Source organism: Bradyrhizobium pachyrhizi, assembly GCF_029714545.1.
Classification (GTDB): Bacteria; Pseudomonadota; Alphaproteobacteria; order Rhizobiales; family Xanthobacteraceae; genus Bradyrhizobium; species Bradyrhizobium pachyrhizi.
Map to the genome: position 1 here is coordinate 2156077 of NZ_CP121667.1, position 461373 is coordinate 2617449.

A 461373-nucleotide genomic window follows, 5' to 3' on the forward strand; every position below is an offset into this window, starting at 1 on the left:
GTCGGGACGATCCATCGCCTCGGCGTCAGCGTGTTTTCTCCGCCGTCGCCGTCGCGGTCTTCCACCGTCGCCTCGTCGCCGACGCTGAGCGTGCCCAATGCGATGGAGCCCCTGCAATGACGACTGAACGCACCGGACGGACCGACGGCGGCGCGCTGCTCGAGGTCGCAGCCATCTCCAAGCGTTTCGGCGGGCTGCATGTCTTCGACAATATCAGCTTCGCCATCCCGCCAGGCGACGTCCTTGGCGTCATCGGGCCGAACGGCGCCGGCAAGACCACGCTCATCAACGTCATTTGCGGCATGCTGCCGCCGACCACCGGCCGGGTGCGGCTCTACGGCAAGGATATGACCGGCAAGCCGCTGCATGCCGTCAGTCGCATGGGAATTATCCGCAGCTTTCAACAGACCAACACCTTTCGTACGGCGTCGGTCCGCGAGAACATTTCGCGGGCCCTTCGCTTCAGCGGCAGCGGGCCCGGATGGGACAGCGTCGCGCCGCTGATCGACGAGTTCGAGCTCGAACCGCAACTCGACGAGCAGAGCGACAAGCTGCCATACGGGCTCCAGAAGATGCTGGGCCTCATTCTGGCTTGCGCCGCCCGGCCGAAAGTCCTGCTGCTCGACGAGCCGGCGGCCGGTCTCGAGCGGCGGGAGCGCCTGCGGGTCGATGCTTTCGTGCGCCACGTGAGGACGGTGCTCGGTTGCGGGGTCCTGATCGTCGAGCATGACATGGATCTCGTGCGCCGCCTCTGTCCGAGAATACTGGTGCTCGATTCCGGCCGTGTCCTGGCCGAGGGCGCTCCGGCCGACGTCCTGGCACGCAAGGATGTCATCGACGCCTATCTCGGGACAGTGGACGAGGAGGCGGCCTGATGCTGGTGGTGAAAGACCTCGAAGTCCGCTACGGCGGCATCACGGCAATCAGCGGCGTCTCGATCGACGTCGCCGAGGGCGAGACGGTCCTGCTGATCGGCGCCAATGGCGCCGGCAAGTCGAGCCTGATCAACGCCATCATCGGTCTGGTCCAGGCCTCGCATGGCAGCGTGCGCTTCGCGGGCCGTGATCTCAGTGCCGTATCCTGCGACGGGCGCGCGCGGGCCGGAATTGGGTATTCGCCCGAAGGGCGCCGCGTGTTCCCGACCATGTCGGTCGCTGACAATGTCCTGAGCGGCGCCTGCTGGCACGGCGGAGCGAGCCAACGCCAAGCCTGGGCCTGGCTTTGTGGCATCTTTCCGATCCTGAAGGAGCGCGCCAGCCAGCCGGCCGGACAATTGTCGGGGGGACAACAGCAGATCGTCGCCCTGGCGCGCGCCATGAGTTCGTTTCCCAAGCTGCTGCTGCTGGATGAGCCGTTTCTCGGACTTGCGCCGGTGTGGATCGCGCAGATCAGCGAGGCGATCCGCCATATGCAACAGCGCGGCGCGACCATTCTCATGACCGAGCAGATGGCGCGTCCGGCGCTCAAGCTTGCCACACGCGGCTACGTGATGCGCGGTGGTGAGGTCAGGCGGAGCGGCACCGTCGCCGAAATTCGCGACGTTGCGCTTGCCGAGGAGTATTTGTGATGTCCGCTACTCTGAACGCCACTGCGCTGCTCGGGACCTTCGCCGCAACGACGTCGGCGAGCGAACTGTCCCCGGATGTCGCCACGAAGGCAGCCATTTGCCTGCTCGACTCGCTGGGGCTCGCGCTCGCGGCGCGGCACGAGCCGACGGCCTCGGCCGCGCGCGCGATGGCGGCGGAGGTGCTGCCTGGACCGCGCACCGCGCGCATCTGGGCGAGCGGCAAACATGCCGCGCTGTCCGAGGCGGTTCTCGCCAATGGCATTGCCGTTCACGCCCATTTTCAGGACGATACCGACCACGATTCATGGACGCACCCGGGATCCCTGATTGCGCCGGTCGCGGTGTCGCTTGGCGAAACGCTGGATGCGCCGCTGCGCACCGTGTTGACCGCTCTCACGGTCGGCTATTCCACGCTCAAATGGCTTGGTGCGGGTGAAGTCGTTGCCCGCGGCCTGATCCGCAGGGGCGTGCGGACCAGCCCGACCTTCGGCACGATCGGCGCCGCGGCGACGGCCGCAGCCGCACTCGGGCTCGATCCACCGAGGTCTACCAGCGCGGTTGCGATCGCGTCCTGCACGACCGGCGGCACGCTGGAGCCGGTGCGCTGCGGCTCCGACGAATGGCGCGTGCAGAACGGGCGCGCCGCCCAGGGTGGGCTGGTGGCCGCGGAGCTTGCGGCGCGCGGCGTCCAGGGCGCGCCTGATGCGCTGGAAGGACCGAAGGGGTTGTTGCGCTCGCTTGCCGGCCTCGATCGCACGCCAGAACAATGGCAGCGAGGCCCCGATGTCGCGACGATGATCGGCATCATGGCAAAGCCGTTCGCAACCCTGGGCGACAATATGTCGGCGGTGCTGGCGGCGCATGTGCTTCACCGCGACGGCATCGATCTGTCGCAGGTAAAGCTGATCACCGTGACGATCTGGGAGCCCTATACGCAGTATCCGGGAACGTCCTTCAAGGGACCGTTCACGCGGACGGTGCAGACCCAGGCGAGCACCGCCTTTGCGGTCGCCGCCATGCTGCGCTACGGCCGCCTCGACTACGAGATGGGCGTCGAGCACCGCCAGGACCGGGAGATCATGGCACTCGTCGAAAAGACGATCGTCGAGCCGGACGCGATCGGTACCCATCTCGACGCGACCGTCGAGCTGGAGATGGAAAATGGTGCGCGTCTTCGCCGGACCGCGCGCGAGGCGCCCAAGGTTCTGGTGTTCCAGGACGAAGCCCGTGCCACCGAGGTTTTTGAGAGCCGCCTGGTCGGCACCGGAATTCCGGCCGGCGAAGGCGCCAGCCTTGCGGCCGAGGTTTTCGCTTCGGCACGTAGCGGCGGATCGATGCCTGTGCGCAGGCTGCTCGACCGCCTGACCCGATCTCGGAGGGATGCGATCAAATGAAACTTGGACTTGAAGGCAAGACTGCGATCGTCACCGGCGGCAGCAAGGGCATTGGTCTTGAGACCGTACGCTTGCTGGCGGAGGAGGGTGTCAAGGTTCTGGTCTGCGCGCGCCGCGAGGACGCGCTGGCCGAATGTCGTTCTGACGTCGAGCGGAGCACCGGCGTCAAGGTCGAAACGCTGTCGCTTGATGTGACGGATCTGAAGCAGATCGAGCGGCTGCCGGCGGTCGCCCGCGACCGTCTCGGCCGTATCGACATCCTGGTCAACAATGCCGGCACCGGCACCTACAAGCCGTTCCTCGAAGTCACCGACGAGGAATTGCAATACGGCATGGCGATCAATTTCTTCGCTCAGTTCCGTATCTGTCAGCGCATCATCCCGATCATGATCGAGCAGAACGGCGGCAGCATCATCAACGTGTCGGGCGAAACCGGGATCATGGTGACGATGCCGCCGTTCCTGTCGTCCTGCACCGGTCCGGCCAAGTCGGCCGAAATCCGCTTCTCCAAGATTCTCGCCAACGAATTCGGGCCGCACAACATTCGCGTCAACTGCGTCGTTCCTGGGTTCGTCAATACTCCGGAACGTTTTGCAAAATGGGAGCGCGAACTCGCCAAGCGCAATCTGGGCGAAGAGGAGGCGGAAGCCGAACGCAAGCGCTGGTCGGAAAATAATTCGATGCGCAACACGCGCTGGGGCACGCCGGAGGAACTCGCCAATTTGATTGTCTTCGCGCTGTCCGACCGCGCGAGCTTCGTCAACGGCGCGGTGCTGGTTGCCGACAATGCGCAGGACAAGTCGTGAAAGCGACGCCGCTCGACGTGATGAACCGATTGATGACAACAGGAACGGCGGCGGCCCTTGCGGCGGCCGGGAGGATTTGATGGACGTTGACAAGCCGCTCGCTGGTATCACCGTGGTTGAACTCGGACACAGCGTGGCCGCCCCCTATGCCGGACTGATTCTGGCCGATCTCGGCGCTCGCGTGGTCAAGGTCGAAAATCCCAAGAGTGGCGATTATGCGCGTGGCTGGGGGCCGCCGTTCTGGAACGGGACGGCAAGTGTGTTCCATAGTCTCAATCGCGGCAAGGAAGGCATCACCGTCGATTTCGGTGCAGCGGAGGATTGCGAGAGGCTGAAGTCGCTGATCCTGAACGAGGCGGATGCCGTCATCCAGAATCTGCGGCCCGGCATTCTGGACAAGTTTGGTCTCACCGCGGATGCGCTTAGCGCCGCGAAGCCATCGCTGATCTGGTGCGACATCGGCGCGTTCGGCGCCAAGGGGCCGCTCGCCAGCAAGCCCGGCTACGATCCGCTCGCCCAGGCCAGCACCGGCATCATGAGCGTCACCGGCGAGGGCGGACGGCCGCCGGTGCGTGTCGGCGTCTCGCTGGTCGACATGGGGTCCGGCATGTGGGCAGTGATCGGCATGCTCGCTGCGTTGGTGGCGCGCAACAAGGGCGGTCAGGGTCGCAGCATTGCGACCTCGCTTTACGAGACCGGGCTCGCGTGGATGACCGTTCCGCTGGCCGGCTATGCGGCGTCAGGTGAGGTGCGCAAGCCCTATGGATCGGGCACCGCGGAAATCGCGCCCTATCAGGCATTTGAGGCGTCCGACGGATGGCTGATGATTGCCGCCGGCAACGACAATCTGTTCCGCAAGCTGTGCGTGGCGTTGAATCTCGAAGCGCTTGCGCATGATCCTGACTTCGCGACCAACGCGGCAAGGGTCGTCAACCGCGAACGACTGATCCCGCAAATCGCGGCCGCGGTGCGTAAGTATACGGCCGATGCGCTTGGCGGCATTCTCGACGGGGCCGGGGTTCCCAATGCACCGCTGCTGACCACCGATCAGGTTGCGGAGCATCCGCAAACCCGCGCGCTCGACATGATGGTGCGATGTGCCGGCGACGATATCGATCTTGTCGGCGTTCCGCTTGCCTTCGACGGTACGCGACCGCGCGCACGCACCGCTGCGCCGGCGCTCGGCCAGCACAATGCCATTCTTCGAAAGCCTGCGAGCAAGGGAGCCATCAATGCGAACTGATTTCCAGACCATCAAGGTCGAACGGCGTGATGGCGATATCCTGCTGGTCACGTTGCACCGGCCGGAAGCGTCGAATGCGATGAACACCCAGATGGGCCTCGATCTGGTGGAACTGTTCGAGGGCTTCTCGACCGACATCGAGGGGTTGCGCGCGGTGATCCTGACCGGACACGGCGACAAGGCGTTCTGCGCCGGGGGCGATCTGAAGCAGCGCAACGGCATGACGGACGAGGCCTGGCAGGCGCAGCATCTGGTCTTCGAGCGCATGCTGCGCGCTCTGCTGGGCTGTCCGATTCCCGTGATCGGCGCGATCAATGGTGCGGCCTATGGCGGCGGCTGCGAGATCGCGGCGGCGCTCGACTTCGTCTACGCCTCGACCAATGCACGCTTCGCGCTGACCGAAGTGACGCTCGGCATCATGCCAGGTGGCGGCGGCACGCAGAATCTGCCGCGCGCCGTCGGCGAGCGCCGCGCCAAGGAATTGATCCTGTCCGGGCAGCCGTTCTCGGCCGCCGAGGCCGAGCAGTGGGGGCTGGTCAATCGGGTGCTGCGGCCAGGGGAATTGCTGGAGGCGACCTTCGCCATCGCCCATCGCATCGCTGCCAATGGCCCGATCTCGGTGCGCCAGGCCAAGCAGGCGATCCATCGCGGTTTGCAGATGTCGCTCGCCGATGGCCTCGCCTTCGAGATCGAAGCCTACAACCGTCTGGTCCCGACGGCGGACCGACGCGAAGGCGTGCTGGCGTTCAACGAGCGCCGCAAACCCAACTTTCAAGGCAAGTAGGAGAAGGCGCGAAGTGCGTGAGAAAGCTCATGTTCGCGAGGTCGGACCCCGCGACGGCATTCAGATGGTCAAGACCATCTTGCCGAGCGCGCGCAAGCTGGCCTGGTGCCGTGGCGCGGTGGAGGCCGGAATCCGCGAGATCGAGGTGACCTCATTCGTGCCGGCCAAGGTGATCCCGCAATTTGCCGACGCGGAGGAGGTGGCCCGCGGGGCACTGACAATGCCGGGCTTGCGGCCGTCGGTTCTGGTTCCGAATCTGAAGGGGGCCGAGCGCGCCTTCGCGCTCGGTGTGCCAATCGTCAACTACGTGCTGTCGGCGAGCGAGGAGCACAATCAGGCCAATGTTCGCCGCAGCACCGAGGAGTCGTTGCAGGACTTCGCGCGCATCGCTGCGGCGCGCGATCAGCGCCCCGGAGCACGAATCGGACTTGGTGCGGGCATCGCGACCGCGTTCGGCTGCACGATCTCGGGGGCGGTATCGGAGGCACGAGTGGTCGAGATCGCGGTGCGGCTCGCCGGGATGGGCGCCGACGAGATCATCGTCGCCGACACGGTCGGCTATGGCGATCCGGGTCAGGTCCGCCGCCTGATGGGCGCAGTGATCGCAGCGGTGCGTCCACTGCCGGTCGCCTGCCACTTCCACGACACGCGCGGTCTCGGTCTCGCCAATGTGACGGCGGCACTGGATGCGGGTGTACGCGCGTTCGATGCATCCCTCGCCGGACTCGGCGGCTGTCCGTTCGCACCCGGCGCCACCGGCAACATCGACACCGAGGATACCGTTTTCCTGCTCGAACAACTTGGTTTCGATACCGGCGCCGATGTCGAGCGGCTGGTCGCCTTGCGACGCGAGGTCGAGAGCTGGCTGCCCGGCGAACGGTTCTCCGGCGCGATCGCCCGCGCCGGCCTGCCCAAAACGTTCCGCGTGTCGGCCAGCGCCGCCGCCTGAAAGGATATGACATGAACTATCACGACGCCGCCCAAACCGCCGACATGGAGGTCACCGTCGCGTTGGGCGAGGATTTCTCCGACCTGCGCAACACGGTGCGGCAGATCTGCAAGGGCTTTCCGGGCGAATACTGGCGCAAGCTCGACGATCAAAGCGCCTATCCGACCGAATTCGTCGCGGCGTTGACGGAAGCGGGATTCCTCGGCGCGCTGATTCCGGAGGAATATGGCGGTTCGGGCCTGCCGCTTCGTGCGGCCGCGGTGATCCTCGAAGAGATCAATGCGAACGGCTGCAGCGCCAGTCCCGCGCACGCCCAGATGTACATCATGGGTACATTGCTCCGTCACGGCAACGAAACCCAGAAGCGGACCTACCTGCCGGAGATCGCGGCGGGCCGGCTGCGGCTGCAGGCCTTTGGCGTGACCGAGCCCAATACCGGCTCCGATACCACCCAGCTCAAGACTCGCGCCGAGCGTCAGGGGGATGTCTATGTCGTCAACGGCCAGAAGGTCTGGACGTCGCGGGCGCTGCACTCCGACCTGATGCTGCTGCTGGCGCGCACCAGTCCGGTCGGTCAGGTGAAGCGGCGCACCGACGGACTTTCGGTGTTCCTCGTCGACTTGCGTGAGGCCAAGGGCAACGGCGTCGAAATCCGTCCGATCAAGGCGATGGTCAATCACAACACGACAGAGGTGTTCATCGAGAACCTGAAAGTGCCCGCCGCCAATCTCATCGGGGAGGAAGGCAAGGGCTTTCGCTACATCCTCGACGGCATGAACGCCGAGCGGATCCTGGTCGCCTCCGAATGTGTGGGCGACGGGCGCTGGCTTCTCGGCAAGGGTGTCGCCTATGCCAATGAGCGGCGCGTCTTCGGACGATCGATCGGCCAGAATCAGGGCATCCAGTTTCCACTGGCGCGTGCCTACGCCGAACTCGAAGCCGCCGACATGATGTGCCGCCGTGCCGCCGCGCTGTTCCAGGCTGGGCAGCCCTGCGGAGCAGACGCCAACATCGCCAAGCTGCTGGCGTCGGAGGCCACCTGGAAGGCGGCCGATACGACATTCCAGACCCATGGCGGCTTCGCCTTTGCGCAGGAATACGACGTCGAGCGCAAATGGCGTGAGGTCCGTCTTTACCAGACAGCCCCAATCTCGACCAACATGGTGCTGGCCTTTGTGGCGCAGCACGTGCTCGGTCTTCCGCGTTCCTACTGAGGAGACGACCCATGCTGGATATCACGCGTCAGACGGCGAATTTTGTAGCCGGCCTCAAGCTGTCCGATCTGTCCGACCGCTGCCGCGAGGCGGCGCGGACCGGCATCATCGACTGCGTCGGCGTCATGATCGCTGGCGCCGCCGAGCAGCCGGTGCGGATCGTGTCGGCGATGGTGGCCGCGTCCACCCAGAACGACGGCGCGCCCGAGGTTCCGTCGGGTCGCAATCTCGCGGCGCCGGATGCCGCGCTCGTCAACGGTGTCGCGGCGCATGTGCTCGACTATGACGACGTGGCGCTGGCCGGACATCCGAGCACCGTTCTGGTGCCGGCCATCCTGGCCGAAGGCTGGTCGCTCGACTCCGGCGGCGCCGACGCACTTGCCGCCTATGCCGCGGGCTACGAAGTTTGGGCGCAGGTCATTGCGCTGGAGCCCGGTCACCTCCATGAGCGCGGCTTTCATCCGACGGCCGTGATGGGTGCGCTTGCCACCGCGGCCGCCTGTGCGCGGCTGCGCAATCTCGACTCCACGAAGACCGCGCATGCCATCGCGATCGCCGCTTCGCTCGCCTCCGGACTGGTCGCCAATTTCGGCACCATGACCAAATCGCTGCATGCCGGTCGCACCGCCCAATCTGGCGTGCTTGCCGCGCGTCTCGCCGATCAGGGATTTACCGCATCGCTGGACGTGCTCGAGCACCAAACCGGCTTCCTGCGCGCCCATTCGCCCTCGGGCACGCCGGATATCGAAAACGGCACGATCGATATCGGCCGCAACTGGCGGCTTGCCGATCTCGGCATCAATGTAAAGCGCTATCCGACCTGCTATGCGACCCATCGTTCGATCGACGCGATGATTGGCCTGGTGAATGCGCACAAGCTCAAACCCGACGACGTGAAGGAAATTCGGGTCCACACCGGCGTCACCCAAAGGCTGATGTTGCGCAACACCAATCCGCAGACCGGTCTCGAGGCCAAGTTCAGCATGGAATTCGCGATGACCGCCGCGCTGATCGCCGGCCGCGTCGGGCTGTCCGAGCTCACCGACGAGTTCGTCTCGCGGCCCGACGTCGGCGCTACCTTCGCCAAGGTCCACTGTACGACAACCGATGAAATCATGCCGGGAGATCAGCCGTTCGCGCCGGCCGACTGCGTCAGCGTCGTGTTGACATCGGGCGAAGTGCTTGAGCACGCGCCGGTGGTTCATGCCAAGGGCAGCTGGCAGCGCCCGCTTTCGCGCGACGAACTGCAGGATAAGTTCATGGACTGCGCGACCCGGGTGTTCAAGCAAGGCGAGGCCGACGCCCTGTTCGAGCAGCTCTGGAATATCGAGGACCTCAGGTCGATCCGTTCGCTGCGCCTGACCAACGACCGGAGCGACGCATGAGCGCGGCAATGGCTGGGAAGGGATCGACGCCGCGCATCTGGCACCAGTCGGTCAACGAGCTCGATCATCTCGAAGTCTACAAGCGCGCGCTCGAGGCCCATGCGGCGGAAATTCTTGGCGACGACGCCGAGGTCGTCGTCCACGGGCTTCCGTCCGGATCATACGCCGGCGCTTCGGCCACTGCGGTGCTCGGCAATGCATTCGCCTATCACCGCATTCTCAGCCGGGTGATCGACAATGCGATCGCGGCCGAGCGGCAGGGTTATGATGCCTTCGTGATCGGTTCGTTCAGCGAACCGTTTCTGCGCGAGATCCGCTCCGCGGTGGATATTCCCGTCGCCTCGCTGACCGAGAGCGGCCTGCTGGTCGGCTGCTCGCTCGGCAGCTATGTGGCATTGATCTCCAATGCGCCGGCGGTGCAGTGGATGACCAAGGTTGCGGTCGATAAGCACAAGCTCGCCGCGCGTGTGCTGGAGGTCGCGGCGATGGATCCGCCGCTCGACGAGCCGCAGCTGGCGCGTGCTTACGCCGACCCGGCTCCGGTCATCGCAAATTTCACGGCCGCGGCCGAGCGCCTGGTGGCGCGCGGCGCTGACGTCATCATTCCGGCGGAAGGTGTGCTGGCGGAACTCCTTGTTCGTCACGGCGTCCATCGCATCGCCGGCGCTCCCGTGATGGACGTGTTTGCCGTCACCTGGGCCTACGCGCTGATGCAGATCAGGCTCTGGTCGAAGGCACAACTTGGCGTGGGCCGGAGCTGGCACCACAGGCGCGACGATGCAGCGATCGTTGCAAGATTTTGGCAAGGGGACGCACAATGAGCACTTCACCCTCAACGCAAGTCGCAGGAGTCTATCACCGCAAGCTTGGCGATGCGCTGGTCACAGGCCTCAGCGATGGTTACGTCGACATGGGATACACGATCTTTCGCAATATCCCCGAGGAGGAAACCAAAGCCATTCTGGCGCGCGATCATCGCACCTCGCCGCCGCGCATCTCGGTCAACGCCTTTGCCGTGCGCATGGACAACCGGACCTACCTGATCGACTGCGGATCAGCGGATCTGATGGGGCCGACCTGCGGCCGCCTGCCGGCAAATCTCGCTGCCGCCGGCATCGATCCGGCCTCGGTCGACGCGGTGCTGCTGACCCATGTTCATCCCGACCATTCCAACGGGCTGACAGATGCCGCAACCGGAACGCGGCTGTTTCCCAATGCGGAAGTCATCGTCCATGAGAACGAGATCAATCACTGGTTCAACGATGAGGCGATGGCCAAGGCGGCCGAGCGGCCCCGGCGCCGCTATTTCGAGGCCGGCCGCACCCAGCTGAAGCCCTATATGGCTGCCGATCGCGTCAAGACTTTCCGGAAGGGCGAGGTGCTCCCGGGCGTCACGGCGATCCCGATCCACGGTCATACCCCCGGCCACGCCGCCTATGTCGTATCGTGCGGCGGCGAATCAATGGTGGTTTGGGGGGACACGGTCCATGTGCCGGAGATCCAGGTTGCACGTCCGGAAGTGACGATGGAATTCGACACCGACCCCGAGGCCGCCGCGGCCGCTCGTCAGATGATGTTCGACATGGTGGTCACTGACGACATGCTGGTCGGCGGCATGCATCTGCATTTCCCCGGGTTCGGACATATGCGGCGCGAGGCAGGCCGATACAGCCTGGTGGCGGAGCAGTGGGCGTTCGAAGTATGAGCCGCAATATCGTCGAAGCCGACGCCATCTGATCGTTCCGGAACAAGGACGGGAGGCCAGGCCGTTTGGATCACGGTGGAGAAATGCACAAATCATTTGCCTTCGGCCGGCTGATAGCACCTGCGGCCGAATTGGCTTCCGCGTATTGTGCAGGGGATTGAGGTCTCAGCCCCGGTGATGGTGATGGCAGAACAGCAAACGGCAGGTCGCGGAAGCAAATTGACGATCCGCGACGTGGCGACCGCAGCGGGCGTTTCGACCGGCACGGTGTCGCGGGTGCTCAATGCCAATGCCACCGTCCATCCCGACATCCGCCGGAAGGTCCAGCGCGCAATCGACGATCTGGGCTATACGCCGAACGCGGTGGCGCAGAGCATGCGCATCCGGTCGACCCACACGATCGGCTGCATCTTGCGTGAGATCAACATTCCGCAACTCGCGGGTTTCGTCAAAGCCGCGCACGACGTGCTGGACGAGGTCGGCTTCTCGCTGCTCATCTCCAACTCGGAAGGCCGCAAGGAGCGTGAGCGGGAGCTGCTCAGCCGGCTGTCGCGGCGGCAGGCCGACGGCGTGATGATGGGGCCGTACACGCCGGTCGCCGGTGAGTTCGAGGCCTTCCTGCGCGATCTCGATATTCCGATCGTGCTGATCGATCGTGATCAGCCGGATTGGACTGATGCCGTTATGGCCGATCACGCTGAAGGGATGCGCGTCGCGGTCAGTCATTTGCTGGATCTCGGTCATCGGCGCGTGGCGCTGATCACCGGCGACGCCGGGCTCTATCCGGCGCGCGAACGCGTTCGCGGCTATCAGGAGGCTTTTGCCGCGCGAAATCTCGAGCCTGATCCTTCGCTCGTTCACGCGGGGAGCTTCCTGCCCGGCGCGGGATTTCGTATCACCTCGGCATTGCTCGGCCAGCGCAACCCTCCGACCGCGATCATTTCCGGCGGCATCGACATGCTGTCTGGCGTGCTGCGCGCGGTGCGCGGGCGAGGCCTGCGGATACCGGAGGACGTGTCGCTGATCGCGTCGGGCCATTCCGAGCTCGCCGAGCTCGTCTCGCCGGCGGTCGCCATCATCGGCTGGGATCAGGCGGAGGTCGGCCGGATTGCGGCCGGCATGCTGCTCGATCGCATCCGAAACGACGGTCCGCGCGAGCCGCGGCGCGTGCTCGTGCCCAACGAGTTCATCCCGCGCGCGTCGCTGGGGCCCCCAAGACGTACCTGAAGACTTGCCGTCCATGGCACGACCGGACGGCCATAGCATGCAAGGAGACAGTTCCATGAGTGGTGAAATGATCAACGGCAAAGAAGACGAGCGGCCGATGCTGTTCCAGCCACTCACGATTCGAGGCCTTACGCTGAAGAACCGTCTCGTCGTGCCGCCGATGGTCCATTACAGCTGCGAACCGGGAAATACCTGCGGAGCGTTTCATCTCGTTCATCTTGGTCGCTATGCGCTCGGTGGATTCGGGCTCGTCTTCGTCGAAGTGACGGCGGTGGAGGAAGTCGGGCTCACCAACGAAAACGATCTCGGCATCTGGAATGACGAGCAGGCCGAGAGCTTCAAGCCGCTGGTCGCCTTCATGAAGCGTCAGGGGACGGCGATCGGCATCCAGATCGGCCATGGCGGCCGCAAGTCGTCGGCACAGTCCGCCATGCAGGGCATGGGGCCGCTGACCGAGGAGAATCTGAAAGCCGGCGCCAGGATCTGGCAGCCGGTCGGCCCGACCGCCGAGCCGGTCGCCAAGGGCTGGCTGACGCCACGGCAATTGACCACTGCCGAGTGCAAGGCCATGGTCGGTACCTGGGCAGCCGCTGCAAGGCGAGCGGTTGCCGCCGGGTTCGACACCATCGAGATCCACACCGCGCACGGCTATCTGCTGGCCTCGTTCCTGTCGCCGGTCTCCAACACACGCAATGACGAGTACGGCGGCGACCGCGCTGGCCGCATGCGTCTGCCGCTCGAGATCGTCGAGGCGGTGCGCCGCGAAATGCCGGCGGACATGCCGCTGTTCGTGCGCGTCTCGTCCGTCGACGGCACTGTCGAGGGCTGGAACATGGATGATACGGTCGCCTTCGCGCACGAGCTGAAGGCGCGCGGCGTCGACGTCGTCGACTGTTCCTCCGGCGGAATCTCCGGCGCGGCTACGGCAGCGCAAGTGCCGCGCAGCCTCGGCTTCCAGGTTCCCTTCGCCGAGCGCGTGCGCAAGGAGGCGGATGTCACCACCATGGCCATCGGCATCATTCTCGAGGCGCAGCAGGCCGAGGCCATCCTTCAAAAAGGCCAGGCCGACCTCATTGCCGTCGGGCGGCAGTCGCAGTTCAATCCTAACATCGCCCACCACTGGGCGCACGATCTCGGCATCAACAGCCGTTTCGAAGATTGGTCGCCGGAGTTCGGCTGGTGGCTCGAGAAGCGGATCAAGACACTCCAGGGCTTTGCCACGCCGACGGGTGTCGTTACGCGCCACTCCTGACTGGCGTCACGCACATCGCTCGCGGCCGGTGAACGGAACGCCGCCCGCAGCATCGCTGCTATCTTCGAGGATCCGCAGTACCGCGCGACGGGCATCATGTCGCGGGTCGCAGGAGCCTGTTTCAGATTCGCTGCTGAACTTCCGCCGAGGAGATATCGGCGAAGCGGTCGCACAACAGGTTCTTCTGCACCTTCCCCGTCGCGTTGCGTGGAAGTGACTCGGCAACGACGATCGAACTGACGTCTTCGCTTTGCCGGATCTCGACAAACGGCGGCGAAATCATTTCGTGGAGGGTCCGGGTTTTTACGGGCTGAGCGTTAACGCTACCGCACGAGCACAAAGGCGGGGGTCTTGTCAGGAAGCGATTTGGCCAGTTTATTCGAGAGATTGCAGTACGTTATTCTTATTGTAGAGCGCATTTCCGATGAAAGCCATCGAGCAGATCGTTGCCGGCTACGTTTCATTGAAGGATCGCCAAGCCTTGGAAAAGCTGAGGCACCATCGTCAGCAATTGCTGGATGATGTTCAGATGCACACCATTCCAGGGTTCAAGCCGTCGATTGTGAGCGATATCCTTCGCGAGGAGATCGAGGTCATCGAAGGCGCGCTAGCGCGCGTGAATGAGGATCGACCATAGTCATGAGCAAAAACTTCGACGAGATCGAGACACTGAAACCAATGGCCTGCGGCGCCATCACCGATCCCAGTCTGAGGATGATATATGAAGCTATCCGCGGCGCGCTCGAGGCCGACGATGAATTCGAGGCAAGCGGCAAAGATCCCAAATTCCGAGTCCGGTCGACGGCCGAATGGAAGCGGCATGCCACCGATCTTGAGGCGGAGATGCTGAAGCGAGGGCTCGAGTTCGACGTTATCGATTGGACGAATGGTCAGAGCGAACGGCGGGAAAGCCGGTGAAGGCACTCGCTGATCATGCGTAAACGCCGTTGCGATGGCACCAACGGACAAACGTGTAGATGGACCAGACCCGCGACCAGTACATGCCGGGCGCTCCGTCGAGAAAGGCTCGCCAAAGTCGCTCGACCGCGGCGGGATTCAGGCCCGTAGGCGCGATCGCCTGCGGATCGCGCATGGTCCGATCCATGGCGTCCTTCAATCCGCGGCGAATCCACCGGTCAAAGGGCATGACGAAGCCGGTCTTTGGGCGCTCGAAGAGCGCAGGATCGAGACCGCGCAATCCGATCCGCCGAAGCATATCTTTGCGCCCCAAGGGCTGATATCGCGCTTGGTCCGACAGGGCGTCGACGCTTTCAAACAATACGTGGTCGACCAGCGGAACGCGCTGCTCGAGCGAACTGGCCATGCTTGCTGCATCATTATCGCGCAGGAGGCGTTCACCCAAAAAGAGACGTTGTTCCATCACGCTAATAGCGGAAACAGGGGTACGGCCTGCCGTTTCGGCCATCAGCCGCCGGCGCATCGCGTCGGGAAGGCCGTCCACGAGCGCGCTCGCGAAATCCGGTGCAAGCAATTCACCCTGAAATCCAGGCAGGAAGAGTGCGTAGGCCATCTGGTATAACGCCAGCAGATCCTCGCTACGATCGACCATATCCGGAAGCTTCGCCCAGCGCGTTTGAGGCGCTACGGGATGCGAGGATCGTCGCAAGGGCCATGTCAGCAAGGCTGCAGCCTTGGCTTGCCATTTTCTGGGAAAGGCGCGGCCCCGATGACACCACTGCTGCAAGATCGGAAGATCGCGATACGTCGGATACCCGCCGAACAGCTCGTCGCCCCCGGTTCCCGACAGCGCGACGGTAAAGCCTGCTTCGCGAATAGCCCGGGAGATGAAATAGGCGTTCAGTCCATCGAAGGTTGGCTGGTCGAGACTATCGAGGGCGTCGTCCAGACTGTCGACGAACCGCTGCTCGGACAACACTACCTCATGATGCTGAGTGCCGATTGCCGCAGCGGTCTGCCTTGCGAACGGCGCTTCGTTGAACTGCTGGTCCTCGAACGCGAGCGTGAAAGTATGAACCGGGGCGTCAGCGGTCAGTTGCGCGAGATTTGCCATCGCGGAGGAATCGATGCCGCCCGACAGGAAAACCGCGAGCGGCACATCACTGGCGAGGTGAAGCTTCATCCCTTCGTCGAGGATCGAGGCAAGCGTCGCTTCGTCCATTGTCGGCTTTGGCGACTCTCCGGGAATGCGCCAGAAATCGTGCTCGCTTATTTTACGGCCTGCCCCGTCAAACTCGGCGTAGTGACCCGGCGCAAGAAGTTCAACACCCTGGACCGAGGTGCAAGGGCCGACCACAAACCCGTTCCATACGTTGCTCGCAACCGCCTGCGGATCAAGGCGCGGCGTTCCGAGCAAGCCTGAGGCCAGCAATGCACGTAGTTCGGATGCAAATATCAGCGACCACGTCGTGTTCGGATTGCTGGACTGTGCGATATAGAGCGGCTTGATGCCGAGCTGGTCGCGCGCAAGCAGAAGTCGTCGCTGTTGGGGATCCCAGCTTGCGAATGCGAACATGCCGCGCAGCCATCCGACTGCCTCCAGGCCATGCAGGCCGAGTGCCCGCAGCATGACGGCGGTGTCGCCGCTGGACCGAAAAGACTGCCCTTCGCTCTCGAGGCGTTTGCGCAGGGCGACATAGTTGTAGATTTCGCCGTTGAACGAAATCACGTGCCCGGTTGTATCGTCCACCATCGGTTGAGCGCCGGCGGACGACAGATCAAGGATCGAGAGACGGCGGTGATCAAGCATGACACCCCAGCCGCGGGCATCCGGCGTTGAAGCCCACGAGCCATGGCCGTCCGGTCCGCGATGGATCATGGCCTTGCTCATCCGAGCGAGCGCGGCCCGGTTGTTTTCGTCAAGCCGGCCGATGATACCGGAGATACCGCACATTCAATCGTCGCCTTCGCGGCTTGAGCTTGAGCTGGCCCGCACGAGGTAACGTTGCGGAGAACCTACCAAGACTGCTTCGGCAATGCTTCTACGTCGAAAATCCAAGCGGATAAATGGATACGCCGCCTTTCTATCATTGTTTCGTTAAGAGGAACGCGGCAACTATTAACGCAAGGCTCAAGCTTAAGCATTGAGTAAGCCGAGCTGTGTGAATGTGGGCCCCAGCGAGCATCTCAGTACCTGCCGATGTGGCAGGCAGGTTTGGATCGATGCACTCAGACCGCCTAAATGTTCTCTTCGTCTCACAGATGCCTGCGAGCCCGCCGCGGATCGGCGCGCAGGCACGCATGCACGGTTTGATGACGGAATTGGCTCAACGTCATGACCTGACGGCAGTCATGCTCGTGGATGACGAGCACGACATCGAGGAATGCCGAACTGCCATGCAGGCCTACTGCCGCAGGGTGGTGCTCGTGCGTAACCCGTTCGGTCGCGATGGGATGCCGAAGCGCCTGCTTCAACTGCGCTCCCTGGTATCGCCCCTCAGCTTCGAGCGTTTGCGAATCACGGCAGACGTAGTGCGTCAGACGCTGGACGACTTGCTGGGGTCGACGCGCTTCGACGTGGTTAATCTCGAGTTCACGTTCCTTGGTCACTACGAGCTGCGCAAGGCGCCGGCAGGAGAGAAGCTTCCAGTATTGGTCGTGGATTCTCACAACATCGACTACGACCTTGCCCGCCAGTACGCCCAAAGCGGCGACAGTCTGTTTCGTCGCCTTTATTCCGAGGTCAATTGGCGCAAGCTTCGGAAGGAGGAGCTCGGGACCTATCGTGACGCGGATGGCGTCTATCTGTGCAGCGCGACTGACGAACGTCGGCTGCTTGAAGAAGTGCCGGAAGCCAGGACTACTGTCATTCCCAATGCCGCGGATATCGAGTTCTATCGCCCGCGTGCCGACGATCCGAAGCCCGACGGACGCACTGTCGTGTTCTTTGGCCTCTTGTCGTATGCACCGAATGTCGACGGTGTCATCCACTTCATCAACGATATATGGCCGCGCATCGCGGCCAGCCATCCGGATGCGCGTTGCAAGATCATTGGCGGTTCGCCGCCCTCCGCCCTGTTAGCGCTGGCAGGTCCCCGAATCGAGTTCACCGGCTTCGTGCCGGATCTGAGACCGCATCTTGCCGAGGCGGCAGTCGTCGTCGTCCCTCTGCGATTGGGAGGCGGGACACGGCTCAAGATTGTCGAGGCTATGGCGATGGGCAAGGCAATCGTCTCGACAACCTTGGGCGCCGAGGGGATCGAGGCCGTGCCGGATCGTGACATCATGATCGCGGACGATGTCGAGAGCTTTGCCGCCCGCGTCAGCGGCCTGCTGGGCGATGCCGATCGTGCCGCGGATCTCGGACGTTCCGCAAGGCATTTGGCCGAAAGCAAGTATGCCTGGAGTTCAGCAGCTCGCGCTCTCGAGGGTTTTTACCGTACGAGGCTCGCCATCAGCAGTTGCGGTACGGATGGGCAGGCGCCAACGCGTCGCCAGCAGCAACGGGGCGTCGAGCGCTGAAGAACCGCTTCAGTTCCAGGAAACGCTTTTCGACGAATTCATAGCTCAGATAAGCGATTAGCAGCGAGACGAGCGCGCCCGCTGTCGCCTGTATTGCCACGGCTGCGCTGTGAGAGCCAAGCCATTCGCCGAGTGTCAGTTCGGTTCGATGAGTCACAAGGTAGTATGATATGAAGTGATGGTAGACGTACAGGCCGTAGCTATAGGTCCCGAGAAGCATCAAGGGGCGGCTGCAGAAAAGGCGCGATACCAAGGAATGCTTTGGCGCGACAAGCACCCAGATGAGGAGACAGGCCAACAGCACGGTGATGATGGAAGACCGAACCGGAAGGACGAAAGCGTTACCTTGGTCGGTCACCAGGCGCGTCCAGATGAAGGTCAGGGACAGCAAGCCAAATGCAGTGGTCGCAACGTATGGAAGGGCACCCACAAGTCGCTGAAGTCCGCCCTGTTGTCGGACCACCACGGCGAGAAAGGCGCCGAGTGCCAGACCGTCCAGGCGAAACGGTGTCAACACATAGGTTGTCCACCAGCTAAGCCCGGCCAAGGAGCCGCCCAAGCGAGCGAGCATCGCAGCAGCCGACAGGCCAAGGCTGACCACAATCAACTTTCTCGGTTGCTTCGTGACCAGATATACGACGAGCGGCCAGAAGAAATAGAAATGCTCCTCGATGCAAAGCGACCAGAGATGCTCCAGATACGAGAATGACCAGTCACCGTTCCATGCGATGTAGACGTTGACGCCGTATAGCCAGGCCCAGGCCTGACGATCTATCAGATAGTCGAGGGTCGGACCACGCAGCGGGCTCAAAAGTGGAGCGACGAAGAAGACGAGCGCGAGCACGCCATAATAGAGCGGAAAAATACGCAGCACTCGCCGTATATAGAAATTGCGAAAGAAGTTCGGCTCCTCCCGTGAATCATAGAGGATTCCGGTGATGAGAAAGCCGGACAGGACGAAGAACAACTCGACGCCATAGGAGCCGTAGTTGGTGATTCCGACGACGATCTTCTCGACAGCGTTGGTCGGCAACGTATTGCCGACGAAGTGCAGTAGCATCACCATCACGATGGCAAGTCCCCGCACTCCGTCGAGCGCAGGAATGTGTCCGTGAAGGCGGGGCCACCGGTCGCGGACAGTTGCCTCGGCGGATTCGGTTGCCGGCAGCATACCTGCCGCGGGAGTCGATCCCGCCAGGCCAATTGTCGTCATCGGGACGACGTAACGATGGTTGTCGCGCCGGAGATGCTGCCGTTGGCGAGTCCCTTCAGCGTGTAGGCATCGATCCCGGCGACGATTGGATCGCTCACGGTGCCGATGATCATCCGAAGGTAAGTCATGAACTTTGTCGCTTCGACAGATGTTGCGTTGGACGCGAAGATGACATCCTTATTCCGCATCTCGAATTCTGTCGCGATGAAGTAGCCGCCGGGATCTCTCAAATCGAGAATATAGATAACGGGGACAAGGGGCCCGCTATAGCGAGTGCAGTCGACGCCGAGCTGCTTGGCAACTTCGCGTGGTTCTCCTCGGTAGATAAACACCGACCCAGGGTCAGCGTGATCATCCTTAAGGCCACCCGCCTTCGCCATGGCCTCGGCCAGTGACAGGCGCCAGGCTCCGAACGAGAACTGCCCCTGTTGCCCGGCGGCGCCCATCGCGAGGAAGGTTTGCGGCTGCGTGTACACGTAGACCGTATCCTGGGGACGAACAAAGATGTTGTTTGCCGGTTGGCTGAGCAGCGATCCGAACGGTGCAGTACCGTGCCGTCCATCGCGTTCGAGGGTCACCCAGGTATCGAAGCCGGGATTTTTGGGCCCGCCCGCCCGCGTGATGATGTCGAGCAGCCGCTCGCCGCTGGCGCTTGCAGGCAAGCGCGCAGGCTGTCCGACCTCGCCCAATACGCTGATCGAGGTTGCCTTCTGATCCACCAGCGCAACCACCGCCTGTGGTTCGATCGCACGATCCTGCAGGGACTTCACGATTGCATTCTGGACTTCGTCCGGTGTCCGGCCCGCGGCGCGGATGGAGCCACCGTACGGAACCGTGATGTTGCCTTTGTAATTCACGGCCTGATTGGGCAAGTTGACGTAATTACCCTGACGCGTACCGGCTTCGGTCGGAGTAAACAGGCCACCGGCCATCGATTCAAACAACGTCACGCTCACCGTGTCGCCGATGCCAAAGCGAATCTCGGGCGGGCCGCGGCGATCCGTGAAAACGCGGTCGATCCGCGTAGAGTTGCGCACCAGCACCCTCTCGGTGTCGGTCGTCAGACGTACCAGAGCATAGTGCACGCTTTCAGGGTCGGTCTGCCCCGCGCGGACATAGGAGCTTGCCGGTCCCGAGGTCGGCATGGTCGAGCAGCCAGCGAGCGCGATTGTCGCTGTGACGGCCAAAGCGCCCAATAGGCGGCCACCACTGAGACGCGAGGAATTGCCAGCCGAATGCGCCGGCGCCACTTTGCGAGTGGTCAGGCACCGCGTTCGTTGACTATTCTTGCCTGCACTTCTCGGCACGACATTGGACCCTGGTTAACGAAGATTAACGAACGGAGTCTTGGTAAACGCCGGTCTCTTCTTCGCGCTTGCTTGCGCGCCGCTTGCGGTCGTCGCCGTCCGGCATCGACCGCCGTACTGCAGGGCAGAGGCTCGGAAGAAATTTGCGCGAGTAAACATGTACTTACGCGGCATCTACAATTTCCCGAAATATCAATCGACCAAGCGAAACAGCCCGCCCTGTGCGCCACGCTAGGGGACAAGCGTTAACGAAGCGTTCACTATAAAAATTCAGGAAAGATTGACTTATCGTTGGTGTTCGGAGCCGTGTCTGAGTACGTGTTGGCGTCAGCGCCATTGAGAGGCTGATCGTTTCGCTGCGCGGCCCCACGATCGGGCAAGGCAGGCGATTAACGATCAGCGTGCTGCCTTGGCGACTGGAGTTGGCGGGCACCGAGCATGCACGAAGCCGTATTGCGTTCTCAGCGACCAGGCTTGGCGGCTCCGTCCGGTCGGGTAATCGATGGATACGCGGTCATCCCGCTGCTGGCCTGTGTCTACGCCACGATTGCTTTTCCCCTGATCCTCGTGACCTGCAGTCCGACGGACTCGGCTTGTCTTTTGGAAGCTCGACCAGAGAGCAAAATCTTTTGGCCAATCCTGTCCGCAGTCGCGCTCGTCGTTGCGCTGCGCAATCGGTCGCGACTCCGCTTTCCGCCGATCCTGATCATACTGTTTGCCTATCTTGCGCTGGCGGGGGCGAGCGTTGCCTGGGCATTCAAGCCGGAGGCTTCGGGGATCAGATTTGCGCAGCAGGCCATGATCATTGCCTCGATCGCGCTCCCGGCGATCGTTGCAACTCGATCGACCGACCTGCTGCGCGGCTTGTTCTGGTGCTTTTTTGTCGCCGCCGTGCTGAACATGCTGTTCGTCATGGGCAGGCCGCCGATCGATGTGAAGTACGCCACATGGGGCTACCCGGGCTATTTCTCGGGCAAGAACTATCTAGGCGAATGCGCTGCCGTTGCATTCCTGCTTGCGCTCCATGAACTGCTTCATCCAGGACGGCGACGAGTTCTCGGCATCGTTACCGCGCTCATGTCTGTCGCGCTGCTGCTGCTGAGCAATTCAAAGACGGCGCTTGCACTTGCGGTGCTTGTCCCGGCGTTCGCCTGGACCTTGCTGAAGCTTTCCAGGGCTACCCGTGTTCCGGTGTGGATGATTGTCGTATCGATACCGATTTGCTGGATGGTCTTTTCGTTCGTCACCGGCATCAGCATGAATCGCGTGTCGTACATGCTGTACGGCGATTCGACTTTCACGGGCCGTACCATCATTTGGGATTTTGCAAATATGCAAATCGCAAAGAAGCCGCTGCTGGGCTGGGGTTATCAGTCGTTCTGGCTGGTCGGACCCGACGCGCCGAGCATCGTGGATGCGCCGGGCTGGGTCAAGGAGATGCCCAACGCCCACAATGGGTATGAAGACACATTGCTTGAACTAGGCTATGCGGGATTTTTCCTGCTTGTCGCGTTCATCCTTGCGACGATACACGGCATTGGTCGCCTGGCGCGTTTTGATCTTTCGCGGGCATGGATCCTGCTGTCGATCGTTCTCTACGTTGCCATTACCAACGGTCTCGAGAGCACATGGATGCGCGGCTTCGAAATGCTGTGGGTCGTGTTCGTTATAGCCGCGGTTGAAGTTGCCCGATATTGGGGGCAGGCGCGTCCCGCGGCCAGCTTGCGGATAGCCAGGCGCCCAGCAATGCGGCGCATCCACGGACCGCGGTTCAGGCCGCCGTCTACTCCCATCAACGTCGTGAGGTCACGCTAGCAGGCGCGAAGCCAGTCGGTTTGGCGCTGCAAGTCAGAGGATGCATGTTCAACCGGAAGGTCATCGCGACGCGGCGCAACCCTGGTCACGAGACGATGCGGGCGGCCCTGCGGCGGCATTGGCGGTGTTTGGCTGCAACGATGATCTTCGTTGCATGCTCAAGCCATTCGTCCGCATTTGCTCTCGACTCGATGGAAATACTGCCCTCAGATCGCGGGACGACCTGGCAACCCGGCCTGATGGCTGAGGGTGGGATACCCTCTCGAAAAACCATCTGCGCGACGCTGTCGCCTCGTGGCGGCACACTCGACGACGCTGCGGCAATCCAGGGCGCAATCAACGCATGCCCGGTAGGGCAGGTCGTGCAACTGGCGGCGGGACGGTTTCTGATCAATGGCGGCAGTTTCCTGCTGCTCAACAAGGCAATTACCCTGCGCGGCTCCGGTCCGGGCCGGACGATGCTCGAAAAGCAAGATGGCGCGAAGCCTTTCAATGACGCAGTCGGTGCCAGGCCGTCTCCGCTGGTCGTGGTGGGACCGTCGCTTTTCTCCAGCACGAGCGATACGGTCAATGCCGTGCGATCGGCGAACCTTCGGAATGATGCAGTAAAAGGCGAAAAAACGGTCGAGGTCGACGACGCTGCGGGCTTTATGCCTGGACAGATCGTGCTGCTCGACGAGGCGTCGGCCGCCGATTGGCGTGTCGACCCGCAGGGGCGAGGGCAGATCTGGGCGTCGGAAGATTTCAGGGTTGTCTGGCAAAAGCACAAACCTGCGATTCAGTTTGTCGATGACTTTGCACCCGATGCGTTTCCATCGACGCCGCAAAGCGCTGGATCGTGGTTCGGGAGACCTGATCGGCCTGTTGCCGAGGTCAAGGAGATCAGCACCGTCTCCGGTTCCAGGATCACCTTCACGACCCCAATTCACATCAGCTATCGGAAGGCAAACGCCGCTCAACTGTCACGGTTCGCGCAGCCGCATGTGAAGCACGCGGGCGTCGAAGATCTGGCGCTCAAGGGGGGCGACGCGGGCAATCTTCGCTTCAATTGGGCTGCTTCTTCGTGGGCGAAGAACGTCGACAATTCGGTTTGGCACGGCGAAGGCTTTGCAATTCACAGCTCCTTCCGGGTCGAACTACGCGAGTTCTACGTGCACGACGCGGCCTGGGCTCAACCCGGCGGAGGCGGATATGCCATTAGTCTTTCCGCCGGATCGTCGGAAGTTCTGATCGAGAATGGAATTGCCGTGAGGGCCAACAAGCTGGTGGTGGCGCGTTCCGCCGGGGCGGGCTCCGTGGTCGGCTATAACTACATGGACATGGGTTACATCAATACGAATGGAGCCTGGATCGAGACCGGGCTCAACGCCAGCCACATGGTGGGCGCCCATCACGTCTTGTTCGAGGGCAACTACGCTCAGAACGCCGACAGCGACGACACTCACGGCAACAGCATCTATCACACGTTTTTCCGCAACTATCTACGCGGCGTCCGGGCAGCGTTCGACAATCAGGCTGGCGGGACCATCGATGATATGTCGCAGCCCCGCAATGGGCCGCGGCGCGCCGCCGGTCTGATGGCGTATTCCTACTGGATGTCTTTCATAGGAAACGTGCTCGGGGTTCCCGGTCAGATGGACGGCTGGTCGTATGAAACCCGCTTTACCGATGCAAAGCCCGGCGTCTGGATGCTCGGCTGGGACGCCGTGAAGCCATATCCGACGGACGCAAAGGTTGCGACGTCCACGATTCGATATGGCAACTTTGATTACCTCACCAATAAAACGCACTGGGATTCCGGAAGCGAGGATCGCGCCCTGCCTGCTTCCATGTACCTCACAAGCCGCCCTCCGTTCTTCGACGCCGGGCGCGGATACCAGTGGCCTTGGGTCGACCCGGTCGGAGAGACGAAGCTTCATGTGCTTCCGGCCAAAGCGCGCTATGACGCCGGCACGCCGTTCGTGCAGCCGAATTTGGATGGATCGGCACGCAAAAGTTCGCAGTGAGCACATACCTGGCGGGCAATGATTAAATATGTTTTGAACAGGCGCAGTATTGCGTCAATGCGTCACCTGACCGACGACGAGCTCAGAGGCTAACTAGGCGAGCGCCCCGATTTAAATGCTGCAGACGTCGTTAACTACAATAGAAGCTAAGGCCTTCTGATCCGCGCGGACCTTGGGCATTTCTGCACGTTTTGGTTTAATCAGATTGCCGATTCGCTATCCGGTTAGTCTCCGGAAGAGGAATTTGATGCGCAAATCGGTCTTTCACGAGGATTGGTGGCTGGATGCGCTGGCTCCCGGTGGCTGGCGCGAAGTCACTTGTTCGCGTGGCGGGCGCGTCGTGGGTTCTCTCCGGTTCGTGACGCGTACTGAAGGCGGGATGAACATATGCGAGATGCCTCAAATCACGCGCTTTCTCGGGCCGACAGTCACGCTGCAGTCCGGCAAGACGGAAGCGCGCATGCGGTTGGCGCATGCGGTCATCACTGACCTGCTCAAACAGGTCGCGGATTTCGACCACGTCGAGATGACGCTCGATACCGGGTTCAGCGATGTGGCCGCGTTCCTCGCGTGCGGCTACGAGGTGCGGGCGCATCCGACTTTCATGCTGAAATGCACGATCCCCCGAGACGAGCTCTGGTCGGGATTGCGCGACAAGACGAAGAACGTGATACGACGCGCGCGGGAACGGCTCGCCATTCGCGAAGTCACGTCCCCAAAATACTTCGTGAAGTATTACCAGGCCAACCTGGAGGGCGCGAAGTCGTATTTCGACCTCTCGCGATTGGAAGCTGTCTATGCCGCCGCGAGCGAGCGACAGCAATGCAGGATCCTCGCGGCGGTGGACTCGAACAACAACGTCCACGCCCAGGTCTTCTTCGTCTGGGACCACAAGTTCGTGCACTATTTCCTGTCATCGCGGGACAGGAGCATTGCGCATCCGGGCGCAGTAAGTCTGCTCCTCTGGAGTGGCATCGAGTTGGCGCACGAGCGGGGCCTTCATTTCGATTTCGATGGCGGAATTGAGAACGAGGCGCGATACAAATTCGTTGTGGCGTTCGGCGGAGAATTGGCCAATCGTTTCGACGTCAGCCGTTCCACCACTCGTTACCGGCTTCACCGGCAACTACGCAGAGTTCCCCAAGCGCTGCTGCGGCGTCTCTCGGCTGGCGCCGCAACCGGCGACGTCAACGATCATGGCGGACGGCTCAACCATTTCCCGTCGTCTTGAGCGGATCGTTCCCGCTATTTCAAGCGTGCCATTAACTAAGGTTTTACAAACACGTGCATCAGTGAGCGATTTTGAAATAAGCAGGGGGGATAGAAACAGAATAAATTTGGAGGCGTTAAGATGCGCGTTCTCGTGAGCGGACATCTCGGCTACATCGGTACAGTGCTCACCCCGATGCTATGGCGTGCCGGGCATGAAGTCGTGGGCCTCGACAGCGATCTGTACTCTCGCTGCACATTTGCAGAGGGCGGGTCGATCGTGGATGTGCCGGCCATTTGCAAGGACACGCGAGACGTCGAACTTGCGGACCTGAAGGCTTTTGACGCGATCCTGCATCTTGCCGCGCTGTCGAACGATCCGCTCGGCAATCTGAGACCTGGCCTTACCGACCAGATCAATCACGTAGCCAGCGTGCGCCTCGCGCAACTGGCCAAGCAAGCCGGTGTGCGACGGTTCGTGTTTGCATCCTCCTGCAGCAACTACGGCAAGGCGGGCGACGGGATGATCGACGAAACCGGAGCGCTCAACCCGGTGACTGCCTATGGCGAATCCAAGGTGCAGTCGGAGCGCGATATTGCCGGCCTCGCCGGTGACGGATTTTGTCCGGTCTACCTGCGACCGGCAACGGCTTACGGCGTATCTCCCCGGCTCCGATTCGATGTCGTGCTGAACAATCTCGTCGCCTGGGCGGTGACAACGCGAAAGATCCTCTTGAAGTCGGACGGCACGCCCTGGCGGCCCATCGTTCACATTGAGGACATCTCCCGCGCCTTTGTCGCGGCGATGGAAGCTCCCGAGGCGGCGGTGTTCAATGAAGCCTTCAACGTCGGCCAGACGGCGCACAACTACCAGATCCGCGATCTCGCGAAGATCGTCGCCGATGTTGTCCCTGGCTGTCAGATCGAATTCGCCGATGGCGCTGGCCCCGACACGCGGTCCTATCGGGTGAGCTTCGAAAAGATCCGAACCCGGCTGCCGGAGTTCAAGCCGCGATGGGATGCGAAGATGGGCGCGGAGCAGCTTTATAAGGCCTACCGGGCCTCGGGCATCACGCTCGAAGAGTTCGAAGGTCCCCGGTATCAGCGCATCAGCCACGTCAACAAGCTGCTGGCGGACGGCGTGCTCGATGCGGATCTCCGCCATGTAAAGTCGAGGCAGGGCGTCGGGCAATCGGCACTCGTCGCGAACTAATACACGCGCCGATCGATTTGACACACCAGGAGGACGGCGTGTCGGCGGCAGACGACGTCACAAGTGCAGGCGCGAGGATGTTTGCGCTTGCGGAAAGGATCTACCCGATCTGCCGCAGTATTACCGGTGACGGTGTGCGGCAGACCCTTCGGGAGATCGGTGCGCACATCTCCCTTGATGTCCACGAGGTGCCGACCGGTACACCCGTTCTCGACTGGGTCGTGCCGCGTGAGTGGAACATCCGGGACGCGTACATCAAGGACCCGCGGGGCCGGAAGGTCGTGGATTTCAACGAATCCAACCTGCACGTCATGAGCTACAGCGTGCCGGTGTGCCGCACCATGTCGCTGGACGACCTTAAGTCCCACGTCTTCACATTGCCCGATCAGCCGGACCTGGTCCCATACCGAACGTCTTACTACCAGGAAAACTGGGCTTTCTGCATGGCCCACCGACAGCTGGAGCAACTGCGGGACGATAGCTACGAGGTCGTGATCGACTCGACCCTCGCCGACGGGCATTTGACCTATGGTGAGTATCTTCACCAGGGAGAGTCAGACGACGAGGTGCTTCTGTCGGCGCATGTTTGCCATCCCTCGCTTGCCAATGACAACTGTTCGGGCCTGGCCCTGCTCGCGGAGATCGCAAGCCGCATCTCTCAAATGCGAACGCGATACAGCTATCGGTTTCTCTTTGCGCCGGGAACGATTGGCGCGATCACCTGGCTCGCCCGCAACGAGCATCGTGTGTCTCGTATCAAACATGGCCTCGTGGTATCAATGGTCGGAGACGGCGCCGGTCCGACATACAAGAAGAGCAGGCAGGGCGATGCCGAAATCGACCGTGCAATGATACACACGCTGCAGCATTCCAAACTGGCGCCGACGATATTGGAGTTTTCGCCCTACGGTTATGATGAGCGGCAATACTGCTCGCCGGGGTTCAACCTGCCGGTGGGATTGTTTCAGCGCAGCCGCTTCGGCGCCATCCCGCAGTATCACACCTCGGCCGACGACCTGAGCTTCATTCGGCCGGAGCACCTCGGGGAATCTTTCCGCATCATTTCCGAAGTCATCGACCTGCTCGAAGGCAACCGCAGCTACTATAACACGTCACCGAAAGGCGAACCGCAACTGGGCAGACGCGGACTCTATGGTGCGATCGGCGGTGACAAGGACGCCGCTGCAGCCAACATGGCGATGCTGTGGATCCTAAATCTGTCCGATGGGCATCATTCTCTGCTTGATATCGCCAGGCGTGCCGACCTGCCGTTCCCGGTCATTCTGAAGACAGCAAAAGTGCTCGAGCGCCACGGACTCCTCGCGCCTGTGCGGTAAGCGCTCACGCACCCCGGCGCGGCCAGTTCAGGTCCTTATCGGAGATCGTGCTTATGGCCAGAGGCCAGCTGATGCCGAACATCGGGTCGTCGTATCGGACGCCGTTAGCAGCCGAAGGCTCGTAGAACTCCGAAATCAGATAATTGACCTGAACGTTGTCGCTCAAGGTTTGAAAGCCGTGCGCGAACCCCTTGGGGATGTAGAGCTGCGAACCGTTCTCCGCTGAAAGCTCGAAGCCGCGCCATTGACGAAAGGTCGGCGAGTTCGCACGCAGATCGATGATGACGTCCCAAATCGATCCGTTCAAGCAGCGCACGAGCTTAACCTCGCCGTGCGGCTCATTCTGAAAGTGCATTCCGCGCAATGTCGCCTTGCGCGAGGAGCTCGAGATGCTGTGCTGGGGAAATCTGGTCACGAGCCCGTATGCGCGAAACTCGTCTTCGCAGAATGTGCGCGCGAAAAAGCCGCGCTCATCGTGTGCAGGCTCGAGTTTGACGAGCCACGCTCCGTCAAGTCCTGTTGCTTCAAAGCGCATGGGACGCATCCACTCCCGACCGAGAGGCCAATTGTCGACGACCAGTTCTATACAATTTTACTAAAATTTTCAGCAACTGCGTGGTTTACCTTGTTGTTCGATATCGCTTCATATTGTTCGCTTTCATACGATAAAATTCAATCTAACGAGCCCGATTTAAGCGCCGGCAATCTCATATTCGGCAATCCTATATTCATGGTACGGCCCAATGAACGCTCACTCGAGATTCGAATCGATTCGGTCGAAATCCTCTCACGGTAACTGCCGTCTGTGCGGCGCGACGTTGAAATCGACATTTGTCGACCTGGGAATGTCGCCTCTCTGCGAAAGTTTCCTCACAGCCGACCAGACCGACGCCATGGAGCCGTACTACCCGCTGCACACCGTGGTTTGCGGGTCCTGCTTCCTGGTGCAACTCCAGGAATACGTCAAACCGGAGCATATCTTCACCGAGTATGCTTACTTCTCGTCTTACTCGACGTCGTGGGTGGAACATGCGCGGCGCTACTGTGAGATGATCAAGGCCAGGCTGAACCTTGGTGCCGAGAGCCGCGTCTACGAGATCGCGAGCAACGACGGCTACCTGTTGCAGCACTTCCTGCCGCTCGGGGTGCCGGTCACGGGAATCGAGCCGGCGGCCAACGTGGCCGAAGTTGCAAGGCAGAAAAACGTCCCGACAATGGTCGAGTTCTTCGGCCTGGAGCTCGCGCGGAAGCTGGTGTCGGATGGCAAGCGGGCCGATCTGATTATCGGCAATAACGTGCTGGCACAGGTTCCGGATCTAAACGATTTCACCGCCGGAATGGCGTGCCTGCTCGCGCCGCAAGGAGTGATTACGCTCGAATTCCCGCATCTTGAGCGGCTCATCGACGAAAATCAGTTCGATACCATCTACCACGAGCATTTCTCGTATTTCTCGTTGGTAACGATCGATCGTCTCGCGCGGCGGCATGATCTGAAAGTTTTCGACGTCGAGCAGATCCCAACGCACGGCGGCTCACTTCGCGTCTACCTCTGCCGCGCCGATGCGGCTCACGCCGTCTCCGCCGCGGTGACCGCACTGCTGACCCATGAGCGTCGGATCGGCCTGGAAGACATAGGGCAGTACGAGCAGTTTACATCGCGGGTTCATCGCACCAAGCGCGAACTGCTGTCGTTCTTGATTGAGAGCAAGAACAAGGGGGCGCGGATCTGCGGCTACGGCGCTCCCGGCAAGGGTAACACGCTGCTCAACTACTGCGGCATCGGAACCGACTTCCTCGACTTCACCGTGGACCGCAACCCCTACAAGCACGGCCGCTATACGCCGGGCATGCACATTCCGATCCTGCCGGTCGAAGCCATCGACGAGGCGCGTCCCGACTACCTGTTCATCCTTCCCTGGAATTTGAAGAGGGAAATCGTTGCGCAAATGCGGCATGTCGCGGACTGGGGCTGCAAGTTCATCGTTCCGATTCCTAACGTCGAAATCATTGATCCGCGTGAGGTTGCGCCATGAAGGTTGTCCTTTTTTGCGGCGGTCTCGGTACGCGGATCCGCGAGTATTCGGAAAGTATACCGAAGCCGATGGTCCCGATCGGCCATCAGCCGATCCTCTGGCATGTGATGCAGTACTACAGCCAGTACAATCACAATGATTTCATCTTGTGCCTTGGCTACAAGGCGAACGTGATCAAGGATTACTTCCTGAATTATCGCGCGACTGCGAACAGCGACTGCGTGATTTCGGAGTACGGCAAAAAGGTCGAGCTGATCGGCGAACATCAACCGGACTGGCGGGTTTCGCTGGTGGATACGGGGACATGGCGCAACATCGGGCAGCGCTTGCTGGCCGTCCGCCATCTCGTCAAGGACGAAGAGATGTTCCTTGCGAACTACAGCGACGGGCTGACCGACGCGCCGCTACCTGACATGATCCAGAAGTTCAAGGAAAGCGGAAAGATCGGTTGCTTCGTGGCGATCCATCCACCGATCAGCTTCCACCTTGCCGAGTTTGATGCTCACGGGTCGGTGCAGCGGATTCGCTCCAGTCAGGAGTCCGAGATCTGGATCAACGGCGGCTACTTCATCTTCCGTAACGAAATCTTCGATTACATCAAGGAGGGAGAAGAGCTCGTCCAGGAACCGTTCAACCGTTTGATCGAGGGCGGTCACCTCATGGCCTATCGCTATGAGGGCTTTTGGCGCGCCATGGATACCTTGCGCGATAGACAAGTGTTGGAGGACATGGTGGAGCGCGGCGACACGCCGTGGCGGCTGAATCACTCGTCGGTAGCCAGCGCGGCTTAACCGGAATGAGAGCATTGCAGCTTGCCAGGCCCGGAGACCATCTGTCGATCCTGTGCTTTGGCGCCCATTCGGATGACATCGAAATCGGCGCGGGAGCGACGCTGCTGGAGCTGATCGAGCGCGGTATCAAGCTGGATGTGCATTGGTGCGTTCTAAGCGGTGGCGCCATACGGGAGGCTGAGGCCAGAGCGTCGGCGGCTGACTTCTTGTCCGGGGCTGCATCCGCGAATGTCGAGGTGCTGTCGTTTCCCGATGGATTTTTCCCGGAGAGGGGAGAAGCCATCAAGGAATGGTTTGAATCGCTGAAGCGGCGGGTCGAGCCTGACGTCATTCTGACGCATCGCAGGGATGATGCCCATCAGGACCATCGCCAGGTCTGCCGCCTGACCTGGAACACGTTTCGCGATCATCAGATCCTGGAATATGAGATTCCGAAGTGGGATGGCGACTTCGGTCAACCCAACGTTTACATGCCGGTATCGGCGGCGGCGCTCGATCGTAAGATTGAACTCCTGCTCAAGCATTTCGGGACGCAGCGATCCAAGCAGTGGTTCGATGCAGACACCTTTCGCGGCCTCGCACGGATTCGGGGCATGGAGTGCAGGGCTGCGGAACGCTTCGCCGAGGCATTTTTCGGGCGAAAATTGACACTGATCTGACGATGGTTGCGCGGACGTCGCGCAGCCGGCGAATTTCTGATTGCAGGGTATATCTCAAGGCGCACGATATGAGCACGCTATTTTCAAGTATCTTTCGCGCTGGTGACCTGGTGGAGGTCAGAAGCAAGGAGGAGATTCTCGCGACGCTGGATGCTAACGGCCGCCTGGAGGAAATGCCCTTCATGCCCGAAATGCTGAAGTATTGCGGCAAGACGCTCCGCGTCGGCAAGCGAGCTCACAAGACCTGCGATCCCGCGCTCGGTATCGGCGGCCGCAAGATGCTGAACACGGTCCATCTCGAGAACATCCGCTGCAACGGCGCGGCTCATGACGGCTGCGAGGCGGCCTGTCTGATATTCTGGAAGGACGCCTGGTTGAAGCCGGCGGGCGAGAAAGGGCCGTCGCCGAATGGCGCGGGCAAGCCGTTCGGGTCTGGCGGCTGCAGCGAGGAAACGCTGTGGAGCACGATCAAGCATCCGCCGAAGGTGGGCGAAACCGAGCCGACCTACGTTTGCCAGAACACGCAGGTAAAATTCGCCACGCAGCCCCTGAAGTGGTGGGATCCGCGACAGTATGTCGAGGACTACGCTTCCGGTAACGTTCGGCTGCAGGACCTCGTCGCCGGATTGACGTTCTCGGTCTGGCGTACGGTCACCGAAGCAGGGCTGGGCATCGGCACCGCGATGCGCTGGATCTACGACACATTCCAACGCTTCAGAAGTGGCGTACCTTATCCGATCAGGCCCTTCGGCGTGCCGGAAGGGAGCAAGGTCCCGCAGTCCCGGCTTGATCTGCAGGCGGGCGACGTCGTGCGCGTCAAGCCGTACAAGGACATCCTCGAAACACTGGACTGCAACTACCGCAACCGCGGCCTGTATTTCGATCCGGAGATGGTACCGTTCACCGAACGCGAGTACGAGGTCGAGAGGCGTCAAAAGCAGATCATCGACGAAGGTTCGTGCAAGATGGTCCGTTTCAAGACGGACGCGATCATCCTGAAGGATGTCGTGTGTGAGGCGCGCTATGCGATCTGCCGCCGCTTCTGCCCGCGCGCCATCTATCCCTATTGGCGGGAAATCTGGCTTGAGCGGGTACCTCAAAGCCAGAATCCAGCGAATTGAACGGGAACGACGCGTGCAGCGGAACGAACGTACCGATCAGTATTTTGCGGACAACAAGCCATACTCAGGCCTTGGCCGCAGGTCGCTGCACAGCGGCGTGGCGTTCATTGCTGCGCGCGGACTGAATATCTTCGTTCAGTTGGCCTCGACGATCGTACTGGCGCGGCTGCTCGGACCGCATGATTTCGGGTTGGTGGCCATGATGCTGGCCCTGATCGGCTTCGCGCCCCTTTTCGTCGATCTCGGGATGAGCGAGGCCTCCGCCCAGCGGAGCAGCATCTCACGAGCCGAGGTCAGCACGTTGTTCTGGCTGAATGTGCTGATCGGCGTCGTGCTGGCTGTCGTGCTGGCTGCGTCCGGTCGGTGGATAGCGCGTGCCTTCGGCGAGCCATCGCTCGCGGGCATGGCGTTGGCATTGTCGGTGACCTTCCTGATGATGGCTTTGTCGACGCAGCACTATGCGCTGATGCGTCGGGCAATGCAGTTTCGCCGCATCGCGATGATCGACATATCGGCGAACATCATTGGAAGCACTGCAAGCGTCGGACTGGCGCTTTCGGGCTGGGGCTACTGGGCGCTGATCGCCAAGCCGATCATAACGTCGGCTTTGACCGTCGTGGGAGCCTGGACCGCCTGTCGATGGATACCGGGCAGGCCCAGGCTCACGCCAATGGTCAAGGAACTGCTGCGGTTCGGGCTGGGAGTGACCGGCTTCACCATGACGGATTACTTCGCTCGTTCGGCGGACAGAATCGCGATGGGGTATTTCCTCGGTGCAGGGCCGCTTGGCTATTTTCAGAACGCCTTCACGATCTACAACAACCTGCTGTCGATTCTCAGTGAGCCGCTGCATAACATCGCGGTGTCGGGACTGAGCAAGCTCCAGCACAGTGCAGCCGAACTGAAGCGCTCCTGGGAAGGCGCGCTGTCACTGCTTTGCTACTTTTCGGGGCCTGCCTTCGCCGCTCTGGCCGTGAGCGCTCATGACATCGTGATCGTGCTTCTCGGAGAGAAATGGTCTCCCGCGGGCCCCTTGCTCTGTATCCTTGCAATTCGAGGCATTGCCGACTGCATCGAGCGAACTCTCGGTTGGGTTCATGTTGCGGTCGGACGTCCCGATCGATGGATGCGATGGGGCATCTTCAGTGCGATCTGCCAATTGGTTGCGCTTGCAGCCGGACTGCCGTTCGGCGTGGTCGGGGTGACGATCGCCTACACGGTCACCATGTTCGTGCTGTTCGTTCCTGCGCTCGTCTACGCCGGCAGGCCGGTCGGGATCAGCATCGGGGACGTCCTGCGCGCGACTGCGCCGCAGACCATTGCTGCGCTGGTCGCCGTCGCGGTTGCTTTCTCGATACAGGAGGCATTTCTGCTGGAATTGCCGCGGTTGCTGCGAATCCCGGTCGCGAGCGTGATCTGCGTGACGGCCTACCTGACCGTCGTGGTTGGTGTCTTCAGGATCACGCGGCCACTGCAACTCGCGTGGTCCTTGCTACGCGATTTCGGCATCGTACGACTGCAAGTCAACTCCTAATCCTGGATTACGCCCATGACGTCCTTTGAGCGCTTCCTGATTAACTTGGACACCTGGTCCGCCGGGGCATTGCTAAGGATCGGCCTCGGCCTTTGCATTTTGCCGGTGTTCCGACTGCTGTCCGGCGGCGACGATCGTATCGTGGTCGTGTTGGCGATGTTCCTTGCTCTGCTGCTCGCGCTTCGCCTCGTGCCGGCCGTGTGCCGACGTGTTCTTCCGTTTTCGCGCGAAGCGAAAGATCTATGGTTCAAGCGGCGCAACCTTGGCAAGAGGTACGACTCCTACCAGTGGCAAAAGCTCTTCTGGATGGGTCTGGGCATGCTGCCCTACGCGCTGATCTCTCCTGGATTGGGGCGCGGGGAAATTATGTTGCTTGCGATCTGTACGATCGGCGGCGGAGCAGGGCTGCTGCTTTGGCGTAGGACCGGCCAGCTCAGCGTCGGTGCCGCCACTGCGAAAGCGACGAAGTTGCCGCCGGCCGCGGTCGCGTCGACGCCGCCCTAGGACCGGCCGCCCTATATTACGGGAGCCTGCGGCACTCGGTGAACCTGTCGCCGTCCGGCGTTTCCGCCCTCTCGAGGCAATGGGCCTTATCGGTAACCTTGCCGGCTACGACAAAGTCGTAGGCCTGGTTTTTGAAAACCAGCACGTAACGGCCGGGTGAGAGGACGAGATCGGGGTTCACTGGCTGCAGCTCGACCATCTCGCGGCTTTCAGGGACCGGCGCTACGGTCAGGTCGACGGAAACGGACCGGATTGCCCAGGCATCGTTGGCCATAGCGACTGCCGGTGACGACGGTGTTCGTGCGACCTGGGCGAGAATGCGCAATTGTGCGTTGTCGGGCGCGCTTGTCATAAGCTCGCGCTGATACACGACAAACGAAAGCGGGCCGTGCGGCACCACAACGGTGCCTGGCTTCGTGGTCAATACCGACACGGCGATCCGGCTGTCGGGAAGGCGGATGTTCATCGGCTCGAGCCGGATCATCCGCCCGTTGCTTGACGCAAAAATCCCGTATGTCGTCGGCAGTGAACGTGCGGGTGGTGCCGTTGCGGCTGCTTCGATCGGAGCACGATGTACGAAGGTGGCAATTGCAGGTTTCAGCTTGCGTCTGCCTTGCGGTGGCGGCTGAACGGGCGTCGCGTTCGAATGGCTGACAACCTGGGATGCTGTGCTGAACAGGGATGCAACATTGCCCCGCATGAGCATTCCGGTCCCAATCGCCAGCAGAACCGTTGTTGGAGCGAGGAACCATACAAAGTTGCGCACTTTCCATTCGCTGCCGACCGAACGTCGGTCCCGCGGCGAGCTCTGAGGTTCTTCCGCGATGAGCTTGTCGATCAGTATGATCTGCTGTTCCTGCACCGCGACGCTCGCCTCGGCAGTGCTTGTGTGCACGGGCGGTTGCACTGCTGGACGGATTGACGCCGGCGGCACCGAGTTCGGACCTGGGTCCGCGGCCGGACGGAATCCCTCTCCTTCATCTGCCTCAGGCGTGTACGTGGCTACCGCTGAGCCGGCATGCGAGTCCGATGGCGCTGGCTGCGTGGGGTTGTCGGATTCCTCCGCTGAAACATCGTTTGGATCGGCCGCAGGGGGGGCGGACTCGTCGTCTGGTCCGGCATCAGGCGGAGCCACATTTGTCCGACGGCCGATGTTCTCCGCGGCCTCATTCAGCCGCCGACTGACCTCATCCTGCGGGAGCGCAATCGGCTGCAGGTGTTCCAAGTCGGCGAGCTGGTGGGCTTCATTCGTCGGCCCACCGCTTGGCGAGCTCGGATCGTCGCCGAGGATCGTCGGTTGCTTGTCGGTCGGACTGTCTGGCGGCGGCTCGGCGGGATTTCGTTCCGGATTTACGGGCTCGCGCAGGCGGGCTTCGACGAATTGTGTCCAGGCGCCACGCCGTCGCAGAGGTGCAGCAAGCCTGTCTGCCTGACGTGGCAAAGGCGGCGCATTGAGGATGGCCGCCTGAGCCGAGGGGAGCTGACTGGAGCGTTTCATGCCTGGATACGCAGCTTGACGTTTGTCCGCCGTTGCGGACGTTCGCGACACCTTGGCGATCATATGAAAAGGATCGCCTACCTGCTGGGATGTAGCAGCCGCCGCTTAACAGGGCGTTAACCATAAACCGGCGGAAATGTCGCATTGCTCCGTATCACTCGAGGTGACGATTTCAGGCGGCTGCCGGCAGCTCAAAGGATCCGGCGATCTGGCGCAGACGGTTGGCTCGTGCGCTCATCTGGTCGGTGTGAGCAATACCGAGGATGTCGAATACCGTCTGTATGCGGTAGAGCCAATCGTGCCGCAGCGCGGCTTCCCGGACGTTTGCGTTCTGAACCGCTCGCAGTCGCGCCGGGTCTGCGTCCAGCGCTTCGAGGACCTGGCAAATGTCCGGCGACTCGAAGGGCACGTGAATGACAGCATCGGGCCAGTCGAACTGCCGTGCAAACTCTTCGGTGCGCGGCGCTTCTCCGACCATCACTGCCCCGGCTGCAGCACCTTCATAATAGCGAGCGGAAATCTCGTCTCGGCCAGCCGTGAACTCCGGGTTGTTGACGTGGCTGCGATTGGCAATGAAATAGCGGCTGCGCTGCAAGATATTCGCAATCATGATGCGGTGTTCTTCCGGATTGTCGACCCGGAACGTCCTTTCCTTTCGGTTCGAACCGCTCGCCGCCACAGTGTCGTAGTAGTAGAAGAACCGCTCTCTCTCGGCGCCGGCCAGCAACGCGGCGTGGGTCGTCGCCGAACGACGCCCGATGTTGCACACGGCGATCGATCGCTGCTGCTCGGGTTTCGGCGCGAACCGCTCAACGTCGACCGCCAACGGCAGATAGCTGCACGGTCGACCTGCTATTCGCGCGATCTGCGATGCGCAGTGATGCAGGCCGACAAATATATGATCAAATCCGGACAGGAGCTCGATCAGATACTCCGGGATTTCGTCTGCCCAGACTTCAGTGATGAAGCACGCCGCCTTGCGACACCGCTTGCGCCAGTCGGGAATCGCCGCGAGCGCGTGGAGTTGATACGCATTGCTGAAGATCGGAAAGAACAGTTCGTAATCGCGTTGCAGCCGCAGCTGCGGCGGGGAGGGTGCCAGCACACCTGCCAGTTTGGTCGATCCTGATGCAAGGCGCGTCCACTTGTAGACCCGCCGCGAGAACTCCAATGCAGCGCGATCTTGAACATCGAACCGATCGGCGCGCGTCATCGCCGCCAAATTGTCCTCGAACTCATAGCTGAGACAAAATGCGACAAGATCGGAAATCCGACGCTGCGAGAGGAGTAAAACCTTGCCTTCCACGAGGCGCTGCCTCCGATCTATCAAATGCCGGAAAGTGCCGGCCACACGACTTCCGGAATCCCCCGACCAGGAGCGAGTTGCGCAGTGATCGTCGCCACGAACGGTGCCAATCTACGCAAGTCCACATACGCTATTTAATCTTGTTTTGTCCAAGTTTTCCCGAAATTGGATAATGCGAGTCTGTCATCGGAATTCATTGCACGCGCGATTGCACTCTCGCCGAGCTGTTGCGAATGCAAGCACGAGGATGCACCGACGACGATTGCGAACGGTACAGCGAATGCGCGTTAACCTGGAGAAGTTAAATCTGGAACTCGCCGGCAGTAGGGAAGAACGTCAGCGGACAATCACTGGATGCGCGTTAACCCGAAAAGGTTAAATCTGGAACCGCCTGACAACAGCCGGCATCGATGATGCGCAACGCGCTCCGCGGCAACTCCGAGAATTAGCTATAAATTTCATTTAACATGCGCCGAGCCAACGTTGGCGATGAACGCGTCGGGAAAATCCGGTAGCGTGCCGCATCATTTCGACACGGCAAGAATATTCAACACGACAAAATTTTTGAACACAGGCGGCGTCGGGCTTCATGCGTATTCTTAGCGTATTTGGTACTCGTCCAGAGGCGATCAAAATGGCACCGCTTGTGCTGGCGCTGGGCGAAGCAGAAGGAATTGACACGCGCGTCTGCGTAACGGGCCAGCATCGTCAGATGCTCGACGACGTGATGTCGGCCTTCTCGTTGAAGGCTGACTACGACCTGAACATCATGCGACCCAACCAGTCGTTGAGCGAGGTGTTCAGCGCGGTCATGACTGGAATCGATCCGATCATCGCCGACTACAATCCGGACTACGTTCTTGTACAGGGCGACACCGCAACCAGTACGGCGGCTGCACTTGCCGCGTTCTTCCGGTCGGTCAGTGTCGGGCATGTCGAAGCGGGATTGCGAACCGGCAATCTCATGAGTCCATGGCCGGAGGAGGCCAATCGGCGGGTCACTGCCGTCGTAACGACGAGGCATTATGCGCCGACGTTGCGTGCGCGTTCTGCCCTGCTGAAGGAAGGGTATCCGCCAGACGCCGTCATTGTCACCGGCAATACCGTGATCGACGGGCTGCTTCGTATGGCTTCAAATATCTCTCAACCGGGCGAGCTTCGCCGGTCGCTTGAAGCGAAATACTCATGGCTCGATACCTCGAAGCGGCTCGTCCTCGTGACCGGACATCGGCGCGAGAGCTTTGGATCCGGGTTCCGGCAGATCTGCGAGGCATTGAAGACGATCAGTCGGCGGGACGATATTCAAATCGTGTATCCCGTTCATCTGAATCCGAATGTGCGCGGGCCGGTATTCGACCATCTGCGCGATGCGTCGAATATCTTCCTGATCGAGCCCCTCAACTATCCCGAGTTCGTCTACCTCATGACGCGCTCGTATCTCATCCTCACCGATTCCGGTGGGATTCAGGAGGAAGCACCGGCGCTTCGTAAGCCGGTACTCGTCATGCGAGATACCAGCGAGCGGATGGAGGCCGTTGACGCCGGCGTCGCTCGCCTGGTCACCACCGACCCGGTTCGTATCGTCGCAGGCGTCGAACGCCTGCTTGATGTGCCAACGGAGCACGAAGCCATGTCTCTCGGTGCCAATCCATTCGGTGACGGGCGAGCCAGCAAACTCATCGTGCGTGATCTTCTGAACGTCCGTCGGCCGCAACGTCCAACTGATCACATCACGAGCGTCAATGGCTTTCCGACTGCCGAGATGCAGTCGCGGCCGACACCACCACTCTCCCAACCGGCGCACTGATCAAACGAAGCCATGGACACCAGAACCAATCAATTGGTTATTCAGGAATACGGCCAGCAGCTCGCTGAGGATTACGCTGTGCCAGCGGTGGCCCGGCCGACTTTCGGCCTGTGGGACGTCGTTGACGTTCTACGCCGCGAATGGCGGTTGCCCGTTATCGGACTGTTGATTGGGCTGGCGGTCGCCGTGGCTTCCGTTGTTGTCATGAAGGCGCCCTACAAGAGCAGTGCACGCATCCTCATCGATCGAAGTCTCAATCGTTATCTGCAGACCAACAAGATCGTGGATCAGCCGACGATGGACGAAGTGGAGGTCGGCAGCCAGCTCTACGTACTGTCATCAGACAGGGTCCTGCTTCCGGTTATTCGCTCGCTGGGTCTGGCCAGTGATAGCGAGTTTGCCGGGCGATCTGCGCTTGGCAGCGCCGCAGACGGGAACTCCAGCACGGCGGAAGCCAATGCGGCCGCTGAACGAGCTGCTCTCGAAGCCCTGTTGAAGCGCGTGACAATTGCGCGAGAGGATGTCGCCAACGTCATCAATGTGACGGTCGAGTCGCAGAGTGCGGAGAAGGCCGCGAAGATCGCCAACGGCATCGTGGATAGCTATCTCGCATCCCTTCAGGACGCAAAATTGAGGTCAACGCAGAAGGTGAGCAAGTGGCTGCAGGAGCGGCTGATCGAGCTGAAGAAGCAGGTGGCCGATGCGGACAAGGCGCTGCAGGACTTCAAGACGGCTAACAATCTCAGCAGCACTGGCGCTCAGGATACCGAGCTCTTGGCAAGTCTGAATACCCAGCTGATGAATGCCAAGTTCGCGGCAGTCGAGGCAAAGGAACGCCTCGACCGGATCAAGCGGACAGAGGCAAACGGGATTCCGTCGGCCGTGTCGACGGACGCACTATTCAACGACAAGCGAGCGGCAGTCATCAACTTCGCGCTCAACAACAGCGAACTTGCACGTCTCCGCACGCAAAAGCGCGACCTTGCGTCTCGGCTTGCGGAGATGGAAGCTCGCGTCGGTCGCAAGCACGTGGCTGTCGTCAAGCTTCGTGCCCAGCTCAACAGCGTTGACGCCGCCATTCGGTCCGACGAGGGGCGCATTACCGATTCCTACGCCAGCGAATACGAAGTCGCCAAGGCGCGACAGACCGAACTCGAAGACACCGCCGCAAAGCTTTCCGCGGAAACCGGAAGCCAGCTGCGCGAACTCGAGAGCGCCGCCGAGGCGCTGCGCAATCTCTATAGCGGATTCCTGCAAAAGCATAAGGAGATCGAGGCGGCGCAGGCGGAGACGCTTCCGGCCCAAAGTGCGCAGATCATCACGAGAGCAGTTCCGCCGCTGACCAAGAGTTCCAAGAAAACCCTCATCGTGGCGGCAGGCAGCATTTTTCTCGGTCTGTTTCTCGGCATAGGCTCTGCCTTCGGACGCGAATGGATGGCGGATGTGTTCCGTACGCCCAAGGCCGTCGAACAGGTAACCGAGACGCGGTGCATCGGACTGCCCTTCGTCTATGCTGGTCAATTGCCAATCGAGGAGCATGTCCTTGCTGCCCCCTTCTCGCGCTTCGCGGAAGGTCTTCGCAATGTGAAGGCGATGCTCGACCATTCGTCGGCCTCGACCGGGGGAAAAGTCATCGGCGTCGTGTCGGCGGTTTCGAAAGAGGGAAAGACTGTCGTTGCCGCCAATCTTGCCGCGCTCATATTGTCGTCCTCTGGATCGCGCACGCTGCTGATCGATGCCGACCTTCATCTCCGGAATCTCACGACTGCACTTTCCCCGGATGCGAAGGTCGGGCTTTTCGAAGCGCTGGAAGATCCGTCCCGTCTTGGCGAGTTTGTTTGCAAGCGGCCGCATTCGGGGCTGGATGTCCTGCCGAATGCTTGCACCCTTCGGATTCCCAACGCTGCTGAACTCCTGGGCTCGCGGGAGATGGAAAACCTGCTTGCGGTCGCACGGAAGTCGTATGACTACATTGTGGTTGAGGTGGCGCCGATCATGTCGGTCGTCGATGCAAGGCTGATCGAACGCTTCATCGACGAGTTCGTCTTCGTTGTGGAATGCGGTCAGACCAAGCGCACAAGCGTGCTTGAAGCCTTGTCGATAACGCAGCTCATCCGTGAGCGTGTGTCGACCATTGTGCTCAACCAGATCGATCCCGTCGAGCTTAGAACCATCGAGGCAAGAAATGGCGTCAGGTCCGAAGGATATTACCGGGAGTAGACCTGTGGACGAGCTTGACAGCGCTTCAGGGTCCCCGCACGGCGCCGCGCCGCGCAGGTATGTGCTGATTTCGCCCTGCCGCGATGAGGGGCCCTATCTCCGCCGCACGCTGGACAGCGTGGCTGCACAGTCGGTGCCGCCTGCGCTGTGGATCGTCGTTGACGACGGATCTACCGACGAGACGCCACGGATCCTGGAAGAGTATGCGGCGCGATTGCCTTATCTGCGCGTCGTGCGCCGTCAGGACCGCGGCCACCGGCGGGTAGGGCCCGGCGTGATTGAGGCGTTCTACGATGGTCTTGATCAAGTGCCGCTCGGCGACTTTGACTATTTGTGCAAGCTAGATATGGATCTCATCCTGCCGCCTCGCTACTTCGAACTGCTGATGCAGCGGATGGAAGGCAATCCGCGCGTCGGGACGACCTCAGGCAAACCCTGGTTCGTTCATCCCCAAACCGGCGATCTCGTGCCCGAGATCTGCGGCGACGAAATGTCGGTTGGGATGACGAAATTCTATCGGGTTGAGTGCTTCGAGCAGATCGGGGGTTTCGTGCGACAGGTCATGTGGGATGGCATCGATTGCCACCGCGCCAGAATGCTGGGCTGGATCGCGGAGAGCGTCGATTCAGAGCCAATTCGATTCGTCCACCTTCGTCCGCAAGGGGCCAGCCAGAAGAGCATCTGGGCCGGCAGAATTCGTGCTGGCTTCGGTCAGTATTTCATGGGCACTTCGCCTTTTTACTATCTGGCGGTGGCGGCTTCCCGCCTTCGCGCGCACCCAATGTTCATCGGAAGCGTCGCGATGCTCTGGGGTTACTTCAGCAGCTGGGCAAAGGGGTTGCCGCGCTATAATGACCCCGAGTTCAGACGGTTTCTTCGTACGTATCAGCATGCGTGCCTGAGACTGGGCAAACGAGCTGCGACGGCTCGCCTGGACGCCGAGCAAGTGGCTCGGTGGCAAGCAAGCCGGCAATCGCCGCAGGGGAGTTGAGCAGATGAAGCAACACGCGAGCCTATTGGGCGTCGAATTTGATGCGGTTACGCTCGATCAGGCGGCGCGGCGCTGTGTCGATATCTGTCTCCGCTCGAACAATTCTCATGTCGTGATGACGATCAATGCGTCGCATCTCTGCATGATGCGGCGAGACGTGGAGTTGGCGCACGCATGTTCCGCGGCAGATATGACGGTGGCGGACGGTATGCCGGTGGTTTGGGCAATACGAGCGTCAGGTCAACACATGCCGGAACGCGTGGCCGGCATCGATCTGATGGAAGGACTTTTAAGGGGTGCCGCGTCCAACGGACTTCGTGTCTATTTTCTGGGGGCGCACCAGGAAGTCGTCGAAAAGCTCGTGCGCGTCTGCGAGGCGCGCTTTCCGCAGCTGAAGATCGCTGGTTTTCGGAACGGCTACTTCGGTCCGGACGAGCACGACATTATCGTCGATGAGATACGAGCCAGCGGCGCCCACATTCTTTTTATCGGCTTGCCGTCCCCGTTCAAGGAGGTGTGGAGCGAACGCTATCGGGATCGGCTGCAAGTTCCCGTCATCCTGGGGGTAGGCGGCAGCTTCGACGTCTTGGCCGGCTTTATCAGGCGCGCTCCTCGGCTATTCCAATCGCTCGGTCTCGAGTGGTTCTGGCGCCTGATGATGGAGCCGCGCAAATTATGGCGGCGATATCTTTCCACCAACAGCGAGTTCATCTGGCTGGCGCTCCGCGACGTGGTGGCGCGCAGGGCTTACGCCGCCCGTCCGGAGAGAGCGATCGCCGGATCGACAAGCGTGGTGCGGAGAGACGACCGAAAAGTGGGTACGGAACGCAGGGTAGCTGATCGGCGAATTCTTGTCCGGCGAAGGAGCAACGTGCGGGATTCGCAGGTTCCGATGCCCGATCGCCGGCGCGGCATAGAGCGACGTATCTCAGAGCGTCGGGCACGGTCGGCTAATGCTCTCAAGGGTATCGAGGTGAGCGCCTGACGTATCGGCTGACCCACCAGGATCACTGATCCCAAGCAGGCAGCTCAGCGATTCGCTTCATGGCGCAAGCGCGGGAAGCATCAAAGTGATTAAACCGCCAAGTAGCACCGATTCCTTCGGGTACGATAACGCAGACCAACCCATAGTCGTTAAGCTAAAGCCCGATGTGTACGTATTCGGGTATGAGTTTTGCCACGTTCTGCAAACGCTGATCAAACACGGCTGCGTGCCCGCCGAGTTCATCTATGAGGACGGAGGGGCGCTCATCCTTATTTTTGATCCCAATGAGAAGAAAGCGGAACTATGGTCAGGATGGTGGAGGTGCGACAAACCCGACATTTACTCCATCATTGAACCAGAGCATCGCGGGCTCGTGGATCAAATATTCGAAACCGCAGACGCCTTCATGGAGTTTTCCCATGCTCGATCTCCTTAGATTGAGCTGATCCCAGGCCAGATCCAAAAGATTCAAAGATCAGAGGCTGCGGTTTTCCGCGGGCACGCTCCCCTTCGTCCTCGACCTCTATAACGAGCTGCTTCCGCACCGCGCGCATTGGAAGCGTTTTTCTGAGTGTTGGGGAATGGCGGCAGCGCTCCCCGGCTACCACGGGCTACGAATTCCGCCACGCCAAGCGTCGATCCTCCACCATTGCACAATCCGGACAGCAGCGGCGGCTCAGAAATTTGAGGTCGAAGCAAGTCGAGGCGGAGCACCGTTGTCGGTCAATTTCGAACAGCCTGTTGCGACCCTCGTTACGGCTCAGCCGGATAGGCCGGCCTTGCGCAAGCCGTCGAGGAAGTGCTCGCGTTCGGCTGAAATTCTGTACCTTTCGGCCCGCGCTCGAACGAGATCGAGGGTGTTCGCCGGCGGCGTTGCGCCGTTCGCGCTCATTTCACGACAACGTTCCGTGACGAACGCTTCGGCTTCGGATCGCGCTTCGTTGTGCCGCTCCATCTGCGCATAACAGGCGGCACGCAGACTGTGTGACCAACGGTCGGGGGATCGCGCCTCCATCAGCGTCTTGACTGCTTCATCGTATTGGCGCCCCGAATAGAGCGCGAGCGCGTGGTACCAGTGGTACAGATTGGGCGGGAACGGATTCAGTCGTTTGGCCGCACCGATCCAGGTGAGGGCCTCTCGCCACCGTCCCCAGTAGACCAGAATGTTCGCGAAAACGGCGGCGACGTCGGCGTCGTTTGGATTGAGCGCGAGCGCCCGGCTGAAATGGATTTCGGCCTTGGCGTCCTCGCGACGCAGGAACAGCAATTGCGCGAAGACACCATGGGCCCAGGCGTCGCCGCCGTCGATGTCGAGCGCGGTCTCGATCTCGCTCAGCGCGTCGTCGAGCTTCGCCGTACCGGGCGATTCGAGAAACGCGTCGCAGACGATCGTCCAGGCAATGTTGACGTGAGCGCGGGCATATTGCGGATCGAGCGCAACGGCGTCCCGGAAAAACTGCCTGGCTTCCGCCATGCCCTTCACAGTCAATTGACGCCACCGCTCGTTGCCCAGCAGAACCAGGTCATAGGCGGTAATGCTCGGGGTCGGCTTGCGTCTGGCGATCTCGCGGCCGGCGTCCTCGAGCCGGCCCGGAAGGGCTGCGACGATAGCGCGGACGATCTCGTCCTGCAGGGCAAAGACGTCCTCGAGTTCGCGGTCGTAGCGCTCGGTCCAGAGATTGTAACCGCTGGCGCCATCGAGAAGCTGGACGATCACCCGCATCCGGCTGCCGATCCTGCGTACGCTTCCTTCGGCCACGTACCTGACGCCGAGCTCGCGGCCGACCTGCTTGATCTCAGGCGTCTTGCCCTTGTAAGCGAAGCTGGAGTGGCGGGCGACAACGAACAGCGAGCGGAAGCGCGACAGTTCGGCGATGATGTCTGCCGTGATTCCATCGGAAAAATATTCCTGCGCGGGATCGCCGCTGAGATTCGAGAACGGCAGCACCGCAAGTGACGGCCCATCCGGCACCGTCGCTGCCGGCGAGGCGGGCAGGCCGGCGCCGGATTCGGCGGCGACCAGTGGCCCGACATAGCGGTAGCCGCGGCGCGGCAGGGTCTCGATCCAGGTCGCGCCGCCCTCGACGTCGGCAAATACCCGCCGCAGAGCGGCGATCTGCACCGTCAGGTTGCTCTCCTCGATCGCAAGCCCCGGCCACGCTGCCTGCATCAATGCGTCCTTGGAAACCGGCGTTCCGGCCTGCTCGACAAGCAGCCGAAGCAGCGTCACCGCGCGCCGCCCGAGCGCGACCGGTTCGGACGCTCGAAACAACATCACGGCTTCCGCGTCGAGGCGGTAGGGGCCGAATTCGTGGATCGTCGCCATGGTTCAGGAGACTACATTTTTTGCTTCTTTTTCGGAACAGATTCGGGACCTCCGGGAATCCGGCGACCCGCCCCGCTGCCGCGCAGCTTTGCGCGGCCGATTTTCCGCTTTCGCCTCGATCCACCACGCGCGGCACTTCCGCCAGCCGTTCGCGCCGCCACGGCGAGGCGACGGCCGCTTGACAATGTAAGTAAGAATATTATTACAAACTGCTGCTTTCGGAGAACGCGCTCATGCTGCAGACCAAGCGAAGCTATAGCGGAATGGTGACCGCGCCGCATCATCTTGCGGCGCAGGCCGGGCTCGCCGTCCTCTCCGAAGGTGGCAATGCGGTCGAGGCGATGATTGCGTCCGCCGCCACGATCGCGGTGGTCTATCCCCACATGAACGGCCTCGGCGGCGACAGCTTCTGGCTGGTCGGCCGGGCGGGCTCCGCACCGGTCGGAATCCAGGCGTGCGGACGGTCGGCGAAGGCCGCCAGCCGCGCCTGGTATCGCGAGCATGGCTGCAGCACCATCCCAAGCCGCGGACCGCTCGCGGCACTCACCGCCGCGGGGACCGTCGATGGCTGGCAGAAGGCCTATGAGCTCAGCCGCGATCGCCATGGGGGGCGCATGCCGCTGTCGCGGTTGCTCGAACCTGCGATCGGCTACGCCGCCGATGGCGTCGCCGTGACCCAGACCCTGCACGACAACACCTCGAAGAAGCGCGCTGAACTGCAGGATGTGCCGGGCTTTGCCGATGTCTATCTGCCGCAGGGCGTTCCGCTTGCAGTCGGCGCACGGTTGCGGCAGCCGCGCGTCGCGGCCACGTTGCGGCAGCTGGCGCAAGCCGGCCTTTCCGATTTCTATCGCGGCGACCTGGCGCGTTCGATGGCCGCTGATCTCGAACGGCTCGGCAGCCCGCTCCGCCTATCCGATCTGGAGCAGCATCGAGCCGCACTGGTGACACCGCTGTCGGTCGATGTGGCCGGGCACAAGGTGTTCAACATGCCGCCGCCGACGCAGGGCCTGGCCTCGCTGTTGATTCTTGCGCTCTATGCCCGGCGCATGGCGAAGGGGGCGGACGGGGTCGATCATCTGCATCGGCTGGTCGAGAGCACGAAGGCGTCGTTCCGCATCCGCAATCGCTACGTGACCGATCCCGACTACATGGCGCAGTCGGCGGCCGAGTTTCTCACCGACGAGTCCATTTCGGCGCTCGAAAAGACCGTTGCCGTTGATCATGCAGCGCGCTGGCCTGACCCGACGGCCCAGGGCGATACGGTCTGGCTTGCTGCGACCGACCGGAACGGCCTCAGCGTCAGCTTCATTCAGAGCATCTATTGGGAGTTTGGGTCGGGCGTCATCCTGCCCCAAAGCGGGGTCACCTGGCAGAACCGTGGGACAAGCTTCGGTCTCGCCGAGACCGATATCAACCGCCTGGAACCTGGGCGGCTGCCGTTCCACACCATTCAGCCCGCAATGGCTGAACTCAGCGACGGCCGGCTGTTGTCCTACGGCACGATGGGCGGCGAAGGGCAGCCGCAAACCCAGGCGGCGATCTTCACACGCTACGCGTTGCACGGTCAGGACCTTCAGTCGACAGTGACCGCGCCGCGCTGGCTGCTCGGTCGCACATGGGGCGAGGAGAACAACAATCTCAAGGTCGAATCGCGTTTCGATCCTGCCGTCATCGACGCGCTGCGGGCGCTCGGCCACGACATCCAGGTGGTCGGTGCGTTCGAGGAATTCATGGGCCACGCCGGCGCAATCGTCTGGCACCCGGATGGACTGCTCGAGGGCGCCAGCGATCCCCGCAGCGACGGCGTCGTCGCTGCCCGGTGAAGCCAGCACCCTGGCCGCTCATCCGCAGGCTGCTCGGAATTTTGCCGCGCGTGAGCTACCGTGCGGCGCCGGCCGGTGTTCTGGCTGCGGACGGTTTCCGTTTTCCCTCGCTTGCGGCCGTCGTCGCCGTCAACCAGGTCATGATCACGTCCAGCGCGTGATGGCGACGCTTCTCCAGCCAGTCCGGCTCTCCCAGATCCTTGTCGAACATCGCCGACAGCGTGTAGCGGTTGGAGACATGAAAATAGCTCATGGCCGTGATCGTGACGTAGAGCTGAACCGGATCGACGTCGCTGCGGAACAGCCCGACCGCAAGGCCCCGGCGAAGGATATTTTCGATGCTCGCGACCAAGGGCAGTGTGAGGTCGGCGATCTTGCGCGATTTGCGCAGGTTGCGGCCGCGCTGCAGGTTCTCATTGTTGATCAGGGCAATATAGTTCTGGTGCGCCCCGAAAAACGTGAACGTGAAGTTGATCAGCTCGCGCATGGCCGCGACCGGATCGAGGTCGTCGAGCTTGAGTTGCTGTTCGGCTGCGCGGATCTCGGTGTAGACGTGTTCGAGCACGGCGAGATAAAGGCCGTTCTTGTCGCCGAAATAGGCGTAGAGCAACCGCATGTTGGCTTTGGCGCGCTTCGCGATGGCTTCAACCCGAGCTCCGCCAATGCCGTTGCGGCAGAATTCGAACGTCGCCGCGTGCAGGATCGCTTCCTTCGTCAACGCGGAATCGCGTGCCCGTCTGCCGCGTGTGGCGCTGCGGGCCGGGTTGGTCGATGCTGTCGTTTCAGTCACGGGACAAGCTTTTCTCAGGTTGTACGAGCCCAGCGCGGACAATATGTCCCCGCCCATCATGTTCAACGGGATGCGGGGCCCTGCCGTGCAGGCTCGCGGGATTGAGATCGCTATTGCGGTGGCTCGTCAAGGGGTAACCTTCCGGATGTTTCGGTCTCCACATCCAGATCAACGCGCCGCCGTCACGACCGTGCCGCCATGCGCGACGAGGCGCCCATTCTTGTAGACATCGCGCGGCCTGGGCCGGGCCACCACGGCCTCTTGCACGTGCTGGGCGTCGATCACGACGAAGTCCGCCGCCGCGCCCTCGGCCACCCCATAGTCCGGGAGGCCGAGTGCCTGCGCGGCGTTGGTGGTCACCATGTTGAACGCCGCCGCCAGGTCGGCATCGGTGCTGAAGCCGGAGCGGTAGCCGACGATCATGGCGCGCTCCAGGAGGTCGCCGTCGCCGTAGGGCCACCAGGAATCGCGGATGTTGTCATTGCCGGCGAATACATTGACGCCGGCATCGCGCAGCAGCAACACCGGCGGAAACGCATGCGCTCCGGGCGCGTTGGTCAAAATGGCGACTCCAGCCTCGGCGAGCAGCTGCGCGGTGCGCTGAACCACGTCTCGCGGCACCTCGCCGAGAGCATAGGCATGGCTGATCGTGACCTTGCCGCCGAGCCCGAGGGCCTTCGTCCGGCGTGCAATGTTCTCGATCTCGAAGATACCGAGCAAGCCGCCGTCATGCAGGTGAATGTCAATGCCGACCCCACGCCGGTCGGCAACGCCGAAGATGACGTCGAGATGCCCGTCGATGTCGGCATCGTAACCCGCCGGATCGAGGCCGCCGACTAGGTCCGCGCCGGCGCAAACCGCCTCGTCGAGCAGTCCGGCCACGCCCGGCGATGTCACGATGCCGCTTTGCGGAAAGGCGACGATCTGGACCGACACCCTGTCGCGGTGCGCGTCGCGCGCGGCCATGACCTGCTCGAGATTGCGCAACCCGACCTGAAGGTCGATATCGACGTGGCTGCGCATCCGGGTCGTGCCGTGCGCGACGCAGAGGTCGATCAGCGCCGCCGCCCGGACCGCGATCGGCCTGGCGCCGGCAAGCGCCTCCTTTTCGAACTTGACGCGCTCGCGCACGCTGAAACCGGCGGTGCAGGGGCGGTGGGACCTCCAATCGTCGCCGACGAAGCCCTTGTCGAGGTGGATATGACCATCGACCAGCCCCGGCAGCACCAGGCGTCCGGCTAGATCAAGGGTTTCGCCGGCCGCGACCGGCGATTGCGAGTGCGACGCGATCGAGGTGATGCGGCCGTCGCGCACGGCGATATCGACGGTGCGTCCATCGCCCAATCGGGCGTTTCGAAACAGCGTGTCGGCAGTGCTCACTGGTCGTCTCCGGTTCGTTGCAACGGCGAGGCGATCGGGGCCCGATTTGTTTCCATCATGTTGGGACGATGCCATCGGGCAGCGCGCGCGAGAACGCGGCTATTCCTCCAGCGGTGGTGATCCAGATCTCGTCACGACGCGCCAGGATCGTTTGCAGGGCGCGGCGCAGCGGACGCAGGCGGTGCGGCTGCCCGACCAGATAGGGGTGCAGTGCAATTCCCATGACGAGCGATTGCCCTTTCGACTGTGCCAGCATCTCCTCGAACGTGTCGGTGATCATGGCGGCGAACTGCTCGCCGGAGTCCTTGCGACCGACGATTGAGGGGATATCGTTCAACTCCTGCGGATAGGGCACTGAAAGGATGCGGCCGCCGTTCCGCGTCGAGAACCACACCGGCTGATCGTCCATGCACCAGTCGAGCAGGTACTCGTAGCCTGCTTCGGCCAGTAGATCGGGCGTGACCTGTGATTGCGAAATCCAGGGCCCCAGCCAGCCGCGCGGCGGCCGCCCTTCGGCTCGTGCGATGACATCGGTCGCTTCCGCGATCAATTGACGCTCCTCGTCAGGCGCAAGCACACCCTGGCGCTCGGAATTGGTGCGGCCGTGACCGACGATTTCGTCGCCGCGGGCGCGAAATGCCTCCATGATTTCAGGGCAGTAGTGATAGATGCTGCTGTTTGCAAGCACCGATAGCGGTAGCTCCAGCTCGTCGAACAGCTCGATCAGGCGCCATACGCCGACGCGGTTGCCATAGTCGCGCCAGGCGTAGTTGAGGACGTCCGGATGCGGACCGCCGGGGCAGAGCTCGGCACCGAGCCCGTCGCCGAACGCGAAATGCTCGAGGTTGAGACCGACGTAGACGGCAAGCCGCCGTCCTTGCGGCCAATTGAAATCCGGGCGTTGCGCGATCGCGCTGTAGCGATAGCGTCCGTGAGCGGCGAGGGCCGGTCCGACAGAATCCGAGCGCAGCACGGCTTCCCCGCGCGACAGGCGGTCGCCATCTTCCGCGATCGAGATCAACACGTCGCGGGCCTCGACAATCCTTGGGTCCATCGGAATTTTCCCCGCGCGGTTGATCGCTCGCTTGACATCGGAATATTTTTGAAGAAAGTTTTTACTTCCGTCAAGTCCGCGCATAAGCGGCAGCGGAGGAACTGGCGGCTTCGATGCCGAGGCCGCCATCAGCGGAGGAACACCGAAGATGAACTTCAGGAGCATAGTTTCGTCCGGACCTGCGCGTCGTTGGCCGGCTTGGCACGCCGCAGCGACGATCCTGCTGGCCGCGTTGCCGTTCGCGTCCGGCGCGCGCGCGGCCGAACCGATCAAGATCGGCCTGGTGACCGCCCTGTCGGGACAGTCGGCGCGCGCCGGCGAGGCGCTCACCCGCGGAGCGACGATCGCCATCGAGGAAATCAATGCGAAGGGCGGCGTGCTCGGACGTCCGCTCGAGCTCGTCCGCCGCGACGATGAGAGCAATCCGGCCAAAGGGTTGATCGCCGCGCGCGAGCTGATTCAGCGCGAAAAGGTCGCCGTCCTGGTCGGCGGCCTCGACACGCCGGTCGAGCTTGCCATCGTGCCGTTCGTCAACAACGTCAAGGTGCCGTTCGTCGTGCCGTGGGCCGCCGGAACCAACATCACGCGGAACGGCGCCCCGTCCAACTACGTGTTCCGCGTGTCGGCCATGGACGATGAGGTCGACAAGGCGATCGTCCAGTTCTCGCGCAAGACCTACAATGCGAAGAAGCCCGGGCTCATCCTGGTCAACAATCCCTGGGGCGAGTCGAACGAGCATGGGCTGAAGGCGGCATTGAAGGCCGCAGGAATCGAGCCTGCCGGCGTCGAGAAGTTTGAAGGCAACGACGTCGACGTCGTTTCCCAGCTGTCGCGCTTGAAGCAGGCAGGCGCCGACACGCTCTACCTGGTCGGCAACGTCGGACCGTCCTCCCAGGTGGTGAAATCGCTCGACCGCATGGGCTGGGCGCCGCCGATCGTCTCGCATTGGGGACCGGCCGGCGGCCGTTTCACCGAGCTCGCCGGGCCGAGCGCGGAGAACGTGATCTTCGTCCAGACCTACAGCTTCTTCGGGAACCTGTCGCCCGTCGGCAAGCGAGTGATGTCGGCGCTGCAGGCGAAGTATTCGGATATCAAGGGGCCTGCGGACGTGACGCCGGCGGTTGGCGTCGCCAACGCCTACGACTCCATCCTGGTCATTGCGCGAGCAATCGAAAAGGCGGGCGGCACCGAACCGACCGCCGTCCGTGACGGTTTCTACGCCATCGACCGCGTGGACGGCTTGATCAAGACCTATGAGAAGCCGTTCGCGCAGGACAAGCACGATGCGCTAACGGCGGGCGACTACATCTGGGCGCGGTTCGAGGACAATCACATCATGCCGTTCGCGCGGAACTGACCGCGCGCGATCGTCCGTCAAACAAGCAGGGTGGTCATCGATGTCATTTCTTCCCGCGGTGATAACAGGACTGGCGCTCGGGAGCATGTATGGGCTGCTTGCGCTTGGCTTCCACGTCACCTACGCCGTCTCCGGCACGGTCAATTTCTCCCAGGGCAGCTCGATGACCCTGGGAGCCGTTGCCGGCTACTTCTTCCTCGTGCTGTGGGGATGGCCGGCCGCGGCCGGCATTCCCGCCGTTCTGCTCGTCTGCGCGGTCTACGGCCTGCTGATTGAGCGCCTTGCCGTTCGGCCGTTCGTGCAGCGCGGCTCCGACAACTGGCTGATGGCGACCGTTGCGGTCGGCATCATCGTCGACAACGTGATGATGTTCGTCTTCGGCAAGGAGCCGCGCAGCTTTCCGTCGGTCTTGGCGGCCAAGCCGATCCAGATCGTCGAGGGCGCCGGGGTCTATCCGTTGCAGCTCCTGATTCCCGTGGTCGGATTGCTGCTGGCGCTGGCACTTCATCTGCTCAGTCGCCGGACGCGTCACGGTGTCGCCATGCTCGCGGTGGTCCAGAACCCGAACGCCGCGCGGCTGATGGGCATCAACGTCAGCGGCGCCATCGCGGCAAGCTACGCGGTCTCGGCGATGCTAGCCGGCGTTGCTGCGCTGCTGATCGCGCCCCTGTTCAACGTGTCCTCCGAAATGGGCACGCTGTTCGGCATCAAGGCCTTCGCGGCGGCGATCATCGGCGGCCTCGGCAGCGCCTGGGGCGTGATGCTGGCCGGGCTCTGTCTCGGCCTGATCGAGGTGTTCGCGACCAACTATCTGGGATCGGTCTACACCCAGATCATCACGTTCGCCTCGGTGATCGCGATACTTGTCGTCCTCCCCCACGGGCTGCTCGGCCGAGCCGGAGTGAAAAAGGTATGACCTCCCGCGTCTCCGTTCTCGCCGCCGTCGCGGCACTCGCGGCCGCCATCCTCTATGCCGCCGCTGCCGACAGCTACGGCGTGTTCCTGGTCGCGACCATCTCGCTGACGGCGATCGCCTGCATCGGCCTCAACGTGCTGCTCGGTCTCGCCGGGCAGATCTCGCTCGGCCACATCGGTTTCATGGCGATCGGGGCCTATACGACCGTGCTCCTGATGGAGAAGGCAGGGTGGCCCTATCTCGCGGCGACGGCTGCAGCGATTGCTCTTGTCAGCGTCGTCGGTGGTCTGCTCGCGATGCCGGCCTTGCGCGTGCGAGGTCCATATCTCGCGATGGTGACGATCGCCTTCGGCTTCATCGTCGAGCACGGCACGATCGAGTGGCGTGACCTCACGGGCGGCGGCAACGGCCTGATCCTGACAGCACCGCCGCAGGTGTTCGGCTTTCCGCTGTCGGAGCGGCATTTGGCGATCGCGGGCATCGTGCTGGTGTTCGCCGGCCTCATCCTGTTCGAGCGCCTGAAGCGCAGCGGCTGGGGCTACGCCATGCGTGCCGCCCGCGACACCGAGGTTGCGACGCGATCGATCGGCATTGATCTCGTGCGGGTCCGCACCGTGGCGTTCATCATCTCGGCGGCAGCGATGGCGCTGGCGGGGGCGCTGTTTGCACCCCTCCAGGGCTATATCAGTCCGAGTTCGTTTCCCTTTCTGCAATCGATCCTGCTACTGTTCGGCGTCATGGTCGGCGGCGCCGGCTCGGCGCTGGGGCCGGTGATCGGGGCGGCGCTGGTCGTGCTGCTGCCGGAAATGCTGTCCGATCTCGCGGAGTATCGTCTGCTTGCTTTTGGCGTGTTGCTCTTCGCCGTGCTGCGGGTCGCGCCCTCTGGCATCATGGGGTTGATCGAGCAATTCGCGGCAAGGTTCCTGCCGACGGGAAAGGCCGATACGGGTGCGGGGGACGTCGAGCCGGTCGCCGACCTCGGCATCGGGACCAGCAGCGCGTCGCGTCTTGACGTCACAAACCTCTCGATCTCGTTCGGCGGTGTCCGCGCCGTGCAGGACGTCTCGTTTACCGCCGAAACCGGCACGGTGACCAGCGTCATCGGCCCCAATGGTGCGGGGAAAACCAGCGCGCTGAATCTGCTTTGTGGCTTCTATCGTCCGAAATCCGGCACCGTGAAGCTTGGCGACCGCGACGTCACCGGTTTGCCGTCGCACCAGCTTGCACGTGTCGGAGTGGCGCGAACGTTCCAGACGACGCAGCTATTCGGTTCGCTCTCGATCATCGAGAACGTCCTTCTGGCGGCGGCGGCCGGCAAGCTCGGTAGCATCGTGTCGGCGCTGCACAATGACGCGCAGGAGCGCCTTGCGCGGTCGCTGTTGCGCTTTGCCGGTGTCGACGGCGATTTGAGCAGACGCGCGGACGCGCTGCCCCATGGCGAGAAGCGACTGGTTGAGATCGCGAGGGCGCTCGCCTTGCGTCCGAAGGTCCTGCTGCTCGACGAGCCAGCCGCCGGTCTTTCGAAGGGTGACAAGCAGCGGCTGACGGTTCTGCTCCGTCGCATCGCGGAGACCGGGATCGCGGTGATCATCGTCGAGCACGACATGCCGATGATCATGTCGCTGAGCGACCTCATCGTCGTTCTCGATGGCGGCAAGCGCATTGCGATCGGCGATGCGGCGGCGATCCGCAACGATCCACTGGTCCGCAAGGCCTATCTCGGCGACGCGCCGTCCGGTGAGCGGCGCCGCGCGCCGCGCCCTGCGAAACAAGGCACGGCACTCGAAGTCCGCACACTCGATGCCTTCTATGGCCTGTCACGAGCGCTCGGCGGGATCGACCTTGCCGTCGCGCCCGGCGAGGCTATCGCCGTACTCGGCGCCAATGGAGCGGGCAAAACCACCCTGATGCGCTCGATTGCCGGTCTCGAACCGCCGCGGTCGGTCGGCGAGATCAGGCTGTCCGGCGGCCGCGTCGACAAGATGCCGGCGCATACGCGCGCCAGGGCCGGCATCGTGCTGGTACCCGAAGGACGGCAGGTGTTTCCCGAGCTGACGGTGCGGCAGAACTTGCAGCTCGGCGCTTTCGCACGCAAGGGTCTTGATCTCGATGCGGAGATCGACGCGATGTTTGCCCGCTTTCCGCGCCTGAAGGAGCGCATCAACCATCGCGCGGGCCTTTTGTCGGGCGGCGAGCAGCAGATGCTCGCAGTCGCGCGTGGGCTCCTGACCGCGCCCAAGGTCTTCATGCTTGACGAGCCATCGCTTGGACTGGCGCCCCTCGTCGTCGACGAGCTGTTCGCCTCGTTCGAGCAGCTTCGCGTCGAGGGGATGACCTTGATCGTGGTCGACCAGATGGCCGGGCAAGCCCTTGCGCTTGCCGACAGGGCCTATCTGCTCGAGACCGGCGCCATCCTGAAGAGCGGTGCGGCCGAAATCATCGCGGAGGATCCCTCGCTTGAAGCCGCCTATCTCGGCGGAGAGGCTCACGGCAGTAGCGTGCCGCGAACCGCCGTGCTCGCGTCCTGACGCCATGGTTGCGCAACGGGAGATCGGTGTGATGCGGCCAGGCAATACGTTTCGCGACCTGCCCGGCGCGCCCGTGTCAGAACGATTCGACGGCGGTGCCGTGATCGAGGTCGGCGTGCTTGCGCGCCGCGCGCTGCGCAGCGGACGGCGCGGCCGTATTGCGGCGGTGTTCGAGCGCAGCCTTTATGCGGTGCTCGACGATCGCTGGATCTGCATCGGTGTCAAAGACCTCGGCTCCGGCCCGCTGCATCTTCTGTGCACCGGGATCGAGCCGCGGCTGCTCGTTCCCGGACAAGAGGTTGCGATCCTCGACACGATGCTGCTCGTCGACGGTATGCGGTTTGCCGGTTTCGAGACGGCCTCCGTATGGGCGCCGCCGCCTTCGCCGGAATGGACGATCGACAGTTTGCGGGCAGGGCTTGCGATGGTCGATCAGGTCTGGCGTCGCTTGCCGGTCGAGCAGGGACTGGCGTCGTCGGGTGGCGCGGAGCCGGCCGCAAGGCCGTCGCGGGTGCTCGCTGCCGCGGCGCCGGGGCTCGCCGCGCTCAAGCGATTGATCGAGGCCGGGCTTCGTGGAGAGCGATGTGCACCGCGTGACTACCCGGAGATCGTCGAATTGATCGGACTTGGTCCCGGGCTCACGCCATCCGGCGACGACCTGATCGGCGGCGCGCTGGTCGCGCTCGCGGGCCTCGGCCGTCTCGCGACGCGCGACGCGCTGTGGAAGACCTGTCGCGCGCATCTCGGCCGCACCAATGAGATCAGTGCCGCCCACCTGCAAAGTGCCGGGCTCGGCTTCGCGGCGGCGGCGCTGCATGAAGCCATCGACGCGACGATTGGCGGACGGGTCAATCGTATCAAGTCCGCGGTCGCGGCGCTGTCGAGGATCGGGCAAAGCTCCGGACTGGATGCGTTTGCAGGTGCGTTGATGGTGGTGCGCGCGATCGAGTGCCGCCTGCTCAACGACAGCGCGCTGCATCATGCCGGTCTCGCCGGCAACGGACCGCCGACGCGATCAATCGCAGGGGCCTAATCGATCATGCGACGCGACGGGAATTCGGACCAAAGGCTGCGCGTGTTTGACAAAGTAAAAACCTTCTTACTAAGATCGACGCATCGGATATAGGGAGGCCGCGAGTGGTGACCAAGCAGGAAGGAACGCCGAGCGGGCGTCTGTTGATGAGCAAGCCGAGCGTGGTGAACGTCGGGCTAGCAGGCTTTGTGAAAGACTTGCGGGACTGCGATATCGAGGTCGTGCAGGTCGACTGGACGCCTCCTGCCGACGGCGATCCCAAAATGGCGGCGCTGCTCGCCAAGCTCGGTACGTGAGAGCGCGGCCATGAAGCTGATCGAAGACGCCAACAAGCAGGCGCTGGCCCGCATCCTCGAGGGTGAGCCCAGGCTGATCGATATCGTTACGGCACGCGATGTGCTGGAAGGGTTGAAGGAACGCATGATCCTTCATGCCGGGCCGCCGATCACGTGGGATAGAATGTGCGGCCCGATGCGAGGCGCAGTGGCAGGCGCGATCGTGTTCGAAGGCTGGGCTCCGGATCTTGAAGCCGCCTTCGAACTCGCGGCCGGCGGCGGCGTCGCCTTCCACCCCAACCATCATTTCGGCGCGGTCGGTCCGATGACCGGGATGACCACGGTCTCCATGCCGGTGTTCGTCGTCGAGAACGTCAAATACGGCAACCGCGCCTACTGCGCCATCAACGAGGGCCTCGGCAAGGTCATGCGCTTCGGCGGCAATGACGATAGCGTGCTGGCGCGCCTCGCCTGGCTGCGTGACGTCTTCGGGCCGGTGCTGGCCAGGTCGATCCGCGCGCATGGCGGGATCGACCTGAAGGCGATCATCGCCCGCGGGCTCTCGATGGGCGATGAAATGCACCAGCGCAACCTGGCCTGCTCCAGCGTGTTCCTGCGCGAGATCGGGTCGGCGCTGGCGCGCACCTCGAACGACAACGAGGTTCTCGCAAGCTGCATTGGCTTCATCGCGCAGAACGATCAGTTCTTTCTCAACATCGCGATGGCGATGGGCAAGGCGCTGACCGATCCCGCCAACGGCATTCGCGGTTCGACGGTGGTGACCGCGATGTGCCGCAATGGAACCGACTTCGGGGTCCGCGTCAGCGGATTGGGCGATCGCTGGTTCACGGCGCCGGTGGAAATGCCGGAAGGGCTCTATTTCCCGGGCTATTCGCGCAAGGATGCCAATCCCGACATGGGCGACTCCGCGATCGTCGAGACGGTCGGGCTTGGTGGCTTCGCGATGGCGGCAGCTCCGGCGGTTGCCGGATTCATCGGCGCCGGGGCGCCGTCGTCGGCGGGCAATTTCACGCGGGCAATGAGTGAAATCACCGTCGGGCAGAATCCGGAATGGACGATCCCCGCGCTCGACTTTGCCGGAGTGCCGACCGGCATCGACGTTCGCCTGGTGGTGGAGACCGGCCTTGCACCGGTCATCAACACCGGCATCGCGCATCGCGAGCCCGGCATCGGCCAGGTCGGCGCCGGCGTGGTGCGGGCGCCGATGGCCTGCTTCCGGCAGGCCGTCCTCGCCATTGCGGAAGATCTGGGGGTGTCATGAGCGCGTTTGTCCTGAACGAAATTCGTAAAGGCTTCTATCTCGACTCGGTGGCGTTGATGCGGTTGTCGCGCGAGATCGCGTCGGCGGCGGGCGTCGTCGAAGCCGCGCTGATGATGGGCACGCCGTCCAACCAGGCGATCCTGCGCAACGCCGGGTTGCTCGACGGCGAGGTGATCGCCCAGGGCAATGATCTGATTCTCGCGATCAAGGCCGAGAGCGAAGCGGCGGCGAGCGCCGCGCTTGCCGAAGCGCAAAAGGCGCTCGACCGTCCCAAGACGAGCAGCACCGGCGAAGCGGCGTGGCGGCCGCGCAGCATTGCCGCAGCCGTCAAGGCCGCGCCCGCCGCCAACCTCGCCCTGATCTCCGTTCCCGGCGAGTTCGCCGCGGCAGAAGCGCGCAAGGCGCTGAACCGCGGACTTCATGTCCTGATGTTCAGCGACAATGTCTCGATTGCGGATGAATTGTCGCTGAAGCAGCAGGCGCGCGAAGCGGGCCTCTTGATGATGGGACCGGACTGCGGCACCGCGATCATCGGCGGCGCGCCGCTCGCCTTCGCCAACCGGCTGAAGCGCGGGAGGATCGGGATCATCGGCGCATCGGGGACCGGTACGCAGGAGGTGTCGTGCCTGCTGTCCGAGGCGGGCGAAGGCATTTCCCACGCCATCGGCGTCGGCGGACGGGATTTGAAGAAGGAGATTGGCGGCATCACGACATTGATGGCGATCGACGCCCTTGATGCCGATCCCGAGACCGATCGCGTCGTGCTCATCTCCAAGCCGCCGCATCCGGACGTGGCCAAGGCCGTGCTCGGCCGGATCGGCCGGAGCTCGAAGCCCTACACAGTGTGCTTCATCGGCGCCGCCGCGGCGGACCTGCCGCCAAATGCACGCTTTGCCGCTACATTGAGGGAAGCGGCCGAGAAAACCCTGGGCAACGGCCGGAGCATTGGAAGCAAGTTCGACGCTGCCGCCGTGGCTGCGCGTTTACCGCAGCGACGCAAGGCGGCGCAGCGCATCGAAGGGTTGTTCGCCGGCGGCACGCTCTGTGCCGAGGCGCAGGTGATCCTTGCCGCAGGCGGCCGCAAGGTGGCGTCCAACGCCGCCATTCCCGGCGTCCCGCATTTCGGCGAGCCGGAGGCGCAGGGGAGGGACCGCATCGTCGACCTCGGGGCCGACGAACATACCCAGGGCCGGCCGCATCCGATGATCGATCCCTCGGTGCGCGACGATGCGTTGCGGGCGGCGCTGGCCGATCCCGCGGTCGCCGTCATCCTGCTCGATCTCGTGATCGGATACGGCGCACATGACAATCCGGCAGCGCATCTGGCGGCCGTCGTGGCGGGCCGCGCCGATGACGCGCCGGTCCTGGTTGCGTCGGTGACGGGGACCGAGCTCGATCGCCAGGTGCGTTCGGCGCAGATCAGGCTGCTCGAGGACGCCGGCATCGTGGTGGCGCCGTCGAATGCCCATGCCTGCGACCTCGCTCTCGCTCTTTCCGTCAACGACGTCAGGATGCCGCGCTATGCGAACACTCAATGAGGTCCCGCGCCGTCTCGTGATCGCGATCGGCGGCAATGCCGTCCACCCCGAAGACATCAGCGGCACCTCGGACGAGCAGAAGGCCGTCGCCCGGCATACGGCCGAGGCGCTGCTGCCGCTCGCCGAGCTCGACAACGAGCTGGTGATCACCCACGGCAACGGGCCGGTGGTGGGCAAGATCATGATGCGCCAGATGCTGACGATGAGCCGGATCCCGCCGATGTCGATGGACATCTGCGTCGCGCACAGCCAGGGTGGTATCGGCTATCTTCTGATGCAGGCGATCGAGAACGTCTTGCGCGCGCATGGCAACGGGCGGCACGTCGCCAGCCTGCTGACCCAGGTCGAGGTCGACGCCAACGATCCCGCCTTCGCCAATCCGACCAAGTTCGTCGGACCGTTTTTCACCGAGCAGGAAGCCCAGCGCATCAGCGCCGAGTTGAACTGGAAAATGCGCGAGGACTCCGGGCGTGGCTGGCGCCATGTCGTGCCGTCTCCGAAACCGAAACATGTCTGCGACATTTCGCTGGTCGACGCGCTGGTCAAGCGCGGCACGATCGTCATCGCAGGCGGCGGCGGCGGTATGCCCGTGATCCGCGACGAACGGGGCGTGCGCACCGGCGTGCCGGCAGTGATCGACAAGGACCTGACCTCGGCCCATATCGCCAACGTGCTTGGCATCGAGGAACTGCTGATCCTGACCGCGGTGCCCCGCGTCGCGATCAATTTCGGCAAGCCCGACAAGAGGGAGCTGGATCAGGTCAGCCTGGCGGAGATCAAGGCCTATCATCGCGCGGGCCATTTTCCGCCGGGAAGCATGGGGCCCAAGGTCGATGCCGCCATCCGTTTTCTCGAGGGTGGTGGAAAGCGAGCGATCATCAGCCACCTCAATTGCGCAATGGCCGCGCTGACCGGCGAGACCGGGACTCACGTTGTTCCCTAGCGCTCGTCAGATGCGATGGCGACGCCATACGCGCGAATGGCGCCGAACTCCTTGCCGATGACCTTCAACTCCGGCACTGCTAGCCCGGCGTCGTGAGGGGTTACCATGGCTGGCTTTGCTCAAGCATGCTGGCCACCTCCGCTCAGAAGTGCACCAGCGTGCGCAGACCGAGAATCCAGGCGTTGTCGGTCTTCATGCCGGCGGCATTGTACCCGCGCCCGCCAGGATGCATCACATACTGGGCGTCGAACTTCAGGTTCATCCAGCCCGTCGCCTGCCACCCGTACCAGGCTTCGATCGGAACTTCGTTTCCTCCGGCGTTGGGCGTGAGCGCAGCCGTATTCACATGGGTCGTACCGACCGCAAAGCCGACTTCGTCCTCCGGGCGGGAGGCGAACGTTCCGGTGTGCCTGAAGCCGAATGCGATCTGGTAATCCTGGTACGACGTGCGGTGGTCGGCGACAGTCGTATTGAGGAAGGTGTACCAGCCCTGTGCCTTGGGACCTTCAACCGTCAGCCGCTGCAGGATCGATTCGTAGACGCCATAACGACCGCGCGAATCTCCGAGATTCTGGTCCGAGACGCCGCCGGTACCCGGAGAGATCGCAATGATCCCAGGCAGGCCGCCATCAATTGTCGATGCGCTGTCATACCAGCCGCCAAATCTCCAAGTCCCGTTCAACGGACCGCTCGGCGCCCAGACCACCTCGACCGGCACCAGCACGCCCGAGGCGGGGCTAGAGCCGGGGACACCCGGCAGGAAGTAAGTCGCGGAGTCCGACGTTGTCAGGTAGTTCGGGTTGGCATCGTAGAAGCCGACCGAAAGCTGCCATTCCTTGGCGAAGTTGTAGTGCACCACACCGGCCCATTGGCTCACCGGCCAATTGTAGATGTAGCCACCCTGGATGTTGCCGGGCTGGCCGCCGCAGAAGGTCAGGTTGATGAACTCGCAGAGACCAAAGAAGAAGTCGGAGCCGACCGGAAGACGGCCGCCCTTGAGTTCAAGGCGATCATCGAACAGCTTCTGCGAGTAGTAGAGTTCGGTCAGGCGAAGAATGCTGCCGCGGCCGAACACTTCGTTGGTCAGCTGCAGCGCCGGAATTCCCGCCTCGTCATTCAGGTTGCGGCCGAAGCGGTCGACCAGCGTGAGGCCAACCGTGCCGCCCTGGATGCCGGCAAGTTTTGCCATGTCGAACTTGGCCTGAAAGAAAAGCTGTCCGGCTTGGGTCGCGGTGTTCCTGTTGCCGCCCGACAAATTGCCGACGGCTTCGTCGCCCAGCGTCAGGGCCAGCGAAATCCCTCGCTCCTTTAGTTGCGTCCTGCCGAGATCGCCGAACAGATATGGTCTTGTCCAGAAATCATCGGTCTCCGTGTAAGGCACCGGCGGAGCCTTCGTCATGAGATCGGCCGCATGCGCGCCGCCGCCGCTGAACTGAGATAACAACGCCATCCCCACGCCGCACGCCCGCGCGGTGTTTACAGACCTAAGTGACATTTTCTGCGCTCTCAGCGTCCCCGGCTTTGTCTATTTTTGTGCCACGTTCCCGCCCAAAGCCCTTCAGCGGGTAACGTGGTCGTTTCAGTGCATCGATCATTCAACCAGAGATAGAATTCGTGCGCGCGCAAAGCCCTTCAAGACGGCGGCGAGGGGTCTGCCTGCGGCTCAGCTGGGCCAGGCCTGCTGCGCCAATCTGGATACGAGCGCCGCGAGCTTGATTGATCTCGCGCCTCGAACTCCTTCCCCTCGTTCCTCTACTCAAGCTGCCGCGACCATATTCCCGGTCCGGGTCCTTCCTTTTCGAGTTGTCATGCCTGATCGCCCGTCGTCGTCGGCAACGCAGCCGCGCTATGCGGAGCCGCGCCTTGCAGAATTGTGCTTTCCTTCGATCTTGGCGCGGTGCGGGCGAGGCCTGCGAGCGCGGCCTTGCGCCGTCGACGGGCCTGCAATTGCTGATCCGCCAGCACACCGATCAGGATCACGGTCCCCATCACCGCGAAGTTCAGCGAATTGGGAATGCCGAGGATGTTCACGAGGTTCTGCAGCACCTGCAGCAACGCCGTCCCGAGCACGATGCCCAGAATGGAGCCCTCGCCGCCGCGCAGGCTGCAGCCGCCGAGGACGGCTGCTGCGATCGCATAGAGTTCGTAGAAGTTGCCAAACGAGCTCGGAGAGACCGAGTTGGTGTAGAACACGAACATCACGGTCGAGACGCCGGCGAGCCCGCCGCTGATGACATAGGCGGTCGCGATCACGAGATTGGTGTTGATGCCGGAGAAGCGCGCCGCTTCCTCGTTCTTGCCCACGGCATAAAGCCAGCGCCCGTAGACCGAGCGGTGCAACAGGACGCCGAGGATCAGCGCAAGGATGATCAGGAAGATGAAGGTGTTCGGGATGCCCGCAATATTACCGGAGGCGATGTTGCTCAGCGTGCTCGCCTCGTCGCCGTAGCCGAAGCCGCGCGTCGAATCGCTGGTGTAATAGCGCGCGGCGCCGCGATAGATCAGCAAGCCGCACAGCGTTACGATGAAGGGTTGCATTTTCAGCCGCGTGATCAGGAAGCCCTGGATGCCGCCCAGCGCAAGCCCGCCCATCAGGACCAGCAGCAGCGCGAACGGCCAGGGCACCTGATAGGTCGTCAGCAGGTCGATGAAGATGACGCCGAGCAGCGCGAACATCGAGCCGAGCGAAAGATCGATTCCGCCGGTGATGATGACGAGACCTTCACCCAGCGCGAACACACCGAACAGGCCGATCAGATTGGCCATGTTCAGCAGATTCACGAACGACAGGAAGGCCGGATTGATCGCGCCGGTGATGGCGGAGATCACCGCCAGCAGCAAGAACAGGCCGAGTTCCTTCTTCATCATGGCGCAGCGGCCTCCATGGTTTCGAGTGCTTGGCCGACCGCCAGTCTCAACACGTTGTATTCGCTGAACTGGTCGCGCTCGATCACGCCGCTGACACTGCCTTCATGCATCACCGCCACCCGGTCGGAGACGCCGATGACTTCCTCCATGTCCGAGGAGATCATCACGATCGCGACGCCCTGGTCGGCGAGGCTGCGCATCAGCGCGTAGATCTCGCTCTTGGCGCCGACATCGATGCCGCGGGTCGGCTCGTCGAAGAACATCACGCGCGGCTGCATGGAGAGCCACTTGCCCAGCACCACTTTTTGCTGGTTGCCGCCGGAGAGTGTGACGGCTTCGATGTCGATGCTCGGCGCCTTGATGGACAGCCGCCTGGTCTGGTCTTCGGCGATTCTGCGCTCGGCCGCGCCGTTGACCAGCCACATCCGCGCATGATCCAGCAGGCTCGCGAGCGTCACGTTCTCCCGGATCGGCAGTTCCAGCACCAGGCCGGATTTCTTGCGATCCTCGGGCACCAGGTAGATTCCTTGCCTGATCGCGTCACGCGGCGAGGCGACGCGGACCGGGGCGTTGTCGATCCGGATCTCGCCGCCCAGCAGCGGATCGACGCCGAACACCGCGCGGGCAAGCGAGGTGCGGCCAGCGCCGACGAGCCCGGCGAGGCCGAGGATCTCGCCGCGCAGCACGGACAGATTGATCTGCCGGTCAGGAAAGGCAGTGGTCACGACGCCGGCGACATCGCAGCCGCCGGGCTGCGGCGTGCAGGACGGCGGTGTATACAGCGCCTTCAGGTCGCGGCCGATCATCAGCCGGATCATGGCGGCGTGGCTGAGCTCGTCGCGCGCCAATTCCCCCACCGTGCGCCCGTCGCGCAGTACCACGACGCGATCGGCGCAGCTCATGATCTCGCCGAGCCGGTGAGAGATATAAATCACCGAGATGCCGTGCGTCTTCAGGTCGGCAATCACCTCGAGCAGCCGTTCCGTCTCCGAAATCGTCAGGCTGGAGGTCGGTTCGTCCATGATGATGACGCGGGCGTCGATCGAGAGCGCCTTGGCGATCTCCACCATCTGGCGCTCCGCGATCGACAAATTCTCGACCAGCGTGCCCGGCATGAAATCGGCGCCCAGCCGTTCCAGCAGCGGCATCACGCGGGCGTGCATCTGCACATTGTCCACCAGCTTCAGCGGGCCGCCGGCCAGCTTCTCGCGTCCGATGAAGACATTGGCCGCGACGTCGAGATTCTCGAACAGGTTCAGTTCCTGGTGCACGAAGGCGATGCCAGATCGCGTCGCCTCGGTCACCGTCATCCGGGCGTGCTCGGTGCCGCCAATGCGGATCACGCCAGCGCTCGGCGCGATCACGCCGGCGAGCACGCGCATCAGTGTCGATTTGCCGGCACCGTTCTCGCCGATCAGGCCCAGCACCTCGCCGCGATTGACGCGCAAATTGACGTCGTCGAGCGCCTTGACGCCGGGATAGGTCTTGCTGATTCCGCTGAGTTCCAGCAGCGTTTCCGCCATTCGGCATGTCCTCCTGCACAACGCCCGGCGGCCTGTGGCGGTCGGGCGTTGAAGCCGTCTGAAGTTACTTCTTGAGCAGTTCCTTCAGATGTGCGGCGAACTCCGCGACGTTGGTCTTGCTGATCACCTCGGTCGGCACGATCAGCTTGCTGTCCTTCGGAATCCAGGACTTGTCGCCGTTCAGCGTCTTGATGATGTTGGTGGCGGAAAGATAGCCGAACTCGTAGGGCTGCTGCACGACCGTGGATTCGATTGTGCCGTCGGAAATGCCGCGCAGCGTCCGCTGATCCTCGTCGAAGCCGACGATCTTCACCTTGCCGGCCTTGCCTGCGGCCTTCACCGCGTCATAAATCAGCGGCGTCTCGTAGCTCCACAGGCCGGACAGCAGCGCGATGTCGGGATATTTGACGAGCACGTTCTCCATGTTCGCCTTGGCCTTGGCGAAGTCCACCTGGTCGGTGAACACGTCGACCAGTTCGACCTTGGTGCCGGCGATCGCTTCCTTGATGCCCTGCACCCGCTCGCGGGCGTTGTCGGCGTCCATCGTTCCGACGAACAGCGCGATCTTGCCGCCGTTCGGCAGCGCCTTCTTGATCTCCTCGCCGGCCTGCCGCCCTGCCGCGACGTTGTCGGTGCCGATATAGGCGAGGCGATTGCTCTGCGGCGCGTCACTGTCCGTGGTGATCAGCACGGTCTTGGCCGCAACCTTGTTGAGTTCTTCGGTTGCATGCGGTGCATCGTCGACCGAGATCGAGATACCGGCGACGCCGCGCACCAGCAGATCGTCCAGTTCGCGCCGCTGGCCGGCCGCCGTCCCTTCATTGGTGACGATCAATTCGATATTGTAGTCCGGGTGCTCCTTCTGCGCCTTCTCAAGCCCGCGGCCCGCGATGGTCCAGAAGTCGGCCGCGACATTGGTCACCAGCGCGATGGTCTTTTTCTGCTGTGCCTGTGCTACCCCCGTCGCCATGGCGAACGCGGCTGCGCCCGCCAAGAGCGGCACGATCAATTTTCTGGTTGAGACATTCATATGCACCTCCCTGTCGACACCCCCGGTGAGGGGATTTCACGCTCGGCGCTTTTCACGCCTTATTTTATTCATGTAACGAATAAATTAGCGCGACAAAATGTCCAGTCAAGAATGTTAATGATCACATCTTCAGCCAAAAATAGTATAGGGATGACGTATTTCAGTCGCTATCCGCGCTTTTTGACCCGCAAACGAGTAGCCTGCGTTGAATAATTTCATCAAGAGAATTAAAAAACGCAATATGAACGAACAGCCCGAGCCGTTGAGACGTGCTTCGAGCCTGGCCCGCGGATCGAACCCCGGCCGTCTCGTCGAGGTCCTGCGACGCCAGGGGCCGTTGCCGCGGGTCGAGCTCGCACGCAGCACGGGCCTGAGCTTCCCCGCCATTTCGGCCATCACGTCGAAGCTGATGGCGGAAGACCTGCTGTGCGAAGCCGAGACAGATGCGGCGACGCTGTGGCCCGACGACGCCGACGAAGAGGACGCGGATGGCGGCCGTCGCCGCGGCCGGCCGGCAGTCCTGCTGACCCTGAATCCCGAATTTGGCCGCATCATCGCGGTCTCGCTGCGCATGAATCTGGTCGAGACACTGATCGCCGATTTCAGCGGCTCCGCCCTAGCGCAATCGCGACTTGAACTCGCGACGCGCGCGCTCAATGCAAGCGCATTATGCGAGCTCGTGATCGCACAGATCGACGCCATGCTTGAGGCGACCGCCACGCCGCGACATCGCTTGCTCGGAATCGGAATAGCGCTGCAAGGCATCGTCGACGGCGATACCGGCCGGCATCTGTGGAGCCCGGCGCTGTCGATCACCGACGTCGATCTTGCCAAGCCGATCCGCCAGGCGTTCGGTGCCGAGGTCGTGATGGCGAACGACGCGGTCGCGGTCGCGCTGTCCCTCGCTGCCGCCGAACCGGCACTGGCGCAGGGCCTCACGGCCACGATCATGGTGGGCCACGGCGTCGGCATGGGCATCATTGTCGACGGTGAAGCGCGCTGGGGTGCCGGCGCGGGCAGTGAGATCGGTCATGTCAAGTTGGCGCTGAACGGCCCGCAATGCCGCTGCGGTCAGCGCGGCTGCATCGAGGCCCATCTTGCCGATTATGCGCTTTACCGCGATGCCCGCACCTTTCTCGACCTGCCGCCGGCGGCGTCGCAGCAGCCGTCCGAGGCGCAGATGGCTCTGCTACGCGATCGGGCACGGAGCGGCGATTCCCGTCTCGAGCACTTGTTCCAGCAGGCGGGCCACGCGCTTGCCGAAGCGGTCGCCACGACGATATCGGTGCTGCGCCCGCATCATGTCATCCTCGCAGGTCCTGGCCTGCAGGCATTCGACATGATGCGCAGTGCCTATGAGGAGAGGCTCGACCAGGCGGTGCTGCCGTGGCTGCTCAAGTCCACGGCGATATATGTGCGTCCAAGCGAGTCGGCGACCATCGTCGACGGCATGGTGCGGCGGACGCTGCGGGTCGTGGACCGCAGCCTCATGGAGACAACCGAGTGAACTTCGGAATCTGTGGCCCTCTTGCCTGAGCCGCAGCAACGCAACCGACGCCCTTCAGGCGCCAAAATCGAGAGGATGCCAATGCAGGGCGCCATCTATCCAAGTATCAAGGACCGGACCGTACTGGTCACCGGCGGCGGTTCCGGCATCGGCGAGGCGATCGTCCGCCGGTTCATCGGCCAGGGCGCGCGGGTCGGATTCATCGATATCGATCTGGCGTCGTCGGAGCAGCTGCTGTCCGATCTCGGGGCACAAGCCCGCGTGCACTTCGAACATGCCGATCTGCGCGACATCGGCGCGCTGCGGCGCGCAGTCGCCGGCATCCGCGAGGCGCTCGGGCCGGTCACCATCCTGGTCAACAATGCGGCCCGCGACGACCGTCACGCGATCGAGGATGTCACACCGGAATTCTGGGACGAGCGGATCGCCGTCAACCTGAAACACCAGTTCTTCAGCGCCCAGGCGGTCGCGCCGGACATGAAGCAGGCAGGGGGCGGTTCGATCGTCAACATCGGCTCGGTGAGCTGGGTGATCGGCCAGGGCAACATGCCCTGCTACACAACGGCCAAATCAGCCGTTCAGGGCCTCACCCGGGCGCTGGCCCGCGATCTCGGGCCGCACAACATACGGGTCAATTCCATCCTGCCCGGATGGATCATGACCCAGCGGCAGCAGGATCTGTGGTTGACGTCTGAAGGCGTGGCCGAGCTGATGCAGCGCCAATGCCTCAAGCGCAAACTCGTGCCTGATGACATCGCCCGTGTCGTGCTGTTCTTTGCCGCCGATGACAGCGGTGCCTGCACCAACCAGAGCCATATCGTGGATGGTGGCTGGGTCTAGCGCTTCAGGTAATCCGGTAAGGTAAACCCGTCATAGAAGCGGTCGGAGAGGATCGTGGTCTTGAACGTCTGTGATTTGTAGCCGGCGACGATGTCCTGCGCCCACGGCGAGCCTGCATTGGCCTGCTTCACCGCGACCACATTGATATAGGGCGTCGTCATCTTCTCCAGGGCAAATGCATTGGTCAGCTTCAAGCCGCTGTAGATCGCGAAGTTGCCCTGGATGGCGGCGAAATCAACGTCATCGAGCGCGCGCGGCGCCTGTGCCGCTTCCAGCGGCACGATCTTGATGCCGCCGGGGTTCTTGATCACGTCGAGTTCGCTGACATCGACCGGCTTGGAGTCGCGAATCTCGACGAGGCCGAGATCGCGCAGGATCCAGAGCGCGCGCTGCAGATTGACGGGATCGTTGGGCACGGCCACGGTCGAGCCGGGCTTGATCGGCGAGCCGACCGGGTGCTTCTTCGAGTAAAGCCCCATCGGGGGCGTCGGGACGTGGACGATGCCGACGAGGTCGGTTTGCTGCCGCTCGTTGTACGAGTTCAGGAAGATCGTGTGCTGCATGACGTTGGCGTCGATCTCGCCCTTGAACACTGCATTATTGGCTTCCAGCCCGGTCGAAAACTCGACATAGCGGACACGGTAGCCCTTCTTCTCGAGTTCCGGCGCGACGCCAACCTTGAATTCGTCGATGTAGGGGCCCGGCACGAAGCCGACTTTCAGATCGGATTTGGCTGATGTCTCCGCGTGCAGGGCGGCGCCGGTAAGAGCACCGAGAATGAGCAGGGTCGAAAGGAACAGGACGCGCGCAGTGGTCATTGAATTCTCAAATCCTTAGGCTGTGGGCAAATAGCGATCCGGCTGACGCGGGGTCGGCGGTTTCGATCACGTCAGGCGATCGCCTTGATCGATCCGGAAAACACGCTTTGCGGCCGGCTCAGTTGGTAATGGTCGCGCAGCGTCGTGCCGCTGTACTCGTCGCGGAACAGGCCGCGCTTGCGCAGGATCGGCACGACTTGCTCGGCGAAGATATCGAACCCGCCGGGTAGCCAGGGCGGCATCACGTTGAAGCCGTCGGCCGCGCCATTCTCGAACCAGGTCTGGATGTTGTCGGCGATCTTCTCCGGCGGGCCCACGATCACCCAGTGGCCGCGCGCCCCGGCGAGACGCTGCACGAGCTGGCGGATCGTCGGCTGCTCGCGATCGACGATGTCGACCACGAGCTTGAAACGGCTGGCGACCCCGCGGGCGCTGCCGGTGTCGATCAGGTGGCGCGGAAAGGGACCGTCGAGGTCGAAGCCGGAGAGGTCGAGCCCGATCATCTGGCGAAGTTGGGTCAACGAGTATTCCGGCTGGATCAGCTCGTTGAACTCGTCCTGCAACAGGTCGGCTTCGGCCTGCGTGCTAGCGATGAACGGACTGATGCCCGGCAGGATCCTGACCTGATCGGGGCTGCGGTCGAAGGCGCGCGCCTGCCGCTTGATGTCCGCATAGAACTCCTGGGCGCTCGCCAGCGTCTGATGCGCGGTGAAGATCGCTTCGGCATAGCGCGCGGCAAAGGCGCGTCCGTCATCAGACGAACCCGCCTGGACATAGACCGGCCGTCCCTGCGGCGTCCGCGAGATGTTGAGCGGGCCGCGCACCCGGAAGTGCTTTCCGACGTGATCGATCGGATGGATCTTTCCCATATCAGCGAAAATGCCGGATGCGGGATCGTTCACCACGGCGTCGTCTTCCCAGCTGTCCCACAGCCGCGTGATGACATCGATATATTCCCGCGCCCGCTCGTAGCGTTCGTGGTGAGGTGGATGCTCGGACAAGCCAAAGTTCTGCGCCGCCTGTGCCGTGCTGGTCGTGACGATGTTCCAGCCGGCCCGGCCGCCGCTGAGGTGATCGAGTGACGCGAACAGGCGCGCCAGATTGTAGGGCTCGGTATAGGTCGTCGACGCGGTCGCGATCAGGCCGATCCGTTTCGTGGCGACGGCGATCGCGGCCAGCCAGGTGATCGGCTCGAACCGGAAGCGTTGTGCGTAGCGAACATTGTCGGCGAGCGCGGGGCCGTCGGCGAAGAAGATCGCGTCGAATTTCTGCGCTTCGGCGCGCTGCGCCAGCTCTTGGTAATAGCTGACGTCAAGGATGCGATCCGCCGCAGACCCCTTGTAGCGCCATGCCGCCTCGTGATGGCCGCCGGGATAAATAAAGAGATTAAGGGAAAGCTGTCGTTTGCTCATCTCGGATCTCGTGAGTTCTGCTGATCGTTATTGGTGGAACGGCGCCTTGTGCGCAAATGCGAAGCGCAGGTAGCGCTCCAGCTTCAAACCTTCGGGCGTGCGCTTTTCTTCGACAAGGCGCGCGAAGTTGCGACGCACCAGTTCGCGCTCGTGAGGGGTGAACGCTTCGAGGAAATTTCCGAATGCGCTCGCGTCCGACCACTGCAGCAGCGATGCCGCATCGTCGTGGATATCGATCAGCGCGCGCAGCTCGCTGCGGTAGCCGGCGAAGCCACGTGCCGCGAACTGCGATTTGAGCTCCTCGTCGGTCGATCCGAGCACCGGGTTCGAGTCCTGGCGATCGCCGGCAAGACCCGCCTCGATGATGGCGCGACGAAGCAGCTGGCGCGACTGGTGCGGCCTGGACGGATCCTGCACATTCAATCCGAGGCGGCCGCCGGGCCTGAGCACGCGCCGGATCTCCCGCAGCGCGCGATCCTTGTCGGAGATCCAATGGAAGACGCTATTGAGATAGACCGCGTCGAACTGCGCGTCGTCGAAGCGCGACAGTTCTTCGGCGCGCCCGGTGGCGAACTGGAGGTTATCCCCCTGCCGAAGGCGCGCAATTTCGATGCGGCCGGCAAGTGGGTCGATACCGATCACGCGTCCGTCCGGACCGACCAGTCCGGCGACGAATTCCGCAAGCCGGCCGGTTCCCGTCCCGATGTCGAGCACGTGCTCGCCGGTCTTGATGGCGAGCGGCCCGATCAGGAACTTGCCGTGGCGAAATTGAACGAGTCCAGCTTCATCATAGGAGCGGGCGAGCTCCGGAGTATCGTGTTCAAGGCTGATGTCGCCAGCAGTTCGCGGCATTTCCAGAGATCCATCGTTGCTCGCCGCGCGTCGACGTTAGGCGCGTGCGTTGCGTCCAGACTCTATGTCGGCGGCGGTGAAATGAATTTGCGTTGTTGCACGGCAAGCGAGCATGAACGTGACGAGTTCGTCGTTCACCGGAGATGAGTGCGATCGCGCCGATCCCGGCGACGTATGATTTGGGAAGTTCTCCCGATCGATCGCGCCGATCCCGCACGTCGCAACGCACATGAGGTGATCGGTCAAGCGGCGATCATCGCAAATATTTCAATGCCCGCGGTGTCCACGACGCGAACATTGCCTGCTATCAAAAACAAAGCTGGTTTCGTTTCATTGACTGAATGTCGATCGCTTTTACGATTTGCAACGTCAAAGCGAGGTGGTCATTCATGCCGCAATCCGATCCCGACAGCGTCGCCCGCGAGGCCCTCCGGCTGATCGGGGCCGACCCGCAGAACTGGGTGCCTGATCGCGACGGAATCGATCACAACGTCGTCGTGGTCGGCGGTGGCCAGTCCGGCGCGGCCTTCGCGTTCGCGTTTCGGCGCGCCGGGATCGGCAAGGTTTCGGTGATCGATGCCGCCGCCGACGCCGGCAAGGCCGGCGTGTGGCTGACGAGCGCGCGAATGCACAAGCTTCGCACTCCGAAGACGCTTCCAGGTCCGGAGCTCGGTCTGCCCGGTCTCGGTTTCCAGGTATGGTATGAAACGCGCCATGGCGCGGCGGCCTTCGACGCGCTCGATCGGATTCCGCGGCTCGACTGGGCGGCCTATCTCGACTGGTATCGCCGCGTGACCGGCGCCGGCATTCGTTACGGTACGCGGCTGCTCCGCATCGAGCCCGCAGCCGATCATTTGCGGTTACATCTGGAGCGGAGCGGGGTCACGACCATCGAGACCACGCGCAAGCTGGTGCTCGCAACCGGCTTTGCGGGTAGCGGGGGCGCTTTTGTCCCTGACGCGCTGCGGGTCCTGCCGAAACGATTCCGTGCGCACACATCGGAGAAGATCGATTTCAGGACGCTGCGAGGTCTTTCCGTTGCGGTGGTCGGGAGTGCTGCGTCGGCCTTCGATGCGGCGGCCGCAGCCCTTGAGGCCGGAGCGCGTGATGTTCATCTGTTTGCACGCCGGGAAACCTTGGCCGCGTTGCCCGTCATTCGGATCCGCGGCTACCCGGGAGCCTATGACAATTATTGCAGCCTGCCCGACGGGGTGCGCTGGCATCAGGCGATCCGGTTCAGGCAGGCTGGGTCGACCCCGCCGCCGGATGCGATCTCGCGCGCGGTAGCCTTCCCCAATTTTCATCTGCACCTGGGCGCACCGTGGACCTGGGCGCAATTGAAGGGGGTGCGGCCGGTCGCGATCACTCCGCAGGGCGATTTCGCCTTCGATTTCGCGATTGCGGGGACCGGCTATTCCGTCGATCTGGGCGCGCAGTCGGAGCTCGGCGACTTCGCCGACGAAATCCTGCTGTGGCGAGATCGCTTCGTGCCGCCTGACGACGAAAAGGACGATCGCCTGGCGGCCTATCCTTATCTCGGGTCCGGGCACGAGTATCTGGAGAAAGTTCCGGGCCGCGCGCCGTATCTGAAGGACATTCACGTCTTCAACCCGGCAGCATTTGTCAGCTTCGGCCTGCCGATCGGCGACGTTCCAAGCCTCAAGCGCGACATTCCGGGGATCACGGCCAAGATCAGCCGCGATCTGTTCCTGGCCGACCTCGCATCTCACGAGGCGCGCATCAACGGAGAGATCGCGGAGGATTTCACCGCCGAGCTCTATGCACCGGCTGTCTGGCGGCCGCCGCAGCCCTTCGCGGCGGAATAGCGAGGATCACGACTACATCATTCATCTCCGCCGTCGTTTCCGCGACCGGCGCATGGCGGAGCTTGTCCAGGGGATCGCGGCGACGAGACCAAGATCATGAGCAACACGACCACCATCGACAACGTCATTCCGCGCGCCGACATCGTCAAGCGTGCCGCCCGGCTTGGTGCCGAGATCAGGAATGTGAAGCTGTCGGGTGACCTGCCCGACGCGGTCATCCGCGCCGTCAACCAGGTGCTGCTCGAGCACAAGGTGATCTTCTTTCGCGACCAGGGGCACCTCGACGACGCCGAGCAGGAGCGCTTCGCGGTCAGGCTCGGCAAACTGGCGCCGCATCCGACCATCGGCCCGAGCAAGGGCACGTCGTCGATCCTCGAGCTGGATTCGGGGCGTGGTGGCGGCCGCGCGGACCAATGGCATACCGACGTCACGTTCGTCGATGCCTATCCGAAGATCTCGGTGCTGCGCGGCGTGGTAATCCCGCCCTATGGCGGTGACACCGTCTGGTCGAACACGGCGGCCGCCTATCTCGATCTGCCTGCGCCGTTGCGCAAGCTCGCCGACGAGCTCTGGGCGGTTCACAGCAATGCCTATGATTACGCAGTGAAGTCTCGCGCCACCGACGCCGACAGAAAGCATTTCGACGAGGTATTCACCGGAACGATCTATGAGACCGAGCATCCGGTCGTGCGCGTCCATCCCGAAACGGGCGAGCACACGTTGGTGCTTGGCAATTTCGTCCAGCGCTTTCTCGGCCTGCCGAAATATGACGGCCGAAAGCTGTTCGATCTGTTCCAGTCCCACATCACGGCTCCGGAGAACACCGTGCGCTGGAGCTGGCGGGCGGGGGACGTCGTGATCTGGGACAATCGCGCGACCCAGCATTACGCCGTCAATGACTACGGCGATCAGCATCGTGTGGTGCGCCGCGCCACCATCGATGGCGAGGTTCCGGTCAGCGTCGACGGCCGCCACAGCGTGACGCGCATCAAATCGCCGAAGCCGCAGTCGGCGAAGGCAGCCTGAGCATGTCTCCTATTGGAGCAACACAATGAAAGCCATCATTCGAATTCTGCGTGCGCGGCGAGCCGCCGCGCGCCGCGCGGCGCGATTGCTGCTGGCCGGCGCCTTTGCGTTGGGTCTGATCGCTCCGGCCTTCGCTGAGCCACCGCTCGAGAAGACCGAGATCCGCTATCAAGGCTGGGCCGGGCAGGTGACGTTCACCGAGCTCGCCGAGGACCTCAGCTACCTTGCGCCCCTCAAGCTCAAATGGATCGGCAATACCATCAGCGGACCGCAGGACATCCAGACCGTCGTCACGGGCGACATCGACGTCGGCGGCGCTTTCTATGGCGCGATTATCAAGCTGATCGCGGCCAAGGCGCCGATCAAGGCGGTGGTCGGCTACTACGGCTCCGACGCGAACACCTATTACGGCTACTATGTGAAGGACGACAGTCCGATCAAGACGGCCCGCGACCTGATCGGCAAGAAGGTCGCTGTCAATACGCTTGGTGCCCATCTGGAGTTCGTGCTGCGTGAGTATCTGGCGCGGAACGGCCTTAGCGCCGTCGAGGTCAAGCAGGTGACATTGGTGGCGGTCCCACCCGTCACCGCCGAGCAGGCGCTGCGGCAAGGGCAGGTCGAGGTGAGCGCGCTCAGCGGCGTGTTGCGCGACAAGGCGCTGGAGCGTGGCGGGATCCGTTCGCTCTTCAACGATACCGATCTGTTCGGACAGTTCACCGGCGGTGCCTATGTGCTGCGGGAGAAGTTCATCAAGGACAATCCGAACACCGCCCGCAAGCTGGTCGAGGGGATCTCGCGCGCGATCCAGTGGGCGCAGACGGCGCCGCCCGATGAAGTGCGGGCTCGCTTCAACCGGATCATCGCGGAGCGCAAGCGCAACGAGGATGCCTCCTCGATCAAGTACTGGAAGAGCACCGGCGTCGCGTCCAAGGGCGGCGTGATCTCGGATGCCGAGCTGCAGGTCTGGGTCGACTGGCTGGTCAGGGACGGCCTGCTCAAGCCGGGCCAGATCAAGGCCTCGGACACCTACACCAACGAGTTCAACTATTTCCGTCCCGGAAAGACGGCGGAGGCGCGATGACGTCGGTCAAGATCAGCTTTGACAAGGTCCGCAAGGAGTTCGTCACACGAGGCGAAGGGGGCCGGCCGGCGGGCCATTTCACCGCGCTCGAGGACATCACGTTCGACGTCCGCGCCGGCGAATTCCTGGCCCTGGTCGGTCCCAGCGGTTGCGGCAAGTCGACATTGCTCGATCTGCTCGGCGGGCTCGCAACGCCGACCGGCGGCCGCATCCTGCTCGATGGCCGGCCGATCGTCGGGCCTGGACGCGACCGTGGCATCGTCTTCCAGCAGTATTCGCTGTTTCCATGGCGCACCGCTGCGCAGAACGTCGAGTTCGGGCTCGACATTGCCGGCCTCAAGCCGAAGCAGCGCGGAGAGATCGCGCGGCACTTCCTCGACTTGGTCGGGCTGTCCGGCTTTGCCGACCGCTACCCGCACGAGCTTTCCGGCGGCATGAAGCAGCGTGTCGCGATCGCGCGGAGCCTGGCCTACGATCCGGAAGTGCTGCTGATGGACGAGCCGTTCGCTGCGCTCGATGCCCAGACGCGCGAAACACTGCAGGGCGAGCTGCTGCGGATCTGGCGTGCCACCGGCAAGACCATCATCTTCATCACCCATGGCATCGACGAGGCCATCGTGCTCGGTCAGCGCGTGGCGGTCATGACGTCGCGTCCGGGGCGGATCAAAGAGATTGTCGATATCCCCGCGGCCTTGCGCAGCGAAGCCGAGGACGTGCGCTCGCTGCCGGAATTCGGCCGCGTGCGCCATGAGATCTGGAGCCTGCTCCGCGAGGAAGTGCAGAAGGCGCAGCAGGGGCAATCGGCGGGCAGGGTCAGCGCAGGCCGTGTCGACCGTGAGGTAAAGGAAGTCGCTCATGTCTAGCCTGGAGATGCTGACACTGCTGGAGCTCGCGCATGGGCGGCGAGACGAGCACCCGGCGGCCGCGCGGTCACCGCTGGTGAGCGCGGCCCGCGCCGCGACCCGCGGTCTGGCAGCTTTCGGGCGCCGCTCCCTGCTGCTGATCGCCCTTCTGGCGATCTGGGAGGCCGCGCCCAGGCTCGGCTTGATCGACGCGGTGTTTCTGCCGCCCTTCTCGGATGTCATCGCCGCAGGCTGGCAGCTCGCGCAAACCGGCGAGCTCTATGACGACGCCTCCGCGAGCCTGCTCCGCGCCCTGAGCGGGTTTCTGGTGTCGGTCGTGTTGTTCGTCCCGCTCGGGCTGGCCGTCGGCTGGTACACAAGGCTCGGCGATCTGCTGAACCAGTTCATCGAAATTTGCCGCAATACCGCGCCGCTCGCGCTGTTGCCGGTGTTCATCCTGCTGCTTGGCATCGGCGAGCTCTCGAAGGTCACGATGGTGGTCTATAGCTGCGCCTGGCCGCTCCTGCTCAACACTATCGCCGCGGTGAAGCAGGTCGATCCGCTCTTGATCAAGTCGGCGCGGACCATGGGCGCGACCCCGCAGCAGCTGTTCCGCAAGGTTATCCTTCCGGCGGCGCTTCCGACGATCTTTGTCGGCATTCGCCTCGCCAGTGCGTCAGCCATGCTGGTGCTGGTCGCATCCGAGATGGTCGGCGCCAAGGCCGGTCTCGGCTATCTCATCATCAACAGCCAGTACAGCTTCCTGATCCCGCAGATGTATTTCGGCATAATCGGGATCACCGTGATTGGGTTGGCATTCAATGCCGCCCTGGAGGCGGTGGAACGGCGCTTGATGCGATGGAAGGCGCAGGTCTCGGCGTGAGATCGTGGTTCAGGCGCCGCTCGGAGTGTTTCGTGCGGTGGCCTGCGTCACAATGCTGTTCGGCGGCACGTCCTTGGTCAGCCAGACGTTGCCGCCGATGGTCGAGCCGCGGCCGATCGTGATCCGGCCGAGTATGGTTGCGCCGGCGTAGATCACGACCTCATCCTCGACGATCGGATGGCGGGCGTCGCCCTTGATCACATGGCCCTCGTCGTCGGTCGGGAAATGCCGCGCGCCGAGCGTGACCGCCTGATAGATCCGGACGTTGTTGCCGATGATGGCGGTTTCGCCGATCACGACGCCGGTTCCGTGATCGATGAAGAAGCCGGAGCCGATCCGGGCGCCGGGATGGATATCGATGCCGGTCCTTGTGTGGGCGATCTCCGACATCAGGCGAGCCACCAGCCGCGCGCCGATCTGGTAGATTAGATGGGCAAGGCGATGGTGGATGATGGCGGTCATCCCGGGATAGCCGATCAGGATCTCGGGAAAATTCCGCGCCGCCGGGTCTCCAACGAATGCTGCCCGCAGATCGTTGATCAGCAGCCCGCGAACCGGCGGCAGTTGGGTGGCGAATGCGCGTGTCAGCTCGATCGCCTCCTCGTGCACAAAGCCCGGCTCCAGCTCGTCGCCGACGAACAGCGCGCCGCGATGGATCTGCGCGCTGAGCGAATCCAATGCCGCGCTCAGCGTATTGCCGACGAAATAGTCGATGTTCTCGCCGTCGAGGTCCGATTGGCCGTAGTGGCGCGGAAACAGCGCCTCGGTGAGGCCGTCGAGGATCGCCTCCAGCGCGTCCCGCGAGGGCGCGCGGCGTGCCTCGCCGTCGCGCCGGATGCTGTGGGTCTCCTCGCGGGAGGTGCGCAGCTCGGCCACGATCCGGTCGAGCTGCCAGCGGCCCGGTTGTCGGCTGACTGAGCCGGCTGACGACCGAGGAGATGGTGGCGGCGTTTCGCGTTTCATAGTTATGCCTTTCCCTGTCCTAGAGATCCGTTCCGACTGCATCGGAACGGGGCTCTCTATTCTTGTTTTGACGCGTTTTCCTCATGCGAACCGGTACCCACTTCGCTTGAAAACGCTCTAACGGACATGCGCCAGAGGAATGCTGACTTCGGCCAATAGGTCGAGATCGGCCCCGTGATCGATCTGGACATACTGTCCATTCCAGTAGGTGAGGCCGGACAGCCGGTGCGACAATTCCATGCTGGCGAGACGGCCCACGATGATGCCACAGGAATGCCGCTCGATGATCTCCTCGACCTGGCATTCGATCATCGCAAGCGAACGCTGCAGCAACGGCACACCCGAGGCTCCATGGGTCCAGTCGGTGCCCTCGAAGCGCTCCCTGCCTTTCAGCCGGCCATTGCTGAAGCGCTCGGCCAGGGCCTGCTGGTCGGAGCCGAGGATGTTGACGCCGAACAGCCGATGGCGGACGATCGGTGCGAAGGACGATGCCTGCCGGTTGATGCTGACCAGCAACCGGGGTGGGCTCGCGCTGAGCGACGTCAGCGAGGTCACCGTCATGCCGGTGATGTCCTCACCCTGTCCTGCGGTGATGATGCAAACGCCGCCCGGGAGGCGGCGCATGACCAGGCGAAATTGACGCTCGATCTCGTGGTCGGCGTCCACAAGATGAATATCCGGCCTGCTCATCGGGTTCTCCCCTGCATTGCCTCGCCGGATTGGACCTCGCCAGAGCGTTTTCGAGCGAAGTGGATACCGGTTCGCGTGAAGAAACGCATCAAAACAAGAATCCAGAGCTCCGTTCCGATTCGATCGGAACGGAGCTCTAGAAGAAGCCCTTGGCGGGTAGCGGCGTGCCGCTGATCTCGTATTGTCCGATCGAGCGCGCCTTGAAGGTGTTTGGATTGTGCGACGCCAGGGTGCGCGCGTTGCGCCAGTGGCGGTCGAAATTAGTCGCCTTCTTGGTGGCCGATGCGCCGCCGACGTCGAACAGCAGGCTGCCGCTCCGGATCGCGAACTCGTCCGCAACGATCTTGGCCTTGGCCGACAGCAGCGCGGCCCTGTGCGCGGCATCGACGGCCTTTTCGTCGCCTGCATCGAAAGCATTGGTGGCGATATCGAGCGCCTCCGCGGCCGCAAGCACCACGGTCTCCGCCGCGAATGCGCCGCTGGCGATCTGGCCGACGGTCTGTTGCAGCAGCGGGTCGTCCGCCGGAAGCTCGCTGGGCGCGTAGTAGAACGTCCGCTTGCGGGTCCGCACCAGGGCGCTGGCGTCGCGCAGCACGGCGCGCGCGATGCCGGCATTGATCGCAGTCAGGAACAGCTGGGCAAATGTGTTGGAATAGGGAATGCCGTAGCCGGTATCCGGTGCGTCGAACACGGCTTCCTGGCGCTTGACGCGCACGTTGCGGAAGTGGGTGGTGCCGGTCGCCGTCAGCCGCTGCCCGAGGCCGTCCCAGTCGTCGATGAGCTCAATGCCCTCGCGGTTGACCGGAATCAGCACGGCAGCATTGGTGGCGGATGCGTCGGCGGTGCGAACGAGGACGTAGTCCGAATACAGTGTGCCGGTGCTGTAGTATTTCGTGCCGTTGAGCAGGTAGTCGTCGCCGTCGGCAGTGAGTGTCGTGTTCGGCGTGACATTGCCGATCTTCGGCGTGTCGAGCTCGGTCGCCGCGAGCCCGATGATCGCGCCGTCGGCAACTGCCTTCTGCCACTGCCTGTGCTGATCGTCCTTCGGCCGGCGCACCAGGCGTTCGACGACGCTGAAATGGTTGCGCAGGATATGCGCGACATTGGCGTCGGCCTCGCCGAGACCGATGACGATCTCGAACAATGCGCGAATCGACAGGCCGGCGCCGCCGGCATCGATCGGAAGCCGCAACGCGCCGAGGCGGGCCTTGCGAATGAGATCGACTTGCGCGAACGGCAGGACGCGCTCGCGTTCGCGGTCGGCGGCGCCTTCCGCGATGCGGCCGAGCAGCGCGTCGATATCGGGTGCGCGGCTGGGCAGGCGGTCGGAAGGCTCCAGCGAGGTGGCGGACAGAGGCTTGTTCATTGGTATCACCCGAATGGCGTTGATTGATATGACGGCTGTTGATCAGAGCTGGGCCAGGTGGTCGGTGACTTTGATCGGCTCCGGGAGCACCTTGCGCGCGACCAGCCAGTCGGCGGCCCTTTGCAGCTCGGCGAGGAAGTTTTCGTCGTTGGCGGCGAAGTAGCGATACTGCCGGTTCAGCGCGATGAACTGGTCGCGGACCTGGTCGCTGTACTTGCCGGCCTTCTGCGCGATGTATTCGGCATCCTTGCTGTTCGCGGAGATCCACTTGCCTTCGGCGCGGAAGGCATCGTTGACGGCCCGGACCAGCGCAGGATTGTCGGTCGCGAATTTTCGGGTGGTCAGGTAGGACGTGTAATCGATCCGGAACTCGAGATCGCGACCTTCCAGGAAGATGTCGTGCGCCTTGTATTCGAGCCGCGCGATATCGACGCCCGGGCTCCACATCGACCAGGCGTCGACCTTCCCGGAGGCCAGCGCCGGCGCTGCGTCCGGCGGGTTGAGATAGACGAACGTCACCTTGGAGCGGTCGACCTTGTGCTTCTCGAGCGCCGCAACCAGCAGGAATTCGCCGAGACCCGAGCGGTTCACCGCCACCGACTTGCCGACGAGATCCTCGACCTTGTTTATGCCAGAGTCATCCCGCGCGATGATCGCCGTGGTGCGCGGCTCGTAGACCACGAATTGGGTGAACACCAGCGGCGAGCCGGCGATAATCGCGGCGAGTGCCGGCGTCGTGCTGCCGCCGAAGCTGAAATCGGCACTGCCGCCGGTCACAGCCTGCAGCGTCGGTGCATGATTGGGGAACGGCCCGAGCCACTCGACCTTGATGCCGTCCCTGGCCAGCAGCTTCTCGAACTCGCCGCGCTCCTTGGCGATCAGATTGAGGCCGCTCAAACCCCAGGTCAGACGCACCGTGTCGGTGACGCGGCCGGTCGCCGCATGCGCCGGCTCGGACAGGTCAAAGCCGGCAAGCGCGCCGATGCCGAAGGCGGCGCCGCCAAGGAAGCTGCGACGGGTGGGGTTGGTGAACCGGGGGATAGACATTGAGTGGTCCTCAGGCAGGAATGGGGTGAGAGGTGCCGACGCCGAGCTCCGCCAGCAGGTCGGTGCGGGCGATAGGCGCTGCGCCGTTACGTTTCATGCGATGCTCGAACGCGATCCGGCCCTCGCGCATCACCAGGATGCGGTCGGCGAGCGCGATCGCCTCTTCGACGTCGTGAGTGACCAGGAGGACGCCGGGTCGATGGACGGCGACCAGCTCGCGCACCAGATCGTGCATCCGAATGCGGGTCAGCGCATCGAGCGCTGCGAACGGCTCGTCGAGCAAGAGCAGCTCGGGCTCCTGCACCAGCGCGCGCGCCAGCGCCACGCGCTGCGCCTGTCCGCCCGAGAGGTTGCGCGGCCAGTCATCGAGACGGCCGCCGAGTCCGACCTCGGTGAGCGCGGTGGCGGCGCGCTGGCGGGCGTCGGTCGCATTGAGGCCGAGCGAGACGTTGCGCCACAGACTGTCCCACGGCAGCAGCCGGTGCTCCTGGAAAACGACGGCGGGGCGCCGTGGTGCCGTGATGCGCCCGCCGTCGATCGCATCGAGGCCGGCCAGCGCCCGCAGCAGCGTGGTCTTGCCGCAGCCGCTTTCGCCGAGCAGGACGACGAACTCGCCGCGCTCGATGCGCAGGTTGAGGTTCTCGATCACCACGCGACTGCCATAGGCGCGATGCAGTCCCGTCACCGCGACGGCCGGCGCAATCGCGGCCGGTGAGGGCACGGCGTGCAGTGTCATCGCGCGCTTCCATAATTCGGATGCCAGGCCAATAGCCGTCGCTCCAGGGTGCGCGCGATGCCGTCGGCGGCGACGCCGATCAGCGCATAGATCGCGATCGTCAGCACGATCACGTCGGTGCGCAGGAACTCGCGCGCATCCATGGCGAGAAAGCCGATGCCGGACTGGGCGCCGATGGTCTCCGCGACCACCAGCGCCAGCCACGCGGTCGCCAGCGCATAGCGCACACCGGTCAGGATCGAGGGCAGGGCGCCGGGCAGGATGACGCGCCGGATCAGCTCGAGTGTCCCGAGGCCCTGGACGCGTCCGAGCTCGAGCAGCTTCGGGTCGACCTGCCGGATGCCCAGCGTGGTGTTGATGTAGATCGGGAAGGCGACGCCGAGCGCGACCAGGAAGATCTTCTGGGCTTCGCCGACGCCGAGCCAGACGATCACCAGCGGCAGCGCGGCGAGAAACGGGATCGCGCGGATCATCTGGATGCTGCGGTCGATCGCAGCCTCCGCGATTCGCGAGAAGCCCACGAGGATGCCGAGCGCGAATCCGACGCTGCCGCCGATCGCAAAACCGGCCGTTGCGCGCAGCAGGCTGACGCCGAGATCGTTCAGCAGGCTTCCGGACGTCGCCAGCTTGAATGCCGTCCGGACGACCTTGCTCGGTGCCGGCAGCACCTGCGGCGAGAGCCAGCCGGCTTGCGCCAGCAACTCCCAGACGATCAGAAGCACGACCGGGGCGAGCCACGACAGCAGCAGCATGCCGCGCCGGTCGATCTCTACTCGTGCCTTCCGGGACGGCGATGCCGTTTGATCGCTGCGCGGCGTTGACTCAAACGCGATCGATGACGCAGCCTGTTCGAGGTTGCTCAAGTCTGTTCTGTCCTCGTCTAACATTGCGCGCGAGCATCATTGATCGCGCGCGGCATGGTCCGCCATTCTCTCGATCGACGGTTCGTCCGTTCGAAAGCGCGCGCGGCTCATGCGACGCAAACTGTCCCACGAATTTTCTCGAACAGAAATAGAGCCGTATTCCAATTGTCGCTACGTCCGGAGTTTTCTGATTTATCGGCGCGCGCGGCGCGGCAAGGAAAATCTTTTGATGCGCCGCTGCTTGATCTGTCGCCGTGCTTCTTTGAAAACACACCGACGTAACGTCAGGGAAATCGGAGAGACGGCATGTCGACACGACCGCTTCGCTTTGGCATCTGGGCGCTGGTCCATGGTTCGCGCGCGGCCTATCAGGATCCGGAGGAGCCGTATGACGCATCGTGGGAGCGCAATCGCGACCTCGTGCTTGCCGCCGAGGCATTGGGCTACGATTCCACGCTGATCGCGCAGCACACCATCAATCCGCATCAGGAGGATTTCGATCAGCTCGAGGCCTGGAGCGCGGCGGCGGCCGTTGCGGCATTGACCAGCCGGATCGAGATCATCGCGGCCATCAAGCCCTATCTCTATCATCCGGTGGTTCTCGCCAAGCTCGCGCTCGGGATCGAGAACATCAGCCGCGGACGCTTCGCGATCAACCTGGTCAATGCCTGGAACCGGCCCGAACTCGACAAGGCCGGTATCGGCTTTGCCGAGCACGATGCCCGTTACGCCTATGGCCGCGAGTGGATCACGATTGTCTCGCGCCTGATGCAGGGCGAGCGGTTGACCTACAAGGGCGAGCATTTCGATGTCCGCGATTATCTGTTGCGGCCGTCGAGCCTCTACCGACCGCGACCATTGATCTATGTCGGCGGCGAGTCCGAGCCGGCGCGCGCTTTGGTCGCCGACCGCGGCGACGTCTGGTTCATCAACGGTCAGCCGCTCGAGGATGTCGCGGGCCTCATTGCCGACGTGGCGGCGCGGCCGCGGACGTCGGCGCCGCTTCGCTTCGGGCTGTCCGCCTTCGTCATCGCGCGCCAGACGCAGGCCGAGGCCCAGGCCGCCTATGAGCGGCTGCTTGAGCTGTCGCGGAAGGACGCCTCGATGAAGGCGATCCAGCGACAGAACACCGACCCGAAGGTCGTGATGATGCAGACCATGCAGAAGTCGGAGCGGGTCGGCAGCAACGGCGGCACCGCTGCCGGGCTGGTCGGCAGCTATGATGACGTGGCCGCCCGGATCGGGGCGTTCCATGCCGCAGGCATCGAGTTATTCATGCTGCAGTTCCAGCCTTTCGAGGCCGAGATGGAGCGCTTTGCGAAGGAGATCATCCCGCGCGTCCGCGAAGCGTCATCTGTTGCGAATGACACCCCAGCACTGCTGACGAGCTCGCGGTAACTGCGTCACGCGGTTGCGGCGGCTTCCGTCCGACGTGCAAAGCGGCTGATCGGCCGAGGCAAGCCAAAATGCTCACGCAAGGTGGTGCCGGCGTAATCGGTTCGGAATAGACCGCGGCGCTGCAGGATCGGCACCACGCTGTCGACGAAGACCTCGAGTCCCGTCGGCAGCACGTCCGGCATCAGATTGAATCCGTCGGCCGCCCCGACCTTGAACCAGGCCTCGATGTCGTTGGCGATCTGCTCGGGCGTGCCGATGATGATGCGGTGTCCGACTCCGCCGCCGAGCGCGCGCAACAACTGCCGGACGGTGAGGTTGCCGCGGCGCGCAAGGTTCACCGTGCCCTGGAACATGGTGTGGTTGGCGTTGGCCGGCAGCGGCAGCGGATCGGGTAGCGGCTTGTCGAGCTCAAGGATCGCAGGATCGACCTGCAATGTGCCCGCGAGACGCGCCAGGCTGTACTCGATCGGAACCAGTTCCCACAGCTCATCCTGCCGCCGTTTCGCCTCGGCTTCGGTGCTGCCGATCACTGTGGCAAGGCCCGGCAGGATGACGATGGAGTCGCCGGCGCGGCCGTAGGTCGCGGCGCGGGCGCGCAGGTCGCGCGCATAGGCGACGCCTTCCTCGATCGTCTGCGCCAGCGTGAACACGGCTTCGGCCTGCGCGGCAGCGAGATCACGGCCGTCGCTCGAGCCGCCGGCCTGCACGGTCACCGGGCGGCCCTGCGGCGAACGTGGCACGTTGAGTGGACCGGCCACGGCGTAATGGGCTCCGCGATGCGCGATCGGATGAACCTTCGACGTATCGACAAATCGCGCCGAGGACTTGTCGCCGACAAAGGCGTCGTCCTCCCAACTGTCCCACAGTGCATGGACGACCTCGGCGAACTCCTTGGCGCGCTCGTAGCGGGCCTTGTGCTCCAGCACGTTGCTGAGGCCGAAATTTCGGCTGGCCGACGTGTCGGCAGTGGTCACCGCATTCCAGCCGGCGCGGCCGCCGCTCGCGAGATCCAGGGTCGCGAAGCGGCGCGCGATGTTGTAGGGCTCGTTGTAGGTGGTCGAGGCGGTCGCGATCAGCCCGACATGGCTGGTCGCCGCGGCCACCGACGCCAGCACGATCGTCGGTTCCATCGACATGAAGGAGCGGTAGTCGATGCGGTCGGTGATCGCCGGTGTGTCGGCAAGGAAGATCGCATCGAGCTTGCCGCGTTCGGCGATCTCAGCCACGCGCACATAATGGCCGACGTCGAAGCAGGCGCGAGGATCGCTTTCGGGCAGCCGCCACGCCGACGCATAGACGCCGGAGTGCAGCAGGTTGACATTGAGGTGAAGCTGACGATCGGACATGGCTGCCACGCAGTGAGGTGAAACGACTCACGAAGTACCGCCTGTCAGGCCACATGAAAACGAACGGCCGGCGCGTGCATGCAAAAAAGAAATATCCGTCTCCGCTGCGTGATCTGCGGACAAATCCGGTGTCGATCTTCTGCGATGAACGGAACGTCCTCTCCGCCGCCGCATGAATATTCTGCCACGTGCCGCGGCAGGGGAAGCTTCGTCCAAGTCTGCGCAAATATCTGAAATTGCCAGAGCAGCCTGCGCGCGCAACGATGCTGTTGCGGCGCGTTGCAAGCAATCGGTGCCGCCCGGAGCACTGAACCATGACAGTCCACGAGCGACGCGCCGAACAGCGAACCGCGCCAGGCGGCTCGGTCGAATTCGACGTTGACGTGCTGGTGATCGGCGGCGGACCGGCGGGCACGTGGGCCGCGGTGAGCGCCGCGGAGCGCGGCGCGCGCGTCGTGCTCGCCGACAAGGGATTTTGCGGCACGTCGGGTGCCACCGCGGCTGCCGGCACCGGCGTCTGGTATGTCGATCCCAAGCCGGCGCTGCGCGAGGCCGCGATGGCCAATCGCGAAAAGATGGGCGGGCACCTGCAGGATCGCCGCTGGATGGCGCGCGTGCTCGACCAGACCTACGAGGACAGCAATCGTCTGGCCGCCTGGGGTTACCCTTACCCGGTCGACGACACCGGCACGTCGCAGCGCAACTCGCTGCAGGGGCCGGAATACATGCGCTTGATGCGCAAGCGCACCAAGCAGGCCGGCGTCACCATTCTTGATCACAGTCCGGCGCTCGAACTGCTGGTGGATGACGACGGCTCGGTTGCGGGAGCCAGCGGCGTGCGCCGCCAGAAGCACGATCGCTGGATCGTGCGCGCCAAGGCCGTCGTCATCGCGACCGGTGGCTGCGCGTTCCTGAGCAAGACGCTGGGATCGAATGTGCTGACCGGAGACGGCTATCTGATGGCCGCGGAGGTCGGGGCCGAGTTCAGCAGCATGGAATTCTCGAATCCTTATGCGATCTCGCCGGCGTTCGGCTCCGTGACCAAGACGCTGTTTTATGGCTGGGCGACCTTCAGCTACGAGGACGGCAGCGTCGTTCCCGGTGCGGCATCCAAGGGCGGGCGATCGGCGATTGCGCGCGCGTTGCTTCAGGGGCCGGTCTATGCGCGGCTCGACAAGGCCGACGACGACGTGCAGCGTCACATGCGCGCGTCGCAGCCGAATTTCTTCCTGCCGTTCGATCGCACCGGCATCGACCCCTTCAGGGAGCGTTTTTCCGTCACCTTGCGGCTCGAAGGCACCGTGCGCGGCACCGGCGGCCTTCGCATTGTCGACGACAGCTGCGCGACCAGCGTGCCGGGACTCTATGCCGCCGGTGACGCAGCGACGCGCGAATTGATCTGCGGCGGCTTCACCGGCGGCGGCAGCCACAACGCCGCCTGGGCGATGTCATCGGGGACCTGGGCCGGATGGGGCGCTGCCGGCTATGCAAGGCAGCTGGGCCCAGCACGTCAGCGACGACTGGCGTCCGCCGGCACCGTCGCGTTCCGAAGCAAGGCGGGTCGCGCGTTTGAGCCCGCCACGCTGACAAAAGCGGTCCAGGACGAGGTCTACCCGTATGAGCTGAACTACTTCCGGCACGCCTCGCGTCTCGAAAGCGCCCTCGAGCGGCTGGATGCGGCGTGGGTCGATGCATCATCGGCCGATGCGGCGAGCAAGGACGATCTGCTGCGTGCCCGCGAGAGCGCGGCCATGCTGGCGACGTCGCGCTGGATGTACCGCAGCGCGCTGGCGCGGAACGAAAGCCGCGGCATGCATCGCCGCGACGACTATCCCTATCAAGACGACCGCCAACGCCATTACGTGACGAGCGGCGGCTTGGACGAGGTCTGGACCACGGTGCGGCCGCATGCCGATGCCAGCTACTCAGAGGCCGCGGAATGATCGAGGTGATCGACGCCGAGCGCTGCACGTCCTGCGACATTTGCGTGAACGTCTGCCCCACCAATGTCTTCGACAAGACGGAGGGGATCCCGGTGATCGCCCGTCAGGGCGATTGCCAGACCTGTTTCCTCTGCGAATTGTATTGTCCCGAGGACGCGCTTTACGTGTCGCCTTATGCGGAGGAGCCTCGCCCGACCGACGTGGTCGCGTTGCGGCAGACTGCCGCGTTGGGCAGCTACCGCCGCGCGGTCGGCTGGACCGACGAGACGCGCTGTCTCCGCGGCATCGACCGCAGCTATCTGCTCTTTGGTCATTGAGCCCGGGCTGCGCCCGGCGACCGAAGCCGTTTCCCTAATTGGACCGACTGAATGAATGTACATCAATCCCTGACGACGGCGCAGGCTGTTGCGCCGCTGCCGCCCATCCCGCTCGCATCAAGCGCGAGCGATGCCATGATCCGCTTCGAGGCCGTCTCGAAGGTCTACCCGGCCTATCGCGACAAGCCGAGCGTGCATGCCTTGCAGGCGATCGACTTCGCGATCCCGCGCGGCTCGATCACCGGCGTGATCGGCCGCTCCGGCGCCGGCAAATCGAGCCTCGTCCGCCTCATCAACGGGCTTGAGAAGCCGTCGAGCGGCCGCGTCGTCGTCGATGACAGCGAGATCTCGGCGCTTGCCGGCCGCGAGCTGCGCCTGGCGCAGCGCTCGATCGGCATGATCTTCCAGCACTTCAACCTGCTGTCGTCGCGGACGGCGGCGGACAATATCGCCTTGCCGCTCGAGATCGCGGGCTGGTCCAGGGCCGACATCGCCGTCCGTGTGGCCGAACTGCTCGAGCTCGTCGGCATTGCCGACAAGTACGATCGCTATCCCTCGGAATTGTCCGGCGGCCAGAAGCAGCGCATCGGCATCGCGCGCGCCCTTGCGACGCGGCCGAATGTGCTGTTGTCCGACGAGGCGACGTCGGCGCTCGATCCGCAGACCACGCGCGCGATTCTGGACCTGCTGGCCAACATCAATCGCGAGCTCGGGGTCACGATCGTGCTGATCACCCACGAAATGTCGGTGGTCCGCCAGCTCGCCAAGGAGGTTGCTGTGATCGACGGCGGCCATGTCGTCGAGCGAGGTCATGTCGCGGAAATCTTCACGCATCCCCGGCATCCGGTCACGCAGGCGTTCCTTTCCGAGGTGATCGGGGACAGTGCTCCAGTCTCGCTGGCGAGCCGCCTTTCGCCGCAACCGGTTGCCGGCGGGCAGGCGGTCCTTCGCGTGCAGGTGCGCGGCACCGAAGCCGGCGACACCGTGGTCGCGCGGCTTTCGCGCGAACTGTCCCATGACGTGGCGCTGCTGTCGGCCCGCATCGACGAGATCGGCAGCCGGCACGTGGGCTCGCTGATCCTCGGCATTCCCGGCGGTGAAGCCGCGGCCAGGCAGGCCCTCGCCTATCTTTCTCAGCATGACATTCTGGCGGAGCGTCTCGGCTATGTCGCGTGAACTCATCAACCTGATCGTTCAGGCCACGGGCGAGAGCCTTTTCATGGTCTCGGTGGCCGCGCTGGTTGCGACCGCGCTGGGCCTTCCGCTTGGTGTCTTCCTGGCGACCAGCCGGAAAGGGGAGCTGTTCGCCGCGCCGTCAGCCAATGGCCTGCTCGGCGTGATCGTCAATGCGGCCCGCTCGACGCCGTTCATCATCCTGGTGGTTGCGATCATTCCCTTCACGCGGCTGATTGCCGGCACCTCGATCGGATCGGGCGCGGCAATCGTGCCGCTCACCATCGCGGCGACGCCGTTCATTGCCCGTCTGGTCGAGGCGGCGATCCGCGAGGTCGATGCTGGTCTGATCGAGACAGCATCTTCGTTTGGAGCGAGCCCGCTGCAGATCGTGTTCAAGGTCCTGATCCCGGAGGCGTTGCCGGGCCTGGTGCTGGCCTTGACACTCGCGGTGGTCAGCCTGCTCGGCTACTCCGCAATGGTCGGGGCCGTCGGAGGCGGCGGCCTCGGCGACCTCGGCATTCGCTATGGCTATCAGCGCTTCATGCCTGAAATGATGCTGGCGGTCGTCGTCGTTTTGATCGCGCTGGTTCAGACCGTGCAGACCGCCGGCGACTATCTGGCGCGCCGCGTTAACCGCCGCCTGCGCCATCGCTAAAGGTGCGGCGGCGTCACGATCCCTTCGGTGCCCAGATCTTGACGTCGCCGGTATCGACCTTGCGCGGCAGCAGACCTTCCGCTGTGAAGGTATCGGCGATCTTCTGCTGCTCGGAAAGGCCGGCCGCGGTGACCACGCCGACCTTGTAGGAGCGGTGGCTGTTGGCCTCCTCCACCGTGGCGGCGTCGATGCCCCACAGGCCGGCGAGCAGCGCCGCGGCCACGTTCGGATTGGCTTTGACCCAGGTGCCGGTTTCGACCAGCCTGGCAAAGATCACATTCAGTGCATCGGTCCGCTTTTCGGCGAACGCGGCCGACGCGAGATAGTAGCGCTTGTAGCTTGCGAGCCCGCCGCTGCCGTCGGTCAGGATGCGCGCGCCGGACTGGCGTTGCGCGCTGCTGAGGAACGGATCCCAGGCGACCCAAACGTCGACATTGCCGCTGACGAATGCCGCGCGGCCATCGGCCGGCGTCAGATAGGCCGGCGTGATGTCCTTGAAGGACAGTCCGGCCTTGGCGAGCACCGCCAGCAGCAGGAAGTGGCTGCCCGCGCCCTTTGTCACCGCGACCTTCTTGCCCTTGAGATCGGCCGGCGCTTTGATCGCGGAATCCTTCGGCACCAGAATCGCCTGCGCCGATGGAGAAGCGGCTTCCTCGGCGACGTAAGCGAGCTTGGCGCCGGCGGCCTGGGCGAAGATCGGCACGGTGTCGGCGACGTCGGCTCCGAAATCGATGCTGCCGACATTGATGGCCTCGAGCAGCGGCAGGCCGCTGGTGAACTCGTGCCACGACACGGTGATACCGAGCGGCGCCAACGCCTTCTCCAGCGCGCCGTTGGTCTTCAGGATCGCGGTCAGCGTCGACGATTTCTGGTAGCCGATCCGGATTTCCTCGGCGGCCGCAGGCCGAACCAGCGAGGTCATCGCAAGCAGCCCGATGGCGCCGACAGCAAGACGGCGCGACATCGCAGTCGCCGATGATGCGGCCTGCGCTTGCGGGATGGGGCGGGCAAAGATGGGCATGGCAGGTTGTCCTGAGCCGGTTCGATCTTTTGCCATTTGTGTGCAATCGGTGCGCCGGAGGCAATCGCGGAGAAGTCGTCCGGACGAGTGCAATTTTCTCGGCAAGCGAAGTCCGCGAGAAAAGTATTTTTGGCCTGCGCGTTGCGGCCGGCATCAGCAGATCAGCCGCTCGCTGCGCCAAGATGCCCGGCCGGCTTCATTCTCTTTTCATCGCGGCCACAGCAGCGGCGACTCGTCGTGGGGAAAAATTTGGATTCTCATTTCATTGATTTCGTCCCCGGCGCGGGCGATGAGCTTGATAGCGAGTTCAGTTCCATGGAGACCAAGATGTTGCTTCGATCGATTTTCGCTCTTGCAGGCGCTGTTGCGATCTGGTCGACCGCCGCCGCGGCAGAAACGATCAAGATCGGCGTGACGCCCGGACCGCATGCCCAAATCCTCGAGGCCGTGAAGCCGATCGCGGCCAAGAGCGGGCTCGAACTTCAGCTCATCGAATTCTCCGACTATGTCGTTCCGAACGCGGCGCTCGACGCCGGCGACATCCAGGCCAACTCCTTTCAGAACCAGCCTTATCTGGACAACCAGAAAGCCGATCGCGGCTACAAGATCGAGCAGGTGGGACTGACGGTCAATTTTCCGATCGGTGTCTATTCACGCAAGCACAAGAGCTGGGCCGATCTTCCTGAGGGCGCCAAGGTCTCAATTCCCAATGATCCGACCAATGGCGGCCGGGCCCTGCTGCTGCTGCGCGACAAGGGCGCGATCAAGCTGAAGAGCGACGTCGGTTTCAAGCCGACCGTCATCGACATCACCGATAATCCCAGGAAGCTGAAATTCGTCGAGGTCGACGCAGCCCAGGCGCCCCGCGCGCTCGACGATGTCGATGCGGCAGTCATCAACACGAACTATGCGACGCAGGCCGGTCTCGATCCGGTCAAGGATCCGATCCTGCGCGAGGATCCGAAGGGGCCATACGTCAATCTGATCGCGGTTCGCGCTGCCGACAAGGACAAGCCGTGGGTCAAGATCCTGGTCGATAGCTACCACACGCCCGAGATCAAGGAATTCGTCCAGACCAAGTTCAAGGGCGCGGTGCTACCGAGCTGGTAGTTACCGATCCAATTGTCGAGGGAAGATGATGCGTATCCTGATGATGGCGGTTGCCGCGGTAGCACTCTTGGTCGGCACCGCGAGGGCCGAGACGATCCGGGTCGGCGTCACGGCCGGACCACATGCCGAGATCCTGGAGATCGTCAGGAAGGTGGCTGCGGGCCATGGGTTCGACATCAAGGTGGTCGAATTCACGGACTACGTGATCCCGAACCAGGCGCTCGCGCTCGGGGATCTCGAGGCCAATTCATTCCAGCACGAGCCCTATTTGAAGAACCAGATATCGAAGACCGGTTGGAAAATCGTCAAGGTCGCCAACACGATTGCGTCACCACAGGGTGTCTACTCGCTGAAATACAAGAAGCTGGCCGATCTTCCGGATGGCGGGCGGGTGGCGATCGCCAACGATCCTTCCAATGGCGCGCGCGGCCTGATGATCCTTGCGCTGCACGGCGTGATCAAGCTCAAGGATCCCAACAACGTCGCGTCGACTGTTGCCGACATCACCGACAATCCGAAGCATCTGCGCTTCGTCGAGCTTGATGCCGCACAACTGCCGCGTTCACTGCAAGATGTCGACCTGGTCTCGATCAACAACAATTATGCGGTTCAGGCCGGGCTCAATCCCGCCACCGATGCCATTGCTCGCGAGGCGGCCGATGGCCCGTGGGTCAACATCGTTGCCGTGCGCGAAGCGGACAAGGGCAAGCCCTGGGTCAAGCAGTTGATCGACGCCTACCATTCCGAAGAGGTCAAGGCGTTCCTCGAGAAGCGCTTCAAGGGCACCTACATCGCAACCTGGTGACGGGCGTTCATCGCCCATCGCCAGGAGGTTTCCAGGCTGATCTATTCAGCGGCCTCGGTGCGCGCTGCCGGCGAGGCGCGGCGGAAGCCGGCGCCGGGATGCGTGGCGTCAAGATAGGGTCCGCGTCCGGGGAACAGCTTCTCGCGAAGCGTGCCTTCGCGATAGGCTGTCTTGTAGACCCCGCGTGACTGCAATTCCGGCACGACGAGATCGACGAATGACGTCAGCGATTCCGGCGTGACGAGGCGGAACAGGTTGAAGCCGTCGACGTCGGTTTCGTTGACCCAGGCGATCAGCTCGTCCGCCACGTCCTGGGGTGAGCCGACCACGAATGGCGAGCGTGCGCCGACCCGGCTCAGCGTCGCGAGATCGCCGACCTTGACCGGCCGGTCGCTCCGCAACGTGAAATTCTCGACCATCGACTGGATCGCGTTGCTCTCGACATATTGCACCGCCTGGTCGGGGCGATAGTTCGAGAAATCGATGCCGGTCCAGCCCGAGAGCAGAGCCAGCTGGCCGGCTTGATCGACATACCCTGCGTACTCCTCGAGCAGATCGTTGGCCTCCGCGCGCGTCGGGGCAACGATCACGGTCGCGCCGGCGAACAGGCGGATATCATAGGGATCGCGTCCGAACGCCTTGGCCGCCTCCCTGATCTCGCGTACGGCGCGGGCTAGAATGGGCTTGGTCTGGCCGTTGAGGAAGATCGCCTCCGCGTGCCTCGCCGCGAAGGCGCGGCCGCGCTTCGAGGTGCCCGCCTGATAGAGCAGGGGCGTGCGCTGTGGCGAGGGTTCGGCGAGGTGGATGCCGTCGACCCGGTAATGAAGTCCCTGGTGCCGCACATTGTGGATCCTTGCCGGATCAGTGAACACGCGCGCTGTCCGGTCACGGCGGACCGCGCTGTCCTCCCAGCTGCCTTCCCACAACTTGTAGGCCGCGGTGAGGAATTCCTCGGCCGCCTCGTAGCGTTCATCATGCGCGCGGTTGGCCTCAAGACCCATTCCGCGGGCGCCGCTGTCGAGATAGCCGGTGACGATGTTCCAGCCGATCCGCCCGCCGGTGAGGTGGTCGAGCGTCGAGAAGCGGCGGGCGAACTGGTAGGGATGCTCGTAGGTGAGGTTGGACGTGATGCCAAAGCCGAGATGCTTCGTTGCATAAGCCATGGCGGAGACGAGCAGGGTCGGCTCGGCGTTCGGCAATTGAACGGCGTGACGCAGCGCCGTCTCAGGACTGCCGCCGTAGACGTCATAGATGCCAAAGACGTCGGCGAGGAAGATGCCGTCGAGCAGGCCGCGTTCGGCTGTTCTGGCGTAGTCAACCCAATAGTCCAGCGAGTTGTAGTTAAGTGAAGTGTCGCGCGGATGCGACCAGAGGCCGGCCCAGTTGTGGCTCGGCGCCATCATGTTGAACGCGTTGAAACGAAGTTCCTTCGGTCTGGTCATCGCGCGATTCCGCCAATTGAGGACTGAGAGGTGATTTATCACGACCGCTGCGCGGCTTTATTTTATATTCGCAAAGACAGGATCAAAATCGTGCTCCATCTTCGATCCGGCGCAGCAGAGATTCGTTTGTTCAACGTCGTGGTGCTGTTCGAAATGACGGCCTGCGCGACATGGCGCATTGATTTGCAGGCTCGATCAGCTGATGGCTCATCAACTCCGCTGATCCGTTCAACACGGCGGCGCAGTGAAACAAATGTTACGCGATCGGCGCAGCGGCTGAAAAATTAGCGACGCCATCAGACGTGCGGTCAGCACGCTCATCGCTATTTTCGCCGACGTCTCGACAGTCGCGGACGCGGCTGCGCATCATTCTTCGCCTTTTGATGCTGGGTCCACGGATTTCGGGAGATTTTCGAGATGCCGATCGAAACCAAGAATGTCGAGACGCTCGCCTTGCATGGCGGATCGTACCGATCCGACCCGGCGACCGGCGCCGTGGCTGTTCCGATCTACCAAACGACGTCCTTTCAATTCGAGAATACCGATCACGCATCGCGGCTGTTCGCCCTGGAGGCGATCGGACAGATCTACACCAGGATCAAGAACCCGACGGCTGACGTGTTCGAGGAGCGCCTGGCCGCGCTGGAAGGCGGCGTTGGCGCTCTGGCCGTAGCGTCGGGCCAGTCGGCGACGGCTTACGCGATCTTCAACATCGCGCAAGCCGGCGACAATATCGTCTCAGCGACTGATCTGTACGGCGGCACGTTGACGCTGCTGTCGCAGACGCTGAAGCAGTTCGGCATCGAGGTTCGCTTCGTCGATCCGGCCGATCCGGAAAACTTCCGCCGCGCAACCGACGCGAAGACCCGGGCCTACTTCGCCGAGACGCTGCCAAACCCCAAGCTCAACGTGTTCCCGATCAGGGAAGTCGCGGATATCGGCCGTTCGCTCGGCGTGCCGCTGATTCTCGACAACACCGCCGTCCCGCTCATTGCGCGCCCGTTCGAGCATGGCGCGGCGATCGTCGTCTATTCCGCGACAAAGTATATCGGCGGCCACGGCACGTCGATTGGCGGAGCGATCATCGATGGCGGCAATTTCGACTGGGCGGCGCACGCCGAGCGCTTCCCGCTGCTGACGCAGCCGGACGATGCCTATCACGGCGCAATCTGGACCGAGGCAGCCAAGCCGCTCGGTCCGATCGCCTACATCCTGCGCGCACGCGTGAAGCTGCTGCGCGATCTCGGTGCCGCGGTCGCTCCCCAGAACGCATTTCAGTTCATTCAGGGACTCGAGACCTTGCCGCTGCGGTTGCGTCAGCACAACGAGAACGCGATCAAGGTCGCGAACTTCCTGGCACGGCATCCCGCCGTTTCGCATGTGATCTTTCCCGGACTGCAGAGCGGGGAGGACCGGCGCCGCGCCGATCTCTATCTGAAGGGTGGCTATGGCGGGCTGGTCGGCTTCGAGCTGAAAGGGGGCGTCGAGGCCGGCCGTCGTTTCATCGATGCGCTGAAACTATTCTATCACGTCGCCAATATCGGCGATACGCGCTCGCTGGCGATCCATCCGGCGTCGACCACCCATCAGCAGTTGAGCGCCGCGGAGCAACTCGCGGCAGGCGTGACGCCCGGCTACATCAGGCTTTCGGTCGGCATCGAGCATCCCGACGACATCCTCGCCGACCTCACCCAGGCGTTGGCCGAGGCTGAGGCGGGAAGCAGCGGCCGCAAGGCGGCCTGATCGATCCCTGAAGACGGAGTTGAAACCGAGACCATGAAGACATTGTTGCGCCTGGCGCAGGCAGCTGGCGTGCTGCTTGCCATGACTGCGGCCGCCGTTGCGGACGAACCTCTCAAGATCGCGACCAGCGCCGGCCCGGTCGGTCAGCTGGCTGCCTTTGCCGCCAAGCTCGCCAAGGACAAGGGGCAGGACGTCAAGATCGTCGAGTTGTCGGACTGGGTCGCGTTGAACGAGGTGGTGAACAGCGGCGATGTCGACGCTAACCTGTTCCAGCACGCCACCTATCTCGCGATCCAGAACAAGCAGCGCGGTTTCAACCTGATCCAGGTCGACAAGGTCGGCGTGATCGCGCCCGTCGGGCTGTTCTCGAAGAAGATCAAGTCGCTCGACGAGATCAAGTCCGGCGACAGCGTTGCGATCCCGAACGAGCCGCTCAACGGCGCGCGTGGCTTGATCCTGCTCGAACGCGCCGGACTGATCAAGCTGGCGCCGGGCAAGGGTTTTTCGGTGAGCCGGTTTGATATCATCGAAAATCCCAAGAACCTGAAGATCGTCGAGCTCGATCCGGCGCAGACCTACCGGTCGCTCGACGACGTCTCGCTTGCGCTCGTTAATATCACCTATCTGATACCGGCCGGCGGTGATCCGAAATCGGCGCTGGTGATCGACCGCACGGTCGATGATGGTCTCGTGCTGCGCTTTACCGCGCGGCCGGACAAGAAGGACGATCCGCGCCTGAAGGCCTTCATCCAGGTCTTCAACTCGCCCGAGGTCAAGCACTTCATCGAGGAGAAGCTGCCGGCGTTCATTCCGGCCGGCTTCGGCAGCTAGGGCGTTGAAGTCGACACCGGTTCGCGTGAAGAAAGCGCGTCAAAACAAGAGGCTGCAGTTTCGGTTCTGATTGATCAGAGCCGAAGCTCTAGACGCGCGCGAGGGGTGCGAGTCGCCGCTCCTCGTCTGAGCGAACCAGCAGAGCGGCAAGCTCGGTGCACTGGTTGCGGATATCGGGAATTGCACTGATTTCCCAGAATGCGGCACGCGTGAGCGGGCCGACGGCATAGAGGCGGCGCGATGGGACGCTCGTGACCGATGATCGCGCAGTTGCGATCGGTTTCGATGCCGATGCGGAGCGGATCGACGCGCGCCAGGCCAAGCTCGAGCAGGCTGCGCACCGCGGGATTGGCGGTTGCGCGTGGATCCTTGACGATGCCGGTGCAGTCGACGATGGCGCCGACGTGCATGCGACGGAGCCTGCTCTCGCCGCGCCGCCGGTAATTGACGATCGCGCCTGTCCGGTCGGGCTCGGCCGAGATCAGCTTTGCGACTATCGGGGTGAGCCGGCCTCCATAGATTGCTTCAGTGATCCGGACCTCCACTTGCGGCGCCATCCGGTGCCGGTACGTCCCACCAGGCACGTGCGTGTTCGAGGAACCGGCGCTTGGACGAAAGCGGGAGCTCACGCCACAGCCGCTGGGTGTGGGGGGCGAAGCCCTCGATCACGCAGCGCCAGTCGCCGCCCGCTGCGATGTGCCGGTCGATGCGGCCGCGAAGCCAGCGAAGCAGGCTGCCGATTCCGGAGCCGAAGGGGACCTCCGCCTCCTCGATGCGCACGGCGTCGACCCGGCGGTGCGGTTTCGCGAGAAGGCCCCGGCGCGACATCGCAACGATCGGCCCGCGATGCCCGTCGCGGAGCAACGACAGCACGTAATCGACCATCGTCAGCCCCGTGCCGAGGATCAGGACGGTCGCGTCGTCGGCGATCGCAGCGACAGACGGTACCGCCCAGGGACCGGCATGTCCCGGACTGTTCGCGCGTGGATCGTGCCCGGTTGCGAGAACGACGATGTCGCCGATCAGCTGCCGGCCGTCGTCGAGGCTGGCGGTGACGTCGCCTCGCCGTTCGCGGATCGCGATGCATCTGCCGTGCACGATCGACAGGCGTTGGATGTCGGCCTGATCGGACGCCTGTTGCTCGAGCAGACTGGCAATGTAGTCGCCAAAGATGCGCCGCGGCACGAAGCAATAGGGATCAGGGCAGAGCGTCGCGTCCGCCCCGCGCGAGATCAGCCAGTGCCAGAAATGATCCGGCTGATCGGGCAGCGCGCTCATATTGGCGACCGTACATTGAGCAGATGATCCGGATTGCCGGTATGATAGGCGATGCCGCGCCCGATATCGGGGCCCTGCTCGATCAGGCTGACCCGGACATCGTCCGCCGATTGACGCAGCAACTGATGTGCCAGCAGGACGCCGCTCGCGCCGCCGCCGACGATGATGATGACGTGACGCGCTCGAGGAGCTGTCATGCTATCGCTCTGTGCGTGATCCTGCCGCTCGACATGTGCGGCGTAGGCAGACTGACGTCAGCGTGGCGATGGATCACATCTGCCGCGGTCTCGATTGGGCAAGCGTCGCGGCAACGAGCGATCAGCCGTGAGGACCAAACAGAAAGAGTTCGTGCATGTCCTTGCCGTCGGGGTTGGCAGCGCGCGCTAATCGCCGCTGCCATCTCTTCAGCCGACGGGCCGCGCGACGAAGGACGTGGAGCCAAGAGGATGTCCGCACCCAGAGCCTCCTTCGCATTCCGAGCCGTTCGATGAACGATAACACGCTCCTGTTCGGGACGCGCGCGAAACTCGGCGGCGCCGCGAACTTTGCAATCAGACGCGCATGACGAGGCGATTTGGAGCAGAGAGATGCTCTCGCGACGCTGCGCCAGGAAAATTCATTCCGGGCAATGTTGCCCGATCGCCGGGCTTATGGAATTGTCCGACCGGATGGTCAATAAATAGCAGTTCGGAGGCGCCGGGGCTGTGGTCCCGGAACCTTGCGACTATTGACTGACATCTCTGGACGATGGCCGAACGGCCGCCTGGTGGAACGGACAAGACATGGCCCGATCGCGCGCCAAGGACTATGACGACAAGCGCCTCTCGATGCTGCATCGCTCGGCCGAGCTGTTTGCCGCATCGGGATATGTCGGCACGTCGATGAACACCATCGCCGATGCCTGCGGTGTTTCGAAGGCTCTGCTCTATCATTATTATCCCGACAAGGAAGCGATCCTGTTCGATATCCTGTCGTCGCATCTCGCGAAACTGCTGGCGGCACTCCGCAAGGCGAGCGCACAGGCCGGCGATCCGGCCGCACGCTTCAGGACGATCGTTGCGACCCTACTCGAGCTCTACCGGCATGCCGACGCCGAACATCAGGTCCAGATCTCAAGTCTCAAGCTGTTGCCGAAGGATAAGCAGCAGCCGCTGCTCGCAAGCGAGCGGATCCTGGTCGGGATCATGTCGGATGCACTCGCTGCCGCCGTGCCGGCGGCGAAGCAGAAGCGCGTGCTCAAGCCGCTGACGATGAGCGTCTTCGGCATGCTGAACTGGCATTACATGTGGTTCCGCGAGGGCGGGCCGATGACCCGCGCCGAATATGCCGGTTTCGTCGCGCAGCTCGTGCTGGCCGGCGCCGACGATGCCGCGGCCGCCGCCACCCGGCCGCGCGGCAAGGCGAAATCGGCCGGCCGCAGCCGGCAGGCCGAGTTGCTTTGACGCGCCTCTTAACCCCGCATCGCGTTCATGGTCAGCAGCTCGTAGGTCGCCGCGGTTTCGCCGGTGCCGGTCGTGATCTCGACGTCCCAGCGTACCTCGCCATATTGCTTGTTGCGCGGCATCTTCTCCTTCGCGGTCAGCCGCACCTGGATCTGTTCGCCGGGCTGGACGGGTTTGACGAAGCGCAGCGAGTCGAGGCCGTAATTCGCCAGCACCGGCCCATAGTCGGGATCGACGAACAGGCCGGCCGCAAACGACAGCAGCAGGTAGCCATGCGCGACGCGGCCCGGGAAGAACGGATGCCCCTTGGTCGCTTCCTCGTCCATATGGGCGTAGAAGGTGTCGCCCGTGAAATGCGCGAAGTGCTCGATGTCGTCGAGCGTGATCTGCCGTGCCTTCGAGACCAGCGTGCGGCCGATCTCGAGATCGTCATAGTGATAGCGGAACGGGTGCAGGTCGCCTTCGAGCATCGGGCTGCCCTTGAACCAGCGGCCGGTGACGCCGCTCAGCATCGTCGGCGAGCCCTGCAACGCGGTGCGCTGCATGTAGTGCTGGAGGCTGCGGACGCCGCCCAGTTCCTCGCCGCCGCCGGCCCGGCCGGGGCCGCCGTGAACCATCTGCGGCATCGGCGAACCGTGTCCGGTGTGCTCGCTCGCGCAGTCGCGGTCGATGATCGCGACACGGCCGTGAAAACTGCCGATGCCAAATGCCAGTTCGGTCGCGGCCGGGATGTCGCGCGTGTAGATGGATGCGACGAGGCTGCCGCCGCCGCGATTGGTCAGCGCGATCGCCTGCTCCAGGTCGTCGTAACCCATCACGGTGCTGACAGGCCCGAACGCCTCGATCTCGTGGACCGCGGATGCGGCGAGCGGCTTGGCGCAATGCAGCAGCAGCGGCGGAATGAAAGCGCCGCGCGTCGCGTCGGCATCGAGCAGCGCGAAGTCGCCGGGATCGCCGGCCACCAGTTCGGCTTCGGTGCGAAGCTTCGCGACATGGGCAAGCACATCGCTCCGCTGGCCGAGCCCGACCAGCGGCCCCATCCTGACCTTGTCGTTTTCGGGATTGCCGATCGTGACCTTGGCCAGGCGGTCGCGCAGCGCCGTGATCACGGCGTCGAGCTGCGCTGACGGCACCAGCGCGCGGCGAATCGCGGTGCATTTCTGCCCCGCCTTGACCGTCATCTCCTTCGCCACTTCCTTGACGAAGAGGTCGAACTCCGGACTGCCCGGTACGGCGTCCGGAGCGAGGATTGCGGCGTTCAGCGAATCCCGTTCGGCGATGAACCTGACCGCTTCGCGCGCGATGACCGGATGCCGCTGCAGATTTTGCGACGTGTCGGCCGAGCCTGTGAAGGACACCACGTCCTGGCAGGTCAGATGGTCGAACAAGTCGCCGGTCGATCCGATGATGAATTGCAGCACGCCTTCGGGCAGCGCGCCGGATTCGGTGATGATCCGGACCAGCTCGTGGGCGACATAGGAGGTGACCGTCGCGGGCTTGGTCACGACGGGCACGCCGGCCAGCAGCGCCGGCGCCAGCTTCTCCAGCATGCCCCAGCACGGGAAGTTGAATGCGTTGATGTGCACGGCGACGCCGTGCAGCGGCGTCACGATATGCTGACCGGCGAATGCGCCACCCTTGGAGAGCCCCTCGACATTGCCGTCGAGCAGGAATTTGCTGTTCGGAAGCTCACGGCGGCCCTTGCCGGCATAGGCGAACAACGTGCCGATGCCGCCGTCGACGTCGATCATTGCATCGGTGCGGGTTGCGCCTGCATGGAATGACAGTTTGTAGAGCCGGTCCTTGTGCTGGGTCAGATAGTCGGCCAGCGCCTTCAGTAGGCCCGCGCGCTGGTGGAACGTCAGTTTTCTGAGATGTTTGCCGCCGATCGCGCGGCCATAGGCGAGGATCTCGCGCATGTCGAGATCGCTCCTGGTCGTGACCGCCACCACGTCGCCGGTGACGGCACTGTGAATCTCGGCTGCCGGTTCGCCCGGGCCGGACCATTTTCCGCGCACGAAGTTGTCGAGCTTCATGACGTTGTCTGCCGTCCGTGCACCACTGGATTGAGGCTGTGTCATCGCAATTGGACCTTCTGACTTGTGATCAATGATGCGTCTCGCCTTGACGGCGGAATGTTCAATTCGAACGTTCGAGCTTTGGCTCGTCCGACAAAGCGCGTCGCGCGCTTTTCGAGAAAGGCGTTGAGCGTCACGACGCGATATCCGGCGCGGATATCGGTCAACACCAAATCGCTGACCATGATGACCTCCCGTTGCGGCTTCTGGCGGCCGAAGGTTACGTGACTTGCGCTTGGATTACTATTGACCGTCCGGTCGGTCAATTATAATCCGTGTAAGTGCCGACGCGTAAGCGCGGTCCCGTGCACTCGAGCGGTGTCATGCTGCCACAAATCGGCCGCATATCAGCGGCGACCTCCCGCCGCGATGAGGATCAGCCGATGACGATGCAGTCGCCGGATATCGCCGGGTTTCGGTTCTCGACCGCGGAATTCGGCGAGCGCGACCGCTTGCCGATCTTTCGCGAGCAGATCGGGCCGATGATCGTGAAGCTCGATCCGGAGCCGCCGAGCGTAGGCGCGTTCCATGCCGAAGCCAATGTGCGCGAGTTGCCTGGGCTCGGGATCGGATCCTGGGCGTGCAGCAACCTCAAGATCGCGCGGCCGCGACGTTGAGCTCGGCCCGGGGCAGGCCGTGCTGCGGTCGAGCGCGGAGGCCGGGAACATGGTGGTCCCGGTCTCGCCGAGCCGTTTCGTCGGTCTCAGGTTGCCGCGCAAGGCGCTGGCATCGCTGGTCCGCGATCCCGAGGACATGCTGATCCGGCCGTCGCCCGCGAACACCGAGGCGATGCGTCTGCTGGCGCTCTACATCAGGGAGCTTGACCACAGCTACCAGCTCGCGACGCCCGAGCTGCGCGGCGCCGTCGTCCGGCATCTGGTCGATCTCGGGGCGACGTCGCAAAACAGCGCTCTCCGCCAGCCTGTGTGCTGTCGCGCACACAACATCGCCGCCCAATCACGTCCGCTGCGGGCGATTCCAGACGCCAATGCACGACAACGTGTTTCACATTGTTGCCCGATGTCGCATATGTCCAATCCCCGTCGCCCGAGTCCGAGCCTGCCAATCGTCTCGCGCTTAAAAGGCAGTCCCCCGGTGATCGTTGCAATCGGCGGATTCGTCGACTGCGATGCATTGAGGCGACTTGAGACCATCGAGGAGAATGTGATGAAGTTTGCACTTCGAGGATATTTTCTTGCGCTCGGCGCGAGCCTGGCCTTGTCCGGCGCCGCCATGGCACAGGATATCAGTGTTGCCGTGGTCGGGCCGATGACGGGCTCCGAGGCGAGCTTTGGCCAGCAGTTCAAGAACGGTGCTGATCTCGCGATTGCCGACATCAATGCGGCGGGCGGCGTGCTTGGCAAGAAGCTGAAGCTGGAGGTCGGCGACGATGCCTGCGATCCGAAGCAGGCGGTGTCGGTTGCCGAGAAGATGGCAGGCGCGAGGATTCCGTTCGTCGTTGGGCATTTCTGCTCATCGACCTCGATCCCCGCGTCGGACGCCTATGCCGAGGGCAATGTGCTGCAGATCACGCCGGGCTCGACCAATCCGCAATTCACCGAGCGCGGGCTGTGGAACACGTTCCGTGTCTGCGGCCGGGATGACCAGCAGGGTACGGTTGCGGCCGCCTACATTATCAAGAACTACAAGACCAAGAACGTCGCGATCATCCACGACAAGACGACCTACGGCAAAGGCCTTGCCGACGAAACGAAGAAGGCCATCAACGCCGCGGGGGTGAAGGAAAAGCTTTATGAGGCCTATACCAAGGGCGACAAGGATTTTGCCGCTCTGGTATCCCGCTTCAAGAAGGAGTCGATCGATTTCGTCTATGTCGGCGGCTATTATGCCGAGGCTGCGTTGATCCTGCGCCAGATGCGCGAGCAGGGCGTCAATGCTGTACTGATGGGCGGCGACGCCCTGGTCGACAAGCAGTTCGCCGCGATCGCAGGTCCGCTTGCCGAAGGCTCGCTGTTCACCTTCTCGCCCGACCCGCGCAAGAAGGCGACCGCGGCCGCGACCTTGAAGAAGTTCAAGGACAAGGGCATCGATCCCGACGGCTACACGCTCTACAGCTATGCCGCGTTCCAGATCTGGAGCCAGGCCGCGGCCCGTGCCCAGACCACCGACGCCAAGAAGGTCGCGGCGGCCATCAAGGCCGGAAGCTGGGATACCGTGCTCGGCAAGATCAGCTACACGCCGAAGGGTGACATCACCCTGATCGACTACGTCGTGTACCGCCGTGACAAGGACGGCAACTACGCCGAATTGCCGGCCGGTCAATGATCGCCGGAGCGTTTTCGAGCGAAGTACCGGTTCGCGTGAAGAAAACGCGTCAAAGCAAAGTCGAGAGCTCCGTTCCGATGCAATCGGAACGGAGGCAACCCTGGCCAGGCTGAATCGTTTCCCGCTGCGTCCGTGACCGGCGCATCCGGTCACACGTTCCGGGCAAAGCGCGCAGCGCCGGGGATCGGCGCGAGCCATGCGACGGCGCGATCGGTATAGATCTCGGCTTGCGGCTGCAATCCCTCCATGTTGTCGAGCGTGCCGGCCTTCACCACGACCTTGCCGGGCATCAATGCAGTCTTCGCAAGCAGAGGGGACCCGCAGCGCCCGCAGAAATGACGATGGACCGGATGGCCGCTGTCGCCCTTGTCGACGAACACCACCGTCTCGCCCGACTGCTGGTAGTCGGCTTCGCGGATCACGAGGTTGAACGAAAACAGGCTGCCGCTTTGCCGCTGGCAATGTGTGCAATGACATATCGCGATGCTCCGCGGTTCGCTCTTGAGCGTGTAACGCACCGCGCCGCACAGGCAGCCGCCGTTCCGTTCCTGCATGCTGGTTTCTCCCTTACGATGACGCCGTCGCCGGGACAGGGACGCCGCCTCAGGCGTCGCCAATCACGGCATCGATGAATGTGGTGGCGGATTCCCTCAACTGCTTGCGGCTGTATCCGGCGCGCTCCATCACGGCGAGCCCGCGCGTGAACGTCACGATGACGCGCGCCAGCCGGTTTGCATCGGCCGTGCTGCGCCTGTTCGGCGTCGCGCTGATGGCCTTGCCGACCAGCTGCTCGAGCCGGGTGAGCACGTCCTGCACGCGCTGGCGTACATCCGGGCTCGAAATGGCCGCGTCGAGCGCGGTGCGCGTGGTCAGGCAGCCCCGCTGCGGCGTGCCGTCGGTCATGTTGACGATGATCATGTCAAAGAAGTCCCTCAGTCTCGCTGAGGTATCGCCCTGCGCCAGCGCGCTGCTGGCCGCGTCCAGGAATTGCGCGGCATACTGATCGAAGGCGCGCAGGAAGATCGCTTCCTTGTCGCCATAGGCGTTGTAGAGGCTGCCGCGCTGGACGCCGGTTGCGGCCGCGAGGTCCTGCATGGTCGCATCGTGCAGGCCCTTGCGCCAGAACACGTCGAGCGCGGTTGCGATCATCTCGTCTTCGTCAAACTGACGCACGCCCACCATGCGGCTCGCTCCATCGATTCATTCTTGACATTAATGTCAATATTGACAATCATGTCAAGAATGATGCTGCAGGAGATCCGGATGATTACCGCTGTCACGACGTTCAAGCTGCCGAAGCCGATCACGCGCGAGGAAGCTCGCAGCACCTTCCTGAGTACCGCGCCGATCTATCGCGGCATTCTGGGGCTGTTCCGAAAGACCTATGTGCTGTCGGAGGACGGGATGACGGCCGGCGGCATCTATTTCTGGAACTCGAGAGTGGAGGCGGAGGCGCTGTACACCGATGCGTGGCGCGCTCGCGCACGGGAGAAATATGGCGCCGATCCGATCGTCACCTATTTCGAGAGTCCTGTGGTGGTCGACAACCTTGCCCAGCAGATTGTTGCCGACGATTAGCAACGACACGGCGGTGGCGGATGCGCATCACAGCGCATTGAGTGCCTTGCGCGACGGAGCGAGCGGCAGCCATCCCGGAATCTGCCGCCTGGCGAGCCAGTACGGCCGCCAGATCGCGCGCCAGGTCGGGCGGTCGAGAGGCGCGGTGCCCCATCTGCGTTGCTCGACCTCCATCCGCAACAGGCCGTGGCTATGCAGCCATTGGCGCGCCGCCCACCAGACCTCGCGCGGCATCTCGGCGTTCCGGATACCGGTGAGCTCGGCGATGCCTGGCAACGGGCCCTCAAAACGCGCCGCGACTCTCAGGGTGGCGACGCGTTGCCCATTCCGCCTGATGCTCCACAGCCGCGAGCGATTGTGGGCGAGGTTGGGACCGTAGGTGCGCAGGCAATTCTGCATCGCTTCCGCCTCCTCCGAGATATCCGTGGTCGAGTTCAGCGGGATGAAGTCGTAACCGTCAACGCGGCCCGGCTGCAGCCACATATCCGCGATCTTCTCCGAGCCGAGGCTGACATGCAGCGCGATCATCGTGCTCCATGCATCGGCGGCCGCGAGCGCCGAGCCGATCTGCATGCTCGGCGTCCACCTCCGGTCGATCAGCGTATGTCCCAGCGTCGCCGGCTGCGTGGAGAACCACGCCCACAGGCCGACGAGCCGCAATCGCACAGGATCGGTGCGCGGCGGCGCTCGGACCAGCTCGCGCGCGATCCAGACCGCCGCCGGTCCATGTGCGAGCTCGGCAACCGCCGCGACGGATCTCAGCCAGATCGGCGCGAGCTTCGGTGATAACGGCAGGTGGTTCGCGATCTGTCGGCGAAACAGCTCGTCATCGGGCAGTCCCGTGATCGGAGCGGTGAATGCCTCCGGCGGCAATCTGCGCAGCCACAGCGGAATGCCCGCCGCGGCCGCGGCGTCCGCGAGGGAGCGGCCGTCGACGACGCATGCGCGTGCGCGCGCCGAAGCGATCCCGGCTCGCGGGACCGCCAGCGCGAACAGCAGCGCAGGAAAGCTCGCGGCAAGGTCCGCAAGACGCGTGTGCCGCATGGCCAGCGCGCGGACCTTTCCCTGAACGTTCGGATGATACCTCTGCAGCTGACGTTCGAGCAGCGCGGAGCGTGTGGCCTCGCGACGAGAGGCCACCGGAAGCGTCGAGGTCATGACAAAAGTTCCGCAAGCGCGGAGCCGAAGGCTCGCAGCAGATTCGATTGCGTGTGGGTGTTGCGATTTCACCCGGGATACGATCCCGGGACGCGCGTCAAATATCGCGCGGCGAACCCGGGAGGCGCGCAGACCTGAACATCGTCGCCTCCTGCGTTGAAGTTGCGGAGCGCTCCCATAGCCTATTTCCCGCCGATAGGCAACGTGAAGCTGTGCATTGCATTTTAGCGATGTGGTGCGTGCGCGATGAGAGACCTCACCGCGGCGTCGGCCGCCAAGGTCTCTTCACGATCCCGGTCAACGACGCTAGTCTGATGAGGGGCTAACAAGAAACGCAGGCGGGAGGCCATAATGACCCAACAACAATCCTCCGATCCAGGCTCCCCGGCACTGCCACGCCGCAGGCTCGGCCGCACCGGGCTCGATGTCTCCATTCTCGGCTTCGGCACGGCGCCGCTCGGCGACCTGTTCGCACGGCTCGACGACACTGCTGCGATCGCGACGGTGGAGCGGGCATTCGCGCTGGGGGTCAACCTGCTGGATTCCTCGCCGCTCTACGGCCATGGCCTCGCCGAACACCGCAGCGGCACCGCGCTGCGCCGCGTGGCGCGCGACGACGTCGTCGTCTGCACCAAGGTCGGGCGCTGGATGGACCCGTTCCATGGCCGCGGCGACGGCTCCAACTTCGCCGGCGGCGCGCCGCATCGCGCGGTGTTCGACTATTCCTATGACGGCACCATGCGCTCGGTGGAGCAGTCGCTGCTGCGGCTCGGCACCGATCGCATCGACCTGCTACTGATCCACGACGTCGACGTCTGGACCCACGGAGCTGACGCGATCGAGGCGCGGTTTCGCGAGGCGATGGAGGGCGCCTATGTTGCGCTCGACAAGCTGCGTTCCGAGCGCGTGGTCAAGGGGATCGGGATCGGCGTCAACGAGGCCGAGATGTGCGGGCGCTTCGCCAAGGCCGGAACGTTCGACACCATGCTGCTCGCCGGCCGCTACTCGCTGCTCGAGCAACCCGCGCTCGCCGAATTCCTGCCGCTGGCGCAAGCAAAGGACATCGGCATGATGCTCGGTGGCGTCTTCAACTCCGGCATCCTGGCGACCGGCGCGGTTGCCGGTGCCAAGTACAATTACAAGGACGCGCCGCCGGACGTGATGCGGAAGGTGGCGGCGATCGATCGGGTCTGCCGCGCCCACAACGTGGCGCTGCCGACCGCGGCGCTGCATTTCGCGCTCGGCCATCCGGCGGTGGCAAGCCTCGTGCTCGGCGCGCAGACGCCGCAGGAGGTCGAGCGCAACGTCGCCGCGGTGTCGTCGCCCGTGCCTGCCGCGCTGTGGCGCGACCTGAAGAATGAGGGGCTGCTCGACCAGCATGCGCCGGTGCCGGCATGATGCGGATCGACGCCCATCACCATGTCTGGACCCTGGCGCGCGCGGATTACGGCTGGCTGACGCCCGAGCGCGGGCCGATCTACCGCGACTTCGGCCTGGCCGATCTCGCGCCGCATCTCGCCGCGGCCGGAATCGAAGGCACCATCCTGGTGCAGGCCGCGCCGACCGAAGCGGAGACCGCATTTTTGCTTGATATCGCAAGAGGCGCCGAGCAGGTGCGCGGCGTGGTCGGCTGGGTCGACTTCGACGCCGCCGATGCCGCGGCGCGGATCGATGCGATCGCCGGGCGCGAGCTCCTCGTCGGGCTGCGGCCGATGATGCAGGACATCGCCGATGACGACTGGCTGCTGCGCGCCGAACTGGCGGCGCCGTTCGAGGCCATGGCGCGGCGTGACCTCGTCTTCGACGCGCTGGTGCTGCCGCGCCATTTGCCGCGGCTCATTCAGGTGGTCGATCGCCATCCGGACCTGCAATTCGTGCTCGACCATTTCGGCAAGCCGCACCTTGCGACCGGCGACATCGCGGCCTGGAAGGACGACATCGCAAGCCTCGCCACACGATCCAACGTCGTCTGCAAACTCTCGGGCCTTGCGACTGAGGCGGCACCGAACTGGCAGGTCGCCGATCTCAGCGAGGCTGTGGATCATGCACTGGCATGTTTCGGGCCGCAGCGGATGCTGTGGGGCAGCGACTGGCCCGTCGTCAATCTCGCGGGCGGCTATGGGCACTGGCTCGCGGCGGCGGAGACCTTGCTGGCTGATTTGTCAAGTGACGCGAGGGCCGCGATTTTCGGCGGCAATGCGGCGCGCATCTATTTGTCAAGCCGCGGACGGTCAACATCCCGGAAATAGATTGCAGCCCGCGCCCAATTTGATCCACAGCGCGCCTTGATGAATCAATCCGGGATGGTTCATAAGCGGCCTCCGCGCCATCAGTGATCCGGCGGCGCAACGGAATTTCAGAGAGACAGGCGTGGCAAAGATTCATCATCAGATTGCGCAGGAGCTGGGGGTTCGCGACGAACAGGTCGAGGCGGCGGTGACGCTGCTCGACGGTGGCGCCACGGTGCCGTTCATCGCGCGATACCGCAAGGAGCTCACCGGCGCGCTTGATGACGCCCAGCTGCGCACGCTGGAGGAGCGGCTGACGTATTTGCGCGAGCTCGAGGAGCGCCGCACCGCGGTGCTCAATTCGATCCGTGAGCAGGGCAAGCTCGACGCCGCGCTCGAGGCCCAGATCATGGCCGCCGACAGCAAGGGCCGGCTCGAGGACATCTATCTGCCCTACAAGCCGAAGCGTCGCACCAAGGCCGAGATCGCCAAGGAGGCCGGCCTCGAGCCGCTCGCCGATCAACTTCTGACGCAGCCCGAGAGCGATCCGAACGAGGCCGCGACGCCCTTCGTCAATGCCGAGAAGCAGGTCGCCGACGTCGCCGCGGCGCTCGACGGCGCGCGCGCGGTCCTGGTCGAGCGCTTCGCCGAAGATGCCGACCTGATCGGCGCGCTGCGCGAGGAGATGTGGTCGAACGGCATCATGGCCTCGACCGTCCGCACCGGGAAGAAGACCGAAGGCGAGAAATTCAAGGACTATTTCGATTTCTCCGAGCCGCTGCCGAAGCTGCCGTCGCACCGCATCCTGGCGCTGTTCCGCGGCGAGAAGGAGGAGATCCTCGACCTCGCGATCAAGCCGGAGGCGCAGGAGCCGGTCGTAGGCCAGCCCGGCCTCTACGAGCTTAAGATCATGAACCGCTTTGCGATCTCCAACCAGGGCCGCAAGGGCGACAAATGGCTGACCGAGACGGTGCGCTGGGCCTGGCGCACCAAGATCCAGATCCATCTCAACATCGATTTGCGGCTGCGGCTGTGGACCGCGGCCGAGACCGAGGCGGTGCGCGTGTTCGCCTCGAATCTGCGCGATCTCTTGCTCGCGGCGCCGGCCGGCGCGCGCGCCACCATGGGGCTCGATCCCGGGTATCGCACCGGCGTCAAGGTCGCGGTAATCGATGCGACCGGCAAGGTGGTGGCGCACACGGCGATCTTCCCGCACGAGCCGCAGCGGCGCTGGGATGAGGCGCTCGCCATTCTCGGCAAGCTCGCGATCGAGCATGGCGTCGAGCTGATTGCGATCGGCAACGGCACCGCCTCGCGCGAGACCGACAAGCTCGCCGCCGAGCTCGTGAAGCGGCTGCCCGAGCGCAAGATGACCAAGATCGTGGTCTCTGAAGCCGGCGCATCGGTCTATTCGGCCTCGGCCTTCGCCTCGAACGAACTGCCCGACCTCGATGTCACCATTCGCGGCGCGGTCTCGATCGCGCGGCGCCTGCAGGATCCTCTGGCCGAGCTGGTCAAAATCGATCCGAAGGCGATCGGCGTCGGCCAATACCAGCACGATCTCGGCGAGGCCAAGCTCGCCCGCTCGCTCGATGCCGTGGTGGAAGACTGCGTGAACGCGGTCGGCGTCGATGCCAATACCGCCTCGGTGCCGCTGCTCGCGCGGGTGTCGGGCATCGGCCAGGGACTGGCGCAGAGCATCGTGCAGCACCGCGATGCCAACGGCCCGTTCAAGTCGCGCAAGGCGCTGAAGGAGGTGCCGCGGCTCGGCCCGAAGGCCTTCGAGCAGTGCGCCGGCTTCCTGCGCATCAGCAATGGCGAGGATCCGCTCGATTCATCCGGCGTGCATCCGGAAGCCTATCCGGTGGTGCGCCGCATCCTCGAGGCGACCAAGAGCGACATCAAGGCGCTGATCGGCAATGCCGACGTGGTGCGGGGTCTCAAGCCGCAATCCTTTGTCGACGATACGTTCGGATTGCCGACCGTCACCGACATTCTGCGCGAACTGGAAAAGCCCGGCCGCGACCCGCGTCCGGCGTTCAAGGCGGCGGTGTTCAAGGAGGGCGTCGAGGAGGTCAAGGACCTCAAGAAGGGCATGATCCTCGAGGGCACCGTGACCAACGTCGCCGCGTTCGGCGCGTTCGTCGATATCGGCGTGCACCAGGATGGGCTGGTGCACATCTCGGCGATGTCGCGGAATTTCATCAAGGACCCGCGCGAGGTGGTGAAGCCCGGCGACATCGTCAAGGTCAAGGTGCTGGACGTCGAGGTCGCGCGCAAGCGCATCGCGCTGACGCTGCGGCTTGACGATGAGATCGGGCCGAAGAAGGACAATGCGGCGCTGTCGCGCGATTTCTCGCGCGGCTCCGGCAAGATGACGTCGTCGGCTCCGCGCCGGCCGCAGGAGCAGTCCGGCGGCGGCGCGCTCGCCGACGCACTGCGCCGCGCGGCCGAGAAGAACGGACGCGGCAAGCCGACCTAGTCCGCGCGGGCACAATTCCGTTCCCGTCATGCTGAGGAGGCCGCGGAGCGGCCGTCCCGAAGCACGACGGTCCGGCTGTGGCCGTTCATCCTTCGAGGCGCGCTGCGCGCGCACCTCCAGCGACAATGGCTGCGCCATTGCGCGGGGATGACGGGATGCGGTACTTAATTCGCTCCGGCGTTCGCTACAAATTGCCCGCCGCAAACCTCGCCAGCGCATCCGCGACGCCCTTGCCGTAGGCCGGGTCGGCCTTGCTGCAATTCGCGACGTGCCGTTCCTGGATGTGCTTCGACGCATTGCCGACCTGACGGGCGGTGTTGTCGAACAGAGCCTGCTTTTGCGCGGCATTCATCTTGCGGAACAGGTCGCCCGGCTGCTGCCAGTGGTCGTCATCCACGCGATGATCCCAATGCGCGGCCGCGCCTGACAATTCGAGTGGCGGCTCGTTCAGCTGCGGCTGATCCGTCCACTCGCCATGGCTGTTCGGCCAGTATGTCAGCGTGGCGCCCAGATTGCCGTCGGTGCGCATCGCGCCGTCGCGGTGATAGCTGTGGAATGGGCATTTCGGCGCGTTGACCGGGATCTGGTGGTGGTTGACACCGAGCCGGTAGCGCTGCGCGTCGCCATAGGAGAACAGGCGGGCCTGCAGCATCTTGTCAGGTGAATAGCCGATGCCGGGCACGACATTCGCCGGCGTGAACGCCGCCTGTTCGACCTCGGCGAAGAAGTTCTCCGGATTGCGGTTGAGCTCGAAATACCCGACCTCGATCAAGGGATTATCCGCCTTCGGCCACACCTTGGTCAGATCGAACGGATTGAACGGGAATGCCTTGGCCTGTGCATCCGTCATCACCTGGATGAACAGCGTCCAGCGCGGGAAGTCGCCGCGCTCGATGCTCTGGAACAGGTCACGCTGGTGGCTCTCGCGGTCCTTGCCGACCAGCGCCTCGGCATCGGCATCGGTCAGGTTCTGGACGCCCTGCCGGGTGCGGAAATGAAATTTCACCCAGACGCGCTCATTGTCGGCATTGATCATGCTGTAGGTGTGGCTGCCGAAACCGTGCTGGTGACGGAAGCTTCTCGGGATGCCGCGCTCGCTCATGACGATGGTGACCTGGTGCAGCGCTTCCGGCAGCAGCGTCCAGAAATCCCAGTTCATGTCGGGGTCGCGCACCCCCGTGCGCGGATGCCGCTTGATGGCGTGGTTGAGGTCGATGAAGCGCAAGGGGTCGCGGAAGAAGAACACCGGCGTGTTATTGCCGACCACGTCCCAATTGCCTTCATCGGTGTAGAATTTCAGCGCGAAACCGCGGATGTCGCGCTCGGCGTCGGCTGCGCCGCGCTCGCCGGCGACCGTCGAGAACCGCGCGAACATCGGCGTCTGCTTACCGATCTCCGAGAAGATGCTGGCCTTGGTGTAGCGCGTGATGTCGTGGGTGACGGTGAAGGTGCCGTGCGCGCCGGCGCCCTTGGCATGCATGCGCCGCTCCGGGATCACCTCGCGGTGAAAATGCGCCAGCTTCTCGATCAGCCAGACATCCTGCAGCAATGCGGGTCCGCGCGGCCCCGCCGTCAGGATGTTCACATTATCGGCAACGGGGGCGCCGGAGGCGTGGGTCAGAAACGGTCTTTTGGTCTCGTCGCTCATCGAAAGCTCCTTGCTGAAGGTCAGCACCTCGCCGTCCCAGCGCCCCGCAGGGAGGCCAGGCGAAAGGCGATTGCATCGCGGGTTGGATGACGGCCGGCGGGGAGGGGGAAAAGTCCGGTGATCGACAAATTGTGAAGCGGGTCTGCGATCCCTCGACGCCGTCGTTGTTCTCCGACAGCTGCAGGATTAAGAGCCGCGGCCGATCGATTCAACGAGCGCTATCCGCTGATTCCAGCCAAATGTCCGTCGATCCCGGCCAACGCAATCGTGGCGGCGGATTCAGGCATCCGCCGCTCGGCATGCCGGCACGCCAATTCTAAATCGGGTGTCAGAATCTGGCGCATTTGTCAGTTGAAGTCGGGCATCGGCTTGCGTCTTCTGATCATGCTCGCGTGCGGCGATACGAATTTGCCGCGGTCCCAATCAGGGAGGCTTTCATGAAGAACAGGCTTCTTAAGTGTCTCACGGCAGCGACGCTCGCCGTCAGCGTTGCGCTTGCACCCGCTGCCCTCGCCAGAGGCGGCGGTGGTGGCGGCGGACATGGCGGCGGCGGTGGCTTCGGTGGCGGCCACGGCGGTGGCGTTGGTGGTGCCATAGGTGCCATGGGTGGCGGCATGCATGGTGGCGGCTTTGGCGGCGGCATGCATGGCGGTGGTTTCGGCGGCGGGATGCGTGGTGGTGGAGCGGCGTTCGCCGCCATGGGCGGTGGCGGACATTTCGCCGGCGGGCACGTTGGTGGTCCCCGCTTCGTCGGTGCACCGGCGATCGGCCCGCGGTTTGCCGGCGCCGGATTCCGCGGTTCGCGCTTCTTCCATCATGGCGGCTTCCGCCACCACCGCTTCCATCGCTTCGCGTTCTTCGGCGCGCCCTATCTCTACGCCGGCTATGACTATGGCTGCTATCGCAGGGTATGGACGGCCTACGGTCTGCAATGGGTCAATGTGTGCGGGGACTATTGGTGATCGCCCAACCAACCGCACCGTTGTCGCGGTCGTCGCCAGACGTTCCATCCAGCCCCGGAATGGGATAGTCTGGCGGCGATTGTCGCGGGGCGGCCGCTCGGAGAGTTTGCGAACTCGGAGAGTTCAACATAGCTCGGAGAGTTCATGAATATGACCGGTGCCCACCGCCGCATTCTCGTCGTCGAGGACGATCCGGAAACCGCGGATCAGCTCGTCGAGGAGCTCACCACCAGCGGTTATGATGTGGATTTGGCGGCGAACGGCCGCGAGGCGCTGAGCCAGGGTGCGGCGCGCGACTATGCCGTGATCACCATCGATCGTATGCTGCCCGACATCGACGGCATCACGGTGATGCGTCAGATGCGCGACGGCGGCATCGCAGTGCCGGTCCTGATCATCAGCGCGCTTGGCGAAATCGACGACCGGGTGCGTGGCTTGCGCGCCGGCGGCGACGACTATCTTGTCAAGCCGTTCTCCTTTGTCGAACTGCTGGCGCGGCTGGAGGCGCTTGGCCGCCGCAGCGAGACCGTTGCAAAGGAGACCATCCTGCGGGTCGGCGATCTTGCGATTGATCTGATTTCGCGGACGGCGAGCCGCCGTGGCCGCAGAATTCCGCTGCTACCGAAAGAATTCCAGCTGCTCGAATATCTGGCGCGCAACGAAGGCCGCGTGGTGTCGCGCGCCATGCTGCTGCGGCATGTGTGGGATCTGCACTTCGATCCCTCGACGAACATCATCGACGTCTATGTCGGGCGTTTGCGCCGCAAGGTCGACGACCAGCAAGCCTATCCGCTGATCCACACGATCCGCGGCATCGGGTACTGCCTCCGTGCTCCTGGCTAAGACCCTCAAGTCGTCGACGTTCCGCCTGGCGTTGATCGCCATAGGTGTCTTTGGCCTGATCGTCTCCGCGATCTTCGCCTATGTTTACTGGTCGACGTTGTCCTATGTGCGCGACAGATCCGACCGCGCGATCATGACCGAGCAGGCGAGCCTCGATGATGCCTACGCGCGGTCCGGCCGCGATGGACTGACCGCGTTGATCGCGCAACGCGTCGCGGACAAGGGCTTTGCCGATCATGTGTATTTGTTGGTCGGTCCCGGATCGACCGTGCTGGCGGGAAATCTCAGGCAGTGGCCGGCGGGCGCTGCCGAGAAGGGATGGGCTGAATTTCGTGCCTCCCTGCCACAGCTTTCCTCGGGCTCCTCCCTGCTGCGAGGCGTGACGGAAACCCTGTCAAACGGCGATCGGCTGCTGGTCGGCCATGACATCAGCGATCTTGACGGCTTCATGGCGCAGATCAGGGCCGCCGGCATTGCCGTCGTCGTGCTGATCATCGGGCTTGCGGCTGCTGCCAGCATCGGCGTCACGCGGCGAACCGTCGGCCGGATCGAGTCGATCAATGCGACCAGTCGCGCCATCATGCTCTCCGGCCTCGACCAGCGCATCCCGCTCCGCGGCAGCCATGACGAATGGGATCGCGTCGCCGAGAATCTCAATCTGATGCTGGACCGGATCCAGACCCTGATGGGGGACGTCAAGCAGGTCAGCGAAAATATCGCCCACGACCTGCGCACGCCGCTGACCCGGATGCGCGGCCGGCTCGAGAAGGCCTATCACGCCCCGCGGAGCGGCGAGGGGGATGCTGCGCTGATCGGCGACACCATCGCAGATCTCGACGCGGTGCTCGGGATGTTCGCGTCGATCACGCGGATTTCCGAGATCGAGACGCGAGCCCGCAAGGGTGCGTTTCGCACCGTCAATCTCGTCGAGATCGCCGCCGAGGTGGTCGAGCTCTACGATGCCGCGGCTGAGGAGGTTACCACCCGCCTCGATCTTGCCGGCGATCAGGCGGTGCTGGTCACCGGCGACCGCGACCTGCTGTTCGATGCGATTGCCAATCTCGTCGACAACGCTATCAAGCATGGTCGCCCGGGTGGGCGGGTGACGGTGACCTGCGACAACGATGAGCGAGGCGCGGTGATTTCGATCGCCGATGACGGCCCCGGCATACCCGCCGAGCAGCACGACCACGTCTTCAAGCGCTTCTACCGGCTGGAACAGAGCCGCTACACGCCCGGCAACGGCCTCGGCCTCAGCCTGGTTGCGGCCGTGGCGAGTCTGCACGGCGCGCGGATCGAGTTGCGCGACAATGCGCCGGGATTGTTGTGCAGGTTGGTCTTTCCCGCCGCGGAAACGTAGGGCTAGCGCGGAGTGGCCCACAAAATCGTTTCGCGAGAATGAAAGCGAATGGCCCGCCGGCCAAGCCATACATTCGATGTCGTCTCTGCGAAAGCAGGGACCCATAGCCACCGCTACTGATTGGCTTCGGCCGCTGGGGCCACAGTTCACTTTAACAACGCAATCCTATGGTTATGGGTCCCTGCTTTCGCAGGGACGACGACGGAGTGGAGTCTCTTTCAAAACCGTCTTGCCATCTCCGCCAGCCGCCGGTGCGCCGCCTCGCGGGCGGCGCGGATCGGCTCGGCGGGCCCGGTGGTCGGGCCGATCGGCACGAAGCTCACGTCGCTGATGCCGATGAAGCGCAGCGCCTCGCGCAGATAGGGCGTTGCCATGTCGATGCGGCCGCGGTTCATGCCGGTGACGAAGTCGCTGCCGCTTGCGAGGATCACGATCGTCGGGCGGTCCTTGAGCAGCGGCAGATAGCCCTGCGCTGGATCGAAGCGGAAGGCCAGCCCGGGCTGGATGATGACGTCGAGCCATTGCTTGAGCTTGTAGGGAATGCCGAAATTCCACATCGGCGTCGAGATCAGCACGCGATCGGCCAGCGACAGCCGCAGCGCGAGGCGCTCAGCGATTGCGAAGGCGTCGTGCTGCGAATTGGTGAAGCTCTTGCCGTCGATCCGGGCGTATTTGGCCTCGAGCAGATGTCCCTCGAATTCCGGCAGCGGCTCGCGCCAGAGGTTCATCGCGTCGATCTCCCAGTCCGGCCGCGCCTGACGGAAGCGATCGAGAAAAGCGCGCGCGCCGGCCGCCGATTCCGAATCGGGGCGCGGTGAGCAGTTAAGGTGCAGCAGCTTCGGCACCGCGCCTCCCTAGCCGAGTGCCTTGATCACGGTGTCAGCGTTGGTCACGACGGAGACGTTCTGGAGCGCGAAATTGATCGCGGCGTTGTGCCAGTCGGCATTCATGGTCGAGCAGCAATCCTCCGGCACGATCATGAAATAGCCCTTGTCGGCGCCGGTGCGCGCGGTGTGCTCGACCGACATGTTGGTCCAGGCTCCGGTATTGATGATCATGTCGCGGCAGGTTGCCTTCAGGATGGTCTCGAGCCGGGTGCCCTCCCAGGCGCTCATCCGCATCTTCTCGACCACGAAGTCGCCCGGGCGCGGCTCAAGTCCCGAGACTGGTGCTGCGCCCCAGCTGCCGCGCACCATCGCCTTGCTGTCGACCAATCCCTCGAACAGCGGCGCGTTCAAGGTGACGCCGGGCGCGCCCGGCTCGACGACGAACCAGACATGGATGATGGCGACGCCGCGCGCCCGCGCAGCCTCCGCGACGCGGCGAACGTTCTCGACGACATGCTGCTGGCGGGCGTGTGCGGGCGCACCGGACTCAGCGAACGCGCCGCCGTCCATGATGACGTCGTTCTGCATGTCCTGGATGATCATCGCGCAGCGTTGCGGATCGAGCTGCATCTCACCGGCGGCGAGATTCGGCGCAGGCGTGGACGGAGCGGCACCCGCGCCGCCGCGCTTGCCGCTCATATAGGGCTCGTGGCGCGGGCCGACCTTGGTCGGGATCGCATAGACCGAATGGGTCGCGGTCAGATAGAGTGTGCGGAAGTCGGCGCCGCCCCATGCGAGGTTGGCGACGAGCTCGGGCAGGCGGACCTTGCCGAGCAGGCCGCCGGCGGACGAATAGACCCAGACGCCGCCAGGCGCGGTGACCCAGACATTGCCGCGCTGGTCGCACTTCATGCCGTCGGGCACGCCGGGCTCGAGCTCGGAGCGGATGCCGGAGGCGAACACGCGCGGATTACCGACCGAGCCGTCCGCCGTGACGTCGAAGGCGCGGATCAGCGCTTGCACGGTGTCGTTGACATAGAGGATGCGCTCGTCGGGCGAGAAGCACAGCCCGTTCGGCTGCTCGAACAGATAGCAGTCGACCAGCAATTTCGGCGCGCCGCCGCCGGGCGGCACGCGATAGATGCCCTGGAAGCCGAGCTGACGCGGCCGTTCGACGCCATAGACCGGCATGCGGCCGTACCAGGGATCGGAGAAATAGATCGCGCCGGAGGAATGCACACAGACGTCGTTCGGACTGTTGAGCTCCTGGTTCTCGTAATGCGAAGCCAGCACCTCGCGCCGCCCGTCGGGCCGCTCGCGGATCAGCGAGGATGTTGCGTGCTCGCAGACGATCAGGTTGAGGTCCGCGTCATAGGTCATGCCGTTGCATTTGTTCGACGGCCGCTTGACCTCGACGACGCCGCGCCGCGCATCCCAGCGCCGGCGCACATCGCCCGGCATGTCGGAGAACAGCAGGAAGTGATCGACCGGATGCCAGATCGGTCCCTCCGTGAAATCGAAGCCGGTCCCGACCTGGCCGACCGGCGCGTAGGGATCGATCAGGTCTTCGAACTCGCTGCGCAGCGTGACATGCGTCATCGCCTCGATCCTCTACGCCGGGAACCAGTTGCGCTGCGGCAGGCTCTGCACGACCGGCCCGGGTACCTGGTCATGCAGGCGGCCGACCACCATGCCGCCCTCGATCTTGGCCGGGCGATCATGCACCGGAAGCAGATAGCGGGAGCTCGAGAGCAGCTTCTTGATCGCGGCCTTCTCGGCGCGCTTGCTGGTGCCGTGGTTGCCCGTGGTGCGCGGCTCGGCGTCGTGGATCTCGTTAAAGGGATTCACGATCTGGTCGTTGAAATCGTAGATCACATCGCCGCAGATCGTCGCAATCCCGTCGGCGGTGTGGACATGGATGTTCATCGAGCCTTCGGTGTGGGCGTTGGCGGCGTCGCAATACACGCCCGGCATCAGCTCGACCGGGCCGGTGATTTCGAGGTCGAGAAAGCGCAGCGCGCTCTTGGTGTGCAGGCGATCGATCAGGTGCTTGATGTCAGGCGCCGGATACTGCGGATGCATCAGGCCGGAGACGGAGTATTCCAGCTCCTTGCGGTTCAGCACGACGGTCGTGTTCATCGGGAACAGATCGTCCTTGCCGGCATGGTCGATGTGCAGATGGGTGTGGCAGACGAAGCGGACGTCGCCCATCCGCACGCCGTGGCGAGCGAGCTGGTTCTCGATCATGTTCTCGTGGAACTGGAGCCCGCGCATGCCGAGCGTCTCCATGATCTGGTTGGAGCGATAGCCGGTGTCGACCAGCACGGGGTAGGGGCCGCCGAGGATCAGGAAGCCGAGCGTCAGCACGCGGCGGGTGCGGCCGCAATTGTGCCCGAGCACGAGGAAGCTCGATTCCAGCTCGATATCGCCATAGTCCAGAATCTTGATCTCTAGCGGCATCTGTCTCCCTCCCAATTCGTGTTCGTTGTTATGTTCGAGCCCGCGGTGCGCCTACGGCCCCAGCCGATAGACCCGCGCCGCCGTTGTGCTGAAGATCGCTTCGCGCTGCTCGGGGCTGAGCCGTTCGGCGGCCGTCTTGAACGCGGCGATGAGTTCGCTGTAGCTGGTCCACAGCTTCTCGATCGGAAAGTTGGAGCCGAACAGGCAGCGGTCGGCGCCGAAGATCGCAACGCTGTCGGTCACGATGCCGGCGATATGCGCGGCATCGTTGCGATGGATGAAGGTGCCGAGCCCCGACAGTTTCGATACCACGTTGGGATATTGCGCGAGTCGCGTCATCCCGCTGCGCCAGGCGGCGCGGCCCCGCGGCGACAGATCCTCCAGCATGCCGGCATGCTGCAGGATGAACGTCACGTCAGGCCAGGCCTCCGCAAGGCCGGCCGCATCGGCCATCTGCGGCGCGAACACCTGCAGGTCAAAACTCCAGTGGTAGTCGGCGAGGTGGCCGACATTGCGCCGGATCACGGGATCGGTGCAGAGATCGGCACGGGCGGCGAAGCGGTACAGCGGGTTCTCGTGCCAGTGCAGCTGCATGCGCACGCCGCGCACCAGCGGATAGCGCCTCAATCGATCGAGTTGCGGGCGGACGTCGGCGACGGAAAAATCGGCATAGGCGACCAGGGCGTGCGGCCAGCCGTGCTGGTCCGCGGTCTGCTGCACCCAGGCCGCCTCGTCTTCGAACTGGCCGTTTGGCCAGTTGGTCTGGACATAGACCGAGCGGGTAACGCCGGTGCCCTTGAGGTCGTCGAGATATTCCTCGATCGGATAGTCGCGGCGGATCGGCTCGTAGGGGCCGAAGATGCGCGGCTGCATCGGGCCGGACAGCCAGGCGAGATCGGCCTGCCGCCAGATGTGATGATGTCCGTCGACAATGCCAGTCACGCAGCTCTCCTTGTTCCAAGCGACAGCAGATGCGCGACCACAGCCGCGCTGGATCCGCCGTCCACGAGATCGTCGACGAAGCGCCGGATCGCGATCAGCGCCTCGGTTTGCGGCGCGAAGCCGGGCGAGGTTGCGAGCGGCGTCAGCCAGCTGACGCGCCAGGCCCGCCGCGACAGCTTTGCCACCGCATCACGCAATGCCGCCGGGTCGCCGCGCTCGAGGCCGTCGGAGACGATCACGACGGCGGCGCCGCGGGCATATCCGCCGAACCGCGGCACGGCGAGGAACGCCTGCAGCGCATCGCCGATCCTTGTGCCACCGTCCCAGTCGCTGACCAGGAAGGACGCCGCGCTCAGCGCCTGCTCGCGGCGCTTCAGCCGCAGCGCCGTCGTGACGCGGGTCAGTCTTGTGCCGAAGGTGAAGACCTCGACATTGCCCGCCGCCTGCACCAGCACATGCGCGAGCTTCATGTTCTCCTCGGTGCGCGCCTTCATCGAGCCGGAGACGTCGATCAGGAACAGGATCTTGCGCGGGCGCTGGCGGCGGCGCATCCGCCCGAGCCGCAGCACCTCGCCATCGTTGCGGACGCTGTCGCGCAGCGTGCGGCGCAGATCGGCGAACGGGCCGCTGCGCGCGCGGCGTCGCCGGTGGCCGCGCCGTCGCGGCAGTCGCCTTGCCGCCTCGCGCGACAGTTTTCGCAGCGGATCGCTGGTCGCGGCCTGTGCAAAGCGGCGCTCGACCAGTGCCTCGGCCCGCGCCGCGGCGAGGCCGGACTCATTGGCCTCGTCGGCGAGCGGTGGCTCGTCCTCGCCGCGGCCTTCCTCCTGCAGGCGAACGGTCTCCTCATCCTCGCCATCGGCCTGCTCGATGGCATCAGCGCCGCGGAAGTGGATGTCGAACAGCCGGTCATAGGTCGCGCGGCGCTCGGGCGGCGGCGCCAGCGTCGCGAGCCCGGCCTGGCGGATGTGCTCGAGGCTGCGCGGACCGAGCAGCTCGATTGCGGCGAGGAAGCTTGTCGTCTGCTCCGGCGCAACCGAAAAGCCGTTGGCGCGCAGCAGCGCGACGAACGAGACAAATATTCGCGCGGCGCGCGGCAGCTGCAGGTCGTCGTTCACGCGGCCGCCTCCGCGATGATCGCATCGAGCCGCGGTGAAATGAAATGCAGATCCTCCTCGTTCTTCAGCGCGACGCCGATCGAGCGCTTGAACGCGTCCGGCCAGCGCGCGCCACCCTTGTTGAGCAGGGTCGCGGCCTCCGCCCAGTCGACCGCCTCGGCGATCCCGGGCGCCTTGCTCAGCGGCTCGCGGCGCAGCCGGCCGACGGCGGCAACCACGGCGCGGGCGGTGGCCTCGGCGACGCTGGACGCCCGCATCATCACGATACGCGCCTCGCGCTCGGCATTCGGATAATCGATCCAGTGGTAGACGCACCGCCGCCGCAGCGCCTCGTGCAGATCGCGCGTCCGGTTCGACGTCAGCACCACGACGGGATGCTCGGCAGCGCGCACCGTGCCGCGCTCGGGGATCGAGATCTGGAAGTCGGAGAGGAATTCGAGCAGGAAGGCCTCGAACTCCTGATCGGCGCGGTCGATTTCGTCGATCAGCAGCACCGTCGCGTCGGGCGCGCGCAGCGCTGCCAGCATCGGCCGCTCGATCAGGAAGGCGTCGCCATAGATGTCGATGCTCTCCTCACCGGCCTGCCGGATCGCCAGCATCTGGCGCGGGTAGTTCCATTCGTAGAGAGCCGCGGCGGCGTCGATGCCTTCATAGCATTGCAGGCGGATCAGCCTGCGGCCGAGCACGGCGGCGATCGCTTTGGCGGCCTCGGTCTTGCCGACACCCGGCGCGCCCTCGAGCAGCAGCGGCTTACCCAGCGCAAGCGAGAGATAGGAGGCGGTCGCGATGCTGTCGTCGGCAAGGTAATAGGCCGCGCGCAGCGCCTTCTCCAGCGCCTCGGGGCTGTCGATGCCGACGATGTTGCTGCGGACCGGCATAGAGAAACCTCAGCGCCGTGGCTGCGGCCGCGCGCCGCCTTGCGCCTTGATGGCGCGCAACACCTTTTCCGGCGTGATCGGCAGATCGTCGATCCGCACCCCGACCGCGTTGAAGATTGCGTTGGCGACCGCAGGCAACACCGGATTGGCGCACATTTCTCCTGGTCCCTTGGCGCCGAACGGACCGTCGGGCGCCGGGCGTTCCAGCACCGCGATGTCGTGCGGGCAGATGTCGCCCGGACCCGGCATCAGATATTCGACGAAATCGCGCGGACCGTGCACAGGCTCCGGATAATAGGGCTCCGGCGTCTCATAGAGCGCGTGGCTGACGCCCATCCAGGCGCCACCGACCAGCTGCTGCTCGACCAGCCGCGGATTGAGCGCGCGGCCGAGCTCATAGGCGGAGTCCATCCGGACCATGTCGACCTCGCCGGTCTCGTCGTCGACCTCGACCTCGGCGACGAGGCAGGCATGCGCGTAGCATGTCGCAGGCGACATCTCGCCGGTCTCGGGGTCGACGTCGGACAGCGGCACCAGGAAGATGCCGCGGCCGGAGATGGTCTTGCCCTGCTTGAACTGCGCGGCAATCGCGACGTCCTTGGTGGAGATCGAGCGATGCGGCGCGCCCTTGACGTGGATGTTGCCGCGGCCGTCGGTCTCGAGGTCGGCGGCATTCACCTCTAGTTCCTCGGCGGCCGCCTCCATCATCACACCGCGCGCTTCGCGCGCCGCCGCCATCACGGCGTTGCCGACGCGATGCGTGCCGCGCGAGGCGAACGAGCCCATGCAGTGCGGGCCGGTGTCGGAATCCGCGGTATCGACATAGACGTCCTCGACCGGCACGCCGAGCGTCTCGGCGCAGATCTGCCGTGTCACCGACTTCATGCCCTGGCCGAGATCGATCGACGACAGCGCAACGGTGAACTTGCCGCTGGGGTTGGAATGCACCAGCGCCTGGCTCGGATCGCCGCCGAGATTCATGCCGATGGGATAATTGACCGACGCGATGCCGCGTCCGCGATGCCGGGTCATGGTCAGCGCCTCCTGGTGCCGAAGACGGAAGAGAAGCGGGTCGCGCCATGCGACGGCGCGCTCGGCCGCGGCGGCGGAGATGACGGCGGCGGTGAAGAGGGCGGCGGTGGCGGCGGCTCGCGGGTCGCGGCCGGCGCGCGGTCATACGTCGTGCGCTGCTGGGACGGCGCGGCCGACGGCGCATGTCTCTCGCGCGGGGTCGGCGTCACCGCGGCGCGCGCGCCGCCGCCATCCTTGCGCGACGACATCCGCTTGAAGTCCTCGCGGAGCGGCCACTTGGCCTTCTCCGCGGCGACCTGCACGCATTCGATCAGCGCGGTGTTCTTTGCCTCGCGGCGGTGCGCCTTCATGTCGCCGTCGCGATACGCATTGAGGATCCGGAACTCCATCGGGTCCATGCCGACGAGATGGGCGAGCTTGTCCATCTGGCATTCAATGGCGAAATCCATCGCCGTGACGCCGAAGCCGCGCATCGCGGTCGCCGGCGTCCGGTTGGTGAAGACGCAGTAGACGTCGCCATGGACGTTCGGGATCGTGTAGGGGCCAGGCAGATGGGCGGCGCATTTCACCGCCGCATAGCTCGACAGCCGCGTATAGGCGCCGCTGTCGAAGTAGGCGCGCACCTTGCGGGCGATGATGCGGCCGTCGCGCATCACGCCGTCCTTGATGTAGATGCGCTCGGCGCCGCGCGGCGGGCCGTACTGCATCTCCTCCTCGCGCCCGAACACATAGCGCACCGGGCGACCGGTCAGCATCGCGCCGAGGATGCAGAGCGGCTCTGTCAGCGTATCGACCTTGCCGCCGAACCCGCCGCCCACGGTGCCGCCGATGAAGTGGAAGGTGTTGGAAGGCACGTCGAGGATCTTCGCGCAGGTGTCCACCGAGAAGAACAGCGCTTGCGTCGAGGTGTAGACGATGTAACGGCCGTTGGTGTCGGGAGCTGCGATCGAGCCGTTGGTTTCGGTCGGCGCGTGCTCGATCGGCGACATTTGGTAGCGCTGTTCCAGCACATGGTCGGCCGTGGCGAGCGCGCGGTCGGCATCGCCGAAGCGAAGCTGCTGGTGATCATAGGTCTCGTGATAGGTGAAGGTGTTCCCGGGATAGACCTCGTTGACCACGGGGGCGCCCGGCTTGAGCGCGTCCTCGACGTCGAACACCGCCGGCAGCGGCTCATAGTCGATCTTGACCTTTGCGATGGCCTCATAGGCCTCGCGCGGGCTGTCGGCGACGATCGCGACGACGGGCTCGCCCTTGTAGCGCACCTTGTCGACCGCGAGCGAGGGCTCGTCATCCTTGCCGAAATTGATCAGGCTGAGCAGCGTGTTCAGGTTGCGCGGCACGTCGGAGGCGCGGATCACGCGCCGCACGCCCTGCGACCGCTCGGCCTCCGAGGTGTCGATGCGGCGGAGTCTTGCGTGGTGATGCGCGCTGCGGACCACCTTCAGATGCAGCATGCCCTGCAGCTTGTGGTCATCGAAATAGGGCGAGGTGCCGGTGACATGGCCGAGCATGTCCTGGCGCTGCGTGCCTTTGCCGATCTCGTTCAGATTGTCGTCGCGCTCGTCGGCGAAGATGTCCTTGCGCAGTTCCAGCATGGCACTGTTCCCTTACGCACGCGCCCGGCCGTCGAACGCGGCTGATAGCACGGCGTTGATGATCGGCTCGTAGCCGGTGCAGCGGCAGATATTGCCGGAGATCGCCTCGACCACTTCGGCGCGGCTTGGCTGCGGATTGCGGTCGAGCAGCGCTTTCGCGGCCATCAGCATGCCCGGCGTGCAGTAGCCGCACTGCGCGGCGAAATTGTCGGCGAAGGCGCGCTGCAGCGGGTGCAAATTGGGGCCGTCCTTGATGCCGTCGAGCGTCTCGACCGAGCGGCCGGCAACCGTCTCGGCGAGCGTCAGGCAGGAGAGATGCAGCTCGCCGTCGATCAGCACGCTGCAGGTGCCGCAGCCGCCCTGGCCGCAGCCGAATTTCGGCGTCATGTCGCCGATCAGCTCGCGCAGCGCGACCAGGAGGTTGGTGCCGCCGTCGACGAAGATCGCGACGTCGCGGCCGTTATGCTGGAATTGAAGGGCAGTCTTGGCCATGATGATTATTCCTGACCGGACAACAGGCGGCGGAGATGCACGCCGACGATCTCGCGGCGATACCAGGCGCTGGCAAGCGCATTGTCGCCGGGTGACGTTCCCTCGACCGCTGCCGCAGCAGCGGCGCTGATGGTGGAGGCGTCGAGCGCGCGGCCTTCCAGCGCACGCTCGGCGGCGCGGGCGCGGATCGGCGTCGGCGCCATGGAGCCGAGCGCGACGCGGGCGCCGACGATCCGGCTGCCGTTGACCGGCAGATGTGCTGCGAGGGTGATCACCGCGCCGCCCTTGGGTTTGATCCGCGCGATCTTGCGGTAGCGGAAGGCCTCAGTGCTGCCGGGCCTGGCAAAGGAGATCGCCAGCACCAGCGATCCGGCCTGCCGATCGCGCGATTGCAGGAACTCCTCGATCGGGATCTCGCGGCCGCCGAGGCCGCCCTGGACGGACACGGTGGCATCAAGCGCGAGCAGCGCGACCGTGAAGTCGCCATACGGCACCGGCGCGAACAGATTGCCGCCGACGGTGCCCATGTTGCGCACCGCCGGTCCGCCGATCGAGCGCGCCGGGGCATGCAGGAAGGTGAGGTCGCGTTCGGCCAGGATGCGCGCGAAGGTGACGCCGGCGCCCAGCGTGATGCGCGAGCCTGACGCGTCGATCCGTGTCATCGCATGGTCGCTGGCGCGCACGATGGTCGAGATCGAGATGTCGCCCTCGTTCAGCGCCCGCATCACCAGCGTGCCGCCGCCGAGATAGCGGGCGCTGCGATCCGACGACAGCGCCGCCGCGGCGTCATGGGTGCTGGTGAAGGTCTTCACCGTGACTGGCATGATGGTGCTCTCCGCTTACGCGGCCTCCTTCAGATGCCGGCGGATGGCGTCGAAGCCGGCCTGGTAGATGTCTTCCGAAACCATCTTCGTGATGCGCTCGCTGTCTTCGGTCCGCGTCATGAAGCGCGCCTCCCAGTGCCAGAAGGTGCGGTCGCCGTCGGTGACCGGCAGCAGGCGGACATGCGCCACGTAATTGAACATCGGGATCGGCGTATCGAGCAGGCAGTAGCTGAACGATTGCTCAAGATCGGACAACGCCAGCAATTGCTCGCGCAGCTCGGCGCCGTCCTTCAGCTTGAAGCGCCTGACGCAGCCGATCTTGTCGGACGGCTGCGCGCGCTCGATGCCGCTGGTTGCGACCGCCGGATGCCAGCGGTCATGACCGTTGAAATCACGCAGCACGGCCCACACCGCATCGGTCGGCGCATCCAGGATCGTACTCTTGACGATATGCGGCACGGTCAAAATCCAATATCTGCGGTTTTGATGTCTCGAGCCGCGTGCCTCACCTCTCCCCAGCGGGGAGAGGTCGGCGCGTTGCGCCCGGTGAGGGAGCGCAGGTCCCACGAGGGTCCGCAACCCCTCACCCGGATCGCATCTTGCGATGCGATCCGACCTCTCCCACAAGGGGAGAGGTGGACCGTTCGCTCGGAGAGATCTGATCTATGCATTCCGCTATCCCCCGAACGCCCGTTTCAGCGCGTCGAAGCCACCCTGGAACACGCCGCCGCCGATATTGTTGACGAGCTCCGCCTCGCGTTCCGGCGCGCAGTCGAATTCGGCGGTCCATTCCAGGAAGGTCTGGTCGCCGTCGGTGACCGGCGTGAGCCGCAAGGTCGCGACGTAGTTCTCGACACCCATCGGCGATTCCAGGATCGAATAGGTGCAGAACATGTCGTAGTCGGACAGCCCGAGCAGTTTCTCGCGGATGCGATCGCCGTTGCGCAGCCGGAAATCCCTGACGCAGCCGATCTTGTCGGAGGGCTCGCCGCCCTCGATTCGGCTTTCGGCGATCGCGGGATGCCAGTTCGGCAGCCCGTTGAAATCGCGGACGCGGGCCCAGACCCGGTCGTTGCGGGCGTTGACGACGGTGGAGACGTAAACCCGTGCCATGGCGTCAGCTCAGTCCTTCTTGCGCGGCGTGCGCTCAGGGCGCGCCGGCTCGCCGCCGCCCTCGGGCGCCGCCGGCTTGGCATCGCCGCCGCTCTTGCGCGCGGAATCCTTGATGCCCTGCATGTCTCGGGCTTCGCGGATCAGGCCGGGCATCTTGGCGAGGCTGCCGCCCTCGACGCCGATATCCGACAGGATCGAGTCGATCAGCGGCGCCTGCACGCGGTAGCGCAGCGCCGAGTCGATCACCTCGTCGGTGGCGCTGCGGCCGGTGCCGTTGCCGTGGCCATTGCCGTTGAGGCCGTCGACCTGGAGGATGCGGATGCCTTCGATCTTCTCCATCGGCTTGACGCTCTCGCGGACGATGCCCTCGATCCGGTCGAGCAGCTTGCGGCGGAACAGCGAGTAGCGCGCCTGGTCGGTCAACACGTTCTCGGCTTCGTTGAGCAGGCGCTGCGCCTCGGCCTCGACCGCGGCGCGGACGCGTTCGGCTTCCGCGGCGATCCTGGTCTCCTCGGCCTGCTTCTCGGCCAGCAGCACCTCGACGGTCTTGCGCCGCTTGGCGATCTCGCTTTCGCGCGCGGTGACGACGCGCTCGGCCGCTTCGGTCGCACGGATCCGGGCGTCCTCGGCCGCGGCGCGCGCCGCGGACTCCTCCAGCGACTTCTGATGCAGCGCGATAGCCTTCTCCATCAGTGCTGTCTCGACGTCCTTCTCTCTGTTGACCTCGAGCTTGCGCAGCTCGCGCTCGCGGCCGATGCGGGCCTCGTCGAGGCCACGGTCGGAGGCGATGCGGGCGCGCTCGACCTCCTCGCGGGCGACGATCTCGGCCTCCTGCAGCGACTGGTTGCGGGCGACCTCGAGCTGCTCGATCGCACGGCGCCGCTCGATCCGGGCCGCCTCCAGCGCCTGCTCGCGCGAGACGTCGGTGGTGTCGATGTCCTTGCGCGCCACAATTTCGGCCTGCCGGACTTGCCGGTCGGCATCGATCCGCTCGGAGCGCTTGGCGGCGAGCGCGATCACGCGCTCCTCGTCGGCGAGCTCGATCGCCTTCTTCTGGTCGATGTTGAGCACTTCGCGGGTCCTGGAGGAGGTGATCCGCTCGCTCTCCAGCGTCAGTTCGACATCGATGCGCTGCCGTTCGATGGCGTCGCGGCGCTTCAGCTCGGCGGCCTCGATCGCCTCGGTGCGCGCGATCTCGAGCCCGCGGGTTTCGCGCTCGGCGCGGATGCGCTGCGCGGCGACCGACTTCTCCTGCGAGATCCGCGCCGCCTCGATCGCCTCGCGGGAGGCGATATCGGCTTCCTCGATCGCGCGGGTGCGCGCGATCTCAAGCGCCCGGACGTGCTCCTCCTGGGCGATCCGCGACGCTTCGGTGGCTTCGCGGGCACTGATCCCGGCGATCTCGACCGCCTGGTTGCGCTCGATTTCGAGCTTGCGCGTGGTGTGGTCGGCGGCGATGCGCTCGGCGGCCAGCATCTTCTCGCGCGCGATGCGGGCGGCCTCGACCGCCTTCTGCGCCTCGATCTCGGCTTCCTGGATGGTGCGGACCTGCTGGATCTCCAGCGCGCGGGTGCGCTCGTCGGACGAGATGCGCTCGACATTGACCGTCATGGTCTGGGCGATACGCGCCTTCTCGGTGGCCTCGCGCGCGGCGATCTCGGCTTCGTCGACCGCGCGGGTGCGCTCGATCTCGCGGCGCCGGGTCTCTTCCTCATTGGCGATGCGGGCGTCGGTGACGACGCGGTCCTGCTGGATGCGGGCCTTCTCGATCGCTTCGCGGGCGGCGATCTCGGCTTCCTCGACCGTGCGCATTCGCTCGATCTCGCGCTGGCGCACCTCGCGCTCGGAGGCGATGCGGGTGGTGTCGACCGAGCGTTGGTTGGCGATCCGGACCTTCTCGATCTCCTCGCGGGCCAGCAGCTCCTTCTCTTCGACCGCCCGCGTCCGCTCGATCTCCTTGTGCCGGGTCTCGCGTTCCGAGGCGATCCGGGCTTCGGTGATCGCTTGCTCGTTGGCGATGCGCGCCTTCTCGATGGCTTCGCGCGCGGTGATCTGGGCCTGCTCGGCCTCGGTCTCGCGTAGTGCGCGCTCGCGGGCCACTTCGGTGCGCTGCAAGGCGCGGCGCATCTCAATGTCGCGTTCCTGTTCGAGGCGGGCGGTCTCGCTTTCGCGCTCGATCTCCAGCGCCTGCCGCTCGGCCTCGAGATTACGGGAGCGGATCTTGATCATCGAGTCCTGCTCGATGTCGTTGCGCAGCTTGCGCTTGGCCTCGATGTCTTCCATCAGGCGGGTCAAGCCTTCGGCGTCGAAGCGGTTCGAGGGATTGAAATATTCGAGGTCGGTCTGATCGAGATCGGTGATCGCGACCGACTCCAACTCGAGGCCATTCTGCGCCAGTGCTTCGGCGGCATTGGCCTTGACGCGCGCCACATAGTCGCCGCGCTGCTCGTGCATCTGCTCCATCGTCATCTCGGAGGCGACCGAGCGGATCGCGGAGATGAATTTGCCGGAGAGCAGGGTGTGGAGTTGCTCGGGCTCCATGGTGCGGCGGCCGAGCGTGGCGGCAGCGATCGAGACCGCTTCGCGGGCCGGCTGAACCCGGACGTAGAAATCGGCCTCGATGTCGACGCGCATCCGGTCGCGGGTGATCACCGCGTCCTGCCTGGAGCGCACTATACCCATCGGCAGCACGTTCATGTTGACCGGCGTGTAGTCGTGGATGAAGGGCAGCACGAAGGCGCCGCCATTGATCACCACGCGCTCGCCGAGGAAACCGGTGCGGACGAAGGAGACCTCCTTCGACGAGCGGTGATACAGCCAGTTCACGACATAGACGATGATGACGATCGCGACGATTGCTACGATGAGCCAGAGGATCAATTCACCGACTAGCATCCCCGACATCTCTTCCTCCCTTGGTCCACGGCGGCTAGCGCGCGCCGATCGCCTTGAATTTGCGAACCTGATCCGTCAGCGCCCGCTCGACCGGCAGGCGCTCCATCGAGGAGGCGCCGTAGAAGCCGTGACAGTTGCGGGTCTTCTTCATGATGAAGTCGGCATCCGCGGGGTCCGCGATCGGACCGCCGTGCGCGAGCACGATGATGTTCGAATTGACGCTGAGCGCAGCCTCGGCCCAGGCCTCGATGCGGGCAGGGCAGTCGGCGAGTTTTGGCGCGGTCTGCGCGCCGATCGTGCCGCCGGTGGTCAGGCCCATATGGCAGACGATGATGTCGGCGCCGGCGATCGCCATGGCGGCAGCCTCCTGCTCACTGAACACATAGGGCGTGGTCAGCATGTTCTTCTCATGAGCCTTCGCGATCATGTCGATCTCCAGCGCGTAGGACATTCCGGTTTCTTCGAGGTTGGCGCGGAAGATGCCGTCGATCAGGCCGACGGTCGGGAAGTTCTGCACACCGGCAAAGCCGAGCGCCTTGAGCTGGTCGAGGAAGACGTCCATGTCACGGAACGGATCGGTGCCGTTGACGCCGGCGAGCACCGGCGTCCTGGTCACGACCGGCAGCACCTCGCCAGCCATCTCCACGACGATCGCGTTGGCATCGCCATAGGGCATCAGTCCGGCCAGCGAGCCGCGGCCGGCCATGCGGTAGCGGCCGGAATTGTAGATCACAATCAGGTCGACGCCTCCAGCCTCCTCGCATTTCGCCGACAGTCCCGTGCCGGCGCCGCCGCCGACGATCGGATCGCCCCGTGCGATCATGGCGTGAAACTTCTTCAACAGCGCACTGCGTTCAAACCTGGCCATGGGTCACCTCGCCACTCTCCGCCGACCACCGGCGCGTCCGAGCAAAGGGCGGAACGCGTTGACGATAGCGGCGGTGAACTCTGGATCGTTGATGTTGCGCTTGATGCGGATGATCTGCCGGTTGCCGTTCTGGCGCACGGTGCGCTCCAGCGCGCGGAAGAGCGCCGCATCGGCCTCCGGGTCCCAGAACGGCTGGCCGGGTGAATCGAGCGCGGAGACACCGCCCTCGGCCAGGAAGAAGCGGACCGGCCCGTCCATCTGGTTGAGCCGCTCGCCGATCCAGCGGCCCATGCGCTCGTTCTCTTCCGGCGTGGTCCGCATCAACGTGACCTGCGGATTGTGGATGTGGAATTTGCGCTGCCGATAGCGCTCCGGGATCGTGTCGGGTGCGCCGAAGTTCACCATGTCAAGCGCGCCGACCGAGCCGACATAGGGTACGCGGCTGCGGATGATGGCGCCGAAGCGATCCTCGGTCGCCGGGAACACGCCGCCCATCAGCAAGTCGCAGACCTCGGTCGTGGTGAGGTCGATCACGCCGGCGAGTTGCCCGGACTCGACCAGCTTCTCCATCGAGCGGCCGCCGACGCCGGTGGCGTGGAAGACGAGGCACTCGAAATCCTCGCGCAGGTCGGCCGCGATCTTCTGCACGGCCGGGGTGGTGACGCCGAACATGGTGATGCCGATCGCCGGAAGATTCGCGCCTGCATCGCGCTGCTTGCCGGCCTGCTCATCGAGCCGCGCCTTGACCATGCCGACCAGCGCATGAGCGCCGTTGCCGAGCACCGTGCGCGAAATCGAGTTGAGACCCTGCACGTCGGTCACCGAATACATCATGGTGATGTCGGCGGGACCGACATAGGGACCGACGTCGCCGGACGCGACCGAGGAGATGATCAGCTTCGGCACGCCGACTGGCAGCGCGCGCATGCCCGGAGCGACCAGGGACGCGCCGCCGGAGCCGCCCGCGGAAATGATCCCGGCGATATTGCCCTGGCGGCGCAGCCATCGCTCGAACGCCTCCGCCATCGCCGTCACCGAGGCGCCGCGATCGGCGCCGAACACGCCGGAGCCGCCCCGGCCGTGGTTCAGTGCGATCTCCTGCGCGGTGACATCGCAGCTCGCCGCTTTGCCGCTGGTCGAGACGTCGACCAGTCGCGTGCGCAGGCCGCTGCCGGCGATGATATCGCGGATGAAGCGCAGCTCGGCACCCTTGGTGTCGAGCGTGCCGACGATGAGGACGACCGGCGGCCCGGACGTTCGGGAGGTCGTCGGTTCGCGTCGCTGCCGGGTTGCCTCCTCGAGCCGCGTGACTCCGGCGGACTGCGTCCGCGCGGCGGCCTCGATGCGGGCGATCGGCACCGGCTGCGACCAGCGGGTCGGCAGCACGGGATTGGAGACGTAGACGCGGGTCGGTCCCCTGCGCTGCGGCTGCGGCGCGCCGGCCGTTTCGATCTTTACCGGCGCAGTCTCGGCGTCGGTCTCGTCAGCGCCATGAGTGCCGACGCCGAGCAACCGCTGCTGCAGCTCGCGGTCGGTTGCAAGGCGGGCGGAATCGATGATCCGGTTGATCCGGCCATTGACCATGATGGCGACGTTGCGCGACACCGCCGTCGCCACACCGATGTTCTGCTCGATGACCAGCACGGAGATGTCGCCCTCATCGCCGAGGCGCAGCAGCATGTCCTCGACCTGGGCAACGATCACGGGCGCAAGGCCTTCGGTCGGCTCGTCCATGATCAGCAGATGCGGATTGGTCAGCAATGCGCGCGAGATCGCGAGCATCTGCTGCTCGCCGCCGGAGAGCTGGTTGCCGCCGTTGTTCTTGCGCTCGGCGAGGCGCGGGAAGGTGTCGTAGATTCGCTCGATGGTCCAGGCGCCGCGCCGCAGGCCACCGGCAAGCGCGAGGTGTTCGTCGACGGTCAGCGAGCGCCACAGGCGGCGGCCCTGCGGCACATAGCCGACGCCGAGCCGGGCGATCCGCGCCGGATTGAGCCGCGTGACCTCCTCGCCGCGGATCCGGATCGAGCCGCCGCTGGCGCGCACGAGGCCCATGATGGCCTTGCACAGCGTGGTCTTGCCCATGCCGTTGCGGCCGACCACCGAGAACACGCCGGACTCGAGCGTGAGATCGACGCCCTGCAACGCGTGCGAATGGCCGTAGTAGACGTCGAGGCCTTTCACCTCGAGAGCGGGCACTGCCCGGCGGTCATTCATGGCCGCCTCCGAGATAAAGCTCCTGCACCTCGGGATCGGATTCGATCTCGCGCGGCAGGCCTTCCTTGAAGATGCGGCCGTTGTGCATCATCGTGACGCTCTCGACGACGCGGAGCGCGACGTCCATGTCGTGCTCGATGATGATGTAGCCGATATGCGCCGGCAGCGAGGTCAAGATCTCGATCAGCTCGCGCCGCTCGGTCGGCGACAGACCCGCCGCCGGCTCGTCGAACAGGATGAAGCGCGGCGCGCCGGCTAGCGCCAGCGCGATCTCGAGCTGCCGCTGCTGACCATGTGCGAGCTCGGCGACGCGCTGGTCCTTCACGCCGCTGAGGTGCACGGCCTGGACCAGCGTTTCGGTCGCGTGCATCAGCGCATCGTTCTGCCCCGGGCGCAGGAACGAGAAGCGGCCGCGCGAGACGCCGCGGCAGGCGAGGTAGACGTTGTCCTGCACCGTGAGGCCGGGGAACAGCGCCGAGATCTGGTAGGTGCGGCGTAGGCCCCGGCGGATGCGCTCATAGGGCGGGAACTGGGTGATGTCCTCGCCGAAGAAGCGGATCGTGCCGGAGGAGGGCGGAAAGTCGCCGGTGATGCAGTTGAACAGCGTGGTCTTGCCGGCGCCGTTCGAGCCGAGCACCGCGCGCCTTTCGCCCGGCCGCACAGTGATGGTGACGTCGGTCAGCGCGGCCAGCGCGCCGAACAGCCGCGTCACGCCGCGCAACTCGAGCGCCGCGCCGGCGCCGACCACGGACAGCCGCTGCGCGACGCTATCCATGGCGGCCTCCGCCTGAGCGTTGGGTCGAGGATGCATTGCGCCGCCGCCAGCGTTCCCAGAGGCCGATCACGCCGTCGGACGACCAGAACACGATGGCGAGGAAGCCGAGCCCGATCAGCAGCCGGAAGCGATTGCCGTCGAGCCCGAACTTGATCAGCACGTCGAGCGCGAAGGTCCGCAGCAGCACGAAGATCAGCGCGCCGATGAAAGGTCCGATCGGCCGCGTGATGCCGCCGACCACGGCGATGATCAGCACGTCGATGCAGGCGCCGACGCTGACCGAGCCGGGCGAGATCTGCCGATAGTTCCAGACCTGCAGCACGCCGCCGAGCGCGGCGATGAAGGCCGCGAAGGCGTAGGCCGCGATGCGGTGCGCATTGGGGTTGAAGCCGAGCGCCGCCATGCGGCGGGAATTGTCGCGGACCCCCTGCAGTGCGAGGCCGAACGGCGCGCGCGAGACATACTGGACGGCGAAGTAGCAGATCGCGGCGACGCCGAGCGCGACATAATAGAAGGCGATATCGGCGCGCCAGTCGACGCCCCAGAAATGCGGCGTCGCGACGGTGTTGATGCCGGTGTGGCCGTTGAAGATCGCCCAGTTCTGGTTGGTGAAGTAGTAGAACGCAGCGCCGATCGCCAGCGTAATCATGATGGTGTAGATGCCCTCGGTGCGCACTGCGAGCGCGCCGCCGAGCGTGCCGAACAGCGTCGCCAGCGCCAGCGCCATCGGGGTTGCCAGCCACCACGGCCAGCCGAGGCTGATATTGGCGTTGCCGCTGATGCCGAACACCGCGACCATGTAGCCGGCGAAGCCCGCGATGGTGAGCTGCATCAGGCTGACCATGCCGCCATAGCCGGCGAGGAACATCAGGCTGAGCGCGATGATGCCGAGGATCAGGGTGGTGGCGAAGATCTCGATCAGGAAGAAGCCGTTGGCGATCAGCGGCATGATCACGAGGACCAGCGCGACCAGCCAGGCCGCGGGGTTCTGGAATTCCGGCCAGGCACGGACCCAGGCGCGGCGGGGCGCGTCGGCGGATGGATCGGGGCGGAACTGGGTGCTCTGGAGCAGCGACATCGGTCATCGCCTCGCGAGCAGGCCCTGCGGCCGCAGCGCCAGCACCAGCACCATGATCAGGAAGGTGACGACGATGGCGTAGGTCGGGATGTAGACCGAGCCGAGCTGCTCGGCGAGGCCGATGATGACGGCGCCGAGCGCCGCTCCCGGGATCGAGCCCATGCCGCCGACGATCACGACGACGAGCGAGGCGAGCAGGAACCGCGTATCCTCGCCCGGCGACAGCGACTGGAAGGTGCCGCCGACCACGCCGGCAATGCCGGCAAGGCCCGCGCCGAGCGCGAACACCAGTACGAACACCAGCTGGATCCGCACCCCGGTCGCGGCCAGGATGTCGCGGTCGTCGACGCCGGCACGCACGATCATGCCGATCCGCGTGCGGTTGAGCGCCAGCCACATCGCGATCCCGATCACGACGGCGGCCGCGAAGATCACCAGCCGCACCAGCGGATATTGCAGATAGACCGGTTCGCCCGATGATTTGATCGCGGTCAGCAGCGGCAGCTGGATCGGGCCGATCAGCCAGCTCGGGGTCTGGATCTGGTAGAAGTCGCCGCCGAACACCCAGAGCATCAGATCGGCGAACACGATTGACAGCCCGATCGTCACCATGGTCTGCCTGAGGTCCTGACCCTCCATGCGTCGGAACACGACGAGCTGCAGGATCACGCCGACCAGCGCCACCGCGATGAAGGCGATGATGAAGCTGAGGAGCCACGACCCGGTCCAGCTGCTGATCGCGTAGCCGACATAGCCGCCGAACAGATAGAGCGAGCCGTGCGCAAGGTTGACGTTGCGCATCAGGCCGAAGATCAGCGTGAAGCCGCTGGCCACCAGGAAGTAGAGCCCGCCGAGCGTGATGCCGTTCAGCACCGCGTTGAGGAACACGCGCTTGCGGCCGATCGCGGCCTCCAGCCCCGGCGGCCAGATCGCGAACACCAGCCACGCGAGCACCGCGACCGCGATGATTACGATCAGCGCCCAGGCCGGATGGCGTTCGATGAACCTGGCCATCTCCGTCGCGTTCCCTCACTGGTCGCGGCCGTCTGCCGGGCCGCGTGTCCAGTATCCTACCGAGGGCGAGAGCTCAGGATTTGATCGACAGTATCTTTTATCGTGTGCTCCGGAACTCCTTCACGGCCGCAACACCTTGGCGGCGCGGCGATAGTCGGTCGGCGCCATGCCGACATTGGCGGCGAAGAAGCGGGTGAAGCCGCTCTGCGAGGAGAAACCGAGGTCGAAGCCGATATCGGCGATCGGCGTCTCGGTCGCGACCAGCGCATCGAGCGCCTGCTCCATGATCAGCGTGTTCATGTAGAGGTGAGGGGTGACGCCGGTCTGGGTGCGGAACAGCCGGTAGAAATGCGGCCGGGACAGCCCGGCCTCGCGCGCGATCGCATCGAGCTCGATCTCGGCGCCGGGGCTTTCCGACATCAGCTTGATCGATTTGCGGACCCTGAAATCGGTTACCGCGGCCGCGGCGCGCGCGTCCTGCGCGGCCCGCCAACTCTCCTCGTAGCAGGAGTCGATCAGCTGCCGGAGTTCGCAATCGAGGCTGCGCAGCGACGGCGCGCCGCACACCAGTGCTGCGGTGCGGCGGATCAGCCGGTCGAGTGCTTCGGTGCGCGGAAAGAAGGTGCGGCCGAACCGCAGGCCCTGTGCCGTCGCGGGCTGCGGCGCGAACCATTCGGCGTTGACATAGAGCACGAAGAAGATCGCGCCGTGGTCCATGTCGGTCGGCAGAAAGTTGTGCGGTTCCCACGGGTTGACCGCGACCACGGTATCGTCCTTGAGCAGCAGCCGCTGCTCCGAGACGTCGATCTGCGCCGGCGTTCCGCCGACATGAAAGATCAGATGCCCCTCGCGGTGCGCATGCACGTTGAAGGGACGGTTCAACTGATAGACCGTCGCGCGACCGAACCGGCCGTGGAAGACGGCAAGCGCCCTGCTCATGCCTCCCCTCCCGCGGGATGTTCTTGTCTTTTCGACAAGCGTTCATCATCCGCCCGCGGAAAGCAAGGGCGAGCAGGGCTCTTGATGCAACCGCGCACCATGCCGCGGCCGTTCAGCCTGCACTGCAACAAATACGTCAGTACTTCTTGCACTCCGGGACCGTGCGGCTCGGCAGGCCGATCTTGGCGAACACCGCCGGATCGTAGCCCAGCGTCTGGTTGACGTTCGGGATCACCTTGACGACCTTGCTGAACAGCGCGCCCTTGCCGTCATCGACCACCTCGGTGACGAAATTGGTACCGATCGCCTGGCGGTTGGAGTCGAGCTTGATCTTGCCGTTCGGCGCGTCGATCTCGATCTTCGCCAGCGCGTCCTTGAGCTTGGCCTGGTTGTTGGAGAGATCGCCATTGACCTGGCGCAGCGCCAGGATCAGCGCCATCGTCGAGCCGTAATAGTTGGTCGCGAGCAGCGACGGGCTCGGGAAGCGTTTGGCCGGCGGGAAGGCATCCTGATAGGCCTTGACGAATTTCTGCCAGCCCGGATCCTCCCAGGTATCGGCCTGGCCGCTGGCGGCGATGGTGCCGATCAGCGCGTTCTTGGCATTGCCCTTCGACGACAGGATGGTCTGGTCGATCATGATCGAGCCGCCCATCAGATGCGCCTTGCCGCCGGCCTGCTGATACTGGTTGAGGAAGTTGACGGCATCGGCGCCGCCGAGGCCGAGATAGATCGCATCGACATCGTCAGGCAGCGCGGCGATCACGGAGGCAAAGTCCTTGGTGCCGAGCGGCACCCATTGCCGGTTGGTGACCTGGCCGCCAGCGCCGCAGAACTCGAGCACCAGGCCAAACACCTGGGTGTAGATGAAGGAGTAGTCCTCGCCGACGGTCGCGATCTTGCGATAGCCCTTGGTCTCGTAGGCGTATTTGCCGAGGCCGACCTGCCACTGCGCGCCGTCCATGTTGTAGCGGAAGAAGTTCGGCGCCGGATCGACATAGGTCGTCTCCTGCGCGCCGGATGCGGCGTTAACGAAGGTCAGCTCCGGATGGGTCTTGGCGAAATTCTTGACCGCGATGCCTTCGTCGCCGGACAGCGGCGATAGCAGGATCTGCACCTTGTCCTGCTCGATCAGCTTGCGCACCGCGCGCACTGCGGAGTCGGGCGTCGCGTCTGTCGAGGCGACGACGAATTCGAGCTCCTTGTCGCCGATCTTCTTGCCGAGCACGTTGAGCGCGGTCTGGAAGCCGCGCATGCCGTCCTCGCCGAGCACCGTGTAGGTGCCCTCGAGCGTCGCGGTGACGCCGACCTTGATCTTCTCCTGAGCGAACGCCGTGCCCGAAAGCAACAGGCTGCTCAACGCAATCAGTCCCAAACTGCCTTTCAACATCGCGCTCCTCCCTCTGTGTTGTCGCCGGCGTCCGCTTGGCGTGCGAAGGCTGGTGGACGTCCGGTTGTTGCCGGCAAAGCTAGCCGAAGGCGGGCGCGGCGCGGATGTCGTCGGCGCCGGGTGGCTTAACGGGCAGTCTCATTTTGATTGTTGCGCCGCAGCGCGGCTCGCGGCGCAATGCCGCGGAGCTTGTTCTGTGTCATCACCGCGCATGCGGGTGATCCGGTCCAGAGACGCCGAGAGGCTGCGGCGTACTGGATCGCCCGCCTTCGCGGGCATAATACCGGGGAGAATGAAAGCGCACGACTCCCTCCCCACGTCGTCCCTGCTTTCGCCGGGACGACACCGAATGTATTGCGCGCCGGTGAGTCATACTTCCGCGCTCTTGCGACATGATCTGTCCGAGCTTTGCATTTCGTTTCGCCACTTTGGAAACAAAGGGCGCAGGGAAAGCCGGGTGCCGATCGCACCCATAGGTCCCGCGTAATAAAGAACGCGGGAGGTAAGATCACAGCTGCGGCGGCTTGCGCCGTCGGGCAAATCAGTGGCAGGGCCCGGATTGGTTAATGCGCCTGCGCAACGCACCACCCGACGGGCTCTGCGTTGAGCGGCCGCGGCAGCAGCCTGCCGGCTCGGCCTGAACTTGTTCCCCTGCATTTGCGGATTGGATCGGCCGAGCTTGCACTCTGCCTTTAACTGTCGACGATTCCAGCATCAGCGCCACGTAATGATCACGCGCGTGGCGGATTGCTCGCAAGATGCGGTTGCCGGAACCGATGGAGGCGCGCATTGGAGGTCGGATAACTGCGACGAACATCGAGGTTCCCTTACGTTTGCCCAACATTGTCCATCATGAGTCTATCAACTTCGCGTGTGGTGCCTGTTGAATGCGGAGACAGGGGATCGCCGGAACCCGAGGTGCGGAGACTCGGGTCGTGTCAACAGGCAGGCGGAGCGGAACAATCAAGCAAATCGTGGTGCGACGATGCCTGCCGCCTTTGCCGGCGCGGGCAAGGCGAAGGTATTTCATCGCTGCGGCGCGACGCGTTCTGCGTTCGGCGTGCGTCGCTGTCGTCGGTTGCTCGCTGTGCGAGCAGGCTCACGCGCTCGACTTCTTTGGTCTGTTCGGTTCCGACGATCCGCCGCCGGTCAGCGCCACGACGTTGTCCTATCGGTTGGAGATCGAAGCCAAGACGCCGGAGGGCAAGAACGATAGCGACGCCGAACAGGCATTGCGCGATGCCGCCGGCACCTATCGCCTTCGACAGGAACCGCCGCCGGACGGGGATGGTCTCGCGCGCCGGCTGCAGGCGGATATCAATCCGCTGCTCGATGCACTTTGGGGGCTTGGCCGCTACAACGCCCAGATCGATGTGACGATAGATGGAGTTCCAATCTCCCTCGACGAGACTGGGCTTGCCGCGGCCGCGCACCGGGCCGACAGCTTTCGCAATCGGACGGTTGTGCCCGTCAAGGTCATCGCGCGACTTGGTCCGTTGTTCAAGCTGCGCGCCGTTGATGTAGATTATCCGCGCGACCAGGCGCCGCAAGGATTGCCGCGCCGCGCGTTTGCGCTGAAGTCCGGGGATCCTGCGATTTCTGCCGACCTGCGCGCCGCGCAAGTGAAGCTCGTCGACTGGTTCCGCAGCAACGGACATCCGCTCGCGAAGGTCGCCGACGTCAAGGCCACCGTCGATCATGGCGCCGCTGCGATGGACTTTCGGTTGCGGGTCGAAGCGGGCCCCAAGGCCGGCATTGGCGCCGTGACGATCTCGGGCGGAGATGTCGATCCGAGAGTGGTGGCCACGCATGTCTACCTGAGGGAAGGCGAGCCCTATTCGCCAGAGCGGCTTGCCCTGGCGAAAACCTCGATCGCAAAGATCCCGGCCATCGGGGGAATTCGCGTCCGCGAGGCCGAGAAGCTCGATTCCAATGGCAATCTGCCGGTCTTCATCGATTTGACGGAAAGGCCCAGGCACGCGGTGGGCCTCTCGGCGAAATATTCCACTGTCGATGGTCCCGGCATTGCTGGCTACTACGAGGATCGGAACATATTCGGCGGCGGCGAGCGCCTGAGGCTCGAAGCGTCTGCCTCGCTCCTGCAACGGATCGACGGCACGTCCTTCACCGGCTTCAATAATCTGAGCGGCTCGGATTTTGGCGCACGGTTTACCGGCACCTTCATCAAGCCAGGCTTATTCGGTACGGCCAACGATCTGCTGATCGAGGCCACTGCGTTCCGCGAGCGTGTCGGCAACAACAACCTCGGCGGTTACACTGACGACACGGTGCGCGGCACGTTCGGCGTGATCCATCGCTTTTCGGAGGCGGCTTCGCTGCAGGCCGGTCTTCAGGTCGAGCAATCAAAATCGCAGGACGTGCTGGGGCGGGTCGATGCGACATTGATCGGCTTCACGGCGACCGGCCGCTACGACACGACAGACAATCCGCTCGACCCCACGCGCGGTGTGCGCCTCTCGGCGACCGTCAATACCTATCCGAAGCTGATGGGTTCCACGATCGATCTGTTCGAAGCGCGGGTTGCGGGCTCGGCCTACTATGCGCTCGACGAGCAGGCCGACTACGTTCTGGCGGGTCGGTTGGCCGCAGGCTCGCTTGCGGGCGCGCCGCTCGACCAGATTCCGGATGCACATCGCTTCTTCGCCGGCGGCGGCGGATCCGTGCGCGGTTACGGCTTCAACACCATTTCGCCGATGATGTTCGGCCAAATCACCGGTGGTCGCGGCTTGATCGAGGGCTCCGCCGAGGTGCGGGTCAGGATCACGCCCACCATCGGTCTCGTGCCATTCTTCGACTTTGGCACCGCCTCCCGATCATCCCTGCCAGGCTTCGACGACTATGTGGGCTACGGCGCGGGACTTGGCTTGCGTTATCTCACGCCAGTCGGCCCGATCCGCCTTGACGTTGCGACACCGCTGAACCCTCGCCCCGGCGACAGCCGGTACGCGATCTATGTCAGCATTGGGCAAGCCTTCTGATGCGCATCCGACGGCTGTTCATCGTCGTTTCCGCCGTCGTGGCCTTGGGCCTCATTGCCGCTGCGGTGCTCGTGCTCTACGGCATGGCGGTTCGGGGCGGCGAGAACCAGCAGGATGTGCTAGCCACTCTCGTCTCGCGGACGCTCTCGACGCCGGCGACCCAGGTCCATGTCGGCGCCGTCGATGGTGTGCTGTCCTCGGATGCAACGGTCCGCGACGTTAGCATCACCGACAAGGACGGTGTCTGGCTGACGCTGGACAAGGCGCGCCTCGTCTGGCGACGCAGCGCATTGTTGCTGGGACGGCTGGAAATCGACCGTCTCGAGATCGGCACGCTTGAGATCAAGCGAAAACCGCTTCCGTCCGACCAGCCTGCCGCCGAGTCCGATCAGCCGATCCTGCCTGACCTTCCGGTGAAGGTGCAGGTGAAGGCTTTCGACCTGCGGGCCCTGACGCTGGGACAGTCGATTCTGGGTGAAGCTTTGAGTGTCGCAGCGACCGGCAATACCGAGCTCGGCTCGCCTTCGGAAGGGCTCGTCTTCAACCTCGATGCCACCCGCAAGGATTTTCCGGGCCACTTCAAGGCCGCTCTCGCCTACGTTCCGCAGGGAAATGCGCTTACCCTCGACGTCACGCTCGACGAGCCGGCCCACGGACTCATGTCGAAGCTCGGCCATCTGCCGGGCGAGCCGCCCGTCACATTCGCACTGGGCGGCAAGGGCACGCTCGACAGCTTTCGCGGTGCCCTGAAGTTGCAGGCCGGCCCCTCGATCGATGCGACCGGCGCGATTACGCTCGACCGAAACGGCACGGCCCGAGTGCTCGCAACGCGCCTTGCCAGCCACCTCGAACCGTTGTTGCCGGCGATCGCCGCGCCGGTCTTCGCCGGTGAAACCAGTCTCGACAGCACGACGCATTTTGGTGACGACGGCAGCGTCACCCTGGATGGGCTGACGCTTACGAGCCGTCTCGCGCGGCTCGACGCGAAAGGTCAGCTCGCAGCCGACAAGGTCGTGGATTTCGCGGCTTCGATCCGCGCCTTGCCAAGCAACGGCGACGTGACCGAGACTGACCAAGGCTCGATCCGCAGCCTCGTCTTCGACAGCCGCGTCAACGGCCCAATCAAGGCTCCGACAGCATCGGTCAAGCTCGCGCTATCGGGTGCTCATCTGCCGGACGGAGGCGTCGAGACGCTTGATGCGTCCATCACGGCCGTTCCTCGTGCCGAGGCCAGCGATCCGGCAACGCGTATCGTCCTTGACGGGAAACTGCGCGCTTCCGGCATTGTGCCACGCGACGCGAGTTTGGCGGCCGCGATCGGCAACACCGCGTCGATCGTGCTCCACGGCGATACGGACCTGGGCGGCCGCGCCAGGATCGAGCGTCTCGAGATCGGCACATCAACGGTTCAGGCAACTTATGCAGGCGATGTCAGCGCCGATCGCCTGAATGGCCGGGCAACCGGAACCGTGCCCGACCTCGGCGCCTTTGCCGACCTTGCCGGGCTGAAGCTCAAGGGCTCGGTGGCGTTCGGCCTCGATCTCGATACGGATCTCCAGCGTGGCAGCTTTGATATCAGAATGTCAGGTGCCGGCGAGAAGCTTGCGACCGGACTTGCGGCGCTCGATGGGCTCGCGGGCGCGCGGCTCGCACTTGCAGCCGATATCTCTGCTGATGGCCGCGACACTTACACGGTCCGCGACGCGTCGATCGATGGTGCTCATGTTGCGGTTCGCGCCAAAGGAACACTGACGCGCGACTCGAGTGACCTGTCGGCGCGTGTCGACCTGCCGGATCTCTCGGCGGCCGATGCGCGCCTTACCGGCGCGGGAGCTCTCGACGTCGGCCTGACCGGCGGGCTCGCGCATCCCGGGGTTTCGTTCGTGGCCTCGGTGGATCGCGCCACCGCGATGCGGCGTCCGATTCCGCATCTGGCGCTCGCCGCGACGGTCGACGACATTAACGGAGTCTGTGCCGTCGAGGCCAAGCTCGACGGCTCCGTCGACGGCAAGCCTGCGCGCGGGATCGTTCAGGTGAGCCGTCGGTCGTCGGAGCCCGACGATCGCGCAGCTGCCGCCTCTGCGGGATGGCACGCAAAGACCATCGACATCGCGATCGGGTCGGTATCCCTGAAGGGGGCGGCAACGATTGACGCACAGAGATTCGCCAGCGGGCAGATTCGCTTCGCAGCCGGGGCGCTCACCGACCTCTCGCCGCTTGCCCTTACAGAGCTCGCCGGTTCGGCCTCACTCGACCTTGCCGCTTCGGCCGATGGCGGCCAGCAGTCGGTCCGGCTTGCCGGCAAGGGCGCGGGAATCCGTGCCGCGGGTGCGACCGTCCGCAGTTTCGATCTGCGCGCCGATGGCGCCGATCTCTACAGCCATCCGGTGCTCAATGCTGATGCGCAGGTCAATGGCGCCGAGTTCGGCGGTCAGACAGTCTCAAACGTCACGCTGGCGGCCACGGGCAATGCGGATGCGAGCACGGTCGGCCTGTCCGCCAGGGCTGCCGGGTTCGATCTCGATGCCGCGGGTGCATTGACCACCAGGGAGCGGGTGCGGTTCGATCTCAACCGCTTCACCGCGCGCCGTGGCGCCAAAGCGATTGCGCTGCAGGGCCCCGCGGGCTTCACGCTCGACGATCGCACGGTGCTGATCGAGCATCTGGCGCTCGCAATTGGACGCGGCCGCTTCACGGTGGACGGCAAAGCCGGCCAGGTGCTCGACCTCAAGGTCATGGCGAGCGCGATCCCGCTCGGCGAGGCCGATGTCGCGATACCCGGTCTGGGCCTGAGCGGGACCCTCGACGCGTCAGCGGCGATTGCGGGCTCCATCAGCGCGCCGATCGGCCAGTACAAGGTCGCGGTCAGGCAGCTCACGGCGCCACAGACCAGAAACGCCGGCCTGCCGCCGATCGACGTTGCCGCGGACGGACGACTTGATGGCGGCCGCGCGAGCCTGAACACCACAATTGCCGCGGGAAGAGCCGGCGCGATCACGGCGTCGGGCACGGTGCCGCTCGACGCCACGGGTCTCATCGCGCTGACCGCGAAGGGCCGCCTCGATGCCGCCGTCGCCAATGCTGCGCTTGCCGCCTCCGGCCGTACCGTGTCCGGCAGCGTTACGCTCGATGCCCGTGTCGGCGGCACGCGTACCAAGCCACAGATCGGCGGTGTCGCCACCATGAGCGGGGGTACCTTCCGCGACAGCATGCTCGGCACGCGCCTCGATGCCGTCGAGGCGAAAATCACCGCCGGAGGAGAGCGCATCGTCGTGGAGCGCCTGGCCGCGGTAACGCCCAACGGCGGTACGTTGTCCGGCTCCGGTCAGGTACGGGTCGCCCCGGATGCAGGTTTTCCAGGCACGATCTCGATTCGCGGTCAGCAGGCGACGCTTGCTTCCAGCGCGCTGGCGACCGCGCAGGCCAATCTCGCTATCGACGTCACAGGCGCCCTGGCGCGCGATCCGCGGATCGTCGGTCACGTCGACTTGACTCGCGTCAACGTCGATATTCCGGATCGCCTGCCGTCGACGCTGAAGCCGATCGACGGCATCAACCATGTGAACGCCTCGGGACAGGCCGCTGCACGGCTCGCAGCTGCGCGCAAGGCCGAGACGCCGAAAGGCAACAAGAAGCGTCCGGCGCTTTTCAATGCTGCGCTCGACGTGACAGTTTCGGCGCCCAACCACGTCTTCATCCATGGCCGCGGGGTAACCGCGGAACTCGGCGGCTCCGTTCATGTCGGCGGCACGAGCAACGCGCCGGTCCCGAAGGGGGCCTTCTCGCTCTATCAGGGCAAGCTGGTGGTGCTCGGAAAGACGCTGACCTTCACCAAGGGCAATCTCTCCTTCAATGGTGATCTCGCGCCCGAGCTCGATTTCGCGGCAGAGATACAGGCCTCTGACATCACCGCGCAGGTCGGAATCTCGGGCCCGGCGGCCGCGCCGGTCTTCGCCTTCCATTCGCAGCCCGAGTTGCCGCAGGACGAGATCCTGTCGCGCATTCTCTTTCAGAAAGCTTCGGGCAGCCTGACGACCTCGCAGGCCGTGCAACTCGCAGGGGCCGCCGCTCAGTTCGCGAGCGGTGGCGAGGGAACGGTGGACCGCATGCGCCGCTCGCTCGGGGTCGACAATCTGGATGTGGGCGCCGGAGCGGGCGGTCCGATGGTCGGTGCCTCGCGCGCGATCGGCGACAGGCTGAGCGTGGGCGTGCGGACGGGCGCGAGCGCCAGCCAGTCAGGAGTGTCGGCCAATGTCGACGTGACGCGCCATATCCGCGTCGAGTCGGATGTCGATGCGAAGGGCTCGACATCCGTCGGAGTCGGCACGCGATTCGAATGGTAAAGGCGACTGAGATCGCGCCTCACTTCGTGGTGTAGCCGCCGTTGACGAGGATGGTCTGGCCGGTCATCCACCAGCCGTCCGACACCAGCAGGCGGATCCAGGGCACGATGTCCTTGATGTCGGTGAGCCCGGTCCTGGAGAAGCCGGACAATGCTGCCGCCGATTTGTGATAGGCGACCGCGTCCGCGCCTTCGGCCGGATAGAAGAACGGCGTGTCCATCGGTCCGGGTCCGATCGCGGTGACCGAGATACCGCGCGCGCCGAACTCCTTCGATGCCGCGCGGGTGAAATGCTCGACCGGCGCCTTGGTGCCGGCATAGGCTGCATAGAACGGCGTGTAGGCGCCGAGCAGCGACGTCACCAGCGTGCAGATCTTGCCGTTGTCGTTGACGCGGCGGCCGGCCTCCTTGAGGAAGAAGAACGCGGACTTGGCGTTGACCGCGCTCATCGCGTCATATTCGGCCTCCGAGATCTCGACCATCGGTTTCTTCAGCACCTTGCCGACGGTGTTGATCGCGATGTCGGGACGGCCGATCGCGGCGACCGCGTCGGTGAACAGTTTTTCCATCGCGCCCGATGTCGTGAGGTTGGCCTGGAAGGCGACCGCCTTGCTGCCTGCGGCCTGCACCGCCGCCACTGTTGCGTCGGCATCGGCCTTGGTGGCCGCGCTGTTGTAGTGGATCGCGATCGCCTTCGCGCCGTGAGCCGCGAGATCGCGCGCGATCAGGCCGCCGAGATTCTTGGCGCCGCCGGCGATGATGACGGTCTTGCCCTTGATGCTGTGGTCGGTCATGGCGTTCGCCTCTCCAGGTCTCGCAGCCGCGCCCTGCAGCCGCTTTCTGGAGACGACGATATCGTCTAGAATTCGCCGATAAAGTCATGCATTGTGATCTCACTTGTCAGAGATGGCGAACAATCGAGGACGATTTTGGACCGCATCGACCTGTTCCGCATCTTCGCTCGCGTCGTCGAGTGCGCGAGTTTTACGCGGGCAGCCGATACGCTGCGCCTGCCGCGCTCGTCGGTCTCGTCAGCGGTCGCGGAACTGGAGCAGCGCGTCGGCGCGCGGCTGCTCCATCGCACGACGCGAAAGGCGTCGCCCACGCATGACGGCGCGGCCTTCTACGAACGAGCCTTGCGCGTCGTTGCCGATGTCGAGGAAGCCGAGACCCTGTTCCGCCACGCCGCCGCCGAACCGTCCGGCAGGCTCAGGGTCGACGTGCCCGGGCGGATCGGCCGCCTGATCATCGCGCCGGCGTTGCCGGCTTTCCTTGATCGCTATCCGCAGATCGACATCGATCTCGGCGTCACCGATCGCGCCATCAACCTGATCGAGGATTCCGCCGATTGCGTCGTGCGCGTCGGCCTGCTCAGCGAACCCGGTCTGATCGCGCGGCCGCTCGGCGATCTGACGCTGATCAATGTCGCAAGCCCCGGATATCTCGCGCGCCACGGCGCGCCGCGAACGCCCGACGATCTCGGCACGCATTGGGCGGTCAACTACGCGTCGCCCTCCACCGGCCGCATCGAGGAATGGGAGTGGTGCGAGCAGGGCGCAACGCGCACGGTCGCGATGCGCGGCCGCGTCACCGTCAACAGCGCCGAGGCCTATATCGCCTGCTGCCTCGCCGGCCTCGGCCTGATCCAGATTCCCGCCTACGACGTGAAGCGGCATATCGATGCCGGAGAGCTCGTTGAGCTGATGCCGCGGCACCGCGCCGCGCCGATGCCGATGACCTTGCTCTATCCGCACCGTCAGCATCTATCGCGGCGGCTGCAGGTGTTTGCCGACTGGCTGACGGATTTGCTGAAACAGAAGCTGCTCGCGGCGGAGTAAGGGTGCAGGCTGGCGTTCCCGGTCGGTGGGCCGTATAATCCCAGCGCTCGTGACGGTAACCTGATGACCACTTTGGTAAGTAAACTCGGCCTCGCAATAGCAGTGTTGGCGCTGTGCCTGAGCGGCCGGCAGGCCAATGCCCAGGCCGGCCCGGTGCGCTACTGGACGCCGGGCTCCCTGTTCGGCTTCGGCGGCAGCCTTGCCGACGGCCAGAAGGCGGATACCTACGGAAACTTTCCGAGCTTTGACGCCGCCGGCGCGCAAGGTGGCGACTTCTCATATCTGAACGGCCGGCCCGACGGCTGGTTCGCCGGCAGCGAAGGTGGCCGCGTCGGCTGGAACGCGCTCGGCCAATCGGCGGCGTTCGGCTCGCTGGAATATCAGGGCGCGCAGTTCGGCTACAATTTCAGGGGTGTCGGTAATACGCCCGTGACCTTCTTCGCCGGCTTCGACACGCTGAAATACAATCCGCCCGGTGCCGGCGGACCGCTGGCGCCGTTCAGCGGAAATCCCGGTGTCAACGCGGGCTATTCCGCGCGCGCGGGCCTCGAGTTCCGGCCGACTTCGAATCTCAGCCTGTCTTTCGGCGCGAGCTTTACCCAGCAAGGGGCGGAGCGGATGGACAGCGACATTCATTCGCAGCTGCTGCCCGGCCAGTCTCCGGTCCTGTTCGGCGGGCGCTAAAGCGCGACGAGATCAGGTTGAAGCGCCATCGCGCTTTAGCTCCTTGTTTGAGCACGATCTTTTCGGAAAACCGCTTCGCACTTTTCCGGATCATGCTTTAGCGCGTCAGCGCAAGACGGCAGCGCTGCGGTCCTGATTCAACCAGAACGTCAAACCAAGAAGGCTCGAAGTCACGGGCACAGTCAGGATCGAAACATGGACATGCAGGGCAAGATCGCACTCGTCACCGCCGCGGCATCGGGCGCCGGCCGCGCCGGGGCACGCATCCTCGCGCGCGAGGGCGCGGCGGTCGCGGTGGTCGACCAGAACGAGGCCGGCGCGAAGGCGGTGGTCGACGAGATCAAAAAGGGCGGCGGGCGCGCGCTGGCGCTGGCCGGCGATCTGCGCGACGACGGCTTTGCGCGCGATATCGTCACTGCGACGGTGAAGGAATTCGGCGCGCTCGACTGCGTGTGGAATCATCTCGGCATTCCCGGTCCGTCCGTGATCGACGATCTCGAGGGCTGGGATCTCAGCGTCGATCTCAATCTGCGCTCGCAGCTGATCACCACCAACGCGGCGCTCGGCCAGATGACCGCGCGGCGCCAGGGCAGCATCCTGTTCACCGCATCGACCTCGGGCCTGGTCGGCTCGCCGTGGAGTCCGACCTATTCGGCGGCCAAGGCCGGCGTGATCGGGCTGGCGCGCGCGCTCGCCAAGCGCCACGCCAAGGACGGCGTCCGCGTCAACGCGATCTGCCCCGGTGCGATCGACACGCCGATGCTGCGGGTGTTCGTCAACCGGCCGGACCAGCCGGGCCACAACGAGGCCGATCCGGAGGAGCTGATCAAGGCCGCGGTCACCCGCAATCCGATGGGCCGCGCGGCGCGCCCCGAGGAGATTGCGGAAGTCGCGGTGTTCCTGCTGTCGGACAAGGCGTCGTTCGTCACCGGCATCGCGATGCCGGTCGACGGCGGGACGGTGGCGTAGCGTCTTCAGGAATTGCCCTAGAACTTCGCCCTGATGCCGGCATAGGCCGCGAGCGGCATGCCGGGGACGAATGTGCGCGGATCGGTCAGCTGGGCCATCAGGTTGGGCGCAGCTCCGGCGCTGGCAAAGCCGCCGGTCTCGTAGAACGCGCCGCCGAGATAATAATGCTGGTTGAAGACGTTGTTGATCAGGCCGAATACCTCGATATTTGGTGTGATCCTGTAGGAGGTGTGCAGGTTCACGACCGCGTAGGCCGGGACCTTCTGGCTCTGGTTGGTGTCGTCGCCGACCAGCCATTGGCTGCCCACCACATTGATGTCGGCGCCGACCTTCCATGCGTCGGTGGCGAGGTACTCGACACCTGCCTTGAAGCGGTGCGCCGGAATGCCCGGGATATGGTCGCCCGGCTTGACGTTGATGAACCGGACGTCATCGTTGTTCGGGTCGGTCAGGGCGTTCGGGTTGTCGGGAGCCGGCAACGTATTTGCGCTTCGATAGGTCGCATCGATGAAGGTGTAGTTGGCATAGGCGTTCCAGCGATTGACGCGGTAGTCGAGCTTGGCTTCGATGCCCTGCCGCAGGGTCTGCCCCGCATTCTGGAAATAGCCGAAATTGCCTGTGCCGATGGGGCTCTGCACCCGGATGATGTCGTCGTCGGACAGAGTGTGGAACGCGCCGACGCCCCAGCTCAGCATGCCGGTCCTGGCGTCGTTGCCCCAGATGCCGCGGAAGCCGGCCTCGACGGTGTGCGACACCACCTGCTTGAGCGGCGGATCGGACACCAGGAAGGAATCGATGACGCAGGGGCGGGCCGGATCGGAGCAGCCGAGCTCGAGCGGCGTCGGCGCGCGGTTGGCCTCCGAATAGCCGGCATAAAAGGTGAGGTTCGGCGTGATCTTGTAGGTGCCGCCGATCACCGGGTTGAGGCGCTGGAAGCGGTTGTTGCTGTTGAGCGCATCGTTAGTCCCGGTCTGGTCCTGCAGATCGATCTGGGCATAGTTGAATCGTCCACCGGCAGTGACCGAGAACCTGTTCGTCACGTCGAAGGTATCGGTGAGGTAGACGCCGGTGTAGGTGTTGGTGGCGCGCAGGTCGACCGGGGCGAGACCGGCGTCGGGCTGGTTGATGAAGATGCCGGTGCCGGTCACGAACAGGTTGTTCGGATCGATCGTTCCGAGCTCGCTGGTCGCCGTGAATTTCGTGTTGCCGTGGTCGACGCTGACGCCCATCACGACGTGGTTGTCGTGCCCGAACAGCTTGTCCGAGTTGGTCAGCTGGGCCGTGCCGCCGAAGCTGTTGGTCGCGGCCCGGTTGCGGTCGACTTCGCCAAGGAAAGCGTTGCCCAGCGTGTTCGGAACCGAGGGACCGCCCGCCGGACCGAAAATCGGCAGGTCGTCGCCGATGCACAAACTGTCTCCACCGTCGCAGGCATGCACGTCGGTGCCGTTGCCGTCGACATGGGTCTGCCGGAAGCCGCGGAAATAGGCATTGCCCTGGAAGGACCAGGTGTCGGAGAAATTGTGGTTCAGCGTCGCGTTGACGAAGGCGAGCTGAAGCAGCGTCGTCTGCGGCCAGGTATAGACGCTCGACCAGCGCTGATTGAGCATTTGGACCGGCGTTGCCGCAACGTTGCCGAGCAGGTTGCTGGCGCCGGTGAAATTGACGTGAAATTCGGTGTCGTCGTTGCGTGCGCCAACATCCACATACATGCGGTTGATGTGCGATGAATTGGCGTAGTCGCGCCAGCCGCGATCATACGCGGATTCGAACGCAGCGTAGGCAGAGATGTTGTCCCTCTGGCCGCCGGCCTGCACGCTGCCCTGCACGCGCCCGTAAGAGCCGCCGAACAGTTCAGCCTCGGAGCCTTGATAGGTGAAGCCGTTCTTCATCTGGATGCTCAGCGCGCCGCCGATCGCGTTGAGGCCGAACACCGGATTGTTGGGAAACAATGCAACGCTGTCGATGGCCTTTTCCGGGATGAAATCCCAGTTGACCACGTCGCCCCAGGATTCGTTGATGCGCACGCCGTTCTGGTAGACCGCGATGCCCTGCGGCGTGCCCTGGACCGGCGAGGCGGTAAAGCCGCGGTAGTCGAGATTGCGCTGGAACGGATTGCCGGTCTGGTCGCCGAGCGTGACGCCGGGCAGCTTGCGGTTCACAGCATCGAGGAAGTTGGTCGAGTAGTTGTGGCTGAAATCCTGCGTCGTCATCACCGCGGTGTTGGACGGGACCTTGTCGCGATCAATCAGGGTGGAGTCGCGGTCGGAGGGGCCAGGTGCAGCGGTGCCGGCATCGGGTCCCGCGGCCGGAGCAACAGGTCCGGTTCGGGTTCGCGCAGTTCGCGTGGTCCGAACCGCCGGCCGTGCCGCCGGCCTTGCGCTGCGGGTGCCGGCCAGCGGTGTGGGCGCAATCACGTTGACGGGCGGCAGTTCAGTGGGGACCGGATCGGCCGTCTGAGCGTGCAGGACAGTCGATGGCAGTGCAGAGCCAATAACAGCCAGCACGGCCGCAGCGCCGCGCGTGTAGACCGAAGAAGACAAAAAACGTGTTGCCGTACGCAACAACGCACCAGCCATGACGCCCACCCCCAAGCCGCGGTTCGGCTTGATCCCCGACGAACCTTGGCTCGGAGACTGCGGGAGCGGCGTGGCTTTGGCAAACAACATCAGTCCCGGAAGGCCGGGATTCTTTTCCAATTATAATCGGGAAAAATTCCCGATTTTGATGGACGGGCACGTGAGCCCGATAGGGGCGGGATGATTCCGGCCGACTTGGCGCAAATTGGTGCCCAAAAGGCGGGCATCTCCGCCTTTTGGGACCGCCGATCGTCTAGTCCTTGAACTCGCAGCCGAGGCGCTGCAGGGCCTCGTCGACCCAGCGGCGGTCGCCGGTGCCGGCGAGGATCTGCTGGATGGCCTTTTCCTCGGTGGCCTTCTTGGCCTCGGTGAGCTTGCAGATGGCCTCGGCGTCGTCATAGGGCACGCAGAGCACGCCGTCGTCGTCGGCCACGATGAGGTCGCCGGGCTCGACGATCATGCCGTCGATCGAGATGGCGCAGTTGATCTCGCCCGGGCCGTCCTTGTAGGGGCCGCGATGGGCGACGCCGGCGGCTAACACCGGAAATGATCCGGCGCGGATCGCACCGGCATCGCGGATCGAGCCGTCGATCACGAAGCCCGCGACGCCCTTCTTCTCGGCCAAGGTCGACATGATCTCGCCGACGATGGCGTTGACCAGCACGCCGCCGGCGTCGACCACGATGACGTCACCCGGCTGGGCCAGGTCGATCGCCTTGTGCACCATCAGATTGTCGCCGGGCCGGGTCTTGACCGTCAGCGCCGGGCCGCCGAGCCAGCCGCCCGCATGCATCGGACGCAGCCGGTTGGTGCCCGCGATCCGCGACATCGAATCGCTGATATTGGCGACCGGCAGCGTGCGGTAGCGCGCGACGAGATCGGGCGACACTTTCCGCTTCGCCTTGTGAATAGCAAATCCTATGGCCATCGGTTTTCTCCGGTGTGTTGGCGGCGCGGTCGCTCAATGCGCGCGGCGGTCGAGATGGGCGTTGAGGCGAGGATAGACGCGGCGGGCATTGCCTTCAAAGATCTTGGCCTTGTCCGCAGCACTCAGCGGCAGCGCGTCGATATAGCGGCGGGTGTCGTCGAAGTGATGACCCGTTTCAGGATCGATGCCGCGCACGGCGCCGACCATCTCCGACGCAAACAGGATGTTCTCGACCGGAATCACCCTGGTCAACAGCTCGATGCCGGGCAGATGATACACGCAGGTGTCGAAGAACACGTTCTTCAAGAGATGCTCCGACAGCGGCGGCAGCTTCATGTCCTGCGCCAGGCCGCGGTAGCGGCCCCAGTGATAGGGCACCGCGCCGCCGCCATGCGGGATGATGAACCGCAGGGTCGGGAAGCGCTTGAACAGATCCGAGGTCAGGAACTGCATGAAGGCGGTGGTGTCGCCGTTGAGGTAATGCGCGCCGGTGCCATGGAAGCAGGGATTGCAGGACGAGGAGACGTGAACCATCGCCGGCACGTCGAGCTCGACCATCTTCTCGTACAGCGGATACCACCATTCGTCGGTCAGCGGCGGATCGCACCAATAGCCGCCGGCCGGATCGGGATTGAGGTTGCAGCCGACGAAGCCGAGCTGGGTCACGCAGCGTTCCAGCTCCTCGATGCAGTTGGCAGGCTTGACGCCCGGGCTCTGCGGCAGCTGGCACACGGGGACGAAGTTCTGCGGGAACAGCGTGCAGACGCGGTGCACCAGGTCGTTGCAGATCGTGGTCCATTCGCGGCTGGTCGCTTCCTTGCCGACGTGGTGCGCCATGCCGGCGGCGCGCGGCGAGAAGATGGTGACGTCGGTGCCGCGCTCCTTCTGCAGGCGGAGCTGTGCGCCCTCGACGCTAGAGCGGATCTCCTCGTCGGTGATGCCGAGATTGGTGGTGAGCGGCCGTCGCGACTTGTCGGCGAGGCCGGCGAGCTGTTTGTCACGAAATATCTGCAGCTTGGCCGGCTCGGTGGTGTAATGGCCGTGACAATCGATGATCATGGTTGCTTCCTTGGTAGGTTGTCAGTGAGCGACGGATGACGGGATCGCGCCCATCAATTCCGTCTCGCGCGGCTTGACGCGCATGGTGGCGGCGATGGCGGAGGCGACGAACAGGAAGCCGGCGATGCCGACCAATGCCCAGGAGAAGCTTCCGGTGGAGTCCTTGATCAGGCCGATGCACCAGGGTCCGATCAGGCCGCCGAACTGCGCCAGCGTGTTGACCAGCGCGATCGAGGCGGCACCGGCCGCACCGGTCAGCAGCGAGGCGTTGATGCTCCAGAACAGCGGATTGCCGGCGTTGAGGCTGAAGCCGACGATGCACAGGAACACGAAGGCCAGCACCGGGCTCGCAACATAGGCGCTGCCGAGCATCGCGACCGCGGCGAGTAAGTAAACTGCTGCGAGATGAAACTTGCGATCTCCGGTCTTGTCCGAGCTGCGGCTGACCACGATGGTGCCGATGACGCCGAGCAGCGGCGGGATCGCCGAGAGGAAGCCGACCTGGATGTTGCTGAGATTGCCCATTCCCTTGATGATCTGCGGCAGCCACAGCAAGAGCCCGTAGATCCCGACCAGTGCGCAGCCGAACAGCGCCGCCAGCAGCCAGACCCGGATATCGAGCACGCATTCGATCAACCTGTGCTGCCCCTGTTGCTCGATCTCGGCCCGCTCGGCGGCGAGTTCGCCCTCCAGCCAGGCCGCCTGCTCCTTGGTGAGCCAGCTCGCTTTAGCCGGGCGGTCGGTGAGATAATAGAGCGTGAACAGGCCGAGCAGAATGGTCGGCACGCCCTCGGCGAGGAACATCCATTGCCAGCCGTGAAGACCGGCAATGCCATCGAACCAGGTCATGATGCTGGTCGAGATCGGCCCGCCCAAAACCGCCGAGAACGAGCCGGCGATGATGTATCCCGCCACCGCGCGGGCACGATAGCGCGCCGGGAACCAGTAGGTGAGGTAAAGCACCACGCCGGGCATGAAGCCGGCTTCCGCGACGCCGAGGCCGAACCGCATCACATAGAGGCTGAGCGGATTCCAGACGAAGGCGGTCAGCGCGGCGACGAGGCCCCAGGTGATCAGGATCCGCGCCAGCCAGATCCGCGCCCCGAGCCAGTGCAGCATCAGGTTGCTCGGCACCTCGAGCACCATGTAGCCGAGGAAGAAGATGCTGGCCGCGAAGCCGAAGATCGCGAGGCTGAGGCCGAGGTCCTTGTTCATCGTCAGCCCGGCATAGCCGAGATTGATGCGGTCGAGATAGTTGAAGAACATCATCACGAACAGGATCGGGATCAGCCGCCGATAGACGCGGCGGATGGTCTGTTGCTCGAGCTCAGTGACGGACGCGCCAGTCATTGCAATCCTCCCGTTCATAGTGATGGCGTTCATTGGGTCGCGACGCCATTTCGGATGTTGTTTGGGTGTCCGGCCTCTCGTTCGTGCGGCAGGCGATCGGCTTCGTCCGGCGCGCCGCCCGCTGCCATTGTTCTGAGGTCGATGCCCTGCTGCTCGGGCAGCAGCAATGCCGCGCAGAAGGCGGCGGTGTAGCCGCAGATGGCGCAGATCGCCATTGCGTCGCCGAGATGCATCCGCGTCGAGAGAATGCCGACGGTCGCCGGCACGATCGAGCCGAGGCCGCGCCCTGCGCTCAGCGCGAATCCGGCGCCGTTGGCGCGGATGCTGGTCGGAAACAGCTCGGCAAAAGTCGGCATCAGGCCGGAGGCGAGGCCGGCCTGCAGCGCGCCGAGGAAGAATCCGAGGATGACGGTGATGCCCTGGCCGATCGGCGCCTGGGTGTAGACCGCGACGTTGAGCGCCTGGCAGATCAGGAACAGCATGAAACCCTTGCGGCGGCCGATGCGGTCGGCGATCAGGCCGAAGGCGATCGGCCCGACGAACGATCCGAAGATGTTGACGGCGAGATAGCCGGCGGTGTGCGTGACCGGCAGATGCAGCCCGGTTTGCAGATAGGTCGGCAGCCAGGTGATCATCACATAGGCCGCGCCGAGCGTGCCTGTGGTGAAGAAGGTCGCGACCAGCGTCTTGAACAGATGCTCGCCGGTGAAGATGGTCCAGATGCTGTGCGTCGGCGAGGCGGCGCGCTGGGCCTTTTCCTCGACGAAGATCGCGGATTCCGGCACGAAGCGGCGGACGAAGAAGACCAGCAACGCGGGCAGGATTCCGATCGCGAAGAACACGCGCCAGGCCATGTCCTGCGACAGCCAGCCGAAGATGACGGGAAACAGCGCCACCGACAGCGCATTGCCGACGGCATATCCGCTCTGGATCGCGGCGGCGACGCGGCCGCGCATGCCGGCCGAAACCACTTCGGCGACCAGCACGGCACCGACCGCGGCCTCGCCGCCATAGCCCATGCCCTGCATGGCGCGCGCGACCAGCAGATACCAGAAGCCGTCGGCAAAGGCGGCGGCAAAGGTCGAGACCGCGACCAGGAGTATGGTGAATTGCAGCACGCGCACACGGCCGAACCGGTCCGCGGCAATTCCGGCGATCCAGCCGCCGACAGCCGTGCCGACCAACGAGCTTGAGGCAAGGATGCCGGCGTCGGGTCGCGACAGGCTCAGCGTCGCGATCAGCGCAGGCGTGACCAGCGCGTAGATCGTGGTGTCCATCGAATCGAGCGCAAGGCCGCCAAAGGCGGCGAAGAAGGTCTTGCGTTCGACGGCGGACAGCTTGGACAGCCACCCCAGATTCATGTTCGTTTCCTCTTGATATCGCGGCCTCTTGGTGGGCCGTTTCTGCGAGATTTAAGGCGCGTCGAGTGCCGCCGGGTTCACCACATTGGCGCGATCGATGTCGCGTTGCGTGAGGACCGCGACGATGTTGCGCGCGGCCTCGACGCCGGTCCGCGTGATCGATGCGCCGGTTTGGGCTGCGATATGCGGCGTCAAGATCAGGTTCGGCGCCTGCAGGATCGGCCGGTCCTTCGCCGGAGGCTCCTCTGCCAGCGTGTCGAGGCCGGCACCGGCGAGATGGCCGCTTCGCAGCGCCGCGCAAAGCGCGTCCTCGTCGACCAGCGCGCCGCGCGCGGTGTTGATCAGGAGGGAGCCGGGCTTCATGGCGTTGAGCCGCCCCGCATCGATCATGCCGCGCGTCGCATCGGTCAGCGGCGCGTGCAGGCTGACGATGTCGGAGACCGCGAGCAGCTCGGCGAGGTCGGCGGCTTCGCGCGCCAGCGCCGGATCGACGCGGCCTTTGCTCCGGCCGAGCGCGACGACGCTCATGCCGAGCGCGCCCGCCGCGCGGGCGACGTGGCGGGCGATGCGACCGAAGCCGACCAGGCCGATCGTGCGGCCGCGGATTTCGCGGCCGCGATAGGTGGCGCGGTCCCAGGCGCCGGAATGGGTTCGTGCGTTCAGGCTAACGACGTCGCGCCCGAGCGCGAGGATCAGCGCGATGGTGTGCTCGGCGACCGCGGGCGCATTCGCGTCGCCCGCGACCATCACCAGCACGCGCCTGGCTGTTGCGGCGTCGATATCGACGCTGTCGACGCCGGCGCCGTGCTTTGCGATCACGCGCAGGTGCGGATTTCCGGCGATGGTGGCGGCGGAGAACACCGGATTGCCGCGCATCAGGATCGCCTGCGTCGGCGCCCGCGCCATCTCGTGCGCGAGACGTTCGGGCGTGACGGCATCGCGCATCAGCACGACATCTGCGCCGATCTCGCTGAGGACATTGACGGCGGCCGGCGCGAGGCTGTCGCCGGTGACGAGAACGCGAAACGGAACGGTCATCTTCTATCGTCCGCTGCGATATTGCATGGCTGACCCGCTGCGAGCGCCGCGCCGTCGTGCCTGAACCTGACGCATTTCGCGCGCTTCTCCCTTGGAGGACTGGTGATTTCGCGCGAAGATCGGGAAACGGCCCCGTGAGGTCAAATACCTTGTTGACCCCCGACTTATAGGGAATCGGAATAAGCGATGGATTACAGGCAGCTTCGTTACTTCATCGCGGTGGCCGAAGAGCTCAGCTTCAGCCGCGCAGCGAAACGCTTGCATGTCAGCCAGCCGCCGCTGAGCACGCAGATCAAGGCGATGGAGGAAGAGCTCGGCACGCGCCTGTTGGCGCGAACGCGGCGCGCGGTGGAACTGACGCAGGCCGGGCAGTTGCTGCTGGAACATGCGCGGCGCGCGGTCAGCGAGCTTGATCTGGCGTCGGAGACGGTGCGCCGTGCGGCGCGCGGCGAGGCCGGCATGATCCGGGTCGGCTTCACCGGCTCGGTCCCGATGCTCGACATGTTCGCCGAACTGTTCCGCAGCTTTCGCGCCAGCTATCCGCGGGTGAAGATCGAGCTCCGGCACATGTCGACGGCAACGCAGCTGCGCGCGCTTGCCGACGCCGAGCTCGATGTCGCGATCATGCGCCCGCCGCTCGATTTCAGGCCAGCGGCCGATCTGCAGGTGCATGTGGTGTGGCGCGACCGGCTGATGGTGTTTCTGCCGCTGGATCACCCGCTGGCCGGCGCGAAGGGGGCGCTCGAGATGGCCGACCTTGCCGAGCATGAATTCGTCGGCATGGCCGAGAGCGGTTGCGGCGTCGGCGATCAGGCCGCGATGCTGTGCCGGCGGGCGGGCTTCGCCCCGCGCGTGGTGCAGGAGGCGCATGAGCTGCGCACCGTGCTCAGCCTGGTTGCGGCGGGGATCGGGCTTTCGATCCTGCCGTCCTGCTACCAGCAGGCCGGCGTGATGAATGTGGTGGCGAAGCCGCTGGACACGCCGGATGCGGAGAGCCGTATGCTGGTGGCGATGCGCTCCAACGCTTCGCTGCTGCCGCGCCGGTTCGTCGAATGCACGCTGCAGGCGGCGTCGCGCAGCGCACCGCCGCTCGTTCCGGAGGTTGCGGCAGTGAGACGTTGATCGCGCCGCACGCCCTATACTTTCGTCGGCTGTAGTCTTCCGGCATCCCGTCTGGCCTTGCTCTTGCATCGTTCAATGTCAGGTGCTGGGGCGCGGATGTGTCGCGTGCTCGCCCGCGGCGACAGCGTCGCAGGCGAGCAGTCTGCGACGTGCCCGCAGCTGGATAGACGCTTGCGGAGACGACGATATGCACGCCATCACGCGTGCGGCACTGCTGCTCGGGACGATGTGGCTGACATCGCCGACCCTGGCGCGAGACGACGGCCGCTATGCCAATTCACCGCTAAAGCCCTGGTTCGAAAGCCTGCACAGCGGCTATGGACAATGCTGCTCGGATGCCGATGGCTATGTGGTCGCTGATCCCGACTGGGAGTCGGATCACGGCCACTTTCGCGTGCTCATCGACAATGAATGGGTTGTCGTGCCGAACGAGGCCGTGATCACCGAGCCGAACAAGATCGGGCGCACCATGGTGTGGAAGCACTATATCGACGGCCACCCGCGCGTGCGCTGCTTCATGCCGGGTAGCATGACCTGAGGCGCATCGTCCGGGCTGCAACTCAGGCCGGCGGAACGAACACCCGGTTCGGGAATGCCTGCTCGACGACGTCGAGAAACGCGCGAACCTTTGCGCCGACCAGCCGTCGCGAGCTCTGCAGTGCCCAGATCTCGACCGGAGGTCTGGCATCCGTTCCCCAATAGGCGAGGCGCCCCGCGGCAATGTCGTCATCGACCAGCAGCTTGGGCAGCAGGGCCGCGCCGGCGCCTGCGAGCACCGCATCGCGCATCATCAGCATCGATGAGAGACGCAACACTGCCCGTGGCCTGAACGTGATCTCTTCGCGTTCATTCTGGATGCGCCAGAGCGTGTCCGGCGGCGTCTGCGACATCAGAACGGCATCGACGGAGACGCCATCCGGATCGCTCGCGGCGGTCGTCGGTCGTTGCCGATCGGGATGCGCCACGACCAGCAGTTCGTCATTCAGGAAGCGGCGGCCGACGAGACGTTCATCCGGTGACGGGTTGATGCGGATGACGAGGTCATAGCCGTCCTCGACCGGATCGACCAGGCGATCCTCGGCGACGATCTCGAGCTGGACGTCGGGATAGGCGTGCGCAAAGCGCGCACCGATCCGGCCGAACGCGACATGGGCGAGCAAGACCGGCGCACTGATCCGCAAGCGGCCGCGCGGCGTCGACGCACCGAGCACCACGGCTTCGCCGGCCTCGGCGATGTCGGACAGCGGACCGCTGGTGCGCTCGTGCAGCGCGCGGCCCTCATCGGTCAATCGCAGACTCTGCGAACCCCGCTCGATCAAGCGGACGCCGAGACTCTGTTCCAGTTCGGCGACGCGGCGGGACAGCGTGGCCTTGGCCCGTCCGGAAGCGCGGCTGGCGCGGCCGAGCCCGCCATGCGCGGCCACCAGATTGAAATCGGCGAGTGCCTGAAGGTCCATCGAACTGTTCCATATTCGAAACGGCCTGTTCAGATAATGCCACCTCCAAAGGAAAATTGGAACGGATAGCTTCTCCGCAACGGCAGACGGTCTGCCCCAAAGAGGAGTATTCGACATGACCATTCTGGTGACAGGCAGCACGGGCACCATCGGCACCCAGGTTCTCAATCATCTCGCCGGTCAGGGCGTCGAGGTTCGGGCCCTGACGCGTTCGCCCGGCAAGGCGCAATTTCCGCAGTACGTGACGGCGGTTCGCGGCGATCTTGCCGACGTGGATTCGGTCCGCGCTGCGCTTGACGGCGTCAGCACGCTGTTCCTGCTGGTGCCGAACGCCGCCGACGAACTGACGCAGGCGATGCTGACGCTGACCGCCGCGCGTGAGGCCGGCGTCAAGGGCATCGTCTATCTCTCGGTGTTCAAGGGCGAGGCCTATGCGGACGTGCCGCATTTCGCCGGCAAGCACACGGTCGAGCGGATGATCGAGGCGCTCGATCTTCCCGCGACCATCCTGCGTCCGGCCTATTTCATCCAGAACGATCTTCGGCTGAAGGAGCCGCTGCTGAACTTCGGCGCCTACGGCATGCCGATCGGCGCGAAGGGCATCTCGATGGTCGACATCCGCGATATCGGCGAGGTGGCCGCGATCGAGCTGCTGCGCCGCGAGCGCGCGTCCGCCCCGCTGGGCCGCGAGACTTACGCGCTGGTCGGCCCCGACGTCGTGACCGGCGAGGGCGCGGCTGCGATCTGGCGCGATGAGCTTGGCCGCGCGGTCCACTATGGCGGCGACGATCTCGCGGCGATGGAGCAGCGTTTCAAGGCAGCGATGCCGGCATGGCTCGCGCTCGACATGCGCCTCATGTTCGGCCGGTACCAGAGCGACGGCGCGGTCGCGACGGCCGACGAGCTGGCACGCCTGACGAAGCTGCTCGGCCGCGCGCCGCGGGCCTATCGCGATTTCGCCCGCGACGCCGCCGCGCAGTGGCGCAAGGGCTAGCTGCCCCCGTGCACGAGGAAGCGCGTGACCACGCCGCCCAGCGTGGCGTGGTCGAGCGGCTCAGTGAGCGAGGTCTTGGCGGCTTCGATCAGGGCATCCGGCGCGCGGCCGCGATGTAGATCGCACAGCGCGTCGGCATAGTCGGCGGTGAATTCCGGATGCGGTTGCACCGACAGCGTCGTGCCGTTGGCGTAGAGCAGGGCGGCGTGCGGCGTGAACTCGGACGACAGGATGGTGCGCGCGGAGGCGGGCGGGGTGATTACCTGATCCTGATGCGAGCAGGCGACGGCGATCGTCTCGCCGTCGATCAGCCCGTTGTCCGGCGCGATCCGATAGACGTGGCGCCCGATGCCCCAGCCTTTCTCGGATTTGTGCACCGTGCCGCCGAGCGCCTGCGCGATCAGCTGATGGCCGAAGCAGACGCCGACCGTCGGAATGCGCTTGTCATGGGTCGTGCGCACGAAGGCTTCGAGCGGCGCGATCCACGCGACATCGTCGTAGGCGCCGGCCGATGATCCCGTGATCAGGATCGCATCCAATGTGGTGGGATCCGGAAGCGCCTCGCCCAAGGCGACGCTGACGACGTCGCAGTTCACAGATGGATCGGCGGTGGCCACCATCCGCTGAAACATCTGCGGATAGCTGCCGTGGCGCTCGCGGGCTTGCGGGTTGACGAGCCCGGTTTCGATGATGGTGATGCGGGGCATGGAGCGCGCTGACGGATGAGCGGGGACGCCTCAGCCTTTAACTCCGAAAGCACCGGCGGCGACAAGCCGTGCGTGGCGGTCGCCGATCAATTCCGCGACGGTGCCGCCGCGTCGATCGTGGCGGTGTGCTGCGCTGTCGGCGTCATGCTTGCGGTCGCCGGCGTCGTTCTCTCGCTCGCCGGTGTCACCGTCACGATCGCAGGTTCGGTGCGGTAGCGCGGCAGCTGATCCACGAGCGAGTAGCCGACGCAGAGCGCGAGGCTCGACCAAACCGCCATGCTGAAATACAGCGACATCCAGGCGATCTCCTCGCGCCACTCGGCGATGTCGTGGGTCACGACCCAGCGCCGGCTGACGTCGCGCAGGCCTTCCAGCGGATGCAGCAGCGTGCCGCCGGCGGCGAGGTTGGCGCGCCAGCGGTTCAGATACATCGGGACGTCGACGGTCATCAGGAAGGCGAGGAAGCCGGCGATGCCGAGGATCGCGACGATGAAGGCCCAGCGCACCAGGCCATGAAACTCCGGCAGCAGCCGGCACAGCGCAATCCCGACCAGGAAGAACACCACGGCCCAGATCGAGTTCTCGATCGCGTTGCAGAGATAATGGGTGGTCAGCACCGCATACCAGGAGAAGCATTCCGCGATCACGATCAGCGGCACGATGATCCAGGCGATGTTCACGGTGGTCTCGGCGCCAGTCATGGTGCCGAGCTGATGCAGGATGATCGCCCATTGCGCGGCGAAGCAGACCTCGGCGACGGTGGCAACGGTGCGGCCGACCACGACGCTCGACAGCCAGGTGTCGAACAGGCAGATGCGCTGCACGTCGGCGCGCGGCAGGACCGAGCGGAAGGCGCAGCCGAACACATAGGCCGCGCACAGCAGCATCATCAGGCCGATGCCCGAGGTGTTGCTGAAGCTGCCATTGGCCTGTTCATTGAACTGGCGGTAAAGCGCGAACCAGATCGCGATGTTGGTGGCGCTGACGAGGCTCAAGAAGCCCCACCACCGGACCACTGGATTTGACCAAGCCAGCGAAACCGGCCGTGCCCGCCACTCCATGCTCATTCACCGCTCCGCGCGTAACCGAACTGATATCGAACTGTAGTAATTTTGTCATAGAAGGCGGCGAATCACGACTAAAAAATGCGTGTGGGAGCAAACCGGGCAGGTCCGATTATGACAGTGTCCTAATATGACAGTGCTCGATTGTGACAGCGCCCGATTGTGACAGTGTGCGGTGGTGCGTGACCGTCAGCCGCGCAGCGCGGTTTCGGGGATGGTACGGCGGACCACTTCGCGCATCGCGAAGCTGGAATGGATGCGGGCGACGCCCGGCATCCGCGACAGATGCTGTTTGTGGATGCGCTCGAAGTCGGCGATGTCGCGGGCGATCACCTGCAGATGATAGTCGTCGCTGCCCGACATCAGATGGCAGGACACGACGTCGGGGCAGCGCGCGATCGCGGCCTCGAAGGCTGCGAGATAATCCTCGCTCTGCTTTTCCAGCGTGATGGTGACGACGACGGTCGTCACGAGGCCAAGCGCTGATGGTTCGAGGTCGACGCGGTAGCCGCGGATCACGCCGATCTCCTCGAGATGGCGGATGCGCCGCGCGCAGGCGGTCGGCGACAGCCCGACCTTCTCGGCAAGCTCGATCTGGCTCGCGCGGGCATCACTGACCAGCTCGGCGAGGATTCTGAGGTCGATACGATCGAGACCGTCCACGCAGATTTCCTTCAAGAGCTGAGCTGAATGCGAAGGATATGAGCGTATCTGGCTGTGAGCAAGCCGGAAATCGCTGAGAAACGCCATGTGACGGGGAATAGCCTTGAGGGCGGCGGAAACGAATCCTTCAAGGAGCGGACCATGCGCATCGGCGTGCCCAAGGAAATCAAGGTCGAGGAATATCGGGTCGGGCTGACGCCTGCCTCGGTGCGGGAATATGTGGCGCACGGCCACGAGGTCGTGGTCCAGCGCGGCGCCGGTGATGGCATCGGTGCCGGCGACGAGGTCTACACCCAGGCCGGCGCGCGGATCGCCGACACCGCCGAAGAGGTGTTCTCCGTCGCCGAGATGATCGTGAAGGTGAAGGAGCCGCAGCCGTCCGAATGGATCAGGCTGCGCGAGGGACAGATCCTCTTCACCTATCTGCATCTCGCGCCCGACGTGCCGCAGACCGCGGGTCTGATCGCCTCCGGCTGCACCGCGGTCGCCTATGAGACCGTCACGGATGCGCATGGCGGGTTGCCGCTGCTCGCGCCGATGAGCGAAGTCGCGGGCCGGCTCGCGATCGAGGCCGCGGGCGCCGCGCTGCGCAAATCCGCCGACGGCATGGGCAAGCTGCTCGGTGGCGTGCCCGGCGTTCCGCCGGCGCGGGTTGCGATCATCGGTGGCGGCGTGGTCGGTACCCATGCGGCACGGATGGCGGCAGGGCTCGGCAGCGACGTCACCATCCTCGACCGCTCGTTGCCGCGGCTGCGCCTGCTCGACGATCTCTTCCTCGGCCGGGTCCGCACCCGTTACGCCACGCTGGAAGCGATCGAGCAGGAGGTCTTCGCGGCTGACGTTGTGATCGGCGCGGTGCTGGTGCCCGGCGCCAGCGCGCCCAAGCTGGTGTCGCGCGCGCAGCTTGCGGGCATGAAGCGCCGCGCGGTGCTGGTCGACGTCGCGATCGACCAGGGCGGTTGCTTCGAGACCTCGAAGCCGACCACGCATCAGGCGCCGACTTACCTCGTTGACGACATCGTGCATTATTGCGTGGCCAACATGCCGGGCGCGGTGCCGGTCACCTCGAGCCACGCGCTCAATCATGCCACCTTGCCGTTCGGCCTGGCGCTGGCCTCGAAGGGACTGCGCGCGCTGGTCGAGGATCCGCATCTGCGCACCGGCCTCAACGTGCATCGCGGCCGCATCACCAACCGCGCCGTGGCCGAAAGCCAGCATCTGTCGGCCGTGATGCCGGAAGAAGCGCTGGCGTCGTAACATTTGCGAGCAGCCTTTCCCATTGTCGTCCCGGCGAAAGCCGGGAGGTGGATTCACATTCGAAGTGCAACACTTGAGCAAAAGCCTCGGCAGGCGTGCGGTAGTCAAGGCATTTGCGCGGGGTGTTGTTGTAGGCGGCGATGAACTGGCGGAATCTGGCGGTCGAGAGGGTTACGAGATCGGTCTTGCGGGGAATAAAGCGGCGCATCCTGCCGATGGCGTTCTCGATGCCGCCCTTCTGCCAGGGGGCGTGGGGATCGCAGAAGAAGGTCTCGATCGAGAGGCGGTGCAGCGCCAGGTGACCGGCGAACTCGGTGCCGTTGTCGAAGGTCACGGTCTGGCGCAGCTCTTGTGGCAGGGTCGCGAAGAAGCCCACGAGATGGCGGGCGACACCGCGCGCGACCTTGCTGGCAAGGCGGATGCCGAGCAGCAGACGCGAGGTGCGCTCGTGCACGGTCAGCACGGCCTGACCGTATTTCGAGAACATCATCAGGTCGGCCTCCCAGTGTCCGGGCACGCTGCGGTCGGCCACTTCGATCGGCCGATTTGCCAAGGAAACACGGCCTTCGATGAAGCTTGCGGGGCTGCCGCCCCTCTTGCCGCGGCGGCCGCGCTTGCTCTTGGCGCGCGGCAGATAGCGCCGCCAGTTGAAATCCGTGGTGCGCCTGAGTTGGGCATAGATGAAGCGGTAGATGGTCTCGTGCGAGATCACCTTGCGCCCGGACTCGCGGGCCAGCCGGCCGGCGACCTGCTCGGGCGACCAGCCCCGGCGAAGGCGTTGCAACACCGCGCGGCGCAGGCCGGGCTCCCGTTCGAGGCGTCCGCCCGTCCAGCGCCGCGCTCGCATCTGGTGCTGGGCATAGTTTGGCTTGTAGCCGACCTGGCTCCCCCGATTGCGCCTTAATTCCCGAGAGACCGTTGATGGCGAGCGATCCAGAGCTGCCGCGATTTGCCGGACCGAGCTGCCATTGGCCGATAGGCAGGCAATCTCGCATCGGTCGTCCAGAGAGAGCTGCTTGTAACTCCGCCCCATGGCAACACCTCCTCAAGGAAGTGTTGCACTTCGTTTGTGAACTCAGGGGACCCATACTCCGCGGCGGACGTTATGGGGGGATTCGTCGACACAGCTGAGCAAGGCAACAGGCGTTCGTGGTTATGGGTCCCGGCTTTCGCCGGGACGACATCGAGTGTGTTGTGCCGTCGCGTAATCCGGATTGCGCGAAGCCTGTCATCGGGCGCGCGTTCGAGCGACCCATTGGCTCCATCCGGGCTGCGGCTTTGCCATCCGCACGACGCGTCATGCGTCCCGAGAGGTCATTTCTCAACGAATCTTGGCCCGGCTTCCTCCGTCAATTCCTTCAGCCGGCTCTGCATGACTTCAATGATGTGCGAGCGCTTTGCCGCGATACGTTCGATGGGGCCGCCGATGCCGATGGCCAGCGGAGCGCGTCGCTTTGGCAGGGGAACGAGCATGCCTATTGTGTTTGCGCCCGGCGTCGTGCGGCCGCCTGACTCGGAAAAGCCGCGGCGGCGAATGCGCTCGACCTCCTCGAGAAAGGCGGATTCGCGAACGCGCGCCGACTGACTGGGCTCCTCGGCGTTGTTGCGACGGATAATGCCGCGAATTTTGGTGTTCGGCATTTGGCTCAGCAGCACATGTCCGAGCGCGGTCCGAACCATCGGCCGTATTTGACCGGCCTGTGCAGTGTACTGAAGCTGAGAGCCGCCAGGGACCACGTGCAGATATTGCATCCCGGCCGCGCCGGCCTGTTGCCCAAGCATGACGGTTTCGCCGCCCGTCGCGGTCCAGAGTTCCTCCATCAGATCGGTGAGCTTGGTATCACGGAACGGAGAACGACGGATCCAATCACCGAGCAGATTGACCCGGTAGCTCGGGATGAAACGTCGGGTCTTTCGCTCGTATTCCAGGTAGTTCAATTCAACGAGACAGCGAAGCAACACGGACGTGCTCGATTGGGGCATCTCCAGCGCGGACGATATTTCAGTCACGGAAGCAGCCCGCTTTGTTTTCCGAAAGAACTCCAGAACTGCAAACGTCCGCATGGCCGACTTGACGATGGCCGTCTTATTCAGATTCGGCATGGCTGGCTCCTCGGTGGGGCAAGTACCGCACTTCCATCACATATGTGATGTTAAGGCAAAACTGCTTCACTTGACGACAACTTTGGCCCAGATTGGCGCCAATTAGATCAAGGCGCATGGAAACGCAGAGAGCAGGGGAAGGCGGATGCCCGGCCGAAGTTTGCTCGAGAAGATCTGGGGCCAGCATGTCATTGCTCGCCTCAGCGAAGACACAGACCTCCTTCATATCGACCGCCATCTGCTGCACGATCTCGGTGGTTCGCGCGGCCTGCTCGATCTGAAGAGCCGGGGCCTCAAGGTCCACAATCCCGAACTGACCTTTGCAACGCCGGATCACGCGCTGTCCACGGCGCCCGGCCGCGCCGGAACCAGCAAGATCGGACTGGAATTGCTGGCGGCGCTGCGGGTCGAGACCTCGGCGAGCGGCATCACGCTGTTCGACGTCGACCAGCCCGGCCAGGGCATCGTCCACGTCATCGGTCCGGAACTCGGCTTGAGCCTGCCGGGCGCGACCATCGTCTGCGGCGACAGCCACACCTGCACCCATGGCGGCTTAGGGGCGCTCGCCTTCGGCATCGGATCGAGCGAGCTCACCCATGTGCTGGCGACGCAGGCGCTGATCCAGCGCCGCCCGAAGACGATGCGCGCGCGCTTCGAGGGCAAGCTGCCGCTCGGCGTCACCGCCAAGGACATGATCCTGGCGCTGATCGGCCATATCGGCGCCGCCGGCGGCACCGGCTATGCAGTCGAATATGCCGGCAGTGCGATCCGCGCGCTGCCGATCGAGGGCCGGCTCACTATCTGCAACCTCTCGATCGAGCTCGGCGCCAAGATGGGCATGGTGGCACCGGACGAGAAGACGTTCGAATTTCTCCGCGGCCGTCCCTATGCGCCGCAAGGCGAGATGTGGGATCTCGCGGTGAAAGCGTGGCGCGAACTGCCGAGCGATCCCGACGCGGTGTTCGACCGCGAGGTCGTGATCGATGTCGAGAAGATCATCCCGCAGGTGACCTGGGGCATCAGCCCCGAGCACGTCGTCGGCGTCGATGGCGTGATTCCCGATCCGAATGCGGTCGACGATCCCTTGCGGCGCGCCGCGATCGAGACCGCGCTGGAGTATATGGGCCTGCAAGGCGGGGCGCCGATCGCCGGCACGCCGGTCGATTGGGTGTTCATCGGCTCCTGCACCAACAGCCGGCTCAGCGATCTGCGCGCCGCGGCCGAGGTTGCCCGCGGCCGCAAGGTCGCGGCCGGGGTCCGCGCCTGGGTGGTGCCGGGTTCGGAGAATGTCAAGCGCGAGGCGGTCGCCGAAGGGCTCGACAAGATCTTCATCGACGCCGGCTTCGAGTGGCGGGAGCCGGGTTGCTCGATGTGCCTTGCCGCCAATGGCGAGGTGGTGGCGCCCGGGCAGCGCTCGGTCTCGACCTCGAACCGCAATTTCGTCGGCCGGCAGGGGCCGCGCGCGCGGACGCATCTGGCGAGCCCCGCGAGCGCCGCAGCGTCCGCCATTGCCGGCGCGATCGCCGATGTCAGGATGATGGGACGCTAGAGCATGCCAAAATCGTTCGACAAGCTCACCGCAACCGCCGCGCCGATCATGCGCGGCAATATCGATACCGACGTCATCATCCGCATCGAGCGGCTGGTGGGCAACTCGATCCGCGGCACGCTCGGCAAATGGGCGTTCGGCTCGCTGCGCTATCTGCCCGACGGCTCGGAGAATCCGGAGTTCATCCTGAACCGCGAGCCGTACCGGGAGGCGGAGATCTTGGTGACCGGACCGAATTTCGGCTGCGGCTCCTCGCGCGAGGGCGCGGTGTGGTCGCTGCAGGAGCGCGGCATCCGCGCCATCATCGGCTCCGGCTTTGGCGACATCTTCTTCGCCAACTGCTTCCAGAACGGCATCCTGCCCGTCATCGTAGACAAGGCGGTGGTCGATCAGCTTGCCGCCGACATCGAGGCGACGCAGGGCGCGGGTAAGGTCTCGATCGACCTCGAGGCCCAGACCATCGTCTCGCCGTCGGGCGCGCGGCATTCGTTCGAGATCGATCCGCGGCGGCGCGAGGGGCTGTTGAAGGGGCTCGACGAGGTGGCGCTGACGCTGCAGCGCGACGACGAGATCCACGCTTTCCAGGCCTCCGACCGCGCGGCGCGGCCATGGATTCATTCGACAAGGACACCCGCTTCAAGGACACCGGTATGAGCACGCAATCCAACATGGTCAAGGTCGCCGTCGTCGGCGGCGAGGGTATCGGCCCCGAGGTCACCGCGCAGTCGCGTCGCGTGCTCGACTGGTTCGCGGCGAAACGTAACGTGCCGATGACCTTGCGCGAGGCGCAATACGGCCTGATCCCGTATCTGGCGACCGGCAAGGTGCTGCCCGAGGATACCGCGGAGGCGATGGACGAGGCCGACGCCATCCTGTGGGGCGCGACCGGCGGGCCGGAGACGACCGAAGTGCCGGCCGCGGCACGCAAGGCCGGCAGTCTGCTGGGCCTGCGCAGCAAATACGATCTCTATGCCAATCTGCGGCCGATCGTGGCGAGCCCGGCACTGTCGGCCTCCGCGCCGCTCAAGGCCGAGGTGCTCGACGGCGTCGATTTCGTCATCATCCGCGAACTGACGAGCGGCATCTATTTCGGCGAGCCGCGCGGCATCGAGACACTGCCCGACGGCCAGCGCCGCGGCTTCAACACCGAGCAATACACCACGAACCAGATCCGCCGCGTCGCGCGCTCGGCCTTCGAGCTGGCGCGGACCCGGCGCAACAAGGTCTGCTCGGTCGACAAGGCCAATGTGCTGGAGACCAGCGTGGTCTGGCGCGAGGAGGTGATCAAGCTGCACAAGGAGGAGTTCTCCGACGTCGAGCTGGCCCATCTCTATGTCGACAACGCCGCAATGCAGATCGTGCGCGAGCCGCGGCAGTTCGACGTCATGGTGACCGGCAACATCTTCGGCGACATCCTGTCCGACTGCGCGGCGATGGCTTCGGGCTCGCTCGGCATGCTGCCGTCGGCCTCGCTCGGCCCGGTCGATCGCTTCGGCCGCCGCAAGGCGCTGTATGAACCGGTGCATGGCAGCGCGCCCGATATCGCGGGCAAGGGCATCGCCAATCCGCTCGGCTCGATCCTCAGCGTCGCGATGCTGCTGCGCCTGACGCTGAACCGGCCCGAGGACGCCGACCTGCTCGAGAAGGCGGTGCAGACCGCGCTGGCCTCCGGCGCGCGCACGGCCGATATCGCCGAGGCCGGGGCGAAAAAGCTGTCGACTGTCCAGATGGGCGATGCGGTGCTCGGCGCGCTCGACAAGATCTCGGCCAAGGAGCACGCGTGATGGCGCGCCTCACCATGCCCCACATTTCAAGGCGATCGGCGCTGACGGTGATCGCCGCCGGCGGCGCCGCGCTAGCGACCGGGCGTGCGTGGGCGCAGGCGGCCGCGGGCCGCGCAATCTATCCGGTCGCGGTGCCGGTCTATCAGACGCAGTTCGTCGCCGATCGTATCGGCTACTTCAAGGAGGCCGGGCTCGACTGCAAGCTGGTGCAGGGCGGCAGCGGCGTGAAGACCCGCGAGATCATCGCCTCGTCGCAGGGCGATATCGGTATCGGCGACGTCACCCATCCGATGCAACTGACCAATCACGGCCGCGCCGCGCGCGTGCTGTTGCCGGTCGACACGCGATCGAACTCGGTGATGTTCATTATCCGCAAGGACCTGAAGGACCAGGGCATCAACTCGCTGGAGGCCTTCACGCAATGGAAGCGGCCCGACGGCCGCAAGCCGATCGTCTCGGTGTCCTCGCTCGGCGGCACCAACCATGTCTGGTCGTCCTACTACATGGAAACCATGGGGCTCGACGACAAGGTGACCTGGATCGGCACCGGCAATGTCGACACCATGCTGGGATCGCTGAAGTCGAAGCAGGTCGACATCCTCGTCAGCTCGCTGTCGCTGTTGAACGAGGCACAGCAGCAGGGCTGGGGCGAATTGCTGTTCGACGGCACCGATGAGGCGATCTGGAACAAGCATATCGGCGGCAAGGTGCCGGTGACCGCACATTTCACGCTGCAGGCCACCATCGACAAGGACCCGGCCAAGATGCAGGCCTACGTCACCGCGCTGTGGCGCGCGTCGCAATGGATCAAGACCCACAAGCCGACCGAGGTCTATGACGCCATCGAGCCCTATGTCGGCAGCACCTCGCGCGAGGCCAATCTGCTGGAGATCACGTCGATCCAGAAGGTCGCGGACTATGAGGGCTCGATCGACGCCGCAAGCTTCGCGCGCGGCGAGAAGGTCTGGTTCCGCGAGATGACCGGCATCAAGCCGCTCAAGATCGCCGACGTGGTCAACTCGAACCTCATCGAAGCGGCGCGAAAGGCCTATCCGGGTTGAGCGCGCTCGAGACAAGCGCAACCGTATCGCCGCGCGCCTCGGCCGATCGCCGCGTCGAGGTCAAGGGCCTGAGCAAGTCGTTCCAGCTCGCCAAAACCACGATCGAGGCCGTGCGCGACGTGACCTTCGACGTCCGCCGCGGCGAGTTCGTCGCGCTGCTCGGGCCGTCGGGCTCCGGCAAGAGCACCGTGCTCAACATGATCGCCTCGCTGATCCGCCCGACCGGTGGCGAGATCCTGATCGACGGCAAGCGCGTCGTCGCCGGCAAGGCGACGCCCAATGTCGGCTATGTGTTCCAGCGCGACACGCTGTTTCCATGGCGGACCGTCGGCGACAATATCGGCTACGGGCTGGAGCTATCAGGCGTGCCGGCTCACGAACGGAAGGAGCGCATCGCCGAATGCGTCGCGCAGGCGGGCCTGAAGGGATTCGAGAACGCCTATCCGTCGGCGCTGTCGGGCGGCATGCGCCAGCGCGCGGCGCTGATGCGGACGCTGATCGTCGAGCCGCAGATCTTGTTGATGGACGAGCCGTTCGGCGCGCTCGATACCCACACCAAGATCGACATGCACGAGGTGCTGCTCCGGATCTGGGAACGCGAGCAGCAGACCGTGCTGTTCGTGACCCACGATCTCGGCGAGGCGCTGACATTGGCCGACCGCATCATCCTGTTCTCGGCGCGGCCGGGCCGGATCAAGGACATGTTCGAGGTCGACTTCGCGCGGCCGCGCGATGCGGTGAAGGTGCGAGAGACCCCGCATTATGCCGAGCTGTTCCAGCACATCTGGCATTCGCTGGGCGAGGAATTCGTCAAGGGCCGCAGCGCATGAAGAGATACGGCACGCTCGGCACGGTCGGCTGGCAGGTCCTGATCTGCGCCGTCGTGCTGTCGGTCTGGCAATGGGGCTACGACCTCCGCACCAAGCTGCCCTGGCTGGTGCCCGACCTGCTCGATCCCTACTTCATCTCGAAGCCGTCGATGATCTTCGACAACTTCCTGATCCAGAGCTGCCTGACCTCGAAGCTCGGCGCCTTCAACAGCTGGTTCAACGGCGACTTCGGAAAGTGCCTGGCGCGCAACGAGAACAACCTCTGGGCCGCGACCGCCATCACCCTGAAGAATACCTTCTTCGGCTTCGTTACCGGCGTGGTCAGCGGCTTCGTCGCCGGGCTGATCCTGGGACGATCCGATCGGCTGAGCGCGATCTTTCAGCCCTTCATCACTGCGGTGAATTCGATCCCACGGATCGCGCTGGCGCCGATCATCGTGCTGGCGTTCGGGATCGGCGACATGTCGAAGATCGTGACGTCGTGGATCGTCGTCGTGTTCCTGGTGTTCTTCAACACTTTCGAGGGCGCGCGCTCGATCGACGAGGGCTTTACCAATGCCGCGCGGCTGCTTGGCGCCAGCGAATGGCAGATCACCCGGACGGTGGTGATCCCCTCGACCATGGCCTGGGTGTTCGCTTCGCTGACGCCTGCGATCTCCTTCGCGCTGATCGGCGTGATCGTCGGCGAGTTCATCGGCGCCGAGCGCGGCATCGGCCGTCTCATCATCGAATCGGAGGCGCGCGGCGAGGCCTCGGGCATGATGGTTGCTGTCGTGGTGCTGATGCTGGTCGGTGTGGTGCTGTCGGCGATCATCTGGCGGCTGCAGGCCTATCTGTTGCGCTGGCAGCGGCAACGCAGCGCCGAATAGGCCGCGAGCCGTGGCGACGTCGCATTTGCCGCCACGGCCGGGCTGGATCTAGGCTGCATTTTCCGATGGCGAAGTCTCGCCGTCGAGCCAGTCCTGTTCCTTTGCCAGCGCGCGCCAGGCCGCTTCCATTCGCTTGAAGCGATTGTAGGTCGGCGCGTCGTCGGCACGCTCGGCAAGCTGCGCGCAGTTCTCCGCATTGTCGCGGAAGTGCTGTGACTGTTTCATGGAACGTCCTCCTATTAGTTAAGGACGTGGGACATCAATTCAGGCTATTCAACGCGTGGAACATGGGTATTTCGCCACACAGATGAATGCTTGTTCAGCGAGTTCCCCGCGCGATGTCTGCAACACGGTCGATACAGGAACGGTGTGTCGCACTCGACGTTCCTTCTTCACATCGCAACTGGAGGAGGAGAGACGGCATGAGGACGTATCTGCTAGCCGCGGCCATGGTGACCGCGATCGCATCGCCTGTGTTCGCCGATGATATCGGTGTCCGCGCAGGTCCCGTCGGCGCGGGCGTGACCGTTGGTCGGGCGCCCGAGTATCGCGACCGCGATCGTGATCGCACCACCGTGATCAGGGAGCGTGAGCCGCGCCATGACCGGACCACGGTCATCAAGAAGCGGGACGAATTCGGCAATCGCAGCAAGACCGTCATCCATAACGACGACGATTGACGCCAACTCAGGCGATCTTGTGTGAGCATGAACGTCCGTCGCTGACTTCGTCACGGCGGACGTCTGCTTGGTGCCCCAGGCATGGAGCGACGATGGCGGCCGAGACGGAGCTCAAATTCCACGTTCCCGCGCGCAAGCTCAAGGGGCTGAAGAAACCGCGGGTCGCCGGCAGCAAGAGCGGTGCACCATCCGAGAGCGATCTCGTCTCGACCTATTTCGACACGGCGAAGCACAAGCTCAAGCGGCACGGACTGACGCTGCGCGTGCGGCGCGATGGCGGCAACTATGTTCAGACTATCAAGTCGGGAGCGGGTCCGCAGTTTGAACGGGGCGAATGGGAGACTGACCTGGCGGACGGAAACCTCGACCTCGACAAGGCTGAAGGTACGCCGCTCGAAAAGCTCGCGTCTGGCAGGCTGCGTCGCAAGCTGAAGCCGGTGTTCGAAACGTCGGTGCGGCGTATCACCGTGCCGCTGCGGACCAAACGCAGCGAGATCGAACTCGCGATCGATCGCGGCTACACCACGGCCGGGCACCGTTCGCGCCGAATCGACGAGGTCGAACTCGAGCTCAAGAGCGGCCGCCCGCTCGACCTGTTCCGGGTCGCCAGGGCGCTGGAGCGGAAGGCGGCGGCGGAGCTCGATCTGCGCTCGAAAGCCGAACACGGCTATGAACTTGCCGATGGCGAGGAGCATGTCGTCGTCTCCGCCGGGAGCATCGTGCTCGACGCCGGACTTACCGCCGGCGCGGCATTCCGGGTGGTCGCGCGCAGCGCGCTTCGTCACTTCTCGTCGAATGCCGACGCGGTCCGCGAGGGCGAGGCGGAAGGCATTCACCAAATGCGGGTCGGGTTGCGGCGGCTGCGCGCTGCGATCTCGCTGTTCTCGAAGATCCTCACCGTAGCTCCGACGGAGGAGATCAAGACGCAGCTGAAGTGGCTCACCAACGCGCTCGCGCCGGCGCGCGAGCTTGATGTGTTCGTCAAGGAAGATATCGAGCCTGCATCGCATGACGCGCTGCTCCGGCGCGGCGGCAAAGCGATCCGGCGGGAGTTTTCCGGTCGCCGCGACCGCGCATTTGCCGGCGCGAGGCACGCGGTCAATTCGCGGCGCTATCGGTCCATGCTGATCGACACGCTGCAATGGATCGAGGCAAGGCAGACCATTGCCGCGGAGGACGAAGGCGGTCCGATCGAGGAATTCGCCGCCGCGCTGCTGCATCGCCGCATCAGGAAGCTGCGCAAGGATGGCCGGCGTCTCGACGAGCTGTCGGCCGAGGAGCGGCACAAGCTGCGCATCAGGGCCAAGAAGCTCAGATACGCGATCGACTTCTTCGAAAGCCTGTTTTCGCGCAAGGGTGAGCGCAAGCAACTCGCGCGGCTGTCCCGGCATCTGAAGCGGGTCCAGGATGCGCTCGGCTCGCTCAACGATTTTGTCGCGCACCGCGAGCTGGCGGTCGATGCGGCGCTGAAGGCCCCGCATCGGAAGGAGCGCGCCAGCGCCTTTGCCTCGGGCGTCGTGCTCGGCCGAGAGGAGCAGGCGGTCAAGCCGCTGATCAAGGTCGCCGCCAAGGAAGTGCGGGGCCTAAAGACGTTTTGACGACCGGACATCTATGCCGGTGGTGATGCCCCCGATTGCCTCTCCCGCTCGGCCGCTGCGATGCGACATTCCTCCGCGTAGGCACGCAGGCGCTCGACCGTCAACGAGTCTATGCCGGTGCGTGCCAGCCGCTCGGCGCGGTCGGCCTGATCTCTGAGATCGTTGGTTGTCCGGGTCATGTGTGCCTCCATGCCCAGACAAATTGAATCGAATTGCCACGTTCCCGGGCCGATCAGGACGTGGCTAACGGGTGGTTAAGGAGCCGCGGATGCTCAGGTCACCGGTGCCGGGTTGAACAGCGTCAGATCGTTGTGGATGCCCCAGCGGTCCGACCACGGCTGGGTGCGACCGCTCGCGACGTCGAGGATCAGACGGAACAGGTCCCAGCCGGTTTCCTCGATGGTCTTCTCGCCGCTGGCGATGCAGCCGGCGTCGAAATCGATCAGGTCCTTCCAGCGCCGTGCCAGCTCGCTGCGGGTCGCGACCTTGATGACGGGGGCTGCGGCGAGGCCATAGGGCGTGCCGCGGCCGGTGGTGAACACCTGCAAGGTCATGCCGGAGGCGAGCTGCAGCGTGCCGCAGATGAAGTCGCTGGCGGGAGTAGCCGCAAACAGCATGCCCTTCTGCCGCGCCTTCTCGCCCGGCGACAGCACGCCCGCGATCGGGCCGGAGCCCGACTTGACGATCGAGCCGAGCGACTTCTCGACGATGTTGGCAAGGCCGCCCTTCTTGTTGCCTGGCGTGGTGTTGGCGCTACGGTCGGCGCCGCCGCGGGCGAGATAGGCGTCGTACCATTCCATCTCGCGGATCAGCGCGCGGCCGACATCCTGGTTGACGGCGCGGCGAGTCAGCAGCTGGATCGCGTCGCGCACCTCGGTCACTTCCGAGAACATCACGGTCGCGCCGGCGCGCACCAGCAGGTCGGCGGCGAAGCCCACCGCGGGGTTCGCGGTCACGCCGGAGAACGCGTCGCTGCCGCCGCATTGCAGGCCGATCACGAGATCGGCGGCCGGGCAGGTCTCGCGCTTGCGGGCGTTGAGCACGTTCAGCCGGGCCTCGGCCTGGGTCATGATGGCGTCGACGATGGCGCCGAAGCCGTCAAAGGCCTCGTCCTGCATGCGCACGATGGCGTCGCCGACGCCCTCCGGCACCAGCCGTTCCGGCGCGAGCTTCTCGCAGCCGAGGCCGACGACGAGTATCTCGCCGCCGAAATTCGGATTGAGCGCGAGATTCTGCAGGGTGCGGATCGGCACCACGGCGTCGGGTGCGGTGATCGCGACGCCGCAGCCATAGGCATGCGTCAGCGGCACGACGTCGTCGACGTTGGGGTATTTCGGCAAGAGCTCGGCGCGGATGCGCTTGACTGCGTATTCCATCGTGCCCTTGACGCATTGCACGGAGGAGGAGATGCCGAGGATATTCTTGGTGCCGACCGAGCCATCGGGATTGCGATAGCCCTCGAAGGTGAAGCCTTCGAGTGGCGGCAGCGCCGGCGGCACCGCGGTCGCAATCTCGAGCTGATCGAGCGGCGGCGCGTCGGGCATGCGGATGCGGGCCTCGTCGACCCATTCGCCGGCGAGGATCGGCGACAGCGCCGTGCCGATCACCTCGCCATAGCGGATGATCGGAGCGCCTTCGGCGATGTCTTCCAGCGCGGTCTTGTGGCCCTGCGGCACGAAAGCGCGCAGCGTCAGGCCCGACGCGAAGCGGGAGCCGGCCGGCAGCCCGAAATCATTCACGACGATCGCGACGTTGTCGCGCTCGTTGAGCTTGATGTAGCGGGGCTGCTCCTGCGCGCCGATCGACTGGTCCATCGTGGACTCCGGAAGTTGTAGGACGGGTTAGCCGAAGGCGTAACCCGTCATGTTTGGTACGTTGTGGCCATCGTGAGTTACGCCTTCGGCTAACCCACGCCACAAGCCTCAGCCCGGGAACGTGTAGGCCGTCTTCACCGTGGTGTAGAACTCGCGGGCATAGGCACCCTGTTCGCGCGCGCCGTAGCTCGAGCCTTTGCGGCCGCCGAACGGGACGTGGTAGTCGACGCCGGCGGTCGGCAGGTTGACCATCACCATGCCGGCCTCGCTGTTGCGCTTGTAGTGCGAGGCGTATTTCAGACTGGTCGTGCAGATGCCCGAGGCGAGGCCGAACTCGGTGTCGTTGGAGATCGCCAGCGCCTCTTCATAATCCTTGGCGCGGATCACGCAGGCGACCGGGCCAAAGATCTCCTCGCGTGCGATGCGCATCTGGTTGTTGGCCTCGGTGAACAGTGCCGGCTGCAGATAGAAGCCGGGCGTCTCGCGGTTGAGCAGCTCGCCGCCCCAGTGCAGGCGGGCGCCTTCATCCTGGCCGATCTTGATGTAGCGCAGGTCCTGGTCGAGCTGGCTCTGGTCGACGACCGGGCCGACATGCACGCCGCTCTTCAGTGCGTCGTCCACCGAAAGCCCCTTCATCCGCTCGGTCATGGCGGCTACGAAGCGGTCGTGAATACCCGCGGTGACGATCAGGCGCGAGGACGCCGTGCAGCGCTGGCCGGTCGAGAAATAGGCTCCGTTGACGGCGACCTCGACCGCGACCTTCACGTCGGCGTCGTCGAGCACGACCAGCGGGTTCTTGCCGCCCATCTCGAGCTGGAACTTCTTCATGGGGTTGGAGAGCACGCAGGCCTGCGCGATCTTGCGGCCGGTCTGCACCGAACCGGTGAAGGAGATCGCGGCCACGTCGGGATGATCGAGCAGGGTCTGGCCGACCACCGAGCCCGAGCCGACCACGAGGTTGAAGACCCCCGCCGGAATGCCGGAACGCGCGATGATCTCGGACAGCGCATGGGCGGAGCCCGGCACCAGCTCGGCCGGCTTGAACACCACCGCGTTGCCGTAACACAGCGCCGGCGCGATCTTCCAGGCCGGGATTGCGATCGGGAAGTTCCACGGCGTGATCATGCCGACGACGCCGACCGGCTCGCGGGTGATCTCGACGTCGAGGCCGGGGCGCACCGATGCGCCTTTCTCGCCCATCAGCCGCAGCGCTTCGCCGGCAAAGAACGCAAAGATCTGTCCGGCGCGCGCCACCTCGCCGATGCCTTCCGGCAGCGTCTTGCCTTCCTCGCGGGCGAGCAGGCGGCCAAGCTCTTCCTTGCGGGCGAGGATTTCGACCGAGATCCTGGTCAGCGCGTCGAAGCGTTCCTGCGGCGTCGAGCGCGCCCAGGCCGGGAATGCGGCCTTCGCGGCGGCGATCGCCTTTTCGGTCTGCGCCTTGTCGGCCTTGGCGTATTCGCCGACGACATCGCCGGTGTTGGAGGGGTTGATGTCCCGCGTGATGCCTGTTCCGTCGACCCATTCGCCGGCGATGAAGTTCTTCTGGTGAGCGGTCATGTTTCCAACCTTTCTTGTTTAGCGCACGAGGCAGGGACGCTTGTCGTCGAAGGTCCACCCCTGGATCAGGAACTGCATGGCCAGCGCGTCGTCGCGGGCGCCGAGGCCATGCTGCTTGTATAGCGCGTTCGCGGCCTCGATGGCACCGCGATCGAGCTCGATGCCGAGGCCCGGCCGATCCGGGATTGCGATCTTGCCGCCCTTGATCTGCAGCGGCTGGCGCGTCAACGCCTGGCCATCCTGCCAGATCCAGTGGGTGTCGATCGCGGTCACCTTACCGGGCGCGGCGGCGCCGACATGGGTGAACATCGCCAGCGAAATATCGAAATGGTTGTTGGAGTGCGAGCCCCAGGTCAGGCCGTTGTCGCGGCAGGTCTGCGCCACCCGCACCGAGCCCTGCATGGTCCAGAAATGCGGATCGGCGAGCGGAATGTCGACTGCGCCAAGCCGCAGTGCGTGCGAGAGCTGCCGCCAGTCGGTCGCGATCATGTTGGTCGCAGTCGGCAGCCCGGTGGCGCGGCGGAACTCGGCCATGATCTCGCGGCCGGAGAAGCCGGCCTCGGCACCGCAGGGATCCTCGGCATAGGCGAGTACGCCATGCATGTTGCTGCACAGCCGGATCGCCTCGTCGAGCGACCAGGCGCCGTTCGGGTCGAGCGTGACACGCGCCTTCGGGATGCGTTTTGCAATTGCGGTGACGGCCTCGATCTCCTCTTCGCCCCTGAGCACGCCGCCCTTGAGCTTGAAATCGGCAAAGCCGTAATGCGCCTGCGTCGCTTCGGCGAGCCGCACCACGGCCTCCGGCGTCATTGCCACCTGGTGGCGCAGATCGAACCAGTCGGGCTTGCCGGTCTCGCCCTCGACGTAAGGAAGGTTGGTCTTCCTGCGATCGCCGACGAAGAAGAGATAGCCGAGCGTCTCGACGCTGGCGCGCTGCTGGCCTTCGCCAAGCAGCGCTGCGACCGGGAGATTGAGATGCTGGCCGAGCAGATCGAGCAGCGCGGATTCCACCGCGGTCACAGCATGGATGGTGACGCGGAGGTCGAAGGTCTGCTTGCCGCGGCCGCCGGCGTCGCGATCGGCGAAGGCCTGGCGCATCGAGGCCAGGATGTTGTTGCAGGCGCCGATGGTCTGGCCGACGACGAGGTCGCGGGCGTCCTCGAGCGTCTTCTTGATCTTCTCGCCGCCCGGCACCTCGCCGACGCCGGTGTGGCCGGAGTTGTCGGTGAGGATAACGAGGTTGCGGGTGAAGAACGGCGCATGCGCGCCGCTCAGATTGAGGAGCATGCCGTCGCGGCCGGCGACCGGGATCACCTCCATCGCCGTGACAACAGGTGCGCCGGCAAAGCCGGTGCGGATCGTGTCCTGGATCATCTGCTCCTCCCTTCGTCTTTTGCTGTTTTCCTGGCCGCTCGGCTTATTCTGCCGCCTGCTGCGCGGCGGCCTGCGGCAGCTTTGCTACCAGGGCCGCGAGCTCGGCGATCTCCTGCTCGGTGAGATCGGTCAGCGGCGGGCGCACCGGGCCGGAATCGCGGCCGATCACCTTCATGCCGGCCTTGATGATCGACACCGCATAGCCCTTCTTGCGGTTGCGTATCGCGATCAGCGGCAGGATGAAATCCTTCAAGCCTGCATGGATGGTCTGATGATCGCGCCGGCGCACCGCGGCGTAGAATCTGGTGGCGAATTCCGGCACGAAGTTGAACACCGCCGACGAATAGGTGGTCACGCCCATGTCGAGATAGGGCAGGGCGAAGGTCTCCGCGGTCGGCAGGCCGCCGATATAGGTCAGGCGGTCGCCGAGCCGGGTGTAGACGCGGGTCATCAGCTCGATATCGCCGATGCCGTCCTTGTAGCCGACGAGGTTCGGGCAGCGGTCGCAGAGGCGCGCCAGCGTATCGGGTTGCAGGATCGCATTGTCGCGGTTGTAGACGATGACGCCGATCTTGACCGATGCGCACACCGCCTCGACATGCGCGGCGAGGCCGTCCTGCTCGGCATGGGTGAGATAGGGCGGCAGCAGCAGCAGGCCGTCGGCGCCGGCCTTCTCGGCGCCGACCGCGATCTCGCGCGCGATCGCGGTGCCGTAGCCGGTGCCGGCCAGCACGGGAACGCGGCCCTTGGTCTCGTCGACCGCGATCTTCACGACGTGGGGAACTTCACTCGGCGTCAGCGAGAAGAACTCGCCGGTGCCGCCGGCGGCGAACAGGCCGGCAACGTCATAGCCGCACAGCCAGTCCATGTTGGCGCGATAGGTCGCCTCGTCGAACGAATAGTCCGCGTTGAACGGGGTCACGGGGAAGGACAGGAGGCCGCCACCGATTCTAGCGGCCATCTCCTGAGGGGTCATCTTGCTCATGGCGCCACTCCTGATGATGTTGGGAACGGGATGCGCGAGCAGCGCGCGTCCATGGCGGAATTTCTAGGGAATGGTTCGATGCGCGTCCAAGCCAAACGCGGTATCGAGCGATGCTAACTCTGCATCAATCGCCGCGCAGATGCGGCGCAGCGATTTCGGTCGCGATCTCGATGAGCGAAGGCAGCAACTGGTTCTCGTGATCGCGCCGCCACACCATGAACAGCTCGACCGGCACGGGTGATCGCAGCTTCAACGGCTTCAGCTTGACCTCCGCGATCTTCAGGCTGGCGGCCGCTTCGGGCACGATCGCAACGCCGAGCCCGGCGCGCACCATGGCGAGGATCGAATGGATCTGGCTGAGATGCTGCACATAGCGCGGCAGCACGTCGGCGCGCGTGAACATCGACACCAGCAGATCGTGGAAATAGCGCGCCTCATAGGGCGAATACATCACGAAGGGCTGGTCGTCGAAATCCTTGATGCTGACGGTCTCGGCCGCGGCCAGCGGATGCTTCTTCGGGATCGCGGCGAGCAGCGGCTCGGCCACGACGCGCCGGCTGGCGAATTCCGGCCGCGCGATCGGCGGGCGCAGCAGGCCGGCATCGATCTGCCCGGTGGTGAGCGCCTCGAACTGATCGCCGGAGACCATCTCCTTCAGCGAAAAATCGACCTCGGGCAGGCGCGAGCGGCAGGCCGCGATCAGGTCGGGCAGGAAGCCGTAGGCGGCCGCGGCGGTGAAGCCGATCTTGAGCGAGCCGGTCTTGCCGAGCGCGATGCGGCGGGCAACCTGCGAGGCCGATTCCGCGAGCTTGAGGATGCGCCGCGCCTCGGGCAGGAAACTGCGTCCGGCCGGCGTCAGCCGCACTGAGCGGCTGGTGCGTTCCAGCAGTGGCGCGTCGATGATGTGCTCGAGCACCTGGATCTGCCGGCTCAGCGGCGGCTGGGTCATATTGAGCCGCGCCGCGGCGCGGCCGAAATGCAATTCTTCGGCCACCGTGACAAAGCAGCGAAGCTGGCTCAGGTCGAACATCGATGCAAGCCCGGAATTGATCGCGCGGGGATTTGTACGTTCTAGCATCGATGCTTCCCACTGGCCAAGAAGACAAACAAGCAGACAAAGACGGCGGCCGAAGCCGCCGTTTGGTTTTCTGCTCCCTCTCCCCGTTCTTACGGGGGAGAGGGGTGGCGTGAGCGGCTCTCTCTGCGCAACGGCCGCCTCGATGTGCACGCGCGATCCGAACGAGTCGGAAGGACTGTCTCTGCGGAGACGTGTTGCTTCGCCCCTCACCCGAAATTCGCTGTGCGAATTTCGACCTCTCCCCGCGGAAGGGCGGGGAGAGGTCGCGTTCAGGCCGCCTTCAGCTGGACCCGCTTGATCTCGCCGACGATGAACAGATAGGCGATCGCCGCGACCAGCGCGTTGGCACCGACGAACACCAGCGCGCCGTTGAACGAGCCGGTGGCGGCCAGGATGTAGCCGATGATGATCGGCGTCGTGATCGAGGACAGGTTACCGAAGGTGTTGAACAGTCCGCCGGAGACGCCGCCGGCTTCCTTCGGCGAGGTGTCGGAGACGACCGCCCAGCCGAGCGCGCCGATGCCCTTGCCGAAGAAGGCGAGCGCCATGAAGCCGACCACCAGTGCCTGGCCGTCGACATAGTTGCAGGCGATGATCGACATAGACAGCAGCATGCCGCCGACGATCGGGATCTTGCGCGCCATGGTCAGCGAGCCGGTGCGGCGCAGGATATAGTCCGAGATCACGCCGCCGAGCACGCCGCCGATGAAGCCGCACAGCGCCGGCAAGGTCGCGACGAAGCCGGCCTGCAGGATCGAGAGCCCGCGCTCCTTCACCAGATAGACCGGGAACCAGGTCAGGAAGAAGTAGGTCAGCGTGTTGATGCAGTACTGGCCGATATAGACGCCGAGCATCATGCGGTTGGCGAGCAGCTGACGGATGTGGTCCCAGCTGGGGCCGCTGTCCTGCGTCTTGCCGGCCTTCGCCGCATCCATGTCGACCAGCGCGCCGCCCTGCTTGATGTAGTCGAACTCGGCCTCGTTGATCGCGGGGTGCTCCTTCGGCTCGTAGATGGTCTTGATCCAGGCAATGCCCATGACGATGCCGAGCGCACCCATCACGTAGAACACATGGCGCCAGCCATACGCATGGGCGATCCAGCCCATCAGCGGCGCGAAGATCACGGTGGCGAAATACTGCCCCGAATTGAAGAAGGCCGACGCGGTGCCGCGTTCATTGCCGGGGAACCAGGAGGCGACGATGCGGGCATTGGCCGGGAATGACGGCGCCTCGGCGATGCCGACCAGGAAGCGCAGCCCGAACAGCAGCACCACGGCCGCGCCGGCGGACAGGAACCCGACCAGGCCCTGCATCGCGGTGAAGATCGACCAGACGATGATGCTGATCGCATAGACCCATTTGGAGCCGAAGCGGTCGAGCAGCCAGCCGCACGGCACCTGCGCGACCACATAGGACCAGCCGAAGGCCGAGAACACGTAGCCCATCGCGACGGGATCGAGATGCAGTTCCTTGGAAAGTGCGGGGCCGGCGATCGAAAGCGTGGCGCGATCGGCATAGTTCACGGTGGTGACGAGAAACAGCATCGTCACGATCAAGAGCCGGACGCGGGATCGCCGCGTGTCTGCGGCGGACACAATTGCGCTCATTAGCGCCTCCTCGAAAATTTCCTCGGGGTCTGTCCTAGAGAGATGACGACAATGGGTCCAAGCCGAAACGGGTATTGATCCATACCGATTTTGAATGGATCGGCCCGGTGTCATTCCACCTTCGCCGCTATTGCCGGGGTTCCACATTTAGTGTACGAATAGTACAGTTATGGAGGGCGCAGCGTTGCGCCTGCTGCTCGAGGTCGAATGCTGATGACCACGCCGCGCGACTATGAGGTGTTCGAGGCAGGTGATGTGCCGCTGCAGGGCGGTGCCGTGTTTCCGCAACTGAGGCTCGCCTACAAGACCTATGGCACGCTGAATGCGGCGCGGGACAACGTCATCCTCTATCCGACGTCGTTCGCCGCACAGCACACCGACATCGAATGGCTGGTGCAGCCAGGCGGCGCGCTCGATCCCGAGCGCTACTTCATCGTCATCGCGAATCTGTTCGGCAATGGTCTGTCTTCCTCGCCGTCGAATTCCGCCGAGCTGCTCGGCGGCGCGCCGTTTCCTGCCTTCACCTATCATGACGCGGTCGCGATCCAGCGGCGGCTGCTGGTCGAGCGGTTCGGCGTGACCAGGCTCGCGCTGGTCTATGGCTGGTCGATGGGCGGCATGCAGGCCTATCACTGGGCCGCGCGGTATCCCGACATGGTGGAGCGCGCAGCCGTGGTCTGCGGCAGCGCGCGATGCTCGCCGTATAATCATGTGTTCCTCGAAGGCGTGAAGGCCGCGCTGACCGCCGATCCCGCCTACCGGGATGGCCGCTTCGTCAGCAAGCCCGCTGCGGGCCTACGCGCGATGGGGCGCGTCTATGCTGGATGGGCGATGTCGCATGAGTTCTATCGCGAGGAAGTCTGGCGCGCGGCCGGCTTCAACTCGCTGGAAGACTATCTGGCGGGATCGTGGGACGGTGCCTTCGCGCGGCGCGATGCGAATGATCTGCTGGCGCAGATCGCGATCTGGCAGGCTGGCGATATCAGCCGTTGCGATCAATTCGGCGGCGACTTCGACCGGGCGCTGGCCGCGATCAGGGCGCATATCCTGCTGATGCCGGGGCGTACCGATCGCTATTTCGACCCGCGCGACAACGAGGATGAACTCGGCCGCCTGGTCAACGCACGCTCGGCCGCGCTGCACGCCATTCCCTCGATCCATGGGCATCGGGCCGGCAACCCCGCCAACAACGCCGAAGACCGCGCCTTCATCAACGCCGAAATCTCGGCGCTGCTGCAACGCTGACAGGTGAGACGACCATGAGCACCGCCGAGACCAGTGACGCCGGACCCCGCCTGAAGCCGCTCAGCCCGCTGACCTTGCGCGATTTGTCGACCAAGTCGAACCTTGCCGGCGCGGTGCGCGCGGCAAGCCATTACGGGATGATCGTCATCGTCGGTGCGCTGATCTCCCTGGTCTCATCGCGCTACGGTCTGCCGTGGGCGCTGCCGCTGATTGCCGTGCAGGGCTACTTCGTCGCATTCCTGTTCATGGTGGTGCATGAGACCGCGCACAAGACGGCGTTCCGCAGTCCAGTGCTCAATCTTGTCGTCGGCAATCTGTCCGCCTTCATGATCGGACTGCCCTACCAGTATTACTGCCTGTTTCACTGGGACCATCACCGCTACACGCAGGATCCTGAGAAAGACCCGGAGCTGATCGTCGGCCCCAAGCCCGCGTCGGACACCCAGCTCGCGATCGCCTATTCGGGACTGCTGCAGGTGTTGGTTCGCATCCGCCTGATGTTTTGGCATGCACTCACCGGAAAGGTGGTTGTGCCATGGATTCCGGCGCACAAGCGGGCCTCGATCGTGCTGGAGGCGCGGCTCTATCTCGCGGGCTATCTGCTGTTGCTTGTGGCATCGTTCGCGCTGCACAGCGCGATCCTGCTCTTTGTGTGGGTCGTGCCGCTCCTGGCCGGTCAGCTCATCCTGCGCCCCTATCTCTATGCCGAGCACACCGGTTGCGAGCGGACGCGAAGCGCGTTCGAGAACACGCGCACCACGATGACCGGCAGGATCATGAAATGGTTCGCCTGGAATATGCCTTACCATGTCGAGCACCACGCCTATCCCACGGTGCCGTTCCATGCATTGCCGAAGCTCAACGCCATCGTCGATGGCCACATCGTGTATCGCGGCAGCAGTTACCGGGCCGTGACGCGCGAGACCTGGGTCTGGTTCCGCCGTCAGCGCCAGCGCTCTGCTTGATAGTCAAGCGTCCGCGCGTGGCCGCAGCACCAGATTGACGAGATTGCGGGCGTAGGCCGGCGTCAACGGCTTGATGCCGAAGACGTAGCGATAGAACAGGCTGCCATAGATCGCGTCATAGATGTCGCCGGGGACGCCCGGCGCGCCGATGCTGCCATGCTTCTGGCCGGCGGCGATGATCTCCAGCATCTTGCTGCGGCGCAGGCCGAGGTAACGCTCGTAGAACAGTTCCGCCGTGCCGGTCTTCGAGATGCATTCCGAGATCACGGCGAGCTGCACCCGACCGAACTCGCCCTGCAACGCCTCGACATAGGTTGCGACATGACGGCGGACGCGGGCCACCGGATTGCCGGTTTCGGGCAGCGGCACGGCCCGCGAGGCCTGGTCGAGGAAGGCATCGATCAGCAAGGCTTCGCGCGACGGCCACCATTTGTAGATCGTCATCTTCGAGACGTTGGAATGCTTGGCGATCGCGTCGATGGTGGTCGCGGCGAGGCCGGTCGTCGCCATCAGCTGATAGGCGCCTTCCAGGATCGCGGCCGTGGTCGCGGCGGAGCGCGGCCGCCCGCGCCGCCCCGTTGCCGTTTCCTCTGTCACCGTCTTGCCGCTGGCCATGGCCGGACTTCGCGTCCTGCGTCTTTCAATCATTGCGCTGCATGCGGGCATAGCATGAAATCGCGCTCGGTTTCAGATCGTCGCCGTCGCTGATAGTGTACAACGCGCAAGCCAAAGCTTGCGTGCGGCACATTGCCCTCGCTCTGTCCAGCTCAGCCGATCGAACAGGAGTGTCCCCGTGAAGGCCGTCTACAGTGATCTGCACCGCAGCCATGATCCGCAATTCTTCCTGGTCCGCGGTGTGGTCCAGCGTACCACCGAACAGCCCGAACGCGCCGACCGCCTGCTGGCGGGCCTGAAGGCCGGCAAGCACACGCTGATCGAGCCGACCAGGTTCGGCCAGGGGCCGCGGGCGCGCGTGCATAGTCCGGAATATCTGAGCTTTCTCGCGGACGCCTGGGACGAATGGTCGGCGCTCGGCAATGCCGGACCGGAGATGATCGCGAACATCCACCCGGTGCGCAATGCCGGCACGTACCCTGCTCATATCGTCGGCAAGCTCGGCTGGCACACGATGGACACCGCGGCTCCGATCGGTCCCGGCACCTGGGCCGGCGCCTGCGCCGCGAGCGACGTCGCAGTCACCGCCGCGCAGATGGTGCTCGACGGCGAGGACGCCGTCTACGCGCTGTGCCGCCCACCCGGTCACCACGCCTATCGCGACCTCGCCGGCGGCTTCTGCTTCCTCAACAACAGCGCGATTGCGGCCGAGCATCTGCGCCAGAAGCATGAGCGCGTCGCGATCCTCGACGTCGACGTGCATCACGGCAACGGCACGCAGGGCATCTTCTATGAGCGACCGGATGTCTTCACCGTCTCGATCCACGCCGATCCGTCGTTCTTCTACCCCTTCGTCTGGGGCTATGCGCATGAGCGCGGCGCCGGAGGTGGCCTCGGCACCAATCTCAACATTCCCCTTGCCAAGGGCACCGGTGACGACGACTACATGAAGGCGCTCGCAGCGGCGGAGAAGGCGATCCGCTCCTTTGCTCCGACTGCGCTCGTGGTCGCGCTCGGTCTCGACGCCTCCGAGAAGGACCCGCTTGCCGGTCTCGCCGTCACCACCGACGGCTTTCGTCGCATCGGCGAGGGGCTGGCCCGATTCGGACTGCCGACGGTGCTGGTGCAGGAGGGCGGCTATCTCTCCGACATCCTCGGCGCCAATCTGACGGCGGTGCTCGGCGGGTTTGAGGCCGCGCGCTAGCGCGGTTTCGGGCGAGGCGGTGACCGGTCCGCGCGAAGAAAGCCCGTTAAGACCGGAATCTGGAGCATCGGCCTTGATTTGATCAAAGCCGATGCCCCGGCCGCGAGGCGCACAACAGAGCGTCGTGGACTTGCGCGTCCGCAACCAAAATCACATCATGCCGTTGGTATTCGGCGCTGGCTTATGATTCTGCCTGGCGGTTTCAGCCGGCCGGGTCGACCGCAACGCGAGGACGGCCATGGGTGACCTGCTTCGCATCGCCATCGTCGGTTATGGCGAGATCGCGTGCCGGCAGCACGTGCCTGCGATCGCGAAGACGTCAGGCGTAGCTCTCGTTGCGGTGGTTGATCCCGTCAAAACCCCGCCCTGCCTGCCGCATTTCCGCGATTTGCAGGAGTTGTTGCGCGACGGGCCGGAGATCGATGCGGTCGCGCTGTGTACGCCACCGCAGGTGCGCCACGCGCAGGCCGCCGCCGCGCTCGCGTCGGGCAAGCATGTGCTGCTGGAGAAGCCGCCGGGCACGACGTTGAGCGAACTCACGCCGCTGATCGCGGCCGCGCAGGAGGCGGGTCGGACATTGTTTGCCACATGGCATTCACGCTATGCGGCCGCGGTCGGTCCTGCGCGGCAATTGCTCGCGGGACGCACCATCAACAAGGTGACCATCATCTGGAAGGAAGACGTGCGCGTCTGGCACCCGGGCCAGGCCTGGATCTTCGAGGTGGGTGGCTTCGGCGTGTTCGATCCCGGCATCAACGCGTTGTCGATCCTGACCGAGATCCTGCCGCGTGCGGTCTTCATCAGGAGTGCGGCATTGGACTTTCCATCCAATCGGGAGGCGCCGATTGCGGCAGAGATCGAACTCTCCGACGCGGGTGGCTTGCCAATTCACGCCGAATTCGATTTCCGCCAGACCGGATCGCCGAGCTGGGACATCCTGTGCGAGACCGAGGCTGGGCCTGTGACGCTGTCGAAGGGTGGAAGGCAGCTGCGCGATGGCGGCAGGCTCGTGGTCGATGCGCCGGATGAGGAATACCCCGCGCTCTACCGCCGTTTCGTCGCGCTGACCTCGGAAGGAAAATCCGATGTCGACCTCGCGCCCTTGCGGCTTGTCGCCGATAGCTTCATGCTCGGGCGACGGCGCCTCGTCGAGGCGTTCGAGGACTGACAATGACATCAGCCAGCATTGGTCGCGCCCCCTTCGGCAAGTTGCACGACGGCACCGTGGTCGAGCGCGTGATCTTGCGCGGCGAATACGGTTTTGAGGCCGCCATCCTTCCGTTCGGCGCCACGCTGCAAGCGCTGCTTGCGCCGGATCGTGAGGGGCATTGCGACGACATCGTGCTTGGCCACGATGAGCTCGACGGCTATCTCGCACAGCGCAAATTCTTCGGCGCAACGATCGGGCGCTATGCCAACCGGATCGCCGGCGCGCGTTTCGTGCTCGATGGCGAGACCGTGCAGCTTGACGCCAACAACGGTCCCAACGCGCTGCACGGCGGCCTGCAGGGCTTTGATCGCAAGCTGTGGCGGATCGTCGAACTATCGGATGATCCGGGACCGACGCTGGTGCTGGAGCGCGAGAGCCTGCATGGCGAGGAGGGCTATCCGGGCAATCTCGCGGCGCGCGTGACCTATCGCGTGCGCAGTCCGATGGAGCTCTCGGTCACCTACGAGGCGACGACCGACCGGCCGACCTGCCTCAATCTCACCAACCACAGTTTCTTCAATCTCGAGAGCGCGCGCTCGGGCATGCAGATCCTCGATCACCGCCTGACGATCGTCTCCGACCATTTCCTCGCGGTGGATGCCACGGCGATCCCGCTACCGGGCCCGCCGCGGCCGGTCGACGGCACGCCATTCGACTTCCGCAAGCCCACAGCCATCGGCGCGCGGATCAGGATGCATGACGAGCAACTCCAGCTTGGGCGCGGCTACGACCACAATTTCTGTCTGGCCAAGGGAACGGACCTTCGCCTGGCCGCGTGCCTCGAGGCGCCGCATAGCGGCCGCGTGATGGAGCTGCTCACCGATCAGCCGGGATTGCAGTTCTATTCCGGCAATTTCCTCGACGGCTCGACCGCCGGCAAGGGCGATCGTCTGTACCGGCAATCCGACGCGCTCTGTCTCGAGCCGCATGCCTGGCCGGATACGCCGAACCGGCCCGACTTCCCGTCGGCGCGGCTCGATCCGGGGCAGCTCTATCGGCGCAGCATCGTCTACCGCTTCTCAACCGCGTGAGTGACGCCATGACCGACCGTGCCGCCGGGCCGCTGATGGAAGAGGTGCCGACATCGGTGCTGTCGGCGGAGCGTTGCTATCTCGGCGAAGGCCCGACCTATGATGCGGCGACCGACACCGCCTGGTGGTTCGATATCCGCGAGCGCCGCCTGTTCGAGCATCGATTTGCAGGTGGCCGCACCGTCATCCACGAATTGCCGAAAATGGCGAGTGCATTGGCGCGGATCGACGGCGAGCGGCAGCTGATCCTGACCGAAGATGGACTTTATGTACGGCACGTTGCAGACGGCCGCCTCGAGCGGTTCGCCGCGCTGGAGGCCGACAATCCGCTGACGCGCTCCAACGATGCGCGCGTGCATCCGTCCGGCACGTTCTGGCTCGGCACCATGGGGCGCCATGCCGAGCAGGGTGCCGGCGCGATCTATGCGCTGCACTGGGGCCGCATCGTGCGGCTGTATCCCGGGATCACCATCCCGAATGCGATCTGCTTTTCGCCCGCGGGCGACATCGGCTATTTCGCCGATACCGCAACCAACGTGCTGCATCGCGTGCCGCTCGATCCAGCAACAGGACTGCCGGTCGGCGAGGCCACCGAATTGATCAGGCATCGAGGTAGCGGCGGGCTCGACGGCGCGATCGTCGATGCCGACGGGCTGATCTGGAACGCACGCTGGGGCGGCGGCTCCGTCGACGTTTACGATCCCGCCGGCCGGCATCTGCGTTCGCTGCGCGTACCGGCGAGGCAATCGAGCTGCCCGGCATTCGTCGGCCGCGACTTCTCGCGCGTGCTGGTCACCTCGGCCTGGCAGGACATGGATGAGGCGCAGCGTGCGGCCGATCCCGACCATGGCAGGACGTTCCTGCTCGACGCTGCCGCGCGCGGACGTGCCGAGCCCGACGTCAAACTATCCTGACGGATGCGTGCAGCGCGGCGTTGTTGACGCGACCGGATTATTTGGACGATAGTACAAATATGGTCCGCAAACCTGCCAGGTCTGACGTGAAGGCCGCCGCTAGCACCCGCAAGCCGAACATGCGCGAGGCGATCCTGGCCGCGGCGGAGGAATTGTTCTCGACCTACGGCTTCAACGCCGTCTCGGTGCGCGACATCGCGCAGGCCGCCGGCGCCAATCCGGGCAGCGTGACCTATCATTTCAGGACCAAGGACGGCCTGCTGCTGGAAATCTATCGGCGCCATTGCGGCCCGATGAACCGCAGACGTTCCGAGCTTTTGGCGGCGGCGCGGCGGGTGCGCGATCTGCAGGACCGGCTGGAGGCGATCGTGCGCGCCTATGTGTTGCCGGCCTTTACGTCCGGCAGCGATCTTGCCGGCGGCGGAACGCGGTTCACGCGATTGCGCGCGATCATGTCGGCCGAGGGCAATGAGGTCGTGCGCAAGATCATCGCGCAGACCTTCGACGACACCAGTCATGCCTTCATCGACGCGATTCATGAAAGCCTGCCGCATATTCCGCGTACCGATCTGGTCTGGCGCAGCCACTTCCTGCTCGGCGCGCTCTACTACACGCTGGTGACGCCGGAGCGCGTCTCGCGCCTGTCGCGCGGCAGCGCCGACGGCACCGATGCCGGCCACGCCATCGAGGAGCTGGTGCGCGCCACCGTCGCCGCGTTGCAAGCCGCACCGCTCGACGAAGGGGCGCCGCGCAAGATCCCGGCCGCGAATCCGGGGCGAGTGGTGACCTGAACGTCCGGAGCTTGTCGCGATGGAGAAACTTCGGCTACGCGCCGTGCTCGGCAATCATTCGCACATCCGGGCGGTGAAGAACGGCGAGCTTCGCTCCGACCTGTTCGATCTCGACTTCACCGAATTCACGCCGACCAACGCCGCGTTCAAACCGATGGTGCGCGACCAGGCCTTCGACATCTGCGAGATGGCGATCGTGACCTATCTGATGGCAAGGGCGCACGGCAAGCCGCTGGTGCTGTTGCCGGCGGCGATGGTCGGCCGCTTCCAGCACGGCCATGCGCTCTGTCGCGCCGACCGCGGTACGCTCGTGCCTGCCGATCTCGAAGGCAAACGGGTCGGCATCCGCTCGTTCACGACCACGACCGGGGCATGGATGCGCGGCATCCTTGCCAACGACCATGGCGTGAACCTCGATAGGATCAACTGGGTCATGTTCGAGGATCCGCATGTCGCGGAATATGTCGACAGCACCGAGCGTGCGCCAAAGGGCAAGACCATCGTCCAGATGCTGAGGGACGGCGAACTCGACGCCGTGCTCGGCGAGACCTCCAGCGATCCGGCATTCAAGCCATTGTTCGCCGATCCGGCCGCAGAGGCGGCGCGGTGGTATGCGCGGCACGGCGTGGTGCCGGTCAATCATCTGGTGGTGGTGACATCGCGGCTTGCGGCGTCGCGGCCGGACGTGGTGCGGAGCCTGTACGATCTCCTCAAGCGCGGCAAGGAAGAGGCCGGACCACCCGGCATGCCGGACCTGCTGCCGTTCGGCGTTGCGGCGAACCGCAAGCCGCTCGAGCTGATGATCGACTATTGCGCGCAGCAGGCGTTGATCCCCCGGCACGTCACGGTCGACGAGCTGTTCGACGACACAACACGGGACTTGAACTGATGACAATCTCCGGCGATCCGAGGCAATGGCAAATCGGCATGCTCGGCTATGGCGAGGTCGGCCGCATCCTTGCCGAGGATCTGCGCCAGCAGGGCGTGAGGGTTTCGGCCTACGACATCAAGCTTGACCGCGGGCAGGGCGCGGCGCTGCGCGCACACGCGGCCGAGATCGGCGTCGAGCTCGCACAATCCCATGCCGATCTCGCGGCGCGGGCCGATTTCATCATCTCGGCGGTGACGGCGAGCCAGGCGGTGCCGGTGGCCGCGGCCTGCGCGCCCGCAATCCGCAACGGCGCTTGGTTTCTCGACTTCAACTCGGCCTCGCCCGGCGCCAAGCGGCGCGCGGCGGCGCACATCGACGGCGCCGGTGGCCGCTATGTCGAGGGCGCGGTGATGACCTCGCTGCCGCCGTACCGGATCAAGGTGCCGCTGCTGCTCGGCGGCCAAGGCGCGCGGGAGCTCGCGCCGCAGCTGTTCGCGCTCGGCTTTGCGGCGAAGGTCGCAAGTGACGAGCTTGGCGTCTCCTCGGCGGTCAAGATGTGCCGCAGCATCATGATCAAGGGGCTGGAGGCCATGGTGATCGAGAGCTTCACCACCGCACGCGCCTATGGCGTCGAGGATGCGGTGCTCGCCTCGCTCAAGGAAACCTTTCCGTCGATCGACTGGGAGAAGCAGGGCGCCTATTTCTTTCAGCGAGTGATCGAGCACGGCCGGCGGCGCGCCGAGGAGGTGCGCGAGGTGGCGGAGACCGTGCGCGAGGTCGGGCTGACGCCGTGGTCTGCCTCGGGCACCGCCGAGCGCCAGGGCTGGATCGCCGATCTTGCCGATGAGGGCGTGTTCGGAGCCAAGGGAACGCCGGACTTCGCCCGCAGCGCCGACTGGCGTACCGAGGCCGACCGGATTCTCGCGCGCATCAAGTCCTGAGGTCTCGCCCGGAGAATCCGCCGCGTTCCCTGCCGACGCGCAATGCGCTATTGCTCCATGAACAGTTTGTTCTGGAGGCACTCCCATGAAGAATTCCGGCAAGGTCGTCGCCATCACTGGAGCGGCACGCGGCATCGGCAAGGCCTGCGCGGCGCGCTTCCTGTCCGACGGCGCCAGGGTCGTCATCTCGGATGTCGACGCTGCAGGGCTTGTCCACACCGCCCAGGAACTCGGACATATCGATCAGTTGCGGGCGGTCGAGGCCGACGTCAGCAAGCGCGCCGATGTCGATCGCATTGTCGCGACCGCGGTGAAGGAGTTCGGCCGGCTCGACGTCATGGTCAACAATGCCGGCGTCGCGCGCAACCGCGACTTCCTCGACATCAGCGAGGCCGAATTCGACGACGTGATGGGCATCAACCTCAAGGGCGCGTTCTTCGGCGTCCAGGCCGCGGCGCGCCAGATGATCGCGCAGGGCGGTGGCGGCGTCGTCGTCAACATGTCCTCGGTCAACGCGCTGCTCGCGATCCCCTCGCTCGCGACCTATGCGATGTCCAAGGGCGCGATGAAGCAGCTCACCTCGGTCGCCGCCGTGGCGCTGGCGCCGCACGGCATTCGCGTCGTGGCGGTCGGACCCGGCACGATCCTGACCGAGATGGTGGCGACGGCGATCTTCTCCTCGGAGGACGCGCGGCGCAGCGTGCTGTCGCGGACGCCGGCCGGCCGCTGTGGCGAGCCGAGCGAGGTCGCCTCCGTCGTGGCATTCCTGGCCAGCGACGATGCCTCCTACATCACCGGCCAGACCATCTATCCCGACGGCGGACGGTTGATCCTCAACTACACGGTCCCGGTCAGCGAGAAGAAGTAGGGCAGGTTCAATCGCGAGCACACTGCCAAAATATCGAAAACAACCCCATGCAAAGTAGCCGCCGGCGGCCGGCCTTCGACCAGGCAGCCTGGCGCGTCGGGCAAATCGGCGGTATTATTCCGTTATACGGAAATAGCGCAGTAGCCATCCGGTGTCATTGCCCGCGCATGCAGGTAATCCAGTATTCCAGAGGCGAGTCGTGCTTGAGCCGATGGCCGCGGCGTTCAGGATCGCCCGGTTGAACCGGGCGATGACAGGTGAGGATGGGGACGCCGTTAGACTAGCGCCCCTTGAACTGCGGCTTACGTTTTTCCATGAAGGCGCTGCGGCCTTCGCGGAAGTCCGCGCTGTCCATGCATTCGATGCCGACCTGCTTGATCGCGGCCATGTCGCGGTCGGCTGGATCCTTCAGCACCTGCGCAATGGTGATCTTGGCGGCCTTGATCGCCAGCGGCGCGTTGCCCGAAATGGTGCGCGCGATCTCCATGGTCGCGTCCCAGAGCTCGGCGTCCGGCAGCACGCGATCGACGAGGCCAATTCGCAGCGCCTCAGCGGAATCGATCCGCATGCCGGTATACATGATCAGCCGCGCCCAGGACGGGCCGACCAGCGACACCAGATGGCGCAGCCCGTCATAGCCATAGGCGATGCCGAGCTTGGCGGCGGGAATGCCGAACTGGCCGCTGGCGCCGGAGATGCGGATATCGGTCAGCATCGCGACCTGCATGCCGCCGCCGAGGCAGAAGCCGCGGATGCAGGCGATGGTCGGTTTCGGATAGTCGGCGAGCAGGGCGCGCTGGGCGGCGCTGCGCCGTGAATATTCCTCGGAGGCCTCGGCGTTGTGCCTGGTCTTCTCGAACTGGCTGATATCGGCGCCCGATACGAAGGCCTTGGCGCCGGCGCCAACCAGGATCACGACGCGGACGCCCGGATCGTCGCGCAACGCCGTCAGCGCCTCGCCGAGCCCCTCCCACATCTCCAGCGACATCGCATTTCGCTTGTCGGGATTGTTGAAGGTGATGACGCCGACGCCGTCGACGACGTCTTGCAGGATCTTGCCGTCGGCAAGCGATTTGTTTGACAGGTTTGGCATATGAGGGGGTCCGGTCTGATTTCGGCCAAGGCTAGCACCCGGCCGACGGCCGAGGCAGGCGGTTTGGAGCACGGCGCGATTGCATTGCCGGGCGGCAACTCTCCCGGTGGTTGTACCGTTCGCAAAATAAACCGCCGCGCAACGGTTACGCCATAGAGTGCGCCGCCGGCGCTCCGTCCCGTTTAACTTTTTCCTAGTTTTTCGACGGTATGGCTGTACGCACCTGCGCGCCAGGACCATCGCGCCAAGACCATTCCGCCACGCGCTGGGATGCGTGCCGCAGCTCCCCGCTACCATCGCGTCGGTAGCGGACTTCCCCTCCACCGGACCGGCAGTGAAGCCGGTCAATCCCGACCTCCGTGCATTCACATCGCCTCGGGCGAGGTTCAGTCGTGTCCGTCGAAAAATTTCTCAAGCAACGCGCGGTCAAGATCACCGTCAACGGCAGCTACACGTTGCCGAACTGGTACGATGTCCAGGGCAAATTGCGCACCTTCGCCTGCCGCACCACGCGCGTCTCGCCGTTCCGGATGATCGTGGACGTGCCCGTCGTCGGCAAGGTCGGCGACCGGCTGACTTCGTATTTCGAGGAGTTCGGCAAGTTCGAGGGCTGCATCACCGACACGATGAGCGGCAGCTTCCTGCTCGAGCTCGAGATGACGCATGCCATGCGTGAGAAGTTCGCCGACAAGCTGACCTGGATCGAGAAGAAGCAAAAGGATCCGAGCATCCGCGAGGCGCGCAACAACCCGCGTTTCGTTCCCGTCGCGCCGCATGCCATGCTGACGCTGGCAGACGGCACCATGCAGAGCTGCTTCATCATCGATATGTCGCTGTCCGGCGCGGCCGTCTCCTCCGAGGCGCAGCCGCCGATCGGCATGCCGCTGGCGATCGGCGCCTGCGTCGGGCGAGTGGTCCGGCATCTGCCGAACGGCTTCGCCATCAAGTTCGTCGAGACCTACAAGCAAAGCGAGCTGGCCCGCCTGATCTCGCGCAAGTCCAAGGAATTGCAGCTGGCGTCCGCCGACGGGGACCCTGTCGCCTGACGGCCGGGCTCCGCCGGCTTCCTAGGTCAGCTGTTCCGGATCTTCGGCCGCGCGCATCCGCGAGATGGTGTCCTCGGTTGCATTCGGACCGGCCGCAGCGATCGCGATCTCCCGCGCCAAATTGGTGCATTCGGCCCACAGCAGGAAGAACACCAGCGGCGGCCGTTCGCGCGCTTCGAGCAGTTGCCGACAGCGCTCGGCCGCGCCGTCGATCGCCCACCACTGTTGGGCGACCACCATGACCCTGCGGAAGCTCCGCAATGTGCCGGAGAACTTTTGCGGATCGGCACCCACGAGGGCGCCGCAATGGTTCAGCCAGTTCAAGCCAGCGTAGATCGCGATCCCGTAGTCTTCGATCGCGGTGCCGGTGAAATCGACGACGGTCTTGTCGTGTGCGCGCTGGCGCAGGAAAGCATCGATCATCTCCGCCTGGCGGGCCGGATCGACCAGCAGCGAGATGTCCTGCCGAGGCACCATCGGGACATAGCGCATCGCTTCAAGCCGCGTGTGCTCCCAGATCGCACTGATGTCGCCGAGCAGATCGCCGGACTTGCGTTTGCAGGCCGGATAGACCAGCACGCCATTGTCGGCGAGATCGAGATAGCGCGGGACCACCTTGTCGAGCGCGGCGAGAAACGCCGCCGGATCGCTGAGGCCGCGCAAGTCGCTGGCGGCGTCCTCCGCTTGTGCAGGCTTGTTGACGCGTGTCCAGCCGAAGTTGGCCATCCCCCGGGCGCCCCGATCTCAACCTGTCGGTCAGGTTAGTCTGAAAATGCCGCAAATCAAATGCGGCATTTGCTGCTGCAAGGCTGGCGCGTCGGCTGCTGCGGGTTGACGCGGGAAACGTCCGCGCCTAGCTCATGGTTAATCGTGCGCAACGCGGGTTGCTGGCGCCGCTTTCGGGACCTATCGCCATGATTGCTTCTGATCGCCAATCGCATTGGCAGACCGTCTATCTGACCAAGCGCGAGCAGCAGGTGAGCTGGTCGCAGGCCGATCCGCAGCCCTCGCTGCGCCTGATCGAATCGGTTGCGCCCGGCCGCGACGCCTCGATCGTCGACATCGGCAGCGGAGCTTCGCGACTTGTCGATGCGCTGCTGGCGAGCGGCTTTCATGATGTGACCCTGCTCGATCTCTCCGAGGCGGCGCTGGCGAGCGCGCGGGAGCGGATCGGCGCAGCAGCTGACGCGGTGCGCTGGATCGTAGGTGACGCGACGGTCTGGCAGCCGGAGCAGGCCTTCGACATCTGGCACGATCGTGCGGCGTTCCACTTCCTGGTCGAGGAACCAGACCGCGCGGCCTATCTCGACCGGCTGCATCGCGGCGTCAAAGCAGATGGCCACGCCGTGATCGGCACCTTTGCGCTGGACGGCCCGGAGAAGTGCAGCGGCCTGCCGGTGCAGCGCTATGATCCCGTGACGCTCAGCAGGACCATTGGTCCGGCATTCGAGTTGATCGCGCATGAGGCGCACCGGCACGTCACGCCCTGGGGCGCGACGCAGTCGTTCCAGTTCAGTGTGCTGCGGCGCAAATGACCGGTCAGAAGGAGAGCTGAGATGACGGGCGCGCCACGGACGATCGGCGAGATCGCGAGCTATCACGCTCATGTCTATTACGACCCCGCGACCAGCCGGGATGAGGCGGAGCGGCTGCGCAACTGGATCGGCGAGCGCTTCCTGGTCACGCTCGGGCGCTGGCACGATGTCAAGGTCGGCCCGCACGATCAGGCGATGTATCAGGTGGCGTTTGCGGCAGAACTGTTTCCGACGCTGGTGCCGTGGCTGATGCTGAACCATGGCAGCCTGAGCATCCTGGTCCATCCCAACACCACCAATCCGCGCCGCGACCACCACGACGATCCGCTCTGGATCGGCACGCCGTTGGCCGTTCACGCCGACAAGCTGCCCGAGGTGGCCGAGATGGAGCAGGCGCCCGCGCCGAACACGTCGCCGACGCTGCGTCCTTGAGCGTCGCGGCCGTTGCGTAAAGTTTGACGCAATTGCGCTGCTGCCAAGTCGTTTCAAACTCATCCCGTTTTGCAACGTGAGGTTAAGTCACCGTTCCTAGGCTACCCGATAAATTTCAGGGTCGGGGCGCATTGGGCATGTTCTTTTCGTTTCGAAGCTGGTCATTGTGGCGGGTGGTGGGGCCGCTGCTGGCCATCGTGCTGCTGCTCGGCGGCCTGTCGGTGGGCAGCCTGCAGGTGATGTCGGCGGTCAGGGCCTATGTGGCCGGCGAAAGCATGTGGTCGAAGGGGCAGAAGGACGCCATCCACTACCTGCAGACCTATGTCAGCACAGGCGCGCCGCTCTATCTGCAGAAGTTCGATGCCGCGATCGCGGTGCCGCTGGCCGATCGTACGGCGCGGCGCGCCCTGGAGGCGCCTGGCGACAATGACGCGGTGGCGAGCGCCGGCTTCGCCAGGGCAGGTAATCATGATGACGACATCGGCGGCCTGATCTGGCTGTTCAAATACTTCCGCACAATGCACCACGTGGCGGGCGCGGTGACGGCATGGCGCAATTCGGATGCGTTGCTCGATCAGCTGATTGAAATCCGGAACGAGGCCGCGAGCGACGTCGCGCTGCACGACCCGTCGGCTGCGACCATCCGGCATTGGGCCGAACGGATCGGTATGGTCGACGCCGCGCTGAGCACGCTCGCCGTCGATTTCTCCGATCATCTCGGCAAGGCGTCGCGGCAGGTCTCCGCGCTGCTGCTGCTGGTCAACCTCGTGATCGCGGCTTGCCTTGCCGGCATCGTGCTGGTCCACACGAGGCGGATGCTGTGGCGGCGCTGGCTTGCCGAGACCGCGCTCGCGGTCGAGAAGGAGCGCGCCCAGCTCACGCTGGCGTCGATCGGCGATGCCGTCATCGTGACGACGCAGGACGATCGGGTCGACTACGTGAACGCCGCCGCGCAGCGGCTCATGGCGGCAGGGCAGGAGGTGACGGGACGGTCGCTGGCGTCGCTGTTCAACATTGCCGAACAGCCGGTGCGCGGATCGTTCGACGCCGCCGACGAAAGCCGGCCGCAGCTCCTGGTGCGGCCGGACCACTCCAGCGTGCCGGTCTCGGTGGTCGAGACCCCGATCGTGCATGCCGGAGAACCGGCGGGCCGAGTCATGATCATTCACGACATGACTGCCGAGCGGCGGCTGGTCGAGGAATTGGCGTGGGCTGCCTCGCATGACGCGCTGACCGGCCTTGCCAACCGGCGGCAGTTCGAGTTCGAACTGCACAAGGCGATGTCGGGCTCGCTGGCCATCGGCGCCGACCTGATGCTGATCGATCTCGATCAGTTCAAGATCGTCAACGACACCTGCGGCCATATGGCGGGCGACCGGTTGCTGAAGCAGGTGGCGAGGCTGCTTGCAACCGAAGTCGGCAGCAGCGGCCTCGTCGCGCGTCTTGGCGGCGACGAGTTCGGCATTCTGCTGCGTGACGACGGCTCCGCGACGCACGACGTCGCTGCCGACGTCGCGGAGCGGATCAGGGCGGTGATCGAGCAGTCGAACTTCGTTTATGAGGGGTCGAGCTTCCGGATCAGCGCGAGCATCGGCCTGGTCGGGCTGGCCGACAGCGCCGGCGTGCAGGACGCGTTGCGGCTTGCCGACGTTGCCTGTTTCCTTGCCAAGGACAAGGGACGCAACCGCGTCCAGGAGCACCGCCCGTCCGACACCGGCATGGCCGTGCGCGTTGCCGAGATGAGCTGGGTCAATCGCATTCGCAAGGGATTGGACGAAGGACGCTTCTGCCTCTACGAGCAGGAGATCCGCCCGGTGAACGGCGCGCTGAAAGGCAACGACCGGCGCGAGCTCTTGCTGCGCCTGCGCGACGAGAACGGCGCGCTGGTGCCGCCCGGCAGTTTCCTGCCCGCCGCCGAACGCTACGGGCTGATGCCGCTGATCGACCGCTGGGTGGTTCGCCGCGCCTTCGAGATCATCGCCGAGCGCAAGCACCAGCCGCGCAAGATTGCGAGCTACGCCATCAATTTGTCCGGCGCCACCATCGGCGACAGCGACTTCGTCGACTTCGTCGCCGGGCTGTTCGCGCAACTTGACGTTTCGCCGGCATCGGTGTGTTTCGAGATCACCGAGACCAGCGCAATCTCGAACCTCGACGAGGCGCAGAAGTTCATCGCGCGGCTGCGCGAGATCGGCTGCAGCTTCTCGCTCGACGATTTCGGCACCGGCATGTCCTCGATCGCCTATCTGAAGCACCTGCCGGTCGACATCATCAAGATCGACGGTTCGTTCGTGAAGGAGATACTGAACAGCAAGGTCGATCGGGCGATGGTCGAGATGATCACCAAGACCGCGAAGATCATGCAGAAGCAGGTGGTCGCGGAGTTCGTCGAGAACCTCGCGATCCTGGACGAGCTGCGCCAGATCGGGGTCGATTACGCCCAGGGTTACGCCATCGGGAAGCCGGTCCCGGTGCTCACCCTCTGGGAGGAAAAGATCGCCTGAGCCGTCGAAATCGTCCCGAATCGGGACCTTTTCGGTCAATTCAGCCCGCCCAAGGCTGATTCTCTGGCACTTTCCATCCGAAAAACGTTTAAAAATCCTCTCGTTGTCCGCTTTGTCTCGATTATGCCTTACTCTAATTCCCTGATATGATGAGTGATCGGTGAATCCCGGTGGGCCGGGTAACAGGCCCCAGAGCACCGAACTTGGGGATTGATGGGTCAACGAACGACGAAAGCTGCCCGGCGTAAGTCGAGCCGCGGCATGTCACTGGTGGGCAGCACGGCGTTTGCCGTGAGCGCGCTTGCCCTGTCGTCTGGCCTTGCCGCCTGGATGGTCGGCATCGACCCCACCGCATGGCTTCACGGTCCGGCGCTCGCCAACACCTCAGCCTCGCTGAACTTCGACGATCGCTTCGGCTCGCGCTCCACGATCAATTCGGCCTCACTCTATTATCCACTGCGCCGCGGGTTCCGTTCGAGCCGCGGCGATTTCAATTCCGAGTTCGGCCAGATCGAGGACGCGCTGGCCGGCCAGCTACGCGACACGCAGACCGAACTGCCGACCAGCCAGTCGGCAACGGCGTCCGTCGCTGCCACGACCGCAGCGACGACGTCCTCCGTGCCGATGCCGCGGTCGCGGCCGGCCGAGGCCAATCTGCTTGCGCGTAACGATCAGCCGCCACCGCCGCAGGCGCCGGTGCAGCAGGGCGACAACCGGACATTCCTGCAGAAGATCGCCGATATGATGCCGGGCAAGCTGCAGCTGGCCTCGCTCGATCCGAATGACGGATTGTTGTCCGGTCCGAGTCCCGATCTCGGCAAGCTCGGTTATGACAGCACGACGGCGGTCTACGACATCACCGGCCGCATCGTGTACATGCCCGACGGCACCAAGTTCGAGGCGCATTCAGGCCTCGGCAATCTGCTCGACGACCCGGCGCACGTGAATGCCCGCAACGCAGGCGCGACGCCGCCCGGCATCTATGAAATGAAGCCGCGTGAAAAGCTGTTCCACGGCGTGCCCGCGCTGCGCATGACGCCGGTCGATGGCAGCGACACGTTCGGGCGCGTCGGCCTCTTGGTCCACAGCTACATGCTCGGGCCGAACGGCGACTCCAACGGCTGCATCTCGGTCAAGCACTACGACAAGTTCCTGCAGGCTTATCGCAGCGGCACGATCAAGCGCATCGCCGTGGTGATCAACATCAAGGATGTTCAGTCGGCTTCGACCCGCGCGGCGTCGAACTCGTAGGCCGCGCGCCGGCGCCTCCGGCAAATCGCGCAGGCGCTTGCAGATTCCAGCTTTCGATCCGCTGACCGCCTCCAGAGCGGCCTAGCTGCTTCTCCCATCGTCGCGGAAAATCGCGCCACGTCGTCGCCAGCTCTCCCTGGGCGGCGCCGCGGGTGCGCCCTATCCGGTCGGCAGCCATATCGATGTCGGCGTCACCATCGGAGGCCGGCCGCAGACGCGGTCCTATTCGCTGGTCGGCGAAGTCGATCCGCAGGGCGGTGCGGCGCGCAGCGGATTCCCGCGGCGGCTCGCGCAACATGTGGTCGCTCGCGCCGGACGCGCGGCTCAACATCACGCAGCCGTGACGTTGCACTATGCCGTGCGCACGCGCGGCGATGCGGTCTATCTCGATACGCTTGAGCGTGCGCTCGGCGACCGCCTCACCGTTCATGCCGGCGACGAGGGCAGGCGGCTCGACCTCGGCGGCGTCTTTGCCGCGCTGCCGCAGGATACGATGACGCTGTTCTGTGGCCCGATGCGGATGCTGGACGCGGTGCGGCGCGCCTGGGAGGCATCCGGTCGCCCGCTCTCCGATTTGCGCTACGAGACCTTTGGATCGAGCGGGCTGCTGCCGACCGAGCCTTTCCGCGTGCGGCTCAGGGGCCAAGGGACCGAACTGGGGACCGAGTTCGTCACCCCGCGCGACCGGTCGATGCTGGACGTGCTCAACGAAGCCGGTCATGAGGTGATGAGCGACTGCCGGCGCGGCGAATGCGGGGTCTGCGCAGTCGACGTGGTCGATGTCGACGGCGAGATCGACCATCGCGACGTCTTCTTCAGTGAGCATCAGAAGCAGGAGAGCCGCAAGATCTGCGCCTGCGTCTCGCGTGCCCGCGGCACCATCACGGTCGATACCCTGCATCGGTCGGACGCGCTCTGACCCAACCGAGCGGCGCTCGGGCGGCGTCCGATCAGGGCTACGCCGCGTGCACCGAGTGCTGCGGATCGTGATCGAGCAGTGCGGAAATCTCGCTGCCTGACATCGGCCGCCCGATCAGATAGCCCTGGACCTCGTCGCAGCTGGTCTGGCGCAGATATTCGAGCTGATCCGCGGTCTCGACGCCTTCGGCCACGACGCCGATCTGCAGCTCCTGCGCGAGGCCGATCACCGATTTGACGATCGCGGCGCAGTCCGGCTGGGTCAGCATGTCCCGGATGAAGGATTGATCGATCTTGATGCGGCTGAACGGCAGCTTGCGCAGATAGGTCAGCGACGAGAAGCCGGTGCCGAAATCGTCGAGCGCCACCGTCAGGCCGAGCTCGAGCAGCGCGTGCAGGATCGCGGGCGCCGATCCGTATTTCGAGATCAGCATCGACTCGGTGATCTCGATCTCGAGACGGCTCGGCGCGACATTCGCCTCGGCCAGCGCGTCGACGATCGTCTGCAGGATGCCGACGTTCTGGAACTGGACCGCGGAGAAATTGACCGCGATCCGGATGTCGTCCGGCCAGCGCGACAGCATCGTGCAGGCGCGGCGGATCACCCACTCGCCGAGCTGGTGGATCAGTCCGCTCTCCTCGGCGATCGGGATGAAGACGGTCGGCGGGATCAGGCCGCGCGTCGGATGCTGCCAGCGCAGCAGGGCCTCGAAGCCGGTGACGCGGCCTTTGCGGATGTCGAGGAACGGTTGGTAGACCAGAAACAGCTCGTCCGCCTCGATCGCGTGCTCGAGATCCCGCTGCAAGGCGCGGCGGTCGCGCGCCGACCGGTCGTCGCTGGCCTCGAAGAAGCAGATGGTGCCGGGGACGGATTTCTTCGCCCGGTAAAGCGCGATGTCGACATGCTTGAGCAGGTCGTGGGACGTGCTGCCGTCCCGGGGCGCGAGCACGATGCCGATGCTGATGGTGCGGTTGACCTCCAGCCCGTCGATCGGGAACGGGTCGGCAAAGGCCGCGACGAACCGTTCGGCGATCGCCAGCGCGTCCTCGGGCCTCGTCAGATTCGACATGATGAGCGCGAACTCGTCGCCGCCGATCCGAGCGACATGTTCGGCCGCGCGCGTGCAGCGCTGCAACCGGGCCGCGACCTGGATGAGGAACTCGTCGCCCGCCGGATGGCCGAACCTGTCGTTGACCTCCTTGAAGCGATCGAGATCGAGCAGCAGCACCGCGAATTCCTCGCCCGACCGCGCCAGCCGGTTCAGTGCACCGTTGAGCGCCTCATTGAAGGCGACGCGGTTCGGCAGATGCGTCAGCGGATCCTGCCTCACCGTCCGTTCGGCCTTGTGCTGGGCGATGATCCGGTGCCTGAACTCGAACGCGTTGACGAACACGCCGCGCAGCAGCACCGAACCGTAGACCAGCACCAGCACGGCCATCAGGAGGTAGACGAAATCGCCGTCCCGGCCGAGGCAGATCGCGGTGCCGACGAAGATCGGCGCGGTGAACGCAATCGCGGCGATCGGGATGGTGGAGAACGCGAAGGCGCCGCCGGCCAGCATGCCGGCGCACAGGCAGGTGATGACGAGCTGGGCGCCGCTCGATGCGTTCGCGAAGAACGCGACGGGGACGACGCCCCACGCCGTCCCGAGCGCCAGCGCATTGCGCACTAGCCGGTACATGGTTCGGCGCGACACGAATTGCGGCTTGGCGATGCGGCGCGATGCCCGCGCCTGCAGGCCGAAGAACAGCGCCGCGCTGCCCACCGCGGCCGCCCACACCAGCGCAAAGGCCCAGTCCGGCGATTGCCACAGCGCAATCGCGAGCACCAGCGCGTTGCAGGCGTTGGCCAGCATGATGCCGAAGGAATAGCCGAGCACCAGCGAGACCTGTTCGGCGCGGATGTGGCCGGCAAGCGCTTCGTCCGCCGGTGGTGCACCGAAGGCCGCGAGGTCGCCCGCGAACAGGGTCGCGAAATATGATCTCAGATGGGTACGCATCACTACGTTGCCTGCCCGGTTTGGCCATGGCGCAGTGGCGAAGAATTCTCTGCAAACCTTTGACAAACTATGAACTATTGGAACGGACCGTGCCGCGGCGGGCCGCTCCTTCGGTTCCACCGGCGGGCATTGCTAACAAATCGATACAAATGCGTGACGCGAGGTCACGGAGCGGCGAAGCTCGCCGCGCGTCGCGCTGCTTGATCCACCGCGGGTTTTTCGCAATGAGTCGGGTTCCCCCGAACGGCAAAAACCGGAAGGTGCGCATGAGCCTCCCGACCACGAACCACGATCCCGGGTTCCGTATCACGCGAGCCAGCCATGTCGTCCTGACCGTTCGTGATCTCGCGGCGAGCCGGCAGTTCTACGAAAAGGTGATCGGGCTGATCCTGACCGCGGAGGAGGGCGATGCGCTCTATTTCCGCGGCGTCGAGGAGGCCTGTCATCACAGCCTTGTATTGCGCAAAGGCGAGGGCGCCGCCTGCGCGCGGCTGGGCCTGCGGGTCTTTCTGGACGGTGACCTCGACCGGCTCAAGGCCTTCTTCGAAGCGCAGGGATGCCGGGCCGCCTGGGCCGAGGTGCGGCATCAGGGTCGCACCCTGCATGCGACCGATCCGGCCGGCACGCCGCTGGAGTTCTGCGCGACCATGCCGGTCGAGCCGCGCATGATCACCAAATTCACCCGCCATGCCGGCGGCTCGGCGCTGCGGCTCGATCACTACCAGGTGCTGACGCCGGAGGTGCGCAAGGCGTGCGAGTTCTACACCGCGGCAGGCTTCCGGCTCAGCGAATATATCGCGCCCGCTGATACCTTCGACCTGCGAGGCGTGTTCCTGCAGCGCAAGGGCAATCCGCACGACATCGTGTTCTTCAACGGTGCCGGACCGCGGCTGCATCATTTCGCATTTCTCGCGCCCGAAGTTCATCATCTGCTCAACGCCTGCGATGTCGCCGGCGAGCTCGGCTATGGCGCGGCCGTCGAACGCGGCCCCGGGCGCCATGGCCCGGGACACGCGATGTATGTCTACATGCGCGATCCCGACGGGCATCGCGTCGAGCTGTTCAACACGCACTACCAGATCATGGACATCGAGAACGCGCCGGTCGGCTGGGATCCGTCCGACCACACGATTTCGTTCCCGTGGGGGCTGCCGGCGCGGCAGGCCTGGTTCGAGGAGGCGACGCCGTTCGAAGGTGTCGCGATCCGCGAGCCGCAGGTGAAGCCGAAACCGCTGACGCTCGAGAGCTACCTCGCGAAGTAGCATGTCATTGCCAGCCGATAATCCCATCCATGACGTGGCCATCGTCGGCCTCGGGCCGGTCGGTGCCATCTTCGCCAATCTGCTCGCGAAATCCGGCTTGAGGGTCGCCGTCGTCGAGCGCGTTGCTGACATCTACGACAAGCCGCGCGCCATCACGCTCGATCACGAGGCGCTGCGCGTGCTGCAGGCGATCGGACTCGGCGATTTCATGGAGCAGGCGATCGCCCCGCATAACGGCTCGCACTATCTCGGCGTCGACGGCGAGGTCATCAAGATCTTCGACCCGATGCCGCCGCCGTTTCCGCTTGGTTGGATTCCGAACGTGACCTTCGTGCAGCCGGACGTCGAGCAGGCGCTGCGCGACAAGCTCGCCGACTATCCGCATGCCGACATTTTCCTTGCGGCCACGGGCGTGGCGCTGCAGCAGGACGATGGCGCGGTGATGCTGACGGCGCGTCGCGAGTCCGGCGAGGAGGTCTTGATCCGGGCGCGCTATCTGGTCGGCTGCGACGGCGCCAACAGCTTCGTCCGCAAGCAACTCGGCATCGGCCTCGACGACCTCGCCTTCGATGAATGGTGGATGGTGGTGGACACGCTGACCAGCGATCCCGCCAAGCGGCCGGCCAGGAGCTTTCAGTATTGCTGGCCGTCGCGTCCCGGCACCTTCGTGCCGGGCCCGCGCAATTTGCGGCGCTGGGAGATCAAGTTGCTGCCCGGCGAGGACCCCGAGGCGGCCGGCGCGCCCGACAACGTCGTGAAGCTGCTCAGGGGTTTCACCGATATCTCCGACCTCACGATCTGGCGCTCGGCGGTCTATCGCTTTCACGCGCTGCTCGGCCAGCGCTGGCGCGACCGCCGCGTGCTGCTGATGGGCGATGCCGTGCACCAGACGCCGCCGTTCCTCGGGCAGGGACTGTGCGCCGGTATCCGCGATGCGGTGAACCTGGCCTGGAAGTTGAGGCTGGTTCTTCGCGGCGACGCGGGCGGTGCGCTGCTCGACAGTTACGAGATCGAGCGCAAGCCGCATGTCCGCGCCGTCGTCGCCAGCGCCAAGGAGTTCGGCAAGATCATCGGCGAGCTCGATCCGGTGGCCGCCGTCGAACGTGACGTGCGGCTGCGCGCCGACCTGAAGGCCGGCAAGGCCGAAACCATCAGGCAGAAATTCATCCCCGATCTCGTTTCCGGCCTGATCGCGCGCGATGCTGCGCTTGCCGGGCGGCTGTTCGTGCAGCCGCATGTGCGCGCGGCAGATGGGCGGACGTGCCGGCTCGACGATCTGCTGAAACCGGAATTCGCGATCGTGACGACGACGGCGGAGCCGATGGCGTGGCTGTCGGATGCGTCCGCTGCCGCCTGGCAGCGTCTGTCAGGCCAGCGCGTCGTCATCGCCGCATCGGGCGAAACTGCCGATCGAGGCGGTATCCTGACCGTGGTCGAACACGACGGGCTGTTCGCCGAATGGATGCGGCAACATGGTGCCGTGGCGGTGATCGTGCGGCCCGACCGTTACGTGTTCGGTGCCGCAGGCGGCGCCGAAGAGCTCAATATGCTTGTCGGGCAACTGCTCCAGAACCTCAGCGCATGGCACTAGCGCGTTTTCGAGCGAAGTGGATGCCGGTTCGCGCGAAGAAAACGCGTCAAGACAGGAATCTAGGGCCCCGTGCCGATGCCATCGGAACGGGGCCCTAGTCTTTTCAAGCGGGCGCTTTGTCTGTACCACCGGAAGAAAGAAATTCCGGGGGAAACCAGTGAACAACAATAACGATGCGGCGGAGTATGATTACGTCATCGTCGGCGCCGGCTCGGCCGGCTGCGTGCTCGCCAACCGGCTGAGCGCTGACGGCAAGCACTCGGTGCTGCTGCTCGAGGCCGGACCGAAGGACAGCAACATCTGGATCCATGTCCCGCTCGGCTACGGCAAGCTGTTCAAGGAAAAATCCGTCAACTGGATGTACCAGACCGAGCCCGAGCCCGGCCTCAACGGCCGGCAGGTGTTCCAGCCGCGCGGCAAGGTGCTCGGCGGCTCCAGTTCGATCAACGGCCTGCTCTATGTGCGCGGTCAGCACGAGGACTACGACCGCTGGCGACAGCGCGGCAATGCCGGCTGGGGCCATGACGACGTTCTGCCCTATTTCAGGAAGGCGGAGGATCAGCAGCGCGGCGGCGACAAATATCACGGCGCCGGAGGCCCGCTGCCGGTGTCGGATTGGCGGCATCATGATCCGCTGTCGGAGGCCTTCGTGCATGCCGCAGCCGAGGTCGGCATTCCCACCAATCCGGATTTCAACGGCGCGACCCAGGAGGGCGCGGGCTTCTTCCAGACCACGACGCGGCGCGGCCGGCGCGCCTCGACGGCGCGGTCCTATCTGCGGCCGGCGCTGACGCGCGGCAATCTTCATATCGAGACCTCGGCGCTGGCGCAGCGCATCCTGTTCGACGGCAAGCGCGCGAGCGGCGTCGCCTACAAGCAGAACGGGCAATTGCGCAAGGCCAAGGCGCGCAAGGAGGTGCTGGTATCGAGCGGTGCGTACAACTCGCCGCAATTGTTGCAGCTCTCCGGCGTCGGCCCCGCCGATCTGTTGAAGCAGCACGGCATCGACATCGTGCTCGATGCGCCCGGCGTCGGCAACGATCTGCAGGATCACATGCAGGTCCGCATCGTCACGCGCTGCGCGCAAACCGTCACGCTGAACGACGTCATCAATCATCCCGTGCGCCGCGTCATGGCGGGCCTCCGCTACGCCGCGCTGCGCAAGGGACCGTTGACGATCGCCGCCGGCACCTCCGGCGCGTTCTTCAAGACCAGCCCGCGGCTGGCCTCACCCGACATCCAGATCCACTTCCTGCCGTTCTCGACCGACAAGATGGGCGAGAAGCTGCATCCGTTCTCGGGCTTCACGGCCTCGGTCTGCCAGCTGCGTCCGGAGAGCCGCGGTTCGCTGAGGATCAGGAGCGCGGACCCGGGCGTGCCGCCGGAAATCCGCATCAACTATCTGGCGACTGAGACCGATCGCCGCGCCTTCATCGACGGCATCCGTATCCTGCGCAAGATCCTGGCCGCACCGGCGCTGAAATCCTATTCAGTGGGCGAGGTCGATCCCGGCGCCAAGGTGGTCACCGACGACGACCTGCTCGATTTCTGCCGGCGCACCGGCAGCACGGTCTATCATCCGACCTCGACCTGCCGGATGGGCAACGATCCGCTCGCGGTGGTCGACCAGCGGCTCAAGGTGCGCGGCATCGAAGGTCTGCGCGTGGTCGATGCGTCCGTCATGCCGGACCTGATGTCGGGCAACACCAATGCGCCGACAATCATGATCGCGGAGAAGGCGTCCGACATGATTTTGGAGGATGCGCGGTAGACTCGCAGTGACGTAGCCCGGATGCAGCGGAGCGAAATCCGGGACCTTCTACACCGCAACAGGCACCCGGATTGCGCTGCGCTGTATCCGGGCTACGAGGCCTCAGCCCTTATATGCGCGCACCCGCGCGACCATCTGTTCGACATGGGCGATCGGCGTTTCGGGGAGGATGCCGTGGCCGAGATTGAAGATCAGCCGCCCCTTGCCGAAGTTCTCCAGCACATCGTCCACCGCGCGATCGAGCGCGGCGCCGCCGGCGATCAGGGCCAGCGGATCGAGATTGCCCTGCACCGCGACCCGGCTCTGCACGCGCTCGCGGATCATTGACGGCTCGGTGGCCCAATCGATCGAGACTGCATCGACGCCGGTTTGCTCGACATAGGCCGGCAGCATGCCTGCCGCGCCGCGCGGGAAGCCGATGATCCTGGCATCGGGGACCTGCTTGCGCACTCCGGCCACGATGCGCCGGGTCGGCTCGATCGACCAGCGGGCGAATTCGCGCGGCGGCAGCACGCCGGCCCAGGTGTCGAAGATCTGCAGGCAGTCGGCGCCGGCCTTCAACTGGCCGACCAGATAGTGGATCGAGTTCTCGATCAGCACGTCGATGATCCTGGCGAACGCATCCGGATGGCGGTAGGCAAGCATCCGCGCGGGTGCCTGGTCCGGCGTGCCCTGTCCGGCCACCATGTAGGTCGCAACCGTCCACGGCGCGCCGCAGAAACCGATCAGCGCGATCTCGGGGGCGAGTTTGCGACGGACGCGGCGCAACGCTTCAAACACCGGCTCGAGTTTGTCGAAATTGGCATCGGCAGCCAGCGTCGCGATCTCGCCGGGCGTTGCCAGCGGATCGAGCCGGGGTCCTTCGCCGGCCTCGAACCGCACCGAGCGGCCGAGCGCGTAGGGGATTACCAGGATGTCGGAGAAGATGATCGCGGCGTCGAAGTTGAACCGGCGGATCGGCTGCAGCGTGACCTCGGCGGCGAATTCGGGCGTGAAGCAGAGATCGAGGAAGCCGCCGGCCTTGGCACGCAGCTCGCGATATTCCGGCAGATAGCGGCCGGCCTGCCGCATCATCCAGAGCGGCGGCACGGCCTGCCGGTGGCCCGACAGCACGTCGATGAGCGGCTTTTTGGTGGGATCCTGGGGCACGCGGATAGTTCCTGATCAGGTCAAAGTTTGCGCCCCTGATACACGCTGCAGCGCAATGGGCCAAGGCGGTTCTGGAACCCCTTTTTGCGTGGCCGCGTTGTCCCCCCGAATGGAGGGACGACATGGCCGACAAATTCGATCCTGCCCCGCACGACAAGCATGCCGAGAAGCCGCACGAGGCGCAGGCTGCCGACCGCAAGGCTCGCACCCGGCTGAAGGAGGGGCTCGAGGATACCTTCCCGGCCTCCGATCCGGTCAGCGCCACGCAGCCGGCGCCGTCGAAGCACGACGGCAATCGGGACAATTAGCTGGTATATCCCAGCGGCTGCTAACCACGATGCCGCATGAGTTCAACATGCGGCGAACTATTCGCCGCGGAGCGATGGCTTGGAGCGACCGGGCCCGTCCGCATACCGTGATCGCCGGGATAATCTAGACGGGGCCGCTTGCGGGGCGTTGCATCCGGTCAGATTCGAAGGTCACGCCGAGCCGCCGCTCCAGGCGCCAGGCCACGATGCAGTGCCGCCGGATCGGTTCGCTCTCGATCTCGAGCTCGAACGCGAGCGGGATTGCGACGTCGCTTTCCACGGCGAGCCCCGCGCCGCCGGTCGAGAGGTTTAGCACAAGGCATCCGACACTGGTGTTGCGGAAGAAGATCGTCCCGCGCTTCAGCAGGATCGTTCGTTGGCTGTCGGTCTTGTATCTTATCGTTGTGCTCACGGCAGTTTCCTACCCCCGATGTGATGCCCGTCGCGATCGGTCTCCTCAAGCGCGATGGTCGCGCTTTCGCTTCTTGTTTGAGCATGATCTCCGCGCAAACGCTTTGCGTTTGTCGCGAGGGAAAACCGCTTCGCACTTTTCCGGATCATGCTTTAGTTCACCAGCACGGCGCCATCGCAGCGAATGCCCAGCACCCAAACGTCGACCTGGCCGAGCCCGATGCCGAGCGTCGCGAGCAGCGAGGCCAGCACCTGATCGACTGAACTCATCACGCCGTTCAGGATGCTCATGACGAGCGCCCCCAATCCCGGGATCGGCAGCCCGAGTGGGCCGAGATTGATGGTCAGCGAGATGTTGCCGAGCAGACTTCCTGTCAGCGACGAAAGGAAGTTGGTTGTCGTCACCGTCTTCTTGGTGCCCGACTGGATGTCGCTGTAACTGAAGTTGACATTGGTCGGCGTGGTGTTGCCCATGCCGGCATGCGCGAGGCCGGTGACGGTGGCGAGACCGAGGTTGACCAGTGTCGCCGGCGGCGGATTGGGCTTGGTCGTGAAGTTGGTCATGTCGGCGACCGTGACGTTGCCGATCCATGCATCCACGATCCCCGGCGTCACGCCGATCGTCACCTGCGAGGTGTTGATGTTCGGGTGGCCGCAGGACACAGCGTTGAGCGTCGCGGTACCCGAGGCGACCTCGACATAGACCGGGAGATTGATCGCAGACACGGAGCCGGAGCCGAGCACATTGATCGTTGCCAGGATCCTGGTCTGAGCGGTGTGGACGCTCACGCCCTGGGTGCCCATCGCGATCCAGCTCGAGCCGACCGGCCGTTCACCGATGGTCATGAGCACGGATACGTTGGCGATGCCGGGCAGACCGAGATTGACCGAAGTTGCGATCTGATGGTTGCCGTTGGCGATCTGGGCCACCGTGGAAATCAGGTCGAATACCGAAACGCTGGCGCCGACCTTGGGTTTCTGCCCCACCGTGAGATTGGCGAAGGGACCGAGGTCGACCAGCGTGCCCGGCGAAATCTTGGTGGTGGAGCCGGTGACAGCCTGGGAGATCGTCGACAGCGCTGTGGTCGCCGCGTTGGCGCCGTTGGTGATCTGCTGGGTGGTCAGCGCGGACGCGACGATGTCGCCGACCTTGATGTTGCTGCTCAGCAGGTCGCTATAGGTGACGCCGGTCAGGTTGACCCGGGTCGCCAGTGCCGACAGGAAGTCCAGTGCGTCGATCTTCGCGCTGATCAGCGCATTGTAGTCCATCACCGAGAGCGACAGCGTGGTGCCGAGCATCGAGCCGAGCAGCGCATTGAGCGCGCCGCCGTTGACCGAGAGCAGCCTCGACCCGATCGCGAACGAGGCCATTTCGGTCGATGTCGCGGTGGCGGTTGTCTTGATGGTGAAGCTGCTCGCGCCGGTAAGGTACCGCGCGAAGTAGAGCGGGGTCTGGGTGTTCAGCGTGACCCGCGCGGCGTTGGGAGTGCCGACCGCCGGGGTCACGAAACGGGCCTGCGGCGCGATGGCGCTGTTTGCGGTGTAGGTTCCTGTCTCGACCTTGACCAGCGCACTGGCCGGGTACTTGTTCTGCGTCACCGTCGCGGTGGCGGCGTTGACCGGATTGTTCAGGTTGGCGGCGGCGACGATCGCGGCAAGATCGGCGGTGCTCTGCGTCTTGCGCCGGTCGGCGAAGATCGTGCCGAGATCGATGGCGAGCCCGGCGCACCCGATCAGGAGCGTCATCAGGCCGGCGCTGATCATCGCGAAGTTTCCTCGTTCGTCGGCGCCGAAGCGCCGCATCAGCATGAGGACGCCTCTCATCCTAGAATCCCCCGTACTGAATCGCCGCGGAGCGGACGATCGTGCTCGCCGGGGCGGGGACGAAGGGCAGCTTGTAGATGAAGTTGCCGGCTGCGTTGTAGTTGACCGTCACGACGTAGACGTTGGCATTCGATGGAGACGGCGCTGCATTGACCGTGAGATTGCCGGGGACGAGCAACGGATAGGTCGACGCGTTGGCGGTGACGTAGCTCGTCGCGAGGCTGTTGCGTTCGGTGTCGGTCATTCCCGCGATGGATGACCGCGCCGCTTCGGCGGCGAGTTGCTGAACGCCATGCACCATGGCGAGATACGAGCCGAAGACGATGATGCCGAAAATGAAGGCAAGAAACAGCGGCAGCATCAGCGCGAATTCGACGGCGGACGCACCGCTTCGGCAGCGAAAAAATCTGGTCATTGCAACACACCTCGAAACGCCAACTACGACGTCACGTTGCGAGGCTTTGATTAAGGAAAACTATGAAAACGCTTTCACGAATCAGCGGCCGCAATTCAGACTTATCGGGTCAGTGAAACGTTATGGGGCGATCAGAATATTTGATGCGTATCCGCAAAAACCCGGAGTGTGGCGCGGTTGAGGTGCTGCAGTGTGTGGAGATGTAGTTGTGGGATACCGTGATATGCGGAGCAATGCACGTAACAATACATATGGCCTGCAATATCAGTGCCTTGGCGGTAATTGTAGCTAAACGAAAGTGCAACCAAATGTTAGTATAGCCTGATCACATACTCTGGAGATTGGAATTGCGTCCCGTGCTGAGACTGGAGGGCTCGCGATGCATAGACCGCGTCAGCATTTGAATATTCCTACTGAAATCGTTCGCACCGTCGTTGCGATTGCGGAGACAGGCAGCCTGTCGAAAGCCGGGGAGCGTCTCGGCCTCAGCCAGCCGGCGATCAGTTCGCAGGTCAAGCGCCTGCAAAGCCTGATTGGTGGCGCACTCTTCGTCAGAACCGCAAACGGCACCACGACCACGGAGCTCGGCAAGGTCGCCGTGCAGCAGGCGAGGCGCATCCTCGAAGCCAACGATCAACTGCTTCGGCTCGGCGGCAATCACGAAGGACCCCAGCCGTTGCGGCTGGGAATCAGCACGATGCTCGCCGAGGAATTCCTGAAACTGCATCCCTCCGATGCACTCGCCGACGTTCTGCTGCACGCCGACATGTCTCCGGCCGTCATCAGGGGATTGATCGACGGCTACATCGACATCGCGTTCGTCTACAGCAACCCTTCGCAGGAGAACGAAGACGAGGTGACGATCGCCGCCGAAGCCGACGAGCGGTCGGTGTGGGTGCGGTCGCGCGATTTTGTGCTGCGGCCGGGCGCCCCGATCCCGATCCTGGCCTGGCCCGGTGACGACTGGATGATCCGGACGCTCACCAAGCACAACATCTCGTACAAGATCGTGTTCAGGAGCCCGAACCATCAGCTACGACTGGAAGCCGCACGGGCCGGATACGGCCTGACGGCGTGCCCCGAGCGGATGATTCCGTCCTCGCTGATCTCGGCGAAGGATTATTATCTTCCGGAACTTCCGGTGCAGAAGCGCCTGCTATGCGTTCGCCCTGGTCTCGAAGGCAGCCGCGCCACGGCGATGGTGCAGCGGTTGTCCAGCCTGTTCTTCAGCGGCGCGAAGCCGATGCGTCAGGTGAGCAACATGTAGCCGGTGCTGCCGCGGTCCGGCGGCACCGATCAATAGTGCGGCGGGCGCTCGTTGCCGGGGCCGGGCGCCTGGCGTTCGGCCTCCTGAAGCCGGTCGCGCAACTCGGCGATCTGGCGCGTCAGCGCGTCGATCTGCTTCCATTGTGCCGTGATGGTCTGGTTCAGCGTCTCGATGGCCTCGTCCTGATAGGTCAGGCGAACCTCCAACGCATCGATCCGCTCGCTCAGCCTGGCCGTGTCATTCATGGACGGCAGCCTCGCAGGGGGCACTCTCGCGCTCCGCGTCGCTCGAAAGCGCACCCGCACGCTCGCGCAGGCCGTGGCCGAGCGCAACACGCTCGTCGAACACAAAGCAGTCGCCGCGCCAGCGGCTGTCCTGCTGCGGGGTGTCCTCGAGATATTTCAGGATGCCGCCCTTGAGGTGATAGACCTCGGCAAAGCCTTGCGCGAGCAGATAGGCGCTGGCCTTCTCGCAGCGGATGCCGCCGGTGCAGAACATCGCAATCCTGCGGTGCTTGGCCGGATCGAGGTTTCGCGCCGCAAATTCCTTGAATTGTCCAAAGCTCGCGATCCTGGGATCCACCGCGCCTTCGAACGTGCCCATCGCGACCTCGAACGCGTTGCGGGTATCGAGCACCATGATGTCAGGCGCGGCGATCAGCTCGTTCCAGTCGGCGGCATCGACATAGGTGCCGACCTGCCGCGTCGGATCGACCGTGGTGTCGCCGAGCGTGACGATCTCCTTCTTCAGCCGCACCTTGAGCCGCTGGAATGGCATCTGCGCGGCTTCGGAGAACTTCAGCTCGAGATTGTCGAGGCGGCCGCCGAACAGCGCTCCGTGCCTGAGCTCCGCAACGAAGTCATCGATGCCTTGGTCGGTGCCGGCAATAGTGCCGTTGATGCCCTCATGGGCGAGCAGCACGCTGCCCTTGAGATCGAGCCCGGCGCAGAACGTGCGCAGCGGCTCGCGCAGCGCACGGAAGTCCGGCAGCGCGGCGAACTGGTAGAAGGCGGCGACCTTGAAGGGCATCGCCGGGGTTTATCAGGCCGGCCAGGCCGGCGAAACCCGCAAAGCCATGCATTGTCGGGATAATTCCCCTGGCATGCCAGGCATTGCTCAGCCGGGGATGAGTGTGCCATGTACTCGGCATCATCCGCCGCAGCCGCATCAGACCATCACGATCAAGCGAGCACTCTGTCATGAGGAATTTCCATTTCGCCGGCCGTTCCACGGTCCACGCCCAGAACGCGATGGTGGCGACGTCGCATCCGGAAGCGGCGCTCGCGGCCATCAAGGTGATGCGCGAGGGCGGCACGGCCGCCGACGCGGCGGTTGCAGCCTGCGCGCTGCTCGGCGTCATCGAGCCGCAATCGACCGGCATCGGCGGCGACTGCTTCGCGCTGATCCAGCCGAGGGGGGAAGGCAAGATCACCGCCTATAACGGCAGCGGCCGGGCGCCGATGGCGGCGACCGCCGACTGGTATCTCGAGCGCAAGATCCACTCGGTGCCGCTGACCTCGGCACATGCGGTCAGCATTCCCGGCGCGGTCGATGCCTGGGACGTGATCCTGAAGGACCACGGCAAGTTCGGCTTCGACCGGCTGCTGCAGCCCGCGATCAAGGCCGCCGAAGAGGGCTACGTGGTCGCTCCCCGTATCGCCTTCGACTGGAAGAACGGCTTCGAGAAGCTGAAGAACGGCACCAACACCGAGCGCTATCTGTTGCCGCACGGCAAGCCCGCGGTTGCCGGCGACGTGATCCGCCAGCCAGAGCTCGGCAAGACGCTGCGCGCGATCGCGCAAAAAGGCCGCGACGCCTTCTATAGCGGCGAGATCGCCGCCGACATGGTCGACACGCTGCGCGGCATCGGCGGCCTGCACACGCTCGAGGACTTCGCCGCGCACTCGACCGAGGCGACCTCGCCGATCGGCACGATGTACAAGGGCTACGACGTCTGGCAGTGTCCGCCGAACGGCCCCGGCATCACCATGCTGGTCATGCTCAACATCCTGTCGCGCTTCGACCTGACCAAGTTCAAGCCGCTCAGCATCGAGCGCTTCCATCTCGAGGCCGAAGCGGCGCGCATCGCCTACATGATGCGCGAGCAGCATATCGGCGATCCCCAACACGTGCATGTCGACGTTGCCGGTATCCTCGCCAGGGAATTCGCCGAAGAGCACATCAAGAACATCCGGATGGACCGGCTGCTCGAACTGCCGAACGTCGCGCCGCCGATGAATCCGTCGACGGTCTACATCACGGTGGTCGACAAGGATCGCAACGTCTGCTCGTTCATCAATTCGATCGCGCATTCGTTCGGCTCGGCGATCGTCTCCAACAAGACCGGCGTCCTGCTGCAGAACCGCGCCGGCGGCTTCCGCATCCAGCCCGGACATCCGAATTGCATCGCACCGGGCAAGCGTCCGCTGCACACCATCATCCCGGCGCTGGTCACCAGGAACGGCCGTGCGCTGATGCCGTACGGCGTGATGGGCGGGCAGTACCAGCCGGTCGGTCAGACCCGTGTGCTGACCAACATGCTCGACTATGGCTGCGACATTCAGGAAGCCATCGATATGCCACGCGGCCTGCACTACGAAGGCGTCTACCAGCTCGAGGACAGCGTGCCGGCGGAGATCGTCGAAGGCCTGAAGAAGATCGGTCACAAGACCACCAGCGTGGTCGCGCCGCTCGGCGGTGGGCAGGGCATCTGGATCGATTGGGACAAGGGGACGCTGACCGGCGGCTCCGATCCGCGCAAGGACGGCTGCGCGCTCGGCTACTGATTGTCGCGGCCGGCGAGGCTCGGCGGAGGGAACAAGATTTTATCGCGAGGGTTGGTGCTGAAAGCCCATCCCCGCGAGGTCCGCTATCCGCACCCTCGATTCAGACGAGACCGAACAGGCCGATCTGCGTGGCGGCTCTCCACCCTGGCGCGCGGCGTCGAAGCGTCCGCCGCCGCTCGCTGAAAATCTCTCCTGCGATGCGCTGATCGTCGGCGCCGGCATCACCGGTGCGCTGGTCGCCGAGCGGCTGACGCGTCAGGGGCTCGACGTCGTCATCGTCGATCGCGAGCATCCAGGCCGCGGCAGCACCGCGGCGAGCACCTCGATGCTGTTGTGGGAGATCGATCGTCCGCTGGTCGAGCTGACGGACATCTATGGCCTCGATCGCGCGGCGCGCGTCTATCGGGCGAGCCTGCAGGCCGTGACCGGACTGACGACGCTGGTTCGCGACCACGACATTCTCAGCGAGATCAGGGCGAAACGCTCGCTGTATCTGGCAACTGGAAGCTCTGCTGCGGAATTGCTCGACGAACACCGGTTGCGCAGCCGCATCGGCCTGCCGGGCGATTTCCTCGACCATAGGCAATTGCTCGAGACCTTTGGCATGGCGCGCGCCGCCGCGATCGTGTCATCCGGCGCGGCCGATGCCGATCCGCTGCAGCTTGCCCACAGTCTGCTCAGGCTCGCGGTCGCGCGCGGTGCGCGGGCGTTCGATGCCGAGGCCACGGCCTTCGATCCGGCAGGTGAGGCGGTCACGGTCGGGTTCGACAATGACCGCGAAATCGCCGCCAGAGCCGTGGTGCTGGCGACCGGCTATGCGATGCCGGACATCGTTCATTCCAGGGTCCAGGCGGTGTCCTCGAGCTGGGCGATCACGACCGCGCCGCAGCCGCAGAACATCTGGAAGGATGGCGTGCTGATCTGGGAGTGCGCGAAAGACTATCTCTACGCGCGCACGACGCCGGAGGGCCGCATCATGGTCGGCGGCGAGGACAGCAATGAGATCATCGAGCCCGACGCACGCGACCGCCTGATCCCGCAAAAATCGCGCGCGCTGGCGAAACGCCTTGCCGCGCTGTGGCCGCTTGCGGAGACCGAGATCGATTATCGCTGGGCCGGGACGTTCGGTACCACGTGCGACGGCCTGCCGCTGATCGGCCCGGTGCCCGGCGCGAAGGGCGTCTATGCCGCGTATGGCTATGGCGGCAACGGCATCACCTTCTCCTATCTGGCGGCGCAATTGATCGGCGATCTGATCGCAGGTGCGTCGTCGCCATTGCTCGACGATTTTGCACTGGACCGCGACGGCGGCATGGCCGGTCACTGAAAAATGGCTAGGGATTCGGCTCGCACTGGGCTAGAGACGGCCGTCCTTCACGAGAGGTGCAAGATGCGATCTTCCCGACGCACGATCATCAAGACTGCATTCGCCGGCCTTGCGGCGGCAGTCTCCACGTCCGTTGTCAGCGGGACGGCAACGGCCCAAACTGCAGGAAAGCCCATGACCACAGCTTCAGGCCTCCAGATCATCGACAGCAAGGTCGGCACCGGCGCCTCGCCGAAGACCGGCCAGACCTGCGTCATGCACTATACCGGCTGGCTCTACGAGAACGGCCAGAAGGGCAAGAAATTCGACTCCTCGGTCGATCGCAACGAGCCGTTCGAGTTTCCGATCGGCCAGGGTCACGTGATCAAGGGCTGGGACGAGGGCGTCGCCACCATGAAGGTCGGCGGCAAGCGCACCCTGATCATCCCGCCGAACCTCGGCTATGGCGCGCGCGGCGCCGGCGGCGTTATCCCGCCGAACGCCACGCTGATGTTCGACGTCGAACTGCTCGGCGTCAAATAAGCCGATGGGCGTCAAGTAACTGGCCCGCAACAACAAGGGGCGCAGCGATGAAGATTTCGATCCTCGACGATTATTTCGACACGCTGCGTACCCTCGATTGCTACCGCAAGCTCGACGGGTATGACGTCAAGATCTGGAACGATCACGTCCAGGACGTCGATGCGCTCGCCGAACGGCTGCGCGATACCGACGCGCTGGTCCTGATCCGCGAGCGAACCCAGATCCGCACGCCGCTGCTCGAACGTCTGCCGCAGCTGAAGCTGATCAGCCAGCGCAGCGTCTATCCGCATATCGACATCGACACCTGCACGCGGCTCGGCATCATCGTGTCGTCGAGCCAGCATGCCGATACGCCGTCCTACGCCACCGCCGAGTTCACCTGGGGCCTGATCCTCGCGGCGATGCGCGCGATCCCGCAACAGATGGAGGCGCTGAAGGCGGGCAAGTGGCAGATCGGCGTCGGTCATACGCTGCGCGGCAAGACGCTCGGCATTTATGGCTACGGTCGCATCGGCGCCGTGGTCGCGGGCTACGGCAAGGCGTTCGGCATGAACGTGCTGGTCTGGGCGCGCGAGGGCGCGATGGCGAAGGCGCGCGCCGACGGCTATGAGACATCAGCCAGCAAGGCGGATTTCTTTGCCCGTTGCGACGTGCTGTCGCTGCATATGCGGCTGGTGGACGCGACGCGCGGCATCGTCAAGGCGGCAGACCTCGCGCAAATGAAACAGACCGCGCTGATCGTCAACACCAGCCGCGCGCCGTTGATCGAGCCCGGCGCGCTGGTCAATGCGCTGCGCGCCGGCCGGCCAGGCATGGCCGCGATCGACGTCTATGAGAAGGAGCCGTTGCGCGACACCGCGGACCCGCTGCTCAACATGGACAATGTGGTCTGCACGCCGCATCTCGGCTACGTCTCGCGCGACGAGTACGAAATCCAGTTCACCGACATCTTCGACCAGATATTGGCTTACGCGGCCGGCGCGCCGACCAATGTCGTCAATCCGGATGTGCTGGCACATCCGGATGTGCTGGCACATCTGCGCCCGCGCGGCTGAGCAGCGTCGTTCATGCTCGATCGGTCGGCTCGATGGGGCGGCCGTGTCATCTCTCGTTCAGCGAGGCCAGTGAGCCGCTGCGGTCACCCTGCCGACGATCCTCTTGATGCCTCCGAGTGCCTTCTGTCCCTTGCCCTTGGCTTCCAGGATCGCGCCTCGGCCCTGCATCGCCGGCGAGCCGGTGACCTTGCCAAGACGCCGCTTGAACCTGCCGATCGCCTCGTTGGCCGTGCCTTTCATCCTATCGGTCGTGCTACCCATGAAATTACTCCTTCGGAATACGCTGAGGTAACGCGCCGGAACATGGCGATGTTCCGATTTGGCGATGTTCCGATTTTCCGCTCGCCTGCGCGGCTGCTTTTCGCTAGCGTTCCACGCAGGAAATCAGGCCAACGAAAGCAAGAATGATGAGCGGTTCCCACGATCACACCCATTCCCAAGATCATCACCATCACGACGATGAGCGCTGGAAGCACGACGGCGTCCGCGTGATTCCCGGCAACCAGCTCGATCCGAACGTGCCGTCGACCGCCGGCATGGACCGCAAGGCCGCGATCAATTTCGCCCGGGTCGGCGCGCAGAAATTGTGGGCAGGCACCGTCAGCATCAAGCCGGACGCCAAGACCGGCGCGCATCATCACGGCCATCTCGAAAGCATCATCTATGTCGTGAAGGGCAAGGCGCGGATGCGCTGGGGCGAGAAGCTGCAGTTCACCGCCGAAGCCGGCCCCGGCGATTTCATCTTCGTGCCGCCCTACGTGCCGCATCAGGAGATCAATGCCAGCCGCGACGAGGTGCTGGAATGCGTGCTGGTGCGCTCCGACGGCGAGGCGGTTGCGATCAACCTCGACATCGAGCCGATCGAGAAGCCGGAGACCGTGCTGTGGGTCGATCCGGTGCACCGCCATCCCGACGAGAAGAAATAGCCGCGACATTTGCGTCGAGATTCCGGGTTCACGCTTCGCGTGCCCCGGAATGACAGTCCAGGGGAGGAGGCCAGCATGACGCTCGTGCGTTACGAGAGCGCCGACCACATCGCGACCATCACGATGGACCGCGTCGCGTCGCACAACGCGCTCAACAACGCGCTGTGCGACGAATTGCAGCAAGCCTGGCGGCGCTTTCGCGACAGCGATGACCGCGTCGCGGTGCTGGCCTCGGCCGAGGAGAAGTATTTCTGTGTCGGCGCCGACGTCAGGGATTTCCCTGCCAATATGTGGCAGGCGGTGCCCGGGCTCGGTGTCGAGCTCGACAAGCCGGTGATCGCGGCGACGTCGGGCTGGGTGGTGGGCGGCGGCTTCGTTCTGGTGCAGATGGCCGACATCTGCGTCGCCTCGGAAACGACGCGGTTCGTCTATCCGGAAGCCAAGATCGGCACCACCGGCGGCGGCGTCTCCTCGGTGCTGGCGCGCATGCCGCACAAGATCGCGATGGAGTTCCTGCTCGTCGGCGAGGAGCTCTCGGCCGAACGGGCCTACCAGATCGGCTTTGTCAACCGCATCACGCCGCCGGGGCAGCACCTTGCGGCCGCGCAGGAGCTGGCGGCCAAGATCGCCGGCAACGCGCCGCTGGTCGTGCAGGCGCTCAAGAAGCTCGCGCGTGGCGCGATGCCGAAGGGGCCGCTGGAGACGGTCGCCGAGGTGCGCCGGCAGCTCGACGGCATCAAGGACAGCGAGGACCTCAAGGAAGGCGCCAGGGCGTTCAGCGAAAAGCGCAAGCCGAGGTTTACAGGGAAGTGACGCCGTCATTCCGGGGCGACGCGGCAGCGTCGAACCTCAGACGCGCAATTGCGCATCGGGGAATCTCGAGGTTCCGGGTTCGACGCTCGCGCGTCGTCCCGGAACGACGGGCTCAGGCAAACACCCGGTGATCGATCACACCGTTCGGCACCACATAGCCGTAACGCGTGTTCGACGGCTCGACGCCGGCCTTCTCGTACTGCGCCTTCATCATCGCAAAGCGATCGCCCTTGAGGTCGAGCATCGCGCGCTTCGGCTGGATGTTGTAGAGCCGGGCGTTGTTGTCGCCGAAGATCGCCGTCTTCACCGGCCCGTCGGCGGGGCCGAGCGGCGCGTAACCGAACTTCTTCTGCATCATCTCCGGGATTTCCAGCCGCCGCAGGCCCTCGATCTGCCATTGCGGCGCGCCGGTCCATAGTGCATCGGTGCCCCAGCAGACGTGGTCGACGCCGAGCCCCTTGATCAGGGTACCCATCAGCGCGGCGCAGACATTGGGCTCGGCGACCAGCGTGGTCGCGAACAATTGCCCGACGTCGCCATAGACATTGTTGACGCCATACTGCGCCGGGACGTCCGCTAGATCCGAGGTCCAGGCGATGCGGCCGGTGCGCTCGAACTCGGCGAGCGCGACCTTCGGGTCGCCGCCGACATGGCGATAGGCCGAGTGGTAGATGATGAAGTTGAGCTGCGGCCAGTCCTTGGCGGCCTTTCCGACATCGGCAACGTCGGCGAAGCCGCGCAGATTCGGATACTGCTTCTCGATCCCGGGCGGAAACAGTCCCTTGTGGACGCAGACATTCTTGATGCCCGCCTTCACCATCTTCTCATAACCCTTGTAGGCGACCTTCTCGTCGTCCAGCCGCCAAGGGTAGCGGCTGATCTCCTTGTGGGTGTTGTCGCCGATCGTGTAGCCCTTGCAGGATTCCGGCTTAAGTGCCAATGCGGCGTCGAGCTTGTCGAGCCAGCCGGGCTGCCCGGGCGTGAAGATGGCGTGGCAGAACACGCGCCGCGAGCCGGCCTCGTCGTTCATTTTCTTGCGCGCGTCGGCCATCTGCTCGTTGGTCAGGAACCAGTCCTGCTCGATATCCGACGGCGCCGAGGAGATCAGCGCGATCTTGGTGTCGGAATCGAGAAACATCTCCTTCTTGTAGTTGTTGAACTTGAGATCCTCGATGGTCTGCTCGTGCTCATTGAGCTCCTTGTTCCAACCGGCCTTGCCGACCGCCTTGCGCATTTCCAAAAAGCCCATGATGCGGGTGTCGTCGCGCAGGAAATGCGTGTGCATGTCCATGATGAACTGGTCTTTCAGGGCGCTGGCGCGCTCCTGCGCCATCGCGGGTGTCGCGGCCTCCGCCGGCGTCACGGCGAATAGCTCCCCGTAAACCTGGTTCATCGCGACGAAGGAGGCGGCCATGCCGGCCGCGGTCTGGAAGAATCTGCGGCGGTCGAGGCCCTGCTTGCCGCCGAGATCGTCGGCCATCGCGAGCAGCCGCGCCTCGACCTCGCGCTGACGTTCGTTCTGCGGGTCGGGATAGAATTCGTCGCTGGAGACGATCTGGGTCGGGATCGGCGTCTGGTGCTGGCACAGTTCGGAGGGCATCAAGGCGGCAAGTTCTTCGTCGGTGAGATTGCTGCTCATTCTTCGCTCCCGCTTCTCGCCGGATTTTTCCGGTCGGATCGCCGCGGAGACTAGGACCAAGTCCGTCCGTCGTCCGCGCCGTTGGCCGGAAGCCGCGTTCACAAAATCGTGCATCCTATTTGCCGCCGTGAGAAGCCGGCGTCGCGCGGGCTGCTTTGCCCGCTGCTATGCTCGATCGCACCGGATCGGACGAAGAAATCCGGAAGGGAGCGAACCATGATGTCATCTGACCATTCGCGGCGCAGCATGATCAAAGGCATCGGCATTGCAACGGCCGCCGGCGTGTTCGGCGCAGCGTCGGCGCAAGCCGCGACCGCGGTTCCTGCCGAAGGAGAAATATGGAGCAACGAATACTGGGCGAAGAAGGGCGACATCCCCTTGTGGATGTTCCGCAAGCGGATCGGTGCGCCGAAGCCGGGCGAGCCGGGGCGGCCAGTGGTGTTCTTCGTCCACGGCTCGTCGGTGACATCAAGGGTGTTCGACCTCACGGTGCCGGGCAAGGGCGAGTATTCGCTGCTGAACACATTTGCCCGCTACGGCTTCGATTGCTGGACCATGGACCACGAGAACTACGGCAAGTCCGGCCGCACGTCGGGCAATGCGGATATTGCGAGCGGCGTCGAGGATCTGAAGGCCGCGGTCGAGGTGATCGCGCGTGAGACCGGGCAGCGGCGATATCACTTCGTCGGCGAATCCTCCGGCGCGTTGCGGGCCGGCGCTTTCGCAATGGCGGCGCCCGAACGCATCGACCGGCTGGTGTTCGCGGCCTTCACCTACAGGGGCGAGGGCTCGCCGACGCTGGCAAAGCGCGCCGAGCAACTCGCCTATTACCGCAGCCACAACATGCGCAAGCGCGACCGCGACATGATCCGCTCGATCGCAACTCGCGACAAGCCCGGCACGTCGGACCCGGCCGTGGTCGAGGTGCTGGCCGATGTCGAGATGCAGTTCGGCGACCAGATCCCGACCGGCACCTATCTCGACATGACCGCCAATTTGCCGGTCGTGCATCCGGAGAGGGTGCTGGCGCCGGTGCTGCTGGTCCGCGGCGAATATGACGGCATCGCCGCTGTTCCGGACCTCGAGGAGTTCTTCAACAAGCTGCCGAACGGCGACCGGCAGTTCATCATCCTGCCCGGCACCGCCCATTCGGTGGCGCTTGCCACCAATCGGGAGCTGTTCTGGCATGTGACGCGGGCATTCCTGACCATGCCGACACCGATTGTGACCTGACGTCACCCTGCGGCAGGACGCCGCAAGAAAAAATCGGCACGGCGATGTCGGGAGCCGGTCATGCGGTTCGTCCTCGGGGCACAACCCCGCCAACAGGAGCACCTCATGGCCCAGCCGACAATGATCTTCGTCAACCTGCCGGTCAGCAATCTCGTCCACGCGACCGCCTTCTACGAGGCGATCGGCGCGACCAAGAACGCACAGTTTTCCGATCATACCGCGTCCTGCATGGTTATCTCCGAGACCATTCACGTCATGCTGCTGACGCACGACAAGTTCCGCGAGTTCACTCCAAAGAAAATTGCCGACACCAAAACCACAAGCGAAGTGCTGATCTGCCTGTCCGCCGACAGCCGCGACGCGGTCGACGGTTATGTCACCAAGGCGAAGGGTGCGGGTGGCAACGCTGATCCATCTCCGAAGCAGGATTACGGCTTCATGTATGGCCGCAGCTTCGAGGATCCCGATGGTCACATCTGGGAAGTGATGTGGATGGACGTCGAGGCGGCGATGAAGGCGCAGTCCGCCGCGGCGACCGCCTGATCGCATCCTGCCATCGCGAGGAGCTCAAGCATGTCCAAGGTATCTCCCTGCCTGTGGTTCAACGGCGAGGCCGAGGAGGCCGCGAACCTCTACGTCTCGCTGCTGCCCGGTTCGCGGATCGAGACCGTCCAGAAGAACGTCATCGACAGCCCCGGCGGAAAGGCCGGCACGGTGCTGCTGGTCGAATTCACGCTCGCCGGTCAGCGCTTCATGGCGCTGAACGGCGGGATGAGGATGGAGCATACCCACGCGGTCTCATTCGCGATCGACTGTGTCGACCAGGCCGAGGTCGACCGCCTGTGGGACGCGTTGCTCGCGGCTGGTGGCACCGCCGAGCAGTGTGGCTGGCTGCGCGATCGCTACGGCGTCGCCTGGCAGATCGTGCCGGCAGTGGTCCGCCAATATCTCGGCGGGCCCGACGCCGCCGCTGCCGCGCGCGTGATGCAGGCCGTGCTCGGGATGATCAAGCTCGATATCGAAGGCCTGCGCCGCGCCTATGAGGGCAAGTCCGCAGCGTGAGGTAAGGACTTCGCTGGCATCGCCCGGCTCGCCGCCTTCGCTAAAGCTTCGGCGAGCCGGGGATTCGTCGCCTCGTCGAAGCCTTGGCGTAGACGGGACCGGGCGATCCAGCATTCCAGAGATTTCGGGCTCGGCCGAGCGGCCGCGGCGTACTGGATGCCCCGCATGAAGCGGGGCATGACTGTATGGGCACGATGGTTCCGTCACATGACCGTGGCGACGGATCGCGGATGCCGCTGATATCGTATATTTGTCGCAAGCTGCGTTCCCCTCGCACCGTGCTTGCCCTTTGAACATCGTATCCAATTCGCATTTTGTTCCACGACGTCGCGCCGCGCGCACGGCGATCGCCGCTGCCATCATCTTCATCGTCGCCCATGTCGTGCTCCTGCTCGGGATCACGGCGCCCGACAAGCTCTATTTCGATGAGGTGCACTATGTGCCGGCGGCGCGGCAGATGCTGTTGCCGGTGCGCGAGGGCCCGATCCTCAACCCGATGCATCCGCCGCTCGCCAAGGAGATCATCGCCCTCTCGATCAAGGCATTCGGCGACGGGCCGCTCGGATGGCGCTATCCCGCGGCGCTGTTCGGTGCGCTGGCGCTGGTCGGCGTCTATCTCGGCGGGCTTGCGCTGTTCGCGTCGCAGCAACGCGCGATCGCTGCCGTGCTGCTCGCCTTCTTCAACCAGATGCTGTTCGTGCAGTCGCGGATCGCGATGCTGGATATTTTCGCGCTCGCCTTCGGCCTGTTCGCGATCGCGGCTTTCGTCCACGGCTTCAGGCAAAAGCAGCCGCAATCCGCCTTTGCGCTGGCGGGGCTCTTCGCGGGGCTTGCCAGTGCCTGCAAATGGAGCGGGCTGTTCGTGCTCGCGACCTGCATCGCGATCGTGGTTGCGATCCGCCTGATGCAGGGCTGGCGCACGCGCTTTGCCGACGGCAATGCGGAGGATTGGTATCAGCCGGAGCTATGGCCGGATTTTCGTCTTCCTCACTTCATCGTCTATTTCGTGCTGATCCCGGCGGCCGTCTATCTCGCGACCTTCGTGCCGCTCTACGGCCTCTCGTTCACGGATATCATGGAGGCGCAGCGCCGCATCTTTGCCGACAACACCACGGCCGCCATCGCGGGGCACACCTATATGAGCTCATGGCCGTCCTGGCCGTTCCTGGTGCGCCCGGTCTGGTACCTGTTCGAGAAGGTCGGCGATGACAGGTTCGCCGCGATCGTGCTCCTCGGCAACCCGCTGGTGCTGTGGCCGGCGTTGATCGCGCTGATCATTGCGCTGCGCGACTGGATCATCGGGCGCGGCCGTGATGCATTTCTCGTGCTGGCGTTCTACCTCGGCCCGTATCTCGCCTGGGCGCTGCTGCCGCGCACGCTCGGTTTCATCTATTACTATCTGCCGGCGGCAACCACCGCGAGCTTCGTGCTGGTCTACGCCTTGACGCGTAAGGGGGCGCCGCGTTGGCTGCTGTGGGCGTTCGTCGCGGTTGGATGTGCAGGGTTTGTTGCGATGCTGCCGGTCACGGCCGCTGTGATCGAGACGTCGATGGCGACGTTCAACCGGTTGATGCTGTTTCAGGGCTGGATATGACGGTCTTCGAAGTAAAGTGATCCGCCTGCCGGGCGCGGCAGGCGGATCGAGGCTGCGGGAGATTACTGCGACGCGGTCTTGGTATCCATGTTGACGACCTGCACGCGTCGATTGCTCGGGTCCATCGGCGCGCTCGGGTCCTTCGGCCGGGTCTTGCCGTAGCCGACCGTGACGAGATCCGAGCCGTTCAGGCCGTAATGCTCGACCAGATATTTCTTGATGGTGTCGGCGCGGCGCTCCGACAGGTCCTGGTTATAGGCCTCGCCGCCGATCGCGTCGGTGTGGCCGGCGACGACGAAGGTCGAGCCCTTCATGCTGGCATCGGACAGTGCCTTGCCGAGCTCCTGCACCGCCTGGGTCGAGCCCTTGCTGATGTCGGCCGAGTTGTAGTCGAAGTGGATCTCCAGATCGATCTTCGGCTTGTTCGCCGCGATGTCGGCGATCTCCTGGCGTTCAATGCGCGACAACGAACGGGTCTGCCGGTTGCGGACGGTGTTGAGGAAGCTTGCCTCCTTGGCGGAAGCCGCGAGGTCGACCTGCGTGCCGGCGGAAAGGCCGCGGGTGGCCGACTTCGGCTTCAGCGCATTGAGAATCTGTGCGGCCGGAACGGCCTCGCTGCCGGCCAGTGCGACGCCCGCCGTCATCGACAGCGCGGCGCCGATCGTCAGAAGAGACAAGGAAAAGGAGCGGGTCATGGTTTTCGTCCTCAAATGTCGGGCTAGCCAATCCGGCTTGCTGTCGTTTTGATGTTGGGAGAATAGAACCGGTTCAAACCCCGGAATGTGATCTGGGTCACGGTCGAGTGTGCCGCCCTGCCTTGCGCCAGGCAGGCAGACGGGAAGCGAGGACATCATGGCCAACGTCAATCGCGTCCTCCGCTCGATCAATGACGAAGCTGCCTCGCGCTGCGTCGATATCTTCCTTCGCCCGGACGGCAGCATCGGCTTCGAGGAATATCGGCGGGACGCCGAAGACGGTAGTGGCTGGTTTCCGGTCGGCGGTCATTCGTCCCGCATCTTCCATGGAGAAAGCGCCGCGCTCGCGGCGGCGATCGGGGACGTTGCGTGGTTGCGGCGGGTCGTCGGATCGACGTAGCCGCTCCGAATGATGCGGAGCTGATTTCCGCCGCGCAGCTCTCCACAGCAGCGCGAATCTCACTACATTGCTGGGGCAATGTCCCGCGCCGCCGAACCCCTTTCGTTGAACAATGCTGCCGCCCGCCATATCTGGCTGCGCGCGCAGCGGCTCGATACCCAGGTGCCGTTCGGCGAGGGGGCGTCAGCGGTCGCGGCCGCCGTCGATCATCTCGGCTATGTGCAGATCGACACCATCAACGTGATCGAGCGCTGCCATCACCACATCCTGTTCACCCGCATTCCGGACTACCGCCGCGCCGACCTCAAGCAGGCGCAGAGCCGGGACAAGAGCGTGTTCGAGTACTGGACGCACGCGCTGTCCTACATTCCGTCCAAGGATATCAGCATCTTCCTGCCGGCGATGAAGGCGCACAAGCGCGAGGGCCACAAATGGTTCTCGTCGGTGACCCCGGCGGATACGCGCAAGGTGCTGCGGCTGCTTCGTGCCGGTCCGCTGACCATCCGCGACATCGATGACGACGTGCTGACCGAGAAGGAGCATCTCTGGCAGAGCCGCAAGCCCTCCAAGCGCGCGCTGCAGCTCGCCTTCTATGGCGGCGTGGTCACGATCAGCGAGCGCGCCGGCATGCTGAAGACCTATGAGCTGATGACCCGGCACTTCGGCTGGGACAAGCCGCCGAAGCCGGCCCCGGCCTCGGCCCGGACCGCCTATCTGCTCGACCGCGCGCTGCGCTCGCAGGGCATCGTCAGCCTGGATTCGATCTGCCATCTCGACGCGCCGAGCAAGAAGGCGGTGCGCAGCCTGATCGAGGCGCGCCTGCGCCGCAAGGAGCTGGTCCAGGTCGGGCTGGAAGGCGCCGGCAAGCAGGAGCATTGGGCGCGGCCCGAGGTGCTGGAGGCGACCGGCGAGGGTGATCCCACCCTGGTTCACATCCTCTCGCCGTTCGATCCGCTGATCATCCAGCGGAGGCGCACCGAGCTGTTCTTCGGCTACGGCCACCGTTTCGAGGCCTATGTGCCGAAGGAGAAGCGCCTGTTCGGCTATTTCGCGCTGCCGGTGCTGATCGGCGACGACATCGTCGCCGCTCTCGACCTCAAGACCGACCGGCAAAACAAGAAGCTGCTGATGCAGAAATGGAGCTGGGTCGGCAACGGCAAGAAGCTGGCCTCGCGCAAGGAACTGAAGCGGCGCATCGAGGAAGAGCTCGACCGCTTCGAGCGCTTCCAGCTCGCGGATTAGCTCCGCTACGCCGTCATGGCCGGGCTTGTCCCGGCCACCCACGTCTTTCTCACGCGGATAACAAGACGTGGATGCCCGGCACAAGGCCGGGCATGACGAGTTTGGGGAGAGATCGACCACAGCCTCGGTTCCGGTTTGCGCTGTGAGCTATGAGTTTTTGCCATTGCTCAAAGCGGAGCCAGCCAATAATCCTCACGGCAAGCAACACCCGGGGAAAGCTCATGAGCCAGACAGCAACCATCGCGCCTGATCGCGGCGCCCGCAGCGAGATCGAGACGTCGACGATCCGCGCGATCTCGTGGCGGCTGATCCCGTTCCTGATCCTGGCCTACTTCTTCTCCTATCTCGACCGCGTCAATCTCGGTTTCGCCGCGCTCACCATGAACAGCGAGCTGAAGTTCTCGCCGGTGGTGTTCTCGTTCGGCGCCGGCATCTTTTTCATCGGCTATTTCATTTTCGAGGTGCCGAGCAACCTGGCGCTGGAGCGGTTCGGCGCCAGTAAGTGGATCGCCCGCATCATGGTGAGCTGGGGCATCCTCTCGGCGTTGATGGCGGCGGTCTATGACGAGCACAGCTTCTATGCGCTGCGCTTCTTCCTCGGCGTCGCCGAGGCCGGCTTCTTCCCCGGCATCATCCTCTATCTGACCTATTGGTACCCGGCCGAGTATCGTGCGCGCTTCCTCGCCGCCTTCGCGCTCGCGGTGCCGATCTCGACCGTGATCGGCGCGCCGATCTCCGGCCTGTTGCTCGGCCTCGACGGCGTGATGGGCTTGAAGGGCTGGCAGTGGCTGTTCGTCATCGAGGGCATTCCCTCGGTGCTGCTCGGCATCGTCACCTGGTTCTATCTGACCGACCGGCCGGAGAAGGCCGATTGGCTCTCGGCCGAGGAGAAGGCGTGGCTCAAGGCGAAGCTCGACGCCGAGGTCGCGGCCAAGCAGGCGGCGAAGCATTTCACGCTGGGCGAGGCGCTGTCCTCGCCGAAGGTGCTGGCGCTCAGCGCGATCTATTTCGGCTTCGTCGCCTCGCTCTACGGCATGCAGTTCTGGCTGCCGCAGATCGTCAAGGCGTTCGGTCTGACCAACGCGCAGACCGGCTTCGTCACCGCGATCCCGTACGCATTCGGCACGGTCGCGATGATCCTGTGGGCACGCCGTTCCGATGCCACGCGCGAGCGCGTGTTCCATGTCGGCGCGCCGCTGCTGCTGACCGCGCTGGCGCTCGCCGTCTCCAGCTACATCACCGATCCGGTCATGACGATGGTGGTGCTGACGGTCGCCGCGATCGGCGTGTTCTGCACCTTCGCGGTGTTCTGGACGCTGCCGACCGCCTGGCTCTCCGGCACCGCCGCCGCCGGCGCGATCGCGCTGATCAACTCGATCGGCAATCTCGCCGGTTTCGGCGGGCCCTACCTGATCGGCTGGGTCAAGGAGGCCACCGGCAGCACGTCGACCGGCCTGCTGGTGCTGTCGCTGTTGCCGCTCGCCGCGGGCCTGCTGGTTTTCCTCGGCAGCCACGAGACCAAGACCGAGTTCGCCGGCGCGAAGTAGCCGTGGCGCGCAGCGAAACCCATCATTCGTTATCCGCGGCGGGATTGATGGGTTTCGCTTCGCTCTACCCATCCTACAGTTCTTGAATGCTTAGACCGGATAGCGCCACTTCAGCGCGCGTCGGACGAAGAAGATCGCGACCAGCGTCGTGCCGAGCGCTGCCAGCCACGTCCACATCAGGGTGCCGCCCTGTGTCAGGGCGTAGCGCTCGGAAAGCGTCAGCATCACCAGAATGCCGATGAGCCCCGCGCCGGACCAATAGAGCGGCGAACGCAGCATTCCAGTCGCGGCGTGTTCAGCCGCGCGTTCGCGCGCTCTGCCGACGGACCAGATCAAGAAGCCGGCGTAACCAAGGGCAAGGATCCATGACATGGCCGCAGCCTCGCATGCGGGCGCTTCCGCAACCGTAAAAGGCTGAAACGAAAGTCGCGGTTTCGGGTGGAGGAGCCCGATTCCGACCGTGTCCTCACGAATTGGTTATCACTGACGAATATTGACATTCATCAGTGATGAATAGATATTCTTCATCAGTCGTCAGCCCGATGGAGATTTCAGATGTTCGTTCGTTCCGTTTTCTCGAGCTATTACAGGCTCTTGACGGGAGCATCATTGGCTTTCGCGGTGTTCGCGCTGACCGGCTGCAATGAAAAGGCGGCCGAAAACGCCGATCCGGGACGCCCCGTTCTGGTGGCGACCGTCCATTATGAAGCTGAAACCCCTGAGCGCAGCTTTGTCGGCACCATCAAGCCCCGTATCGAAGCCGATATGGGCTTTCGGGTCGCCGGCAAGGTGGCCAAGCGGCTGGTCGAGGTCGGACAGACAGTCGACGTCGATCAGCCCTTGGCCACCCTCGACGAGGTCGACCTGAAACTGCAGGCCGAGCAGGCGGAGGCGGAATTCCGCGCCGCCACCGGCGTGCTGGCGCAGGCCGCGGCCGCCGAGCAGCGCGCCAAGGATCTGAAGGCCAAGGGCTGGACCACCGACGCGGCGCTCGATTCCGCCAAGGCCGCCGGCGACGAGGCCCGCGCCCGGCTGAACCGCGCCGAGCGCTCGGTCGAGCTGACCAAGAATTCCCTCTCTTACGCAACGCTGGTGGCCGACACCCGGGGTGTTGTCACAGCGACCATGATCGAGCCCGGCCAGGTGGTTGCCGCGGGCCAGGCTTCGATCCGTGTCGCCCGACTTGGCGAGAAGGAAGCTGTCGTCGCGATCCCAGAGACGCTTCTTGCTCGTGCCAGGTCGGGCGTAGCCACGGTGACGCTGTGGTCGGATGCCAAGAAGAGCTATGCCGCCAGGCTGCGCGAGGTCGCGCCGCAGGCCGATCCCGCCACCCGCACCTATCTCGCAAAATTCTCGCTGCCGGATGCCGACGAGGCGGTGTCGCTCGGCATGACCGCGACGCTGACGCTGGCCGACAAGGCGAGCGAGCGCGTCGCCAAGTTGCCGCTGTCGGCGCTGTACAGCCAGGGCGGCGATCCCTCGCTCTACATCGTCGACGACAAGGGCGACATCGCGCTGAAGCCGGTCAAGGTGAAGGCCTATGAGAGCAACAACGTCGTCATCTCCGGCGGCGTCGACGATGGCGCCAAGGTGGTCGCCCTCGGCGTGCAGAAACTCGATCCGAGCCAGAAGGTGCGGGTCGTGTCGTCGCTGTCGTTCTAACCCTCGCATAGCAGCAGAAACGGTTCTGGGACCTGGAGAGTTCGATGAAGCGCTTCAACCTTTCAGCCTGGGCGGTCAGCCATCCGACGCTGGTCCTGTTCCTGATGATCATCCTCGCCGCAGCCGGCTTCTTCTCCTACGAGAAGCTCGGCCGCGCCGAAGACCCGTTCTTCACCGTCAAGGTGGTGAATGTCTCGGTGATGTGGCCGGGCGCGACCTCGCAGGAAATGCAGATGCAGGTCGCCGATCCGATCGAGAAGAAACTGCAGGAGCTGCCGTTCTTCGACAAGGTGCAGACCTATTCCAAGCCGGGCTTCACGGCGATGCAGGTCTCCTTCAAGGATTCGACCTCGCCGAAGGACGTGCCCTATCTCTTCTATCTCCTGCGCAAGAAGCTGGTCGATGTGCAGGGCGAGTTGCCCTCCGGCATCCTCGGTCCCGTCGTCAACGACGAATTCTCCGACGTCGATTCGATCCTCTATATGATGACCGGCGACGGCGCCAATTATGCGCAGCTCAAGAAGGTCGCGGAGGGTTTTCGCCAGCGCCTGCTGAAGGTGCCCGGTGTCACCAAGATCGATCTCTACGGCACCCAGGACGAGCGTATTTTCGTCGAGTTCTCGCATGCCAAGCTGGCGACGCTCGGCATCACGCCGCAGGCGCTGTTCGATTCGCTCGCCAAGCAGAACAACGTCACCCCGGCCGGCACCGTCGAGAGCTCATCGCAGCGCGTGCCGCTGCGCGTCACCGGCGCGCTTGACGGCGTCAAGGCGGTTGCCGAAACGCCGGTCGAGAGCAACGGCCGCGTGTTCCGGCTCGGCGATATCGCGACCGTGAGCCACGGCTATGTCGATCCGCCGAGCTTCAAGGTGCGTCAGGAAGGCAAGCCGGCGCTCGGCATCGGCGTCGTCACCGCCAAGGGCGCCAACATCCTCGAGCTCGGCAAGGAGGTCCAGAAGGCGACCGCCGAGTTCCTGAAGGCGGTGCCGCAGGGCGTCGATATCCAGCAGATCGCCGACCAGCCCAAGGTGGTCGAGCACGCCGTCGGCGAGTTCGTGCACTCCTTTGTCGAGGCGCTCGCGATCGTGCTGTTCGTCTCCTTTGTCGCGCTCGGCTGGCGCACCGGCATCGTGGTCGCGCTGTCGGTGCCGCTGGTGCTCGGCATCGTATTCATCGTGATGAACGCAATGTCGCTCGACCTGCACCGCATCACACTCGGCGCGCTGATCATTGCGCTCGGCCTTCTTGTCGACGACGCCATCATCGCGGTCGAGATGATGGTGGTGAAGATGGAGCAGGGCTGGGACCGCATGAAGGCGGCGTCCTTTGCCTGGGAATCCACCGCGTTTCCGATGCTCACGGGAACGCTGGTCACGGCCGCTGGCTTCCTCCCCATCGGCTTTGCCAATTCGGCGGTCGGCGAATATGCCGGCGGCATCTTCTGGATCGTGGCGATCTCGCTGGTCGCGTCCTGGTTCGTGGCGGTGATCTTCACGCCCTATATCGGCGTCAAGCTGTTGCCCAACATCAAGGTGCACCAGAACCACGATCCGCACGCGATCTACGAGACACGGATGTATCGCGGCCTGCGCAGCGTCGTGCAGTGGTGCGTCGATCACCGCATCAAGGTGGTGGCGGCGACCGTCGGCGTCTTCGTTGCCTCCATCGTTGCGTTCGGCCACGTCCAGCAGCAGTTCTTCCCGCTGTCGGAGCGGCCCGAGCTGTTCCTGCAGCTGCGTCTGCCCGAGGGCACCGCCTTCAACGTCACCGAGAAGGCGGTGAAGCAGGCCGAAGGGCTGCTGAAGGGCGATGACGACATCCAGACCTACACCGCCTATGTCGGCCAGGGCTCGCCGCGCTTCTGGCTCGGCCTCAACCCGCAGCTGCCGAACGAGGCCTTTGCCGAGATCGTGATCCTCGCCAAAAACGTCGAGGCGCGCGAGCGCGTCAAGGCCAAGATCGAGCAGGCCGCCGCCGATGGCGCGCTGAACGAGGCGCGGGTCCGGGTCGATCGCTTCAATTTCGGTCCGCCGGTCGGCTTCCCGGTCCAGTTCCGCGTGATCGGCCCCGATGCCAACAAGGTGCGCGACATCGCCTACCAGGTGCGCGACGTCATGCGCCAGAACAAGAACGTCAAGGACGTCCAGCTCGACTGGAACGAGCAGTCGCCCTATCTGAAGCTCGCCGTCGACCAGGATCGGGCGCGCGCGCTCGGCCTGACCCCGCAGGACGTCTCGCAGGCGCTGGCGATGCTGATCTCGGGCGCGCCGGTCACCACGATCCGCGACGGCATCGAGAAGGTCGGCGTGGTCGCCCGCGCGGTGCCGTCCGAGCGGCTCGATCTCGGCCGCGTCGGCGATCTCACCATTACCACGCGCAACGGCGTCGCCGTGCCGCTGCAGCAGATTGCCAAGATCGAATATGCGCATGAGGAGCCGATCCTGTGGCGGCGCAACCGCGACATGGCGATCACCGTGCGTTCCGACGTTGTCGACGGCGTGCAGGCGCCCGACGTCACCAACCAGATCTCGCCGAAGCTGAAGGACATCCAGGCCCATCTCGAGCCGGCTTACCGGATCGAGCCGGGCGGGGCGTTCGAGGAATCCGCCAAGGGCAATGCGTCGATCTTCATCCTCTTCCCCGTGATGGTGATGGTGATGCTGACGCTGCTGATGATCCAGCTGCAGAGCTTCTCGCGCCTGTTCCTGGTGTTCCTGACCGCGCCGCTCGGCATCGTCGGCGCCTCGCTGGGGCTCAACGTCGCCAACCAGCCGTTCGGCTTCGTGGCGCTGCTCGGCCTGATCGCGCTCGCCGGCATGATCATGCGCAATGCCGTGATCCTGGTCGACCAGATCGAGAGCGACGTGGCATCCGGCCTGACCCGGCGCGAGGCGATCGTCGAAGCCACCGTCCGGCGCGCCCGGCCGGTGGTGCTGACGGCCCTGGCCGCCATCCTCGCCATGATCCCGCTGTCGCGCTCGGCGTTCTGGGGCCCGATGGCGATCACCATCATGGGCGGTTTGTTTGTTGCGACTTTCCTGACCTTGCTGTATCTGCCGGGCCTTTACGCCCTCTGGTTCCGCAAGACCCTCGAGGAAAGCGGCTCCGAGCAAATCGATACTGCGCCGCAGCATGCCGGCGATGCGCAACGCGCATTTCCGCTTGCTGAGGCGGCCGAATAATTGAAGATTGAGCAGGCCAACATGACACTGATCTCGGAACATAGCGAAACCGACACCCGCGAGCGGATTCTCGTGGTGGCGGAGCGCTTGTTCCGGCAGATCGGGTATCAGAAGACGACGGTCGCCGACATCGCCAAAGAGCTGCGGATGAGCCCCGCCAACGTGTACCGCTTCTTCGATTCGAAGAAGTCGATCCACGAAAGCGTGGCCCGCGGCCTGATGGGCGAAGTCGAGATCGAGGCGCAGCGCATCGCCCGCTCGGAAGGGCCGGCGGCACCGCGCTTGCGCCAGATGATGACGACCATCAATCGCATGAACACCGAACGCTATGTCGGTGACTCCAAGCTGCACGAGATGGTCGAGATCGCGATGCAGGAGGACTGGGACGTCTGCGTCGCACATATGGAGTGTATTGCCTCCATTATCGGCGAGGTGATCGCGCAAGGAGCGGCGTCGGGGGAGTTCGAGATCACGGACCTGCAACTCGCCTCGCTCTGCGCCTGCACGGCGATGATGCGGTTCTTCCACCCGCAGATGATCGCCCAATGTGCCACCAAGCCGGGCCCGACCATCGACCAGATGATCGATTTCGTGATCGCCGGCCTGTCGCCGCGCGGCCGCACCAATTGAGCGCCAGGGCTGACATTTTCGTCAGTTGACTCTTCCGGCATAGCAGGCAAATCGGGTTTGTAGCCCGGATGGAGCGCAGCGCAATCCGGGGCCACTTCCGCTTGCGAGACCGTCCCGGATTACGCTGCGCTCCATCCGGGCTACGTGAGAGGGGCTAGCCGTGACCGCCAAGGACCTGCATTTCTACGAGCCGAAGAACGGCCACGGCCTGAAGCACGACCCGTTCAACGCCATCGTGGCGCCGCGGCCGATCGGCTGGATCTCCTCGCGCGACAAGGGCGGCAACGTCAACCTCGCGCCCTACAGCTTCTTCAACGCGTTCTGCTATGTGCCACCGATCATCGGCTTCTCCTCCACCAACTGGAAGGACAGCGTCGCCAACATCCAGGACACCGGCGAGTTCGTCTGGAATCTGGCGACGATGGATCTCGCCAAGCACATGAACGCGACGGCGGCGCATGTCGCGCGTGATGTCGACGAGTTCAAGCTCGCGGGGCTCACGCCGGTCGCCGGCAAGCTCGTCAACGTGCCGCGGGTCGCCGAAAGCCCGGTGTCGTTCGAATGCAAGGTGAGCCAGATCGTCCAGCTCCAGGGTGCCGACGGCAAGAAGGCCGAGGCCTGGCTGACGCTCGGCGAGGTCGTGGCCGTCCACATCGACAAGGCCTTCATCAAGGACGGCGTCTACCAGACCGGTCTCGCGCACCCGATCGTCCGCGCCGGCCGCCGCGGCGACTACTTCGAGATCAAGCCGGAAAACATGTTCGAGATGATCCGGCCGGATTGAGTGCTGCTCTATCCTCCCTCTCCCCGTTCTTCACGGGGAGAGGGTAGGGTGAGGGGCTGCTTCCATCGGTTATGATCGTCGTGAGACCTGTACCCCCCTCACCCGGATCGCATCTTGCGATGCAATCCGACCTCTCCCCGCAAGCGGGGCGAGGTAAGAGACGTCGCTCCGCAACGACGGCCCGCACCACAACAATGTGAAATTTCCGCGCGCGGGGATGAAAAACCGTCACTCGCAACCTCTCCGAGAGCAGTCTAACCTCCACCCGCCAGGCCGGATCAACGGCCGGCCAACAGAGTGGGAGGATGCGATGACACGCCAATCGCGGCGCGATCCTAACGAAGAACAACGCGATCCGAATGTTTCACGACGCACGCTGGTTCAGGGGTTGGCGGTTTCCGCCGCCGCCGTCGCGGGCATCGGCAGTGCGCTGGCTCAGAACGCGCCCGCGCCGATCGGGCCGCCGACGACGATCACCAGCCCGCCGCGCGACTTCAGTCCGCGCGGTGCGCCGACCACCTATTTCTGGGACCCCGACATCATCGCGGTCGATCCGTCCTTCAATGACCTTGCCCAGCCCAACACCTCGATCAAGCGCCTCCATACCGGCCTGTTGTGGGCGGAAGGCCCGGCTTGGAGTTCGCAGGGCCGTTATCTGTTGTGGAGCGACATTCCGAACAACCGGCAGATGCGCTGGTCGGAGGATGACGGCCATGTCAGCGTCTTCCGCATGCCGTCGAACTACTCGAACGGCAATTCGTTCGACTTCCAGGGCCGCCAGCTGTCCTGCGAGCATCTCACCCGCCGCGTGACGCGCTACGAGAATGACGGCACCGCGACCGTGCTCGCAGACAACTATCAGGGCAAGCGGCTGAACTCGCCGAACGACGTCGTCGCGCATCCCGACGGCAGCTACTGGTTCACCGATCCGCCCTATGGCGGGCAGCTCTATGAGGGCGAGCCTGATGCTGCGGGTGGCCCGGGCAATCCGGCCGGCAAGCTCAATCCCCGGATCGGGCAGCCGGCGGGCTTCGCGCCGGCCAAGCGCGAGCTGCCCACCAATTGCTATCGCATCGATCCTTCCGGCCGTGTCGATCTCGTGGTCGGCGAGGACCAGGTGCCGGATCCGAACGGCCTCTGCTTCTCGCCGGACTACAAGAAGCTCTACGTGGTCTCGACCGGCAAGGGACCGGGCGATAGCGGCCCCGGCGGCAAGGGCGACGTCTTCGTGTTCGATGTCGGCGCCGACAACAAGCTTTCCAACGGCAAGCGGTTCAGCGATTTTACGATCGACGGCGTGAAGTGCGGACCGGACGGCATCCGCTGCGACGTCAACGGCAATGTCTGGTGCTCGAGCAATGCCGGTCGCGCGGTCGGTTACAGCGGCGTGACGGTGTGGTCGCCGGAAGGCAAGCTGCTCGGCCGCATCCGGTTGCCCGAGGTTTGCGGCAACATCACCTTCGGCGGTCCCAAGCGCAATCGCCTGTTCATGGCCGCAAGCCAGTCGCTCTACGCGGTCTATACCGCAACCCAGGGAGCGGGGCCGGCCTGATCTCGGTTTCACTTCACCTCTCCACGGCGGAGAGAGGGTCGATTTGCGCAGCAAATCGGGTAAGGGGGAGCCGCTCCAAGGAGAGACCGCAACCCCTCACCCGGCGCTGCGCGCCGACCTCTCCCAAGGGAGAGGTGAACTTCCGCTGCCGCCCCCACTCGGCCAACCTCGCGCGGATCGGACGGCTCCGCGCCGTCCCCAGCTACCTGATTGTCGCAGCTCAGCTTTCGGAACTGAACCCGCGGCGTGCCGTTAACAAAATGGCGCCTGGGCCGCGTCAATTTCGCTTTATCTGCGAAGCGAAGTGTTCACCGGTGAACGGCACTTTCCGATAAGATCACCCATCCGCGCCGCCGTTTCATGAGGGATCCGCCATGAGCTTCCGCCGCGACTATTTGACAAAACCGATCTTCTCCTGGGCGCGTGGCGTGCTGCCGACGATGTCGGACACCGAGCGCGAGGCGCTGGAAGCCGGCGACGTCTGGTGGGACGCCGATCTCTTCACCGGCAACCCCGACTGGTCGAAATTGCTGGCGTTCGCGCCGGCCAGATTGACTGACGAAGAGCAGGCCTTCCTGCACGGACCGGTCGACGAGCTCTGCAGGATGCTCGACGAGTGGAAGATCAACTGGGAATGGCGCGATCTGCCGCCCGAGGTCTGGGCCTTCATCAAGGCCAAGAAATTCTTCGGCATGATCATCCCGAAGGAATTCGGCGGCCTCGGCTTCTCGCCCTATGCGCATTCCGAAGTGGTGCGCAAGATCTCATCACGTTCGCTGACCGCGGCCGTCACGGTGATGGTGCCGAACTCCCTCGGGCCCGGCGAACTCTTGATGCGGTTCGGCACCAGGGAGCAACAGGACAAATGGCTGCCGCGCCTCGCCTCCGGCCAGGACATTCCATGCTTCGGCCTGACCAGCCCGGAGGCCGGCTCCGACGCCGCCTCGATGATCGACACCGGCATCATCTGCAAGGGCAATTTCGAAGGCCGCGAGGTGCTGGGCTTGAGGCTCAACTGGCACAAGCGCTACATCACGCTCGGCCCGGTCGCGACGCTGCTCGGCCTTGCGTTCAAGGCCTATGATCCCGATCACCTGGTCGGCACCGAGGAAGAACTCGGCATCACCGTCGCGCTGATCCCGACCCATCTGCCCGGCGTCTCGATCGGCCACCGCCATCTGCCGGCGATGCAGGTGTTCCAGAACGGCCCGAACTGGGGCCGCGACGTCTTCATCCCGCTCGACTACATCATCGGCGGCGAGGCACGGCTCGGCCAAGGCTGGAAGATGCTGATGACGGCGCTCGCCGCCGGCCGCGGCATCTCGCTGCCGTCGCTGTCGGCCGCCGGCGCTGCCTATGCCGCGCGCACCACCGGCGCCTATGCCCGCATCCGCGAGCAGTTCGGCATCTCGATCTCGAAATTCGAGGGCATCGAGGAACCGCTCGCGCGTATCGCCGGCACGGCCTATCTGCTCGACGCCGCGCGCCGGCTGACCTGCGCCGCGCTGAATGGGGGGCATCATCCCGCCGTCATCTCCGGGATCATGAAGCTGCACGCCACCGAGCGGATGCGGATCGCGATCGACGACGCCATGGACATCCATGGCGGCAAGGCCGTGATCGACGGGCCGCAGAATTATCTCGGCGGGCTCTACCGCTCGGTGCCGGTCGGCATCACGGTCGAGGGCGCCAACATCCTGACCCGCAATCTGATCGTGTTCGGGCAAGGCGCGATCCGCGCGCATCCCTATCTGTTGCAGGAGATGAATGCGCTCGGCGAGACCGACCGCGACAAGGGCCTGACCGCGTTCGACACCGCGTTCTGGAAGCATGTCGGCCACAGCTTCGCGACCATGTTCCGCGCCTGGGGCCGCAACTGGAGTTTTGGCCTGTTCGCGCCGGCGCCGGATGCCGGCGATGCCACCGAGTTCTATCGCCAGCTGTCGCGCTATTCGTCGGCGTTCGCGCTGTGCGCCGACATGGCGCTGCTCACCCTCGGCGGCGCGCTGAAGCGCAAGGAAATGCTCTCCGCGCGCTTCGGCGACATCCTGTCCGAGCTGTATTTGCTCTCCGCTGCGCTCAAGCGCTGGCAGGACGAGGGCCGGCAGCAGGAGGATCTTCCCGCGCTCCAATGGTGCATGGCGTCCGGCTTCAAGACCATCGAGAACCGCTTTGCGGAAATCTTCGCCAATCTGCCGAACCGTCCGGTGGCTTGGCTGCTGAAATTCCTGATCCAGCCGTTCGGCGCGCGCGTCACCGGCCCGACGGACCGCGTCGTGCAGCAATGCGCGCAGCTCGTGCTGTCGCCCTCCGCGGCGCGTGACCGCCTGACGCCGGACCTCGCTTTTGTCGAGGATGACGGCGGCATCGCAAGGCTGGAGAAGGCTTTCCGCCTCGTCACCGAGGCCGAGGATGCCGCCAAGCAGCTGCGCGCGGCGCGCCTGCATGACTGGAAGGAGGCGGTCAAGAAAGGCGTCATCACCGAGGCCGACGGCGAGAAGCTTGCCGCTGCCCACGAGGCCGTCGCCAAAGTCATCGAGGTCGATGATTTTGCGCCGGAGGCGCTGTCCCCGATTTACAAGAAATCCGCCGACGTGCATCAGTTCTTCCAGGAGCTTGGTGAGCAGAGGGCGGCGAGCTGATGGCGCGACCAGTCTTTATCGTCGACGGCAGCCGGACGCCGTTCCTGAAGGCGCGCTCCGGTCCCGGCCCGTTCACCCCGGTCGATCTTGCCGTGCAATGCGGCCGGCCGCTGCTGGCGCGGCAGCCTTTCGCGCCCACCGCCTTCGACCAGGTCATCCTCGGCTGCGTCAACGTGATCGCCGACGAGATGAACCCGGCACGCGTTGCGGCGCTTAGGCTCGGCATGGGCGAGCAGATGGTCGCCTTCACGATGCAGATCAATTGCGGCTCCGGCATGCAGTCGATCGACACCGGCTATCGTTACATCCGCGAGGGCATCTCCGACCTGATCCTCGCCGGCGGTGCCGAAGCCTTGAGCCATGCGCCTCTGGTCTGGCCCAATTCCGGCGTGCGCTGGTTTGCCGGCTTCGCCGGCGCCAAGGGGCTCGGTGCCAAGATCGCCGCGGCGCTGAAGGTGAAGCCGAGCTACTTCAAGCCGATCATCGGCCTCGAGCGCGGGCTGACCGACCCGATCACCGAGCTCAACATGGGGCAGACCGCCGAGAAGGTCGGCCATCTCTTCGGTATCACGCGCGCACAATCCGATGCGTACGCCGCCGAGAGCCATCAGCGGCTGGCCAACGCACAGCAGCAGGGCTTTCTCAAGGGCGAGGTCGAGACCGCGTTCTCCCGCGACGGCAAGTTCTTCGACCACGACGACGGTGTCCGCCCGGACTCGACGCCCGACACCCTGGCAAAGCTGAAGCCGGTGTTCGAGCGTCCGTGGGGCCAGGTCACCGCCGGCAATTCCTCGCAGATCACCGACGGCGCTTCCTGGGTGATCTTGGCGTCTGAGAAGGCGGTGGCCAAGCACGGGCTGACGCCGAAGGCCGTCATCCTCGATAGCCAGTGGTCGGCGCTCGATCCCTCGATCATGGGCCTCGGTCCGGTGCTCTCGGCGAGCGCGCTGCTCAAGCGCAACAGCCTGACCTTGCAGGATGTCGAGACCTGGGAGCTCAACGAGGCCTTTGCCACGCAGGTGCTCGGCTGCCTCGCGGCGTGGAACGACGAGACATTCTGCCGCGAGATTCTCGGACTCGACGGCGCGGCCGGCGAGATCGACCGCGCGAAGCTCAACGTCGACGGCGGCGCGATCAGCCTCGGCCATCCGGTCGGCACCAGCGGCAACCGCATCGTGCTGCATCTGGTCAATGCGATGAAGCGGCTCGGCACCAGGCGCGGCGTCGCCACCGAATGCATCGGTGGCGGGCAGGGCGGCGCGATGTTGATAGAGACGGTGTGATCATGGATTCAAGGATCATGGACGTTCTCTCCGGCCGCGTGCTCGAACTCGGGCCGAAGCCTGCCGCCGACAGTCCCTACAGGAATTTCAAGCTGACCCGTGACGAGGACGGCATCGCCTGGCTGCTGTTCGACCGCGCCGGCGCCAGCGCCAACACGCTGTCGGCCGATCTGCTCGAGGAGCTCGATGCCATCGTCGCGGCGCTGGAGAACCAGCGGCCGACCGGCCTCGTGGTACGCTCGGCCAAGCCAAGCGGCTTCATCGCCGGCGCCGACGTCAATGAGTTTCGCGGCGCCAGCGATTCCGGCGCGGTCGAGACCGCGATCGGCCGCGCCCATGCGGTGATCGACCGGCTCGAGGCGCTGCGCGTGCCGTCGGTCGCCGTCATCCACGGCTTCTGCCTCGGCGGCGGCCTCGAGGTCGCGCTGGCCTGCCAGATGCGGATCGCGATCGACGACGCGCGGTTCGGCTTCCCCGAGGTGATGCTCGGCCTGCATCCCGGTCTCGGCGGCACCGTGCGCTTCACCGAGCTGGTCAACCCGATGCAGGCGATGACGCTGATGCTGACCGGCAAGACCATCGACGCGCGCCGCGCCAAGGCGCTCGGCCTGGTCGACGCCGTTACCCAGGAGCGCCATGTCCGCAACGCGGTGAAGGACGCGGTGTTCGGCCGACTGAAGCGCGCCAGGCCGGGCGCGCTCAACTCGCTCCTCAATCTCGGCGCGGCGCGTGGTTTCCTCGCCTCGCGGATGCGCAGCGAGGCCGAGAAGGCGGCACCACGCAAGCATTACCCGGCGCCCTATGCGCTGATCGATCTGTGGGAGAAGCACGCCGGCAACCGCTCGGCGATGCTGAATGCGGAGAAGGCCTCGTTCGCCAATCTGATGGTGACGCCGACCGCGCAGAATCTGATCCGCGTGTTCTTCCTGCGCGAGCAGATGAAGAAGCTCGCCGGCAGCGGCAACAAGGTTGCGCACGTCCATGTCATCGGCGCCGGCGCGATGGGCGGCGATATCGCGGCGTGGTGCGCCAACCAGGACATGCGGGTGACGCTCGCCGACATGAAGGCCGAGCCGATCGCGGGCGCGATGAAGCGGGCGTCGGAGCTGTTCGGCAAGATCATGCGCAAGCGGATCGACCAGCGCGACGCGCTGGACCGGCTGATTCCCGACATGGACGGCGAGGGCGTCCGCAATGCCGATCTGATCATCGAGGCAGTGCCGGAAAAGCTCGAGCTGAAGCAGAAGGTCTATGCCGGCCTCGAGCCGAAGCTGAAGCCGGGCGCGATCCTCGCCACCAATACGTCGAGCATCCCGCTGCAGGATCTGCGCACCACGCTGGCACGGCCGGAGCGGCTGCTCGGCCTGCACTTCTTCAACCCGGTGTCGCGGCTGCAACTCGTCGAGGTCGTCAGCCATGACGGCACCGATGCCACGATGCTCAAGGAGGCGCTCGCTTTCGTCGGCGCCATCGACCGCCTGCCGCTGCCGGTGAAGAGTTCGCCCGGCTTCCTCGTCAACCGCGCGCTGACGCCCTACATGCTGGAAGCGATGATGATGCTGGACGAGAAGACCGACCAGCGCCTGATCGACGCGGCCGCCGTCGAGTTCGGCATGCCGATGGGGCCGATCGAACTCGCCGACCAGGTCGGCCTCGATATCTGCCTCGATGTCGGCGACATGCTGCGCTCGAAGTTCGGCGACACGCTGCCGCCGACGCCTGCATGGTTGCGCGAAAAAGTCGTCAAAGGCGAGCTCGGCCGCAAGACCGGTAAGGGCTTCTACACCTGGAAGGACGGCAAGGCGGAAAAGGCGCCGCGGCCGGAGACCGGTCCCCGGGTCACCGATGAGATGATCGACCGCCTGGTGCTGCCGATCTCGAATGTCTGCGTCGCCGCCTTGCGCGAAGGCATCGTCGACAATCCCGACATGGTCGACGGCGCGATGATCTTCGGCACCGGCTATGCCCCGTTCCGCGGCGGCCCGCTCAACTATGCGCGCAGCCGCGGCGTCGACAATGTGGTGTCGGCCATGCAGGCCTTGATGCGCAAGTTCGGCGGACGATTTGCGCCGGATCCCGGCTGGGAGGCATTCAAGTGAGCGATCCGCAAGTGACCGACTCGCAAGTGACCGACGCCCACGCTCACGCGCCGCTCAGCAGCGAGATCGAGCCGAAGGGCGATCTCTGCATCCGCACGCTGGCGATGCCGGCCGACACCAATGCCAATGGCGACATCTTCGGCGGCTGGCTGCTCAGCCAGATGGATCTCGGTGGCGGCGTGTTCGCTTCCAAGGCGGCGAAGTCGCGCACCGTGACGGTCGCGATCGACGCGATGAACTTCCGCAAGGCGGTCAATGTCGGCGATCTCGTCTCCGTCCACGCCAATCTGGTGCGGATCGGCCGCACCTCGATCACGGTGCATCTCGAGGCTTGGGTGCTGCGCCGCCGCGAGCAGCAGTCGATCCTCGTGACCGACGGCAATTTCACCTATGTCTCGATCGACGAGCAGGGCCATCCGCAGCCGATCCAGCGCGACGGTGCGACGATCGAAACCTGACATCTTTCGCGCGCCAGTGCCGCTGATTCGGTGGGAAAGGAAACGCGTCGAAACTGAGTCCGGAGCGTGATTTGATTGCAAAAACCCGGAGTTTTTTGCGCTTCGCCGCGCAAATAATCGAGGAACAAACAGTCAGCGACTCCGTTGTCGGGCCGGAGTCAAACCGAGGCTGACAATGTCCGACAGTTACGTGATCGAAGTGAGTTCGCAGACGGCGGGTATCGTGGTGCGCGATGCGCGTGGATATCAGTTCTTTGCTGCATCGCACCTTTTCGACCGCCTTGAAGGCCAGATCTTCCGCAATGCCCGCGAGGCCGAGCGCGCGGCGCGCCGGCTGCTCACCGGTCAATCCATGCAGATGGCGTCGTAGAACGCGCCTTCGCGTCATTGCGCGTGGCCCGGGCGAAGCATCCACCTTCGCCCAGGCCTTCCCTGACCCGGCACTGCACGTTGACCTCCGTGCCGAACGGTCGCACCATGGGCGACTCGCCGTTTCAAGGGGGCCGCCGTGGCCGGACTCTCCCATCGCCAGACTGAAATCCTCAACATCGCGCGCGCGTTCGGCCGGGTCATGGTCGAAGACCTCGCCAAGCGATTCGAGGTGTCGGCGCAGACCATCCGCAAGGACCTCAACGATCTCTGCGACCAGCGGTCGCTGACCCGCATCCATGGCGGCGCGATCATCGCCTCGGGCGTCGAGAACCTCGCTTACGAGGCGCGCCGCTTCGTCGCCGCCGAGGAGAAGAAGGCGATCGGCGCTGCCGCGGCGGCACGGATTCCGAACGGCTGCTCGCTGTTCATCAATATCGGCACCACCACGGAAGAGGTCGCGAGCGCGCTGACCTCGCATGAGGACCTGCTGGTCATCACCAACAACCTCAACGTCGCGATGCTGCTGTACCGCCATCCGCGCATCGAGGTGGTGGTGGCCGGCGGCACGGTGCGCCGCGCCGACGGCGCCGTGGTCGGCTCCACCGCGACGCAGCTGATCGGCCAGTTCAAGGTCGACTACGCCATCATCGGTGCATCCGCCATCGACGAGGAGGGCGCGCTGCTCGACTTCGACTATCGCGAGGTGCAGGTCGCGCAGGCGATCATCGCCAATGCGCGCAACGTGATGCTGGTCTCGGACTCGACCAAGCTGCGCCGCAGCGCGCCGGTGCGGATCGCCCATATGAGCCAGATCCAGACCTTCGTGACCGATTCACCGCTCCCCGCAGGCCTCGCCAATATCTGCCATAGCCGCGGGATCGAGGTGGTCGTCGCGATGGACAAGCCGCAAGTCGATCTCGACGACAACGCCGCCGACGCGGCACCCGCGACGCTGCGCAGCGCGCAAGGCGCTTGATCGCTCAAGTTTTAGCGAACTTGTTTCGGATGCCTTTCGGCGGCTGCTGTAGCTTGCCTGAGGTGGAGCGGTTCGTTGGTCAGCACGCAATTCAAGATCGTCACGGCATTGGGCATGGCGGCGCTGTTCGGCATCGTCTCGTTTGTCCTTGGCTTTAACGTCGCATCCGCGTGCGCAACGGCGCTGGCCGGCGGTGTTTCCGTGCTTGTGGTCATGCGCGCTTTCGATGGTGAGACCCAGCCGCCATCGCGTAGCGTCCGGCCCGATATCTTTCGCTTCGGCAGCGGGAACGGTTCGGCTTGGCTTTCAGAGCTGGAAACGCAGAACGGCCGTGGCAGGAAACTGCTTTACGGACTGTCGCGGATCTTGCTTTCGGGATCGCTCTGTCAGCGCACCGCGAGCGGGGCCTTCCTCGCGCAGTCGGCAATCGGCCTGATGGCGATCGTCGTGTTCTGGCTTGGCCAGGCGATGGGCTTTGACATGCGGTTGTTCGCAATCCCGCCGTTCGGGAGCATGTTTGCGGATGGCATCCCGATGTCGGCTGAAGCAATCGCGCGAGTGAGGTTCGAGCACCTCTTCCTGCCTCTGGTCTCGCTTTATGCAGTCACGGTTTCGCTGTTCATGATTGCATTGCTTGGCGACCTCGTGACCATCCTGCGCGACTGGCGCGAGCAGTGGAAGTATCTCACGATGCCGCTGTTCTGCTTTGCATTCTGGGCGATCCTGGCGCACCGAAAATCATCGGGACATAGCGGCCTGCAAGTCGCGCTCGGCGGCGGATACCTCTGGGCCTATGTCGCGGTCTTCGTGTTCTTTCCGCTTTTCTTTCTCGTGCTGTCGGCGTCGCTGCCAGGCAATCGGGCGATCAGGTGAACAGGGATCGCTCCGTCGGGCGAATCTATCTCCGCTTCGCCCTCAAATGGTATGCGATCCTTTTCGTCGCATTCCTGGTTCTCTTCGTGCTGTTCGGCGGCGGTCATACGGCCGTCGCGATGATCGGCGTGTTTGCGCTCATCGTTTGGCTTGGGCGTGACAGCCGCGCGTGTGCAAGGCGGGTCGGCGGTGGCGCTCGCCGCACCTACGACCCCGAGAAGGCCTTGCCGGAATTGCGCGCTGGACGATCGCCACAGCGTCCCTGATCGTCCGCCGCCGTCTTGCCCGGCGTTGCCTCAAGCGTCGCCGTCTCGTCTCCCCAAAAGCTCTGACCGTGAGCACGCCGCCCAGGAAATCCCCAGCGAAAGTTCCCCATTTTCACTTTGCTTTCGTTTTTGGTTGTGATTTACTCCAATCCGAAAGTAAAACCGTCAAAGCGAAGGCGGTTGCCGGGGGAAGCGTTCTTTGGACCGAATTTACGACCTCGCCATCATTGGAGGCGGCGTTAATGGCTGCGGCATCGCGCGCGATGCGGCGGGCCGGGGTAACTCTGTTTTCCTCTGTGAAATGAATGACTTGGCTAGCGGGACGTCGTCCTGGTCAACCAAGCTCGTGCATGGCGGTCTGCGCTATCTCGAATATTACGAGTTTCGTTTGGTGCGCGAGGCGCTGATCGAACGCGAAATCCTCTGGCAGATCGCGCCCCACATCATTCGGCCGCTACGTTTCGTTTTGCCGCACCACGCCGGCCTGCGCCCGGCCTGGCTGTTGCGTCTCGGCCTCTTCCTCTACGACCACATCGGCGGCCGGCATTTGCTCCCGGCGACGCGCTCGGTCGATCTGACCCGCGACGTGGTCGGCAAGCCGCTGATTCCGGGCCGCTACACCAAGGGCTTCGAATATTCCGACTGCTTCGTCGACGACGCCCGGCTGGTTGCGCTGACCGCGCGCGATGCCGCCGATCGGGGCGCCGAGATCCGCACCCGCACCCGCGCGGTCGAGATCAGGCAGGTCGACGGCGTCTGGCACGTCACGGTCGAGGACAGTGTCACGGGTGCCCGCGACACGATCCAGTCACGCGTGCTGGTCAATGCCGGCGGTCCCTGGGTCGAACAGGTCCTGGCCTCGGGCGCCGGCGTCAACGCGCGCGCCAAGGTGCGCCTGGTGCAGGGCTCGCACATCGTGGTGCCGAAGCTCTACGACCACGATCGTGCCTACATCTTCCAGAATGCCGACGGCCGCATCATCTTCGTCATTCCCTATCAGGGCGACTTCTCGCTGATCGGAACCACCGATCGCGACTATGACGGCGATCCGGCCAAGGTGAAGGCGACGCAGGAGGAGATCGAATATCTCTGCGCGTCCGCCAGCGCGTATCTGGCCAAACCGGTGAAGCCCGAGGACGTGGTCTGGAATTACTCCGGCGTGCGTCCGCTCTATGACGACGGCGCGAGCGAAGCCAAGGCCGCGACCCGCGACTACGTGTTCGAGCTCGATACGCCCGGCGGTGCGCCGCTACTGTCGATCTATGGCGGCAAGATCACGACCTATCGCCGTCTCTCCGAAGAGGCGCTGGAGCGGCTGTCGCCTTATCTCCGCGGCACAAAGGCGCAGGAGGGCTGGACCGGCAAGGCGCCGCTGCCCGGCGGCGACATGGATGTGTCCGCGGTAGCGGCGCTGAGCGCCGAATTGATCCGCAACTATCCGTTTCTCGCGCAATCGCACGCCAATCGTCTCGCCCATGCCTATGGCACGCGCGCCAGCAAAGTCTTGGGCAACGCAACATCGACGGCCGATCTCGGCCGCTCCTTCGGCGCCACCTTGACGGAAAGCGAAGTCAGGTACCTGATGGCGAACGAATGGGCTCGGACTGCGGACGATGTCGTCTGGCGACGATCCAAGCTGGGCTTGCGGATGACGGCGGGTGAAATCGCCGCGCTCGACGAGTGGATGCTCGCCAACCGCGTGTCCGGTGAACGTCCCCTCCGCGAAGCGGGAGGACGGGCATGAGCGTCACACTGCAGAATGTCACGCGAACCGTGGATGGCATTCCGACCATCCGCGATGTGTCGCTGACGCTGGAGCGTGGCACGCTCAGCGTGCTGCTCGGGCCGACGCTGTCGGGCAAGACCTCGATCATGCGGCTGCTCGCCGGCCTCGACAAGCCGACCACCGGTCGCGTGCTGGTCGACGGCAAGGACGTCACCGGCGCCGACGTGCGGCAGCGTTCGGTCGCGATGGTCTATCAGCAGTTCATCAACTATCCCTCGCTGACGGTCTACGAGAACATCGCCTCGCCGCTACGCGTGCAGGGCAAGCCGCGCGCCGAGATCGAGCGGCGGGTAGCGGAAGCGGCCGGCCTGTTGCGGCTCGAGCCGTTCCTGAAGCGCACGCCGCTGCAACTCTCCGGCGGCCAGCAGCAGCGCACCGCGATCGCGCGGGCGCTGGTCAAGGGCGCCGACCTCGTGCTGCTCGACGAGCCGCTCGCCAATCTCGACTACAAGCTGCGCGAGGAGCTGCGCGCCGAGCTGCCGCGCATCTTCGAGGCCTCCGGCGCGATCTTCGTCTATGCCACCACCGAACCGTCGGAAGCGCTGCTGCTCGGCGGCGACACGGTGTGCATGTGGCAAGGCCGGGCGCTGCAGACCGGCGCGACGCCGAAGGTCTACCGCCATCCCGACACGCTGCGCGTCGCCCAGGTGTTTTCCGATCCGCCGCTCAACATCATCGGCATCGAGAAGAAGGGGGCGCAAGTGATCTATGCCGGCGGCGAGCAGGCGCCCGCGGCCGGCCTCTATGCCAATCTGCCCGACGGCCTCTACCGGACCGGCTTCCGCGCGCACCAGCTTGAGGTCGGGAATGTCGCGGCCGGCCGCCACAAATTTTCCGCCGCGGTGACGGTGACCGAGATCACTGGGTCGGAGAGCTTTGTGCACGTCCATGTCCACGGCTCGAACTGGGTCGCGGTGCTGCACGGCGTGCACGAATATGAACCCGGGCAGGTGCTCGACGCCGCGCTCGATCCCGACAACGTCTTCGTGTTCGACGCGGCCGACCGCCTCGTCGCGTCGCCTGCGACCGCGTTTTCGGGCAACGTGCATCGCAGTGCGCGTGCCGCAAACGCGTCAGCCGGCAACGGCAAGTGAGGGAGATGCTTCATGGCCCGCATTGACCTCGTCGATCTCGCGCACTCCTACGGCGGCAACGACGCGCCGCAGGAATCCTTTGCGCTGAAGCCGGTCACCATGACTTGGCGGCAAGGCGGCGCCTATGCGCTGCTCGGGCCGTCCGGCTGCGGCAAGACCACGCTGCTCAATTTGATCTCCGGCATCGTGACGCCGTCGCGCGGCAAGATCCTGTTCGACGGCCGTGACATCACGCCGCTGTCGACGCAGAAGCGCAACATCGCGCAGGTGTTCCAGTTCCCGGTGATCTACGACACCATGACGGTCGGCCAGAACCTGGCCTTCCCACTGAAGAATCGCGGCGTCGCGAAGGCCGAGGTCGACGCGCGGGTCAGGCAGATCGCCGATCTGCTCGACCTCACGCCCTATCTCAAACGCAAGGCGACGCGGCTTACCGCCGACGCCAAGCAGAAGATCTCGCTCGGCCGCGGGCTGGTGCGCTCCGACGTCGCGGCCGTCCTGTTCGACGAACCGCTGACGGTGATCGATCCCGAGCTGAAGTGGCAGCTGCGCTCCAAGCTGAAGGCGCTGCATCGCGAGCTGGACCTCACGATGATCTACGTCACTCACGACCAGACCGAGGCGCTGACCTTCGCCGACACCGTCGTCGTCATGCATGACGGCCGCGTGGTGCAGAGCGGCACGCCGGCCGAACTGTTCGACAAGCCGGCGCACACGTTCGTCGGCTATTTCATCGGCTCGCCCGGCATGAACATCGTGCCCGCCGAGGTCCGTGGTCACGAGGCGCGGGTCGACGGCCATGTCATCGGCCTGCATCGAAACTATGGTGTGCTGCCTGCGGGCAAGAAGATCGAGATCGGCGTGCGGCCGGAATTCGTCGATGTCGCGCCGCCGGCGTCAGGGCTGCTGTCGGCAACCATCGAGCGGATCGACGATCTCGGCCGCATCCAGTTCGCCCGCGTGCGGGTCGGCGATACCAAATTCGCCGCGCGCGTGCCGCCGGGCTTCTCGGTCTCCGGCAATACCGCCGGGCTGATCTTCAATCCCGCGCATGTTCACGTCTATGCCGACAGCCATTTGGTGGAGGGGGTCGCCTGATGGACAAGACGATCAACCAAAAAGCCTGGTTTCTGGTGCTGCCGGTGTTCCTGGTGGTCGCGTTCTCGGCGGTGCTGCCGCTGATGACCGTCGTGAACTATTCGATGCAGGACACTTTCGGCAACAACCAGTTCTTCTGGAACGGTGTCGGCTGGTTCAAGGAGCTGCTCGATCCATCGACCGATCTCGGCGGCCGCTTCCTGGCCTCGCTCGGTCGCAACCTGTTCTTCTCTGCCGTGATCCTCGCGATCGAGGTGCCGCTCGGTATCATCGTCGCGCTGTCGATGCCGCGCGAGGGTTGGAGCGTCGCGGCCTGCCTCGTCATCCTCGCCTTGCCGCTGCTGATTCCGTGGAACGTGGTCGGCACTATCTGGCAGATCTTCGGCCGGCCCGATATCGGCCTGCTCGGCTATGTGCTGAACCACCTCGGCCTCAACTACAATTACGTGTCCAATGAGGTCGACGCCTGGGTCACGGTCATCGTGATGGACGTCTGGCACTGGACCAGCCTCGTCGCGCTGCTCTGCTACGCCGGGCTGAAGTCGATCCCCGACGCCTATTACCAGGCGGCGCAGATCGACGGCGCCTCGCGCTGGGCGGTGTTCAAGGCGATCCAGCTGCCGAAGATGAACCGCGTGCTGCTGATCGCGGTGCTGCTGCGCTTCATGGACAGTTTCATGATCTACACCGAGCCGTTCGTGGTCACCGGCGGCGGCCCAGGCAATTCGACGACCTTCGTCTCGATCGAGCTCGTCAAGATCGCGCTCGGCCAGTTCGACCTCGGCAAGGCCGCGGCGCTGTCGCTGGTCTACAATCTGATCATCCTGATCGTGTGCTGGGTGTTCTACACCGTGATGGTCAATGCCGGCTCCGAGCGTCCGGCCAAGGAAGGAGCGGCGTGATGCATTCGATCCCCGGCCGCCGCCTGATCATGGCGCTGTTTTTGATCTTCCTGCTGTTGCCGATCTACTGGCTCGTCAACATGAGCTTCAAGACCAACGCCGAGATCGTCTCGACGATGACGCTGTGGCCGCACACGCCGACGCTGCAGCACTACAAGCGCATCTTCACCGACGAGAGCTGGTATTCGGGCTACATCAATTCGCTCGAATACGTCGTGCTCAACACCATCATCTCGATCGCGGTGGCGTTGCCGGCGGCCTATGCGTTCTCGCGCTACCGCTTCCTCGGCGACAAGCATCTGTTCTTCTGGCTACTGTCGAACCGCATGGCGCCGGCGGCGGTCTACGCGCTGCCGTTCTTCAACCTGTATTCGGCGATCGGCCTGTTCGATACGCCGTGGGCGGTCGCGCTCGCGCACTGCATCTTCAACGTGCCGCTGGCGGTGTGGATTCTCGAAGGCTTCGTCTCCGGCGTGCCACGCGAGATCGACGAGACCGCGTTCCTCGATGGCTATTCGTTCCCGCGCTTCTTCATCAAGATCCTGGTGCCGCTGATCGCAAGCGGCATCGGCGTCGCGGCATTCTTCTGCTTCATGTTCTCCTGGGTCGAGCTGCTGCTCGCGCGCACGCTGACTTCGGTGCAGGCCAAGCCGATCGCGGCGATCATGACGCGCACGGTCTCGGCGGCCGGCATGGACTGGGGCCTGCTCGCCGCCGCCGGCGTGCTCACCATCATTCCGGGCGCGCTGGTGATCTGGTTCGTCCGCAACTACATCGCGCGCGGCTTCGCGCTCGGCCGGGTCTAGGAGGCACTTATGGAATCCATCGCATGGATGGCCTGGACGCTGCCGACCGCGATCTTCTTCGTGCTGCTGGCCTCTACGCTCGGCGTGATGACCTGGCTCGCGGCGGTCTATCCCGAGGCCGAGCGGGTCGGCGTGCTGCGCATCCCGACCACGCGCGGCGATCGTTTGTTCATTTCGCTGGTGCTGGCGGCGGTGATCCACCTGGTGTGGATCGGCCTCGTCGGCACCGATCCGATCCTCACCCTGCCGATCGGCGAGGGTGTGGAAATTTCGAGCCTGTGGCTCGCAACGCTGATTTCGCTTCTTTCAGCCGTGGCGATCTTTCGCACCGTCTGACGAAAGCGAAGAAGAGCAGATCCGGGGTCTACCCGGGCCTGGGGTTTTGTTTGTCGCTGCAACCGGAGGAATCATAATGCGACATTTGAGAACGACAAAGGATAGTCTTTTGACTATGACCAGCGCCGCCGCGCTGATCGCCGCCTCGCTCGCGGTCGCCACGCCGGCCCGCGCCGCCGACGAAGCCGTGATCCAGAAGTGGATCGCGGAATTCCAGCCCTCGACGCTGTCGAAGGAAGACCAGAAGAAGGAGCTCGAGTGGTTCGCCAAGGCCGCCGAACCCTTCAAAGGCATGGAGATCAACGTCGTCTCGGAAACGATCACGACGCACGAATATGAATCGCAGACGCTGGCCAAGGCGTTCTCCGAAATGACCGGCATCAAGCTCAAGCACGACATCATCCAGGAAGGTGACGTCGTCGAGAAGCTGCAGACTCAGATGCAGTCGGGCAAGAACGTCTATGACGGCTGGATCAACGACTCCGACCTGATCGGTACCCACTTCCGTTATGGCCAGACCATCATCCTGTCGGACTACATGAAGGGTGAGGGCAAGGACGTCACCGACCCGATGCTCGACGTCGACGACTTCATCGGCAAGTCGTTCACCACGGCGCCGGACGGCAAGCTCTACCAGCTGCCCGACCAGCAGTTCGCGAACCTCTACTGGTTCCGCTACGACTGGTTCACCAATCCCGAGTACAAGGCCAAGTTCAAGGCCAAGTATGGCTACGAGCTCGGCGTGCCCGTGAACTGGTCGGCCTATGAAGACATCGCCGAGTTCTTCACCAACGACATCAAGGAGATCAACGGCGTCAAGATCTACGGCCATATGGACTATGGCAAGAAGGATCCCTCGCTCGGCTGGCGGTTCACCGACGCCTGGCTGTCGATGGCCGGCAATGGCGACAAGGGTATCCCGAACGGCCTGCCGGTCGACGAGTGGGGCATCCGCATGGAAGGCTGCCGTCCGGTCGGCTCCTCGGTCGAGCGTGGTGGCGACACCAACGGCCCGGCCGCGGTCTACTCGATCACCAAATATCTCGACTGGCTGAAGAAATATGCCCCGCCGCAGGCCCAGGGCATGACCTTCTCGGAAGCAGGGCCGGTGCCGGCGCAGGGCAACATCGCCCAGCAGATGTTCTGGTACACCGCCTTCACCGCCGACATGGTGAAGCCGGGCATCGCCGTGATGAACGCGGACGGTACGCCGAAGTGGCGTATGGCTCCGTCGCCGCACGGCGCTTACTGGAAGGAAGGCATGAAGCTCGGCTATCAGGATGCAGGCTCCGTGACGCTCCTGAAGTCGACCCCGCCGGATCGCCGCAAGGCAGCCTGGCTCTATCTGCAGTTCATCATCTCCAAGTCGGTGTCGCTGAAGAAGAGCCATGTCGGTCTCACCTTCATCCGTGAGTCCGATATCTGGGACAAGTCGTTCACCGAGCGTGCGCCGAAGCTCGGCGGCCTGATCGAGTTCTACCGCTCGCCCGCGCGCGTGCAGTGGACCCCGACCGGCAACAACGTGCCCGACTATCCGAAGCTCGCGCAGCTGTGGTGGCAGAACATCGGCGATGCGTCGTCCGGTACCAAGACGCCGCAGCAGGCTATGGACGCGCTGGCCGCGGCCCAGGATTCGGTGATGGAGCGTCTTGAGAAGTCCGGTGTGCAGGGCGCCTGCGGACCGAAGCTGAACAAGAAGGAATCCGCCGAGTTCTGGTACAAGAAGGCCGAGAAGGACGGCACCATCGCTCCGCAGCGCAAGCTCGCGAACGAGAAGCCGAAGGGCGAGACCATCGACTACGACACGCTGATCAAGTCGTGGCCGGCCAACCCGCCGAAGCGCGCCGAAGCGAAGTAAGGCAGCAAGCAAGGGCGTACCAGCCCACGCCATCCGAAGACGACGAAAGGCCGGGAGCGATCCCGGCCTTTTTGTTTTCTCCGCTGTCATCGCCCGGCTTGATCGGGCGATCCAGTACGCCGCGGCGTCTCGATCAATCGCTGTCGTCTCTGGAATACTGGATGCCCCGTCTTCGCGGGGCATGACAGTCTTTGGTCGACCTTACTCCGCCGCCTCGGTCGCCTTCAGCGTCGGATAATCCGTGTAGCCCTTGGCGCCACCGCCGTAGAAGGTCGCCTTGTCCCACTCGTTGAGCGGCGCGCCGGCCTTGAGCCGCTCGACCAGATCGGGGTTGGAGATGAACGGCTTGCCGAATGCGATCAGGTCGGCCGCGCCGGCCTCCAGCACCTTCTCCGCCAGCGCGAAATCGTAGCCGTTGTTGGCGACATAGGCCTGCTTGAAGCGCTTGCGCAGCGAGGCGTAGTCGAACGGTGCGATATCGCGCGGGCCGCCGGTTGCGCCCTCGACGACGTGGAGATAGGTCAGCTTCAGCGCACTGAGCTGGCCGACGATGTAGTCGAACAGCGCTTGCGGATTGGAGTCGGTGATGTCGTTGGCTGGCGTCACCGGCGAGATCCGGATGCCGGTGCGATCGGCGCCGGCCTCGATGGCGACCGCCTTGGACACGTCCAGCATCAGCTTGGCGCGGTTCTCGATTCCGCCGCCATAAGCGTCGGTGCGCTTGTTGGTGCCGTCGCGGGCGAACTGGTCGAGAAGATAGCCGTTGGCGCCGTGGATCTCGACGCCGTCGAAGCCGGCCGCCAGCGCATTCGCCGTGCCGCGCTTGAAGTCCTCGATGATCCCGGGAATTTCCGACAGCTCCAGCGCGCGCGGCTCGGACACGTCGGCGAAGGTGCCGTTGACGAATGTCTTGCCCTTGGCGCGGATCGCGCTCGGCGCCACCGGCGCGCCGCCGTTCGGCTGCAGCGAGGTGTGCGAGATGCGGCCGACATGCCAGAGCTGGATGAAGATGCGGCCGCCGCGCTCATGCACGCGATCGGTGACCTTGCGCCAGCCCTCGACCTGTTCCTTCGAATAGATGCCGGGCGTGTCCTGATAGCCCTGGCCCTGCTGCGAGACCTGGCTCGCCTCGGTGATCAGAAGGCCGGCGGAGGCGCGCTGGCCGTAATAGTCCACCGCGAGCGGGCTCGGCACCATGCCGGGCGGCACCGCGCGGTTGCGCGTCAGTGGCGCCATCACCAGGCGGTTTGGCAGCGTCAGCGGGCCGAGCTTGTAGGGCTCGAGAAGTTTGGTCGATTGGCTCATGTAAATGTTCCAGAGAATGACTGATGAAGGAGAATTGTGCATTGCCGCGACGAGCGCAATGCCCGAGGCATTCGCGCTCCGCAGGCTAGCTGCGCACAATTCCGCCCATGTGGCCGGCATCGAGGAACAAGGTGTGCGCGTTGACATAGGAGGATTCATTCGAAATCAGGAACAGCGCAGTATAGGCGACCTCCCAGCCGGTGCCCTGGCGGCCGAAAGGCACTGTCACGGCGCGGTCCGATCGCCTGCGGCTGGCGTCGCGGCCCATCGGCGTATCCATGAAGCCGGGCGCGATCACATTGCAGCGAATGCCCCTGTCCTCGCCGGCCCGCGCGATCGCCCGGCCCAACGCGATCTGCGCCGCCTTGGAGGATTCGTAGGCCGGGTTGCGGCCGCCGGCGCGCTGGCTCGCCATCGACGAGATCAGGATGATCGCGCCGCCCGGCGCCATCACCTCCAGCGCCTTCTGCGCGAACAGCATGTGGCTGCGCACATTGACGGCATAGTCGCGGTCCCAGGCTTCGGCCGTCATCTTGGGCAGCGACAGGCCGGAGGAGATGCCGACATTGAGCGCCAGCCCGTCGAGCCCGCCGAGCTTCTGCGCGCAGCGCTCGACCGCGGGCGCGATCGCTGCGACGTCGGCGACATCGACCACGTCGGTGAAGGCCTTGCCGCCTTCGCCTGTGATCTGCGCGACGGTGTCGTCGGCGGCGTCCTTGTTGACGTCGAGGCAGGCGACCGACGCGCCCTCGCGCGCGAACAGCACGCTCATGGCGCGGCCGTTGCCGATCGGCGGGGCTTCATCCACGGTTGTGCGCTGTCCCGCGCCGACCACGATGATGCGCCGCCCGGCGAGGCGGCCGTGGTTCTTCGCCAGCCCCAGTGCTTCGGCATGCAGCGAAGCGGACGGATCGATGGCTTTCGGTGCGTGGGTTGTGGTCGACATGGCGTGCTCCCTGACGTCTTGTTGTTGTCAGGGAGCAGTAGCACGGGCGAGGGCGTGAAGCGAAAATCCCGTCGCGGGGAATATGGATCGCCGAAGCGCGTCAGCTGACGCCGAGGAAATCGCGCTTGCCGATCTCGACGCCGTTGTGGCGCAGGATGCCGTGCGCGGTCACGGCGTGGAAATAGAAGTTCGGGAACGAGAACGCGCTGAGGAATTGCTGGCCCTTCAAGGTCATCGTGCGATCGGGGCCGATCGGGAAGGTGACGTCCCGGGCGTCGGCGCCGTCGAACTGCGCCGGCTTGAACGACTTCACATAGTCGATCGTCTTGGCGAGCCGCTGCTTCAGCTCACCGAAGCTCTTCTCGGTGTCGGGCGTCGACGGCACCTCGCTATGGGTCAGCCGCGCGCAGCCCCGTGCGGCGTGATCGCAGACCAGTTGCACCTGCTTGGTCAGCGGCAGCATGTCGGGATAGAGCCGCGATCCCAGCAGCACCTCGGGCGCGATCTTCTTCGCCTCGCAATGCGCCTCGGCCTTGGTCAGCTCGCCGGTGAGGCTGTTGAGGATCTGCAAGTAGGCGGGGACGACGGCGTCATGAAAGGACATGTGATGCTCCCTGTTCTGATGAAATTCGGATGTTACCGAACGGCGATGCTGCAAGTGGGGCGACGAGGGGAAGAATACAACTGCGGACGGCTGTAACACTTGGTCAAATATTTCCCACCCGTGCACCCTCTCAGAGTGACGGATCGTTCGAGGTCGCGTAGCCCGGATGGAGCGCAGCGCAATCCGGGGAGGCGCATCGGGGCTTGCCCCGGATTTCGCTGCGCTGCATCCGGGCTACGGAAAATGGGCGTTCGCTCTACCGCATCCCCGGTGCCGCGGCATCGGCGGCCGGCTGGGTGCGGGGCCCGCCGCGCACCCGCGCCAGGAGCTCCGCAGTCGGCCAGGAATCCGCCGGCAGGCCGTATTTCATCTGCATCGCCTTCACCGCGCTGCGGCTTGCCTGTCCGAGCACGCCGTCGATCTTGCCGACGTCGTAGCCGGCGCGCGCGAGCAGTCCCTGCAGCTCCTTGATCTCATTGAACGGCAATTGCGCGACCGGCCCGTGCGGCCGCTGCATCGGCGGTGCCCCCGCGATGCGGCCGGCGAGATAGCCGGCGGTGGTCGAATAGATCAGCGAGTTGTTCCACTCGGTGTAGGCGGCGAAATTCGCATAGGCGAGGAACGCCGGACCCATCCGGCCCATCGGCAGCAGCAGCGAGGCCGGCATCTCGTCATTCGGCAATGGCTTGCCGTCGGTCAAGCTGACGCCGAGCGATACCCATTTCGAGCGCGGCAGCTTGATGGTGAGGTCGGCCTGGTCCCACGGGAAGTTTGCCGCCTGCGGCACACGCACCTCCTGCAGCCACGGCTCGCCGCGCCGCCATTTCAATCCGGTGGCGATGTAGTTCGCGGTCGAGCCGATCACGTCGGGGCCGCTTTGCAGGAGATTGCGGTGGCCGTCGCCGTCATAGTCGACCGCGTAGTTGAAATAATGCGTCGGCAAGAATTGCGTCTGGCCGAGCTCGCCGGCCCATGAGCCGATCATCTCGTCGGGCGTCAGGTCGCCGCGCTCGATGATCTTCAGCGCGGCGATGGTCTCGCCCTGGAACATCTCCGAGCGGCGGCAATCATAGGCCAGCGACACCAGCGATTTCAGCGTCGGCAAATTGCCCATCTGGACGCCGAAATCGCTCTCCAGTCCCCAGAACGCCGCGATCACCGCCGGCGGCACGCCATATTCCTTTTCGGCGCGCGCGAACGCGGCGGCATAGGTCCGGATGTATTGCTGGCCTTGCTGCATACGATAGTTCGCGGCCATGCGGCCGGCGAACTGGGTGAAGATCTGCCCGAACACGCGCTGGCCGCGGTCGCGGTTGACGATGCCCTGGTCGTAGATCAGGTAGGGCGCGGCCTCCGCGATCGTGCGCTGCGAGACGCCGGCGGCAACCGCCTTCTGCTTCAGCTCGGCGAGGAAGCGATCGAAAGTTTGCCCGTTGTGGCAGGACGCAGCCCTCGGCGAGGCGACGGCGGCAGGGCGCGGCCTGACCGGCGCGGGATTCAAGGGGCTGGGCAACGGCTGCTGCGCCGAGGCGAGGGTAGAGAGCGCCAGCGCCCCCGCGATCGCTGCGATCATGATCGGGGCGCGGAGGGGAGAGGCTGGCATCGATGTCACCGGTTGGAAAAAGGGGAATTGAAGCCCAATCTGCATACACCAGGGCGACACCAGGCAACAACGGGGGTGCCGCTCTTAGACCAATTGGGCTTCGGCACGGCAAGACGCCGCCGCTATGATCGGCGGGTGATTCGCGGGCAGGGGTGTCGGCGGATCGATCACGCCCGGAGGGACCCATGTGGAGTTTTCTCGAGCGTCTCTTGGATTCGTCGACGTTTTCGCCGCACGGCATCTGCCTGTTGTGGGAGCCGGAGCTGATCTGGCTCCACGTGATTTCAGACGCGATCATTGCCGCTTCGTATTTCTCGATTCCGTTTGCGCTGGCGATCCTCGTCTCCAAGCGGCGCGACTTCCAGTTCGGCTGGATGGCGTGGCCGTTCGCCGCGTTCATCCTCGCCTGCGGCCTCACCCATGTGTTCTCGATCTACACGCTGTGGGTGCCGATCTACGGTCTCGAGGGCCTGCTCAAGGCGCTGACCGCTGTCGCCTCGATCTTCACCGCAGTGCTGCTCTGGCCGCTGATCCCGCGGATCCTCGCGATCCCGACCGAAGAGCAGCTGCGCGAGGCCCATGTCGCGCTCGCGGAGGAGGGACGGCAGCGCCAGCGTTCGGAATTCCTGCTCGAGCGTTTCCGCGAGGCCGAGGCCAATGAGAGCAAGATCCGTCAGGCGCAGAAGATGGAAGCGGTCGGCCAGCTCACCGGCGGCATTGCGCACGACTTCAACAACATCCTCACCGTGATCACCGGCACGATCGACATCCTGGCCGAGGCGGTCACCCACAACCGCCAGCTCACCGAGATCACCGCGCTGATCCGCGACGCCGCCGATCGCGGCGCATCGCTGACGCGGCATCTGCTCGCCTTCGCGCGCAAGCAGCCGCTGCAGCCGAGCGACGTCGACGTCAACGCGTTGACGGCCGACACCATCGAGCTGCTGCGGCCGACCATCGGCGACCATGTCGACATCGATTTTCGCTCCGCACCCGATCTGCCGCGCGCACTGGTCGATGGCAACCAGCTCGTCACCGCGATCATCAACCTTGCGCTCAACGCGCGCGACGCGATGCCGAAGGGCGGCCGGCTGACGATCGAGACCCGCACCGCCGAGCTCAAGCCATCGGACGTGAACGGCCATGACGGGCTTGCCGCCGGCGACTATGTCGCGATCGCGCTGACCGACAGCGGCCGAGGCATTGCGGAAGCCGATCTGGCCAAGGTGTTCGAACCGTTCTTCACCACCAAGGACGTCGGCAAGGGCACCGGGCTCGGCCTCAGCATGGTCTACGGCTTTGTCAAGCAATCCAACGGCCACGTCGTGCTCGACAGCGAGGTCGGTCGCGGCACCAGGGTGATGCTCTATCTGCCGCGCGCGGCGGTGGTCTCTGCGGCAGCGGTGCCCGAGCGGCGGCAGCCGGACGCGCGCGGCGCGCGGGAAATCGTGCTCGTCGTCGAGGACGACAGACTGGTGCGCTCCTATGTGCTGACCCAGATCGAGAGCCTCGGCTACACCACGCTGTCGGCCAATAATGGCCGCGAAGCCGTTGCCGTGCTCGACAGCGGCGCGCCGATCGATCTGTTGTTCACCGACGTCATCATGCCGGGCGCGATGAACGGGCGCGACCTCGCCACCGAGGCGCGAAAGCGCCGCCCCGGCCTTCGCGTCCTCTTCACGTCGGGCTATACCGATGACGCCATCGACCAGGACGGCAAGCTCGAGCAGGGCATCCTGTTCCTGGCAAAACCCTACAGCCGCGCCGAGCTCGCCCGTATGTTGCGCGTCGCGCTGCGCGAGGACGAAACGGCGATCGCACAGGAGCCGGCGGCGTAGGCGCGCCCCTGTAGCCCGGATGGAGCGAAGCGCAATCCGGGGGCAATGTGCGCCGCAGAAGCGATCCCGGATTTCGCTGCGCTTCATCCGGGCTACGGGTGACTGCTTGCACATAACCGATTGTTAACCCGCGCCGCGTCGCTGCGACGCACTGGTTCCCCTTGCGGCTTCAGCGGCAAAATCCCTACCTCAGCGGCGTCAGTTGTGGCAGCATTCCGTCTGCCGTCAGGGAACCACGATGAACTATTTCCGCACCGCGCTCCTGCTTGCCGGCCTTACCGCCCTGTTCATGGGGGTCGGCTATCTGATCGGCGGCGGCACCGGCGCCGTGATCGCGCTGATGGTCGCGGCTGCGACAAATCTGTTCACCTACTGGAATTCCGATCGCATGGTGCTGTCGATGTACGGCGCCCATCAGGTCGATGCGGGCTCGGCGCCCGAATTCTACAATCTCGTCGCCGAGCTGGCGCAGCGCGCCGCGCTGCCGATGCCGCGCGTGTTCCTGATGGACGAGGCGCAGCCCAATGCGTTCGCGACCGGCCGCAATCCGGAGAATGCGGCCGTCGCCGTCACCACGGGCCTGATGCAGCAGCTCAGCCGCGAGGAGCTTGCCGGCGTGATCGCGCATGAGCTTGCGCACATCAAGCATCACGACACGCTCACCATGACGATCACGGCGACGATCGCCGGCGCGATCTCGATGCTGGCGCAGTTCGGCATGTTCTTCGGCGGCAACCGCAACAACAACGGTCCGGGCATCGTCGGCTCGATCGCGATGATGGTCCTGGCGCCGCTCGGCGCCATGCTGGTGCAGATGGCGATCAGCCGCACCCGCGAATACGCCGCCGACAATTATGGGGCGCGCATCGTTGGCCAGCCGATGTGGCTTGCCTCGGCGCTCGCGAAGATCGAGAACGCCGCGCATCAGGTGCCGAACATGGAGGCCGAGCGCAATCCGGCCACCGCGCACATGTTCATCATTAACCCGCTGTCGGGCCACGGCGTCGACAACCTGTTCGCGACCCACCCCTCGACCGCGAACCGCATCGCCGCGCTGCAGCAGCTCGCCGCCGAACTCGGCACCCAGACCGCGCCGCGCCCGGCCGGTGGAAGCTATCCGCCGCGCAGCCCGTGGGGCGGATCCGGCCAGCGCGGCCCGTGGGGCTAGCGTGAGGTGAGACGGGATTGGACGGCAGCCGCGAAGGCGGTGTGCTCCCTCGCCCCGTTCTTACGGGGAGAGGGTTGGGGTGAGGGGCTGTCTCCGCAAATACGGCGATAGCTGCATTCGCGGAAGCTCTCCCTCACCCGGAACACATCTAGCGATGCGTCATAGCCGAAGCCTTGCTTCGGTGTTCTTGAGAACGGCCGCCGGAGGCGGCCTATACCTCTCCTCGCACGCGGGGCGAGGTGAAGTGGAGCCGCGCTACGCGCTCGCGGCGTCCAGCCGTTCGACCTGGTTTTTGCTCAGCTCAAGTCTGGTTGCCTCGACCAGCGTTGCGACCTGCTCGGGCCTGGTGGCGCTGGCAATCGGCGCGGTGACGGCGGGTTTTGCCATCAGCCAGGCGAGCGCGACCGCGGCCGGCTCGGCGTGGGTTTCCGCGGCGATCCCGTCGAGGCCGGCCAGGATGCGCATGCCGCGCGGGTTCATGTATTTTGGAATGCTGCGTGCACCGCGCGGGCTCTTGGCGAAGTCGCTCTCCGAGCGATATTTGCCGGTCAAGAATCCGGCGGCGAGCGAGAAGAACGTGATCACGCCGACGTCGTTCGCCTCGCAGACGCGTTGCAGCGCGCCTTCGTAGCTTGAGCGCTCCGCGAGGCTGTATTCGGGCTGCATGCTCTCGTAGCGCGGCAGGCCGTTTGCCTTGGCAATGTCGAGCGCGCTCTGGAGTCGCTCCGCCGAGAAGTTCGAGGCGCCGATCGCCCTGACCTTGCCGGCCTTGATCAGTTTGTCATAGGCCGCGAGCGTCTCTTCCTGCGGTGTCGTCTCATCGTCCTTGTGGGACTGGTAGAGGTCGATGAAATCGGTCTGCAGCCGCCGCAGCGAGTCCTCGACGGCGCGCGCGATGTAGTCCGGCTTCAGCCCGACATTGCCGCCGCCCATGTCCATGCCGACCTTGGTGGCGAGGATGATGCGGTTGCGGTTGCCGCGCGCCTTCATCCATTTGCCGATGATCGTTTCGGATTCGCCGCCGCTGTGGCCCGGTACCCAGCGCGAATAGACATCCGCCGTATCCAGGAATGTCAGCCCCTGATCGAGCACGGTGTCGAGCAGGCGAAACGACGACGTCTCGTCCACTGTCCAGCCGAATACATTGCAGCCGAAGCACAGGGGAGGAACAGTGAGGCCGGAGCGGCCGAGCGCGCGATGCTTCATGAGTCTTCTTTCGCTTGTTCTTGATAGCGGGCGCCGGACACTGAGGCAGATCGCCCTTGTTTGCAAGGCGTCGTCCCGTAACCGCCTGGCAGGCGCCCATGCGTCGCTTGGCCAGCTCGGATGGATCGGATCCGTTCGTCGGTCAGGTCAGGCGCGCTGCCCCTCGGTGCCGCATCGACCAAGGAGAGATTTCGTCGCAGAGCAGAAACGCGATTTTATTTGCCGCGGGTCTGATGTAGATTGCGCGGCGAGCTGCCACCGGTTGCGCCGAAATCCGGAGAATGAGCGGCAGCGCGACTGGCCATCGGCAGGCCATTTCTTCTCATTTTTCAGTACGAAATGCTCTGCTCGGGCCGCGCGCCTGGGTGAATGTTTTTTTCATTCCAACCAAACGGAGCGATTGCCATGCATTTCTGCTTCTCTGGTGAATACACCCCGCGTTCCCTGAACAACATCATGGAAAACCCGACGACCAATCGATACGAGGCCGCGAAGAAGTTGATTGAGGCCGCCGGCGGAAAGCTGATTTCGATGTACAGCACGGCGACCGACGGCCCCGGCGTGATGGTGATCTTCGACGTGCCGGATCCGAGCTTCGCGCCTGCGATCAGCGGCGTGGTCGTGGCGGCCGGCGCCATGCAGAATGTGCGGCTGGTCCGGCTCTTTACCCAGGATGAGATCAAGGTGGTGCGTCAGCACGCGACCAAGCTCAAGACCGCCTACACGCCGCCCGGCGGCTAGCAGACCGAGCGATCCAAAACGGCGTAGATCGATCTGACGCTGTTGTCTCTCTCGCGCGGCGGCGCTTGCCAGCGCGCCGCGCGAAGGCGAGGGCCGTTGCGCGCCACAGATCCGGGGCGCGGTCGACGGATGGCAGTCGCTCAGGCGGATGTCCTGCGCGCATGCCGGCTCGCAAGCCCCGGCTGGTTGTGCCGTCGCATGACGTCCGCCGCCTCGCTCGGCATGTCGTCGGGCGAAAATCGCCGCCATTCCTGAGTCACGCGCGCATCGCACCGCCGGCATCTCGGCGCGCGTCACATGCCTAAAACAATGAGCGACTAGTTGTGCGACCGTTGATGTCTCATGTCGCGAGAATGCGGAGGCATGACTCAGTGGCTGAGCCACAAGCTCGGTGTCGTCCCTGCGAAAGCAGGGACCCACAACCACCAATGCTGATTGTCGAGCGACGCTGGGACGACGAGTCCTGTCTACAATGTCCGTCACGGCGTATGGGTCCCTGCTTTCGCAGGGACGACGCATGGGGGAACACCATGGCCAAACGACAAACCGGACGTTCGCGGCGCGCTTTCATCGGTGCCGCTATGGCAGGACTTCCCGCGACACTTCTGCTGCGAACCGCCGCGGCCTTCGACAAGATGACCAAACCGCAGGCGGAATATCGGGACACGCCGAACGGCATCTACTCCTGCGGAATGTGCACGCTGTTCGTCGCGCCCGATGGCTGCAAGGTGGTCGAGGGCGCGATCAGCAAGGACGGCTGGTGCAAGGCCTTTGCCGCGGTGGATTGATCCTGAGCTCACAACTCCCGCGCATTCGAGAACGCGAACGAGGACACGCGCCGCGTGGTCTCGTCCAGGATCAGGGTGCGCGTGATCGGCGGCTCGGCGCGCTGGCTGCAATTCTCGCGCTCGCAAAGCCGGCAGTTGACGCCGATCGGGGTGCCCTCGACCTTTTCCAGATCCATGCCAGTGGCATAGACGAGCTTGGCCGCATGCCGGATCTCGCAGCCGAGCCCGATCGCGAAGCGCGGCTGCGGCTGCGGGTAGGGCGCCACCGGCCGGCGCACCATCTGCGCGATCGAGAAGTAGCGCGTGCCGTCCGGCAATTCGATCACTTGGCTGAGCAGGCGATCCGGCATGTCGAAGGTCGAATGCACGTTCCAGAGCGGGCAGGTGCCGCCGAACTTGGAGAACGGGAAGGTGCCGGAGGAGAACCGCTTCGACACGTTGCCGGCATTGTCGACACGCAGCAGGAAGAACGGCACGCCGCGCGCGTTCGGCCGCTGCAACGTGGTGAGACGGTGGCAGACCTGCTCGAAGCCGGCGTTGAAGCGCTGCGCCAGCACGTGGACGTCGTAGCTCAAGGCTTCGGCTGCGGAATGAAACGCCTGATAGGGCATCATCGCGGCGGCTGCGAAGTAATTGGCGAGCGTGATGCGGTAGAGCCGGCGCGCGGTGTCGTCGAGCGGGCCGGCGCGGCTGACGATGGCGTCGATCGCGGCGCCGCACTCGACAAAGCCGATCTGCAGCGCAAGCTGGAAGCTGCGGCCGGAGCTGTCGACGAGTTCGGAGATCAAGAGCTGCCGGCGGTGCCGATCGAAACGGCGCAGCGTCTCGCGCATCACGTCGACCGGCATCACGCGGGTCAGAATCGAATGTTTTTCGCGCAAGCGCGTGGTCAGCGCCGTGAACAGGCCTTCGGTCGGCACGTTGAGCTCGTCGCGCAAATTCTCCGCGGCGGTCTCGAGCTCCGGAAAATAGTTGCGGTTGGCCTCGATCAGGTCGCGCACCCGCTCGATCGGGTTGGCGTCGAATTGCGAGCCTTCGCGGTCGGCCATCTGCGCCGCCACCAGCGTCTCGCCGCGGCGCGCCTCGGTGTAGGCAGCGTAGAGCCGCTGCAGCGCGTGCGTCACGCCGGGGCAGAGCTCGGCGAGGTCGCGCAGCTCCTGCTTCGGCAGGTCGATCTGGCGGAACAGGGGATCGGAGAAGATTTCGTTGAGTTCCGCGAAGAAGCGATCCTCGTCGGCGGTGGCGAGGTCGCGCAAATCGAGGTCGTAAGTCTCGGCCAGCCGCAGCAGGATCTGCGCCGTCACCGGGCGCTGGTTGCGCTCGATCAGATTGATGTAGGAGGGCGAGATGCCGAGCCCCTCGGCGATCTGGGTCTGCGACAGCCCCAATTGCTGGCGGATCCGCCGGAAGCGCGGACCGACGAACAGCTTCTTGCCGGATTCACCGGGCACGGGTTGGTCTCGATTGCCGCAGCAAATTCTGACCGCCTCGCCCCGCGCGCGGGGAGAGACCGGATCGCGTCGCCAGATGCGATCCGGGTGAGGGGGACTCTCCGCGAGTCTCGCTGCGGAGACAGCCCCTCAGCCCAACCCTTTCCTCGTAAGAACGGGGAGAGGGAGAAGAAAAACCGGCGGGCATGGCAGGCTTCCTGACCTATGTTGTGACAATATTTACAAATCGACATTTATTACAAGTTCAGATGTTACATGACATCACCAATAAAAAACAAGGCATATGTACGAACTTCGCGTTTTCGCGTTTATCTCCTGACACGCAATTCGCAATGCTCTGTCAAGAATGTCGATACGGCGAGCAGGTTGCGGGAATCAAGGTGCAGGCGGCTGGGCAAAGGCAGCCCGATTTTTTGAAGGAGACTGACGATGAGCAAGGGCAGCAATTTCTGGGTGATCGGCGGCGAGTTCGGGTCAATGAACTTCCACAAGCTCGTCGAAGGCTCGGCCCAGGTCCGCGGTCCGTTCAAGACCCGCAAGGAAGCCGAAGAGTGCTGGAAGGAAGTTTCGGAAGAGAGCCGCCACAAGGCCGGCGTGCGCTTCTCCATCGTCGAGGAGCCGTCACGGGTTTCGGCCTGAGCGAGCGTGATCCGGAAAAGTGGGAACCGGTTTTCCCTCGCGACAAACGCAAGCGTTTGCGCCGAGATCATGCTCAAACAAGAGATGACGTCGCGATACGCGATCGCATCGTGATGCAGCTAAGAAAACGTCCAAGGACGGCGGCCCCATCCGGTTTCATCCGGGTGGGGTCGACCGCTTTTGGGACAGCGTCAGGTCGTTGATCTGGGGATAAGTAGTGGTCTAAGTGCTTGGGAACCAACGCCCTTTGCGGACATCTTGGTTGCTGATAGGTTAATGCGCAGGAAACCCGTCACCACGAGGCCGCAAGGCATGTCCGATTCGCAGAACACCGGCAGCGAGGCGCGCGAGATGCGGCCGACGCTGCGAGAGGCGCTGCGGCGGGCGCGGATCGAGGCGGCCGATCGCACCGGTGTTGTCGTCGAACTGCGCGACGCCGAGGTGGCGCGGCTCGAGATCCTCAACGATGCGCTCGATCCGCTGTTCGCGCAGGTGCCGGACAAGGTCGATCTGTTCGACCGCGGCATCAGCCAGGGCGAGACGCCGCGGCTGTGGATCGACGTCGTCGCCCATGTGCTGATGGGGCGCGACAAGCGGATCTACCGCTTCGTGCAGGACACGAGGTTCGGCCGCATCGTGCTCGCCGAATCGCATGACGTGGCCGCGATCGTCGATGCCGTCACCGACTATGTCGCGCGCCGCCTGATCGAGCGCGAGCATGCGATGGTGGCAACGCCGCTTCCGGTTGCCGAGCCGCCGGCGCGGCCGCCCGTCCCGGTGGCGCCGAAGCGCCGTGGCGGGATCGGCATGTTCGTGTTCGGCTTCGTCATGGGCGCGCTCGCGCTGTTCGGTCTCGCGCTGTTTGCGAGCTTGCAAAACTTCTAGCCGCTCGAGGGGCGGGGCATCGTGGTCATAACACCCGCCTCGGCATTTTTCGGCGTCCTCGCGGCCGCCGCGGTGGTCGGCAGCGCCGTGCTGTTCGGCAAGTGGCAGACGTTGAGGCGTGCCGAATACATCCGCACCTTTCACTGGCCGGCGGGCCTGTTGGCGCGGCTCGAGAAGCGTCACCCCGGCTTCACCCGCAAGGACAGCGCGCTGGTCTCGCGCGGCCTGCGGCAGTTCTTCCTCGCCTATCTGATGAGCGGCAGGCGTTACGTCTCGATGCCGTCGCAGGCGGCCGACGACCTCTGGCACGAATTCATTCTCTACACCCGCGAATACGATGCGTTCTGCCGCCGCGCCTTCGGCGGCTTCCTGCATCACACCCCCGCGGTCGTCCTGGTGAAGGAGCGGCGCAGGAGCAATGAGGGCCTGCGGCGGGTCTGGTGGTACTGCTGCAAATACGAGAACATCGATCCGGTCAGGCCGACACGGCTGCCGCTGCTGTTCGCGCTCGACGCCAAGCTGAACATCGCGAACGGCTTCATCTACCACACCGACTGCGAGGCGCTGCGCCGCAGCGGCATCGGTGGCAGCAGTCCCTATTGCGGCGGCGATTTCTCCGACTCCTCGATCGACGGATCGTCAGCCGGCTTCGGCGATGCCGGCAGCGACGGGAGCAGTGGCAGCGATGGCGGTGACGGCGCCGGCGATGGTGGCGGCGGTGACAGCGGCGGCGGGTGTGGCGGTGGCGGGGGCGGCGATTAGGACAGTCGTACTTGCTTCAATTCGCGAATGCCGGCGTGATCGCCGAGCCCGCGCACGGTCTGCTCGCAGCGCCAGCCATTGCCGTCACGCTCGATCGTGAACAAATTGTAGGCCGCCGCCGGATAGTGCTTGCGCGCCAGCGCCGATGCCGACGGCACGCCGATCGCCGGGATCTTCCGCTCCGGGCCGTCGAACCACATCGTCGAATGGATGTGGTCGTGACCATGCAGCACCAGCTCGACGCCGTGGCGCCTGAGCAGCGCCAGCAGCTGATGCGAATCGGTCAGGCGCTTGGCGCGGCCGTCGGAGTGCAGCGGGTGATGCACCAGGAGGACGCGGAAGGCGTTCTCCCGCGACAGCTGCGCGAGGATCGCGTCAAGCGCATCGAGCTGGGGATGGCCGAGCCAGCCGGTCGCCATCAGCGGCGGGGTCGGCACCGCCGAGGAGACGCCGATCAGTGCCAGCGGCCCGCGGCGGCGCACGAACGGAAAATGCGCTGTCGCGCCGTCAGCGTCGCCGCGCAGATAGTCGCCGAAGTGACTGACGAAGCGATGCCGGGTCGCGCGCACATAGGCGTCGTGGTTGCCGGGGACCACGGTGACGTCGGCAGGTGAACCCACGCCCTCCAGCCATTGCCGGGCCGGATTGAACTCGGCATCCAGCGCCAGATTGACCAGGTCACCGGTCACGGCGACATGGTCCGGCTGCTGCGCCTGCATGTCCGACACCAGCGCGTCGAGCACGTCGCGACGGTGATATTTGTGACGGTTGCGCGTCCAGTTCAGGTAGCCGAAGGCGCGCTTGCCGGCGAGATCGCGCAGCCGCGCCGCCGGCAGCGGCGGCAAATGCGGGTCCGACAGATGCGCGAGGCGGAACGCCGCCATCATGCGATTCCCTTCGGATTGTCCGCGAAAAGTGGCCGCCAGCCGGTCATGTCGTGCTATCCCGAACGTCCTGCCCTGTATTGGCAAGAGCCGCGCAGGCGCGCAAGGATCAATGCACGGATCAAGCACCATGATGTCGAGGGTTCAGTGACGGTCCTGCTCGATTTACGCAAGCGCTACGAGCCGCAGATCAGATGGGTGTTTCATTTCTACTGGCGGCTGGTCCGCAGCATGACGCTCGGGGTCCGTGCCGTCGTGCTCGATGCCGACAACAGGGTGTTCCTGGTCAAGCACAGCTACGTCCACGGCTGGTATCTGCCGGGCGGCGGGGTCGAGGTCGGCGAAAGCTTTATCGAGTCGCTGCGGCGCGAATTGGAGGAGGAGGGGCGGATCGAGCTCAAGGGCGAGCCGGCGCTGCACGGCATCTTCCACAACAGCCACGTCTCGCCGCGCGATCATGTCGCGGTCTACGTCGTCAGGAACTATCGGCAGGACCGCCTGCCGGAGCCGAATCGCGAGATCGTGGCCTGCGGCTTCTTCGATCCGGCTGATCTGCCTGACGAGACCACCCCCGGCACGCGGCTGCGGATCGCGGAGGTGCTCGAGGGCAAGCCGCCGACGGCGACATGGCGGTGATGGACCGCGCCCGCGCCAGATGCTATTCCGCGCCCCACAATGACCGAATTGTCCCTGACCATCCTGCCCGAGACCCCGAAAGACGCCCAGGCGATCGAGCGGCTGCACGAGCGCACCTTCGGGCCCGGCCGCTTCGTGCTCAGCGCCTACCGGCTGCGCGAGCATGTTGATCATCTGCTCGATGTCTCCTTCACGGCGCGGATCGGCACGCTGCTGGTCGGCTCGGTGCGCCAGCTGCCGGTCACGATCGGCGATACGCCGGCCCTGATGCTTGGGCCGTTGACGGTCGAGCCGCCGTTCCGCAGCCGCGGCGTCGGCCGTGCGCTGCTCGAGCGTGCGATCAATGATGCCCGCGCCAAAGGCCATCGGCTGATCGTGCTGGTCGGCGACGAGCCGTATTATGCGCGGGTCGGCTTCAAGCCGGTCCCGAAGGGACGCATGACCATGCCCGGCCCGGTCGATTACAGTCGCTTGCTTGTCATGGAACTGGTCGACGGCGCGTTCGAGGGCGTATCCGGGCCGATCCAGCCGGACTGGAGCAAGGCGATCTGACATCCGCGCGAGCGGTGCCGGAACGGTTGCGCACCATCGGAAACTGAAGCACAGTTGAGGCAAGCGCCGGGACAAGACCGGCGCATGTCATATCAACAGGGAGAGTGCGCGCCATGATCAAGGTCAGTGTGATGTATCCGAATAATCCAGGCGCACGCTTTGATCACGACTATTATCGCGACAAGCACATGCCGCTGGTGAAGGCGCGGCTGGGCGACGCATGCAAATATTACACCGTCGACAAGGGCCTCGCCGGCGGCGCACCGGGGCAACCCGCAACCTATGTCGGAATGTGCCACATCTTCTGTGACTCGGTTGAGGCCTTTGCCGCCGGCATGGGCAAGCACGCCCAGGAGATCATGGGGGACATCCCGAACTACACCGATCTGCAGCCGGTGATCCAGATCAGTGAAGTCGTCGTCGGCCACTGATCGAGCAGGTTACGCGGCTCCCCTCAGAGACGCTGGTTGCCCGGATGGGGCGAAGCGAAATCCGGGATCAGTCTCATCGCGGGAGCAATCTCCCGGATTGCGCTGCGCTCCATCCGGGCTACGCGATCGCAAAATCCCTCTGCCGCTGGCGGCAGAGGGATACGCTTGGCTCAGAACTTCAGATTGGCGAACGCCCGCACGCCGAGGCCCGGCATCAGCACCTCGTCCTTGGTATAGGAAACGGAGTTGCGGATGTTCTGGTTGAGCAGATTGTTGCCGGCCAGACCGAGCGTCATCTCGCGCGCGCCGATCCATGACGAATTCAGCTTGGTGTTGTAGGTGATCTCCGCGTTGAGGAGATTGTAGCCCGCGGTCGGGGTCTCGCCGATGACGGCGATGTCGTTCTGCGCAAAGGCGTGCACCAGATTGATGCGGGTCAGCCAGTTGCTGTCGCGCCAATAGAAGCCGCCGCCAAGCCGCACTGGTGGAATCCGCGGCACATTGGTGCCGTCGGTGAAGGTGGCGCGCACCACGTCGAACTGGTTCTCGATGCCCCAGATGCCGCCGTTGAGCGGGCCGATGTCGAACTGGCTCTGGAATTCGGCGCCGCGAAAGATCGCGTCGCGCTGCGAATAAACCGCCTGCCGCGCCTCATTGTTGGGGTCGCCATTGCCGCAGGAGTCGAAATCGTCGCCGCACATCACCCCGGTCAGGCGGCGATAGATGAAGTTGCTGAAGCGGGTGTAGTAGGCGGTGGCCTCGAAGCGGAACGGTCCGGTCGCCTTGCGCAGGCCGATCTCGACCGATTTCGCGGTCTCGATGGTCAGGTTCGGATTGCCGATGTCGAAAGTCGCGGTCGCATCATGCGCGCCGCGCGAGAACAGCTCCGCAGGCTTCGGCGCGCGTTCGACATATTGCGCGGTGATGCTGCCGACGAGATCGCCGGGCAGGTTCTGCAGTAGCCCGATGCTGCCGCTGACTGGCGTGTAGGACGGATTGCGTGCGATCGAGATCTGCGGTGCGCCGTCAGGCAGATAGTCCGCCGGGAAATTCGGCATCGATCCGTGCAGGTCGACATGCTCGATGCGGCCGGCGATCTGCGCCTTGGTCGAATCCGTGAACTTGAACTCGTTGAACACGTAACCCGCGACGCGGTTGTTGTTGTTCGGACTCCACAGGCCGTTGAACAGCGAGCCTGGATCGTCCGGGCTCGGCGCGGTCAGCTCCTGATGCCCGGCCTGCACGCCGAACGCGGTCGTCACCGTGGCGAAACGCGCGTTGAACGGCATCATCTGCACCTCGACGCGGGCTTCCTGCTCCTTGTTGGTGAAGGTCTGCCGCACGCCGTCGCTGAACGGGTCGGTCGGATCGGCGAGGCCGAGCTCGTTGTGGCGATAGTCGGTCGCGCCGACCCAGAACCGCACCGCATCGATTGCAGCAGTATCGGGCCGGTACTCGCCCTTGATGGCGATCTTGGTCTGGTGCGCGTCGATCCGGGTCTGGTGATCGGCGCCGTCGGTGCCGGGGATGTGGTAGAGCGAGTCGTTCTGGGTGATCGCCGCGCCGATATAGCCGCCCTGGAAGAAATAGGAGGCGCCGACCGACGCGCCGTCCGACTGCGTCGCGGAGTTCGGCTGGCGGCCGTTGAATGGCTGGCCGGGCACAAATAAATAGGGATAGCTCGGGATGCTGTAGTCGCTGGTGGTGCGGCCATAGACGTCGGCATGCACGGCGACATTGTTGCCGCCGGCGTCCAGCAGCATGCCGCCCTCGACGCCGCGGTTGACCGAACTCACCGAGGTGCGGGTCTCGACATTGAGGCAACCCGGCGCGCCGGCGTCGGCCAGCGGAGCCTTCACCGGCAATCCGTAGCTCTGGAACGGCGCCGCCGCGCAGGTCGGCATCGCATCGGGAATCCGGTTGTTAGTGGCGCTGACGACGCCGCCGATCGAGGTCGAGCCGTAGCGCAGCGCGGCCGGACCGCGCACCACTTCGATCTGGTTGGTCGAGAGCGGATCGATCGGGACGAAATGATCCTCGCCGAGATCCGACACGCCGCCGCCGCCGAGACCGTTTTCGACGATGCCGACGCGATTGACGTCGAGGCCGCGGATGATCGGCCGGCTCGACGCGCCGGGCGCGAAGCTCGAACCGGTGATGCCGGGCTTGGAGAACAGAAGATCGCCGAGCGTGGCGCTGCCGGAGCGCCGCAGTTCCTCGTTGGGTATCACGGTGACGGTGGCGAACTGATCGGTCACCACGGGCAGCACCCCCTGCTGCGGTGCCGGCGCCGGTGCCGCAGGCGCCGGTTGCACGGCCGCGGCGCGTTCGCGGTTGCGGCTCGGCGCGGACCGGGCAACATGGCTCGGCGTGCGCGTTGGCGCGGTCCGGTGCCGTTGGATCGGGCTCGGTGCCGTCACGGTGATGTCAGGGAGTTGCGTCGGCGTGTCGTCGGCAAGCGCATTGTGGCTCATCGCTCCCAGCAATAGCCAGCTCACGCTCCCGATGTGGAGTGCTCGTTTCTTCTGAAGTGTCATTGTCCCGATCCAGGCCCGTCAAAATGACGGATCGATTCCGATTTGCCCCACCGGCGCAGGCCGCAAATGTGACGCGGCCGTCCGCTCAGGGCGTTCAGCAATCAGTCGATGTCAGGACAGGGGAGGTGCGCGGGAGCGGAAGGCCGCCGGCGCCGATTTCAGATGGGCGAATTCGGCATTGGTAGTGCGGAACAGAAGCTCGATGGCTTCCGGCAGCAACAGCACCGGCGGCGCCGTGAACAGCATGCTGCTCGCGAGCGAGATGACGGCGCAGATCGCGCAATTGTCGGCCGGGTGCCGGTCGTTGTCGGGATTGGCGGGCTGTGGCGTCCCGGTCACCTGGACGGCGAGGTCCGGCGTCGCCGAGGTCCCGATATAGGCGAGATCGACCAGCGACAGCCCGGTCTGGACTGCGGGCGCCGCTTGCGCAGCCGCGATCGGATGGAAATGCCCGAATGACAGCATGAACTGGACGGCGAGCGCGAACAGCGCCAGCCGCGAGCCAGTCTTGATGTGTTGCCGGAACCACTTCATGCCGATAACGCCCGCCCAATCGGGAGCGCATCAACACCCCAGCGCCCCGATGTTATATTATAACATCGGATGGCGTGCGCGATGTCAACCAGCGTTCAGACAAACCGTGTCGATGCGTTGCCTGTGTGTGTTTGACGCAACGCCGACGCGAGCCCGGCCGGGCTCAGCGGCCCTCGCGCAGCCATGTTGCCGCGAATGCACCGAGCAACAGCAGCAGGCCGACCAGGCCGGCGAACATCGGCAGCACGCCGACACCCTTGACGACGCTGGCGTCGCGCATCTTGACGCCGAGCCAGCCGTCGCCGCGGAAGATCGAGGAGGAGCGCACCGGCACGACGCGCGGCATGTCGAGGCTCGAACCGTCGACGATGCGCCGTGCATCGCCGCCGGTCGCCTGCGCCAGCGGCTTCAGCATGTCGGTGGTCGAGGTGACCTCCGAGAATTCCTTCGGATTGGTCGGGCCGACATTGATCAGCGCCTTCAGCGTGCCGTCGGTGGCCTGCCACAGGCCGAGCTCGTTGGCGGGCAGCGTCGCGCGCCACTCGCCGGGATCGCCGGCGGTGAGCGTCAGTTCACGCGTGGTACCGCTCGGCGACGTCACGGTGACCGGCGAGACGGTGTCGGCCATGGTCTGGCGCACCACCATGAGATCCTTGCCCTGCACCTGCATGCGCAGCGCCTCTTCATCGAGGTCGGGCTGCTTCATCAGCCAGTGCGACACCCGCCGCAACAAATCGAGATGCGGGCCGCCGCCCTCGTAGCCGCGCGCCCACAGCCAGATGTGGTCGGAGAGCAGCAGCGCGACGCGGCCTTCGCCGAAGCGCGACAGCAGCAGCAGCGGCTTGCCGTCGGCGCCGGTCATGACCGGCGGATTGATCGCGTTGCGGGTATCGACGGTGCGGAAGAACCGGCTCCAATGCGGCGGCTCGGCATTCGAGCCTTCCAGCCCGCGCGTCACCGGATGACGTTTACCGGCATCGCTTAAGTGCGCGTAGAACGGCTTCTCGGTCACGCCGACCGGTTCGGCCGGCAGCACCGAATCCAGCGGGGTGCGCCAGATGCTGGTGGTCGAGGCGTAGTCGGGACCCGCGGAGACCAGCACCGCGCCGCCGGCGCGGACATAGCGCGCGATGTTGTCGAAATAGGCGATCGGCAGCACGCCCTGGCGGGCGTAGCGATCGAAGATGATCAGCTGGAATTCGTTGATCTTCTGCTGGAACAGCTCGCGGGTCGGAAATGCGATCAGCGACAGCTCGTTGATCGGCGTGCCGTCCTGCTTCTCCGGCGGACGCAGAATGGTGAAGTGCACGAGATCGACGCTGGGGTCGGACTTCAACAGGTTGCGCCAGGTGCGTTCGCCGGAATGCGGCTCGCCGGACACCAGCAGCACGCGCAGCTTGTCGCGGACGCCGTCGATCGCGACCACAGCGCGGTTGTTGACCGGTGTCAGCTCGTTCTCGAGCGGCGAGGCCTCGATCTCGACGATGTTGGGTCCGGCGTGCTTGATGTCGATGTCGACGCTTGAGGTCTGACCGCTGGTCAGGGTGCGCTCGTTGATCACTTCGCCGTCGCGGCGGATCGTGACCTTGGCGCGCTCGCCGGTGACGCCCTGGTCGTCGAGCCGGAAGGTGATGGTCTGGGTCTGGCCGACGATGCCGAAGCGCGGCGCGGCGGTGATCGCGATGCGGCGGTCGCGCTCGTCCTTGCGGCCGGTGATCAGTGCGTGGACCGGCGCCTGGAAGCCGAGCGCCTGGGTGTTGGCGGGAATGTCATGCACGCGGCCATCGGTGATCATGAACGCGCCGGCGACGCGCTCGACCGGAACGTCCGACAGCGCCGACGTCAGCGCGCCGAACAGTTTCGTGCCATCGGTCTCGCCATCGGCCTGACCCGCCTCGACGACGCGGACCTCGAGGCCCTTGATCTGCTTCAGGCTGTCGACCAGCGCCTGCCGCGCCTTGTCCGTCTCCTGGTTGCGCGTGCCGAAATTCTGGCTCGGGCTCTTGTCGACCACGACGGCAGCGACCGAGGACAGCGGCTCGCGGTCCTCGCGGGTGAAGGAGGGATTGGCCAGTGCCAGCAGGATCAGCGCCAGCGCGGCGACCCGCACCGCGGCGCCCCGCGCGCGCGACACCAGGAGCAACACGGCGATGACGACGATCGCGCCGAGCGCGAGCCACAGCACGAGCGAAGGAACCAACGGTGTGAACGCGATGCCGTAGTTCATGTTATTGTCCCAGCCGCTCGATCAAGGCAGGCGCGTGCACCTGATCGGCCTTGTAGTTGCCGGTCAGCGTGTACATCACGATGTTGACGCCGGCGCGGAAGGCGAATTCGCGCTGGCGCGGCTCGCCCGGCGTCAGCGGCAGCATCGGCTGGCCGTCGGGGCGGATCGCCCAGGCACCGGCGAGGTCGTTCGACGTGATGATGATCGGCGAGACGCCGTCGCCGCCGCGCGCCGGGCGCTGCGCAGCCTCGTCGTCGTCCTCGCGCGGCAGCGCCTCGACCCAGGTCTGGCCGGAGTTAAAGCGGCCGGGGAAGTCGCGCAGCAGATAGAACGTCTTGGTCAGCACGTGCTCGCGCGGCACCGGCTCGAGCTCGGGCACGTCGAGAGTCGACAGCAATTCGCGCAGCGTCTGCATGCCGGGCGTTTGCGATGAGCCGTTGTCCCCCGGCGGCGCTTCGACGGCGTCACGGGTATCGAAGATGACGGTGCCGCCCTGCTTCATGTAGGCGTCGATCTTGTTGATGGCATCCTGCGGCGGCTTCGCCGCGCCCGGCACGATCGGCCAGTAGATCAGGGGGAAGAACGCCAGCTCGTCGCGCGCGGGATCGATGCCGACGGGATCGCCGGCTTCCAGCGCGGTGCGCTGTCCGAGGAATAGCGTCAGTCCGGACATCCCCGCCTTGACGATGGAATCGACGTCGGCATTGCCGGTCACGACGTAGGCGAGCCGCGTCTGCGACACCGCCTTGATGGCGAAGTCGTCGCTGCTGGCGTTCTGCGCGCGGCTCGGCGCGGGCACCATCGTGGTCGCAAGGATGAAGGCCAACGCGAGAACGGCCGGCGCCGCGCGCCGCCGGACCAGCGCGGCAAGGCCGCCGCCGAGCAAGGCCACCACGATCGCATCGAGCAGGAACAGCGCCAGCGCCGTCGACAGCATGATGCCGCGCAGGTCGCGCGGTTCGGCGTTGGTGTAGCTCGCACGCGTCGCGCGCAGGGCCGAGGTGTCGAGCGGCGCGATCCGATCGGCGGAGGCGAGCGTGTTGACCGCGATCGGGCTCTCGGCAGTGCCGTAGAAGCCGGGCGGATGGTCGGCCGTGCCGCGATCGCGATAGTCCGCCGACATCGGCTTGGCGCTCGAGGGCGGCGGGCCGAAGACGCCGAAGCCGTCGAGCGTGCGCAGCGGCGCAACCGTCTCGGCATTGGGATCGCTGGCGACGCCGGGGCCGGGCTTCGAGGTATAGCCGGACATGTCGATCAGCCGGCGCAACATCTCGACGAAGGTGCCGGACATCGGTAGGTCCGACCAGCGCATGTCGGCGCCGACATGGAACAGGCTGACCACGCCCTTGCCGCGACGCTCGCCGGTGACCAGCGGCGTGCCGTCCTCCAGCGAGGCCCAGCTCTTGGTCGAGAGCACGGCGTCGGGCTCGGCCAGCACCTGGCGGTTGACGGTGATGTCCTTCGGCACGGTGAGGCCCGAGAACGGGCCATCGGCGGCGAACGAGGCCATGTGCTGCGGCTTCTCCCAGGTCAGGCTGCCGCCGAGCGTGCGTCCGCCGCGGCGCAGCTTGACGGGAACGAGGTCGTCATCGGCCTGGGCGAGGCGCGGACCTGCGAAGCGCACCAGCACGCCGCCTTGCTCGATCCAGGCATTGAGCCGGTCGCGAATCTCCGGCGATAGCGTGCCGACGTCGGCCATCACGATCATCGGCAGCCGCTGGTCGAGGAATTGCCCGATCACCTGCTGCGGCGCGCCGCGATCGCCGAGCCTGACATCGGCGAATGGCGACAGCGCGCGGGAGAGATAGAAGGTCGACGCCAACAGTGGCTGCGCGGTGTCGTTGCTCGCACCCGAGACCACGCCGATGGCGCGGCGGCGCCAGCGCCGGTCGAGCAGCTGCACGGCGCCGGCCGAATGTTCGCCGGAGATTTCGAGCCGTGCGATGTCGTTGCGCAATTCGACCGGAAGATCGAAGGCGGCTTCGGTCTCGCGATCCTGCGGTCCGAATGTGTAACGGGCCTCGCCGATCGGCGAGCCCTTGGCGTCGACCGCGCGCACCGTTCCCGCCGCGATGCCGCTCTCGGTGCGCAGCACCTTCACCGTCATCTTGGCGGCGGCGTTCTCGGCCGCGACCAGCGCCTGCGCCGACTGCGCTCCGCCCGCATAGATCGTCAGATTGCGGCTCTCGATCACCTTGCCGAGCCCCTCGGTGAATTCGCTGCCGCGTCCGGTGTCGACGCCGTCGGACAGCCAGGCGATATCGCAGTCGCCGGTCGACTTGAGGAAACGTCCAAGCGCGCCGAGGGTTTCAACCCGATCGACCGAGTAGGGCTTCGGCGCGAGCTGGCGCAGCGCGACGCGCGCGGCGCCGGCCGGCATCAGCGTGATGTCGCGCGCGGGCTCGGACAGCGGCACCAGCGCGACGCCGCGGCGGTCGCTGTCGGCGTTGGCGATCAGTTCGTCCGCCGCCCTGATCCGCGCGTCCCAGCTCGAGGCCGCGCTCCAGCCGTCGTCGAGCAGGATCACCAGCGGCAATTTACCGGCGGCAACGCCAGTCTGCGGATTCCAGATCGGGCCGGCAGCGGCGAAGATGACGAGCGCGGCGGCAGCGAGCCGCAGCAGCGTCAACCACCACGGCGTGCGCGACGGCGTCTCCTCCTTGGGCGCGATGTCGAACAATAGACGTGTCGGCGGAAACTCGATCCGGCGCGGCCGCGGCGGCATCACGCGCAACAGCCACCACAGCACCGGCAGGCTGACCAGCCCCAGCAGCAGCAGCGGTTCGGCAAAGGAGAGGGGGAGGCCTGCGATCATGCGCTGCGTCCCGCCTTGACTATTGAGCGGCCGCCGCCCTTGCTCACCATCATGCCGGCATGCAGGAACAACAGCAGCTCGGCCGCGGAGCGGCTGGTGGTGTGGGTCGAGAACAGCCAGTCGAGCCGATTGGTCTCGCCGCGGATCTGGTCGCGGTGCAGCGCGACCCGGGCGACATAATCGCTCGCCCAGCTCTCGGCGCGGCCCGCGGTGATAACGCTGCCGATCTCCGGCTCGACGAATTCGACGCGTCCGGAATAGGGGAAGGTCTCTTCGGCCGGATCGACGACCTGGATCATGGTGCCGTGCGCGCCGGAGGAGGAAAGCCCGGCCAGCATCGCCGTGATCTCCGTGATCGGCGACCAGAAATCCGACAACACGACGACTTCGGCCAGCGACGACGGCACGAAGGACGGCGGCAGGCTCGCGCGCGTCTTCTCGTCGTGCAACATCGCTTCCGCCATCTTGTCGATCACGTTGAGGCTTGCCGTCGGATTCAGCAGGCCGGGAATGCCGACGCGTTCTCCGCCCGCAACGAGCAGCTCGGCGAGCGCGAAGGCTACGATTAGTCCGCGCTCCAGCTTGCTGTCGCGCGCCTCGCGCGAGGCAAAGGCCATCGACGGCGAGCGGTCGGGCCAGATCCACACCGTGTGCGCGGCTTCCCACTCCTGCTCGCGGACATAGAGATGGTCGTCGCGTGCCGAGCGGCGCCAGTCGACGCGCTGCGACGGCTCGCCGGAGACGAAGCGGCGGTATTGCCAGAAATTCTCGCCCGAGCCGGCGCGGCGGCGGCCGTGCAGGCCATGGATGACGTTAGCAGCGACACGGCGGGCCTCAAGAACCAGACGCGGCAGCGATGCGGCGAGCGTTCGGCTTTCGCCATCGGCACGTCGAACCGCAAGGATCTCCTCGTTCTGGTGCCTGTTGTCTGCGGCCATCAACCGATCCGGGTCTTCAGTTGCTTGATCACGTCGGGAATGGTGCGGCCCTCGGCGCGCGCCGAGAAGGTCAGCGCCATGCGGTGCTTGAGCACGGGCTCGGCGAGATCGAGCACATCGTCGATCGACGGCGCGAGTCTCCCGTCGAGCAATGCACGGGCGCGCACCGCGAGCATCAAGGCCTGGCTGGCGCGCGGACCTGGGCCCCAGGCGATCAGCTTGCCGGCCTCGCCGCCCTCAGTGCCGGGACGCGCGGCGCGGACCAGCGTCAGGATCGCCTCGACCACGGAATCGCCGACCGGCAGGCGCCGCACCAGGCGTTGCGCGGTGAGCAGCGTCTCGGCATCCATCGACGGTTTGGCCGCGGCTTCTTCGGCGCCGGTGGTTTCGAACAGGATGCGCCGCTCGGCGTCGCGATCGGGATAGTCGACGTCGATTTCCATCAGAAATCGGTCGAGCTGCGCTTCGGGCAGCGGATAGGTGCCTTCCTGCTCGAGCGGGTTCTGTGTCGCGAGCACGTGAAACGGCTTTGGCAAATCATGCCGCGCGCCGGCAATGGTGATGTGTTGCTCCTGCATGGCTTGCAGCAGCGCCGACTGGGTGCGCGGGCTGGCGCGGTTGATCTCGTCGGCCATCAGCAGCTGCGCGAACACTGGACCTGCGATGAAGCGGAACGAACGCTTGCCGGCCGAGCTCTCGTCGAGCACTTCGGCGCCGAGAATGTCCGACGGCATCAGGTCGGGGGTGAACTGAATGCGCTTGGCATCGAGGCCGAGCGTGACGCCGAGGGTCTCGACCAGCTTGGTCTTGGCGAGACCGGGCACGCCGATCAACAGCGCGTGGCCGCCGGACAGGATCGTCACCAGGGTGTTTTCGATCACCTGGTCCTGGCCGAAGATGACGGTGGAGACCGCTTCCTTGGCGGCCTTGATCTGGCCCGCGACCTGCTCGGCCGAACGGACGATCACATCCTCCAGTTTCTCGACGCTGTCTGCACCAGCCATTCGATCCGCTCCTTCTTGACGATGCGCGCACATTGGCGCGTCGTCATCATCTGTCGTCATCTCGGCCCTCATGCTAAACCTGAGCGAAGGCCATGTATTCGTTGAATTAAACTATCCCCACCTTATCGGTGTTTCAGGGTATGAACGGCATCACGATGTGGCGAGAATGACATCCCGACCACATCTCAGGATATGTGCACCAAACGTGCCAGATTGAAGGTAGGAAAGTTTAAGGCAAACAATGGCGAAGCAAGGGCAGAGCGATTCCGGCAGGGAAACCACGGGCCTCGGGAGCAAGGGTCTCGAAGGGCTCACCACGGCCGCCAATCAAGCTGCGACATCGGGTCCGGCCGGACGCAAGGGCCTGCCGCCGGTTCACCTGTGGAATCCGCCATTCTGCGGCGATCTCGACATGCGAATCGCGCCTGACGGCACCTGGTTCTACATGGGAACGCCGATCGGCCGCCCCGCGCTGGTGCGGCTGTTCTCCACGATCCTGAAGCGCGAGGACGGCAAGCACTTTCTCGTGACACCGGTGGAGAAGGTCGGCATCCGCGTCGATGACGCGCCGTTCCTTGCCGTGGAAATGCAGACCGGGGATGACGCGCGCGGCCGCCTGCTCAGGTTCCGCACCAATGTCGACGATTGGGTCGATTGCGAGAAAGGCCACGGCCTCAGATTCGAGGCGGCCGAGGACGGCGGATTGACGCCCTACCTGCATGTCCGCGCCGATTTGTGGGCCAAGGTCACCCGCGCGCTCTATTACGATCTGGTTGACATGGGCGAGCAGCGGATGGTCGATGGTCAGGAGATGTTCGGCATCGAGTCCGGCGGCGAGTTCTTCGCGATGGCCGATGCCAGTCAGGTGAGGGACGCACTTTGAACGAGCCGTTGCTGAAGGTGGAGCCGGCGACGATCAGCTCGACGGAATTCTTCGCGCGGGCCCGCACGCGGCTCACTTTCGACGTGCCGGCGGGCCTGGTCGATCCGCATATCATTCCGCGCACCGGAGATTCCGGCAACGACCGCATGCTCGAGATCGTGGCGCAGGAGCAGCCGGTGCGGCCGGCCGCGGTGCTGATCCCGGTGGTCGATCACCCCGAGCCGACCGTGCTGTTGACGCAGCGCTCGCCCAATCTGTCGAGCCATGCCGGCCAGATCTCGTTTCCCGGCGGCAAGATCGACGCCACCGACGCCTCGCCGCTCGATGCCGCGCTGCGCGAGGCCTGCGAGGAAGTCGGGTTGAAGCGGGAATTCATCGACCCGGTCGGCTATCTCGACCTTTATGGCACCGCGTTCGGCTTCCGCATTCTGCCGACGGTCGCGAAGGTGAAGCCGGGATTCACGCTTGCGATCAACGAGGCGGAGGTGGTCGATGCGTTCGAGGTGCCGCTCGCCTTCCTGATGAATCCCGAGAATCATCAGATCCACACCAAGGAATTCCGCGGCATGGACCGGTCCTATTACGCGATGCCGTTCGCCGAGCGCTACATCTGGGGCGCGACCGCGGGCATTCTGCGCGTGCTGTATGAGCGGATCTATCTGTCATGATCCGCACGGTATTGACCGAGATCGGAATCTTTCTGGTCCCGTTCGCGGTCTATGCCATCTTCCTCATCGCGACGCGGTCCGGCGTGACGCTGCCGGCGTCATGGCCGCTCGACATGATCGCAAAGCTGACGCTGGTGGCGCTGGTGATGGTCATCGTGAGCTTCGTGCTGCTGGCCGAATTGACTGGCGCGCCGCCGAATTCGACCTACGTTCCAGCCCATATCGAGAACGGCAAGCTGGTGCCGGGAGTTGAGAAATGAGCGAGGTGCGCCTGTTGTCCGACGCGCCATGGCTCGCTTCCGGGCCTGCGGCGCGCGTACTCGACCTGCTCAACGCCGACGGCGAGGAAGCGCGGGTGATCGGCGGGGCCGTGCGCAACGCCTTGATGCAGATTCCGCTCGCCGACATCGACATCGCCACCACGGCGCTGCCGGAGGAGGTGATCCGCCGCGCCAAGCGGGCGGGCATCAAGAGCGTGCCGACCGGCATCGAGCACGGCACGGTGACCCTGGTCGTCGATAGTCAGCCCTTCGAGGTGACGACGCTGCGCGAGGATACCGAGACCTATGGCCGCAAGGCCAGGGTGGCGTTCGGGCGCGACTGGGTGCGTGACGCCGAGCGGCGCGACTTCACCATCAACGGCCTGTCGGTCGACGCCTCGGGCGTCGTGCACGATCACGTCGGCGGCCTCGCCGACATCGAGGCGAGGCGCGTGCGCTTCATCGGCGATCCCGCGCAGCGGATTGCCGAGGACTATCTGCGCATCCTGCGCTTCTTCCGTTTTCATGCCGCTTATGGCGCGGGCGAGGTCGATCGCGCCGGTTATCTTGCCTGCATCGGCGGGCGCGCGGGACTTTCCGGCCTCTCGGCTGAGCGGATCCGTATGGAGATGCTCAAGCTCGTGGTCGCGAACGGCGCCGCGAGCGCGGTGGTCGCGATGGGTGACGGCGGCTTGCTGCAGCCGCTGTTTGGCGGCGTTGCCTATACCGGGCCGTTCGCGGCGATGATCGAAATCGAGCGGCTGATGGTGCTCGCGCCGAGCGCGATGCGAAGGCTCGCCGCGCTGACGGTCGCCGTGACGGAGGACGCGCGGCGCATCGCCAGCCGGCTGCGGCTCTCCAACGCCGAGGCCAAGGCGCTCGATTCGATGGGCCATCGCTGGTGGCGCTTGCCCGCCATGGACGAGGCGCATGCCAGGCGAAGGCTCTACCGGCTCGACGAGGAGCCCTATCGCGACCGGGTGCTATTGGCCTGGGCGCGAACCGGCGCGGGCCAGGACGTCGATCAGTGGCGCGCGCTCGCCACGCTGCCGGAGCGCTGGCGCGCCCCTCACTTTCCATTGCGGGCCTCGGATTTCATCGCGCGCGGCATTGCCGAGGGACCGGCACTCGGCCATGTCCTGACCCTGGCGGAGGATGCCTGGCTGGCCGCGGACTTTCCGCTGGAGCCGAAGATACTGTCCGATATCGCCGACCAGACCGCGGCCCGTTTCACCCGCGATCATCGGCTTTGAATTTCCTCTGAGTTTTCTTGCCGGCGTCTCGATGCCGCCGTGATCCGCGGCGGCACGGTGGCAATTGGCTGAACGACGATCGGTCGAACGTCGCATGGAGACGATGCTGCCGGCACCTGCCAGTCAGTATCGCGCCAAAAGATCACGCCGCCTTGCGCTTCTTCTTGCGGTCGCCGTCGTCGTCTTCGTCCTCTTCTTCCGCGTCGTCCTCGTCTTCGTCGTCTTCCTCTTCATCGTCCTCCGGATCGAGCTCGGTCGATTCGAGCGCGACGAGCGGCAAGGTTTCGCGAAACAGATCGCCGTCCGTACCCATCCACAGGCACTCGACCTTGTCCTCGTCGATTTCGACGACCGTGATCGGATGGCCGCCGGACTTCAGCATGACAACATCGCCTGGTTTCAGTTCCATGATTTTCCCTCCGCGCTGGATAACGCGGGCGGCAGGCTAGCGACCGGTGATGACAGTCAAATCACGGCCGGCGCCTGGCGCAGTGGATTTGCTGTGAAATCAGCCGCTGCGTTATTTGCGCGCGGCAGGAACCAGTTCGCCCAGCGAGCGGATGATGCGGTCCGGCTTGATGGTCGATCCCGGCGGCAGCCCGACGCCATGGACGTCCATCCAGATCGCATAGATGCCAAGCCGCTGCGGCGCCACGACTTCCCACTCGAGATTGTCGCCGATCATCCAGGTGTCCGGTGCGGTGACGCCGAGCGCTTCCATCGCGTGCAGGTAGGCGCGCTCCTCCGGCTTGCCGAAGCCGTGCTCGCCCTCGATCTGGATGTGATCGAAGCGATGGCCGAGCGCGAAGCGCTCGACCTTGGCGCGCTGCATGTCGGCGGCGCCGTTGGTGACCAGCGCGAGCTTGATGCCAAGCGCCTTCAACGCGTCGATCGCTTCATGCGCGCCGGGGAAGACGAACATCTCCTCCTCGCGGTAGGCGGTGAAGCGATCGGCGATGCGGTCGGCGAGATCGTCGGGCAGCGCGCGGTGACCGGCCGCCGCAAGCGCCGCGAAGCCGCCCTTCACGGTGAGCCGCCGCGCCTCGCCGAGCTTGATCCGCCAGATCGGCTCGGCGGTCGACCAGAATTGCCGTGCATAGGCCAACAGCGCCGTCGCGACCTGGTCCGGTGGCAGGGGCGCCAGCTCCGCGGCGAACTCCGTGGTGATCGTGTTCCAGGCGATCTCGGGGCGTCCATAGGCCGACAGGATGGTGTCATCCATGTCGATCAGCATCGCGCGCGGCAGCTTCATCACGGCCATTTCACCTCCGGCGGCAGCGACGACAGGATCGAATCCACATTGCCGCCGGTCTTCAGGCCGAAGATGGTGCCGCGATCATAGAGCAGGTTGAACTCGACATAGCGGCCGCGGCGGATAAGCTGTTCGTCGCGATCCTCAGCGCTCCAGGCGGCCGCGAAATTGCGCCGCACCAGGTCGGGATAGATTTTCAGGAAGCTGCGGCCGACGTCCTGGGTGAAGGCGAGATCGGCCTCCCAGTCGCCGCTGTCGTGCCAGTCATAGAAGATGCCGCCGATGCCGCGGGCTTCCTTGCGGTGTGGCAGATAGAAATACTCGTCGCACCATTTCTTGTACTTGCCGTAGTCGGCGACGCCGTTCGGCCCGCTGCACGCTTCTTTCATCGCGGCATGGAAGGCGACCGTATCGGGGTCCTCCTGGGTGCGCCGGCGGTTCAGCACCGGCGTCAGGTCGGCGCCGCCGCCGAACCAGGCCTTGGTGGTGACGACGAAGCGGGTGTTCATGTGCACGGCGGGCACGTTCGGATTGCGCAAATGCGCGATCAGCGAGATGCCCGACGCCCAGAACCTCGGATCGTCGGCCGCGCCGGGAATCTGCGCGCGGAATTCGGGGGCGAACTCGCCGTGCACGGTCGAGCAGTGCACGCCGACCTTTTCGAACAGCCGGCCCTTCATGATCGACATCACGCCGCCGCCGCCGGGCTTGCCGGTGTGGTCGGTGCGGTCCCAGGGGGTCCGCGCGAACCGGCCGGCGGCGCCGGGATAAAGCGTGGACGGGGCGTCGTCCTCGAGCTTCTCGAAGGCGGCGCAGATGTCGTTGCGCAGCGCCTCGAACCAGCCGCGCGCACGCGCCTTGCGGTCCTCGATGATGGCGGGATCTGTTGGCAGCATGACTAACCTTGCGGGCCGAAATAGGTGCAGCTCTCGTTGCAGCTGTCGCGATGGACGCTGACGCGGGTCAGCTTGCCTGCGTGCTGCAACCGCTCCCAGATGAAGCGCGACAGATTCTCCAGCGTCGGCACGCCGAGCGCCTCGATCTTGTTCAGGAACTTGTGGTCGAGCGTCTTCTGCACCTCGGCCATCGCGCGTTCGAGCAGGCCGAGATCGACCACCATGCCGGTTTTCGGATCGGGCGTGCCGCGTACGGTGACTTCGGCGCGGAAGGAGTGACCGTGAATCTCCTCGCTGGCGGCGCCAAAGGTCGTTCCGGACAGCGCATGCGCAGCCTCGAACCGAAACGCTTTCGTCAATTCCCACATCTCGTTCAACAATCCGATTCTGTTAGTTTATCTGATCCCGAGCGACTTGTGCGTCTGCACGCTGAGGCGCCATTGCGGGTGCTTCAGGCAATAGGCGATCGCCCGCTCGGTATTCTCGATCACGTCGGGCCCGTCCATCGGCTGCAGCGAGAAGCGCTCGAAGGAAAGCCCCGCGAAATCCTCCGGTGTGTTCTCCACCTGCGGATAGACCAGTTTGAGCTCGTGCCCCTTGCGCACCACGAGCTCGGCTGCAGCCTTGGGACTGACGCAGATCCAGTCGAGCCCGTCGGGCGGGGCGATGGTGCCGTTGGTCTCGATCGCGATCGCAAAGCCGCGGCCGTGCAGGGCATCGATCAAGGCCGCGTCGACCTGCAGCAGCGGCTCGCCGCCGGTCAGGACCACGTAGCGGTCGGCTTCGCCCCCGGTCCATTGCGCGGCAATGGTTCCCGCAAGCTCTTCGGCGGTCGCATAGCGGCCGCCCAGAGTGCCGTCGGTGCCGACGAAATCGGTGTCGCAGAACTTGCAGACGGCGCCGGCGCGGTCCTGCTCGCGGCCGCTCCAGAGGTTGCAGCCGGCGAAGCGGCAGAACACGGAGGCGCGGCCCGCATGGGCGCCTTCGCCCTGCAGGGTGAGAAAGATCTCCTTGACCGCGTAGCTCACCAAAAATCCCTTAAGTTGCCGAACCGGCAATTCCCGAACCGGCGCTTCCTGAACCGGTCTGCCGCAGCGCCTCGCCGACGGCCATGGCCGCCGTGACGGCCACATTGAGCGAACGCATCGTCGGCCGGATCGGAATCACCAGCCGCGCATCCGCAGCTGCCACCACCGCGTCGGTCACCCCTGCCGTCTCGCGCCCGAACAGCAGGACATCGGAGGCCGTATACGCGAAATCAAGATAGGATTTCGCCGCCTTGGTCGTGAACAGCACCAGTCGGCATCCGGCCTCGGCCCGCCATTCTTCGAATTTCGACCATGAGTCGTGACGCTTCAACCGCACATGGTCGAGATAGTCCATACCCGCCCGGCGGAAATTCCGGTCCGAGGTGTCGAATCCCGCCGGTTCGATGATATGGGCTGCCACGTCCAGGCAGGCGCAGAGGCGCAGAATCGTCCCTGTATTCTGGGGGATGTCGGGCTGGAACAGCGCGATCTGCATGGTGCGGGCGGCCCGTGAAATCCGGATGAAATTGTCTCAATAAAACATCGCTCGGCGCGGATTTCGTGCATTGCACGTGTGCGAGCCGATAGCGGGCTTGCGCTCGTCCGGCAAGGGTGCCAATAGAACGATTCTGGACTGCTGTTCCGCCATTTGGGGTGGGGAATAGCGGTTTTCTGCCGCCGCGGGGGCCGCGGGCGCCGGCAGCCTTTCTTGGGGCGCGTCCTGCGTCTCCGGGGCGGTTCCACCGGCTGCAGAAAAGAAAGGGCTAGGAATCGTGACGACAGCGTCTTCGGCGGACCATCCGACACGCCGTGATTTTCTCTTTGTTGCAACCGGAGCTGCCGCCGCGGTCGGCGCAGCCGCCACCGTCTGGCCGCTGGTTGCGCAGATGAACCCGGATGCCGCGACGATCGCGGCCGGCGCGCCGATCGAGGTCGATCTGACGCCGATCGCCGAGGGCCAGGACATCAAGGTCTTCTGGCGCGGCAAGCCGATCTACATCAGCCATCGCACCAAGAAGCAGATCCAGGAGGCCCAGAGCGTGGCGCTCTCGAGCCTGCCCGATCCGCAACCCGACTCGGCCCGCGTCAAGGCCGGCCACGACCAGTGGCTGGTCGTGATCGGCATCTGCACCCATCTCGGCTGCATCCCGATCGCCCATGAGGGCAATTACGACGGCTTCTTCTGCCCCTGCCACGGCTCGCAGTACGACTCCTCCGGTCGTATCCGCCAGGGGCCGGCGCCCGCCAACCTGGCGGTGCCGCCTTACGCCTTCCTTTCCGACACCAAAATCCAGATCGGCTAAGTCCCGGCCCCTCCGGGATTTCAGCTTCCACTTGGACCCATCGCGTCGTTTTTCTTCTTCAGGATCGCATCAATGAGCGGACCATCTGATTTCCAACCGAGCAACCCCGCCTTGAAGTGGATCGAACGGCGCCTTCCGATCTTCGGCCTGATCCACTCCTCGTTCGTGGCCTATCCGACGCCGCGCAACCTGAACTACTGGTGGACCTTCGGCGCCATCCTTTCGATGATGCTGGCGCTGCAGATCCTGACCGGCGTGATCCTGGCGATGCACTACACGCCGCACGCCGACCTCGCCTTCAAGTCGGTCGAGCTGATCGTCCGCGACGTCAACTATGGCTGGCTGCTGCGCAACATGCATGCCTGCGGCGCGTCGATGTTCTTTTTCGCCGTCTACATCCATATGTTCCGCGGCCTCTATTACGGGTCGTACAAGGAGCCGCGTGAGGTGCTGTGGATCCTCGGCGTCATCATCTATCTCCTGATGATGGCGACGGGCTTCATGGGCTACGTGCTGCCGTGGGGCCAGATGAGCTTCTGGGGCGCCACCGTCATCACCAATCTGTTCTCGGCCGTGCCCTATTTCGGCGAGAGCATCGTGACCCTGCTGTGGGGCGGCTATTCGGTCGGCAACCCGACGCTGAACCGCTTCTTCTCGCTGCACTACCTGCTGCCGTTTGTGATCGCCGGCGTGGTCGTGCTGCACGTCTGGGCGCTGCATGTCGCGGGTCAGAACAATCCGGCCGGCGTCGAGGCCAAGACCGAGAAGGACACCGTGCCGTTCACGCCGTATGCGACTATCAAGGACATGTTCGGCGTGTCCTGCTTCCTGATCTTCTTCGCCTGGTTCATCTTCTACATGCCGAACTATCTCGGCGATGCCGACAACTACATCCCGGCGAACCCGGGCGTGACGCCGGCGCACATCGTGCCTGAATGGTACTACCTGCCGTTCTACGCGATCCTGCGTTCGATCCCGAACAAGCTCGCCGGCGTCGTGGCGATGTTCTCGGCGATCATCATCCTGTGCTTCCTGCCCTGGCTCGACAGCGCACGGACCCGTTCGTCCAAGTATCGTCCGTTGGCCAAGCAGTTCTTCTGGATCTTCGTGGTGGTCTGCATCCTGCTCGGCTACCTCGGCTCGCAGCCGCCGGAAGGCATCTATGTGATCGCCGGCCGCATCCTGACGGTCTGCTACTTCGCCTACTTCCTGATCGTGCTGCCGCTGCTCGCCCGCATCGAGACGCCGCGCCCGGTGCCGAACTCGATCGCCGACGACGTGCTGGCGAAGAGCAAGGGCAGGGCCGCGACCACGGCCTCTGTAATGCTCGCGATGGTGGTGGCCGGCAGCCTGCTCGTCGGCGGCACCCAGAACGCCAAGGCAGATGAGGGCGGCACTGCGCCGCCGGCCCAGAAGTGGTCGTTCTCCGGCCCTTTCGGCAAGTTTGACCGTGGTTCGCTGCAGCGCGGCTTGAAGGTCTACAAGGAAGTCTGCGCGGCCTGTCACGGCCTGTCCTATGTCGCGTTCCGCAACCTTGCCGATCCCGGCGGCCCCGGCTATTCGCCGGCGCAGGCGGCGGCGTTCGCGTCCGAATACAAGATCAAGGACGGCCCGAACGACCAGGGCGAGATGTTCGAGCGTCCGGGCCGCCCGGCGGATTACTTCCCGTCGCCGTTCCCGAACGAGCAGGCCGCGCGCGCGGCCAACGGCGGCGCGGCGCCGCCCGACCTCTCGCTGATCACCAAGGCGCGGTCCTACAAGCGCGGCTTCCCGCAGTTCGCGATCGACTTCTTCACCCAGTACCAGGAGCAGGGACCGGATTACGTCGACGCCATCCTGCAGGGCTTCGAGGACAAGGCTCCGACCGGCGTCACGATCCCCGAGGGCTCGTACTACAACAAGTACTTCCCCGGCCACGCCATCAAGATGCCGAAGCCGCTGTCCGATGGTCAGGTGACCTTCGACGACGGTTCGCCGGCGACGGTCAAGCAGTACGCGCATGACGTCACCACGTTCCTGATGTGGGCGGCCGAGCCGCACATGGAGGAGCGCAAGCGGATCGGCATGCAGGTGTTCTTCTTCCTGGTCGTCTTCGCCTTCCTGATGTACTTCACCAAGCGCAAGGTCTGGGCCAACGCCCACTGATCTCGGGTACGGTATAGCGAGTTTGAAAAAGCCCCTTCGGGGGCTTTTTTGTTTGCAATCTCTCCGTCATTCCGGGGCGATGCGGTAGCATCGAACCCGGAATGACGGTGTCGTCAATTGCGTCGACCGCCGAGTGCGGACAAGATGCCGGCCAATCAGCCGGCAAACATTGCGGAGGAACTCATGGGTACCAGCATCAGCTTCAAGCGTCCGGACGGCAAGGAAGCGTCGGGCTATCTCGCCAATGCGGCGCGCGGCAACGCGCCCGGCGTCGTCGTGATCCAGGAATGGTGGGGCCTGTCGGACCAGATCAAGGGCCTGTGCGACCGCTTCGCGGTGGCTGGCTTCGATGCGCTGGCGCCCGATCTCTACAAGGGCAAGGTGGTGCCATATCACGACACCGATGCCGCGGGCAAAGAGATGAACTCGCTCGACTTCATGGACGCCACCACGCAGACGGTGCGTGGCGCTGCGCAGTATCTCGCCAAGAACGGCGCCAAGGTCGGCCTCACCGGCTTCTGCCTCGGCGGCGCGGTGACCATCATCGGCTCGGTGCACGTGCCGGAATTGACCGCCGGCGTCGTGTTCTACGGCATCCCGCCGGAGCAGGCCGCCAAGCCCGCCGACGTCAGGATCCCGCTGCAGGCGCATTTCGCCAACAAGGACGACTGGTGCACGCCGGAACTCGTCGGCAATTTCGAGAAGGCGATGAAGGCCGCCGGCAAGTCGCTCGAGCTGTTCCGCTATGACGCCGAGCACGCTTTCGTCAACGAGCAGCGCCAGTCGGTGCACGACCGCGAGGCAGCCGAACTCGCCTGGGGCCGCGCCACGGACTTCTTCAAGAAGCACCTAGGGTAGGTGTATCCTCAAGCAAGCTGTCGTCCCTGCGAAAGCAGGGACCCATACGCCGCGACCGCCGTAATGGGCAGATTGGTAGTCATGCGCCAGCAACTGCACCCTGTGGTTATGGGTCCCGGCGTTCGCCGGGACGACAGGTGAGTGTGAGGCGCGCCATCTCACTACGCATAGCTCGTCGCCCGGATTGCGTTGCGCTTCATCCGGGCTACCGACTGTCAGCTGTTATTTCGCACCCCGTCCCACCACGGGCAGGTCCCCGACATCAGCTTGAAATTACCTTCCATCACTTGCACCGGTGCGCGCTTGCCCTCGGCGGCTGCACGCATCCGCATCTCGCGCGCGACCGCCCGGTCCTCCGGCGACAGCCAGACCCGCTCGTGGCCCCACAGGCTCGGGCCGTCATGCATCTCGAACGGTGTCCAGTTCGCGGGATCGATCTCGCGGCCGCCCCAGCCGCACTCGACCATGAAGGCGGACGGCGATTTGGCGTAGAACGACGTCATCAGGTCGTTGGTGTGGCGGCCGAGCGTGACGTTGACCCGGTCTTCCTGCTGCGCGACGTCATAGGCTTGGCCGACATCGTCGAGCGAGAACAGCTCCACCATCAGATGATGCATGCCGTTCGTGCCGGTCTCGATCAGCGCCAGCGAGTGGTGGCGGGCATTGATGTGGAAGAAATAGGCGCGGAACGGTTTTTCGATGTAGTCGCTCAAGCCGAAGCCGAGCACGTCGACATAGAAGCTCATCACGGGTGCGATGTGCTCGACGGTCAGCACGGCGTGGCCGAGGCCGAGCGGCCCGGTGCGGAAGCCGGAGACCGAGCGGCCCGGCCTGAACGGCGTGTTGTCGATCTCGGCGCCATGAAACGCCTCAAGACGGTTGCCGGCGGGATCCTGAAACGAGATCAGGCCGCGCACCCGTCGCGCGTCGGCGAGCGCCTGCGGCTCTGATGTCACCGTGACGCGGGCGCGCTCCAGCCGTGCCGCCAGTGCGTCGAGGGCCGCACGGTCAGCCACCTCCCAGCCGAAGAACCGGGTGCCTTCGCCCTGCGCGCGGTCGATCACGATGCGTTGCTTGCGGTCGTCCATCCGGAACGCGAGCAGCGAATTGCCGCATTCGACCGCCTGCAGCCCGACGAGGCCAGTGCCGAACTGCCGCCAGTCGTCGAGCGCGTCGGAGCCGAAGCCGGCATATCCGAGACCCAAAATCGCCATCTGCGCCTCCGCCATCTGTCTGTTTTTTGGGCGGACGACCGGCCGCCATTTCGACGAATGCTACGCGGTTTCTTGCCCCTTCAAACCCGAAAATGCCGTCCAGGGGGCGTCCCGCCTTGGGGCAGGGGTGCCGGGCCATCTCTTGACACGGCCCGCGCCGGGTGGTGAGTAACGGGCCATGAGCACCGTTGCCAGCCCATCCCGTCGTTGGTGGCCCACCTTTTCATAGGTGGCCGGTGCGCTTTCTTTTTTCACAAACGTCGAAGGTCGCCATCGCAGTGCGACCGATGGTTCGTTTATTTGCCCTTCGTTTGTCCTGTGTGGCGCTCTCTCGGCAAGTCTCGTAAGAGGATCACATGAACAGGACAGTCTTCTCCCTGCCGGCCAAGAGCGAGTACCTGACCAATGGCGGCCTTGCGGTCGCGCGCGTGGTCGAGCAGTTCACCGGCGGCGCCAACCGCCTCGACGATTTGATCGCGCTGCTGGACCGCCGCCGCGGCGTGGTGCTGTCCTCGGGCACGACGGTGCCGGGCCGCTACGAGAGCTTTGACCTCGGCTTTGCCGATCCGCCGCTGGTGCTGGAGACGTCGGGCACCAACTTCTCGTTGCAGGCGCTGAACCCGCGCGGCGAGGTCTTGATCGCCTTCCTCGGCGACGTGCTGCGCGAGCCCTGCGTCGTGATCTCGGAGCGGACCGCAACGCGGCTCGCCGGCCATATCATCCGCGGCGCCGCGCCGGTCGACGAAGACCAGCGCACGCGTCGCGCCAGCGTGATGTCGCTGGTGCGCGACATGGTGGCGGCGTTCACCTCCAATGCCGATCCGCTGCTCGGCCTGTTCGGCGCCTTCGCCTACGACCTCGTGTTCCAGATCGAGGACCTCGTGCAGAAGCGCGCCCGCGAGGCCGACCAGCGCGACATCGTGCTCTACGTGCCGGACCGTCTCTTGGCCTATGACCGCGCCACCGGCCGCGGCGTGGCGCTCACTTACGAGTTCGCGTGGAAGGGCAAATCCACGGCCGGCCTGTCGCAGGAGACCGCGCCGAGCCTCTACGCCAGGAACGGCCGGCAGGGCTTTGCCGATCACGCCCCGGGCGAGTACCAGGCGACCGTCGAGGTCGCGCGCGCGGCGTTCGCCCGCGGCGATCTGTTCGAGGCGGTGCCCGGGCAGCTGTTTGCCGAGCCCTGCGAGCGCTCGCCGGCGGAAGTGTTCCAGCGGCTCTGCCGCATCAACCCGTCGCCCTACGGCGCGCTGATGAATCTCGGCGACGGCGAATTCCTGGTCTCGGCGTCGCCGGAGATGTTCGTCCGTTCCGATGGCCGCCGGGTCGAGACCTGTCCGATCTCGGGCACCATCGCGCGCGGTTCGGATTCGATCGGCGATGCCGAGCAGATTCGCAAGCTGTTGAACTCGGAGAAGGACGAGTTCGAGCTCAACATGTGCACCGACGTCGACCGCAACGACAAGGCGCGCGTCTGCGTGCCCGGCACCATCAAGGTGCTGGCGCGGCGTCAGATCGAGACCTACTCAAAGCTGTTCCACACCGTCGATCACGTCGAGGGCATGCTGCGGCCGGGCTTCGATTCGCTCGACGCCTTCCTGACCCACGCCTGGGCCGTGACCGTGACCGGCGCGCCGAAATTGTGGGCGATGCAATTCGTCGAGGACCATGAGCGGTCGCCGCGGCGCTGGTACGCCGGCGCGATCGGCTGCGTCAATTTCGACGGCAGCATCAACACCGGGCTGACCATCCGGACCATCCGGATGAAGGACGGCCTCGCCGAGGTGCGCGTCGGTGCGACCTGCCTGTTTGACTCCGATCCGGCTGCCGAGGATCGCGAGTGCCAGGTCAAGGCGGCGGCGCTGTTCCAGGCGCTGCGCGGCGATCCGCCGAAGCCGCTGTCCGATTTCGCGCCCGACGCCACCGGCTCCGGCAAGAACGTGCTCTTGATCGATCACGACGACAGTTTTGTGCACATGCTGGCCGATTACTTCCGCCAGGTCGGCGCCAACGTCACCGTGGTCAGGCACGTCCATGCCCAGGACATGCTCAAGAAGAAGGGCTGGGACCTTTTGGTGCTGTCGCCCGGGCCGGGCCGCCCGGAGGATTTCGGCATCGCGAAGACCATCGACACCGCGCTCGAGAACAAGCTGCCGATCTTCGGCGTCTGCCTCGGCGTGCAGGCGATCTGCGAGTATTTCGGCGGCCAGCTCGGCCAGCTCGGCCAGCCCGCGCACGGCCGTCCCTCGCGCGTCCAGGTGCGCGGCGGCCGGCTGATGCGGAACCTGCCCAATGAAATCGTGATCGGCCGCTACCATTCGCTGTTTGTCGAGCGCGACAGCGTGCCCGAGGTACTGGCGGTGACCGCGACCACCGAAGACGGCGTCGCGATGGTGATCGAGCACAAGACCCTGCCGGTCGGCGGCGTGCAATTCCACCCGGAATCGCTGATGTCGCTCGGCAACGAGGTGGGCCTGCGCATTGTCGAGAATGCATTCCGGCTTAATGTGAGTAGCAAGTGAAGGCAAAGTTTAACCATCGTCATTCCGGGATGGTGCGTTAGCACCAGGCCCGGAATCTCGAGATTCCGGGTTCGATGCTTCGCATCGCCCCGGAATGACCCTCAGAGCGAGACCAATGACCTTCGACCACGACATCAAGGCGACCGTTCGCACCATCCCGGACTACCCGAAGAAGGGCATCCTGTTTCGCGACATCACGACGCTGCTGGCGGATGCGAGGGCCTTCCGTCGTGCGGTCGACGAGCTGGTGCATCCCTGGGCGGGGGCGAAGGTCGACAAGGTCGCCGGCATCGAGGCCCGCGGCTTCATCCTCGGCGGCGCGGTGGCGCATCAGCTCTCCGCCGGCTTTGTGCCGATCCGCAAGAAGGGCAAGCTGCCGCACACCACGGTGCGGATCGCCTATTCGCTGGAATACGGCATCGACGAGATGGAGATGCATGCCGACGCCGTGCAGCCCGGCGAGCGCGTGATCCTGGTCGACGATCTGATCGCGACCGGCGGCACTGCGGAGGGCGCGGTGAAGCTGCTGCGCCAGATCGGCGCCAATGTGGTCGCTGCCTGCTTCATCGTCGACCTGCCCGACCTCGGCGGCGCGGCCAAGCTGCGCGCGATGGACGTTCCGGTGCGCACGCTGATGGCGTTCGAGGGACATTGATCTCTTAGCCTCGCCCCGCGTGCGGGGAGAGGCCGGATCGCATCGAAGATGCGATCCGGGTGAGGGGGACTCTCCGCGCACTCCAATCTCGGTCGAATTTGCGGAACCAGCCCCTCACCCCGACCCTCTCCCCGCAAGAGCGGGGCGAGGGAGCAGAGTTATCCCCGCTGCAGCAGCATGCTCAATTCGAGATCGCGGAACGTCGTGTAATTCCGCCGGATCCATTGATGCAGCTCGGTCGATGAATCCTTTTCCTGGCGCAGATAGCCGGTGAAGGAGAAGTTCAGCCGGTCGATATAGGTCTTCAGGAACACCGGCAGCGCGCGGAAGCGCAGCACCCGGCTGCCGGTCATGACCGGCAGCAGCTCGCCGCGCACCACGAACTCGTTGTCGATGACGATCAGCGCATTCGGCGGGATCGTGCCGAGCAGCGTCTGGTAGCCGCGCACCGAGGCGCGGTCGGTATCGGCGACGTACAGGATCACGGGTGAGACGCGGCGGCGCAGCGCCTCCTTCATCAGCCCGATCTCGTCGCACATTTTGAAGAATTCGTCGAACGCGTGGTAGCCGAGGTCGATCACCTTGCCGATGCCGTCATTGACGATGACGCGGTCCATCAGCTGCATCTTGCCGTAGGTGTCGATGACGTCTGCGGTTTCGGTGATCCGCGGCAGATAGTCGAGCAGCGATGGCTCCTTCAGATTGATGTCGTAGCAGACCACGTCGCCGTTCTTGAGCAACAGGAATTCGCCGAGCAGCCGCGCGATCAGCGTCTTGCCGACCTGCGGGCGGGGCGAGCAGATGATGTAAACGGGCGTGGATGACATCGCCCGCTATATCAGGCCAAATTTTCGCCTAATCCAGCCCCATCAAGGTCGAAGGTCCGACTATTTTTCGCCTTTGGCCGACTTGGCGCCGACGAGGTCGGTCAGCTTGATCCGGTCGTACTCGCTCCAGACATTGGCGAGCCAGTGCCGGACATAGCCGCGCAGCACGAAGGAGTAGTTGGCGGCGTCGTCGTTGATGCCCTTGTTGGCGACGAATTTCAGGAACGGAACCGAGGAGACCTCGACCTGTTCATAGGCCATTTCGTTGAGCTTCGGGATGGTCAGGTCCACGGCATCCTTGATGCGGTGGAAGTAGGAATTGTAGGTCGCCTGGTCCCACTGGAAGAACTGGGTGTCGTTGATGAAGTTCTTCACCAGGAAATATTTCGCGCCGCTCATGAAGTTGGCAGTTTCGGCGATCTCGTCCAGCGAGGCGATCGACGGGCCGAGGATATGGAACACGGCGAAGGTGATCTGGCCGGAGCGCGCCGCGTCGAGGAAGCCGATATCGCGCAGCGAGGCCAGCGCGGGTGACAGCAGGCCGGCGCGAACGTCGATCACGGTGACCGAGGGCCCCGAGTTCAGCGTATCGAAGATCTTCATCTGGTCCGCGGTCGTCGTCATGTCGACGATCTCGGTGATGTCAGGATGGAAGCGCTTCAGCGTACCGCGTGGCGATTCGGTGTCGAACGCCCGGGTCTGCACGTTATTGGCACTGAAATAGTCCAGGAGCGTCCGCGAGACGGTGGTCTTGCCGACCCCGCCCTTGTCGGCACCCACCACAATCACAACCGGCTTTGCCATGGAAGTCCCTTAAAGCGCGCTCCCGATCGCGATGGCGATCGGCAAGTCCCCACACTGCTTTGGGCGCGAACATGGCAGAAACGAGGGAGAATTCAATTCCTTAAGGCGCCCACGATCGGTTTGGTGGGAATTTCCTTAATGGACTGAGTAAGCTAGGGCCATGATCCGGAAGAATGCGCAGCCGATTTTCCGAGGCAATCATGGTCAAATCAAACCGCTAAAGCGGTCAGCGGCGCGGGCCCCAAGGGCCCTGGAGCGGACCTTGTAGCGGACCAAACGGTCCCTGCCTGGGAGTTGTGCCCGGAAGCGGCGGCGGATTGTTCGGCTGCGCCGGCGGCGTATCGCCCCATGGGCCATGGGTCGCCGGCGGAGGCTGGTCGCCTGCCGCGGACGGCTCATCCTGCGGCTCCGTCTCGTCCGACAGCGCCAGCGGTCCGGGATCGTGGCCGCCGGCATATTTCACCAGGGCATCGACCCGGGACTTCACCGAGGGATGGGTGGCGAACAGGTCGGCAAACCCCTCGCGCGGATTGTCGACGCAGAGTTCCATCACCGCCGAGGTGGCGTCCGGCAGCTCGCCGCGGTTCTCGATCTTGCGCAGCGCCGAGATCATCGCGTCGGGGTTCTTGGTCAACTCCACCGATCCGGCATCGGCGAGGAATTCGCGCGAGCGCGACAGCGCGAGCTTGACCACTTGCGACAGCAGCCAGGCCAGCACGATCAGCGCGACCGCGATGATGATCACGATGATCGCGCCGCCGCCCGAGCCCTTGCTGTCGCGGTCCGAGGAGGATGACGAGGAGCGAGAGGATGAAGACGACCAGCCGCCTCCGCCGCCGCTCGAGTTCCACGACAGGTTTGTGAACAGGCGGAAGAACAACTCGCCGAAGAAGCCGACCACGCCGGCGATGATCACGGCGATCACCATCAGCTGCACGTCGCCGTTCTTGATATGGGTGAGCTCGTGGCCGAGCACGGCCTCGATCTCCTTATCGTTCAGCGCCTTCAACAGGCCAGTGGTGACGGTGATGGCGTATTGGCTCCGGTTCAGTCCGGTCGCGAACGCATTCAGCGCCAGGCTGTCCATCACCTTCAGCTTCGGCATCGGGATGCCGCGCGAGATGCAGAGATTTTCCAGGAGATTGTAGAGCCGCGGCTCTTGCTGCCGCGTCACGCTCTCGCCGCCGGTGACGGCATCGATCATCTTCTGGTGGAAGAAATAGGCGATCACGATCCAGGCCGCTGCCGCGATCGTCGCCCACGGGAAGGCCGAGACCAGGTCGCGCGAGGCCCGCGTCAGGTAATAGTCGACGGTGCGGCCGCTATCGATCATCACCTCCGCGACCAGCGCGCCGGCATAGACCAGCACGTAGATCAGCAGGAACAGGCCGGCAAGCAGCAGCATCGAACGAAACTTGTTCGACGCGATATGCGTGTAGAGACCATAGGCGGCCATGGTGCGCGTCCGCTTCCACCGTCATTCCGGGGCACGTGGCACGCGCGAACCCGGAATCTCGAGATTAGTGAGTGAGATGAGATTCCGGGTTCGATGCGTTGCATCGCCCCGGAATGACCGAAGGGGCGTCATCTCGAAGGAAGTAATCAGAACTTCACGCTCGGCGCCGCCTCGACCTCCGTGCGGCTGGCGCCGAGGTCGAAGAAATCCTTGCGCGTGAAGCCGAACATGCCGGCGAACAGCGCGGCCGGCATCTGCTGGATGCCGGTGTTGTATTCTTGGACCGCGTTGTTGAAGAAGCGACGGCTGGCGGCGATCTTGTTCTCGAGATCGGACAGCTCCGAGGCGAGTTGCTGGAAATTGGCGTTGGCCTTGAGGTCCGGATAGGCCTCCGACAGCGCGATCAGCCGGCCGAGCGCGCCGGAGAGCTGGTTCTCCGCCGCCGAGACCTGGGCCGGACCCTGCGCCGACATCGCCGAATTGCGCGCCTTGATGACGTCGTCGAGCGTGCCGCGCTCATGCGCGGCATAGCCCTTCACCGTTTCGACCAGGTTCGGGATCAGGTCGTGACGCTGCTTGAGCTGCACGTCGATGTCGGCAAAGGCCTGTCCGACCCGCTGGCTGAGCGCCACGAGGCGGTTGTAAGCGCCGAATGCAAACAGCATGAGAAGCACGATGACGCCGATAACGATCCAGCTGGTCGACATGACGGGGCAGCTCCTGATGGACGAGACGGCGGCACCGTAGCCCAAGATCGGGGCGCAGGGCAGCCCGCCGCGGAAAGGTGGGCAAGCGTTAGTCGGTGATGGCCGCAAATTAGTTCAATATCGTCGTCCCGGCGAAGGCCGGCAACTGTTATGTCGGCTTGGTCTGCAGGTAGGGCTTTCTGTCGCGCATCATGGCGTTGAGGACCGTTAGGAGCTTCCTGGCGACGGCAATGAGAGCGAGCTTGGCTGGTTTGCCGACCTGTCGCAGCCGCGCGTAGAAGGCCTTGAATGGATCGGCCCGACGAACCGCGTTCAGAGCCGCCATATAGAGGGCGTCACGAACGCGCTTTCGGCCGCCGGCGATCTTGCGTTTTCCACGGAAGGCGCCGCTGTCGACGTTGAAGGGGGCAAGGCCCGCGAGCGCGGCGATCTGCTTCGCTCCAACATGTCCAAGTTCCGGCATCTTCGCGATCAGCTGCATGCAAGCCACGGGACCCACGCCCGGCAGTGAGCGCATCAACCGCGCATCGTCCGCGATCTCCGGCTCGGCCTTGGTCAATGCGTTGATATCGGCCTCGATCTCGGCGATCTCGCCATCGAGAACCTCAATGAGCCGACTGATCCGTTCGGCCATGGCGCGGTCGTCGGCCTCGCTGCGCCGGTTCTTCTCCTGCGCGCGCATGAGAACCAGTTGGTCCCGCCGTTTTGCAAGCCCTGCCAAAGCGTTGCGGGCGGGATTGGCGGCCCGCTCGGCTGCCGGCTGCATGACCCGGCCAAAGGCCGCCAGCATCCGTGCATCGATCGGATCGGTTTTGGCAAGTTGGCCGCTGGCCCGCGCAAAATCGCGAGCTCGAGCCGGATTGATCCGAGCGAAGCGGACACCGGCCTGGCTTAGGGCCTCGCGAAGCGCGAGGTCATAGGCGCCCGTGGCCTCGAAGACGACCAGCGCATCGCATCGCCAACGCGCCACCTGCTGTGTGATGGCCTGTGCCGCGTTGGCGATGCGCCTGGACACGCCGTCAGCTTCATCAAAGATATCGAGATGCTTCTTGGAGACGTCGATTCCGACATAACGAGGGGGTATGATCACGGTGCCTGTCCCTGTGATGCGAGGTCTGTTGGCGCAGCCTCGTGCAACTGTTCAGGTTGGTAATGGAACGGGCGGGAGGCCGAGCCGGCTCACGGCGTCAAGCGCCAAGGACCCAACGGCTTCCCGCCCAACCCATCCTGACAGACTTCCAAGACACAGGGACCCATACGCCGCGGCCCGCGGAAGGGGCGCAAGCGGCGACGACTTCACTCGCAACAAACCTCGGTGGTTATGGGTCCCGGCCTTCGCCGGGACGACGCAAGTAACTAGACCGCATCGCCCCAGCGCCAGTGCCGCGCGCGGGCGTAATCGCCCTTGGCTCGGCGCGGCACTCTGGCGACCGTGACGCCTTCGGGTGTGCACAGCTTGGCCGCGATCTCGACCTTGCCGAGATCCGGCTGCGCCAGCACGCGGGACAGGCGCGCTGCGGCCTTGGTGCGGCTCAGCGCGACATAGGCGAAGCGCTCGTCCTCGAACGGGACGTTGGCGCCCTTGAGCTGCTTGTGCGCGCGGGAGCGTTGCAGGCGCTGCGAGAAATGGCACCAGTCGGGCGCGACCAGCGGACAGCCGCCGTCATGCGGGCAGGGGGCAACGACATGCGCACCCGCAGCGATCAATCGCGCGCGGAGTGTGATGATCCGCGCATAGCCGGCGGGCGTGCCGGGCTCGACGACCAGCAGCGTGTCGCTGGTTTTCGACCACAGCGCATCGGCCAGCGCCCCGCGCTCCGCGTCGCCGAGCTCGCCGATCATGTAGCTGGCGACGACGAGGTCGGCGGGCTCGGCCTTGTCGAGCAGGGCACGCGCCTGGCCGAGTTCGTAGCTGATGTCATGCAGGCGAATGCTGCCGTGAAACAGCCCCTCGGCGAGCGTCCGCAACGCGCCGTTGGCATCAAGCGGATTGAAGTCCCGCAGCGACGCGAACGCTTCCGCGGCGGCCCAGGTCGCGGTGCCCGGGCCGGCGCCGACATCGAGCAGGCGCGCCGGCGCGAAGTCCGGCCTGATCTCGGTCAGCGCATTGAGACATGCCACGACCGCAGCATAGGTCGCCGGCATCCGCGCCAGCGCATAGGCTAGCGCATCGGTCTCGGTCCTGATCGTCGAGGAGCCGCCGCCTTCGCGATAGGTCTGCGAGATCACCGCCGCGCGGCCGGCGGCGTCGCTGCGCGACAGGCCTTCGAGCCTGGCGTTGAGGGCTGCTCTGAGTTCGGCGGGGAGGTCGGGTGAGGTCATGGCTCGCCGTCATTTGCACGTCATTCCGGCGCGATGCGCAGCATCGAACCTCAGGGGCGCAATTGCGCCCCTGGGGAATCTCGAGATTCCGGATATGGTCTTTCGGACCATTCCGGAATGACGGCATTTAATCGTTACGCCACGTTCTGGTCGAGGATGTCGACCGCGCCCTGCAGGTCGACCGACACCAGCTGCGACACGCCGCGCTCGGCCATGGTGACACCGAACAGCCGGTTCATCCGCGCCATCGTGATCGGATTGTGCGTGATGATGATGAAGCGCGTCTCGGTCGAGCCGGTCATCTCGTTCAGCAGGGTGCAGAACCGTTCGACGTTGTGGTCGTCGAGCGGCGCGTCGACCTCGTCCAGCACGCAGATCGGCGACGGGTTGGTCAGGAACACCGCGAAGATCAGCGCGAGCGCCGTCAGCGCCTGCTCACCGCCCGAGAGCAGCGAGAGCGTCTGCGGCTTCTTGCCGGGCGGCTTGGCGATGATCTCGAGGCCGGCCTCGAGCGGATCGTCGCTCTCGATCAGATGCAGTGCGGCCTCGCCACCGCCGAACAGCTCGGTGAACAGCCGCTTGAAGTGGTTGTTGACGGTCTCGAACGAGGTCAGCAGGCGCTCGCGCGCCTCGCGGTTGAGGCTCTGGATGCCCTGCCGCAGCCGCTTGATCGCTTCGACGAGATCGTCGCGTTCGGTGGTCAGTGCGGTGTGCTGGGTCTCGACTTCCTTGAGCTCTTCCTCGGCGCGCAAATTGACGGCACCGAGCCGCTCGCGGTCGCGGCGCAGCTTTTCGAGCTCTTCCTCGACCTGCGCGACCGGCGGCAGCTCCTGGCCGGGTTCGATCTCGGCCATGCCGACGACCGCGCTGGGCTCGACCTCGAGCATGTCGTGGATCTCGCGCTCGATGTCGGCGAGGCGGCGGCGCGTGCCTTCCATACGCTCTTCGGCGCGCGCGGTAGCTTCGCGGGATGAGGACAGCGCTTCGAGCGAGGCCTTGGCGAGGCGATCGGTTTCCGCCATCGCGGCTTCCGCGGTCGCCAGCGCGTCGGCGGCGATGCGGCGATCGCCTTCGGCGTGCTCGATCTCCGTGATCAGCGCGCTGCGCTTCTCGGCGAAGACTTCGGGCGCGTTGGCGAGTTCCTCGCGCTCGGCCGACACCTCGGCGATGCGCGCCTCGACGGTCTCGACCTGCGAGGCGGCGCTTGTCTTGCGGTTCTGCCACTCATTGCGCTCGGCAACGATCGCCTGCACGCGGCGGTCGGCGAGCTCGGCCTCGCGGGCCAGCGCCTGCGCCTCGGCGCGGACTTGCGCCGCGGCCCGGCGCTGGTTGTCGATCTCGGCGCGAACCGCGGCGAGCTGGGCCTCGGTCTCGACACCCGGCGGCAGTTCGGCGAGCGCGGCAGCCGCGCTCTCATGCGCGGCTTCGGCCTCGGCGCGGTCGGCGGCGACGCGGCTGTGCGCCTCGGTCAGCGCCGATTTGCGGGCGGCGTGGCGGTTGATCTCGCGCTCGGTGGCGGCATGGCGTTCGCGCGCGGCGTCGGCCTCGCGGCGGGCGGCGCGGACGGCTTCGCGCGAGGCACCCTCGGCGGCGGCCGCCGAGCGCAGTTCCTCTTCAGCCGTCTCCAGCGCCTGGCGCTTGGCGGCGGCATCGATGCGAGCGTGTTCCAACTCGTGCTCGATGTCGACCAGACGGGCGCGTTCGGCAAGACGGCGGGCGGCGCCGGTCGGGGCATGCGCGTCGGCGACGAAGCCGTCCCAGCGCCAGACGTCGCCTTCGAGCGACACCAGCCGCTGGCCGGTCTTCAGCTGCGACACCAGCGCGGCGCCGCGTTCCTTGGCCACGACGCCGATCTGGGCCAGGCGGCGTGCCAATTCCGGCGGCGCCTGGACATGGTCGGCCAGCCGCTCGACGCCATCGGGCAGCGAAGGATCTTCGCCGGCCACGCCGATATTGGTCCACCGCATCGGCGCCGAGGAATCCACCGGCGCATCGAGGTCGTCGCCGAGCACGGCGCCGATCGCCTTCTCGTACCCCTTGGCGACGGTGATGCCGTCGATGATCGGTGGCCACAGATTCTTGGTCTCGCTGGTGACGAGCTTGGAGATGGTGCGGGCCTCGGTCTCGAGCCGCTGCACGCGCTTCTCCGCTTCGGTGAGCGGATTGCGCGAGGCTTCCAGCGTTTGCCGCGCGGCGGCGTGATGCGCCTCGCTGGTCTGCACGGCGGCCTCGGACTCGGCGAGCGTCTGCTGCGCCATCTCCATGGCGGCGGCCAGCGCGTCGATGTCGCCGAGATTGCCGGTCTCCTGCGCGAGCTTGGCTTCCTCGGCCTGGACGCTGGCGATCTCCTGATCGAGCCGCGCCAGCCTGTCGCGATGCGTGCGCACACCGGCTTCGAGCTGGTTGCGCTTGGCGGTGAGATCGGCGAGCTGCGTGGTCAGCTCGGAGAACTGACGCTCGGTCGCGGCCAGGATCTCCTCGGCCTCGGCGACGCGCTCGTCGACGCCGGAGCGCTTCTCGACGCGCGACTTGATCTCTTCCTTCAGCTCTGCATCTTCGGTGTCGAGCCGCTGCAGCGCGATGTCGGCATCGGAGGTCTGCTGCTGCTCGCGCGCGATGTCCTGGGCGAACTGGGTGAGGCGGCGATCGAGTTCGCCGACGCGCTCCTTGGCGCGCTGCTCCTCGCGGTCGAGCATCTCGCGCGCGTTGGTCAGGCGCTGCAGGCCGGCGGCGGCGCGCGCCTCGGCATCGCGCAGCGCCGGCAATTCGGCGGCGCGGATCGCCTGGATGCGGGCGGATTCGGCCTGCTCGCGGGTGCGCTCGGCCATCTCGCGTACGGAGATGTCATGGGTCTGCGCGGCGTCGTTGACGTCGGCATTGGCCTCGATCCAGCGCAGATGGAACAGCATGGCCTCGGACTTGCGCACCTTGGCCGCGACCTCGCGGTAGCGGATCGCCTGGCGCGCCTGCTTCTTCAGGCCTTCCATCTGGCCGGTGAGCTGGCCGATCACGTCCTCGACGCGGGTGAGGTTGGTTTCGGCCGCCTTCAGCCGCAGTTCCGCCTCGTGGCGGCGGGCATGCAGACCCGCCACGCCGGCGGCGTCTTCCAGCACGCGGCGGCGCTGCTCGGGCTTGGCCTGGATGATCTCGCCGATCTTGCCCTGGTGGACCAGCGCCGGCGAGCGCGCGCCGGTGGCGGCATCGGCGAACAGGATCTGCACATCTCTTGCACGGACATCGCGGCCGTTGATGCGGTAGACCGAGCCCGCCTCGCGCTCGATGCGGCGGGAGATTTCCAGGAGCTGGCTGTCGTTCACCGCAGCCGGCGCCGAGCGATCCGAATTGTCGATCGTCATCACGACTTCCGCGTGGTTGCGCGCCGGACGGTTGCCGGAACCGGCGAAGATCACCGCATCCATGTCGGCGGCACGCAGCGACTTGTGCGAGGTCTCGCCCATCGCCCAGCGCAACGCTTCGACGAGATTGGATTTGCCGCAGCCGTTCGGTCCGACGACGCCGGTCAGGCCCGGCTCGATCATGAAATCGGTGGGTTCAACGAACGACTTGAAACCGTGCAGGCGGAGGCGCGTGAGCTTCATGTACACAAATCTCGTTTGGCCGGGCGCGAATCTCCCTGCCGTGACAATACCATGGAAGGCAATGTCGGTGTGTGGGTGAGTTGCTGCGTGCAGCTCTCATGAGCGGCGACAATGGCGATGCGAGCGCGTGAGGGCAACCGCTTGAGCAAGCTTTTCCCAAGGGATTTGCAGGGTTTTATGGCCCTTGCATGTCCTCGACGATTCGCATCGTGCGAATTAAGTTTTCAACAACCAAATGATGCGACGGTCGCGTGCCGTGATCGCAAATCATCCACAATTATCGTGCCTCGACTCGAAGCGAGGCACAAAGACGTCAGGTTCGCGGGCTCCCGATCAGCTCTTCAGCAGCGGATCGATGTGCTTGCTGAACTCCTCGAACGAGGTCTCGCCCTTCAGCATCTCGCCGTTGACGAAGAAGGTCGGCGTCGAGTTCACCTTCAGCACCTCGTTGGCGTACTTCTGGTCTGCGGCGATCTTGTCGAGCAGCTTCTGATCCTTCAGGCAGTCCTCGACCTGCTGCTGGCTGAGGCCGGCCTGCTTGCCGATCCGCGTCAGCGTCTCGGTGGTGTTCTTGACCACCCAGTCGTTCTGCTGGCGGAATAGCAAATCGATCACGGCGAAGAACTTCGGCGCGTCGTCCTTGGCGATGCAGCGCGCCAGCATCGAGCCGGCGGCGGCCTTGATGTCGAGCGGGAATTCGCGGAACACGTAACGGACCTTGCCGGGGTCGATGTAGGTCGACTTGATCTTCGGGAACACTGTCTCGTTGAAATTGGCGCAGTGCGGGCAGGTCATCGAGGCGTACTCGATGATGGTTACCTTGGCGTCCTGCGGGCCGAGCCCCATGTCCGGCAGCGACTGCGGCTTGGCGACCTCGGCGGCAGTCTGCGCGAACGCGTCGGTGATCAGGCGCAGCGGCGACAGGCCGGCGAGGGCGGCGAGCCCGGTCAGCGAGAGAGCGGTGGTGAAAGCGCGGCGCGTGATGATCAAGGTCAGCTCCCGGATTGGCGCATTCACGCCACAATGAAGGGGTCCCGAAAAAGAAGCCTTCGCTAGCTTGAAACGGCCATTGTGGCAATGCCGCGGTCTCGCGACCGGCCTGCCGAAAAGCGTCAATTTCGCTTGATCGAGGCACCCAAACGGGCCAGCGCCGCGCGCAGATCGTCGTCCTCGACGGCCGCAAGGTTTGCCGCCTCCCGGGCCACGGTTTTGGCGTCCGGCGGGCGCGGCCGTACCGGGCGGCTGCGGCGCGAGAGCGGTGCCTGCCGGATGGTCAGGCGGCCGACCGCATGCCAGCCGAAGAAGCGGTTCACCCGCTCCAGGATGACGTCGGAGGAGTGCTGGATCTCCAGCGCCATCGGGCCTTCGACCCGCAGCACCAGCGTCGCCGGCTCCTGCGGCTGTCCCTCCACCGGCCGCGGCCATTGCATCTTCAGCGGCTCGCAATAGGCCGCGATCCGCTCGCCCGCGATCTCGGTCCAGCGCGTCACCAGTTCGCGCGCGGCAAAGCCCTGCTTGGCGTAGGCGTCGGTGAAGACGTCGCTGAGCAGGATCGACAGGGGCTTGGCGCTGATCGGGCCGGGTCTGGACATGGGAGGGTTATAGCAGTGGTGGTGATGTGGCTGAAACCGTGTTCATCATTGTGCCGGCGTTTCCGTGCCGGGCGAAGAAAAGACGTGGATGCCCGGGTCAAGCCCGGGCATGACATAGCGAGATGTGGCTAAGATACGTTCATGAGCTCTCGCGCGGCCGCCAAAATCAAATCGACCGATCAGCAGGCCGACCGCCCGGCGCGGCTGCTCGCCTGGTATGACCGGCATCGCCGGACACTGCCGTGGCGCGTAGTGGCGGGGGAGCGGGCCGATCCGTACCGCGTCTGGCTGTCGGAGATCATGCTGCAGCAGACCACGGTGCGGGCGGTCGGGCCTTATTTCGAGAAATTCATGTCGCGCTGGCCCGATGTGACCGCGCTTGGGCGTGCCTCGCTCGACGACGTCCTGAGGATGTGGGCCGGGCTCGGCTACTATTCGCGGGCGCGCAATTTGCACGCCTGCGCGGTCGCGGTGCTCAGCGAGCATGGCGGGGCCTTTCCGGACACCGAGGAGGGCCTGCGCGGGCTGCCCGGCATCGGGCCCTATACGGCGGCGGCGATCGCCGCGATCGCCTTCGACCGCTGCACCATGCCGGTGGACGGCAACATCGAGCGCGTGGTCAGTCGGCTCTACGCCATCGAGGAGGCGCTGCCGCAGGCCAAGCCGCAGATCAAGGAGATGGCGGCGACATTGCTCGGCCCGTCCCGCGCCGGCGACAGTGCTCAGGCGCTGATGGATTTGGGCGCGACGATCTGCACGCCGAAGAAGCCGGCCTGCGCATTGTGCCCGCTGAACGACGATTGCACGGCGCGCACGCGCGGCGACCAGGAAACGTTCCCGCGCAAGGCACCGAAGAAGAGCGGCATCTTGCGCCGCGGCGCGGCCTTCGTGGTGACGCGCGGCGGCGAGCTCCTGGTGCGCTCGCGCCCGGAAAAAGGCCTGCTCGGCGGCATGACCGAGGTGCCGGGATCGCAATGGCTGGCCGGGCAGGAGGACGCGGCGGCACTGGCGCAGGCGCCGGAATTGAAGGGCGTCACGCACTGGCACCGCAAGGCGGGCGTCGTCAGCCACGTGTTCACACACTTCCCGCTCGAGCTCGTTGTGTATGCGGCCAGTGTTCCGTCACGGACCCGTGCGTCGGAGGGGATGCGCTGGGTGCCGATCGGGACGCTGGACGGCGAGGCGTTTCCGAACGTGATGCGCAAGGTTGTCGCACATGGGCTCGATCTCTGACGATGCGATGAATCACATCATCGGCTCATTTTTTTGAGCATGAACTTTTCGGAAAACCGGTTCCCACTTTTCCGGATCATGCTCCGACCTGCTGACACCATGCTGGCAGCAGGGCTTCGCTATTACCTCCGGAAACCGGAGGCCGCCATGATCGCAACCGCACTCGACCGCATTCCGATGCCGCCCGTCGCAAAGCTACTGGGTTGGCGCGTGGTCGACGCCCGTCCGCAGGAGGGCTGGATCAGGATCGTGTTCGACGGCAAGCCGGATTTTTGCAATCCGGCCGGCTTCATCCAGGGCGGCATGCTCTCGGCAATGCTCGACGATACGATGGGGCCGGCGGTGTTCGTGATGACCGAGGGCCGGCTCTTCACCACGACCATCACGATGACCGTGAATTTCCTGGCGCCGGCAAAACCGGGGCCGATCACCGGCGAGGCGACGGTGACCCAGCTCGGCAAGACCATCGCCTTCGTCGAGGGGAAGCTGATCGCCGTCGGCGGCACACTGCTCGCCACCGCAAGCAGCAGCATCCGCCTGGTGGAGGCGGCGCGCGCGCTGCGGTGAAGCCGCGCCCGCATTGGTAAGTCTGTCATGCTGAGGTGCGAGCGGAGCGAGCCTCACCAGCCGGGCCGTTCATCCTTCGAGACGCCGCTTCGCGGCTCCTCAGGTGACGGTGATAGATAGTGCGCCGCGCTACAACTTAGCCCGCCCGCTGCACGATCGGCGGCTTAGCGTTCAGTCCCTCGACCTGGAAACCGGCGACGCGCTTGTAGTTGGCGGCGATGTCTTCCAGCTCCTGCTGCGACAGCACGTCGGTGACGACGTTGAAGCCATCAGGCGCGCGCTCCTCGACCAGCTGCATCACCTGCTCCGGGCCGTTGCGGCGGTTCAGCATCACGAGGTCCGTGGTCGCGGGCCGCCGTTCGGCCTCATAGGCGGCGAGCGCCGCCTGGGTCGGGCCACGCGCCAGGATCTCGCGCGTCAGCACGCGCGCATCCAGGATCGCCTGCGAGGCGCCGTTGGAGCCGATCGGATACATCGGATGCGCGGCGTCGCCCATCAGCGTGACGCGGCCGAACGTCCATTGCGGGATCGGATCGCGATCGACCAGCGGATATTCGTAGGCGTGCGGACAGTTCCGGATCAGGCCGGGCACGTCGAGCCAGTCGAAATTCCAGCTCTCGAACCACGGCAGGAACTCGTCGAGCTTTGCGGTCCGGTTGTAGTCCTCGCGGCGCCATTGATAGGTCGGCGGCATGTGTCGCTCGGCGACCCAGTTGATGTCGAACTTGCCGTCGGGGCCGGCCTCCTTCGAGATCGGGTAGCAGACGAATTTCAGGATCTCATGGCCGGCCATGATCATGGTGCGTCCGGTCAGGAAGGCATCGCCGCGGGTGATGCCGCGCCACAGGATGCGGCCGTTCCAGATCGGCGGCCCCTCCTGCGGATAGAGCTTCTCGCGCACCACCGAATGGATGCCGTCGGCGGCGATCAGCACCGCGCCGTCATAGCTGCCGGCGGACTTGCCGGTAGCGCGGTCGATGAAGTCGGCGCGGATGCCGTCGGCGGTCTCGGTCCAGCCGGTGAGGTGATGGCTGGTGAGGATGTTTTCAGCGCCGAGCCGTTCGGTCGCGGCATCGACCAGCAGCTGTTGCAGCCGGCCGCGATGGATCGAGAATTGCGGCCATTTGTAGCCGGCCTCGAGCCCGCGCGGCTCGCTCCAGATCGGCTTGCCGTGCTTGGAGAAATAGGCGAGCTCGCGGGTGCGCACTGCTGAAGCGTCGAGCACATCGTGCAGGCCGAGTTCGATCAGTTCGCGCACCGCATGCGGCAGCACGTTGATGCCGACGCCGAGCGGCCGCAGCTCGGGCACGCTCTCGAAGACGCGGGCCGGCACGCCGATCTGGTGCAAGCTGAGCGCCAGCGTCAGCCCGCCAATTCCGCCGCCTGCAATGAGCACAGTCATGAAAAATCCCCTCGATTGGCCATGGTCATCGCACGACGGCACCGCCGCGGGCAAGCTCCGCGGCGCGCGGGGTGGACGGCAAAGGGGGCTGCCGCTAACCTCCGTTGCATCCCATAAAAAGCCAGGGCCGGGTTCAGAGCGAGCCGACAAGGCCCGGAGAGGACAACGACATGCTCAAGCTCTATTTTGCCCCCGGCACCTGCGCGCTCGCGTCTCACATCGCGCTGGCCGAGGCCGGCGCTCCCTACACGACCGAGAAGATCGACTTCAAGACCAACCAGCAGAACAGCCCGGAATACCTGAAGATCAATCCGAAGGGCCGCGTGCCCACTTTGGTGACCGATCGCGGCGTGCTGACCGAGACGCCGGCGATGCTGGCCTACATCGCGCAGACCTTTCCGCAGGCGAAGCTCGCGCCCCACGACGCCTTCGAATTCGCCAGGCTGCAGGCCTTCAACTCCTATTTGTGCTCCACGGTGCATATCTGCCACGCCCACAAGATGCGCGGTGCGCGCTGGGCGACGCAGGAGACTTCGTTCGCCGACATGAAGGCGATGGTCCCGAAGACCATGGGCGCCTGTTTCAACCTGATCGAGCGCGACATGCTGAAGGGCCCGTGGGTGATGGGCGAGAACTACACCGTCGGCGACGCCTATCTCTACACGCTGACCCTCTGGCTCGACGGCGACGGCGTCGATATCGCAACGCTGCCCAAGGTGAAGGCGCATTGCGCTGCGATGGAGAGCCGCCCGGCGGTGCAGAAGGTGCTGGCGGAGCAGAGGGCGTAAGCGCGGAGGACAGGGCGGAAGCCAAGAACTCGCTGTCGTCACGGCGCAAGCCGGGACGACGCGGGGATAGAGTGCGCCGCTACACCTTCCCCGTCTCCAACTCGCGTCCGGTCTCCAGCATCAGCTTGCGCAGCCACAGCGAGCCCGGGTCCATCTGCGCGCGCGTCGGATAGAACATGTGCTGCTCGTCGATTCCGGGATCGAGCGGCGGCGTCACCGTCATCAGCGACAATTGCGTTGACAGCGCCGAGATCAGCCGGCGCGGCACGAAGGCGACGAGGTCGGTGCGCGCGGTGACGTGCAGCGCCTCGATATAGCCCGGCACCACCAGCGTGATCCGCCGCTCGATGCCCTTGGCGCGCAGCCAGGTGTCGATCAGGTCCTCGTTCTGGCCGCGGATGATCACGGCGACATGGCGTGCGGCGAGGAACGCCTCGCGCTTCTTCAGCTTCGTGCCGGCGGGGTGGCCGCGGCGCACCGCGAGTGCATCGCTGTCGGTGTAGAGCCGCTGGCGGTGAAAGCCCTTGAAGGAGTCGCCGATCGAGATCACGAGATCGATGGTGCGGGCGAATTCGGGCGTGAAGATCGCAGGTCCCCGCCACGGCACTACGTCGATGGTGACGTTCGGCGCGATCAGCGTCACCTTTTCCATCAGCGACGGCATCAGGAGCTCGACCGCGAGGTCGGGCATCATCAGGCGAAAGTGCCGGTCGCTGCGCGCGGCGTCGAAATCGTCGGAGACGAACAGCGCACGCACCTGGTCGAGCGCATGGGCCAGCGGCGAGCGCAGCGCCTGCGCCCGCGGCGTCAGCTCCATCCGCGCGCCGGTGCGCACCAAAAGCGGATCGCCGATCAGGTCGCGCAGCCGCTGCAGCGCGTGGCTGGTCGCCGGCTGCGACAGATTGAGCCGCATCGCGGCGCGGCTGACATTGGCTTCGCGCAGCAGGGCGTCGAGCGCGACCAGCAGATTGAGGTCAAGCGAATTCAAATTCATCGGGTGAATATATATCATACCACCTATCGATTGGAAGAATGCGCGCAGGCGCCGCAGGATTGCGGGCAAGGCATTTTTCACGCGAGCCGAAGACCGCATCGCGTGAGGAAACGTCTGAAATCAGGGTCTATCAATCGCAAGGAGACGCGCCATGAGCGCAGCCGACAACAAGAAACTGGTGCAGGAGATGTTCGTGATCGCAGGCAGTCCCGATCCTGCGGTGCGCGAGAACTCGCTGTTCATGACAACGCTTGCCGACGACGCGATCTGGACCGTGACCGGGCAATATTCCTGGTCGCGTACCTTCACCGGCAAGCAGTCGATCATCAACGATCTGCACGGCCATGTCCGCTCGAAACTGGTCGAGCGCGGCCGCACCGTCGCCCATCGCATCATCGCCGACGGCGACATCGTCGTGATCGAGGCCAAGGGCGACAACCTCACCAAGCAAGGTCAGCGCTACGACAACGACTACTGCCTGGTGTTCCGCTTCGATGGCGGTCGGATCAAGGAGGTACGGGAATATTGTGACTCGGTCCTGACCGAGAGGGCGCTCGGCGCGTTTCCTGCGTAGCGGCGCGCCGCCAATGGGCGGCACAAACGAAGACGGCGCCCATCCGGGCGCCGTCGTCTTGCCGTCTTGTGGATTGGCTTACGCCACCTTGGACTTGAGGTGGCCGAACATGATGTCGCGCGCCGCGTCATCCATCTCGGCCTTGAAGGTGTGCTTGTCCTTCAGCGCGATCGCGCGCGCCGCCGCCGGCCGCGCCGAGATCTCGTCGACCAGCCGCTTGACGTTCGGATATTTGGCGTAGCCTTCCTCGCCGAGGATGAACGCCGCCATCCGCGCCCAGCCCCAGAACGCCATGTCGACGATCGTGTAGCTGTCGCCGACCATGTAGCGCTGTTTCGCCAGGTGATCGTCGAGGATCTTGTAATGGCGGTGCGCCTCGTACTGGTAGCGGTTGTTGGCGTAGTCGAGATCCTTCGGCGCGAAGTGCTTGAAGTGCACGGCCTGGCCGGAATAGGGGCCGAGGCCGGTCGCGATGAACATCAGCCAGGACAGCGTCGCGGCGCGGTTGGCCGGCGTATTGGCGGGCAGGAACTTGCCGTGCTCCTCGGCGAGGTAGAGCAGGATCGCGTTCGAGTCGAACACCAGCACGCCGTCATCGTCGATCGCCGGCACCTTGCCGTTCGGGTTGACCTTCAGGAATTCCGGCGCGAACTGCTCGCCTTTGCGGGTGTCGACCGGGATCGCCTCGAACGGCAGGCCGGACTCTTCCAGGAACAGCGCGACCTTGTTCGGGTTCGGCGCACCGTTGAAATAGAATTTGATCATGAAGGGACTCCCTTGGTTCTTGTAGCCGGCGAGATCGGGATGCGGCGGGGAAGGCCGCAGACGATCCCCTCATGCGCAAATTTCGCTGCGCTGCGCAAGCGACGAGTTTGTGAATCAGGGTCGCGTGGCGCGCTGGTCAGCCGGCCCAGAAGAAGCCCAGGATACCCGCGACAACCAGCGCGATGCCCGCGACGTCCAGCGCGGCGGCGGAGCGGGTCGCAGCACGCAAATGGGAGACCTGCGTCGCGCGTTCTGATCCCCGCGCGTAGCCATGGACGATGATCTCTTCATTGAACTCGCCATGCGCCTCGAGGGCGAGCGTCAGCCCGACGCAGACGAGCAGGATGCCTAAAATGATCAGGCCGAAGAATCCGAGCAGGCCGATCAGCAGCATCGGAAACATGCCGAGCAGGAAGACCGGCAGCAGTGGCACCAGCAGCAAGGTCTCGGATTGTCTTCGCATCGGCGACCAATCGAAGCGGCAAGTGATGGGGCCGAATCTAGTCCCGCCGTCGCGGCGCAACAAGGCGGCCCGCGTTCAAGACGGCGTCATCTTTCCCAACGTGTCATTCCCGGCTGCGCAATTGCGTATCTGAGGGCGCCGCGAAGCGGCGAGCCCGGAATGACGAGGAAGATTAGCCGGCTTGCCTCAGCCCGCGGCCATCTCGGAGCGGATCTCGGCGCGCAGTTCGTCGATCAGCCGCAGGCCGCTCTTGGTCTCGACGTGCCAGAAGGTCCAGCCGTTGCAGGCGCCGGAGCCCTGCGCGACGGCGCCGATGCGGTGGATCGAGCCGACCTTGTCGCCGAGCATGATGGCGCCGTCGGCGCGCACCAGGGCGCCGTGGCGCTTCTTGGCGTCGACCAGCCTGGCGCCCGGCACGATCATGCCGCGCTCAATCAATTCGGAGAACGCCACCCGCGGCGCCTCGCGCGCGGTCATGAACGGCGCCAGCGTTGCTTCCGGCAGCGGCTCGATCGCGGCGATGCGCGCCTCGGCGGCGGCGGCATAGGTCTTGTCGCGCTCGAAGCCGATATAGCTGCGGCCGAGGCGCTTGGCGACGGCGCCGGTGGTGCCGGTGCCGTTGAACGGATCGATCACGAGATCGCCGGGCTTCGAGGACGACAGCAGCACGCGGGCGAGCAGCTGCTCGGGCTTCTGCGTCGGATGCACCTTCTTGCCGTCGCCGTCCTTGAGGCGCTCCTCGCCGGTGCACAGCGGGATCAGCCAGTCGGAGCGTGCCTGCACGTCCTCATTGGACGCCTTCAGCGCTTCGTAATTGAAGGTGTAGCCCTTGGCCTTCTCGTCGCGCGCGGCCCAGATCATGGTCTCGTGCGCATTGGTGAAGCGGCGGCCGCGGAAGTTCGGCATCGGATTGGACTTGCGCCACACGATGTCGTTCAGGAGCCAGAAGCCGAGATCCTGCATGATCGCGCCGACGCGGAAGATGTTGTGATAGGAGCCGATCACCCACAGCGTTGCCGACGGCTTCATCACGCGGCGGCAGGCCAGCAGCCAGGCGCGGGTGAAATCGTCATACGCAGCGAACGACGAGAACTTGTCCCAGTCGTCGTTGACGGCATCGACATGCGACTCATCGGGGCGCTTGAGGTCGCCCTTGAGCTGCAGATTGTAGGGAGGATCCGCGAAGACCAGGTCGACCGAGCCGGCCTGAAGCTTCGACAATTCGGCCACGCAATCGCCAATGACGATGTGGCTCGATGGGGCACTCTCAAATTTAGTGCGGGGCGCCCTTGCAGACGCCCCGCGACGCGACACTACCATGACTCAAGAACTCTGACTCAGGCGACGCTGTCGGCGACGCGGGACTAAACAACCGACTGGCGTCACATTGACCCGTCAAAGTAAAAATCGACTTAATTGGAAATCTTCATGCAAAAGATTGCAGCATCTTTTGCGCATCATGGCGCAGTGCCGTCGGCGTTGTGCTGCAACATCAGCGCGTTCGGCGAAAAAATTTGCGGATCATCAAACCGGCACGATTTGCGCGGTAGATTCGCCCTCATTCGCAGCCGTTTGCACCGCAAGGGATGCGCCTCTTCCGGACTAGGCAATTATTGCCGGGCAGGATATTGATTAACAGAATGGAAATTTTAGGTTGGAGTGTCCCGCGTTGGGTCGCCGACTGGAATGAAGGGAAACCGCCATGCGCTATGATGATTTCCGCCGCAGCGACGACATCGAAGACCGTCGCGACGAAGGCGGGATGGGCGGAGGTGGCGGTGGCGGTTTCGGCATTCCGATGGGTGGTGGCGGGCTCGGCATCGGCACCATCATCGTGCTCGGCCTGCTCGGCTACGCCTTCGGCATCGACCCGCGCATCCTGATCGGCGGCGCCGAGATTCTCACCGGCGGCGGCCAGGCGCCGACCTACCAGACCGACCGGCAGTCGTCGGGCGGGCAGGCCAAGCGCGGCGCGCCGACCGACGAGATGGGCAGCATGATCGCCGGTATTCTCGGCGAGATCGACGATCGCTGGAGCGAGATCTTCAAGGCCAGCGGCCAGACCTACACCGGTCCGAAGATCGTGCTGTTCCGCAATGCCACCAATGGCGGCCGCTGCGGCATGGCGCAGTCGGCGATGGGACCGTTCTACTGTCCGCCGGACAAGACCATCTTCCTCGACACCGGCTTCTTCCGCGAGGTCGAGACGCGCTTCCGCGGCTGCTCGGGCAACGCCTGCAAGTTCACCGCGGCCTATATCATCGCGCATGAAGCCGGCCATCACATCCAGAACCTGCTCGGCATCATTCCGCGCGTGAACCGGCTGCAGCAGCAGGCCGGCAGCAAGGCCGAGGCCAACGCGCTGCAGGTCAAGGTCGAGTTGCAGGCCGATTGCCTTTCCGGCGTCTGGGTCAACCGCGAGGAGAAGAAGCGGCCGGGCTTCCTCGAGGCCGGCGACATCGACGCCGCGCTGACCACCGCGAACGCAATCGGCGACGACACGCTGCAGCGGCAGGCGACGGGCAGGGTGGTGCCTGATTCATTCACCCACGGCTCCGCGGCGCAGCGCAAGGAGTGGTTCATGAGGGGCTACCAGCAGGGCACAGTGCAGGCCTGCAACACGTTCGGCGGTAGCTTGTAGCTGCGTGCCGGTAGCGTCATCCCCGGATGAGCGCGAATGCGCTCACTCGGGATATGTTCGCCTCTTGGCGACCTCGAAGGATGACGGAGCCCGTGGCCCATCCTTCGCGGCTCGCCTGGCGGTGCAAGTGCACCGCAAGGCGAGCACGTCAGGATGACGTCAGCGGGATGGAAAGAGGTGTAAATGTCCTCACACGACGAATCCAAATCATTCATCCCGCTCAACATTGCGGTGCTGACGATTTCCGACACCCGCTCGCTGGCGGATGACAAGTCGGGCACCACGCTGGCCGACCGTCTCACCGCCGCCGGCCATAAGCTCGCGGCGCGCGAGATCGTCACCGACGATGTCGAGGCGATCAGAGCCGTGATCCGACGCTGGATCGCCGATCCCGCCGTCGATGCCGTCATCACCACCGGCGGCACCGGCTTCACCGGCCGCGACGTGACGCCGGAGGCGGTCGAGCCGTTGTTCGAGAAGCGGATGGACGGCTTTTCGATCGCCTTTCACATGCTGAGCCACGCCAAGATCGGCGCGTCGACGATCCAGAGCCGCGCCACCGCCGGCGTTGCGGGCGCCACCTTCATCTTCTGCCTGCCCGGCTCGCCCGGCGCCTGCCGCGACGGCTGGGACGGCATTTTAGCCGCGCAGCTCGACTACCGCACGCGCCCCTGCAATTTCGTCGAGATCATGCCGCGGCTGGATGAACATCTGCGCCGCCCAAAGGCGAAAGGCGCGAGCGCTTAGCCGCTGCTTTTGTGCCATCCCGACGCGCAATTGCGCATCTGAGGGCGTGTGAACCACGAACCCGAATCTCAAGGGTGAGCTTCCGTAGCCCGGATGGAGCGAAGCGAAATCCGCGGCAGTCTCTTCCGCGGCAGCACCGCTCCCGGATTGCGCTCGCTCCATCCCGGCTACGCAGTCCAGGCGCCTCGGCGCTGCGGATTCACAACTCCAGCTCCCAGGTCTCGCCGACCAGGTCGACGCCGAAGCTGTGGTGCTTTTCTTCCTTGACCCGCTCGAAGCCGGCGCGGGCGTAGATGCCGCGCGCGGCGACCAGGATGCTCTGGGTCCACAGTGTCATCTTCGTGTAGCCCTTCTCGCGCGCGACGCGGATGCATTGCTCGACCAGTGCGCGGCCGACGCCGAGTCCGCGCGCCTTTTCTTCCACCAGCAGCAGCCGCAGCTTGGCGACCCCGTCGCCGCCGTCCACCAGGAAGACCGAGCCGACCGGCTCGCCGTCGACCTCCGCGATCCAGCAATTCTCGCGGGCAGGATCGAACGATCGCAGAAACTGCGCGCAGATCTCGGCCACCAACGCCTCGTAGCTGATGTCCCAGCCATATTCCTCCGCGTAGGCTTGTCCCTGCCGCGAGACGACCCAGCCCATGTCGCCGACGCGATGGCTGCGCAGCAGGAAGCCGACCGGTTTCTCGGCCGGCGGCTCCAGCGATTGCTCGATCGTGCCCATCGCGCGCACCACCGCGGCGCGACGGTCGCTGTCCATCTGCTTCAATAGCGCCCCGACCTCGCTGCGCGAGCGGCGGTCGAGATCGGCGGCTGCGGTGCGGCCCTTGGCCGTGAGGGCCACCTCGTTGACGCGCTTGTCGGCCTTAGACGGCTTGCGCGTCACGATCTGGCGCCTTTGCAGCGCCGCCAGCGTGCGGCTGACGAAGCCGGCATCGAGGTCGAGATCGCGCACCAGATCGGTTGCGGTGCAATTTTCGCGATGCGCGAACTCGTAGATGATCCGCGCTTCCTGCAGCGTGAATGTCGAGTGCAACAGCTTCGGCTCGATGATGCCGAGCTTGCGGGTATAGAACCGGCTAAAGCCGCGGACAGCGGCGACCTGGCTCTCGAGCGTGGTGTCATGGGAATTTGATTTCATCAAATATATTATTTGACGGAATCAAATAATCCGCAAGCGCTTTGTTCAGGCTACCATGATCCGGCTGCGCAGCATGGTGCGGGAGGAGCGGCCGAGCCGGCGCAGCAGGCGCGCCTCGGAGCGGCGGGCGTCCGGCCGGTAGCCGCCGATCCGCTCGTAATGCTCGCGCGCGATCAGGAGCCCTTGTTCAGCCGAGGGGCCGGTGATCATCCGGGCGACGAATTTGAGGCCGTCGCGCAGGCCCGGGTCGGTGTAGGGCGCGCGGGCGTAGCGGAAGATGCCGGCGCGGTCCTTGCCACTCGCCGCCACCATCTGGATGAACTGCGTGGTTTCCTCGATCCAGCCGGCATCGAGCACCGCGCCCGGATGCAGGAACATCAGCCAGGGCGACCGCGCCTGCCGCGCGCCTGCCGCAAGCGCCGCGGCGCGCGTGCCCTCGAAGCGCAGGAAGCGGCAGCCGGCGACGTCGGCGACGCGCTCCATCACGTCGCTGTTGCTGCGGTCGACCAGCAGCACTTCGCGGATGACGCCCGCGGCCGCGCCCGGCACCAGCGCCGCCAACGTTGCGACCGCGGTGCGCTCGACGCCGTCGGTTGGAATGATCACGCTCAGCATGATTTTGAGGCTTCGATGGCTCAAACGGTGGAGAAACTCCGGCCGTGTTATCACCTTGTCATATTCAAAGCAGCCTGTTCGCGTGCAGAATTATGTAGCAAGGTTCTGTGGAATTTCTCAGTTCATGTTCTTGATTTGTTCTCGCGCTGTGTTAGCTTCAAAGCATGAGCCGAGCATCCTCTCATGCCCTCAAGCACCCGCCGGTAACGGCGCCCTCCGATAACCCGGCGGGTGCACCTTCACCCTTTCCCGAGCTTGCGGTCGCGATCGAGCGCGTGCGGCGGCGCGGCCGCGGCGCGCAGTCCAACGCCAGCGGCCGCTACGAGGCCGAGGCCCGCGTTGCCTTCGACGACGGCTGGCAGAGCCTCGAGGACCTGCCGCCGTTCACGACCAGCGTGGCGCTCGACACCTCGCGCAAGGTGATCACCCGCAACGACTCGCCCGACATCGGCTTCGACCGTTCGATCAATCCGTATCGCGGCTGCGAGCATGGCTGCGTCTATTGCTTCGCGCGGCCGACCCACGCCTATCTCGGCCTGTCGCCGGGGCTGGATTTCGAATCCAAGCTGTTCGCCAAGCCGGACGCACCCGCGCTGCTCGAGAAGGAGCTGGCGGCGCCGGACTACGAGGCGCGGATGATCGCGATCGGCACCAACACCGATCCCTATCAGCCGATCGAGCGCGACCGGAAGATCATGCGCGGCATCCTCGAGGTGCTGGAGCGCGCCGGCCATCCGGTCGGCATCGTCACCAAGTCGGCGCTGGTCACCCGCGACATCGACATCCTGGCGCGGATGGCCAAGCGCAATCTCGCCAAGGTCGCGCTCTCGGTGACGACGCTCGACCCGAAGCTTGCCCGCACCATGGAGCCGCGCGCCTCGAGCCCGCCGAAGCGACTCGAGGCGCTCAAGCGGCTCGCCGACGCCGGCATCCCGACCACGGTGATGGTCGCGCCCGTGATCCCGGCGCTGAACGACTCCGAGATCGAGCGCATCCTCGATGCCGCCGCGCATGCCGGCGCCAGGGAGGCGAGCTACGTGCTGCTGCGCCTGCCGCTAGAGGTGCGCGATCTGTTCCGCGAATGGCTGATGGCGAACTATCCCGACCGCTACCGTCACGTCTTCACGCTGATCCGCGACATGCGCGGCGGCCGCGACTACGACTCGCAATGGGGCACGCGGATGAAGGGCACCGGCCCGATGGCCTGGATGATCGGCCGCCGCTTCGAGATCGCCTGCGAAAAGCTCGGCCTCAACAAGCGGCGCACCAAGCTGACCACCGATCACTTCGCCAAGCCGAAGCGTAACGGACAGCAGCTCAGCCTGTTCTAGGTTAAGACCCGTAGCCCGGATGAAGCGCAGCGAAATCCGGGGCTCTTCGACTCCTGGCTGAAGCTTTCCCGGATTGCGCTTCGCTCCATCCGGGCTACGAACATAACAATGAGTGAGTGCAAACATGAGTAACACCCCGACCGCACGCTTCACCGTCCTCACGCTCGGCGTCAGCGACATGCGCGCCAGCATCGGCTTTTATGAATCGCTTGGCTTCACCAGGAAGATGCGCGCGACCGGCGAGGAGGTCGCCTTCTTCGAGACCGGCGGCACCGTGCTCGGCCTGTTCCCGTGGCATCTGCTCGCCGCCGATGCCGGGCTGCCGGATCAGCCACGGCCGTTAGCGTTCCGCGGCGTCGCGATCGCTTGGAACTGCAACGACGACGCCGAGGTCGATCGTGTGATGGCGTTCGCGCTGTCGAAAGGCGCCAGGCTGCTGAAGCCCGCGCAGCCCACCAGCTATGGCGGCTATTGCGGCTATTTCGGCGATCCCGACGGCCACGCCTGGGAAGTGGTGCGCGCGCCGGGCTTTGAGGTTCGCGACGACCGCCGGGTGTCAATTCCCGATTAGAGCGTCGATCCCGATTGGAGCGGCAGATTGAATAACGGGGAAGGGCGCCAGGTTCCCGGTTGCGCCACGGGCCGGGCTTGATCACCATCCCGGTATGATTCGGGACAAGTCCAGCGGCACGTCCAAGACCGCGTCGAAGAAGAAACCGGCCGAGCCGGCCAAGCCGGACAAGCGCGTCATCGTGGTGACGCGGCCGAGCTTTCGGCGTGAGCGCGCGCTGATCAAGCGCGGTGTCTGGCCGGTTGCCGGCTGCGACGAGGCCGGGCGCGGGCCGCTGGCGGGTCCGGTGGTCGCCGCCGCCGTGGTGCTGGACCCAAATCGGATTCCCAAGGGGCTCGATGATTCGAAGCGGCTGACCGTCGAGCGCCGCGAGGAACTGTTCGAGGAAATCTGCGCGACAGCAGCGTTCTCGGTCGCGGTGGCGTCACGGGCGCGGATCGACCGCGACAACATCCTGCGCGCCTCGCTGTGGGCGCTCGCGCGCGCCGTGCATGCGCTGCCGGAAATGCCGAAGCACGTCTTCGTCGACGGCCGCGACAAGCTCGCCACGTCCTGCGACTGCGATGCCGTGATCGGCGGCGACGGCATCGTGGCCTCGATCGCGGCGGCCTCGATCATCGCCAAGGTGACGCGCGACCGCCTGATGTGCGCGCTGGCGCTGGATTGTCCCGGCTACGGCTTCGAGCAGCACAAGGGCTATGCGGTCCCGGAGCACCTCGAGGCGCTTGACCGGCTCGGGCCGAGCAGCCATCACCGCAGCTTCTTCGCGCCCGTCGTCGCGGCGCGGCTGAAGCATTTCCCGGTCCCGGCCGAGCCGGACCTGTTCACGGTGGACGCCGAAAGCGAAGCCGCGGCATCCGAAGCGGCGTAAAGCGCGGCGGCGCCGCATTCTCGGTGTCATCGCCCGGCTTCGACCGGGCGATCCAGTATTCCAGAGACAGTTGTGTTCAAGCCTGGCCGCCGCGGCGTACTGGATCCCCGGCCTTCGCGGGGCATGACACCTGCATTTGACTTTGCACCGTGGACTCATCCGGCCCCGGTTGCCTCCACCGCCGCCGCCGTTTATCAAAAACCCTCGGGATCAGATGGTGCCGCTTGATAGGGGTGGCTGGGGCATTTCAGGCGTTTCATGCGGTTTACCTCCCTGGTTGTCGAACTGATCCGCGCCCGGCCGCGCCTCGTGGTCTGGATCGTGGTGCTGGCGCAGGCCGCGATCTGGCTGTTCCTGCCGGCCATCTTCTACGGCAGTCCGCCCGGCAACCTCGCCACCATCCTCGCCTTCGGCCGCGAATATCAGGTCGGCACCGACATGGGACCGCCGCTCGCGTTTTGGCTCGCCGACATCGCCTTCCGCGCCGTCGGCAATCACGTGTTCGGCGTCTATCTCCTGGCGCAGGTCTGCGAAATCGTCACCTTCATCGCCTTCTACGCCCTGGCGCGCGCCATCGTCGGCGGCCCGCAGGGCGTGCTGGCGGTGCTGCTGTCGATGACGGTCGTGGTGTTCTCCTCGCCTAGCGTCGAGTTCGGCCCGCTGATCCTGGCGCGCCCGCTCTGGGCGCTGCTGCTGCTGCATTCCTGGCAGTTGATCGGCCAGGACCGGCGCAGCGCCTGGTTCGCCTGGTCGATCGATTGCGGCCTCCTGCTGCTGACGACGCCGGCGGCGATCGGCATGATCCTGCTCGTGACAGGCTTTGCGCTCGCAACCGAGCGCGGGCGGCGCATGCTCAAGTCCGTCGATCCGATCTACGCGCTGCTCGTGATCATCGTGCTGGCGCTGCCCTACCTGATCTGGCTGCTCCGCGCCGACGTGCTGGCGCTGCCGGCCCTGCCGGCACTCGCCGATCTCAAGGCGCACGCGCTGCGCTGGGGCGTGGTGCTCGGCGGGCTGATCGTGGCGACCGCCGCGATCGCGATGCTGGCAATGCTCAATTCGCGCTGGTTCGCCCGCGATACGGAGGATGCTCCGATCATCTACCGTCCGCCGGTCAGCCAACTGGCGCGGCAATTCGTGTATTTCTTCGCGTTCGCGCCGGCGATCGCCGGCAGCTTCGTCTCCGGCCTGTTCAATCTCGATCGCGCCTTCGGCGGCGCCGGTGTGGCGCTGCTGATGTCCGGGCTCGCCGTCGTGGTCGCGACCGGCGACCTGATCCCGCTCAGGCGGCAGCGGTTGCTGCGTTCGGTCTGGGCCCTGGCGGTCGCGGCGCCTGCGGCGCTCGCGCTGGCGGCGGCGCTGTTCCTGCCCTGGACCAGCACCACGGAGGCGTCCACCTCGCTGCCGGCAGCCGCGATGGGCCGCTTCTTCGATGACAGCTATGAGCGCCGCACCAACCAGCGCCTGCGCGCGGTGGCCGGCGATCCCGAACTTGCCAGCCTGATTGCGATGAACCGCCGCCGCCCGCATCTTTTGCTCGACGCCACGCCGCAGCGGACGCCGTGGCTGTCGGTCGCGAAGTTCAACGAGACCGGCGGCGTCGTGGTGTGGCGCGCGCAGGACACCGCCGGCACGCCGCCGCCCGACATCGCGCAGCGCTTCCCTGGCCTCGTGCCCGAAGTGCCGCGTTCGTTCGACCGGTTGGTCAACGGACGGCAGCCGGTGCTGCGGATCGGCTGGGCGATCGTGCGGCCGAAGGGGACGTAAGGGATCCTGCGATCGACTACCCGTTCTGCGACCGGGCGAGGCACAAAATGGACTTCAATCCGCCTGCAGGCTCGAAGATTTCCGTCGTCACGGAAGGCCCCGATCCAGTTATCGTCATCCCCCCGGACAATTCGATGGCGCTCTCGGCCGGGCTTCTCATGGTGATCCTCCTCGTCTTCGGGGTGATCGTCTTGATCCATACGGCTTCAACGATTCTATCCGGACAGGGAAACGTGTTTCTTGTGATTTGGATGGGATTATGGATGCCTGGCCTCGCATTCGCTGCGTGCGCGCTCTATCGCCTGTTCCGCCGCCGCCGCCGCGGCCCGGTACCGGAAACACTGACTCTGAAGCGTAACGGCGTTGGCTATGATTCCGGCCTTGTTCCGCTGCTGCTGAAAGGCAGGGCTATCAGCTTCCCCAAGCAGATGCATGTCGATCTTGATCACCGACAACTACAATCCCTTCGCCTGCGTGGGAACGTCGTTGGCCAATGGCGTTTGACAATTGATGTCGGTGCCGATCGGATAGACATCGCACCGAATGCAAGCGGGGTCGAGCGAGAATGGATCGCCCGCCTCCTGGCGAAGCACTACGGGCTGACGCAAGTCTGATCGGAAGCGGCCCCGTCGGCTCTACCCATCCTACCGAAGCTATGCGTTCGCCGCCTGCAGCACCTTCGCGATCGCGCGCAGATCCTGCCACGACAGCCGCTTGTACGACGGCGAGCGCAGCAGATAGGCCGGATGGAAGGTGGCGACGGCGCGGATCGTGCGGGTGCCGGTGTCGTAGTCGATCCATTTGCCGCGCGTGCGCATGATGCCCTCGCGCGTGCCGAGCAGCGCCTGCGTCGAGGGATTGCCGAGCGTCACCAGCACGTCGGGATTCACCAGTTCGATATGGCGCTGGATGAAGGGCAGGCACACCTGCGTCTCCTGCGGCGTCGGCGTGCGGTTGCCGGGCGGCCGCCACGGGATCACGTTGGCGATATAGGCTGAGCGGCGGTCGAGCCCGATCGCGGCGATCATGCGGTCGAGCAGCTTGCCGGAGCGGCCGACGAACGGCAGGCCCTCGATGTCCTCGTCGCGGCCCGGCGCCTCGCCGACGAACATCACGCGCGCCTGCGGATTGCCGTCGGCGAACACCAGCCTGGTCGCGGTGTGCTTGAGCGCACAGCCGTCGAAATTCTCCATCAGCGTGCGCAGGGCCTCAAGCGTCGGCGCGGTCCGCGCAGCCTCGCGCGCGGAGGCGATCGCGGCATCCGGCGCCACGGTGATTTCGCTGCGCGGAACTGACGGGATCGGCGGCGGACGCTGCGGATTGAGCGCAACTGATGGACGCGGCGCGGCAGGGGCGGGAACTGGCTCCGGCTCCTCGAGCCGGTTGATGGGGGCATCGCCAAGCGCGCAATCGACCCCGGCCTCGAGGTAAAAGGCCAGCAATTGCTGCAGTGTAGGGGTGTGCTCGGGCATCAGGGCCATGATCGCGGCAATTTAGAGCATGATCCGGAAAAGTGCAGGCTCCTTTTCGGAAAAGATTATTCTCTTGCGGTACTCGGGCCGTGCAAACCCATGGAAGCGCAATTCCATGGTTGTCCTTCCGCCAAAAATCGGAAACAACGACCCCTGAAAAGCTTAGAAGCGTTCTCAATGGGCTGAGATCAAAGATCATGAGTGCTGAAGACCTTCCTCCGCGCGAGTCTATGGAATTCGACGTCGTCATCGTCGGCGCCGGCCCGTCGGGCCTGTCGGCCGCGATCCGGCTGAAGCAGCTCAATCCGGAGCTCTCGATCGTCGTGGTGGAGAAGGGCTCCGAGGTCGGCGCGCACATCCTGTCAGGTGCGGTGATCGATCCGGCCGGCCTCGACAAGCTCGTGCCCGACTGGCGCGAGGATGCCGACTGTCCCCTGAAGACGCAGGTCAAGGACGACCGCTTCTACCTGACGACGTCGCAGGGCTGGTTCCGCATCCCGAACTTCATCATGCCGCCGCTGATGCACAATCATCACTGCTACATCGGCTCGCTCGGCAATGTCTGCCGCTGGCTGGCGCCGAAGGCGGAGGCGCTCGGCGTCGAGATCTATCCGGGCTTCGCCGCCGCCGAAGTGCTCTATGACGACAAGGGCGCGGTGCGCGGCATCGCCACCGGCGACATGGGCATCGCCAGGGACGGCAGCCACAAGGATTCCTACACCCGCGGCATGGAGCTGCTCGGCAAGTACACGCTGTTCGCCGAAGGCGCGCGCGGCTCGCTGTCGAAGCAGCTGATCGCGAAGTACCGGTTGGATGCCAAGAGCGAGCCGCCGAAGTTCGGCATCGGTTTGAAGGAAGTCTGGCAGATCGACCCGGCGAAGCACAAGAAGGGCCGGGTGCAGCATACGCTCGGCTGGCCGCTGAAGGACAAGACCGGCGGCGGCTCGTTCCTCTATCACTACGACGACAACCGCGTCGCGGTCGGCTTCGTCGTGCATCTCAATTACGACGATCCCTATCTGTCGCCGTTCGACGAATTCCAGCGCTTCAAGACCCATCCCGACGTCCGCGAGCTGTTCGAGGGCGGCAAGCGCCTCGCCTACGGCGCGCGCGCCATCACCGAAGGCGGCTATCAGTCGGTGCCGCGGCTCTCGTTCCCCGGCGGCGCGCTGATCGGCTGCGCCGCAGGCTTCGTCAACGTGCCGCGCATCAAAGGCGTCCACAACGCGATGGGCTCGGGCATGCTCGCCGCCGAGCACGTCGCTGCTGCGCTCGGCGCCGGCCGCGCCAATGACGAACTGGTCGAGTACGAAGACGCCTGGCGCTCGTCGTCGATCGGCAAGGACCTGTTCAAGGTCCGCAATGCCAAGCCGTTCCTGTCGAAGTTCGGCACCATGTTCGGCATGGTGGTCTCCGGCTTCGACATGTGGTGCAACACGCTCGGCTTCTCGCTGTTCGGCACCCAGTCGCACGCCAAACCGGACCGCAAGACGCTCGACCCGGCCAAGCAGCATCAGCCGATTGCCTATCCGAAGCCGGACGGCAAGATCTCGTTCGACAAGCTGTCGTCGGTGTTCCTGTCCAACACCAACCATGAGGAGGACCAGCCGGTCCATCTCAAGGTTGCCGACCTCAATTTGCAGAAGACCTCGGAACACGACGTGTTCGCCGGTCCTTCCAACCGCTATTGCCCGGCCGGCGTCTATGAATGGGTCGAGGAGTCCTCAGGCCCGCGCTTCCAGATCAACGCCCAGAACTGCGTCCATTGCAAAACCTGCGACGTGAAGGACCCCAACGGCAACATCACCTGGGTTCCGCCGGAGGGCGGCGGCGGTCCGAACTACGAGGCGATGTAAGGTGAGGCGGCCGACCACATTTGCGTGAGGCCGACGCGCGCGTTGCCGCAACCTCCGCTTGGCCTCTCCGCGTGTGGAGCGGCCGGATTGCACCACCGGCGACAACAGAAGACGCAGAAAAGGGTGCCGTGGCACCCGTATCTCGCGCTTTTTGCGTCCGCATGCGAATATGCCCGGCCCGGTCACGATACCGCCATAGTGGGGGCGTCTTGCGGGGGCTGGCTGGATCGGCGGGCCTAAAGGCCTAATCTGCCAATTGATTCGTCATGGGTTGCCTTTGGGCGATCCTTGCGGATAAGCGCCAAAAGCGGCATTGTCGCCCCGCCGTGATGCCGCCGCTTGGGTTCGCATTTTGAGACTGATCGCAAGATCTTGGCCATAAAATCCATCTTGGCGTAAATCCCTGGAGCAAGGCGACCGTGATGCTGTCCACCCGATTCAACCGCCTGACGATTGCCGTTCTCGCTGCCGCGGCACTTGCCGTGCCTGCGCAGCTTGCAGCGCAAACGCCGGACCATCCGACCGACAATACCGCGCAATTCCCGTCCAAGAACGACCTGAAGTCGCTGACCACCGCCGGCAGCTATCTCGCCGCCCGCCACGCCAGCGTCGAGCGCGATGCGACCTCGGCCGCGGCGTTCTACCGCTCGGCGCTGCGCACCGACCCGAAGAATTCCGAGCTGCTCGACCGCGCCTTCATCTCCTCGCTCGCCGACGGCGACATCGAGGAGGCGGTCAAGCTTGCCGACCGCATCCTCACCCAGGACAAGGCCAACCGCGTTGCGCGCCTCGTCGTCGGCGTGCGCGATCTCAAGCTGAAGAAATATGCCGCCGCGCAGTCCAACATCAACCAGTCGGTGCGCGGCCCGATCACCGATCTCGTCGCGACGCTGCTGTCGGCCTGGGCCGCCTATGGCGCCGGCGACAGCAAAGCCGCGGTCGCCTCGATCGACAAGCTGACCGGCCCCGAGTGGTACCCGATCTTCAAGGACCTCCATGCCGGCATGATCTACGAGCTGTCCGGCAAGGAGAAGGATGCCGGCGCCCGCTTCGAGCGCGTCTACAAGCTCGACGATTCGATGCTGCGCACGGTCGACGAATATGCGCGCTGGACCTCGCGCAACAAGGACGCGGCCGCCGCGACCGCGATGTACGAGGCGTTCGACAAGAAACTGCCGCGTCACCCGCTGGTGCTGGAAGGCATCAAGGAGACCAAGGCCGGCAAGAAGCTGCCGCCACTTGTCGAGTCACCGCAGGCCGGCGCGGCCGAGGCGCTGTACGGCATCGGCGCGACGCTGACCCGCCGCGGCGGCGAAGACCTCGCGCTGGTCTATCTGCAACTCGCGCTCTATCTGCAGCCCAACCATCCGCTGGCGCTGCTGTCGCTCGCCGATCTCTATGAATCGGTGAAGAAGCCGCAGATGGCGATCAAGGTCTACGAGCGGATGCCGGCGTCCTCGCCGCTGAAGCGCAACGCGCAGATCCAGCTCGCGACCAATCTCGATGCCGCCGACCGCAGCGAAGATGCGATCAAGATCCTCAAGGAAGTCACATCGGATCAGCCGAAGGACATCGAGGCGATCCTGGCGCTCGGCAATATCGAGCGCGGCCGCAAGAAGTTCGCCGACTGCGCCACCACCTATTCGCAGGCGATCGACGCGCTGCCGGCCGGCGGCGACAAGAACGCCTGGGTCACCTATTACTATCGCGGCATCTGCGAGGAGCGCTCCAAGCAGTGGAACAAGGCCGAGGCCGACATGCGCAAGGCGCTCGAGCTGCAGCCCGAGCAGCCGCATGTGCTGAACTATCTCGGCTATTCCTGGATCGACCAGGGCATCAACCTCGACGAAGGCATGAAGATGATCAAGCGTGCCGTCGATCAGCGCCCTGACGACGGCTACATCGTCGACTCGCTCGGCTGGGCTTATTACCGGATCGGCAATTACGAGGAGGCGGTGAAGAACCTCGAGCGCGCGATCGATCTGAAGCCGGAAGATCCGACCATCAACGACCATCTCGGCGACGCCTACTGGCGCGTCGGCCGCACCCTGGAAGCCAAGTTCCAGTGGGCGCATGCCCGCGACCTCAAGCCCGAGCCGGAAGAGCTGCCGAAGATCCAGGCCAAGATCGACAACGGCCTGCCGGACGACACCTCCAACGCCGCCGCTGCCGAGAAGAAGAAGGACGACGACGGCAAGGGCGGCTGAGCGGCGGTCGTCGCGCTGCATCTTCATAAAATACCGTGATGCCCGGGCTAGTCCCGGGCATTGACGTTTGCCCGTCATGGCCGGGCTTGACCCGGCCATCCATCCCTTCGAGAAATTCGTTCTTGGTTGATAGATGCCCGGGTCAAGCCCGGGCATGACGAGTCATGGCGGAATTTCCATCCAAACAAAGGGATAGGATCGTGCGGCGATTTACGCTAATCGCATCACGATGTTTGTTTTTTAGGGGTTTATCGCCGTGCCGGCGCTGATTGAAGAAGGGCGTGCCAAGGTCAACCTGACGCTGAAGGTTGTCGGGCGGCGCGTCGACGGGTTTCACGACTTGGAGAGCGTCGTCGCGTTTGCCGATTGCGCCGATCGTCTCACGCTCGAGCCGGGACCGGAGCTGTCGCTTTCGATGGCGGGACCGCTGGCCGATGCCTGCGGCGATACATCGGACAATCTGGTGCTGAAGGCCGCGCGGCTGCTCGGCGAGCGCGTCGCGGACCTCGAGGTCGGCCACTTCACGCTGGAGAAGGTGCTGCCCGTCGCGGCCGGCATCGGCGGCGGCTCGGCGGATGCCGCGGCGGCGCTGCGGCTGTTGGCGCGGCTCAACGAGCTCTCGCTCGACGATAGCAGGATCATGGAGGTCGCGCTGCAGACCGGCGCTGACGTGCCGGTGTGCGTCGCCTCGCGCGCCTGCGACATGACCGGCGTCGGCGAAGGCCTGCTGCCGCTCGACCTGCCGAAAATGCCGTGCGTGCTGGTCAATCCGCGCGTGCCGGTTGCGACCAGGGACGTCTTCAATGCGCTCGGTCTGCGCAATGGCGAGCTCCTGATCGGCGCCACCGACGTCGTGATGCAGGCGCCGTCGTGGCCGGAAGCCGGCCGCGCGATCGACGATTGGATCGCGGCGCTGGAGCGCGGCACCAACGATCTCGAAGCCCCCGCGGCGCGCATCGAGCCCGTCATCAGTGACGTGCTGTCCGCGCTGCGTGACACCCGGGACGTTCGTCTGGTGCGCATGTCGGGCTCGGGCGCGACCTGCTTTGCCGTGTTCGGAACCGACGCCGACGCCGAGGCGGCCGGCGAACAACTCCGCGCCGATCACCCCGGCTGGTGGGTGCATGCGGGCACGCTGAGCTAGCGCGCGCTCATTCTCCCTCCGTCATTCCGAGGCTCGCGCCAGGAGGCGCGCCCTCAGGTGCGCAATTGCGCACCGGGGAATGACGACGGAGAGGGGTGCGACAAAACAACCCGACGGGCAACTCAGCAAAACCTGTCAATCCTCGCACGCGAAAATATTTCGCTTTATCCGAAGCGTAACTCAGTGCTATAGAAGCAGCCGTCTCACCCGACACGAGGGGCGCTTCGCGGTCGTCACGAACGTGGGTCGAGATGCGGTGGACGCTGCGCGTGGTGCTGACGAGAGCACGCAAGGCGCACGGCGAAATCGTGCAGGCCTGACGCCCTAGCGGCAGGTGTCTCTTCGCAAAACGCGAACGCGTCTTGTGAAGACGGTGACAAAAAAGCCCAGTCTCGCCGGGGAGAGCACGTATAAGCCGTAACCCATCGCGCAGGGAAAGCCGGGTTGTTTCCGGTTACACCTGTGGTCCTACCCCCGAGCCTTCTACCCATTGCTCGGGGCCCATGGGTGCGATCGGCACCCGGCTTTCCCTGCGCCCTCTGTTGATCAGAGGGCGGAACGAAGAGCAAAGCTCGGACAGATCATGTCGCGAGAATGCGGAAGTTTGACTCACTGACCGTGCCACCTATTCGGTGTCGTCCCTGCCTAGTGCGGAATTGCGCACGGGAGCAGGGACCCATAACCACAGGCCGCCATTGTTGAGCGACGCCCGAGCAACGAGTCCCATTCACAATATCCGCCGCGGAGTCCCTGCCTTCGCAGGGACGACAGGGGCATTTGCGGCGCGCCCATCCCACCTCAACGCCGGGCAGCCTTGCGGGGCTATTGCTTGGCAAGCCAAACCCCGTTTGCCATAACAGGATGAAACAACAACGTTGCGCGTGCGGGACCGTTCGGAATCCGCCTGCAGCCAAAGAGCCGGGAGGATGCCATGGCCAATATCCGAGTTCTCGCCACCGATCTGGAGTTTCCCGAAGGTCCCGTCGTCATGCCCGACGGTTCGGTCGTGCTGGTCGAAATCCGCGGCCAGCGGCTGACGCGGGTCTATCCCGACGGGCGCAAGGAGATCGTAGCCAAGGTGCCGGGCGGCCCGAACGGCGCGGCGCTCGGCCCCGACGGCAAGATGTACATCTGCAACAATGGCGGCTTCTCCTGGATTCCGACCCGCAACATGATCATGCCGGGACCGCAGCCGGAGGATTATCTCGGCGGCTCGATCCAGCGCGTCGATCTGCAATCCGGCAAGGTCGAGACCGTCGTCACGAAATGCGGCGAGCACGAACTGCGCGGGCCGAATGACCTTGTATTCGACAGGCAGGGCGGCCTGTGGTTCTCCGACCTCGGCAAGCGCCGCGCCCGCGACATGGATGTCGGCGCGTTCTACTATCTGAAGCCCGGCATGAACGAGATCGTCGAGGCGGTGCACGGCATCCTGCCGGCCAACGGCATCGGCCTGTCGCCGGACGAGAAGACCGTCTACATCGCGGAGACGCCGACCGCGCGGCTGTGGGCTTATGAAGTTTCAGAGCCCGGCACCGTCAAGCCGCGTGACGTGATCTATCGCGGCGAGCGCGGCAAGCCGATCGCCGGCCTCGGCGGCTACCAGATGTTCGATTCGCTCGCGGTCGAGGCATCGGGAAATGTCTGCGTCGCGACGCTGGTCTCGGGCTGCATCTCGGTGATAGCGCCCGACGGCACCGTGGTCGAGCAGGTGCCGACCGGCGACCGCGTCACCACCAACATCGCCTTCGGCGGCCCCGAGCTGAAGACCGCCTACATCACGCTGTCGGGCAGGGGCGAGCTGATCGCGATGGACTGGCCGCGGCCGGGATTGCCGCTGAACTTTCTGAATAGATGACGATTGCGCTTCGCGAAGCGCAATCGTCATTCCGGGTCTGGTGCTTCGCACCATCCCGGAATGACAAAGATGGAGAGATCTCGAATGCCCTGGCTTGAACCGGTCACCCTTCGCGGCGCACATGCGCGGCTGGAGCCGCTGTCCTACGATCATTGCGACGGGCTGGTCGACGCGGTGAAGGACGGCGAGCTGTCAAAGCTCTGGTACACCGCGATCCCGCAGCCGGAGAATATGGCCAAGGAGATCGACCGCCGGCTCGGCCTGCAAAAGGCCGGATCGATGCTGCCGTTCACGGTGTTCGACGCCGACGGCAAGATTTCCGGCATGACGACCTACATGAACGTCGACACGCCGAACCGTCGCGTCGAGATCGGCTCGACCTGGTACGCCAAGCGTGTGCAGCGCAGCGCGGTCAACACGCAGTGCAAACTGCTGCTGCTGACTCATGCCTTCGAGAAGCTTGACTGCATCGCGGTCGAGTTCCGCACGCATTTCTTCAATCACCAGAGCAGGCGCGGCATCGAGCGTCTGGGTGCGAAGCAGGACGGCATCCTGCGCAGCCATCAGATCGCGCCCAACGGCACGTTGCGCGACACCGTGGTTTACAGCATCATCGCCAGCGAATGGCCGACGGTGAAGACGCATCTGACCTATCAACTCAACGAAAAGCCGCGCTGACACGATAGTCGGCGCCAGAAACGAGACGATGGAAACGTTCGATTATGTGATCATCGGCGCGGGCTCCGCCGGGAGCGTGCTGACCAACCGCTTGAGTGAAGACGCGGGCACCAGGGTGTGTGTGCTCGAGGCGGGGCCGAGCGACTGGCATCCCTACATCCATCTGCCGGCCGGCTTCATCAAGACCTTCCACATGAAGAGCGTGAACTGGGCCTACCAGCAGGAGGTGGGTCCCTACACCGGCGGGCGCAGCATCTATGCGCCGCGCGGCAAGACGCTCGGCGGCTCGTCCTCGATCAACGGCCACATCTATAATCGCGGCCAGCGCCAGGATTTCGACACCTGGGCGCAGCTCGGCAATCGCGGCTGGGGCTATCCTGACGTGCTGCCCTATTTCCGGCGAATGGAGAGAAGGATCGGCGAGGGCGACGACACCTATCGCGGCCGCGACGGCAACCTCACCGTCACCACGATGGACTGGCAGGACCCGCTCTGCGAGGCCTTCATGGCAGGCGCGGTCAGCCTCGGTATTCCGCGCAATCCTGATTACAATGGCCAGATCCAGGAGGGCGTGTCGTACTGCCAGCGCACCATCCTGAATGGACGCCGGGTCAGCGCCGCGACCGCGTTCCTGCATCCGGCGCGGCGGCGGCCCAATGTCGACGTGCGCACGCATGCGCATGTCACCGGCATCGTCTTCGAGGGCAAGCGCGCGGTCGGCGTGCGCTACAATCGCGGCGGCAAGCACGGCGATCCCCTGGAGATCCGCGCCACCAAGGAGGTCATCCTCTCCGGCGGCGCCTACAACTCGCCGCAGCTGTTGCAGCTCTCCGGCGTCGGCGCGCCCGAGTTGTTGCAGGCGCACGGCATCGAGGTGCGCCACGCGCTCCCTGGCGTCGGTGAAGGCCTGCAAGATCACTACGCGCCGCGCTCGGTCGCGCGGGTCAAGAATATCAGGACCATCAACGAGCTTCGCCGCGGCTTCAGCTTGTGGGGCGAGGCGATCAAATGGGCGGCGACGCGGCGCGGCCTGCTGTCGCTGTCGCCGACCATGGTCTACTGCTTCTGGCATTCCGGCGAGACCACCGAGAGCTCCGATTTGCAGCTCACCTTCACTCCGGCGAGCTACAAGGAAGGCGTGCAGGGCCAGCTCGAGGACGAGCCCGGCATGACTGTGGCGTCATGGCAGCAGCGGCCGGAGAGCCGCGGCTATGTCCGCATCCGTTCGGCCGATCCGTTCGCGCCGCCGATCATCCAGACCAACTATCTCGCCGAGGAGATCGACCGCCGCGTCGTCGTCGCCGGCATGAAACTGGCGCGCCGGCTGCTCGCCTCCGAGCCGCTCAGTCCGTATTACGCCTACGAGGACTTTCCGGGTCCGAAGGTCACGAGCGACGACGAACTGCTCGCCGCTGCGACCCAGCGCGGCACCACCACCTTCCATCCCGGCTGCACCTGCCGGATGGGACCGGCGGACGCGCCGTGGGCGGTGGTCGACGATCAGCTTCGGGTCCATGGCATGGAGGGCCTGCGCGTGATCGACGCCTCGATCATGCCGCGGATGATCTCGGCCAATCTCAACGCCTCGACCCTGATGATCGCCGACAAGGCCTCCGACATGATGCGCGGCAAGGCACCGGAGGCGGCTGCGAAGCTGCCGGAGTATGCGTGAGGGAGTTGATACGTACGACAATAACCGTTCAGCGTCGTCCCGGCGAAGGCCGGGACCCCTAACCACCGATTGTTATTGTTGCGTGCCGGTGGAATGACGAGTCCCACCCCACAACATCCGCCGCGGAGTATGGGTCCCTGCTTTCGCAGGGACGACAGCGGAGAGTGTGTGGCCGTTAAAGCGCGATGAGATTAGGTTGAATCGTCATCGCGCCTTAGCTCTTTGTTTGAGCATGATCTTTTCGGAAAACCGCTTCGCACTTTTCCGGATCATGCTTTAGCAGCTCAGGATGACGCGAAACATAGTGGAGCTCAGCCGTAGACGGTGGAGCTCAGCTGTAGACGAACGCCTTGTCCTTGAGGTCGATCGCCGGGAATTCGTCCTTCTCGGCCCAGTAGTCCTGGTTGTGCTGCCACTCCGGCTTGTCGCCGCGCTTCGGCAAGAGGTGCATGCCGCGCATCATGTAGCCGGGGTTGAAGTTCTCCGGATCGATCCACGGCAGCAGCGGCATGTTGTGGTCTTCGGGGCGCAGCTCCGGCGTCACCTTCTTCGCGCCGGTCGCGTTCATGTGCTGCAGCAGGCGGCAGACGAAGTCGCCGACCAGATCGACGCGCAAGGTCCAGCTGGCGCGGAAATAGCCGAACACCCAGACGAGGTTCGGCACGCCGGTGAACATCATGCCGCGATAGGTCACGGTATCGGCGAAGTCGAGCGGCTTGCCGTCGATCTCGAAGTCGATGCCGCCATTGGCCGAGAGGTGGAAGCCGGTCGCGGTGATGATGATGTCGGCCTCGAGCTCTTTGCCGGACTTGAGCAGGATGCCCGTCTCGGTGAAGCGGTCGATCTCGTCGGTGACGACCGACGCCTTGCCGCCCTTGATGGCGTGGAACAGGTCGGCATCCGGCACGAAGGCGATGCGCTGCCGCCACGGCCGGTAGCTCGGCGTGAAGTGGGTGGCGATGTCGTAGTCCCTGCCGAGGACGGCTTCGACCGCTGCGAGCAGGTCCTTCTTGGCGCCCTCGGGCTCGGCGAAGGTCCGCTTGGTGAAGGCGTCCTGCTCGAACAGGATCTTGCGGCGGGTGATCTCGTGGATCCAGTGTTCGTCGACCTGCAGCCTGCGCAGCTCCTCGGCGATCTCGATGGCGTTGCGGCCGGTGCGGAAATAGGTCGGCGAGCGCTGCAGCATGGTGACATGGGCGGCGTCCTTGGCCATCGCCGGGATCAGCGTCGCAGCGGTGGCGCCGGAGCCGATCACGACCACGCGCTTGCCCTTGTAGTCGAGGTCGTCGGGCCAGGTCTGCGGATGCACGACGGTGCCCTTGAACTTCGCCATGTCGGTCCATTCGGGCGTATAGCCCGCGTCGTGGCGATAATAGCCCTGGCACATCCAGAAGAAATTGGTCGTGAAGCGCAGCCGCTCGCCGGTGTCGATGCGCGTCGCATCGATGGTCCAGAGATTGGTCTCGTTCGACCACTTCGCCGCGGTGATGGTGTGGCGATAGCGGATGTGACGGGCGATGTCGTTCTCCTCGATCACCTCGCCCATGTACTTCAGGATCTCTGCAGCGGTCGCGATCGGCGCGCTGGTCCACGGCTTGAAGCGATAGCCGAAGGTGTGCAGGTCGCTGTCGGAGCGGATGCCCGGATAGCGATGGGTGGACCAGGTGCCGCCAAAAGTCTTCTGCGTCTCCAGCACCACGAAGCTGGTGCCGGGGCATTGCGTGGCGAGGTGGTAGGCGGCGCCGACGCCGGAGATGCCGGCGCCTGCGATCAGGACATCGAAGTGCTCTGTAGTGACGGGCTCGGCGGCCCGGATCTGGGTCTGGACGTTCATCTTCCCTGGTCTTCTTGCTTGTTGGCTTGTTTGTTGAGCTGCGGAAGCAAAACGCCGGAGCCATCGCCCCGGCGTTTGCCGATATCGGAACTAGACTTCGCGGCGGCTGAGGAAAGCCAGCCGCTCGAACAGATGCACATCCTGCTCGTTCTTGAGCAGCGCGCCATGCAGCGGCGGGATCAGCTTGCGCGGATCGCGCTCCCTGAGCATCTCCGGCGTGATGTCCTCGTTCAACAGCAGCTTGAGCCAGTCGAGCAGCTCCGAGGTCGACGGCTTCTTCTTCAGGCCAGGCACCTCGCGGACCTCGAAGAAGATCCGCAGCGCCTCTTCCACCAGCCGCTTCTTGATGCCGGGGAAGTGCACATCGACGATCTTGCCCATCGTCTCGGTGTCGGGAAACTTGATGTAGTGGAAGAAGCAGCGGCGCAGGAAGGCGTCCGGCAGTTCCTTCTCGTTGTTCGACGTGATCATCACGATCGGGCGCAGCTTCGCCTTGATGGTCTCGCCGGTCTCGTAGACGTGGAATTCCATGCGGTCGAGTTCGAGCAGCAGATCGTTGGGGAATTCGATGTCGGCCTTGTCGATCTCGTCGATCAGGAGCACCGGACGCTTCTCGTTGGTGAAGGCCTCCCACAGCTTGCCGCGCTTGATGTAGTTCTTGATGTCGGACACGCGGGCGTCGCCGAGCTGGCTGTCGCGCAGCCGCGAGACGGCGTCGTATTCGTAGAGGCCCTGCTGCGCCTTGGTGGTCGACTTGATGTGCCAGGTCAAAAGCGGCGCGTCGATCGCCTTGGCGACTTCCTCGGCCAGCACGGTCTTGCCGGTGCCGGGCTCGCCCTTCACCAGCAGCGGGCGCTCGAGCACGATGGCGGCATTGACGGCGACCTTGAGGTCATCGGTGGCGACGTAGTCCTTGGTACCCGTGAATTTCATCTATCTGTTTGCCTTGCTTCGTTCGTCGGCGGCCCCGGCCCCCACACGAAACGACCGCTCTCGCAGCGGTCGCATGTCCTCTCCGATATCTTGTCCGGTACAATTCTAGTTGAAAAAGCCGGGCGGTCTAGCGCGGATTCCGCAGCGCAGCGGTACCTAGACGGCACCGGGCGCATAGTATGTCAGGCGTACTGTTTCCGCCGCGCGGAATGATTGTCACCCGCGAGCGACGAGGCCAGCACCGTGCGGTCGCGTCCCGAACGTTTCGCCTCATAGAGCGCAAGATCGGCCCGGCCGAGCAGTTCGGTCTCGCTCGCGGTCGCGGCCGACCGGCTGGCGATCCCGAGGCTGATCGAAACCACGCCGCGGCGCGCGGCCGGATTGGCCATCGCCAGCGACCGTACCGTGAGGCGCATCGCCTCGGCGACCTTCAGTGCATCCTGCTCGCCGACGCCGGGCAGGATGATCGCGAACTCCTCGCCGCCGTATCGCGCCGCCAGCGCCGTGGTGTTGTCGGTGGCGCCCGCGATCACGCGCGCCACGCGCCGCAGGCATTCGTCGCCGGCCTGGTGACCTTGCGTGTCGTTGAAACCCTTGAAGTGATCGATGTCGAGCATAATCAGCGAGATCTGCTCCCGATCGCGGAACTCGCGCGGCAGCGCGCTGTCGAAGCTGCGGCGATTGGCGAGCGCGGTCAGGCCATCGGTGGTCGCAAGCTCGGACAGGCGGATGTTCAGCGCGTTGAGCTCGTCCTCCATCTTGCGGCGCTCGGTCACGTCGCGCAGCACGCCGACGACCTCGATGGCTTGGTGATCTTCCGCAGCGCCCGCAAGCTTGAAATTAATCTCGACCCAGACCTCGCTGCCGTTGGCGCGGAAGGTCTTGAATTCGACGGTCTTGGTGGTGGTCCAATTGGTCAATTCCGATGTCGCTTTGGCGACGTCGGCGAGATGATCGGGGTGCACGAACTCGAAGCAGGATTTGCCGATCAGATCGTCCGGCTTGCGGCCGAGGATGGTCTCGACCGATTGCGACACGAACAGGAAGCTGCCGTTACGGTCCAGCAGGATCACCACATCGGCGATGTTGTCGGCCAGCAGCCGGTAGCGTGCCTCGCGTTCCCTGAGCATCCGCGCGACCCTGGTGCGCTTGGCAAACTCCTTGCCGAGCAGGATCGCGAACAGGATGACGCCTCCCATCAGGATGACGGCGACAAGCAGGTCGTTGCGCAAATCGTCATGCCATGCGGCGAGAACCTGGGCTTCCGGCAAGGCGACGGTGACCACGATCGGATATTGCGAAGCGCGCTCGAAGCCAAGATATTTGACGCGTCCGTCGAACGGCGATGTGGTTTTCGTGTAGCCCGTCCGGTCCTGCTCGATCCTCGCCTTGAAAGCCGCGGAAACCTCCTTGTTCCACTTGCCCGCCGGCCAGTGCGCCAAGACCATGCCGTCGAGCCGAAGCAGGGTAATTCCGGCATGCGGACCGAATTTGAAGGCTTGATAGAAGTTGTCGAAATAGCTTGTCTCGATGGTCGCGAACAACACGCCGCCGAAGCCGCCATCCTCCCTGGTGACGCGTCGCGAGAGTACGATGGTCGGCTGACCGGTCAGCCGCGACTGCAATGGCTCGCTGATATGCAGCAATGCATCTGTCGAGTCGCGATGGCCGATGAAATAGCCGCGATCGGCATTGTTGTGCGCTGGCAGCTCCGCGGCCGACGAGTAGATCCTGTTGCCGTCGGGGTCGATCACGCCGATCTCCTTGATCTGCGGCAGCGCGTCGGCGGTCTTGCGCAGCGCCGCGTTGAAGCGGTCGACGCGCGGCTTCTGGTATTTCAGCAGATCCACCATGGCGTTCATGGCCACGTCGATCGCCTGGACCGAATGCGAGGCGTGTTCCGCCAGCGAGTGGGTCAGGTTGCGGATGTCGCGCTCGCCCTGGGCCAGCGCCGTGGTGCGCGCCTCGACCGCCTTCCAGATCAACAGACCCAGCACGAATATGCTCATGGCCGCCACCACGGCGGCGACGATCGCTGTCGGCGAAAACAGTTTCGGCAGCTTGGCAGGGCTGTTGGACAAGTCGGTCGGGTCCACTGGCGTCGTGTCGCCTCCAGTGATCAACGCCCGATCTTAATGTCACGTTTCGCCGCCGGGAGCCGAAGCTGGCCGGGGTGGTTAAGTGAAAGTGAATGGCTGATCCGCAGCCGCAACCGGGGGAGGGGCCCTTGACGGCACCGGCAGGGCGGGCGATTTAAGTAAATATGTTCCTGCAGTTTTTCACATCGCTGCGCGACGCCCAGGTCCCCGTGACGCTACGGGAATATCTGACCTTGATGGAAGCGCTTGACGCCGATCTCGCCGAGCAGACGGTCGAGAACTTCTACTATTTGTCGCGCGCCGCGCTGGTGAAGGACGAGCGCAATCTCGACAAGTTCGACCGCGTGTTCGGCACCGTGTTCAAGGGGCTCGAGAGCCTGCTCGACGCCATGGGCAAGGCGGAGATCCCCGAGGAGTGGCTGAAGAAGCTCGCGGAGAAATATCTCACCGAGGAAGAGAAGAAGCAGATCGAGGCCATGGGCTGGGACAAGCTCATGGAGACCCTGAAGAAGCGGCTCGAGGAACAGAAGGGCCGCCACCAGGGCGGTAGCAAGTGGATCGGTACCGCCGGCACCTCGCCGTTCGGCGCCCATGGCTATAATCCCGAGGGCGTCCGGATCGGACAGGAGAAGAACCGCAACAACCGCGCCGTGAAGGTGTGGGACAAGCGCGAGTTCAAGGATCTCGACGGCAATGTCGAGCTCGGCATCCGCAACATCAAGGTGGCGCTGCGGCGGCTGCGCAAGTTCGCGCGCACCGGCGCGCCGGACGAGCTCGATCTCGACACCACGATCAAGGAGACCGCCAACCACGGTTATCTCGACGTGCACATGCGCCCCGAGCGGCGCAACGCGGTCAAGGTGCTGGTGTTCTTCGATATCGGCGGCTCGATGGATTCGCATATCGAGCAGGTCGAGGAACTGTTCTCGGCCGCCAAGAGCGAATTCAAGCACATGGAATATTTCTACTTCCACAACTGCCTCTATGAAGGCGTCTGGAAGCAGAACAAGCGGCGCTTCACCGATCGCACGCCGACCTGGGACGTGCTGCACAAGTACCCGCACGACTACAAGGTGGTGTTCGTGGGCGACGCCTCGATGTCGCCTTACGAGATCATGGTTCCCGGCGGCTCGGTCGAGCATGTCAATGAAGAGGCCGGCTCGGTCTGGCTCGATCGCATCATCCGCACCTATCCGCACGCGGTGTGGCTCAATCCGGTGGCGCAGAAGCACTGGGACTATTCGGAATCGACCACCATCATCCGCCGCTTGTTCTCCGAGCGCATGTATCCGATCACGATCGAAGGTCTGGAGAACGCGATGCGGGAGCTGGTGCGCTGACTTTGATTTCGTCATTCCGGGGCGCGAAGCGAACCCGGAATCTCGAGATTCCGGATCGGCCGCGTTGCGTCCGTCCGGAATGACGGTGGCAGAAAACGCGAAAGCACAAAGACAAAGGGAGTAACCCATGCCACAGAACATCCACCGCGGCATCAAGGTGATGATCGACGAGGCCAATGCCGAGATCGAGACCATCAGCGCGGCCGACGCGATCACGCTGATCGGCAAGAACGACGTCGTCATCGTCGACATCCGCGATCCCCGCGAGATCGAGCGCGACGGCAAGATCCCCGGCGCGTTCTCCTGCACCCGCGGCATGCTCGAGTTCTGGATCGATCCGAACAGCCCCTATGCCAAGCCGATCTTCCAGGAAGACAAGAAGTTCATCTTCCACTGCGCCGGCGGCCTGCGCTCGGCACTCGCCGCCAAGACCGCGAAGGACATGGGCCTGAAGCCGGTCGCGCATATGGGCGGCGGCTTTGCCGCCTGGCGCGAGGCCGGCGGGCCGATCGAGGCATGGGAGCCGAAGAAAAAGGGCTGAACGCTCCATCCACCGTCATTCCGGGCGCGACGCAGTCGCGAGCCGGAATCCAGAGGTTGTCTTGCGAGATTCCGGGTTCTCGCTGCGCGAGCCCCGGAATGACGAAGGAAATGCCGAATGACGACGACCGACGATCCGCTCGTTTCGACCGAATGGCTGGCTGCGCATCTCGGCGATGCCAACGTCAAGGTGCTCGACGCGACCTTCAAGCTGCCCGGCGTGCTGCCGTTGCCGAAGGACGATTATCTTGCCGCGCATCTGCCGGGTGCTGTGTTCTTCGATGTCGACGCGGTGTCCGACCATGCCAATCCGCTGCCGCACATGTTTCCGAGCGCCGAGCAGTTCGGCCGCGACGTCGGCGGGCTCGGCATCAGCAATTCCGACACCGTCGTGATCTACGATTCCGGCGGCTGGGTTGCGGCGCCGCGCGCCTGGTGGATGTTCCTTTCCTATGGTCATCGCAACGTGCGCATTCTCAACGGCGGCCTGAAGAAGTGGCGCGCCGAGGGCAGGGCGGTCGAGAGCGGCGAGGTGAAGCCGAAGCCTGCGACCTTCAAGGCGAGCTACGATCCGAAGCGCGTGCGCAGCATCGAGCAGATGATCGCCAATGTCGAAAGCCGTGCCGAGCAGGTGATCGATGCGCGCGCCGCCGATCGCTTCGAGGGCCGCGCGCCGGAGCCGCGGCCGGGCATCCGCGCCGGCCACATCCCCGGCGCCCGCAACGTGCCCTACAACCAATTGTTCGATGCCGCGACCGGCGAGATGAAGCCGCTCGATGACCTGCGCAAGTCGTTCGCGGGTGCCGGCGTAAAGCTCGATGCGCCCATCGTCACGAGCTGCGGCTCCGGCGTCTCGGCCGGCGTGCTGACGCTGGCGCTCTACCGGCTCGGCGTCACCGAGAGCGCGCTCTATGACGGCTCGTGGTCGGAATGGGGGCAGGCGAGCGGCCCGCCGATCGCGACGGGACCGGCCTGACAGGTCATTCCTGCTTGCTAGCGCCGGGTGAGCGGCACCAGGGTCGGCTGGCCGAACGGATCGAGCTGCTGCTGAACGACCTGCCGAACCGGCTGCGCGCGGACGATCCGCCGCCGCTCCTTGCGATGTGCTGGCTTGCTGACCGCGCTGCGCACCGGCTTCTTCGCCTCAGCGGCCTTCGGCGCCACCGGCGCTTCGACAACAACTTCGGGCCCGCCCAGCGTTGCGATCCTGGTCGCGGCCGCCATCGCCTCGGGTGACGGCGGCGGGGCGGGCTCGGGCGCTGCCATCGCGGGTGCCGGCGGCGGAAGCGCTGGCTCGCTGGGGCCGGGCGGATCGGCGACGGCGGCGACCTTGTCCTCGGTGGCCCCCGGTGCGGCTTCGGCGGCAGCGGGCGTCGGCTCCGATGCCGGCGACGGATCTGCGGTCGGAATCTGCGCCGCGCTGTCGGCGGGCTGAGCTGGCGCGGGGGTCTCCGTGGCTTGGGCTTCCGGCTTCGGCGGGGCGGTCGGGACCGGATCATCCGCCGTCACGGCGGCGACCTTCTCCGGCTCGGCTGCAGGGCTGATTTCAGCGGGAGCAGCCGGTTGTTCGGACGCGGCCGGCTCGGACGGGGCTGCCGGAGTTTCGGTCGTCACCTTGTCGGCGGCGGGCGGGTCGACCCGGACCATGGCAAGCACTGGCGGGGTCTCGGGCTGCTGCGCGAATTGCAGCTCGGGCGGCGGCGCCCGGCGGGCCGGAATGCTTGCGAACTCTTCATGCGCCGCGCGAAACAGCGCGGCTGCCCCTAACCCGAACACCAGAAGCGAGGTCGCCAGCACGATCGCGGCGAACAAAAAACGAAGGCCGGGGAGCATGGGCGCGGGTTCCCCCTTCTGCGGGAGGGTCTTCGATGTCGAGGGAACGCGGTGACCACACAAGAAAGCCGGCGTCGCGAGCGCGAATCAGGCCAATTCGAAGATATCGCAACGTCCCGGCACTGTTTGTTACAAAATGCGGGTGATTGATGACTTTGGCCATCTGGACGGACTTTGCCGACCCGTGAGACATCTTTGCCGCAGCGTTGACGCGAAATCACAAAAGGCCCGGAATAGCCCGGGTTTCGCGGATTTGTCTTGAATGCGCCGCTATCTTCCTGCATTGGGCCGTTAACAGTCCGGTGTGGCTTGGGGACTATAACAGAGCAATGATGATCAACCGCATTCTGACGATTTGCGCTGCCGCGGCTCTCGGCGTGGCAGGAACCTCGCTTGCGCATGCGCAGCAGGGTTATCCGGCGCCCCAGGGCACCGCCTATTCGACGGCGCCCCAGCCCTACCCCCAGGGCAGCATGCCGGATTTCGACGCTCTCAATGACGATGACGGGCAGGATTCGGCTGCACTGCCGCCGCCCGGTCCGGTGCTGTCGCCGAACGATCCGCGCTATGGCCGTCCGGCGAATGCGCCCACCTATTCCGATCGTGGCGCGCCGACCGGCCCCGTGATGTCGCCGGACGATCCGCGCTATGGCCGTCCGATGAATGGTCCTCCGGTCTATTCCGACCGTGGCGCGCCGACTGGCCCGGTGATGTCGCCCGATGATCCCCGCTATGGCCGGCCGATGGGGCCGCCGCCGGTGATCTACGGCGATCGTCCGGGTGCGCAACAAGCTAACCGCGACAATGGCGTTCCGGCCGCCGGTGTTTCCTACGGCGACGACCGCGGCGGCATGCGTCCGCCCGAGGGCGTTACCGGAGCCGTGCCGCAGCAGCAGGCGCCGGTCGATGCCAATGGCAAGCCGGTGCAGATCGCGGCGCTGCCGCCGGACGAGCAGCCCGAAGACGCCCCGGCGCAACTGCCGCCGAATCTGCGCCGCCAGGAAGTGTCGTTCGCGACCAAGGAGCCGGCAGGCACGATCGTCGTCGATACGTCGAACACCTACCTCTATTACATCCTGGGCAACGGCCGGGCGATCCGTTACGGCGTCCGTGTCGGCCGCGACGGCTTCACCTGGACCGGCGTGCAGAAGATCACCCGCAAGGCCGAGTGGCCGGATTGGCATCCGCCGACCGAGATGATCGAGCGTCAGCCCTATCTGCCGCGCTTCATGGCCGGCGGACCCGGCAATCCGCTCGGCGCCCGCGCGATGTATCTCGGCTCGACCGTGTACCGTATTCACGGCACCAACCAGCCGTCGACCATCGGCAAGTTCGTCTCGTCGGGCTGTATCGGCATGCTGAATGAAGACGTCTCCGACCTGTTCGAACGCGCCAAGGTCGGCACCCGCGTGGTTGTGCTGCCCGGTGGTCCGCCGCCGGGAACGGCGACGGCTTCTGCCGCGCCTCCAAACCCGATGGCTCCCGCGTCGGCTCAGGCTCAGGCGGCGGCGCCGCTGCCCGGCACGCAGCCGACCACAGTGCAGCCGCTGCCCGCACCGGTGACGGTGCGCTAGGCCAACCGGCAAGTTTCATCGTTGAAAAAGGCGCGCGAACAGCGCGCCTTTTTTGTTGCAACAAGCCGCGCATCTCGACGTTGCCGCCCGGGAGGCAATGCGATGCAGGACGTCTGCGAGACCTATCCGCCGCTGAATGCGCCAAAGCCTGTCGCCGATGACGTATGGATGATCGATGGTCCGATCATCCGGTTCGGCCCGCGCTGGTTCAAGATGCCGTTTCCAACGCGCGCGACAATCGTTCGTCTGCCGCGTGGGCGTCTGTTCATTCACTCGCCAACACCATTGCTGGCGGAACTCAAGGCCGCAGTCGTTAAGCTGGGCGTACCGTGCTGGATCATCGGTCCGAATCGTCTGCACTATTGGTGGATTCCGGAATGGCATGCTGCCTATCCCGACGCGCGCATCTTCCTTGCGCCCGGGATCAAGCAACAGGCGGGCAATCGGCTGACCTTCGAAGGCGAGGCACTGGAACGATCATCCGGCTATCCCTGGGATGAGTGGATCGCGACGCTGCCGGTGGCAGGCAGCTACATGACGGAGGTCGTGTTCTTCCATCTGCCGTCGCGGACATTGCTGCTGACGGACCTGATCGAAAACTTTGAGGCCGGGCGCGTTCGCTCGCCGTTGATGCGGTTCCTGATCTGGCTCGGCGGCGTGCGCGATCCTGACGGCAGCACGCCAACGGACCTGCGCTCGACCTTCCTGCAGGACAGGGATGCGATGAAGGCCGCTGTCGCGCGCATGATCGAATGGGATCCGGAGCGGATCATTCTCGCCCACGGGCGCTGGTACGACCGCGACGGCCGCGCCGAGCTCGAACGCGCGTTCCGCTGGCTCGGCTAGCCGCAGTGAATGCCGCTGTCAGGCCAGGCGCCGCGGCGGCTCGTTGCCCTTGGTGAAGGCATCGATGCACTCGACCATCTGCTGATAATGCGCCTGCAGGCTCTCGCGCGTCGCATAGCCGAGATGCGGCGTAATCACGACGTTGTCGAGCTTGCGCAGCGGGTGATCCGACGGCAGCGGCTCGACCGAGAACACGTCGATGCCGGCGCCGGCGATCGTCCTGTCGCGGAGCGCCGCGAACAGGGCGTCCTCATCGACGATCGGCCCGCGCGCGGTGTTGACGAGATAGGCCGATGGCTTCATGCGGGCGAGATCGGCGGCGCCGACCAGTCCGCGCGAGCGCGGGCTCAGCACGACATGGATGGTGATGATGTCTGATGTCGCGAACAGCTCGTCCTTGCTGGCATAGCCGACGCCGGCCTCCTTGCACTTCTCCGGCGTCAGATTGGGGCTCCAGGCGATGACGTTCATGCCGAACACCTTGGCCATGCCGGCGACCTTGCTGCCGAGCTTACCGAGGCCGATGATGCCGAGCGTCTTGCCCTCGATCTCGGTACCGGCAAAGGTCTGCCAGGCCTCGCCGGCGTGCATGCGCGCATTCTCGCGGCCGATGCCGCGGGTCAGTTCCAGGATCAGGCCCATGGTGAGCGGCGCGGTGGGATCGCGGTTATATTGGGTGCCGCACAACACCACCTTGCGGTTCTTGGCGGCCTCCATGTCGATCGCCGCGTTGCGCATGCCTGAGGTGATCAGGAGCTGCAGCCTGGGCAGCGCGTCGAGCAGGCTCTTCGGGAACGCCGTGCGCTCGCGCATCGCGCAGATGATCTCGAAATCCTTCAGCTTCGTTGCCGCTTCCGCCTCGCTCGCGAACGGCTTGTCGAACACGGTGACGTCGACCCGGTCCTTGACCTTCGGCCAGTCGGCCACCGAAAGCGCGATGTCAAAATAGTCGTCGAGGATTGCACAGCGGAGCCGCGTCATCGGGGAGGTCCATTCAGGGTGAGGACGACGGCGGGAGATCAACCGTCGGGATACCCGTCATGGTCGCGCGCAATCGGCAGGCGCGCAAGCGGCCGCGGTTTCAAAAAGCGGCGATTGTCACACGCGCGGCGACGGCTTCTGCGTCTTCGTGGCGCGGATATCGGCGAGCATCGAGCGGACTGCCGGCGACAGCGCCATCTGCTTGGCGCGGCAGGCTGGACCGGGGCCGCGCATATAGTGCAGTTCCGGCCGGTAGGGATTGAAAGCCTTGGCGACGAAGGCGCGCCAAAATGCGCTGAATTCGGCGAACAGCGTCGCCTCGGCCTTGGTCGCCGGGCGCGAAAGGGGTGCTGAAATGATGGTAGCCATGACGTGGCCTCAACTGTTTTGGCCGCGGTTCTGCCGCGAAAATCGCCGTTTTTCGGCGTTGAGAACGAGTTTTGGCCTGATTTATTAAAAGATGGTTTCAATTGTCGTGATTCGGCGCACACATGGTGTCGAACCCGTAATCACCCGTGGTGAAGCCGCGAAACGTGGTGAACGGACGGAAAACAGAGGTCCCGCGGTTGCTCTTTCGGGGGCCGGCCGTTACATCGGCGGCAGCAAAATTTCCACAAATCGGATCAATTCCAGGGACAGCGGATGGCTCGCCAGTTCATCTATTTCATGCAGGGTCTGACCAAGGCGTACCCGACCCGCAAGGTGCTCGATAACATCCATCTGAGCTTCTACCCGGACGCCAAGATCGGCGTGCTCGGCGTCAATGGCTCGGGCAAGTCGACCCTGCTGAAGATCATGGCCGGTCTCGACAAGGAGTATAACGGCGAGGCTTGGGTCGCCGAGGGCGCTCGCGTCGGCTATCTCGAGCAGGAGCCGCAGCTCGATCCCAAGCTCTCGGTGCGCGAAAACGTCATGCAGGGCGTCGCCAAGCAGAAGGCGATCCTCGACCGCTACAACGAGCTCGCGGTCAACTATTCGGACGAGACCGCCGACGAGATGACCAAGCTGCAGGACGAGATCGAGGCCCAGGGCCTGTGGGATCTCGACAGCAAGGTCGACCAGGCGATGGACGCGCTGCGCTGCCCGCCCGACGATGCCGATGTCACCAAACTGTCCGGCGGCGAACGCCGCCGCGTGGCGCTGTGCCGCCTGCTGCTCGACCAGCCGGAATTGCTGCTGCTCGACGAGCCGACCAACCACCTCGACGCCGAGTCGGTGTCGTGGCTGGAAGGCCATCTGCGCAACTATCCCGGCGCGATCCTGATCGTCACCCACGACCGTTACTTCCTCGACAACGTCACGGGCTGGATCCTCGAGCTCGACCGCGGCCGCGGCATCCCCTACGAGGGCAATTACTCGTCCTGGCTGGTGCAGAAGCAGAAGCGACTCGAGCAGGAAGGCCGCGAGGACGCCGCGCATCAGAAGACGCTGGCCCGCGAGCAGGAATGGGTGGCGTCCTCGCCGAAGGCGCGCCAGGCCAAGTCGAAGGCGCGCTACCAGCGCTATGAGGAGCTGCTCAAGAAGGCGAGCGAGAAGCAGACCCAGACCGCGCAGATCATCATTCCGGTCGCCGAGCGGCTCGGCGCCAACGTCGTCGACTTCGAAGGTCTCAGCAAGGGATTTGGCGATCGCCTGCTGATCGACGATCTCACCTTCAAGCTGCCGCCCGGCGGCATCGTCGGCGTGATCGGTGCCAACGGCGCCGGCAAGACCACGCTGTTCAAGATGATCACCGAGCAGGAGACGCCGGACAAGGGCACCATCACGGTCGGCGAGACCGTGCATCTCGGCTATGTCGACCAGTCGCGCGACGCGCTCGAGGGCAACAAGACGGTGTGGGAGGAAATCTCCGGCGGCAACGAGCTGATCCTGCTCGGCAAGAAGGAAGTCAATTCGCGCGGCTACTGCTCGGCGTTCAACTTCAAGGGCGCCGACCAGCAGAAGAAGGTCGGTGCGCTGTCGGGCGGTGAGCGCAACCGCGTGCATCTCGCCAAGATGCTGAAGTCGGGCGCCAACGTGCTGCTGCTCGACGAACCGACCAACGACCTCGACGTCGACACGCTGCGCGCGCTGGAAGAGGCGCTGGAGGATTTCGCCGGTTGCGCCGTCATCATCAGCCATGACCGCTGGTTCCTCGACCGCATCGCGACCCACATCCTGGCCTTCGAGGGCGACAGCCATGTCGAGTGGTTCGAGGGCAACTTCCAGGATTACGAAAAGGACAAGATGCGCCGGCTCGGCCAGGACAGCATCATTCCGCATCGCGTGAAGTACAAGAAGCTGACGCGCTGATTGGTTCAAGCGGTCGAGCGCGGCCATCGTGCCGCGTTCGACCGTTGCTCGTTGGCAGGATCGTGACGGCACCGCGGCGCAATCTGCGGCCAGTTGTCGCTTTTCAAGCGCGCGGGATTGCGTAGATAGAGCGCTCCGCAATTTTTAATCCTGCGAGCACTCCAACATGTCCGCTGTTTCAGATGCGCGCACCCCCCTGAAGGGCCGGTCGCTGCGTCCCGTTCCGATGCTGATCTTCGGATCGCGCTGGCTGCAATTGCCGCTCTATGTCGGCCTGATCATCGCCCAAGGCGTCTATGTCGTGCTGTTCCTTAAGGAACTATGGCACCTGTTCGCCCATTCCTTCGATTTCAGCGAGCAGCAGATCATGCTGGCCGTCCTCGGCCTGATCGACGTCGTCATGATCTCGAACCTGTTGGTGATGGTGATCGTCGGCGGCTACGAAACTTTCGTCTCGCGCCTCAATCTGCAGGGCCATCCGGACGAACCGGAATGGCTCAGCCACGTCAATGCCAGCGTGCTGAAGATCAAGCTGGCGATGGCGATCATCGGCATCTCCTCGATCCATTTGCTGCGCACCTTCATCGAGGCCGGTGCACTGTCGTCAGGCAAGGGCAACTACACCGAGACCGGCGTGATGTGGCAGACCATCATCCACTGCGTCTTCATCCTGTCGGCGATCGGCATCGCCATCGTCGACAAGCTGTCGAACGACTCGATCGAAGGCGCCAAGCAACAGGTTGGGCATTAGGGATGAACGGCGGCGCGGCGTCACCGCGCCGCGCGCGAGCCAAACAATGCCGGCGCGGATCTGCCGAGCCATTCGGGGATTTGCGCCGCGCCGCGCGGAAATCCGCGGGCCATCGCGAGGACGAACGCGGTCTGCCAGACGCCGAACAGCACCAGCCAGCCCGGCAAGGTCGGCAGCCTGGCGATCGCGCCGTAAACCGTTCCGGCTGCGATGGCCGCGATCCAGGTCACGACGACGCTGTCGATCCGCCTGAACGCGGGGTTGGTCAGGAGCACGCCGAGAATGGTGATGGCTCCGCCGACGGCGCCGCCGATGCCGCCGATCAAAAATCCCATGCAGGGATTGTTGCCGAGCGCCTCGGTGGTCTGGGCCGGGTTCGCGGCATTGCCCTCGATCGGCACGGCTCTCGCATACTGGCCGGGCGAGGCTCGAGGATCGTGACCGCCTTGAGATAGGTCGGAACCTGGTCGAGCGGGGTCGGCGCCATCATCACCGGCAGCATGCGATTGCTGGGGTTCGGCCATTTGTTCCGGGCAAAGGCGAGCTCGCTCAGCGTGTAGCGTCCCCTGGTCACCGATTCCGGACTGATCAGGAACACCATAAAATCGCTGCTTTCGATGGCTTTTTCGACGCGCGCATCGAAGCTGTCGCCCGGCGGAAGATCGTCGTGCGAAAAGAAAACGTCATGGTCGCAATTGCGCAGGGACTGGGCGATGCTGTCAGCCTGCGATTCCAGTTCGGAGGGAAATGACAGAAATATGCGCACGGCAAAACTTACCGCCCAGAATTGAATTCTGACAATTGCCGAATCCGCGTTGCAATGCCCGTTTCCGCAGGGTGAGATCGATCATGAAATGGCCAGCCACCATCGTCGCATTCGCGCTGCTGCTGTGTGCGCCGCTGCCGGCATTCGCCGCCGATGCTGCGTTCACCCAGTTCATCGCCTCGCTGTGGCCGGAGGCCAAGGCCGCCGGCGTGTCGCGCGAGACCTTCGATCGCGAGACGCGCTCGCTCGAGCCCGACTACAAGCTGCCCGACCTGATCCTGCCCGGGCGTCCGAAGACCGGCGCACCGGCGCAGGCCGAGTTCGTGCAGGTGCCGGCCGACTACATCAAGGAAGCCTCGATCGCGCGGCTCGCCGCCGAAGGGCAGCGGCTGTTGCAGAAGTATCGCTCCTCGCTCGATGCGATCGAGAAGCGGTTCGGCGTCCCGGCCACCGTCGTGCTGGCGATCTGGGGCCGCGAGACCGATTACGGGCGCTATTCGCTGCCCTACGACACGCTGCGCGTGGTGGCGACGCAGGCCTATGTCGGTCGCCGCAAGGATCAGTACCGCACCGAGTTCATCCTCGCGCTGAAGATCCTCGGCGAGGGCGCGGTGACGCGCAAGGAGATGCGCTCCTCCTGGGCCGGTGCAACCGGCTACACCCAGTTCCTGCCGTCGGAATACTACAAGCATGGCGTCGATCTCGACGGCGACGGACGCGTCGACATCTGGCATTCGGTGCCGGACGCGCTCGCCTCCGCCGCGCAGCAGCTGGTCAACAAGGGCTGGCAGCCCGGCGTGCGCTGGGCCTATGAGGTGCAGGCGCCGGCCAATGCCGACTGCACGATGGGCGTGCCTGAAGTGACGAAGCCGATCAGCCAGTGGCTGCGCGCAGGCTTCGTGCCGGTGCGCGGACAGAAGCTCAGCGCCGCCGAGCAGGCGCAATCGGCGTCGCTGCTGCAGCCGGAAGGCAGCTACGGTCCCGCCTTCCTGACCACGCCGAACTACTTCGTGATCAAGGAATACAATTTCTCCGATCTCTACGTGCTGTTCGTCGGCCACCTCGCCGACCGCATGACGAGCCCGCAGCCATTCGCGACGCCATGGTCGGCATCGAAGCAGCTGCGCTCCGGCGACGTCGAGGCGATGCAGCAGCAGCTGACGAAGATCGGTCTCTACAAGGACAAGCTCGACGGCAAGGCCGGGATGCAGACCCGCGCCGCGCTTGGCGCCTATCAGAAGCAGGCCGGGCTGAAGGTCGATTGCTGGCCGAGCGAGACGGTGCTGCGCGCGATGCACGGGCAGCGCTGATCGGGCTGGCTCGCAAGACCGCCTGGTGGCGTAAAAGCAAAACCCGGCCGCGAGGCCGGGTTTTCGAGTGTGATGCTGAAAACGTGTCGGTCGATCAGTCGCAAACCTGGATGCGACGGAAGCGCCAGCCGTAGCCGTCCCAGAAGCGCTCACGAACCATGCGGCACGGGGCCTCTTCGACGTAAACCGGTGCCGGTGCGACATAGACCGGGGCGGGGCGAGCGCCTGCGATAGCGCCGCCCAGCAAGGCGCCGCCGATCAGGCCGCCGGCAACGCCGGCTGCGACGGCGCCGCCGTCACCAGCCTTGGCAGCCGGAGCAACGGCCAGCGAACCGGCAATCGTGGTAACGGCGACAAGGGCAGCTAAAGTCTTCTTCATGTCTTTGGCTCTCCTGGAAGGTGGTGGCGTCGTGGTTCGGCGCCGGGTTGAGGTGACTCGCACGCTGATCTCGAACTGCTGTCTTGCTAAACAGCGCAGAACAGTCAACCGAAAGTAAACGTCCGCAGGCTGATCGCGCAGAAAAGCGGTTTTTTCTGGCCATCTGCAGCAGATGTCCCGGAGAAACAGTCGGTTTTCCGGGACATTTGGTTCGATTTAATCGAGATGAACGGCGATCAATCGCAAACGCGGACGCTGCGAACGCGCCAGGTGTAGCCGTCCCAGAACCGCTGGCGCTGCCAGAAGCAGTCGGGACCATAACCGGGCTCGGCGACATAGGCCGGACCGGGCGCATAGTAGCCGTAGCCGGGACCGTAGTAGCGGTTCTGCGATGCGATCGCGCCACCGACGATGGCGCCACCGATCAATCCCGCAGCGACGCCGGCGGCGACACCGCGTTGTGCCTGGGCGGGGGCGGGCACCGCCACAGTCGAAGCCGCCACAGCGGCAACGGCGCAAAGCGCCAGCAATGTCTTCTTCATGGCCTCACCTTTCTCGCGGCAGCAGGGACAGCGTGCATCGGCGATCTGTCTCACTGGAGGGTTCCATATTCACCTTGAATGATCAATGAACGACGCCGCCGCATTCGCGACCAAATGCTTGCAGCTTTTGCAATATCTTGCAACGCACGAGCCCGACAGCGCCGCGGCGAGGCGTGTGCTCATGGGGGCCGGCGGCGAAGGAAGCGGTTATTGGCCCGTCAGCCACCCGGCGGGTGTCGGATTCCTGACCTCCGACCGATTTAGACTCATTCCAATATGAATCCCGCATCAGTTTGGAATTGCTACAAAAACCGCTTTTTCCTTTTGCATCGCGCGGGAGCCGACAATATCCATATTGCCAAGCATCACCGTTGGACCCCGCCTTTCTCCGATGATTGTCTGTTCCTGTAACGTCCTCAGCGACCACGATGTCCGCAATGCCGTCAATGGCGGTGGGTCCGTGACACGAAATGCCAAGCAGGTGTACGGCTGCCTCGGCTGCAGTGCCGAATGCGGCCGCTGCGCGCGCACCATCAAGGCGATCATCGACGAGGCGCTCGGTCCCTGCGCCAAGGCCTGCTGCTCCGGCTGCCCCCACAGCAGCCATCCTCACGCCGCCAACGAGGACGCCGAGCCGGCCGAATTCGCGCTCGCGGCCTGCTAAAGCTTCTTATTTCGACGCGTTTCCTGGCGCGAACCGGCTTCCGCTTCGCTGGAAGACGCTGCGCCAAATCCTTCGAATCCGGTTATCCACGCGCTGCTTCTGCGAAGGGTTGCTCTTGCCGGTAATCTGATTTAGAAACGTTCTAAGTTTAGCGCCGGCCAAGGTTGGCCGCGACAGGTGGAGTGGATCATGCAAGGCGACCCGAAGGTCATCGATTATCTGAACAAGGGGCTGCGCAGCGAACTGACCGCCATCAATCAGTACTGGCTGCACTACCGGATGCTCAACAATTGGGGCCTCCTGGAGATGGCCAAGGTCTGGCGCAAGGAGTCCATCGAGGAGATGGAGCACGCCGACAAATTCGTCGATCGCATCCTCTTCCTGGACGGCTTCCCGAACCTGCAGGTGCTCGATCCCCTGAAGATCGGCCAGGACGTCAAGGAGATCATCGAGTGTGACCTCGCCGCTGAGATCGGCGCCCGCACGCTCTACCAGGAGGCGGCGACCTACTGCCATGGCGTCAAGGACTATGTCAGCCGCGACCTGTTCGAGCAGCTGATGAAGGACGAGGAAGACCACATCGACTTCCTCGAAACCCAGCTCGACCTGATCAAGCGCATCGGCCTTGAGCTCTACACCCAGAAGCACGTCGGTCATCTGAAGGGCGAGGATTCCTGACCGGCTGTCAGCCGGCGCGCCGAGCGTCTGCCAAAATACGAGAGGCCGTCCTTGCGGGCGGCCTCTTTTGTTTTTGCGATTCTGATTGGGGCGAAGCTTCTCAGTAGCACCGCGTGATGTTGACGGTGCGGTCGCCGCCGCGGCCGGGCACCGTGACGCTCTCGGTGGGGCAGCTCGACACATAGGGCCGATCCGACGGCACCACGGCCGGCGGATAGCGATGCGCCCAATCCCAGGGCACGTCCTGGGTGTAAGTGTAACGGACGTCGCTTGAGACCGGTGCCGGGACCTCGGCGGCGAAGGGAACGCTCGCCGCGCCATCATAATAACCGCCCGCGTCCGGCAACACGATGCCGGGCACCCGCACATGATGGCGGAAGGCTGGATGATGCGAGGAGAACGTGCCGCGCGCTGCGGATCCGGACCTCGCATAGGTTTCGGTCGGGGAAGCAAGCAGCAGCGCTGCAACGCCAAGGGAAACGCCAAGAGAAACGCCAAGGGACGCCATCAGCGCCCCAGTTGTTCGATACGCCAACCTTCGAAAGCTCATGGCACGCACCAACTCGCGGTTACGGAGCATTTCTGCAGACGCTAGGCCGCGCCTCACGGCGCCCGCAAACTCATCCTTAATTATTGGTTAAAAAGTAAGGTTAACAGAGAGTAACTGTTTCAAATTGGCGCGATCTCGCGCGCGGGGGCTTCCCGCGCAAGCGGCGGGCGCCGTTCAGACGGCATCCGCCGGAACGAAGCAGCTGATGATGATGTGGCCGCGGTGGTGCACGTACCACACCACGGCCTCGCCGACCGGGTTGCCGCGATCGCGGATCACGGCGCGCTCCGGCACCATCATCCACTCGCCCTCGATCGGCACCCAATAGGCGCCGCTCCGAACGTCGTAGCTCGTGCGATGGCCGTCGGAGATGTCGCAGCACGGCACGCCATTCGGCGCAATCACGCTCTTGAACCAGGCGCGGATATCGGGCGGCACGTTGTCGTATTGGCCGTTGTCGAACGCCGGTGCAGCGCCCGCCATCACGGCGAGCCACGCAAGCACCGCGACGTGCGTGAGCCTTCGCATTGCCTTCCTCCGGCGAAAACTTCTACGTGACCCGCGCGTAGCGTCACGCGAATCCGGTGTTTGCGCGATTAGGCACGAACCGCGCGCGGGATGCATGCTCAAAGAATCAGCGAATCCGCGTGCTTTGCTTGATGCAGTGCGAGATGGTTGCGCTCAGATTGGCTGCTTCGCGCGCCCCTTCTTCGCGGGTTTCACCGCGATATTGTTCCGCGCCATTTTGAGCGCGCTGCGCAGCGTAACCTGATCCACTTTCGCGAGGCGGACATTAGTGCTGCCGCTCTTGCCCCAGCCGCCCGGCACCGGCCGGAAGACCTCCGGCTCGGCCTCGACCACCATCGCCTGCTGCTCGGGTGTCAGCTTCACCATGCCCCAATCCTGGTCGGGATAGCCGAGCGTCGCGAAGATGCGCTTGCCGACGCGGAAATCGGTTGTGCCGTGATGCGCGCCTTCAACGACCTCGGGCAGGTCGAGCGCAATGCGGCGGAAGCGATCAGCAGACATTGCTCTGACCTCGATCGCTACATCGTCGGCGCCGTCTGCAACAGCTCCTGCAATTGCCCGGCGTAGAACTTCGCATCGCCGGTGGTGAGATGGCCGCGTGTCTCGCTGCTTGCCGGGATCAGGTCAATCTTGCCGTTCTTGATCCGCTTCACTGCAGCTTCGGTGACGCCGGTCTCCGGCGGGTTGCGTTCATCGTCGGCGGCATTGATGGCAAGCAGGGTTGCCTCGATCTTCTCCAGTCCGGCGGAGGGATCGTAGTCGTGCGAGGCCTCCCATTGATAGATGTAGTCGTTGGCATCCGCGGTGACCGGCAGCGCCAGCTGGTCGTCCACCATCTTGTCGGCCTGCGCTGCGGTCGGCGCCAGCGTCTGGTAATTGAGCGTGCCGCCGGCACTGGCGAAGCGATAGGCGGCGATGGCGTATTTCATCATCCGCGGCTGGCTGGTGTAGTTGCCGCCATTGTAGTCGGGATCGTTGCGGATCGTTTCCAGCATCGTCCGCCGCAGCATCCAGTTGCGTGCTGCCATCGCGGTCGGCTGCGAGGCCATCGGCGCCAGCACGTCCATCATCCGTGGATACCGCACGCCCCAGATCCAGGTGTGCATGCCGCCCATCGAGTTGCCGATCACGAGCCGCAGATGCTTGATGCCGAGCCCTTCGGTGACGAGCCTATATTGCGCGTCGACCATGTCGTTGTAGCCGTATTTCGGAAAGCTCGTCCGCATCGCGTCCGACGGCTTCGACGATTTGCCGTGCCCGATGCCATCAGGGATGATGATGTAGTATTTCGCCGCGTCGAGCGGCTGGCCGGGGCCGAACAACTGGCCGGCAAAGGTCGGCGTCAGCATGCTGGCGGCCGAGCCGCCGGAGCCGTGCAGCACCAGCACCGGCTGTCCGGTCGGCGCGCCGACCGTGGTGTAGTGCAGCCGCAGTTCCGGCATCACCTCGCCGCTGTGAAACTTGAAGTCCTTTGCGGTCCACTCGCCGTCCTGCGGCGTGGGGTAACCTGCAGCCATGGCCGGTACCGATATCGAGACGAGAGCGGCCACGAGCGCCGCGCACCAACGGATCATCATGCTTCTTCCCACGCGCGGCGCGCTTGTCCAGCCGCTTCGGTGCAAGCCTAGCATGGGGGAAGGAGATGTCCGAGAGCACGTCGGCACGGCTGGCGAAGATGTGTTCGGCTAGCTCTCCTTGAGTACGTTCAGCGCATACCATCCCCAATAGACGCGATGACGCTGGATCAGGCCGTCATCGATCTCCATGACCTCGACCAGATCCATCTGATCGCCGTCCGGAGACTGCCGCGGATATTCCCAGGTAAGAACGCGGCCGTCGCTGAAGAAACCCTGCTTGAAGCGCCGCCGTTGCGGCGGGGTGGTGCGGAACACGCGCGCGATGAACTCGCGCAGCGGCTCACGGCCCTGCACGATCCCGTCTTTGGTCTGCATCAAATGCTGGACCAGCGGGCTCTCGATCGAGGCGCCGGCTGCGTAGAGCGTGAGCGCCGCCTCGAGGTCCTTGTTGCCGAGCGCTTCATCCCAGAGCCGGTAGATGCGTTCCGCGTCGTTGCTGTCAGCTGTCATGATTGTTCCCTTGCGTTTCGTCGACTGCCGCCCATTTGAGCGGAAGAGGCCGTCGCGACGTTTCAGGAAAATCTGAAATGAGCTGCGCGGCACAGCGCATGTGGGCAGGACGCTTCGGCGCGATCTGGAGGACGATGCGGTGGGATCATCCCAAGCGTTGCAGACGGGATTTTCGCGGATCGCCGAGGCCTTGGGCGATCCGGTGCGCGAGGCGATGGTCAGTGCGCTGGCCGACGGCAAGGCGCTGCCGGCAGGCGAGCTTGCTGCGGTTGCCGGCATTTCGCCGCAAGGCGCCAGCGCGCATCTGCAGAAGCTGGTCGACGCCCGCGTGCTGTCGGTGTGGGCGCAGGGCAGGTTCAGATATTACCGGATCAGGGACGACGACGTCGCGGCGCTGATCGAGAACCTCGTCGATCTTGCCGCCAAGGCCGCCGTCGGGCGGCGGCGTGCGATGCCGGCCGAGCAGCTCAGGCAGTCGCGCACCTGCTACCACCACCTTGCGGGTCAGCTCGGCGTGCTGCTGTCGAATGCGTTGATCCGCCGCCGCCTCGTCGTGATCGACGGCCGCGATGGTCGCGTGACCGAGCAGGGGTTGGCCTGGTGCCGGGCCGAGGCGATCGATTTCGATCCGGCGCGGCAGCCGCACCTGCGGCTCTGCAATGACTGGACCGAGCGCGTGCCGCATCTCGCCGGTCCGTTTGCCAATGCCGTGCTGGCGCGGCTGGTCGAGATGCGCGGCGTTGCGCCGCATCGGATTCCGCGCGCATTGCGGATCACCGAGCGGGGGCGGGCGTTCTTCGACCGGCTTGGCGTCCAGGTTCCGTTCTGAAGGCGACGAGGTGATCTAGCGGCCGTCCTCGACCTCGGTCTCCGGGCGGTCGTTGCCGGATGCGGTTTCGGTCAACCATTTGCCGTCCGACGTCTCGTACTGGATCGCCTCGGTGCGACCGGGGACGCGCTGCTCGTTGGCGGCGCGTCGGGCAGCGGCGAGTGCCGCGGCGTGGGTAGGAAATGGTTCCGAGAACACCCCGTTGACGGTATAGGCCCAGCCGCCGTCGTGCTGGACGACCTTGTAGATCACGTGGCTCATCCGGAACCTCGCTCCACCGTGGACGATGACACTGCCAGAATAGACCACGATGTCGTATTTTGCAGCAGCCGATCGTCCTTGAGAGAGCCGCCCCGTTGCCGCGGGCGAGGGAGACCGACATGTGCCGCAATATCAAGACGCTGTTCAACTTCGAGCCGCCCGCCACCGAGGACGAGATTCACGCCTCGGCGCTGCAATTCGTGCGCAAACTGTCCGGCTTCAACAAGCCGTCGCAGTCCAATGAGGCCGCCTTCAACCTCGCCGTGACCGAGGTCTCGAACGCTGCGCGCAAGCTCCTGATCTCGTTGCAGACCACGGCGCCAGCGCGCGATCGCGAGGTGGAGGCGGAGAAGGCGAAGGAGCGTTCGCGCCTGCGGTTTGGCTGAGGGCGGGGGCGTACCGTGATGCAGATCACGGTACCGCTTCGCGCGTCCGGGCATCGGTGCCGTTCACCCGATCCCGGAGCGACGCCATGAAGCCTGCCCTGCTCACGTCCTGTTCGATTGCGTTCGCCGTGCTCTGGACCTGCGGCATGCTGTGGTCGAGCGGGACGATCGACCTTGCCAACGTCATCATCCTGTCGGCCTGCGGGGCGCTCGCGGGCGTTGCCTGGTATTACGCCATGCGCTGGGTCTTCCAGCTCATGCACCTCGCTCGACCCTCCGATCCTCCGGCCAATCCGGGCGCGGAGCAGTAGGCATCGGGCGCGACACGGACAGAGCTGGCCGTGTCGCCGCGCCAGGACAGGAAGGATTACTTCTTGTCCTTCTTGCGGTGCTTCTTCTTTTTCTTGTGATCGTCGTCCTCGTCGTCATCTTCCGCGAAGTCGATGGCGTCGACGTCAAGCGCGATCGCCTCCGCTGCCGCGCGCTCGGCGGCATCGCGCTCGGCGAACTCGGCGGCTTCGCGCTCCTTGGTGCGCTTGTAGTCTTCCCAGGCGTCGAAGATCATGTGCAGCCACGGCATCACCTGCTCGATCGACGGCAATTGTCCGGGCGGGCCGGCTTCACCGCGCGGGCCGGACGGTCCCTGCGGTCCCTGCGGGCCAGCCTCGCCGCGCGGACCCTGCACGCCCGCCTTGCCTTGCGCTCCCGGCTTGCCCTGGGGCCCTGCCTTTCCAACCAGTCCGGGCTTGCCCTGCGGACCCGGCTTGCCGCGCGCACCTTCCGGCCCCGGCCGCCCCGGATGCCCTTGCGGACCGGGCCGGCCCGGCTCGCCCTGACGACCCTGCGGTCCCTGCGCCCCTCGTGACCCCTGGCGGGAGATTGTCTCGTCAGCCACTGATATGCTCCGTCGCGATTTCAAGCCGCTTGTAACAGAGGTTGGATGACGGCTTCAATTCTGCGCGGCGCGGCTGATGCAAGCGGTCAACAGTCATAATTCGATGCGAAGATTGTGACGGGAGGACGCGTTGCGGATTCTGAACGACAGGCGCGGGGCAGTTGCAGGTGACGCAACAGGGGCGCTGACGTTCGACATCGTGGTGACGCGGCACGATCTGCGCGACGAAGCGGCGTTTCGCAACACCGGCGTCCTCGATCTGTATGCCGAGCTGTTTCCTCCGAACGAGCGCGACGCCCCCGACGACATTGTGCGCTGGGTGCTGTCAGATGATGTCGGCGAGCGGCGAGAGTTCAGCGTCGGCGGTCGGAAGCTGTCATATTGCCTCGACTCGCGCTGCTTCATCCTGCGCGCGGAAGGGCGCGCGATCGGCCTCGGCTTCTTCACCTACGATCACGCAAGCGAGCTGATCTATTGCAACTATGTCGGCGTCGCGAAGACGTGGCGCGGCGGCGGCCTGGCGGGCCGGTTCTATCGCGAGATGATCGAGATGCTCGACGCCCTGTTTCCACGCAATATCGGCGTGGTGCTCGAGGTCGAGCCGTATGATCGCGATCGCCTGGCGGCGGTCATCGGTGATCTCGAACGGACGGGCGTGAGGCAGCTCGCAGCGGATCAACAGACCGAGATTCGCAGATTGCTGCGCGTCAGCTGGTACGACAAGCTCGGCTATTGCTTCTTCTGCGACGCGCGCGGCATGCAGCCGCTTGAGTGTCGCTCGCCATGCCTCGATCCATCGCTATTGCCATCCGCTTGGGGCAGCGCGGAGGAAAATTATTGGTTGGCCTGGCAGTCGCGGACCGGCGCGCCCTCGGCGGAGGGCGAGCGCGCAGGTGAGCTCTGGCAAAGAGCCGTCGCTGCGATCTATGTCGAGATCCTCGCAAAATCGCTGGTCGACGACGATCCGAAGGGGCGGCGCGACTATTGGGACTATACGACGGCGCTGGTCGCGCAGACGCTGCAACGGGCCGCGACGACCGAGGTGCGTCTCGCTCGCTGCCTCGATGCCGACGGCAGCGAGCTGTTGTCGCGCTGGCGGCGGCTTGCGATCGACCTGCCGATCTAGCGTCGACGTGCCGCTCATGCGTGATGCGATCCGGTTGAATCGTCATCACGCTTCGCTCGTTGTCCAAGCATGATCGTCCCGGAAAGCCGCTTCGCGCGTTTCCGGATCTTGCTCTAGGCTGCGGCGTGCTCGCTCAGCGGCACGTCGATGCCGTCGGCCGAATATTCGCGGATCTTGTTCCGCAATGTCCGAACCGACAGCCCGAGCACGCGCGCGGCGCGGGTGCGGTTGCCGTCGCAGCGCGCAAGCGTTTGCAGCACGAGCTCGCGCTCGACTTCATCGACGGTCGCGCCGATCAGCAGTGGGACGATTTCATTTGGAGCCAGCGACGGCAGCAGAGCTTCCGGCGACGGTACGGTGGACGCGTAAGACATGAACTCCTCCCGATCAACGCCCGCTTCGTCGGTGAAGCGAAGACATCGAGAACCAACTACCCCGTAGATCCACGGTGTGCCGGTTTGGTTAACAAGCCCTTAACGCGCCCCTAACTCCCTGCTCTGTAAGCAAAATACCCAGAAATCGCCACGATTGCGGTTCCATCCGTCACAATGTCCGGTAGCCGCCATCGACCATCACGATCGATCCCGAGACATAGGCCGACAGGTCCGAGGCGAGGAAGATGGCGGGGCCGACGATGTCCTCCGGCTTGCCGGCGCGGCCGAGCGGGGTGTGGTCCATGAAGACCTTGACGAGGTCGGGATTGGTGGCGCGCACCTTCTCGTTCAACGGCGTCTCGATGAAGCCCGGCCCGATTGCATTGACGCGCACGCCATCCTTGCCGAGTTCGGCGGCCAACGCCTTGGTGAAGCCGAGCACGCCGTGCTTGGAGGCGGTATAGGCCGGCGAACTCGGCGTGCGCAGATGCACGAAGGACTGGATCGAGCCGATGTTGACGATGCGTCCCTTGTTCTTGCGCAGTGGCGCGAGGAACGAATGCGTCACGTTGAAAACGCCGGTGAGATTGATCGAGATGATGTCTTCCCAATCCTTGATCACGGCCTCGTCGGTGCCGAGCATGCCGTTGCGGCGCGCGATGCCGGCATTGTTGACCAGGATCGAGACCGGCCCGACCTTGTCGGCCACCTGCTTTGCCATCGCGACGCAGGCATCGCGATCGGTCACGTCGAGTGCAAAGCTCTCCGCCTTGCCGCCGGCACTGCGGATCTCCTTGGCCGCTTCCGCCGCCGCATCACCGTTCATGTCGAGCAGCACCACGCGCGCGCCCTCGCGGCCGTAGCCTAGTGCGATGGCACGCCCGATGCCCGAGCCTGCGCCGGTAATGACGGCGATGTGATTGTCGAGAAGGGCCATGGCGTTTCCTCGTTCTGATTGTGAGCGTTGTCGACAACACTATTCAAAACTGCGCCAACCGAAACGCCAAGCCGCGTTTGCGCGTTGCTGTTATCCGGATTCGGATGACAGTACGGACCGATCATGGACCCGAATATCAGACACTGGAAAGTTGCGATCGAGCGCTTCTGCGCGGCGCCGGATCCCGACTATCGCGAGATGGCAAAAATGGTCGCCGAGATCGCCGCGACCGACATCGACGAGACGCTGCGGCATGCGGCCGCACAGGTGCTGCCGATCCTGCGCCAGGCGGCGCTGAAATCGGCCGACCGTCGCACCAAATCGATGGCACAGCGCCGTCTCGGCATCGTCAGCGACGCACTGCACATGCTGTCGGCGCCGCGGTTCGGCCGGCGCGGCCTGACGCCGAAGGTGCTGACGCAGGAGGAGCAGTACCGGCAATTGCTCGGCCTGCCGTTGGGCCGCCGCCTCGCTGCGACCGAAGTCCAGCAGGCTTTCAAGCGCGCCGCCAAGACGGTGCATCCCGACGGCGGCGGCGACGGCGCGGCATTCCTCGAACTCGCTGCCGCGCGCGACGCCCTGATCAAGCATCACTGACGCTGGATCGCGTCATATCTGACAGCACAAGGACGGACGCCGCGCTGTTGCCGCGTGTCTGCCCTGTGCGTGATCGAATGACGTTCGCTCAGAACGCGCAGGTGCCGTTGTTCAGGAGGCCGGTCTTGTAGCTGAACGCAGCGTCGAAGGTCGGCAGCTCCTCGCTAACGATGGAGAAGTTCGCCGGCCACGGCGTGGTCGGGATGCTCTGGTCCCAGATCTGGCAGAAGCCGGTGTCCTGCCAGCGGATCAGATGATAGGGCGTGGCACCGGCCGGGCTTGCCGCGGCAAGCACGGACACGGTGGCGGCAATGGCGGCATAGGCAATCGCAAGACGACGCATGGGAAATCTCCGGTTTGAAAAATGAATGCTCCGCGGGGAAATCCTGGAGCTCAGGGGCCGATCGCCCCGGACATGCAGTGAGTATTGCGACCCCGGGAACAGGTTCAACGCCGGTCGTGCGAAAGCACCCGTCAACAAATCGGCCTGTGCCAAATTGCGCCTGTTTACGCGCTTGCTACAGTCGGCGCATCGCGATTCGCAGCCGTGTCACGACGCGAGCAAATCGACGAGAGCAAATCGACGTGAGTAAATCCTGGGGAGACCGCACATGAAACCTTCATCCACCCTGCGTGCTGCGCTTGTCGCGCTGCTGGCGTTCACGGGACTGGCTTTCTCTTCCGCCGCCCGCGCCGACAGCGGCTTCGTGACGCTCACGATCTACAAGGCCGGATGGATCATCGGCGGTTCCGGCGGCGGCGGCGTCTTGACCTTCCGCGGCCGCTCCTACCGGCTCTCCACCGGCGGCCTCGACTACGGCCTGGTGTTCGGCGGCTCCAAGACCGTGCTGCGCGGCCGGGTCAGCAACATCAACCGTCCGTCCGACGTTGCCGGCGTCTACGGTGCGGCCGGCGCGGGGCTGGCCGTCGGACGCGGCGCGCGCGCGATCGTGCTCACCAATCAGAAGGGCGCGGTGCTTGAATTGACCGGCCACCAGGTCGGCCTGATGGCCAACGCCGATCTGAGCGGCCTTGCGATCACGATGCGCTAGAGTTGACGGTGTGGAGCGGCACCAGCGACTGCTGATCGCCGAGCCGGATTCAGTCCATCCCCGTCATGTTGGGTGCGCGTGATGTCATCCCGGCACAGGCCGGGACGAGATGGCGTTCACCTGAACAAATGCAGCGCGGCGTATTGCAGCAGCATGATGGTCTTGGCGTCCACGATGCGGCCGTCGCTGATCATGGCGAGCGCGTCGTCGATCGAGAGCTCGATCACCTCGATGTCCTCGCCCTCGTCGGCGAGCCCGCCGCCGTCACCGATGCGCATGGCGGCATCGTATTCGGCGACGAAGCAATGCAGCTTCTCGGTCACCGCGCCCGGAGACGTGAAAGCCTCGAACACCTTGCGCACATGCGCGAGCCGGTACCCGATCTCTTCCTCCGCTTCGGCGCGGATGCGCGCTTCCGGCTCGGCATCGTCGAGCATGCCGGCGGCAGCCTCGATCAGGAGATCGTCATAGCCGTTGGCGAAAGCGGGGTAGCGGAACTGGCGCACCAGCACGACGCTGCGGGTCGTCAGATTGTAGGGCAACAACGCCGCGCCGTTGCCGCGGTCGTAGACCTCGCGCACCTGGGTCTGCCATTCGCCGTTGGCGCGCCGGTAGTCGAACGTCGCGCTCTTCAGCTCGTAGCGGCGCTTCGAAAGCAGCTCGACGTCCTTGACGCGAACGCGGTCGGCGATGCTCATGCGTCGGTCCTCAACCCTCTCACGGCGTCGCTTCGCGCCCGTCGAGCCATTTGGCCAGCATCACCGAGGTCGACTCGTCATAGCCGAGCGACTGGTAGAACGCGCCGGCCTTGGCGTTCTCCCGTCGCACCAGCAGTTGCAGCTTCGGCACGCCGGCGGCGCGCAGCCAGTCCTCGGCCGCCGCCATGATGGTGCGGCCAAGTCCCTTGCCCCGGCGGTTGGGATCGACTGCGACGTAATAGACCCAGCCGCGATGACCGTCGTGGCCGACCATCGCGGTCGCCATGATCGCATTGTCGTCGCGGCCGACCAGCACGGCTGAATTCGGTCCGCGCCGCGCCAGCGCGATGTCGGCAGCGGGATCGTTCCATGGCCGCGTCAGGCCGCAGGCCTGCCACAGCGCGACGACATCGGCGATGTCGGCGTCGGTGATCGGTGCAATGGCGAGGGAGGCAGAGGAGGAGGGCATCGTCGCCTGCGCGGTCACAGCACCTTGCCCGGGTTCATGATGCCGAGCGGATCGAGCATCGCCTTGACCTGCCGCATCAGCTCGATCGCGACCTTGTCCTTGACGTCGGGCAATTCGTCGCGCTTGAGCACGCCGATGCCGTGCTCGGCCGAGATCGAGCCGCCCATCCGCAGCACGATCTCGAACACGACGGCATTCACGTCGTGCCAGCGCGCCAGGAAGTCGGCCGCATTGGCGCCGACCGGCTGGCTGACATTGTAGTGGATGTTGCCGTCGCCGAGATGGCCGAACGGCACCGGCCGCGAACCCGGGATCAGCTTCACCACGGCCGCATTGGCTTCCTCGATGAAGGCGGGCACGGCGGCGACCGGCACCGAGATGTCGTGCTTGATCGAGCCGCCTTCCGGCTTCTGCGCCGCCGACATCTCGTCGCGCAGTTTCCAGAACGCCTGGCGCTGGCTCAGATTGGCGGCGATGACGGCGTCGTCGACGATGCCGTCCTCCATGCCCTGGGCCAGGATCGCCTCCAGCGTGTCGCGTGCATCGTCGCGCGACGACGACAATTCCATCAGCACGTACCAGGGGTGCTTGCTCTCAAGCGGATCGCGGATATCGATGCCGTGGCGGATCGAGAAGTCGACCGCGACGTCGGCGAGCAGCTCGAAGCTCGTCAGCGCTCCGGCCGCTTGATCGCGCGAGATCGACAGCAGCTTGAGTGCGGCCGCCGGCGAAGCCAAGCCGACATAGGCGGTCTCGACCGCGCGCGGCCGCGGAAACAGCTTGAGCGTTGCCGCGGTGATGATGCCGAGCGTGCCTTCGGCGCCGATGAACAGGTTGCGCAAATCGTAGCCGGTGTTGTCCTTTTTCAGCTTCGACAGCGCGTTCAGCACGCGGCCGTCAGCCAGCACGACTTCGACCCCGAGCGCCATTTCGCGCGCCACGCCGTAGGCGAGCGCTCCGGTGCCGCCGGCATTGGTCGAGAGGTTGCCGCCGATCGTGCAGCTGCCTTCAGCGCCGAGCGACAACGGAAACAGCCGGTCCGCGTCGGCTGCCTTCTGCTGCGCGATCTGCAGCACCACGCCGGCCTCGCAGGTCATGGTGTTGGATTCGACGTCGATGTCGCGGATCTTGTCGAGACGCCGGAGCGAGACCACGACCTCGCCATTGTGCGGCGTCTGGCCGCCGACCAGGCCGGTATTGCCGCCCTGCGGCACCAGCGCGATCCTGTGCTCGGTTGCAAGCTTGCAGATCGCAGCGACTTCGGCGGTCGAGCCCGGGCGCAGCACCAGCGGTGAGCGGCCGTGGAACAGATCGCGTTCCTCGGTAACGTAAGGCTTGATGTCGGCGGCGTCGGTCACCGCATATTTCGCGCCGACGATGGCGCGGAATTTTTCAAGCAATTCGGGCGGAAGCGGCGGCACCGCTGATTGGACGATGTTCATTTTTTCTTGGTCTTTCACTCAGTCGGGGATCTTTGCCTAAGCATGCCCTTCGCGCAAACGCTTCGCGTTTGTCGCGAGGGAAAACCGGTTCCTGCTTGGCGCCAACGCGGCCGTTCCGGTCCGGGTCATGCTTGTTACCGCCCAACGGCTGCGCGGCGCAGCCGGTCATTGATGGCTTCGCCCAATCCCTCCTCGGGAATCGGCATCACCGCGATCGCATCCGCGTTTCTCTTGTCGAGGGTGCGAAGGTAGCCGAATAGATTGGCGGCGGCCTCGGCAAGATCGCCGCGCTCGGACAGGTTCATCTCCACCGAGGCGCATTCGCGCCGCGCGACCTTGGCCGGCCCGAACGACAGCAGGGCTTCGCCGACATGGACGTCGCTGGCATTGAGCCGGACCGGTGTCCGCGGCGCGTAGTGCGAGGCGAGCATGCCGGGGGCAACCGGCTGGGCCTCGCTTTCCGGGTCTTGCGGCGGCGACTGCAAGGGGTGGCCGAGCACGCGCTCGATCTCGGCGCGCGTCAGCCCGCCCGGCCGCAGCAGCACCGGATCGGAGAAGCAGCCGACGATGGTGGATTCGACGCCGACCTCGACCGGCCCACCGTCGACGATCAGATCGATGCGGCCCGCGAGATCGCCGTTCACATGCTCGGCAGTGGTCGGCGAGACGTGGCCGGAGAGATTGGCCGACGGCGCTACCACGGCACCGCCGAAAGCCTTGATGATGTCGCGCGCCACCTTGTGGGCCGGGATGCGTATGGCGACGGTATCGAGCCCGGCGGTCGCGAGTTCCGCAACCGGGCAGGACAGCGCCTTCGGCAGCACCAGGGTCAGGGGACCCGGCCAGAACGCGTCCGCCAATCGCAGGGCCTGCCCATTGAACAGGGCAATCCGGCGGGCGGCGCCGAGATCGGCGACATGGGCAATCAGCGGATTGAAGGCCGGCCGGCCCTTGGCCTCGTAAAGCCGGGCGATCGCGGCGGCGTTGCCGGCATCGGCGCCGAGGCCGTAAACCGTCTCGGTCGGAAACGCCACCAGGCCGCCCTCGGCCAGGACCCCGGCGGCGGTCGCCGTGGCGGCGGCGCCGGCGGACAAAACGTGCGTTTTCAAACCTGTATCCACTGTGACTAGATTCCTCAATTGGGTGCCTTGTGGTCCCTTGCGGTCCCCGAAACCCGACGCTATAAGCCCGGCTCTTAGTCGGAGTGTGGCTCAGCCCGGTAGAGCACTGCGTTCGGGACGCAGGGGTCGCAGGTTCGAATCCTGCCACTCCGACCATTCTTTCAAGCACTTATAGTTTCTGTGTTTTTCGTGCGCAACGACATGCGCATCGATTTGAAGCGCGGCCATGTCGGTCGATTTCGGGACGCCGGTCCCTCTTATCGGCGATTCGGGACCATTGGAGCGCGCGAGGGTAACGGCCCCTGACGTGATGTTGCGTAGCACGTCACCAAGCACCACACGGTCTCCCTTCGGATCTCTCGGGCGATCCTGTCCGGCATCAAAGCACGAATAGCCCGCGGCGAGTAGTGCTCAGCTTGCCGGCGCGCGAATACCTGTCAGGGGTTGCCGACCTCGAAGGCCAGCAGAACGTTGCCGGGCAGCCCGCTCCATTGCGCGTAGCCGGAATTGACGTACAGCATGCCATCGACGACGACCGGGCCGGGTCCGTCCATGGCGCCGCCATGGGCCGCAACGCCGTTGACCGTGGTGTAGTCGCGGGCGGTGTCGATTTCCCAAAGCAACCGTGCGTCATCGGTCGCGTAGGCGCGCAGGAAGCCACTCACGCCGCCCGAGAAGACGACGCCGGGAATGACGGTGACCGCCGCGGAGAGCGCGGGACTGCATTGGGGGCGGTCGCCACAGGCCACCGGCGCGACCTGCATCGCAATCTTCCCGGTCGCAAGATCGAGTCCGAACAGGCCGCCACCTTCGCTTGAATTCAGACGCCGGGTGCCGTCCCTTAGAAATCGTACGTCCGAATTGGCGACATAGATTCGGTCCTGGTCGGCGGCGGAACCCCACTCGGTCCCGCCCAACGCGCCACCCTTGCCGATCCGCGTCTGCCACAGGATCTTGCCCTCATGGTCGGGATCGAGCGCGTGGACCACGCCGGATTTCTGGCCGATCACCAGTGCGCGCTGTCCGTTATGCAAGGTCATCAGGATCGGCGATTGGCCGAAGTCATGGTCGGGGCCGCGGTCCTCAGGACAGTTGCTCTGATCGGTGCCGAAACACGCAACGACGAAGCTGTCCTTCGGCGTGGCCTGCTGATGCCACAGCGTTCGGCCGGTCGCGAGATCGAGCGCGAGGATGGCATCGCTGGTGTCGGTTGCCGGGTCGGCATAGCTGTTCGAGGTCGCGACATAGAGCGCCTGGCGCTGCACATCGATCGTCGGCGCTGACCAGACCGACGCGCCGGCCGGACCGAACAGTTGGGTCCCGATGGCGTTCGCCCGTGTCGGATGCGGTGCCTCGGGGATCGTGTAGGCCTTCCAGATCTGTGCGCCGGTCTCGGCCTTCAGCGCAACGACGCTGCCGCGAAACGTACAGCACTGGTAGGTGGGGCGAGACCCGATGGCCTCCTCGATCGATGAAACGCCGACATAGACGACGCCGGAATAGAACACTGGCGCACCGGTAATCCGGGCCGCCACATGATCGTCGACCTTGCTCTTCCAGATCAGTTTGCCGGTCGCGGCATTGAGGGCGTAGACGTTGGCACGCACATCACCAAAAAAGATGGCAGGCTGGCCGTTGTCCAGCGGGGCAAAGCTGATGGCCGTCCGCACCGGCGCCTCGGTCGGAAACGCCCAGCGCGTGCAGCCACTTTTGGCGTCGAGGGCATGGACCTTGCGGTCGCCGCCGCCGACGAACAGCAAGCCGCCGACGACAGCCGGCTGCGCGTTGGCGTTGGACGTGTCAGGAAATCCGAACGCCCATTTCAGACGCAGTCGCGGGACCTGATCTTGCGCGAGGCCGGCCATTGCCGCCGGCTGAAACCGGCTGTTGTTGATATCCGCGCCCCAACCGTTCCACCGCGGCCCGTCGATCGGCTGCGGAAAGCCGGTCTCGTTCTGCGTGCATTGGCCCGCGCTCTCGGCTGCCTGGAGCGACGCGGCCTTTCCGGTGACGAGTGAGGCGATCGCCGCCCGCTCGTCGCTGGTCAGTCCCTGCGCGAAGGATGCCATCGGGCCGGTGGTCATCGCACCAAGCACCTCGTCGAACGATCTGGATTGCAGCGCAGTGCGGCTCGGCGCGCGAACACCCGTGTTGCTGCTGTCGTGACATTGCGCGCAGCGTTGCGCGTAGAGGTCGGCACCGCCTTGCTGTGCGGTTGCGGGCAGGCAAGACGAGATCAGGGCGACGGCAATCGCAGCACTCAGTTTCATCGTGATTCACCGGCGTGGGCTTTGATGAAGAGAGCGATCGCAGCGTAGCACAATCTTCTGGCTGCATCGTGCCTGGCGGAGGCCGGCGGCATGCATGACGACGCAAGATCCGATCGCCGCCGCCTTCAATTCGAGCGCCCGCCCGCGCGATCTCCCATTGACAGGTCGGCCGATGTGATAGAATTATAACACAATAAGTTGCAAAAATAACAACATGTCACCATCGTACCAGCGCCTCGCGCGGTCGACGGGAGGAAAATTTGGAATTGTCCGGTTCGACCGCAGCCGAGCCTCGGCCGTCGACGGCGCTGTTGATGGTCGGTGGCATCAGCAAGCGCTTCGGCGGCGTGCGGGCATTGCGCGACGTCAACCTCGAGGTCCGGGCCGGCGAGGTGCACGCGCTGCTGGGCGAGAACGGGGCCGGCAAGTCCACGCTGATCAAGATCCTCAGTGGCGTCCATGCGGCCGACAGCGGCACGATCGAGATCGCCGGCAAACCAGCGACGTTCGACAGTCCGGCTAGATCGCGCGAGGCGGGCATCGCCGTCGTCTATCAGGACCTTAGTCTCGTCGAGTCGCTGAGCGTCGCCGACAATCTGTTGCTCGGCCGCGAGCCGCGTACGCGGTTCGGCTTTGTCCGCAAGCGCGAACTGATGGCCAGGGCCGGGACATTCCTGAGCGAGCTCGGCATTCCCCTTGATACCAAGGCGACGGTCGGCTCGCTGCCGTTCGCCTACCGCCAGATGACGGAGATCGCCAAGGCGCTGATGGGCGAGGTGCGCCTGTTGATCCTCGACGAGCCGACATCGTCCCTGACTTCGGATGAAGTTCGCATCCTGTTCGATGCGATCGGCAAGGCGACGCGCCGCGGTGTCGGCGTGATCTATGTGACCCATCGGCTCAACGAGGTCTTCGAGATCTCGCAGCGTGTCACGGTGCTACGCGACGGCGCCAATGCCGGCACGTTCGTCACCGCCGAGACCGACATGAAGCGGCTGGTGAACGCCATCATCGGCACCGACCGATTGGCGCCCGCGGCGTTGCGCGCCGAGGCTGCGGCCGCGCGTTCGTTCGATCCGTCGCCGGTCCTGTCGTTGTCGGGCGTGTCGAACGATCGCCTGTCGGCCGTCGATTTGTCCGTCATGAAGGGTGAGATCCACGGCCTTGCCGGACTGATCGGCAGCGGACGCACCGAGGTCCTGGAGACGATCTTCGGTCTTCGGCCGGTCGACAGCGGCGCCTGCCAGATCGACGGCCGGCCGTGGCTGCCGAGGAGCCCGGCCGATGCGATCGCACAGGGTGTCGCGCTGGTGCCGGAAGACCGGCACGTGCAGGGCCTGGTGCTGGATCATTCGATCGAGCGCAACATCACGTTGCCGCGGATTCCGCATTTCTCGCGCTGGGGCTTCATGCAGCAGCGCGCCGCCGCACGGCGTGCCGACGCTGCGGTGGCGAAGCTATCGGTGAAGGCACAAGGCGCCTTGAGCCTCGTCAGGACATTGTCCGGCGGCAACCAGCAGAAGGTCGTGTTCGGAAAATGGAATGATCCGCGGCCGCGCGTGCTGCTGCTCGACGAGCCGACGGTCGGCGTCGACGTCGGCGCGCGCGAGGAGATCTACGGCGTGATCCGCAATGCTGCCCGCGACGGCACCGGCGTCCTGGTGGTCTCGTCGGACCTCGTCGAACTGATCGAGCTCTGCGACCGTATCTCCGTGATCGTCGATGGACGCGTGGCGCGAACGCTGGTGCGCGGGGAGATCGATGATGCCGAAGAGCTCCATCATCTGCTGCAGATCTACCAGGCTTCCGAACAAGGCGTATTGCAAGAGCCACACGCATGACCGAACTGACTGCGCCCAACCTCGTCGCCTCGTCGACCCGATCCGATCGACGCCGCAAGCTGCTGCAGAATCTGCTGCGGGGCGAGCGGCCCTACATGCTGTACATCGCCTTCGTGGTGCTGCTGGTCGTGTTCAGCCTGTCCTCGCCCTGGTTCCTGTCGGTCGACAACTTCCTGAACATCGGACGCCAGACCACGCTGGTCTCGATCATCGCGGTCGGCATGACCTTTGTGATCATCGCGCGCCAGATCGATCTGTCGGTCGCGTCGACCTTGACGCTGTCGGGCATGGCCGCGGCGCTCGCGATGAGCCAGATCAACAACAGCTGGATCGTCGGCGCCGCTGCCGGGCTCGGCACCGGTGCGCTGGTCGGGCTGCTCAACGGCATCCTGACCACGCAGCTCTCGATCCCGTCGTTCCTGGTGACGCTGGGTTCACTCAGCATGGCACGCGGTTTGGCGATGATGGTGACCAATACCAAGCCTGTCATCATCACCAACGAGACCTATTTCGCGATCTTCGGTGAGGGCTCGTTCCTGGGCATACCGGTTCCGATCGCCTGGACGCTGGTGGCGATGATCGTCGGCATCCTGCTGCTGCACTATAACGTGTTTGGCCGCCGCATCTATGCGGTCGGCGGCAATCCGACCGCGGCGCTGTATTCCGGCATCAACACCAAATGGGTGACGACCGCGGCCTTTGTGCTGACCGGCGCGCTCGCCGGGCTTGCGGCGCTGGTGCTGTCCGCGCGCTCGCACGCCGCGCGGCCCGACGTCGTGCAGGGCATGGAGCTTGACGTCATCGCCGCCGTGATCCTCGGTGGTTGCAGCCTGTTCGGCGGGCGTGGCTACATCCTGGGGACGCTGTTCGGCAGCCTCATCATCGGCACGCTCAACAACGGCCTCGTGCTGCTCGGCGTCAGCTCGCCGCTGCAGCTCGTCATCAAGGGAGCGATCATCGTGGCCGCGGTCGCCTTCACGAAACGCTAGAGCACGATGGCGCAGCGCGTGGGCCGCACGGTCAGGCGTTGCAAGGGTAAGGGCAAGGTCGCCGGCCTCCGGTCAATCGGCGACCAAAACGGGAGGAAACAATGAAGCCAATCTTGCGACAAACCCTGCCACTGACCGCGCTGATCGCGGCGACGGCCATTTCGATCGCCGCCTCGGCTCGCGCCGAAGTGCCTGCAACCTGCGTCAAGGGCGTCGATCTCGCGACGCTTGGACCGAAATCGATCGTCGGTCAGGGGCCTCATGGCGAGAAGGCCGCCTCGCCCGAGGTGCTGGCGCTGTCGGACGCCGATGCCGCCAGGATCAAGGAGAAGCATTTCAAGGTCGGCATCTCCATGCAGACCGTCAATCTCGACTGGGCGCAACTGCAGATCCAGGGCATCACCGACACGCTGAAGAAGTATGGTGTGACCGTCACCGGCGTCGCGTCCGCCGAATATCAGGTCGACAAGCAGATCGCCGACATCGAGAACACCATCCAGCAGCATCCGGATGGCATCATCTCGATCCCGGTCGATTTCACCGCGACCGCGCCGACCTACAAGAAGATCGCCAAGGCCGGCATCAAGCTGGTGCTGATGGACAGCATCCCGACCGGCCTGAAGCATCCGGAGGAATATGCGTCAATGATCTCCGCGGACAGTCAGGGCAACGGCCAGATCGCGGCCCAGATCCTGGCGTCCTGCGTCGCGCAGGGCGGCACCATCGGTCTCGTCAATTTCGGCGTCGACTATTTCAGCACCAACGAGCGCACCAAGGGCGTCCGCGAGTGGATGCAGAAGAATCGTCCCGACATCAAGATGAAGCAGGTCGACTTCACCGACCCGCCCAAAGTGTCGCAGATCGCGGGCGACTTCCTCACCGGCAATCCTGATATCAAGGGCCTGTTCGCGGTCTGGGATCAGCCGGCGCTGGATACGCTGAGCTCGATGCGCGCGCAGGGCATCGACATTCCGGTCACCACCGTCGATCTCGGCCTGCAATCGGCGATCGAGATCGCCAAGGGCGGACCGCTGAAGGCAACCGGATCGCAGCGTCCCTATGACCAGGGTGTCGCGGAAGCGATGGCGATGATGAACGCGCTGCTCGGCAAGGAAACGCCGGGCTGGATCGGCGTGCAGTCGCTGCCGGTGACGCAGTCCAACGTGCTGGAATCCTACAAGACGGTGTTCAAGAAGGAGCCGCCGCCGGAGCTGACCGACGCCTGCAACAAGGCGAAGCCTGCCTGCAACTGAGCTACGGGAGTTCGATGCGTGGTCCCGCGAGCCCGCGCATCGTGAGCAGCCTGATCCGGGCGTGCCAGCCCCCGCTCGGATCAGGTTGCGCCGGTCACGTATTCGACGGGAAGGCTGCGGAAGTGCTTGCGCATGTCCGCTGACGCCGCGCCGCCGACGATGATCCGCGAGAACGCGCCGATATCGGAGAAGAATGCCGATTTGAGGCTGCCGAGCTTACTCGCGTCGATCACCAGGATGCTTTCCATCGCGGTCTCGATGACGGCCTGCTTGACGGCGACTTCGTGAAAATTCGAGCAGCTCGCGCCGCGGGTCCAGTGCACGCCGCCTGCGGAGATGAAGGCCTTGTTGATACCGAGCCGCCGCAGATAGGACAGGCCGTCGTCCGACGCAAAGGATTGCGACGACGGATGGTAGAGCCCGCCCATCACCATCACCTGCGTGGCCGGCCGTCGCGTCACGATCGACGCCACGTTCATCGAATAGCAGATCACCGAAAGCGGCAGGTCCTCGGGCAGGCAGTCCGCCAGCGACTGCATCGTTGTGCCGCAATCGATGAAGATCGTATCGCCTTCCTTGATCGAGGCCGCGGCAGACCGGCAGGCCAGACGCTTGTCCTGGGTGTGCTGATCGATCTCCTGCTCGAACGTGTACTTGACCCCGGTCGGCGACGCCGCATTGACGACGTAGCCGCCGAGCAGCGCCAGCGCGGCGTCCGGCCCGGCGAGATCGCGCCGGACCGTCATTTCGGACACCTTGAGGAGCTCGGCGGCGTCCTTCAGATGCAGCGTGCCGCTCGACTCGACGGCGCGGCGCAGCCTCTGCAGGCGCTGCACGCGCGTCTCGCTTGGTCGTGCGTTCGATGTTTCAGTCATTTTGATCGCCGGGCTTGCTTATCCGATTGACAATGATCTTACAATGTTGTGAGTTTATCAACGTCGATTTGTTACAATAATAACATCCAGTTCGGCGGGCTGATCGAGGGTCGGGGACGATGTCGTCCTCAGGCAGTCGGCAAACCCCGCGGCAAGGTCAGGGAGGATCACATGTTGCGATCGACACATTCAGTCTATCTGGCGATCTCGTCGATTCGCTAGGACCGCACGGCGCCTCCATGACGCAGAGCGTCTTCATACAGAATCCGTCCCCATTGGCCGCGCAGCCGCCTTCCCCGGGCGGCGAGCATCCGCTCCCGCGCAACAGCGGCCGTGCGCTCGAGATGGATTGGGTCGACGAGATCAGGATCAATCTGTCGGCCGCCGAACGCCGCGTTGCGAGCCTGCCGGGCCGGCGCACGGTCAAGAAGGACGCGCAGGCGGCGTGGCTTCTCAAGGCGATCACTTGCATCGACCTGACGACGCTCAATGGCGACGATACGACCGAACGGGTGAAGCGCCTCTGCGCCAAGGCCAAAGCGCCGGTGCGCGGCGACCTTCTCGAGCGTCTCGGCTTTGCGGGCCGCGAGCTGCATACCGGCGCGGTCTGTGTCTACCATCGGTTCGTGGCGACGGCCGTCGAAGCGCTCGAAGGATCCGGCATCCCGGTCGCTGCGGTCTCGACCGGATTTCCCGCAGGTCTCGTGCCGCACGATCTGAAGCTGAAGGAGATCGAGGCGTCGGTCCGCGATGGCGCGGAGGAGATCGACATCGTCATCACGCGTGAGCATGTGCTGACCGGCGATTGGCGGGCGCTTTACGCCGAAGTGCGGGATTTCCGCGCCGCCTGCGGCGACGCCCATCTGAAGACGATCCTGGCCACCGGCGATCTCAAGACGCTGCGCAACGTCGCCAAGGCGTCGATGGTCTGCATGATGGCCGGAGCCGACTTCATCAAGACCTCCACCGGCAAGGAAGGCGTCAACGCGACGCTGCCGGTGACGCTCGCGATGCTGCGGATGATCCGCGTCTATCAGGAGCGCACCGGCTACCAGATCGGCTTCAAGCCGGCCGGCGGAATCTCGACGGCAAAGGACGTGCTCAACTATCAGTTCCTGATGAAGGAGGAACTGGGACGCGACTGGCTCGAGCCGGACCTGTTCCGCATCGGCGCCTCCAGCCTGCTCGCCGATATCGAGCGACAGCTCGAGCATCACGTGACTGGCCACTATTCGGCCTTCAATCGCCACCCCGTGGGATGAGACTCCAGCGATGAGCGTCGCAAACTATTTCGAGACCATGGAGTATGGCCCCGCGCCGGAGGCTGACGGCGAGGCACGCGCCTGGCTGGCGCGGCATGACGCCGTGTTCGGGCATTTCATCGCCGGCAAGTTCACAGCGCCGCATGCCGGTAAACACCTCACGACGACCGAGCCCGCCACCGGCAAGTCGCTGGCGCGCATCGCGCAGGGCGCTGCTGCCGATGTCGAGGCGGCGGTTAGCGCCGCGCGCACCGCGCAGGCAGCGTGGGCAAAGCTCGGCGGTCACGGCCGTGCGCGTCATCTCTATGCGCTGGCGCGCATGCTGCAGCGTCACGCCCGGCTGTTCGCCGTGCTGGAGGCGATCGACAACGGCAAGCCGATCCGGGAAACCCGCGATCTCGACGTGCCGCTCGCTGCGCGCCATTTCCTCTATCACGCCGGCTGGGCGCAGCTGCAGGAGCGCGAACTCGCCGATCAGGTGCCGGTTGGCGTGATCGGGCAGATCATTCCGTGGAATTTCCCGCTGCTGATGCTGGCCTGGAAGATCGCGCCGGCGCTGGCCGCGGGCAATACGGTGGTGTTGAAGCCGGCGGAGTTCACCTCGCTCACCGCGCTGCTGTTCGCCGAGCTTTCGGCTGAGGCCGGCTTGCCGCCGGGCGTGTTGAACGTCGTGACCGGCGATGGCGCGACCGGTGCATTGCTGGTCGAAAGTTCCGGTGTTGACAAGATCGCGTTCACCGGCTCGACCGAGGTCGGGCGGCTGATCCGCCAGTCGACCGCGGGCACCGGCAAATCGCTGACACTCGAGCTCGGCGGCAAGTCGCCATTCATCGTGTTCGACGATGCCGATATCGACGGCGCGGTGGAAGGCGTGGTCGATGCCATCTGGTTCAACCAGGGGCAGGTCTGCTGCGCCGGCTCGCGGCTGCTGCTGCAGGAGGGGATCGCGGACACTTTCCGCAGGCGCCTGATCCGCCGCATGGAGACGCTTCGCGTCGGCATGCCGCTCGACAAGGCGATCGACATGGGCGCGGTGGTCGCGCCGGTTCAACTCGAACGGATCAAGTCGCTGGTCGAGACCGGAGTGAAGGAGGGCGCCGAGAAATATCAGGCGTCCGGTGCGATCCCGGCGGAAGGATGTTTCTATCCGCCGACCTTGCTCTGGAACGTGCATCCGTCCTCGACGGTTGCGACCGAAGAGATCTTCGGCCCTGTCCTGGTGGCGATGACGTTTCGCACCCCCGACGAGGCCGTGATGCTCGCCAACAACACGCGCTACGGCCTTGCCGCCAGCGTGTGGAGCGAGACGATCGGTCTGGCGCTCGATGTCGCGCCGAAGCTCTTGGCCGGCGTGGTCTGGGTCAACGCCACCAATCTGTTCGACGCCAGCGTCGGCTTCGGCGGCTATCGCGAGTCCGGATTCGGCCGCGAGGGCGGCCGTGAAGGCATGTACGAGTATCTCAAGCCGAAGGCCTGGAGCGGGCGCAAGGCGCGGACCAAGGCATCGCCGCTGCCGACGGCTTCTGGCGCCAGCGCCGGATTCGATGTGCCGCCGATCGATCGGACGGCAAAACTGTTCGTCGGCGGCAAGCAGGTGCGCCCGGACGGTAATTATTCGCGTCCGGTGATGTCGCCGAAGGGCCGGCGCCTCGGCGAGGCAGGCGAGGGCAATCGCAAGGATATCCGCAATGCGGTGGCCGCGGCGCGCTCCGCCGAGTCCTGGACGCGGGCAACGGCGCATAATCGCGCCCAGATCCTCTATTACCTTGCCGAGAATCTTTCCGCGCGCGGCGACGAATTCGCCCGGCGCATCGCCGACATGACCGGCGTGTCGGCTGCGAAGGCGCGCACGGAAGTCGATGCGAGCATCGAGCGGTTGTTCAGCTATGGCGCCTGGGCGGACAAATTCGAAGGATCCATCCACGCGCCGCCGCTGCGCGGCGTGGCGCTCGCGATGCATGAGCCGATTGGCGTGGTCGGCGTCGCCTGTCCCGACGAGGCGCCGCTGCTCGCCTTCATCAGCTTGGTGGCGCCGCTGATTGCGATGGGCAACCGGGTGGTCGCCCTGCCCAGCGAGCGGCATCCGCTCGCCGCGACCGACTTCTACCAGGTGCTGGAGACCTCGGACGTGCCGGGCGGCGTGGTCAACATCGTCACCGGCGACCACAGCGAGCTGGTCAAGGTGCTCGCCGAGCATGACGATGTCGACGCGCTCTGGGCGTTCGGATCGCAGGATGCCTCAGCGGCCGCCGAACGGCTGTCGATCGGCAACCTCAAGCGCACGCTGGTCGATCATGGCCTCGCGCTCGATTGGTACGACAAGGCCGCGAGCGAGGGCCCGATCCTGCTCCGCCACGCGGTGCAGGTGAAGAACATCTGGATTCCGTACGGCGACTAGCGACGTCACCTTGCGGTGATATCGATGGGGTTCGGACCGTCAGAGTCCGGCGAGTTTGAAGACAAGGGAGGGACGCAACATGCTCAAGGGCATCGATCCACTGCTCAATGCCGACGTGCTCTACGCCCTGCGGGCGATGGGGCATGGTGATCGTCTGGTGGTGTGCGATACCAATTTTCCGGCCGACTCGATCGCGCGCCAGACGGTTCTCGGCCGGTTGCTGCGCATCGACAATGTCAGCGCGGCCAGGGCGATTGAGGCGATCCTGTCGGTGATGCCGCTCGATACGTTTGTCGACGATGCCGCGATCCGCATGGAGATTGTCGGCCAGGCGCAGGAAGTGCCACCCGTGCAGCGCGAGGTGCAGGTCGCGATCGATCGCGCGGAGGGACGGTCCTGGCCGCTGGTCGGCGTCGAGCGCCACGCTTTCTACGAGAAGGCCAAGGCGGCCTATTGCGTGATCGCGACGGGCGAGCGGCGCTTCTACGGCTGCTTCCTGTTCAGCAAGGGCGTGATCGGGCCGGACGGGGAGTGACGAGATGAGCAAGAGTGGCGTCGCCGTCCTCGGCGTCTTCGTCGTCGACCTCGCGTTCCGCGCCGGCAACATGCCGGCGATCGGCGAGACGATCGCCGGTTCGGGATTCGCGATGGGGCCGGGCGGCAAGGGATCCAACCAGGCTGTCGCGGCCGCGCGGGCCGGCGCCGGCGTGAGCTTCATCTCGCGGATCGGTAGCGACGCCTTCGGTGAGCTTGCGATCAGGACCTGGGAGGCCGAGGGAATTCGGCCGCGCGTGGCCAGGACGGCGGACGCGCCGACCGGCGCAGCCTTCATTTACGTCCATGAGACGCGCGGCGACAACGCCATCATCGTCGTGCCGGGTGCAGCAGGCGGTATCGGCCCGACCGATGTCGACGCGGTGGCGGACGCGATCCGCGACAGCCGCGTGTTCGTGACGCAGCTTGAGCAGCCGCTCGATGCAGCGCGGCGCGGGCTCGAGATCGCGCGCGCCGCCGGCAGCATCACGGTGTTCAATCCGGCGCCGGCGATCCAATTCAACGATGGCCTGTTTGCGCTGTGCGATTATGTCGTTCCGAACGAGACCGAGGCCGAAGCGCTGACCGGGATCGCGGTGGGCGATCTCGCCGGCGCCCGCCGTGCCGGCGACGCCATGTTGGCCAAAGGCGCCGGCACGGCGCTGATCACCCTCGGCGAGCGCGGCGCGCTATTCCATGCGCGGGATCGCTCGCTGCACGTTCCGCCCTTCGCGGCCGGCAAAGTCGTCGAAACCACCGGCGCGGGCGATGCATTCGTCGGCGGCTTCGTGGCGGCGCTCGCGGACGGCGTCGATCCGCTCGAGGCTGCGCGGTTCGGTTCGGCGACGGCGGGAATCTCGGTGACCCGGCCGGGCACCGCGCCCGCGATGCCGCGGCGCGCGGAGATCGAAGCGCTGCTGAGGGGATGATGCTGCGATGATGCGGAATGATCCGATCAAGCATGTCTTCATCTGGCCGGCTGTGCTCGTCGTGCTGGCGATCTCGATATTTCCGCTGATCTATTCGCTGACCACGAGCTTCCTCAGCTACCGCCTGATTCCGCCGATCCCGCCGCGCGTCGTCTGGCTCGGCAATTATGCGACGTTGTTGCAGGAACCGCGGTTCTGGAATGCGCTCTTCACCACGACGCTGATTGCGCTGATCGCGGTCGGGCTGCAATACGCGATCGGGTTCGGCGTCGCGCTGGCGCTGAATGCGAGGGTGCCGGGCGAGCGGCTGTTCCGCGTCGCCCTGCTGCTGCCGATGCTGCTGGCGCCTGTCGCGGTCGCGCTGGTGGCGCGCATGATCTTCAATCCGACGATGGGACCGCTCAATCAGTTCCTGTCGAAGTTCGGCCTGGTAAACCTGCCGTTCCTCACCAATGGACATTGGGCACTCGCCTGCATCATCGCGGTGGAGGTCTGGCAGTGGACCCCGTTCATCATCCTGATGATGCTGGCCGGGCTGCAAACGCTTCCCGAAGATGTCTACGAGGCCGCCGAGCTCGAGAATGCCAGCGCCTGGCAGCAGTTCTGGGGCATCACCTTTCCGATGATGCTGCCGATCTCGGCCGCCGTCGTCTTCATCCGCCTGATCGAGAGCTACAAGATCATGGACACGGTGTTCGTGATGACCGGCGGCGGGCCGGGCGTGGACACTGAGACGCTGACGCTGTTCGCCTATCAGGAAGGCTTCAAGAAGTTCAATCTTGGCTACACGTCGGCGCTCAGCTTCCTGTTCCTGATCGCGATCACGATCATCGGTGTCACGTATCTTGCGCTGCTGCGGCCGCATCTGGAGAAGCGCCGATGAGCGGGCAGGGCTTGACGGGACTGTCGCCATGGAGCCGCCGCCTGGTCGCAGCCGGCGTTCTCGTCTGGTGCCTGATCACGGTGTTTCCGCTCTATTGGGTGGTGGTGACCGCCTTCAAGACGCCGCCCGGCGTCGTCGGCGGACCTACCTATCTGCCGTTCATCGATTTCACGCCGACCTTGCAGCCCTTCATCGATCTCTATCAGGGCATCCGCGGCGAGTTCTTCCGGACCTTCCTGAACTCGACCATTGTTGGCCTGTCCGCGGCAGCGATCGCCACGGCGATCGGCGCGATGGCGGCCTATGCGCTGGTGCGGTTCGAATTCAAGGTCCGCTTCGGCGCGGGCCTCGTGTTCTTCCTGCTCGCGCTCGGCGGCTACCTGCTGTTCAACACGACGTTCGGGTTCACCCGCCCGCAGGCCCTGTTGCTGGCCTTTCCGATTGCGCTGATCGTGGCCGTCGCCGCCAACCGCCTGCCGCTGCCGGGACCGATCCTCGGCAATGAGGACATCCTGTTCTGGTTCGTCAGCCAGCGCATGTTCCCGCCCATCGTCACCGCCTTCGCCCTGTATCTGCTCTACGGCGAGATCGGCCGGCTGGGCTTCCAGCTGATCGACAGCTTTGTCGGCCTGACGCTGTGCTACGTCGCCTTCTCGCTGCCGATCGTCGTCTGGCTGATGCGCGACTTCTTCGAGGCTGTGCCGATCGAGGTCGAGGAGGCGGCGATGGTCGACAATGTGCCGAGCTGGCGCATCTTCTTTGGCATCGTTGTGCCGATGTCGATGAACGGGCTGCTGGCGACGTTCATGATCACGCTGGCCTTCGTCTGGAACGAGTTTCTGTTCGCGCTGTTCCTGACCAATTCCAGATGGCAGACGCTGCCGATCCTGGTGGCGGGACAGAACAGCCAGCGCGGCGACGAATGGTGGGCGATCTCGGCTGCGGCGCTCGTCGCCATCGTTCCCATGATGATCATGGCGGGCCTGCTCAGCCGGATGATGCGGTCGGGCCTGCTGCTCGGGGCCATCAAATAGCAAAAAACCTTGTAGGGAGGACTAGACGATGTTGCGACGGACGTTCCTGATGCTGACCACCTCGCTCGCGATGGCCTGTGCCGCGAGTCAGGCGAATGCGGTCTGCAGCCCGGACTATACCGGCGTCACCCTGACGGTGGCGTCGCAGACCGGGCCGTATATCGCCTCCGCGCTCAAGCTCGGCGCGGACGAATGGGCCAAGAAGACCTGCGGCAAGGTCAATGTCGTCGAATTCCCGTGGTCCGAGCTCTATCCGAAGATCGCGACATCGCTGACGGCGTCGGACGCGACGTTCGACCTCGTCAGCTTCGCGCCGGCCTGGCTGCCGGACTTCGTGCCCTATCTCAGCGAGATGCCTAAGGAGATGCAGTCCGGCAAGGACTGGGACGATATCGAGCCGGCCTATCGCGAACGGCTGATGGTGTGGGAAGGCAAGATCTACTCGCAGTCGATGGATGGCGACGTCCACACCTATACCTACCGCACCGACTTGTTCAGCGATCCCAAGGAGAAGGACGCCTTCAAGGCCAAATACGGCTACAACCTCGCGCCGCCGAAGACCTGGAAGCAGTATCTCGACATTGCGGAGTTCTTCCAGCGGCCCGACAAGGGGTTGTGGGGAACGGCGGAAGCCTTCCGCCGCGGCGGTCAGCAGTTCTGGTTCTTCTTCAGCCATGCGGCGGCCTACACCAACAATCCGAACTATCCGGGCGCGATGTTCTTCGACCCCGAGACGATGGACGCGCAGATCAACAACCCGGGATGGGTGAAGGGGCTCGAGGAATACATCAGGGCATCGAAGCTCGGGCCGCCCAACGCGCTGAATTTCTCGTTCGGCGAGGTGAACGCTGCCGTGGCCGGCGGCCAGGTTGCGGAATCGATCGGCTGGGGCGACACCGGCGTCATCGCCGCCGACCCGAAGCAGTCGAAGATCTCGGGCAAGGTCGGTTCGGCGATGCTGCCCGGTTCGGACGAGATCTGGAACGCCAAGACCAAGAAGTGGGACAAGTTCCCGAGCGTGCTTCCGGGCCCGTTCATGGCATTCGGCGGTTGGCAGATCGCGGTGCCGAAGGCCGGCAAGAACCAGAAGGCGGCGTGGGATTTCGTCAAGACACTGACAAGCCCTGAAGTGTCGGGCCAGGCGGCGATCACCGGCGGCAGCGGCGTCAATCCCTATCGCAAATCGCACACTGCCAATCTGCAACTGTGGAGCAAGATCTTCTCGCCGGAAGAGGCCAAGCAATATCTCGGCGCGCAATCCGACTCCATCAATGCCAAGAACGTCGCGCTCGACATGCGTCTGCCCGGCTACTTCTCTTATACCGAGGTGGTGGAGATCGAGCTCGGCAAGGCGCTGGCCGGCCAAACCACGCCGCAGGCGGCGCTCGACGCGATGGCCAAGGAGTGGAATCGGCTGACCGACGAGTTCGGCCGCGCCAAGCAGCTTGCGGCCTATCGCGCGGCGATGGGTCTTCCGCCGAAGAACTAGCTTTCCAGTGAGACGTCCCGGATGATGCGCGAGCATGGTCCGGGACTTTACTTGCCGTCGACGAAGGGACGGAAAAGGCATCCATGGCGCACGTCGAGATCGAGAACGTCAGCAAGGCATACGGGCCCTACAAGATCATTGAAGGGCTCGACCTCAACGTGGCCGACGAGGAGTTTGTCGTGCTTGTCGGCCCGTCCGGTTGCGGCAAGACAACGACGTTGCGCATGATCGCGGGACTGGAGGCGGTGACGAGCGGAACCATTCGCATCGGCAATCGCGACGTGACGCAATTGCGTCCCGGCTTGCGCAATTGCGCGATGGTGTTCCAGAACTACGCGCTCTACCCGCATATGACGGTCGGAGAGAACATCGGCTACGGCATGAAGGTGCGGGGCGAATCGCGCGCCAGCATCGAGAAGGCCGTCAATGACGTGGCACGCGTGCTTGACCTCGAACAATATCTGCAGCGCCGGCCCAAGCAGCTCTCGGGCGGGCAGCGCCAGCGCGTGGCGATCGGCCGCGCCATCGTGCGCAGCCCGGATGTGTTTCTGTTCGACGAGCCATTGTCCAATCTCGACGCCAAGCTCCGTATCGAGATGCGGACCGAGATCAAGGCGCTGCACCGCCGTCTCGCCAAGACGATCGTCTATGTCACGCACGACCAGGTCGAAGCCATGACCATGGCCGACCGCGTCGTGGTGATGAACCGCGGCCGCATCGAACAGGCGGCCGATCCGATCACGATCTACGAGAAGCCCAGCAATCTCTTCGTCGCCGGCTTCATGGGCGCGCCCAGCATGAATTTCATCCATGGCGAGCTCGTCGCCCGCGACGGCGCGCTCACCTTCACCGAGCCGTCGGGCACGGCGTTGAGAGTGCCGAAGTCACGCGAGGCGGCCTATGCCGGCAGCGTCGGCAAGCCCGTGGTGCTCGGCGTCCGGCCCGACCATGTGTTGCGGCAAGACGCACCGGCGGGCTCTTCGATCCGGATCCTTGTGAAAGACGTGGAGCCGCTCGGGCCGCACACGCTGGTGATCGGGACCGTCGGCCCATTCGCGTTCACGGCGCAAATGCCGGTCGGCGTCGCCGCGGAGCCGGATCATGTCATCGACGTCGCGCTCGATCTCGAGCGAACGCACTTGTTCGACAAGGCGTCCGGGACGGCTATTTGCTGATTTGCCGCAGCCTGGCTCGACAACCGCTTGCCTAGCTGCAGAACCCTCGCGCGCGCCGGACCGTATCGGACGGATACAGGCCGAAAGCCGAGCGGTAGACCGCAGCGAAACGGCCCATATGCGTAAAGCCCCACTTCAGGGCAACTTCGCTGACCGGGAGCATGTTCTCCGGTCGCGACAGTTCGTCGTGGATGGCCTCCAGCCGAATTTGTCGCAAATAGGCGACCGGCGTCGTGCCGTGAACTTTGCGGAAGCCCAATTGCAGCAGCCGGCTGCTGACCCCAACCGTTGCGGCAATATCCGATATCGTCAGCGGCAGATGCGGATTGGCCCGCATATGCTCGACCGCACGGCGAATGTAGCGCGGCGGCGCATCCAGCGGGTGGCGGCTCAACCGGTCGGTCAACCGATGAGGAACGTTCTCAAGGATGAGCTGTATCGCCGCTTCCGATAGCAGCGCACTGGCTTTCGGAGAGCGTGCCAGGATCCCGTCATACAGACCGGTGGTGCTCGTGCGGACAAGCTGAAGAAGGGTCTGTCCAACGCCGGTCGACAAGTCGACGATCGGCGTCAGATTGAGATCTTCCAGCGCCGTGCTCCCGAACGTCGCAGACAGCACCTTGGTAACTGCGCCGGTATGCAAGGTGAGCGTGACGCTTGAGTATCGTCCATCGACCGCTTCGACCCGCTGCGCTTGCATCGTCGGAAGGGGCACGATGGCGATCTCGGAGGGGGTTCGCTGGATGCTCTTTCCTGCAATGAGCATTTCGGCGTTGCCGGCATTCAGCACGCCTATAGCGAGCTCTCCGGCAGAATTCTCGTATGAATAGCGCCAATCCCAACCGGCCGACAGATCGGCCCGCACGACATCAAGTTCTGCGCCTATGGCTATATCCGCATGCCAGCGAAACGATTCATCACGCTGCGGCGAGGAATGCGCATTGATCCCGTGCGGCTGAAGCATTTCAAGGAGTTCTTCAAACGAAGATCCCGATCGCGTGGGAGCTGCAGCGAGTACGTCGTCGACCATCAAATCCCAACCATCGGAAGTTTGCTGTCCGCGAAGTGACCCGGTCCGTCGGACCGGGCAATCATCGTTGAAGCCGCTGCCACACGCACAAATCGCGCCATCACACTAGCACGGCTTTCGGTGAATTCCGGTCGTGCTCTCTTTCTGTTGATCCTCTCAATATCCGATTTTCGAACGGGATATCCAGATCGCGCAATCGGGCCGTCAAAGGTACCATTTGATCTCATTGGCTCCGCCGGTATTGCGCGAAAGCTTCAAATCAATCCTGTCGCGCCGACGTTCGAGTGCACGGGAGAATGCACAACGTTCGCAATCGATCGTCCTAGCCACAATCCGAACGCCTGCATCCGGAATGCGACGTCGTCCATGGACTCGTAGCCCATTTGGCCTAAATCGTCACGACCAACTCAAACGGGTTATGAAAGCATGCTTACAAGGATTACTTGCGTACTCGCGCTTACAGTTCTTTCGTCCATGCCTGCGCTGGCCGATGGTTGCGCAGATCACGTCCAGAGCACCGGCGTTCCGATGGTAACGGGCATGACGCACAAGACCTGGATGACCTTCTCGTCGGTCAATCCCGGTGCTGCCCTCGACAAGGTGTCCCGCGCCGTTCTGGCCGAGGGTTTTGTCGGTGTGAACGTCGACAAGAAACTCGGCACGCTGACCACCCAGCAGGAGACCACCGGCTCCGGCCGGCCGCAAACGTTGCAAGTCGTCGTCCGCAAGGATGGCAAAGGCAGCCGCGTCGATGCGACCTTCATCCTGCCGCCGGGACAGTTGGCTCCAGGTATCGGCGATAACCTCTGCCGCGTCGTGAACGCAGCCGGCCAATGAACTCGCCCATCCGTGAATTCAGGCTGACGCGCGAATTGTAACCGGCCGCGCGTGTCCGGGTGTGTCCGGTCTGAGACCAGGCGAGCCCATCCATGTTTGGGAATCGGGGCGCAGGTGTCGGCCTGCGCCCACAGCAATAAAGCAGGAGATATGATGCGTAGGGCTCGCTTTCTGAAAGTCGTTTTGATGGCCGCCACCGCTGCCACGGTGTTTTCGGCCTCCGCCATTTCGGCTCCGTTGCAGCACGGTGCCGGCGTTGCGGCAGCAGTGCCGTCGTTGACGGAGAAGGTCTGGTGCCGTTACGGGCAGTGCAACGACAATGGCGGCGGCGCGGCCGTCGGCGGACTGGTCGGTGGCCTCATCGGCGGCGTTATCGCGGCCGGCGCAGCCAACGCCGCCGCGCAGCAGGAAGCTGCTGCGGCCCAGCAGCATGCAGCGTCCTGCGCCCAGCGTTATCGGTCGTACGATGCGGCGTCGAATACGTTCCAGGCAAAGGACGGCCGGCGATATCCCTGCCAATGAGACGGCAGCAGCCTTGCGGCGCCGGGACGGGGAAGTGAAACCGCCGCTCCAGACAATAGCCTTCGGCGCCGAGCTGAGCACGAATGGAGCTCCGGCCAGGGAGCCGGAGCGGGCGTTCGAGCGCCTCAGGAGCTGCAACGCGGCTTCTGCCGGCGAATTGGCCAGGACCTTTGACTGAACGGGTTCCCGCTCCGCGCCTGGATGCGCGGATCGAAGGGCTTCATCGGGAATCGCAGCGCGGGCGGCCCACGGCGGCTTCTGACGGGATCGTTTTCTATGCTATCACGCGATCCGTCGAAACTGCGCTCGTGGCAGGATCTGCCCGAACCTTACGAATCCGGATCTCGATGATGTTGTCGCTTCCCAAGACCAAAATACGCGTGCTGCTGCTGGAGGGCGTGAACGAATCCGCGGCCCGGATGTTCGAGGCGAACGGCTATACCGAGCTGCAACGTCTGCCCAAGGCGCTGGGACCCAAAGAACTCAGGCAGGCGCTGTCAGGCATCCATATGCTGGGAATTCGCTCGCGAACCCAGTTGACCGCAGACATCCTGGAGGCCGCCGACCGATTGCTCGTTGTCGGCTGCTTTTCGGTCGGCACCAATCAGGTCGATCTCGACGCCGCGCGGAGGCTGGGGATCCCCGTCTTCAACGCGCCATACTCCAACACCCGCAGCGTGGCGGAGCTGACCATCGCCGAGATCGTGATGCTGTTCCGCCGGATCTTTCCGCGTTCGGTCTCTGCACATGCCGGCGGCTGGGACAAGTCCGCCGAAGGCAGCCGCGAGGTGCGCGGCAAGACGCTCGGAATCGTCGGCTACGGCAACATCGGCTCGCAGTTGTCGAACCTCGCAGAGGCCATGGGCATGCGTGTGATCTATTTTGATCAGACCGACAAGCTCCGGCATGGCAATACCGAACCCGCCGAATCGCTCGACGCGTTGCTCGCAGCCAGCGACGTCGTATCGCTGCATGTGCCGGAGACGCCGGCCACCGCCAACATGATTGGCGCGGCCCAGCTCCAGCTGATGAAGCCTGAGGCCCATCTGATCAATAACTCGCGCGGGACCGTGGTCGATCTCGATGCGCTGGCGAGCGCGCTGCGTGAGGGCCGGCTGGCGGGTGCTGCGGTCGACGTGTTTCCGGTCGAGCCGGTGTCGAACGAGACGCGCTTTGTCTCGCCGCTGCAAGGTCTCCCTAACGTCATCCTCACGCCGCATGTCGGCGGTTCGACGGAAGAAGCGCAGGATCGCATCGGCGGCGAAGTCGCGCGCAAGTTGATCGACTATTCCGATGTCGGATCGACCTTCGGAGCGGTCAATTTTCCGCAGGTGCAATTGCCGGCGCGACCGACCGGCACCCGTTTCATCCATGTTCATCGCAACGTTCCCGGCGTCATGCGCCAGGTCAACGACGCGGTCTCCCGGCACGGGATCAATATCCTGGCGCAATATCTGCAGACCGATCCGGAAGTCGGCTATGTCGTGCTCGAGACCGACGTGGTCGGCGGCGAGGGCGAGGGATTATTGGCCGATTTGAAAGCCATTGACGGCACGATCCGCGTGCGGGTGCTGTACGACCAGAACCGGCCGCAGGGCTGACCGACCTCGTCAGTCGGCCGAGAATCCGAACGGCACGCTCGAGGTCCTGAAATCGTCCGGAAGAATCTCGCGTCCGATCGGCGGCGCCGACCGCGCCGCGCATCTCGGTCGATGGCAGACCCGGCATGCGACGCCGATCGGCGTCGGTTCGTCGGCATTCGGTCCCTGTCCGTCGCGCGTGTAGATCAACTGGCCCGCATGTTCGGCGGCGCAGCCGATCGCGATCGCCCGCTCGACGCGGATGGCGCCGAACGCACCGCCGCCGGCGGTCACGGTGCGGGCGATCGAAAAGAACCGCTGCCCGTCGGGCAATTCCAGCCATTGCGTGACGATCTGGCGCGGCGTCTTGAAGATATCGTGCACTGACCACAGCGGACATGCGCCGCCGTGCTTTGCAAACGGGAAGCCGGCGCCGTCAAGCAGCTTGGAAATGTTGCCGGCCGGATCGACCCGGATCAGGAAGAACGGGACCTTCTCAAGACCCGGCCGTTGCAAGGTCGTGACGCGGTGCGCGATCTGCTCGAAGCTGGTGCCGAATTGACGCGCCAGCGCCTCCAGATCGTAGCGGCGCGCCTCGACCGCTTTCGCGAACACGGAATACGGCATGATGAGTGCGGCGGCGGCGTAGGCCGCAAGCGCACGGCGGGCCAGCAGTTCGGCGCTTTTGGTCGTGAACTTGCCGGCTTCGACGGCGGCACCGATCTCGTTTTCCAGTTCCAGATAGGCAAGTTGCTTGGCCAGCTGAAAATTGAGGCCCGCGGTATCGAGCGAGTCCTCCAGCAGCAATTGTCTGCGATGAAGGTCCAGTCGCCTGATCGAACCCAGCATGACGTTCGGCGGCAGATAACGGACCTGGAGTTTATGTCGCTCCCGAAGCCGCTCGATAAATCCGGCCGGTCCGGCCGGTTCGTGGACGAGCCGCTCGGCGGCATCGTCGAGGCTGGCAAAATTGTTGCGGCGCGCGGCGAGAAATCGTCGGACCTCCGCGACGGGATCGTTGGCGTCAAAGTTCTCCTGACCCGGTGAAGCGATCGCCATGTCCGGAGCCCTGCGCTCCGCAAGCGCCAGTTGCTCTTCACGATAGGCGGTGTAGAGGCGCAGGAACGCCTCGGTCATTCCGGGGTAGCTGACTGCGAGGTCGCTGACCTCGAGCGCGGGGATGTCGATGTCGGCAAACATCGGTTCCTTCAAAATCGATTGCATGCGGGCGGTGTGATCGGCACCGCCGTCACCGGCGAGATCGGCCAGATCGATCTTGTAGGTGCGGGCAAGCCGCAGCAGCATGTCGGCCGTCACCGGGCGCTGATTGCGTTCCAGCAGCGCCACATAGGGGGCCGAGATTTCGAGATCGGCGGCCATGTCGGCTTGGGTCAGCCCGAGGTCGCGCCGCAGCCGGCGCAGTCGTGGACCCATGAAAACGGAACGGGCGCTTGAGGTTACCATCGCCTTATCCAAAGTTTGTAAGATTCTTACAACAATACATCGGTTTCTTGTAAGTTATGACAAGTTTTCCGCGCCAGGTCTAGCTCCCGACGGCGCCGCGGGTGACAAACGGTGCAGTTATTTCGTCACCGAAGGGATCACGGACATGAACTTCCAACCGCGCGGGATCAGCGACCGGGCCATCCAGGGACCGGCTTCGTATCAGAGCGAGATCGAGGCGGCCGAAGCGCTGCTCAAGACCAAGGACACCTGGAACGGCGTCACCGCCGAAGCCGTGGCGCGGATGCGCCTGCAGAACCGCTTCAAGACCGGTCTGGATGTCGCCCGTTACACGGCTGCGCTGATGCGCGCCGACATGGCCGCCTATGACGCCGACAGCACCAAGTACACCCAGTCGCTCGGCTGCTGGCACGGCTTCATCGCTCAGCAGAAGCTGATCTCGGTCAAGAAGCACTTCGGCAATACCGACCGCCGCTATCTGTATCTGTCCGGCTGGATGATCGCGGCGCTGCGCTCCGAGTTCGGCCCGCTGCCGGATCAGTCGATGCATGAGAAGACCTCGGTGCCGGCCCTGATCGAAGAGCTCTACACCTTCCTGCGTCAGGCGGATTCGCGTGAGCTGAACGACATCTTCCGTGCGCTCGATGCGGCGCGCAAGGAAGGCGACAAGGCCAAGGAAAAGGCGCTGATCGAGAAGATCGACAACTTCCAGACCCACGTCGTGCCTGTGATCGCCGACATCGACGCCGGCTTCGGCAATGCGGAGGCGACTTATCTGCTCGCCAAGAAGATGATCGAGGCGGGCGCCTGCGCCCTGCAGATCGAGAACCAGGTCTCCGACGAGAAGCAGTGCGGCCACCAGGACGGCAAGGTCACCGTGCCGCACGAGGTGTTCATCGCGAAGATCCGCGCCTGCCGCCACGCGTTCCTCGAGCTCGGCGTCGAGGACGGCGTCATCGTGACCCGCACCGACTCGCTCGGTGCCGGCCTGACCCAGCAGATCGCGGTCAGCCACAAGCCCGGCGACCTCGGCGACCAGTACAACAGCTTCCTTGACTGCGAGGAAGTGACGGCCGCCAACGCGCGCAACGGCGACGTCATCATCAACCAGAACGGCAAGATGATGCGTCCGAAGCGTCTGCCCAGCAACCTCTACCAGTTCCGTCCCGGCACCGGTGCGGACCGCTGCGTGCTCGACTGCATCACCTCGCTGCAGAACGGCGCCGACCTCTTGTGGATCGAGACCGAGAAGCCGCATATCGAGCAGATCGCCTCGATGGTCGATCGCATCCGCAAGGTCATTCCGAACGCGAAGCTCGCCTACAACAACTCGCCGTCGTTCAACTGGACGATCAACTTCCGTTGGCAGGTCTACGACGCGATGAAGGAAGCCGGCAAGGATGTCAGCAAGTACAACCGTGCCGAGCTGATGAAGCCGGAATACGACGAGACGCCGCTGGCGATCGAGGCCGACGAGCGCATCCGTACCTTCCAGGCGGATTCGGCCAAGCGCGCCGGCATCTTCCACCACCTGATCACGCTGCCGACCTACCACACGGCCGCGCTGTCGACCGACAATCTCGCGAAGGAGTATTTCGGCGAGCAGGGCATGCTTGGCTACGTCAAGAACGTGCAGCGCGCCGAGATCCGTCAGGGCATCGCCTGCGCTAAGCATCAGAACATGGCGGGCTCCGACATCGGCGACGATCACAAGGAGTACTTCGCCGGTGAGGCTGCCCTCAAGGCGGGCGGCGCCCACAACACGATGAACCAGTTCGGCTAATCGATCGAACGGATCATTTCGACTATCGGCCGGACGGCCTGGCGCGCGAGCAGCCTGGCCTGTCCGCCGGCGGCGGGGCGATCTTCGACCACGGCGACGCGGTCGAGATCGCCCCGTAACGTTTTTGGGCTCGCTTCCCCTCAAGCCCGCCCATCTGCAGAGGTTCGCGCGTACCATGCGCGTGTGGTAATGCGTCGCTGCGATCTCGAGGGCATGCCACGCGATGAGTGTCGGGCACTACGCATCCGCCGTCACCAGCTCCGCCGTGATGGAACGGCTGAAGCCGTTCGATCCCCGTATCGTCGGAACGCTGCCGCTCGGTCTCGCCGTGCCCGGCAGCGACATCGATATCGTCTGCCATGCGTCCGACCCGAACGCATTCGCGGACGTCGTTTGGGCTCACTATCAAGCGCGCGATGATTTCGTCCTCTTCCGATGGACCTCGGGGACGCGGCCGGTGATTGCCCGCTTTGTGTGCGACGGCTGGCCGTTCGAACTGTTCGGTGATCAGCGTCCAGTGGAGCAGCAACGAGGCTGGATCCACTTCGAGGTCGAACGGCGGCTGCTTGCGCTTGGCGATGGGCCGCTGCGGCGAGCCGTCAGCGAATTGAGGGCGGGCGGTCTCAAGACCGAGCCTGCGTTCGCTGCCGTGCTCGGGATATCGGGCGACCCCTATCGTGGATTGCTTGAGCTCGCGGCCGAAACGGACGCCGAGTTACGTGCCCGGCTCGCGGCGTGCGATCTCGGCTGAGCGCCAAATTGATGAAACGGCTTCATTCACCGGGAACGAGGTGGCCGACTGGCGGCCGCGCCAAGCGCCGGTGCTTGCGACGGGACAGATAAAGCAGCAGGCCGGTCACGGCAAACAGCGGCATCATGGCGGCGGCCAGCATGAACGCGAGCTTGCCGGGCCATCCCAGAATCGCACCGCGGTGGATGTCGAGCACGCTGGTGAGGACGCGTTCGCCAAACGTCTTGTCGGCGTAGCGATCCGATGAGATGACGCGGCCGGTGAGGGCATCGATACGGAATTCGTCACGCACCGCCTCGCGCGTCGAATCCTGCGGCCATGACCGCACGCGCACGGCCGTGCCCGCGCCGGGCGGCAGCGTCATGAGGGCCCTTCCGTAACTGTTGTTCTCCTGCTGCAGGAACGCCGACCAGACGTGATCGAAGGCAAGCGGCTTTGCCTCGGCCTTCGCTTCGGTCTTGGCCTCGGCTTTGGCGCCACCTTTGCTCTCGGCAGCCGACGCGCTGCGCGGCGGCTTTGATGGCACCGCCGCGGCTGTGGCCTGAGGCCGCGCGAACAGCCAGTTGGCGCCGGCCTTGTACCACTCGAACGAATGCCACAGGCCGGTCAGCGTCATCACCAGATAGACCGGCAGCACCCAGGTCCCGATCACGGCGTGCAGCGAGCGATGCAGGCCGCGGCCGCGCAGTCCCAGATTCGGCTTCAGCCACATCTTTACGCTGCGCGCGCGACGCGGCCAGCGCAGCACGAGGCCGGTGATCAGCATCACGATCAGGCAGATCGCGGCTGACCCGGTGATCTTGCGGCCGATGCCATTGCCGTCGCCCGGCAACAGCAACCAGCGATGCAGCTTGCGGACGGTTGCGAAAAAGTCCTCGCCGCGCGGCGAGCCGAGCACGTGCCCGTCATAGGGGTCGACATAGACCGAGGACGGCCGCGTCCCGCCTTCGCTGCGAGCGAAACGGATGCGGGCCGCGGCCGATGGATCGCTCGACATCGTCACGGCCGAGACCTTGCTGAAATCGCCCGCCGCCGCCAGCCGCGCGATCAACTCGTCCGGCGTGAGCCGCTGGGTCGCGCTGGCCTCGACGCGCATCATCTGACTGTTCAGGCTGGCCTCGATCTCATCCTCAAAGGCCATCGTCGCGCCGGTGAGGCCGACCACGGCCCATACCAGCGCCAACACAAGGCCAACCAGGGAATGGACCTGCAGCAGTGCTGCCTTGATCGGGCGCCAAACGTCACGCATCAGAATTTCACCGTCGCCGAGAGCGAGAAGCGCCGCGCGTCGCCCATCGCGACCGTCAGGATGCTGTTGGCCGAAGGGTAGTAGACCGTGTCGAACAGGTTCTTGACGTTGAACTGGTAGATGACCGGAAACGACTGGACCTTGGTCTCGTAGGTCGCAAACACGTCCGCGACCGTGTAGGCCGGCAGCACGAAGCTGTTCGCGGCATCGCCTGGCCGGTCGCCGACATAGCGCGCGCCGCCGCCGAGGCGATCTATGATTTCGGCACCACCCTGCCCGGCAGGCTTCGCTGCGCCGATCAGCAGATGGGTGCGGCCCTTGTCGGCGGCATTTCGACGGTCGCCGACAACCCGGCCATCAGCATTCACGGGCACTCTTGCACTTCCGATTCACGCGAACTCGTTCACGGCGCGCCTCTAGCAGTCGGCGCGCGCGAAAAGAACCGGAGCAGACTTGAATCTCTCTAACCGGAATGGATTTGAAACATTCTAAGACGCGACAGGGCTCGCGCGCGTGCGCGAGCCCTGAACCTCGTGACCTGCTTGTCGCGTCTGCGCGTCAAATGGCCGTGCCATCGTCGCCTGAGGCTGCGGCCGTGGTCCTGTCACATCTCAGGTGTATGGTTTGCCGTAGGCCGCGCGATGCGCCTCACGACAACGCCAGGCTGACCGGCGCCTTGCCGACCACTCCGGTGCTCACGCCGTCGCGCGCCATCGATTCGATCTCGTTCCAGTTCTCGCGAAAGATCCGCGCCGCCTCGTTGGCACTTTCCGCCTGGATCGTCAGACTGCACGCGCGTCTTGTGCCATTGCTGGCGAGCTGGAAGTGGAGAACATATCCAGACGATTCCGCACTCCGTGCGCCCAGCGGTGCCTGCTGCATGTAGGTTTTCCCCAAAGTGTTTTTGTTGCGCCACCCGCAGACAGGATTTGACAGGGATGCGGCACCTTCGTGGTTCACAACGCCGCAATCTGCACGATTGCGCATTTTGTTCGGCGGTGTTGCCGGGACTCAACAGGCGATGGAACCGATGACCCGCAATGGCTGCAACTCAGCCGCGACCGCCATGTGGCTTCAACTGTTGTTTGGTGATGGGTTGCCCTTCCTTGAGGGGGAAGCCGCGGCGCGAATCTCCGCGGCGGTCACAATTGCGATGCCGCGCTGAGATCGAACGGCCGCTGCGGCGCAGGATCTGCGCTCCGCTCAAGGTAGCGTTCGCGACGACGCGGAAGTCGATGTAGCGCCAGATCGCAGATCGCGGGCGCAGCGAAGCCGTCGCGCCAGACTGACCCGTGCCGTCGCCGACCACCGAGAATTGCATCTGTCCGCATGGGCCGGGGCGGCGATCGTAAAGCCGCTTGCTGGCCTGTCCCAGGTGTGCTATTCGTCGAACGACCGTTCGGATTATTATTGACCGTCGAAGAAAACGTCGGCCGCAGGCGATCGGTGAGGGAGACGGAACGATGAACATAATGACCGGCGCCTCGCCATGGGAACGGTTGATCCGGCCCGACCGGGTGCATGGGTCGCTCTATACCGATCCCGAGATCTTCGAGGCCGAGCTCAAGAACATCTGGTACCGGACCTGGGTCTATGTCGGGCACGAGAGCGAGGTGCCGAACGCCAACGACTACGTCGTCAAGTCGATCGGCCCGCAATCCGTGATCATGACGCGCGACGAGCAGGGCAAGGTCAATTTGCTGCTCAACCGCTGTTCGCATCGCGGCAACCAGGTCTGCTCCTATGAGCGCGGCAATGCCCGCTCGTTCACCTGTCCGTTCCATTCCTGGACTTTTGCCAATGACGGCCGCCTGGTCGGTTATGCCTTCCCCGACGGCTATGAGGGGCAGGACAAGTCGCAGCTCGCGCTAGGGCGGGTGACGCGCGTCGAGTCATACCGCGGCTTCGTGTTCGGCTCGTTCGCGGCCGATGGCCCGACGCTGAAGGAACATCTCGGCGGCGCCGCGGAGACCATCGATCGCCTGGTGCGCACCTCGCCGGAGGGCGAGGTCGAGATCACGGCGGGCTTCCTCAAGCATCGCGTCAAGGCGAACTGGAAGTTCATCCTGGAGAACGAGTGCGACGGCTATCACCCGGCCTTCGTGCACACCTCGATCTTCGGCGTCGCCGACAGCATGATCGGCAAGCTCTATGGCGGCGCCTCGACCGCGCTGACGCGCGACTACGGCAACGGCCATACCGAGATCGACCTGCGGCCCGAGTTCCGCAAGCGCGATGCGCCGATGAGCTGGTTCGGCACCAGCGAGGATCGGCTGCCGGACTATACGGCGCGCATGAAGGCCGCCAATGGCGACACCACCGCGCGGGAGATCATGATCGACGGCACGCCGCATGTGATGATCTTCCCGAACCTGTTCATCGCCGAGATCCAGATGTTCGTGATCCAGCCGCTCGGCGTCGATGACAGCGTGCAGCACGTCACCGCGTTGCAGTTCAAGGGCGCGCCCGATCTGAACCGAAGGCTGCGTCAGCAGACCATGGGCTCGGTCGGCCCGGCCGGTTTCCTGCTCGCGGACGATTCCGAAATGTACGAGCGCTGCCATCGCGGCGTGCTGGCGCGCAATCCGGAATGGATCTTCCTCGGCCGCGGCGAGAAGCGCGAGCGGCAGGACGAGCTCGGCTTCACGGTCGGCCACGTCACCGACGAGGTGCCGTCGCGCGGCATCTGGACCCATTATCGCAAGCTGATGGAGCCTGACTGATGCTGTCGCGCGAGAGCAGCGCCACGTTGATGAGCGCCATCACCGCCTTCCTCTATCGCGAGGCGCGGCTGCAGGACGAGCATCAATACGAGGCCTGGGAAAAGCTCTGGACCGACGACGGCGTCTATTGGGTGCCGGCCAACGGCGCCGACATCGACCCGGAACGGCAGATGTCGATCATCTACGACAACCGCTCGCGGATCGCGCTGCGGGTTCGGCAGCTGATGACCGGCAAGCACTTCACCCAGACGCCGCAGTCGAATTTGCGCCGGCTGATCTCCAACATCGAATTGATGGACGAGCAGCCTGATGACGGCGACATCGCGGTCGCCAGCAATAGTCTCATTTTCGAGTCGAGCCTGCGCGACGACACGCTGTGGGCGGCGCGCAATGAATACCGGCTGCGCCATGTCGATGGCGAATTGCGGATGGCCAGCAAGAAGGTCATCCTCGTCAACAACGACAAGGCGATCTACACGCTCTCGTTCCTGGTCTAGAGGAAAACGCGCCATGATCGACAAGGGCCCCGTTCTGCTCAACATTACCGACGGCATCGCGCGGCTGCGGCTCAACCGCCCCGATGCGGCCAACGGCATGAGTGTCGAGCTGCTCCGCGCGCTGTGCGACGCCATCATGGCATGTCATGGTCATCCCGATCTGCGCGTCGTGCTGCTGAGCGGCGAGGGCACCAATTTCTGCGCCGGCGGCGATGTCCGCGCCTTTGCCTCCAGGGGCGAGAAGCTGCCGGACTATATCCGGCAGGCCACCGCGTATCTGCAGAATGCGGTGACCGGATTGCTGCGTCTGGAGGCGCCGGTCATATCATCGGTGCAGGGCTTTGCGGCGGGCGGCGGCGGCTTCGGCCTGGTTTGCGCTTCCGATATCGTGATCGCGGCGGAGTCGGCAAAATTCCTCGCCGGCGCGACGCGGGTGGCGATGGCGCCGGATGCCGGCGTCTCCGTTACGCTGTCGCGGCTGGTCGGCCTGCGACGCGCGATGTCGATCCTCCTGACCAACCCGGTGATCCCGGCGGCGGAAGCATTGCAGATGGGCATCGTCACCAGGGTCGTGCCCGATGCCGAGCTCGCCGATGCATCGCTCGCGCTGGCCCGCGAGCTTGCAGCCGGCGCGCCGAAGGCGCTGGCGGCGACCAAGCGGCTGGTCTGGGCCGGCACCGGCACCAGCATCGAGCAGTGCCTGTCGGAAGAGGCGCGCACCGTCGCCGAACTCTCGGGGATGGCCGATGCACGCGAAGGGCTCGCCGCGGTGATCGAGCGGCGCCAGCCCGTATTCACGGGGCGCTGAGGTGGCGAGCTTGCCATTCGGACGTCTCGATGGCCGCCGCGCCTTCGTCTCCGGAGGCGCGCGGGGCATCGGTGCTGCGATCGCCCGCAGCTTTGCCGGCGCGGGCGCGAGGGTCGTGATCGCCGATCTCGATGTCGCCGCGGCCTCGGAGCTGGCGCGCGAAACCGGCGCCGGCGTTGCAGGATTGGACGTCAGCGATGCTACAGCAGTGCAGGCCGTGATGGCGCAGGACGGCCCGTTCGACATTGTCGTCAACAATGCCGGCATCGATCAGCACGCCTTCTTCACCGATACCACGGCGGAGGATTGGGCGCGGCTGATCGCGGTCAATCTCACCTCGGTCTTGGCCTGCACCCACGCCGCGCTGCCGGCGATGCAGGCGGCGCGCTTTGGCCGCATCATCAACGTCACCTCGGAAGCGGCGCGGCTCGGCTCAAAAGGGGGTGCGGTCTACTCCGCGGCCAAGGGCGGCGTGATCTCGTTCACCCGGAGCATCGCGCGGGAGAATGCACGCTATGGCATCACCGCGAACGCGATCGCGCCGGGACCGATCCGCACGCCGATGCTGGAGAAGGCGGTGGCAAAGGGCGGCGACAGGATCCTGCAGGCAATGACCGGTGCAACGCTGCTCGGCCGCCTCGGCGAGCCCGAAGAGGTTGCGGCTGCCGCGCTGTTCCTGGCTTCCGACCAGGCCGCCTATATCACCGGAGAGACGCTCGGCGTTTCCGGCGGCATGGGCATCGGCGGCTGAAATGGACAGCGCGGACGATATCGCAATCACGCCTGTCGATCGCGCGATCGAGCGCTTGCGCACGATCTATCGCGGCTGGACCCGCGAGACGTCAGTGGCGCAGATGCGCGACGACTGGGACGCCGCCTTTGCCGGCTGCTCGGTGCCGGTGACGTGCCAGCCGGTCTCTGCCGGCGAGGTCGACGGCGAATGGCTCGTGCCGACAGATGCGCCACACGACAAGGTGATCCTCTATTTTCACGGCGGTGGTTTCCGCATCGGCTCGGTCGCGTCGCATCGCGACCTGGCCGCACGTATTGCCGATGCATCCGGCTGCCGCGTGCTCTCGATCAATTACCGGCTCGCCCCTGAGCATCGGTTTCCGGCTGCGCTGGATGATGCGCTGATTGCCTATCGATATCTGCGCGAGCAGGGGCTGCATCCGGCGGATATCGCCTTCGCCGGGGATTCGGCCGGCGGCAATCTCGTGCTGTGCACAATGCTGGCGGCGCGCGACCGTGGTTTGCCGCTGCCCGCCGCCGGCGCGCTGATGTCGCCCTGGACCGATCTTACCGCGAGCGGCGCCAGCTATCAGAGCAGGGCCGAGGCCGATCCGATCCACCAGCGTGCTATGATCCTGGCGCTCGCCAGGAATTATCTCGGCAAGGACGGCGATGTCAGCAATCCGCTCGCCTCGCCGCTTTATGCCGATCTCAGCCGTCTGCCGCCGCTGCTGGTCCAGGTCGGCGACCGCGAGACCGTGCGCGACGATGCGACGGAACTGGCCGCACGGGCAAAGGCTGCCGGTGTCGATGTCAAGCTGCAGGTGTGGGACGGCATGATCCACGTCTTCCAGATGTTCCCGGAGATCCCGCAGGCGCGCGAGGCGATCGCATCGCTGGCAGCTTTTTTGCGCAACCATCTTCACATCGGCCATCAGAGGGCGCCACAATGAACGTCATGACGTCGGATCCGCGCCAGCTCACTGAGACCGAATTCCACTTTTCGGAGCAACCCAATCTGCCCGAGGAGCTGCGCATGCTGCGCGAGCAGGTGCGCCGCTTCGTCGAGAAGGAGGTGGTGCCGCATGCCGAGGCGTGGGAGCGCGACGGCAAGATCCCGCGCGAGATCTATCGCCGCATGGGCGCGCTCGGTTTTCTCGGCATGCGCCATGCGGCCGAGTATGGCGGCACCGACATGGGGCCGCTGGCCTCGATGGTGTTCGCCGAGGAGCTGGGGCGCTCCAGCTTCGGCGGCTTCACCTCGTCGATCCTCGTGCATACCGACATGTCGGCGGTACACATCTCCTTGCGCGGCACGCTGGAACAGAAGCAGAAGTATTTGCCGGCGATCATCCGCGGCGAGATGGTCTGCTCGATCGCGGTGACGGAGCCCGATGCGGGCTCCGACGTCGCTGGCCTCAAGACGCGGGCGCGGCGCGACGGCGACAGCTGGGTGATCAATGGCGCAAAGATGTTCATCACTAACGCGGTTTATGGCGACATCCTGATCGTCGCCGCGCGCACCGACCCGCATGCCAAGGGCAGCCGTGGCATCTCGCTGTTCATCGTCGAGCGCAACACGCCGGGCATCACGGCGACCAAGCTCGACAAGCATGGCTGGCTCTGCTCGGACACCGCCGAGATCGCGTTCCAGGACGTGCGCGTGCCGGCGGAGAACCTGCTCGGCGACGAGAACAAGGGCTTCTATGGCATCATGGAGACCTTCCAGAACGAGCGCATCTGCATCGGCGGCATCTGCGCCGGCGAATCCGCCAAGGCGATCGAGCTGACGACGAATTATGTGAAGACGCGGCAGGCATTCGGCGGCCCGCTCTGGAATCAGCAGGGCGTGCGGCTGAAGCTTGCCCAGCTTGCCGCGAAGGCGGCGGCGGCGCGGGCGCTGGCCTATCAGGCCGCCGAGCTCGCGGCGGCCGGGCAGGATTGCCTGCGCGAAGTGTCGATGGTGAAGGCGCTGTCGCCCGAGGTGCTGCACGAGGTGGTGCATGGCTGCCTGCAACTGCACGGCGGCTCAGGCTTCATGCGCGGCACCCCGATCGAGCGGATGGTGCGCGACGCGCGGGTGCTGACGATCGGCGGCGGCGCCACCGAAGTGATGCTCGAGGAAATCGCCAAGCGGATGTGAGGGGCTCAGCCCCTACGGGCCGCCGGCTTGCCCTGGCCGACCGTCTGCGCCGCAATGCCCGGCTTCAGCCGCCAGTCCTCGCCGAAATCCGCGAGCGGATGGAAGAACAGCGGCTCGGTGGTCTCGAGCTGCCGCAGCCGTTCGGCATAGTCGTCGAGATAGCGGTGCCGCGTGGCCTCGTCGACGAAGTTCACTGAATACGACACAAACGGCGGCAGCACCTTGCAGCCGGCATAGGCCAGCATGCCGTTCTGGATCGGCCACAGCACCACATCGAGCGCACCGACCAGCCCGTCGGACGCGCACATGCCGGGATAGGCGGCGGTCGAGGTCACGACCATGGCACGGCGGCCGTTGAGGCCGCCGGTGTCGTAGCGGCGGCCGCTGCCGTAAATTGCGCCATTGACGAACACGCGGTCGATCCAGCCTTTCATGATGGCGGGGACGGAGAACCACCACAGCGGAAACTGCAGGATCAAGAGGTCGCACCACAGCAGCTTCTCGATCTCGGCGGCGATATCGCTGCTGAGCGCCCCGTGCTGCAGGTTGTATTTCTGCTCGCGGTCATATTGCAGCCGGTCGGGAAACCGCCGCGCGCCAAAATCTTCGGCGGTCGCCACCGGGTTGAACCGCATGGCGTAGAGATCGGAGATCCTGACCGTGTGCCCGAGCGCGGTCAGTTCCGCCACCGACCGCGCCAGCAGTGCAGCGTTGAACGACTGCGCCTCCTGATGGGCAAAGACGATCAGGACCTTCATCTCTCTAGTTAACCGGCTTGAAGCTGAGCGTCGCGGCATCGGCTTGCATGATCTGCAGCTTCTGGTTGGAGAAGCGGACGCCGGGACCGAAGCTGATCGGCGCCATCACGCCGGTCTCGACATTCTTGGTCTTCTCCAGCTCCGAGATGGTGCAGGCCCAGGTCGGCTGCTTGCCGCAGCGCTCGATTGCCGCGATCAAGACTTTCGCGGCGGCATAGCCGGTCATGGTGTAGCGGTTGATGCCCTTGAACTCGGCCTCCGACACCAGCGGCTTGGCCTTCTCGAGGAACGCCTTGCCCGCCGCGCCGGCAAACGGCTCGACATAGTCGACCGCGTAGATGCCGTCGCCGGCCGGGCCCATCAGCTTCAGCACCGGCTCGATGCGGCCGGGCCAGAAGATGCCGGTCACCGGCTTGATGTTCAATTTCTCGAGTTCCTTTGTCATCGCGATGTTCTCGGCGATGATGCCGCCGGCCAAAAACACCTCGGCGCCGGCATCCTTCAGCTGCAGCATGTCGGACGAGAAGTCCTGCTGGCCCTTCTTGTAGTTGCCGCTGTAGACGACGTTCAGCTTCTTGGCCTTGACCACGGAATCGAAGCCGTCGCGCACCGTGATGCCGTAATCGTCGTCCTGGGTGATCAGGCCCCATTTCTTGCCGGGGTTCTTGTCGGCAAGGAAGTCGACGAGGTGGATGATGCCTTCCTCGTAGGATTGCCCGACCACGAACACGTTCTTGCGCGCCGGCTCCCACAGGAATTTGACCGGCGCGACGTCGATCACGGTCGGGATACCGGACTTCTCGAGCACCGGCATGACGGCGATCGACTGGCCCGAACCGGAGATGCCGAGCATCGCGAAGACCTTGTCGACGTCGATCGCCTTCTTGACGCCCTGGATGGTTCGCGCGGTAACGTAGCCGTCGTCCTCCAGCACATATTTGATCTTGCGGCCGTTGATGCCGCCGGCGGCGTTGGCTTCGGCGATCGCGATCTTGTGGCCGATCGAGGCCGCGACGCCGAGCAGCGCCGGCGGGCCGGTCAGCGGCTCCACGTCGCCGATCAGGATCTCGCTGTCGGTGATCCCGGGATCGGCGGCAGTAGCCGGGCCGGTCGCGAGACAGGCCGTGGTGAGCAGCAGCGAGGCCGCCGCCAGGTGTTTGATCATCGTCTCCTCCTCATGGTGTTGCGTCTTTTTTGATTAGTAGCGCAGCGGCCAGTGCACCCAGGTCCGCCTGATGTCGTGCCAGGCGCCGACCAGTCCGCGCGGCTGGAAGCGCAGGAACAGGATGATGACGAGGCCGTAGAGCATGCTCTTCAGCTCCTGCGCGCCGGTCGTGAAGGTCGCGTCCATCTGCGCGCTGAACAGGCTGAAGACGATCCGTGTCACCTCCGGCAGCAGCACGATCAGGATGGTGCCGAGCACCGCGCCGAGCGCGGAGCCGAGCCCGCCGACGATCAGGATCGCCAGCGCCTCGATCGAGAGCAGGAACGGAAAGCCCTCGACGCTGACAAAGGAGAGATAGATGCCGTACAGCGCGCCGGCGATGCCGGTGATGAACGCTGAGGTGATGAAGGCGAACAGCTTGTAGGCATGCAGGTTGATGCCCATGACGCGCGCGGCCGTGTCGTTGTCCCTGATCGCGACAAAGGCGCGGCCGACCCGGCTGCGGCGGATATTGAGGGTGGCGAACAGCGTCAGCCCCGCGATGCCGAGGCAGAGATAGGTGAAGGCGGCATCACCGTCGAAGCTGATGCCGAGGATCTCCGGCCGCTGCACCTGGATGCCGCGCGCGCCATTGGTGAGCCAGCGCATCTCCAGGATCACGGTGTTGATGATGAAGGAGAAGGCGAGCGTGGTGATGGCGAGGTAAAGTCCCTTGAGCCGGAGCGACGGCGCGCCGACGATCAGGCTCGCCAGCGCCGGTACCACGCCGGCGCCGAGGAAACCGATCAGCGGCGGCATGTGATATCTCGACACCAGCACCGCATAGGCATAGGCGCCGGTGACAAGGAAACCGACATGGCCGAGCGAGATCAGACCGGTGTAGCCGGTCAGAATATTGAGCCCGAGCGCGCCGGTGACCGTGATCAGGATGATCATCAGGAACGACAGCGCGTAGGAGTTCAGCACAAAGGGCGCTGCGATCAGCGCCAGCAGCAGCACGGCCGACCATAGCCACACCGGCGGGGAATCGATCAGCGCAACCAGTTCGCCGTAGCTCTGCTTGTAATCGCCGGTGCGCATCACACCCTCTCGATGTCGCGTTCGCCGAAGATGCCGAACGGGCGGATCATCAGCACGATGATGATCATGGCAAAGCCCGCGACCTCCTTCATGCCGGAGCCGATATAGCCGCCGGCAAGGTTCTCGGTGATGCCGATCAGGAGGCCGCCGAGGCCGGAGCCGAGCACGGCGTCGAGGCCGCCAAGGATGGTGGCCGGAAACGCCTTCAGCCCAAGCTGGAACATCGCCGGCGATAGGTCGTAGGACAGCGCAAAGAACACGCCGCCGATGCCGGCGATCACCGAAGACGCGGCCCAGGCCAGCGCATGAACTCTTGTGGCGCTGATGCCCATCAACAGCGCGGTGCGGTCGTCGGCCGCGACCGCGCGCATCGCGACGCCGACCTTGCTGTAACGGAAGAACGCCCAGATCGCGGCGAGAAGCAGAAGCAGCGTCGCGATGACCGCAATCTGCCCGGTCCGCACGCCGATGCCGCCGAGATGCACGATGCCGCGACCCATGCCGATATCGAGGCCGTGCGGGTAGGCGTCCCAGATGAAGTTGATGGCGGAGCGCAGGATCACGGCGAGCCCGATCGTGACCATTACGGTCGCGAATACCGGCTCGCCCAGCATCGGCCGCATCACAAGGCGCTCGATGATCAGGCCGAGCAGGACAGCAGCGAGAATCGCACTCACCGCGACGACGAATACATTGCCGCTGACCGTGGTCGAGATCGTCCAGGCGATATAGGCGGTGATCATGGTCATCTCGCCCTGTGCGAAATTGACCAGTCCGGTGGATTTGTAGATCACCGCAAAGCCCATCGCGATCAGTCCGTAGATCGCGCCGATCGCGAGTCCCGAGATCACGAGCTGGATGAGATACTGCATTCAGCCCTCGGCTCGGTAGATGATCGCGAGCTCGCGGGCGAACTTCTTCTCGATCATGGCGCGGCGTACCTTCTGGGTGGCGGTCAGCTCGCCGTCGTCATGGTCGAGCTCTTTTTCCAGGATGGCGAACCGCCTGATGTTCTCGACCCGCGCGAACCGCTTGTTGGTCTCGTTGACGACGCGCTCGACCAGCTCATTCACTTCGGGAAGCTGCGACAGCGATTTGTAGTTGGTGTAGGCGAGCGCCCGGTCGCGCGCCCATCGGCCGACGTTGTCGTAGTCGACCTGGATGATGGCGCCGAGATACTTCTTGGCCTCGCCGACCACGATCGCTTCCTTGACGAACTCGGAGTCCTTCAGTGCGTTCTCGATCTCCGACGGGGCGATGTTCTTGCCGCCGGCGGTGATGATGATCGCCTTCTTGCGGTCGACCACGGCGATCTCGCCATTGTCGAGCACCTCGATGATGTCGCCGGTGCGCAGCCAGCCGCCGGGCTCCAGCGAGGCGGTCGAGGCCTTCTCGTCGAGGAAGTAGCCCTTGAAGACGCCGGGGTTGCGCAGCAGGATCTCACCGTCGGCATCACACTTCCATTCGGTCTGCGGCAGCGGCACGCCGCAGCCGCCGATCCGGTGATGGCTTTCGGTCTGGATGAAGGCGACGCCGCCGCTTTCGGTGAGGCCGTAGCCCTGCGACACCGGACGGCCGATGATGTCGAAGAAGCGCAGCGTCTCCGGCGAGATCGAGGCGCCGGCGCAGAGCCGGTGCCGGCTGTAGGCGAAGCCGAGATGGCGCTGCAAATTGCGGAACATCAGGAGATAGAGCAGCCCATAGGCGGCGCGGTCGAGCACATTGGCCTTGCCGGCCTGTCGACGGTCGGACAGCGTGCGGCCCCAGGCGAGGCAGGCCCTGGTGAAGCTCTGGTGCAGGCGGCCGCTCTCGCCGAGGCGGAACAGAAAGCCCTGCTGCAGCTTCTCGTAGATGCGCGGAACGCCGACGAAGAAGGTCGGCGCAATCTCGCGGATGTTGATCGCGACGGTGTCGATCGATTCGGCAAAGGACACGGTGCCGCCGAGCACCAGATGCGTCACGGTGCCGTAGCAGCGCTCGGCGACGTGGCACAGCGGCAGATAGCTCACCGCCTCGAACGGCTTGTCGGCAATGCCCACGGTTTTGGCGTAGGCATAGGCAGCGTAGACGAGATTGCGATGGGTCAGCATCGCGCCCTTGGGCGGACCCGTCGTGCCCGAGGTGTAGACGAGGATGCAGACGTCGTCGGGCGCGCCCTGACTGATCAGGCGGTCGAGCGTCGCGTCGGCCTCCGGATTCTGCTGGGCGTAGGTCTTGCCACGCTCGCACAATGCGGCGAACGACATCAGCTCCGATTGCCGGTAATGCCGCAGGCCCTTCATGTCGACGCAGACGATGGCCTCGAGGTCCGGCAGGCCGCCATTGCCCGCCATCGCGTCGAGCACCTTGTCGGTCTGCTCCTGGTCGCCGGTGACGACGATGCGGGCGCCCGAATGCTTGACGATATATTGCAGCTCGACCCAGGGATTGGTCGGATAGATGCCGACCGCCACCGCGCCGATCATCTGCGCACCGAGATCGGCGTAAAACCATTCCGGCGTGTTCTCGCCGGCGATGGCGATTCGGTCGCCCGGCTTGATGCCGAGCGAGAGCAGGCCGAGCGCCACCGCGCGCGCAGTGTCGTAATAGTGGCGCCAGGAATAGGGATTCCAGATGCCGTAATCCTTCTCGCGCAGCGCCAGCGCCTCGCCGTGCATGGCGGCGCGCTGCCGTAGCAATTGCGGGATGGTGATGGCGGCATCCGCAAGCGTAGCCTGCAACGCGTCGGCGCCGGTTGCCGGTGGGTTGCGCGGCGTGCTCGCTTGCAGCGGCGGATAAGCGGTGCGCAGGCTGTCCAGCGTCGACATCACGCGCCCGCCTTTGCCATCGCCTCGGAGCGCTGGCCGCCGAGATAGGCCTCCGCGACTGCCGGATCGCGCCTGATCTCACCAGGTGTGCCTTCGGCGATCTTGCGGCCGAAATTCAGCACATGAACGCGGTCGGAGATGTCCATCACTATGCGCATCTCGTGCTCGATCATCACGACGGTGATGCCGAGCTCGTCGCGGATGTCGAGCACGAAGCGCGCAATGTCTTCGGTCTCCTCCTGGTTCATGCCGGAGACCATCTCGTCCAGCAGCAATAGCTTCGGCTCGCAGGCGAGCGCGCGCGCGAGCTCGACGCGCTTTTGCTGGCCGTAGGACAGCGTGCCGACCACGGCGTCCCTGATATGCTCGATCTCGAGAAATTCGATGATGTGTTCGACGCGCTGCCGTGCCGCGATTTCCTCCTTGCGGGTACGCCCGTAAAACCACACCGCATCGAGCACGGTCGAGCGCAGATGGGTGTGGCGGCCGGTCAGGATGTTCTCGACCACGGTGCCGTGCTTGAACAGCGCCAGATTCTGGAAGGTGCGGCCGATACCGACGGCGGCGAATTTCCACGGCGAGATCGTCGAGAGGTCGATGCCGTCGAACGTGATGCGGCCGCCGCTCGGCCGCAGCACGCCCGAGATCATGTTGAACAACGTGGTCTTGCCGGCGCCGTTCGGACCGATCACGCTGCAGATCTCGCCGGGCGCGACGCGCAGGCTGACATCGGCGACCGCCTGCAGGCCGCCGAAGCGCTTTGACAGGTTCTCGACAGTGAGCAGCGCGGTCACGACAGCCACCGCTTGCGGCGCTTGTAATGCTTGACTTCGCGCAGGCTCTTGCGGCCGGTGGAGGAGACGCCGAGATAGAATTCCTGGACGTCCTCATTGGCGGTGAGCCTCGATGCCGTGCCGTCGAGCACGACGCGGCCGGTCTCCAGGATGTAGCCGTAGTCGGCGATGTCGAGTGCGCGCTGCGCGTTCTGCTCGACCAGCAGCACCGTCATCTTCAGTTCGTCGCGCAGCCGGACGATCACCTCATAGATGCGGTCGATGATCAGCGGCGCGAGGCCGAGCGACGGCTCGTCGAGAGCCAGCAGCACGGGGTCGGTCATCAACGCGCGGCCGATCGCGAGCATCTGCTGCTCGCCGCCGGACATGTAGCCGGCGATCTGGTCGCGCCGCTCATATAGCCGCGGAAACAGCGCAAACACCTTGTCGCGGCGCTCGCGCGCCTCGGCACTGGTCCTGGTGTAGCCGCCCATTTGCAGGTTCTCGTCGATGGTGAGTGCCGCGAACACGCGCCGGCCCTCCGGCACCTGCACGATGCCGCGGCGGACCAGTTCGTCCGGCGCAAGGCGATGCACTTCGTCATTGCGGAAGCGGATGCTGCCGTTCTCGATCACGCCTTCCTCGGTATAGAGGATGCCGGACATCGCCTTCAGCAGCGTCGATTTGCCGGCGCCGTTGGAGCCGAGCAGGGCGACGATGTTGCCCTCGGGCACCGCGATCGAGACGTCGCGGATCGCCTCGATCGCATTGTCGTAGACGATCCGGATGTTGCGGAATTCAAGGAAGCCATCCTGCGCCGGCGCGGCCTGCGGCGCTGCTTGCGGCATCGGATGCGGGATGGTCGTCGGCATCGTGCTCAGACCCGGCCTGCCGTTAAGCGCGGGCGCGCGGCGAGGATCGCATCGGTGACGAGCTTGGCGGTTTCGGCGCAGGCCTGAGTGCCGCCATTGCCATATTGCTTCACCGCGTCGCCGACGCACCACAGGCCCTCGATGCCGGTCTCGCGCGGCAAATCGTAGCCGGCGCAGCTGCGTTGTGCCGGCCAGTCGTCGCGCATCACCCGGATCGAGAGGATTTTTGCCTGGTCGAAATTGGCGAACTGCTCGCGCAGATCCTCGAGCGCGAGCGCGACCTCCGCGTCCGCATCGAAATCGCCGAGCGCGGGCACCGGCACGGCATAGGCGACATAAAGGTGCCAGCCGGGCGGCGCCAGCTCCGGACAGGTGGCGGAGAGGTTGGCCATGTTGCAGAGCCGGCGCGTCTTGCCGAAGGTGACGATGCCGGGATGATTGATCAGCGGCTCGCGGCTCGCGACATTGATGACGATGTTGGCGGCCGGGCGAAGGTCGTTCTTCACCTTGGCGATATAATCCGCCGGGAACGCCTCGCTGCCGGCAAGCGCGACCGTGGCCTTCGGCCCGGCATTGCTGATGACGAGATCGGTGTCGATCCGCACCTGCTCGCCGTTCCTGAGCACGGTGACGCCTTCGACGCGGCCATCTGATGTGTGGATCGTGGTCGCCGGCGTTCCAAGCCAGATGTCGCCATTGCGCCTGACGGCATTGCCCAGGCTGTTCCAGACGCCGATCGTGCCCTGCGGGCAGAAGCCGAATTTCTTGAAGGCGCCCTTGCTGGTGAAATAGGTGAGGAAGGCGCGGGCCGGCAGCTCGGCGGCGTTGCAGGCGAAGATCGCCGCACAGAGATTGCGGAACAGCGCGTGCACGGTGGCGTTGCTGGTGTAGCCCTTCAGCCAGTCCTCGGTCGATTGCCGCCCGTCGGGCAGATTGCCGGAGCGGGCGTCGGCGAATTTCTCCAGGATGCGCGAGGCTTGCTTGGTGAGTTGCCCGAGCAGCAGCGACCAGCCGCCGCGGCCGACATCGATCACCTTGCCGTCGATGAAGAACGAGCTCGCGGGCTCCGGCGCGCGGATGTCGAGCGGGGCGCCGACGGTGTGGAAGGTTTCCTCGAACACGCCACCGAACTCGATCGCGATCGCCCCGATATTGACCTTGAAGCCGTCGATGTCCTCGGTCGAGGCGCGCCCGCCGAGCCGGTCCTTGTCGTCGACGACGAGCGTATGCAGCCCGCCATGGGCGAGGCGCGCCGCGGCACACAGCCCGCCGGCACCGGCTCCGATCACGACAGCATCGATCCTCTGAGAATCCACGCGCAACCTCCCGCGATGCCGCCGGGTTGCTCCCGGCATGCGCAATCCGCTTGCTTGATGGAAGGCAGCCTAATATAATCCGACCGGTCGTTCAAATTATTTTTTGACGCAGGTCGCTCATCGCACGGACGATGGAAGAGTTCTGGTGGATGGTGGCCGCAAAAGGGAGGAGAGCGTGGGGTGGCGGTAGTATAGAGAGAGGCAGTCGCCCGATTCCGGCGGCGCCGATGGTGCACGAGAGAGACGGCAATGGCGCGGACGCGCTCAGAGAATTACGACGAGATTCAGCGGAACATTCTTACCACCGCCTGCGGCCTGTTCGCGCGGCAGGGCTATATGCGTGCCTCGATCGCCGACCTTGCGGATGCCTGCAAGCTGTCGCGCGGCGCGCTGTACCATTATTTCGATTCCAAGGAAGCGATCCTGTTCGCGATCCTCGACGCCCATATCCGCGAGATGATCGCGGACGTCGAAGCCGCGATGGCCGAAAAGGCGACCACGCTGGAGCAGTTCCGCGCCGCGATCCAGGCCATCGTCGCGCTGAATGCGCGCTCGAGCGACGAGCAGCGCGTGATCCTCAACGACCTCTCGTTCCTCGGCGAGACCGAGCAGGATGCGATCAAGGCGCTGGAGCGCCAGCTGGTCGACACGGTCTCGGATCTCCTGGTCAAGCTCGACAAGGAAGGCAAGATCGTCAAGCGGACCAAGAAGATCTACAGCATGATGCTGTTCGGCATCCTGAACTTCAGCCACACCTGGTACGATCCGAAGGGCGGGATCGATCCAAGGGAGTTCGCCGACATGGTGGTGGATCTGTTCCTGTACGGTTTCACCATGCCGGTGCCGGCAAAGGATGCCGCGCGGCCGCTGCGCCAGCGCGCGTGAGGCCGTCGCGGCCCGCACGGCGGCTTCGCGCCGATGATATCTCTCGCGGCGATTATTCCTCATCTCAGCTGCACATCATCGTGAAGGCCGAGACGTTGTCCCGCGCGTAACGCGCGCGCGGCGCGCTGCGTAGTCCTGACACGAGCGCCGCAACGGCGGCCGATGGTGGCATCGCAGCGAGGGAAGCAACATCCGCATGAATTTGTCGTTCAACATCGCCGAACGGGGCGAGGGGTCCTATCGTTCGCTCGCGATCCTGCGCTGGGTCATGGTCGTGATCTTCGTGTCGTTCGGCATGCAGAAGTTCACACTGCAATCGGCGCAAGGCATCGCGCAGTTCATCAGCAACAGCCCGTTCATTTCGTGGCTGTCGGTGTTCGGTCTCCGGGGTGAGGCCTATGTTCTCGGGGTGGCCGAGTTTGGCATTGCGGTGCTGCTCGCCGCCGGTGCGTTCAGCCCGCTTCTCTCGGCGATCGGCGCGCTGATGGGCGTCATCACCTTCGCGGTGACGTGGTCGTTCTTCTTCACGACTCCCGGGGTGGTCAAATGGAGCCTGTCGACCGATCCGATGGCCTGGAACCTGGCCGGCGAGTTCCTGTTCAAGGACATCGTGCTGCTGTGCGTCTGCCTCGTGCTGCTGTTGGCGTCGTTGCCGCGGTCGATCGTCCGCTCGCGCGCCCCATAGGTCTCGCGCCGCGCATCGATGGTTAACCGATGCTTAAACAGCCATCGCGCGCATCCGGCATCTGGAACAGGACAAAACGTCGCGGACGACCGTGTCTTGAAAATCGAATCCAACCGGCTTATGCAACCTTCGATTGACGAATTGTTGCTAGGAAGAAACGTCCCCGGTTGGGAGCGGAATGTGACGAAGTCAGAAATATCCTTGGCCCGATCGGCAAGCGCCGATCTTGCCTTTTCGTCGAAGCCCGCTCCCGTCATTTTCAAACGTCCCGCATTTTTTAGTTCGATTGCAGTTCCCGCACCGTGGCTGGAGTGGGAGGGCGGTCGCGATCGCGGCTTCCGGAAGTGACCACCGGAACGGCGATCGGGCCGCCCCGTCCCCAGCCGGGCGGGTAACCGGCGCAAGACGCGCAATCGTGAATTCGGATGCATCGGTTCCACCGCTAGGATCGTGATGTTGCCATCTCTCGATGGTGAACAGACCCGCCCGCGGGATGGTGAACAGACCCGCCCGCGGGTCACATCGCAACATCGTCCCGATTTCGTTCTTCATGAGACAATGGTTCACCGACCGGATCGCGGCCGTCCTGCTCGTCGTCGCTGTTAGCGTGCTTGGGGTGGCGCGCGCCGATTCCGACATGGACGCGCAGATCAGGGACATCGTCACGACGGAACTCGCGCCGACCGCGACTGCGGCCGACCCGGGCGGCCTCGCCGCTGCGGTCTATGCCGGCGGCCGGGTCGCCTTCTTCAACTACGGCTTCGCTGATGCCGCGACGAAGCGACCGGTCACCCCGGACACGCTGTTCAATCTCGCCTCGTTGCGCAAGCTGTTCGAGGCGACGCTGGTCGCGCTCGGCACCGAGCGCGGCGAATTACGGCTGGACGATCCGGTCGGCAAGTATCTGCCCGAGCTCAACGGCGACTACGTCAGCCGCGTCACCATCGGCGAGCTCGTCAATCATACGTCGGGGCTGCTGCTGCCGACCGATCATCCGCCATGGCCGGACGGGACCTTCAGCCGTGATCAATTCATCGCGATGCTCAATGCATGGACGCCGCCGGCGGGAGAGCAGCCGGGCAAGCAGCGCATCTACAGCCATGCCGGCTATGTCCTGCTGCAGCTGGTGCTGGAGCGGCGCTATGACATGCCGATCGGGACGTTGATCGGGAGCCGAATCCTCAAGCCGCTCGGCATGACGTCGACCTTCGTTCCGGACCGTAGCGAGGACAATCGCTCGACGATGGCGCCCGAGATGATGCAGCGTGTGGTTCAGGGCTACTCCCACGACGGCACGGCGATCGGTCCGCCGGGCAATCAGCAGCGCTATTATGATTTTCCAGGCACCGGCCAGATGTTCTCAACGGCGCGCGATCTCGGTATATTGCTGGGCGCCTGCCTCGACGGCGCGGTGATCGATCCGGAATTGCGCGCCGCGTTGCAGATGACCGAGCGTGAGAGTTTTCGCGTCGACGAGAAGTTCGGCCAGGCGATGGCATGGGAGCATGTGCGGCTGGACGGCGTCACCGTGATCGACAAGCCGGGCGGTCTCAATAACGCCTCAGCCTATGTCGGCCTGGTGCCGGCGCGCAGGCTCGGCATCGTGCTGCTCGCCAATCGCGGCGACTATCCGCACGAGATCGCGCGCTACAGGATCTTGCCGGCCCTCGCGCGACTGTAGTCGCAGGACGTGCCGGTCCAATGACACGGCCTGCGCGGCAGGGCAGGGGATGCATGCAAAAATCGCGATGGCGCGGAACCATGATCGGCTGTATAAGCCGGTAGCTTCTTCTCCATTTTGAAGAGGCTGATATGACCGATCTGTATCCTGATTTGCACAATTGGCTTTCGCAACAGCCCCATGGGTTGCGAACCTTCAGGACCTTCCAGCAAAAACTCGAGATTCTGAGCAAGGACGACCCGGAGCAACGCGGCGTTTGCCGGCTGCTGAGCGGACTCGTCGGCAATTACGTCGAGACCTTCGACGAGGAGCCGCTGCCCGTCGCGGTCGCCGACCGCGCCTATGGCCGGCTGCTCGATCTCGTCGCAAGCCTTGATCTCAAGGGAAATCCCGACCGGCGCCTCGCCGACATCAACCGCGTCGCGTCCTGCGATCTGCTGAACTGATCGCGGCGCAAAACGCTTTGCGTTCTGTCGCGGGAAAACCGCTTCGCACTTCCCGGGATCATGCTCTAGCGCCGCGTCGTCGCGAGCTCGCGATAGAGCGCGGCGTAGCGGCCGGCGCGATTGTGCCAGGAGACATCGGTGGCCATGCCGGCCTGCTGCAGCCGGCGCCACGTCACCTTGTCGTTGAACAGCAGGTTTGCCTTGCGCAAGCCGTGGGCGAGCGCATCCGAAGTGACGGGTGCAAACTTGACGCCGGTCGGCGCATCGCCGGTGACCGCGACTTCGTCGAAGTCGAGCACGGTGTCGGCAAGGCCGCCGACATTGGCGACGATCGGGACCGCGCCATAGCGCAGCGCGCACAACTGGGTGAGGCCGCACGGCTCGAAGCGCGACGGCACTGCAAGCGCGTCCGCGCCGGCCTGGATCAGGTGCGCCAGCGCCTCGTCGTAACCGATCACGACCGCGATCCGTCCGGGATTGTCGCGCGCCAGCGCGGCGTAGCGATCCTGCAGGTCGCGATCGCCGCTGCCGAGCAGCACGAGTTGAATGCCTTCGCCGAGCAGCGTCGGAATGTTCTCGAGCAGCAGGTCGAGGCCCTTCTGCCATGACAGCCGGCTGATGACGCCGAGCAGCATCGCATCCGGCGCGGGATCGAGCCCGAAGCGGCGCTGCAGCGCCGCCTTGTTCGCCGCGCGCTCCGCCGGCTGCTCGGCGCTGAAGCGCGCCGCGATGTCGGGATCGGTGGCCGGATTCCACACCGATATGTCGATGCCGTTGAGGATGCCGCTCAGCACGTCGGCGCGTTCGCGCAAGAGGCCGCCGAGCCCCATGCCGCCATCGTCGCTTTGAATCTCCCGCGCATAGGTCGGCGAAACCGTGGTGATGCGGTCGGCGAATTGCAGGCCGGCCTTCAACAGGCTGATGGTGCCGTAATATTCGACGCCGTGGAGCGCGTAGGATTCGCCCGGCAGGCCGAACGCGGTCAGCATGTCCGGCGAGAACTGGCCCTGATAGGCGAGGTTGTGCACGGTCATCACCGTGCCGGGCCGCGGTTGCCCGGCATAATGCAGGAGGGCGGGTGCGAGGCCCGCCTGCCAGTCATGCGCATGCACAATGTCGGGGACGAAGGAGGTGATCGCGCCCTGGCCGATCTCCGCCGCCATCCGCGACAGCGCGGCAAAGCGGATGCCGTTGTCCGGCCAGTCGCGTCCGTCCGGGCCGACATAGGGATTGCCGGGCCGCGCATAGAGATGCGGCGCGTCGAGCGCGAACAGATCGAGGCCATCATGCGTGCCGCCCAGCACGCGGATCGGCCCGCCGTAGAATTCCGGCCAGTGCAGCAGCGTCTCCGCCGTGGCCAGCGCCTTGAGCACGTCGGGATAGCCGGGCACCAGCGTCCGCGTCGTGACGCCGTATTGCTTCAGCGCCGCCGGCAGCGCGCCGACCACGTCGGCGAGGCCGCCGGTCTTGACGATCGGGTAGACTTCAGAGGCGACTGCGAGGACGCGGATGGGCGTCATGTCCCCAGCCTGTCGATCATCGACTGCGTAATCAGCGTGATGCCATTCTCGGTGGTGCGGAAGCGCTTGCCGTCGAACTCGGGATCCTCGCCGACCACGAGCCCTTCCGGAATCCTCACCCCGCGATCGATCACGACGTTTCTGAGCCGCGCGCCGCGGCCGACATTCACGTAAGGCATGATCACCGCATTCTCGACATTCGCGTAGGAATTGACGTGGACACCGGTGAACAGCAGGGAGCGGCGCAGCGACGCGCCCGAGATGATGCAGGCGCCGGAAACAAGCGAGGTCACCGCCTGGCCGCGCCGTCCGTCCTCGTCATGCACGAACTTGGCGGGCGGGGTGATCTCGGCATAGGTCCAGATCGGCCATGATCGATCGTAGAGGTCGAGCTCGGGCACCACGTCGGTGAGATCGATATTGGCGCCCCAATAGGCATCGACGGTGCCGGCATCGCGCCAGTAGGAGCGGGGATCGTCGCCGGAGCGGACGCAGGAATCATTGAACTGATGCGCGATCGCCCGGCCATGCTTCACGATATAGGGGATGATGTCCTTGCCGAAATCGTGGGCCGAGTTCGGGTCGGCGGCATCGCGGCGCAACTCGTCGAACAGGAATTCCGAATTGAAGACATAGATGCCCATGCTGGCCAGCGACTTGTCGGGCTTGCCGGGCATCGGCGGCGGATCGGCCGGCTTCTCGAGGAAGGACTGGATCAGGCCGGTCTCGTCGATATGCATGATGCCGAAGGCAGAGGATTCCGCGCGCGGCATTTCAAGGCAGCCGACCGTGACGTCGGCGCCACTTTCGACATGCTGCTTCAGCATGATCTCATAATCCATCTTGTAGACGTGGTCGCCGGCGAGCACCAGGATGTACTTGGTGCCGTGCGCTTCGAGGATGTCGACGTTCTGGTAGACCGCGTCGGCCGTGCCGACATACCACATCGTTTCGGAAACGCGCTGGCTTGCGGGCAGGATGTCGAAACTCTCGTTTCGCTCCGGCCGGAAGAAGTTCCAGCCGCCTTGCAGATGCCGGATCAGGCTGTGCGCCTTGTACTGGGTCGCCACCGCGATGCGGCGGATGCCCGAATTCACTGCATTGGACAGCGCGAAATCGATGATGCGCGACTTGCCGCCGAAATAGACCGCGGGCTTGGCGCGCTTGTCGGTGAGCTCCTGAAGTCTGCTGCCGCGTCCGCCGGCCAGCACGAAGGCGAGGGCGTGACGCGACAAGGGTTCATTTCCGACTGATCTCATGGTCATCCTCCCAGAACTTCAGGCTGGCCCCGCTACCTTCTCTTGTCCGGAAGGCCTGATCGGGCGCCAACGGGGCCGATTGGGAACGTAGCAAGTGCATCCCGGTTGAGCAAAGCGGGATGGCGGGCTTTCGTTCCCCGGACCCCGGCTCGTGAAGATCGGGGTTGCGAGCCGGTTAAAGCTATTGACGAGGCGCGATTTCGGCCTAGAGCAAGCCTGCCGTTTTCTTCTGTCAGGCCAGCATCCCATGACACTTTCTTCCGTCACGCCACAGGACATCCGCGCAACGCTGCTGCTGCGCCGGGAGATCGCGCTGCTCGACGTCAGGCATGAGGCGGAATTCGCCACCGGCCATCCGCTGTTTGCCGCCAACATGGCGTCCGGCCGGATCGCGCTCGAAGCCGAGCTGCGACTGCCGCGCAAGGACGTGCCGATCGTCCTTTATGACAATGGCGAGGGGCTGGTCGCTGCCGCCGCGGTGCAGTTGATGGCGCTGGGCTATAGCAATGTCGCTGCACTCGCCGGCGGCCTGGGGGGCTGGAAGGCGGCAGGTTACGAGGTGTTCGAGGACGTCAACTCCTACGCCAAGGCGTTCGGCGAGTTGGTCGAGTCGCGCAGGCACACGCCGTCGCTGAGCGCCGACGAGGTCGCCGCGCTGATCTCGGACAAGGCCAACATCGCGATCCTCGATGTCCGCCGCTTCGACGAATATGCCACCATGAATATCCCTGGCTCGGTCAGCGTGCCCGGCGCCGAGCTGGTGCTGCGCGCCGGCGGCGCGGCGCCGGATCCCGACACCACCATCATCGTCAACTGCGCCGGCCGCACCCGCTCGATCATCGGCACGCAGTCGCTGATCAATGCCGGACTGCCCAACAAGGTGCGGGCGCTGCGCAACGGCACGATCGGCTGGACGCTGGCGAAGCACGATCTCGAGCACGGCGCCGGCAAGCGCGGCGGCATCGCTCCGTTCGAGGGCGCAGGCGACAATGCGCGCGACGTCGCCTATCGCGCCGGCGTCCGTCACATCGGGATCGACGAACTCGCCGCGCTGGACGAGGATGCGCACAGTACGCTGTATCGCTTCGACGTGCGCGATGCCGAGGAATACACGGCCGGTCACCTTGCCGGCTTCCGCCACTATGCCGGCGGCCAGCTGGTGCAGGAAATCGACATGGCTGCTCCCGTGCGCGGCGCGCGCATCGTGCTGAGCGACAACAAGAACATCCGCGCCGACATGACGGCGTCCTGGCTCGCGCAGATGGGCTGGGAGGTCTATGTGCTCGACGGCGGCTATAACGGCCGGCTCGAAGTCGGACCACCGCGCATGGTGCCGCGGCCCGATCCTGCGCACCGCTACCGGCGACCCTATGAAGGCACCGGCGTCGCGGAGCAGGCGATGCAGGCCTATCTCGATTGGGAGTACGGCCTCGCCGAGCAGCTGCGTCGCGACGGCACGCACGGGTTCTATGTGATCTAGCGGATGGCGTGGTGACGGCGGTGCGACCGCATCGGTCGGTGCCGAGTCGCAGGGGCGCACTGCCAAAATATCGAAAACAACCCCATGCAAAGGAGCCGGTGGCTGCCGGCGGACACGGCAACTTGACTCGTCGGGCAAATCAGCGGTATTCTTCCATTATTCAGAAATCGTGATGTGAGTCCGGGGCTCCTCCAACACGTCGTCCCTGCCTAGCGCGCAATTGTGTAGCGCGCAAAATCGAATGGCACCGCGCGCAAGTTCGTTTGTCACCCCTCAAGTTGGCCCCTGCCGATGGCAGGGTCGACGTCCGCTTCGCGGTCGACAGCGGCGGATTGCGGACGTCTCCCGAGGTCGCAGAAGGGCCAGACGCAGTCATAACGGCTTGCGTAGCGGACCGCGATGGGTTTCCGCGCATTGCGTTAGCGAGGTTTGACGCGTGTTTCTAAGAGCTGCTTGTCCCAATGTGGGTGGATTTGGCCGTCCACTGTTGGCAGGTATTGGACCCATTCGGCTCGTATGCCTCGCGGGTCGATATCTCTGTTCGACACGACGTAGTCAATCTCGCTTCGCGTCGTGCCGATATCCATTAACTCACGATCACTTAGGTCGCACAAGGCGGCTTGTAACCTCTGGCGTTCGCGCCGTTCCTGAAGCGCACCCCAATATTTCCCTAAAAAGCTGGAGACGCGCCGCGTCAATGCGGAAATTTGTCCCAACCCTGTTGCACCATAGGTCATGCTCATCGGAGCATCCTCCTCGGTATTGCTTGTATCGACGGTACCCCATGGTTAGGGGGCCACGCTTGACATCCGGCTTACATTTTCCTTGCCGGCAGCTTATTCTTTGCGTCCGAGCGGCGCAGAAGATCGAAGGCCGCCTAAGGGACCCTCAATTGCGTTATTTCTTCGAGGAGTACGTATTCGACACCGACCGTCGCGAACTGCATCGCGGGGCGAGCCTCGTCTCCATCACACCGCAGGTATTCGATTTACTTGATTACCTTATCCGCAATAGGGAGCGCGTCGTCAGCAAAGACGATCTCATCAGCGCGGTTTGGAATAGACGCATCGTCTCAGATGCCGCGCTGACGACCCGCATCAATGCCGCCCGGGCGTCAATCGGTGACGACGGTGAAAGGCAGCGCCTAATAAAAACATTGCCGCGCAAAGGCTTCCGATTTGTTGGCGCAGTGCACGAAGGGCAGAAGCCGGCAACTTCGAGTAGTTCGACGGCGCAGAGCGACGGCACGGAGCAAGCGGTGTCACCGCCTCGTCTTTCTATCGTTGTCCTGCCATTCGTCAATCTTAGTGGTGACCCCGAGCAAGACTACTTCGTCGATGGTGTGACGGAAAGCCTCACTACGGACTTGTCGCGGATCAGCGGCTCATTGGTGATCGGGCGACACACCGCATTCACCTACAAGGGCAAAGCGGCTGACCTCAAGCAAATCGGTCGCGAGTTGAACGTCCGGTATGTGCTAGAAGGCTCCGTACAGCGCCGCGAAAGCCGACTTCGCGTCAACGCGCAGCTGATAGACGCTGAAACCGGCACGCATTTTTGGGCGGACCGCTTTGACAAACTCCTAGCCGATCTGTTCGATATGCAGGACGAGATCATATCTAGACTAGCTAACTCCTTGGACGCGCAGCTCGTCGCAGCCGAGGCCATGAGAGCACAACGTTCGGCGCATCCCAATTCAATGGAGTTGTACTTCCAGGGCAGAGCTAAGCTCAATATGGGGTTGACTTCCGAATATATCTTGCAGGCGCGCCACTTTTTCGAGCGCGCCCTGACGCTTGATCCCGGCAATATCGAAGCGCGTCTGGGTTTAGCGCATGTTGATGGCATTGTTGGTGCCGGCTACATGACCGACGATCGGATAAAGTACCTTACCGCAGCAGAAGCGGCCGTCATGCATGCCCTGACCCTCGCGCCGAACCACGCCTTGGCTCACTTACATTTGGGAACAGCAAAAATTTTCACGAACCGCGTGTTTGAGGGCATTGACGAACTACAACACGCTTTGGCGCTGGACCGAAATCTGGCCCACGCGCACGGGTTAATCGGTCAAGCCAAGATTTTCCTCGGTCGCGGCGGGGAGACTGAGGCGCATGTCTTAGAGGCACTCCGTCTGTCTCCCCGCGACATTCATGCCTTCATGTGGATGCAGTATGTCGGTTTCGCTAAGTTGCAACTTAGTGCCGATAAGGAAGCCGTCTGTTGGCTCCGCAGGAGCATCGACGCCAACCGAAATTATCCGTTTGCGCATCTTGGGCTCGCCGCTGCCCTAGCACTGCTTGGAGCACTCGATGACGCGCGGGCCGCCGCGCAAGCAGGGCTCGCGCTTCAACCTAATTTCAGCATCCGCCGCTTCCGCGCCAGCCCGTCGACCGATAATCCAGCTTATCTTGCCAAACGTGAGCGCATTTATGAGGGCATGCGATTGGCAGGAGTACCGGAGGGGTAACGTCGCAGAGGGTTAAAAGGCGACATGAAGCAACGGCGATCCAATAGTCCGCTTTGGAGCCCGAACCGCCCTAGACCAGGGCGTTGGCGCGGACCAGAAGGGCATCGACCTGCTCGTCGGACAGGCCCACGACGGCGATCATATGCTGAACCAAGGGGTCAGACCGCCTGATCTCGGTCGCCAAGTCCCATTCCTCCTGGACGTCCGCATCCGCCGCAATTGCGGCCTTCACGGAAGCCCAGGTGCCAAGCTCGTCAAAGGCCCTCTTGAGACCGAGCTTGGTGCAGGAAGACGGCACAGGGGCCGGCGGATTGAGGAATGCGACAACAGCCGGATCGTCATCAGCGATTCCTTCAAGCACAAGATCGGGCTGCGGACCTTTAAACCAACTGACGATTGCGCCCGCTTCGTTTCGTTCAATGAAGCCCATGATGATTAATTCTCCAACGGATCGAACCAGCCGCGCGTAAAACACCGATAAGATGTGTTCGCTGCCGCCGATCGCGCACAAATCTGCGCGGCAGTATCCGTCCAAATCTGCAAATCGTTGGCGTTGCCAGAAGTCGAGCTTGTCACTTCGATGCCGTTACCGCCGACACTGTAACCCGGCGCGTTGTCGAAAAGACCGGTTTCGTGCGTCCACCAAACGGTGTTGATCGTAGGGCACCAAGCGATAATGTTGATGTATGCTTTGACGCGAACACCCGTAGGAATGCTTCCCAACGCGAACGTTTGCAACGTCGTTCCGAGTGTATTTGTGGTGAAATCCAGCGACGAGCCGACCCAAAAGAATTCCCGACCGCGCTGTAGGATCTGCGAGAATAGGCCGCCCGAGTTGTGCCAAACGGCACCGACGCGACGGAACAACGTATATCCGGCAGGCATTGTCGGCGCGGTCGCGCTCCTGGACATCAGCACATCGACTGCCGCCGTCGTCGGATTCTTTATCACGAAGACATGATAGAAGCCGTTCGCTAGCGCTCCGGTATCGACGATCGACGGCGTCGTAAAGCTCGTCCCCATGGGGTTGAAAGTCGGGATGTCGACGATGCGCGACAAGCTCGGTCTGCCCGAGCCCGGCCCACAAGAGGAACTGCTGGTCATGCCGACGGCTCCCATGTTCGGCGGCGGCGGGCTGTTCGGGGATCAGCAGCCGTTCCAATCTCTGCATGCGCGACGACCGGCGCTGCGCTCCGCGGACGAGGTGGCCCAGCTGGCGCTCGCTGCTGAAGATCTGGCGCAGCCTGCGTTCCAGGAGCTGGTCGATAGACTGAAGGTCGTGCTGCAGAGTGCGACGAGCTTGGAGGACGTGCGTCACAGCCTGACAAGGTTGAAGCTTGATCCGAAGAACATGACAAAGGCGATCCAGCTCGCCCTGGTGATGGCGAAGCTCGCCGGCCGCGACGATATCGCCGATGAACACTAGGGTCATTCTGCCGCGCAAGCTGAGTTTCCGCGGCTGTTGCTGCGGTCAGGCGCATCTTGCGATGAACGCCGTCGATGTCGCTGCCTTCAGCACCGATCCGCTGGAGGCGATCCGGTTCATCCGCGATAAGCTCGACGTGCCGACGTCGAGCTGGACCGACCTGTGGCAGCAGCAGCACTCGGTCGCATTTACGGTCGCCGGCGCGACCTCGAAGGACCTGGTCCGGGACTTCCACGACGCCGTCAACAAGGCGATCGAGGATGGCACCACGCTGGAGGAGTTCCAGAAGGACTTCGACGACATCGTCGAAAAGTACGGCTGGAGCTATAACGGCTCGCGCGGTTGGCGCAGCAGCGTGATCTTCGACACCAACGTCAACATGGCCTACGCCGCCGGGCGCTGGGACCAGATTCAGCAGGTGAAGGCGCGGCGGCCTTACCTGATGTACAAGCACCTTGCAGGTCCATCCGCGCGCCGAGCACGAGGCCTGGGACGGCACCATTCTGCCGGTCGACGACCCGTGGTGGCAGACGCATTTCCCGCCGAACGGCTGGTTCTGCCATTGCTGGGTTGAAAGTCTCTCCGATGCCGACCTCGATCGCTACGGCTATCAGGTGTCCGACCAGGCGCCACCGTCGCGCCTGGTGCCTCATATCGTCGGCGGCCGGACCGTCATGGTGCCCGAAGGAATCGATCCCGGCTTTGCCTATCGACCGGGTGAGCAACCGGCCGCAACCGATGACGAATAGGAGTCCCGCCTGCGAGTCCCACCCTGCTGCGGCCGAAGTGGCGGTTAAGCCTAGTTTTAAAGGGCTTTCAGCAAGCTTTGAAGCTAGGTGGGACTCGGCGCGCGCCGCCGGGCTTATCGAGTCCCACTTCGGCCAGACGCCGACTGAATCGAATAGGGTTTTCGGTGCCGCCGCGCCGTTGCGTGCCATTCGATCACGCGCGCTGTCGTCTCGCCAATCGCGCGCCGCCGCCCGTCCAACCCTTTGAGAACTCGCCACTTCCCGCGCATTCCCGGTCAATCCCGGAATTGCCCAGGGGTGTCACACGAAACAGCGCGTCACAAATTGCGCACAGGAGCAGGGACCCATACGCTGCGGCGGACCTTGTTGAAGGGACTCGTCGTTCCAGCATCGCCCACAATCGGCATTTGTGGCTATGGGTCCCTGCTTTCGCAGGGACGACGATGAGGATGGTTCTCGATAAGGTGTCACACCACGCGGTGTCATCACCCACGCATGCGGGGGATCCAGTATTCCAGAGACGTCTGTGCTTGAATCGAGAAGCCGCGGCGTGCTGGATCGCCCGGTCGAGCCGGGCGACGACGGCGGTGGACGACGATATACGGCCACGCTCCGGACGACGCTTCGCGTCGTTCGTCGCGCGTCGACCTCCCCCGCAAACGAGAGAGGTACAGCTAGTCAGTAGACCGAGATCGCGATACTTCGCTCTTCACTTCGGCAACGCAATCGGCGTCAGCTTGAACGGGCCGGGGTCCTTGCCCTTGTTGTCGCCGATCACGTAGGACAGCTTGCCTTCGGCGACCCAGCCGACATCGCCGACCTGCGTCACCGAGACCGGCTCGGCCAGGCCATCCTTGATGGTGTCGATGGTCGCCTCGTTGCCCTTCACCGTGACCTTGTCGAGCTTGCCGTTGCCCTCGATCAGCAGGAAGCCGCCGCCATGCGCCCGCAGCGCGTCGGCGTGATCGAGCGGCCGCGACGGCTTCAGCTCGGTCACCGCGCCCGCCTTGCCGTCCTTCATCTCGATCTTGAACAGTTTGGCCGGAATGAAGGTCGTGACGTAAAGATTGCCGTCGGCGCCGATCGCGATGCCGTCGAGCCCGACGCCGTCCTTGGCCGGCGCGAGCTGCGGATCGGTGGCGAACGTCGCCAGCGCCGTGCCGCCGGGTTTCAGGCTATAAACGAACGGCGCAAAGGAATCGCTCACATAGGCGGTGCCGTCGGCACCGACCACGATGTCGTTGCAGAACGACTTCGGATCGCTCAGGGCAAAGCTTCCCTTGGGCGCGCCGCTCTTGAGATCGAAGGTTTTCAGCCAGGCGCCCTTGACGTCGCTCGGCCCCGCCACGCCCATCGCGCTGATGTCGTTGGAGCAGACATAGAGCGTGCCGCTCTTCTCGTCGGCGAGCACGCCCAGCGTCGAGCGGCTGTCGGCAGCGCCCGGCTTGACCAGCTGCTCGGCCTTGCCGCCCGAGATCTTGGTCACGCCGCCATGGTTGAAGCTGCCGACATAAAGCGTCCCGTCGGAAGTCGAGGTCACGCTCTCCGGAAAACTCTTGTCGGGAACGCCGACCGGAGCTGTTTCGGCGCGCACTGCGCCGGCCGCACCGAGCGTAAGGATGATGGCCGCAGCGCTCGCTAGATTCTTGTTTTGGCGCGTTTTCTTCACGCGAACCTTCGCTCGAAAACGCTCCAGCGATGCGCGGCGGATCTTGAGCAGTTCTCCCGTTGCGCGCGGACGTCCCGCGGCGCCATTGTTCTTTATCATGATCGCGTTTCCTCAATGAACCTGGTTGGACCAGGCAGGATTTTCTTGGCGATCGTCTCCGGTCGATGGTTGTTGTCTGCAGGGTTCCCGACCGAATTGTTCACCCGCCTGCCTTGTCGTTTCGATATATACGATAGTATATAGCGCGAGGGAAGCAGCAGAGAGGAAGCTGCGACGGCCGGATGGCGCGTCATGGAACGGGAATTGGCGCTGCACCACCAATGCGTGTGCTGCGGTGGCCTTATCGGGGGATCGTCGACGATGGCGCGATCGGCCTCGATGCACGGATCGGCGTGTTTACGGATGAGTGTGCATTCGCCTGCAACGAATGCACCGCGAGTCTGATCGCGGCCGCAGCACGGCCCAGGCAGGAGGCAGTTCGGCGCAAATAGGTGCGACTAAACTCAATCCGGGCTGAACGCGTCGTAGACCAGCTTGCGGAACGCGGGCGTGATGCGCTGGCGCTCGTTCTGGGTCTGCTCGAGCATGATGTAGATCATGTCGAGCTTCGGATCGACGCCGAAATAGGTGCCGCTGCCGCTGTCCCATTTCAACTCGCCGATCGAGCCGGGCGGTGGCGGCTTGGCGATGCCGGGATCGGTGCGCACGGCGATGCCGTAGCCATAGCCAAAGCCGTCGCCGGGGAAGTACCAATAGTCTCGGCCGACGCCGGAGCCCGGCCCGATATGGTCCGTGGTCATGGTCTTGAAGGCTGCGGGGCTCAGATAGCGCTTGCCGTCGAGCTCGCCGCCGTTGAGCAGCATCTGCGCGAAGCGCGCATAATCGAGGATGGTCGATACCAGGCCGCCGCCGCCGGATTCCCATTCCGGATGCGCGCGCCGGTCGTTCTCGCCCTCGATCAGGATGGTGTCCGAGGGCAGCGGCTCGGCGAGCCTTGTCCGTTCGGTCTCCGCATCGAGCACGTATCTGGTGTCGTTCATCTTCAGGGGATCGAACAGGCGCTCCTTCTCGAACTGATAGAGCGTCTTGCCCGAGACGATCTCGATCACCCGGCCGAGCACGTCGGTGGAATGGCCGTAGCGCCACAGCGTGCCCGGCTGCCGCGACAGCGGCAGCTTGGCCAGCCGTGCGACGAATTCCTTGTTGTCGAACTTGCCGTCGAACAGGTGTCCCGCACGGTAGATCTTCTGGATCCAGTCGGCGCCGATATATTCGTAGGTGATGCCCGAAGTGTGCCGCATGATATCTTCAATGGTCACCGGCCGGATCGGCGGCACCAGCTCAACCTTGGCCGGATCGTTTCCACCGTCCGGTTCGATGGCGACCTTCACGTCGGCAAACGCCGGGATGTATTTCGACAGCGGGTCCTGCGGCGACAATTTGCCTTCGTCGACCAGCATCATCGCGGCGGTGTTGGTGATCGGCTTGGTCATCGAGTGCAGCGCGAACATCGTATCCGGCCGCATCGGCGACTTGGTTGTCACGTCGCGATACCCGAAGGTCTTCAGATAGACCGGCTTGCCGTGCTGCTGGATCAGGATGACTGCGCCCGGAATTTTTCCTGCCGCAACCTCGTTGTCAAAGAATGCGGTGATGCGTTCGAGTTTTTCCGGCACCGGGGCAGGGGCATCGGAGGCGCGCGCCGCGCCTGATATGACAACTGCAAGACAACCGATCGCGGTCACTGCTCCGCGAAGCGTCAGCACAGCACGGTGGATTGCCCGATCATACCCGCACGACATTGAAAAGCCTGCCCCTGCCTGATGCCCTGAGCGCAGAGTTTTAACGGCGTGCGCTCCCGCGCACCATAATCATTTTGGAGCGAGTTTATTCCCGGCGATGGCCGGAATTATACGATTTGGGTAGCGCCGACGGGCGTGCGCACCGCATTCGACAGCACCTGCAGCGCCTGGCTCAATTCGGCGCGGTTGCGCGCCGCACCCAGCGACACGCGCAGGCCACGCGGCGCGGCTTCGCCCGCCGCAAAGGCGTCTTCGCCGACCACGGCGAGACCGTTGCGCATCAGGTGCGACAGCAGGTCGGTGCCGTCGAAATGCTTCGGCAGCGGCATCCAGAGATGGTGGCTCGCCGGCCGCGCCGCATAGCTGACGCCTTTGAGGAAGCGGGTCGCAAGCAACTGGCGCGCGGCTGCCTCGTTGCGGATGGCGCGGATGATGTCGGCGGCGACGCCGGAACGCAGCCATTGCGTGACCAGCGCGACCATCAGCGACGGCGGCATCTGCATGGTGGCCTGCATGCTGGCGCGCATGCGCTGCTCGGCGGCGGCATCGGGTGCCAGGAGATAGGCGACGCGCAGCGCCGGCGCGATGCATTTTGCGATGCTCGCGGCGTAGTAGGTGCGCTCCGGAATCAGCGTTGCGATCGGCGCCATCTGCGGTTCGAGCGGGCCGTAGACGTCGTCCTCGATCAGGACGCAGCCGCGCTTGCTGATGATATCGGCGATCGCCTTGCGCCGCGCCGCGCCCATGGTCGCGGTGGTCGGATTCTGCTGCGTCGGAATCAGGTACACCGCCTTCGGCTTGTGCTTGCGGCAGGCCTCGTCGAGCGCGTCGGGCCTCGCGCCCTCCGCGTCCATCGCGACGCCGACCAGGCGAACATCGAGCCGCGCCGCCGCGGCCTTGATGCCGGGAAACGTCAGTGCCTCGGTCAGCACCACGTCGCCGGGCGACGTCAGTGCCAGCAGGGCGTTGAAGATGATCGCCTGCGAGCCCGGATAGATCACGATGCGGTCGGCGGATGCGTTCGGCACGCGCGGCTGTATCCACGCGGCGCCGACCTGGCGCTCCTCAGTGGTGCCGCCGGGACGCGTATAGCCGAGATAGGCGGAGAACCCCGCCTCGGAGCGGATGGTGGCAAGTCCCTGCGCGATGCGCAGATCGAGATTGGCCTCGACCGGCTGCGGCGGCAGGTTCATCGACAGGTCGATGTTGACGGGCGCGGGCAGGTCGGACGCCGCGCGCGCGGTGGTCTCCGAGACGAAGGTGCCCTGGCCGACGCGGGCGTCGAGCAGTCCGCGCCGCCGTGCCTCGCCATAGGCCCGTGTCACCGTGGTCAGATCGATATCGAGCGCGGTTGCCAGCGCACGGTGGGTCGGCAGCCGCTGGCCGCGAATCAGCCGGCCGCTGGCGATATCGGCGGCCAGCGCATCGACGATGCGCAGGAACATCGGGCCGTGCCATTCCGAAACTGTAGGGATCCAATCCATGCAATCCAGCGCTTTGTCTTTGATTGTATGCTATCGAAAGCATATTGTATGGATCATCAGATCAGGTCAAGGACAACGGCCAAAGGAAAACGACGATGACCGAGACGGTTTCCCTGCCAAAGGCGATGTGGCGCGGCTTCACCATGAAGTGCCCGAACTGCGGGCGCGGCCATCTGTTCGGCCGTTTCCTCAAGGTCGCCGATCACTGTGAGGTCTGCAGCGAGGACTTCACGCCGCAGCGCGCGGACGATTTCCCGGCCTATCTCGTGATCGTCGTGGTCGGCCACGTCGTGGTGCCGGCGCTGCTGTGGCTGGAGATGAACTACGCGCCGCCGGCCTGGCTGCAACTGGCGATCTGGCTACCGGTGACGTTGTTCAGCGCGCTCGCGCTGCTGCAGCCGACCAAGGGCGCGATCGTCGGCCTGCAGTGGCAGCTCGGGATGGAGGGTTTCGCGGCGACCCGGCGCGCGGTGGCGCCCGCCCGGGCGCAAAGCAGCGTCGGACGGACTCGCGAAGCCTGACGCGATCTCAGAATCGTAGCCCGGATGAGCGAAGCGACATCCGGGAACAGCAGCCCCGCATATCGCTCCGCTCATGCGGGCTACAGCGCTGGGTCACGTCAGGATCGTAGCCCGGAGGAGCCAACGGGGTCGCGCGAACGCGCGCCCGATGACAGGCTCAGCGAAATCCGGGGTAACTCCTGCACAACGAAGAATCCCGGATTGCGCTGCGCTCCATCCGGGCTACGGATCAATCAAATCGGATGATGGTGCGGCCGGAACATCCGGCCCTTTTCCGTCACCAGCACGACGGCGAGCGCGGCCAGCGTGCAGAGGAAGAAGCCGGTCGCGAACGGCGCCAGCGTGCCGTCGTAATCCTGTCCGATCATGGTGCCGACGCCGATCCCGAGCAACGTCGTGATCGTGCCGTACAGCGAGGAGGCGGTGCCGGCGATCTTGCCCTGCGGCTCCATCGCGAGCGCGGTGAAGTTCGCCATCATCAGCCCGAACGCGAACATCATCAGGCCCGACAGCACCATGAACAGCGGCAGCGACAGCGTGTCGGTCTTCACCGCCAGCAACAGGGCGCCTGCGACGACCGCAAAGCCGGTCAGCGCGGCGTGCGAGATCACCCGCATGCCGATGCGGCCGACGATGCGCGAGTTGAGGAAGCCGGCGATCGCGACGCCGACCGCGCAGGCCGCGAACGCCACCGGGAAGTAATGCCCAAGCTTGAAGATCTCGGTGAAGATCTGCTGCGAGGAGAACACGAAGGCGAACAGCGAGCCCTGCACGCCGCCGGCGGCGAGCGCATAGCCGAGCGTCTGGCGATTGGTGACGGTCTGGCGGAACGCGGACAGCACCTCCGGGATCGCCAGTGACTTGCGCAGCTCAAGCGGCAGCGTCTCCGGCATCCGCATCGCGCTCCAGGCCAGCGCGATCACGCCGTAGATCATCAGCAGCACGAAGATGCCGCGCCAATGCGTCAGCAGCATCACCGCCTGGCCGAATGACGGCGCGATCACGGGGACCGCGATGAACACCATCATCGCCAGCGACATCACGCTCGCCATCCGCCGTCCGGCGTAGCAGTCGCGCACAATCGAGGTCGCGATCACGCGGGTCGCCGCGGTGCCGAGACCTTGCAGTGCGCGCGCCAGCAGCAGCGTCTCGAACGAGGGTGCCATGATCGCGAGCAGGCCGGCGATGGTGTAGACCGTCATGCCGCCGAGCAGCACCGGGCGGCGGCCGAAGCGGTCCGACAGCGGGCCCATCACGAACTGGCCGACGCCGAAGCCGACCAGGAAGATCGACAGCACCATCTGCGGGCGGTTGGCGTCGGCGATCTGGAAGGCAGAGCGGATGTTCGGCAGCGCCGGCAGCATCATGTCCATCGCCAGCGGGTTCAGCGCCATGATCGAGGCGATGACGACGACGAATTCCGGAAAGCCCATCGGGCGGTGGCCTGAGGAAACCCAGGCATCGGCATTGATGTCAGACACTTAGCAACCTCTTGGGAATCCTCGCATCGTAGCGATCTTGCTGCGATGCACAATCGGCGTTTCGGGATAGCTGCCCGCCGATCGCGGTCGAGGTAGCGGGGTCGGGAACCGGGGCCAAAAGCACAATTCGCCGAATATCGTTGCGGATGCAACTATTTTGCTCGTGCGGCGCGGAAACCTCTGCTAATCCCGGGCCCAGCATCCGTGCGGGGCAGGCGCATAGCCGCCGATCACGCCCGCGCGGCCAAGAACAGGCTCAAGAACAGGTTCAAGAACGGGTTTTGGGGAGGCGACATGTCCATTGAACTGTCCGCGCGCTCGCGCGGCGCTGAACTGTCGGATGAGGAGCGCAAGGTCCTCACTGCAACGCTCGTCGGCACTACCATCGAGTGGTACGACTTCTTCGTCTACGCCCAGGCGGCGGGCCTGGTGTTCGGCGCGCTGTTCTTCGCGCCGATGAATGCGAACAATCCGCTGCTGGCGCAGATCGTCTCGTTCGCGACGCTCGGCCTGTCGTTCCTGTTCCGCCCGTTGGGGGCCATCGTCTGCGGCCATCTCGGCGACCGCTTCGGGCGCAAGAACATGCTCGTCGTCACGCTGCTGTTGATGGGGGCGGCGACCGCGCTGGTCGGCCTGCTGCCGACCTATGCGCAGATCGGCGCCTGGGCGCCGGCGCTGCTCATTCTGTTGCGCATCCTGCAAGGCTTCTCGGCCGGCGGCGAGTGGGGCGGCGCGGCGCTGATGGCGGTGGAATCGGCGCCCGTCGACAAGCGCAGCTTCTTCGGCTCGTTCCCGCAGATCGGCACGCCGCTTGGCATGATCCTGGCGACCGGCGTGCTGTGGGTGCTGACCGCGACGCTTGGCAAGCAGGCGATGATCGAATGGGGCTGGCGGATTCCGTTCCTGCTCTCGATCGTGCTGATCGTCGTCGGCATCGTGATCCGTCGCACGGTCGAAGAGTCTCCGGTGTTCCAGGCGATGCAGCGCCGGCACAAGGAATCCTCCGCGCCGCTCAAGGAGCTGATGCGCAATCACAGCAAGGAGATTTTGCGCACCGCGTTGATCTTCATGGCCAACAATGCGGCCGGCTACATCCTGATCGCGTTCATCATCAGCTACGGCGCCAACACGCTGAAGATGCCGTCCGAGCAACTGCTGCTGATCGGCACGCTCGCGGCGGTCAGCTGGTTCATCTTCACGCTGCTCGGCGGCATCCTCGGCGACAAAATCGGGCGCGTGCGCTGCTTCCAGATCGGCTATGGGCTGATGGTGCTGTGGGCGGTGCCGATGTGGTTCTTGATCGACAGCAAGAACCTGCTGCTGTTCTTCGTCAGCGCCGTCGGGCTCACGGTTGCGCTCGGCCTGTCCTACGGCCCGCAGGCCGCGCTCTATGCCGAGCTGTTTCCGGCCAAGGTGCGCTATTCCGGCGTCTCGATCGGCTATGCGCTCGGCGCCATTTTCGGCGGCGCCTTCGCGCCGATGATCGCGCAGTGGATCATCGGCACCTACGGCCAGTCCTGGCGCGTCGGCGTCTACATCGCGGTGCTATCGCTGATCTCGCTGATCACGGTGTCGACGATCAGGGATCCGCAAGGCGTCGATCTGAACGTGCACGACGCCGGCACTTAGGCCTTGTAGGGCGGATTAGCCGCAAGGCGCAATCCGGCCTCGTCTCTGCGTCGCGGGTGGATTGCGCCTTCGGCCAATCCACCCGCGCAGCGGTGCATCGCCTGCGATCGCAGCGCGGTCGTTCAGATCCGGGCGCCGCGGTTGTAGCCGTCGACGAGCTGATTGTAGTCGCGCATCAGCCGCGCCGGCGATCCTTCCACCATCCAGCCGGCGCCGGCGTTGCTCAGCATCATCTTCTCACCGGAGCTGTAGGGCACCTTGTCGCGAACGCGGCGCATGAGCTGCTTCGCCGTGGTGAGGAATGATTTGGCGCTGCCGATGAACATCGAGCCGAGCTTGGCGTCGTCGTCCTTGCCCGAGGCCTCGTCCATTGCCTTCACCGTGGCCTCATACTCGTTGAGCGCCTGGGTTATCGCGTCGAGGTTGGGTTTGTCGGCCTGCTGCGCGCGAAGCACGCGTTTGGCCTGGATCATCAGGGCCTCGACATAGTAGTGCGACTTGCGGCCTTCGCTGGCCTCGATCGCGGCCAGCTGCTCGGCGGCGCGCTTGTCATTGATGGCCTCGACGCCGGCGCGCAGCGCCTTGTCGGCGCCGGCAAACGCATCCCAGGCCGCGACCAGGCGCGGATGCAGCGCCTTGCCCTTGGCCATCTTGTCGTCCTTGTAGTTCTCCTGGGTGTAATAGTCGTCCGCCTCCTTCAGCAGCGGCTCAAGCGTGGTGACGGCCGCAACATACGCGTTCGCGGCACCTTCAAGCTCGGCGTCGTGCGGGTCCGCTGCATTGGCAGCCGCGACGCTCGTCTTGCAGTCGGACGTGTCGTAGATCGTGTAGGTTCCGTAGATGATCCGCTCCTTGCCGGTGGGACCGCCCTTGGCGGCCCAGGAAAAGTAGCGTTCGCGGGATTCGTACGAGCGCGCCGAGAGACGGTTGATGCACCCGACATAGGCGTTCAGCTTGTGCGTCAGTTGCGCGGAGGAGGCGCTCGCCGACGACGCAGGCGGGGCCTGTTGGGCAGCGGCAGGTGCGAGGAAAGTAGCGATGGCCGCAATCGCAAGGAAAGGGAGATTTCGCATCGGAAGTTTGCCCTCATCTCAGCCGGAAGTTGGCCGCCTCAGCCCGGAAGTCTATGTGACGGCAGAGAATAACGTCACACGAGCCTCCGCCGAGGCCGCGCGGCACACTATCGACAGACCTGATTGTCGGCTACGGGCCAAAAGCCACTATCGCCGAACTTAGCGATAAGGTACGCGCCTAGCTGATCCCCAGCATCGCCTTCAGCTTCTTGACCGCGCTGTCGGGTGTCGTCAGCACCTCGAGGCCAGTGACTTCGGCGACGCGCTCGGCCGCCGGCGCCATGCTGTACTGCGCGAGCGCGATCAGGTCGCAGTCGCGCAGCTCCTTGGACGCCTCGACCACGATGCGGTCATGTTCGACGCGGTCGCCGCGGTCGAGCGCCGCCAGCGCGCCATCGGCAAGTTTTGGCACCAGCGTGACCTGTGACGGAAATTCCGGCGGCATCGACACCAGCGTGGGTGGAAAGGTCGAGAGCAGGCCGATCCGCTTTCCCTTCGCCACCGCCTGTTCGATCATCGCCTCGTTCGGCTTCAGCACTGGCATCGGCGCGTGCTCGCGCGCCACCGCCTCGATGCACGGCCCGAACGCCGAGCAGGTAAAGAGAATGCCATTGGCGCCGGTGCCGACAGCATAGCGCCCCATGGTCAGAAATCGCTCGGTCATGCGCTCGTCAAGCTTGCCGTCGCGGGCGAGGTCCGCCGACAGGCTGTCGTCGAGCAGGTTCATCAGCCGTGCCTCCGGCCAATGCCGTGCGAACGATGCCTCGATCGGCACAATCGAGTGCTTCAAGGCGTGAATGAGGGTGATGCGCATGATCGGCGTTTCTCCTTCTCCCTGCTCATTTTGCGGGGAGAGGCCTGGGATGAGGGGTTCTATCATCGTAACAGGTGAGAGGAGTATGCGCGCAGGCTCCCCCTCACCTGGATTGCTTCGCAATCCGACCTCTCCCCGCAGGCGGGGCGAGGTGACTTCACTTACTTGAACGGAATCGCGTACATCAACCCGCCCCTGCTCCAGGTGGCGTTGAGGCCGCGCTCGAGCTTCAAGGGACTGGCCTTGCCGACATTGCGCTCGAAGATCTCGCCGTAATTGCCGCCGGCCTTGATCGCGGCGACCAGCCATTTGTTGTCGAGCCCGAGCCGCGAGCCGAGATCGCCCGACGCGCCGAGCAGGCGCTGGATCGCCGGGACCTGCGACTTCGCCATCTCGTCGGCATTGGCCTGGGTGACGCCGAGCTCTTCGGCCTCGATCAGGCCGTAATGCAGCCAGGTGATGATGTCGCTCCAGACCTCGTCGCCGTTGCGGGTGAACGGACCGAGCGGCTCCTTGCTGATGGTCTGCGGCAGCACGACGTAGTCGTCGGCCTTCGGGGCTGCGGTCGCGACCGCGCCCGCGAGCGCGGAAGCATCCTGGGTCATGGCGTCGCAGCGGCCGCCGAAGAAGGTCTGGTACATGGTGTCGACGCGGTCGAACACCAGCGGCTTCCAGTCGATGCCGTTGGCGCGGCCGTAGTCGCCGAGCGTCACTTCATGCGTGGTGCCCTGGGCGACGCACACGGTGGCGCCCTTGAGGTCCTTCAGCTCCTTCACGCCGAGGTCCTTCTTCACGACAAAGCCTTGGCCGTCGTAGAAATTGACCGGTCCCTGCCGCAGCCCAAGCGTGGTGCCGCGCAGAAAGGTCTGCGTCGAGTTGCGGTAGAGCACGTCGATCTCGCCCGACTGCAGCGCCGTGAAGCGGTTCTGCGCGGTCAGCGCGACATAGCGCACCTTGGCGGGATCGCCGAGTACGCCGGCGGCAAGCGCGCGGCAATAGTCGACGTCGAGGCCCTTGAAGTTGCCTTGCGAGTCCGGCGCCGAGAAGCCGGCAAAGCCGGTCGAGACGCCGCACACCAGCGTGCCGCGCTGCTTGACGGTGTCGAGCGTCGCTGCGCTCGCGCCCGCGATGCCTGCGGCGAGAACGGTTAGAGTGATGATACCCCTCAGCATGTCTTCCTCCTCCTCCTAACGTTTGAACATGATCTCTGCGCAAACGCTTCGCGTTTGTCGCGGGAAAACCGGTGCCCGTTTTTCCGGATCATGCTCCGTGACCAATATTCTTCAGCGCGCTGTCTACCGCAGCGCCTAGCCGTTCGACGATCATGTCGATGTCGCCGGACGTCGCGATATAGGGCGGGGCGAGCAGCACGTGATCGCCGCGCTGGCCGTCGGCGGTGCCGCCCGACGGATAGCAGCCGAGCCCGCCGGCGAAGGCCGCAGACTTGATCCGCTGATGCAGCTTCAGTTTGGGATCGAACGGCTGCCGCGTGGCACGGTCGGCGACCAGCTCGACACCCCAGAACAGGCCGCGGCCCCTGATGTCGCCGACATGGCGGTGATTGCCGAACCGTTCGGTGAGCCGCTGTTCGAGCTGGCGGCCGCGCTCCTTGACCTGGTCGAGCAGCTTCTCCTCAGCGATCACCTTCTGCACCTCGAGCGCGGCGGCGCAGGCGAGCGGATGCGCCAGATAGGTGTGGCCGTGCTGGAACGCGCCGGAGCCGTTGCGCACCGTGTCGACGATCGTGCCGCTGGCAAGCATCGCGCCGATCGGCTGATAGCCGCCGCCGAGCCCCTTGGCGACCGCCTGGATGTCGGGCGAGATGCCTTCCTGCTCCCAGGCATGCAGCGTGCCGGTGCGGCCCATGCCGCACATCACCTCGTCGAGGATCAACAGCGCTCCGTGGCGGTTGCAGATCTCGCGCACCGTCTTGAAGTAACCCTCCGGCGCCGGCACGCAGCCGGCGGTGGCGCCGACCACGGGCTCGGCGATGAAGGCCGCGACCGTATCGGGGCCGAGCCGTTGGAATTCGGCTTCGAGTTCGGCGGCAAGGCGCGCCACGAACGCCGCCTCCGATTCATCGTCGCGCTTCTCGTGATAGGCGAAGGCCGGCGTGACATGGCTGAACGAGGGCGACAGCAGCGGCGCGTAGGGCTCGCGGCGCCAGGCATTGCCACCGGCCGACAGCGCGCCGAGCGTGTTGCCGTGATAGCTCTGGCGGCGCGCGATGAAGCGCGCGCGCTTCGGCTCGCCGCGCTCGATGAAGTATTGCCGCGCCAGCTTGATCGAGGCCTCGATCGCCTCCGACCCGCCGCTGACGAAATAGACATAGCCGAGGCCGCCGGGCTCGTGGCCGACCAGCCGCTCGGCGAGCTCTTCCGCAGGCTCGGAGGAGAAGAAGCCGGTATGGGCATAGGCGATCCTTGAAGCCTGCTTGGCGATCGCGGCCAGGATGCGCGGATGCTGATGGCCGAGGCACGACACCGCGGCGCCGCCGGAGGAGTCCAGAATGCGGTGGCCATCCTCCGCGATCAGCCAGACGCCGTCGCCGCCGACCGCTTTCGGCGGGGTCTCGCGCAGGCTGCGATGCATCACGCGGCTCTTGTTGGCTGCCATGACACTCATCCTTTCTCGACAAAATATTGCGACATCTCGGCAAGCCGGCCCTCGGTCTCCTCCAGCTTGCGCTTTGCCCCGGCGCCGCCCAGCGTGAAGGCGACGGCCGCCAGCGACTGGGCGACTGCGATCGCGCCGGTGAGGCTCGGGAAGAAGCCGGGGGAGGAGGCGGCTTCGAACAGCAGCAGATGATCGGCGCCTTCGGCCATCGGCGCGCTGATGGTGTCGGCGATCGCGATCAGCGCTGCGCGCGCCTGATGTGCCGCGCGCGCCGTCTCGACGCTGACCAGGGTGTAGGGCGCAAAGCCGATCACGACCACAGCGTCGCCTGACCGGAAGGCGCCGTGGTCGAGATCGAACGGGCCGGAGCCGCCGACCAATTGCACGGCGTCGGGGCGGAACAGGCGGAGCTGATAGGTCAGCAGTTCCGCGACGCTGCGGCAGCTGCGAAACCCTGATATCCAGATCCTGTCCGCGGAGTGCAGCGCACGCGCGGCTTCCGCGATCGCGCTCGCTGAAATCCGCGCAAGGCCCGCGGCCTCGGCTTCCAATTTGTCGTGCACCAGTTTGACATCGGCATTCGGCCCGGCGCGGCGGCTCCTGGCGCGGCCGGAGAACGGCGAACCCTGCGCCGGCCGGCGCGCCTCGGTGAGCGCGGCGCGCAATTCGTCCCAGCCGGAATAGCCGAGCGCCTTGGCAAGACGGGTGAATGAGGCGGGATCGGCGCCGGCGACGGACGCGAGCTCGCGCATCGAGCGGGTGGTGGCGTCGTAGTCATTAGCGGCGACGAACCGGCCGACCTCCTGCAAGCGCATCGGCAGCGACGGCAGTGCGCTGCACAATTCGTTGAGGGGCGATGGTTTCGGCTGAGCCTGGGCCATGAAACATATGTTGCATGGATCTTAATTTGGTGCAACATATGAAGTGCGCAGGATTTGAGGTTGACGCGTCTTCCTCACGCGAACCGGTATCCATCCCGGATCAAGTCCGGGACAGGCTTCGCTCGAAAACGCTCTTGCGCATGGCAGAAGATCGCTTCTCACTGGGGTCCTTGTGCTGTGACGACATCGACGCCGAAACGCCCTCCCGCCCGGCCCTGGCGGCTTTCGCTCAGCGACCCCCGCGTCGCCGGCCTGTTCTGGCAGATCCTGGTAGTCGCCATCGCGGTCGCCGTCGTCGCCTGGCTGTGGTCCAACGCGGTTCATAATCTCTCGGTGCGGCGCATTTCGACCGGCTTTGCCTTCCTCGGCCGTGAAGCCGGCATGCCGATCGCCGACAGCTGGATCGACTACACGCCGAAGAACACTTACCTGCGCGCCTTCATCGTCGGCGTCGTCAACACGCTGCGCGTGGCGGTCATCGGCATTGTGCTGGCGACCGTGATCGGCACGCTGGTCGGCATCGCGCGGCTGTCGTCGAACTGGCTGCTGGCGCGGCTCGCCGCCGTCTATGTCGAGGTGCTGCGCGACCTGCCGCTGCTGCTGCAACTCTTGTTCTGGTACGTACTGATGCAGGGCCTGCCGGCGGCGCGCCAGGCGTGGAAGCCGGTCGACGGGGTCTATCTGTCCAACCGCGGCCTGGTGCTGCCGTCGGTGCCGCTGCATGCGGCCAATGACTGGACGCTCGTTGCGCTGGCCGCCGGCGTGATCGTCTTCCTCATCGTCAGGCGCCGCCTGATCGCGCAGCAGATGCTCGATGGCAAGGCGCGGCCGGCCTGGCCCTACGCGCTCGGCCTCATCATCGCGCTGCCTGCGCTGGTGTCGTGGCTTCTGGGTGCGAGCTGGAGCGTCATGCTGCCCGAGCTGCGCGGCTTCAACTTCGTCGGCGGGCTGACGCTCGCGCCGGAATATTTCGCGCTGCTGATCGCGCTCGTCACCTACACTTCGGCGTTCATCGCCGAGATCGTGCGCAGCGGCATCCAGGCGGTGCCGCGCGGTCAGTCGGACGCCGCCAAGGCGCTCGGGCTGAAGCGCAGCTTCGTGTTGCAGCACATCGTGCTGCCGCAGGCGCTGCGCGTCATCATCCCGCCGATGACTAGCCAGTATCTGAACCTGACCAAGAATTCCTCGCTCGCGGTCGCGGTCGGCTACCAGGACATCGTCTCGATCGCCAACACCACGCTGAACCAGACCGGGCAGGCGATCGAGTCGATTGCGCTGATCATGATGGTGTTCCTCACCATCAGCCTCGGCATCAGCCTGTTCATGAACTGGTACAATGCGCGGATCGCGCTGGTGGAGCGCTGACATGAGCTCGGTCGCACACCTTCCGCAGGATCCGCTGCCGATCGGCCGGCGCCGCGCGCAGCGTACGCTCGGCGGCCAGATCGTGGCCTGGCTGCGCGCGAACCTGTTCGCCTCTGTGACGTCGAGCATCATGACGCTGCTGCTGCTGTTCGTGCTCGGCAAGGCGTGCATCGCGCTCTGGCAGTGGGGCATCGCCAACGCGGTCTGGATCGTCTCGGGCAACGACACCAGCGCCTGCCGCGCGCTGCGCGGCGTCGGCGCCTGCTGGGCGGTGATCCCCGAGAAGTACCGCTTCATCCTGTTCGGCACCTATCCGTTCAGCGAGCAGTGGCGGCCGGCGCTCGCGGTTCTGATCTTCATTGCGCTGTTCGTGGTCTCGAGCCGCCGCAGCTTCTGGCGCAAGGAACTGTTCCTGCTGTGGGCCGTGGCCTTGATCGCGATCGGGTGCCTGATGTGGGGCGGTTTTCTCGGCATGTCCTTTGTCACGCAGGACCGCTGGGGCGGGCTGCCGGTGACGCTGATCCTTGCGACTTTCGGATTGGCGTTCGGCTTCCCGCTCGGAATTTTGGTCGCGCTCGGCCGCCGCTCCAAGCTGCCGGCGATCCGCTCGCTCTGCGTGCTCTATGTCGAGCTGATCCGCGGCGTGCCGCTGATCAGCCTGTTGTTCATGGCGAGCGTCATGTTTCCGCTGTTCATGCCCGACGGCGTCAACATCGACAAATTGCTGCGCGCCCAGATCGCCTTCATCCTTTATGCCGGCGCTTACCTTGCGGAAGTCGTGCGCGGCGGCCTGCAGGCGGTGCCGCGCGGACAATATGAGGCCGCCGATGCGCTCGGACTGTCCTACTGGGAGAAAAACGCACTGATCGTGTTGCCGCAGGCGATCCGCCATGTGATCCCGCCGCTGGTCAACACCTTCATCGCCTTCTTCAAGGACACCAGCCTGGTCCTGATCATCGGCATCTTCGACCTGCTAACGACCGCGAAGACCGCGATCGTCGATCCGGCCTGGCAGGCCTTCAGCGTCGAGGTCTATGTGTTCGTCGGCGTGATCTACTTCGTGTTCTGCTTTGCGATGTCGCGCTACAGCCGCGGCCTCGAGGCGCAGCGCGCGCACGGCTGAGCGATCCGGGTTCTCGGTCGCTTGCCCTCACATGCCGCATCTTCGTTGCCGGCCTGTTCGCATCCGCAGCCGCCTGCTTTAATTTTTGGAGCGGACCGTTCTGGCCTTAACGATGCGGCAACCAAGACTGGGCCGATGGTTGGCGCAAAAGCGCGGCTGGCACAGATTGCACTGGGCGACGTTCCGCCCCTCATTTATCTTGAGCGCCGTGGATTCGTGAGCGCGCGCGATGACGGAAGTCATTGTTCGCGTGAGCATCGTTCGAGGTGCCGTTGATTTGTTGATTTGGTGCATGCCTGACAGGGCTTCACTTTTGATTTTTGCCGTACGCCAATGGCCGAAGACAACGCCGTCTATCCGGAGAGCACCCGAAGCCAGGTCGACGATGCCCTGCAAGGGTTTTCGACCGATGAGCTTCGCCAACTCCTGGCAGAGATCGAGCAACTCCTGAGTGTTGAAGCTGTGCCTCGCCGACCAAGACTGCGACTGGCCGGAGGCACATACGTGAGCGAGTATACCGCGCGCGCAAACATCGACCACTATCTGGATCTGCTGAAGCGCCCGGACGTTCCGACCAACACGAGATCGATGCTCAACAAGCGGCTGCTCGAGGAAGAAGACAAGCTTGGCCGGCGACGCGAGCAACTGGAGTTTGCCGAAAGCAGAGCCGCAACGTGCCGGGATCGTGCAGATCGTCAGCGGCGCTTGACGAATTCGTTTGCACCGGGTTCGGCTGACCGGGAGCAGGCCGAAAGGCTGCTGGTCAATTTCGAGGCGCTTGCACAGCTGGTCGAAGGATTTTGTCGCCAGATGCGCCACACGCTGAACCACAGTCCGCTTTAAGCGTGACGCCGCCTCGGTTCCGCGGTCTCCTGGTCGTCGCCACCTTCCCGCGCCCTGTCGGGCTTTTGACCGCGTAGCCGCTTCGCCCCGGGCCGGTGCCAGGCGACCGGGGATAGTCCAGTCTTGGCGAACCCGGCATCACGAAATCTGGAGAAGGACGGCCCAAGCCGGCTTGCCAAGCCGCCGCAAACCTATTTATGATCATAAAATGGATAAATCGGTCCTCCCGTCGCTCGACCCCTCGCGCCGCGCCTCGATCAAGCGCAAGCGCTCCGACGCGGTCGCCGACCTGATCCGTAGCCACATCTTCCAGGCTGGCTTGCGGCCGAACGACCGGCTGCCGCAGGAGGGTGAGCTGATCGAGATGTTCGGCTGCAGCCGCTCGACCATCCGCGAGGCGCTCAAGTCCTTGGAGGTGCAGGGGCTGGTGCAGAACACCACCGGTCCCGGCGGCGGCGCGCGGGTGGCGCCGGTGTCGATCAACCGGATCGTCGGCCTGCTCAGCAACTACTTCTATTTCCAGTCGGTCTCTACCGCGCAAATCTACCAGATCCGCCGGCTGATCGAGCCGGAACTCGCCTTCAGCGTGGTCGGCCACCTCACGGCCGAGCATTTCGCCGCGCTGGAAAAGGCGATCGCGGTCCAGGAGCATCATCCCGATGGCGACGCCGATTGGGAACATCATCGTCACGCCGAGATCGATTTCCACGACATCCTGATCGAAGCCTGTCCCAACCCGCTGCTCGGCCTGATGTGCCGGTTCGTCAACGAAGCGATCAGGCATCTGATCGGCAAGCTCGGCGTACAGGAATTCGCATCCAGCTTCACCTGCGAGAATATCGAGTTTCACAAGCGTCTGATGGCCGCGTTCCGCTCCGGCAATGCCGCGCGCGCCCGGCGCGTGATGCTCGATCATGTGCTGAGCGCCGAAGCGGTGGTCGTTCCCGCGGAAGACCGGCGCATCGATCTGCCCGTCTTTCATCAGCCGTTGCGGCTCGATTGAACCGCATCGGCCGACTGCTGCATCACGCCCTGGAGAAAACGACAATGGACACGCGGCGCGAGAATGAGTTGTGGAGCTGGTCGGCCGTCGATCTGGCGCGTGCGATCGCGACGCGCGCGATTTCCAGCCGGGAAGCGGTGCAATCCAGTCTCGATCGCATCGCCGAGGTCAATCCAGCTTTGAACGCCATCGTCGCGGTCCTCGCCGACGAGGCGCTGGCCGCCGCGGACGCGGCGGATGCCGCGGTGAAGTCAAGCGCGGAGCTCGGCGCGCTGCATGGCGTGCCGGTCACGGTCAAGGTCAATGTCGACCAGCGCGGCCAAGCCACCACCAACGGCGTCGTCGCCTTCCGCGACGTGATCGCCACCGAGGACAGCCCGGTGGTCGCGAATCTTCGCAAGGCGGGCGCGGTCATCGTCGGGCGCACCAACACGCCGGCCTTCTCGCACCGCTGGTTCACCAACAACGACCTGCACGGCGCGACCTACAATCCGTGGAGCCGTCGGCTGACGCCGGGCGGCTCCAGCGGTGGCGCCGCATCGGCGGTCGCTTCCGGAATGGGCGCGATCGCGCATGGCAATGATTTCGGCGGCTCGATCCGCTATCCCGCTTACGCCTGCGGCGTCGCCGGCCTGCGTCCGACGCCGGGGCGGATCCCGGCGTTCAATCCGTCGGCAACCAGCGATCGTCCGATCACCGCGCAGATGATGTCGGTGCAGGGGCCGCTGGCCCGCTCAGTCGCCGATCTCGGGCTCGGCCTTGCCGCGATGGCGCAGGCGGACGCGCGCGACGGCACATGGCTGCCGGTACCCCTGCAAGGTGCGCCGCTCAAACGTCCGATCGGCGTTGCGATCGCGCCGGTGCCGTTCGGCGACGAGGCGCCGGAGGTGAGCGCGGCGGTGCGCGCCGCCGGGCGCTGGCTCGCGGAGGCCGGCTTTGCCGTGGAGGAGACCGTGCCGCCGCGGCTCGCGGAGGCCGCCGATCTCTGGCATCGCCTCGTCATCAACGAGGAGCGGCGCGTGCTGGCGCCGATGATCCGCAAGTTCGGCGACGATCGGAGCCGCTACAATCTCGAGTGCCATATCGCCTACGCGCCCGAGCTCGACGGCGATCAGGTGCTCGCCTGCTTCGAGCAGCGGCTGGCGATCGTGCGGGCCTGGCAGCTATTCCAGGAGCGCTATCCCGTCATCATCCTGCCGGTCTCGGCGCAACTGCCGTTCCGTTTCGATCAGGATCAGGAAGATGCGACGGTGGTCCGCGCGCTGCTCGACGCCCAGCGGCCGCTGCTTGCGGTGCCCGCGCTCGGCTTTCCGTCGGTCGTGGTGCCGACCGGGACCGCCGGCGGCGTGCCGGTCGGCGTGCAGGTGATCGCCGGCCGCTTCCGGGAAGACGTCTGTCTCGCGGTGGCCGAGCTGATCGAGGCGCGCGCATCAAAGCTGACGCCGATCGACCCGCGAGACTAAACCAACAACTGAACCAACAACAAAGCACTGAGCATCAAGGGAGAATATCACGTGACGAATGCACCGATCTGGCAATGGTCCGCCGTCGACACGGCCAAGGCGATCCGAGAGAACGAAGTGACCTCGGAGCAGGTGGTTCGCGCGCATCTCGACCGCATGAAGGAGGCTAACCCGGCGCTCAACGCCGTCGTGGTCGATCTCGGCGCCTCAGCGATGCAGGCCGCCAAGGCCGCGGACGAGGCGCTGGCCGCGAGCAAGCGCGGAGGCGGCGCCGTCGGGCCGCTGCACGGCGTGCCGGTCACGATCAAGATCAACATCGACGTCGAGGGCCAGGCCAATTCGAATGGCGTCGTCGCATTCAGGGACAACATCGCGCCGGGCGACTCGCCGGTGACGGCGAATCTCAAGAAAGCCGGCGCCGTCATCATCGGCCTCACCAACACGCCGGAGTTCTCGCTGCGCGGTTTCACCGACAACCCGCTGCACGGCCTGACGCGCAATCCCTGGAATGCCGACGTGACCTGCGGCGGATCCTCGGGCGGCGCCGGCGCGTCGATCGCCGCCGGCATTGGCACCATCGCGCATGGCAACGACATCGGCGGCTCGCTGCGCTGGCCGGCGCATTGCAACGGCATCGCCACCATCAAGCCGACCCAGGGCCGCATTCCGGCATTCAATCCGAGCGCGACCGCGGAGCGGCCGCTGATGGCGCAGTTCATGTCGTCGCAAGGGCCGCTGGCGCGCCACGTCGCCGACGTGCGCCTCGGCCTCGAGGTGATGGCGCAGCGCGACCCGCGCGATCCCTGGTACGTGCCGGCGCCGCTGACGGGGCCGAAGCCGGCTGGGCCGATCAAGGTCGCGCTCGCCAAGATCCCGGAGGACATGACGACCGATCGCGGCGTGATTGCGCTCCAGCGCAAGGCGGCGGATCATCTCGCCGATGCCGGCTATGCGGTCAGCGAGGTGGAGGTCCCCGACCTCAACAAGGTCTGGCAGCTCTGGTGCGACCTGATTATGACCGAGACCCGCGTGTTGCAGCAGGACCAGATGCTGGCGACCACCAGCGCCGACTTCCAGAAGACGTTCCGCGGCTTCATGGCGCTGGCCAACCCGCTCGACCAGGCCGGCTACATGAAGGCGATCGCCGAGCGCTCGCGCCATATCCGGAACTGGATGACGTTCCTCGAGCAGTATCCGCTGGTGCTGATGCCGACCACTGTGCGCAAGACGCCGGAGGTCAACGCCGATCTCGGCGGCGATCAGCGCGTCAAGGATTTGTTCTGGAACGACCTGCGCTTCATTTCGTCGATGAACGTGCTGGGGCTGCCGGCGGCCGTGGTGCCGGTCGGCCTCGATGAGGGATTGCCGGTCGGTGTCCAGATCGTCGGCTCGCGCTATCGCGAGGACATGTGTCTCGACGCCGCCGAGGCGATCGAACGCAAGGCCGGCATTCTGGCACGGCAATTGTGGCAGCGGCGCTGAGCGATCTCGGCACCACAACGCATTTATCCATTCGTATCATTCAACGCGCGCCGCGGCAAAGTCTCGTCGCGGCGTTCGCATGATCGGAAACGCGCGAATGTCGACGAACCGGCTGTGTTCCTTCTCCCGGAATTTCTGAACGGAATCGCAGAGCGCCATGCCGGCGATGGGGTTGTCGGCGATCCCTGATTGCTTCAGGAGATCGTCCGAAACGTCGAAACCCCTGGGAACGAAATGTCCGTCACGAAACGCTCGCATGTCCTGGTCGCAATTGCCGCCGCGTGTCTCTCTTTTGCGGCCGGCGCTGCCCGAGCGGAGGATGGCGTGCTGCGGGTCGGCATCATCACCGACATGAGCGGGCAATATTCCGACGGCAATGGCCCGGGATCGGTGATCGCGGCGCAGATGGCGGCGGAGGAAATCGGCGGCACGGTCGCCGGACGCAAGATCGAGATCATTTCGGCGGATCACCAGAACAAGCCTGATGTGGCGACCGGCATCGTGCGCAACTGGATCGACAACAAGGGTGTCGACGTGATCGCCGAAGGCGTCAATTCCGCGGTGGCGCTCGCGATCCAGACCGTGACGCGCGAACGCAAGAAGCTTTTCCTGATCTCGGGCTCCGGTTCATCCGACCTCACCGGCAAGCAATGCTCGCCGACCAGCGTGCAGTGGACTTACGACACCTACGCGTCCTCGAACGCGACGGCGAAGGCCGTGGTTGCGCGCGGCGGTACGCCCTGGTTCTTCCTGACGGCGGATTATGCGTTCGGCCAGGCGCTGGAGCGCGATGCCAGCAAGGCCGTGACATCGGCCGGCGGCAAGGTGCTGGGCGCGGTTCGCCATCCCTTCGACACCGCCGATTTCTCTTCGTTCCTGCTGCAGGCCCAATCCTCCGGCGCCAAGATCCTGGCGCTTGCCAATGCCGGTTCCGACTTCCGCAACGCGGTCTCTCAGGCCGACGAGTTCAATATCCGCGCCAGCATGCAACTCGTCGCGCTGCAGGTGACGCTCACCGATGTGCCCGCGCTTGGCCTCGCGCATGCGCACGATCTGCTGTTCACCGATTCCTTCTATTGGGATCGCACGCCGGAGACGCGCGCCTTCGCCCAGGAATTCTTCAAGCGGCACGGCGCAATGCCGACCGCCTATCAGGCCGGCGTCAACTCGGCGCTCAGGCACTACTTCAAGGCGGTCGCCGCCACCAACTCGGTCGATTCGGAGACCGTGATCGCGCAGATGCGCAAGACCCCGGTCAATGATTTCTTTGCCCAGAACGGCCTCGTGCGCGAGGACGGCCGGATGGTGCATGACATGTATCTGATGCGCATCAAGAAGCCGGAAGAGTCCAAGAGCAAATGGGACCTCTACGAGTATCTCGCGACGGTGCCGGGCGACCAGGCCTTCCGTCCGCTCGATGAAGGCGGCTGCCCTTACGTCGCCAAATCGCATTAGCCTCAAGAATTTGCATCGAGCCTTCGCGTGAGTTTTTCTGGCATCATGCGCGAGTTTTGATCGATTGTCCGGTGCCGATCCTGAAGATACGTTCGTATTGAGACCAGTCTCAGTCGACAGATCATGATCGTCGCGCAGGTCGCTGCACGGTTCCGCGCGAGCTGCGGGCTTGTCGCTGAGAACGTTTCTCGTCCGCCCGGCAGGACCGGGCGCAGAAGGAGACGCAGCAACATGACGGGCGACACGGGTGTTCGGGCTGGCCGGTGCCATTGCGGCGCGGTGCGTTTCGAGGTGACGCTCAGCGACGGCTTCAATTCGATCCGCCGCTGCACCTGCTCCTACTGCCGGATGCGGGGCGCCGTCGTTGCCATGGCGGAGATGGGCGGGATCAAGATCCTGCACGGAGAGGATGCGTTAACAAGCTACCGCTTCCATACCGGATCGGCGCGGCACTTCTTCTGTTCGCGCTGCGGGATCTACACCCATCATCAACGGCGATCGAACCAGAACCTGTATGCCGTCAACGTGGCCTGCCTTGACGGCGTAAGCCCGTTCGATTTTCCCGAGGTGCCTGTGATGGACGGCGTCAATCATACCAACGACACCGGCAAGCCGACGCGCCGGGCAGGCACACTCCGCTTCATCCCCGCCGACTGACGATCGCCGTCGGCCGACGACCGCCCGGCCGACGCGTGGTGTGGCACTTGAATCGGTACCTATCTTCATCGTCGTCCCGGCGAAGGCCGGGACCCATAACCACCGCTGCAAATTGCTGTACAGCGGTGGACCGACGAGTCCCCCACATGATCCGCCGCGGCGTATGGGTCCCGGCCTTCGCCGGGACGACGATTGTGGATGCAGGCCGGGCCACACATGCGGTGTCGTCCCTGCTTTCGCAGGGACGACGGCTGTGGTGAAATCAAGTGAGGCGTCATCGCGACGGCCCATCACCGTGTTCACGAGGCACCATGACCAACACCATCGAGGCTTCCGACGGCGGCTACCGCTTCATGCCCGGCGTCAGCCAGTATTCCTGCGGCGTCGCTGCGCTGCCCGGCTTTGCCATCGAGCGCGTCAGGTTCTCCGAGCCGGTGCCGTTGAGCGCGGGTTTTGCTGGGATAGCTGACATCCTCAAGGCCGCCGGCCGTCCGCTGACCGCATTCGCCGCCTGCGAGCTGCGCTCGCCGGCGCCGTTCACCGAGGAGGGCTTTAAGGCCTTCAACGAGATCTACATCAAGACGCTGGTCGCCTGGGGCGTTATGCGGGACGGCGTCAATCCGGTGGCGCGCAGCAATGTCTGTCCAAAGCTCGATCCGCCCGGCGAGCCGTCGTTCCACGCCTTCTGCTACACGGTGCCGGCCGCCAAGGACGCACCAAGCAGCTTTGTCGTCGCCGGCAGCGGCGAGTCGGTCGAGGGCAAGGCCAATTACCGCGATCATACCGTAGCCCTCGGCGACACCAGCCCGGCGGGGCTCCTGGCGAAGGCGAAATTCGTGGCTGACGAGATGGAACGCCGGATGAGCGCGTTCGGCGGCCGTTGGCAGGACACCACCGCAGTGCAGCTTTACACCGTGCACGACGCTTATCCTGTGCTGGAAAGCGAGCTCGGCCGCCGTGGCGTGCTTCGCAACGGCTTGACCTGGCATTTCGACCGGCCGCCGGTGGTTGGACTCGACTTCGAAATGGATTGCCGGCGCGTGCATCGCGAGCGGGTGGTGTGACGCGTCGGTCGCGTGACGCATCAAAAGCGCGTGTGGGTGGATGTGGAAGCGTGCGCCCTTTCTTGACACGGATCGCTCGAGCCGTTTCCCTTCGCCATCGACGTCAGCGGCTGGGTGAGCGCGGGTGCAGAACGAATCTGTGATCAGGCGGCGTGATCTGTTGGCGCTGATTGGCACCGTTGCCGGCAGTTCGGCGATGTATCACGCGATGACGAGCCTCGGCTTCGCGTCCGAATCCGCCTACAAGGGGCCGCTCAAGCTTGCAGGCGACGTGAAGGGCGCCTCGGTGCTGGTTCTCGGCGCGGGGCTTGCCGGGATGACGGCGGCGCTGGAGCTGCGCAAGGCCGGCTACAAGGTCCAGATCCTCGAATTCAACAGCCGCGCCGGCGGCCGCAACTGGTCGATCCGCGGCGGCGACAGTTTTGTCGAGCTCGGCGGCTTCAGGCAGACCAGTCAGTTCGAGCAGGGGCTCTATCTCAATCCCGGCCCGTGGCGGATTCCCTATCATCACCGAGCGCTGCTCGATTACTGCCGCCGGCTCAATGTGACGCTGGAACCCTTCATCCAGCTCAATCACAACGCCTATCTGCACGCGACGCGTGCATTCGGCGGCAAGCCGCAGCGCTTTCGCAGCATCAAGGCGGATTTCCAGGGCGGGGTCTCGGAGCTGCTCGCAAAGGTCACCCAGCAGGGCCGGCTCGACGAGACCGTCGGCAAGGAGGATCAGGAGATCCTGCTGCAGTCGCTGCGCGATTGGGGCGCGCTGGATCGCGACTACAAGTACAATGCCAACCTCGTGTCGGCCGAGTTCCGTGGGTATGCGCGCGATCCCGGCGGCGGCCTGATGGGCGATCCGCTGCCCAGCGAGCCGATCCCGCTGCAGGAGCTGCTGCGGTCGCGGATGTGGCGCTATCTGCAGACCTTTGCGCGCTACGATTTCCAGACCACCATGTTCCAGCCGGTCGGCGGCATGGACATGATCGGCAAGGCGTTCGCGCGCGAGGTCGGCGATCTCATCCGCTATGGCGCCAGGGTGACGCAAATCCAGCAGAACGGCTCCGGCGTCACCGTGAGCTATGTCGATACCGCCAGTCCATCCACGGTGCAGCAGGCCACCGCCGACTGGTGCATCTGCACCATCCCGTTGCCAATCCTGAGCCAGTTGCCGGTCGATGTCAGCGCGCCGATGAAGAGTGCGATCGACTCCGTGCCCTATGCCGCCTCGGTGAAGATCGGCCTGCAGTTCAAGCGGCGGTTCTGGGAGGAGGATGACGCGATCTACGGCGGCATCAGCTACACCGACCTGCCGATCCGGCAGATCGCCTATCCGAACTACGGCTTCAACCGCGGCGGCCGCGGCATCCTGCTCGGCGCCTACATGTATGGCGGTGCCAATTCGTTCGAGTTCACCGCGATGACGCCGGCCGAGCGGGTCGCCAGCGCGGTCGAGTTCGGCGCCGCAATCCATCCGCAGTACAGGAACGAATTCGAGAACGGCGTCGCGGTGGCCTGGCATCGCGTGCCGTTCACGCTCGGCTGCGCCGGCGAATGGACCGAGGCCACCCGGGCGCAGCATTACCGCAATCTCTGTCAGATCGACGGCCGTATCGTGCTGGCGGGCGAGCACGCCTCGCAGCTGCCGGCCTGGCAGGAGGGCGCCATCCTGTCCGCGCTCGACGTCATCTCCCGGCTGCACGAACGCGTGGTGAAGACATGATGATGCGGACCGCGACATCCGTCGTCGCCGCACTGGCGCTGCTGTCGGCGACGGCGGCCCTTGGGCAGGACAGTGGCGCGGGCAAGCGCACCTTCTCTTCGGGCTACCGCTTCGTCGAGATGACAGGCGAGGAGCTGTTCGCCAATGTGTGCCAGGGCTGCCACATGCCGGATGCGACGGGCGCGAGCGGGGCGGGCACTTACCCGTCGCTGGCCGGCAACAAGAATCTCGAGGCCGCCGGCTATCCGGTCTTCCTGGTCATCAATGGCCGCCGCGGCATGCCGGCGTTCGGCGACATGATGACCGATGGTCAGATCGCCGCCGTTGTGAATTATCTGCGGACGCACTTCAGCAACAACTATCAGGACGCGGTGACGACCAAGGATGTCCAGGACGCCCGCCGCTAGAAGCGCCGTTTCCGTCATTCCGGGGCACGGGCAAAGCCCGCGAACCCGGAATCCAGAGGTGACGTACTCGGAGTTCCGCAACTTCGAGATTCCGGGTTCGCGCGGCGCGCGCCCCGGAATGACGAAATGAACGATGTGTGCCGCACGAGCTGCGATCGAGCAATGGGGGAAATCATGAGATTAGCAACTATCGCACTGGGCGCCGCGTTGTCGGCGATGGCGACCGCCGCCTCGGCTGACGTGGTCAGGCATCCGATTCCCAACTCGACATTCCCGATCGCGCAGGCCGTGACCGTCACCGGTAACACCACGACCGTCTATGTCAGCGGCCAGGTGCCGCCGGTGATCAACAAGGACGCCGATCCGTCGAGCCCGCAGGCCTATGGCGATACCAAGGCGCAGACCGTCGGCGTGCTCAACCGCATCAAGGCCATTCTGGAAGGCCAGGGCCTCGGCATGGGCGACGTCGTCAAGATGCAGGTATTCCTGGTGCACTACGCATCCGCGCCGATGGACTTCAAAGCCTTCATGGAGGGCTACACCCAGTTCTTCGGCGGCAGCCAGCCCAACCTGCCGGCGCGCTCGGTGGTCGGCGTCGCAGCCCTCGCCAATCCCGGATTCCTGGTCGAGATCGAGGTGATCGCGGCCAAGGATTCGAAATAAGGACTGCAAATAGCGTGCGCGAAACCGCGGAGCATGCGCGCGGAAATTGAAGGCTCGCCGTCTTGCCAAAGCGCGTGCCGGCTGTCTGAATTCGCTCCGATCAGGTGGCGGAATTCCGGGAGAGCATGATGTCGCACAAGGCTAGAGACACGGTTCGGTCGCTGCGGCTCGCGGCGGCGCTCGGTCCGGCGCTGCTGGCAACCGGTGCCGCGGCGCAGGGGCTGACGGAGCAGCAGCAATTCGCCCGCGGCATCTACCAGGAGCTGGTCGAGATCAACACGACCACCGCGACCGGCGATACCCAGAAGGCGGCGGAGGCGATGGGCGCGCGGCTCCGCGCGGCGGGCTTCCCCGAGGCCGACGTGCACGTGTTCTCGCCGGCGCCGCACAAGGGCAATCTGGTGGCGCGGCTGCACGGCTCCGGCGCGCGCAAGCCGATCCTTCTGGTTGCCCATCTCGACGTCGTCCCCGCTAACCGCGAGGACTGGTCGGTCGATCCGTTCAAGCTCACCGAGCAGGATGGCTATTTCTACGGCCGCGGCTCCAGCGACGACAAATACATGGCGTCCGCCTTCATCACCAATCTGATCCGCTACAAGAAGGAGGGCTATAAGCCCGACCGCGACATCATCGTCGCGCTCGAGACCGACGAGGAAATCCTCGATGCCAACGCTCTCGGCATGCAGTGGCTGATCAAGAACCACCGCGACCTGATCGATGCCGAGTTCGCGCTCAATGAAGGCGGCGGCGTCGGTCTCAAGAACGGCAAGGCGATCCGCAACAGCGTGCAGACCAGCGAGAAGGTCTCGATCGGCTACCAGCTCACGGTGAAGGATCGCGGCGGCCACTCATCGCTGCCGCGCAAGGACAATGCGATCTATCACCTCGCCGAAGGCCTCGTGCGGCTCTCCAATTACAGCTTCCCGATGAACCTCAACGAGACCACACGGATCTATTTCACCAAGACCGCCGAGGTCGACACGTCGCATGCCGACGACATCAGGGCGATCCTGGCGCCGCAGCCCGACCCGGCGGCGCTGGCGCGTTTGTCGGAGAATCCGGGCTATAATGCGCAGCTCCGCACCACCTGCGTCGCGACGATGCTGGAGGGCGGCCACGCCATCAACGCGCTGCCGCAGCTGGCGACCGCCAAGGTGAACTGCCGGATACTGCCCGGCGAGCCGGTCGAGGGCGTGCAGGCGACGATCGAGCGCGTGCTCGCCGACAAGCAGATCGCGGTGGCTCCGATCGGCAAGGCCGTGCTGAGCCCGCCGTCGCCTCTCAACGAGGAGATCATGGGTTCGATCGAGAAGCTGTCGAAGGAGTTCTGGCCGGATGCGTCGATCGTTCCGGTCATGAGCACCGGCGCAACCGACGGCAGCTATCTGCGCAATGCCGGAATTCCGACCTATGGTCATTCCGGGCTGGCCGCCGATGTCGACGACAATCGCAACCATGGCAAGGACGAGCGCGTGCTCGTCAAGTCGTTCTACGAGGGCGAGGAGTATCTCTATCGCCTGGTCAAGATGCTCGCCGGCGGGAAATGATGGCTGACAACAGGGCAAAGACAAGGGTTGCGGTCGCCGGCCTCGGCGCGATCGGCACCGACGTCGTCAAGGCGCTCGATCAGGGCATCGAGGGCCTGACGCTGGTCGCGGTGTCGGCGAACAGCCCGGACAAGCACCGCGGCTGGGTGGCGGAGCTCAAGTCTGCGCCGAAGCTGGTGCCGATTGGGCAGCTGGCCGAGATTGCCGACATCGTGGTCGAGTGCGCGCCGAGCAAGCTGGTCCGTTCGATCGTGGCGCCGGTGGTCGAGCGCGGCAAGACCGCGGTCGTGCTCAGCGTCGGCGCGCTGCTCCAGAACGAGGACCTCGTCGATCTCGCGAAGGCCCATGGCGGCCAGATCATCGTACCGACCGGCGCGCTGATCGGGCTCGATGCGGTGACCGCCGCGGCGATCGGGACCATCCATTCGGCGAAGCTGGTGACGCGCAAGCCGGTCGCGGGCCTCGTCGGCGCGCCGCATCTGGTCGAGAACAACATCCGGATCGAAGGCATCACCGAGCCGCTGCGCATCTTCGAGGGCAGTGCGCGCGACGCCGCAAAGGGCTTTCCGGCCAACCTCAACGTCGCGGTGGCGCTGTCGCTGGCCGGCATCGGCCCGGACCGCACAAGGGTCGAGATCTGGGCGGATCCGACGGTGACGCGCAACACCCACCGGATCGAGGTCGATTCCGATTCCGCGCGGTTCTCGATGATGATCGAGAACATTCCCTCGGACAACCCGAAGACCGGCCGCATCACCGCGCTGTCGGTGATCGCCTGCCTGCGCAAGCTGCGCGCGTCATTGCGGATCGGCACCTGATGAAGATTGCGCCCGACGATCTCTTCCTTATCATCGACGTGCAGAACGATTTCTGCCCCGGCGGCGCGCTGGCGGTCGCGGACGGCGATGCCGTCGTGCCTGTCGTCAACCGGCTCGCCGAGCGGTTCGACCATGTCGTGCTGACCCAGGACTGGCACCCGGCGGGCCACAGTTCGTTTGCGACCTCGCATCCGGGCGCGGCGCCGTTCTCCGAGATCGCCATGCCTTATGGGCCGCAGACGCTGTGGCCGGATCATTGCATCCAGGGCACGGCCGGCGCCGCGTTCCATCCCGACCTCGCCACCGAGCGGGCCGAACTCGTGATCCGCAAGGGGTTCCGGACCGCGATCGATTCCTATTCGGCGTTCTTCGAGAACGACCGCAAGACGCCGACCGGTCTCGCCGGCTATCTGCGCGAGCGCGGCTTCAGGCGCGTCGTGATGGCCGGGCTCGCCACGGATTATTGCGTGCAGTATTCGGCGCTCGATGCGCGCCGGCTCGGCTTTGAGACCATTGTCCTACTGTCGGGCTGCCGCGCCATCGACCTCGGCGGCTCGCTCGCGGCCGCCACGACGGCAATGCGCGAGGCCGGAGTGGAGCTTGTTAAGGACACCGTCTGAGCGTGGCCAAACAGGGGCAAAAACCGTTGTTTTGACTGGCTTTTTGTTCTAATCCCCAGCCGTTGATGATCACGCGCAGCGGAGCTTTCGTGTCGGGACAGGTTTTGCGGATTGGGACGCGCAAGAGCGCGATGGCGCTCGCGCAGACGGACGAGGTCGCGCGCCTGCTGCGCGCTTCGGCGCCGGACCTTGCCGTCGACATCGTCAAGTTCGAGACCCGCGGCGACCAGGACCAGACCAGCAAGCTGTTGCGCCATGGCGGCAAGGGCGGCGCCTTCGTCGCCGAGATCCGCGAAGCCATGCGCGCCGGCACCTTGCAGGCGGCGATGCATTCGCTGAAGGACGTGCCCGGCAACGAGGAGACGCCGGGTCTCGTTATCGCCGCGATGCTGGCGCGCGATGCCGCCAATGACAGCCTCGTGCTGCGTCCCGGCCTGTCGCTCGACACCCTTCGCGCCGCGCGCGGCAAGGGCTTCATGATCGGCACCAACGCCGTCCGTCGCGCGGCCTATCTGCGCCGGCTGTTTCCGGAAGCGACCGTGATCCATTATCGCGGCGCCGCCGACACGCGGGTGGCAAAACTCGATCGCGGCGACAAGCAGCGGCTGCCCGGCGGCGGCGAGGTCGGGCCGGCGGACGCGCTGGTGATGGCGCGCTCGGGTCTCGAGCGCATCGGCATGACCGCGCGTATCGCGCATGATTTCTCCGTCGGCGAGATGCTGCCTGCGGTCGGCCAGGGCATTGTCGCGGTGGAATGCGTCGACACCGACTGGGCGACACGTGCGCGGCTTGCCGGGATCGACAACGTGCAGTCGCGGCTCGCCGCCGAGGCCGAGCGCGAGGTGCTGTGGGTGCTCAACGGCCATTGCAATTCGCCGATCGCCGGCCACGCCACGCTTGCGGGCAGCGAGATGACGCTGCGCGCCTCCGTGCTCGACGAGGCCGGCGCCGGCTTCATCGAGGTGACGCGGCGCGGGCCGGCCGATCGGCCGCGCGAACTCGGCCGCGCCGTGGGCATGGAGCTGCTGGAGAAGGGCGCCGCTGAGATCATCGCCCGCACCCGGGTGGAGGAATAGCGCGCGCTACGCCCGCAGCGGCCAGCTGTCGATGATGCGGAAGCGTGATGCACTGTCGGTCTGCTTGAACAGCGCGATGCGGTCGATTGCGAGCCTCGTGAGGTCGACCGCCGCGAACCGTGTGCGCAGCTGCGCCACGATCGGGCCCCGCCGCTCGTCGCTCAGCCGTCCCGTCAGCGTCATGTGGAAGCGGAACTCCTCCATGACGTAGGGATAGCCCCAGCGGTCGAGATAGTCGCACTGCCGCGCGGTGAGTTTCTCTGGCCTGCGGCGCGCGCGATCTTCCGGTGTCAGCGGCGCGCGGAACGCGTCGAATTCCGTGACGCAATCGGCAGCAAGCTGTTGCAGATCATCCGAGCGGCTGGCCGGGATCACCGCGATGAAGCCGCTGATGGCATCGACCACCGGTTCGATCACCGGAATGCGCCGCGCGCGACCGGCGAAGGCGGCACAGGCATCGAGAAGCTCGGCCTCGCTCCGACCGTCGGCGAGCGCGGTGGGCGCCTTCAGCGTGGCGTGGAATCCATACTTGCGCGGATCTTCGGTGACTTCGCACCAGTCGGACGTGACGCCATCGGGAAACGGCAACGCGTCGCCTGACACGGCATCGTAGCCGAGCAGCGTCGAACCGAAGCGGTGCAGCGCGCTGTCGGGTGACGGCGCATAGTAGATCGCGTAGCGCGGAGTATTGGCCATGGGACTGAGCTACGCCGCCGCAACCGTCTTGCGCGGCGCGAGCGAATGAACGAGGCAGCTCGCGTCGGCCAGATGCACCAGCCGTCCGGCCGAGATCACGGCGACAATGCGCGGCCGCAGCGGCACCTTGTCGTCGACGACGACGATGTCGGCACGGCGGCCCGCGGCGAGCGCGCCGCGGTCGGCGAGCCCGGCCGCGCGGGCCGGCGCCGACGAGATCAGGTCCCAGGCTCTGGCGAGCGGCAGGATGCCGTCGGCGGCGAGGCGGAACGCCGCGAGCAGCTGCGCCGGATAGTAGTAGTCCGACGCCAGCACCGAGCAGAGGCCCTGTGCGATCATGTCGGATGCCTTGGTCCAGCCGGTGTGGCTGCCGCCGCGCACCACATTGGGCGCACCGAACACGATGAAGTCGCCCGCCGCCGCAGCGTCGCGCGCGGTCTCCTCGTTGACGGGGAATTCGGCGATCGTGGCGCCCAGCGCGCGAAACTCCTGGCGCATCGCCGGGCTGTTGTCGTCGTGCGACAGCATGCGGATATCGGCCGCGCGCGCGGCGGCGGCCAGTCGCGCGATCGAGGCAGGCACCTCGGGACGGCGCGCCACGATCCGGTCCAGCATGTCGTTGACGGCCTCGACGGAGAGCCCGGTGCGCTCGGCCAGCTGGTTGCGCTTCTTCGGCTTGACGTTGCTGTGGTCGTTGAAGGCGAACAGGTCTATGCGGCCCTCACTGAGCCATTGAATGATCTCGGCCTCGGCCTCGAGATTGTGGGTCTCGTGGCGCAGATGGAAGCGGGTGTCGGCGGCGAGCTGCGGCCGCAGCGCCTCGATCGCATCGAGCAGCTTGCGCGCATTCTCCGCGCTGCGCAGGCCGGGCTCCCACGACCACGTCGTGCCATGGAACACGGTGGTGATGCCGTTGGCGATCGCCTGCCGGTCGCTGTCGATCAGCGCCACGTCGGTCGGGAAGTCGACGCCGGGGCGCGGCATCATCTGCCGCTCGAACGCATCGCCGTGCAGGTCGATCATGCCGGGCAGCACGAGGAGGCCGCTGGCATCGATGTGCAGCGCGGCGCGACCCTGCTCGGCGTCGAGCGCGCCGATGTCGCGGCCTGCGGTCCGCAGCGAGGTCTCGACCAAGGCGCCGTCAACCAGCGTGCGCCCGCCCTCGATGAAAATGTCCGTCACGATGCGGCGCTCCGTTGTTTGGCTTGTGATTGGGATACGGCCTCGGCCTCATGCTTGTCGAGGAATTCCTCGACCGCGAGCTTGCGAAAGTCAGGCAGGACACGCCGAAGTGTTTCGTGATCCCAGTCCCACCATGCGAGCGCAGCGAGGCGGTCGGCGATCGTCTCGGAGAAGCGTCGCTTCACCGGCCGCGCCGGATTACCGGCGACGATGGTGTAGTCGGGAACGTCCTTGGTCACGATGGCGCCGGCGGCGACGACAGCGCCGGTTCCGACGTTCCGGCCCGGTAACAGGATCGCACCGTGCCCGATCCAGACGTCATGGCCGATATGCACGTGATGCGCACGTCGCCAGTTGAAGAAGTCGGTGTCGTCGCTCTCCCCGGGGAAATACGCGCTGGCGCGGTAGGTGAAATGCGCCTGAGTCGCGCGATGCATCGGGTGGTTGCCGGGATTGATGCGGGTCATCGCGGCGATCGAGCAGAACTTGCCGATCGAAGTGTAGGTGATCTGGCTGTCGTTCACGACGTAGGAATAGTCATCCATGCTGACTTCAAGCAGGATCGTGCGCGCGCCGACCTCGGTATACTTGCCGAGCTTGCTCTCGCGCACCGACGCTGTCGGGTCGACGGTCGGCACAACCGAGAGTGTTTTTCCGGCCATCGGGGCCTCCGCAAATCTTAAAGAATCTTGGGCTTCCGGGGATGCGTGCTCGTCATCGGGACGCTTGATGACAACATCATGACGTCGGGATGACGGCAAGGGAGCGACAAGGGAGGGGTGTGGACGATCGCCGCACCGCAGCGCTGTCGTCACATAACTGTAAAACGCCGGGGATAGCGATGGCCCAACGAGGCGCGGTTGGAGCATTACATGCTGGTGGTGGAAGGTTTGACGTGCCGTTTCGGCACGAAAGCCGCAGTCGACAACGCGTCCTTTTCGATCGCGCCGGGCAGCTTTGTCGGCGTGATCGGCCGCTCCGGTGCCGGCAAGTCGACGCTGCTGCGGATGATCAACCGTCTCGCCGATCCGACCTCCGGCCGTATCCTGTTCGAAGGTACCGACGTCACCGCGTTGCGCGGCAAGGAACTGCGGCGGTGGCGCGCGCGCTCGGCGATGATCTTCCAGCAGTTCAATCTGGTCGGCCGCCTTGACGTGCTGACCAACGTGCTGATGGGCCGGCTGGCCCAGATTCCGTCATGGCGGTCGCTGGCGCAGGTCTGGCCGGAGCAGGACAGGGCACTGGCGCTGTCGGCGCTCGAGCAATTCGACATCGCCCAGCTGGCGGCGCAGCGCGCCGACCAGCTCTCCGGCGGCCAGCAGCAGCGCGTCGCGATCGCCCGCGCGCTGGTGCAGGAGCCCGACATCATTCTCGCCGACGAGCCGATCGCCTCGCTTGATCCGCGCAACACCAAGATCGTGATGGACGCGCTGCTGCGCATCAACAAGCATTTCGGCATCACTGTGCTTTGCAATCTGCACTCGCTCGACCTGGCGCGGACCTATTGCGACCGCCTGGTCGGCATGGCCGCGGGTCGCGTGGTGTTCGATGGCGCCCCCGCGGCGCTCACCGACCATATCGCCCGCGAGCTCTATGACCTCGAGGCCAATGACGTCATCGGCGCAGCACCGCTGCCCGCGCCCGACGGTGCAACTGCGCCGGCACTCGGCACCGCAGCCGCGGCCTGAGCGTCGCGCATTTTTCAATCTGGGAGGCCGGGCATTTTGCCCGGCCAACAGGTGCAACTACAACAAAAGAGGGGTAGTCATGTTCACTCGTCGCATCATTCTGGCTGGCGCCGCCGCGCTGGCATTTGCCGGTTCGGCCTCCGCGCAGGACTGGAAAGCAAAATACCCGGAGCTCACCTTCGCGGTGGTGCCGGCCGAGAACGCCTCCGGCGTCACCGAGCGCTGGACGCCGTTCGTGGCGTATCTGTCGAAGGAGCTCGGCGTGAAGGTCACGCTGCGCATTGCCAACGACTACGCGGCCGTCATCGAAGGCCAGCGCGCCGGCAACATCCAGATCGCCAGCTACGGCTCGGCCTCGTTCTCTCGCGCGCGCCTGACCGGCGTCAAGACCGACGCGTTCGCCAACGATATGAACGCCGACGGTTCGACCGGCTATTACTCGGTGTTCTTCGTCAAGGCGTCGAGCCCGTACAAGACGGTCGAGGACCTGAAAGGCAAGAATCTCGGCCTGGTCGATCCGAACTCGACATCCGGCAACAACGTGCCGCGCTTCGAACTCAACAAGATGGGCATCGCGAACGCCGAAGGCTATTTCGGCAAGGTCGTGTTCACCGGCAGCCACGAGAACGCCGTCCTGGCGCTGTCGCAGGGAACCGTTGATGTGGCCGCCAACCAGTGGACCAACGAGGACGATTCCACACTCGCCCAGATGCTGACCAAGGGCATGCTGAAGAATGCCGACGGCTCGGCGATGAAGAAGGATGATTTCCGCATCATCCACAAGTCGGCGCTCATCATCAACGGCCCCTATGCGTACAACACCGATCTTCCGGAGGACCTGAAGGCTGCGATCGCAAAGGTCTTCTTCGACGCCCCGACCAAGGACAAGGCCGCCTTCGACCGTCTGTCCGACGGTCAGAAGAAGGGCTTCCATCCCGCCACCACCAAGGATTGGGACGGCACCATCGAGCTGATCAAGTTCGTCGACGGTTTGCGCAAGAAGGCGAGCTGATCGCACGCCTGACGTCACGAGGGCCGGGCGTATAGCCCGGCCCTTTCCACTCAACTCCGAACCGGGCTGGCACGCGTCGATGGCGACCGCCGTATCCATTCTTCCAGCGCAGCAACTGGCGACGCTGGAGGACGCCTACCGCAAGTCCGTCGCACGCAAGCGGTTGAAGGCCGCGCTGGCAACGGCGGCATTTTGCGCGGTGCTGGTGATCGCGGCGTTCGGCGCCGAAGTGAACCTGCGCACGCTGTTCACCTATTTCGGCAATTTCGTCAGCTATTTCGATCGCATCCTGACGCTGGATTCCGGCGCGCGGGTCTGGACCGATCCGGCCGAATGGTTCTGGGGTTGGCATAAGTGGCTGAAGATGCTCGGCGAGACGATCCTGATCAGCTATGTCGGCACGCTGACGGGTGCCGTGCTCGCCTTCGCGCTCAATTTCTTCGCGGCCCAGAATACGTCGCCGGGCCCGTGGGTACGTTTCACGATCCGCCGCCTGCTGGAATTCGCCCGCACCGTCCCCGGCATCGTGTTCGCGCTGATCTTCGTGATCGCGTTCGGCCTCGGGCCGATGGCCGGCGTGCTGGCGATCGCGATCCACACCACCGGGGCGCTCGGCAAGCTGTTTGCCGAGATCGTCGAGAATGCCGACATGAAGCCGGTCGAGGGCATCCGCTCCACCGGCGCGAGCTGGCTGTCCTGCATGCGCTTTGCCGTGCTGCCGCAGGTCTCGGCCGGCTATGCCAGCTATGCGCTGCTGCGCTTCGAGATCAACGTCCGCGAGGCGTCGGTGATGGGCTTCGTCGGCGCCGGCGGCATCGGCCAGGAGCTGGTGGTCGCGATCCGCAAGTTCTACTATTCCGACGTCAGCGCCATCCTCATCACCATCATCGTCACGGTCTTCATCATCGACATTTCGACCGGCTGGCTGCGCGGCCGGCTGTTCGGCAAGGAGACCCGTCGATGAGCCAGATGCCGAGGCCGGACACCACGGAACTGCGCGCGAAGTACCCCGGCGTCTTCGAACGTCCCGCATCGGCACGGCTGGCGATGCCGGCCATGATCGCGGCGGCGCTCGCGATCTTCGTGTTCGGCCTGGTCGATCTCGACTTCTCGCCGTCCAGGCTGATCGCGGGCCTCGGCCAGCTCGGCTGGATCACCATGCTGATGCTTCCGCCGAATCCGGGCTCGTCGTTTCCGCTCTACATGCAGGCGCTCGGCGAGACGCTGTCGATCGCGGTGCTCGGCACCACGCTTGCCGCGGTTTTGGCGCTGCCGGTCAGCCTGCTGGCGGCGCGCAACATCATCCCCTCGAACCTGATCCGCTTTCCGGTGCGCCGCTTCCTGGACTCGATCCGCGGCGTCGATACGCTGATCTGGGCGCTGGTCTGGATCAACGTCGTCGGTCTCGGCCCGTTCGCCGGCGTGCTCGCGATCATGGTGTCCGACTTCGGCGCGTTCGGAAAGCTGTTCTCGGAGGCGATCGAGGCGGCGGATCGCAAGCAGGTCGAGGGCATTCGCGCCTCCGGCGGCAACGCCCTGCACGAAATCC

The 461373-nt window shown here is 64.7% G+C and carries 425 protein-coding genes, 1 tRNA gene and 6 pseudogenes (2 of these 432 cut by a window edge); 247 read left to right on the forward strand and 185 right to left on the reverse strand.

What is annotated here, in order from left to right; all coding sequences use genetic code 11:
- From QA639_RS09910 to QA639_RS09975, 14 genes are all read left to right on the forward strand, one after another.
- Positions 1-120, forward strand: the final stretch of a protein-coding gene (locus QA639_RS09910) for a branched-chain amino acid ABC transporter permease (RefSeq protein WP_283089678.1). 918 nt of this gene lie to the left of the window's left edge; 120 of the gene's 1038 nt are visible here — the last part of the coding sequence; its start codon lies off the left edge, out of view; it ends in the stop codon at positions 118-120.
- Complete coding sequence (locus QA639_RS09915; protein WP_283089679.1) at positions 117-875, forward strand: ABC transporter ATP-binding protein; 759 nt, start codon at positions 117-119, stop codon at positions 873-875. Before QA639_RS09910 ends, QA639_RS09915 begins: the two co-directional genes overlap by 4 nt.
- Entirely contained in the window at positions 875-1567 is a 693-nt protein-coding gene (locus QA639_RS09920) for an ABC transporter ATP-binding protein (RefSeq protein WP_283089680.1), read from the forward strand. The genes QA639_RS09915 and QA639_RS09920 overlap by 1 nt, the downstream gene beginning before the upstream one ends.
- A complete protein-coding gene (locus tag QA639_RS09925; protein ID WP_283089681.1) occupies positions 1567-2961 on the forward strand; it encodes an MmgE/PrpD family protein in 1395 nt (464 codons plus the stop codon). Before QA639_RS09920 ends, QA639_RS09925 begins: the two co-directional genes overlap by 1 nt.
- Positions 2958-3767 carry an SDR family NAD(P)-dependent oxidoreductase gene (locus tag QA639_RS09930; RefSeq protein WP_283089682.1) on the forward strand — a complete coding sequence of 270 codons (810 nt, stop codon included), beginning with the start codon at positions 2958-2960 and terminating at the stop codon, positions 3765-3767. The genes QA639_RS09925 and QA639_RS09930 overlap by 4 nt, the downstream gene beginning before the upstream one ends.
- A gap of 79 nt (positions 3768-3846) precedes the next feature.
- Positions 3847-5010, forward strand: coding sequence for a CaiB/BaiF CoA transferase family protein (locus tag QA639_RS09935; protein ID WP_050387516.1), 1164 nt, complete (start codon positions 3847-3849; stop codon positions 5008-5010).
- The gene (locus QA639_RS09940; RefSeq protein ID WP_050387515.1) at positions 5000-5794 is read left to right on the forward strand and encodes an enoyl-CoA hydratase/isomerase family protein; all 795 of its coding nucleotides are present in this window, start codon (positions 5000-5002) and stop codon (positions 5792-5794) included. Before QA639_RS09935 ends, QA639_RS09940 begins: the two co-directional genes overlap by 11 nt.
- A gap of 13 nt (positions 5795-5807) precedes the next feature.
- Complete coding sequence (locus QA639_RS09945; protein ID WP_283089683.1) at positions 5808-6743, forward strand: hydroxymethylglutaryl-CoA lyase; 936 nt, start codon at positions 5808-5810, stop codon at positions 6741-6743.
- Between the two features lie 11 nt (positions 6744-6754).
- A complete protein-coding gene (locus QA639_RS09950) occupies positions 6755-7957 on the forward strand; it encodes an acyl-CoA dehydrogenase family protein (RefSeq protein ID WP_428841149.1) in 1203 nt (400 codons plus the stop codon).
- An 11-nt stretch (positions 7958-7968) separates the two neighbouring features.
- Positions 7969-9342 carry an MmgE/PrpD family protein gene (locus tag QA639_RS09955; protein WP_283089684.1) on the forward strand — a complete coding sequence of 458 codons (1374 nt, stop codon included), beginning with the start codon at positions 7969-7971 and terminating at the stop codon, positions 9340-9342.
- Positions 9339-10163: an aspartate/glutamate racemase family protein gene (locus QA639_RS09960; protein ID WP_028333414.1), complete on the forward strand. Its 825-nt coding sequence runs from the start codon at positions 9339-9341 to the stop codon at positions 10161-10163. Before QA639_RS09955 ends, QA639_RS09960 begins: the two co-directional genes overlap by 4 nt.
- Positions 10160-11047 (forward strand): MBL fold metallo-hydrolase, encoded by an 888-nt coding sequence (locus tag QA639_RS09965; protein WP_028333413.1) that lies wholly within the window; start codon positions 10160-10162, stop codon positions 11045-11047. Before QA639_RS09960 ends, QA639_RS09965 begins: the two co-directional genes overlap by 4 nt.
- A 219-nt stretch (positions 11048-11266) precedes the next feature.
- Entirely contained in the window at positions 11267-12274 is a 1008-nt protein-coding gene (locus QA639_RS09970) for a LacI family DNA-binding transcriptional regulator (RefSeq protein WP_244978375.1), read from the forward strand.
- Between the two features lie 55 nt (positions 12275-12329).
- Positions 12330-13526 (forward strand): NADH:flavin oxidoreductase/NADH oxidase, encoded by a 1197-nt coding sequence (locus QA639_RS09975; protein ID WP_283089685.1) that lies wholly within the window; start codon positions 12330-12332, stop codon positions 13524-13526.
- A 121-nt stretch (positions 13527-13647) separates the two neighbouring features.
- On the opposite strand, the gene QA639_RS09980 is transcribed toward QA639_RS09975, so the two are convergent.
- The gene (locus QA639_RS09980; RefSeq protein ID WP_157340734.1) at positions 13648-13809 is read right to left on the reverse strand and encodes a hypothetical protein; all 162 of its coding nucleotides are present in this window, start codon (positions 13807-13809) and stop codon (positions 13648-13650) included.
- 141 nt (positions 13810-13950) lie between these two features.
- Between QA639_RS09980 and QA639_RS09985 the strand changes: the two genes are divergently transcribed.
- Both QA639_RS09985 and QA639_RS09990 read left to right on the forward strand, forming a co-directional pair.
- Positions 13951-14163 carry a hypothetical protein gene (locus QA639_RS09985; RefSeq protein ID WP_157340732.1) on the forward strand — a complete coding sequence of 71 codons (213 nt, stop codon included), beginning with the start codon at positions 13951-13953 and terminating at the stop codon, positions 14161-14163.
- 2 nt (positions 14164-14165) lie between these two features.
- The gene (locus QA639_RS09990) at positions 14166-14444 is read left to right on the forward strand and encodes a hypothetical protein (protein ID WP_038377337.1); all 279 of its coding nucleotides are present in this window, start codon (positions 14166-14168) and stop codon (positions 14442-14444) included.
- Between the two features lie 13 nt (positions 14445-14457).
- On the opposite strand, the gene asnB is transcribed toward QA639_RS09990, so the two are convergent.
- On the reverse strand, positions 14458-16398 hold the full coding sequence (asnB, locus tag QA639_RS09995) for an asparagine synthase (glutamine-hydrolyzing) (RefSeq protein WP_157340730.1): 1941 nt from the start codon (positions 16396-16398) through the stop codon (positions 14458-14460).
- 347 nt (positions 16399-16745) lie between these two features.
- On the opposite strand from asnB, the gene QA639_RS10000 reads away from it, so the two are divergent.
- The gene (locus QA639_RS10000; RefSeq protein ID WP_244978373.1) at positions 16746-17966 is read left to right on the forward strand and encodes a glycosyltransferase family 4 protein; all 1221 of its coding nucleotides are present in this window, start codon (positions 16746-16748) and stop codon (positions 17964-17966) included.
- Here QA639_RS10000 and QA639_RS10005 read toward each other — a convergent pair.
- Positions 17899-19179: an acyltransferase family protein gene (locus QA639_RS10005; RefSeq protein WP_157340726.1), complete on the reverse strand. Its 1281-nt coding sequence runs from the start codon at positions 19177-19179 to the stop codon at positions 17899-17901. The genes QA639_RS10000 and QA639_RS10005 overlap by 68 nt on opposite strands.
- A complete protein-coding gene (locus QA639_RS10010) occupies positions 19176-20324 on the reverse strand; it encodes a polysaccharide biosynthesis/export family protein (protein ID WP_317250112.1) in 1149 nt (382 codons plus the stop codon). The genes QA639_RS10005 and QA639_RS10010 overlap by 4 nt, the downstream gene beginning before the upstream one ends.
- A gap of 600 nt (positions 20325-20924) precedes the next feature.
- Between QA639_RS10010 and QA639_RS10015 the strand changes: the two genes are divergently transcribed.
- The 5 genes from QA639_RS10015 (at position 20925) to QA639_RS10035 (ending at position 28066) form a co-directional block, all read left to right on the forward strand.
- Entirely contained in the window at positions 20925-22301 is a 1377-nt protein-coding gene (locus tag QA639_RS10015) for an O-antigen ligase family protein (protein ID WP_283089686.1), read from the forward strand.
- A 44-nt stretch (positions 22302-22345) separates the two neighbouring features.
- Positions 22346-24307 (forward strand): pectate lyase family protein, encoded by a 1962-nt coding sequence (locus QA639_RS10020; RefSeq protein WP_283089687.1) that lies wholly within the window; start codon positions 22346-22348, stop codon positions 24305-24307.
- 247 nt (positions 24308-24554) lie between these two features.
- Positions 24555-25538 (forward strand): GNAT family N-acetyltransferase, encoded by a 984-nt coding sequence (locus QA639_RS10025; RefSeq protein WP_244978370.1) that lies wholly within the window; start codon positions 24555-24557, stop codon positions 25536-25538.
- Between the two features lie 120 nt (positions 25539-25658).
- Entirely contained in the window at positions 25659-26729 is a 1071-nt protein-coding gene (locus QA639_RS10030) for an NAD-dependent epimerase/dehydratase family protein (protein WP_050387504.1), read from the forward strand.
- A 77-nt stretch (positions 26730-26806) separates the two neighbouring features.
- Positions 26807-28066, forward strand: coding sequence for a DUF4910 domain-containing protein (locus tag QA639_RS10035; RefSeq protein ID WP_428841174.1), 1260 nt, complete (start codon positions 26807-26809; stop codon positions 28064-28066).
- Between the two features lie 4 nt (positions 28067-28070).
- Here the strand turns inward: QA639_RS10035 and rfbC are convergent, their stop codons facing one another.
- Positions 28071-28601: a dTDP-4-dehydrorhamnose 3,5-epimerase gene (gene rfbC / locus QA639_RS10040; RefSeq protein WP_028333399.1), complete on the reverse strand. Its 531-nt coding sequence runs from the start codon at positions 28599-28601 to the stop codon at positions 28071-28073.
- Between the two features lie 208 nt (positions 28602-28809).
- Between rfbC and QA639_RS10045 the strand changes: the two genes are divergently transcribed.
- The 6 genes from QA639_RS10045 to QA639_RS10070 are packed head-to-tail and all read left to right on the forward strand — an operon-like array spanning position 28810 to position 34708.
- Positions 28810-30099: a class I SAM-dependent methyltransferase gene (locus tag QA639_RS10045; RefSeq protein WP_157340720.1), complete on the forward strand. Its 1290-nt coding sequence runs from the start codon at positions 28810-28812 to the stop codon at positions 30097-30099.
- Complete coding sequence (locus tag QA639_RS10050; protein ID WP_028333397.1) at positions 30096-30890, forward strand: glucose-1-phosphate cytidylyltransferase; 795 nt, start codon at positions 30096-30098, stop codon at positions 30888-30890. Before QA639_RS10045 ends, QA639_RS10050 begins: the two co-directional genes overlap by 4 nt.
- A 5-nt stretch (positions 30891-30895) precedes the next feature.
- On the forward strand, positions 30896-31549 hold the full coding sequence (locus QA639_RS10055; RefSeq protein WP_028333396.1) for a PIG-L deacetylase family protein: 654 nt from the start codon (positions 30896-30898) through the stop codon (positions 31547-31549).
- Positions 31489-32670, forward strand: coding sequence for a hypothetical protein (locus QA639_RS10060; protein WP_157340718.1), 1182 nt, complete (start codon positions 31489-31491; stop codon positions 32668-32670). The genes QA639_RS10055 and QA639_RS10060 overlap by 61 nt, the downstream gene beginning before the upstream one ends.
- A complete protein-coding gene (locus tag QA639_RS10065) occupies positions 32633-34204 on the forward strand; it encodes a lipopolysaccharide biosynthesis protein (protein WP_283089688.1) in 1572 nt (523 codons plus the stop codon). The genes QA639_RS10060 and QA639_RS10065 overlap by 38 nt, the downstream gene beginning before the upstream one ends.
- Before the next feature lie 15 nt (positions 34205-34219).
- The gene (locus QA639_RS10070; protein ID WP_028333393.1) at positions 34220-34708 is read left to right on the forward strand and encodes a hypothetical protein; all 489 of its coding nucleotides are present in this window, start codon (positions 34220-34222) and stop codon (positions 34706-34708) included.
- Positions 34709-34724: 16 nt separating this feature from the next.
- Here QA639_RS10070 and QA639_RS10075 read toward each other — a convergent pair whose 3' ends face one another.
- Together QA639_RS10075 and QA639_RS10080 are read right to left on the reverse strand one after the other, a co-directional pair.
- Entirely contained in the window at positions 34725-36269 is a 1545-nt protein-coding gene (locus QA639_RS10075; RefSeq protein ID WP_157340714.1) for a hypothetical protein, read from the reverse strand.
- A gap of 109 nt (positions 36270-36378) precedes the next feature.
- Positions 36379-37512 (reverse strand): glycosyltransferase family protein, encoded by a 1134-nt coding sequence (locus QA639_RS10080; RefSeq protein WP_050387498.1) that lies wholly within the window; start codon positions 37510-37512, stop codon positions 36379-36381.
- 589 nt (positions 37513-38101) lie between these two features.
- Between QA639_RS10080 and wecB the strand changes: the two genes are divergently transcribed.
- Genes wecB through QA639_RS10100 form a run of 4 tightly spaced genes read left to right on the forward strand, consistent with a single transcriptional unit; the run spans position 38102 to position 43515 of the window.
- The gene (wecB, locus tag QA639_RS10085) at positions 38102-39319 is read left to right on the forward strand and encodes a non-hydrolyzing UDP-N-acetylglucosamine 2-epimerase (RefSeq protein WP_082190795.1); all 1218 of its coding nucleotides are present in this window, start codon (positions 38102-38104) and stop codon (positions 39317-39319) included.
- 12 nt (positions 39320-39331) lie between these two features.
- Positions 39332-41539, forward strand: coding sequence for a GumC family protein (locus QA639_RS10090; protein WP_283089689.1), 2208 nt, complete (start codon positions 39332-39334; stop codon positions 41537-41539).
- Between the two features lie 4 nt (positions 41540-41543).
- Positions 41544-42530 (forward strand): glycosyltransferase family 2 protein, encoded by a 987-nt coding sequence (locus QA639_RS10095; RefSeq protein WP_283089690.1) that lies wholly within the window; start codon positions 41544-41546, stop codon positions 42528-42530.
- Between the two features lie 4 nt (positions 42531-42534).
- On the forward strand, positions 42535-43515 hold the full coding sequence (locus tag QA639_RS10100) for a WecB/TagA/CpsF family glycosyltransferase (RefSeq protein WP_283089691.1): 981 nt from the start codon (positions 42535-42537) through the stop codon (positions 43513-43515).
- Between the two features lie 760 nt (positions 43516-44275).
- On the opposite strand, the gene QA639_RS10105 is transcribed toward QA639_RS10100, so the two are convergent.
- Positions 44276-45841: a winged helix-turn-helix domain-containing tetratricopeptide repeat protein gene (locus QA639_RS10105; protein ID WP_283089692.1), complete on the reverse strand. Its 1566-nt coding sequence runs from the start codon at positions 45839-45841 to the stop codon at positions 44276-44278.
- A gap of 233 nt (positions 45842-46074) precedes the next feature.
- Between QA639_RS10105 and QA639_RS10110 the strand changes: the two genes are divergently transcribed.
- Positions 46075-47667 carry a gamma-glutamyltransferase family protein gene (locus tag QA639_RS10110; RefSeq protein ID WP_283089693.1) on the forward strand — a complete coding sequence of 531 codons (1593 nt, stop codon included), beginning with the start codon at positions 46075-46077 and terminating at the stop codon, positions 47665-47667.
- A gap of 55 nt (positions 47668-47722) precedes the next feature.
- Here QA639_RS10110 and QA639_RS10115 read toward each other — a convergent pair whose 3' ends face one another.
- From QA639_RS10115 to QA639_RS10125, 3 genes are all read right to left on the reverse strand, one after another.
- A complete protein-coding gene (locus QA639_RS10115; RefSeq protein ID WP_283089694.1) occupies positions 47723-48499 on the reverse strand; it encodes a TetR/AcrR family transcriptional regulator in 777 nt (258 codons plus the stop codon).
- A gap of 126 nt (positions 48500-48625) precedes the next feature.
- Positions 48626-49837 (reverse strand): amidohydrolase family protein, encoded by a 1212-nt coding sequence (locus tag QA639_RS10120; RefSeq protein WP_028333382.1) that lies wholly within the window; start codon positions 49835-49837, stop codon positions 48626-48628.
- 55 nt (positions 49838-49892) lie between these two features.
- Positions 49893-50891, reverse strand: a complete 999-nt coding sequence (locus tag QA639_RS10125) for a polysaccharide deacetylase family protein (RefSeq protein ID WP_410712150.1) — start codon at positions 50889-50891, stop codon at positions 49893-49895.
- A 232-nt stretch (positions 50892-51123) separates the two neighbouring features.
- Here QA639_RS10125 and QA639_RS10130 point away from each other — a divergent pair, with 232 nt between their 5' ends.
- The 8 genes from QA639_RS10130 to arcC all read left to right on the forward strand — a co-directional run bounded on the left by QA639_RS10130 (position 51124) and on the right by arcC (position 60763).
- A complete protein-coding gene (locus QA639_RS10130; RefSeq protein ID WP_028333380.1) occupies positions 51124-52248 on the forward strand; it encodes an ABC transporter substrate-binding protein in 1125 nt (374 codons plus the stop codon).
- Positions 52249-52288: 40 nt separating this feature from the next.
- Positions 52289-53164, forward strand: coding sequence for a branched-chain amino acid ABC transporter permease (locus QA639_RS10135; protein ID WP_028333379.1), 876 nt, complete (start codon positions 52289-52291; stop codon positions 53162-53164).
- Positions 53161-55692: a branched-chain amino acid ABC transporter ATP-binding protein/permease gene (locus tag QA639_RS10140; protein ID WP_028333378.1), complete on the forward strand. Its 2532-nt coding sequence runs from the start codon at positions 53161-53163 to the stop codon at positions 55690-55692. The genes QA639_RS10135 and QA639_RS10140 overlap by 4 nt, the downstream gene beginning before the upstream one ends.
- Positions 55693-55723: 31 nt before the next feature.
- Positions 55724-56725 carry an oxamate carbamoyltransferase subunit AllH family protein gene (locus QA639_RS10145; protein WP_283089695.1) on the forward strand — a complete coding sequence of 334 codons (1002 nt, stop codon included), beginning with the start codon at positions 55724-55726 and terminating at the stop codon, positions 56723-56725.
- 107 nt (positions 56726-56832) lie between these two features.
- Complete coding sequence (locus tag QA639_RS10150; protein WP_225642729.1) at positions 56833-57021, forward strand: hypothetical protein; 189 nt, start codon at positions 56833-56835, stop codon at positions 57019-57021.
- Between the two features lie 10 nt (positions 57022-57031).
- Entirely contained in the window at positions 57032-58282 is a 1251-nt protein-coding gene (locus QA639_RS10155; protein ID WP_028333376.1) for a YlbE family protein, read from the forward strand.
- Positions 58279-59820, forward strand: coding sequence for an acyl-CoA synthetase FdrA (gene fdrA / locus QA639_RS10160; RefSeq protein WP_038377335.1), 1542 nt, complete (start codon positions 58279-58281; stop codon positions 59818-59820). Before QA639_RS10155 ends, fdrA begins: the two co-directional genes overlap by 4 nt.
- Positions 59804-60763: a carbamate kinase gene (gene arcC, locus QA639_RS10165; RefSeq protein ID WP_028333375.1), complete on the forward strand. Its 960-nt coding sequence runs from the start codon at positions 59804-59806 to the stop codon at positions 60761-60763. Before fdrA ends, arcC begins: the two co-directional genes overlap by 17 nt.
- 142 nt (positions 60764-60905) lie before the next feature.
- Here the strand turns inward: arcC and QA639_RS10170 are convergent, their stop codons facing one another.
- From QA639_RS10170 to QA639_RS10185, 4 genes are all read right to left on the reverse strand, one after another.
- A complete protein-coding gene (locus tag QA639_RS10170; RefSeq protein WP_283089696.1) occupies positions 60906-62258 on the reverse strand; it encodes a carbohydrate porin in 1353 nt (450 codons plus the stop codon).
- A 311-nt stretch (positions 62259-62569) separates the two neighbouring features.
- A complete protein-coding gene (locus QA639_RS10175) occupies positions 62570-63631 on the reverse strand; it encodes an ABC transporter permease (protein ID WP_283089697.1) in 1062 nt (353 codons plus the stop codon).
- Positions 63628-65154 (reverse strand): sugar ABC transporter ATP-binding protein, encoded by a 1527-nt coding sequence (locus QA639_RS10180; RefSeq protein WP_283089698.1) that lies wholly within the window; start codon positions 65152-65154, stop codon positions 63628-63630. Before QA639_RS10180 ends, QA639_RS10175 begins: the two co-directional genes overlap by 4 nt.
- 64 nt (positions 65155-65218) lie before the next feature.
- Positions 65219-66184: a sugar-binding protein gene (locus QA639_RS10185; protein ID WP_082190794.1), complete on the reverse strand. Its 966-nt coding sequence runs from the start codon at positions 66182-66184 to the stop codon at positions 65219-65221.
- A 241-nt stretch (positions 66185-66425) separates the two neighbouring features.
- On the opposite strand from QA639_RS10185, the gene QA639_RS10190 reads away from it, so the two are divergent.
- Positions 66426-67691 carry an ROK family protein gene (locus tag QA639_RS10190; protein ID WP_157340831.1) on the forward strand — a complete coding sequence of 422 codons (1266 nt, stop codon included), beginning with the start codon at positions 66426-66428 and terminating at the stop codon, positions 67689-67691.
- A gap of 81 nt (positions 67692-67772) precedes the next feature.
- Positions 67773-68531 carry an SDR family NAD(P)-dependent oxidoreductase gene (locus QA639_RS10195; RefSeq protein ID WP_283089699.1) on the forward strand — a complete coding sequence of 253 codons (759 nt, stop codon included), beginning with the start codon at positions 67773-67775 and terminating at the stop codon, positions 68529-68531.
- On the opposite strand, the gene QA639_RS10200 is transcribed toward QA639_RS10195, so the two are convergent.
- The 3 genes from QA639_RS10200 to QA639_RS10210 form a co-directional block, all read right to left on the reverse strand.
- Positions 68528-69349, reverse strand: a complete 822-nt coding sequence (locus QA639_RS10200) for a MetQ/NlpA family ABC transporter substrate-binding protein (RefSeq protein WP_283089700.1) — start codon at positions 69347-69349, stop codon at positions 68528-68530. The two genes, QA639_RS10195 and QA639_RS10200, sit on opposite strands and share 4 nt — an antisense overlap.
- Positions 69350-69420: 71 nt before the next feature.
- Entirely contained in the window at positions 69421-70761 is a 1341-nt protein-coding gene (locus QA639_RS10205; protein WP_028333367.1) for an LLM class flavin-dependent oxidoreductase, read from the reverse strand.
- 27 nt (positions 70762-70788) lie between these two features.
- The gene (locus QA639_RS10210; RefSeq protein ID WP_283089701.1) at positions 70789-71475 is read right to left on the reverse strand and encodes a class I SAM-dependent methyltransferase; all 687 of its coding nucleotides are present in this window, start codon (positions 71473-71475) and stop codon (positions 70789-70791) included.
- Between the two features lie 527 nt (positions 71476-72002).
- On the opposite strand from QA639_RS10210, the gene QA639_RS10215 reads away from it, so the two are divergent.
- The 5 genes from QA639_RS10215 to QA639_RS10235 all read left to right on the forward strand — a co-directional run bounded on the left by QA639_RS10215 (position 72003) and on the right by QA639_RS10235 (position 77271).
- Positions 72003-73439: an FAD-dependent oxidoreductase gene (locus QA639_RS10215; RefSeq protein WP_283089702.1), complete on the forward strand. Its 1437-nt coding sequence runs from the start codon at positions 72003-72005 to the stop codon at positions 73437-73439.
- A gap of 96 nt (positions 73440-73535) precedes the next feature.
- Positions 73536-74465 (forward strand): TauD/TfdA dioxygenase family protein, encoded by a 930-nt coding sequence (locus tag QA639_RS10220; protein ID WP_283089703.1) that lies wholly within the window; start codon positions 73536-73538, stop codon positions 74463-74465.
- Between the two features lie 25 nt (positions 74466-74490).
- Positions 74491-75546 carry an ABC transporter substrate-binding protein gene (locus QA639_RS10225; RefSeq protein WP_283089704.1) on the forward strand — a complete coding sequence of 352 codons (1056 nt, stop codon included), beginning with the start codon at positions 74491-74493 and terminating at the stop codon, positions 75544-75546.
- Entirely contained in the window at positions 75543-76409 is an 867-nt protein-coding gene (locus QA639_RS10230) for an ABC transporter ATP-binding protein (RefSeq protein WP_283089705.1), read from the forward strand. The genes QA639_RS10225 and QA639_RS10230 overlap by 4 nt, the downstream gene beginning before the upstream one ends.
- On the forward strand, positions 76402-77271 hold the full coding sequence (locus QA639_RS10235; RefSeq protein WP_283089706.1) for an ABC transporter permease: 870 nt from the start codon (positions 76402-76404) through the stop codon (positions 77269-77271). Before QA639_RS10230 ends, QA639_RS10235 begins: the two co-directional genes overlap by 8 nt.
- Before the next feature lie 9 nt (positions 77272-77280).
- Here the strand turns inward: QA639_RS10235 and epsC are convergent, their stop codons facing one another.
- The 6 genes from epsC to QA639_RS10265 all read right to left on the reverse strand — a co-directional run bounded on the left by epsC (position 77281) and on the right by QA639_RS10265 (position 82825).
- Complete coding sequence (epsC, locus tag QA639_RS10240) at positions 77281-78234, reverse strand: serine O-acetyltransferase EpsC (protein ID WP_283089707.1); 954 nt, start codon at positions 78232-78234, stop codon at positions 77281-77283.
- A 117-nt stretch (positions 78235-78351) separates the two neighbouring features.
- Entirely contained in the window at positions 78352-78924 is a 573-nt protein-coding gene (locus tag QA639_RS10245) for a flavin reductase family protein (protein ID WP_283089708.1), read from the reverse strand.
- 136 nt (positions 78925-79060) lie between these two features.
- The gene (locus QA639_RS10250; protein WP_283089709.1) at positions 79061-80290 is read right to left on the reverse strand and encodes an acyl-CoA dehydrogenase family protein; all 1230 of its coding nucleotides are present in this window, start codon (positions 80288-80290) and stop codon (positions 79061-79063) included.
- Positions 80291-80332: 42 nt separating this feature from the next.
- Entirely contained in the window at positions 80333-81337 is a 1005-nt protein-coding gene (locus QA639_RS10255) for an NrtA/SsuA/CpmA family ABC transporter substrate-binding protein (RefSeq protein ID WP_283089710.1), read from the reverse strand.
- A gap of 10 nt (positions 81338-81347) precedes the next feature.
- Positions 81348-82073, reverse strand: coding sequence for an ABC transporter ATP-binding protein (locus QA639_RS10260; protein ID WP_283089711.1), 726 nt, complete (start codon positions 82071-82073; stop codon positions 81348-81350).
- The gene (locus QA639_RS10265; RefSeq protein ID WP_283090568.1) at positions 82070-82825 is read right to left on the reverse strand and encodes an ABC transporter permease subunit; all 756 of its coding nucleotides are present in this window, start codon (positions 82823-82825) and stop codon (positions 82070-82072) included. Before QA639_RS10265 ends, QA639_RS10260 begins: the two co-directional genes overlap by 4 nt.
- A gap of 417 nt (positions 82826-83242) precedes the next feature.
- Here QA639_RS10265 and QA639_RS10270 point away from each other — a divergent pair, with 417 nt between their 5' ends.
- Positions 83243-84334: an LLM class flavin-dependent oxidoreductase gene (locus tag QA639_RS10270; protein ID WP_283089712.1), complete on the forward strand. Its 1092-nt coding sequence runs from the start codon at positions 83243-83245 to the stop codon at positions 84332-84334.
- 5 nt (positions 84335-84339) lie between these two features.
- On the opposite strand, the gene QA639_RS10275 is transcribed toward QA639_RS10270, so the two are convergent.
- Positions 84340-85680, reverse strand: a complete 1341-nt coding sequence (locus QA639_RS10275; RefSeq protein WP_283089713.1) for an LLM class flavin-dependent oxidoreductase — start codon at positions 85678-85680, stop codon at positions 84340-84342.
- A gap of 314 nt (positions 85681-85994) precedes the next feature.
- On the opposite strand from QA639_RS10275, the gene QA639_RS10280 reads away from it, so the two are divergent.
- Genes QA639_RS10280 through QA639_RS10295 form a run of 4 tightly spaced genes read left to right on the forward strand, consistent with a single transcriptional unit; the run spans position 85995 to position 89771 of the window.
- Positions 85995-87623: an FAD-dependent oxidoreductase gene (locus QA639_RS10280; RefSeq protein WP_283089715.1), complete on the forward strand. Its 1629-nt coding sequence runs from the start codon at positions 85995-85997 to the stop codon at positions 87621-87623.
- On the forward strand, positions 87620-87940 hold the full coding sequence (locus QA639_RS10285; RefSeq protein ID WP_283089716.1) for a 4Fe-4S dicluster domain-containing protein: 321 nt from the start codon (positions 87620-87622) through the stop codon (positions 87938-87940). Before QA639_RS10280 ends, QA639_RS10285 begins: the two co-directional genes overlap by 4 nt.
- 51 nt (positions 87941-87991) lie before the next feature.
- On the forward strand, positions 87992-89116 hold the full coding sequence (locus tag QA639_RS10290) for a methionine ABC transporter ATP-binding protein (RefSeq protein WP_283089717.1): 1125 nt from the start codon (positions 87992-87994) through the stop codon (positions 89114-89116).
- Positions 89106-89771 (forward strand): methionine ABC transporter permease, encoded by a 666-nt coding sequence (locus QA639_RS10295; RefSeq protein ID WP_050387469.1) that lies wholly within the window; start codon positions 89106-89108, stop codon positions 89769-89771. Before QA639_RS10290 ends, QA639_RS10295 begins: the two co-directional genes overlap by 11 nt.
- 13 nt (positions 89772-89784) lie before the next feature.
- Here the strand turns inward: QA639_RS10295 and QA639_RS10300 are convergent, their stop codons facing one another.
- Positions 89785-90792 carry an aliphatic sulfonate ABC transporter substrate-binding protein gene (locus QA639_RS10300; protein ID WP_283089718.1) on the reverse strand — a complete coding sequence of 336 codons (1008 nt, stop codon included), beginning with the start codon at positions 90790-90792 and terminating at the stop codon, positions 89785-89787.
- Positions 90793-91107: 315 nt separating this feature from the next.
- On the opposite strand from QA639_RS10300, the gene QA639_RS10305 reads away from it, so the two are divergent.
- Together QA639_RS10305 and QA639_RS10310 are read left to right on the forward strand one after the other, a co-directional pair.
- Entirely contained in the window at positions 91108-91902 is a 795-nt protein-coding gene (locus tag QA639_RS10305) for a MetQ/NlpA family ABC transporter substrate-binding protein (RefSeq protein WP_428841150.1), read from the forward strand.
- Between the two features lie 28 nt (positions 91903-91930).
- Positions 91931-92707 (forward strand): MetQ/NlpA family ABC transporter substrate-binding protein, encoded by a 777-nt coding sequence (locus QA639_RS10310; protein ID WP_028333346.1) that lies wholly within the window; start codon positions 91931-91933, stop codon positions 92705-92707.
- A gap of 41 nt (positions 92708-92748) precedes the next feature.
- Here the strand turns inward: QA639_RS10310 and QA639_RS10315 are convergent, their stop codons facing one another.
- Positions 92749-94149 carry an LLM class flavin-dependent oxidoreductase gene (locus QA639_RS10315; protein WP_157340666.1) on the reverse strand — a complete coding sequence of 467 codons (1401 nt, stop codon included), beginning with the start codon at positions 94147-94149 and terminating at the stop codon, positions 92749-92751.
- 30 nt (positions 94150-94179) lie between these two features.
- Here QA639_RS10315 and QA639_RS10320 point away from each other — a divergent pair, with 30 nt between their 5' ends.
- The 3 genes from QA639_RS10320 to QA639_RS10330 all read left to right on the forward strand — a co-directional run bounded on the left by QA639_RS10320 (position 94180) and on the right by QA639_RS10330 (position 96723).
- Complete coding sequence (locus QA639_RS10320; protein WP_157340665.1) at positions 94180-94437, forward strand: hypothetical protein; 258 nt, start codon at positions 94180-94182, stop codon at positions 94435-94437.
- Between the two features lie 129 nt (positions 94438-94566).
- Complete coding sequence (locus QA639_RS10325) at positions 94567-95892, forward strand: O-acetylhomoserine aminocarboxypropyltransferase/cysteine synthase family protein (RefSeq protein ID WP_157340663.1); 1326 nt, start codon at positions 94567-94569, stop codon at positions 95890-95892.
- Positions 95893-95925: 33 nt separating this feature from the next.
- Positions 95926-96723 carry a MetQ/NlpA family ABC transporter substrate-binding protein gene (locus QA639_RS10330; RefSeq protein WP_028333343.1) on the forward strand — a complete coding sequence of 266 codons (798 nt, stop codon included), beginning with the start codon at positions 95926-95928 and terminating at the stop codon, positions 96721-96723.
- Positions 96724-96797: 74 nt separating this feature from the next.
- On the opposite strand, the gene QA639_RS41740 is transcribed toward QA639_RS10330, so the two are convergent.
- Together QA639_RS41740 and QA639_RS41745 are read right to left on the reverse strand one after the other, a co-directional pair.
- Positions 96798-97268 (reverse strand): FAD/NAD(P)-binding protein, encoded by a 471-nt coding sequence (locus tag QA639_RS41740; RefSeq protein ID WP_346283723.1) that lies wholly within the window; start codon positions 97266-97268, stop codon positions 96798-96800.
- Positions 97249-98198 (reverse strand): annotated as a pseudogene (locus tag QA639_RS41745) (FAD/NAD(P)-binding protein). The gene QA639_RS41740 and the pseudogene QA639_RS41745 overlap by 20 nt, the downstream one beginning before the upstream one ends.
- A 585-nt stretch (positions 98199-98783) precedes the next feature.
- Here QA639_RS41745 and QA639_RS10340 point away from each other — a divergent pair.
- Entirely contained in the window at positions 98784-99443 is a 660-nt protein-coding gene (locus tag QA639_RS10340; RefSeq protein ID WP_028333342.1) for a TetR/AcrR family transcriptional regulator, read from the forward strand.
- 8 nt (positions 99444-99451) lie between these two features.
- On the opposite strand, the gene paaZ is transcribed toward QA639_RS10340, so the two are convergent.
- Together paaZ and QA639_RS10350 are read right to left on the reverse strand one after the other, a co-directional pair.
- The gene (paaZ, locus tag QA639_RS10345) at positions 99452-101479 is read right to left on the reverse strand and encodes a phenylacetic acid degradation bifunctional protein PaaZ (RefSeq protein WP_157340659.1); all 2028 of its coding nucleotides are present in this window, start codon (positions 101477-101479) and stop codon (positions 99452-99454) included.
- 41 nt (positions 101480-101520) lie between these two features.
- The gene (locus QA639_RS10350; RefSeq protein WP_157340657.1) at positions 101521-101787 is read right to left on the reverse strand and encodes a hypothetical protein; all 267 of its coding nucleotides are present in this window, start codon (positions 101785-101787) and stop codon (positions 101521-101523) included.
- A gap of 57 nt (positions 101788-101844) precedes the next feature.
- Between QA639_RS10350 and QA639_RS10355 the strand changes: the two genes are divergently transcribed.
- The 3 genes and pseudogenes from QA639_RS10355 to QA639_RS10365 all read left to right on the forward strand — a co-directional run bounded on the left by QA639_RS10355 (position 101845) and on the right by QA639_RS10365 (position 103807).
- A complete protein-coding gene (locus tag QA639_RS10355; RefSeq protein ID WP_198400064.1) occupies positions 101845-102138 on the forward strand; it encodes a hypothetical protein in 294 nt (97 codons plus the stop codon).
- Positions 102062-102355 (forward strand): annotated as a pseudogene (locus QA639_RS10360) (AraC-like ligand-binding domain-containing protein); the annotation flags it as partial. The gene QA639_RS10355 and the pseudogene QA639_RS10360, both read left to right, overlap by 77 nt.
- A 333-nt stretch (positions 102356-102688) precedes the next feature.
- On the forward strand, positions 102689-103807 hold the full coding sequence (locus QA639_RS10365; RefSeq protein WP_050387587.1) for a branched-chain amino acid ABC transporter substrate-binding protein: 1119 nt from the start codon (positions 102689-102691) through the stop codon (positions 103805-103807).
- Between the two features lie 149 nt (positions 103808-103956).
- Here the strand turns inward: QA639_RS10365 and QA639_RS10370 are convergent, their stop codons facing one another.
- Positions 103957-104361 carry a GFA family protein gene (locus QA639_RS10370; RefSeq protein ID WP_157340651.1) on the reverse strand — a complete coding sequence of 135 codons (405 nt, stop codon included), beginning with the start codon at positions 104359-104361 and terminating at the stop codon, positions 103957-103959.
- A 49-nt stretch (positions 104362-104410) separates the two neighbouring features.
- Positions 104411-104989: a TetR/AcrR family transcriptional regulator gene (locus QA639_RS10375; protein ID WP_050387462.1), complete on the reverse strand. Its 579-nt coding sequence runs from the start codon at positions 104987-104989 to the stop codon at positions 104411-104413.
- An 81-nt stretch (positions 104990-105070) separates the two neighbouring features.
- On the opposite strand from QA639_RS10375, the gene QA639_RS10380 reads away from it, so the two are divergent.
- Positions 105071-105385, forward strand: coding sequence for a monooxygenase (locus QA639_RS10380; RefSeq protein ID WP_157340649.1), 315 nt, complete (start codon positions 105071-105073; stop codon positions 105383-105385).
- 27 nt (positions 105386-105412) lie between these two features.
- On the opposite strand, the gene QA639_RS10385 is transcribed toward QA639_RS10380, so the two are convergent.
- Entirely contained in the window at positions 105413-106543 is a 1131-nt protein-coding gene (locus QA639_RS10385) for a hypothetical protein (RefSeq protein WP_028333334.1), read from the reverse strand.
- 351 nt (positions 106544-106894) lie between these two features.
- Here QA639_RS10385 and QA639_RS10390 point away from each other — a divergent pair, with 351 nt between their 5' ends.
- The 3 genes from QA639_RS10390 (at position 106895) to QA639_RS10400 (ending at position 111253) form a co-directional block, all read left to right on the forward strand.
- A complete protein-coding gene (locus tag QA639_RS10390; protein ID WP_157340647.1) occupies positions 106895-107941 on the forward strand; it encodes an aldo/keto reductase in 1047 nt (348 codons plus the stop codon).
- Complete coding sequence (locus tag QA639_RS10395; protein WP_157340645.1) at positions 107938-108792, forward strand: amidohydrolase family protein; 855 nt, start codon at positions 107938-107940, stop codon at positions 108790-108792. The genes QA639_RS10390 and QA639_RS10395 overlap by 4 nt, the downstream gene beginning before the upstream one ends.
- A 121-nt stretch (positions 108793-108913) precedes the next feature.
- A complete protein-coding gene (locus QA639_RS10400; protein ID WP_028333331.1) occupies positions 108914-111253 on the forward strand; it encodes a Tex family protein in 2340 nt (779 codons plus the stop codon).
- A gap of 184 nt (positions 111254-111437) precedes the next feature.
- Here QA639_RS10400 and QA639_RS10405 read toward each other — a convergent pair whose 3' ends face one another.
- Positions 111438-112901 carry a catalase gene (locus QA639_RS10405; protein ID WP_028333330.1) on the reverse strand — a complete coding sequence of 488 codons (1464 nt, stop codon included), beginning with the start codon at positions 112899-112901 and terminating at the stop codon, positions 111438-111440.
- A gap of 437 nt (positions 112902-113338) precedes the next feature.
- On the opposite strand from QA639_RS10405, the gene QA639_RS10410 reads away from it, so the two are divergent.
- From QA639_RS10410 to QA639_RS10420, 3 genes and pseudogenes are all read left to right on the forward strand, one after another.
- Positions 113339-113863 carry a hypothetical protein gene (locus QA639_RS10410; protein ID WP_244978369.1) on the forward strand — a complete coding sequence of 175 codons (525 nt, stop codon included), beginning with the start codon at positions 113339-113341 and terminating at the stop codon, positions 113861-113863.
- Positions 113864-114013: 150 nt separating this feature from the next.
- Positions 114014-114706, forward strand: coding sequence for a response regulator transcription factor (locus tag QA639_RS10415; RefSeq protein WP_157340818.1), 693 nt, complete (start codon positions 114014-114016; stop codon positions 114704-114706).
- Positions 114707-115130: 424 nt separating this feature from the next.
- Positions 115131-116066, forward strand: a pseudogene (locus QA639_RS10420) (sensor histidine kinase); the annotation flags it as partial.
- A 218-nt stretch (positions 116067-116284) separates the two neighbouring features.
- Here the strand turns inward: QA639_RS10420 and QA639_RS10425 are convergent.
- The 20 genes from QA639_RS10425 to QA639_RS10520 all read right to left on the reverse strand — a co-directional run bounded on the left by QA639_RS10425 (position 116285) and on the right by QA639_RS10520 (position 138514).
- Complete coding sequence (locus QA639_RS10425) at positions 116285-116911, reverse strand: FMN-dependent NADH-azoreductase (protein ID WP_283089720.1); 627 nt, start codon at positions 116909-116911, stop codon at positions 116285-116287.
- Between the two features lie 9 nt (positions 116912-116920).
- The gene (locus QA639_RS10430) at positions 116921-118492 is read right to left on the reverse strand and encodes an isochorismatase family protein (RefSeq protein ID WP_157340639.1); all 1572 of its coding nucleotides are present in this window, start codon (positions 118490-118492) and stop codon (positions 116921-116923) included.
- A gap of 12 nt (positions 118493-118504) precedes the next feature.
- A complete protein-coding gene (locus tag QA639_RS10435) occupies positions 118505-119353 on the reverse strand; it encodes an MBL fold metallo-hydrolase (protein WP_026193286.1) in 849 nt (282 codons plus the stop codon).
- A gap of 51 nt (positions 119354-119404) precedes the next feature.
- Positions 119405-120295, reverse strand: coding sequence for an amidohydrolase family protein (locus QA639_RS10440; RefSeq protein WP_283089721.1), 891 nt, complete (start codon positions 120293-120295; stop codon positions 119405-119407).
- Positions 120292-121410, reverse strand: a complete 1119-nt coding sequence (locus QA639_RS10445; protein ID WP_283089722.1) for a vWA domain-containing protein — start codon at positions 121408-121410, stop codon at positions 120292-120294. Before QA639_RS10445 ends, QA639_RS10440 begins: the two co-directional genes overlap by 4 nt.
- A complete protein-coding gene (locus QA639_RS10450; RefSeq protein WP_157340637.1) occupies positions 121407-122288 on the reverse strand; it encodes an AAA family ATPase in 882 nt (293 codons plus the stop codon). Before QA639_RS10450 ends, QA639_RS10445 begins: the two co-directional genes overlap by 4 nt.
- A 9-nt stretch (positions 122289-122297) precedes the next feature.
- On the reverse strand, positions 122298-123320 hold the full coding sequence (locus QA639_RS10455; protein ID WP_028333322.1) for a xanthine dehydrogenase family protein molybdopterin-binding subunit: 1023 nt from the start codon (positions 123318-123320) through the stop codon (positions 122298-122300).
- A 2-nt stretch (positions 123321-123322) separates the two neighbouring features.
- Positions 123323-124915, reverse strand: coding sequence for a xanthine dehydrogenase family protein molybdopterin-binding subunit (locus QA639_RS10460; protein ID WP_157340635.1), 1593 nt, complete (start codon positions 124913-124915; stop codon positions 123323-123325).
- Positions 124916-124927: 12 nt separating this feature from the next.
- Positions 124928-125407, reverse strand: a complete 480-nt coding sequence (locus tag QA639_RS10465; RefSeq protein ID WP_283089723.1) for a (2Fe-2S)-binding protein — start codon at positions 125405-125407, stop codon at positions 124928-124930.
- 5 nt (positions 125408-125412) lie between these two features.
- Entirely contained in the window at positions 125413-126231 is an 819-nt protein-coding gene (locus tag QA639_RS10470) for an FAD binding domain-containing protein (RefSeq protein ID WP_028333319.1), read from the reverse strand.
- A gap of 15 nt (positions 126232-126246) precedes the next feature.
- Positions 126247-126690, reverse strand: a complete 444-nt coding sequence (locus tag QA639_RS10475; protein ID WP_283089724.1) for an SRPBCC family protein — start codon at positions 126688-126690, stop codon at positions 126247-126249.
- 216 nt (positions 126691-126906) lie between these two features.
- Positions 126907-127344: an SRPBCC family protein gene (locus QA639_RS10480; RefSeq protein WP_016847814.1), complete on the reverse strand. Its 438-nt coding sequence runs from the start codon at positions 127342-127344 to the stop codon at positions 126907-126909.
- Between the two features lie 9 nt (positions 127345-127353).
- A complete protein-coding gene (locus QA639_RS10485) occupies positions 127354-130248 on the reverse strand; it encodes a flotillin family protein (protein ID WP_157340629.1) in 2895 nt (964 codons plus the stop codon).
- A gap of 25 nt (positions 130249-130273) precedes the next feature.
- Positions 130274-131107 carry a phosphoenolpyruvate hydrolase family protein gene (locus QA639_RS10490; protein ID WP_283089725.1) on the reverse strand — a complete coding sequence of 278 codons (834 nt, stop codon included), beginning with the start codon at positions 131105-131107 and terminating at the stop codon, positions 130274-130276.
- A 3-nt stretch (positions 131108-131110) separates the two neighbouring features.
- A complete protein-coding gene (locus QA639_RS10495) occupies positions 131111-133321 on the reverse strand; it encodes an ABC transporter permease (RefSeq protein WP_283089726.1) in 2211 nt (736 codons plus the stop codon).
- The gene (locus QA639_RS10500) at positions 133314-134096 is read right to left on the reverse strand and encodes an ABC transporter ATP-binding protein (RefSeq protein ID WP_016847809.1); all 783 of its coding nucleotides are present in this window, start codon (positions 134094-134096) and stop codon (positions 133314-133316) included. The genes QA639_RS10495 and QA639_RS10500 overlap by 8 nt, the downstream gene beginning before the upstream one ends.
- A complete protein-coding gene (locus tag QA639_RS10505; RefSeq protein WP_050387451.1) occupies positions 134089-135174 on the reverse strand; it encodes a branched-chain amino acid ABC transporter permease in 1086 nt (361 codons plus the stop codon). The genes QA639_RS10500 and QA639_RS10505 overlap by 8 nt, the downstream gene beginning before the upstream one ends.
- Before the next feature lie 3 nt (positions 135175-135177).
- On the reverse strand, positions 135178-136188 hold the full coding sequence (locus tag QA639_RS10510) for a branched-chain amino acid ABC transporter permease (protein WP_028333313.1): 1011 nt from the start codon (positions 136186-136188) through the stop codon (positions 135178-135180).
- Positions 136189-136308: 120 nt separating this feature from the next.
- Positions 136309-137127: a helix-turn-helix transcriptional regulator gene (locus tag QA639_RS10515; RefSeq protein WP_283089727.1), complete on the reverse strand. Its 819-nt coding sequence runs from the start codon at positions 137125-137127 to the stop codon at positions 136309-136311.
- Between the two features lie 136 nt (positions 137128-137263).
- Positions 137264-138514, reverse strand: coding sequence for an ABC transporter substrate-binding protein (locus tag QA639_RS10520; protein WP_028333311.1), 1251 nt, complete (start codon positions 138512-138514; stop codon positions 137264-137266).
- A 935-nt stretch (positions 138515-139449) separates the two neighbouring features.
- On the opposite strand from QA639_RS10520, the gene QA639_RS10525 reads away from it, so the two are divergent.
- Complete coding sequence (locus QA639_RS10525) at positions 139450-141513, forward strand: autotransporter assembly complex protein TamA (RefSeq protein WP_283089728.1); 2064 nt, start codon at positions 139450-139452, stop codon at positions 141511-141513.
- Entirely contained in the window at positions 141513-145856 is a 4344-nt protein-coding gene (locus QA639_RS10530; RefSeq protein WP_283089729.1) for a translocation/assembly module TamB domain-containing protein, read from the forward strand. Before QA639_RS10525 ends, QA639_RS10530 begins: the two co-directional genes overlap by 1 nt.
- A gap of 19 nt (positions 145857-145875) precedes the next feature.
- On the opposite strand, the gene QA639_RS10535 is transcribed toward QA639_RS10530, so the two are convergent.
- Entirely contained in the window at positions 145876-146649 is a 774-nt protein-coding gene (locus QA639_RS10535; protein ID WP_028333308.1) for an SDR family oxidoreductase, read from the reverse strand.
- Between the two features lie 135 nt (positions 146650-146784).
- Here QA639_RS10535 and QA639_RS10540 point away from each other — a divergent pair, with 135 nt between their 5' ends.
- The 3 genes from QA639_RS10540 to QA639_RS10550 all read left to right on the forward strand — a co-directional run bounded on the left by QA639_RS10540 (position 146785) and on the right by QA639_RS10550 (position 149346).
- Entirely contained in the window at positions 146785-147693 is a 909-nt protein-coding gene (locus tag QA639_RS10540; RefSeq protein WP_283089730.1) for a LysR family transcriptional regulator, read from the forward strand.
- Positions 147694-147756: 63 nt separating this feature from the next.
- Complete coding sequence (locus QA639_RS10545; protein ID WP_283089731.1) at positions 147757-148377, forward strand: hypothetical protein; 621 nt, start codon at positions 147757-147759, stop codon at positions 148375-148377.
- 195 nt (positions 148378-148572) lie between these two features.
- On the forward strand, positions 148573-149346 hold the full coding sequence (locus QA639_RS10550; RefSeq protein ID WP_028333305.1) for an SDR family NAD(P)-dependent oxidoreductase: 774 nt from the start codon (positions 148573-148575) through the stop codon (positions 149344-149346).
- A 17-nt stretch (positions 149347-149363) separates the two neighbouring features.
- On the opposite strand, the gene QA639_RS10555 is transcribed toward QA639_RS10550, so the two are convergent.
- The 6 genes from QA639_RS10555 to QA639_RS10580 form a co-directional block, all read right to left on the reverse strand.
- The gene (locus tag QA639_RS10555) at positions 149364-151556 is read right to left on the reverse strand and encodes a TonB-dependent receptor (RefSeq protein WP_157340809.1); all 2193 of its coding nucleotides are present in this window, start codon (positions 151554-151556) and stop codon (positions 149364-149366) included.
- 619 nt (positions 151557-152175) lie between these two features.
- Complete coding sequence (locus QA639_RS10560; protein WP_157340617.1) at positions 152176-152850, reverse strand: RraA family protein; 675 nt, start codon at positions 152848-152850, stop codon at positions 152176-152178.
- Between the two features lie 33 nt (positions 152851-152883).
- Positions 152884-153909, reverse strand: coding sequence for an amidohydrolase family protein (locus tag QA639_RS10565; protein WP_050387446.1), 1026 nt, complete (start codon positions 153907-153909; stop codon positions 152884-152886).
- 21 nt (positions 153910-153930) lie between these two features.
- Positions 153931-155259 carry an MFS transporter gene (locus QA639_RS10570; RefSeq protein WP_283089732.1) on the reverse strand — a complete coding sequence of 443 codons (1329 nt, stop codon included), beginning with the start codon at positions 155257-155259 and terminating at the stop codon, positions 153931-153933.
- Between the two features lie 29 nt (positions 155260-155288).
- Entirely contained in the window at positions 155289-156620 is a 1332-nt protein-coding gene (locus QA639_RS10575) for an MFS transporter (protein ID WP_283089733.1), read from the reverse strand.
- A 51-nt stretch (positions 156621-156671) separates the two neighbouring features.
- Positions 156672-157658 carry a hydroxyacid dehydrogenase gene (locus tag QA639_RS10580; RefSeq protein WP_283089734.1) on the reverse strand — a complete coding sequence of 329 codons (987 nt, stop codon included), beginning with the start codon at positions 157656-157658 and terminating at the stop codon, positions 156672-156674.
- Between the two features lie 186 nt (positions 157659-157844).
- Between QA639_RS10580 and QA639_RS10585 the strand changes: the two genes are divergently transcribed.
- Together QA639_RS10585 and QA639_RS10590 are read left to right on the forward strand one after the other, a co-directional pair.
- Positions 157845-158780, forward strand: coding sequence for a LysR substrate-binding domain-containing protein (locus tag QA639_RS10585; protein ID WP_283089735.1), 936 nt, complete (start codon positions 157845-157847; stop codon positions 158778-158780).
- A 187-nt stretch (positions 158781-158967) separates the two neighbouring features.
- A complete protein-coding gene (locus QA639_RS10590; protein ID WP_283089736.1) occupies positions 158968-159318 on the forward strand; it encodes a hypothetical protein in 351 nt (116 codons plus the stop codon).
- A 22-nt stretch (positions 159319-159340) separates the two neighbouring features.
- Here QA639_RS10590 and QA639_RS10595 read toward each other — a convergent pair whose 3' ends face one another.
- Positions 159341-160237: a LysR family transcriptional regulator gene (locus tag QA639_RS10595; protein WP_283089737.1), complete on the reverse strand. Its 897-nt coding sequence runs from the start codon at positions 160235-160237 to the stop codon at positions 159341-159343.
- 115 nt (positions 160238-160352) lie between these two features.
- Between QA639_RS10595 and QA639_RS10600 the strand changes: the two genes are divergently transcribed.
- On the forward strand, positions 160353-161231 hold the full coding sequence (locus tag QA639_RS10600; RefSeq protein WP_283089738.1) for an NmrA/HSCARG family protein: 879 nt from the start codon (positions 160353-160355) through the stop codon (positions 161229-161231).
- Here QA639_RS10600 and QA639_RS10605 read toward each other — a convergent pair.
- From QA639_RS10605 to QA639_RS10615, 3 genes are all read right to left on the reverse strand, one after another.
- Positions 161228-161938, reverse strand: coding sequence for a type 1 glutamine amidotransferase (locus QA639_RS10605; RefSeq protein ID WP_283089739.1), 711 nt, complete (start codon positions 161936-161938; stop codon positions 161228-161230). The two genes, QA639_RS10600 and QA639_RS10605, sit on opposite strands and share 4 nt — an antisense overlap.
- Positions 161939-162024: 86 nt before the next feature.
- Positions 162025-162999, reverse strand: a complete 975-nt coding sequence (locus tag QA639_RS10610) for a hypothetical protein (RefSeq protein ID WP_283090569.1) — start codon at positions 162997-162999, stop codon at positions 162025-162027.
- A gap of 192 nt (positions 163000-163191) precedes the next feature.
- Positions 163192-163680, reverse strand: coding sequence for an Lrp/AsnC family transcriptional regulator (locus tag QA639_RS10615; protein WP_028333294.1), 489 nt, complete (start codon positions 163678-163680; stop codon positions 163192-163194).
- A 126-nt stretch (positions 163681-163806) separates the two neighbouring features.
- On the opposite strand from QA639_RS10615, the gene ald reads away from it, so the two are divergent.
- Positions 163807-164922, forward strand: coding sequence for an alanine dehydrogenase (gene ald / locus QA639_RS10620; RefSeq protein WP_283089740.1), 1116 nt, complete (start codon positions 163807-163809; stop codon positions 164920-164922).
- A gap of 46 nt (positions 164923-164968) precedes the next feature.
- Here ald and QA639_RS10625 read toward each other — a convergent pair.
- Both QA639_RS10625 and QA639_RS10630 read right to left on the reverse strand, forming a co-directional pair.
- Positions 164969-165955: pseudogene (locus QA639_RS10625) on the reverse strand (IS30 family transposase); the annotation flags it as partial.
- A gap of 281 nt (positions 165956-166236) precedes the next feature.
- Positions 166237-167025 (reverse strand): IclR family transcriptional regulator, encoded by a 789-nt coding sequence (locus tag QA639_RS10630; protein ID WP_028333292.1) that lies wholly within the window; start codon positions 167023-167025, stop codon positions 166237-166239.
- A gap of 145 nt (positions 167026-167170) precedes the next feature.
- On the opposite strand from QA639_RS10630, the gene leuC reads away from it, so the two are divergent.
- Genes leuC through QA639_RS10660 form a run of 6 tightly spaced genes read left to right on the forward strand, consistent with a single transcriptional unit; the run spans position 167171 to position 173118 of the window.
- Positions 167171-168574, forward strand: a complete 1404-nt coding sequence (gene leuC, locus QA639_RS10635) for a 3-isopropylmalate dehydratase large subunit (RefSeq protein ID WP_050387440.1) — start codon at positions 167171-167173, stop codon at positions 168572-168574.
- Positions 168575-168577: 3 nt separating this feature from the next.
- The gene (gene leuD / locus QA639_RS10640; RefSeq protein WP_283089742.1) at positions 168578-169228 is read left to right on the forward strand and encodes a 3-isopropylmalate dehydratase small subunit; all 651 of its coding nucleotides are present in this window, start codon (positions 168578-168580) and stop codon (positions 169226-169228) included.
- Entirely contained in the window at positions 169225-170358 is a 1134-nt protein-coding gene (gene leuB, locus QA639_RS10645; RefSeq protein WP_082190804.1) for a 3-isopropylmalate dehydrogenase, read from the forward strand. The genes leuD and leuB overlap by 4 nt, the downstream gene beginning before the upstream one ends.
- Entirely contained in the window at positions 170358-171419 is a 1062-nt protein-coding gene (locus tag QA639_RS10650) for an ABC transporter substrate-binding protein (protein ID WP_141340739.1), read from the forward strand. The genes leuB and QA639_RS10650 overlap by 1 nt, the downstream gene beginning before the upstream one ends.
- Positions 171416-172249, forward strand: a complete 834-nt coding sequence (locus QA639_RS10655) for an ABC transporter ATP-binding protein (protein WP_051376069.1) — start codon at positions 171416-171418, stop codon at positions 172247-172249. Before QA639_RS10650 ends, QA639_RS10655 begins: the two co-directional genes overlap by 4 nt.
- The gene (locus QA639_RS10660; protein ID WP_028333286.1) at positions 172246-173118 is read left to right on the forward strand and encodes an ABC transporter permease; all 873 of its coding nucleotides are present in this window, start codon (positions 172246-172248) and stop codon (positions 173116-173118) included. The genes QA639_RS10655 and QA639_RS10660 overlap by 4 nt, the downstream gene beginning before the upstream one ends.
- 48 nt (positions 173119-173166) lie before the next feature.
- Here QA639_RS10660 and QA639_RS10665 read toward each other — a convergent pair whose 3' ends face one another.
- The gene (locus QA639_RS10665) at positions 173167-173343 is read right to left on the reverse strand and encodes a hypothetical protein (protein WP_167350459.1); all 177 of its coding nucleotides are present in this window, start codon (positions 173341-173343) and stop codon (positions 173167-173169) included.
- A 197-nt stretch (positions 173344-173540) separates the two neighbouring features.
- Here QA639_RS10665 and QA639_RS10670 point away from each other — a divergent pair, with 197 nt between their 5' ends.
- Positions 173541-173798: a hypothetical protein gene (locus QA639_RS10670; RefSeq protein WP_028333285.1), complete on the forward strand. Its 258-nt coding sequence runs from the start codon at positions 173541-173543 to the stop codon at positions 173796-173798.
- A 92-nt stretch (positions 173799-173890) separates the two neighbouring features.
- Entirely contained in the window at positions 173891-175396 is a 1506-nt protein-coding gene (locus QA639_RS10675) for a CYTH and CHAD domain-containing protein (protein ID WP_050387436.1), read from the forward strand.
- A gap of 11 nt (positions 175397-175407) precedes the next feature.
- On the opposite strand, the gene QA639_RS10680 is transcribed toward QA639_RS10675, so the two are convergent.
- From QA639_RS10680 to QA639_RS10710, 7 genes are all read right to left on the reverse strand, one after another.
- Complete coding sequence (locus QA639_RS10680) at positions 175408-175575, reverse strand: hypothetical protein (protein WP_410712152.1); 168 nt, start codon at positions 175573-175575, stop codon at positions 175408-175410.
- A gap of 93 nt (positions 175576-175668) precedes the next feature.
- A complete protein-coding gene (gene garD / locus QA639_RS10685) occupies positions 175669-177210 on the reverse strand; it encodes a galactarate dehydratase (protein ID WP_028333282.1) in 1542 nt (513 codons plus the stop codon).
- A gap of 108 nt (positions 177211-177318) precedes the next feature.
- Positions 177319-178767 (reverse strand): aldehyde dehydrogenase family protein, encoded by a 1449-nt coding sequence (locus tag QA639_RS10690; protein ID WP_283089743.1) that lies wholly within the window; start codon positions 178765-178767, stop codon positions 177319-177321.
- An 18-nt stretch (positions 178768-178785) separates the two neighbouring features.
- Positions 178786-180141 (reverse strand): glucarate dehydratase, encoded by a 1356-nt coding sequence (gudD, locus tag QA639_RS10695; RefSeq protein ID WP_283089744.1) that lies wholly within the window; start codon positions 180139-180141, stop codon positions 178786-178788.
- 43 nt (positions 180142-180184) lie between these two features.
- Positions 180185-181126 carry a 5-dehydro-4-deoxyglucarate dehydratase gene (kdgD, locus tag QA639_RS10700; protein WP_157340584.1) on the reverse strand — a complete coding sequence of 314 codons (942 nt, stop codon included), beginning with the start codon at positions 181124-181126 and terminating at the stop codon, positions 180185-180187.
- A 124-nt stretch (positions 181127-181250) separates the two neighbouring features.
- The gene (locus QA639_RS10705) at positions 181251-182156 is read right to left on the reverse strand and encodes a LysR family transcriptional regulator (protein ID WP_028333278.1); all 906 of its coding nucleotides are present in this window, start codon (positions 182154-182156) and stop codon (positions 181251-181253) included.
- Between the two features lie 317 nt (positions 182157-182473).
- A complete protein-coding gene (locus QA639_RS10710) occupies positions 182474-183811 on the reverse strand; it encodes an MFS transporter (RefSeq protein WP_028333277.1) in 1338 nt (445 codons plus the stop codon).
- 213 nt (positions 183812-184024) lie between these two features.
- Here QA639_RS10710 and QA639_RS10715 point away from each other — a divergent pair, with 213 nt between their 5' ends.
- Together QA639_RS10715 and QA639_RS10720 are read left to right on the forward strand one after the other, a co-directional pair.
- The gene (locus QA639_RS10715) at positions 184025-185056 is read left to right on the forward strand and encodes an alpha/beta fold hydrolase (RefSeq protein WP_157340804.1); all 1032 of its coding nucleotides are present in this window, start codon (positions 184025-184027) and stop codon (positions 185054-185056) included.
- 14 nt (positions 185057-185070) lie between these two features.
- Positions 185071-186021 carry a fatty acid desaturase gene (locus QA639_RS10720; RefSeq protein ID WP_157340580.1) on the forward strand — a complete coding sequence of 317 codons (951 nt, stop codon included), beginning with the start codon at positions 185071-185073 and terminating at the stop codon, positions 186019-186021.
- Between the two features lie 3 nt (positions 186022-186024).
- Here the strand turns inward: QA639_RS10720 and QA639_RS10725 are convergent, their stop codons facing one another.
- Entirely contained in the window at positions 186025-186636 is a 612-nt protein-coding gene (locus tag QA639_RS10725) for a TetR/AcrR family transcriptional regulator (RefSeq protein WP_157340578.1), read from the reverse strand.
- Between the two features lie 178 nt (positions 186637-186814).
- Here QA639_RS10725 and QA639_RS10730 point away from each other — a divergent pair, with 178 nt between their 5' ends.
- The 8 genes from QA639_RS10730 to QA639_RS10765 all read left to right on the forward strand — a co-directional run bounded on the left by QA639_RS10730 (position 186815) and on the right by QA639_RS10765 (position 194466).
- The gene (locus tag QA639_RS10730; RefSeq protein WP_028333273.1) at positions 186815-187840 is read left to right on the forward strand and encodes a histone deacetylase family protein; all 1026 of its coding nucleotides are present in this window, start codon (positions 186815-186817) and stop codon (positions 187838-187840) included.
- 238 nt (positions 187841-188078) lie between these two features.
- On the forward strand, positions 188079-189008 hold the full coding sequence (locus QA639_RS10735; RefSeq protein WP_283089745.1) for a Gfo/Idh/MocA family protein: 930 nt from the start codon (positions 188079-188081) through the stop codon (positions 189006-189008).
- A gap of 2 nt (positions 189009-189010) precedes the next feature.
- Positions 189011-190081, forward strand: a complete 1071-nt coding sequence (locus QA639_RS10740) for an aldose epimerase family protein (RefSeq protein WP_283089746.1) — start codon at positions 189011-189013, stop codon at positions 190079-190081.
- Between the two features lie 35 nt (positions 190082-190116).
- Positions 190117-190995 carry an SMP-30/gluconolactonase/LRE family protein gene (locus tag QA639_RS10745; RefSeq protein WP_157340802.1) on the forward strand — a complete coding sequence of 293 codons (879 nt, stop codon included), beginning with the start codon at positions 190117-190119 and terminating at the stop codon, positions 190993-190995.
- 59 nt (positions 190996-191054) lie between these two features.
- A complete protein-coding gene (locus tag QA639_RS10750) occupies positions 191055-191786 on the forward strand; it encodes a TetR/AcrR family transcriptional regulator (protein WP_028333269.1) in 732 nt (243 codons plus the stop codon).
- Positions 191787-191805: 19 nt separating this feature from the next.
- On the forward strand, positions 191806-192675 hold the full coding sequence (locus QA639_RS10755; RefSeq protein WP_157340573.1) for a substrate-binding domain-containing protein: 870 nt from the start codon (positions 191806-191808) through the stop codon (positions 192673-192675).
- Between the two features lie 5 nt (positions 192676-192680).
- A complete protein-coding gene (locus tag QA639_RS10760; RefSeq protein WP_283090570.1) occupies positions 192681-193598 on the forward strand; it encodes an NAD(P)-dependent oxidoreductase in 918 nt (305 codons plus the stop codon).
- A gap of 85 nt (positions 193599-193683) precedes the next feature.
- A complete protein-coding gene (locus QA639_RS10765; protein WP_028333266.1) occupies positions 193684-194466 on the forward strand; it encodes an SDR family NAD(P)-dependent oxidoreductase in 783 nt (260 codons plus the stop codon).
- A gap of 280 nt (positions 194467-194746) precedes the next feature.
- On the opposite strand, the gene QA639_RS10770 is transcribed toward QA639_RS10765, so the two are convergent.
- The gene (locus tag QA639_RS10770) at positions 194747-195559 is read right to left on the reverse strand and encodes an enoyl-CoA hydratase (protein ID WP_028333265.1); all 813 of its coding nucleotides are present in this window, start codon (positions 195557-195559) and stop codon (positions 194747-194749) included.
- Between the two features lie 392 nt (positions 195560-195951).
- Here QA639_RS10770 and QA639_RS10775 point away from each other — a divergent pair, with 392 nt between their 5' ends.
- On the forward strand, positions 195952-196605 hold the full coding sequence (locus QA639_RS10775; RefSeq protein ID WP_283089747.1) for a PilZ domain-containing protein: 654 nt from the start codon (positions 195952-195954) through the stop codon (positions 196603-196605).
- A gap of 21 nt (positions 196606-196626) precedes the next feature.
- Here the strand turns inward: QA639_RS10775 and QA639_RS10780 are convergent, their stop codons facing one another.
- A complete protein-coding gene (locus tag QA639_RS10780) occupies positions 196627-197331 on the reverse strand; it encodes a hypothetical protein (protein WP_028333263.1) in 705 nt (234 codons plus the stop codon).
- A gap of 188 nt (positions 197332-197519) precedes the next feature.
- Here QA639_RS10780 and QA639_RS10785 point away from each other — a divergent pair, with 188 nt between their 5' ends.
- The 5 genes and pseudogenes from QA639_RS10785 to QA639_RS10805 all read left to right on the forward strand — a co-directional run bounded on the left by QA639_RS10785 (position 197520) and on the right by QA639_RS10805 (position 203246).
- Positions 197520-198140: a class I SAM-dependent methyltransferase gene (locus QA639_RS10785; protein ID WP_050387422.1), complete on the forward strand. Its 621-nt coding sequence runs from the start codon at positions 197520-197522 to the stop codon at positions 198138-198140.
- Positions 198141-198161: 21 nt separating this feature from the next.
- On the forward strand, positions 198162-198572 hold the full coding sequence (locus QA639_RS10790; protein ID WP_050387421.1) for a DOPA 4,5-dioxygenase family protein: 411 nt from the start codon (positions 198162-198164) through the stop codon (positions 198570-198572).
- A gap of 137 nt (positions 198573-198709) precedes the next feature.
- Positions 198710-201076 carry a putative bifunctional diguanylate cyclase/phosphodiesterase gene (locus tag QA639_RS10795; RefSeq protein ID WP_283089748.1) on the forward strand — a complete coding sequence of 789 codons (2367 nt, stop codon included), beginning with the start codon at positions 198710-198712 and terminating at the stop codon, positions 201074-201076.
- A gap of 261 nt (positions 201077-201337) precedes the next feature.
- Positions 201338-202327 carry a DUF2778 domain-containing protein gene (locus QA639_RS10800; protein ID WP_050387419.1) on the forward strand — a complete coding sequence of 330 codons (990 nt, stop codon included), beginning with the start codon at positions 201338-201340 and terminating at the stop codon, positions 202325-202327.
- Positions 202328-202436: 109 nt separating this feature from the next.
- A pseudogene (locus QA639_RS10805) lies at positions 202437-203246 on the forward strand (flavin reductase family protein).
- 37 nt (positions 203247-203283) lie between these two features.
- Here the strand turns inward: QA639_RS10805 and QA639_RS10810 are convergent.
- On the reverse strand, positions 203284-205245 hold the full coding sequence (locus QA639_RS10810; protein ID WP_157340569.1) for a putative bifunctional diguanylate cyclase/phosphodiesterase: 1962 nt from the start codon (positions 205243-205245) through the stop codon (positions 203284-203286).
- A gap of 266 nt (positions 205246-205511) precedes the next feature.
- On the opposite strand from QA639_RS10810, the gene QA639_RS10815 reads away from it, so the two are divergent.
- From QA639_RS10815 to QA639_RS10825, 3 genes are all read left to right on the forward strand, one after another.
- Entirely contained in the window at positions 205512-206507 is a 996-nt protein-coding gene (locus tag QA639_RS10815) for a VOC family protein (RefSeq protein WP_283089749.1), read from the forward strand.
- Between the two features lies 1 nt (position 206508).
- Positions 206509-208098 (forward strand): bifunctional 3-(3-hydroxy-phenyl)propionate/3-hydroxycinnamic acid hydroxylase MhpA, encoded by a 1590-nt coding sequence (gene mhpA, locus QA639_RS10820; protein ID WP_157340565.1) that lies wholly within the window; start codon positions 206509-206511, stop codon positions 208096-208098.
- A gap of 157 nt (positions 208099-208255) precedes the next feature.
- Positions 208256-209869 (forward strand): GMC family oxidoreductase, encoded by a 1614-nt coding sequence (locus QA639_RS10825; RefSeq protein ID WP_283089750.1) that lies wholly within the window; start codon positions 208256-208258, stop codon positions 209867-209869.
- Positions 209870-209971: 102 nt separating this feature from the next.
- Here QA639_RS10825 and hemE read toward each other — a convergent pair whose 3' ends face one another.
- The gene (gene hemE / locus QA639_RS10830) at positions 209972-211018 is read right to left on the reverse strand and encodes a uroporphyrinogen decarboxylase (RefSeq protein WP_283089751.1); all 1047 of its coding nucleotides are present in this window, start codon (positions 211016-211018) and stop codon (positions 209972-209974) included.
- 122 nt (positions 211019-211140) lie between these two features.
- On the opposite strand from hemE, the gene QA639_RS10835 reads away from it, so the two are divergent.
- Positions 211141-211326: a hypothetical protein gene (locus QA639_RS10835; protein WP_028333252.1), complete on the forward strand. Its 186-nt coding sequence runs from the start codon at positions 211141-211143 to the stop codon at positions 211324-211326.
- Positions 211327-211450: 124 nt separating this feature from the next.
- Here QA639_RS10835 and QA639_RS10840 read toward each other — a convergent pair whose 3' ends face one another.
- The 3 genes from QA639_RS10840 to QA639_RS10850 all read right to left on the reverse strand — a co-directional run bounded on the left by QA639_RS10840 (position 211451) and on the right by QA639_RS10850 (position 213976).
- Entirely contained in the window at positions 211451-211738 is a 288-nt protein-coding gene (locus QA639_RS10840) for a PilZ domain-containing protein (RefSeq protein WP_245288617.1), read from the reverse strand.
- 152 nt (positions 211739-211890) lie between these two features.
- Complete coding sequence (locus QA639_RS10845; protein WP_283089752.1) at positions 211891-213561, reverse strand: pilus assembly protein TadG-related protein; 1671 nt, start codon at positions 213559-213561, stop codon at positions 211891-211893.
- Between the two features lies 1 nt (position 213562).
- Complete coding sequence (locus tag QA639_RS10850) at positions 213563-213976, reverse strand: TadE/TadG family type IV pilus assembly protein (protein WP_028333249.1); 414 nt, start codon at positions 213974-213976, stop codon at positions 213563-213565.
- 379 nt (positions 213977-214355) lie between these two features.
- Between QA639_RS10850 and QA639_RS10855 the strand changes: the two genes are divergently transcribed.
- On the forward strand, positions 214356-215243 hold the full coding sequence (locus QA639_RS10855) for a LysR family transcriptional regulator (protein WP_244482612.1): 888 nt from the start codon (positions 214356-214358) through the stop codon (positions 215241-215243).
- 29 nt (positions 215244-215272) lie between these two features.
- Here the strand turns inward: QA639_RS10855 and QA639_RS10860 are convergent, their stop codons facing one another.
- Both QA639_RS10860 and trhO read right to left on the reverse strand, forming a co-directional pair.
- Positions 215273-215488: a SlyX family protein gene (locus tag QA639_RS10860; protein ID WP_050387413.1), complete on the reverse strand. Its 216-nt coding sequence runs from the start codon at positions 215486-215488 to the stop codon at positions 215273-215275.
- Complete coding sequence (gene trhO / locus QA639_RS10865) at positions 215481-216272, reverse strand: oxygen-dependent tRNA uridine(34) hydroxylase TrhO (protein ID WP_051376067.1); 792 nt, start codon at positions 216270-216272, stop codon at positions 215481-215483. Before trhO ends, QA639_RS10860 begins: the two co-directional genes overlap by 8 nt.
- A gap of 170 nt (positions 216273-216442) precedes the next feature.
- On the opposite strand from trhO, the gene ggt reads away from it, so the two are divergent.
- A complete protein-coding gene (gene ggt, locus QA639_RS10870) occupies positions 216443-218029 on the forward strand; it encodes a gamma-glutamyltransferase (RefSeq protein WP_283089753.1) in 1587 nt (528 codons plus the stop codon).
- Positions 218030-218129: 100 nt separating this feature from the next.
- On the opposite strand, the gene QA639_RS10875 is transcribed toward ggt, so the two are convergent.
- Positions 218130-218321, reverse strand: coding sequence for a hypothetical protein (locus QA639_RS10875; RefSeq protein ID WP_050387410.1), 192 nt, complete (start codon positions 218319-218321; stop codon positions 218130-218132).
- On the opposite strand from QA639_RS10875, the gene QA639_RS10880 reads away from it, so the two are divergent.
- From QA639_RS10880 to QA639_RS10890, 3 genes are all read left to right on the forward strand, one after another.
- Positions 218262-219356, forward strand: coding sequence for an NAD(P)/FAD-dependent oxidoreductase (locus tag QA639_RS10880; RefSeq protein WP_028333244.1), 1095 nt, complete (start codon positions 218262-218264; stop codon positions 219354-219356). The genes QA639_RS10875 and QA639_RS10880 overlap by 60 nt on opposite strands.
- Before the next feature lie 63 nt (positions 219357-219419).
- Positions 219420-219878 (forward strand): FKBP-type peptidyl-prolyl cis-trans isomerase, encoded by a 459-nt coding sequence (locus QA639_RS10885; RefSeq protein ID WP_028333243.1) that lies wholly within the window; start codon positions 219420-219422, stop codon positions 219876-219878.
- 47 nt (positions 219879-219925) lie between these two features.
- On the forward strand, positions 219926-220933 hold the full coding sequence (locus tag QA639_RS10890; protein ID WP_050387409.1) for a D-2-hydroxyacid dehydrogenase family protein: 1008 nt from the start codon (positions 219926-219928) through the stop codon (positions 220931-220933).
- Positions 220934-220990: 57 nt separating this feature from the next.
- Here QA639_RS10890 and QA639_RS10895 read toward each other — a convergent pair whose 3' ends face one another.
- Positions 220991-221194 (reverse strand): CsbD family protein, encoded by a 204-nt coding sequence (locus tag QA639_RS10895; protein ID WP_028333241.1) that lies wholly within the window; start codon positions 221192-221194, stop codon positions 220991-220993.
- A gap of 146 nt (positions 221195-221340) precedes the next feature.
- On the opposite strand from QA639_RS10895, the gene QA639_RS10900 reads away from it, so the two are divergent.
- The gene (locus QA639_RS10900) at positions 221341-221859 is read left to right on the forward strand and encodes a cupin domain-containing protein (protein ID WP_028333240.1); all 519 of its coding nucleotides are present in this window, start codon (positions 221341-221343) and stop codon (positions 221857-221859) included.
- A gap of 75 nt (positions 221860-221934) precedes the next feature.
- Positions 221935-222672, forward strand: a complete 738-nt coding sequence (locus QA639_RS10905) for an enoyl-CoA hydratase/isomerase family protein (protein WP_283089754.1) — start codon at positions 221935-221937, stop codon at positions 222670-222672.
- A gap of 112 nt (positions 222673-222784) precedes the next feature.
- Here the strand turns inward: QA639_RS10905 and QA639_RS10910 are convergent, their stop codons facing one another.
- Entirely contained in the window at positions 222785-224311 is a 1527-nt protein-coding gene (locus tag QA639_RS10910; protein WP_157340553.1) for an amidohydrolase family protein, read from the reverse strand.
- 216 nt (positions 224312-224527) lie between these two features.
- Here QA639_RS10910 and QA639_RS10915 point away from each other — a divergent pair, with 216 nt between their 5' ends.
- From QA639_RS10915 to QA639_RS10930, 4 genes are all read left to right on the forward strand, one after another.
- Positions 224528-225544, forward strand: coding sequence for an alpha/beta hydrolase (locus tag QA639_RS10915; protein WP_157340551.1), 1017 nt, complete (start codon positions 224528-224530; stop codon positions 225542-225544).
- Between the two features lie 105 nt (positions 225545-225649).
- A complete protein-coding gene (locus QA639_RS10920) occupies positions 225650-226087 on the forward strand; it encodes a VOC family protein (RefSeq protein WP_028333236.1) in 438 nt (145 codons plus the stop codon).
- A 30-nt stretch (positions 226088-226117) separates the two neighbouring features.
- On the forward strand, positions 226118-226606 hold the full coding sequence (locus tag QA639_RS10925; protein ID WP_028333235.1) for a VOC family protein: 489 nt from the start codon (positions 226118-226120) through the stop codon (positions 226604-226606).
- A 289-nt stretch (positions 226607-226895) separates the two neighbouring features.
- The gene (locus tag QA639_RS10930; RefSeq protein ID WP_283089755.1) at positions 226896-228200 is read left to right on the forward strand and encodes a phospholipid carrier-dependent glycosyltransferase; all 1305 of its coding nucleotides are present in this window, start codon (positions 226896-226898) and stop codon (positions 228198-228200) included.
- 62 nt (positions 228201-228262) lie between these two features.
- Here the strand turns inward: QA639_RS10930 and QA639_RS10935 are convergent, their stop codons facing one another.
- On the reverse strand, positions 228263-228895 hold the full coding sequence (locus QA639_RS10935) for an OmpA family protein (RefSeq protein ID WP_283089756.1): 633 nt from the start codon (positions 228893-228895) through the stop codon (positions 228263-228265).
- Positions 228896-229052: 157 nt separating this feature from the next.
- Here QA639_RS10935 and QA639_RS10940 point away from each other — a divergent pair, with 157 nt between their 5' ends.
- From QA639_RS10940 to QA639_RS10950, 3 genes are all read left to right on the forward strand, one after another.
- Positions 229053-229295, forward strand: coding sequence for a hypothetical protein (locus tag QA639_RS10940; RefSeq protein ID WP_283089757.1), 243 nt, complete (start codon positions 229053-229055; stop codon positions 229293-229295).
- Between the two features lie 78 nt (positions 229296-229373).
- Entirely contained in the window at positions 229374-230537 is a 1164-nt protein-coding gene (locus QA639_RS10945; protein WP_283089758.1) for a winged helix-turn-helix domain-containing protein, read from the forward strand.
- Positions 230538-230758: 221 nt separating this feature from the next.
- The gene (locus tag QA639_RS10950) at positions 230759-232084 is read left to right on the forward strand and encodes an MFS transporter (protein WP_283089759.1); all 1326 of its coding nucleotides are present in this window, start codon (positions 230759-230761) and stop codon (positions 232082-232084) included.
- A 90-nt stretch (positions 232085-232174) separates the two neighbouring features.
- Here the strand turns inward: QA639_RS10950 and QA639_RS10955 are convergent, their stop codons facing one another.
- Complete coding sequence (locus QA639_RS10955) at positions 232175-232456, reverse strand: hypothetical protein (RefSeq protein ID WP_283089760.1); 282 nt, start codon at positions 232454-232456, stop codon at positions 232175-232177.
- Positions 232457-232639: 183 nt separating this feature from the next.
- Between QA639_RS10955 and QA639_RS10960 the strand changes: the two genes are divergently transcribed.
- The 20 genes from QA639_RS10960 to QA639_RS11055 all read left to right on the forward strand — a co-directional run bounded on the left by QA639_RS10960 (position 232640) and on the right by QA639_RS11055 (position 256743).
- Positions 232640-233746, forward strand: coding sequence for an efflux RND transporter periplasmic adaptor subunit (locus QA639_RS10960; RefSeq protein WP_050387400.1), 1107 nt, complete (start codon positions 232640-232642; stop codon positions 233744-233746).
- A gap of 44 nt (positions 233747-233790) precedes the next feature.
- On the forward strand, positions 233791-236928 hold the full coding sequence (locus tag QA639_RS10965; protein ID WP_028333227.1) for an efflux RND transporter permease subunit: 3138 nt from the start codon (positions 233791-233793) through the stop codon (positions 236926-236928).
- Between the two features lie 21 nt (positions 236929-236949).
- Positions 236950-237558, forward strand: coding sequence for a TetR/AcrR family transcriptional regulator (locus tag QA639_RS10970; protein ID WP_028333226.1), 609 nt, complete (start codon positions 236950-236952; stop codon positions 237556-237558).
- A gap of 160 nt (positions 237559-237718) precedes the next feature.
- On the forward strand, positions 237719-238342 hold the full coding sequence (locus QA639_RS10975) for a flavin reductase family protein (protein ID WP_028333225.1): 624 nt from the start codon (positions 237719-237721) through the stop codon (positions 238340-238342).
- A gap of 310 nt (positions 238343-238652) precedes the next feature.
- Positions 238653-239894, forward strand: a complete 1242-nt coding sequence (locus QA639_RS10980; RefSeq protein ID WP_283089761.1) for an SMP-30/gluconolactonase/LRE family protein — start codon at positions 238653-238655, stop codon at positions 239892-239894.
- 374 nt (positions 239895-240268) lie between these two features.
- Complete coding sequence (locus tag QA639_RS10985) at positions 240269-242536, forward strand: acyl-CoA dehydrogenase (RefSeq protein WP_028333223.1); 2268 nt, start codon at positions 240269-240271, stop codon at positions 242534-242536.
- Positions 242536-243819, forward strand: coding sequence for an acetyl-CoA C-acetyltransferase (locus QA639_RS10990; protein WP_283089762.1), 1284 nt, complete (start codon positions 242536-242538; stop codon positions 243817-243819). Before QA639_RS10985 ends, QA639_RS10990 begins: the two co-directional genes overlap by 1 nt.
- A 2-nt stretch (positions 243820-243821) precedes the next feature.
- Positions 243822-245918, forward strand: coding sequence for a 3-hydroxyacyl-CoA dehydrogenase NAD-binding domain-containing protein (locus QA639_RS10995; protein WP_283089763.1), 2097 nt, complete (start codon positions 243822-243824; stop codon positions 245916-245918).
- Between the two features lie 26 nt (positions 245919-245944).
- A complete protein-coding gene (locus QA639_RS11000; RefSeq protein ID WP_283090571.1) occupies positions 245945-246376 on the forward strand; it encodes an acyl-CoA thioesterase in 432 nt (143 codons plus the stop codon).
- A gap of 175 nt (positions 246377-246551) precedes the next feature.
- Positions 246552-246746, forward strand: a complete 195-nt coding sequence (locus QA639_RS11005; RefSeq protein WP_016846235.1) for a hypothetical protein — start codon at positions 246552-246554, stop codon at positions 246744-246746.
- A 138-nt stretch (positions 246747-246884) separates the two neighbouring features.
- Positions 246885-247724 carry a DeoR/GlpR family DNA-binding transcription regulator gene (locus QA639_RS11010; protein WP_028333219.1) on the forward strand — a complete coding sequence of 280 codons (840 nt, stop codon included), beginning with the start codon at positions 246885-246887 and terminating at the stop codon, positions 247722-247724.
- A gap of 75 nt (positions 247725-247799) precedes the next feature.
- Positions 247800-248597, forward strand: coding sequence for a hypothetical protein (locus tag QA639_RS11015; RefSeq protein WP_050387394.1), 798 nt, complete (start codon positions 247800-247802; stop codon positions 248595-248597).
- On the forward strand, positions 248594-248863 hold the full coding sequence (locus tag QA639_RS11020; RefSeq protein ID WP_283089764.1) for a hypothetical protein: 270 nt from the start codon (positions 248594-248596) through the stop codon (positions 248861-248863). The genes QA639_RS11015 and QA639_RS11020 overlap by 4 nt, the downstream gene beginning before the upstream one ends.
- Before the next feature lie 199 nt (positions 248864-249062).
- Positions 249063-250607 carry a glycerol-3-phosphate dehydrogenase gene (gene glpD / locus QA639_RS11025; RefSeq protein ID WP_157340524.1) on the forward strand — a complete coding sequence of 515 codons (1545 nt, stop codon included), beginning with the start codon at positions 249063-249065 and terminating at the stop codon, positions 250605-250607.
- Complete coding sequence (locus QA639_RS11030; RefSeq protein ID WP_157340522.1) at positions 250604-251743, forward strand: ABC transporter ATP-binding protein; 1140 nt, start codon at positions 250604-250606, stop codon at positions 251741-251743. The genes glpD and QA639_RS11030 overlap by 4 nt, the downstream gene beginning before the upstream one ends.
- Before the next feature lie 12 nt (positions 251744-251755).
- Positions 251756-252841, forward strand: a complete 1086-nt coding sequence (locus QA639_RS11035) for an ABC transporter ATP-binding protein (protein WP_050387390.1) — start codon at positions 251756-251758, stop codon at positions 252839-252841.
- Positions 252841-253743: a carbohydrate ABC transporter permease gene (locus QA639_RS11040; protein WP_028338609.1), complete on the forward strand. Its 903-nt coding sequence runs from the start codon at positions 252841-252843 to the stop codon at positions 253741-253743. Before QA639_RS11035 ends, QA639_RS11040 begins: the two co-directional genes overlap by 1 nt.
- The gene (locus QA639_RS11045; protein ID WP_028333212.1) at positions 253743-254549 is read left to right on the forward strand and encodes a carbohydrate ABC transporter permease; all 807 of its coding nucleotides are present in this window, start codon (positions 253743-253745) and stop codon (positions 254547-254549) included. The genes QA639_RS11040 and QA639_RS11045 overlap by 1 nt, the downstream gene beginning before the upstream one ends.
- A 9-nt stretch (positions 254550-254558) precedes the next feature.
- On the forward strand, positions 254559-254885 hold the full coding sequence (locus QA639_RS11050; protein WP_016846242.1) for a DUF2160 domain-containing protein: 327 nt from the start codon (positions 254559-254561) through the stop codon (positions 254883-254885).
- 115 nt (positions 254886-255000) lie between these two features.
- Complete coding sequence (locus tag QA639_RS11055; RefSeq protein ID WP_198400072.1) at positions 255001-256743, forward strand: ABC transporter substrate-binding protein; 1743 nt, start codon at positions 255001-255003, stop codon at positions 256741-256743.
- Between the two features lie 201 nt (positions 256744-256944).
- On the opposite strand, the gene QA639_RS11060 is transcribed toward QA639_RS11055, so the two are convergent.
- The 4 genes from QA639_RS11060 to QA639_RS11075 form a co-directional block, all read right to left on the reverse strand.
- Entirely contained in the window at positions 256945-258048 is a 1104-nt protein-coding gene (locus QA639_RS11060) for an alkene reductase (RefSeq protein ID WP_157340518.1), read from the reverse strand.
- Between the two features lie 85 nt (positions 258049-258133).
- A complete protein-coding gene (locus tag QA639_RS11065; RefSeq protein WP_157340516.1) occupies positions 258134-258994 on the reverse strand; it encodes an SDR family NAD(P)-dependent oxidoreductase in 861 nt (286 codons plus the stop codon).
- A gap of 100 nt (positions 258995-259094) precedes the next feature.
- On the reverse strand, positions 259095-259598 hold the full coding sequence (locus QA639_RS11070) for a DUF1993 domain-containing protein (protein WP_157340514.1): 504 nt from the start codon (positions 259596-259598) through the stop codon (positions 259095-259097).
- A 256-nt stretch (positions 259599-259854) separates the two neighbouring features.
- Positions 259855-261171 (reverse strand): lytic murein transglycosylase, encoded by a 1317-nt coding sequence (locus QA639_RS11075; RefSeq protein WP_157340792.1) that lies wholly within the window; start codon positions 261169-261171, stop codon positions 259855-259857.
- 215 nt (positions 261172-261386) lie between these two features.
- Here QA639_RS11075 and QA639_RS11080 point away from each other — a divergent pair, with 215 nt between their 5' ends.
- Positions 261387-263039, forward strand: a complete 1653-nt coding sequence (locus QA639_RS11080; protein ID WP_283089765.1) for an ATP-binding protein — start codon at positions 261387-261389, stop codon at positions 263037-263039.
- A gap of 238 nt (positions 263040-263277) precedes the next feature.
- Positions 263278-264207, forward strand: coding sequence for a zinc metalloprotease HtpX (htpX, locus tag QA639_RS11085; protein WP_157340510.1), 930 nt, complete (start codon positions 263278-263280; stop codon positions 264205-264207).
- Between the two features lie 255 nt (positions 264208-264462).
- Here htpX and QA639_RS11090 read toward each other — a convergent pair whose 3' ends face one another.
- Entirely contained in the window at positions 264463-265413 is a 951-nt protein-coding gene (locus QA639_RS11090) for an aldo/keto reductase (RefSeq protein ID WP_157340508.1), read from the reverse strand.
- 405 nt (positions 265414-265818) lie between these two features.
- On the opposite strand from QA639_RS11090, the gene QA639_RS11095 reads away from it, so the two are divergent.
- Together QA639_RS11095 and QA639_RS11100 are read left to right on the forward strand one after the other, a co-directional pair.
- Entirely contained in the window at positions 265819-266154 is a 336-nt protein-coding gene (locus QA639_RS11095) for a GYD domain-containing protein (RefSeq protein WP_028333204.1), read from the forward strand.
- A 530-nt stretch (positions 266155-266684) separates the two neighbouring features.
- On the forward strand, positions 266685-266942 hold the full coding sequence (locus tag QA639_RS11100; RefSeq protein ID WP_157340506.1) for an iron oxidase: 258 nt from the start codon (positions 266685-266687) through the stop codon (positions 266940-266942).
- Between the two features lie 8 nt (positions 266943-266950).
- Here QA639_RS11100 and QA639_RS11105 read toward each other — a convergent pair whose 3' ends face one another.
- Positions 266951-268393 carry a helix-turn-helix domain-containing protein gene (locus QA639_RS11105; protein ID WP_028333203.1) on the reverse strand — a complete coding sequence of 481 codons (1443 nt, stop codon included), beginning with the start codon at positions 268391-268393 and terminating at the stop codon, positions 266951-266953.
- Positions 268394-268822: 429 nt separating this feature from the next.
- Between QA639_RS11105 and QA639_RS11110 the strand changes: the two genes are divergently transcribed.
- The 3 genes from QA639_RS11110 to QA639_RS11120 all read left to right on the forward strand — a co-directional run bounded on the left by QA639_RS11110 (position 268823) and on the right by QA639_RS11120 (position 270679).
- Positions 268823-269032 (forward strand): DUF4170 domain-containing protein, encoded by a 210-nt coding sequence (locus QA639_RS11110; protein WP_016839740.1) that lies wholly within the window; start codon positions 268823-268825, stop codon positions 269030-269032.
- A gap of 312 nt (positions 269033-269344) precedes the next feature.
- Positions 269345-269917 (forward strand): hypothetical protein, encoded by a 573-nt coding sequence (locus QA639_RS11115; protein WP_283089766.1) that lies wholly within the window; start codon positions 269345-269347, stop codon positions 269915-269917.
- Between the two features lie 21 nt (positions 269918-269938).
- Complete coding sequence (locus QA639_RS11120) at positions 269939-270679, forward strand: glycine-rich domain-containing protein (protein ID WP_050387378.1); 741 nt, start codon at positions 269939-269941, stop codon at positions 270677-270679.
- Here QA639_RS11120 and QA639_RS11125 read toward each other — a convergent pair.
- Positions 270676-271563, reverse strand: a complete 888-nt coding sequence (locus tag QA639_RS11125; protein ID WP_050387575.1) for a metallophosphoesterase family protein — start codon at positions 271561-271563, stop codon at positions 270676-270678. The genes QA639_RS11120 and QA639_RS11125 overlap by 4 nt on opposite strands.
- A gap of 147 nt (positions 271564-271710) precedes the next feature.
- Here QA639_RS11125 and QA639_RS11130 point away from each other — a divergent pair, with 147 nt between their 5' ends.
- From QA639_RS11130 to QA639_RS11140, 3 genes are all read left to right on the forward strand, one after another.
- Positions 271711-272199: an NUDIX domain-containing protein gene (locus QA639_RS11130; RefSeq protein ID WP_028333199.1), complete on the forward strand. Its 489-nt coding sequence runs from the start codon at positions 271711-271713 to the stop codon at positions 272197-272199.
- Positions 272200-272238: 39 nt separating this feature from the next.
- Positions 272239-272751 carry a GNAT family N-acetyltransferase gene (locus tag QA639_RS11135; protein WP_050387376.1) on the forward strand — a complete coding sequence of 171 codons (513 nt, stop codon included), beginning with the start codon at positions 272239-272241 and terminating at the stop codon, positions 272749-272751.
- 113 nt (positions 272752-272864) lie between these two features.
- The gene (locus QA639_RS11140; protein ID WP_016839733.1) at positions 272865-273182 is read left to right on the forward strand and encodes an EthD family reductase; all 318 of its coding nucleotides are present in this window, start codon (positions 272865-272867) and stop codon (positions 273180-273182) included.
- A gap of 170 nt (positions 273183-273352) precedes the next feature.
- Here QA639_RS11140 and QA639_RS11145 read toward each other — a convergent pair whose 3' ends face one another.
- The 6 genes from QA639_RS11145 to QA639_RS11170 form a co-directional block, all read right to left on the reverse strand.
- Positions 273353-275719 (reverse strand): TonB-dependent receptor, encoded by a 2367-nt coding sequence (locus QA639_RS11145; RefSeq protein ID WP_283089767.1) that lies wholly within the window; start codon positions 275717-275719, stop codon positions 273353-273355.
- Positions 275720-275830: 111 nt separating this feature from the next.
- On the reverse strand, positions 275831-276253 hold the full coding sequence (locus QA639_RS11150; RefSeq protein ID WP_283089768.1) for a DUF2946 family protein: 423 nt from the start codon (positions 276251-276253) through the stop codon (positions 275831-275833).
- Positions 276254-276416: 163 nt separating this feature from the next.
- Entirely contained in the window at positions 276417-278480 is a 2064-nt protein-coding gene (locus QA639_RS11155) for a hypothetical protein (protein ID WP_283089769.1), read from the reverse strand.
- A 1-nt stretch (position 278481) separates the two neighbouring features.
- Positions 278482-281292 (reverse strand): DUF4159 domain-containing protein, encoded by a 2811-nt coding sequence (locus tag QA639_RS11160; RefSeq protein ID WP_028333194.1) that lies wholly within the window; start codon positions 281290-281292, stop codon positions 278482-278484.
- A complete protein-coding gene (locus QA639_RS11165) occupies positions 281292-282233 on the reverse strand; it encodes a DUF58 domain-containing protein (protein WP_050387372.1) in 942 nt (313 codons plus the stop codon). The genes QA639_RS11160 and QA639_RS11165 overlap by 1 nt, the downstream gene beginning before the upstream one ends.
- Positions 282233-283237: an AAA family ATPase gene (locus QA639_RS11170; protein WP_028333192.1), complete on the reverse strand. Its 1005-nt coding sequence runs from the start codon at positions 283235-283237 to the stop codon at positions 282233-282235. The genes QA639_RS11165 and QA639_RS11170 overlap by 1 nt, the downstream gene beginning before the upstream one ends.
- 241 nt (positions 283238-283478) lie before the next feature.
- Here QA639_RS11170 and QA639_RS11175 point away from each other — a divergent pair, with 241 nt between their 5' ends.
- From QA639_RS11175 to QA639_RS11190, 4 genes are read left to right on the forward strand one after another with little or no spacing between them, the layout of a single operon-like run.
- Positions 283479-284120 carry a DUF1285 domain-containing protein gene (locus QA639_RS11175; RefSeq protein ID WP_157340495.1) on the forward strand — a complete coding sequence of 214 codons (642 nt, stop codon included), beginning with the start codon at positions 283479-283481 and terminating at the stop codon, positions 284118-284120.
- Between the two features lie 32 nt (positions 284121-284152).
- Positions 284153-284788 (forward strand): CoA pyrophosphatase, encoded by a 636-nt coding sequence (locus tag QA639_RS11180; protein ID WP_428841175.1) that lies wholly within the window; start codon positions 284153-284155, stop codon positions 284786-284788.
- Positions 284785-285048, forward strand: a complete 264-nt coding sequence (locus QA639_RS11185) for a DUF6111 family protein (RefSeq protein ID WP_028333189.1) — start codon at positions 284785-284787, stop codon at positions 285046-285048. The genes QA639_RS11180 and QA639_RS11185 overlap by 4 nt, the downstream gene beginning before the upstream one ends.
- Positions 285045-286301: a CCA tRNA nucleotidyltransferase gene (locus tag QA639_RS11190; protein ID WP_050387371.1), complete on the forward strand. Its 1257-nt coding sequence runs from the start codon at positions 285045-285047 to the stop codon at positions 286299-286301. Before QA639_RS11185 ends, QA639_RS11190 begins: the two co-directional genes overlap by 4 nt.
- 142 nt (positions 286302-286443) lie before the next feature.
- Here the strand turns inward: QA639_RS11190 and QA639_RS11195 are convergent, their stop codons facing one another.
- From QA639_RS11195 to QA639_RS11220, 6 genes are all read right to left on the reverse strand, one after another.
- Complete coding sequence (locus QA639_RS11195) at positions 286444-286710, reverse strand: YodC family protein (RefSeq protein WP_157340491.1); 267 nt, start codon at positions 286708-286710, stop codon at positions 286444-286446.
- 111 nt (positions 286711-286821) lie between these two features.
- Positions 286822-287562: an HAD family hydrolase gene (locus tag QA639_RS11200; RefSeq protein WP_157340489.1), complete on the reverse strand. Its 741-nt coding sequence runs from the start codon at positions 287560-287562 to the stop codon at positions 286822-286824.
- Entirely contained in the window at positions 287553-288449 is an 897-nt protein-coding gene (hemF, locus tag QA639_RS11205; RefSeq protein ID WP_157340487.1) for an oxygen-dependent coproporphyrinogen oxidase, read from the reverse strand. The genes QA639_RS11200 and hemF overlap by 10 nt, the downstream gene beginning before the upstream one ends.
- Before the next feature lie 2 nt (positions 288450-288451).
- Positions 288452-288817 (reverse strand): 6-pyruvoyl trahydropterin synthase family protein, encoded by a 366-nt coding sequence (locus QA639_RS11210; RefSeq protein WP_028333184.1) that lies wholly within the window; start codon positions 288815-288817, stop codon positions 288452-288454.
- A gap of 27 nt (positions 288818-288844) precedes the next feature.
- Entirely contained in the window at positions 288845-289477 is a 633-nt protein-coding gene (queE, locus tag QA639_RS11215) for a 7-carboxy-7-deazaguanine synthase (RefSeq protein WP_028333183.1), read from the reverse strand.
- A gap of 10 nt (positions 289478-289487) precedes the next feature.
- Positions 289488-289973 (reverse strand): tRNA (cytidine(34)-2'-O)-methyltransferase, encoded by a 486-nt coding sequence (locus QA639_RS11220; protein ID WP_028333182.1) that lies wholly within the window; start codon positions 289971-289973, stop codon positions 289488-289490.
- Between the two features lie 277 nt (positions 289974-290250).
- Here QA639_RS11220 and petA point away from each other — a divergent pair, with 277 nt between their 5' ends.
- From petA to QA639_RS11235, 3 genes are all read left to right on the forward strand, one after another.
- Positions 290251-290781 carry a ubiquinol-cytochrome c reductase iron-sulfur subunit gene (petA, locus tag QA639_RS11225; RefSeq protein WP_016839713.1) on the forward strand — a complete coding sequence of 177 codons (531 nt, stop codon included), beginning with the start codon at positions 290251-290253 and terminating at the stop codon, positions 290779-290781.
- A 72-nt stretch (positions 290782-290853) separates the two neighbouring features.
- On the forward strand, positions 290854-292926 hold the full coding sequence (locus QA639_RS11230; RefSeq protein WP_157340483.1) for a cytochrome c1: 2073 nt from the start codon (positions 290854-290856) through the stop codon (positions 292924-292926).
- Between the two features lie 183 nt (positions 292927-293109).
- Positions 293110-293784 (forward strand): dienelactone hydrolase family protein, encoded by a 675-nt coding sequence (locus QA639_RS11235; RefSeq protein ID WP_028333180.1) that lies wholly within the window; start codon positions 293110-293112, stop codon positions 293782-293784.
- Positions 293785-293999: 215 nt separating this feature from the next.
- On the opposite strand, the gene QA639_RS11240 is transcribed toward QA639_RS11235, so the two are convergent.
- Positions 294000-294998, reverse strand: a complete 999-nt coding sequence (locus tag QA639_RS11240) for a VOC family protein (RefSeq protein ID WP_244978366.1) — start codon at positions 294996-294998, stop codon at positions 294000-294002.
- Between the two features lie 356 nt (positions 294999-295354).
- Here QA639_RS11240 and QA639_RS11245 point away from each other — a divergent pair, with 356 nt between their 5' ends.
- Both QA639_RS11245 and QA639_RS11250 read left to right on the forward strand, forming a co-directional pair.
- On the forward strand, positions 295355-297520 hold the full coding sequence (locus QA639_RS11245; protein ID WP_283089770.1) for an anthranilate synthase component I: 2166 nt from the start codon (positions 295355-295357) through the stop codon (positions 297518-297520).
- 115 nt (positions 297521-297635) lie between these two features.
- Complete coding sequence (locus tag QA639_RS11250) at positions 297636-298175, forward strand: adenine phosphoribosyltransferase (RefSeq protein ID WP_018273383.1); 540 nt, start codon at positions 297636-297638, stop codon at positions 298173-298175.
- A gap of 158 nt (positions 298176-298333) precedes the next feature.
- Here QA639_RS11250 and QA639_RS11255 read toward each other — a convergent pair whose 3' ends face one another.
- The 9 genes from QA639_RS11255 to QA639_RS11295 all read right to left on the reverse strand — a co-directional run bounded on the left by QA639_RS11255 (position 298334) and on the right by QA639_RS11295 (position 309482).
- A complete protein-coding gene (locus QA639_RS11255) occupies positions 298334-299002 on the reverse strand; it encodes a P-loop NTPase family protein (RefSeq protein ID WP_157340477.1) in 669 nt (222 codons plus the stop codon).
- A 60-nt stretch (positions 299003-299062) separates the two neighbouring features.
- Positions 299063-299806: a P-loop NTPase family protein gene (locus tag QA639_RS11260; RefSeq protein ID WP_016839706.1), complete on the reverse strand. Its 744-nt coding sequence runs from the start codon at positions 299804-299806 to the stop codon at positions 299063-299065.
- A gap of 226 nt (positions 299807-300032) precedes the next feature.
- A complete protein-coding gene (locus tag QA639_RS11265; protein WP_028333176.1) occupies positions 300033-301262 on the reverse strand; it encodes a M48 family metallopeptidase in 1230 nt (409 codons plus the stop codon).
- Between the two features lie 146 nt (positions 301263-301408).
- Positions 301409-301969: a LemA family protein gene (locus QA639_RS11270; RefSeq protein ID WP_028333175.1), complete on the reverse strand. Its 561-nt coding sequence runs from the start codon at positions 301967-301969 to the stop codon at positions 301409-301411.
- Between the two features lie 148 nt (positions 301970-302117).
- Positions 302118-303059 carry an IS110 family RNA-guided transposase gene (locus QA639_RS11275; protein ID WP_283089771.1) on the reverse strand — a complete coding sequence of 314 codons (942 nt, stop codon included), beginning with the start codon at positions 303057-303059 and terminating at the stop codon, positions 302118-302120.
- Positions 303060-303325: 266 nt separating this feature from the next.
- Positions 303326-304291 carry a small ribosomal subunit Rsm22 family protein gene (locus QA639_RS11280; RefSeq protein WP_283089772.1) on the reverse strand — a complete coding sequence of 322 codons (966 nt, stop codon included), beginning with the start codon at positions 304289-304291 and terminating at the stop codon, positions 303326-303328.
- 134 nt (positions 304292-304425) lie between these two features.
- The gene (gene smc, locus QA639_RS11285) at positions 304426-307890 is read right to left on the reverse strand and encodes a chromosome segregation protein SMC (RefSeq protein WP_283089773.1); all 3465 of its coding nucleotides are present in this window, start codon (positions 307888-307890) and stop codon (positions 304426-304428) included.
- A 333-nt stretch (positions 307891-308223) separates the two neighbouring features.
- A complete protein-coding gene (locus QA639_RS11290) occupies positions 308224-308880 on the reverse strand; it encodes a DsbA family protein (RefSeq protein WP_026193256.1) in 657 nt (218 codons plus the stop codon).
- Between the two features lie 122 nt (positions 308881-309002).
- Positions 309003-309482 carry a DUF721 domain-containing protein gene (locus tag QA639_RS11295; protein ID WP_028334785.1) on the reverse strand — a complete coding sequence of 160 codons (480 nt, stop codon included), beginning with the start codon at positions 309480-309482 and terminating at the stop codon, positions 309003-309005.
- A 141-nt stretch (positions 309483-309623) separates the two neighbouring features.
- Between QA639_RS11295 and mutY the strand changes: the two genes are divergently transcribed.
- Entirely contained in the window at positions 309624-310715 is a 1092-nt protein-coding gene (gene mutY / locus QA639_RS11300; protein WP_283089774.1) for an A/G-specific adenine glycosylase, read from the forward strand.
- 147 nt (positions 310716-310862) lie between these two features.
- Entirely contained in the window at positions 310863-311282 is a 420-nt protein-coding gene (locus QA639_RS11305) for a PaaI family thioesterase (protein ID WP_283089775.1), read from the forward strand.
- Positions 311283-311418: 136 nt separating this feature from the next.
- Here the strand turns inward: QA639_RS11305 and QA639_RS11310 are convergent, their stop codons facing one another.
- Complete coding sequence (locus QA639_RS11310) at positions 311419-312684, reverse strand: flavin-dependent oxidoreductase (protein WP_028334788.1); 1266 nt, start codon at positions 312682-312684, stop codon at positions 311419-311421.
- Between the two features lie 170 nt (positions 312685-312854).
- On the opposite strand from QA639_RS11310, the gene QA639_RS11315 reads away from it, so the two are divergent.
- Entirely contained in the window at positions 312855-313472 is a 618-nt protein-coding gene (locus tag QA639_RS11315; RefSeq protein WP_283089776.1) for a glutathione S-transferase family protein, read from the forward strand.
- Positions 313473-313551: 79 nt separating this feature from the next.
- Here QA639_RS11315 and QA639_RS11320 read toward each other — a convergent pair whose 3' ends face one another.
- Positions 313552-314466, reverse strand: a complete 915-nt coding sequence (locus tag QA639_RS11320; RefSeq protein WP_283089777.1) for a LysR family transcriptional regulator — start codon at positions 314464-314466, stop codon at positions 313552-313554.
- Between the two features lie 151 nt (positions 314467-314617).
- Between QA639_RS11320 and QA639_RS11325 the strand changes: the two genes are divergently transcribed.
- Positions 314618-315040 (forward strand): nuclear transport factor 2 family protein, encoded by a 423-nt coding sequence (locus tag QA639_RS11325; RefSeq protein WP_283089778.1) that lies wholly within the window; start codon positions 314618-314620, stop codon positions 315038-315040.
- Positions 315041-315118: 78 nt separating this feature from the next.
- On the opposite strand, the gene QA639_RS11330 is transcribed toward QA639_RS11325, so the two are convergent.
- From QA639_RS11330 to QA639_RS11340, 3 genes are all read right to left on the reverse strand, one after another.
- Positions 315119-315805: a glutathione S-transferase family protein gene (locus tag QA639_RS11330; protein WP_028334792.1), complete on the reverse strand. Its 687-nt coding sequence runs from the start codon at positions 315803-315805 to the stop codon at positions 315119-315121.
- Between the two features lie 136 nt (positions 315806-315941).
- Complete coding sequence (locus tag QA639_RS11335; RefSeq protein WP_244978365.1) at positions 315942-316331, reverse strand: hypothetical protein; 390 nt, start codon at positions 316329-316331, stop codon at positions 315942-315944.
- A gap of 123 nt (positions 316332-316454) precedes the next feature.
- Positions 316455-317588: a site-specific DNA-methyltransferase gene (locus tag QA639_RS11340; RefSeq protein WP_028334794.1), complete on the reverse strand. Its 1134-nt coding sequence runs from the start codon at positions 317586-317588 to the stop codon at positions 316455-316457.
- A gap of 108 nt (positions 317589-317696) precedes the next feature.
- Between QA639_RS11340 and QA639_RS11345 the strand changes: the two genes are divergently transcribed.
- From QA639_RS11345 to moaB, 3 genes are all read left to right on the forward strand, one after another.
- Entirely contained in the window at positions 317697-317900 is a 204-nt protein-coding gene (locus QA639_RS11345) for a hypothetical protein (RefSeq protein ID WP_157340463.1), read from the forward strand.
- 70 nt (positions 317901-317970) lie between these two features.
- Positions 317971-318909: a KPN_02809 family neutral zinc metallopeptidase gene (gene ypfJ, locus QA639_RS11350; protein WP_028334795.1), complete on the forward strand. Its 939-nt coding sequence runs from the start codon at positions 317971-317973 to the stop codon at positions 318907-318909.
- Positions 318910-319092: 183 nt separating this feature from the next.
- Positions 319093-319656 (forward strand): molybdenum cofactor biosynthesis protein B, encoded by a 564-nt coding sequence (gene moaB, locus QA639_RS11355; RefSeq protein WP_028334796.1) that lies wholly within the window; start codon positions 319093-319095, stop codon positions 319654-319656.
- A gap of 199 nt (positions 319657-319855) precedes the next feature.
- On the opposite strand, the gene QA639_RS11360 is transcribed toward moaB, so the two are convergent.
- Complete coding sequence (locus tag QA639_RS11360; RefSeq protein ID WP_157340461.1) at positions 319856-320797, reverse strand: bifunctional helix-turn-helix transcriptional regulator/GNAT family N-acetyltransferase; 942 nt, start codon at positions 320795-320797, stop codon at positions 319856-319858.
- A 45-nt stretch (positions 320798-320842) separates the two neighbouring features.
- Positions 320843-321412, reverse strand: coding sequence for a glycosyltransferase family protein (locus tag QA639_RS11365; RefSeq protein ID WP_018273373.1), 570 nt, complete (start codon positions 321410-321412; stop codon positions 320843-320845).
- 164 nt (positions 321413-321576) lie between these two features.
- On the opposite strand from QA639_RS11365, the gene QA639_RS11370 reads away from it, so the two are divergent.
- From QA639_RS11370 to QA639_RS11390, 5 genes are all read left to right on the forward strand, one after another.
- Positions 321577-322743 (forward strand): PA0069 family radical SAM protein, encoded by a 1167-nt coding sequence (locus tag QA639_RS11370; protein WP_157340459.1) that lies wholly within the window; start codon positions 321577-321579, stop codon positions 322741-322743.
- A gap of 124 nt (positions 322744-322867) precedes the next feature.
- Positions 322868-323314 (forward strand): VOC family protein, encoded by a 447-nt coding sequence (locus QA639_RS11375; RefSeq protein ID WP_028334799.1) that lies wholly within the window; start codon positions 322868-322870, stop codon positions 323312-323314.
- 94 nt (positions 323315-323408) lie between these two features.
- Positions 323409-324185, forward strand: a complete 777-nt coding sequence (locus tag QA639_RS11380) for a ribonuclease HII (protein ID WP_157340457.1) — start codon at positions 323409-323411, stop codon at positions 324183-324185.
- A gap of 258 nt (positions 324186-324443) precedes the next feature.
- Entirely contained in the window at positions 324444-325952 is a 1509-nt protein-coding gene (locus tag QA639_RS11385) for a glycosyltransferase family 39 protein (protein ID WP_157340455.1), read from the forward strand.
- Between the two features lie 47 nt (positions 325953-325999).
- A complete protein-coding gene (locus tag QA639_RS11390) occupies positions 326000-326566 on the forward strand; it encodes a hypothetical protein (protein WP_157340454.1) in 567 nt (188 codons plus the stop codon).
- 39 nt (positions 326567-326605) lie between these two features.
- Here the strand turns inward: QA639_RS11390 and QA639_RS11395 are convergent, their stop codons facing one another.
- On the reverse strand, positions 326606-327427 hold the full coding sequence (locus tag QA639_RS11395; protein ID WP_157340786.1) for a uracil-DNA glycosylase: 822 nt from the start codon (positions 327425-327427) through the stop codon (positions 326606-326608).
- Positions 327428-327621: 194 nt separating this feature from the next.
- On the opposite strand from QA639_RS11395, the gene QA639_RS11400 reads away from it, so the two are divergent.
- The 6 genes from QA639_RS11400 (at position 327622) to QA639_RS11425 (ending at position 336839) form a co-directional block, all read left to right on the forward strand.
- A complete protein-coding gene (locus QA639_RS11400) occupies positions 327622-329280 on the forward strand; it encodes an electron transfer flavoprotein-ubiquinone oxidoreductase (protein ID WP_157340452.1) in 1659 nt (552 codons plus the stop codon).
- A gap of 422 nt (positions 329281-329702) precedes the next feature.
- Entirely contained in the window at positions 329703-331487 is a 1785-nt protein-coding gene (locus QA639_RS11405; RefSeq protein ID WP_157340450.1) for a tetratricopeptide repeat protein, read from the forward strand.
- Positions 331488-331743: 256 nt separating this feature from the next.
- Positions 331744-332631 carry a 4-(cytidine 5'-diphospho)-2-C-methyl-D-erythritol kinase gene (locus QA639_RS11410; RefSeq protein WP_283089779.1) on the forward strand — a complete coding sequence of 296 codons (888 nt, stop codon included), beginning with the start codon at positions 331744-331746 and terminating at the stop codon, positions 332629-332631.
- 931 nt (positions 332632-333562) lie between these two features.
- Positions 333563-334489, forward strand: a complete 927-nt coding sequence (locus QA639_RS11415; RefSeq protein WP_157340448.1) for an SMP-30/gluconolactonase/LRE family protein — start codon at positions 333563-333565, stop codon at positions 334487-334489.
- Positions 334490-334573: 84 nt separating this feature from the next.
- Positions 334574-335167, forward strand: coding sequence for a GNAT family N-acetyltransferase (locus QA639_RS11420; protein WP_157340446.1), 594 nt, complete (start codon positions 334574-334576; stop codon positions 335165-335167).
- A 28-nt stretch (positions 335168-335195) separates the two neighbouring features.
- Complete coding sequence (locus QA639_RS11425; protein WP_157340444.1) at positions 335196-336839, forward strand: GMC family oxidoreductase; 1644 nt, start codon at positions 335196-335198, stop codon at positions 336837-336839.
- Between the two features lie 331 nt (positions 336840-337170).
- Here QA639_RS11425 and QA639_RS11430 read toward each other — a convergent pair whose 3' ends face one another.
- The 3 genes from QA639_RS11430 to QA639_RS11440 form a co-directional block, all read right to left on the reverse strand.
- Positions 337171-338673, reverse strand: a complete 1503-nt coding sequence (locus tag QA639_RS11430) for a flavin-containing monooxygenase (protein WP_028334809.1) — start codon at positions 338671-338673, stop codon at positions 337171-337173.
- 90 nt (positions 338674-338763) lie between these two features.
- Positions 338764-339606 (reverse strand): AAA family ATPase, encoded by an 843-nt coding sequence (locus tag QA639_RS11435; protein WP_028334810.1) that lies wholly within the window; start codon positions 339604-339606, stop codon positions 338764-338766.
- A gap of 182 nt (positions 339607-339788) precedes the next feature.
- Positions 339789-341687 (reverse strand): diguanylate cyclase, encoded by a 1899-nt coding sequence (locus tag QA639_RS11440; RefSeq protein ID WP_283089780.1) that lies wholly within the window; start codon positions 341685-341687, stop codon positions 339789-339791.
- Between the two features lie 182 nt (positions 341688-341869).
- Between QA639_RS11440 and QA639_RS11445 the strand changes: the two genes are divergently transcribed.
- The 3 genes from QA639_RS11445 to sseA all read left to right on the forward strand — a co-directional run bounded on the left by QA639_RS11445 (position 341870) and on the right by sseA (position 344561).
- Positions 341870-343045 carry a vWA domain-containing protein gene (locus QA639_RS11445; RefSeq protein WP_016847779.1) on the forward strand — a complete coding sequence of 392 codons (1176 nt, stop codon included), beginning with the start codon at positions 341870-341872 and terminating at the stop codon, positions 343043-343045.
- Positions 343046-343172: 127 nt separating this feature from the next.
- Complete coding sequence (locus QA639_RS11450; RefSeq protein WP_016847778.1) at positions 343173-343586, forward strand: rhodanese-like domain-containing protein; 414 nt, start codon at positions 343173-343175, stop codon at positions 343584-343586.
- A 117-nt stretch (positions 343587-343703) separates the two neighbouring features.
- The gene (gene sseA / locus QA639_RS11455; protein ID WP_028334813.1) at positions 343704-344561 is read left to right on the forward strand and encodes a 3-mercaptopyruvate sulfurtransferase; all 858 of its coding nucleotides are present in this window, start codon (positions 343704-343706) and stop codon (positions 344559-344561) included.
- A gap of 17 nt (positions 344562-344578) precedes the next feature.
- Here the strand turns inward: sseA and QA639_RS11460 are convergent, their stop codons facing one another.
- On the reverse strand, positions 344579-345418 hold the full coding sequence (locus QA639_RS11460) for a hypothetical protein (RefSeq protein WP_038377566.1): 840 nt from the start codon (positions 345416-345418) through the stop codon (positions 344579-344581).
- Positions 345419-345747: 329 nt separating this feature from the next.
- On the opposite strand from QA639_RS11460, the gene QA639_RS11465 reads away from it, so the two are divergent.
- Both QA639_RS11465 and QA639_RS11470 read left to right on the forward strand, forming a co-directional pair.
- Positions 345748-346992 (forward strand): L,D-transpeptidase family protein, encoded by a 1245-nt coding sequence (locus QA639_RS11465; RefSeq protein ID WP_283089781.1) that lies wholly within the window; start codon positions 345748-345750, stop codon positions 346990-346992.
- 102 nt (positions 346993-347094) lie between these two features.
- On the forward strand, positions 347095-347838 hold the full coding sequence (locus QA639_RS11470) for a DUF4336 domain-containing protein (RefSeq protein WP_283089782.1): 744 nt from the start codon (positions 347095-347097) through the stop codon (positions 347836-347838).
- A gap of 18 nt (positions 347839-347856) precedes the next feature.
- Here the strand turns inward: QA639_RS11470 and QA639_RS11475 are convergent, their stop codons facing one another.
- Both QA639_RS11475 and QA639_RS11480 read right to left on the reverse strand, forming a co-directional pair.
- On the reverse strand, positions 347857-348819 hold the full coding sequence (locus QA639_RS11475; RefSeq protein WP_283089783.1) for a D-2-hydroxyacid dehydrogenase family protein: 963 nt from the start codon (positions 348817-348819) through the stop codon (positions 347857-347859).
- Between the two features lie 117 nt (positions 348820-348936).
- The gene (locus QA639_RS11480; RefSeq protein ID WP_283089784.1) at positions 348937-349188 is read right to left on the reverse strand and encodes a hypothetical protein; all 252 of its coding nucleotides are present in this window, start codon (positions 349186-349188) and stop codon (positions 348937-348939) included.
- A gap of 273 nt (positions 349189-349461) precedes the next feature.
- Here QA639_RS11480 and ettA point away from each other — a divergent pair, with 273 nt between their 5' ends.
- On the forward strand, positions 349462-351111 hold the full coding sequence (gene ettA, locus QA639_RS11485) for an energy-dependent translational throttle protein EttA (protein WP_050387347.1): 1650 nt from the start codon (positions 349462-349464) through the stop codon (positions 351109-351111).
- A 166-nt stretch (positions 351112-351277) separates the two neighbouring features.
- The gene (locus QA639_RS11490) at positions 351278-351862 is read left to right on the forward strand and encodes a TIGR00645 family protein (protein ID WP_028334819.1); all 585 of its coding nucleotides are present in this window, start codon (positions 351278-351280) and stop codon (positions 351860-351862) included.
- Between the two features lie 20 nt (positions 351863-351882).
- Here the strand turns inward: QA639_RS11490 and QA639_RS11495 are convergent, their stop codons facing one another.
- Both QA639_RS11495 and QA639_RS41875 read right to left on the reverse strand, forming a co-directional pair.
- On the reverse strand, positions 351883-352263 hold the full coding sequence (locus tag QA639_RS11495; protein WP_283089785.1) for a hypothetical protein: 381 nt from the start codon (positions 352261-352263) through the stop codon (positions 351883-351885).
- The gene (locus tag QA639_RS41875; RefSeq protein ID WP_028334821.1) at positions 352185-352628 is read right to left on the reverse strand and encodes a toll/interleukin-1 receptor domain-containing protein; all 444 of its coding nucleotides are present in this window, start codon (positions 352626-352628) and stop codon (positions 352185-352187) included. The genes QA639_RS11495 and QA639_RS41875 overlap by 79 nt, the downstream gene beginning before the upstream one ends.
- 83 nt (positions 352629-352711) lie before the next feature.
- Here QA639_RS41875 and QA639_RS11500 point away from each other — a divergent pair, with 83 nt between their 5' ends.
- Positions 352712-353938 carry a lytic murein transglycosylase gene (locus QA639_RS11500; protein WP_028334822.1) on the forward strand — a complete coding sequence of 409 codons (1227 nt, stop codon included), beginning with the start codon at positions 352712-352714 and terminating at the stop codon, positions 353936-353938.
- A 94-nt stretch (positions 353939-354032) separates the two neighbouring features.
- Here the strand turns inward: QA639_RS11500 and QA639_RS11505 are convergent, their stop codons facing one another.
- Together QA639_RS11505 and QA639_RS11510 are read right to left on the reverse strand one after the other, a co-directional pair.
- Complete coding sequence (locus QA639_RS11505; protein WP_016843728.1) at positions 354033-354317, reverse strand: hypothetical protein; 285 nt, start codon at positions 354315-354317, stop codon at positions 354033-354035.
- A 236-nt stretch (positions 354318-354553) separates the two neighbouring features.
- Entirely contained in the window at positions 354554-354859 is a 306-nt protein-coding gene (locus QA639_RS11510; RefSeq protein ID WP_016843729.1) for a hypothetical protein, read from the reverse strand.
- A 391-nt stretch (positions 354860-355250) separates the two neighbouring features.
- Here QA639_RS11510 and QA639_RS11515 point away from each other — a divergent pair, with 391 nt between their 5' ends.
- The gene (locus QA639_RS11515) at positions 355251-355523 is read left to right on the forward strand and encodes a (2Fe-2S)-binding protein (protein ID WP_028334823.1); all 273 of its coding nucleotides are present in this window, start codon (positions 355251-355253) and stop codon (positions 355521-355523) included.
- A 189-nt stretch (positions 355524-355712) separates the two neighbouring features.
- The gene (gene bfr, locus QA639_RS11520; protein WP_026193251.1) at positions 355713-356201 is read left to right on the forward strand and encodes a bacterioferritin; all 489 of its coding nucleotides are present in this window, start codon (positions 355713-355715) and stop codon (positions 356199-356201) included.
- A 100-nt stretch (positions 356202-356301) separates the two neighbouring features.
- On the opposite strand, the gene QA639_RS11525 is transcribed toward bfr, so the two are convergent.
- The 5 genes from QA639_RS11525 to QA639_RS11545 all read right to left on the reverse strand — a co-directional run bounded on the left by QA639_RS11525 (position 356302) and on the right by QA639_RS11545 (position 359366).
- Positions 356302-356709, reverse strand: a complete 408-nt coding sequence (locus QA639_RS11525; RefSeq protein WP_283089786.1) for a hypothetical protein — start codon at positions 356707-356709, stop codon at positions 356302-356304.
- Positions 356710-356925: 216 nt separating this feature from the next.
- Positions 356926-357279 (reverse strand): hypothetical protein, encoded by a 354-nt coding sequence (locus tag QA639_RS11530; protein WP_157340422.1) that lies wholly within the window; start codon positions 357277-357279, stop codon positions 356926-356928.
- Positions 357280-357432: 153 nt separating this feature from the next.
- Positions 357433-357780, reverse strand: coding sequence for an MmcQ/YjbR family DNA-binding protein (locus QA639_RS11535; protein ID WP_157340420.1), 348 nt, complete (start codon positions 357778-357780; stop codon positions 357433-357435).
- Between the two features lie 17 nt (positions 357781-357797).
- The gene (locus tag QA639_RS11540; RefSeq protein ID WP_157340782.1) at positions 357798-358853 is read right to left on the reverse strand and encodes an alpha/beta fold hydrolase; all 1056 of its coding nucleotides are present in this window, start codon (positions 358851-358853) and stop codon (positions 357798-357800) included.
- A 111-nt stretch (positions 358854-358964) separates the two neighbouring features.
- Positions 358965-359366, reverse strand: coding sequence for a nuclear transport factor 2 family protein (locus tag QA639_RS11545; RefSeq protein ID WP_283089787.1), 402 nt, complete (start codon positions 359364-359366; stop codon positions 358965-358967).
- Between the two features lie 139 nt (positions 359367-359505).
- Between QA639_RS11545 and QA639_RS11550 the strand changes: the two genes are divergently transcribed.
- Complete coding sequence (locus QA639_RS11550; RefSeq protein ID WP_283089788.1) at positions 359506-360195, forward strand: ArsR/SmtB family transcription factor; 690 nt, start codon at positions 359506-359508, stop codon at positions 360193-360195.
- 15 nt (positions 360196-360210) lie between these two features.
- Here QA639_RS11550 and QA639_RS11555 read toward each other — a convergent pair whose 3' ends face one another.
- Entirely contained in the window at positions 360211-360456 is a 246-nt protein-coding gene (locus QA639_RS11555; RefSeq protein ID WP_016840968.1) for a DUF2188 domain-containing protein, read from the reverse strand.
- 119 nt (positions 360457-360575) lie between these two features.
- On the opposite strand from QA639_RS11555, the gene QA639_RS11560 reads away from it, so the two are divergent.
- Positions 360576-360842: a DUF2277 domain-containing protein gene (locus QA639_RS11560; RefSeq protein WP_050387563.1), complete on the forward strand. Its 267-nt coding sequence runs from the start codon at positions 360576-360578 to the stop codon at positions 360840-360842.
- A gap of 86 nt (positions 360843-360928) precedes the next feature.
- Positions 360929-361153 carry a hypothetical protein gene (locus tag QA639_RS11565; RefSeq protein ID WP_028334831.1) on the forward strand — a complete coding sequence of 75 codons (225 nt, stop codon included), beginning with the start codon at positions 360929-360931 and terminating at the stop codon, positions 361151-361153.
- A 56-nt stretch (positions 361154-361209) separates the two neighbouring features.
- Here the strand turns inward: QA639_RS11565 and QA639_RS11570 are convergent, their stop codons facing one another.
- Positions 361210-361737 carry a collagen-like domain-containing protein gene (locus QA639_RS11570; RefSeq protein ID WP_283089789.1) on the reverse strand — a complete coding sequence of 176 codons (528 nt, stop codon included), beginning with the start codon at positions 361735-361737 and terminating at the stop codon, positions 361210-361212.
- 130 nt (positions 361738-361867) lie between these two features.
- Here QA639_RS11570 and QA639_RS11575 point away from each other — a divergent pair, with 130 nt between their 5' ends.
- Positions 361868-362863 carry a hypothetical protein gene (locus QA639_RS11575; protein WP_283089790.1) on the forward strand — a complete coding sequence of 332 codons (996 nt, stop codon included), beginning with the start codon at positions 361868-361870 and terminating at the stop codon, positions 362861-362863.
- Between the two features lie 113 nt (positions 362864-362976).
- On the opposite strand, the gene QA639_RS11580 is transcribed toward QA639_RS11575, so the two are convergent.
- Together QA639_RS11580 and QA639_RS11585 are read right to left on the reverse strand one after the other, a co-directional pair.
- Positions 362977-363237, reverse strand: coding sequence for a helix-turn-helix domain-containing protein (locus QA639_RS11580; RefSeq protein WP_016840962.1), 261 nt, complete (start codon positions 363235-363237; stop codon positions 362977-362979).
- Positions 363238-363406: 169 nt separating this feature from the next.
- A complete protein-coding gene (locus QA639_RS11585; RefSeq protein WP_283089791.1) occupies positions 363407-364174 on the reverse strand; it encodes an SDR family NAD(P)-dependent oxidoreductase in 768 nt (255 codons plus the stop codon).
- A 123-nt stretch (positions 364175-364297) separates the two neighbouring features.
- On the opposite strand from QA639_RS11585, the gene QA639_RS11590 reads away from it, so the two are divergent.
- The gene (locus QA639_RS11590; protein WP_283089792.1) at positions 364298-364771 is read left to right on the forward strand and encodes a hypothetical protein; all 474 of its coding nucleotides are present in this window, start codon (positions 364298-364300) and stop codon (positions 364769-364771) included.
- An 88-nt stretch (positions 364772-364859) separates the two neighbouring features.
- Here the strand turns inward: QA639_RS11590 and QA639_RS11595 are convergent, their stop codons facing one another.
- The gene (locus QA639_RS11595) at positions 364860-365114 is read right to left on the reverse strand and encodes a hypothetical protein (RefSeq protein WP_283089793.1); all 255 of its coding nucleotides are present in this window, start codon (positions 365112-365114) and stop codon (positions 364860-364862) included.
- 268 nt (positions 365115-365382) lie between these two features.
- Between QA639_RS11595 and QA639_RS11600 the strand changes: the two genes are divergently transcribed.
- Positions 365383-365823 (forward strand): hypothetical protein, encoded by a 441-nt coding sequence (locus QA639_RS11600; RefSeq protein ID WP_016840958.1) that lies wholly within the window; start codon positions 365383-365385, stop codon positions 365821-365823.
- 116 nt (positions 365824-365939) lie between these two features.
- Here the strand turns inward: QA639_RS11600 and QA639_RS11605 are convergent, their stop codons facing one another.
- The 4 genes from QA639_RS11605 to QA639_RS11620 all read right to left on the reverse strand — a co-directional run bounded on the left by QA639_RS11605 (position 365940) and on the right by QA639_RS11620 (position 369553).
- Positions 365940-366521 (reverse strand): NUDIX hydrolase, encoded by a 582-nt coding sequence (locus tag QA639_RS11605; RefSeq protein ID WP_283089794.1) that lies wholly within the window; start codon positions 366519-366521, stop codon positions 365940-365942.
- Between the two features lie 19 nt (positions 366522-366540).
- A complete protein-coding gene (locus QA639_RS11610) occupies positions 366541-366990 on the reverse strand; it encodes a GNAT family acetyltransferase (RefSeq protein ID WP_283089795.1) in 450 nt (149 codons plus the stop codon).
- Between the two features lie 14 nt (positions 366991-367004).
- Positions 367005-368432 carry an FAD-binding oxidoreductase gene (locus QA639_RS11615; RefSeq protein ID WP_283089796.1) on the reverse strand — a complete coding sequence of 476 codons (1428 nt, stop codon included), beginning with the start codon at positions 368430-368432 and terminating at the stop codon, positions 367005-367007.
- 134 nt (positions 368433-368566) lie between these two features.
- Positions 368567-369553, reverse strand: a complete 987-nt coding sequence (locus QA639_RS11620; protein WP_028334840.1) for an L-threonylcarbamoyladenylate synthase — start codon at positions 369551-369553, stop codon at positions 368567-368569.
- 79 nt (positions 369554-369632) lie between these two features.
- Here QA639_RS11620 and QA639_RS11625 point away from each other — a divergent pair.
- A tRNA-Pro gene (locus tag QA639_RS11625) sits at positions 369633-369709 on the forward strand.
- A 281-nt stretch (positions 369710-369990) separates the two neighbouring features.
- On the opposite strand, the gene QA639_RS11630 is transcribed toward QA639_RS11625, so the two are convergent.
- Positions 369991-371823: an outer membrane protein assembly factor BamB family protein gene (locus QA639_RS11630; protein WP_283089797.1), complete on the reverse strand. Its 1833-nt coding sequence runs from the start codon at positions 371821-371823 to the stop codon at positions 369991-369993.
- A gap of 266 nt (positions 371824-372089) precedes the next feature.
- Here QA639_RS11630 and QA639_RS11635 point away from each other — a divergent pair, with 266 nt between their 5' ends.
- From QA639_RS11635 to QA639_RS11645, 3 genes are all read left to right on the forward strand, one after another.
- Positions 372090-373664, forward strand: a complete 1575-nt coding sequence (locus tag QA639_RS11635) for a sugar ABC transporter ATP-binding protein (RefSeq protein WP_283089798.1) — start codon at positions 372090-372092, stop codon at positions 373662-373664.
- Complete coding sequence (locus QA639_RS11640; protein ID WP_283089799.1) at positions 373661-374653, forward strand: ABC transporter permease; 993 nt, start codon at positions 373661-373663, stop codon at positions 374651-374653. Before QA639_RS11635 ends, QA639_RS11640 begins: the two co-directional genes overlap by 4 nt.
- Before the next feature lie 101 nt (positions 374654-374754).
- A complete protein-coding gene (locus tag QA639_RS11645; RefSeq protein ID WP_157340315.1) occupies positions 374755-375906 on the forward strand; it encodes a substrate-binding domain-containing protein in 1152 nt (383 codons plus the stop codon).
- Positions 375907-375986: 80 nt separating this feature from the next.
- Here QA639_RS11645 and QA639_RS11650 read toward each other — a convergent pair whose 3' ends face one another.
- Positions 375987-376781: a DeoR/GlpR family DNA-binding transcription regulator gene (locus tag QA639_RS11650; RefSeq protein WP_028337045.1), complete on the reverse strand. Its 795-nt coding sequence runs from the start codon at positions 376779-376781 to the stop codon at positions 375987-375989.
- A gap of 239 nt (positions 376782-377020) precedes the next feature.
- Between QA639_RS11650 and deoC the strand changes: the two genes are divergently transcribed.
- The 8 genes from deoC to QA639_RS11690 all read left to right on the forward strand — a co-directional run bounded on the left by deoC (position 377021) and on the right by QA639_RS11690 (position 386485).
- Positions 377021-378043 carry a deoxyribose-phosphate aldolase gene (gene deoC / locus QA639_RS11655; RefSeq protein WP_050387914.1) on the forward strand — a complete coding sequence of 341 codons (1023 nt, stop codon included), beginning with the start codon at positions 377021-377023 and terminating at the stop codon, positions 378041-378043.
- A 10-nt stretch (positions 378044-378053) separates the two neighbouring features.
- Positions 378054-380441: an aldehyde dehydrogenase family protein gene (locus QA639_RS11660; protein ID WP_283089800.1), complete on the forward strand. Its 2388-nt coding sequence runs from the start codon at positions 378054-378056 to the stop codon at positions 380439-380441.
- A 79-nt stretch (positions 380442-380520) separates the two neighbouring features.
- Positions 380521-380976: an RbsD/FucU family protein gene (locus QA639_RS11665; protein ID WP_028337042.1), complete on the forward strand. Its 456-nt coding sequence runs from the start codon at positions 380521-380523 to the stop codon at positions 380974-380976.
- A gap of 4 nt (positions 380977-380980) precedes the next feature.
- A complete protein-coding gene (locus QA639_RS11670; RefSeq protein WP_283089801.1) occupies positions 380981-381904 on the forward strand; it encodes a ribokinase in 924 nt (307 codons plus the stop codon).
- 7 nt (positions 381905-381911) lie between these two features.
- Positions 381912-382787 carry a carbohydrate ABC transporter permease gene (locus QA639_RS11675; RefSeq protein ID WP_028337040.1) on the forward strand — a complete coding sequence of 292 codons (876 nt, stop codon included), beginning with the start codon at positions 381912-381914 and terminating at the stop codon, positions 382785-382787.
- Positions 382784-383821: a carbohydrate ABC transporter permease gene (locus QA639_RS11680; RefSeq protein WP_283089802.1), complete on the forward strand. Its 1038-nt coding sequence runs from the start codon at positions 382784-382786 to the stop codon at positions 383819-383821. The genes QA639_RS11675 and QA639_RS11680 overlap by 4 nt, the downstream gene beginning before the upstream one ends.
- Positions 383822-383870: 49 nt before the next feature.
- Complete coding sequence (locus QA639_RS11685) at positions 383871-385310, forward strand: extracellular solute-binding protein (RefSeq protein ID WP_346283741.1); 1440 nt, start codon at positions 383871-383873, stop codon at positions 385308-385310.
- Between the two features lie 83 nt (positions 385311-385393).
- A complete protein-coding gene (locus QA639_RS11690; protein WP_050387909.1) occupies positions 385394-386485 on the forward strand; it encodes an ABC transporter ATP-binding protein in 1092 nt (363 codons plus the stop codon).
- Between the two features lie 31 nt (positions 386486-386516).
- On the opposite strand, the gene QA639_RS11695 is transcribed toward QA639_RS11690, so the two are convergent.
- Positions 386517-387515 carry a helix-turn-helix transcriptional regulator gene (locus QA639_RS11695; RefSeq protein WP_244482677.1) on the reverse strand — a complete coding sequence of 333 codons (999 nt, stop codon included), beginning with the start codon at positions 387513-387515 and terminating at the stop codon, positions 386517-386519.
- A 474-nt stretch (positions 387516-387989) separates the two neighbouring features.
- On the opposite strand from QA639_RS11695, the gene QA639_RS11700 reads away from it, so the two are divergent.
- The 3 genes from QA639_RS11700 to serA all read left to right on the forward strand — a co-directional run bounded on the left by QA639_RS11700 (position 387990) and on the right by serA (position 390475).
- Entirely contained in the window at positions 387990-388352 is a 363-nt protein-coding gene (locus tag QA639_RS11700) for a hypothetical protein (RefSeq protein WP_051376313.1), read from the forward strand.
- A gap of 186 nt (positions 388353-388538) precedes the next feature.
- Complete coding sequence (locus tag QA639_RS11705; RefSeq protein ID WP_283089803.1) at positions 388539-388874, forward strand: BA14K family protein; 336 nt, start codon at positions 388539-388541, stop codon at positions 388872-388874.
- 347 nt (positions 388875-389221) lie between these two features.
- Complete coding sequence (gene serA / locus QA639_RS11710; RefSeq protein WP_028337033.1) at positions 389222-390475, forward strand: phosphoglycerate dehydrogenase; 1254 nt, start codon at positions 389222-389224, stop codon at positions 390473-390475.
- A gap of 9 nt (positions 390476-390484) precedes the next feature.
- Here serA and QA639_RS11715 read toward each other — a convergent pair whose 3' ends face one another.
- Complete coding sequence (locus QA639_RS11715) at positions 390485-391918, reverse strand: helix-turn-helix domain-containing protein (RefSeq protein WP_028337032.1); 1434 nt, start codon at positions 391916-391918, stop codon at positions 390485-390487.
- A 145-nt stretch (positions 391919-392063) separates the two neighbouring features.
- Between QA639_RS11715 and QA639_RS11720 the strand changes: the two genes are divergently transcribed.
- Both QA639_RS11720 and QA639_RS11725 read left to right on the forward strand, forming a co-directional pair.
- On the forward strand, positions 392064-393701 hold the full coding sequence (locus tag QA639_RS11720) for an isocitrate lyase (protein ID WP_028337031.1): 1638 nt from the start codon (positions 392064-392066) through the stop codon (positions 393699-393701).
- A gap of 268 nt (positions 393702-393969) precedes the next feature.
- Entirely contained in the window at positions 393970-394452 is a 483-nt protein-coding gene (locus tag QA639_RS11725; protein WP_283089804.1) for a DUF4269 domain-containing protein, read from the forward strand.
- A gap of 22 nt (positions 394453-394474) precedes the next feature.
- Here the strand turns inward: QA639_RS11725 and QA639_RS11730 are convergent, their stop codons facing one another.
- From QA639_RS11730 to QA639_RS11745, 4 genes and pseudogenes are all read right to left on the reverse strand, one after another.
- Positions 394475-395701, reverse strand: a complete 1227-nt coding sequence (locus QA639_RS11730; protein WP_283089805.1) for a PepSY-associated TM helix domain-containing protein — start codon at positions 395699-395701, stop codon at positions 394475-394477.
- A pseudogene (locus QA639_RS11735) lies at positions 395701-395952 on the reverse strand (TonB-dependent siderophore receptor); the annotation flags it as partial. The pseudogene QA639_RS11735 and the gene QA639_RS11730, both read right to left, overlap by 1 nt.
- Positions 395953-396349: 397 nt before the next feature.
- Positions 396350-396583, reverse strand: a complete 234-nt coding sequence (locus QA639_RS11740) for a hypothetical protein (RefSeq protein WP_283089806.1) — start codon at positions 396581-396583, stop codon at positions 396350-396352.
- A gap of 169 nt (positions 396584-396752) precedes the next feature.
- Complete coding sequence (locus QA639_RS11745) at positions 396753-397022, reverse strand: hypothetical protein (protein WP_283089807.1); 270 nt, start codon at positions 397020-397022, stop codon at positions 396753-396755.
- Between the two features lie 142 nt (positions 397023-397164).
- On the opposite strand from QA639_RS11745, the gene QA639_RS11750 reads away from it, so the two are divergent.
- The 6 genes from QA639_RS11750 to QA639_RS11775 are packed head-to-tail and all read left to right on the forward strand — an operon-like array spanning position 397165 to position 402604.
- A complete protein-coding gene (locus QA639_RS11750; protein WP_283089808.1) occupies positions 397165-398424 on the forward strand; it encodes an aromatic ring-hydroxylating oxygenase subunit alpha in 1260 nt (419 codons plus the stop codon).
- The gene (locus tag QA639_RS11755) at positions 398424-398921 is read left to right on the forward strand and encodes an aromatic-ring-hydroxylating dioxygenase subunit beta (protein WP_157340290.1); all 498 of its coding nucleotides are present in this window, start codon (positions 398424-398426) and stop codon (positions 398919-398921) included. Before QA639_RS11750 ends, QA639_RS11755 begins: the two co-directional genes overlap by 1 nt.
- 13 nt (positions 398922-398934) lie before the next feature.
- Positions 398935-399729, forward strand: a complete 795-nt coding sequence (locus QA639_RS11760; RefSeq protein ID WP_283089809.1) for an enoyl-CoA hydratase/isomerase family protein — start codon at positions 398935-398937, stop codon at positions 399727-399729.
- Between the two features lies 1 nt (position 399730).
- On the forward strand, positions 399731-400480 hold the full coding sequence (locus QA639_RS11765) for an SDR family NAD(P)-dependent oxidoreductase (RefSeq protein ID WP_050387898.1): 750 nt from the start codon (positions 399731-399733) through the stop codon (positions 400478-400480).
- A gap of 1 nt (position 400481) precedes the next feature.
- The gene (locus QA639_RS11770) at positions 400482-401414 is read left to right on the forward strand and encodes an alpha/beta hydrolase (RefSeq protein WP_283089810.1); all 933 of its coding nucleotides are present in this window, start codon (positions 400482-400484) and stop codon (positions 401412-401414) included.
- Complete coding sequence (locus tag QA639_RS11775; RefSeq protein WP_283089811.1) at positions 401411-402604, forward strand: acyl-CoA dehydrogenase family protein; 1194 nt, start codon at positions 401411-401413, stop codon at positions 402602-402604. Before QA639_RS11770 ends, QA639_RS11775 begins: the two co-directional genes overlap by 4 nt.
- Positions 402605-402609: 5 nt before the next feature.
- Here the strand turns inward: QA639_RS11775 and QA639_RS11780 are convergent, their stop codons facing one another.
- From QA639_RS11780 to QA639_RS11815, 8 genes are read right to left on the reverse strand one after another with little or no spacing between them, the layout of a single operon-like run.
- Complete coding sequence (locus QA639_RS11780) at positions 402610-403362, reverse strand: NAD(P)H-dependent oxidoreductase (RefSeq protein WP_283089812.1); 753 nt, start codon at positions 403360-403362, stop codon at positions 402610-402612.
- 4 nt (positions 403363-403366) lie between these two features.
- Positions 403367-404527, reverse strand: a complete 1161-nt coding sequence (locus QA639_RS11785; RefSeq protein ID WP_157340282.1) for an ABC transporter substrate-binding protein — start codon at positions 404525-404527, stop codon at positions 403367-403369.
- Between the two features lie 33 nt (positions 404528-404560).
- Complete coding sequence (locus QA639_RS11790; RefSeq protein WP_157340280.1) at positions 404561-405607, reverse strand: branched-chain amino acid ABC transporter permease; 1047 nt, start codon at positions 405605-405607, stop codon at positions 404561-404563.
- Entirely contained in the window at positions 405607-406479 is an 873-nt protein-coding gene (locus QA639_RS11795; protein ID WP_157340278.1) for a branched-chain amino acid ABC transporter permease, read from the reverse strand. The genes QA639_RS11790 and QA639_RS11795 overlap by 1 nt, the downstream gene beginning before the upstream one ends.
- Positions 406480-408414: an AMP-dependent synthetase/ligase gene (locus QA639_RS11800; protein ID WP_028337016.1), complete on the reverse strand. Its 1935-nt coding sequence runs from the start codon at positions 408412-408414 to the stop codon at positions 406480-406482. It abuts the gene before it with no gap.
- Entirely contained in the window at positions 408414-409217 is an 804-nt protein-coding gene (locus QA639_RS11805; protein ID WP_321177589.1) for an ABC transporter ATP-binding protein, read from the reverse strand. Before QA639_RS11805 ends, QA639_RS11800 begins: the two co-directional genes overlap by 1 nt.
- Positions 409205-410059 carry an ABC transporter ATP-binding protein gene (locus QA639_RS11810; protein ID WP_038377855.1) on the reverse strand — a complete coding sequence of 285 codons (855 nt, stop codon included), beginning with the start codon at positions 410057-410059 and terminating at the stop codon, positions 409205-409207. The genes QA639_RS11805 and QA639_RS11810 overlap by 13 nt, the downstream gene beginning before the upstream one ends.
- Before the next feature lie 5 nt (positions 410060-410064).
- Positions 410065-411375 carry a phytoene desaturase family protein gene (locus tag QA639_RS11815; protein WP_283089813.1) on the reverse strand — a complete coding sequence of 437 codons (1311 nt, stop codon included), beginning with the start codon at positions 411373-411375 and terminating at the stop codon, positions 410065-410067.
- Between the two features lie 249 nt (positions 411376-411624).
- On the opposite strand from QA639_RS11815, the gene QA639_RS11820 reads away from it, so the two are divergent.
- The 4 genes from QA639_RS11820 to QA639_RS11835 all read left to right on the forward strand — a co-directional run bounded on the left by QA639_RS11820 (position 411625) and on the right by QA639_RS11835 (position 415072).
- On the forward strand, positions 411625-412260 hold the full coding sequence (locus tag QA639_RS11820; RefSeq protein WP_157340276.1) for a TetR/AcrR family transcriptional regulator: 636 nt from the start codon (positions 411625-411627) through the stop codon (positions 412258-412260).
- A 196-nt stretch (positions 412261-412456) separates the two neighbouring features.
- Positions 412457-412945 carry a DUF417 family protein gene (locus QA639_RS11825; protein WP_157340274.1) on the forward strand — a complete coding sequence of 163 codons (489 nt, stop codon included), beginning with the start codon at positions 412457-412459 and terminating at the stop codon, positions 412943-412945.
- A 550-nt stretch (positions 412946-413495) separates the two neighbouring features.
- Positions 413496-414626, forward strand: a complete 1131-nt coding sequence (locus QA639_RS11830; RefSeq protein ID WP_283089814.1) for a serine hydrolase — start codon at positions 413496-413498, stop codon at positions 414624-414626.
- Between the two features lie 131 nt (positions 414627-414757).
- Positions 414758-415072 (forward strand): hypothetical protein, encoded by a 315-nt coding sequence (locus QA639_RS11835; protein ID WP_050387887.1) that lies wholly within the window; start codon positions 414758-414760, stop codon positions 415070-415072.
- 65 nt (positions 415073-415137) lie between these two features.
- Here QA639_RS11835 and glgA read toward each other — a convergent pair whose 3' ends face one another.
- Together glgA and glgC are read right to left on the reverse strand one after the other, a co-directional pair.
- Positions 415138-416592, reverse strand: a complete 1455-nt coding sequence (gene glgA / locus QA639_RS11840) for a glycogen synthase GlgA (RefSeq protein ID WP_283089815.1) — start codon at positions 416590-416592, stop codon at positions 415138-415140.
- Complete coding sequence (glgC, locus tag QA639_RS11845; protein WP_028337007.1) at positions 416589-417851, reverse strand: glucose-1-phosphate adenylyltransferase; 1263 nt, start codon at positions 417849-417851, stop codon at positions 416589-416591. Before glgC ends, glgA begins: the two co-directional genes overlap by 4 nt.
- Positions 417852-418098: 247 nt before the next feature.
- On the opposite strand from glgC, the gene QA639_RS11850 reads away from it, so the two are divergent.
- Entirely contained in the window at positions 418099-419331 is a 1233-nt protein-coding gene (locus tag QA639_RS11850) for a rhodanese-like domain-containing protein (RefSeq protein WP_028337006.1), read from the forward strand.
- A gap of 419 nt (positions 419332-419750) precedes the next feature.
- Here the strand turns inward: QA639_RS11850 and QA639_RS11855 are convergent, their stop codons facing one another.
- On the reverse strand, positions 419751-420074 hold the full coding sequence (locus QA639_RS11855) for a DUF1127 domain-containing protein (protein WP_080667239.1): 324 nt from the start codon (positions 420072-420074) through the stop codon (positions 419751-419753).
- A gap of 149 nt (positions 420075-420223) precedes the next feature.
- On the opposite strand from QA639_RS11855, the gene QA639_RS11860 reads away from it, so the two are divergent.
- Positions 420224-421798 carry a winged helix-turn-helix domain-containing protein gene (locus QA639_RS11860; protein ID WP_028337005.1) on the forward strand — a complete coding sequence of 525 codons (1575 nt, stop codon included), beginning with the start codon at positions 420224-420226 and terminating at the stop codon, positions 421796-421798.
- A gap of 70 nt (positions 421799-421868) precedes the next feature.
- Here the strand turns inward: QA639_RS11860 and QA639_RS11865 are convergent, their stop codons facing one another.
- Both QA639_RS11865 and QA639_RS11870 read right to left on the reverse strand, forming a co-directional pair.
- Positions 421869-422228, reverse strand: coding sequence for a hypothetical protein (locus QA639_RS11865; protein WP_038377854.1), 360 nt, complete (start codon positions 422226-422228; stop codon positions 421869-421871).
- Between the two features lie 5 nt (positions 422229-422233).
- A complete protein-coding gene (locus tag QA639_RS11870) occupies positions 422234-422857 on the reverse strand; it encodes a hypothetical protein (protein WP_157340264.1) in 624 nt (207 codons plus the stop codon).
- Between QA639_RS11870 and QA639_RS11875 the strand changes: the two genes are divergently transcribed.
- The 3 genes from QA639_RS11875 to QA639_RS11885 all read left to right on the forward strand — a co-directional run bounded on the left by QA639_RS11875 (position 422847) and on the right by QA639_RS11885 (position 423973).
- Positions 422847-423224, forward strand: coding sequence for a DUF935 domain-containing protein (locus tag QA639_RS11875; protein WP_244482673.1), 378 nt, complete (start codon positions 422847-422849; stop codon positions 423222-423224). The two genes, QA639_RS11870 and QA639_RS11875, sit on opposite strands and share 11 nt — an antisense overlap.
- 61 nt (positions 423225-423285) lie before the next feature.
- A complete protein-coding gene (locus QA639_RS11880; RefSeq protein WP_283089816.1) occupies positions 423286-423798 on the forward strand; it encodes a phage head morphogenesis protein in 513 nt (170 codons plus the stop codon).
- Positions 423680-423973 (forward strand): phage head morphogenesis protein, encoded by a 294-nt coding sequence (locus QA639_RS11885; protein WP_283089817.1) that lies wholly within the window; start codon positions 423680-423682, stop codon positions 423971-423973. The genes QA639_RS11880 and QA639_RS11885 overlap by 119 nt, the downstream gene beginning before the upstream one ends.
- Before the next feature lie 709 nt (positions 423974-424682).
- On the opposite strand, the gene QA639_RS11890 is transcribed toward QA639_RS11885, so the two are convergent.
- The 3 genes from QA639_RS11890 to QA639_RS11900 all read right to left on the reverse strand — a co-directional run bounded on the left by QA639_RS11890 (position 424683) and on the right by QA639_RS11900 (position 428928).
- Positions 424683-425741, reverse strand: coding sequence for an NHL repeat-containing protein (locus QA639_RS11890; protein ID WP_283089818.1), 1059 nt, complete (start codon positions 425739-425741; stop codon positions 424683-424685).
- A gap of 404 nt (positions 425742-426145) precedes the next feature.
- Positions 426146-427444: a serine hydrolase domain-containing protein gene (locus tag QA639_RS11895; protein ID WP_428841151.1), complete on the reverse strand. Its 1299-nt coding sequence runs from the start codon at positions 427442-427444 to the stop codon at positions 426146-426148.
- Positions 427445-427551: 107 nt separating this feature from the next.
- The gene (locus QA639_RS11900) at positions 427552-428928 is read right to left on the reverse strand and encodes an aminotransferase-like domain-containing protein (RefSeq protein ID WP_028337000.1); all 1377 of its coding nucleotides are present in this window, start codon (positions 428926-428928) and stop codon (positions 427552-427554) included.
- Between the two features lie 95 nt (positions 428929-429023).
- On the opposite strand from QA639_RS11900, the gene QA639_RS11905 reads away from it, so the two are divergent.
- Positions 429024-429449, forward strand: a complete 426-nt coding sequence (locus QA639_RS11905) for a DUF983 domain-containing protein (RefSeq protein WP_038377853.1) — start codon at positions 429024-429026, stop codon at positions 429447-429449.
- Positions 429450-429682: 233 nt separating this feature from the next.
- Here QA639_RS11905 and QA639_RS11910 read toward each other — a convergent pair whose 3' ends face one another.
- Positions 429683-430882 (reverse strand): multidrug effflux MFS transporter, encoded by a 1200-nt coding sequence (locus QA639_RS11910; RefSeq protein ID WP_428841176.1) that lies wholly within the window; start codon positions 430880-430882, stop codon positions 429683-429685.
- Between the two features lie 342 nt (positions 430883-431224).
- Here QA639_RS11910 and QA639_RS11915 point away from each other — a divergent pair, with 342 nt between their 5' ends.
- Complete coding sequence (locus QA639_RS11915; protein ID WP_028336997.1) at positions 431225-432559, forward strand: MFS transporter; 1335 nt, start codon at positions 431225-431227, stop codon at positions 432557-432559.
- Positions 432560-432681: 122 nt separating this feature from the next.
- Here QA639_RS11915 and QA639_RS11920 read toward each other — a convergent pair whose 3' ends face one another.
- The 5 genes from QA639_RS11920 to QA639_RS11940 all read right to left on the reverse strand — a co-directional run bounded on the left by QA639_RS11920 (position 432682) and on the right by QA639_RS11940 (position 437943).
- Entirely contained in the window at positions 432682-433632 is a 951-nt protein-coding gene (locus QA639_RS11920; protein WP_157348897.1) for a YiiG family protein, read from the reverse strand.
- Between the two features lie 178 nt (positions 433633-433810).
- Positions 433811-434446 carry an aspartate/glutamate racemase family protein gene (locus tag QA639_RS11925; RefSeq protein WP_157348898.1) on the reverse strand — a complete coding sequence of 212 codons (636 nt, stop codon included), beginning with the start codon at positions 434444-434446 and terminating at the stop codon, positions 433811-433813.
- 161 nt (positions 434447-434607) lie between these two features.
- Entirely contained in the window at positions 434608-435618 is a 1011-nt protein-coding gene (locus tag QA639_RS11930) for an amino acid ABC transporter substrate-binding protein (RefSeq protein WP_283089821.1), read from the reverse strand.
- Between the two features lie 88 nt (positions 435619-435706).
- Positions 435707-437062, reverse strand: coding sequence for an aspartate aminotransferase family protein (locus tag QA639_RS11935; protein ID WP_283089822.1), 1356 nt, complete (start codon positions 437060-437062; stop codon positions 435707-435709).
- A gap of 5 nt (positions 437063-437067) precedes the next feature.
- Positions 437068-437943, reverse strand: a complete 876-nt coding sequence (locus tag QA639_RS11940) for a MurR/RpiR family transcriptional regulator (RefSeq protein ID WP_018270329.1) — start codon at positions 437941-437943, stop codon at positions 437068-437070.
- Between the two features lie 177 nt (positions 437944-438120).
- Here QA639_RS11940 and QA639_RS11945 point away from each other — a divergent pair, with 177 nt between their 5' ends.
- From QA639_RS11945 to hemC, 16 genes are all read left to right on the forward strand, one after another.
- Positions 438121-439308 carry an amino acid ABC transporter permease gene (locus tag QA639_RS11945; protein ID WP_428841152.1) on the forward strand — a complete coding sequence of 396 codons (1188 nt, stop codon included), beginning with the start codon at positions 438121-438123 and terminating at the stop codon, positions 439306-439308.
- A 1-nt stretch (position 439309) separates the two neighbouring features.
- A complete protein-coding gene (locus QA639_RS11950; protein WP_157348746.1) occupies positions 439310-440431 on the forward strand; it encodes an amino acid ABC transporter permease in 1122 nt (373 codons plus the stop codon).
- Between the two features lie 333 nt (positions 440432-440764).
- Positions 440765-441274 carry a hypothetical protein gene (locus QA639_RS11955; protein ID WP_157348745.1) on the forward strand — a complete coding sequence of 170 codons (510 nt, stop codon included), beginning with the start codon at positions 440765-440767 and terminating at the stop codon, positions 441272-441274.
- A gap of 208 nt (positions 441275-441482) precedes the next feature.
- Positions 441483-442277, forward strand: a complete 795-nt coding sequence (locus QA639_RS11960; protein ID WP_157348744.1) for a FadR/GntR family transcriptional regulator — start codon at positions 441483-441485, stop codon at positions 442275-442277.
- 44 nt (positions 442278-442321) lie between these two features.
- Positions 442322-443740, forward strand: coding sequence for an amidase family protein (locus QA639_RS11965; protein WP_283089823.1), 1419 nt, complete (start codon positions 442322-442324; stop codon positions 443738-443740).
- A gap of 51 nt (positions 443741-443791) precedes the next feature.
- Positions 443792-445222, forward strand: coding sequence for an amidase family protein (locus QA639_RS11970; protein WP_283089824.1), 1431 nt, complete (start codon positions 443792-443794; stop codon positions 445220-445222).
- A gap of 234 nt (positions 445223-445456) precedes the next feature.
- On the forward strand, positions 445457-446677 hold the full coding sequence (locus QA639_RS11975) for an ABC transporter substrate-binding protein (protein WP_028336988.1): 1221 nt from the start codon (positions 445457-445459) through the stop codon (positions 446675-446677).
- A gap of 231 nt (positions 446678-446908) precedes the next feature.
- Positions 446909-447334 (forward strand): GFA family protein, encoded by a 426-nt coding sequence (locus QA639_RS11980; protein WP_028336987.1) that lies wholly within the window; start codon positions 446909-446911, stop codon positions 447332-447334.
- 311 nt (positions 447335-447645) lie between these two features.
- A complete protein-coding gene (gene cnbZ, locus QA639_RS11985) occupies positions 447646-448398 on the forward strand; it encodes a 2-amino-5-chloromuconate deaminase CnbZ (protein WP_157348741.1) in 753 nt (250 codons plus the stop codon).
- 124 nt (positions 448399-448522) lie between these two features.
- Positions 448523-450115, forward strand: coding sequence for an NAD(P)/FAD-dependent oxidoreductase (locus tag QA639_RS11990; RefSeq protein WP_283089825.1), 1593 nt, complete (start codon positions 448523-448525; stop codon positions 450113-450115).
- The gene (locus tag QA639_RS11995) at positions 450112-450522 is read left to right on the forward strand and encodes a c-type cytochrome (RefSeq protein WP_244978877.1); all 411 of its coding nucleotides are present in this window, start codon (positions 450112-450114) and stop codon (positions 450520-450522) included. Before QA639_RS11990 ends, QA639_RS11995 begins: the two co-directional genes overlap by 4 nt.
- Before the next feature lie 174 nt (positions 450523-450696).
- Positions 450697-451185, forward strand: a complete 489-nt coding sequence (locus QA639_RS12000; RefSeq protein WP_283089826.1) for a Rid family hydrolase — start codon at positions 450697-450699, stop codon at positions 451183-451185.
- A 128-nt stretch (positions 451186-451313) separates the two neighbouring features.
- The gene (locus tag QA639_RS12005) at positions 451314-452732 is read left to right on the forward strand and encodes a M20/M25/M40 family metallo-hydrolase (RefSeq protein WP_283089827.1); all 1419 of its coding nucleotides are present in this window, start codon (positions 451314-451316) and stop codon (positions 452730-452732) included.
- Positions 452732-453550 carry an aspartate dehydrogenase gene (locus QA639_RS12010; protein ID WP_283089828.1) on the forward strand — a complete coding sequence of 273 codons (819 nt, stop codon included), beginning with the start codon at positions 452732-452734 and terminating at the stop codon, positions 453548-453550. Before QA639_RS12005 ends, QA639_RS12010 begins: the two co-directional genes overlap by 1 nt.
- Positions 453550-454170 (forward strand): bifunctional nicotinamidase/pyrazinamidase, encoded by a 621-nt coding sequence (gene pncA / locus QA639_RS12015; RefSeq protein ID WP_283089829.1) that lies wholly within the window; start codon positions 453550-453552, stop codon positions 454168-454170. Before QA639_RS12010 ends, pncA begins: the two co-directional genes overlap by 1 nt.
- Positions 454171-454235: 65 nt before the next feature.
- Positions 454236-455246 (forward strand): hydroxymethylbilane synthase, encoded by a 1011-nt coding sequence (hemC, locus tag QA639_RS12020; RefSeq protein ID WP_050387865.1) that lies wholly within the window; start codon positions 454236-454238, stop codon positions 455244-455246.
- Between the two features lie 6 nt (positions 455247-455252).
- Here the strand turns inward: hemC and QA639_RS12025 are convergent, their stop codons facing one another.
- The 3 genes from QA639_RS12025 to QA639_RS12035 are packed head-to-tail and all read right to left on the reverse strand — an operon-like array spanning position 455253 to position 457786.
- On the reverse strand, positions 455253-455942 hold the full coding sequence (locus QA639_RS12025; RefSeq protein WP_283089830.1) for a DUF1045 domain-containing protein: 690 nt from the start codon (positions 455940-455942) through the stop codon (positions 455253-455255).
- Positions 455943-455951: 9 nt separating this feature from the next.
- On the reverse strand, positions 455952-457124 hold the full coding sequence (locus QA639_RS12030; protein WP_283089831.1) for an alpha-D-ribose 1-methylphosphonate 5-triphosphate diphosphatase: 1173 nt from the start codon (positions 457122-457124) through the stop codon (positions 455952-455954).
- Positions 457121-457786 (reverse strand): LbetaH domain-containing protein, encoded by a 666-nt coding sequence (locus tag QA639_RS12035; protein WP_283089832.1) that lies wholly within the window; start codon positions 457784-457786, stop codon positions 457121-457123. Before QA639_RS12035 ends, QA639_RS12030 begins: the two co-directional genes overlap by 4 nt.
- Before the next feature lie 210 nt (positions 457787-457996).
- On the opposite strand from QA639_RS12035, the gene phnC reads away from it, so the two are divergent.
- The 4 genes from phnC to phnE (QA639_RS12055) form a co-directional block, all read left to right on the forward strand.
- Positions 457997-458812, forward strand: a complete 816-nt coding sequence (gene phnC / locus QA639_RS12040; protein ID WP_028334545.1) for a phosphonate ABC transporter ATP-binding protein — start codon at positions 457997-457999, stop codon at positions 458810-458812.
- Between the two features lie 79 nt (positions 458813-458891).
- Positions 458892-459824: a phosphonate ABC transporter substrate-binding protein gene (gene phnD / locus QA639_RS12045; RefSeq protein ID WP_283089833.1), complete on the forward strand. Its 933-nt coding sequence runs from the start codon at positions 458892-458894 to the stop codon at positions 459822-459824.
- Between the two features lie 79 nt (positions 459825-459903).
- Positions 459904-460788 (forward strand): phosphonate ABC transporter, permease protein PhnE, encoded by an 885-nt coding sequence (gene phnE / locus QA639_RS12050; protein ID WP_050387861.1) that lies wholly within the window; start codon positions 459904-459906, stop codon positions 460786-460788.
- On the forward strand, positions 460785-461373 hold the 5' portion of the coding sequence (gene phnE, locus QA639_RS12055) for a phosphonate ABC transporter, permease protein PhnE (RefSeq protein ID WP_028334542.1). 260 nt of this gene lie beyond the right edge of the window; the window shows 589 of its 849 coding nt (coding positions 1-589); it begins with the start codon at positions 460785-460787; the stop codon falls past the right edge of the window. The genes phnE (QA639_RS12050) and phnE (QA639_RS12055) overlap by 4 nt, the downstream gene beginning before the upstream one ends.

Bases quoted from the DNA above. Each gene is read 5' to 3' on its own strand.
- QA639_RS09915 (WP_283089679.1), top strand. From the start codon at position 117: ATGACGACTGAACGCACCGGACGGACCGACGGCGGCGCGCTGCTCGAG.
- QA639_RS09920 (WP_283089680.1), top strand. From the start codon at position 875: ATGCTGGTGGTGAAAGACCTCGAAGTCCGCTACGGCGGCATCACGGCA.
- QA639_RS09925 (WP_283089681.1), top strand. From the start codon at position 1,567: ATGTCCGCTACTCTGAACGCCACTGCGCTGCTCGGGACCTTCGCCGCA.
- QA639_RS09930 (WP_283089682.1), top strand. From the start codon at position 2,958: ATGAAACTTGGACTTGAAGGCAAGACTGCGATCGTCACCGGCGGCAGC.
- QA639_RS09935 (WP_050387516.1), top strand. From the start codon at position 3,847: ATGGACGTTGACAAGCCGCTCGCTGGTATCACCGTGGTTGAACTCGGA.
- QA639_RS09940 (WP_050387515.1), top strand. From the start codon at position 5,000: ATGCGAACTGATTTCCAGACCATCAAGGTCGAACGGCGTGATGGCGAT.
- QA639_RS09950 (WP_428841149.1), top strand. From the start codon at position 6,755: ATGAACTATCACGACGCCGCCCAAACCGCCGACATGGAGGTCACCGTC.
- QA639_RS09955 (WP_283089684.1), top strand. From the start codon at position 7,969: ATGCTGGATATCACGCGTCAGACGGCGAATTTTGTAGCCGGCCTCAAG.
- QA639_RS09960 (WP_028333414.1), top strand. From the start codon at position 9,339: ATGAGCGCGGCAATGGCTGGGAAGGGATCGACGCCGCGCATCTGGCAC.
- QA639_RS09965 (WP_028333413.1), top strand. From the start codon at position 10,160: ATGAGCACTTCACCCTCAACGCAAGTCGCAGGAGTCTATCACCGCAAG.
- QA639_RS09975 (WP_283089685.1), top strand. From the start codon at position 12,330: ATGAGTGGTGAAATGATCAACGGCAAAGAAGACGAGCGGCCGATGCTG.
- QA639_RS09980 (WP_157340734.1), bottom strand. From the start codon at position 13,809: ATGATTTCGCCGCCGTTTGTCGAGATCCGGCAAAGCGAAGACGTCAGT.
- QA639_RS09985 (WP_157340732.1), top strand. From the start codon at position 13,951: ATGAAAGCCATCGAGCAGATCGTTGCCGGCTACGTTTCATTGAAGGAT.
- QA639_RS09990 (WP_038377337.1), top strand. From the start codon at position 14,166: ATGAGCAAAAACTTCGACGAGATCGAGACACTGAAACCAATGGCCTGC.
- asnB (WP_157340730.1), bottom strand. From the start codon at position 16,398: ATGTGCGGTATCTCCGGTATCATCGGCCGGCTTGACGAAAACAACCGG.
- QA639_RS10000 (WP_244978373.1), top strand. From the start codon at position 16,746: ATGCACGGTTTGATGACGGAATTGGCTCAACGTCATGACCTGACGGCA.
- QA639_RS10005 (WP_157340726.1), bottom strand. From the start codon at position 19,179: ATGACGACAATTGGCCTGGCGGGATCGACTCCCGCGGCAGGTATGCTG.
- QA639_RS10010 (WP_317250112.1), bottom strand. From the start codon at position 20,324: ATGCCGACCTCGGGACCGGCAAGCTCCTATGTCCGCGCGGGGCAGACC.
- QA639_RS10015 (WP_283089686.1), top strand. From the start codon at position 20,925: ATGCACGAAGCCGTATTGCGTTCTCAGCGACCAGGCTTGGCGGCTCCG.
- QA639_RS10020 (WP_283089687.1), top strand. From the start codon at position 22,346: ATGTTCAACCGGAAGGTCATCGCGACGCGGCGCAACCCTGGTCACGAG.
- QA639_RS10025 (WP_244978370.1), top strand. From the start codon at position 24,555: ATGCGCAAATCGGTCTTTCACGAGGATTGGTGGCTGGATGCGCTGGCT.
- QA639_RS10030 (WP_050387504.1), top strand. From the start codon at position 25,659: ATGCGCGTTCTCGTGAGCGGACATCTCGGCTACATCGGTACAGTGCTC.
- QA639_RS10035 (WP_428841174.1), top strand. From the start codon at position 26,807: ATGTTTGCGCTTGCGGAAAGGATCTACCCGATCTGCCGCAGTATTACC.
- rfbC (WP_028333399.1), bottom strand. From the start codon at position 28,601: ATGCGCTTTGAAGCAACAGGACTTGACGGAGCGTGGCTCGTCAAACTC.
- QA639_RS10045 (WP_157340720.1), top strand. From the start codon at position 28,810: ATGAACGCTCACTCGAGATTCGAATCGATTCGGTCGAAATCCTCTCAC.
- QA639_RS10050 (WP_028333397.1), top strand. From the start codon at position 30,096: ATGAAGGTTGTCCTTTTTTGCGGCGGTCTCGGTACGCGGATCCGCGAG.
- QA639_RS10055 (WP_028333396.1), top strand. From the start codon at position 30,896: ATGAGAGCATTGCAGCTTGCCAGGCCCGGAGACCATCTGTCGATCCTG.
- QA639_RS10070 (WP_028333393.1), top strand. From the start codon at position 34,220: ATGACGTCCTTTGAGCGCTTCCTGATTAACTTGGACACCTGGTCCGCC.
- QA639_RS10075 (WP_157340714.1), bottom strand. From the start codon at position 36,269: ATGATCGCCAAGGTGTCGCGAACGTCCGCAACGGCGGACAAACGTCAA.
- wecB (WP_082190795.1), top strand. From the start codon at position 38,102: ATGCGTATTCTTAGCGTATTTGGTACTCGTCCAGAGGCGATCAAAATG.
- QA639_RS10090 (WP_283089689.1), top strand. From the start codon at position 39,332: ATGGACACCAGAACCAATCAATTGGTTATTCAGGAATACGGCCAGCAG.
- QA639_RS10100 (WP_283089691.1), top strand. From the start codon at position 42,535: ATGAAGCAACACGCGAGCCTATTGGGCGTCGAATTTGATGCGGTTACG.
- QA639_RS10105 (WP_283089692.1), bottom strand. From the start codon at position 45,841: ATGGCGACGATCCACGAATTCGGCCCCTACCGCCTCGACGCGGAAGCC.
- QA639_RS10110 (WP_283089693.1), top strand. From the start codon at position 46,075: ATGCTGCAGACCAAGCGAAGCTATAGCGGAATGGTGACCGCGCCGCAT.
- QA639_RS10125 (WP_410712150.1), bottom strand. From the start codon at position 50,891: ATGGACCCAAGGATTGTCGAGGCCCGCGACGTGTTGATCTCGATCGCG.
- QA639_RS10135 (WP_028333379.1), top strand. From the start codon at position 52,289: ATGTCATTTCTTCCCGCGGTGATAACAGGACTGGCGCTCGGGAGCATG.
- QA639_RS10140 (WP_028333378.1), top strand. From the start codon at position 53,161: ATGACCTCCCGCGTCTCCGTTCTCGCCGCCGTCGCGGCACTCGCGGCC.
- QA639_RS10145 (WP_283089695.1), top strand. From the start codon at position 55,724: ATGCGGCCAGGCAATACGTTTCGCGACCTGCCCGGCGCGCCCGTGTCA.
- QA639_RS10155 (WP_028333376.1), top strand. From the start codon at position 57,032: ATGAAGCTGATCGAAGACGCCAACAAGCAGGCGCTGGCCCGCATCCTC.
- fdrA (WP_038377335.1), top strand. From the start codon at position 58,279: ATGAGCGCGTTTGTCCTGAACGAAATTCGTAAAGGCTTCTATCTCGAC.
- arcC (WP_028333375.1), top strand. From the start codon at position 59,804: ATGCGAACACTCAATGAGGTCCCGCGCCGTCTCGTGATCGCGATCGGC.
- QA639_RS10170 (WP_283089696.1), bottom strand. From the start codon at position 62,258: ATGTCACTTAGGTCTGTAAACACCGCGCGGGCGTGCGGCGTGGGGATG.
- QA639_RS10175 (WP_283089697.1), bottom strand. From the start codon at position 63,631: ATGATGAAGAAGGAACTCGGCCTGTTCTTGCTGCTGGCGGTGATCTCC.
- QA639_RS10180 (WP_283089698.1), bottom strand. From the start codon at position 65,154: ATGGCGGAAACGCTGCTGGAACTCAGCGGAATCAGCAAGACCTATCCC.
- QA639_RS10185 (WP_082190794.1), bottom strand. From the start codon at position 66,184: ATGAATGTCTCAACCAGAAAATTGATCGTGCCGCTCTTGGCGGGCGCA.
- QA639_RS10190 (WP_157340831.1), top strand. From the start codon at position 66,426: ATGAACGAACAGCCCGAGCCGTTGAGACGTGCTTCGAGCCTGGCCCGC.
- QA639_RS10195 (WP_283089699.1), top strand. From the start codon at position 67,773: ATGCAGGGCGCCATCTATCCAAGTATCAAGGACCGGACCGTACTGGTC.
- QA639_RS10200 (WP_283089700.1), bottom strand. From the start codon at position 69,349: ATGACCACTGCGCGCGTCCTGTTCCTTTCGACCCTGCTCATTCTCGGT.
- QA639_RS10205 (WP_028333367.1), bottom strand. From the start codon at position 70,761: ATGAGCAAACGACAGCTTTCCCTTAATCTCTTTATTTATCCCGGCGGC.
- QA639_RS10215 (WP_283089702.1), top strand. From the start codon at position 72,003: ATGCCGCAATCCGATCCCGACAGCGTCGCCCGCGAGGCCCTCCGGCTG.
- QA639_RS10220 (WP_283089703.1), top strand. From the start codon at position 73,536: ATGAGCAACACGACCACCATCGACAACGTCATTCCGCGCGCCGACATC.
- QA639_RS10225 (WP_283089704.1), top strand. From the start codon at position 74,491: ATGAAAGCCATCATTCGAATTCTGCGTGCGCGGCGAGCCGCCGCGCGC.
- QA639_RS10230 (WP_283089705.1), top strand. From the start codon at position 75,543: ATGACGTCGGTCAAGATCAGCTTTGACAAGGTCCGCAAGGAGTTCGTC.
- QA639_RS10235 (WP_283089706.1), top strand. From the start codon at position 76,402: ATGTCTAGCCTGGAGATGCTGACACTGCTGGAGCTCGCGCATGGGCGG.
- epsC (WP_283089707.1), bottom strand. From the start codon at position 78,234: ATGAAACGCGAAACGCCGCCACCATCTCCTCGGTCGTCAGCCGGCTCA.
- QA639_RS10245 (WP_283089708.1), bottom strand. From the start codon at position 78,924: ATGAGCAGGCCGGATATTCATCTTGTGGACGCCGACCACGAGATCGAG.
- QA639_RS10250 (WP_283089709.1), bottom strand. From the start codon at position 80,290: ATGAACAAGCCTCTGTCCGCCACCTCGCTGGAGCCTTCCGACCGCCTG.
- QA639_RS10255 (WP_283089710.1), bottom strand. From the start codon at position 81,337: ATGTCTATCCCCCGGTTCACCAACCCCACCCGTCGCAGCTTCCTTGGC.
- QA639_RS10260 (WP_283089711.1), bottom strand. From the start codon at position 82,073: ATGACACTGCACGCCGTGCCCTCACCGGCCGCGATTGCGCCGGCCGTC.
- QA639_RS10265 (WP_283090568.1), bottom strand. From the start codon at position 82,825: ATGCTGCTGCTGTCGTGGCTCGCCCCGGTCGTGCTTCTGATCGTCTGG.
- QA639_RS10270 (WP_283089712.1), top strand. From the start codon at position 83,243: ATGTCGACACGACCGCTTCGCTTTGGCATCTGGGCGCTGGTCCATGGT.
- QA639_RS10275 (WP_283089713.1), bottom strand. From the start codon at position 85,680: ATGTCCGATCGTCAGCTTCACCTCAATGTCAACCTGCTGCACTCCGGC.
- QA639_RS10280 (WP_283089715.1), top strand. From the start codon at position 85,995: ATGACAGTCCACGAGCGACGCGCCGAACAGCGAACCGCGCCAGGCGGC.
- QA639_RS10285 (WP_283089716.1), top strand. From the start codon at position 87,620: ATGATCGAGGTGATCGACGCCGAGCGCTGCACGTCCTGCGACATTTGC.
- QA639_RS10290 (WP_283089717.1), top strand. From the start codon at position 87,992: ATGAATGTACATCAATCCCTGACGACGGCGCAGGCTGTTGCGCCGCTG.
- QA639_RS10295 (WP_050387469.1), top strand. From the start codon at position 89,106: ATGTCGCGTGAACTCATCAACCTGATCGTTCAGGCCACGGGCGAGAGC.
- QA639_RS10300 (WP_283089718.1), bottom strand. From the start codon at position 90,792: ATGCCCATCTTTGCCCGCCCCATCCCGCAAGCGCAGGCCGCATCATCG.
- QA639_RS10305 (WP_428841150.1), top strand. From the start codon at position 91,108: ATGGAGACCAAGATGTTGCTTCGATCGATTTTCGCTCTTGCAGGCGCT.
- QA639_RS10310 (WP_028333346.1), top strand. From the start codon at position 91,931: ATGCGTATCCTGATGATGGCGGTTGCCGCGGTAGCACTCTTGGTCGGC.
- QA639_RS10315 (WP_157340666.1), bottom strand. From the start codon at position 94,149: ATGACCAGACCGAAGGAACTTCGTTTCAACGCGTTCAACATGATGGCG.
- QA639_RS10325 (WP_157340663.1), top strand. From the start codon at position 94,567: ATGCCGATCGAAACCAAGAATGTCGAGACGCTCGCCTTGCATGGCGGA.
- QA639_RS10330 (WP_028333343.1), top strand. From the start codon at position 95,926: ATGAAGACATTGTTGCGCCTGGCGCAGGCAGCTGGCGTGCTGCTTGCC.
- QA639_RS10340 (WP_028333342.1), top strand. From the start codon at position 98,784: ATGGCCCGATCGCGCGCCAAGGACTATGACGACAAGCGCCTCTCGATG.
- paaZ (WP_157340659.1), bottom strand. From the start codon at position 101,479: ATGAAGCTCGACAACTTCGTGCGCGGAAAATGGTCCGGCCCGGGCGAA.
- QA639_RS10355 (WP_198400064.1), top strand. From the start codon at position 101,845: ATGCTGCCACAAATCGGCCGCATATCAGCGGCGACCTCCCGCCGCGAT.
- QA639_RS10365 (WP_050387587.1), top strand. From the start codon at position 102,689: ATGAAGTTTGCACTTCGAGGATATTTTCTTGCGCTCGGCGCGAGCCTG.
- QA639_RS10370 (WP_157340651.1), bottom strand. From the start codon at position 104,361: ATGCAGGAACGGAACGGCGGCTGCCTGTGCGGCGCGGTGCGTTACACG.
- QA639_RS10375 (WP_050387462.1), bottom strand. From the start codon at position 104,989: ATGGTGGGCGTGCGTCAGTTTGACGAAGACGAGATGATCGCAACCGCG.
- QA639_RS10380 (WP_157340649.1), top strand. From the start codon at position 105,071: ATGATTACCGCTGTCACGACGTTCAAGCTGCCGAAGCCGATCACGCGC.
- QA639_RS10385 (WP_028333334.1), bottom strand. From the start codon at position 106,543: ATGACCTCGACGCTTCCGGTGGCCTCTCGTCGCGAGGCCACACGCTCC.
- QA639_RS10390 (WP_157340647.1), top strand. From the start codon at position 106,895: ATGACCCAACAACAATCCTCCGATCCAGGCTCCCCGGCACTGCCACGC.
- QA639_RS10395 (WP_157340645.1), top strand. From the start codon at position 107,938: ATGATGCGGATCGACGCCCATCACCATGTCTGGACCCTGGCGCGCGCG.
- QA639_RS10405 (WP_028333330.1), bottom strand. From the start codon at position 112,901: ATGAGCGACGAGACCAAAAGACCGTTTCTGACCCACGCCTCCGGCGCC.
- QA639_RS10410 (WP_244978369.1), top strand. From the start codon at position 113,339: ATGAAGAACAGGCTTCTTAAGTGTCTCACGGCAGCGACGCTCGCCGTC.
- QA639_RS10415 (WP_157340818.1), top strand. From the start codon at position 114,014: ATGACCGGTGCCCACCGCCGCATTCTCGTCGTCGAGGACGATCCGGAA.
- QA639_RS10430 (WP_157340639.1), bottom strand. From the start codon at position 118,492: ATGACGCATGTCACGCTGCGCAGCGAGTTCGAAGACCTGATCGATCCC.
- QA639_RS10435 (WP_026193286.1), bottom strand. From the start codon at position 119,353: ATGCCGCTAGAGATCAAGATTCTGGACTATGGCGATATCGAGCTGGAA.
- QA639_RS10450 (WP_157340637.1), bottom strand. From the start codon at position 122,288: ATGCCGGTCCGCAGCAACATCGTCGGCATCGACAGCCCCGAGGCGCTG.
- QA639_RS10455 (WP_028333322.1), bottom strand. From the start codon at position 123,320: ATGACCCGGCATCGCGGACGCGGCATCGCGTCGGTCAATTATCCCATC.
- QA639_RS10460 (WP_157340635.1), bottom strand. From the start codon at position 124,915: ATGCTGGAACTGCGCAAGGACATCTTCGCCGACGAGCGCGACGACAAT.
- QA639_RS10465 (WP_283089723.1), bottom strand. From the start codon at position 125,407: ATGGCCAAGACTGCCCTTCAATTCCAGCATAACGGCCGCGACGTCGCG.
- QA639_RS10470 (WP_028333319.1), bottom strand. From the start codon at position 126,231: ATGCCAGTCACGGTGAAGACCTTCACCAGCACCCATGACGCCGCGGCG.
- QA639_RS10480 (WP_016847814.1), bottom strand. From the start codon at position 127,344: ATGGCACGGGTTTACGTCTCCACCGTCGTCAACGCCCGCAACGACCGG.
- QA639_RS10485 (WP_157340629.1), bottom strand. From the start codon at position 130,248: ATGTCGGGGATGCTAGTCGGTGAATTGATCCTCTGGCTCATCGTAGCA.
- QA639_RS10490 (WP_283089725.1), bottom strand. From the start codon at position 131,107: ATGGCCAGGTTTGAACGCAGTGCGCTGTTGAAGAAGTTTCACGCCATG.
- QA639_RS10495 (WP_283089726.1), bottom strand. From the start codon at position 133,321: ATGAATGACCGCCGGGCAGTGCCCGCTCTCGAGGTGAAAGGCCTCGAC.
- QA639_RS10500 (WP_016847809.1), bottom strand. From the start codon at position 134,096: ATGGATAGCGTCGCGCAGCGGCTGTCCGTGGTCGGCGCCGGCGCGGCG.
- QA639_RS10505 (WP_050387451.1), bottom strand. From the start codon at position 135,174: ATGTCGCTGCTCCAGAGCACCCAGTTCCGCCCCGATCCATCCGCCGAC.
- QA639_RS10510 (WP_028333313.1), bottom strand. From the start codon at position 136,188: ATGGCCAGGTTCATCGAACGCCATCCGGCCTGGGCGCTGATCGTAATC.
- QA639_RS10515 (WP_283089727.1), bottom strand. From the start codon at position 137,127: ATGAGCAGGGCGCTTGCCGTCTTCCACGGCCGGTTCGGTCGCGCGACG.
- QA639_RS10520 (WP_028333311.1), bottom strand. From the start codon at position 138,514: ATGTTGAAAGGCAGTTTGGGACTGATTGCGTTGAGCAGCCTGTTGCTT.
- QA639_RS10530 (WP_283089729.1), top strand. From the start codon at position 141,513: ATGCGCATCCGACGGCTGTTCATCGTCGTTTCCGCCGTCGTGGCCTTG.
- QA639_RS10535 (WP_028333308.1), bottom strand. From the start codon at position 146,649: ATGACCGACCACAGCATCAAGGGCAAGACCGTCATCATCGCCGGCGGC.
- QA639_RS10545 (WP_283089731.1), top strand. From the start codon at position 147,757: ATGACCACTTTGGTAAGTAAACTCGGCCTCGCAATAGCAGTGTTGGCG.
- QA639_RS10550 (WP_028333305.1), top strand. From the start codon at position 148,573: ATGGACATGCAGGGCAAGATCGCACTCGTCACCGCCGCGGCATCGGGC.
- QA639_RS10555 (WP_157340809.1), bottom strand. From the start codon at position 151,556: ATGACGACGCAGGATTTCAGCCACAACTACTCGACCAACTTCCTCGAT.
- QA639_RS10560 (WP_157340617.1), bottom strand. From the start codon at position 152,850: ATGGCCATAGGATTTGCTATTCACAAGGCGAAGCGGAAAGTGTCGCCC.
- QA639_RS10565 (WP_050387446.1), bottom strand. From the start codon at position 153,909: ATGATCATCGATTGTCACGGCCATTACACCACCGAGCCGGCCAAGCTG.
- QA639_RS10570 (WP_283089732.1), bottom strand. From the start codon at position 155,259: ATGACTGGCGCGTCCGTCACTGAGCTCGAGCAACAGACCATCCGCCGC.
- QA639_RS10575 (WP_283089733.1), bottom strand. From the start codon at position 156,620: ATGAATCTGGGGTGGCTGTCCAAGCTGTCCGCCGTCGAACGCAAGACC.
- QA639_RS10580 (WP_283089734.1), bottom strand. From the start codon at position 157,658: ATGACCGTTCCGTTTCGCGTTCTCGTCACCGGCGACAGCCTCGCGCCG.
- QA639_RS10585 (WP_283089735.1), top strand. From the start codon at position 157,845: ATGGATTACAGGCAGCTTCGTTACTTCATCGCGGTGGCCGAAGAGCTC.
- QA639_RS10590 (WP_283089736.1), top strand. From the start codon at position 158,968: ATGCACGCCATCACGCGTGCGGCACTGCTGCTCGGGACGATGTGGCTG.
- QA639_RS10595 (WP_283089737.1), bottom strand. From the start codon at position 160,237: ATGGACCTTCAGGCACTCGCCGATTTCAATCTGGTGGCCGCGCATGGC.
- QA639_RS10600 (WP_283089738.1), top strand. From the start codon at position 160,353: ATGACCATTCTGGTGACAGGCAGCACGGGCACCATCGGCACCCAGGTT.
- QA639_RS10605 (WP_283089739.1), bottom strand. From the start codon at position 161,938: ATGCCCCGCATCACCATCATCGAAACCGGGCTCGTCAACCCGCAAGCC.
- QA639_RS10610 (WP_283090569.1), bottom strand. From the start codon at position 162,999: ATGGAGTGGCGGGCACGGCCGGTTTCGCTGGCTTGGTCAAATCCAGTG.
- ald (WP_283089740.1), top strand. From the start codon at position 163,807: ATGCGCATCGGCGTGCCCAAGGAAATCAAGGTCGAGGAATATCGGGTC.
- QA639_RS10630 (WP_028333292.1), bottom strand. From the start codon at position 167,025: ATGCCGAATCTGAATAAGACGGCCATCGTCAAGTCGGCCATGCGGACG.
- leuC (WP_050387440.1), top strand. From the start codon at position 167,171: ATGCCCGGCCGAAGTTTGCTCGAGAAGATCTGGGGCCAGCATGTCATT.
- leuD (WP_283089742.1), top strand. From the start codon at position 168,578: ATGCCAAAATCGTTCGACAAGCTCACCGCAACCGCCGCGCCGATCATG.
- leuB (WP_082190804.1), top strand. From the start codon at position 169,225: ATGAGCACGCAATCCAACATGGTCAAGGTCGCCGTCGTCGGCGGCGAG.
- QA639_RS10650 (WP_141340739.1), top strand. From the start codon at position 170,358: ATGGCGCGCCTCACCATGCCCCACATTTCAAGGCGATCGGCGCTGACG.
- QA639_RS10660 (WP_028333286.1), top strand. From the start codon at position 172,246: ATGAAGAGATACGGCACGCTCGGCACGGTCGGCTGGCAGGTCCTGATC.
- QA639_RS10665 (WP_167350459.1), bottom strand. From the start codon at position 173,343: ATGAAACAGTCACAGCACTTCCGCGACAATGCGGAGAACTGCGCGCAG.
- QA639_RS10670 (WP_028333285.1), top strand. From the start codon at position 173,541: ATGAGGACGTATCTGCTAGCCGCGGCCATGGTGACCGCGATCGCATCG.
- QA639_RS10675 (WP_050387436.1), top strand. From the start codon at position 173,891: ATGGCGGCCGAGACGGAGCTCAAATTCCACGTTCCCGCGCGCAAGCTC.
- QA639_RS10680 (WP_410712152.1), bottom strand. From the start codon at position 175,575: ATGACCCGGACAACCAACGATCTCAGAGATCAGGCCGACCGCGCCGAG.
- garD (WP_028333282.1), bottom strand. From the start codon at position 177,210: ATGGACCAGTCGATCGGCGCGCAGGAGCAGCCCCGCTACATCAAGCTC.
- QA639_RS10690 (WP_283089743.1), bottom strand. From the start codon at position 178,767: ATGACCGCTCACCAGAAGAACTTCATCGCCGGCGAATGGGTCGACGGA.
- gudD (WP_283089744.1), bottom strand. From the start codon at position 180,141: ATGATCCAGGACACGATCCGCACCGGCTTTGCCGGCGCACCTGTTGTC.
- kdgD (WP_157340584.1), bottom strand. From the start codon at position 181,126: ATGAGCAAGATGACCCCTCAGGAGATGGCCGCTAGAATCGGTGGCGGC.
- QA639_RS10705 (WP_028333278.1), bottom strand. From the start codon at position 182,156: ATGTTCGACCTGAGCCAGCTTCGCTGCTTTGTCACGGTGGCCGAAGAA.
- QA639_RS10710 (WP_028333277.1), bottom strand. From the start codon at position 183,811: ATGAGCGCAATTGTGTCCGCCGCAGACACGCGGCGATCCCGCGTCCGG.
- QA639_RS10715 (WP_157340804.1), top strand. From the start codon at position 184,025: ATGACCACGCCGCGCGACTATGAGGTGTTCGAGGCAGGTGATGTGCCG.
- QA639_RS10720 (WP_157340580.1), top strand. From the start codon at position 185,071: ATGAGCACCGCCGAGACCAGTGACGCCGGACCCCGCCTGAAGCCGCTC.
- QA639_RS10725 (WP_157340578.1), bottom strand. From the start codon at position 186,636: ATGGCCAGCGGCAAGACGGTGACAGAGGAAACGGCAACGGGGCGGCGC.
- QA639_RS10735 (WP_283089745.1), top strand. From the start codon at position 188,079: ATGGGTGACCTGCTTCGCATCGCCATCGTCGGTTATGGCGAGATCGCG.
- QA639_RS10740 (WP_283089746.1), top strand. From the start codon at position 189,011: ATGACATCAGCCAGCATTGGTCGCGCCCCCTTCGGCAAGTTGCACGAC.
- QA639_RS10745 (WP_157340802.1), top strand. From the start codon at position 190,117: ATGGAAGAGGTGCCGACATCGGTGCTGTCGGCGGAGCGTTGCTATCTC.
- QA639_RS10750 (WP_028333269.1), top strand. From the start codon at position 191,055: ATGGTCCGCAAACCTGCCAGGTCTGACGTGAAGGCCGCCGCTAGCACC.
- QA639_RS10755 (WP_157340573.1), top strand. From the start codon at position 191,806: ATGGAGAAACTTCGGCTACGCGCCGTGCTCGGCAATCATTCGCACATC.
- QA639_RS10765 (WP_028333266.1), top strand. From the start codon at position 193,684: ATGAAGAATTCCGGCAAGGTCGTCGCCATCACTGGAGCGGCACGCGGC.
- QA639_RS10770 (WP_028333265.1), bottom strand. From the start codon at position 195,559: ATGCCAAACCTGTCAAACAAATCGCTTGCCGACGGCAAGATCCTGCAA.
- QA639_RS10780 (WP_028333263.1), bottom strand. From the start codon at position 197,331: ATGGCCAACTTCGGCTGGACACGCGTCAACAAGCCTGCACAAGCGGAG.
- QA639_RS10785 (WP_050387422.1), top strand. From the start codon at position 197,520: ATGATTGCTTCTGATCGCCAATCGCATTGGCAGACCGTCTATCTGACC.
- QA639_RS10790 (WP_050387421.1), top strand. From the start codon at position 198,162: ATGACGGGCGCGCCACGGACGATCGGCGAGATCGCGAGCTATCACGCT.
- QA639_RS10795 (WP_283089748.1), top strand. From the start codon at position 198,710: ATGTTCTTTTCGTTTCGAAGCTGGTCATTGTGGCGGGTGGTGGGGCCG.
- QA639_RS10800 (WP_050387419.1), top strand. From the start codon at position 201,338: ATGTCACTGGTGGGCAGCACGGCGTTTGCCGTGAGCGCGCTTGCCCTG.
- QA639_RS10810 (WP_157340569.1), bottom strand. From the start codon at position 205,245: ATGCGTACCCATCTGAGATCATATTTCGCGACCCTGTTCGCGGGCGAC.
- QA639_RS10815 (WP_283089749.1), top strand. From the start codon at position 205,512: ATGAGCCTCCCGACCACGAACCACGATCCCGGGTTCCGTATCACGCGA.
- mhpA (WP_157340565.1), top strand. From the start codon at position 206,509: ATGTCATTGCCAGCCGATAATCCCATCCATGACGTGGCCATCGTCGGC.
- QA639_RS10835 (WP_028333252.1), top strand. From the start codon at position 211,141: ATGGCCGACAAATTCGATCCTGCCCCGCACGACAAGCATGCCGAGAAG.
- QA639_RS10845 (WP_283089752.1), bottom strand. From the start codon at position 213,561: ATGAGAGGCGTCCTCATGCTGATGCGGCGCTTCGGCGCCGACGAACGA.
- QA639_RS10850 (WP_028333249.1), bottom strand. From the start codon at position 213,976: ATGACCAGATTTTTTCGCTGCCGAAGCGGTGCGTCCGCCGTCGAATTC.
- QA639_RS10855 (WP_244482612.1), top strand. From the start codon at position 214,356: ATGCATAGACCGCGTCAGCATTTGAATATTCCTACTGAAATCGTTCGC.
- QA639_RS10860 (WP_050387413.1), bottom strand. From the start codon at position 215,488: ATGAATGACACGGCCAGGCTGAGCGAGCGGATCGATGCGTTGGAGGTT.
- trhO (WP_051376067.1), bottom strand. From the start codon at position 216,272: ATGCCCTTCAAGGTCGCCGCCTTCTACCAGTTCGCCGCGCTGCCGGAC.
- ggt (WP_283089753.1), top strand. From the start codon at position 216,443: ATGAGGAATTTCCATTTCGCCGGCCGTTCCACGGTCCACGCCCAGAAC.
- QA639_RS10875 (WP_050387410.1), bottom strand. From the start codon at position 218,321: ATGCTCGCGATCGACGATGACGACGTCGAGCCCCTGACGCGTCAGCCG.
- QA639_RS10885 (WP_028333243.1), top strand. From the start codon at position 219,420: ATGCGATCTTCCCGACGCACGATCATCAAGACTGCATTCGCCGGCCTT.
- QA639_RS10890 (WP_050387409.1), top strand. From the start codon at position 219,926: ATGAAGATTTCGATCCTCGACGATTATTTCGACACGCTGCGTACCCTC.
- QA639_RS10895 (WP_028333241.1), bottom strand. From the start codon at position 221,194: ATGGGTAGCACGACCGATAGGATGAAAGGCACGGCCAACGAGGCGATC.
- QA639_RS10900 (WP_028333240.1), top strand. From the start codon at position 221,341: ATGAGCGGTTCCCACGATCACACCCATTCCCAAGATCATCACCATCAC.
- QA639_RS10905 (WP_283089754.1), top strand. From the start codon at position 221,935: ATGACGCTCGTGCGTTACGAGAGCGCCGACCACATCGCGACCATCACG.
- QA639_RS10910 (WP_157340553.1), bottom strand. From the start codon at position 224,311: ATGAGCAGCAATCTCACCGACGAAGAACTTGCCGCCTTGATGCCCTCC.
- QA639_RS10915 (WP_157340551.1), top strand. From the start codon at position 224,528: ATGATGTCATCTGACCATTCGCGGCGCAGCATGATCAAAGGCATCGGC.
- QA639_RS10920 (WP_028333236.1), top strand. From the start codon at position 225,650: ATGGCCCAGCCGACAATGATCTTCGTCAACCTGCCGGTCAGCAATCTC.
- QA639_RS10925 (WP_028333235.1), top strand. From the start codon at position 226,118: ATGTCCAAGGTATCTCCCTGCCTGTGGTTCAACGGCGAGGCCGAGGAG.
- QA639_RS10935 (WP_283089756.1), bottom strand. From the start codon at position 228,895: ATGACCCGCTCCTTTTCCTTGTCTCTTCTGACGATCGGCGCCGCGCTG.
- QA639_RS10940 (WP_283089757.1), top strand. From the start codon at position 229,053: ATGGCCAACGTCAATCGCGTCCTCCGCTCGATCAATGACGAAGCTGCC.
- QA639_RS10945 (WP_283089758.1), top strand. From the start codon at position 229,374: ATGTCCCGCGCCGCCGAACCCCTTTCGTTGAACAATGCTGCCGCCCGC.
- QA639_RS10950 (WP_283089759.1), top strand. From the start codon at position 230,759: ATGAGCCAGACAGCAACCATCGCGCCTGATCGCGGCGCCCGCAGCGAG.
- QA639_RS10955 (WP_283089760.1), bottom strand. From the start codon at position 232,456: ATGTCATGGATCCTTGCCCTTGGTTACGCCGGCTTCTTGATCTGGTCC.
- QA639_RS10960 (WP_050387400.1), top strand. From the start codon at position 232,640: ATGTTCGTTCGTTCCGTTTTCTCGAGCTATTACAGGCTCTTGACGGGA.
- QA639_RS10965 (WP_028333227.1), top strand. From the start codon at position 233,791: ATGAAGCGCTTCAACCTTTCAGCCTGGGCGGTCAGCCATCCGACGCTG.
- QA639_RS10970 (WP_028333226.1), top strand. From the start codon at position 236,950: ATGACACTGATCTCGGAACATAGCGAAACCGACACCCGCGAGCGGATT.
- QA639_RS10980 (WP_283089761.1), top strand. From the start codon at position 238,653: ATGACACGCCAATCGCGGCGCGATCCTAACGAAGAACAACGCGATCCG.
- QA639_RS10985 (WP_028333223.1), top strand. From the start codon at position 240,269: ATGAGCTTCCGCCGCGACTATTTGACAAAACCGATCTTCTCCTGGGCG.
- QA639_RS10990 (WP_283089762.1), top strand. From the start codon at position 242,536: ATGGCGCGACCAGTCTTTATCGTCGACGGCAGCCGGACGCCGTTCCTG.
- QA639_RS10995 (WP_283089763.1), top strand. From the start codon at position 243,822: ATGGATTCAAGGATCATGGACGTTCTCTCCGGCCGCGTGCTCGAACTC.
- QA639_RS11005 (WP_016846235.1), top strand. From the start codon at position 246,552: ATGTCCGACAGTTACGTGATCGAAGTGAGTTCGCAGACGGCGGGTATC.
- QA639_RS11030 (WP_157340522.1), top strand. From the start codon at position 250,604: ATGAGCGTCACACTGCAGAATGTCACGCGAACCGTGGATGGCATTCCG.
- QA639_RS11035 (WP_050387390.1), top strand. From the start codon at position 251,756: ATGGCCCGCATTGACCTCGTCGATCTCGCGCACTCCTACGGCGGCAAC.
- QA639_RS11040 (WP_028338609.1), top strand. From the start codon at position 252,841: ATGGACAAGACGATCAACCAAAAAGCCTGGTTTCTGGTGCTGCCGGTG.
- QA639_RS11045 (WP_028333212.1), top strand. From the start codon at position 253,743: ATGCATTCGATCCCCGGCCGCCGCCTGATCATGGCGCTGTTTTTGATC.
- QA639_RS11050 (WP_016846242.1), top strand. From the start codon at position 254,559: ATGGAATCCATCGCATGGATGGCCTGGACGCTGCCGACCGCGATCTTC.
- QA639_RS11055 (WP_198400072.1), top strand. From the start codon at position 255,001: ATGACCAGCGCCGCCGCGCTGATCGCCGCCTCGCTCGCGGTCGCCACG.
- QA639_RS11060 (WP_157340518.1), bottom strand. From the start codon at position 258,048: ATGAGCCAATCGACCAAACTTCTCGAGCCCTACAAGCTCGGCCCGCTG.
- QA639_RS11065 (WP_157340516.1), bottom strand. From the start codon at position 258,994: ATGTCGACCACAACCCACGCACCGAAAGCCATCGATCCGTCCGCTTCG.
- QA639_RS11070 (WP_157340514.1), bottom strand. From the start codon at position 259,598: ATGTCCTTTCATGACGCCGTCGTCCCCGCCTACTTGCAGATCCTCAAC.
- QA639_RS11075 (WP_157340792.1), bottom strand. From the start codon at position 261,171: ATGATCGCAGCGATCGCGGGGGCGCTGGCGCTCTCTACCCTCGCCTCG.
- QA639_RS11080 (WP_283089765.1), top strand. From the start codon at position 261,387: ATGTGGAGTTTTCTCGAGCGTCTCTTGGATTCGTCGACGTTTTCGCCG.
- htpX (WP_157340510.1), top strand. From the start codon at position 263,278: ATGAACTATTTCCGCACCGCGCTCCTGCTTGCCGGCCTTACCGCCCTG.
- QA639_RS11090 (WP_157340508.1), bottom strand. From the start codon at position 265,413: ATGAAGCATCGCGCGCTCGGCCGCTCCGGCCTCACTGTTCCTCCCCTG.
- QA639_RS11095 (WP_028333204.1), top strand. From the start codon at position 265,819: ATGCATTTCTGCTTCTCTGGTGAATACACCCCGCGTTCCCTGAACAAC.
- QA639_RS11100 (WP_157340506.1), top strand. From the start codon at position 266,685: ATGGCCAAACGACAAACCGGACGTTCGCGGCGCGCTTTCATCGGTGCC.
- QA639_RS11110 (WP_016839740.1), top strand. From the start codon at position 268,823: ATGAGCAAGGGCAGCAATTTCTGGGTGATCGGCGGCGAGTTCGGGTCA.
- QA639_RS11115 (WP_283089766.1), top strand. From the start codon at position 269,345: ATGTCCGATTCGCAGAACACCGGCAGCGAGGCGCGCGAGATGCGGCCG.
- QA639_RS11125 (WP_050387575.1), bottom strand. From the start codon at position 271,563: ATGGCGGCGTTCCGCCTCGCGCATCTGTCGGACCCGCATTTGCCGCCG.
- QA639_RS11135 (WP_050387376.1), top strand. From the start codon at position 272,239: ATGACCGAATTGTCCCTGACCATCCTGCCCGAGACCCCGAAAGACGCC.
- QA639_RS11140 (WP_016839733.1), top strand. From the start codon at position 272,865: ATGATCAAGGTCAGTGTGATGTATCCGAATAATCCAGGCGCACGCTTT.
- QA639_RS11145 (WP_283089767.1), bottom strand. From the start codon at position 275,719: ATGACACTTCAGAAGAAACGAGCACTCCACATCGGGAGCGTGAGCTGG.
- QA639_RS11150 (WP_283089768.1), bottom strand. From the start codon at position 276,253: ATGAAGTGGTTCCGGCAACACATCAAGACTGGCTCGCGGCTGGCGCTG.
- QA639_RS11155 (WP_283089769.1), bottom strand. From the start codon at position 278,480: ATGAACTACGGCATCGCGTTCACACCGTTGGTTCCTTCGCTCGTGCTG.
- QA639_RS11165 (WP_050387372.1), bottom strand. From the start codon at position 282,233: ATGGCCGCAGACAACAGGCACCAGAACGAGGAGATCCTTGCGGTTCGA.
- QA639_RS11170 (WP_028333192.1), bottom strand. From the start codon at position 283,237: ATGGCTGGTGCAGACAGCGTCGAGAAACTGGAGGATGTGATCGTCCGT.
- QA639_RS11175 (WP_157340495.1), top strand. From the start codon at position 283,479: ATGGCGAAGCAAGGGCAGAGCGATTCCGGCAGGGAAACCACGGGCCTC.
- QA639_RS11185 (WP_028333189.1), top strand. From the start codon at position 284,785: ATGATCCGCACGGTATTGACCGAGATCGGAATCTTTCTGGTCCCGTTC.
- QA639_RS11190 (WP_050387371.1), top strand. From the start codon at position 285,045: ATGAGCGAGGTGCGCCTGTTGTCCGACGCGCCATGGCTCGCTTCCGGG.
- QA639_RS11195 (WP_157340491.1), bottom strand. From the start codon at position 286,710: ATGGAACTGAAACCAGGCGATGTTGTCATGCTGAAGTCCGGCGGCCAT.
- QA639_RS11200 (WP_157340489.1), bottom strand. From the start codon at position 287,562: ATGGCCGTGATGAAGCTGCCGCGCGCGATGCTGATCGACATGGATGAC.
- hemF (WP_157340487.1), bottom strand. From the start codon at position 288,449: ATGCTGCCAACAGATCCCGCCATCATCGAGGACCGCAAGGCGCGTGCG.
- QA639_RS11210 (WP_028333184.1), bottom strand. From the start codon at position 288,817: ATGTGGGAATTGACGAAAGCGTTTCGGTTCGAGGCTGCGCATGCGCTG.
- QA639_RS11220 (WP_028333182.1), bottom strand. From the start codon at position 289,973: ATGCAGATCGCGCTGTTCCAGCCCGACATCCCCCAGAATACAGGGACG.
- QA639_RS11230 (WP_157340483.1), top strand. From the start codon at position 290,854: ATGAGCGGACCATCTGATTTCCAACCGAGCAACCCCGCCTTGAAGTGG.
- QA639_RS11235 (WP_028333180.1), top strand. From the start codon at position 293,110: ATGGGTACCAGCATCAGCTTCAAGCGTCCGGACGGCAAGGAAGCGTCG.
- QA639_RS11240 (WP_244978366.1), bottom strand. From the start codon at position 294,998: ATGGCGATTTTGGGTCTCGGATATGCCGGCTTCGGCTCCGACGCGCTC.
- QA639_RS11245 (WP_283089770.1), top strand. From the start codon at position 295,355: ATGAACAGGACAGTCTTCTCCCTGCCGGCCAAGAGCGAGTACCTGACC.
- QA639_RS11250 (WP_018273383.1), top strand. From the start codon at position 297,636: ATGACCTTCGACCACGACATCAAGGCGACCGTTCGCACCATCCCGGAC.
- QA639_RS11255 (WP_157340477.1), bottom strand. From the start codon at position 299,002: ATGTCATCCACGCCCGTTTACATCATCTGCTCGCCCCGCCCGCAGGTC.
- QA639_RS11260 (WP_016839706.1), bottom strand. From the start codon at position 299,806: ATGGCAAAGCCGGTTGTGATTGTGGTGGGTGCCGACAAGGGCGGGGTC.
- QA639_RS11265 (WP_028333176.1), bottom strand. From the start codon at position 301,262: ATGGCCGCCTATGGTCTCTACACGCATATCGCGTCGAACAAGTTTCGT.
- QA639_RS11270 (WP_028333175.1), bottom strand. From the start codon at position 301,969: ATGTCGACCAGCTGGATCGTTATCGGCGTCATCGTGCTTCTCATGCTG.
- QA639_RS11280 (WP_283089772.1), bottom strand. From the start codon at position 304,291: ATGACCTCACCCGACCTCCCCGCCGAACTCAGAGCAGCCCTCAACGCC.
- smc (WP_283089773.1), bottom strand. From the start codon at position 307,890: ATGAAGCTCACGCGCCTCCGCCTGCACGGTTTCAAGTCGTTCGTTGAA.
- QA639_RS11295 (WP_028334785.1), bottom strand. From the start codon at position 309,482: ATGTCCAGACCCGGCCCGATCAGCGCCAAGCCCCTGTCGATCCTGCTC.
- mutY (WP_283089774.1), top strand. From the start codon at position 309,624: ATGAGCTCTCGCGCGGCCGCCAAAATCAAATCGACCGATCAGCAGGCC.
- QA639_RS11305 (WP_283089775.1), top strand. From the start codon at position 310,863: ATGATCGCAACCGCACTCGACCGCATTCCGATGCCGCCCGTCGCAAAG.
- QA639_RS11310 (WP_028334788.1), bottom strand. From the start codon at position 312,684: ATGACTGTGCTCATTGCAGGCGGCGGAATTGGCGGGCTGACGCTGGCG.
- QA639_RS11315 (WP_283089776.1), top strand. From the start codon at position 312,855: ATGCTCAAGCTCTATTTTGCCCCCGGCACCTGCGCGCTCGCGTCTCAC.
- QA639_RS11320 (WP_283089777.1), bottom strand. From the start codon at position 314,466: ATGAATTTGAATTCGCTTGACCTCAATCTGCTGGTCGCGCTCGACGCC.
- QA639_RS11325 (WP_283089778.1), top strand. From the start codon at position 314,618: ATGAGCGCAGCCGACAACAAGAAACTGGTGCAGGAGATGTTCGTGATC.
- QA639_RS11330 (WP_028334792.1), bottom strand. From the start codon at position 315,805: ATGATCAAATTCTATTTCAACGGTGCGCCGAACCCGAACAAGGTCGCG.
- QA639_RS11340 (WP_028334794.1), bottom strand. From the start codon at position 317,588: ATGGTAGTGTCGCGTCGCGGGGCGTCTGCAAGGGCGCCCCGCACTAAA.
- QA639_RS11345 (WP_157340463.1), top strand. From the start codon at position 317,697: ATGCAAAAGATTGCAGCATCTTTTGCGCATCATGGCGCAGTGCCGTCG.
- ypfJ (WP_028334795.1), top strand. From the start codon at position 317,971: ATGCGCTATGATGATTTCCGCCGCAGCGACGACATCGAAGACCGTCGC.
- moaB (WP_028334796.1), top strand. From the start codon at position 319,093: ATGTCCTCACACGACGAATCCAAATCATTCATCCCGCTCAACATTGCG.
- QA639_RS11360 (WP_157340461.1), bottom strand. From the start codon at position 320,797: ATGAAATCAAATTCCCATGACACCACGCTCGAGAGCCAGGTCGCCGCT.
- QA639_RS11365 (WP_018273373.1), bottom strand. From the start codon at position 321,412: ATGCTGAGCGTGATCATTCCAACCGACGGCGTCGAGCGCACCGCGGTC.
- QA639_RS11370 (WP_157340459.1), top strand. From the start codon at position 321,577: ATGAGCCGAGCATCCTCTCATGCCCTCAAGCACCCGCCGGTAACGGCG.
- QA639_RS11375 (WP_028334799.1), top strand. From the start codon at position 322,868: ATGAGTAACACCCCGACCGCACGCTTCACCGTCCTCACGCTCGGCGTC.
- QA639_RS11380 (WP_157340457.1), top strand. From the start codon at position 323,409: ATGATTCGGGACAAGTCCAGCGGCACGTCCAAGACCGCGTCGAAGAAG.
- QA639_RS11385 (WP_157340455.1), top strand. From the start codon at position 324,444: ATGCGGTTTACCTCCCTGGTTGTCGAACTGATCCGCGCCCGGCCGCGC.
- QA639_RS11390 (WP_157340454.1), top strand. From the start codon at position 326,000: ATGGACTTCAATCCGCCTGCAGGCTCGAAGATTTCCGTCGTCACGGAA.
- QA639_RS11400 (WP_157340452.1), top strand. From the start codon at position 327,622: ATGAGTGCTGAAGACCTTCCTCCGCGCGAGTCTATGGAATTCGACGTC.
- QA639_RS11405 (WP_157340450.1), top strand. From the start codon at position 329,703: ATGCTGTCCACCCGATTCAACCGCCTGACGATTGCCGTTCTCGCTGCC.
- QA639_RS11415 (WP_157340448.1), top strand. From the start codon at position 333,563: ATGGCCAATATCCGAGTTCTCGCCACCGATCTGGAGTTTCCCGAAGGT.
- QA639_RS11420 (WP_157340446.1), top strand. From the start codon at position 334,574: ATGCCCTGGCTTGAACCGGTCACCCTTCGCGGCGCACATGCGCGGCTG.
- QA639_RS11425 (WP_157340444.1), top strand. From the start codon at position 335,196: ATGGAAACGTTCGATTATGTGATCATCGGCGCGGGCTCCGCCGGGAGC.
- QA639_RS11430 (WP_028334809.1), bottom strand. From the start codon at position 338,673: ATGAACGTCCAGACCCAGATCCGGGCCGCCGAGCCCGTCACTACAGAG.
- QA639_RS11435 (WP_028334810.1), bottom strand. From the start codon at position 339,606: ATGAAATTCACGGGTACCAAGGACTACGTCGCCACCGATGACCTCAAG.
- QA639_RS11445 (WP_016847779.1), top strand. From the start codon at position 341,870: ATGTTCCTGCAGTTTTTCACATCGCTGCGCGACGCCCAGGTCCCCGTG.
- QA639_RS11450 (WP_016847778.1), top strand. From the start codon at position 343,173: ATGCCACAGAACATCCACCGCGGCATCAAGGTGATGATCGACGAGGCC.
- sseA (WP_028334813.1), top strand. From the start codon at position 343,704: ATGACGACGACCGACGATCCGCTCGTTTCGACCGAATGGCTGGCTGCG.
- QA639_RS11460 (WP_038377566.1), bottom strand. From the start codon at position 345,418: ATGCTCCCCGGCCTTCGTTTTTTGTTCGCCGCGATCGTGCTGGCGACC.
- QA639_RS11465 (WP_283089781.1), top strand. From the start codon at position 345,748: ATGATGATCAACCGCATTCTGACGATTTGCGCTGCCGCGGCTCTCGGC.
- QA639_RS11470 (WP_283089782.1), top strand. From the start codon at position 347,095: ATGCAGGACGTCTGCGAGACCTATCCGCCGCTGAATGCGCCAAAGCCT.
- QA639_RS11475 (WP_283089783.1), bottom strand. From the start codon at position 348,819: ATGACGCGGCTCCGCTGTGCAATCCTCGACGACTATTTTGACATCGCG.
- QA639_RS11480 (WP_283089784.1), bottom strand. From the start codon at position 349,188: ATGGCTACCATCATTTCAGCACCCCTTTCGCGCCCGGCGACCAAGGCC.
- ettA (WP_050387347.1), top strand. From the start codon at position 349,462: ATGGCTCGCCAGTTCATCTATTTCATGCAGGGTCTGACCAAGGCGTAC.
- QA639_RS11490 (WP_028334819.1), top strand. From the start codon at position 351,278: ATGTCCGCTGTTTCAGATGCGCGCACCCCCCTGAAGGGCCGGTCGCTG.
- QA639_RS11500 (WP_028334822.1), top strand. From the start codon at position 352,712: ATGAAATGGCCAGCCACCATCGTCGCATTCGCGCTGCTGCTGTGTGCG.
- QA639_RS11505 (WP_016843728.1), bottom strand. From the start codon at position 354,317: ATGAAGAAGACTTTAGCTGCCCTTGTCGCCGTTACCACGATTGCCGGT.
- QA639_RS11510 (WP_016843729.1), bottom strand. From the start codon at position 354,859: ATGAAGAAGACATTGCTGGCGCTTTGCGCCGTTGCCGCTGTGGCGGCT.
- QA639_RS11515 (WP_028334823.1), top strand. From the start codon at position 355,251: ATGATTGTCTGTTCCTGTAACGTCCTCAGCGACCACGATGTCCGCAAT.
- bfr (WP_026193251.1), top strand. From the start codon at position 355,713: ATGCAAGGCGACCCGAAGGTCATCGATTATCTGAACAAGGGGCTGCGC.
- QA639_RS11525 (WP_283089786.1), bottom strand. From the start codon at position 356,709: ATGGCGTCCCTTGGCGTTTCTCTTGGCGTTTCCCTTGGCGTTGCAGCG.
- QA639_RS11530 (WP_157340422.1), bottom strand. From the start codon at position 357,279: ATGCGAAGGCTCACGCACGTCGCGGTGCTTGCGTGGCTCGCCGTGATG.
- QA639_RS11535 (WP_157340420.1), bottom strand. From the start codon at position 357,780: ATGTCTGCTGATCGCTTCCGCCGCATTGCGCTCGACCTGCCCGAGGTC.
- QA639_RS11540 (WP_157340782.1), bottom strand. From the start codon at position 358,853: ATGATCCGTTGGTGCGCGGCGCTCGTGGCCGCTCTCGTCTCGATATCG.
- QA639_RS11545 (WP_283089787.1), bottom strand. From the start codon at position 359,366: ATGACAGCTGACAGCAACGACGCGGAACGCATCTACCGGCTCTGGGAT.
- QA639_RS11555 (WP_016840968.1), bottom strand. From the start codon at position 360,456: ATGAGCCACGTGATCTACAAGGTCGTCCAGCACGACGGCGGCTGGGCC.
- QA639_RS11560 (WP_050387563.1), top strand. From the start codon at position 360,576: ATGTGCCGCAATATCAAGACGCTGTTCAACTTCGAGCCGCCCGCCACC.
- QA639_RS11565 (WP_028334831.1), top strand. From the start codon at position 360,929: ATGAAGCCTGCCCTGCTCACGTCCTGTTCGATTGCGTTCGCCGTGCTC.
- QA639_RS11580 (WP_016840962.1), bottom strand. From the start codon at position 363,237: ATGTCTTACGCGTCCACCGTACCGTCGCCGGAAGCTCTGCTGCCGTCG.
- QA639_RS11585 (WP_283089791.1), bottom strand. From the start codon at position 364,174: ATGGCCCTTCTCGACAATCACATCGCCGTCATTACCGGCGCAGGCTCG.
- QA639_RS11590 (WP_283089792.1), top strand. From the start codon at position 364,298: ATGGACCCGAATATCAGACACTGGAAAGTTGCGATCGAGCGCTTCTGC.
- QA639_RS11595 (WP_283089793.1), bottom strand. From the start codon at position 365,114: ATGCGTCGTCTTGCGATTGCCTATGCCGCCATTGCCGCCACCGTGTCC.
- QA639_RS11600 (WP_016840958.1), top strand. From the start codon at position 365,383: ATGAAACCTTCATCCACCCTGCGTGCTGCGCTTGTCGCGCTGCTGGCG.
- QA639_RS11605 (WP_283089794.1), bottom strand. From the start codon at position 366,521: ATGAGCATCGCCGACCGCGTTCGCGTCAAGGACGTCGAGCTGCTTTCG.
- QA639_RS11610 (WP_283089795.1), bottom strand. From the start codon at position 366,990: ATGCCCTCCTCCTCTGCCTCCCTCGCCATTGCACCGATCACCGACGCC.
- QA639_RS11615 (WP_283089796.1), bottom strand. From the start codon at position 368,432: ATGAACATCGTCCAATCAGCGGTGCCGCCGCTTCCGCCCGAATTGCTT.
- QA639_RS11630 (WP_283089797.1), bottom strand. From the start codon at position 371,823: ATGAAACTGAGTGCTGCGATTGCCGTCGCCCTGATCTCGTCTTGCCTG.
- QA639_RS11640 (WP_283089799.1), top strand. From the start codon at position 373,661: ATGACCGAACTGACTGCGCCCAACCTCGTCGCCTCGTCGACCCGATCC.
- QA639_RS11645 (WP_157340315.1), top strand. From the start codon at position 374,755: ATGAAGCCAATCTTGCGACAAACCCTGCCACTGACCGCGCTGATCGCG.
- QA639_RS11650 (WP_028337045.1), bottom strand. From the start codon at position 376,781: ATGACTGAAACATCGAACGCACGACCAAGCGAGACGCGCGTGCAGCGC.
- deoC (WP_050387914.1), top strand. From the start codon at position 377,021: ATGACGCAGAGCGTCTTCATACAGAATCCGTCCCCATTGGCCGCGCAG.
- QA639_RS11660 (WP_283089800.1), top strand. From the start codon at position 378,054: ATGAGCGTCGCAAACTATTTCGAGACCATGGAGTATGGCCCCGCGCCG.
- QA639_RS11665 (WP_028337042.1), top strand. From the start codon at position 380,521: ATGCTCAAGGGCATCGATCCACTGCTCAATGCCGACGTGCTCTACGCC.
- QA639_RS11670 (WP_283089801.1), top strand. From the start codon at position 380,981: ATGAGCAAGAGTGGCGTCGCCGTCCTCGGCGTCTTCGTCGTCGACCTC.
- QA639_RS11675 (WP_028337040.1), top strand. From the start codon at position 381,912: ATGATGCGGAATGATCCGATCAAGCATGTCTTCATCTGGCCGGCTGTG.
- QA639_RS11680 (WP_283089802.1), top strand. From the start codon at position 382,784: ATGAGCGGGCAGGGCTTGACGGGACTGTCGCCATGGAGCCGCCGCCTG.
- QA639_RS11685 (WP_346283741.1), top strand. From the start codon at position 383,871: ATGCTGACCACCTCGCTCGCGATGGCCTGTGCCGCGAGTCAGGCGAAT.
- QA639_RS11690 (WP_050387909.1), top strand. From the start codon at position 385,394: ATGGCGCACGTCGAGATCGAGAACGTCAGCAAGGCATACGGGCCCTAC.
- QA639_RS11695 (WP_244482677.1), bottom strand. From the start codon at position 387,515: ATGGTCGACGACGTACTCGCTGCAGCTCCCACGCGATCGGGATCTTCG.
- QA639_RS11700 (WP_051376313.1), top strand. From the start codon at position 387,990: ATGCCTGCGCTGGCCGATGGTTGCGCAGATCACGTCCAGAGCACCGGC.
- QA639_RS11705 (WP_283089803.1), top strand. From the start codon at position 388,539: ATGGCCGCCACCGCTGCCACGGTGTTTTCGGCCTCCGCCATTTCGGCT.
- serA (WP_028337033.1), top strand. From the start codon at position 389,222: ATGATGTTGTCGCTTCCCAAGACCAAAATACGCGTGCTGCTGCTGGAG.
- QA639_RS11715 (WP_028337032.1), bottom strand. From the start codon at position 391,918: ATGGTAACCTCAAGCGCCCGTTCCGTTTTCATGGGTCCACGACTGCGC.
- QA639_RS11720 (WP_028337031.1), top strand. From the start codon at position 392,064: ATGAACTTCCAACCGCGCGGGATCAGCGACCGGGCCATCCAGGGACCG.
- QA639_RS11725 (WP_283089804.1), top strand. From the start codon at position 393,970: ATGGAACGGCTGAAGCCGTTCGATCCCCGTATCGTCGGAACGCTGCCG.
- QA639_RS11730 (WP_283089805.1), bottom strand. From the start codon at position 395,701: ATGCGTGACGTTTGGCGCCCGATCAAGGCAGCACTGCTGCAGGTCCAT.
- QA639_RS11740 (WP_283089806.1), bottom strand. From the start codon at position 396,583: ATGCAGCAGGCACCGCTGGGCGCACGGAGTGCGGAATCGTCTGGATAT.
- QA639_RS11745 (WP_283089807.1), bottom strand. From the start codon at position 397,022: ATGCAATTCTCGGTGGTCGGCGACGGCACGGGTCAGTCTGGCGCGACG.
- QA639_RS11750 (WP_283089808.1), top strand. From the start codon at position 397,165: ATGAACATAATGACCGGCGCCTCGCCATGGGAACGGTTGATCCGGCCC.
- QA639_RS11755 (WP_157340290.1), top strand. From the start codon at position 398,424: ATGCTGTCGCGCGAGAGCAGCGCCACGTTGATGAGCGCCATCACCGCC.
- QA639_RS11760 (WP_283089809.1), top strand. From the start codon at position 398,935: ATGATCGACAAGGGCCCCGTTCTGCTCAACATTACCGACGGCATCGCG.
- QA639_RS11770 (WP_283089810.1), top strand. From the start codon at position 400,482: ATGGACAGCGCGGACGATATCGCAATCACGCCTGTCGATCGCGCGATC.
- QA639_RS11775 (WP_283089811.1), top strand. From the start codon at position 401,411: ATGAACGTCATGACGTCGGATCCGCGCCAGCTCACTGAGACCGAATTC.
- QA639_RS11780 (WP_283089812.1), bottom strand. From the start codon at position 403,362: ATGAAGGTCCTGATCGTCTTTGCCCATCAGGAGGCGCAGTCGTTCAAC.
- QA639_RS11785 (WP_157340282.1), bottom strand. From the start codon at position 404,527: ATGATCAAACACCTGGCGGCGGCCTCGCTGCTGCTCACCACGGCCTGT.
- QA639_RS11790 (WP_157340280.1), bottom strand. From the start codon at position 405,607: ATGCGCACCGGCGATTACAAGCAGAGCTACGGCGAACTGGTTGCGCTG.
- QA639_RS11795 (WP_157340278.1), bottom strand. From the start codon at position 406,479: ATGCAGTATCTCATCCAGCTCGTGATCTCGGGACTCGCGATCGGCGCG.
- QA639_RS11800 (WP_028337016.1), bottom strand. From the start codon at position 408,414: ATGTCGACGCTGGACAGCCTGCGCACCGCTTATCCGCCGCTGCAAGCG.
- QA639_RS11810 (WP_038377855.1), bottom strand. From the start codon at position 410,059: ATGCCGACGACCATCCCGCATCCGATGCCGCAAGCAGCGCCGCAGGCC.
- QA639_RS11820 (WP_157340276.1), top strand. From the start codon at position 411,625: ATGGCGCGGACGCGCTCAGAGAATTACGACGAGATTCAGCGGAACATT.
- QA639_RS11825 (WP_157340274.1), top strand. From the start codon at position 412,457: ATGAATTTGTCGTTCAACATCGCCGAACGGGGCGAGGGGTCCTATCGT.
- QA639_RS11830 (WP_283089814.1), top strand. From the start codon at position 413,496: ATGAGACAATGGTTCACCGACCGGATCGCGGCCGTCCTGCTCGTCGTC.
- QA639_RS11835 (WP_050387887.1), top strand. From the start codon at position 414,758: ATGACCGATCTGTATCCTGATTTGCACAATTGGCTTTCGCAACAGCCC.
- glgA (WP_283089815.1), bottom strand. From the start codon at position 416,592: ATGACGCCCATCCGCGTCCTCGCAGTCGCCTCTGAAGTCTACCCGATC.
- glgC (WP_028337007.1), bottom strand. From the start codon at position 417,851: ATGAGATCAGTCGGAAATGAACCCTTGTCGCGTCACGCCCTCGCCTTC.
- QA639_RS11850 (WP_028337006.1), top strand. From the start codon at position 418,099: ATGACACTTTCTTCCGTCACGCCACAGGACATCCGCGCAACGCTGCTG.
- QA639_RS11855 (WP_080667239.1), bottom strand. From the start codon at position 420,074: ATGAGCATGACCTATGGTGCAACAGGGTTGGGACAAATTTCCGCATTG.
- QA639_RS11865 (WP_038377854.1), bottom strand. From the start codon at position 422,228: ATGGGCTTCATTGAACGAAACGAAGCGGGCGCAATCGTCAGTTGGTTT.
- QA639_RS11875 (WP_244482673.1), top strand. From the start codon at position 422,847: ATGCGCGACAAGCTCGGTCTGCCCGAGCCCGGCCCACAAGAGGAACTG.
- QA639_RS11880 (WP_283089816.1), top strand. From the start codon at position 423,286: ATGAACGCCGTCGATGTCGCTGCCTTCAGCACCGATCCGCTGGAGGCG.
- QA639_RS11890 (WP_283089818.1), bottom strand. From the start codon at position 425,741: ATGATAAAGAACAATGGCGCCGCGGGACGTCCGCGCGCAACGGGAGAA.
- QA639_RS11895 (WP_428841151.1), bottom strand. From the start codon at position 427,444: ATGTCGTGCGGGTATGATCGGGCAATCCACCGTGCTGTGCTGACGCTT.
- QA639_RS11900 (WP_028337000.1), bottom strand. From the start codon at position 428,928: ATGGATTGGATCCCTACAGTTTCGGAATGGCACGGCCCGATGTTCCTG.
- QA639_RS11905 (WP_038377853.1), top strand. From the start codon at position 429,024: ATGACCGAGACGGTTTCCCTGCCAAAGGCGATGTGGCGCGGCTTCACC.
- QA639_RS11910 (WP_428841176.1), bottom strand. From the start codon at position 430,882: ATGGGCTTTCCGGAATTCGTCGTCGTCATCGCCTCGATCATGGCGCTG.
- QA639_RS11915 (WP_028336997.1), top strand. From the start codon at position 431,225: ATGTCCATTGAACTGTCCGCGCGCTCGCGCGGCGCTGAACTGTCGGAT.
- QA639_RS11920 (WP_157348897.1), bottom strand. From the start codon at position 433,632: ATGCGAAATCTCCCTTTCCTTGCGATTGCGGCCATCGCTACTTTCCTC.
- QA639_RS11925 (WP_157348898.1), bottom strand. From the start codon at position 434,446: ATGCGCATCACCCTCATTCACGCCTTGAAGCACTCGATTGTGCCGATC.
- QA639_RS11930 (WP_283089821.1), bottom strand. From the start codon at position 435,618: ATGCTGAGGGGTATCATCACTCTAACCGTTCTCGCCGCAGGCATCGCG.
- QA639_RS11935 (WP_283089822.1), bottom strand. From the start codon at position 437,062: ATGGCAGCCAACAAGAGCCGCGTGATGCATCGCAGCCTGCGCGAGACC.
- QA639_RS11940 (WP_018270329.1), bottom strand. From the start codon at position 437,943: ATGGCCCAGGCTCAGCCGAAACCATCGCCCCTCAACGAATTGTGCAGC.
- QA639_RS11950 (WP_157348746.1), top strand. From the start codon at position 439,310: ATGAGCTCGGTCGCACACCTTCCGCAGGATCCGCTGCCGATCGGCCGG.
- QA639_RS11955 (WP_157348745.1), top strand. From the start codon at position 440,765: ATGGCCGAAGACAACGCCGTCTATCCGGAGAGCACCCGAAGCCAGGTC.
- QA639_RS11960 (WP_157348744.1), top strand. From the start codon at position 441,483: ATGGATAAATCGGTCCTCCCGTCGCTCGACCCCTCGCGCCGCGCCTCG.
- QA639_RS11965 (WP_283089823.1), top strand. From the start codon at position 442,322: ATGGACACGCGGCGCGAGAATGAGTTGTGGAGCTGGTCGGCCGTCGAT.
- QA639_RS11975 (WP_028336988.1), top strand. From the start codon at position 445,457: ATGTCCGTCACGAAACGCTCGCATGTCCTGGTCGCAATTGCCGCCGCG.
- QA639_RS11980 (WP_028336987.1), top strand. From the start codon at position 446,909: ATGACGGGCGACACGGGTGTTCGGGCTGGCCGGTGCCATTGCGGCGCG.
- cnbZ (WP_157348741.1), top strand. From the start codon at position 447,646: ATGACCAACACCATCGAGGCTTCCGACGGCGGCTACCGCTTCATGCCC.
- QA639_RS11995 (WP_244978877.1), top strand. From the start codon at position 450,112: ATGATGATGCGGACCGCGACATCCGTCGTCGCCGCACTGGCGCTGCTG.
- QA639_RS12000 (WP_283089826.1), top strand. From the start codon at position 450,697: ATGAGATTAGCAACTATCGCACTGGGCGCCGCGTTGTCGGCGATGGCG.
- QA639_RS12005 (WP_283089827.1), top strand. From the start codon at position 451,314: ATGTCGCACAAGGCTAGAGACACGGTTCGGTCGCTGCGGCTCGCGGCG.
- QA639_RS12010 (WP_283089828.1), top strand. From the start codon at position 452,732: ATGGCTGACAACAGGGCAAAGACAAGGGTTGCGGTCGCCGGCCTCGGC.
- pncA (WP_283089829.1), top strand. From the start codon at position 453,550: ATGAAGATTGCGCCCGACGATCTCTTCCTTATCATCGACGTGCAGAAC.
- hemC (WP_050387865.1), top strand. From the start codon at position 454,236: ATGATCACGCGCAGCGGAGCTTTCGTGTCGGGACAGGTTTTGCGGATT.
- QA639_RS12025 (WP_283089830.1), bottom strand. From the start codon at position 455,942: ATGGCCAATACTCCGCGCTACGCGATCTACTATGCGCCGTCACCCGAC.
- QA639_RS12035 (WP_283089832.1), bottom strand. From the start codon at position 457,786: ATGGCCGGAAAAACACTCTCGGTTGTGCCGACCGTCGACCCGACAGCG.
- phnC (WP_028334545.1), top strand. From the start codon at position 457,997: ATGCTGGTGGTGGAAGGTTTGACGTGCCGTTTCGGCACGAAAGCCGCA.
- phnD (WP_283089833.1), top strand. From the start codon at position 458,892: ATGTTCACTCGTCGCATCATTCTGGCTGGCGCCGCCGCGCTGGCATTT.
- phnE (WP_050387861.1), top strand. From the start codon at position 459,904: ATGGCGACCGCCGTATCCATTCTTCCAGCGCAGCAACTGGCGACGCTG.